Genomic DNA, 341,904 nt, shown 5'->3' with positions numbered 1-341,904 from the left:
AATCAACAGTAGATGTATGACAAATGTATTATTATATGGCTCTTCTACATCGAATCCATCTAGAAGAGGAGACCCGCGTAACGAACTGCTGTACGATCTAAACAGTACGATAGAGCGACTATTCTCCGGTAATCCACTGCAGGTTACCATCCAGAACACCTGGACGATCGACGAGACGTCTCCACGTGGCAGAACGTCGCTATCGGCCGATACAGAGCAACTGAACCGTGCACACTGGCGGTGTCAACGACCTTAACAGTGCGATAACTCTCAAACATACGGACCATGACAGGTATGACGAGTAGTAACCAGAGAAGAATACCCGATTGCATCCGGAGGTTGTCCGACCGCTCCGTCGTTGCCGGGCCCATCTGCACTGATGTCCGCCCTCGTCGGCAGCGGCGTCGCTGATCCCGAGCGGACCGGAATTGTTGACAGAGTCGTCAGAGTATTAATCATCGCCGGTAGAGGGTGCATCTATGGGACTCGAAGACGATTCGCTGCAGTATCACGCAGCGGGTCCCCCCGGAAAGATAGAGATATCGACGACGAAACCGACGAGCACGCAGCGGGACCTCTCGCTGGCGTATTCGCCAGGCGTCGCGGCCCCCTGCCGAGCCATCGACGGTGATCCGGTGGAGTCGTTCACCTACACCTCGCGGGGCAACCTCGTCGCGGTCGTCTCAGACGGCTCGGCGGTTCTGGGGCTGGGCGACATCGGGCCGGAGGCCTCGAAGCCGGTCATGGAGGGGAAGGGCGTGCTGTTCAAGCGCTTCGCCGACATCGACGTCTTCGACGTCGAGCTGGACGCCGAGACGCCCGAGGAATTCGTCGACCACGTCGCGGCGATGGAGCCGACCTTCGGTGGCGTCAACCTGGAGGACATCACGGCCCCGGAGTGCTTCGAAATCGAACGCCGGTTGCGGGAGGCCGTGGACGTCCCCGTCTTCCACGACGACCAGCACGGGACGGCCATCATCTCCGGGGCCGGGCTCATCAACGCGGCCGAAATCGCCGGCAAGGACCTGGGGGAACTCGACGTGACGTTCGCGGGGGCCGGTGCCGCCGCTACCGCGACGGCGCAGTTCTACGTCTCGCTCGGGGTGCCGAAGGAGAACATCACGATGTGTGATATCGACGGCATTCTGACGACGGAGCGGGCTGAGGCGGGCGACCTCAATCCGTACAACCGCGAGTTCGCCCGCGACGTCCCCGGCGGCGACCTCGCCGACGCGATGGACGGGGCGGACGTGTTCGTCGGCCTCTCGGTGGGCGGCGTCGTCGACCAGACGATGGTCCGGTCGATGGCCGACGATCCGATCATCTTCGCGATGGCCAACCCCGACCCGGAGATCGGCTACGAGGAAGCGAAATCGGCCCGCGACGACACGGTCATCATGGCGACTGGCCGGTCTGACTACCCCAATCAGGTCAACAACGTCCTCGGGTTCCCGTTCATCTTCCGCGGCGCGCTCGACGTTCGCGCGACCGAGATCAACGAGGAGATGAAGCGCGCCGCGGCCAGAGCGCTCGCGGACCTGGCGCATCAGGACGTGCCCGACGCCGTGGTCAAGGACTACGGCGACCAGCCGCTGCAGTTCGGCCCCGAGTACATCCTCCCCAAACCGCTGGATCCCCGCGTCCTGTTCGAGGTGGCGCCCGCCGTCGCCGAGGCCGCCGTCGAGTCCGGCGTCGCCCGCGAGGACGTCGAGGCGGAGACGTACGTCGAAGCGCTTGAAGCGCGGCTAGGCAAGTCCCGAGAGATGATGCGGATCGTCCTCAACAAGGCCCGGAGCGATCCCAAGCGGCTCGTCTTGCCCGAGGGCGGCAGCGAGAAGATGATCCGGGCGGCCCACCAGATCGCCGACCAGGGCATCGCCGAGCCGGTCCTGCTGGGCGACCGCGACCGGATTATGGAGACGGTCGACGGCCTCGGATTCGACGTCGTCCCCGAGGTGATGGATCCCGAGGAGATGGATCTGACTCCCTACGCCGACAGGCTGCACGACCTCCGCCGGCGCAAGGGCATCACCCGGCAGGAGGCGGCGGATCTGGTCCGGAGCGGCGACTACCTCGCCAGCGTGATGGTCGAGATAGACGAGGCCGACGCGATGCTGACGGGACTGACCCACCACTATCCGGAGGCGCTGCGGCCGCCGCTGCAGGTGATCGGCACAGCGGCCGACACCGACTACGCCGCCGGCGTCTACATGCTGACGTTCCGGAACCGCGTCGTCTTCTGTGCCGACACCACAGTCAACCAGAACCCGGACGCGGACGTGCTGTCGGAGGTGACGCGCCTCACGGCGGATCTGGCCCGGCGGTTCAACGTCGAGCCGCGGGCGGCATTGCTGTCGTACTCCGACTTCGGCAGCGTTCAGAATGCCGGAACGAGCAAGCCGCGCGCGGCCGCGGACCAGCTCAGAGCGGACCCGGACGTCGACTTCCCGGTCGACGGCGAGATGCAGGCCGACACCGCCGTCGTCGAGGAGATGCTCGACGGATCCTACGAGTTCTCAGACCTGGAGGACCCGGCGAACGTCCTCGTGTTCCCCAGCCTGGAGGCCGGAAACATCGCCTACAAGCTCCTCCAGCGACTGGGCGGCGCAGAGGCGATCGGCCCGATGCTGGTCGGTATGGACAAACCCGTCCACGTCATCCAGCGCGGCGACGAGGTCAAGGACATCGTGAACCTGGCGGGCGTCGCCGTGGTGGACGCCCAGCAGCAGTAATACGGGCTGTTATCGGTCAGTACCGGCACGATCGCCCACGGACGGGCGGTCGAACCGGAAGACAGCTATAGTAGCAATTGAACGCACTGACACACTCGAAGGGCACCCGTGATGTCCTTCGATGTGTAAATAGCTTCAATTTCTACTATACAACAGTCCGTATACCGCGGGTGCAGCGAGGTCCCGACCGTGGGGAGGGACATCGATGTGGCGAGCGGGAGTGAGCGCAGCGAGCGACGCGCGAGCCGCGAGCGCCTTTTTCGCCCTGGACGGTGCAATCACTGCAGGGACCGCCGCAGCCAGACGGGACGTGAAACTGCGAGCTGCTCCTCGACCGATGGTAACATACGTCACGTTCACTGTTTCTGAACGAAAATCTGCCGTTAGCGTGTTGTGATCGAATTCCCCCGGCCGGTCACTCGGTCCTATAACAGGCGTACTATCGTTACCGAACGGAGTGAAACGACGTCTACTGAGACGTCGAGGCCGACTGCCGCCTCGCCGCCACATCGATCGATACGCGTCGATCATTTCCACATTGGTGACCGCGGTACGACTTACTACAGTAGAAATTGAACGCACTGACACACTCGAGGGCCACTCGGGGTGCCCCTCGATGTGTAAATAGTTTCAATTTCTACTGTAGAACCAGACCGTCTACTGTCAGCAGGGACTCGACGACCGTTTCCCTCCCGGCGTCCTCGGCCAGTGCCAGTCTGGACTCGGCGAAGTAGTACCTGAATAAACGTGCTCTCGGTGTGGTCGTCCGAACCCCCGGACGCTTCTGGGCCCGATCGTTCACGGGCTTCACTCGTCGGGCCGGCCGATACGTCCCGTCGACGGATCGGCATCTGCCGTCGCTTTGTCCCAGATGTACCATTTTACTCTCAATGCAGGATATATTATGTACTGTGAAACGATCTTCTCAGCTGACCGCGAGTCGTAGACAGCCACACGACGGCGGATTGCTATTCAGACGGTGATACACGGCCGGAAACCATCGATCGGCACCAGTCGATTCTATCCGACCTGATTCACTGTCTCGAGTGACGAACGTTGGCAGCGACTCTCCGATCGAAGCGTTCAGAGGAGTGTCTACACTGAGTTCGGCCAGTCTGGACTGACATCTCGGCACTTCCCTGATAGAGTGATTGGCTGACACCAGACGCTACTATCATCTGACTATTGTGAAAAGAGATGCGAAGAATTATACTTCTCTCACCGGGTTTGATAGCCGCCGAAGGATACCGCGTTCGTGACCCAGCCGGTCTTCCGGGCAGTCCGTTTGCTGGAGACGGCCGTGCCCGCGTCCCGGCCGTCAGGTACCGCCTCCGCGACAGTGATCGATGGGACGCCGTCCCACAGCAGGGACCGCAGAGAGAAGACTTATGGCTAACTGACTGATTAGTCAAACCATGCGCGAGTCGACCTCTCGAAAACGACCATGGCTCGCAGCGCTGCTCGCAGCAGTCATCACGGGGCTCGGACACCTCTATCTCCGCCGATGGCGGCGCGCGCTCGGGTGGCTCGGCGTCGCGTTCGCCGCCACCGTTCTCTTCGTCGATCCCGGCGCGCTGGAGGCGTTCGCGAGCGGGCAGGCCGTCGATCCGCTGGCGGTCGCGCCGACGCTCGTCGTCGGCGCCCTCAGCGTCGTCGACGCGTACCTCGTCGCGTCGGCTCAGAACGCGCTCGCTCGGCGGACGACGACCGAAGACGGGCAGTTCACCCACTGTCCGAACTGCGGCAGAGAACTGGACTCCGACCTCGAGTTCTGTCACTGGTGTACGGCGGACGTCGAGGCCGTGGACGCGACGGCGCCAACTGACCGGGACGACCGGCAGTAACGGCCTGGGTCTCGTCCAGAACTACCCCGCAAGATCCGGGGCCCGGGACCAGCCGTTACTCCACTCCGTCGAAGAGCACGGCGGTCACGTACTCCGCCGCAGTCCGCCGACCCGTCGCGAGGGCGTCTCCGTCGTCCAAGACGACGGCCCGCGTGCGGGAGCCGTCGACGATGGTCATCAGCGACCGCGCCACCTGTTCCGCGTCGGCGTCCCGGAACACGCCCTCGTCGATCCCGTGATCGATCACGGTGCGGATCATGTAGCGGACGTACTCGTCGTTCTGCTGGAACCGCTCGCCGAAGGCCTCTCTGTACGGAGCCTGGCTCCGCATCTCCAGCATCGCGATCAGCAACTCCTCGTGATCCTCGGCGTCGACCAGCAGCCTGTCGAGCAGCAGGTCCAGTCGCTGTTCCGGGTCGGTGGTCTCGACCTCGTGGATCGCGTCCACGAGCTGGTCGAGGACGTAGTCGAGAAACGCCGCGAGCAGGTCCTCCTTCGTGTCGTAGTGGTAGTGGATCGCGGCCGTCGACTTGCCGTACTCCTCCGCGATCCGCTTGATCGTGAGGTCGGCGTAACCGTGTTCACACAGGGCGCGGTAGGTCGCGCGCATGATTTCCGCGTCCGGGTCGGAGGAGTCGCGGTCCGGCAGGTCGGCCATTGCCCGACTGTTGGGCCTGTAGCGGATAACGGTTTTGACTCTGCCGTTAGCTCCGGCCCGGGACGGTCGACCTACCTGAGCCCTTACTGCGCTTGATGCTTCCGGTATCTCGGTGGCGATACCTCTTCCAAAGACTTTTGACTAATCGGTCAGTAAGTAACCTATCGACCGACATGGAGGACGAACCAGCCACGAACATCCTGGAGGCGACGTACCGGGCCCTCTGTGAGCACGGCTACGACGACCTCACCCTCCGGGACGTCGCCGCCGAAGCGGACAGGAGCAAAGCATCGATCCACTACCACTACGAGAGCAAGGACCAGTTGTTCGTCGCACTGCTCGAGTACCTCTCCGAGCGGTTCGTCGAGCAGGTGACCGCGGCTGACGGCGACACGCCGCGCGAGCGGCTCGACGTCCTCTTCGGGGTGCTGCTGGGCGCGGACGCGTCGGAGAAGTCGCTCAGGACCGCGATGTTCGAAGTGGCGGTCCGTGCGCCCCACGACGACGCGATCCGGGAGCGACTGGCTGCGTTCGACGACCTCCTGTTCGAGCGGTTCCGGGCGATCGTCGCGGCCGGTGTGGAAGCCGGCGAGTTCGACGAACGGATCGATCCCGACGTCGCCGCAGAGACGCTCGTCGCGGGCGTTCTGGGCGCACTCGTTCGACAGGTCGTCGTGGGGCGCTCGTCTGAGCGGGCCTACGCCGATATGAGCGCGTACGCGGAGTGACAGCTACTCGCCGACGAGCGGACGGGGGTCGCACAGTGACGGACCTCCGCGGCCGCGTCGCCGCTCTCTTCAGGGGCCCCGAGGAGTTCGACCTCACGTCGGGCAGCATCGGCAAACCCCTCTTCTTCCTGTCGATGCCTATCGTCGTCACGAACCTCTTCCAGACCGCGTACAACCTCGCCGACACGTTCTGGCTGGGCCAGTACGGCACGGACGCGCTGGCCGCGATCAGCTTCGCCTTCCCGATGGTCTTCCTGCTCATCTCGCTGGGGATGGGCATCTCCGTCGCCGGGAGCGTCCTCGTCGCCCAGTACACGGGCGCCGGCGCGGAGCGCGACGCCGAGTACGCCGCCTCCCAGACGGTCACGTTCGCCGTCATCGCGTCGGTGCTGCTCGGCGGAGTCGGGTACTTCTTCGTCGAGGGATTCCTCGACGTCATGGGAGCGTCCGACGACGTGTTGCCGCTGGCGACCAGCTACATGGAGGTCATCTCGCTGGGGCTGGTGGCCATGTTCGGCTTCGCCGTCTTCATCGCGCTCATGCGGGGCTACGGCGACACGATCACGCCGATGCTGGTGATGTTCGGCTCCGTCGTGCTCAACATCGCGCTGGACCCGTTCCTCATCTTCGGCTGGGGGCCGTTCCCCTCGATGGGGATTCGCGGCGCCGCCGTCGCCACGGTGTTCTCCCGCGCGCTCGCGCTCGTCGTCGGGCTGGCAGTCATGTTCCGCGGGACCCGTGGCGTCCAGATCCACCTCGGGGACATGACTCCCGACGTCGAGTTCCTGCGCCGACTCGTTCGCATCGGCGTGCCCGCCTCGATCGAGGGGACCGGCCGGGCGCTGTCGATGAACCTGCTGCTGTTCATCGTCGCGCTGTTCCCGGACCCGGTCGTGGCCGCCTACGGCATCGGCACCCGCGTGTTCTCGGTGATCGTCCTGCCGGCGATCGCCGTCGCCCGCGGCGTCGAGACGATGACCGGCCAGAACGTCGGTGCCGACAAGCCGGACCGCGCCGAAGCGGCGGCCGGCCTCGCGGCGAAGGTGCTGTTCGGCGTCCTCACGGCGGCGGGGATCGCCGTCGTCTGGTTCGCCGCCGCCCCCGTCGCCGACGTGTTCACGACCGACCCCGAAGTCGTCGACATCGCGACCGGGTTCCTGCGCATCGTCGCGCCGACGTTCGGGTTCATCGGGATCACGCGGGCCTACACCGGCAGCTTCCGCGGCGCCGGCAAGACGCTGGTCGCCGCCGCCATCTCCGTGCTGATGCTCGGCGTCATCCGGTTCCCGATCGCGTGGGTCGCCGCCGCCGAGATCGGCGAGACCGGCATCTGGCTGTCGTTCGCGATCTCCAACGTCGCCGGGGCGATCATCGCCTACGCCTGGTACAGGCGCGGGACCTGGCGCGACGGCGACCTCACCGAACAGCGCGTCGACGTCGACGGCGCGACCGGCGATCCCACATCGACGGACGACTGAGCAATGAGCGTCGACTCCTTCCGGTCGGCCGTCGACCGCCGCCTCGAGGCCGCCGTCGAATCCGCGGACCGCACCGGCCTGTCCGCGGCGCGTGCGGTGTTGACTGAGTGCGACGACAGGTGGTACGGTCGGCTCCTGCTGCGCTCCTACGAGTCGGTCGCGGGATCGGCGAGCGCCGGGGCGGTCCAGTCCGCGGCCGCGGCGATCGAACTCTTCCGGGGGTACTGTCGGCTCCGGAGCGAACTGCTCGACCGGGCCGAGAGCGGCGCTGCCCGCTCGCCGTCCCGTGATCCGACGCGGTCCCTGCTGGCCGGGGACTACCTCTACTCGGCCGCGTACTCGGAGCTGAACGCCGTCGATCACGCCCGGAGCGGCGCGTGTTTCGAGACGCTATCGACCGCCTCGAGCCGGGTCGTCGAGGCGTTCGCCTCCCACTACGTCGAACCGGCTTCGAACTCCGGACGGACGCTGGTCGACGACACGGCCGGTGCGCTGGGCGAGGGCGCCGCCGTGGTCGGCGCCACGCTTGCCGGCGTCGACGGCCGGTGGCGCGATCACTTCGCGACGCTGGGTCACGGGCTCGCCGTCGGACGTGCGGTCCAGCGAGCGCTCGAGCCGGGTGCCGAGGGCTTCCATCTGGTGTCCGACCCCGACGAACGACGGCTCCGGCAGTACGCTGATCGACGGCTCGCGGCGGCCGACGACGCGCTCGACGAGCTGTCGGCCGTCGACGTGGCCCGACTGCGACCGCTCTTCGAGGACGTCACCGGCGACGCCGGACCCGGCTGACCGTCGCCGCGACCGGGTTCTCCCTTCGAGAGCGCCCCGGTCCCGTCGAGCGCGCCCGGACTCGACTCTGACACGGACTGGTACGTGTGTGGCCATCACTGGGTATTTACCCGTCGTCACCTGAAACGACGACCGTGTCCCCGAAACAGTACTTCAGTGCCCTCCTCCGACCACACGAGGCGTTCGACGGGTGGACGCCAAGCGTCGCGGTGGCCGTCGCCGTCGTCGCCCTGCTGTGCGTGCTGAACGCCGCGTCCGTCGCGTACGCGGGCGACGCCGTCGCGGGCGAGGTCAGTGGCACCGTCACCGTGGACAACCCCGAGCGGCCGCCGGACTGGATGTGCGAGAGCCCGGACGCGAACGCGGGTGCGTTCGGCGACTGCGACGCGCCGGAGACGACCCAGAAGCCGCTCCGGCCGGCGGCTATCGACGCCGTCGACGCAGTCACGCTGAAAGCCGCGTTCTCGCCGTTCGCCTGGGTCCTGCTGGTCGCCTCGCTGTTCGTCGTCGTTTCGCGGCGTGCGGGCGGGAGCGACGGGGACGCGCTCGGTGGGTTCCGGACGGGACTCGCCGGCGGCGCGCTCGCCGCGGTGCCCGGCGGCCTCCGCGCTCTCGCCCGGCCGGTCCTCGTCGAACGGGCGCTCGTCGACTGGTCGCATCCGGGAACGCTCGACGGCGTCGGGACGGCGGCCGTCCGGGCGCTGTTTCCCGACGGGCCGCTCTGGCTCGCCGTCGTCCTGGTCTCCGGCGCGTGGTCGGCCGCCGTCGTCTACGGCGGGGCGCTCGACGACGACGACCGGGCGGGCAGCGGGGCGGCGGTCGTCGCGGTCCTCGCTTTCGTCGCGGCGTCAGGCTCCGCCGTCCTCGGGAACGGCGGCTGGACCGCCGCGCCGGGCGGGTTCGGACTCCTGCTGATCGCCGCTGGCGTCGTCGGAGTGGTCGGCTCGTACACGTTCATCGAGCTGTCGAAGAACCACGAGCTCATCGGCTTTCGCGGGAAGCGACACGTCGAACCCAGGGGCTGGTACGTCGCGCTCCACCGCATCGGCGCCGCCGTCGCCGTCGCCGCGGGCTTCGTTCTCCTCGACGGCCACGCGCTCGTCTGACCCGGCGGCGACCGCGAGCGGGTTAGCACCGCTCGGCGGCGACGCCGAACTGGACGGCGGTCGGCCAGCGAAGCGCCGTCGCCACCGACAGCGCGCGGCGGCCGTCGAGTCCCGTCACGCGCAGCGTCGGCGGGGACGGTTCCTCGGGGCCGGTCGACTCGTCGAAGGGGTCGCTCTCGACGTACTCGACGTACGTCTCGACGAAGTCCCGCTCGGCCCGCGTCGGCGGCCGCTCCTCCAGGAGTCTGCCGTTCAGCGTGATCCGGAACCGCGCGCGGTCGACCAGCGACGACGGGTCCCGGTCGAAGTCGTACAATCCTTTGAGGACGCTTCGGATGGACATGCCGGTGTCGACCGCCCCCGATTCGTCGAGCGAGACGTCGCCGGCGTCGTGCGTCGTCTCCGTGTCGTCGGAGCGGTCGTCGACGGCGTCCCAGTCGCCCACGTTCGACGCCCGCTGGTCCTTCAGTGCGTCGCCGGAGACGTCGATGCCGAGGAGTTCGACGCGGAGCACGCTCCGCAGTCCGAGGGCGCTCCGGAGCCAGTCGACCGTCAAGTCGTCGGCGGGTTCGACGAGGGCTGCGCGCCGGTCGCTCAGCGCACCCCACTGGGGCGGGTCGACGTCGACCGTCGGGGCGTTCTCCGCGAGGAAAGCCGCGCGGCCCTCGATGAAGCCCGGCTCCCAGGGCAACCGGAGCTGACTTCCCCGCTGGATCGGGCTGGCGGCGTTCTCGGTGATCGACGTCGACTCCGGCATCTCCGAGGCCGCGACCAGGTCTTCGACGTCGTCCCGGGAAAGGTCGTCCCCGTACACTTCGATCTGTAGCTCCGCCTCGTCGCGCTCGCGGAGTTCGGACTCGTAGTACTCCACGGCGTAGCCGCGGTCCCTGGCGCGCCCCGCGAACCGCTCCGCGGGCTCCGCGGTGTTGACCCGCTCGTCGAGGAGCCCGGCTTCCAGCGGATAGGAGACGTAGAACCCCGACAGCCGGGACCGGAACAGCACCGTCGTCTCGTCCCCGCAGGCCGGCGCGTCGCCGAGACAGCCCGCCACGCCGACGGCGGCGACCGCGGCCGCACCGGTCCGGAGAAACGCTCGGCGCGACCTGCATCGTCGTGACATCAGTCGTCCGTCCAGGCCCGGACTAGTCAATGCTACGGTCGCCGGGATGAGCCGCGTTTGCGGGGACGGCCCTCGAAAGCGGCTCCCGATCGGTGACGTCGCACGGATCGCCACCCGGGAATTCGGACCGCGTGACGGCGGGAGCGGGACGACGGGCGGTCGGACGCCACCCGTCGACGAGATAATCGGTGTAGTGCCGCTCGTCTGCCCGATATCTGCCCGACGTTTACGTGGGTTCACGAGAAAGGTGTCGAGAATCAGGAGCAGTCATGGACGGGGACGGCGACACCGAACGGACGGAGGGAGAAACGAGCGGGGCGCGCCTGGCGACTGCAGACCGGCGCGACTGTCTTCGGGGGATCGGGGCCGCCGGCGCCGTCGCGGTCACCGGTGCCGGGGCAGGCGCCACCGCAGCGGCCCAGGGCAGGTGGGAGGGCGCGGCCGACAGGCGAATCGCTCGACACCGCCGGGGGACGCTGGAGGTCGAGATCCGGGACCGGAACGGCCGTCCGGTCCCCGACGCCGCGGTCGAGGTCGAGATGCGGGAACACGAGTTCGGGTTCGGCACGGCCATCGACGCCGAGTTCCTCCTGAACCAGACGGAGCGACCCGATCCACACCCCGGAGGACCAGCAGCGGTACCGCGAGGCGGTCGACGAGCAGTTCAACACCGTCGTCCTGGGGAACTACCACAAGTGGAACTTCTGGGAGGACGATCCCGGGATCGGGGACGGCGCGGTCCAGTGGGCGCTCGATCAGGGGCTCGACGTCCGCGGGCACGTCTGCTTGTGGGGCGACGTCCAGTCGTGGGCGGTCCCGCCGCGGATCGTCGAGGCGATGGGCGGCCCCTGGGCGAGCGACTGGTCGGAGGCCGGCGAACCGGACCCCGATCCCGAGTACGTCCGCGAGCAGTCGATGGCCCACGTCGAGGAGATCATCCGCCACTACGGGGACGACGTCGCCGAGTGGGAGGTCGTCAACGAGGCCATCCACGCGACCGCGATCGTCGAGGCGATCGAGGGCACCGACGTGGTGCCGGAGACGGCGCCGATCCTCGGCGACTGGTACGAGCGCGCCGCGGAGTACGACGTCGGCGTCGCGACGAACGACTACAACGTCCTCTCCGGCGAGTACGCCCGCGAGTGGGAGCGATACGAGACCCAGCTCGACTACCTGGCCAACGAGCGCGGCGTCGACCTCGACGGCGTCGGGATGCAGAGCCACCACTTCGCCGACGAGCGCGTCGACCCGGCCACGATGTGGGACGCGCTGGAACGGTACGCCCAGTACGGCGACGGACTCCGGGTCACGGAGTTCGACATGTTCGGGACCGGCTGGGACGGGGAGATGCAGGCCGACTACCTCCGCCAGTTCCTCAAGCTGTTCTTCAGCCACTCGGCGGCCGAGACCTTCGTGGCGTGGGGCTTCTGGGACCCGCTGCACTGGGGCGATCAGTTCGACGACGGGACGAAGGACGCGTTGCTCTACGACGAGGACTGGTCGGAGAAGCCGGCCTACGACGTCTGGCAGGACCTGGTGTTCGACGAGTGGTGGACCGAGGAGACGGGCTCGACCGGCGACGGCGGCACCTACGCCACCGACGCCTTCCTCGGCGAGCACGAGATCACCGTCGAGACCGACGCCGGATCGACGACGGAGACGGTCTCCGTGACCGATCCTGACGGGACGACGACGGTCACGGTCGTCGTCGGGGGCGGTTCGGCCGACGGGCCCGACCACCCCGAGGACGCGACCGACCCCGACGGTGACGGCTACTACGAGGACCTCGACGGCGACGTCGACTACGACGACGTGGCCGAGTACACCGAGCGTCTCCGGAGCGATGCGTTCCAGCGTGACGCCGAGTACTACGACTACAACGGCAACGGCGAGGTCGACTTCGCCGACGCCGTCGAACTCTTCAGGCAGGTGTAGACCGTCGTCTCGTCGTCACCCGTCGCACCGGGATCGCCGGGAGCGAGCGCTCCGCTGCCGGCGACGGGCCGACCATCGCAATCGATAACTGATAGCGGGCTGAACGGTACGGCCGTCATGGGGGACTCACGGCAGGAGAACCAGCGGCTCTGGGACGAGTGGAGCGACGACTTCCAGGCGCTGTGGAACGCGGACACGGCCGACGGGGAACTGCCGCCGGTCCCGTGCCCGTTCACGGCGGACGCACCGGGCGGGAGCCACCCCGATATTCTCCCGTCGATCGATGGGGCCGACTTCGTCGAACTGGGCTGCGGCGGGGGACAGGCGAGCGTCGGAACGGCCGACGAGGGCGCCGATCGGGTCGTCGGCGTGGACGTCTCGTCGCGGCAGCTCGAACACGCCCGGAAGCTACGGGACCTGTACGGCGTCGACGCCAGGTTCGTCGAGGGCGACGTGACGGACCTGCCGCTCGCGGAGAGCGCCTTCGACGTCGCGTTCTCCGGCTGGGTCTTCCAGATGGTCGAGGACCTCGACCAGTGTCTGGCGGAGGCGCGACGAGCGCTGCGTGCGGACGGCGTCCTCGTCTTGGACGTCCCCCACCCCTTCTACGAGCTGTTCGACCCGGTCTCGGAGACCCTCGAGCGGAGCTATCACGCGACCGGCCGACGGGAGATCACGATCGACGAGGCGTACGACGCCGACATGGTCGTCTTCGACCGGACGGTCGGCGACTACCACCGGGCCCTCGTCGACGCGGGGTTCGACGTCGAACGCGTCCTCGAACCCGGCAGTGACGACCCGGACGAGTACGACGACGATCCCCTCGACAGCAACCGGCCGGAACTGATGGCGAAAGTCCCGAGACATCTCCGGTTCTGGGCGGTGGCGAACTGACGGCGGGTCCGTCTTCAGCGGCACGACCGATCGCCGTCTCGGCCGCTCCCGACCGGTACGGTGTGGGAGTACTATAAAATATAGATAATAGATGCATTTCTTATGTATGGGGCGTAAGACGGGCTCGAAACGCCGTCTGCGTTCGAGTGCGGAAAGCCGACCGGCAGTCTGTCTGTGACCGGGAACCGACTCACGTCGCCGGCGGCGGAACAGTGCTCTGAGTCGGCGAACAGTGGCTCTGGCTGCTGCCGACCGGTGACGTACGAAACCCTCCGTCTACGGTCACTTTCGACCGCGGAAACCGCTCCGACCGCGATGCTCCCGACTGAACCGCGACACGAATGCGCCGTCGAAGCCGCCGCATCTCCCGCCGACGGCGCGGACCCCTGGGTGCACTTCTCCGAGAAGGCCGCCGTCTTCGACCGACACGTCGCGGAAACCGGGATCTATCGCACGCCTCTCTCGAGAGATACTCCCGATCGGGCTGTACTCCTCGAACTGCCTCAGTCACGACGAGCCGGCGACGACTGAACCGTGACGCCGGCGGTTCGCTCGCTGGCACGACGCTTCTACTCACACACCGCCATCGACGGCAGTGCCAATATATTTATCTTGATAAAATGGAGATACAGTCAGGGAATCGGTAATATCTGAGTCGACTGCTCACCGCGGAATCCACTGCAGACACACCGGCTGGGACACCGGCAGTCGTTCGTCGACCGACGACAGTGTCCCGGTCTCGTCGTCGATACGGAACGCGGTGACGTCGTCGGTGTCCCTGTTCTCCGCGAACAGAAACTGGCCGTCGGGGTCGATCGCGAAGTGTCGGGGCCACTCCCCACCGGTCGGCGTGTGATCGACCAGCGATAGTCCGTCGTCTTCGACGGCGAACGTGGCGATCGAATCGTGGCCGCGGTTCGAACCGAAGACGAACTCGCCGGACGGGTGGACGGCGACCTCCGCCGTCTTGTTCGCGCCGTCGAACGCCTCGGGGAGCGTCGTCGTCGCCGACCGCTGGGTCAACCGGCCGTCGGAGTCGCGATCGAAGGTGGTGATCGTGGAGTCGAGTTCGTTGATCAGGTACACCCGGTCACCGTCCGGACCGAACGCGAGGTGGCGGGGTCCGGCTCCCTCCCGAACGCCCGTCGCGTCGTGCGGCGAGAGTGTCCCGTCGTCGCGATCGATCCCGTAGACGTGGACCTGATCGGTCCCGAGGTCGGGGACGTAGACGAACCGGTCGTCCGGGCCGGGCGAGATCGAGTGCGGATGCGGCGCGGTCTGCCGCTCGGGATCGACGCTCGATCCGGCGTGTTCGACGACGTCGGTCGGAGATCCGAGGCGGCCGTCCTCGTCGATCGGGAGCACCGAGACGGCTCCCCCGGCGTAGTGGGCCACGAACAGGTACCGGCCTGTCGCGTCGACGCTACAGTGGCACGGGCTGAGGGCCCCGCTCGGACTGCTGTCGACGGCAGTCAGCGCACCGGACTCCGAATCGACCTCGAACGCCGTGATGACTCCCTCGTCGTCCTCGCGAGCGGCCGCGTACAGGACGTCCCCGTCCGGATGCGGCGCGACGAACGTCGGATCCGGGCCGGCGACGGCGCTGTCGAGCGAGCGGAGTGCCCCCGTCTCGGCGTCGACCTCGACGGTGTGGACTCCGTCCTCGTCGGCCGGGCTATACGTGCCGATCGCCGCTAGATAGGTCTCCCGCGTCACAGTCCCAGTGTCGCGCCGTCGTCCCTTCACTGTTCCCATTCGGGTAGTGCACCGCGATCGGACTACTGGTCGCGAGTCGGCGGTTCGTCCCACTCCTCGGCGTTGTCCTGCGGCGTGTATCCGATCTCGTCCCTGGCGTTCCGGATGGAGAACCAGCGTCGATCGTTGTCGCTGACTCCGTAGTAGACTCCGAACGTGACGTCGTCGTCGTCGAGACAACACTCGATCTGGTGAGCGAAGTCCCGCCGGGACTGCCACGTGGCTTTCGTCCGTGCGACGATGCGCTGGTACTCGTCGCTGCCCCGCTCGATTTCACCTGCTTCGACTTCTTCTTCGGCCGGTCCGTACGGGTGGTCGTAGTCCTGCGGCCGGACCGTCCCGATCCGGAGCGCGTAGAACTGCTCCGGGCTCCCGGCCGTCTCGGCGTAGTACCGCCCGAGGTCCTCGCCGAACGACTTCGTGGCCGCGTAGTAGGAGTCCGGCCGGACCGGGTCGGTCGGCGCCAGGCTGAAGTCGCACTCCGGCTGGTAGAGCGCGGGCGTGTGATCATCCTCGTAGAGTCCCGTCACGTGGTTGGTCGATCCGAACACGAACGTCTCGACCTCGGCGTCCCGCGCGGCCTCGAGGACGTTGTACATCCCCACGACGTTGGGTTCGAAGACGTCCTGCCAGGTGCCGTCGATGTAAGGGAAGGCCGCGAGGTGGACGACGGTGTCCTGCCCGTCGAAGGCCGGCCGGATCGCCTCGTAGTCGGCGACGTCGGCGACGTGCGTCTCGAACCCCCCGTAGGGGTGATCCGCCGGCCGATCCGATCGGTTCAGGAACGTGAACTCGTAGTCCGAGTCGTCCTCGAGGTGGTCGATGATCGCGGTACCGCACCGACCGTACGCCCCGGTGACCAGAACATTCATGCATCAGTGGTCCGCAGACAGCGAAAATAATCTTCCGATATGAGTCCCGCCAACGACTACCAGAGTCCGGACAGCGACTGGACGGCTCCGATCAGTCTCCGTCCCGGTGGCGACGAGAGCACGCCATGAGGCCGTTGAGGTAGGAGACGGCGTGCGCCCGCGACCGGTGGCCCCACTCGGTGTCGCCGACGACGTCCGGGACGTGGTCGGGGACCACGACGCCGTCGAAGCCGACGTCCTGCAGGGCTTCGATCGCCGCCAGGGGATCGAAGTTGCTCCCCTCGTCGTCGACGAACGTCTCCGTGAAACTCGGCCACGTCCCGATGACGTCGCGGAAGTGGACGAAGACGATGTCGTCGCTCTCGCCGAAGCGTTCGATCACGTCCGTGACGTCGGTCTCGGGCATCTCCGAGAAGCACCCGAGACAGAGCTTGAGGCCGTGGTTGTCGCTGGGGACGAGCTCCATCGCCCGCTCGAAGGCCTCGACGTTGCGGAACAGTCGGGGGATCCCGCCGAGCTGTTCGACCGTCGGCGGATCGGCCGGGTGCAGCGCCAGCCGGACGCCGGCCTCTTCGGCGACGGGGAGGACCTCCTCGAGGAAGCGCTCGTAGTTGTCCCACAGCTCTTGCTCGGTGTACTTGCGCTTGACTTCGGGGGCCTGCTCGTAGGGCTCGTCGATGTCGTCGATGTCGAACGCGCGGCCGCGCGCGTCGCCGCGCAGCCGCACGGACTGGGAGGTCCGCATCGGGACGACCCCGCGGGGGTTCCACTGGTACCCGAGGATGGGAATGTCGGCCTGCCCGACGTTGCGGATCAGCTCTTTGATCGTCTCGAGCTGTCGGTCCTGGCCTTCCTTGCCGAGCATGATCTTGCCGTAGACGTTGTAGCTCAGCGACTGGATGCCCATCAGCCGCAGCCCGGCGTCCTCCGCGCGGCGGCGGGCCTGGACCAGTTCGGAGACCGAGGGAACCACGCCCTCGTCGATCACGAGCGTCTCGTCGTCGTGGCTGCCCTCATCCTCGAAGACGTCCCCGCGCGGATCGCGGTGATCGAGGAAGACGTCCTCGACGCCGACCTGCCGGCAGAAGGCGAGCCGATCGTCGGAGAGCGTCCTAGTTCTGAGGCCGGTTCGGAGCGGGAGCGAGTCCCGTTCGGAGACAGACGTCTGTTCCTGGGCCATATGGAGTACTCCGTCGGTGTCACGATAAAGGTCTTTGGTTCAGTGCTCCGGTCGTGTTCGCCCTGTTGAATCCGGTGACGGCGTAGTGAGCATCGTTTGATTACGCGTTCGAGGTTGCAGACCGCGGCGGTGAGCACCAGTTCTCGAAATCAGTGGCTAGACGCGTGGCCTGCAGCGGATCCGTACCGGTGACTGATTGCCGAGAAGGCGGTCTCGGTTACGTTGCGCTGCCTGTAGAGTTCGCTGTCCAACCGTGCGGTGCAGACGTGGTCGTAGCTAGCGACCATCCGATGGCGAATCACCAGTCGGACGCCGCTGGCACCGAGTGCGTCCTGCAGCCATTGACCGTCATAGCCTTTGTCGCCGGCGAGACTCTCGACTTTCGTCGTGTTGCGCAGCGCTATCTGATGGCCCACATATGTATCGTGGGGCCAGTGTGCCGAGCAGTGGATGTCGAGGACGGCACACGGCACTGCATCGAGCATGGCCGCCGCTTTTAGCGTCCGTATCTGATGATCCGACCCCCGCATGCTCGTCCATCGAGTCCGTCCTCACACGTTCGACCGGACGCCACAGCGTTGAAGGCGCCGGGCACGCTGATCGCGCCGACTGCAACCGCTCACGCACGCGATCCATATCGGTCGCCCAGTTGACTATTGCGGAAGGTCGCATCCACGTGAATTCGCCATAAGTGTAGCGTGACGTGCTTCCAGACGGTATACCTGTTGCCAGCCAAATCACTTACCATCATAGGGCTGGCGGTCAGTGTTTTTGAGCCAGCGACGCTATCTGCTTGCCGTTTCGGATGCAACAGCGCAGCTAAACCGGACGAGTAGACGAATCGGCTCAGTGTAATCTACGAATACATCGAGTTAACCTCAATGACGTTTGCGGCCTGCGCGAGTTGTTCGTGGAGTTCGTTCTCGATCCGGTCGTCTGTTATCCTCTGTGACGGGCCAGAGATGCTGAGCGCGCCCAGTACGTCTGCTTCGGGAACAGTGACGGCGATCCCGATACATCGGACGCCGGGGATGTTCTCCTCGTCGTCGATCGAATAGCCCCGTTCTTCGATCGTGTCGAGATCCTCGTGGAGCGATTCGAGGTTCGTGAGCGTGTTCTTCGTCCGCTTGGCGAGCTCTTGTTGCTGGACGATACATTCGACCCTGTCGCGAGGAAACTCGGCAAGAATCGCCTTCCCGAGGGAGGTCGAGTGCATTGGCATCTGTTTACCGATTTTGGATTCGGTCCGGACAGCGGCATTCCCCTTGGACTTGGCCAGGTACACGACGCGACCGTTCTCCTCCACGCCGAAGTGGACGACTTCGCCGGTCTCTTCGGCGAGTTCCCGAACCCGCTCTCTGACGATGTTATGATCGGCTATCCGGTTCTTGAGTGATTCGGCGATATCCAGAAACTGGAGGCTGAGACGGTACGTGTGGTCGTCTTTGACGACCAGCCCCTCGTTGACGAGCGTCGCGAGGTGCCCGTGGACGGTGCTCTTCGAGAACTCGACTTCTTCTGACAGATCGGTGATTCTCGTCTCTCCCTTCGCCTGAAGGATTTCGATGATTCGACAGGTCCGCTGTACTGATCCGACCGTTCGTGTGTCGTTCGCTGGCATACCGTTCACATACAGATGAAGGTTTATATCTTTTATTCTTGCCTGCCGAATTGGCAGATAGATATCCGCTACTCGATGATATTGCCCTCTTCGGGCGAAAGCTAGGCGCGAGCGACAGTGAATATTGGAAGCTGACGCGTGGATAGACTATCAAAAACCCCCTCGATAGGTCGCAATGGGCGAAGATTCTCGCAAAACTGAATCAATATGGAGGTGGCTCGCATTTCATTTCTTTCTCTCGAATCGCACCCGTTGGGGTGCCAAGAGGCCCGAATACGCTCCGAACGTCGGAGCTAGGACCATGGTTCTGCCACTGAAACGCGCTTTAAATTGACAGGCAGCTATTCTAATAGGTGCGAGTGGATACGAGGCCATTACAGGAGTAGTATGAACACGGTGCAGTACGACTGAGTAGTTCATTTACAACGGATAACAACTGTTTCATTACCGTGTAGATACTGTGATGGCGGCACCATCGTTATTTTCGCAGTTTCCCACCCGACGGTGCTGTTATCGCTATGATCAGCGGCAATATGACAAAAGTACCGTTGTTATAATTGGAGGTGCGTCCCCGGGTTGGGATCAGTAGTCAGTTCTGTCTGCTTGAACGGTCTCAGTTCCCTACTCAGTCCATGATCGTCGCTACTTCGGTTCTGCTCTCACGAATTTCGCACCTACCAGTCACTGTCCTTTGTTAGCAGTGTTAATGGGCGTGTCTCAAGCGTTCCTGACCATACCGCGCGATGGGATGCACACTTCAGTCAAGACGAGATAATCTATGGACATCACTGGTATTTTGCCTCCAGTAACGGATCTCCCCTATGTGGTATTCTAATCCGAAGTCTGTTCTATCAACCCGAATTTTATCGATCCGATCAGATGAAGTGCCAACCGATTATCGACTCCGAGAGTCGATAGCGAGAGAGTCATTGTATAATACATTGTATATGGCGTGTATGTTTGAATAATCGGCCTCGTATCAGCCGCTTTGTCACCGTTCGGCAGACGCGAACTCCCGCCCTCTTCAATCGAGAGTAGTTCTAGTCGTCGACGTTTCAGTGATCCCGCTTTTTGCCTTTCTGTACACCCGCCACTGGGGAGGCTGATCGCTCCGGTCGGACTCTGGAACAGTCAATGGGGGATAAAATAATTAGGAATGGCGCTATTGTGATTACTATGGTACGCACAGCGATCAACCTGTATAGCGTCCGTGAGCTAGACGAGTCCGTCGAAGAGATTCTCGATCGAGTCGCTGACGCAGGGTACGACGGCGTGCAGTTCTCGGGTGGTCGAACGTGGGGAGAGGCGGGCCCCGAAAAGATCCGCGAAAAGCTCGATGAAACCGGTCTCGAGGTAACCGGCGCTCACGTTGGTATCGACGAACTCGAGGATGACCAGGAAGCGACGGTCGAAGCGTACCGAACGCTCGGTTGTGACTCCGTCGTCGTTCCGTATCTGGACGCTACCGAATTCGAGTCGACTGATGCCGTCGATCAGACAATCGATCGGCTACAACTGCTCCAAGATCAACTCGAAGACTACAACATCGAGTTGCACTATCATAACCACGATCACGAGTTCGTCGATCTAGGTGAACACACCGGATTCGACAGACTCATCGACGGGACCTCGGAAATCGGCTTTGAACTCGACGTGGGCTGGGCCGCCGCGGGCGGCAGCGATCCTGTGGAACTCCTCGACCGTATCGGCGAGCGAGGGCCGCTCGTTCATATGAAAGACGTCGATCTCGACACGAACACTCCGGTCGAGATCGGCACCGGTGACGTTGACATGGAAGCTTGTGCCCGGGCCGCCAGTGAGGCCGGAGCTGACTGGCTCATCTACGAACACGACTTCCCATCGAACCCCACTGTCTCGATAGAACGCGGTGCCGAAGCTCTCTCGCTACTGAGCTAAGCCGGTCAGTGTCGGATCGACAGTCGTCAGTTACCGATACTGGACGTCGAGTCTGTCGAGGATGTCCGTCAGCGCATTCGATGCTGTTCTGAACGCTTCGGGGCCGCTGTATCCTCCTTTCGGACCGGCATCCACGAGATGGGGTTCCAGCGAGACGAAGCCGTGAAAACCCCGATTCTTGAACGCTTCGAGTACCGCTGTAATACTCGCGTCGCCTTCCCCAGGCGGTACTATCTCGCCCCGTTTTCCGAATACGGCGTCTTTGATGTGCAAGAACTCAACATACTCGATCTGCTGAATCAACGCGTCGGGATAGGACTGAACGTCGATCTCTACGTAGTTCGCCGGGTCGAAGATCGCTCGGAGGTAAGGTGAGTCCACCGCCGTCATGATGTCGTAGCACCGCTCCGCCGTGTCTCCGTAGATGTCTTTCTCGTTCTCGTGCAACAACGTAATCTCTCGCCGTTCGGCCATCTCTGCTTTCGTTTGCATCCGATGCAGCACCTCCTCACGGTAGTCGGCCGGGTCCTCGCCTTCCGGGATGTAGTAGGAGAATATCCTGATGTACTCCGTCTCGAATGCCTCTGCCACCGATAGAGCCCGCTCGAAGCGATCTCGGTGCTTTTCGAAGTCCGCGGTGATATCTACCTTGCCGATTGGAGAGCCGATCGACGAGACTTCGAAGCCCCGCTCGTCGAGCGTCTGCTTGATCCGCTCAACGCTACCGTCCGACAGGTCGAGCACGTTCGTGTCGTCGACGCTTCGCAGGTCGAGATACTCGATCCCCAGTTCATCGAGGACGTCCAACTGTGTCTCCAGATCTGGTGCAATCTCGTCGGCAAAGCCCGTAAGGACGAACGAACTGTCTTGTCGTACCATGACTCGCTTAGACATGTTGCTCCATATTTAATTAGGGTTTCCCTCGGCAGTGCGTCGATAGCCGCCGACGTAGCGTGCGATACTGCATCTGGCGTGCCAGCATGCACTGCACAGGACGAGGTTAGGATGGTCGGCCTCCGAAACGTGTCTGCGGGAGAAGAATTATGTACTCCCTCTGCGAGCAACGTAACATGCGTTACCGAGTTGCATTCATTGGTACCGGCCCGGAACCGGACAATCCCGTCTGGGGCGAAAGTGCGGCCATGGCGTACCGTCACGCACCGGGATATAGAGACGACGAACGCTGCGAAATCGTCGCATGTGCCGATCTCGTCGAGGAGAACCGCGATGCGTTCGCAGAGGAGTTCAACATCGACGACGAGGGCGTCTTCGAGGACTACAATCAGATGCTCCGAGACGCCGACCCCGACATCGTGAGCATCTGTACGCCGGTACCGACGCACGCGCCCATCGTCATGGACTGCATCCAGAGCGGAGTCCTCGACGCCATCCACTGCGAGAAACCGATGGCGACGACCTGGGGAGACGCGCGCTTGATGGCTCAGGAAGCGGGACGCCGCAACGTGCAGTTGACGTTCAATCACCAGCGGCGCTTCCATCCCGATTGGCGTGAACCCAAGCAGTACGTAGACGAGGGCGAAATCGGTGAGCTCCAGCGTCTGGAGGTCGCTTGCGGCGAGCTGCTGGACAACGGGACGCACTTCATCGACCTCGCGAACTTCTACAACGACGAGCGCGCCACCGACTGGGTGATCGGCGGGATAGACTATCGGAACGAACACCTGAAGTACGGTGCTCACAACGAGAATCACGGGATGGCGATGTGGGAATACGAAAACGGCGTTCACGGCCTCATCACGACTGGTTTCGGAGAGGAAGCAGTACCTGCCACGAACAGGATTATCGGTACCGACGGCGTAATCGAGGTGCATCCTTCGGGAGCGTCGGGATATCGGATTCGACGCGCTGGCGAGTCGGAGTGGGACGTTCACAATCCCGAAACCGGCTACGAATCGAGCATCGCCGCGGGCATCAACCACATCGTTGACTGCCTCGAGAACGGTGCGGAACCCGAGCTGTCGGCTCGTCGCGCACTGGACGTTACGGAGATCATCTTCGGCGCGTGGGAGTCAGTCCGGAAGCGTGGACGCGTCGAGTTCCCACTGCGAATCGACGACAATCCGCTCGAAGAGATGGTCGAATCGGGTGCGCTGAGTCCGACACCGGCTGACAACTGACCCTTTCGATCGGTAGTCGGTAACGATTATCTGTAGGTGCGTCGACTCGCTCCGTAAAGACTCGGTCTTGGGGCCACTGTTATTCAGGTCAACATGCAGCAGCGACGCTACCCGAGGGGGGAGAACGGAGCCCAGAGGACTATCGATGACGAGCGAGAGACGGATCGGTTGCCAGATCAAGTACGGAACGCCCCCGTGTTGAGATACAGATCGGACTCCGGCCGATCCGGCCCTCGCTTCGACCGGCTACAGCGCGGATACTACTGGAGGTCCAGCGATTCGAACCACTCCATGTACTCCGGATACGCGGTTTCCGGCCCCGGGAGTTCTGGATGCCAGCGCTTCTCGTGTTCGAACATGACCCAGCCGTCGTACCCTTCCGCCTGTAACATCTTGAGAGCTTCAGCGAGGGGCAGTTCGCCCTCACCGGGCGGCACGTACCGCCACCCGTCGTCCATGGCATCGGGGTGGTCAGCGTCGTAAACCGCGTCTTTGACGTGGAGGTATTCGAGGTCGTCCCCGATCAAATCGTACGTCTCGCGCGGGCTCTCCCCGCCCACGCGCGTTGTGTGACCGACGTCCCACAGGACTCCGACGTTCGGATCCGAAATCCGATCGACGAGTTTCAGACAGTCTTCCCCGCTCGTCCAGTTGTCGTGGGTTTCGATTAGCCACTGGACGTCGCGAGCCCCGTCGATCCGTAGAATCTCGTCTACCGTCTCGGCCGCCGTCTCGACCAGCGCCGACCGTGACCGGTTGGCGAGATCGCCGCCGCCGAACACGCGGACGTACTCCACGTCTAGATCACTCGCCGTCTCGATAAGCCGCTCGGCGGCCCGGCGGTTCTTCGCCTTGGCATCCTCCTCACAGACGGTGATGCTCGAGCTGATGCCGGTCACCTCCAGATCTGATTCGGAGAGCAGTCGTTTCGTCTCGTCCAGACGATCAGTGAACTCGGTCGTCTGTGTGATGTCGAGTTCGTCTTCGAGCCCGCGAAAATCGATGCCGTCGAATCCGTACTCGTTCGCTCGCTGGCAGACGGTTTCCAGATCCCACTCTGGACAACCGATGGTAGACATGGTGTGCATCATATCCGAGTGTGACATGTCCTTTCCCCTACTAATAGTTACTGGACAGATCCCCGACGCTCGGTACCGCGGCTCCTTCCGATCAACGTACGGCTTGGACCTCTAGACTCCTGAATTGCAGTACCCGATAATAACCCGGCGGTAGATTTATCATTATGTATTTTGTCTATTGGGTTGGAATGTCTAGAAGGGACCGCCACGAGTTAGAACAGTTGATCGACCGTCGGAGTCTGCTGAAGGCCTCCGGTGCGACGGCAGTGACGGCCCTCGCGGGCTGTAATGGGAGTGGCGAATCGGGTAGCGGCGACGGTGATTCCGGAGGTGGCGGAGGTGACGACTCCAGTTCTGGAGACGGGACCAGTAACTCGGGGATTGTCGACCGAGTTCAGGCGTCAGACATGACAAACGCGCAGCCCTCGGACGCGCAGTTCAACCCTTACAATCCGACGAGTAACATCGTCGACGAGTGGGCGACGTACCCGCTGTACGACCGGTACCTCCGATACCTCCCCGACAGCGACGAGTACGAGACGCGCATCGTTTCGGACTATACGTTCGATGGCGAGCAGGTCGATCTGGAGATCGGTGGCCATGGCCACACCTGGCACGACGGTGATCCGGTCACAGCGGAGGACATCTACACGCAGCTCAAGCTCTGGGACTACGTCGGACAGGAAATCTGGAGCCTCCTTGACGAGATCGAAGTCGTCGACGAGCAGACGCTGCGGCTCCACACCGACGGGGAGGTGAACGAGAACATCCTCCTCCAGAATCTGATCTGGTTCTCGGCCAACGTTAAGAGTGATATTTTCGGAGAGAGATTGGAGGAGTTAGAGAACGCGGAAAGCGAAGACGAGGTGAACAACCTCGTGAGCAAGCTGATCGACTGGCGTCTGGAGGAGACCGTTGGCACTGGCCCGTTTAAGTTCGTCGAAATGACCCCAGAAGCGCTCATAGCCGAGCGGTATGAGGACTACCCGTGGGCGGACAACATCAACTACAGCGGATACAAGGCGTTACCCTACAACGAGGACTCCGTCCGCGTGCAAGCGCTCCAGAGTGGCGAGCTTGATGGGGTGTCTTTCTTCGTCATCGACGAGCAGACCCAGAAACAACTCCCGGAACACATCAAGCGAATCGACGTCTCCGACTTCGGTGGATACGCACTCCACTTCAACCACGACAACAAGCACCTCGGGAAGCGGAAGGTCCGGCAGGCAATCGCCCACGTCATTAACAGGGCGAATCTGGTCTCGAATATCGGTGGACAGGCCGCAGGAAACTCGCCCACTCAGTACCCGTGTGGGGTCATGGGAGGGAACCTCTTCGAACGGATCATCGGCGAACCAGACGGCTTCAACAGCTACGGTCCGGACAGTACCAACTCGGAGGAAGCAACCGCGTTACTGGAGGAGGCCGGCTACCAGAACGAGGGCGACGCGTGGGTCGGCCCCGACGGGGACAAACTGTCCTTCGAGCTGATCGGTCCGACTTGGAACGTTATGGCGACGGGATGCGAGACGATAACCTCGCAACTGAACCGCTTCGGAATCAACATCGACCTCTCCATTATCGAACCGGCTACGTTCGAGGAGCGCTACCAGAACGGCAACTACGAACTGACCTACAGGTGGTGGGGCGGCGGTGCTCAGCGTCCGGACCCGTACTTCAGCTTCGTGCTACCGTTCTCGGAGGGGAACCTACGGTCGCTTCTGAACTACCCTGAGGAGACGGAGGTTCCGTGGCCGCCGATGGAGGCCAGCGGAACCGAGACGGTCAACGTCGAGGATCGACTCGCCGAGGCCGCGACTGTCAGCGGCGACGAATCGACGCAGAAGCTCCGAGAACTGGCGTGGATCTACAACCGTGACCTCCCTAACCTCTGTATCACCGATCGGTTCATGACCCAATGGCACAACACCAGCGAATGGAACTTGCCCGAGGATCAGAGTTCGGACACCGGACGTGTAATCGAGAACGACGATCCCAACATGAACGTCATGCAACCGTACGAGTGGCTGCCGCGGAAAGGGATGTTAGAGGCCGACCCCAATGCGTGACGCGGAGAGTACGGTAGTGCGACGAGGAGCCTGATCGCAGACGACGAGACGACCTGAAATCGGTTGACAATACCATCGGGCCAGAGTGCGGATGGAGCCTTTCCCCCGAGAAACCGCTGGTACCGACGTCGGCAGGAATGTGTCAAGACGTACAAAAGCGTCCGGTTTCACGGGATGTCTGGGACCCCATGTTCCGGCCGGTTCGGCGTCTGAACCCGCAGTCGACTGCGAATATGATTGTATGGGGATAAATATTATAAGGTCTGCTGTCACAAACCATGGTATGGCATATCTGGCCAAGAGAGCAGGGCAATCTGTGATAACCATATTAATGGTTATCACGATAACGTTCATGCTGGTCCGTCTGATGCCTGGTGGCCCGATGGTGAGCCTCAGGGCACAGCTCGTCCAGCAGGGAATGTCAAGTACGGAGGCGAACGAACTGATTCAGACGTATCTCCGGGCGAATCCGCAGGACCCACTTTACGTCCAGTACTTCGAATACGTCACTCGGACCCTGCAGGGCGATCTGGGAGTATCAATCTGGTACGACAAGCCGGTCATCGACATCGTCGCCCGTGCGCTGCCATGGACGGTGTTCATCATGTCGTCCTCGCTGGCGCTCAGTTTCGGTATCGGAATCCTGGGTGGCGCTGCAATGGCCTACCTCGAGGGATCGCGATTCGACGTCACCACCTCCCTGGTTTCGACCTTCGTGACGTCCGTTCCCTACTACCTGTTCGCGATCGGGTTCCTCTTCCTCTTCGGATACCAGCTGGGCTGGTTCCCGACCAGCGGCCAGTACAATTACCAGTACACGCCCGGCCTGAACATAGAGTTCGTCGGCAGTGCGTTTCGTCACGCAGTCCTGCCCGTCTTCTCGCTCGTTCTCACGAGCTTCGGGAACTGGGCACTGTTGATGCGGAGCAATAGCATTCAGGTCCTCGGTTCGGACTACCTTCGCGTCGCCCGATTGTCTGGGCTCTCCGAACGCACTATCATAACTCGTTACGTCACTGTCAACGCGATCCTGCCGATGTACACGAACCTCATGATTTCGATCGGATTCCTGTTCGGCGGCTCGGTCGTCCTCGAGCAGATCTTCACGTACGAGGGGCTCGGATACTTCATCTTCGACGCGATCGAACACCGCGATTATCCGCTACTGATGGGGGGATTCCTCATCATTACCGTCGCGGTCGTGACAGCACTGCTTATAGCTGACCTGACGTACTCACGGATCGATCCGCGGACCGCTACTGAAGGAGAGGCACAATGACAACGAAAGATCCATCAAGCAGCAGTAACATATTTGATTACGATCCGTCTCAGTCGACCGTCTCCAGGTCCGAACGGTACAGACGGGTGTACGACGAATACGTCCGTGCGCCGATAACGATCCTCTGGGAGGACTGGCGGGCTAAAGCCGGGCTGATCATCACGAGTTTATATCTCGTCATGGGCATCGTCGGTCCGCACGTCATCCCGAAACCGTATCCCAATCAGGCCGAACGGTATATCCTCCCGTTCCAGGACCTCTCTTACGTCTTCGGAACGGACGGCCGGGGCCAGGATCTACTGGGGCTGGTCGTCCACGCAACGCCAGATATGCTGATAATGATCGTCGCGGGCGCAGTCTTTTCGACGGTGGTCGCGACGGTCGTCGGAATCGCCGCTGGCTACGACCGCGGACAACTCGATCAGATCCTGATGACGATCACTGACGCAACGATCGCGATTCCCGGCCTGATCATCGTCATCGTGCTAGCGGCCATCATCGAACCGAGCAATCCGGCGATCGTCGGTATCCTGCTGGCTAGTCACGTCTGGTCGGGGATCGCTCGCTCGATCCGGTCGCAGGTGCTGTCGCTCCGTGAAGAATCGTACGTTGAGGCGTCCCAGGTCGTGGGACTCTCGACGGCGACGATTCTCATCCGGGATCTCCTTCCGAACGTGATGCCGTACATCCTAATAAACTTCGTCAACTCAGCGAGGAACATTATCTTCAGTTCCGTCGCGCTGTACTTCCTCGGGGTTCTCCCGTGGACGAACGCTAACTGGGGCGTCATCCTCAATCAGGCGTACAATTCGCCGGCGCTCCAGTCGCTAAAGTACATTCACTACCTGCTGATCCCCATCGGGACGATCGTGTTCTTCTCTTTGGGGCTGATTCTCCTCTCGCAGGGGTTCGACCGGATATTCAATCCGAGGATCCGTGCCCGTCACGAGAAGAGCGTCCCGGACGAATCCGCAAATAACGCGTGAGATCATCCATGCAAGGACAAACCGACGAGCAGCAAGGACGGAGCAGAGCGCGAGAAACGACGGATCGCAGCGACCAAGCGATCGTGGAAATGCGCGGCGCGACGGTGACGTTCGACATGGAACGCGGGCAGTCGCGTGTCCTCGACGATGTTGATCTCACCGTTAATCGAGGTGAAGTGCTGGGCGTCGTCGGCGAAAGCGGTAGCGGAAAGTCCATGCTCGCCTCTGCATTCCTCGACGCCGTCGTCGATCCCGGACAGCTCACCGGAGAGATAACCTATCACCCGGACGACGGTGAGTCGATAGCGATCCGGGACCTCTCGGAGAAGGAACTCCGGAACGTCCGCTGGGAGGAAATTTCGATGGTGTTCCAGGGAGCGATGAGCTCGTTCAACCCCACCATGGGGATCAGAGAACACTTCGAGCTCGTACTCGAAGCCCACGGCGTGGACAAACAGGAGGGGATGGATCGCGCTGGCAATCTCCTGCAGGATCTCCACCTAGACCCGGATCACGTCCTCGACGCCTATCCCCATGAACTCAGCGGTGGCATGCAGCAGCGCGCCCTCATCGCCCTGAGCGTTGTCCTTGAACCGAAAGTCCTCGTGATGGACGAGCCGACTGCCGCGCTGGATCTGCTGATGCAGCGATCGATCCTGAGCCTGATAAACGAGCTGAAGGAGAACTACGATCTGACGATCGTGTTCATCACCCACGACCTTCCTCTGGTCGCAAAGTTAGCCGATCGGATCGGGGTGATGTACGCGTTCGACCTTGTCGAACTGGGCGAGACAGAGCGCATGGTTTCCAACGCATCCCACCCGTACACGCGGGCGCTCATTCGATCGACACCGACGATCAACGCTACCTTCGAGGAGATGGAGATCGTAGAGGGATCGAGCCCAGATCCGATCGAAACCCCCTCCGGCTGTGCGTATCACCCGAGGTGCCCCTTGAGTGACGAACAGTGTGCCACGCAAGATCCGGAGTTAGTCGACGTACAGGACGACAGCACCGACATGCGACATAAAGCCGCGTGTCACTACTGGGAAGATGCGGCCAGCGCGGTCTCGTTCGACATCCAGAATTACATCAAGGACGATACGGACACGGACATCCAGGAGATGCGTGAAGCGATGGAGGGCCGACAATGAGCCGACGTCACCAGGTCGACGAGCGTAGCGAGGTACAGGCTGACGATCAGCCGCTGATATCGATCGACGGACTGACGGTCGAGTTCGAGAACGACTCGGGAATCGTCGAGCGATACTTTGGAGATCCCGACGTCGTCCAGGCGGTCACAGACGTCTCGGTCGATATCTTCGAGGAAGACGTACTCGCGCTCGTCGGTGAATCCGGTTGCGGAAAGACGACGCTCGGCAAGGCAGCGATCGGTCTCATTGAGCCATCGAGCGGGAGTATCCGGTATCGCGGTCAGGACATCTGGGAAGCGAAGCGAGGAGACGGATCGGTCCCCTACGAGGAAATCCGCCGTTCGTTGCAGATTATACACCAGGACCCAGGGAGTTCGCTCAATCCGAATCAGAAGGTGATTTCAACACTGGCGCTACCGCTCAAGAAGTGGTCTCCTGAACTATCCCACGAGGACAGACAGGCCCGGATCTACTCGCTACTGGAACGCGTCGGCATGACGCCGCCGGAGGACTTCGCCCATAGATATCCCCATCAATTGAGTGGGGGAGAGAAACAACGCGTCGCACTAATCCGGGCACTGATGATGAATCCGGACCTCATACTGGCGGACGAAGCGATAAGCGCCCTCGACGTATCGCTTCGCGTGGAGATGATGGACCTGATGCTGGAACTTCAGGAAATCTTCAATACCTCCTACCTCTTCATCTCTCACGACCTCTCGAACGCCAGGTACCTAGCCGAACAGAGCGGCGGAAAGATCGGCGTCATGTACATGGGTCAGATCGTTGAGGTCGGCACCGTTGACCAGATAATGAAGAACCCCCAGCATCCATACACAAAGATCCTCCTCTGGGCGACACCCGACCTGAACCCTTGGGAGGAAGACATAGCGGAGCCACCGCTCCGGACAGTCGACGTCCCTGATCCGGCGAATCCACCGGAGGGATGTCGGTTCCACACGCGGTGTCCCTTCGCACGAGAGGAGTGCAAGACCCAACCGGGGACGATGGAAGTCGAGGAACAACACGAAGTGTCGTGTTTTCGGGCTGATCCCGACCATGACTACTGGCACTCCGAACCGCTAGCGGACGCAGAGTGACCGACACAACGCCACAGTAGTCTTTCTCTCCCTCTGGATCGTCGCTGAAATAGACCACCAGTCGCGTATAGAACTTGACCGACCGCTCCCGGAGTTCGGCGTATGTTCCTCTATCTTACATATGCTGGGAATAAGGCCCGACATACACGAGACGGCGTCGAGAAATCGCGGCTCGACTGAGGAAACCGCAGGAACTATCGCGGTATCTCGACCGGCTGACCGGTCTCGGCCGACTCGTAGATCGACTCGATGATCTCGACCGCCTTGCGGGCCTCGGTCCCGTCGAGCATGTATGGATCATCCGTGGAGATTGCGTCGAGGAAGTCACCGATGTTCCGGCGGTGGTTGCTGTAGTCGATGGACATCGGGTCGGCCGCACCGCCACCGGAGTCGGTCTCTTCGCCGAACTCCCCACGGATCTCCTCGTCGTCTCCGGACTCCTCGCGGAACTGCCACGTGACGAGTTCGTCTTCGAGCAGTTCAGCCGTGCCGTCGCGGCCGGCGATCTGGATCCGCTTGAGCGAGCCGGGATACATTGAGGTGGCTCCGAGAATCTGACCGACTGCGCCGTTGCGGTACTTCAGTACGGCGACAGCGGTGTCCTCGACTTCGATGAGATCCGAGTCGTGGGCGCGTGTTGCCGTGTACGCGAATACTTCCTCGACGGGATTGACGTCACCGTCGAGGTCGGACATCGCAGTGCCCGCGAGCCACTGGATCGCGTCGATGCCGTGGATAGACTGGTTCATGAGTGCGCCTCCCCCATCGAGAGCTTCGGTCCCCTGCCAGCGATCCGGTCCGTAGTACTCGTCGTCACGCCACCACGGCACGTACGTGTTGACCACCGATAGGTCACCGAAGCGGTCGTCGGCTGCCGCGTCGCGAAGCTGCTGGACAACGGGATTGTACCGCTGGGGGAAAACTCCGCCGAGACGGACGCCAGCCTCGTCAACCGCTTCGAGCATCTCGTCGATGCGTTTGGTCGATATTTCGAGTGGTTTCTCACAGAGGATATCTATCCCGCGTTCTGCTGCAGCTTTCGTCGGTTCGAGGTGGCTCCCACTGGGTGTGCAGACAGCGAGGACGTCGGGTTCGGTCTCGTCGAGCATCGACTCGGTCTCCTCGTACCACTCACAGTCATATTCGTCTGCAAAGGCACGGCCCTTCTCTGTCGTCCGACAGGAGCCGGCGACAAGTGTCGCGTTCTCCAGATCGCCGATAGACTCCGCGTGCAACTCTGCTACGGCACCGATACCAGCGACAGCGAAACGAGTTGATGTGACCATGGCGCTCGTGCCAATACGTTTCGCCTCATCATCAAAAACGTATCGGCGGACCGACTGACGCTTCGGAGTGGTCGGATATCGCTGATTGATCCTACCTCGACCGGTGGGGCGGCCTCGTCACTTCGCGGCTGACCTCGATGGTCGGTCCCTTCTTTTCGCGCCTCCCATACCGCACGTCGTACAAAACGCCGTCATCGGAGCCACGCTGGCGGTAGTGCAATTATCAGCACTGTTGGGAAGGACATCGAGAGGCGCGTATTCGACGACACAGCTGACGGTGACTGTGCTCACGACCACGAGAACCAGACGACCGTGCCAGCCGTGATCGCCGGCCCGATCCCAATTCTGGCTCACTCACGAGCATTACCGCAATAACCGCGACATCAGTCGTCATGCAGATGTACTTGACGGTTTCTGATCCCTCGAATTTTGGAGTCCTTCCAGAACAAGTCGCGTCCTCTCAGACGTTCGATAACTGCTGTCGAATTCGGTTCTGGATGAAAAACCAATCGGATCAATATGAGAACATATGTTGATATCGTGTCCGAGTATTCTGCTGAACGGAAGGCGTTCGGCGATTGTCCCCGATTCCACGTCCGCATATGGATATACTGACTGTTTTCCACTGAAATGTATCGTATTCCAATCTACAACCTTATGATCGCCTGTAGCAACACAGCAGATCCCTTGAATATAGTACCGAATAGTGTCGTTCCGCCCAGCCGCCACGACTCGTCGAGGCAAAACTATGGCCGGCCTTTGTTCGGGATCGGGGACAGATCCCTTGAAGAGATTCTCTCGACTGTGCTCTCGTCTCCGAACTGGAACTGGCCATCGAAGACGACTATTTACGCTTCTACTTATATGAGGCATATCTCATATGGTTGGTAGTATAAGACATATTTTATAATTGATGACCTGCCCGACAACTAGGTCGTGTGTAGGTGAGTAAACGTCACGTCGTGAACCAGCAATATTTAATCGGCACGCGAAGAACGATGAGTGTATTTCCGGAGCGGCTCCCGTTACGTTGTTGCGGTGATTGCGAGCGATTGCCTCCCGTATACAGGTACCCTCGCCTCATATTACGAGACTGTATTCTGCACACTATTGACTAATATAGTTGTAAATATGTGGGAGGAACTAGACAATATCGAAATACTCTTAAAGAAGATTGTGAGACCACTGACTTGACCCGGCCGGTCGGCCGTTATACTGTGAAATCAGATGGTTACGTGGCAGGAATTACCCTCTTCAGGAGGTGAAGGTGTCTCCTTGTACAGGGGTGCCGAAGTTTCTGAGACGTCATTCACCGCCTCAATACCGTATCTCGCTACGGGTTCGCGTCGAAGACGGCGTATTCAACCGGAAGGATTGTTCAAAGCAGTGGGAAAATTGTCAGATATTCTTATATATAATTAATCTATATGACATCGACAATCGACAGTTTGGTGAATAACTTAACCAAAAATAGCCCACGTTCTGGTCCAGATAGCCGTCTAATGACTAGTCGATACTGGATATTCGGAGTACGTCGCCGTCACTGGCACAGCAATTCGAACCGACCCGCAGCTTAGCGGCACGTCGCTGTCGATCCATAGACACCCGAAATCCGGTTTTGCGGGTACAGTAAAATCGAAATTTGCGCCCATTGATAGACACCTAAACCGCACTGCAACGAGCAGGCCTCCGATTTCAGATGTCCTGCCATGGAAATCGGAACGCTATCGAACGAATATTTCGAGAACCCAAGCGATGAACGGCGTCATTCTCGAACTGCTTCAGCCACGTCGATCCCGAAACGGCCGAAGATCGCTCACAAGGTTTCGGCGCTGGCACAATGCTCTAAACTTCGCACTACAACTGGTCCCGGTAGCGACTGTCTCACCACGATGCGTCACGTAATCTTCCAGCGGCAAGCCGCTTGGATGGTTGTAGTCGACAGCGTCAGTCGACGAGCTGGTCGACGTCGTCGAGCAGTTGATCGTAGATTGTCTCGACGCGCCGTACCTCCTCGTCGGTCAGCGGGCGAAGCGGTTCACGGACGGCGCCGCCGTGCAGACCAGCGAGTTCCAGCCCCTTCTTGACGGTCGGCACGCTGACGGCGCCGGGGATGTCGTTGTCGTGTCCGGATCGATCCCTGAAGTTCTGGAAGGGGAGACAGGCGTCGCGGAGCTTCCGGGCGCGCCCCCAGTCGCCGTCGGAGAGGGCGTCGAACAGTTCGAGGCCGACCTCCGGCCGGAAGTTGCTCACGCCGGCCGAGAAGCCCTCGATCCCCTCGGCCCAGAAGGAGACGGCGTACGGTTCGGCCAGTCCGTCGACCCAGACGACGTCGTCGGCGCCCGCTTCGACCGCCGCGCCGAGCTTCACTGGGTCCGGGAGCGCGTACTTGATGCCGACGACGCCGTCGAGGCGGGTCAGGTCGGCCATGTAGCTCACCGACGGGTCGAACCCGCGAACGTAGGGAACCAGCGGCGTCTCGGTCACCGAGGCGAGCTCGCGGTAGTACTGCAACAGCCCCTGCTCGTGGAGGTACGTGTGGTCCGGGGGCATGATCATCATCGCGTCGGCGCCGACCCGGTCGTACGCGCGGATCAGCTCCTTCGCGTTGGCCGTGCTACCGCCGACGCCCGCGAGGACGCAGGCGTCCGACGGCAGCGCGTCGACGCTGGCCTCGGTCACGTCGACCCGTTCCTCGTGGGACAGCGAGTGGTACTCGCTGATGTTCGCTGCGGCCAGGAACATCCGAATGCCGGAGTCGTAGAGGGATTCCGCGTTGTCCCCGATCTTCTCGTACTCGACGTCGAGGTGCTGATCGAAGGGCGTGAGGAGTCCGACCGCGACGCCGCGGAGACGCTCCCGTACCCGTTCGGCTGATGACGACATTGCGAGAAGAATGACCTGCACGATATATAATAGTACTGGACCGGCCGATCGGCCGGGACCCTCAGCCGGAGCGGCCGCGACCGGCCGGTCGGTCGCACAGTTGCGTCCAGTTACGGCGCAGTGAGGCGACTAGTAGTTGCGGTAGACCGTCTTGGTGGTGGTGAAGAAGTCGATGCCGGCGTCGCCCTGCTCGCGGTAGGTGTTGGTCGACGAGTCCTTGTAGCCGCCGAAGGGGACGTGCAGTTCCAGGCCGGTCGTCTTCTCGTTGACCTTGGCGACGCCCGCCTCGATGCGGTCGAGGAACCGTTCGGCCTCGGTCACGTCCTGAGTCACGATGCTGGCCGAGAGGCCGTAGTCGACGTCGTTGGCGGTCCGGAGCGCGTCCTCGAAGTCGCTCGCCGGGATGACGGACAGCACCGGCCCGAAGATCTCCTCCTGTGCGATGCGCATGTCGGCGTCGACGTCGGCGAAGACGGCCGGTTCGACGTAGTGGCCGTCGGCGTAGACGCCGTCGGTGAGTTCCGCGCCGCCGGTCTCCAGCGTCGCGCCCTCGCTCTGGCCGACGTCGACGTACTCGAGGGTCGACTCGAGTTCGCTCTCGGAGACGTGCGGGCCCACGTCCGGTTCCTCGAGGCCCGGTCCGACCTCGATGGACTCGGCGTACTCGACCATCGCGTCGACGAACTCGTCGTAGACGTCCTCGTGGACGATCGCGCGGGAGGCGGCCGTACACGACTGGCCCGTCGTCCCGAAGGCCCCGGTACCGACGACGTCGACCGCCTCGTCGACGTCGGCGCTAGGCATCACGACCGTGGGGTTCTTGCCGCCCATCTCGCACTGGACGCGCTTGAGGTCGGTCGCGGCGGTCTCGGCCACCTGCGTCCCGACGGCGGTGCTGCCGGTGAAGGAGACGCCGTCGATCGCGTCGTGTTCGATCAGCGGCGTCCCGACCGGCTGCCCGAGCCCGTCACCATGTTGGCCGCGCCGTCGGGCAGGCCGGCCTCGTCGAGGCACTCGAAGACGATCTTGGCCACGGTGGGTGCCGCCGACGCCGGCTTGAGGACGGCCGTGTTGCCGGTCGCCAGCGCCGGTGCGAGCTTCCAGGCGGGGATCGCGATGGGGTAGTTCCAGGGGGTGATCAGACCGACCGTCCCCAGCGGTTCCTGTCTGGCCGACAGCCCGGAGTTCTGTCCGCTGGTCGACTTCACGACGCCGCCGAGGTCGCGGGCCTTCTGGGCGTAGTAGGCGAAGATGTCGACGGCGCGCTGGACCTCGCCCGCGGCTTCCGACCGCGTCTTGCCCTCCTCGCGGACGAGCGTCTCGGTCGCCTCCTCTTTGCGTTCTTCCAGCGCGGCGCTCGTCTGGCGCAGGATCCATCCCCGTTCCGGGCCGGGGAGCCCGGCCCAGTCCGACTGCGCCTCGACGGCAGCGTCGACGGCGGCCTCGACGTCAGCCGGGGTCGAGTCCTGGAAGCGACCGACGACCTCGTCGTCGTTCGCCGGGTTCCTGACCTCGAAGACGTCGCCCGATTCGGATTCGACCCACTCGCCGCTCACGTAGTTCCGATGGTCTGTCGCCATCTCGTCTCTAGGGTCCCGGGGTCGGCTTACAAGCGTTTTGGTCGGATCCCGAGACGACGCCCCCGGCGGATCGAGGTTAGGCGTACATCGAGTTGACCTCGACGACGTTCGCCGCCTGCGCGATCTTCTCGTGGAGCTCGTTCTCGATCCGGTCGTCCGTCATCCGCTGTGACGGGCCGGAGATGCTGAGCGCGCCCAGCACGTCCGCTTCGGGGACGGTGACGGCGATCCCGATGCACCGGACGCCGGGGATGTTCTCCTCGTCGTCGATCGAGTACCCTCGGCGCTCGATCTCTGCGAGGTTCTCGTGCAGTGCCTCGACGTCGGTGAGCGTGTTCTCCGTCCGCGCCTCCACCCCGTGTTGCTCAACGATCTCTTCGACTCGCTCCCGCGGGAGCTCGGCGAGGATCGCCTTCCCGAGGGAGGTCGAGTGCATCGGCATCCGCTTGCCGATCCTCGACTCGGTCTGTACGGCGGCGTTCCCCTTGGACTTGGCCATGTAGACGACGCGACCGCTCTCCTCCGCACCGAAGTGGACGACCTCGCCGGTCTCCTCGGCGAGCCCCCGGACCTGCTCTCTGACGATGTCGTGGTCGGCGATCCGGTCTTTCAGGGACTCGGCGATGTCGAGAAAGCGCAGACTGAGACGGTAGGTGTGATCCTCCTTGACCACCCAGCCCTCGTCGACGAGCGTCGCGAGGTGCCCGTGGACGGTGCTCTTCGAGAACTCGACCTCCTCCGAGAGTTCGGTGATTCCCGTCTCGCCCTGCCGCTGGAGCGTCTCGATGATCCGACAGGCCCGCTGGACTGCTTCGACCGTTCGAGGGGCGTTCGTCGCCATAGTACGACCTACCGACCGGAGCCTTATATCGTTTGTTCTGGCCTGACGAATCGCGGGTCAGCGTCGATGTACGACTCGCTACAGGGGGCTCTGTGGGATGGACGTCCGTTTGCTACGCCGGTCGCGGTTCCGTCGTCTGGACCCGAAACGCTCCCTCCGGAATGCTCCTCGACTGGGAGCGGTAACTCCGATCGCAGCAGTCGATTCCGGGTCGTCCTTCCGGAGTCCTGATCTGTCTCTCGCTGGCGTACAGTCCCTGAGTGTTCTACTCTCTCGAATCGGCCGCCCTGGCCAGTGACGAACCGTCAGACGCCGCTCTCGTGTGACGACCACACTTGATCGATACCCATCCGCAGACGCCGACGCGGTCGCGGGATCCACGGAGCGAGGCTGATCGACCCGATATCCCTACAGGCCGACGGGTGCCGCGTGTGCGAGAAGAGCCTCGTTGCTGGCACTCGATTCGGTTACCGCCCCGAGTGTAACGAAGGCACCTTTGTTATATAAGGCCGACATGGTGATAACGACGGTACGTCCGTTATGCCTTCGCTCCAGTTTGGATAACGGAGGTACGGTTGTTACGTGGGCTCGATACGTCGTCTGTCTCGTCCGCTGTCACGCGACTATTGCACGTACTGGCGGGTTTCAGCTGGCCGATAGCCGACTGCGAACTAGTCTGTTCTGGTCTCTCGAAAGATGGGCCTAGCGGTCTCTTCAGGGGGGCAATGCGTAATGTGGCCACTCTCCGGGTCGTACGCAGGGGGCCGCTTTCGGCCAGTGGTAGCGGCGGCGCTCTCACTGGTTCTTCGCTGATAGTCGTCCTGTTCCCGTGTCGCGAATTCCGTCGTCCGTAACGGGCCAGGGGCCCCTCAGACGCATCCGCAGGGCGGATTCTCCGGTTCTGCGGGGCAGGATCCGTCCCCCCGACGGACGAATTCTGTGTCCACCGCCGTCTACCGACGGCTGTTCCCGACTTTCTCCTGGCGCGAATTCCCGCCTTGCTCCGTCTGCTGGTCGCCGCAGCGGTGACCGATCCGTCCAGTCCATATCTTTTTGGCTGGCCATCGTCGATGGTTCGACATGGGGTTCCTCACCGAGGACTACCTGCTCGAGTCCGACGCGGCCGAGACGCTGTACGCCAGCATCGAGTCGCTGCCGATCGTCGATCCGCACACGCACGCGGACCTGTCCGAAATCGTCGACGACGACGGCTGGGACGACATCTGGGAGGTCGAGGCAGCCACGGATCACTACGTCTGGTCGATGATGCGCAAGCGGGGCGTCCCGGAGCGCAAGATAACCGGCGACGCCGACAACCGGGAGAAGTGGACGGCGCTCGCGGAGGTCTTCCCTGAACTCGCCGGGAACCCGACCTACGAGTGGATCCACCTCGACCTCAGGCGGCGGTTCGGCATCGAAAAGCCGATCTCCGCAGAGACGGCCGACGAGATCTGGGAGGAGACGAAGGCGCAACTCGACTCCCGGTCGATGCGACCGCAGGCGCTCCTGTCGGAGATGGACGTCGAGGTCCTCTGCACGACTGACGACCCGACAGACGATCTCGGCTATCACGAGGCGGCCGAGGGATCGGTCGACGTCGACGTACGACCGACGTGGCGGATCGATCGGGCGCTGCATCCGGGCCGCGACTCCTGGCTGCAGTTCGTCGAGGATCTGGAGGGGGCGACTGGCGTCGACACCTCGTCGCTCTCGGGCTTTCTGGACGCGCTGGAGCACACCCACGACCGCTTCGCCGAGCACGGCTGTCGGGCGAGCGACCTCAGCCTGGCCGAACTGGTCACGCGACCGGTCAGCCAGCGGCGGGCCCGCGACGTCTATTGGCGCGCGCTCGACGGGCGGAACCTCTCGGAGATCGAGGTCCGCGACTTCCAGGCCTTCCTGATCGAACAGGTCGGCCGGCTCAACGCCGAGAAGGACTGGGTGACCCAGTTCCATATCGGCGCGGTCCGGGACTACCGGGACGAACTGTACGAGACCGTCGGGAACGACGTCGGCGGCGACGTCTCGGCCCAGTCGATCGAGATCGCGGAGAACCTGGAGTACTTCCTGAACGAGTTCGACGGCGAGATGGAGATCGTCCTCTACACGGTCGATCCGACCCACTACCCGACGCTGACGACGATCAGTCGCGCCTTCCCGAACGTCAGCCTCGGTCCGGCCTGGTGGTTCAACGACAGCCCGTACGGGATGGAGGAGCAGCTCGAGCACATGGGCACCGTCGACCTCCTCGTGAACCACGCCGGGATGGTCAGCGACTCGCGGAAGCTCATGTCCTACGGCTCTCGCTTCGAGATGTTCCGCCGCTCGCTCGCGAACGTCCTCGGACGGATGGTCGAGAAGAGACAGATGCCCCTGGCCCACGCCGAGGACCTCGCGACGTACCTGGCGTACGACCGCCCGAAGTCCCTCTACGGGTTCGAGTAGCGAAACGGGACGCTCTTACGACCGGTCGGCGGACTCCGTTTCCCAGATGATCGGACGCACTTCGATTCGCCCCCGGCTCGTCCACCGCCGTCGGAAACGCGGAACATACATGTGCTGTGATGTGGATCATAGAACACGATGACTGTCCCAAACGACTTCGACATCGACGGCAAGGTTTGCGTGATCACCGGCGGATCTGGCGTCCTCGGCTCCGAGATGGCGAAAGCGATCGGTGAGAACGGCGGCAAGGTCGCGCTCCTCGCCCGTGGCGAAGCGGAGCTCGAGGAGACACGCGCCGAACTCGCGGACCGGGGAATCGACGCCATGGCCATTCCGGCATCGGTGCTCGACCGCGCCGAACTGGACGCGGCCGCCGAGACGGTCGTCGACGAGTACGGACGCATCGACGTGCTCGTCAACGCCGCCGGCGGGAACCACCCCGACGCGACGACGGGGGATGACACCTCCTTCTTCGACCTGCCGAAGGAGGGCCTCGAGAGCGTCGTGAACGTCAACTTCGTGGGGACGGTCCTCGCGTCGCAGGCCTTCGGCGAGTACATGGTCGAGCAGGGAGAGGGGGCGATCCTGAACGTCTCGTCGATGAACGCGTTCACGCCCCTGACAAAGATTCCGGGGTACTCGGGCGCGAAGGCCGCCGTCTCGAACTTCACCGAGTGGCTGGCCGTCCACATGGCACAGGAGTACTCCCCGGACATCCGCGTGAACGCGATCGCGCCGGGGTTCTTCCTCACCGAACAGAACCGATACCTGCTGATCGACGAGGAGACCGGCGAGTACACGGACCGCGGGCAGTCGATCATCGACCACACCCCGCAGGGCAGGTTCGGCGATCCGGAGGACCTCTCGACGACCGTGTTGTGGCTGATCGCGCCTGGTTCCGAGTTCGTCACCGGGACGGTGATCCCGATCGACGGCGGGTTCTCCGCGTTCAGCGGCGTCTGAGGCGGCCGCCCCTCGACGCTATCCCGGGTGGCCGCACTGGCGCCCGGGTTCGTCTACGCGGACGTCACCGACGAGATCAGAGGGTCAGCGGGTTACACTGACGGTGCCAAACGCCAAACACCGATGGATAGTACAGTCGACGAGATGGCCAACTGCGACCGGCGTACGTCTCCGGATACGTGCGCCGACGTCGCTTTGATCGAGCTATTCACAATATTTTTACGATAGGTTCACATCTGTCTATATCGATGCAGTTGCTAGCCTACCCCAGAGAGTCGACTGCGCTCGACGGCGAGTGGCAGGCGATTCCCGACCAGTACGAGATGTTCCGGGACTACTTCGACGACTTCGTCGAGGACGAGGACGGCGACAGCGCGGCGCTCCCCGACGAGGACGGGCAGCCGGCCCTGAGCTTCGAGTCCATCTACGAGCCGAGCGCGTCCGGCGACGACGACATCACCGACTTCAACATCTACGACGGCTACTCGATGCGCGTCCCCTCGAGCTGGGGCGAAGAGATGCCCGAGTTCCGCCACTTCGAGGGGTGGATGTGGTTCGCGCGGACGTTCGACCGCGACGAGATCGAGGAGGACGACCGCACCTTCCTGCGGTTCGGCGCGGTCAACTACAAGGCCGAGGTCTGGCTGAACGGCGAGCGACTGGGCGAGCACGAGGGCGGCTACACGCCCTTCACCTTCGAGATCACCGACCACCTTCAGGACGGCGAGAACGCGCTGGTGGTCCGGGTGGACAACAAGCGCTACGAGGACGGCATCCCCAACGAGTCGACGGACTGGTTCAACTTCGGCGGCATCAACCGCTCCGTCGAGCTCGTCTCCGTCCCCGAGTCCTACGTCAGGAACTTCAAGGTCGAGACGACCCTCTCCGACGACGCCGTCGACGTGGACGTGTCGGCCTGGATCGACGGCGGCGCGACGGCGGACGCGGCCACGGCCGAGATCCCGGAGCTGGGCGTCGAATCGGAGCTCTCGTCCGCCGGCGACGACCGGCTCACTGCGACGTTCTCCCTCTCCGCGTCCGACGTCGACCTGTGGAGCCCGTCGAACCCGAAGTTGTACACGGTCCGCGTCGAGTACGACGGGGACGCCGTCGAGGACCGCGTCGGCTTCCGCGAGGTGTCCGCGGGCGGCGGCGAGGTCCGCGTCAACGGCGAGTCGATCGCGCTCCGCGGCATCGCGCTCCACGAGGAAGTCGCCGGCAAGGGACGCGCGCTCGGCATCGACGACGTGCGGACCCGCTTCCAGTGGATCAACGAACTCGGCTGTAACTTCGCCCGACTGGCGCACTATCCCCACACCGAGGAGATGGCCCGGACGGCGGACGAGGAGGGCATCCTCCTCTGGGAGGAGGTGCCAGCCTACTGGGACATCAACTTCGGCGACGAGGAGATCCAGGAGCTGTACCGACAGCAGCTCCGCGAGCTGATCCAGCGCGACTGGAACCGCGCGTCGGTGGCGCTGTGGTCGATCGCCAACGAGACCGACCACAACGACGAGACCAGAAACGAGGTGCTCCCGCAGATGGCCGACTACGTCCGCGACCTCGACGACACGCGGCTCGTGACCGCCGCGTGCTTCGTCGACGAGACCGACGACGGGCTCGTCCTCAACGACCCGCTCGAGGAGCACCTGGACGTCGTCGGCGTCAACGAGTACTTCGGCTGGTACTACGGGGACGCCGACGACATGAAGCACTTCCGTGACGATCCCGAGGGCACGCCGATCGTCATCTCCGAGACCGGCGGCGGCGCCAAGTGGGGTAACCACGGGACCGAGGAGGACCGCTGGACCGAGGAGTTCCAGGCCGCGATCTACCGCGATCAGACCGAAGCCGCCGCCGCTACCGAGCAGATCGCCGGCATCTCGCCGTGGATCCTCTTCGACTTTCGGGCGCCGATGCGTCAGAACGAGTATCAGCGGGGCTACAACCGGAAGGGCGTTGTGGACCAGCACGGCCGCAAGAAGCAGGCGTTCCACGTCCTCCGGGAGTTCTACGAGTCGGGCCGGCTGGAGTAGCGCCCGGCGTCTTCCGTTCCCGGACGAACCCCTTCCTGGCCTGTCTCGTCCGGTTTTCTCCGATTCCCGACTATAGTAGCAATTGACCGCAGTGACACACTCGAGGGGCACTCGGGGTGCCCCTCGATGTGTACATAGTTTCAATTGCTACTATAGCCGCACGGCTACGCCCTGTGACACCGGCGTCGAAAGAAACGGACTGCGCCGCGTCGGTCGGTAGAACGCCTACTCGAGCGAGTCCCGCAGGCCGCGCATGTAGCCGATGGCGAACAGGCGGCCCTTCGTGTGGTAGCCGGGGTTGGAGTTGTCCTCGCCGGCCATCGTGGGGACGTGGTCGGGGCGCATGGGGACGTCGTCGTCGACGGCCTCCTCGAAGGCGGCCATCGCCGCGTGCATGTCCGTCGGACCGTCGTCGTGCCAGGTCTCGACGAACTGGTCGGCGTCGCCCTCGACGTCGCGGAAGTGGACGAAGTTGATCCGGTCGCCGAACTGCCGGATCGCTGCGGGGACGTCGGCGCCCATCGCCGCGAAGTTGCCCTGGCAGAACGTGACGCCGTTGTGCTCGCTGTCGACGACGTCCAGGATCCGCTCGTAGTTCTCGACGCTGTTGACGACCCGGGGGACGTCGCGGACGGACTCCCGCGGCGGGTCGTCGGGGTGCAGGCCGAGCTTCACGCCAGCCTCCTCGGCGACGGGGACGACCTCCTCGAGGAAGTACGCCAGCGCCTCGAAGATCTCCTCGTGAGTGCGCTCGGCGGCGGGTACTTCCGGCCCGCCCTGCATCTTCGCGTTGTCGTAGCCGGTCACGTACGAGCCGCCGCGGGACTCGACGTGCGCTTCGGTCCGCGCCCACCGCACCCCGGCCATCCAGTCGTAGCAGATAACGGGGATGCCGAGGTCGCCGCAGTCCCGGACGAACTGTTTGAACTCGGCGATGTCCTCGTCGCGTCCGTCCAGGCCGAGGCGGACGCGGTCGGTCAGCGGGACGCTGCCCTCGAGGACGGAGAAGTTCAGGCCGGCGTCCTCGAGCCAGTTGCGGAGGCCGCGGAGCTCGTCGTACGTCCACGTCGTCTTGTCGTCGCCGATCTCCAGCGGGTGGATCACGGTGTCCGTCACGCCCATTTGCTTGGCTAGTTGCCACCGCTCGTCGGGCTCCGGTGGGAGCACGAGGGCAGGTCGAACCATACGAAGACCCAGAACACCAACTCGTATATACATTATCCTCTCCGCCGTCCGCGGAACCGACACGGCACTCGTCGGGGGCCTGTCACGGATCGAGGCCGTCCAGCGACGTCGGCGGCCGGTCGCAGTAGCCAGGTTCGCGTTCTTTTTCACGCCCTCGGACGCATTCCAGTACGAATGGAGGCCGTCAGTCCTGCTACGCTCGTGGATCCGCTGGTCACGGCGTTCGTCCTCGCGACTATGCTCTCGGTCGGGCTCGACTTGCGACCGGACGACGTGGTGCAATCCGTCGGTCAGTGGCGCTTGCTCGCGCGGTCCGCCCTCGTGAACCTCGTCGGCGTTCCCGCGCTGACGCTGATCGCGCTCCTCGTAGCGCCGGTCGAGACGGAGTACGCGGTCGGGTTGCTCGTGATCGCCGTCTCCCCGGGCGCGCCCTTCGGACCGAAACTCGCCGAGATATCGGACAGCGACGTCGCCTTCGCGAGCGGGCTCATGGTCGTTCTGGCGACGGCCTCCGTTCTCACCGTCCCGGCGTCGCTTGCGCTGCTCGTGCCGGGGAGCGTGGACGTCGATCTGGTCGCCATCGCACGGATAGTCGTTGTCGTTCAGCTCGTACCGCTGCTCGCCGGCTTTGCCCTGCGAGTCCGCGATCGAGCGTTCGCCTCGAGGCTATACGCTCCGACGCGCCGACTCTCGACCGGGTTACTGCTCGTCCTGATCGCGCTCCTGGTGGTGATCAACGCCGACGCGATCAGCCGGCTCGTCGGGACCGGCGTGTTAGCCGTCTCGTCCGTCGTCGTGGTCGGGTCGATGGTCGCAGGGTACGCCTCCGGCGGCCCTGATCGTTCCATGCGAGAGGCCCTCGCGACGTCGACGACCGCTCGAAACGCGGCCGTCGCGTTGCTCGTCGCGACCACGAGCTTCCCCTCGCCGGCGGTCTTCGTGACGATCGTCGCGTTCAGTCTCGTGAGCGTCGCCGTTCCGGGAATCGCCGCTGGAGCGTGGCGAGTTCGGTCAGCGTCGTTCGACGCCGTCTGATCGCGCGGCAGAATCGACGTCCGGCGGGCGTGTCTACGCCTCGCACTTTGGAAAGATATTTATAATGGTTGTATGTAACTGTATTTGTGTATGTAACGGTATCCCTTAGAGGCTAGGCTGTTGACTGCGCACAATCCAGAGAACGGGACGAACCCTGGTGAGTGAGCATGTCGGAGAGCTACTCGGAGTCCTTCACCTGGTCGAAACTCCTGACACTGGTGTTGATCGGGATCATCCCCTCGTTCTCCGGGGCGCTAATCAACCCGACTATCCCCGCGATCCAGCAGACGTTCTCGCACGTGCCGAACTCGGAGACGCTGGCACAGCTGGTCAGCACGACGTCCGCGTGGATCGTAATCGTCGTCGCGCCCCTCACGGGGTACCTGCTCGACAAGTACGCCCGCAAGCCGATCCTTATTGCCGCAGTCATCATCTACGGGGCCGGGACGAGCATTGCGTTCTTCCTCGATTCGATCTACCTGATCCTCGCGACGCGCATCCTCGACGGCATCGCCGTCGGCGCGCTCATGGTGACCGTCCCGACGCTCATCGCCGACTACTACTCCGGCGGTCGCCGCGAGTCGGTCATGGGGTACTACGGCGCCGTGCAGGCCGGGGGTGGCGCCGTCGCGGCCGTCCTCGGTGGGTACATCGCAGGGGCGCTCGGCTGGCGATACATCTTCCTCGTCTTCGCAGGGGCGCTGCTGTTCGTCCCGCCGATCATCCGGCTCCTGCCCGAGCCCGACATCCAGGAATCCCAGCAGGACGACGAGATCAGCCGGCTCGAGGCCGTGGCGAAGCTCGTGCGGGAGTCGCCCGCGAAATTGATCGCAGGCATCTACTTCCTCGTGCTGTTCGGCATGCTGACGAACAACCTCATCATGATCGAGGTCCCGTACTACCTTCAGGGGTCGCTCGGCGTCAGCGATTCCCAGACCGGTCTGATAATCTCGGGCGTCATGATCGCCAGCGTGGTCATGGCCTCGATGTACGGCCGCATCAAACAGCACTTCCGTCACATCACCCTCTTGACGGCCGCGTTTACCTTCGCGTCCCTGGGCTTCCTGCTGTTCACTTCCGTGGAACTCCTCCCGGTCGTGCTCGTCGGCATCATCGTCGCCGGCGGGATGGGAATGGGTCTCCTCCTTCCCACGGTGAACGACTGGATCGCGTCGATCGTTCAGGAGGAGGTTCGTGGACGGGCACTCAGCGGCGTGACGATGATGATGTACGGCGGGTTCGCCCTCTCGCCGTTCGCTCCGATGCCGCTGGTCGACGCGTTCGGGCGCGTGGGGATGCTCCGAACTGCCGGCTTCCTGCTGCTCATCGTCGCTGGCGTCCTCGTGACGGCCTGGTTCGTCAGTCGATCCAGTGCGCCTTTGACGCCGGACGGGACGCTCTCTGACGACTGATCGCGGATACGACCGTCGACGTGACCGGTATTCACCGGTCGCACACTCCGTCGTGTACCTCTCGATCGGCAGTCATCGGCGCAGGCGCCCATTTATTACATATTACGGTAGGAGAAAATATAAATTTTCTTATGGCTTGTGTACGAAGCAATGCCCGTGACCATCGAGACAGTCCTGCTGCCAGTCAGCGACTCGGACGAGGACCGCCTCAATCGGCTCGTCGACGCCGTCCTGGAGATCGCCGCTCCGACTGATGCCACCGTCGTGGTGGCTCATGCCATTCCGGACGAGGACGACAGCATCGTGACCACCATCCCAGCGATCAGCGGTGGTAACTACCCGCAGGTCCTCTCCCGTCCCGAGTACGACGACCTGCTCGACCAGTACCCCGACGACGACCAGTCCGTCGACGACGTCGTCGCCGAGCACGAGACGGTGCAGTCGGTGACGGACCGCCTCGACGACGCCAGCGTCGAGTACGCAGTCTGCGGCGCGGTCGGCGACCCCAGCGAGGCGATCCTCGAACTCGCCGATGACGTCGACGCCGACCGACTTGTCGTCGGCGGCAGCCGCCGGAGCCCGACCGACAAGGCCGTTTTCGGGAGCCTGTCGCAGACGCTGCTCCTCGATGCGTCCTGTCCCGTGACCTTCGTCCACGGTGATTGACGACGCCGACGACACCAGCGACTGCTTAACGACGATAGGGAGTGGTGATGGCGAATAGATCACGTATCAGAAGCGATCTGGTGAACTCTCCGGCCGTCTGATCCGTACACCGAACGACGTTCGCGTCACAGGGGCACGGAGCAATCGCTCCACTCTCCGTCAGTTGTTCAGCTACGTACTACCCCCAGTTTCTGCAACGTGGGGAGGTCCCAGCCGTACGTGACCGCCGCTAACCGCGTCCCGACGGTCACTACTGCACACACCACCGCAGCAGTGCTCGCAGCAACTCCCATGCTCGCCACCGCCCAGTACGCACTCCCACCCAGCACTGCACAGCTCGCGTAGAAATCGTCGAAGAGGATGTACGGGGAGCGATCGAGGAGGACGTCTGCGACTGCACCGCCCCCCACCGCGTTGATCGTCGCAATGGCGACGATACCGACCGCTGGAACGTTCGCCTCGGCTGCGACGATGGCACCGGTCGTCGCGAAGGCGGCGAGTCCGATGGCGTCCGAAACGAGCGTGATCGGATGAGTGTCCGGCGCCGGCAGTACGGCGCTCAACGCGACCGCCAGACCGACTCCGAGCAGACCCAGACTGACTTCGATCAGCGACTGAAGGGCCAGTGGTACCCGGCTCACGAGGAGATCCCGCGTCATCCCACCGGCAAACGCCATGGCCAGACCGACGACGGCGATTCCGAACAGATCGAACTCCTCACGGATCGCCTTGGACGACCCGACGAGTGCGAACGCGATCAGGCCGATCGTGTTCATCACGGCGAACGGGTCGCCGAATAGCGTGGCGACGACGTCCTGGCTCATTGCCCGCGCCTACGCAGGTATGTCTCTTGAGTGCTGCGTATCACGTACTCACCTGTTCGAGCGGCGTTCAGCTCCGCCGTGGACTCTACGGGAAACCAGGCGGTCGCTCGGTAAAGGCTCGTCCACGTCCGGGATAACGATCGAATTCGAATACTGTTTTGGACCTCGACACTTCGGCATCTATTACCATCCGACGACCGTCCGCACGTGGACGCAGAGAGCCGACAGACAGCCCACTGACGGACCGATCTCGAAACACGTCGCCGCCGCCGAAGAGATGACTCAACGCGGCGACCGGCGCTACTGGCTGTACGCCGCCTTCGGAGAATCTCCGACGTTCTGATGGCCTGTTCGAGGTCTCTGCTCTATCGAACGCAGCCGATCCGAGACGAACCACTTCCGCCGGGTTAGGCTCTCTCCGGCGTGAACCAACGGGGCGACAGCGGTGGCTCTCGCCGGACTTCCGCCAGAAAAACACCCCATCGACGATGCTGCGTTCCCCGTCGATTCAGCCGTGGCTTCGGAAAGCACTCCACAGATACGGCCACGATTCCAGTACGAGACGCCTGAAACTCGAGGTCACCGAACGTATATCCTATACAGTAATAAAGGGAACCAACCAGTTCTCGAACCGTTTTAGCCAGCGCGATCCCCGACCGAACGGGAAATCTCTATGGAGAGACGGTCAGTCCGTCTTCGGCGACGATGACGTCGCCGCCGAAGACCGACTCGGCGTCCCGTCGCATCGATTCGAGGTCGCGGTAGGGCATGATGTGCGTGAGAACGAGCGTCTGGACGCCGGCGTCCCGGGCGATCTCACCCGCGTCTGTGGCGTCACAGTGATTGGCAGTCAGCGTGGACTCGTTCAGGTCCCGTGATCCCGCTGCGTGCTGTTGCCAGACGAACTGATCGTCTCCGTCCGGCACGCGGTCCTCGTCGACCGGAGCCGTGTTGCAGTCCTGAACGAGGACGTCCGCTCCCTCGGCGAACTCGGCGAGCGACGTGATCTTCCGCGTATCGCCGGAGAAGACGAACGACGAGCCCGTTTCGCGTTCGTCGAAGCGGTAGGCGTACGTCTCGATCGAGTGCTCGACCGGCAGCGCGGCGACGTCCCAGCCGTCCATCCCGCGACTGAAGCCCTCCGTCACGAGCTCGGTCTCGATGTTCGAGATGCCGTCTGTCGGGTAGATGTCCTGGCGGTACTCGATGTCTTCCGCGTAGACGTCGTACAGCGCGTCGACGAGTCGATCGGTGCCGTCGGGCCCGTAGACGGTGAGCGATGCCCGTCCGCCCTCGGTCCAGCTCGTGAACGCGAAGTGGAAGAACGAGGCGTTGTGGTCCACGTGGTGGTGCGTGAAGAACATCGTCTCGATCTCACCGAAGGGAACCCTCGCGTCCATGAGACCGTAGCGGTCCCGGGCCCGCAGTCAACCAGCACGCGTTCGTCAGCGACCTCGAGGGCGATGCTCGTGCCAGATCGCACGGGGCTTCCAGTGCCGACGAGAGTGATCTCCATGTGTCGCTCTACGGGGCAAAAGCGTTAGTACGTTCGCTCGATCTCCCGCCGCTGCGGAATCACTCAGTGAACCATCGTCCGGTCCAGCCGTGCGTTCGTTCGCGGCCAGCATCGATTGAGCAATCTGTGATCACAGTGCCATCAAGCAGTCCGTAAGTGGGATCGTCCAATGCGACATCAGATCATTGCCAAACCAGTCGGTAGAATGGGAGGTAGATACTCGATCGTCGATTCGCAGCAGTTTCTGGACGCTCGTTCGCTCGACGTCGCACTTCTCCGCGCTACTGCACCTGCTGTCCCAGAAGTTGAGACCGGCGCTCCCAATGCATACGACGCAGGCTCCCTCTGCTCAGTGCTTCAGAGTTGGTCGATCGGCTTGTTGTCTATCTCGAAGACACTGCTCGCCCGGTAGAACCAATTCCGCTCTTTCCCGGTGAGTTCTTCGACTATCCCGTCATCTTCGAGTTGCCCGATCAGTCGGTTGGCCGTACTGTATTCGACATCCAGCCACTCGGCCGCTGTATTCACGTTGAGGTACGGATCCTCGAAGAGGCGCATGACCAGTTCCAGGATGTTTTCGGACTGCTCGCTCTGGTAGCGCTGTTGATAGCTCTCACGGAGGTCGACAAGAAGGTTTGCCCGCTGATGGGCGTCGTCTGCCTGCGACTGCACACCACGTAAGAAGACCGGAGCCACTCTTCCCAGTCGCCGCGCTGACTGACTGCCAGGAGATAATCGACGTACTCCGAGCGTCGCGCATTGAAATACGAATTCAGGTAAAGATACGGCTCCGGCAAGAGACCGTCACGTTGCAGGAGGAGACTAATCAACAGTCGCCCGAGCCGTCCGTTTCCATCGAGAAACGGGTGAATCGTCTCGAATTGGTAGTGAATCAGCCCAATACGGAGGAGTGGATGAAGATCCGTCTCTTGATTCGCGTATTCAAGCAAGTCTTCGAGAAGGTCGGGGATCTCGTTTGGCTGGGGCGAAACGTGACTGTCGTCCTGAATGTATGGCGAGCTGACCACTGGAGATACTGTCAGATTTTGTCGAGTTCCGCAGAGATGTGCGAACTAAGCTGAGGATCGGAGCGCGATCGATCAGGTGTCCGTGAGAAGTCAATGAGGTGAAATTTACACTAAGATTGCCTCCGCGGACGGAGGGTTTATGGCCCGTGATCGACACAAGTACAGCATTGTGACCAGCAGCTCGCTGAGCGACAGTCTCCAAGAAACACTTGCACTCTTCGATCCGCTCGGCGCTCCACAAACGACGCTCGAGGTAGCAGAGAAGCTCGACATTGGTCGCCGAAGTACGTACGAGCGCCTCGAGAGACTCGTCGACCATGGCGAACTCGAGACCAAGAAAGCAGGTACGAACGGTCGCGTCTGGTGGCGGCCCCGGCCGTCGCCAACAGAGCAGACGGCCACCGCTCACGACTGGCCAGGCCTCGCCGAGCCCCTGGTCAATGACGTCCTCAATGATGCCGCTGTCGGGGTGTTTGTGCTCAACGAGGATTCCGAGGTGGCGTGGATCAACGACACGCTTGAACGGTACTTCGGGTTCGATCGCGAACAGGTCCTTGGGCAAGACAAGCGAAAACTCGTCCGGGATCAGATCGCTCCGCTCGTCGACGACCGAGAGTCGTTCGTCGAGACCGTGCTGGCCACCTACGACAATAACACGTACGCTGAACGATTTGAGTGTCGCGTAACTGCGGGCGAGGGTCGCGACGCGCGCTGGCTCGAGCACCGGAGCAAACCGATCGAATCGGGGCAGTACGCCGGCGGTCGCATCGAACTCTACTACGATATCACGGAACGAAAGCGATCGGAGGACGCCCGCCATGAAACCGAAGAGCAGTTTCAGTCGCTGGTCGACGCTGTCGAGGAGGACGCGATCTTCCGACTCGATGCAGAGGGTCACGTCGTTAGCTGGAACGAGGGTGCAAAGGAGATCAAGGGATACGACGCCGAGGAAATCCTCGGTGAACACGTCTCGATGTTCTACACTGAGGAGGACCGAGCAGCAGGCGTCCCCGAACGTAATCTCGAACGGGCTACCGAAGTGGGATCCATTAAAGACGAAGGCTGGCGTGTTCGAAAGGACGGAACACGATTCTGGGCGGCTGTGACGATTACTGCGGTTCAGGACGAAGACGGAACTCCTCGAGGGTACCTGAAAATCACCCGCGATATGACCGATCGGCACGAGCGCGAACAGGAACTCGAGAACGAACTTCAGCGAGTATTTGATCGGATCTCCGACGGCTTCTACGCGGTCGACGAGGAGTTCCGGTTTACGATCGTCAACGAACGGGCGGAAGAACTCCTCCAGCGCTCGGAAGCGGACCTGCTCGGAGAGACCGTCTGGGATGTGTTTCCCGATGCGCGTGATTCTCAAGGATTCGACGAGTTTTCTCGAGCGCTCGCAACCGGCGTGTCGAGAACGTACGAAGAGAACTTTTCTGGGACGTGGTTCGAGGTGACCGTTTACCCGTCCGCCAGCGGGCTCTCGGTATACTTCCAAGACGTCACCGAACGGAAAGAGCGTGAGCGGGAGTTAGAGCGGTACGAACAGACTATCGAAACGGTCTGGGACGGCGTGGTGACGCTCGACGCCGATGATCGGTTCGTGATGGTCAACGACGCGTTCTGTGAGATGGCCGGCTACGATCGAGAGGAGTTGCTGGGGGACCCCGTCACGCTCGTTCACGACGTGGCGATTAGTGAACGAGCCGAAGAGTTGAACGAAGACATCCTAGCAGGCGAACAGGAATACGCAACGATCGAATTCGACCTCGAGACTGCGGACGGTGAGATAATTCCCGTCGAGGGGCGGTTCGGCCCGTACGAGCTTGAAGACGGATCGATCGGTCGAACGGGCGTCGTCCGTGACATCTCCGAGCGCAAGGAACGCGAGCGGGAACTAGCGAATTACGAGACGATCGTCGAAACGAGCCCGGTCGGCATCACGATTGTCGACAGCGACGGTGAGATGCAGTTCGCCAACGGTCGCGCTGAGGAGATATTCGGGCGAAGCATAACTCAGATCAACAACCTCAGCTTCGAGGATCCCGCATGGGACGAGGTCGCCGAAAATGGCGAACCGATCTCGCGTGACGAGTTGCCCTTCCCACGCATCATGGAATCCGAAGAACCGCTGTTCGATCAGATTAGCGGCGTGTTACGTCCAGACGGGGAGCGCGTCTGGATCTCTGTTAACGGGGCGCCGGTCTACGACGACCGCGGGGAGATCACCAGTGTCGTATTCGCCATCGAAGACATCACCGAGCAGAAGGAGCGCGATCAGGCACTCAGGGAGAGCGAGGCACGGTATCGGTCGCTGACGAATGACGTCCTCGACACGTCAGACGTGGGAACGTTCATCCTGAATTCCGACTTCGAGGTCGTCTGGATCAACGAGGCGATCGAGGAGTTCTTCGGGCTCGATCGCGAGGCGACCGTCGGTCAGAACAAACGAGCGCTCATCGAGGCGGAGATCGCGGATATCTTCGAGGAGCCCGAACGGTTCGCAAACCGCGTGACCGCCACCTACGAGGACAACACCTACACCGAGGAGTTCGAGAGCCACGTCCTCGGGGAGGGAAGCCTCGAGGAACGCTGGGTAAACCACTGGAGTCAGCCCATCGAGTCTGGACTCTACGCTGGCGGCCGCATCGAGCATTACACCGACATCACCGAGCGCAAGGAACGCGAACGGGCGCTCGAGGAGTCCGAGCGGCGCTACCGAACGCTCGTCGAGAACTTCCCAAACGGTGCAGTTGGTCTCTTCGACGATGACCTGCGGTATACGGTCATCGGTGGGGAGCTGTTGGACGCGACCGGTGTCTCTCCGGAGGATCGGATCGGAAACAGCGTCTACGACATCTATCCAGACGATATCGTTGAGGAGATCGAGCCGTACTTCGAGGCCGCGCTGGAAGGCGAGGCGAACTCGTTTGAGGTCGAGTTTCGCGATCGAGACTTGTTCGCTTACACCTTGCCCATCAGAAACGACGATGGAGGAGTGTTTGCGGGGATGCTCGTCATTCAGGACGTTACCGAACGACGGGAGTACCAGCGCAAACTCGAGGAGTCGAACGAGCGGTTAGAGCAGTTCGCTTACGCCGTCTCCCACGACCTCCAGGAGCCACTGCGAATGGTCACGAGCTACATCAAGCTGATCGAGAGCCGGTACGGTGATAAGCTCGACGAGGACGGTGAAGAGTTCCTCGAATTCGCCGTCGACGGCGCCGAGCGGATGCGGGAGATGATCGAGGGGCTCCTCGAGTACTCGCGTATCGAAACGCGTGGCGATCCGTTCGAACCGGTCGACCTCGACGACATCCTTGACAACGTTCGCGAAGATCTCCAGATGCGGATCGACGAGAGTAACGCCGAAATCACGACCGACGATCTCCCGCGGGTAGATGGCGACGAGAGCCAGTTACGGCAAGTCTTCCAGAACCTGCTGAGCAATGCGATCGAGTACAACGAGGACGAGCCGCCCCAGATCGACGTTTCTGCCACACGTGATGACCAACGATGGATCATTTCGGTGCAGGATAACGGTATTGGGATCGATCCTGGTGAACAGGACCGTATCTTCGAGGTGTTCCAACGACTGCATACCAACGAGGAACACTCGGGGACGGGCATCGGCCTCGCGCTGTCCCGGCGGGTCGTCGAGCGTCACGGTGGCGAGATCTGGGTCGACTCCGAACCCGACGAGGGATCGACCTTCTCGTTTACCCTTCCGGCTGTCGATACCTGAACGGCCTGTGCTGACGTCGTCATCCGCGCTAATTTGTGGTCAGAGAGTGCTACACTCGCGCGCTAAACTGATCAGTTAGACGGATTCTTGACCGTGTCGTGGCCAGCACTTGGTAATGGCTGCAACCTGTGAGTCACAACGCACTGTCTTTCGACGAATCGCCCAACGGCCGTACATTGAGTGGCCAGCCTATGCCTCAACGCCGTGATACGATCGAACCTCACTCGCCGGGTTAGAATCAGCCATTCGAGTTGTCTAGGAGACCTGGTTTAGTCATCAAGAACACGATTCACTCACGCAGTTCGTCTGTGCACTCCCAATGGCCTACTTCAGATTCGAGGCCCACGACTGCTACGGCAGTTCGACACACTACAGGATGGACATCCTCTTTCGTCTGCTCTATTGAATCCACAGACGGCGTAGGGATCACTCCTTGATTGCTTGTTCGAGATTATAGACTGCGGCGGTGAGCACGAGTTCACGAAACTCTCTGTACCAGACGCCCGGCCTGACAGCGGAGCCGTATCGACGCTTGATGGCCGAGAATGCACTCTCGGCCATCCAACGCTGCCCGTAGAGGTCGCTGTCCAACCGTGCGTTGTGTGCGTGGTCGTAGTGGGCGAACAACCGGTGTTTGATCACTGGCCGGACGCCATCTGAACGGAGTGCGTCCCGCAGCGACTGATCGTCGTAGCCTTTGTCACCGGCGAGACTCTCGATTTTCTCAGTGTTGCGTAGCGCTACCTGACGGCCCACCTGGGTATCGTGGGGCCAGTGTGCCGAGCAGTGGACGTCGAGGACGGCACACGATTCTGTATCGACCAGCGCCGTCGTTTTCAGCGTCTGTATGTCGCGATCCGACCGTGCAACGTAGTGGCTGGATGCCGCCTGGCGGTCGATAAACGTGGCATCCAGCGCGCCGTGATCGCCTGGATCGCAGCGGGTTGCCGACCGGTCGAGCAGTTGGCGCCAAATGCGTGTCGGCACCCGCTCGAATGACCGCCACAGCGTCGAGGGTGCCGGGAACTCGAAGCGGGCCAACTGCAAGACTGCGCGCACCCGATCCATCTCACTGGCCCAATCGACGATTTCCGCGTAGCTCGCGCTCATATGAACCCGCAGAAAATGCAGCGTGAGATGCTTCCAGCCAGCAAATCCGTTGCCAGCCGGGTCGCTCACCACCGCCGTGGGGCTGGCAGCACAGCGCTTTTGAGCTAGCGACGCCGCTTGCTTAACGAAGCGGAAGAGGAGTTTAGGCACATTTCCTCTCTCCGCTTCGCTTCGACCTTCACAGCGACGCTATCCACTCGCCGTCTCCGGATTCAATAGAGCAGTCCAGACAGAAGCGCTCGCTAACCGTCGCGACGACCCCGTCGAATACGTCGGCTTTCGCGTCGACGGCCAAGCCGTCGTTCTGAATCTCTCCGAACACCAGCGTCTCACTCCTGATCGGAGTCTCGATCTGGTCAACTACAGCCCAGTGAGTCAACCGAAGCTACTTACGTGATACACTCGTATCACAGCATATGAGCACCGACAGTGACGCCGGCGGTGAAGGCGAAATGGAGAAAATCAATGTCAGAGTGCCGCAGTCGCTTCTGACACAGATCGACGAGGTCTGGGAGGAACGGGGATACGCGAACAAGTCCGAATTTATTCGCGACGCACTCCGGGATGCCGTTAACCCCCCGACGCAGCTGTCTGAGGAAGCGCTCGAGCATCTGGCTGAGAGCCGCAAGCAGCGAGAGCAGAGCGAGACGGTATCACAGGACGACGTGAAGGACCGCCTGGGAATCGATGACTGAGGTCGAGTGGACACCGAAAGCACTCGACTTACTGGAGGGACTCGACACCGAAGCCCAAGAGCGACTGGTCAAGAAACTCGACGAGGCGAAAGACTGGACATCCCATCGCCTCGAAAAACTCAGCGGTTATCCATACTACAAGCTCCGCGCTGGCGACTACCGTGCGATCATCACGTGGGATCGAGACGAGGATGTCCTCATAGTCGAAGCAGTCGGCCATCGGCGGAATATCTACGACAGGCACCTCCCTCCTTAATCCCGCTATCTTCTAACCCGACCGGATGGGTGGGCTGCCGGTCTAAAATTCAAATACGATGCTGAGTCGGTAGTGTTTATTGCCCCCGAGAGGGGTGCGGGGGGACCTCACCCCGCTACCGAGCCATGACCGATTCAGAATATCCGTGGCGAGATGAATCGCTACTCTACGACCTCTACTGGGAACAGGAGCTGAGTACAGTCGAGATCGCAGACAGGCTGGGATGTACACAAAAGACGATCTGGAGGTGGATGGAGAAATTCGACATCCCCCGTCGAGATAAACACGAGGCGGCACCCAATCGCCGGCGTCACCCCGCCGTGTTCACCGACCGTGGTTACGTCATTTGTGCCTCGAACTACCGCGGAACGACAGATTCCGTCGGGATTCACCGGCTTGTGATGATCGCAGAACACGGGTTCGACGCGGTCGCAGGCAAACAAGTTCATCATAAAAACGGCGTCGGGTGGGACAACAGGCCGGAAAACCTCGAACTCCTCAGTCGCGCCGAACACGCTGACCGGCACGACTTCGGTACCGAAATTCGGCCATCGGACGACGAATGGGACAGATCGGGGCGGGAGCGTGACGAGCGGGGACGATTCAAATGACGACTACGTATATCGGCCGACGGCGACAGGGAGAGTTAGTCGTCATTCGGCTCCCCGAGGGCACAGAACTCACACCCGAGCGGAGTCTCGGTCTCGTCACCCACAGTCCGAGGGGGTTCGAAGTCGGGTACCGAGGCAGCGGGCCCGCACAGCTCGCCTGCGGGCTCCTCCTCGATTACTACGACGACGCCCAGGTCGCCCGAGAACACTACATCGCATTCCGGAATCGCGTGATCAGCCAGCTCAGGTGCGACGGTCCTGCAGCAAGCTGGCACCTCACCGGCGAAGAGATCGACGCCGCGATGGCGACGATCACCGAAGACGTCGTCGCCCTTCCCGACGGCGGCGGGCCGTCACCGACGCTCCCCGAGAACTGGCGAACGGTCACCCGCCCGGACCGGCGAGTCTTCCAGCGGGCTGATCGTGACCACTACATCGTGCTCGGGGAAGGAACCGATGGCTGGCTGGCCGTCCTCTGCAGTCAGGGAGATCGCGCCTACCCAGCACCCCTGGCGAGCCGGACGGTATCGGATGATGCCGATGTCGAGCAGGCCATCCGTGCCCTCGTCGACGAGAGCAACGACCTAATCGAGCCATCGGAGGGGGAGTGCTGAGGGAGACACTTCGGCTGTCGCGAGCCACCCACCAGCTCCTCGAGCGCGGTGTCGAGGCACTCGAGAAAATCGGTCGCGAACTGGAGCGGTACAACGACCGGCAGGAGCCCAAGCACCAAGCGACCGACGAGTAAGCTAACGGCGGCTATTCCGTGAGGAAGTCGGGATCCGAGTTGCGCATCTCAATCGAGACTGGATTCGACGTTTCCTCAATATCTGTCCCGATGTCCCAAGTGTCCTCACCTAACGGGCCAATACGTGGAGTCGAGTCAAACTCCCCAGGCAGCCCTCGATACGTACCACCAGCCAGCAGGTGATCCAGCGTAGCCACCAAATCGTACCACTGTGGTTCGGTAAACTGCGCCGTCACGCCGGCTTTCTCACCCGTACCTAAGTCCACCTCGAAGATTTCGTCGCCTTCGCCCTCGTCGACAAGACTCCGGATCTCTAATTCTAAGAGATCCTCCTCTCCGAAACGGCCCTGTAGCCGAAGATGTTCACTGTCACCCCGAATCGGGAATGTTTCCAAATCGATTACTTTGCCCTGTCCACGTATCGTCGCCCCATTGAGGTCCGAAATGTTCAGCAGAACCGAGAGCAGCTGCTGGATGGACTTACCAGTGAACCAGAGATAGCCCCCCACCCACGAGCCACCGCCAAAGTTCAACTTCAGCCCTGGTTCGTCAGTGTCCTCGAACCACTCCAATGCCAAGCGAGTGTAGCCGCCCATCATCTCATCTTGGTCGACATCAGAGTCGAGGAGGTACGGGCCAGCTTTCACTCCACGGAGGAGGTAGTACCGCACTCGCTCCTTTGTGAACTCATCTTCTGTTCGTTCGGCGCCCGTCCAGTCGTCGACGTCAATCCAGCTCCCTGCGGGCGCGTCCAAGTCGGCTGCCTCAATAATGGGTTTCGCGTAGGCGACTGGATCGGGATGCTTGACTCGTTCGGCTTCTTCCTCGGTGAGGTATAGGTTTGATACTGGTTCAAGCCACGGGAGCTCAAGATCGCCATACCCGACCTTCCGTTCATGATGATTCTCTAGATAGCCATCGTACTTCGGCGTCAGATGCGTTGCTTCGCGAACGATGTTGACGTCGCCGGTGTCGTCTACAGTGATTACGCCAACTGTGTCAAGCTCGTGCTGTTCAAGGAATGTGGCTGCGCGCTCGCTAAGCGTTGTTGGAACAGCAAGATAGAGTTTTGAAAGAGTTTCAGTTGCTAAGAACTGTTCTAATTGGTCGGTTTTTCGTGAACCCGGGAAAGAGCTCTCACCCTTTGCCTCGATACCGATGACCGTATTCGATTCGGGGGTTTCGACTGCTGCAGTCGGATCAATATCCCCTTCGAAGGCCAGAATGTCGATTGGGCGGGAGGGGGTGTCCGAATCCAAGTCGTTCGGGATATGGGCTTCCGGGATGCCGCCAAAATGAGTCCAGGTATGATGTCGCACCCACGGTTCCTCTCTCGGCAAAATCTGACCAGTGGTATCATCGCCAGCACAGACTGGCTCGGCATCCCGGACGATCGAGGGCGTCGGACCGTCACCGGGAGTAAGCAGGCTCGAAAAGTCGGACTTAGATCCGTCCTTTTCGATCGGGACGTGAATCACACCCAACTCCTCCGGTAGTCGTGTCCGTCGTAGCTCTTGAGCGGCCTCGGCAAGAGAAATCGGCTCGTTATCATCCGGAGAACGATCTAACAGCTGCCGAATTAGGTCCTCGACGGTACGATGCTCCAGCGAGTAGGCAAGAAAGTCTACAGAGATCGCGTCCCGAATGTGAGTGATGACCTCCGACGGTGTGTACCAGCCCTCATCCACGCCAGCAGCTAACCGATAGCTTATCGCGCGGATACTCATCTGGTCGACGGGATCCGATTCCGGATTGCTCCCAAGTTTGTCGGCGTCGGGAGAAGCAAAGTACAGCTGGTCGAGAACTCCGCTGTCGAGATACCGGTGGGTTTGGGCATAAACGTCTCTATCGAGCCCGAATTCAGACGTTCGCTTCAGCTCGACCCCTAAAACCTCTCCCGAAGGTGATTCCGCGAGCAGGTCGATGCGACCGGTCCCGATATTGACCTCACCATCGACTGTGAATTCATTTGACTCCTCCAGCCAGTGCCAAACTCGCTGCTTGGCCAATGCCTCAAGGAATGACGCCACAATAGTTGACTGGAGTTTGTCATAGTGAGTAAGCGTTCCGGTTCTATTGAACCCAGTTGCTGTATCCACCTCGGCAGGGGACAGTGCAATAGATAACGAGACAACCACCGATTCTCGTTTGTGTTGTTGTTGCGCCCGGCAGAGGGGCGCAGGGCGCGAGACGATGCAGGCGGCCGTCGATGAGCGTTCCTGCGTCGAGGTGACTACGATGAAAGACCCAGAGTCGAGAACCATCTTCGCTGGCGTCGATGGACGTACCGACACCGAACTGCCCGAGTGGTACCGACAGCGTCACGGGAGCGACGACTCCGTGAGTTTCGCCGAGGCGATCCGTGACCTCCCGCAGGCCGTCGAAACGACCGTGGCGTACCAGAATCCCTTCACCGACGAGTGGGTCGAGACGGACCGGTTCAACGCGCTCGTCGAGCCGAGTCGCGCTCGGAAGCAGGCCCGAGATGGGGACGTAGAGGCGGACCCGTTGTTCCATGTGCCCACCGACTCGTACGCGATCATCAACCCGGTCGACGTCTACGGGCCGCTAGAGGAGGTCCTCCGGGAGGAGACCATCGACGGGACGCCGCTGGGTGACGTAATGTTCGGCGAGATCCGGCGCTACCGGGGCGGCGGCGAGGTCCATATGGACATAATGTTCGACGGCCTCGAGGTGCGCCTCCCCGGCCGATCGGACCCGATCACGATGGGTGTTACGTCGGGCTACGACTTCTTCGGCGAGCACGCCGTCTACGTGGAGGGATTCGCCCAGGATGGGTACTGTTCGAATACGATGCGGTCGCTCACCGACAAGGAGGTCATCAAGCACGTCGGCGACGTGCGGAACTTCCGAACCTGGTGGGAGGAGATCCTCGCACAAGTCGAACTCGTCGCCGACGACCTCTTCGAGTTCATCCGTGACGCCCAGGACATCGACCTCGACTTCTCGGAGCTCCCGTTCACCGTCACGGAGTTCTACAGCCTGCTCGGCTTCCCGGACTACCTAGCCGAGCGTGCCGCGAGTGATGCGGAGGCCAACGCGACCTCTCCCGTCGAGATCGATATGTGGACGCTGCATTCCGGGGCGACGTACGCGCTCACTCACTTCTTCCAGGGCAAGGAGGGTGCGTCGCTGGATGGCTACGTCCGCACGGCCAACGACATCCTGTTCAACCCGGAGGGTACCATCGAGCGTGTCGAACGAGCCTACGAGGAGGAGCTGGAGGCGGACGGCGATGATGGGTCACAGGCGTCGCTCGCCGGTGAGCGGGCACTCGCGAGCATCGAGCGCGTCAACGACGATCTACAGGAGAAGGTCGACCAGTTTGAGGAGCGTGAGGACGCGCTTCGTGAGCGGTTCCAGGACGTGATGGCCTGACGCCGCGACGGTGACGTAGTCGTCTGTTCTGTCTTTCTCGCCCTTCAGGGGTGGAGGGCGATAGAGATGAAGAATTCCGCGGACAGCAGCGGCAATAACGATGAATTCCCACCCGAGAAGCGCCTCGAAGCACCGAACTACCGACTGATCAAGGCTGGGATCGCGACGATCCCCGATATGGAGACACTCCGTGAGTGTGTTGCCTACGAGAACGCCCACCAGAATCGGACGCAGATTCTGCGTCGGCTCCAGTGGAAGGCTGAAGAGTTGCGTGAGGATGAGGAGTAGCGATCAGTCTTAACCAACAATCGGAGTCAGCCAACACCTCGTGTTGGTTAACGGTGAGAGTATCCCGTTTTTCGGGCCCCTGAATGGGTGCGGGGCGACCAGCAGCCGCCTCGCGAGTTCAGTCATGTCCCTCGATTTGAGTCCAGACTCCAGCACGGCTAGCGACATCGCTGCCGCCAGACAAGCAGACCGGATAGCGTTCCTGCATCGAGCCCCATTCGTCGCTGATGCGTTGGCCCTCGGATTTCTCCCTGGGTTTCGAGAAGACTGTGGGTATCAAGCAGACCAGTACCTGAACCTCGAGATTCCTGTGGGGATGCTCGATAACGACTTCCGCAATCCCGACCTGGAACGATTCGTCGATCGCTTCTTCGAGCACGAGCCACAGGTCGGTGTCATCGGCGACATCTACGAACCAGATGCCGTCGACGCCCACGTCGCTGCCGCTCGCGAGATCCAAGCGAGCTACCCCGAGGCCGAGCTCATCGTCGTTCCGAAGTCGCGGGCGGTGATCGACGCGATCCCCGAGACCCTCGTCCTCGGGTATTCACGGGGATACGCCGACCGGCTGGCCCACGAGTTTTCCGATCCAGCTGATTGGAGAGGGTGGCGCGTCCATATCCTCGGTGGGAGTCCGCCCAAGCAGCTCGACGCCATTCGACAGCTGACTAGACCAACACTCACGGACGAGCCACCAGCGGACATCGTCGGCGTCGACTGGAACGGGCTACATCGTGGCGCACAGTTCGGCGAGTTCTGGACGGCCGACGGCTGGGACGACAGCGGTCGCGACGCCGACCATGTCACCGTCCGAAAGACGGTGCGTCACAGCCTCGTCCGCGTCCGCGAGTTCTGGCAGCAACACGGAGTCTGGCCTGAATCGACACCGGAAGACGAGGGGCTGACCGTCGAGTACGAGGGTCCGAGTCCTGCCGATCTCGAGGACGCCGCCTGTACCGAGTGCGGGACGAATGTCTGGCAAACTCGCCGCGGCCCGTACGTCGCCGAATACGATACCGGCGCAATCTGTGGATACTGCAGTTACGAGTGCTACTTCAGCCACCGTCATCGGAACAACCTGGAGGAGATCGCCGGCGAGCAGAGCGTCTACCTCCCGTCGGCGTGATTTCGCGACCTGTTTTTCGTGCCCCAGAGAGGGCGAGGGCTCCTTCGAAAGCTCTCAGAGGTGATTTCCAGTGAGTCAACAACAGAGTCCCGACAACGTCTCGATCGACGATATCCCGGTCGATATCGACAACACGCAATCAGCGGAGGTCGATACCGCCGACGTCCCCGACGAAATCGAGTCCATCACCCGTGGGCTCACCGGTGAGCAGCCGCCGACGAATCCGCTGGTCGTGCTGAAAGCGGCCCGATGGTGGTACATTCACGGCAAGGGCGGCACGGATCCCGCCTTCCAGTGGGCCATCGAGTGGGCACGTCACCTTGCGACCGACACGCCTAGCGACGTCGACCGGTTCGACGAGTTCCTCGAGTACCTCGTCACGGTCGGCTTTGCGGACGAACGCCACGAGCTCCGCTGACCGACAGAGCGGTTTTTTGAACGCCCCTGAGGGGTGCGGCGCGGTCTGAACAGACGCAGTCGCCGTGAATTCGATTCGGTGAACACAATGGCTACGACTAGTGACTCGTCGGTCTCCTTCGACCAGACCGACACGCGATCAGACGAGATGAACAGCACTATCGAACAGTGGATCGACGACCTCGTCGCCGGCGTCGACGACGCGCAGGCCAGCGAAGAGTTCCAAGAGTGGCTCGATGTCCAGAGTCGTTTCCACGACTACTCCTACCGGAACACGCTCCTGATCAAGCGGCAGTGTCCCGAGGCGACTCGGGTGGCGGGCTACCGGACGTGGCAGGAAGAGTTCGACCGCCACGTCACGGAGGGGGAGTCGGCCATCTGGATCTGGGCGCCGATCATCACCACGCAGTGCCCGGAGTGCGAGAACTCGCCGAGCTACCACGAGGACAGTGACTGTGAGTACGACGAGACGCCGCCCGAGAAGTGGTCGGAGGGCCTCGTCGGGTTCAAGCCTGCGCCGGTGTTCGACGTCTCCCAGACCGAAGGTGAGCCGCTTCCCGACCTGGACACGGAAGCGACCGGGGACCCCGACGACCTCGTCGAACAGTTGACTGCCGCCGCTGATGAACTCGGTGTGACGGTGCGAATCATTCCAGCCGAGGAGTGGACCCACGGCGAGGCGAAGGGCATCTGCGAGCAGCTGAGTCTCGTCGATATGCAACCGCGGGTTGAGGCGCGTGATCGGGAGAATGAGGCCGACCTTGCGCGGACACTAATTCACGAGTACGCACACGCCCTGCTCCACTTCGACGTCGACACCGAGCGGGCGAAACGCGAAGTCGAGGCCGAAGCCGTCGCGTACGTCGTCGGGCGCTACTGCGGGCTCGATACTAGCGGATCGGCGTTCTACCTCGCTGCGTGGGAGTCGGACGATCCCGAGATCGTTCGCGACCGTCTCGACCGGATCAGTTCCACAGTAGAAGAGCTCATCGACGTGCTCGAAGACGGCGCTTGAATCCTTAACCAACGCACGGTTCCACACCCCGATCCTGTTGGTTAAGTCTGCTCATCTCCGCCGTCCGCGGCAGTCGCAAGGCTAAAGCAGGCCCGTGTTTATACTCTATGTAAGAAACGCAGGTATGGGTACAATAGAACAAACGCAAAATATACGCCAGGGTCTCTCGACTCGAGAAAGTCGACTCCTTGCACGACTCGCTGGCGCGGGTCACCAGATCATCTCCGTCGACGACATCGAGACGACGCTGGAGGTCCCCCCAAACACCGCCCGCGAGATCGCCTCCCGGCTCACCGAGAAGGGCTGGCTCGACCGGCTCTTCCCGGGCACGTATCTCATCATTCCACTCACAGCCGGCGAGGAGGCCGTGTACACCACCCACGAGTACCTCATCGCCGCCCACGTCTCCGAGCCGATGTACATCGGCTACTACAGCGCCCTCAGCCACCACAGGCTGACCGAACAGGTTCCCCGGACGGTGTACGTCGTCACGCCGACCCGAGCGCAAAGCCGAGAGATCCACGGTGTCCCGTACCGCGTCACGACAGTCACCGAGCGGAAATTCTTCGGCTGTGAGCCGACATCGGTCGAGGGCACGACCGTTCAGGTCAGCGACCTAGAAAAGACGCTGGTCGACTGTGCGGACCACCCCGAGTTCTGTGGAGGCCTTCGGGAACTTGCGACCGCGATGCGCACCGCCGACGAGCAGGGCTGTACCTGGGACATCGTCGGCGAGTATCTCGAACGCCTCGATAACGGCGCCGCAACCAAGCGAATCGTCTACCTCGCCGACCAGCTCGACATCGACATCCCCGCTCGCGAGGAGCTCGTCACGTCGTTCACGAGTGGATACTCGCTGCTGGACCCGACGCAGCCAGAAACGGGCTCGACCGACAGTACGTATCGCCTCCGGATCAACATCACGCCAGCCCAACTGGAGGCGACGGAGTCCTAACCGGATCACTCGCGAAGCAGAGCACCTGGCTACCTGATGCCGCTATTTATTTATACGTCGTTGCACAAAATCAGATGGTGTCTGAAATGGCGAAACAGGATATAACGATCTGTATCGATGCGTATCCCGACCCGGACGCCGACGTTTTTCGCATCGGCGCCGCGGACGACATCCTCCGCCTGCTCGCTGACGCCCACGACACGGAGTTCTCGATTCCCGAACTCGTCGACGCCACGGGTGTGACTCGCTCGACGGTCTGGCGGGCCGTCGACCTCCTCGACAGTATCGGTGCCATCCAGATTCGAGAAACACCTCAGCGCAACTACGTCGCGATCGACCCAGACCGTCTCCAGAAGGACGATCCGATCCTCGCTGTCCCCCAGTCGGAATTCCACGCGCCGATCCGAGCATTCGTCAACCGCGTCCAAGCCACGACCACCGACACCGACGACATCAACGATCTCCTCGGTATCGTCATCTTTGGAAGCGTCGCCCGCGGGGAGGCAGACCGACAGAGCGATATCGACTGCTTCGTGGTCGTCGATGGCGACCGGACGACAGCCCGCCAGCAGATTACCGACGTCGTCGCCGATCTCCAGTCCGAACAGTTCGGCGGTGACCGATTCGTGTTTGAACCGTACGTCGAGTCCGCAGAGAGCGCTGGGAGAGCCGGATCGAAACTCCGCGAGATCTTCGCCGAGGGGATTACGGTATCCGGGAGCGACCGCCTCGACGCGCTCCGCAAGGAGGTCGTCGCCGATGAGTAGTACGCGCATCGAGACCCTCATCGACGAGGTGCAAGCCGCATTTGATCGCCGTCCAACGGACATCGAAGCCGGGCTCGATGTCGAGGACGCCGCCCTGCTCCAGCTGCGGAAGGCCTGTCGCTTGCTCGCCGGCGCTGAGTCCCTCCAGGATGCCAGCTACTATACGCTCGTTATCGAAGCGTCGTTTGTCGCCATCGAACGCACCGTCGAATTTCGGCTTCTCGAGCGCGGCACGATGCAGCCGGATGGTCTTCCCGGCACGCATCCTGGTGTCTATCGGGAGGCTGCAGCGGCCGGTGTCTTCGGGGAATCGATAGCCGCGGACCTCGCGGATCTCTGGCGCGACCACCGGGCCAAAACGTACTATCAGGACGGACTGGCCTCTGCAGCGCGTGCCGACGCGATGTACGAGCTCGCCACCGAGATTCATGCATACGTTACTGGACGGTCTCGACAGGGCCACGAGTGCCTCTGCGGAGAGACGACGTAGCGAATTCGTGTCTGCCAGAAGACGACAGTAGGTGAGTCAGGTTAACCAACGCGGGAGGTGATATCACGAATCTGTTGGTTATGTTTTTGCGCCCGCCGAGGGGCGGAGGCGCATTCCGACCTCCGTCGAATGATGACTGAGGACTATCTCACAACGATCCTTGAGGAAGCCGAGCACGTCGCGGAGCAGCACGACCAGGTCGCACGCACGGCGGACAACCAAGCCCACGAGTGGCTTCGATACGCCGTCCTCCGGATACTCGAGGGGCAGACAGACCACCTCCCGACGAACTGGACGCCGACCGACGGCGTCACGGTCGGCTACGGCACCGACGACGCGATGTTCGACAGCTGGGGCTCTAGCGAAGACTGGTGGGAGACCGTCCCGCCGCAGGAGGCGTGTACACGCTTCCGGGTGTTCTTCCCGGACGACCACCAGACGGTTCCCCGTGACATCGTCGACGTGATGGCCGCGCTCGGTGCCTGGCGCGTCTGGACAGGGAGCGCAGCCGCGTGCGGTTCCTACGATCATCGCGAGCGCCGCGAGGTCCACTACCTCTGGCCGGAAGGCCATCCGGTAGAGGAAGTACTTCACAAGCGGCTCAGTGGCCCTGCGGAAGCCGTCGCGCCGGACGGAGGCCGAACGGGCGACGTTCGCGACCGACTGGTCGTCGACGAGAACGCAGAGTCACAGGACGATCTCGAGCCCCGCACGAAGCGTGCTGTCGCCGAAGCGATGGACGTCTCACTCCTCTCGAAAGGTGGCCGCTACGAGGTACAGTCCGCGTCCGGCAACAGGTACGAAGTCGACGTTATCGATGAGTCGTGTACCTGTCCCGACTGGCAACAGCGCTCACCAGAAGGCGGCTGCAAGCATCTGCGTCGCGTCGACCACGATATCAAACGAGGCCGCGTCCCCCGTCCAGATGGTCGCCTCCCATCACAGCTGTGACCCCCGCCTTCTCACCACCAGTTTAACCGGTTCAAGCAGTTTACTTCAGAGTAAACTACTTACTCAGCTTTGCACGTTGAAGTAGGAGCGTGACGTAGGCGGTGGCAAGGACGGATGATGCCGATTACGGACTTCTTGTCGTGTACGCGCGTGTTCGACGAGTTCGAGTCGCTGTCACCAGCACAACGTCATCACGCGAAAACCTACGCCACCGGTCTTGTTGCGGCCAGCAACAAGACCGTGGCGGGTATCGCACGCGATGTCCTTCCAGCTCAGGGGAAACGCGCCCTCAACAAGTTCCTCACCCAGTACGACTGGGACTAACAGGAGTTCAACCACGAACGCCTCGAAGAGCTTCAGAAACACGGTGAAACGCGCTGGTCACAGGATGGCTACATCATCCTCGACGATACGATCACCGAGAAAGCCGGGGACGAAGTCCCCGGCGTCGGCCGATTCTACGATCACACTGAAGGCGACACTGTCTGGGGCCAAGACCTCATCTACGCGTTCTACGCTGACGACAAAACCGCCTATCCGCTCACTTTCCGCCTCTACGAACAGCAAGACGACGAGGACGATGACCACGATACCAAATACGATCTAGCCCGAGAGATCGTTACCGAACTCGAAGAAGAGGTAGGTGTGCCTGCGGACACCTACCTCTTCGACTCGTGGTTCGCTCACGACTCTGGCCTTCCCAAACACATCGAATCCTACGACAAGGACTGGATCGGCCCGCTCCGGAGCAATCGACAGGTGACCTATGGTGGCGAAGAGATCCGCGTCGATGCGCTTGCAGAGCGCATCGACACGGACGAGCGTGATGTTGATGACGACACCTACCACATCTGGACGAAGAAGCTTCCCGTCTCCCAGCTGGGAGACGTGAAGCTAGTCATCGCCGAGAAAGAGACCGACGAAGACGAAGAGAACCCGGTCAAGTACCTCGCTACGAACAAAATCGACGCCCCGACCGAGCACGTGATTCGCTCCTACGGAATGCGATGGCGCATCGAGACGTTCTTCGAGGACTCGAAGCAGGATCTCGGCCTAGGAGACTGCGAGATGCAGATCAACGAAGGTGCCAGTCGGCACTGGCACCTTCTGATGGCTGCCTACAGTCTCGTTCGTCTTGATCCTGAGTCGAGCGCCTTGGGGACGGTTCGCTCGAAAGCGTCATCGCTTCGAGCGAACCTCGAACACTCCCTGAAAGAAACCGTGTACAATCTCCTCTCGTGGGTTCGAGACCACGATGATCGTGGCGTCGATGACCTTATGGAAGAGATCGACCACCTCTTCGTTCACTCAACCGCCGCTAACGTGCAAAGCTGACTGTTGAACTAAGTTTACGCGATTCACACCCGGTCTTCAGGCCGGGATTCTCTCGCTTAATCAAAATAGCCCTCCATCCGGGAGCAGCGTACTTGGTTGAGACGACACCCCCCGTCCAGAGTGTATCTTCTGAACCGGGTAATCAATCATTTCTATGAGAAGACACATCGGCACTGGGCGTCTGACGCACGGCAGACACCCCTCGTCCAGAGTGAAAGCGCCGGTGTGACGAGCTGGAGTGGAGTGTGAACCTCGAGTGATGGTGACGAGCGTTCATCGGCACCCCCAGTCAAGAGTGAAGACGCAGGTCAGATCTCCAGCCGAAGCAAAGCAGGGTACAATCGAAACTGGCGGGATCGAGTATCTTGATTCCGATTGATGAGGGAGATCGGGAGATACCAATCCCGATTTCGGCTTTGATGCCGGGTCACTGGTTCGCGAATAGTCAGAATGACGATTGTTCCTTCAATGTCTCATAATACGCGGACGATGGAATCGAACCCCCACACCCCTCGTCCAGAGTGAAACGCTACGAGAGTCCCTCGGTTGACCCGGCGGAAACCACACGACGAGTCGGCTGGGAAGTACCGAAATCACAAGACGTGAGACGAGTATCCCTCGAACAGCAGTCGTCACACAGTCGAAGATCCTCTAAACATACCAATCTTCATAGTATTATCTAGAGGTTTTATTACTACCTACCTCCAACCACTTCCCAAGTGCATTCAGCACGGAGAAGAGGACGAAGGCGGCATTCGTCCGGGTGGTTTCGAACCGCTGCTCGTGTATGCTGTTCCATTTCTCCCGTGTTCTCTCGTCTCAGGCAGTCTTTCCGTGATTCTTGCTGATCTTCTCTCACGAGAACCCCTATTTCCCGTGGACTTCACCGCACACCTCTGATTGGTTTTCACTCTGGACGAGGGGTGTGTGGGCGAGGTATTCTCTCCAAGTCCCTTCCGTGTCTCCACTCAGCATTAACCAACAAACCTCCCGATACCTCGATGTTGTTGGTTAACCTCTCTCAATCTCGGTGAATGCGGCCAAGTCCGTTTCCCGAGTTTCCGCGATCTCGCTTTGAATCTCCGTCCGATCCCAGCCAAGCGGTGACAGCACACTCTCGACAGCTCTGACGAGTTGCGTCTCGTAGTACGACGCATCGTACGACTCTATTTCTTCGTGGGCTAACGCGACCCGTTCTCGCGAGGTCTACGCGTCAGTGAGTGCCCGATGCGGCCATCGCTCGAATATGTCGACTAGCTCGCGAGCTACTGGTATACTTAGCTGCCAGAAATGGATTGGGTCCCGTCTTCGGTAACAATCGACTGCAGCTCTTCAAGCGAGAGCGGTTCAATCCGTTCCCGTGTTCCATCAGTCGTATAGAACAGACTCGTGGTGACGTCTTTCTCCGGAAACCACTCAGAGAGAACGTGATAGTATACGCTGAGTTGCTTTCGATATTCCGGCTGTGCGTGTCGTGTACTGTCCGTTTTGTAGTCGATGATATCGACCTGATCAGTGGTGACGTGAACCAGATCGACGATTCCAGAGATGGTAACCTGGTGGTCACCGATCTCAATCGGGAGCGTAACCGGTTCTTCGACGTGCAGCTTGCCCGGCAGGTCGTCGACAAACTCAACGACCCGATTCTCGTGGGAATTCGATGGCGTGACGTCATCTCCAAGTGCGTATGCCTCGGCGAAATCGTGGACTCGTGACCCGAAGTCCATCCCCCGCGTCTCTGGTTCAGTCTCAGGACTGAATTCCATCCGCTCACCGATCTCTTCGAAGACTGTCTCGTCCATCAGTGAATGCGGCGTATGACCGATCGGTCCATCCGATGTGGTTACTACGAACGGTAGCTCCGCGTCAGCGCTCTCGTCGCGATCTAGTCCTTCGACAGTTACCTCGATTTCTTCGACAGCGACTGGCAGCTCTTCGATGAACCTGTTCGGCTCCTCTCCAGCCGCGAAAACGACGTGGTTCTCCGCGCGCGTGATCGCGACATAGAGTAACCGGCGTTCCTCGTCATACTCCTGAGGAAGACACCGTCGAAGGACGTCATGCCGCCAGTTATCGTATATGTGAGGATAGACACGTTCCTCTGAGTAGAGTTTCCGCTGTCGGAGTCCGACCGGATCTTGATACTGAATGACGCTCGAACCACCAGAGCGTGGCGGGAAACTCCCCTCGTTCATGTTCGCAAGAATGACGATCGGATATTCGAGCCCTTTGGCCGTGTGAATCGTCTGGACGGTCACCGCGTTATCGCCCGCGTTTTCGCGGACGTCAACCGTACTCCCGTTCTCGATGCCACGTTCGATGAACTGGATCAACTCACCGCGAGTGACCGTCGTCGAATCGTAGACTGACTGGATCGTGTGGAGAAGGACATCTCCAGTATCGCCCGTGAATCCGTAGCGATCGAGAACTCGACGCGCAACTGCGCCGACTGACTCCAACCCACGAAGCTCATCACGGAACGCAGCTGGATCAGGCGGATACGCCTCTGTCTCAAGCATATGCTCGATTTCGTCGAACGTGTACCCAATCCGTTCGAGAATGACTGCCCAGCCCCGGTCGGTATCCGACTCGAGGATTCGGAGCCACGCGAGCAACAGCTTGGCCGGATCGGTCCGGAAAAGTTCGATTCCGCCATCGTAGGCCATCGGGATATCGTACTCGTCGGCGACGTCAAGCAGTTCCCGACCGTAATCCCGTGTCCGAGTGAACACGGCGATATCCCGGTATTCCGGTGGGCGCGGATCGCCGTCCTCGTCCTCAACGGCGTAGTCGTCATTGCCGACGATATCCTGAACCGTCGAGAGTACGGCCTCGTGTTCGTCCTCATGCTGGATGCCCTCGATGACCGTGTTGTCGAAAGCAGCGTTCGAGGACAGTTCGACGACATCGTCGAGAGTGGTATCGACATCCCCACCGCTTGAGGCCGGCGTCACGATAGCCTGCTCGGAGAGGTCGATGATCGACTCCGTCGACCGATAGTTCTCCTGGAGTTCGATTCGAGTCAGATCACCCGTGTCGAAATCAATCCGGTCGACATCGCTGTTGAGGTCCGCCGTGAATCGTTCCAGCCGGTCCTCGAAGTCGAGGATGTTCTGAACGTCCGCGTACTGGAAGGAGTAGATACTCTGTTTCCAGTCACCGACTGCACAGAAGTTGTCCGTCCCGGACATCAGCAGCGCAAGTTTGAACTGGATCTCGCTGGTGTCCTGGAACTCGTCAACCATGACGTACTCGAACTGTGCCGTCTGTCGGACGCGCTGATCCTCACAGAGCAGCACGAACGCGAACAACTGGAGGAATCCGAAGTTGAGATAGTTGCGACCCAATGCGAATTGGAGATACTCGATGTAGACGTCGTGAACGAACGCTTTGAGATCCTCACGCTCTTCGTAGAAGACGTCACTCGCCACATCATCGTCTAGCTGTTTCGTACCGCGGCCGCCCCGTAATTCGGACTTCGATGGCGCGTCCGAAAGATAGGTCTTGTTCCGTCCGAAGCGGCTCAAGTCGTCACGTAGCTCTGACTGCTTCCGACTGTCGTTCCGGGGCTGGTTGACCACGTCGAACCGCTCCTTGAACGTCTCGAAGTCCCCGTCGAGATGCGACTCGCCGTCTCGATACCACCCGTCGACAGTCGGGAAGATACCTTTCGACGCGAGTTCCTTGATCAGTTCGAGCAGCTCGTCCGGCTCTGAGAGTACCCGGTAGAACTCCGTGTATTCCGGATAATCATCGCGGAATCCGCTGAAGAACTCCCGGAATCGTTCAGCTTCGATCAGCTCATCATCGATGATTTGCGTCGAGCCGGTTATCCGTTCGTCCAGACCGAGATGTGTCGGAGCAGCGTAGCCGTGTCCTCTGAGAATATCGTGGCAATGGGAATGGAACGTCTGGATCGGGGCGTCGGCCAGTTCTCGCAGCTCATACGAACTGTGGTCGACGATCCGCTCTTTCATCTCTGCTGCGGCGCTCCGCGTGAAGGTCACCAGCAGGATGTCTTCGGGTTCGACATCGGGCTGGTCAACGATCGTCCCGTATCGACGGGTAATGGCGAACGTCTTGCCCGTTCCAGAACCGGCATCGACGAGGTACAACCCCTCTGTACCCTCGATGAGGTCCTCTTGTCTATCGTTCGGCGACGGCTCAGTCATCGCTCTCGCCCTCCAGCAGGAGATCCCGATTATCTATCCGCCGGTAGTTCGGCTCGCCCGCCAGCCCGTCGACCGGGAAGTGCTCCTCGCCCGCTCGCCTATCGTTGAGTTCTTCGAGACGCTCATCAACGAACGATTCGAACGCATCCAGATCCTCACGGAAGAAGGTTTGCTGGCGGACGCCGTTGAGTTCCCGTATTGCTTGGTCTGCGCCCTTTTCGGCGTCGACGTCCTGTCGCTGGTTCCGAACATGTTGAGCGGCCGTATCGACCAGCAGACTCAGGATCGACAGCTCCTCGAACGTCTCAACTCGCACGATAACCTTCAGGACCGCATCCCGAATTTCGCGAGAATTACGGACTGGGAGGCTGTCGACGCCGGCGATCTCAAACCCTCACCGGGCATCCGGGACCAAACCAGCATCACAAAGGCCTATGGCGAGCGCAAACCCCCTGCTGGACTACGACCCTAACTGTGACCAGTTGCAGTGTTTCGACGAGTTGGCGCACATCGTTGAGGCTGGGGAGGTGGTCCGCCATGTCTGACGACGATCCGTTTGCCGACCTCGGGGAGACACTCGAAGATGAACCGGACGACGAACCCCAGGATACGGATGACGCGTCTGAATCGGAAGGCGACGAGGAGACGCCCTCTCAGGAATCCGTCGAACGACAAAACCCGATGACCGATTCAGCGTTCAGCTATGAGGCCGCTAAACAGCGGCCTTTCTACGCCCGCGAGGCTACGATTGAGGACTTCGATTCCTGGCTGAAGTATGAACTGGAACGCGAGCTCAACCAGCAGGGCTACCAGAACATCGTCGTTCGGGAAATGACTGATGCTCTTCTCCGAACCGTCGTGGAGGAAGATCTCGTAGACGAAGTGGCCGAACGATTCGAACAAGCTCGCGAATCTGCTTCTTTAGAATCGACTGAATAGCGTACTATTCCAAAATAGAAAACTATTCTACAATACCCCAACAGCAACCTCAGAATAGTCTGATTCCGCCTCTACACGGTGGGCCCAGTTGAGACCCGGTTCAGTTTTGGTATAGCGATATATAATTTATAAACCCTATCTCTTGGCTATTAACACTGCTACTACCGGAATTCGGTACTTCAGGCAAATACACGTTTGGGCGTGATTACTCCAATAATCACGTTCACATTGGTTCGCCCCGGCGCCGTCGGGGAAGCACAGCTCCTGCAATCGCTTCGTCGGCCCGGTTCCGGTCGGAACGCCGTCGCGAGCGGCCGCACTCGACTGGTAGCAGATCGGTTGCACGTATGCGCAGCCGTGTGGATCGGCCACGCAGTACATTTATATCGAGTATCCCCGTGATCAATGGACATCACGATGGCAATTACTGCCGACCAACGCGAGCGCCTGTCGAACCTCCACAGTGCGCTGATCAACGACATCACAGACGAGATGGGGATTCGCAACAACGTCATTCCCTGCACGCGACTCGAAGCGCTGTGGTCCCGCGATCCGGTGATCGGTACCGCGCACCCGGCCCAGCGAGTGGAGATCGGGTACGAGAAGGAGGACGACGAGGGCGAGGACGAGGAGATCGAGTTCTTCGAGTACCTAGAAGACACGGATCCCGGAGACTTCGTCGTCATGGCCGCACCGACCGGGACGCGGGTCGGTCTCTGGGGCGAGTTGCTGAGTACCATCGTTCAGGAGAACGGCGCGGAAGGCGCGTTGATCGACGGACCGACGCGGGACTCGCGGCTGATCGAGGAACACGAGTTCCCCGTCTGGGCCGAGGGCCACAGCGCGATCGAGTCCTTCGGCCGCGTGGCGTTCGCGGAGTACGACGTGCCCGTGCAGATCGACGGCGTGACGATAGAGCCCGGGGACGTCGTGTTCGCCGACTACGAGTCCATCGTCGTCATCGAACCGTCCGTCCTCGATCAGGTCATCGAGGAAGGCGAAGAAGAATTGGAAACGGAGAACAACGTGCGCGCTGACATCCGGGACGGGGACAGCGTCTACGAGGTGTGGGACCGCTACGGGACGCTCTAGCCGACGGACGGCCGCGCAACGGTGGCGGAACCGAGCCTGCGACGGTCACTGGACCCACTAGACGGGATCGAACAGCGTCTCGCCGGCAGAGAGGTGGTCGGAGACGACGTCGGGATCGAGCTCGACGCCGAGCCCGGGCGCGTCGGGGACGGGGATGGACCCGTCGTCGATCGGGTTCTCTCCGACGAGGTCGCCCCACCACTCGACGTCGCGAGCGTGGTACTCCAGGGCGAGGAAGTTCGAGCAGGCGGCGGCGACGTGTGCACACGCGACCGTGCCGAGCGGCGACGCGACGTTGTGCAAGGTGAGCGGGATCTCGTACAGCTCCGCGAGTTCGGCGATCCGCCGCGTCTCTCGCAGACCGCCGCACTTCGGTGGATCCGGCTGGACGACGTCCGCCCCCTGTCTGGTGACGAGGTCGACGAACCCCTCCGCGCGATAGAGGCTCTCGCCCGTGCAGATCGGCGTCTCCGTCGCGTTCGTTATCGCCTCCGGGACGGCGGCGTTCTCGGGCGGCGCCGGGTCCTCGAGGAACCAGACGTCGTGCTCCTCGAGCGCGCTCGCGAGTCGGATCGCGCTGTCCGTACCGTACTCCCAGTGGCAGTCGAACGCGACGTCCGCCCTGTCACCGACGCGGTCGATCACGGCCTCGACGATCTCCGCCTTGTTCTGGATATTACGCGGGGCGAGATGCCGGTTCCACTCGTCTTTCTCGAACTGCTGGTTCGCGTCAAGATTGAACTTCATCGCGTCGAAGCCGTCTGCGACGACGTCCTCCGCGGCGGCCGCGTACGACTCCGGGGTGAACGCCGCTTCGTCTTCACTCCGTCCGAGGTGCGCGCCGGCGTGGGTGTCACAGTACACGCGGACGTCCTCGCGGAATTTGCCGCCGAGGAGCTGGTGCGTGGGAACCTCGAGCAGTTTGCCCGCGAGGTCGAACAGCGCTATCTCCAGGCCGGAGATCGCGGACGTCACCGCTCCCGCTTTCCCGCCGGTGTACGAGAGCCGACGGTACAGGGTCTCGGTGAGCCGCGACACGTCGAGCGGGTCCTCGCCTTCGAGGATCGGCGCGGCGTCGGACGCGATGTCCGCCGAGCGTTCGCCCAGGATGGCCTCGCCCGTACCGGTCATCCCCGCATCCGTGTACACGCGGACGAAGGTCCAGTCGAAGTTACCCTCCACGACGCAGGTCTGTACGTCCGTGATCGTGGCGTCGGTTACCATGGGCAGAGGTCTGCATCGACTAGCATAAATGGTGGTGCTCGACTGACGCACAGCTGGACAGCTCAGAATTCGATGCCGGAGCGCTCAGCGGTTCCACGGTGCTTCGGGAACGTCGACGATCCGCTCGCGGCGCTCGATTCCGTCGATCGTCCGGACGTCCTCCTCGTCGAGTCGGAGGTCGGTCGCCGCCCAGTTGTCGTCGATGTGGTCGCCCGACGCCTTCGGGATGGGGACGATCCCCTTCGCGACGTGCCAGGCCAGCGTCACCTGTGCCGCCGTGGCACCGTGTTTCTCTGCCACGGACTCGAGTTCGGGGACGTCCTGATCGAGTAGGACGCCGCGACCGAGCGGGCAGTACGCGACGGCGAGTTGGTCGTGCTGGTCCGCATACGTGCGCAGTTCCTCCCGGGGCAACAGCGGGTGGCACTCGAACTGATGGGCGAATATCGGCGCGTCGAGGACCGCCCGCGCTTCGTCGAGCTGGTCGGGCTCGAAGTTGCTCAGGCCGACGTTCCCGATCGTGCCGTCGTCGTACAGTCCGTCGAACGCCGCGAGCGTCTCCTCCGGGTCGTACGTGTCGAGCGGCCAGTGGACGTACAGCAGGTCGATGGAATCGACACCGAGCCGTTCGAGGCTCCGCTCGGTGCTCTCGACGACGTCGTCGTACGCCAGGCTGGACCTGTCGACCTTCGTCGCCAGGAAGACGTCCTCTCTGGGGACGTCCGATCGTTCGAGCCCCGCACCGACGTCGGCTTCGGTGCCGTAGTTCTGGGCAGTGTCGACGTGCCGGTAGCCGACGTCGAGCGCCCTGCGGACCGCTTCGGCGCCGTCCTGTTCGTCGAGACCCCCCGTTCCGAAACCGATCGCCGCGTTCTCGAAGCCGTTCACACGTCAGTCGACGGCAGTCGCAGCTAAAGGGCTTCCGTGCCGTCGGCCCTCGGCCGGCGACTGCCGCTCGGACTTCAGAACCCCGGGGCCGAGTCGGGGACAGCCCGGCGACTGACGCGACTCACCGCCGTCCCGACTCCGTCGGCGTGAGCCAGCCCCCGGAACTAAGTTCTAGAACCGATATTCTGGGCGCATGCGCCTCGATATCCCGACGCGGTTGGAACGCGACTGGGACCGGCCCGTCGAACACGCGCCGCTGCGGTTCGCAGTCGTCGGGCTCGGCGGGTTTGCCCGGAACACGGCGCTGCCTGCGATCGAGCGATCGGACTACTGCACGACGACGGCGGTGGTGAGCGGTTCGGCCGAGAAAGCGGCGCGGGTCTCCGACGCGTTCGACGCCGACTGGGCGCTCACGTACGACGAGTTCGCCGACGGCACCGGACGCGACGACTACGACGCCGTCTACGTCGTCACGCCGAACGCGCTCCACCGTCGACACGTGGCGACGGCGGCGGAGTTCGGGAAAGCCGTCCTCTGCGAGAAGCCGCTGGAATCGACCGCAGGACGGGCCGAGGGGCTCGTGGAGACCTGCGAAGACGCGGGCGTCCCGCTGATGGCCGCGTATCGGATGCAGACTGCGCGTTCCATCAGGTGGATTCGCCGGCAGATCGACGACGGCGTCATCGGGTCACCGGTCCAGGTACACGGCGAGTTTTCGTTCCGGTTACTCGCCCACGGCGACCCGGATCAGTGGCGGATCGACCGGGAGCTGGCCGGCGGCGGCGCTCTCATGGACATCGGCGTGTATCCGATGAACACCGCTCGTTTCGTCCTCGGAGCGGACCCGGTCGCAGTGCGCGCGACGGCCCACTCCGTCGAGCCGCCGTTCGAGGGCGTCGACGAGCACGTTGCCGTCCAGCTCGAGTTCCCCGACGCGGTCACCGCCTCGTGTACCGCGAGCTTCAACGCTGCGGGCGCGAGTCGGTTCGCCGTCACCGGGACGGAGGGTCGCATCGTCGTCGAACCGGTGTTCGGCGTCCACGACGACCGTCAGATCACCGTGACGGCCGGGGGCAGCACGGTCACGTTCGAAGCGAACGAGCCCCACGAGGTCCGCGAGGAGTTCGATTACTTCGCAACGGCCGTGCGAACGGACATGGCCATCGAACCGGACGGGAGACACGGGCTCACGGACGTCCGGGTCGCGGACGCCGTGTACGAATCGAGCGAAACCGGCCGACGGGTCGAACTGTAACGTCTATAGTACGTACCGCAAGAAGTCGCGGCTGACACCGTGGCAGAATCCGATGTCGGACTCACCGGTGTCGTCGGAGTCACGCGCGGAGGAGCGGACCCCCTCCGACGTTGGTCCCTACGCGAGCGCCTCGAGTACGATCTGCTTGGCTCGGACGATATCTCGAAGGTCCTTCTCGCGAGCGTCGCGGTCTCGCGTAGCGAGCTGGAGTGCCTCCCGGAGCTCCGGGGAGTCTCCGTCCGACTGCTCCCGAAGCCGGTGAACGAGTTCGTAGTCCTCGATCCCCTCGGTCAGTTGCTCCCAGGCGAGGCTGGAGACCGGACCGTCCTCACCGGGGTACACGAAGTACTCGTCGCCCTGGACGTACCGGAAGACGGGATTCTCGTACACGTCGCGGGGCCAGCTGTTGTACGCCCACCGGAGGTATCCGTCCAGGTTGTTCAGGGCGGAGATCCAGGGAAGCATTCTGGACTCTGCGGGCGGTGAGAACGCGAAGGTGTTGGGGTGGGACTGTCCGCCGGCGGTGTAGAAGGTGGTCGTCTTTCCGTTCTCTCGCCGTCTGTCGACGACGTCCTGATCGATCGGCAGTTCGCCGTAGTGAGGTGACAGGTTGTGCGCGACGTCTTCGACTTCCATCGACCCGGCGATGTGAAGCCGATCGACGAACACCGGTGCGACCTCTTCGAGGAGGTCGACGACCTCCGCCATCAACTCCGCTGGCCGCTCGTCGAAGGCGATGTACGTCTGTTCGAGCCACCCCTTCTCTTCGAGGTGTCGCTGGAAGGACTCGAGGAAGGCGGTCCAGGACTCCCGCCAGAACGGTTCCCCGGCCTGCCCGCGCCAGACGACCCGTTCGCCCTCGCGTTCGTCGACGTAGGTAATCCGCTGCTCCCCGCGGAACGCCAGCATCGAGTACGCAGCGATGTCCGGTCCCATCCCCTGTGCGAGGCCGGTCTCGACGAATCGATCGAATATCGAGAAGTCGAACGACCACGATTCGCCGTCGTACTGCCACTCGACCATGCTATCGTAGCCGATCTCCGTCTGCGGACGCCACTCGCCGCCCAGCCATTCCCGCTGCCAGGGTTCGTGGATGATCGTCGTCGTGATCGATTTCTGGCCTCGCTCGGCCATATCGCGCATGTACGTCTCGATCAACTCCCAGTGTCGCTTGGACCAGGGCTTGACGTCGTTGGCCTGCGGATTCACCGAGTGTCCGGCCGCGACCGCGTTCGCGTTCATCCAGATGTCCAGATAGAACTCGTAGTCCGCCGGATCGGGAACCGCGACGTCGTAGACGTCGAGTTCGACGTCGTATTCTATCGTCTCCTGATCGCCTGCCTCGACCGTGATCGAGCCCCCGTACGTGCCTGCCGTGGCGTCGTCCGGGACGCGGACAGTGAACCAGATCGGCTGAGCCTCGTATTCGGGGACTGAGACGCCGTCGACTTCCAGTAACGGATCGCCAACGAGATCGGGATTGCGCGTACCCAGCACGTCGCCGGTCACCTCCTCGAAGGTCGCCGACCAGGTAAACTCGCTGTGTGCGTTCTCGACGGGCACGTATCCGACGTATCGAACCTCGACGTTCTCCGCTGCGATCCGACCGCCGCTCTCGGATCTGAGGTCGGTGACCGAACAGGATAGCTCGGAGATGGGTTCGTCACTTAGAACGGCTATCTGTCCCGATACCTGTTCGTTCCGGGCTGAGAACAGCGAGAGGTCGCGTCGAGTGACGTCGCCGAACTCCTGTGGGAATCGCTCGACCCGTGCGAACGAGGAGGTGTCGAAGGAGTCTGTCGGTATCCAGGCGTTGAGTCCATCCCGGGGCATCGCTTTCTCGACGAGGAACTGTAGCCACTCGGACGTATAGGTATCCGCGTCGGCGGATCTGGGTGCTCCGTTCCCGCCGCCGTTCGCATTCTGGTGTGGTGACCGACCGTGACTCTGGCCGCCGACTCGGGCCGTCAACGTCCCACTCGCCACCCCGGCGGCACCGAGGCCCTGTATGAATCGCCGCCTGGTCGGCGCACTCTCCTCTCCAGTGCCATCACTAGTGGTGTCGTTCACCATATTAGTTAACTGTCACGAAATGACTTAATACTTCTCCATAGATTACAGGTATCGAACGAGCCGGATCGTCCGTTCCGATCGTCGAAGGGCCAAGTACGTCGTTCGGACCGAGAGAAATGCAGGGAGGCGGTTCCGACGTGATCGCTCTCCTGATCGGGACTGTGCCCTCACCCCCGAGCTCTCGTTATGGCCAGGGGACCTGCGGGGACTCGTAGAAGTTGACGTCCTGCACGTCCCAGCGGACGCTCTGTGCGGCGAGCCGGCCTTTGAACTCGTCCCAGTCGTCGGTCCTCGAATCGGGCGACCAGCCCAGCTCGGCGACGGCCGGAAATCGCGGGAACAGCATGAACTCGATGTCCTCGAGCGTCTCCAGCGTCTCCGCCCACAGTGCCGTTTCGGGGCCCATGATGGACGATTCGTCGACATCCTCGATGAAACTACCCGGATCCCAGTCGTAGGCCTCCTTGACTGGAGTCAGCCCGGCCCAGTCTAGTCCGAGCTCGGTGTCTTCGTCGTACTTCATGTCGAGGTAGGCGCGGCTGGCCGGCGAGGTGATGATCTCGTGGCCCTCCTGAGCGGCTTCGACCACTTCGGGCGCTTCCCGTCCGGGGTACCAGTACTGCGCGACCGTCTCCGTCGGCGGGTCGGGACCGAGGATCTGGTGCCAGCCCATGGGACGCTTGCCGTGTTTCTGGACGATCGACACGGCGCGATCCATGAAGTAGTTGTACTCCTCGTCGCTGATGGAGTGTGCCTCGTCGCCGCCGATGTGGATGTACGGACCGGGGGTCAGCTCCGCGACCTCGCGGACGACGTCGTCGACGAACTCGTAGGTGATTTCCTTGTCGATACACAGGGAGGTGTCGCCGACGTTCGTGCCGGTGTCCTCCTCTCGCTTCTCACCGTCACAGTTGAGTTCGGCGTAGGACTCGAGCGCCGCTCCGGTGTGGCCGGGCATGTCGATCTCCGGGACGACCGTGATGAAGCGGTCCTGAGCGTACTCGACGAGTTCGGTGTACTCCTCTTTCGTGTAGTACCCACCGGGACCGCCGCCCACCTCCGAGTCAGCGCCCTCGTCGGTGAGGTTCGGCCAGCTGTCGATCTCGATGCGCCAGCCCTGGTCGTCGGTGAGGTGCAGGTGGAGGTGGTTGACCTTGTACTGGGCGAGGTAGTCGATGTACTGCTTCACCGTTTTGACGTCGAAGAAGTGGCGCGAGACGTCGAGGTGGGCACCCCGGTACTCGAACCGAGGGTAGTCCCGGATCTGCACGCCGGGGACGGTCCAGTCGGCGGACTGCTCCGCGTCGGCCTCGACCTGCGCCGGCAGGAGCTGACGGAGCGTCTGGACGCCGGCGAACAGCCCTGCCGGCGCGTTGGCTCGTATCTTCACACCGCTCGGGTTGACTTGCAGGCGATAGCCCTGGTTCCCGACCTCGTCGGTCGCGCCGTCGAGCAGCAGCGAGATGCGACCGCCTGGCCCTCGAGGCGGCTCCGTAACGATCGGGAGGTCGTATCCCGTCGGCGTGCGCAGGAACTCGGCTAGGTACTCCGCGACGCCGGTCGCCGCTTGGTCGCCGGCGTGAATCGCCGTTTCGTCCGTTATCGTGTAACCGGACCCAGTCGACCTGGCTTCGACCGGTGCGGGCACGAGATCGGCAACGCGCGTGGAATCGTTTCCGCTCGATCCCCCCGCGGACACGGTACCCGTGCCGATCGTGAGGGCACCGACGCCACCGATAGCTCGCAGGACGTTGCGTCTCTCGATCGCGCTACTGTCTACCATACTGTTACTTATTCAGATCCAGTACACAAAAATATTGATGGTATTATAATATAAATCGTCACTTCGTGGCCGGGTGACGTCGGACGCGACTGGGGGGCTATCATCCAGCCCCCGCTGTCCTTCCCTCGGAAACTGCGAGCACAGATGGTCGCCTAGATCGTGTCGAAGTCCATCACCTGCAGTTCCCGTTCCTCCTTCCACTCGCCGCGGGTGAAGTCGGGGAACTTGACGGGTGCGCCGTCGTGTTCGATCGAGATCCGCGACAGGGGCCTGACGGCGCTCCAGGCGGCGCCGTCGTAGACGTCCATGTCGAGCGGGCGCCCCTGGTTGAACGCGTCGAACAGGCGGTAGATCTCCAGGAAGTCGCCGCCGCCGTGACCGCCGTACTCCTCGGCGATGTCTTCCATCTGTTGCCACAGCGGGTGGCGGTACTCCTCGTAGTACTGGTCGTAGGTCTCGTCGTCGACGAACCCGTGGCCCTCGCTGTCGACGGCCAGCTCGCTCGGGAACCCCTCGTGGTAGGCGTCAGATCCCGCGAGCTCGTTCTTCCGGCTGTAGGCGCGGTTGGTCTTGACGTCGAACTGGAGGTGGATCTGCCGCCCCTCGTTCGTCAGAATCTCCGACCGCGTCGTGTCGCCGTTGGCCCAGTCGTCGACGCCGTGGGCCCAGTGGTCCTCGGGGAGTTCCTGGGCGCGCTGGGTGAGCCTGCTCTCGGGGCTCTCCTGACTCGAGATGTACTCCAGTCGGTCGCCGCGGTTGATCCCCATGTAGAAGGCGAGCGGACCCAGCCCGTGGGTCGGGTACAGGTCGCCCTTGAACTCCCGGTGGTTCTTCGAGCGCCAGTCGTTCCAGTACGCCTGGAAGAAGTACTCCGCGACGAGGTTGTGGATGTACCCGCCCGAGGCGTAGTTCAGCTGATCTCCGAACACGCCCTCGTGGATCATGTTGAGGACCCACATCTCCGTGTCGAAGTAGTTGACGTTCTCCAGCATCATACACTGCTTCTGGGTCCGTTCGGCGGTGTCTACCAGCGACCAGCACTCCTCGATCGTCGTCGCCATCGGGACCTCGACGGCCACGTGCTTGCCCTGCTCCATAGCGTACTTCGCCATGGGCGCGTGTGCGCGATGGTGCGTGAAGACGAACACCAGATCGAGGTCGTCGCGTTCTACCAGGTCCATCCAGGCGTCTTTCGACCCCGTATACGTGTCGGGTACCTCGTTCGTTCCCTCCTCCTCGATCCAGGTCTCCGTCTCTGCGACCGGCTCCTCCCGGAGGTCACAGATCGCCTGTATCCGCCCCTTGTCCTCGTTGGCCATCGCGTCGATGAGCTGGGTCATCGACGACCCGCGATTGCCGAGGCCGATGATTCCCACGTCGACCGTGTCGATCTGGTCGGTGAGTCCGATGACGGATTCGCCTTTCCGCGGGGGCGTCTCGTCCGGCGGGCCCTGTCCCTTTCCGTTGTTTCCGTTCCCTCGTTGTCGGGCGCTTCCGGTGTGTGAGACGGTAACTACTCCCATAGCACCGGCCATACTCTCTAGGTACTTGCGTCTCTGCATGGTACGTCTCTACTGTTGACGGGTTGGGCAATAAATATTGCTGAAATTATATGATAGATTGACAATAATTGCCACTGCGAGAGCGCCATCGGCCGTACCAACGCGTTCGTCAACTGCCGGAGTCCTCGATTTGAGACGCACCGCAGAGCAATCGACCGCGATTTCGTACAGTACAGGTGCTGTACCGCCTCACGTGTGACGTCGGGGAACGAAACGGCTCGAGCAGTTCGTTTGTCATTGTCAAACCAGGCGGGGGCCGCCGTGACCACCGTCCCAGTTCGTCCTCAGGAACAGCAGTACGGCTGTTATCTCGCGGGGCAGTCCGGTTCACGTCGCCTGCAGATTCACCTCGACGATGTTCGCGGCCTGCCGTGCGTGATCGGGGAACGTCGATCGGAACCGCTCGCCTTCGAGGCGGCTGACTGGCGCCGAGAGGCTGATACCGCCCTGGATCGTGCCTTCGGTCGTAATCGGCGCTCCGACGGCTCGCAGGCCCTGGATCTGTTCCTCGTCGTTGAAGGCGATACCCCGGTCCCGGATGGACCGCAGTTCCTCGCGGAGCGCCTCCGCGTCGGTGATCGTCGCCGGCGTCCGCTCTGCGAACTCGCAGTTCGCGAGTATCTCCTCGCGGCGCTCCTCGTCGAGGTGCGCGAGGATCGCCTTACCGGCGGCCGAACAGTGGAGGTTCCGCTTCGGAACCCCCTTGTTCTGGATGTAGAGCTCCTCGCCGACCGCGTCGGAGCCGAACTGCTCGTAGAGCTGGATCTCGTACCAGTTGCTCTCGACGACGAGGTGGATGGCCTCACCGGTCTCGTCTGCCAGCTCGTCGACGACGGACTTCGCGGCTTTGTAGAGGTCGGAGCTCGCCCGGATGTACTCGCCCATCGGGAGCAGGAACAGGCCGAGTCGGTACACCCCGCTCTCGGAGCAGACGTAGCCCCGATCTTCGAGCGTTGCCAGGTACGTGTGGACCGTCCCTGGGGAGAGGTCGACCGTCTCCGCGAGCTCGGTCACCGTCATCGAGTCGTTGTCCCGCAGTGCCTCCACAATGTCGAGCGTTCGGTCGACGGATTTGATGCGTCGCGGTTGCCCGTTCTTCCCCATGACTGATAGTGTTACCAACATACAATAAATATTCGGGATGGTCAAATAACCGTCCGTATTCGGGGATAGATTAACCGGGTCTACGTCGATTGAAACGGCCTCTCCTCCCTACTGGTCTCCTGTTCTCCTCACTTGTGTCTAGCAGCTGTCTGAACCGGAACGGTGGGATGCTCAACTCGCAGTCATAAACGTACCCTCTCCAGTACGAACTCCCTACGGTCGGGCCCCGTCGCTACGCGACCCGAGACGTCGGGTCGTAGATTCCCCGCTGCTGTACGCCACGTCCGTTCGTCGGTGTCCCAGACGCCGCCGGGATCGTCGAGCAGTTAGAGTCAGTTTAATCCCTCCTGACAGTGGAAGACCGTGCCTGATTCCTCCGCGTGCCTCGGGTTCCGGTGGCTGCGTCAGTACGGCGGCGTCTCCCGGCACCGGAGGTCGACCACAGCGCGATGGGACCGGTGCCATCACCCGTCAATAGTAGAGATCGAACGCACCGATACACTCGGGGGGCCCCGAGATACCTCTCGACGGGTAGCTCGTTTCAATGTCTACTATAGCACCGCACCTGCTGGTTCCTTCGGTTTCGTTTCCTGATACAGAGTCGGCAGCCATTCGGCGGCAAACGAAGCGGTGCCCGGTGTCTTTGGAATAGTCAAACCTGCTCGCCCGCGCATTGGCGGTCCGTCTCGTCGGGTCGCGGCCGCCCAACACTGCGTCGGGTCGCGGTGTCGCTGCGTTCTACGCGAGATATCCGGCTCGGATCACTGATTGCCGGTTCGGTGGCCCGTTCACTGCTCCGCTACACGCTGGTAGCGGCCGCCCCGTCTCCGGCGGAGACGACGCTGGCGGTCAGTACCGGGCGAACGAATGGGAGAGAGGCCGCAACGCCAGAATTACAAATCGCCGATACCTTTTTGTCCTTCGCACCACCGAACTGATACATAAAAATGAGCCAGGTACGGCTTTCGAACGTAACCAAGGTGTACGACGACGAGCTTCTCGCCGTCAAGGAGGTGGATCTCACCGTCCGGGACGGGGAATTTCTCGTCATGGTCGGTCCCTCCGGCTGCGGGAAGTCGACGACGCTGCGGATGATCGCCGGGCTCGAGACGGTCACCGCGGGCGAGATCGCGATCGGTGATCAGGTCGTCAACGACGTGCGTCCCCAGGACCGCGACATCGCGATGGTGTTCCAGAACTACGCGTTGTACCCGCACATGACCGTGCGGGAGAACATGTCGTTCGGGCTGCGGCTCTCGGACGAGTACGACGACGACGAGATCGACAGGCGCGTCGACGAGGCCGCGGAGCTTCTCGAGATTCCCGAACTCCTCGACCAGTACCCCAAGCAGCTCTCGGGCGGTCAGCAACAGCGGGTGGCGCTCGGCCGCTCGATCGTCCGCGATCCGGCGGTCTTCCTGATGGACGAGCCGCTCTCGAACCTCGACGCCAAGTTGCGGACGCAGATGCGGACGGAACTCCAGCGCATCCAGGAGGAACTCGGCGTGACGACGATCTACGTCACCCACGACCAGACCGAGGCGATGACGATGGGCGATCGGATCGCCATCCTCAACAACGGCGAACTCCAGCAGGTGGCCGAACCCGAAGTCTGCTACGACCGGCCGAACAACGAGTTCGTCGCCGGCTTCATCGGCTCGCCGTCGATGAACTTCTTCGACGTCGACGTGACGCCGACCGACGGCGGCGTTCAGCTGGCCGGCGACGGCTTCGAGACGGCCCTCCCGGTGTCGCTGGACGCCGGCCGGTACACGCTGGGCGTTCGCCCGGAGGACCTGTCTGTCGCGACCGGCGGCGGCCACTTCGAAACCGTCGTCGACGTCGTCGAGCCGATGGGGTCGGACAACTTCCTCTACCTGCACCGGCCGGGGGGAGACGGGGAGATCGTCGCCCGCGTCGACAGCGAGTTTCACCCCGAACCGGGCGAGACGATCGCCCTCGATTTCGAACCGGCGGACGCCCACTTCTTCGACGAGGACGGCGAGCGGGTCCCGCTGGGCGACGAACCCGAACCGGTCACGACTACCTGAGAGCGATGATATACGATTCCATCGGAGCGACCGACAGCGAGTGGGCCGGCAAACCGTACGCGGCGATCCGGGACACCGCCGAGGAGGACGGATCCGTCCTCGTCGTCCCGGTTGGCAGTATCGAACAGCACGGCCACCACCTCCCCGTCGCGACCGACACCATCCTCGTCGACGCCGTCGTCCACGGCGGGTCCGAGCAGGTCGGCGCGGACGTACCGGTCCTGGTGACGCCGCCGGTCTGGACCGGGTTCTCGCCGCATCACCTCCCGTTCGGCGGCACCCTGTCGCTGGAGTTCGACCACCTCCGGGCGCTCCTGGAGGACGTGGCGCTGACCGGCGTCGAGAACGGGTTTGACGCGGTGTGTTTCGTGAACGGCCACGGCGGCAACGCGGCGCTCATCGACGCCGTCGTCAGCACGGTCGGGACGTCGACGGACGCCGAGGTGCTCGGGACGACCTACTTCACGCTCGCGACGGACGAGATCGAGTCACTCCGCGACAGCGAGACCGGGGGCATGGCCCACGGCGGCGAGTACGAGACGTCGCTCATGTTGCACCTCCGGCCGGACCTGGTCGCCGACGACGACGTTCGGGACGGGACAGTCTGGGACGAACACTACGACTGGGGCGGCAGCGATCTCCTCGACGCGGGACCGCTCTCCGTCTATCGATCGTTCGACCAGTACTCCGACTCCGGCGCCATCGGCTCGCCCGAACTGGCCAGCGCCGAGAAGGGCGCCAGCATCTACGACGTCGTCACGAGCGAACTCGCGGCCCTCCTCGTGGCGATCCACGAACACAACGCCTGACCGCCACCTACTGTCCCCTGTATGTAACAATAGAGTTTTAATTACCGGTGGGTTTATATATCGGCGGGAGAACAATAACGGCATATGCCGAACGACCCATCAAAAGCCCTCGAAGGGGAGAGTATCGACCGGCGGCGGATGCTCGAAGCGATCGGAGCGGGCGGCGTCGTCGCTATCTCGGGCTGTCTGGGCGGTGACGGCGGCGACGGCGACGGCGGCGACGGCGGTGGCGGGGACGGCGGGGACGGTGGAGACGGTGGCGGCAACGAGAGCGGCGGCGACGGCGGCCAGCAGACCATCCAGTTCCTGACGATGGGCGTCGGTGACAACATCGCGGCGTTCTTCGAGGAGAACAACGCCGCCTTCGAGGAGGAGTACGACTGCAACCTCGAGTTCACGAGCGTCACCTGGGACAACGCCCAGCAGACCGTCAACAACCGCGTCGACGGCGGGGAGGCGCCCGACGTCGCTCGCTGGCCCGCCCGCTGGATCCCACAACTCGTCGGCAAGGAGGCCCTCGTCCCCGTCACCGATATGATGGAGGGCGAGTTCGGGGAGAAGTTCTACGAGGGAATGGCGGAGGGGTGCATGTACCAGGGCGAGTACTACGCCGCCCCGTGGGCCGCGTCGAACAAGTGCTTCTACTACAACAAGGACGTCTTTGAGTCGGCGGGCCTCGATCCGGAGAACCCGTCGCTCGACACCTGGGACGACATGCTCTCGGCGGCCCAGACCATCACCGAAGAGACCAACACGCCCGCACTGGGCCTCGCAGGTGCCGACGCCATCGAGACCGGATCGCAGTACTACCACTACCACTGGTCCTACGGCGCCGACCTGATCGACGACGAGGGCCAGCCCGTCGTCAACTCCGACGAAGGGGTCCAGGCGCTGACCTTCTACTCCGATCTGCACCTCGAACACGGCGTCACGCAGTCGTCGCCGCTGTCCTCGACGCGCCAGGACATCAGGCAGCTGTTCGAGTCCGGATCGCTCGGCATGGTCATCGCTCACGTGTACACCGGGATCAACATCGCGGAGAGCGACGCGGACTTCGACTACGGGATCGTGCAGGTGCCGGAAGGCCCGGCCGGTCGCTACAGTCTGAACACGATCGACGGGATCTCGATCTTCGCCCAGACCGAGGTCGAGGACCTCGCGAGGGACCTGTTGCGGTTCTACTTCGACGAGGATCGCCACTTCGAGTACGCCAGCAGCAAGGGCTTCATGCCCACGGTGGAGTCGGTCGGTGAGCGCGACTACTTCCAGGACTCGAAGAACTGGGCGCCGTTCATCGAGGCCGGTCAGTACGCGCGCGCCAGGCCCAAGCTATCGAACTTCAACCAGTTCAACAACCGGATGGTCCAGGCGATCCAGGAGGCCCTGGGCGACCAGAAGTCGCCCCAGCAGGCGCTGGACGACGCGCAGGCCGACCTCGAAGAGATGATGCAGTAACAGATGGGTACCGTAGAGGAGTACACCGAGCCGCCGGCCGACTCGCGCCTCGAACGGGGCGTGCACTACCTGTGGCAGAACAGGCTGGCGTACCTGCTGATCGCACCGGCCGCGATCTTCCTATTGAGCGTCGTCGGGTGGCCGATCTTCGAGACGTTCCGCCTGTCGCTGTATCGCTCGCCGGCCGACGCCGCGATCGAGACCTACGTCGGGTTCCAGCACTACGTCGAGATCCTCAACAGCGACATCTTCTACCAGTTGCTCTGGCAGACGGGCCGCTGGGTTCTGCTCGGCGTCGCGGGCAAGACGCTGCTGGGCCTGTTGATCGCCGTTCACCTCCGGGGCGACATCCGGGGCCGGAAGTTCTTCCGGACCGCGTTCCTCATCCCGTGGGGGATCCCCTACGCGATCTCCGCCGTCGTCTTCCGGTGGATCGAGCACCCGCAGTACGGCTACCTCAACGCGATCCTCCTGAAACTCGGCGTGATCGATCAGGGAATGGGCATTCTCGGGAGTCCCGACATCGCCTGGCTCGGCGTCGTGGTGGCCGACGTCTGGATCGGGACGCCCTTCATGGCTATCATCTTCCTCGCTGGGTTGCAGTCCATTCCCGAGGAGCTGTACGAGGCCGCCGCCATCGACGGCGCCGAGAAGTGGCACCAGTTCCGCTACATCACGCTGCCCCAGCTCAAGAGCGTCATCCTGATCGCGACGCTGCTGTCGACGATCTGGACGTTCGTCAGCTTCGACGTCATCTGGACGATGACCGGCGGCGGCCCGATCAACACCACGGCCACGCTCGTGATCTGGATCTACCAGGTCGGCCTCGAGAACGGGAACCTCGGCAGGGGCGCGGCGTACAGCGTCATCGGGTTCCTGTTCCTGATGGCGTTCGCCGTGATCTACCTCCGGATCTACACTCGCGGAGGTGACGAGCTATGACGATGGCCGGCCAGCAGCGGAGCAGACTCAGGAAAGTCCGCATCTACGGCGTCCTGATCGCCCTGCTGGGGATCATGATGTTCCCCTTCTACACGATGTTCTCGAGCACGTTCAAGCCGGAGTCGGAGATCTTCTCCAGTCCGGCGACGCTGTTCCCCAACGACCCGTCGATCGAGGCGTACCTCGCCGTCTGGGGCCAGACCGACGTGTTGCTGTGGATCGGCAACAGCTTCATCATCTCGCTGGGCACTGTCGCGCTGACGCTGCTCCTGGCGATTCCGGCCGCGTACTCCTGTGCGCGCAACGAGTTCGTCGGCAAGCGCTCGTTCCTGCTGTCAGTCCTCGTCGTGCAGATGTTCGCGCCGGTGGTGCTGATCGTCGGCCTGTTCGACGTCATCACCAGCTTCGGGATCTACAACTCCTACCTCGCCGTGATCATCCCGGCCGCGGCGTTCACGCTGCCGTTCAACGTCTGGATGCTGTACGGCTACTTCCAGACGATCCCGGTGTCGCTGGAGGAGTCCGCTCGCATCGACGGCGCGAGCCAGCTGCAGATCCTCACGAAGATCGTACTGCCGCTGACCAAGCCCGCGCTCGTCGCCAGCGTCACGTACACGTTCCTCTACGCGTGGAACCGCCTGCTGTTCGTGCTCACGTTCCTGACCGACGCCGGGAAGTACAACATCCCGCGCGGGGTCTTCTCGATGGTCGGGGCGCTCCAGACCGACTGGCGGATGATGCTGACCGTGTCGGTCATCGGGATCATCCCGCTGCTGATCCTCTTCGCCTTCCTCGAGGAGTACATCGTCGCCGGCATGACCGCCGGTGCCGTCAAGGAGTGACCGGCGAGGCGGTCGCTCTCGCCGGGACCCTCCTCGGGTCTTCCGTCGTTCGGCCCGGAGTTTTACTACCGCTCCGTTCGCACTCGTCCTATGGAGTTCGCTGTCTGGGCCTATCCCTGGGACGTCCGCGACGAGGGACCGAACCGGGTCGCCGATCGACTCCGCGACGTCGGCGTCGACGAGGTGAACCTCGCGACGAACTACCACTCGGTTCAGGCGTTCGCGCCGCACAATCCGGAACGCCGGACTCACTTCGCGCGCGCCAGCGCGTACTTCAGACCCGGCGATGGCTACGGACGGCTCGAACCGATTCCCTACGACGGCATGGACGGCGACTGGGTGGCCGCTATTGCCGACGACCTCGAGGAGCTGACGCTGACGTCGTGGACCGTCGGCTGTCACAACTCGCGGCTGGGCATGGCCAACCCCGACGTCACGATCGAGTCGCCCCACGGCGACGACCTGGTCTTCGGGCTCTGTCCGTCGAACCCCGCCGTGCGGACCTACCTGACCGCGCTCGTCGCTGACCTCGCCGACAGGGCGCAGTTCGACCGGATCGAACTGGAGACGTTCGACTACTTCTACGGCACGGGGTGGGGGTGGCACCACCAGAAGATCCACGCCCGCCTCGGGACGCTGGGGGAGTTCCTGCTCGGCCTGTGCTTCTGCGACCACTGCCGCTCGGCGGCCGCCGACGCCGGGGTGGACGTCGATCGCGCCCGCGACACCGCCGCTGACACGCTGGACGCCGTCGTCGGCGGCGACGTTCCGCACGGACTCGCCCCGGAACGGTGGCTCCGTGGGCACCCCGAGGTCGCCGAGTACGTGGCCGTCCGGGAGGACACGCTCGTCGACCTGTACGCCGACCTCGCGGACGCCGCCGGCGACACGCCGCTGGGGTACTACGTCGGAATGCCCGAGGCAGGCCGGGAGTGGCTGGTCGGGGCGGACGTCGACCGCCTGGCGGACCACGTCGACTACTACTGCCTGCCGGCCTACGAGTCCTCTCGCGCGGCCGTCCTCGACGCCTATCGGACCGTCGACGCGCTCACGCCCGACGTCCCGATTCACGTCGGCGTCCTCCCGGGACACCCCGCTGTTCACGACCGGGCGACGGTCGTCGACGTCGTCGACGGACTCCGCTCCGCGGGCGTTCCGCGCGTGTCCTTCTACAACTACGGGCTCCTGCCCGAACGGTCGCTGGACTGGATCGACGCGGCGACCGCCTGATCCGAACGACTGCGATCCGGACGGCGGGGTGGCGCGGCGGTAAGTTATTTGCGCTGGCACTGCCACAGGAGCCTATGGAGATAACCGACGTGACTGCGATCACTGTCGACGTCCCGCTGGTCGACCTCGACGAGCGCCTCGGCATCGGTCCGTACGTCACCAACCACGGCCAGGTGGACTCGATGGAGCGGGTCCTCGTCCGCGTGGACACCGACGAGGGAATCGCCGGCTGGGGGGAGATGCGGACCTTCCTCTCGCCCGCGGCGACGGAGGCGATCATCGAGGACGGCATCGCCCCGCTGATCGAGGGACAGTCGCCCTTCGAGGTCGAGCGGCTCCGCCGGCAGGTGTTCATCGAGTACACCAACATCGAGCTGTTCTTCGCCGCCGTCGAGACCGCCTGCTGGGACATCGCCGGAAAGGCGCTGAAACGGCCCGTCTTCGAACTCCTGGGCGGGTCGACGGCGCCCCAGCAGACCACGGCGATGAACGCCGACGCGGCGGACGCCGAGTCCGCGACTGACCGCGAGGTCGAGTTCGCGTTCTGCCTCGGCATCCTCTCGCCCGAGGAGTCCCGGGTCAAGGCGCGCGAGGCGCTCCACGCGGGGTTCTCGGTCCTCAAGACGAAGGCCGGCCGCGACTGGCAACAGGACGTCGCCCGCATCGAGGCGATGCACGACGAGGTCGACGGTCGACTCGAGTTCCGCCTCGATCCGAACCAGGGCTGGTCGCTCGACCAGGCCGTCCGCGTGGGGGCCGCCCTCGAGGACTCGGGGATCTACCTCCAGTACATGGAACAGCCGATCCGGGTCAACGCCCACGACTCGCTCGCGATGCTCCGCCAGCGCCTCCGCCAGCCCATCGCCCCGAACGAGGACACCTACATCCCCAACAACCTCCGGTCGCTCGTCGACGCGAGGGCGATGGACGTGGCGGTCCTCGACCTGACCCCGGCGGGCGGCATCTCGGGCCTCCGACAGCAGGCCGCTATCGTCGAGGACGCCGGCGTCCCCTGCACGCACCACTGCGCGTTCGACCTCGGCGTCCGAACCGCCGCGGTTCTGCACGCAGTGCACGGTCTGCCGGGCTTCTCGCTCCCGCCGGACACGACGTACTACGGCTGGGAGGACGACGTCATCGCTGAGCCGTTCGAGGTCACCGAGGGCCGCATGACCGTTCCGGACGAACCCGGACTGGGCGTGGACGTCGATATGGACGCCGTCGACGAGTACCGGGTCTGACGTCGGACTGACCGGAGACGCGCCGCCACTTTCACGGCCTTCGTGCGTCGGCGACCAACCTTTTTGATCTCGCTCGCCGCAATTATCCCATGGCATACGAGACGCTGAAGGAGGGACTTAGTAACGCCGGATTCACGCTTCCGACGCCGTTCACGGAGGACGGGACGGCCGTGAACCACGACGCGCTGGCGGCGAACGTCGAGTTCCTCCGCGACGCGGGCGCGAGCCTCTTCGTCCCCTGTGGCAACACGGGCGAGTACTACTCGCTCTCCAACGACGAGCGAGCGGGCGTCGTCCGGACGGTCGTCGACGCGGTCGGTGACGACGCGATCGTGATCGGCGGCGTGGGAGGGAGCACGAAGAACGCGCTCTCGCTCCTCGAACGCTACGAGGCGGCCGGGGCCGACGGGGTCCTGGTGATGTATCCGAGGCACACCTACGTCCACGAGGACGGCATCCGCTCGTACTACGAACGCATCGCCGACGCGACGGACCTCGGCGTCGTGCTGTACAAGCGCGGGCCCCGCCTCTCGCTCGCGAACGTGGCCGCGCTCTCCGGGCGGGAGAACGTTGTCTGCGTGAAGTTCGCCCAGAACGACGTCGACCTGTTCGCGAAGGCCGTCTCCCGGACGCCCGGCGACGTCGTCTGGTCGACGGGCGTCGCCGAACGGTTCGTCCCGGCCTACGCGCTCGAGGGGGCGACCGGCTTCACGACGGGGATCGGGAACTTCGCCCCCGAACCCGTGCTCGCGCTCGCGGACGCCGTTCGAGCCGGTGATTTCGATCGGGCGAAACGGATCCGTGACGGACTGCGACCCTACGAGGACCTCCGGGACGAGAGCGGCGTGGGGAGCGACTTCGACGCCGCGAACAACGTCCCGTCGGTGAAGTACGGACAGGAACTGGCCGGCCTGTACGGCGGGCCGGTGCGGGAGCCGCTCGCGGAACTCCCGGACGAAGTGAAGACCCGCTGCCGCGAGTACTACGACCGACTGACTGATCTCGACCTCGACTGACCGCTCCCCGTCGCCCGACTCAGTTGCGCGTTCCAGAGCGGCCACGCTTCCCGGCTGTCCGGTCGGTCTCGCCGTCCAGCTCACCGCGGCGTCTCGGTCACTGCGGGGTCCCGCTCACTCGTCCGGGAACAGCCGCTTCGCGAGGTAGGCAGAGACAACCCAGTTCGGCTCGTTCACGGCCTCGTTTATCTTGAGGTCCGCTGCGACCGAACACAGGACGTAGGCCGCCTCCCGGGCGAGCCCGTGGTGGTCGTGGAGGTGGTCGACCAGCGCCTTCACTGCGCTCCTCGCCGCCTCTTCGGGGTCGTCGGAGATGCCCGTCGTCGCGAACGTCGGTTCGTCCCGACCCGACGGGGTGAACGGGCCGGTCGTCTCGAACTGCGGGGAGTCGAGGTCCAGGTCAGTGCGTACCGTGAGGCGAGCGGTGACCTGCAGCGGCGTCTCGATGGCGGTGACGCACACTTCGCCGTCGCCCTGGGCGGCGTGCCCGTCGCCGATGCTGAAGAGGGCGTCGTCGACTTCGACGGGGAGGTAGACCGTCGATCCTTCCGTCAGGTGTTTCACGTCCAGGTTCCCCCCGACGCGACGGGGTGGCCCCGTCGAGTGGGGACCCTCCGCGGCGGGTGCGACGCCGACGACGCCGGGGAACGGCGCGAGCGGCACCTCGATCCCCGCCTCGAAGTGGCCGACGTCGTCGTCGAGGTCCCAGTGATAGACGAACGGGTCGGGAAACGCTGCCGGGAGCAGGCCCTTGCCCGTCTCGCCCGACCGTATCAGCGTGTACCCCCAGTCGTCGTGGCCGACCTCGAGTATCTCGACCTGGAGGACGTCGCCGGGACGGGCGCCCTCGACGGCGACCGGTCCGGTGAGGTGGTGACCGACGAACTCGGTCTCGGGCAGGTCCTCGCTCCGCGTCTCCGGCGTGATACGCGGGCCGGAGTCGTTCAGACAGTCGAAGGAGACTACCTCGCCCGACTCGACGCGGAGCCCGGGGGACAGGGAGCTGTTCCACGACGTGTGCAGCGCCGTCTCGTGGCTGAGCGAGTGATCGACGTCCATCGATGTCCGATCCATCGGCTGGCGGGCTGAAAGCGCTTCTGGCGACCGCGACGGCGGAACGAGCTCTCGACGGGTTCGACCGCCTCGCGTCGAAGGGCGGGTAACCTTCTTTGTCCCTGCGGGGCTCTGTCAGACCGATATGATAGAGCTGTCCCTGGCCGACCGCCCGGCTATCGTCACCGGCGCGTCGAGAGGCATTGGCCGCCAGATCGCGGAGACCTTCGCCGCTGCCGGCGGCGACGTCGCTATCTGCTCCCGCTCGCGCGCGGACGTCGAACCGGTCGCCGACCAGCTTACCGACGAGCACGACGGGCGCGTCGTCCCAGTCGAGTGCGACGTGACCGACGCCGATGCGGTCCGCGACCTCGTGGACGTCGCCATCGAGGAGTTCGGCGACCTCCGGGTGCTGGTGAACAACGCCGGCGGTGCCGACGAATCGGCCGACCTCCTGCATCGCTGTGACGAGGAGACCTTCGAGCGGACGGTCGAACTCAACCTGAAGGGCCCGTACTTGCTGGCGCGCGAGGCGTTACCCGCGATGATCGCCGCCGGCGGCGGATCGATGATCCACGTCGGTTCGGTCAACGGCCTGTTCGGTATTGGACTGGCGGGGTACTCCGAGGCCAAGAGCGGCCTCCTGGCGCTCTCGCGTAACGTCGCGACCCACTACGGTCAGTACGGCGTCCGGTCGAACGTCCTCTCGGCGGGGACGATCGAGACGCAGAATCGCAAGGAAGAGATGGAGGACACCGAGGACCGATCGGGCGGTACGAGCGCGCGGGACCGCTGGCTCGACCAGTATCCGCTCGGTCGCTTCGGCCGCCCGGACGAGGTCGCCGACACCGCGCTCTTCCTCGCCACGGAGCGGTCGGGGTTCATCACCGGCGAAAACGTCGTCGTCGACGGGGGGCTCACGGCTGGTCTCCCGACGTCTTTCGTGAACGAGATCTATCAGGCTGACGAGGCCCCCAGCAGTCGATGAAGTCACGCTCCGGCCGTCGCTCTGAGTGCCCGTGTTTCGACTCGCTTCCTCACGGAGGCGCTGTTCCGGCGAGAGCAGACGAGTCTACCAGAGCGACGTTCCAGTGATCTCTGCCGGATTCGTCCGTCTCGCCTCTGCGAGCGACTGCCGTGACCGCGTTCTGTGAAACGAGACGCGACGCCGCCCACCGAGATCAGTAGCAACGCCCGTCCGAAGGAAATATAAGTTTACTGTAATATGTGTCGAATTGATTGTTTAGTTATCGATCGGTGCTGCTCCACTGCTCACGTCGGGCGCGGTGCGACGAACGTCGGCTGTTCGATGGACGATCATCGGATCGTCTGTGAGGCACGAAGGCCCCTCGTCTCCCCAGAAACGACTGACATCCGCTACGCGAAGTCTTCGACTCCGGGGCGACTCCCACTGCGCATCTCTGTCCGGCAGAACGAACGGGACCCGATCGATACAGCACGAATGTCCTGAATTATAGTTTTATATGGGTCTAACGTCCCGATAGCGGTGCCTCGACTGATCGATGTCACTTGCTCAAAGTAATTCTGCTGCGGAGTGAAACCGAGGACCGCTAGCCCGTCCAGATGATTAGTCAGAGAAACATAACGGGTGAACTATCAGGTCGCACTAGTATCGGCGTTTCACTGTCGACCACGGGTTCACCGTGAGTCCCGTCGTGGCCTATTTAGACCGGGCAGACCAACATGAACGGGAGGCAGAACCGATCAGTGATCGACCCGGTGGCCGTTGCTGCTCACTGTGATCCGGAGAAGCCGAGCGATCAGGGCGGCCGTCGAACGAACGCTTCCGACGGTGTCGGAAACCAACCAGATCCGTCGTACCACCCGATACAGCGACTCTGCGGCGAGAGAAACGGAATAGTCTATTTTATAACAACCGTACCTCTGTTATCAGATTTTCCGGTGTGTGCGGAAACTACACGTCGGGAGTTGCCGTGTTCGTCTGATCGTACGGCGCTACTGGGGCAGCTTCGGTGATAGAACCGGTCTGAGAGTGGGGATCTCGACCGTTCGTAGAAGTTCCCCGTCCTCAGCCTTCCGGTAGGACCGGACACAGATCGGCGGGAGACGTTACGGGGAGAGCAACTGGATCGGATGTCTCGTCGGCCGTTCGAGCAGGTCGTCCAGCTGGTCGAGACACGACGTCCCGCTGGCGACGACCGTCCGGTCGCGGGCGTCGTCGTCGGTGAACTGCTCCCGGAGCTCGTCGCCGACGGCCATACTCACGTCGTAGTACTGGTCCTTGTAGCCGAAGCTCCCGGCCATCCCGCAGCACTCGACGTCCGAGGTCAGCACGTCGTAGCCCAGGTCCTCGAGGACGGCGACGGTATGGGGCTCCAGGCCGAGCGTCCGCTGCTGGCAGTGGCTGTGATACGCGACGGCCTCGCCGTCGCCGCGGGCGAGCGCGTCGGCCGGGGCGCCATTCTCCAGCAGCCCGTAGACGAACTCCATGACCTCGTAGGCGTTCGACGCGAGGCGCTCGAACGACGCCTCGTCGAGGAGTCGCTCGTACTCGCGCTCGAACAGCGCGTGGTCGCTCGGCTCGATCACGACGACGTCGCGGCCGTCCCGGACGTGGGGTTCCAGCGTCGCCGCGACGCGCTCGGCGTGGTCGCGGGCCGTCGCCACCATCCCCTGTGAGAGCGGGGCGCGACCGCTCGACGGCGCGGGCGGCACGACGACGTCGACGCCGAGCGCTTCGAGGACGCGGACCGCGGCCTTCCCGCGCTCCACCTGCACGTGGTTGGTGTACAGGTCGGGGTAGAGCACGGCCCGTCGACGGGGATTCTCGACGGTGACGTCCCGATCAGCGAACCAGTCGACCAGCGTCTCGCGCTGGAACTCCGGGAGGTCCCGGCGGGCGTCGATGCCGAGGACCCGCTGCATGGCGGCCCGCGAGACGAACGCGTCTGCGAGCCAGTTGGAGACGGGCGCGAGCGCAGACCCGGCCTTCGCGACGGTCTCGAAGTTGCCGAACAAGCGCTTCTGCAGCGACGGCGAGCCCGTCTCCTCGTCGGGCGTGAGCCCGTCGACGAGGAAGTCGAACTGGCCCTCCTCGCCGCGGTGGTTGATCCGGTCGCGGACGACGGTGTTGATCCAGGGGATGTCGATGCCGACCGGGCAGGCGTCGACGCAGCGCGTACAGCCGGTACAGAGGTCGTTGAACTCGGCCGCGGTGTCCAGTCCCTCGACGCCGGTCTCCCAGCCGGTCGCGATGCCGCCGGAGTAGGTCTCCCCGCCGAAGGCGTGGCCGCCGACCTGCTGGAAGTTCGCACAGGAGTTCGAGCACGCGGAGCAGCGGATGCAGTACAGCGTCTCCCGGAGGTCGTCGTCCTCGCGCATCGCCGTCCGGCCGTTGTCGATCAGCACGAGGTGGAAGTCCCGGTCGTCGTCGTACTCCGAGATGGGCGTCTCGTCGTCGCCGAAATCGACTGTCGGCGTCCCGACCGGCGGCGTCAGCAGGGAGATATAGGAGGTGATGTCCTGCCCCGTCCCGGATCGACCGATCAGCTCTACGAACGGCTGGAGGTCCTCGACGCTGGGGATCACCTTCTCGACGCCGGCGACGGCGACGTGGGTGTCCGTCGCGGCGACGGTCTTCCGGGCGTTGCCTTCGCTGGTCACCAGCGCCATCGTGCCCGTGTCGGCGGTGACGAAGTTCGCGCCCGTCATGCCGACCTCGGCGTCCTCGACGAGTTCGCCGAGGTGCTCGCGCGCGAAGGTCGTGAGCTCCTCGGCGGTCTCCAGGGGCTCGTCGGGATCGAACCGCTCGTTGAACAGCCGTGCGATGTCCTCGCGCGACTTGTGGATGGCGGGCGCGACGATGTGGCTCGGTGCCTCGTCGGCGACCTGCAGCACCCACTCGCCGAGGTCCGTCTCGACGACGTCGACGCCGTCCGCCTCGAGGGCCTCGTTGACGTCGATCTCCTCGGAGGTCATCGACTTACTCTTGACGACCCGCTCGGCGTCCCGGTCGTCGACGACCGACCTGACGTAGTCGTTGGCGTCGGCCGCGTCGTCGGCTACGTACAGCGTGCCGCCCCTGTCCTCGATCGTCTCGCGGAGTTCGTCGATCAGTTCGGGGAGCCGCTCGATGGCGTCTTCCTTGATCGAGCGGGCCTTCGCCTTCAGTTCCTCGTAGTCCTCGAGGCGCTCGACGGACTCGTAGCGGCCCGCGTTGAACCCCTGCGTGTTCTCGCTGACCGCCTCGCCCTCGGCGGCCATCACCTCGCGGAGCCGATCGGCCTTACTCATCGTCGTCCTCCAGGACGATCACGCGGACCTCGCTGGGCCCGTGCGCGCCGCGGACGAGCGCTCCCATGTCGGCCGTCGCGCTCGGCCCCGTGGCGACGATGCCGCTGCCAGCGTCGGCGCGGAACTCGTCGCCGAAGCGGTCGAAGGCGGCCTCCATCCCGGGGACGACGTCGGCCTCGTCGACGACTGCCACGTGGCGGTCCACGAAGAGGCTCACGAGTTCGGTCCCGGTCTCCGTCGTCGGAATCACGACCGATCCGTAGTCGGCGATCGCGAAGGAGGCCGGCGTCACGCCGGTGTGCGCGGCGTCGAGTTCGGCCGGCGTCGGATCGACCGTCACGTCCGTCCTCGACAGGCTGGCGTCGACGCCGTCGAGCGAGACGCCGACGGCGGGTCCGCGGAGGTGCTCCGCGAGCGTCTCGCCGAACTCGTCCGGTGTCGTCCGCTCGCAGGGGACGTCGAGGGCGGATAGCGCCGACGCCAGGGAATCGATTGGCGTTGCTGACATGGTTATGTGGCCCACTGTACCGTATCACGGGGCATGTAACTTGCGGGTCGAGGGAACCGTCGGCGGATGCCGGAACTCCGTCCGCCTTCGCTCCCGGTCGGGCGGGGACTCCGCACCCGGGAGGATACCCGGTATTTATGACCCCCTCGTGCGAATCTTTTGCACGCACGGGAATAGGTACCGTCACTGCCCCTCTCATGGACCGTTAGGGCGAGACGTCCCGTGCCTGACCCCCTCACGTTATCTGCTCACTTCGCCGGCAGCCCGTCGACTACTCCAGTCCGACGTGCCGGCGGAACGACCGGTCGGTGAGCCACTTCCGGTCGCCCGTCGACAGGCCGTCGACCTGATCCAGCCAGTGCAGGGACTCGCCGTACTCGGCCTCGTCGCTGACGTTGGGGTAGTCAGATCCCCAGATCACGCGCTCGCGGCCGAACACGTCCAGAAACCGCCGGACCGCGTCGTGCATGTCCGCGTAGGGGAACCCCTCGTTCGAGCGGTGGACCACTTCGGAGACCTTGACGGCGACGGTGTCGTACTCGGCCAGTTCCTCGAACCGGGCGAACGTCTCCGCGTCGGTGGAGACGCCGGGCCCCGCGTGGGCGAAGTGGTCGAACAGGTAGGTCAGCTCGGGATAGGTCTCGACCAGTTCGAGAGCCTGGTCGAGCTGGGTGTAGTCACAGAGGATCTGGACGGCGGCGTCGGTCTCGCGGGCGGCCTCCCAGAAGGCCTCCTCCTCGATCGCGTCCCGGAGCCAGTCAACGCTCGGGTCGAACGTCTCCCACATCCGATCGTACGGGCAGGCGGCGCCCAGTCGGATCCCGAGGATACCGTCGACGGCCATGTATTCCCTGAGGCGGTCGGCCGCGCCGTCGGCGAACTGATCGAGCATCACGATGCCGTACAGCCGATCGCTCCCCTCGACCGCTTGCAGGGTGTACCAGTTGTCCATCCACTCGCAGATGGGATACCCCACGACGACGGCCTCGTCGATCCCGTTGCGGTCCATGTCCCGCAGCAGGCGGTCGTCGGTGTACACCGCGTGGACGTCGAACCCGTCGACGAGGTCGAGGATCGGCCCGTTGACCCAGGGGTGTTCCTCGCTGGCCGCTCCCCAGGCGTGCGTGTGCGTGTCCAGCACCATACGAGCGCCAACGGCCGACGGCGTACTAAGGGTTACCTGCGGCGTGGGAAGGGACGGTCCCGTTCACCGCGACGGGCAGTCGCCGTCACGGTAGTGGTTTCGTCGGCGATCCGTTCGCCTCCGGACACCGGTTTGCGCCGTTCGAACAGGCGCGGGCCTCCTGATCGGGGTCGCTACTCCTCGGCGACGACGGAGTTGGTCAGCGTCCCGATGCCCTCGATCTCGACGTCGACCTCGTCGCCGGGTTCGAGCAGTTCGGGCGGGTCGCGGAACACGCCGACGCCGCCGGGCGTGCCGGTCGAGATGACGTCGCCCGGGCGTAGCGTCGTGAACCCGCTGATATACTCGACTAGATCGTCGACGTCGAAGATGAACTCCTCCGTGTTCGAGTCCTGCTTCGTCTCGCCGTTGACGCGACAGGCGACGTCAAGGCCGTGCGGGTCGACGTACTCGTCGGGCACCAGCGTCGGTCCCATCGGCGCGAACGTGTCGAAGCTCTTGCCGCGGAACCACTGGCCGTCGTCGAACTGCGCGTCCCGGCCGCTGACGTCGTTGATCGCCGTGTACCCCGCCACGTAGTCGCGGGCCTCGGCCGCGTCGACGTCCTTCGCGGTGCGGCCGATCACGACGCCCAGCTCGACCTCGTAGTCGACCTCATCGAGCTCCGCGGGGTGGACGATGGGGTCGCCGGGATTGGTGACGGACGACGGCGATTTGCCGAACAGCAGCGGCTGGTCGGGCACCTCCTCGTCCTGCTCCTCGGCGTGATCGTGGTAGTTCATGCCGACGCAGACGATCTTGCCGGGACGAGGGACGGGCGCGAGGAGGCGGGCCTCCTCGGCCGGGACGGAGCTGTCGGCGGCGGCCTCGACGGCGTCCTCGACGACCCGGAGGAAACCGGAATCGGTCAGTTGCTGGTAGCTGACGTCCTCGCGGAGCCCCGCGAGCGGTACGATGTCGTCGTCGCGTCGAACGCCCCACTCCGGGGCACCGCCGGTAGTGTATCGGACGAACTGCATCGAGTGTGAGTGCCGGCGCCCGGAACCTAACTGTTGCGTTTATACTGCCGGCTGTGGCTATTCCGAGACATTCGCCACTCCGGGGATCGAACGCCTCTCTGGACCTGTAGCCGGCAGTCTCAGGAGTAGGTGAGATTCACTTCGATGACGTTCGCGCTCCGGAGGATCAGCTCGGGGATCTCCTCCGAGAACCGGTCGCCGCGCATCCGGCTCTTGGGGCCGGAGACGCTGACGGCGGCGATGGCGCGCCCGTCGTCGTCCGTGATCGGTGCCGCGACGCAGCGCATCCCCTTGACGCGCTCCTCGTCGTCGTACGCGTAGCCGCGCTCGCGGACCTCGTCGAGCACCTCGAACAGCTCCTCGCGGTCGGTGACCGTCGTCTCGGTCACCTCCGGCAGCCCTCGTCGGTCGACGATCTCCTCGACCTCCTCGCGTGGGCGATTGGCCATGATCGTCTTCCCCAGGGCCGTCGTCTGGAGCGGGACGCGCATCCCAGCGTGCGTGTCGAGCTGGACGGCGTCCGGGCCGCGGGCCCGGTAGAGGAACACGCCGAGCCCGTGTTCCTCGATCATGAGATTGGCGTGTTCGCCGGTCTTGTCGGCGAGGTCGTCGATCTCTGGGCGCGCGATCTCGAACACCTTCTTGCGGGACCGGGCCTGATCGCCGAGCTGGAGGAACCGGGTGCTGACGTGGTACGTGCTCCCCTCCTTGACGAGGTACTCCTCCGCCTCGAGCGTCTGCAGGTGATCGTGGATCGTGCTCGTGGGTCTGTCGAGCCGGTCGGCGATCTCCGAGACGCCCGCCCCGTCCAGTTCGCGGAGCGTCTCGACTATCTCCAGGGAGATCTTGGCCGCGTTCACCGGGACTGCATCGGGCATACTCACCAAGTCACCACTATCGATGAAAAGCCTTCCGCTACTACCGGATGACCTGTCGGCCTCCCGTCGGACCCTCGAGGCCGTCGCTGCGACGGAACACCAGGGAATTCGACGAGAACGGGAGCGCAGTACGGGGCTGTCCCGTCCTGTGCTGACCGGGCGCTGCCACCGGGCCTTCCGCGTCTACCGGATACACGATACTGGCCCAAAGACGTATCCGTCCACAAACAGTGAGTGGGAACATCTACCTTGGTATGGATGCCGGATACCTTTCTTTGCCGCCGAATTATCAGATACAGGTACCTCGTCGAATCCCGAGAGGCAACGTCTCTGGCACGGTCGCTCGTCCAGTTCGAGACAGGGCGTGACGAACCGGTTGGCCGCCAGTCGGCGGAGCGAGACCGAATCGCGTCGCCGTCGAAGAACCCGGTGCTCGAAGCGGCTACCGGCGACACCCGCTTGCAATTATCGCGAACCAGAACTCGGAAATTACCGTCTCATCGCGTTTCCCCGCCGGCGGTGATTGGGGCCGATCGTCTACTCGGCCCTCGACTGGTACTTCACTGACACCGTTTCGTCCCCCGCGCTGCAGCGTCGCCGCTCCGAGCCGAACTCCGGCGACGGCCGACCAGTCTCACATCGAAACGAGAGAACCGAGCCCTCCTAAACGTATCCCCTGTGAGTTACTACGCCTCTCCTACCGGGTGCGATATATTTGTGTACGGGTGATCTATTAACCACTACGACGCAGTCGACCCCGTGAGTGGAGGGCACCTGTGATTCCAGACGACAGTCCGATTCTGAACAACGAGGCTCTGATGGCACTGGGTCACTTTCCCCTCTCCGAGAACCCTCGGACGCGGCCGCGGACATGCGCTCGCCCGTTACAGCTGGGCGGAGAAAACTAGCCGCCGTTCAGAGCGGCAGCCTTCGGACTGCGTCGCGAGCAGCGAAGTGCGGACCAACTGCGATCGATGCGCGCTGCCTGAAGCTACAGGCCCGCTTCTGGGTCACAGGCTGTGTGGTCCGATCGATGGTGGTACCAGACCCGCTGACGCGGCTCAGACGTCGACGACGCCGTTGGTGAGGGTGCCGACGTCTTCGATTTCGATGAGGACCTCGTCGCCGGGGTGCATGGTGTAGTCCTCGGGGACGAGCGCGGTGCCGGTCAGCAGGACGGTCAGTTCGGGCAGTTCGTTGTGGCGCTCGAGGTAGGAGACCAGTTCCTCGCAGCTGTGGACCATGTCGCCGGTGTCGGCGCTTTGCTCGTAGACGACCTCGCCGTCGCGTTCGATGGTCATGGTCATGGTGAGGTCGTGGGGGTCGTCGATGGACTCGGTCGAGGCGATGCAGGGGCCGATCGAGCAACTGCGGTCGTAGATTTTCGCCTGCGGGAGGTACAGCGGGTTGTCGCCTTCGATCTCGCGGCTGCTGACGTCGTTGCCGATGGTGTAGCCGACGACGTCGCCGTCGTAGACGACCACGCCCAGTTCGGGTTCGGGGACGTCCCAGTCGGAATCGCCGCGGACGCCGACCGCCTCGCCCGGGCCGACCGTCCGGGAGGGCGTCGACTTGAGGAACAGTTCGGGGCGCTCGCTGCGGTAGACCTCCATGTAGAGGTCCGGCGTGTTGCTCTCCTCCTCGCGGGCCTCCTCGCTGATCTCGTAGGTGACGCCGGCGGCCCACACCTCGGGCGGGCGCGCGGGGGCGCGGACGTCCGCCGCCGTCAGGTCGACCGACGGGGCGTCCTCGCGATGTCGGCGCGCGAGGTCGTCGATGGACGTCCCCGCCACGTCGGCACAGCGGGCCAGCGTCGTGAACGAGTCGATCCGCTCGTTGGCCGCGGTCAGGTCGAACGCTCCAGCGTCGTCCTCGGCGACGAGATGGGCGTTCCCGTCCGTAGCCACTCTGTAATAGCGCATGGCACAACGTGGCGCTGCTCGGCACTTAACGATACCGTCCTTCCACTGCCTCCCGAGAGCGGCCGCCGCTCCGCGCTGTGGCCACCGTGTGCCGCGTGGGCGAGACTGGGTCGGCCGTCCGGTAAACGGTACTGAATCGCTGCCGCACGCGGCTCGTTCGCCGAACCGGACGTCGGCAGTATCGCCCTTCCGTCCCGAACATCTAAGCCCCCGGTGGTCGTTACGCACTCTCATATGCCAGAGTTTACCGGCTACCGCCGTGACGACGGTCGGATCGGCGTGCGCAACCGGGTCGCGGTGCTCCCGACGTCCGTCACGGCGAGCCCGATCGCCGAGGCGATCGCGGCGGAGGCCGACGCCTCCGTCAGGGCGACGCCTCACCAGATGGGGACGAGCCAGCCTGATCGCGCGCGCGAACAGACAGAACGTACGCTCGCCGGCACGGGTCGCAACCCGAACGTCGGTGCGGCACTGGTCGTCGAGCTCGGGACGGAGACGATCGCCGCCGACGACGTGGCCGACCGGATCGCCCGGTCGGGCAAGCCCGTCGAGACGCTGTCGATACGCGCGGCCGGCGGGACGCGGGCCGCGGTCGACCGCGGAGCCGAGGTCGCCGCGGCACTCGCAGACGAGATCGAGGAGGCCCGCCGGGAGACGGCCGACGCGAGCGAGCTCGTGTTCGCCGTGGAGTGCGGCGGCAGCGACGCCACGAGCGGCATCGCCGCCAACCCCGCCGTCGGCGAGGCCTGCGACCGACTCGTCGAGGACGGCGGCACCGCCTGCTTCAGCGAGACGCCCGAGTTCATCGGGGCGGAGCACATCCTCGCCGGGCGGTGCGCCGACGACGAGGTCCGCGAACGCCTGCTCGAGCGGGTCGACGTGCGCGAGGACATGGCCGCGCTGATGGGCGTCGACATGCGCGGCGCCCAGCCGTCACCGGGCAACCAGGAGGGCGGGCTGACCACCATCGAGGAGAAGAGCCTCGGCGCGATCTCGAAGGGCGGGACGACTCCGGTCCGCGGGATCGTCGACTACGCGGACGACCTCCCCGTCGGCGGTGGCCTCGTGCTGATGGACACCCCGGGTTACGACGTCGAGAGCGTCACGGGGAAGGTCGCCGGCGGCGCCCAGGTCGTCGCGTTCACCACCGGCCGCGGGAGCACCACCGGCAACCCGATCGCTCCCGTGATCAAGGTGACCGGTAACCCGGGGACGTGGGACGAGATGGCGAACAACATGGACGTGAACGCCAGCACAGTCATCGAGGGGGACTCCCTGTCGACGGTCGGCGAGCGAGTCTACGACGCGCTCCTGTCGGTGGCCGACGGCAAGCGGACGGCCGCCGAGCGCCGCCGCCTCGAGGAGTTCGCGATCAACGAGATCCAGCCCAACGAGCTGGGCGAACTGCGGGGTGAGGCGATATGAAGGGCGCAGTGATCGACGAGGTCGCGCTCGTGATGACCGACGACGACACCGTCGCGACGGCGCTCGCGGACCTGGAGGCGGGCCGCGAACTGCCGGTCGACGGCGTCGACCGCTGCGAGCGCGACTCCGTCACGCTGCGCGAGGACGTCCCCTTCGGCCACAAGGTCGCGCTGACGGCGATGGCATCGGGCGACCCCGTCTACAAGTACGGTGAGGTGATCGGCGAGGCCGCCGCGACCATCGACCCCGGCGAGTGGGTCCACACTCACAACTGCGAGAGTCGACGGGGGCGCGGCGACGTACAGGAGGGAGAAGCATGAGTGCCGACGAGGCCCGATCGAGTGGTAATGCACCCGACGCCGACCTATCCTTCGAGGGGTATGAGCGCTTCGACGGAACCGTCGGGGCCCGGAACCACGTGCTCGTCCTCCCGTCGGTGATCTGCTCGCACATGGTGGCCGACCGGATCGCCGATCGGGTGCCCGGAGCGGTGAGCGCGCCCCACGATCACGGCTGCGCCCAGATCGGCGCCGACAACGAGCAGACCGAGCGGACGTTCTGGGGCGTGGCGCAGAACCCCAACGTCGCTGGGACGGTCGTGGTCGGCCTGGGCTGTGAACACGTCCAGAGCGACGCCGTCGCCGAGCGCCTGGACGACGCCGGAGAGCGCGTCCGTGAGCTGTCGATCCAGGAGGCGGGCGGCACTGAGCCGACCATCGCCCGCGGCGCCCGGGCGGCTAGCGAACTGGTCGAGGCTGCGGCCGACGAAACGGTGCCGGCGGGGGCAGACGCCCTCACGGTCGGGATCGTGGCCACCGACCTGGCGGAGGGGACGGTAGCCAAGGCCGCGCCGCTCGTCGGAGCGTTCGCCGACGAGGTCGTCGCGGCCGGCGGGCGCGTCGTCGCCGCCGGGAGCGAGCCTCTGATCGCCCACGCCGAGGCCGCCCAGGAGGCCGCAGCGGACGACGCGACGGCGGCGGACGTCGATACCCTGCTCGCCCGGCACGAGGCGCACCCGCCGAAGGCGCGGGCGGTCCACCGCGCCGCCGCCGACCGATCCTTCGCGGCGGCGACGCGCGCCTGGGGCGACCAGCCGATCCGGGAGGTCTGCGACTACGGGGCGCCAGCGACCCTCGACCGGGGGCTGGCGGTCGTCGACGCGCCGTCCGAGTTCGCAGAGGCGGCGACGGGCCTGGTCGCCGCCGGCGCGCAGGTAATCGTCCACGTGACCGACGAGGGCGTCCCCACCGGCCATCCGGTGGCGCCGGTGGTGAAGGTGACGGGGAACGAGGCGACCTACGAGGTGCTGTCCGACGACGTCGACGTGGACGCGACGACGGCCTCGGTCGCGGACCTCCGCGAGCGGATCACCGCGGTGCTCGACGGTGACCCCTCCTGCGCCGAGCGACACGGGGTCGACGACTTCGCCATCACGCGCGTCGGCCCGTCGCTCTGACCCTCGCCGTCAGCGCCGTCGACCGATGCGGGCTCGCGTGTCGCTCCCTGCGTTCGCTCCCGCTCGCAAAATCGAGGTTCCTCCCGTTGGTCGGGCCCTCGCGGCTCGCGTGTCGTTCGCTCTGCTCACTCCCGCTCGCTGAGTCCGAGGCCGTGAGCGTAGCGAGCGGCCTCGCCTTCACTCCTCGAAGGTGGCGTTCAGGAAGCCGTCGTCGACGGTGACGATCTCGCCGGTGGTGTAGGAGGCGGCGTCGCTGGCGAGGTAGATGGCGATGCCGGCCATCTCCTCCGGCCGGGCGAGGCGCTCGTCGGTCGTCCGGTCTTTGATCGTCTCGTACCGCGGTTCCCCGTCGGTGTAGGTGCCCTCCGTCTGCTCGGTGATGACGAAGCCCGGCCGGATGGCGTTGACGCGGATCTCCGGGCCGTACTCCTCGGCGGCGACGCGGGTGAACGAGTCGATACCGCCCTTGGCCGTGGTGTAGGCGGCCAGGTTCGGGATGGCCGACTCCGCCGAGGCCGAGGCCATGTTGATGATCGACCCCTCGCCCATGCGCTCGGCGAACAGCTGAGTCGCGCGGACGGTTCCCTTCAGCTGGACGTCGAACACCTGGTCCCACTCCTCCTCGGTCACGTCGGCGACGCCCTTCCTGGCGATGTAGCTCGGCGAGTTGACCAGAATGTCGACGTCGCCGAACTCCTCGATCGTTGCGTCGCGCAGTTCGCGGATCGACTCGCGGTCGGTCACGTCACAGGTGACCTCGATGGTGTCGGCGCCGCGCTCGCGGATCTCCTCGGCCGTCCGCTCGACGCGCTCTTCCGTCCGCGAGGTGGCCACGACGTTCGCGCCCTCCTCGGCGAAGCCCAGTGCGATCGCTCGTCCGATGCCGCTCGTCGCCCCGATGACGACGGCCGTCTTGCCCTCGACCGTCACCGGGTGGTGTGTATAATCCAGTGGCACGATTGCCCCCTCTGTCGCGACCTACATAGAGGTTGGTGACCGCGGGCGAGCGCCTCGGCGGAGCGTCGTCGATCCGCGCGGAGCCGTGCGGTCGTCGCCCTCTCTCGCTATCCGAAGAGCTAAGACCGGGGCAAGGCAATCGAGTCCCATGCGAGCGCTAGCCAAGACCGCTCGAGAGGCGGGTGCACTCGAGGTCGTCGAGCGCCCGATGCCCGAGCCCGGCGCGGAGGAGGTACTGGTCGAGGTCGACTACGCGGGCCTGTGCGGCAGCGACGGCGGGATCTACGAGTTCGAGAGCGCGTTCGAGCGGATGGACCTGCCGACCGTCATCGGTCACGAGTACACCGGCCGCGTCGTCGAGGCCGGCGCGGACGTCACCGGCTTCGCCGTCGGTGACAGAGTCGTCGAGCGGCCGATCCGGCCGTGCGGGGAGTGCTACCAGTGCCGGATCGGCGAGGAGAACGTCTGCCAGAACGCCGTGATCACCGGCGTCGACCACGACGGGGCCTTCGCGGGGTACATCGCCGCGCCGGCGCGGTACTTCCACCCCGTTCCCGACGACGTCGACCCGCGCCACGCCGCGACGACCGAGCCGATCAGCATCGGCGCTCGCGCGGTCGTCGAGAACTCGCGGGTCGGCGCCGGCGACCGCGTCCTCGTCGAAGGACCGGGCCCGATCGGGCTGTTCACCGCCCAGATCGCCGACGCGCAGGGCGGCGAGGTGGTCGTCTCCGGCGTCGGCCCGGACGCAGACTACCGCCTGCCGCTGGCCGAGGAACTGGGCTTCGAGACGCTGAACGTCGCCGCCGACGACCGCGAGGCCGTCCGCGAGGAACTGACCGACGGCATCGGCTACGACGTGGTCTTCGACACCACCGGACACCCCTCCGGGCTCACCACGGCCGTCGACGAAGTCCGGAAAGGCGGCCAGATCGTCCTCGTCGGCCAGACCGGCGAGACGACCATGGAGTACTCGCCGCTGGTCCGCGCCGAAATCGACCTCCAGTGCTCCTACGCCTCGACCTACGAGGACTTCGAGCGGTCGCTGCGGATGCTCCAATCGGGCGAGGTCGACCCCGAACCGATGCTCGACGAGCGGTTCTCCCTCGAGGAGGCCGACGAGGCCTTCGAGACGTTCCTCGCCGGCGACACCTGCAAGGTCCTGTTCGATCCCGCCGAGTTCCGCGACTGACGGGACCGGGTGACGGCGTCGGGGAGCGGCCCGACGGACGTCGCCGCTCGCTGCCACGGAGACGGTCCCTGAACGATCGGAAACGAGACGAGCAGTTGATAGCGTTTAAGACGCTTCCTGCAGAGATACGGATGATGGCACACAGGATCGCAATCTCGCAAGCGGATTTTCCGGACGCCGACATCGAGGAAGCGGTGTTCGCCGAGGCCGGAGTCGACGACGTGGTCGTCGGCTCGGCCGAGACGGAGGACGAACTGATCGACCTCGCAGAGGGGGCTGACGGGCTTCTCGTCCAGTACGCCGAGGTGACCGAGTCGGTCCTCGACGCGCTGCCGGACCTGGAGATCGTCTCCAGATACGGCATCGGCGTCGACAACGTCGACGTCGACGCCGCCTCGGAGCGGAACGTCGCCGTGTCGAACGTCCCCTCCTACTGCGAGGAGGAGGTCGCCTCCCACGCGCTCTCGCTGCTGTTCACGCTCGCGCGCAAGACCGCCCAGTACGACAAGGCGGTCAAGTCCGGGACCTGGGACTGGAAGATCGGCCGGCCGATCGAGTCGTTGACCGGTATGACCGTCGGGTTCGCGGCGTTCGGGAAGATTCCCCGTACGTTCGCCGAACTGGCCGACGGGTTCGACCTCGAGTACCTCACGTACGACCCCTACCTCGACGAGGAGGACGTCGCCGACCACCCCGTAGAGCTGGTCGACTTCGAGACCCTGCTCGCGGAGTCGGACGTCATCTCGATCCACACGCCGCTGGTCGACGAGACCCATCACATGTTCGACGCCGACGCCTTCGAGCAGATGGACTCGTCGGCGTTCCTCCTGAACACTGCACGCGGGCCGCTCGTCGACGAGGACGCCCTGTACGACGCTCTCGAGGCGGACGAGATCGCCGGTGCCGGCCTGGACGTCATGGAGGAGGAGCCGACCCACGACTCCCCGCTGTTCGAGCGCGACGACGTCGTCGTGACGCCCCACGTCGCGTGGTACTCCGAGGACTCGCTCGGAGAACTCCGCCGCAAGGCCGCCGAGAACATCACCGAGTACCTCGACGGCGACTCGCCACACGGGTTCACCAACGAGAGCGAAGTCCAGCGCACGTAACGGTCCGCACGCTGGTCTGCCGAGCGTCACTACTCTTGTAGCCGCTCACCCATCTATTGTTAGCGATACTGCACAAATGTAAAATTAATTTTGTTTTAGGATTCTCCATAACTCTTGGAAAGGTTTATTTGCAATAGTAGATAATCACGGTACGCAATGTCACCAGATCGGCGTAATTTCATGCGAACGGCAGGGGCTATCAGTGCGACGGCTGGACTGACCTCTATCGCGGGCTGTAGCAGTTTGACTTCAGGCGGGAGTGGCGGCGGCAGTGGTAGCGGGGACGGATCGGACAGCGGCGACGCCGAGATGCCGGAGATGACGGTCACGCTCGGCCACTCCGGGCCCGAGGACATCACGCAGCACCAGCACCGCGCGGCAGTGACGTTCAAGAAGCACATCGAGGACAACACGAACGGCAACTTCACGGTCGAGATCTCCCCCGGCGGAGCTCTCGGGAGCCTCCGTGAGATGGTCGAGCAGAACCAGTCCGGGTCCATCGAACTCGTCGGGTCGACCGCCGAGGGCCACATCGCGCCGTTCTACTCGAACATCAACGTGTACGCGCTGCCGTACGCGTTCCGGAACGTCGAGGTCGCCAACTACGTCTTCGACAACGAGTTCGGCGACAAGCTGTGGGCGGACTTCCGCGACCAGACGGGCCTCCGGATGCTCACCTGGTACGACAACGGCGGCTTCCGGTCGTTCGGCGTCTCCGGCGTCGAGATCGAGTCCATCGAGGACATGAAGGGTCTGGACATCCGGACGATGCAGATCGAGGCTCACCAGAAGCTGGTCAGCGAACTCGGCGCCAACCCGACGCCCATCGACTGGAACGAGCTGTACCAGGCGATCGACCAGGGCGTCGTCGCCGGGCAGGAGAACTCCATCCCGACGGTCATCTCCGGCGACCTCCACGAGGTGCTCGACTGGATCATCCTGGACCGCCACGTGTTCACGATGAACTTCATCCACTGCAACGAGGACTGGTTCCAGGACCTCCCGCTGTACTACCAGCGTCTGGTCCTCGAAGGCGGCCGGCTGGCCTCCCAGGAGGCCCGGATGATCAACCGCGTCCAGCGCGAACGCGGCGTCAAGACCGTCGAGGACGCAGGCGTCACCGTCTACGATCCGCCGCAGGACGTCATCAACGACTTCCGCGAGGCGACCCAGGAGCCCGTCGGCGAGCTGATTCGCGACGAGATGGACGATCCGAGTATGGTCGACGACATGCAGGAGGCCATCCAGCAGGCCGAGAAGGACCTGGGCTACCAGTAACAACTCCCGACAGAAAAGCGCTCTCCGCCGGGACAACTGTTTCCTATGTACGAAATTCTGTTACCAATACCAAACGACGACGTGCGGATGGGACGACTCGTGAGTGCTGTCGAGGACCTGCCAGTCCGGACAGAGGCGGTCTCCGTGACGCTGCTGTACGTGTTCGAGGAACTGGAGACCGAATTCGGAGGGACCGTGTCGCTCCGTGAATACAGCGACGTGCCGGACGTGATAAGTGAGGCCCGCGAACGGTTCGAGCGAACCGACGTTCCGGTCGAGGCGCTCGTCGCGGAGGGCAACGCCGAGGAGGTCATCGTGTCCGTCGCCGACGACCGGAACGTCGACCACGTGGCCGTCGCCGGCCGGGAGCGCTCGCCGACGGGCAAGGCCCTGTTCGGCAGCGTGACTCAGTCGGTGGTTCTCAATGCCGACGTGCCGGTGACGGTCGTTCCGGAGTCCGTCGACGAGGAGGGAGCTGCCTGACCATGTCCGACGCGAGCACGCCTCGACTGTGGACGCTCCCGGGAGGTGATCGTCGTGTTTAACTACACCGTCACCGAAGACAGCGCGCTCTACCAGTCCGCCGAGCGGTTCGACTCGGCGATGGACCGCCTCGACACGAGACTGCGGCAGTTCAGCCTGATCCTGCTCGCCCTGCTGGTCTGCGTCGTGGTCCTCAACGTGATCATGCGGTACGTGTTAAGCGAGTCGCTACTGTGGGCCAACGAGCTGTCGCGGTACCTCATGGTCTGGTTCGCGCTGCTGGTGACGGCCTCCCTCGTCAACAGCGACGACCACCTCAACGTGGGGATCGTCTACGATCGATTCCCCGACCGCGTCAAGTACTGGCTGCAGTCGACGACGATGGCACTGTACGTCGTCCTCGGGCTCATCTGGGTCAACTTCGGGCTCGAGTACGCCATCAGTGCGGGGCTCAACGCGGAGGCGCCCGCGATGAACTTCCCGCTGCTGTGGGTGTACATCGTGATCCCGATCAGCGGCACCCTCGTCACGCTGTTCGCGCTGGCGCGCCTGCTCCGCCTGGTCGTGCTCGGCGAGACCGAGAGCCTGCAGAACGCCTACGACGTCGACCAGCGAGAGGGTGAGAGCGATGATTGAGCTCGTCCCGCTTCTGGCGATCCTGCTCGCGCTGATCTTCCTCCGCGTGGACATCGCCTTCGCCATCGCGACGGTGTCGTACCTCTGGCTGTTCGTCGCGGGGGAGTCCATGACCACGGGCGTGACCCGCATCTTCAGCGGGCTCAACTCGTTCGTGTTGCTGGCGATCCCCTTCTTCCTGCTGGCCGGGGAGCTGATGAACAACTCCGAGATCACCGACCGGATCGTCCGCTTCGCGAACTACACGATCGGGCGCATCCGGGGCGGGCTCGCGCAGGCGAACGTCCTCGCGAGCCTGTTCTTCGCCGGCATCACCGGCGCTGCGGTCGCCGACGTCGCCGCGCTCGGCTCGGTGTTCATTCCCGCCATGTCCGACGAGGGGTACGACACCGACTTCAGTTCGGCACTGACTGCCGCGTCGTCGATCGTCGGCCCGATCATCCCCCCGAGTATCATCATCGTCATCTACGGGTCGGTGACTAACACCTCGATCGGGGCGCTGTTCGCGGCGGCCGTGATCCCGGGCCTGCTGCTCGGCGGCGCACTGATGGTGATTACCGGGGTCCTCTCCGTGCAGCGGGACTTCCCGAGCCACTCGCCGGACGTCGAGCGCTCCGAAGTCCCGTCGCTGGTGTTCGACTCGCTGGTCGCGCTGACGATGCCGGCGATCATCCTCGGCGGCATCCTCGGCGGTATCTTCACGCCCACTGAGGCCGCCGCCGTCGCCTGCGTGTACGCACTGCTGATCGGCGGCGTGCTCTATCGCACCCTGACGGGCGACAAGATCATCGATTCGCTGAGCGTCACCCTCGAGCGGTCGACCCAGCTGTACGCCATCATCGGCTTCGCGTCGATCCTCTCGTGGATGCTCGCCAAGGAGGGCATCACTCGCGAACTGGGTGCCGCCCTCGTCGAGATGGGGCTGAGCCCGGCGGCCTACATGCTGGTCGTCGGCCTCGTCCTCCTGTTCGTGGGCACGTGGCTCGAGATCGGCGCCGCGGCTATCATCCTAGCGCCGACGCTGGCGACGATCGCCGAGACGCTGGGGATCCCGGCCTACCAGTTCGGCATCATGTTCATCGTGACGCTGAACTTCGGGCTCATCACCCCGCCGCTGGGGATCTGCCTGTTCGCGGCGTCCAGCGTCTCAAACCGACCGGTCTGGGGGATCAGCAAGAAAGTCGTCCCGTTCTACGTGGCCGACATCGCCGTCCTGCTGGCGATCATCTATCTCCCGGAGATCACTATGGCCTTCCCGCGGGCCACCGGGTTCTGATTCCCGGTCCAGCCGTTTTCCTCCGGTCCCCGGTCCAGTGCGTTCTCGTGGCGTCGGGTCACCCGGCGCCGAGCGCCGCTATAGTGGAATCTGAATTTATTCACACGTCGACGGACACCCGGGGTGCCCGTCGAGTGTATCAGTGCGTTCAATTTCTGCTGTGATCTTTCGCATCAGATCCGTCTCGGCGGGGGTTCGTCGCCCATGGGGAACGCCGGAGACAGGGACTCTCACTCTGGTGCCGTTCTGGCAGACGTTCGCCCGGCAGTCGTCGCACTGGACAGTGCCGCAGTCGCGAAACGGTTCTTCGACGACCTCGTTCGGTCTCGGGGTCGACTGTCTCAGATGCCACGCTCCGATCTGTCGAGCTCCCGTCTGCCGATCGACGACACGGGGACGGACGGAGAACCGCAGTGGCCGGGATTCCCAGAACGTGACGGTCCCGGAGCGGTTGGTCGAGCGATTCTCGGCGTCGCCATCGAGCAGCGCTTCGACGTGCGCGACGGCGTCGGCGAACGCGCCCTGGTGGTCCCGTCACAGGTCCACGGACCGTCGATGCCCGGCAGCGACGTCTCGACTGGTCGCCGTCCGCGGGCGATCAGTTCGACGTCGTCGGTGGCGGCGTAGCCGCCGGCGTGGCTGGCCTCGCCCCCCTCGCGCCGATGGCCATCTCGTCGTGCACCACGAGGATGCCCGTTCCCGGGATGCCGCCAGTACAGGCGATGCCTGCGCGGTCGGTTATTCGTAGGTGTGGACGCTCCCGGTGGCGTTGTCCTCGATGTAGTCCCAGTCGTACTCGACGCCGAGGCCGGGTCCGTCGGGGACGGGGACGGTGCCGTCGTCGTCGACGGCCTCGATCAGGTCGGAGTAGCCGCCCTCGTAGACGGGCGGCATCGTGTTCTGGCAGTCGGGGTGGACCAGCGCCATCTCGTAGTAGTTGGCATTGCGCGTGGCGGCGATGCAGTGCCGCTGGGCGGGGCCGGGCGCGTGGAACTCGACGTCCAGCCCGAAGCCTTCGGCGACGCTGGCGATCTTCATCGCGCCGGTGATGCCGGCGTCGTACTCGGGGTCGGCGCGGACGAAGTCGGTCGCGCCGTTGGCGATGAAGTCGGTGTGCGGCTCCAGCCCGCGGACGTGTTCGGTCTGGAGTATGGGCGTCTCGAGGTGCTCGCCCAGTTGTTTGTGACCGTGCTGGCTGATGCCGCCGTCGCGGTAGGGGTCCTCGTACCAGAAGAAGCCCTCCTCGTCGCAGGCCTTGCCGAGCTTGAGCGCGTCGGCCCACGTCTCCAGTTCGCAGGCGGGGTCGTGCATCAGGTCCATCTCGTCGCCGACGCGCTCGCCGACGGCGTGGACGGCGTCGACCTCCCGGTCGATGTCGTGGGGCCCTTCGCTCCCGCCCCAGCCGTGGATTTTGAAGCCGCTGAAGCCCCTCTCCAGGCACTCCTCGGCGAAGTCGGCGAACGCTTCGGGCGAGTCCAGGCCGCCGTTTTCGTCGCCGTGGTACGTCGAGGCGTACGCGGGGATGCGCTCGCGATACGTACCCAGTAGCTCGTGGATGGGAGCGTCGTAGTACTTGCCGGCGAAGTCCCACAGGGCGATGTCGATCGGGCCCATCCCCATGCGGTCGTACTTGCGCAGGGCGCGCTTGATCTCCGACCAGTGCTTCTCGCGCTCGAGGGGGTTCTTCCCGACCAGATAGTCAGCGAACATGTTGATCTGCGCCGCGCCCGGCGAGTTGCCGCCGACGTACTCGCCCGTGATTCCCTCGTCGGTGTGGATCTGCAGCGCGAATAGCTTTCGGTAGGTAGTCTCGCCGGGATCGTACACGATGTTGAAGCCGTGGTTGTCCATCCCGACGTCCTCGAGGGGGTACTCGAACTCCGTGCTCTCGATTTTCGTGATTGTCGGTGTCACGAGTACGACGTACTCGCGCCACCACATAAATCCAAGCGGTCAGGAACTGGCGAGGGCGATGCCCGCTGTCGATCGACGGTCGTGACCAGAAGCGCAGGGCCGCCGGTCAGAAGACGGGCCGCGGCAGCGCCGTGACGGCGTCCGGAAACAGCGCGATGGATGACGAGCGATCTCAGGGCCAGCGGACTGCAGAACGGGCTGCTGCGGGCCGACTCCCGGCCGCCGCTCGTGTCGGCGCGTCCAAAGCGATAAGCCCGAGCGCTGCGACGCCCGTCCTATGACCGGAACGACAGTCCGATCCGTCGAGGCGGTCGCCCTTCGATCGGAACCCGACGAGCCGTTCGGGTACGCCCAGGCGTGGGTCGAGGAGCGCACCGCTCTGCTCGTGCGAGTCGAAACGGCCGACGGAGCGGTCGGCTGGGGCGAGTGCTGGGGGCCGATCGCAGGCTCGCGGGAGACGATCGAGGACTTCCTCGCGCCCATCGTCGAGGGGCGGGACCCGGCCGACGTCGAGCGGATCCACGAGGACCTCCGCGACCGGACGCGAGCGGCCTACCAGTCGATCGTCCCCTACCCGGCCATCAGCGGCGTCGACCTGGCGCTGTGGGACCTCCGCGGGAAGTGCCGGGGCGAGTCGGCCGCGTCGATGCTCGGGGGCCGCCGGCGCGACGCGGTCCGGGCGTACGCGACGGGCCACTACTTCAAGCACGGTGCCGACCTCGAAGAGCAGTACGAGCGGATCGCCGCCGAGGCGGCGGCAAACGCCGACCGACTGGGCGCGGTCAAGGCGAAGATCGGTCTCTCCCTGCTGGGGTACGGTCCCGACGAGGACGTCGAACTCGTCCGGCGGATCCGCGACGCCGTCGGACCGGAGACGACGCTGCTGGTCGACGCCAACTACGCCTACGACGCCGGCACCGCCCGCCGAGTCGGCCGCGCGCTGGAGGACCTCGACGTCTACTGGTTCGAGGAGCCGGTCCCGCCGACCGACGTGGACGGGTACGCCCGGCTCCGGGACGCGCTGGACGTCAGGGTCGCCGGCGGCGAGTGCCACACTCCGCCGGAGTTCGACCGGTTGTTCGAGGCCGGGGCCGTCGACGTCGCCCAGCCCGACCTCTGTAACGCGGGCGGGCTCACGGCGGGCCGGCGGCTCGCGGACCGGGCAGCGGGCGCCGGCGTCCCGCTCGTCCCCCACGTCTGGGGGACGCCGGTGGCCATCGCCGCGAGCCTCCAGCTGATCGCGACCCTGCCCGGTCGGCCGTGGCTGGAGTTCGACAGTTCGTCGAACCCGCTACGGGGGGAACTGGCCCCCGACGAGTTCTCTGCGAACGACGACGGGGCCATAGCGGTCCCGGACGGACCGGGACTGGGTGTCGACCTCGACGTGGACGCGCTGGACCGCTATCGCGTCTGATCGCCCGTCTCTTCGCTCGAGTCACTCACCACCGTCTCGCTCGTCGCGACCGAACTCCGCTACCGGTTCAACAGCGTCGGGCCGGCCAGTTCGAGGCCTCGGCCCTCGTCGACACGGCGACGAACACCGCGAACGTATCGCACCAGCCATCGCAACAAACCACGGTGGTGATGATATCACAAGCGAACGCCAGAGCTGTGGTGAAAATTGAAACTATGTACACATCGAAGGACACACCTGGCGTCCTTCGAGTGTGTCATCGCGTTCAGTTTCTCCTGTAGAGGCTAGTCCTCCGCGAAGGTGAACACGGGCTTGCACGTCTCGGAATCGAGGAACGTCCGGAACGCTTCTTCCGGGTCCTCGACGTCGTAGGACGTGTCGACGATGGCGTCGACGTCGATGGCGCCGCGCTCCATCAGACGCAGCGCCTGCTCGAAGTTGCGCCACTTCGAGCCGTAGGAGGTGTTGACCTCGAGCTCGCCGCGGACCGCCGGGGCCATGAACACCTCGGCCTCCTCGTTCGGGATCCCGACCATGACGATCTGACCGCCCTTCCGGGCGTACTCGAGTCCCTCTTCGAGGCCGCTGCGGTGGCCGGTGGCGTCGACGACGACGTCGAACCCGCCGCCGTCGGTGCGCTCCTCGGCGACGGTTTCGAGGTCCCGCTCCTGGACGTTGACCGTGTCGATGCCCTGATCCTCGAGGAGGGGAAGTCGGTAAGACGTGTCCTTGTCCAGGCCGGAGACGACGACGTTCGCGCCCAGCGAGTCGGCGACGACGGCCGACAGCACGCCGATGGGGCCGGGCCCCTCGACGAGGACGTCGTCGCCCGGGGTCGTCTCGGACTGGTCGAGGATGGCGCGCGTCGCGATGCTGGTGGGCTCCGTGATCGCCGCGTCCCGCAGCGGGACGCTCTCGGGGATCTCGTGGAGGTGGCGCTGGTCGACGACCGTGTAGTCGGCGTAGGCGCCGTCCGTGTGCATCCCGGTGATGGAGAAGTTCTGGCAGACGTTCTCCTGCCCGTTCTTGCACTGGAAGCAGTGGCCGCAGTCGTGGATCGGCTCCTCGACGACCTTCTGGCCGACCTCGAACTGGTCGACGTTCTCGCCGACCTCGGCCACTCGTCCGGAGTACTCGTGGCCCATGATCCGGGGGATGGGGATCCACTCGTACCCGCCGTCGTACTGGTAGGCGTGGACGTCGCTCCCGCACAGCCCGGCAGTGTGGACCTCAACGAGCACCTCCTCCGGTCCCGGCGTCGGCTGTTCTCGCTCCTGTACTTCGATCTGTTCGGATCCCGTCTGCACGATTGCCTTCATATCGTGATGCCTCAGGCTGACCCTGATGGAAATAGATTGCATACGTCCATACATATACCTTTGGTCACTCCGGGACAACGGCGTCCACAGGGAAGTTCGCCCGGTTTCCGACGACACCGGAACCAGGTTCGGAACTGGAAGACGAGCCGCTCAGTCTGGCGCTCCGAACTGCCGGATCGATGGGGTTCGATGGCGCTAACAGCAGTACTAATGTTACTGAAACCGTCCGGCATAGCCGGACACTCCCCGGGTAATTCTCGAGTAGCCCCGACCGCACGTCCAGAGGCGTTTAGCGGGATTCAGTGACGATCGGTGACGATGCCATCCCGGGGCTATCTGGGCTGAACCGCCTACAGGCCCGTCAGCGCGCGTTTTCGCACTGGATCGTCTCGTCGTCGAGGGACGCGAAGAGGAGCGCGAAGCGAATCCGATGACCGCCAAGCCGGCCAGTTCGTGTCAGAGACGTCCAGTGTGGCTCGCTTCTTGCGTACGATTACACCGGAAACCGGTAGCTCAGAAAATAACAGTAGTACCTTCGGTATATCCACTGGCTCGATCGACGATTCAAGCGGACGGCTTCGGTGATCTGTCCGGCCCCGGCCGTCCCCAGTTACGAATCGCTTCCAGGGGTCCCGGATCGATATCGAGCGAATATCGCTCGCTGTTCGGCACGTCTGAAACAGTTCTATAGTAGAAATTGAAACTATTCCCACATCGAGGGGCACCCCGGGTGCCCCTTGAGTGTGTCATTGCGTTCAATTTCTACTATAGTATCGCTCGTCTGGAGAGCACAGTAGGAAAGTCCTCCTTCGCGATGGTGGACGGCGGTCGTTCGGTGATACTTCGGAAGTCTGGAGGGCGTGACGCGTCTTCAATCGTCACGTCGCTCCTGTCGCGCTCGGTTGGCGGTGGCGACGGGCTCGCCAACCTCGGCGGCGCTCTCGAATTCGGCGGGAGTTCCTCGCGGTCCATGAGGCGTTCTCACTGGTCGCCGTCGTCCCGTGACGGTCGGAGATATCGGAGACTGCTTTCAGGAAGATCCGACTACATGTTCAAAATAGATGAATTCTAGGATAGTATATCACCTCGATATGGGATCATTGTTATCTCGGAGCAACCGAGTTCTGTCCGGGAGACTCGTCTCCGAACGGGTAATTCACCACCTACATCCCACGTAACTATCTCTGTGAGGATATTTGATACTGTGGAACCCTAATTCGAATGTCAGAAACTACTGTGAGTGTATTGCTTACACGTTAGCTGTCCGGACTCGGCGGTGCGAACTAATGTACGTACTCCTCCACTAACTACCGAATCAGCACGCACCTGAGAACGCGGTTGTCGAGTACTACCACCGGAGTGCTCTGGCCGGTGTTAACAGGCGATGCGAACGACTTTCAGCTATAGCTCGACGACGTCATCGTTCTCGGCCGCCTCGTGGATCGCCTGGACGATCCGCATGTCCGTTAGTCCGTGTCTGCCGTCAGCGTAGACGTCGCTGTCGGTCAGCAGGCAGTTGGCAAAGTAATCGAACTCCTCCTCCATCTCCCGCTCGGCGTCGAACGCGTCGTGTTCGACCGTCACCGACAGGTCGCCGCGCGAGAGGTGGAGGGTGGCCTGTCCGTGGAACGCCGGCTGGAACTCGATCTGTCCTTCGGTACCGGTGATCTTCAGATTCGTGTCTTCGTGGGCGTGCTGACTGTCGGTGGTGACCATCTTCACGTCGTCCTCCAGGACCAGAATGGCCGAAGAGCGCTCGTCCGGGACGTCGTCGAAGGCGTCGTGGTGCGAGCTCATCTGGGACTGGACCGCAACCGGGTCTCGATTCAGGAGGTACCGCGTCGTGTTGATCGAGTAGATTCCGAGGTCCATCACCGACGTCCCGTACCCCGACAGGTCGGGATCGAGTCGCCACTGATCGGGGTCCGGGATCATCTCGAGGAGAGGCTGGCTATTGTTCCCGTAGACGGACACGGGTTCGCCGAGAAAGCCGTCCTCGATGAGCTCCCTGGCCCGCCGGACTGCCGGATCAGTGTGCATCCGGTAGGCAATCATCAGCGGGACGTCCGCGTCCTCACAGACCTCGACCATCCGTTCCGCGCGCTCGATGCTGGCCTCCATCGGCTTCTCACAGAGCACTGGCTTGTTCAGGTCCGCGGCCGTCTCGACGTACTCCAGGTGGTAAGCGTTGGGTGTCCCGACGTAGACGGCGTCGTACGCCTCACTGGCGGCGCCGTCGTGGAACTCGTCGTAGCTGATCCCGTGGTCCACGCCGTTTTCCTCGGCGAGTCGCTGGGCCTTCTCCGTGGAACTACTCACGAGCGTCGTTACGTCACCGAGGTCGGACGATTCGATTGCAGGGAGTGCGACGTCTACCGTCCACCAGCCGAGTCCGAGCAGGGCGTACCTGACCGTCCCGTCGGTCGTCGTCTGCCAGTCGCGCTCGTCGTAGCTGTCGATCCAGTCGAGCATCGACTCGCGATACTAAGAGCGGGTAGTAAAAACCTCGGGCAGCGTCCCAGCGCCGCTCGCGTCGGAACTGCAGACCGTTACGAGCGCAGTTCGGAGACGTCGAAGACCGGCTTGCAGGTCCCGCCGTTGACGAACGACTCGAAGGCCTCGTCGGCGTCGAGCAGCGAGAACCGGTCGTCGACGAACGTCTCGGCGTCGACGTCGCCGGTGTCGATCAGCCTGAGCGCGTTCTCGAAGTCCTCGTAGGTCGAGGCGTAGGAGCACTGGAGGTCGATTTCGGCGCGGACCAGCGGCGAGTACTCCATGGTCGTCTCGCCGGTCTGGCCGACGAGGACGATCTGGCCGCCTTTCCGGACCTCGTCGACCGCCGATGGGAGACCGGACGGATGGCCGGTGGTGTCGAAGACGGCATCGTAACCGATGCCGTCAGTGAACGCCTCGCGACGCGCGTCGACGTCGTCCTCCGCGACGTTGATCGTCTCGAAGCCGAGCTCCTCGGCCAGCGGCAGGCGGTAGTCTGCGTCCGGGCCGACGCCGGAGACGACCACCTCGCCGCCCTGCGCGCGCGCAATCTGCGCCGTGAGCAGGCCGTTGGACCCGGTCCTTCGACGAGGACGCGGTCGCCCGCGCCGACCCGCGAGTTCTCGACGACCGCGCGAGCGCCGATGCTCGTCGGTTCGACCATGGCGGCGTGCTGCTGTTCGACGCTGTCGGGAACCGGATGGAGCGCGTCCTCGGGGACGGCGATGTACGGCTCGTACGCTCCGTCGTGGTCGACGCCGGTGATGACGGCGTTCTGGCAGACGTTCTCCTCGCCGATCTCGCACTGATAGCAGTCCCCGCACCCGCGGATCGGTCGCTCGACGACCCGGTCGCCCACGTCGAACTTCGTGACCGCGTCGCCCACCTCGACGTGCTCCTTGAGGGCGGAGAGGAAGACAGCGACGACGGGTTCCGGACACTGTACGCACCCCCCACTGGTCGCACGGAATGAACTGATCGCAAACCGCGCTATCGGCGGTCATATTCGTCAGCAATCCACGCACTGACCGATTGTTTTATATGATCTGCGCGGAGCAGTACGCAATTGTATGACAGACGCTCACATTACTGTCCACACAGAGGCGGGTATCGACCGCATCGAGCCCGAACTCCACGGTCACTTCTCGGAACATCTCGGGCGTTGTATCTACGACGGAATCTGGCACAGTCAGGAGAGCGACGGCGAGGGGTTCCGCGAGGACGTCGTCTCGCTGCTCGACGACCTCGACATGCCCGTCCTGCGCTGGCCGGGCGGCTGTTTCGCCGACGACTATCACTGGGAGGACGGCATCGGTCCGCGCGAGGAACGCCCGCGCCGACGGAACCTCTTCTGGTCGCAGGACCGCTCCGAAGCGCCTGAGGAACCGAACGCCTTCGGCACCCACGAGTTCCTGAACCTCTGTGAACGCATCGGCACTGAGCCGTACCTGGCCACCAACGTCGGCTCCGGCGACCCCCAGGAGGCGGCCGACTGGGTCGAGTACGCCTGCTACGACGGCGACACGGAACTCGCCGACCGCCGCCGCGAGAACGGCCGCGAGGACTCCTGGGAGGTCCCGTACTGGGGTCTCGGGAACGAGAACTGGGGCTGTGGCGGCCAGATGACGCCCGAGCAGTACGCCCGGGAGTACCGCCGGTTCGCGACGTACGTCGGGTCCATGGACAACCTGATGGTCGACCACGACATCGAGCTGATCGCCTGCGGCTTCGAGAACCACGCCTGGAACCGGCGGTTCATGGAGGAGATCGGGAACACGAACTGGGGCGTCGAGTTCCCGCTGGACCACCTCACGCTGCACCACTACTACGGGCGCACGATGTCCGTCGCGGAGGCCGACGAGGAGCAGTACGACGCGTTCCTCGCCGAAGCCCTCGAGATGGACGAGCACGTCGAGCGCATCGCTGCGGCGATCGACGCCGTGGCGACCACCCGCGACATCGGCGTCATCATCGACGAGTGGGGGGCCTGGCACACCGAGGCGGTCGCCGAGAGCGGCCTCGAACAGCCCGGCACCGTCATCGACGCGCTCTCTGCCGCTGCCGTCCTCGACGTCTTCAACCACCACAGCGACGTGATGACGATGTCGAACATCGCCCAGACGGTCAACGTCCTCCAGTGCCTGGTCGAGACGGAGGGCGACGAGGCCTGGGCGCGGCCGACCTACCGCGTCTTCGACCTCTACGCCCCGCACAAGGGCAACGAGGCCGTCCAGACGTCGGTCGACACGCCCACCCGCGACGTAGCGGACGAGGAGCTGCCCCTGATCCATGCCTCTGCGTCCGTCGACGACGAGACCTACGTCACCATGACCAATCTGAACACCCGCGGGACCCACACCGTCGAGATCGACGTCGAGGACGTGGACGCGACGTCTGCAGACGTCGACGCCGAGGTCCTGTTCGAGGGCCAGGAGCCCGACCTAGCGGTCGACGCGAACAACGCCGACGAGTTCACCGCGGACGAACTCGACGTCACGGTCGAGAGCGAGACGCTGACCGTGGAACTGGAGCCCTCTACCGCAGCCGCTATCTCCCTCGAGTAGACGCGCACGGCGTCCCGTCCCGATCCGACCCCGGCCCGCCGTCAGTCACGGCCGGGTGACGGATTCGAAACACGCTGTCTGGATGACTGGGCCGGCCGGAGGCCCGTTTTGGCCGCCCTTTTCCGCTCTATACCTTGACGCCCTTGAGCTGCGGGCTCCTCACAAGTGGATGGTCGTGACATAACGGAGATGTGAGTCTGTCCCGCCCGTCTCGGATCAACCGACGGTATCGAACACCACTGGCCAGTGTTGGCGTTGCACGCACCTTCAAGTAGCAATGACTCGATGTCAAAGTGAGACATGGATCTAGATATCACGGACCGTAGTGCGCTCGTGACGGGTGCCGGACGCGGGAACGGGAAAGCCATCGCCGAGGAACTCGCGGCCAACGGCGCGACCGTCGTCGTGAACGACCTCGACGAGGAGGCAGCGGCGTCGACGGCCGAGTCGATCCGGGATTCGGGCGGCGAGGCGATCGCTCTGACCGCGGACGTCTCGGACAAGGACGCCGTCGAGTCGATGGTGGCCGAAGCGACCGAGGAGGTCGGCACCATCGACGTCCTCGTCAACAACGCCGGCGTCGGCCAGTCCGGACCGTTCCTCGCGCGGGATAGCGACGACCTGTTCGAGCTCAACCTCGACACCCACCTGTGGGGCTCCATCCACTGCACCGAGGCCGTCGTCGACGGGATGGTCGAGCAGGGCTACGGGAAGATCGTCAACATCACCTCGATCCACACGAAGAACGGCGTCGGGATGTCGCCGGAGTACGACGTCGGCAAGTACAGCCTCCTGGGGCTGACCAAGAGCCTCGCGCTGGAACTCGGCCGCGAGGGCGTCCGCGTCAACGCGGTCGCGCCCGGGTGGGTCGACACGCGGATGACGGACGGATTCTCCGACCGGACCGTCGAACAGATCCTCGACCTGAACCCGCTCGACCGGTTCGCTCAGCCGGAGGAGATCGCGGACGCCGTGATGTTTCTGGTCTCGCCAGCCAGCGACTACGTCAACGGGCACGAGCTCCGCGTCGACGGCGGCCAGGTACCGATCGATAGCTGGAAGCACGACAACCGCTAAAAATGAGCCAGTTCGACGACCAGACGAGGCGAACTGTCACCCTCGACGGCGAGTGGTCCTTCCTGACTGATCCGGAGGGCACCGGTGAACAACGCGGTCTCCAGGACCCGGACCGGCCCTGGTCGAGCGAGGCCGAGAGGGTGACCGTTCCCCACGCGTGGCAGGACGACGAGGCGCACCGCGACTACGTCGGCACGGCCTGGTACCGGACGACGGTCGAGTACGACGGCCGCGGCGACCGTGTCTTCCTTCGCTTCGGGGCCGTCGACTACGAGGCCACCGTCTACGTCGACGGCGAGGAAGTGGGCACGAACCGCGACGGTTACCTCCCCTTCGAGGTGGAGGTCACGGACGCGATCACCCGGGGTGAGACCGTCGTCGCCGTGAAGGTGACCGACCCGGCCGATCTCGGCGAAATTCCCCACGGCAAGCAGGGAGAGCCGTGGTACACCCGCGTCAGCGGCATCTGGCAGTCCGTCACGCTCGAGTCCCGTCCCGATGCGTTCGTCTCAGACGTGCAGGCGACGCCCGACCTCGACGAGGACGCCGTCGCTCTCGAGCTGTCGGTCGACGGCCCGACCGACGACGTCACCGCCTCGGTGGCGATACGGAGAGACGGGACCGACGTCGCGGCGGCGATGTGCCCCGTCGAGGACGGTCGGGGCGAGTGTACCGTCACCATCGACGACCCGGCGTACTGGACGCCCGACGATCCGGAACTGTACGACGTCGTCGTCGACCTCGAGGCGTCCGGGGACGTCGTCGATACCTACGAGGACTACTTCGGGATGCGCAGCGTCGCGACCGACGGCGAGCGGCTCTACCTCAACGGCGATCCGCTCTACGTCCGCGGCGCGCTCGATCAGGCGTACTATCCCGATACGCTGTACCGCCCCTTCGAGGACGACCTCTTCGAGTACGAGATCAGGACGGCCAAGGAACTCGGGTTCAACATGCTGCGGAAGCACATCAAGCCGGCCCACCCCGACTTCGTCGAGGCGGCGGACCGCCTCGGCATCCTCGTCTGGGAGGAGCCGGCCAACCCCGACTACTACACCGAGCAGTCGAAGGAGGAGGTAGGGGACCAGATCCGGGGGCTGATCGACCGCGACTACAACAGCCCGAGCGTCGTCGCCTGGAGCCTGTACAACGAGGAGTGGGGGATCGGTCTCGACCAGGAGGACTACTCCGACCACGAGGGGCGGCTGTGGAACGACGAGGAGAAGCAGGCCTACCTCGCGGAGCTGTACCGCGAGACGAAGCAGTACGATCCGACCCGGCTGGTCTGCGACAACTCCGGCTGGGCCCACGTCGCGACCGACCTCAACGACTACCACGAGTACTTCGTCAGCCCGGATCGCGCGCGGGCCTGGGACGACTACCTCGACGACATCGTCGCGAACCCCGGCGACAACTACGCGGTCGAGAACACGCCCGCCGAGGACGCGCCGATCCTGATCTCGGAGTTCGGGACCTGGGGCTTCCCGGACCTGCCGAAGCTCCGCGAACACTACGGCGGCGACCCGACGTGGTTCTCCCACGACTTCCTCGCGGACCCGCTGAAACGACCCGAGGGCGTCGACGAGCGCTACGAGGCGACGGACTTGCCCGAGGTCTTCGACGGATACGAGGACCTCGCGGAGACGTGGCAGCGGCGCGAGTCGGCCTCGCTCGAGGGCGTCATCGAGTCGATGCGGACCCGCGACGGCGTCGCCGGCTACGTCGTCACCGAGTTCTCCGACATCGAGTGGGAGTTCAACGGCATCCTCGACTACCTGCGGGACGAGAAGCCGGGCGTCGTCGACGAGTTCGCCGCCGTCAACGACGACCTGATCGCCGTGGTCGAACCCTCGCGCCACGCCGTCGCCCCCGGCGAGTCGGTCACGGTCGACGTGCACGTCGTCAACGACACGAACGAGCCCGCCGAGGGCACTCTCGAGTGGGCGGCGCTGGGCGACTCCGGTCTCCAGTCAGTCGCGGTCGACGGGTTCGGCACTACCACCGTCGCCGAGGGGATCGAGGTCGTGGTACCTGTCGATGCCCGAACGGGACACCACGGGATCGAAGTCACGTTCGAGACGGACGAGCGGACCGTCACGGCAGAGGAGCCACTGACTGTCGTCGATCCCGGGGACGCGGGCGACGTGACGGTGTACGCCGACGACCCGCTGGCCGGTCGTCTCGCAGAAGCCGGCGTCGACGTCGTCGACGACGTCGCACATGCCGACGTCGCAGTCGTCCAGGCGATGGACGACGCTGTCTCGGGGTTCGTCGAGGACGGCGGCAGCGCAGTCCTCGTCCCCGGCGAGGACGGCCGGATGGCGGTTGACGGCTACCGCGAACTGCCCGCCGCCGAGAGCTGGAACCTCGTCGCATCGCTGCTGTACCAGGACAGTGACCTCGTCGCCGACCTCTGTCCGGACGCCCGCGTCGGCTGGGCGTTCGAGGACCTGTTCCCCTACGACCTGGTCGACGAACTCGACGAGGGCGACGAGGTCCACGTCGGTTCCGTCGAGGGATGGATCGCCAACTGGGGGAGTCCGCTGGTGGTCCGCGAACGGGGCGACGGAGCAGTGTGTCACTGTACCTTCCGCGTGACGGACGCCTACGGCGAGCACCCGACGGCGACGGCGCTGGTGAACAGGCTCGTGAAGACGCTGTAGGAGAATCGGAGTGCCGGGTTACCGCTGACTGCCCCACTCCTGATGCGCCGGTTCGATCTTGCCGGCGAGATCGGTCGGATCGACCGCGAGGACGTAGTTCCAGGGTGTCGTCGGGGAGGACGCTCAGTCGGCGTGTGGCCGTTCGCCGCCGACGTGTTTCCGTTCGCTCGCGATCGGCACGGCGACTACGAGCGGGCCGTGGCGGACGGCGACGGCTGGGGGACCGACTGACGGTCGAGACGGGACCACAGATTTATTTGGTAACTACCCGTGTGGGATGGTAACACGAGCGTCGGGGCCAGTCATGAACAGGGACGACTCAGAGCAGAAGGAGCGACGGCGGACGGCGTCAGTAAACGGCACCAGCACACAGGACGGCGGCCTCAGTCGACGACGGCTCCTCCGGACCTCGGCCGCGGTGAGTATGGCCGGCCTCGCTGGCTGTAGCGCACTTGAGGCCGGGCGCGATCCGTGGCCCGGACCCGGGGACCACGACTGGACCCCGGCTGAACCACCGCTCGCGACCCCGTGGTTCGAAGCGGTCGATCCGGAGGACCCCCACGCAGAGTATCCCCGACCGCAACTGGTCCGGGACCGCTGGCGCCACCTCAACGGCGTCTGGGGGTTCGAGGCCGTCGACGAATTGGGCGATCCACCCACCGAACGGGGACTGGAAGTGGGAATCCTCGTCCCGTTTCCCGTCGAGTCGGCGCTGTCGGGAATCGCCCGGGAGGAAGACCAGATGTGGTACCGCCGCACCTTCGAGGTCCCCGAGGACTGGGACGTAGGAGACGACGAACACCTCCTGTTGCACTTCGAGGCGGTCGACTACGAGGCGACCGTTTACGTCAACGGCGAGGAGGTCGGGAGTCACGTCGGTGGCTACGATCACTTCGCGGTCGACATCACCGACGCGGTCAGCGACGTCCGCCGACAGGAGCTTATCGTCGGCGTCGCCGACGAGACCGAAGAGGGGCAGACGCTGGGCAAACAACACCCCAACGACGGGCCTATCTGGTACACGCCGACCTCAGGCATCTGGCAGTCCGTCTGGATGGAACCGGTGCCGTCTCCGCACGTCACGGGACTGGACACGACGCCGGACCTCGAGAACGAGCGGCTCGCCCTGACCGTCGACGCGACCGACGCCGCTGCGGATCTGACCGTCGAGGCGACCGCGAGAGCCGACGGGGAGACGGCCGCGACTGCGACAGGTGCGCCGGGCGAGGAACTGTCGCTCTCGATTCCCGACCCCCAGACGTGGTCGCCCGAGGACCCGTTCCTCTACGACGTGACGGTGCGGCTGCTCCGGGACGGCGAAGCGGTCGACGCCGTCGAGAGCTACTTCGGGATGCGCTCGATCGGCTACGAGGAGATCGACGGCCACCAGCGGATGACGCTCAACGGCGAGGTCTCCTTCGCCCTCGCTGCGCTCGACCAGGGGTTCTGGCCCGACGGGATCTATACGCCGCCGACCGACGAGGCGCAGATCTTCGACCTGGAAAAACACCGGGAACTGGGGTTCAACACGGTCCGCAAGCACGTCAAGATTGAGCCGCGGCGGTGGTACTACCACGCCGATCGGCTGGGGCTGGTCGTCCACCAGGACATGCCCTCGACGGCCGACTTCACGGGCACACCCGAGGGCGAGCGGCGCGACCAGTTCGAGACCGAACTCCGGGCGATGATCGACCAGCTCGGCAACCACCCGTCGATCACGGCGTGGGTACCGTTCAACGAGGGGTGGGGGATCTACGACGCCGAACGGATCACCGAGGCCGTACGGGAACGGGACCCCGAGCGGCTGGTCAATCCCAACAGCGGGGCGAACGTCGACGGCGGCGACTGCGAGTGCGGTGCCATTCTAGATTTCCACAACTACCCCGGTCCCGGACCCGCACCGCCGACCGACGACCGGCTCTCCGTGATCGGCGAGTTCGGCGGTCTCGGCCTCGCGCTAGACGGCCACGAGTGGGGATCGGAGAGCTACTCCTACGACGCCTACTCCTCGCCGGCGGAACTGACCGAGGCCTACGTTGGGAAACTGGAGCTAACGCGATTATTCGCCGGGCAGAGCGGACTGAGTTCGGCAGTGTACACCCAACTCACAGATGTCGAGACGGAGAACAACGGCCTGCTGACCTACGACCGGAAGGCAGTGAAGCCAGACGCCGACCGGGTCCGCGAGGCCAACGAGGCGTTGATCGACGCTGCAACGACTCTCGATGACGGAGACGGACCGTAGGACCGGCCGGAACCCGTCGACTACTGGTCTTGCCGGCGAGGGCGAGGCCCCAGCCGACCACGCCGACGGGTCAGACGGAGTAATCTCGGGGTATCGCGCAGACCGTGGGACAGTCGGGCCGAGCGCGCTCGTCCGACGGTCAGATAGACGACGAGGCCGCCGCCGAGCCCGTCGATCCTGGGCGCTATCGGACGAGTAGATCCGGGATAGCGAGTTCGAATTCGCACCCGACCGCCGAGGCAGTCCGGCGCGGGACGTCCCCAGTGTCGGATAGCACCTCGATCCCCGTCTCCGTGACGAGGATCGTGTCCTCGGTCTTGGCACCCTCGACGGTCGGATTCCAGCCGTAGGCTGTCGGGAGTTCGACGGGCGCGTCGTGGTCGGGCGTCGCGATCCACTCCCGCGATGCGTAGCCGAGCGCGCCGCCCTGGTGGTGGTTCTCCCACTCGGCCCCGTAGCCCAGTTCCTCGTACGCCGACTGGATCGCCTCGAACACGTCGCCGGCCGTACCGCCCTCGACCCCGGTGCGCTGCGTCGCGGCGGCCACGGTCGCCGCGACCCTGGAGACGTCCGCGTAGCGCTCCTCGAGCCAGTCAGGAGCGGCATCGAACGCGACCGTTCGCGTGACAGCCGCATTGAGACCGCTGCGGGCGCCGACGACGGTCAGGACTACGTAGCCGCCGACTTCGGTGTCAGTCGGCGTGAAGTGCCGGTAGCGCTGGACGCGATCCTCGCCACCGACCAGAACCACGGGCGACTCGATCCGACGCCGCTGGAGTGCTCGGTGGAGGTCCGCGGCCAGTTCGAGCTCGGTGTCGGACGGAGCGGCGTCCCTCGCGACCGCCTCGACAGCTTCGGCCGTCTCGCGGCCCAGCGCCCGATAGCGCTCGACGTCGCCGTCGGTCAGCGGCTGGGTCAGGTCCGATCGCTCGATCCGGTCGAGGTCGCCGCAGGCGAAGTCCGCGGCCGCCGGCGTCGGCGCGATCTCCGTGACCGCCTCCTCGACGCCGCTCTCGTGCCACGGGTACTCCACGAGGCGAACGTCGGCCCAGATCTCCTCGTCGAGGAGTCGCTGTCCCTCGATGTTCGCCGTGACCACGGTGATCTCCGCACCGTCGTAGCCGGCGGCGGCGACGCCGGCCGCACCCTCCCGGGCGATCAGGTTGCTGCCACCGGTGAGCCAGGCGAACATTGGCGGCGTCCCGAACCACACCGATTCGAGGTCGTTCGTCGCGAGATACGCGTCTAACCGGTCGAGTTTGGCCTGTTCGGTCATCTGCTCGTCTCACTAGAACCGTCTTCCCGTCACCCCTTAAAATTGGTCGCGTGCCGCAGGCGAGCCGACGGTCGGTCGACCCACGGTGCCTGTCTCGGTCAGACGTCGATGGCGTCGTCGATGCGCGCCCACTGGTCGTCGGAGAGATCGACGTCGACGGCCCCGACGTTCTCGTCGAGCTGGTCGACAGTACGGGCACCGACGATGGGGACGCAGGTGAACCGCTCGTGGTCCATCAGCCAGCGCAGGGAGACCTGGGCCGGCGTCGCGTCGACCTCCTCCGCGACTGCGCGGACCTCTTCGAGGACCTGCCAGGCCGCCTCGGCCACGTAGTCGGACTCGAACTTCTCGTCGATATCGGCGCGGGAGCCGTCGGGTGCCCTGATCTCACCGTCGACGCGCTCGTACTTGCCGGTGAGGAAGCCGCCGTGCAGCGGCGAGTAGGGGCACACTGCCAGGTCCTGGTCCTCGCACACGTCGAGGTACTCTCCGATGGGTTCCTTGTGCTCGGGCGGCTGGTCCAGGTCGTCGACGACCGGATCCCGGTACACAGCCGAGTACTCGGGTTGGGTGACGGTGAAGGCCTCGTAGTTGTTGACGTCGGCCTGCCAGAGGCCCTTGGTGAGCTTCCAGGCGTCGCACGTCGAGATGCCGACGTAGTGGACCTTCCCCTCGCTGACGAGGTCGTCGAGCGTCCGAAGCGTCCGCTCGATCGGCGTCCCGTCGTCGAAGCGATGCAGGTACAGAACGTCCAGGTAGTCCGTGCCGAGGCGGTCCAGCGACCCCTCGACCTCGGCGCGGACGTTCTTCCGCGAGAGGTTCTCCTGGAAGCGCGAGACCTGCGACCAGTAGCACTTTGAGGCGATCACGAAGTCCTCGCGATCCTGGTCCTCGAGCCAGTCGCCGATCCACGTCTCGCTGCGGCCCTCGCCGTAGCCGTTGGCCGTGTCGATGAAATTGCCCCCGCGCTGGGCGAACGCGTCCAGCAGTTCGTGGGCCTCCTCGCGGTCGGTCTCCATCACGCCGCTGTCCTCGTGTTCCAGCCCGAAGCGCCAGGTGCCGAAACAGATCGGTGAGACTTCGAGTCCTGTGGTGCCGAGTCTGACGTACTCCATGGAAACGCCAACGGCAGAGAGTGACTTAACAGTAGTTGGTAACACGGTTTCTTTATTCAGTTCTCGGCCTGAAACTGAGTAGGCGTCTCAGAGGGCTTCGAGGTCGCTAAAACAACTCGCCGAATACATGTCCGGTTTCTGGTGGTTCCGTTGGAATGTCGAGGTCGTACGGGTCGTCTTCGATGGCCTGGATCAGCCGTCCCGCAGTGAACTGCTTCTCCTTGCTCAGGTCGGCATCGAGCTCCTCCGCGCGCCGGATGTTCGCTGCCGTCCAGATGTTGTACATGTGGGCCGCGAAGTTGAAGTAGAACGTCCGTACCCTCGAATCCGGGGACGCCGATTTCGGGAGGAACTCCTCTTTGATCACGCGGAACCCGGTCTCGATGCCCCACCGACGCCGGTAGTCGCTGGCGAGTTCCTCCGGCGGCACCTCGCTTGGATCGAGGTTCGTGTAGAAGTACGTGTAGTCGTCCATCGGCTCATCGGGCTCCGATTTCCGACGTCGGGACTTCTTCTCCGACTTGATGCCCACCGCGTAGTAGTTGTCCTCGTCGAGGCCGCCGACGCCGTAGGGGTAGTACGACGAGTCCAGATTCAGCCGCCCCATGCCGTTCAGGAGGTGCTTGATGTCTGAGCCGGCCTTTCGGCCCTGCATCACCAGCTCCAAGTCGAACTCATTGACCGTGGAGATCGTGTCCTCGCTGTAGAACTCAGTCCCGGCGTCCAGGTAGACGCGGTGGAGGTCGAGGTACTGGCTTGCCAGCCGCAGGAGCCGTCGGACGTACTGCGGTGCCTCCGAGCGCTTCCTGACGGGGAGAACGAGCAGCACGAGCGGCGTGTCCGTCCCGACCAGCGAGAGCGTGATGTACTTCCACGCCCTCGCGTAGTTCCGTCCCGACTTCGTCCCGCGAACATACTCGTCCGCGTCTGGATCACCGAAGTACGGCCAGTCCGTGATGTCGATGGCGACCTCTGCCTTGTCAGGGAAGTAGTCGTACTCGTCATCGTCGGCGATCTCGAACAACGGCTCGTTCGCCTCCATGAACATCCGCGTGATCTCCTCTCGGGAGGACTTCCGGATGTGGTGAATGAGCGTCTGTCCGGTCGGAATCTCAGAACCGTCGTACCAGGGCTTGAGGTTGAGGTTCTCCGCCGCGTCGTTCACGAACTCGTTCCCATTCGCGGCAGCCACCAACACGCGCATCGACCCGTCCTTCGAGGCTTCGATACTGCCGTCCCGCTTCAACCGGATGTACTTGAACGTCTCCGACCGCAGCTCGCGCACAATAGTCTGTACCGGCGGGACGCCCTCACCGTCGGGCGCGATGGTTTCAGGCGTCGGCTCCCGCACCCAATCCTCGAACTTCGTCCCTTGCCACTGGCGCACGAGCGTCTCCGTCTCACTGGCGTAGAATGTGCGCTCCCGCGCGCCCATCCGACCGGGCATCCGATTCAGCGTAGACTGGCTCACCTTGTCCTCGATGTCCAGTTCGTTCTGGATGGCCCCGATCTTGAGCCGGTCTGCGATCCGGTACTCGGCGATGGGGGAGAGGTCGAGGTAGAGGTAGACGCGGGTGGCGTCGTTCCCGTCGAGTTTTCGAGTCAGGTCGTCGTTGTCGCCGGGCGACCAGTAGTGAGGAAACAGGCGTGTCGTCCCGATAGTGGCCGCGAGCGGGTTCGAGATGTCGGTATGTTCCATCCGCCGCCGAATCCGGCGTGCGTTTGAATCCAGCCGCTCCCACAGCGGCGGAATCTCGTAATCGGCCTCGTTGTACCTGTCGTCGTGCGTTTCAGGCCAGTAATCCCACGGGTCTGCGGCGGCCTTCTCCTCCAGTTCTTGCCGTCGCTCCCGGAATTCGCTGTCGAGTTCGCTGACAAACTCACGTCGCTCCGCTATTTCGCCGGGCGATTCCGGGTCGCGTTCGGCGTCTTCGTCCACGAGCGTAGATGTTTCTGATCCCTTTTAAATCATCCTGGTCAGAATGCGATGTCTTCAATTTCGGGATCAGTCGTCCTCGCAGACGACTTCGCGCAGTTCGCCGAGTAGCTCGGGATGATTCTCTTCGAGGAGGCTGATGTCCTCGGTCAGTTCTTCGTTGATCTTTCGCCTGATGCGCGAAACTGCTTGGTAGTAGCGGTCTGACTTCTCGTCGCTGTCCAGCAACTCGCGCTCAGTATCGGTGAGCATCGCTCTCCGTCGTGCCATATCTTGGTCGGATGGTTTTGGTGCCATTCCTATATATGGTAGTGTTCCCGCATTTGTAAAACTCCCACATTAGGCAACCTTCCCACAATTGGCAAAGAACTAAGTGGGTGGGTTCCCATACTTGTCAATAGGAAGCGCGGGAAGCCGGTCAGAAGTTGGCCGGAGCGTGTTGGTACCACGCCCGACCGCGCTTCGGAGCAACCGAAGCATGTCAATGAAGACATCCGCCGGACTTCAGACTTCCGGCACGACGAACGAATCGACCGACGAAGCCCGAATCGAAGGCCCGATCCCGGAGTTCGACAAGCACGGTGACTACACCGGCTACGACTACTTCCGGTGCACCGGCTGCGGCATCGAAGCGATGCGCCGCCGCGATCTCCGCGACGGCGGGTGCAAGTGCAACGGCGGGTGGTCATGATGCACCGTCGAACGTTCCTCGGCGCTGCGGCGGCGCTCACGACGCTCCCGACGGTCGAAGCGGCCAGCACCGACGACGATGCCCCGGACACGCAGGTGTGTGACATCTGTGACGCCGAGAAGCCCGCCGAGATGGTCGAACGGACGACCGTCGAAACCATCGCCCCGCTCGAAGCCGACATCTGCCGGGCGTGCCAGCACGTCCAGAACCACGAGATGGGCGACGGGCAGTGCATGCAGTGTGGCGACGACGTCTCGCCCGGCTTCTACTTCGAGGTGGAGTTCCCGCTCGGTGCCGCCGGCCTCCCCGGGATGCTCGCCGGCCAGCTGTGTGGCGACTGCGCCGGGTGGGTCGCCTGCGACATCAACTACAACGGCATCGACGCCGACGAAGATGCCAGCGACCAGCTGACCACCATCATCGACGAAGAGACGCGGCGGATGAACGAACTGGAGGGGTCGGAATGACGCTTCCCGACCCGACCGATGTGATCGCGCCGCGTGGCGACGATCTCCCCTACGAGACCTCGGACTTCCTCCAGGAGATGATGGAGGGCGCGTACCCGGACGGCGTCGTCCTGGACTACCACGGCCTGAAGCTGTACAGCCGGTGCCAGTACGAGAACGGCGTCCGCGTCTACGACGTCTACACCGCAGACGAGAACTACGTCGAAACGGTCAACCTCAACGCCTTCCGGACGATCACCGAGGTCGAACAGTTCCTTGACGAGATAGTGGCCTACGACCCGACCGACCGCGACGAGTGGGTGAGTAGCCGATGAGCAGCACCCCACTCCCGACGACGGTCGGCCAGCGCCACTCGGTCGGCGTCACGCCGGTCGGCGTGGACGTCGGCGTGAAGAACCTCATCGCGGCGGCCCCGGCGGACGGCGACGTGGAGTCGGCGTTCACCATCGAGGGTAGCCACATCCGGACGCGCCACGAGGCGCTCGTGGAAGCGATGCGGGCGCTCCAGGGTGCGAAGTTCGACAGCACCGAGGGACAGATCCAACTGTTCGCGGCGCTCTGGCACCAGATCCGCCCGCAGGTCTACGACGCGGCTGTCCGCGTTGTTCGGTACGCTCAGGAGTTCGCCGGGCCGATGCTGGTGCTCGAAGACCTGTCGTTCTGTGGGGCGTCGTTGTGGGAGCGGCGGACAGCCGACGACGTCGGGACGTGGTTGCTCCCGGCACTCCAGCACGCCATCGCGGTGAAGGCCCGCGACGCGGGTATCCCGGTGAGGCACGTCGATCCGAAGTACACGACGCAGCAGTGCCACGTCTGCGGCGAACTCGGTTCCGTCAGCCAGGACGCCGTGGAGTGCACTACCGAGGACTGTCCCGTCGGCACGGTCTCCCGGGACGAGAGCGCCGCCCTCAGTATCGCACAGCGCGCGAATCTCGCTGAACCAACTGAACTGACCTACTATGCAGATGATTGAAGACATCGACCGCGACGTGTTCGTGCGAATCCAGACCGACCTGCTGGTGGTCGGCGATAGCATCATGACCGACAGACACCACGCCTCGAACGGCAACTACGAGGACAACGATCCGCAGAACCAGATCGGCGGCATCATCCCGGCGTTCAGCCTCTCGGGCTGGCTCCGCCACGGGATGGAGAAGGCCATCCAAGAGCGCGGCGGCACCGCCTGTCACCCCGGCGAGGCCAACGCGAACTTCCGGAAAGACGGCGTCTACAACCGCGACCTCGACGCCGGGTACCACCCGAAAGGCGACTGCCTCGAAGACGACGACGGCAACGGGTGCGTAATTCTCGATCTCTTCGGAGGCTTCGGGAATCGCCCCGGGAAGGTGATGCGTCGCCCGATCAAGTTCTCGCCTGTCCGTTCGAGCGTGGACTACACTCGCGGGCAGGCAGAGGGCCACTACCGGCGGCTCAACCGGAACGTCGTCTCCCGGAACGAGGAAGACAACCGAGAACCGCTTCGGAACGCCGAACTGGACGCCGTCGCCAACCTCGATGGCTGCTGGCACCTCTCCTTCCGGGAGACGAAGCCCGAGTTCGTCGCGCTGCTCGCCGAGGCCATCGACTACCTCGACGCTCACAAGACCGACTTCATGCACCAGCTCGGCGGCGCGCGGAACTTCGGCGGCGGGATCGTGGACTGCGAGCTCGTGAATCCGCTCTACAGCGAGACCGAACTCCGTCGCGTCTTCGACCGAGGGAAGGGCAACACGAACAAGATGGACGACAAAGACGCCGAGTGGAGCGAGGAGTACCTCCCGGAGTTCGAGGCGGAACTCGTCGCTCGCGTGGAGGCTGAATCGTGACGGACGCGATGCTCGCCGCCTTCCGGCACGACGCCCACAAGTTCACCGGCGAGAGCCACGGTGACGCCCGCGAGGAGTTCGCTGGCGTTCCCGTGAATCAGTCGGTTCCCGAGGGCGCAGACGGCGATGCAGCGGCGCTCTCGCGGCCTCAGCAGAAGCAGGAGCAGACCGTCCCGACCCACGACGATCACTACCGGCTGTCCCTGCTCACCGGCGAGACCGCCTACGACCCCGGCGAGTTCTCACGGGCGACCATCGAGAGCGAAGTCAGCGACCTACTCGCCGTCGAACAGGCAGAGACCGCGCACGAGCGGTGGCTGGCGTCCGACGTCGCCGCCGCGTTCAACGAGTCGGTGTATCACCCGTACACGAGCCTGAAGTACCACACGCTGCTCGTGGCGGCGCTGCTGGACAACTACCAGGCCGGGAACGAGTTCCCCGATCTCCGGCTCATCGTCGATTCGGCGGGCGAGGTCGTCCCGTTCCGCACCGTCTTCGACGGCGAGCGCTTCGCGTTCCGCATCGACGCGAGCGCAGACGGGAATCCGTCGGCCCGCCTCGGGAGTCGTCCTGGCGGTCGTGGGCGTCGGCGTGGAATCGCCTGACAGCGCATCCGCTCGATACCGGCCACGACAAGTACGACATGACCCTCGATGCCAACCTTCGGCGGATGCAGTCCTGGAGTGCCGCGCTCCAGTACGTCGAAGACTACGCTGAATGGAGGCCCGACCGATGACGGCGATTCAGCAAGTCCTGTGGGAGCTGCGGATGGACTACATCGGCCACCCGTACTACGTCTCGGGGAACGCCATCCTGCACGCGCTCGGCCAGCACCTCGATCCCGAGACGCACGCGGCGGTGTCGGCCAGTCACGGCGTCTTCGTGCCAGGACAGTTCGGGACGTTTCCCGAGGAACACACGCAGTCGGGCATCCGCCCGTACCTCGGGAGCGGCCTGCCCGACGTCGAGGCCTACGACGACCTCTTCCTCCAGCGGGAGGCGATGCACCCGTGGCTTCTGGATACCCGCGCTCGGGACGCGCTGAATACGCACGATCTCCGCGTCCAGGGCGGCCACCCGGCGCTCGCCCACGAGACCATCATGGGCCGCCGGGAAGACCAGCGGAAACAGCAGCAGACGACGAAATGGTACGTTCACGCCTATCTGCATGCTGATGACCCGGCGGCACTCCCGCTCGGCGAGGATGTGCTGGAGGGCCTCCAGTTCGGCGGCAAGCGGAACTACGGCTACGGCGAGGTTCAACTGAAGGACACGCAGATGGTTGACCTCGACGAACTGGACTACTCGCGGCTCGAAGGCGCGGAGACGTACCTCATCGAACTCGTGACGCCGTTCGTCCTGGCGTCGGAGTATCCAGAGGCGAACGACCGCTCCATCCCGTGGTGGTGGGCCGAGAACCGCGACGATCTCCGGCTCCGCGAGGAGAAGATACTGGAGCAACGCGAGGTGTTCCGGCTGGAGACGGTCGATCACGGTCAGGTCGTGAAGTACCTCGGCGACCGCCCGGTGGAGACCGCGAAGAACGGCCTCCAGCGGGTCGGGTCTCACTCCCGATACGGCTTCGGAGAACTGCGGCTGAAGCCCCTCGGCGAACAGTATCAGGAACCTGAGGGAAAGGACTGATTACACTCGTGAGTGAATCCATGAACGACGGTGAATCGCCCGACAAAAATTCGCGGTGCAGACTGAATAAAGAAATCGTATTACCAACAACTGATAGTAGAAATTGCCCGCACTGACACACTCGAGGGGCACCCGGAGTGGCCATCGACGTGTAAATAGTTTCAATTTCTACTATATTCCAGGAGCGAGGGGGCCGCGAACTGACCGGCGTCGAACTCGATCGGCGAGGGCTCCTCGATGACGCGGAGGTCGTCGCGGCCGCGGGCCTCCTCGACTAGCGCCGGCGACGCGTACAGGCGCTGGAGGTGCATCGTGTCCGGGGCGCGGAGGACGCGCACCGTCTCCGGATCGACGATGCCGATCGTCGAGAGGGCGGCGACCATCCCCGCTCGGTCCGTCTCGACGACGGGCGGGAGCCGAACGCCGCGGATCGTGCTCGCGGTGAGCGCGTTGATGAGCGACGTCGACGCGTCCAGTTCGGCGGCCACGTCCGCGTGGACGACGTCGGCCGAGCCCATCCCCATCGCGTTACCGTGGGTGGCCTCGGTGAGCCCGCGCGTGTAGATGCGCTTGATGTCGGGCAGATCGGGCTCCGGTTCCTGGATCGCGAACGGCCGCCGGCCGATGACGTTCGTGTCCATCCCCTGGCCGCTGATCTCCTTGCCCTGGCGGTCGAACACGACGAGGTCGAGGTCGTCGAACGGGAGCGTCGGCATGATCTCGTAGGCCGTCTCCAGCAACTCGGCCTCGCGATCGAGGAACCCGCTCGGTGGGACGCCCTCGATCAGCGTCGTGTCGTCGCGCTGGTCCTCGAGGATGGCGACGCCGCCGACGACGGGCAGTTCGTCGAGCAGTTGTCCGGTGATCTCCGGGATCATGTTCCGCAGCGACCAGTCGACCGCCCAGTCGTGGGCGATCTTGGCGCCGCGCTGCTTGCCCATGCCGATGACGAGCATCTTCGAGAGCCCGCTCTCGACCGTCCCGTCGAAGTCGGTGTGGGGCTTGACGCGGTTGATCGGGACGATGGCGTCCGCCGCCGCTGCGTTCGCGTCGGCGACGACCGGGACGTCTCGTTCGGGCGTCCGGCCGACCTCGACGACGTCCATGCTCGACCGGATCTCGCAGCCGACCGTCGACTCGTCGACGCCGAGTTCGTTCAGCATCTCGCGCTGTCCCTCGGCGGTCGCGCCGCCGTGGCTCCCCATCGCCGGGAAGACGAACGGCTCGTAGCCGGCCGCGTCGACGGCGTCGACGACGCCGCTGACGACGGCCGGCAAGTTGGCGATGCCGCGGCTTCCCACGCCGAGAGCGACCTCGCCGCCCTCGGGTACGTCATCGAAGTCGAGCGATTCGACGGCCCGCGCCGCGTGTCGTTCGACGTCGTCAGTCGGTATCGGGTCGGTGTCCCACACCTGTTCGACGACGCCCAGCTCCGGGAGCGGCGTCTCGCCGCACGCCTCGAGGATGGTCTCTTCGGGGACGGCCAGCTGACTGGCCGGTGTATCGCTCGGATCGGGGTCCATACTGGAACATCAGTAGGTCTCCCAATAAGCGTGTCCGTCGGACGGCCACGCCGGCGGTGGTCAGTCCCGCGCTGCGACGGCCATGAGGTACCAGCCCTGACCGTACGGCGTCGTCGTCAGCGGCGCCTCCGGACCGCCGGGCGGTCTCGCGATCCGACGGACGGCGCCGCCCTCGTCGACAGTCCGGGCGACGGCCTCGACGGCTCGCGAGGCCGGGTCGGCGAAGCGCGACTCGTCGAGGATATCCCGGTCGACGCCCCGGTCGAACGCGTAAGCGAACATCAGCGTCCCGGACGACTCCAGCGGGGTGGCCGCGTCGTCGACGAGGTTGTGCCAGAACCCGCTGCCGTCCTGGTAGTCGAGCAGCGTCTCGCAGTGGTCCCGGAACAGGTCGACCAGCTCGTCGCGGCGCGGGTGATCCGCGGGCAGGCGCTCCAGCACGTCGGCGGCCGCAGCGGCGGCCCAGCCGTTCCCGCGCGCCCAGAAGGTGCCCTGCGGGTAGTGGTCGGGCTCCTCGACCCAGATGTGCCGGAAGAGCCCGGTCCGGTCGTCGCGCAGGTGAGTCGCGTGGACGAGCAGTTGCTCGACCGCCTCGTCGAAGGCCGCCGGCTCGTCGGCGGCGTCCGCGTAGCGAGCGAAGAAGGGGCACATCATGTACACCGAGTCGATCCACAGCGACTTGATGCCGGCCGCGTCCGGGTCGTGGTGGGGAATCCCGCCGGTCGCCGTCCGATCGAAGGACAGCAGCGACTCGTACTCCCCGGTCGCCGCGTCGAGGTAGCGCTCGTCGCCCGTCCGCTCGTAGAAGTCGAGGACCCCGTGGCCGATGGCGGTCGTGTTGTTGGTGTTCATGGCCTTCTTGGCCGTCAGCTCCCAGCTGGCCTCGTACTCGCGGCCGTGACTGAACACCTCGATGGGGTAGCTCGGGCCGTATCCGAGCTGGCCATCGTCGTCCTGCGTGGCGACGGCCGTGTCGACGAGCGACCGGGCGGCCTCGACGGACTCCTCGCTCCCCTCGGCGAGGAGTCCGTTGATCGAGACGCCGGTGACCCAGGACTGGCCGTCGACGTCGAGCGAGCGGAGGTGCGATGCGACGCGGGCCGCCGTGGACGCGGGGTCGACTGCTGACATCTGGGTGGTACGGAGTGCCACTGGAACGGGCAAAAAAAGTACTCGTCGTTCCGCGCGTCGCGATGCGCACCACCGCACAGTCGGGACTACTATGTGGACGTGTGTCTGACTCACCCACATGATGCCAGAGATCGGTTCGGTCGCGGATCCGGATCGTCGCCTCGCGCTGGAGTGCGTCGCCGCCGGGGTCCGCGCCGCGAAGCCAGCGACGGTGATCGGCGAGCGGGTGTCGATGGACGGCCCCGAACTCGTCGTCGACGGTCACCGGTACGACCTCGACGACTACGACGACGTGGTCGTGGTCGGCGGCGGCAACGCGGCGGCCACCGCGGCGAGCGCGCTCGAGGACGTGCTCGGGGACCGGATCGACCGCGGCGCCGTCGTCACCGACAACCCCACGGAGACCGATCGCATCGAGGTCTTGCCGGGAGATCACCCCGTCCCGAGCGAGCGCGGCGTCGAGAGTACGCGGCAGATCCTGGAACTGGCGGCGTCGGCCGGTCCCGGCGATCTCGTCGTCGCCCTCGTCACCGGCGGGGGCAGCGCGCTCATGCCCGCACCCGCCGACGGGATCGACCTCGGGGACCTCCAGACGACGACCGAGGCCCTGCTGGCGAGCGGCGCCGCCATCGACGAGATCAACGCCGTCCGCAAGCACTGCTCCGACCTCAAGGGCGGCCGGCTGGCGGCCGCCGCCGCGCCCGCGACGACCGTCGGCCTCGTGTTCAGTGACGTCGTCGGCAACCGCCTCGACGTCATCGCGAGCGGGCCGCTGACCCCCGACGAGACGACGTTCGCGGACGCACTGGGCGTCCTCGACCGGTACGACGTCGACGTACCCGACGCGGTCGACGCGCGACTCCGCCGGGGGAGCGACGGGGAGTACCCGGAGACGCCCGACGCCGGCGATCCCGCCTTCGAGAGCGTGTCCCAGCACGTCGTCGCCGACAGTCACACCGCGATGGACGCGGCCGCCGAGGCTGCGCGCGAGGCCGGCTACGACCCGCTCGTCCTGAGTTCGCGCGTCCGCGGCGAGGCAAGGGAGGCCGCGAAGGCCCTGGCCGGCGTCGCGGAGGAGTGCGCCGACACCGGGACCCCGGTTGAACCGCCGGCCGTCCTGCTCTCCGGCGGCGAGACCACGGTCACGATTCGCGGCGACGGCGTCGGCGGGCCCAATCAGGAGTTCGTCCTCAGCGCGGCGCTCGAGCTGTCCGAACCGGAGATCGTCGTCGCCGCCGTCGACACCGACGGCGTCGACGGTAACGCGGAGGCCGCAGGCGGGATAGCGACGAGTGCGACGGCCGAACCGGCCGACGAGGCCCGGGCCGCTCTGGACGACAACGACGCCGGGACGTACCTCGAACGGCGGGACAGCGCCGTCGTCACCGGCCCGACCGGGACGAACGTCAACGACCTCCGGGTGTTCGTCGTGCCCGATCGCTGAAGCGCGTTTCCGGCGCTCCGCGGGGATCGCTCTCCGCGACCGGGGGGTCTGAGGGACGCGCCCGTCGCTGGACCGTCGCCGTCGACGTCCCTGCGTCTTCCGGACGAGCCTCGGGCGATCGGTCACGGACGTATCAAAATAAGATAGTAGACCTGATTCTGATATGTCGGTCGATCCAGTCCGGAGTTCGGTCCCGGGTGAGACGACTGCACTGGGATCGTCTACTCAGGAGATACAACCCTGAAGACGGAGCAGATCGCCAGATGAGCAAATTCGACGTCGATTAGTCCCGGCTGTCGCCGGTACCGATCGCCACTGCATTGAAGTGAGTGGCGTAGGCGCCGATATCATCACTGACGGCCTCCGAGAGTCCGGAACACTCGGCACCTGACCGGTTCGGCTCCGAGTATCCACGCGCGACCGCGACGTACTGATAAGTTTTCCGAGTGTACGACAGAATCCAAACAATCCTGATGAGAGACTTCGCGCTCTGCGGACCGCCGTCTCCCTCGGCGCACTGCGACGGCCGGGACGCCGCTTGGACCGCCGATGCGCCTACGCGTTACCGACGGGCGACTCGGCGAATCCGCGCCGATCGTCCGAGCGCTGCAGCGCCGCGGCGACGGCGTTGGTCCACCCGAACCCGTCCTGCAGCGGATACTCGCCGCCGCCGCCCACCAGGTCGGTGTCGACGACGTTGTACTTCTCGACGAGCTTGCCGGAGCGGTCGAAGACCGCGCGGTTCAGCGACAGCCAGCGGTCGGCGATTTCGTCGGCCAGGTCGTCGTGGCCGTACCGGCGTAGCCCGCGGACGGCGAACCAGTGTAGCGGCGCCCAGCCGTTCGGACTGTCCCACTGCTCGCCGGTCTCGCGGAGCGTCGTCACCAGCCCGCCGTCGGCGAGGAACTGCTCGGCGAGCGCGTCGGCGACCGCGGCGGCCTGCGCGTCCGAACAGCACCCGAAGAACAGCGGCGCGACCGCCGCCAGCGAACGGACGTCGGTGCGCTCGCCGTCGGTCCAGCGGTAGTCGAAGTAGAACGCCGCGTCGGGGTCCCAGCAGTACTCGTCGATCGCGGTCCGCCGGCGCCTGGCCGCCTCGCGGAACCGCTCGGCCCGGTCGTCCTCGCCGGTCGCCGCGAGCCATCGGGCCAGCTTCCGCTCGACGTCGAACAGGGCGGCGTTCAGGTCGATCGGAACGAGCTCGGTCGTCCGGATCGTCTCGAACCGATGGGGATCGGCCAGCCACCGACTGCTGAAGTCCCAGCCAGACTCGCAGGCGGCGCGGACGTCGCGGTACAGTCGCCGCTCGTCGCGGGACGGCGCTTGCCGGGCGACGGCGCGGTCCTCGCGCCACGACTCCTCGCGGGGCGACGGGTTGTCGTCCCAGTAGCGGTTCAGTATCCGGTCGTCGTCCTCGTCGGGCAGGATCGCCCGGCGGTGGCCCGGTTCGTCGGCGGAGAGGTCCTCGGCGCCGTCCATCCAGAACGCGTACTCGCGCTCGATCCGGTCGAGGTACGGGCGGGCGGCGTCGAGGCCGCGCTCGCGGACGAGGATCCCGACCGTGGCGGCGAACAGCGGTAGCTGCGATCGGCTGGCGAAGTAGACGCGGTTCCCGTTGGGGACGAACCCGAACCGATCGATCAGGCTGGCCATGTTCTCGACGAGGTCCGCGACGCGCTCGAGCCGATCGCAGGCGGCTAGCCCCTCGGCCGTGAAGTAGCTGTCCCAGTAGTACATCTCCCGGAAGCGGCCGCCGGGGACGACGTAGGGCTCGGGCAGCGAGAGGAGCGAATCGCGCTCGTCGGGCTCGGCGAGCGTCCGCGTGAGGTGCGGCCAGAGCCGGTCGATGTGCGCCTCCATCGACTCGGGGCGGTCGCCGAACGGCGTCGCGTCCTCGGACAGTCGTCCGCCGGACTCGTCGGCCGGATCGGGGTTCACGTCGCCGACGATCTCGAAGTGCTCGTCGACGAACGCGCGGAGGTCGAAGTCGGTCTCATCCCGACGCTCGCGGAACCGGCGGCGGATGACCTCGGCGTCCTCGGTCGGGACGCTGTCGACGAAGCGCTTCGAGTCCTCGAAGAGGTGGGCGCACTGGACCCGCTCGAACAGTTCGCCCCGTAACTGCGGATAGGCGTCCGGATCGTCAATATCCATCGACGTTCCGGTACACTCTCTCGGACCCATCACTCGTCGAGCACCGTCCGGCACCGAGATGCGACCGCGTCGTCTGTTCCGGCCCGATGCCCGGCGAACGGCTGCCGGTGGGCGTCATTGACCCCTCGGTAGCTCTGTCGGGGGATCGGGCACCGACTCCCTTCGGAGTCGGCCTGGAAAGCGGCAGTACGCCGCTCCTCAACGGTGAGCAGTGACGGAGCACCCTGGGAGGCGTTCATGCGTATCCAGACGTTATTAACTGGCGGTCGTATATCTTTTTACAACTACTGTTGTACCGAGTGGTACGAAACCGGACACCAGCCGACGGTGTCGCGTGTGCGACCGGCCGACGAGGAGATCGCGGAACGCCTCCGCCGGGAACGTGTTCGAGGGGACGCTCGAGTCAGGCGACCGCTTCCCTCTCAGGCAGGGTGTCCTCGCGCTGTTGGAACTGCAGGAAGCGACGGCATCGACGTGCAGGTTGTACGACCCGCCGAACGAGAGGGGCTGCCTACCCTGTCCCACGGGCTGGTGGCGGCCCTGCAGGGCGCTGTCGACGCCGGCGTCGAACACGTCGAAGGCGCCGAGGCCGACGGCCGCCGCTCCGGCCAGCGGTCGCACGGCCAGCGGGACGGGGGTCCGTCGCTCCGACTGCCAGCGGAGCCCCGCTCCCGTGGTCATCACGGCGACCATCCCAATCGAGAAGAACCCGTCCGCGAGGACGTTAGTCCGCAGCCCTGTCACCGTGTCCATCGGGCCGACCTCGGAGTGAAGGCGGTGCCACTGGAGCCTGTGGTGGAAAACGAGCACGTCGATGAGACCACTGAAGCCGAACCCGAACACGCCTGTCGCGGGGAGCGCCCGCCGGGTCATCGCGGTCGCGTTCATCGGCCGGTCGGTCGCTCATGGTCTCTCTTCGCGTGCGACGCGGAAATGTCAGATAATTGTTTACAGATCCCCCTCCGTTTGACGTCAGGTCACGTATCGATGCGCAGCGGAGTGATCGATTAGAGAGACGGGACACTTGCTCCGTCGCTCGGCGTACGGCTGACAGCGTGGGCTCGAGGGATCGCTCTGCCTCCCCGTGTGCGAAGTGAAAATCAGCGGGAAAGCGGGACGTTGGAGGCACGGATTACCCATCGACGATAGGGGGAGAAAACGGCAGTCGCGGAGACGGAACGCCGAGAGACACGTGAGGGTTCAAGTGTCCCGGCCCCATCGAGGACGCACGAATGCGACGGTCGCATCACACCGCAATTCTCCGGGAAGTAGCACTGTCGGGGCCGTTCCCGCAGGTCCGAGGTGGTACGGACGATGTCTGATCGGCTGCTCTCTACCTCCTTTGAGGACACGTTCGACCGCTACCTCCAGGACAAGGGGAAGGGCCGCGGCGGCGAGGGCGGCAACTACCGGCGGAACGCGGCCCGCGAACTCGAGCGGTTCGCCGAGTGGGCTACGGGCGACCGCGGCGGCGACAACTGGACCGGGATCGCCCCCGCCGACGCCGACCGCGACCCGACGTTCGCGGACCTCGACGAGCGCGTGTTCCGCGAGTACGCCCGCCACCTCGCCGGCGACCGCGGGTTGAAGCAGAACACCGTCCAGACCTACTACCGCTACGTCTCGGCGTGGTGCGGGTGGTGCGTCAACGAGGGCTACCTGGAGTCCCACTACGCCCAGCGGGCGAGCGCGACGGCGCCGCTCCCGGAGGACGACGGCCGCAAGCCCGGCGACCAGCAGGCCTGGACGCCCGAGCAGCGCCACGCGATCACGCGTCACGTCGACGAGCAGGCCCGAGAGGCCATCGAGGAGTTCACGACGCTCCCGGCCGACGTCGATCCGATCGAGCGCCAGCGAGCGCGGTACGCGGCCCTGAAGGCGGCGCGGGACCGGGCGCTCGTGTTCGTGCTCGCGTACACCGCCGTCCGCGTGGGCGAACTGCTGCGGGATCCCGACGACCCGCGCCGGCGTGGCCTCCGGTGGGAGGAGGTCGACCTCGACGACGGGAGCATGACGGTCTATCGGAAGAAACAGCAGTGGGACGCCGCGAGCCTCCCCGACCCGGTGATCCAGCCGCTGCGGAGCTACCGCAAGCTCGCGGACCCGCCGACGGATCGGTGGCCGGTGTTCCCGACCTTCGACCAGCGGACGCTGGCCGACCTCGTCCGGGAGGAACTGGCCGACCGCGGTCTCCGTCCGGACGCGATCGACGAGCGCCGCGACGAGTACGCACGCGACCTGCTGCTCGCCCTCGAGGAGGACGTTCGCCTGCCGTCGATCACGACGGACGGGGCCCGATCGATTCTGCAGCGGCTCTCGGCGACGGCCGACGTCTCCGTCGACCACCCGAGACACGACTACCTCGCGCCCCACGGCGGGCGGCGCGGGATGGGTGAGGTCCTCGTGCGCGCCTTCGGATACACGGTCGCGGCCCGCTACCTCGACAACTCCGAGGAGATGGTCCGCGAGCGCTACTCCCACATCGAGGCCGGCGAACTCGGCGACGTCGCCACCGAGGCGCTCGGCGAGGTCGACGGGGACGTCTGAGAGACGCCGGTCTCACGCGCCGAACCGCTCCAGCAGTCGATCGACCGCGAGCACGGCGCCGGTGACGAGAAGCCAGAGCGCCGGGACCACCACGAGCAGGACGAGCCAGTGCGGGACCGGCGGCGACGGGGCACCGTGGAGTGCAGCGAACACCGGTAGTTCCGCGACGACGAGCGATCCGTCCCCCATCAGGCGCGGTCCTCCACGTCGCGATCCCGCTCTCGCAGGCCGGTGCTGTAGACGTAGTAGCCGGCGGCGACGAACAGGAGGCTCACGAGGATCCAGTGCAGGTTGTACGGCCCGCCGAGCGAGAACGCCTGGCCGCCCTGTCCCACGGGCTGGTGGAGGCCCAGCAGGGCGTGGTCGACGACGGCGTCGAACACGTCGAACGCACCGAGGCCGACGATCGCGGCCCCGGCCAGCGGTCGCACGGCCAGCGGGGCGGCGGTTCGCCGCTCGGCACGCCAGAGGAGCCCCGCTCCCGTCCCCATGACGAGGACCATCCCGATCGAGAACACTCCGTCTGCGAAGACGTTCGTTCGCAGGCCGCTCAGCGTGTCCATCGGGTAGATCCCCGACACGAGGTGGTGCCACTGGAGCACCTGGTGGAGGACGAGCACGTCGATCAGGCCACTGAAGCCGAACCCGAATACGCCCGCCGCCAGGAGCGCCCGCCGGGTCACCGCTGAGGTGGGTCGGTCGCGTCCGTCGGCTGCTCGGTCGCTCATGTCCGCCCGTTCGCGGGCGACACGGAAATGTCAGAGGATACGGAATGGGGCACCCGTCCTGACGCGGTCACCCGGGGCAACGCCGGTCACGGCGAACAGTAGCTCCCTGAACTGGGCGACCACCGACGGAACGCCCGGCTACTCCCGGTCGCCCTTCCAGGTGACCGTCCGGCCCCAGGTGGTCGCCTTCCCCCAGAGCCCGGAGCGCATGCACTCCAGTTCGACGATCTGGGAGTTGTCGACGAACAGGTTGATCTCGGGCCCGAAGTTCTTGACGTACCACTCGAACATCTCGGGGCCGGGCGCCTCGAAGACGAGGTTCTCGATGCCGAGCCCGTTCGCGATCTGGTAGGCCACGTCGGTCCGCCACTCGTTGACCTCCTCGGTGATACCCTCGGCCTCGACCATCAGGAGGTCCGCGCCCGCTTCGAGGTGGCGCTTCCCCTCCTCGATGGCCTGCTCGGGATCCTGCTGGCCCTGCTCCTCGAGGACGTCCGGGTCCGTCGCACCGCCCGCGCCGAACTGGACGTTGATCTCCGGCTTCGGATCGATCTCGTAGTCCTCGGCGACGATCTCCGTCATCCGCACCATGTCGTCCGTCCCGATAGCCAGGAACCCGCTGGAGAGCTCGACGATGTCGAACCCGAGCCGCTCGGCCTCCTCGAAGTACCGCTCAACTCTGTCGTTGTCCCGGATCAGGACGTTCTCGACGTACCCACCGGTGGACACCTTGACGTCGTACTCGTGGCAGACGTCGATCAGCTCCGTCACCGCCTCCTCGGGCATCAGCGCGAACGAGCCGCCGCTGAACTTGTAGATGTCCACGTACTGCCCCATCGTCTCCATGAGATCCCGTAGCTCGCGCGGCCCCATCGGATCGTAGTACGGGCCCCGGATCTCCGTGATCCCCTTTTCTCTGGGCTTTTCCTCCCGCTCGTTGTGGTGCAGGAACTCGAAGGTGCGGTCGACCATGGTACGACTGACAGTTCGTTCGCTAGACGTTTAGTATGACAACCTGTCACAGGCAGGGTGCCCGAGAAGTGACGACCGAGGTCCCTACACTAGCAGCGCGACGAGGTCGGTGCCGTCGTGCCGGTCGAGGTGCCGCCCCACCTCGACGATCTCGTTCCGGAGCTGCTCGTCGAACTGCTGGCCGGCGACGTCGTGGAACTTCGCCTCGATTTGCCCCCAGTCCATCGAACTCGCGGGGTGGCCCGCGAAGGCGTCCTTCTCGACGGTGTGGATCGTCCCGTCCTCGAGTTCGACGGTCACGCGGGCGGGCATCTCCCCGGCCTCGAACCGCTCGGTGAACTCGTCGTTCTCCTCGACGGTGACGTGCCGGAGGAGGTACTGCACGTCGTCGCGGGTGATGCGGTCCGGGTCGTACTGGGCGGTGCCCATCTCCCGGTCGAGGAGCGCGGCCGCCAGCATGTACGGCAGCGAGTGGTCCGCCTGGGCCTTCGTCTCGACCGCGTGGCGGTCCCCCTCGCCGCCGCCGATGATCAGCTTCGCGCCGGCGAACGTCTCGAGGTCGATGAGCTCGACCTCGTCCCCGTCGAGGTCCTCCCGCTCCGCGAGTTCGATGACGCCCTCGACGGCGGACTGGGCGTACGTCTCCGCGACGTAGCGCTTGGTCATGACGTCGTGGACCCGCGTGCAGCCGGGATCGAGGTCGACCTCGAACTCGCCGCTGATCACCTGTTTCCACCCCTTCTGTCCCTCGAAGAGGTTTGTCGGGCCCTCCATCCCGTCCTCGGCCAGCAGCGCCGCGTAGACGGCGTTTCGCGCGGCGTTGGCCGACGCGATGCCCTTCCACTCGTTGATGCCGCCCGTGCGGGTCACCCGGAGGGCGTTGTGCGCCGTCCCGGCGATGCCGATGGCGTGCCGCGTCGTCTCGACGTCGAGGTCGAGCACCGTGGCGACGCCGCACGTCGCCGAGACGACCGTGTGCGTCACGTGGTCCCAGCCCCTGTCACGGACGGGCGCGTTCCAGGCGAGTTCCCCCTGGACCTCGTAGGCGGCTCCCACGCCCTCCAGCAGCTCTTCGCCGGAGGCGCCGACGTACTCGCCCGCGGCGATCACGGCGCCGATGTTGTCGCTGGGGTGGGGCGTCTCGCCGGGCGCGAGGAACGAGTCCATGAAGTCGAGGTAGCGCGTCAGGGCGGTGTTGTGCATCGCGGCGCCGACCGGCGACGCCGTCTCTCCGCGACCCCACAGCGTGCAGTCGTCGCCCGGATTCGCCCGCTGGACCGTCCGGTAGACCGCCTCCACCGGTTCGGCGCCGAGCGCCCCGGCACCGATGCCGATCGAGTCGACGATGCGCTTCTTCAGCTCTTCCGTGGTCTCCTCGGTAAACTCGTCGACGGAGACGTTCTGGACGAACTCCGCGAGCTCCTTCGTCGTTGTCATACGTGACGGTACGGTCGCTATCGGGAAACGGCTTTGGCAGACACTCACTCACAATCGGATCGAACGCGACCGGGCAGCTACTCGATGCGACGGGATTCCCGGAAAGTGAGAGTCGCTCCCGGGGCGTGAGAGCCCGCTCGCTAGTTCATGTATCGAGGACCCCTCTCTATAGATGTGAGACGACGATGGCAACTAATCAACCCACGATAGAGCTGCTCGGTGAGGAACGCGATTTCGAGTACGCGGACGGCGTGGCCGGCTACGTGCTGGTGCTGACCCGGCTGATCGTCGGGTACTGGTTCCTGCACGCCGGCTGGACCAAGTTCGCGTTCGTCGCGGGCGAGCCCTTCGACGCGGCGGGATTCCTGGCTAACGCCGGGGGCCCGCTGGCGGGCTTCTTCGCCGCGGTGGCGGGGACGCCCTGGCTGCTCGAGTTCACCAACGTGATGATCCCGCTCGGCGAGTTCCTCATCGGACTGGGACTCATCCTGGGGGCGATGACCAGGCTGGCCGCCTTCTTCGGCGGCTTCCTGATGGTCATGTTCTACCTCGGGAACGCCGACTGGGCGCACGGGTACGTCAACGGCGACCTGCTCGGGCTGCTCGCGTTCGTGATCGTCGGCGCCTTCGCCGCGGGCCGGATCCTCGGCGTCGACGCCGTCCTCGAGCGGACCGCGTTCGTCCGCCGGCACCCGCGGCTGCGGTACCTCCTCGGGTAACCGCGTACTTTTCTGACGCATCTCCGGCGGGTATCCTATCGCTTTTGACGTTTGCGAGCAGGCTTCGACTATGGAGCGGTACGATCAACTGTACTCGCTGTACGCTGACTTCGACACCGGGACCCTCCGGGCCTATCAGGACTTCGTGGACCTCTTTCCGCCGGTCGACTCGCGCGTCGCCCTCGGGTACTGGGAGCAGGCCAGCCGGCGTCTTAGAGGGGACAAGGAGGAGATCTCCGCCGTGTTCGCCGAGGGGGAGACGCTCGCGGAGCTCGCGGCGCACGCGACCCGCGAGCAGGCCTTCGCCGCGCTCGACCTCTACGCCACCTACGAGCGCGGCGTGAACGTCCTCGTCCTGGACGTCGACGAGACGCTGCGGTCGGCCGGGCAGACGGACAACGAGATCCCCCGCGAGACGCTACACTTCCTCACTGAGTTCCATGAGGCGGGCGTCCCCATCGTCATCTGCACGGGACAGACCATCGAGAACGTCAAGGGCTTTCTCATCCAGGGACTCGGCAACGAGCTCGTCCACTCCGGGAACGTGAGCGTTGTCTACGAGGCGGGGACCGGCGTCTTCACGCCCGGCCACGGCCCCGACACGAAGCGGCTCCTCTACGAGGACCTCGACGACGCCGTGACCGACGTCTTCGACGCGGTCCGCTCGAGCATCCTCCCGGACGCCCCCGAGACCATCCGCCGCGGGTGTCACCTCCAGGGCAACGAGTTCAACGTCACGCTCAAGCCCAATCACGAGACCGGCAGCGACGAGGCCGCGGCCGTCATCGACGAGGCCACGGTGTACGTTCTGGACCTCCTCGCGGAGGCGGTGCCCCGCGCCGACGTCGAGCACACGCGGGCGTACTACGCCGCCGCGGACCCAGAGATCGAGCGCGTTCTCGACGACGAGGGCGCGTCCGTCGATCCCGCGGCCGTCGAGGTGCCCGACGACGTCGCCACCGTCCTCGACCGCATCGACGTCGCCTACTACGAGGCCGACGCCGCGGAGATCGCGAGCCGCGAACTCAACAAGGTCGCCGGTGTGGAGGCCGCGCTCGACGTCCTCGGCGTCGACGACCCCTTCGCGCTCGTCATGGGCGACAGCAAGAGCGACCTCCGGGTGATGGAGTGGATCGCCGAGACCGACGCGGGTATCGCGGCCGCGCCCGAACACGCCTCGGGGCGCGTTCTGGACCACGTACGCGAGGCAGACGGGCTCGTGTTCGACGCGGGCGCCGCCGACGACGTCCTGCGAACCGCGTTCGCCCTCAACCGCCTCGCTGAACAGGCCCGCGATCAGTGACGTCGTCGGGCGGAGCGACGGAGGATATCGTAGAAATCGAAACTATTTACACATCGAGGGGCGCCTGGGGTGCCCCTCGAGTGTGTCAGTGCGTTCAATTTCTACTATAGGGGGAGCCGATGCGACCCACCGGGATCCGTCACACCCAATCGGTCTCGGGTTCGATCCGGTCGGGCGGGGTCTCGCCGTCCCGCACGGCTCGGAGGTTGCGCGCGACCGCGTCGTTGAGCTCCGCGCGCGCCTCGACGGAGAACCACCCAGCGTGCGGCGTGCAGACGACGTCGTCCCGGTCCAGCAGCGGGGAGTCCGTCGGCGGTTCGTTCTCGAAGACGTCGAGGCCGGCCGCGGCGATCCCGTCCTCGCGGAGCGCCGCGTCGAGCGCTCCCTCGTCGACGACGCCGCCGCGGCCGGCGTTGACCACGACGGCGTGGTCGGGAAGGCGGTCGAGGGCGTCGCCGTCGATCAGTCCGCGCGTCTCCTCGGTCAGGGGCGCGAGGACGACGAGGTGGTCCGCGCGGTCCAGCAGGTCGCCGAGGGACGCCTTCTCGACGCCGTCGTCGGCCATCTCGTCGGCGTCGACGTAGGGGTCGTACGCGACGAGGTCGACGCCGAACCCGGCCAGCCGGTCGGCGACCCGGCGGGCGATGGGACCGTAGGACGCCAGCCCGACCGTCGTTCCGGCGAGTCGGCGGACCGGACCGGCGCCCGCCCAGTCCCACTCGCCGGCGCGGACGTCCCGGTCGAGCCCGGTCACGCGCCGGAGGCAGGCGAGCAGGAGCGTGACGGCGTGCGTCGCGACCTCGTCTTGGCAGTACTCGGGGACGTTCGTGACGTGGACGCCGCGCTCGGCGGCCGCCTCGACGTCGACGTTGTCGACGCCGACGCCCGCCCGGGCGACGATCCGGAGGGCGTCACTGGCGGCCAGCACGGGCGCCGTCACGGGCGTGTTCACGTCCACGACGAGGGCGTCCGCTCCGTCCGCAGCGGCGGCGAGGGCGTCCCCGTCGTCGGCGTCGGTCGTCCTGACGGCGTCTTCCTCGCCGAGCGCCGCCTCGATGCGGTCCGCGTCGATCATCGGATCGTCGACCGCGACTACGTCCATGTGTGTCCCTGCGCCGAGCGGGACCTAAAAGCGGACAACCGATTCCCGTCGGGTGAAAATCCGGACCGGGACCGTCGATCAGCGCGGTCCGTCGACCGCCCGCTTCCGCCCCGATTCCCGTTCCGTGGGAGCGCGCGCCCGCTCTTAACCCGGACGCAGCGCGAGACGGACGTATGGCCGACGCTGACTACCGCTGTGCGTACTGGGAGCCCGGGACTTGCGAGGGGTCGCCACACTGTCCGCCCCGGTGCCCGCGCTTCGTCGACCGCGACGGAGAGCCGTGGGTCGTCCGGCCGGCCGGGGAGGCCGATCGTGACGCGCTCGTCGACCTGTACGAAGACGCCTCGCCGTCCGACCGCGTCCGCGGACGGGCGGTGCCGCCCGGAGGACGGACGCGCGTCGCGGAGTGGCTCGCGGACCTCGTCGCCGACGGGTGCGACGTCGTCGCCGCGCGCGACGGGCACGTGGTCGGGCACGCGCTGTACGCCCCGACGGACGCGGCCGAGCCCGAACTGTCCGCGTTCGTCCGCCCGGGCTATCGGTGCCGGGGCATCGGGACCGAACTGGCGAAGCACGTCGCTGCGACCGCGACCGCGGCCGACAGGGACGCGCTCGCGGCCGTCGCCGACGCGGACGACGACGCCGCACGGGGCCTGTGCGACCGCATCGGGTTCGAGATCGTCGAGCAGTTCTCCTACGATCGCCGAGACGGTCGGATCGACGCCCTCCGACTGCGGCTCCCGCTCTCGGGCGTGCGGGCCGAGGAGTTTCGGTACCCGCCGATCCTCCGCGGAGACGGCCCGGCACCGTAGCGCCCTTCAGCCGACAGTTGCTCGTCGAATACGATCACAGAGCAGCCGGTGGAGCGACGACCGGGGACGTTCGTATCGGACACGGACTCTGACACTACGGACCGCCGCGACCGAACAAACGCCCATAGTAGAAATTGAAACTATTCACACATCGAGGAGTACCTCGGGTACCCTTCGAATGTGTCAGCGCGTTCAATTTCTACTGTAGAGTTACGAGGGAAAAAGGGCCGTCGGTTCGTCTGTGGAATCTCACGGCGTGGGAATCGAGTCGTAGTATAACGGTTTCGCGGGGCCGACTATCGACTGGATGGGCCGATTGTCTACACTGTTTGCGCCGTCACGGGTCGCAGTCGTCGGAGCGACCGACAGTGACGGCTCCGTCGGCCGGGCTATCACCCGGAACTTGCTGGACTCCTTCGAGGGAGCGGTGCACGCGATCAACCCGTACAAGGAGTCGGCGCTGGGGCTGTCGTGTCACGACGAGATCGGCGACGTCGAGGACGCCGGCGGCATCGACGTCGCGGTCGTCGCCGTGCCGCCGGACGCCGCGGTCGACTCGGTCCGGGACGCCGGCGAGGCGGGCGTCGAGAACGTCGTCGTCGTCACGGCCGGGTTCGGCGAGACCGGCGGCGAGGGCGCAGCCCGCGAGCGCGAGTTGCGCGAGGCAGCCGAAGAGCACGACGTGAACGTCGTCGGACCGAACAGCATCGGCGTGATGAGCACCCCTCGGGGGCTGAACGCCACGTTCGGAGACGTGATGGCCCGCGAGGGCGACATCTCATTTATGAGCCAGTCGGGGGCGTTCGTCACGGCCGTCCTGGACTGGGCGGCCGAGCGCGACGTCGGGTTCAAGGACATCGTCTCGCTCGGTAACAAGGCCGTCCTCGACGAGGGCGACTTCGTCGCCGAGTGGGGTGCGGACCCGGACACGGACGTCATCCTCGGCTACCTCGAGGACGTCGGCGACGGCGCCGAGTTCGTCCGGACGGCCCGCGAGGTGACCCAGGACACTCCGATCGTCGTGGTGAAGTCCGGGCGCACGGACGCCGGGGCCAGCGCCGCCGCCTCCCACACCGGCGCGATAGCCGGCTCCGAGGCGGCCTACGAGGCCGGACTGGAGCAGGCCGGCGTCCTCCGGGCGTCGTCCGTCCAGGAGCTGTTCGACTACGCGCAGATCCTGTCGGGCCAGCCGCTGCCCGACGGGGAGGGCGTCGCCATCGTCACCAACGCCGGCGGCCCGGGCGTGATGACCACCGACGCCGTCGGCGACGCCGACCTGTCGCTGGCCGAGTTCACGGAGGACACGAAGGAGCGACTGGGAGAGGTGCTGCCCGACGAGGCGAACATCTACAACCCCGTCGACGTCCTCGGGGACGCGCCCGCCGACCGGTTCGACGTCGCCCTGGAGACGGTCCTCCAGGACGACAACGTCGGGATGGCAATCGTCGTGGCCTGCCCGACGGCCGTGGTGGACTTCGACGCCCTGGCCGAGACCGTCGCGGAGCGGCAGGTGGAATCTGGGGCCCCGATTGCGGCCTCGTTCATGGGCGGCGAGTCGGGAACGAGCTACCGCGAGATCCTCTCCGAGGCGGGGATCCCCTCGTACTTCGACCCGGCGCGCGCCGTGAACGGCCTCGACGCGCTGCGGCGCTACGACGAGATCCAGTCCCGGGAGTACGCCGAGCCAGAGCGGTTCGACGTCGACCGCGACAGGGCCCGCGAGATCCTCGACCGCGCGGAGCGGCGGGACACGAACCGCCTCGGCGTCGAGGCGATGGACCTGCTGGACGCCTACGGCATCCCGACGCCGGAGGGCGAGGTCGTCGACGGCCCGGCGGAGGCCCAGCGGGTCGCCGAGGAGATCGACGGCGACGTCGTCATGAAGATCGTCAGCCCGGACATCCTGCACAAGTCCGACATCGGCGGCGTCGAGGTCGGCGTCTCGCCGGAGGACGTCCGGGACACCTACGAGGACCTGGTCGTCCGCGCCCGCGAGTACCAGCGCGACGCGACGCTCCTGGGCGTACAGGTCCAGGAGATGGTCGACCTCGACGCCGGCACGGAGACCATCCTCGGGACGAACCGGGACCCGCAGTTCGGGCAGTTGGTCCTCTTCGGCCTCGGCGGCGTCTTCGTCGAGGTGTTCGAGGACACCACGCTCCGCGTCGCGCCGGTCACCGAGACCGAGGCCCGCGACATGCTCGAGGACGTCGAATCGACGCCGCTGTTGCGCGGCGCGCGGGGCCGGGAGCCGGTCGACGAGGACGCCCTCGTCGAGACGATCCAGCGCCTCTCGCAGCTGGTGGCGGACTTCCCCGCCATCGCCGAACTGGACGTGAACCCCCTGATCGCGGCGCCGGACGGGGTCACCGCACTGGACTTGCAGCTAACGATCGACCGAGACTCATGAGTACGCTACTCGTCACATCGACCGACGCAGGTATCGGCAAGACGGCAATCGCCCTCGCGCTCGCCGCCGAGGCGCGCGACCGGGACCGCGAGGTGGGCTACATGAAGCCGATGGGCACCCGCCTCCGGAGCGCGACCGGAAAGACGCGCGACGAGGACCCCCTGCTGGCCCGCGCGCTGCTGGACCTCGACGCGGAGATGCACGAGATGGAGCCGGTCGTCTACTCGCCGACGTTCGTCCAGGAGGTGATGCGCGGCCGCGAGGACCCCGAGGAGGTGCGTTCGCGGGTCGTCGACAGCTTCGAGACCCTGGCGGCGGACAGGGACCTGATGGTCGTCGAGGGGAGCGACGGTCTCGCGACCGGGAGTGCGATCGACCTCACCGACGTCGACCTCGCGGCGGCGATCGACGCGGAGGTACTCCTCGTCGCGGGGTACGAGGAGGTCGGCGACGTCGACGAGGTGCTGGCCGCGGCCGGGTCGATCGGCGACCGCCTGGCCGGCGTCGTGTTCAATCGCGTCACTGACGCGTCGATAGACGAACTCACCGAGGACGTCGTCCCGTTCCTCGAGAGCCGTGGCGTGCCGGTCTTCGGGCTCGTCCCCCGGGACGAGGAACTGGCCAGCGTCCCCGTGGCCGACCTCGCGGAGAGCCTCGGCGCCGAGGTGCTCTCGGGCGACGCGACGCTCGACGACCGCGTCGAGCGGTTCACGGTGGGCGCGATGGGCAGCGACAGCGCACTCGGGCAGTTCCGCCGGACGCGAAACGCCGTCATGATCGCGGGCGGCGACCGCGCCGAGATCCAGGCGGCGGCGCTGGAGGCGCCCGGCGTCGAGGCGCTGCTGCTGACCGGCGGCTTCCGCCCGCCCGAGAGCGTCCTGGGTCGGGCCCGCGAGGAGGGCGTCCCCGTCTTGCTGGTCCAGTCGGACACGCGCACGACGGTCGATCGCGTTGAGGGGGTCCTCCACTCGGGACGGACGCGGACCGAGCGGACGGTCGAACGGGCACGCGAACTCCTGGCGGAGAGCGTCGACGTCGACCGGTTGCTACCGCCGGCCGAGTGACGCCGGGCGCGCCCCGGCGCCTGGTTCGCGTCGCAGCCCGGCGGCCCCGGTTCGCAACCCGCCTTAAAGGAACGAACAGTTAAGCACCGTCGGGATGCCGGTCGGGGGCGTACGTACGGATGTGACGCCGACACAGACCGACTCCCCGCGTCCAGCGGCGTTCGGATCGCAGACGATCGCCCGCCGCCCGGGGGCGGGGGCAGACCTGCGGAGGTGACGACCGTGACCAATCAACTACTGGAGCGACTGGCGACGGTAACGGACCCCGACCTCGGCGACGACGTCGTCTCGCTGGGGATCGTCGGTGCGGTGGAGACGACGGCGACGACGGCGCGCGTGCCGCTGGCGCTGGGCGCGCCCTACTCGCCCGCGGAGACGGATCTGATCGCCGACGTCCGCGACCGGGTCAACGAGGCGGGCTACGACGCGGACATCGTCATCGACGTCGACGACGCGACCCCCGCGGGCCGGGACGACACGCCGACGGTGATCGGCCTCTGCTCCGGCAAGGGCGGCGTCGGGACGAGCACCGTGGCCGTGAACCTCGCCGCGGCGATGGCCCGCCGCGGGGCGCGGGTCGGCCTGTTCGACGCCGACGTGCACGGGCCGACCACGGCCCACGAACTGGGCGCGGACGGCGCCGCCGCGGACGGCGAGCCGGTCGCACCGCTCGACGCCTGCGACCTGGCGCTGTTCGGCGTGGACTTCCTCGCGGACGGCGACGGGCCGGTCGCGGACCGGCCGGCCGAGGCGGCGGAGTTGGTCGCGGACGCCTGGGCGGGCCTCGACTGGGCAGACCGCGACTACGTCGTCGTCGACCTGCCGTCGGGGTCGGGCGCCGCCCAGCGCGCGGTGCTGGACCGCCTGCCGGTGCTGGGCACCGTCGTCGTCACCACGCCACAGTCGATCGCCGTCGCCGGAGCACGCGAGGCCGTCGCGCAGTGCCGGGAGCGCGACCTCCCCGTGCTGGGCGTCGTCGAGAACAAGCGCACGTTCGTCTGCCCGGAGTGCAACGCGGTGCACGACCGCGTCGACACCAGGGACGGCGAGCTGCTGGCCGACGACCTGGACGCGCCGCTGCTGGTTCGGCTGCCGCTGGACCCGACCGTCCGCGAGCGGTCCGGGGCGCCGATCGCGCTCGCCGACGACGGCGGGCTGTCGACGGGGAAGCTCCGGCAACTCGCGCGGACGGTCATGGACCGCGTCGGCCGGCTCCGCCGCCGCTCCCACGCCGACCGCGTCGACGGCCCGCTGGTCGACGCCGCGTAGGCGTGACCGCGTTCGATCGACTTAAGCGACCGGGCGATTCCCGCGGCGCTGGATCGCGTCGCCCGCTTAATCCCGTCCGAATCGAACTAGCGGGCATGAGCGATAGTCGCGATCCGGCCGACGCCGAACGATCCCGACGGGACCTCTGCGTCGAACTCGAGATCGCCCCCGAGACGCCCGGCGAGTGTCCGCTGTCGGGGATCGACGACGAGGTCGTCGACGCTCGCCAGCGGCTCGCGGGCCGGACGTGCCGGACGGACGTCACCGTTCGGACGCCGGAGCGAGCCGACGACGCAACCGTCGTCCACGCTACCAGCGAGGTCGACGGGGGCTGTCCCTGCGCCGTCTTCGACGCCGTCGGCTGCGTTCCGGAGGTCACCGACGTCTCGGACGACCGGTTCCGGGTCGAGGCGTACCTGCCCGATCGGGCGACGCTGGGCGAGCTCATCGACGGTCTGGAAGGCGTCACCACCGAACTACACCTGTGCAGGATCCGACGGGTCGACGGCGCGGCCGACGGCCCCTGCCAGACCATCACCGTCGAACTGGCGGGACTGACCGAGAAACAGCGTGAGGCGGCCGTCCGAGCGGTCGCGAGCGGCTACTACGAGCGGCCGCGGGAGACGTCGTTCGGCGAGCTGGCCGACGACATCGGCGTCTCGAAGCCGGCGCTCTCACAGCGGCTCAGTGCGGTCGAGGCGAAGCTCGCGACGTCGGCGTTCGCGGACGCGGACTGAACGGTGGTCGCGCCGGCGATCGGACCCGCGTTCAGTCGGCACGCTGGTCGACGCTGGCGGGCTGTTCCGACCGGAGGGGATTCGTCGACGTGGTCGCCGTCACCAGACGCAGGAACTGCCCCGCGTTCGAGAGCAGTTTGTTCTCGGCTTTCCGGAGGTGCTCCTCGTAGGTCGACCGGGCGACGGACGTCTGCTCGGCGAGGTCGCGCAGCGACGTCCGCCGGGGCTGCTCGTAGTACCCGCTCTCCAGCGCCAGCTGCAGGGCCGCCAGCTGCCGGTCGGTGACGTCGTCGAACAGCCGGTCGACGGGCGCCAGCATGCTGTGGGGGACCTGCTTCTCCGCGATCGACGTCTTCGAGAGGAGATCGATGTCGCGGTCCTCGCGCAACTCGGCGAGCAGCGACCGGACGTCGGCCTCGTCGAACGCGACGACCGTGTAGTGTTCCCACCCCTGGCGGTAGATCGTCGGGGACTGGTACAGGCAGTTGTGCGCCTCGAACCGGTCGACGATCGACTCCTCGAGCGAGCAGAGGCAGGACTGCGTGACGACGTGGTAACCGTCGTCGTCGGTCGACTCGTGGAGCACCGTCCCCAGTTCGTCTATCTCCGCGAGCAGCTCTTCGGTCGGCGTCTCCTCCGAGGAGATCTCGAGCACCTGGCAGTCGCTCAGCGGCCACTCCCGTATCGTGAGGTCCGGATAGCGCTCCGAGATCGACCGATACGGACACTCGTGTCTCACCCGCAGGGACGCCTCGTACAGGGCCATACCGATGCTTTGCACCTCTCGAAATTAACGGTGCCGGTCATGTCCGGCACCACCCCTATTCAAACGCCCGTCATACGGGAGGGTACGATGGCGGAAATCGAACCGGCGGAACTGGGAAGGCGATTGCAGGGGGACGGAGAGGACGTGCTCGTCCTGGACGTCCGCCACCGCGAGGAGTACGAGGACTGGCACGTTCCGGACAGTACGAACGTCGACGTCTACGATCAGTTGGTCGACGACCCGGCGGCCGCGAAAGAATCCCTCTCGGACCTCCCGGAAGACAGGGAGGTCGTCACCGTCTGTGCGGCGGGCGTCGTCTCCCAGACCGCGACGGACGTACTCGAGGAGATGGGGTACGACGCCGCGACGCTGGTGGACGGGATGAACGGCTGGAGCCGCGTCCACCGACACGCCGCCGTCCCCGTCGACCTCGACGGGGAGTTGATCCAGGTCGCTCGCCCGGGGAAGGGCTGCCTCTCGCACGTCCTGCTCTCGGACGGGCAGGCGGCCGTGTTCGACCCGTCCAGCTACGTCGAGGAGTACGAGGCGATCGTCGACGACCGCGGCGCCGAACTGGTCGCCGTCTTCGACTCGCATGCCCACGCCGACCACGTGTCCGGCGGCCGAGAACTCGCGTCCCGGCACGACGTCCCCTACTCTCTGCACCCCGCGGACGCGCTCGCCGTCGACGCCGCGCCCCTCGAAGACGGCGAGACGATCACCGTCGGGGACGTCGACGTCGAGGTGATCCATACGCCCGGCCACAGCGAGGGCAGCGTCTCGTTCGACGTCGAGGGGGCGGCGCTGCTCACCGGCGACACCCTCTTCCACGACAGCGTCGGCCGGGTCGAACTCGGCGTCGAGGCTGGGATCGAAGACTCCGACGTCGCGGCCAACGCCGCCACGCTCTACGAGAGCCTCCAGCGCCTGCTGGAGCGCCCGAGCGACGCAGTCGTCCTCCCGGCACACGACCCCGGATCGCCAGAGCCGCCGGTGACCGCGACGCTCGGCGAGGTCACAGAGCGGAACGAGGACCTGCAGCGGGACCGCGAGGCGTTCGTCGAAACGCTCGCGTCGGATATCCCGGACCACCCGCCGAACTTCGAGCGCGTCAAGCAGGTCAACGTCGGGCGAGAATCGGTCCCCGCGGACGAACTGGGCGACCTCGAGCTGGGTCCGAACAACTGCGCCGCCGAGTGACCGATGAGCGAGGCAACTGACCTGAAACAGGGCATCCGCGAGCACATCGGACAGTTCTCGCTGCACGTCCTGCTGGTGTTTGCGACGGGGCTGACGATCGGGTCCGAACGGGCCGTCGTCCCCGTTCTGGGCGAGGACGTGCTCGGCGTCGAGTCGTTCCTGGTCATCGGTTCGTTCGTCGTTTCGTTCGGAATCGTGAAGTCGATCCTCAACCTCTACGCGGGCAAGTGGGGCGAGGAGTACGGCCGCAAGCCGGTACTCGTCGCCGGATGGGCGACGGCGCTGCCTCTCCCGATCATCCTCATCTTCGCCCCCAGCTGGGGCTGGATCACCGTCGGGAACGTCCTCCTGGGCGTCAACCAGGCGCTCACGTGGAGCATGGCGATCAACGCGAAGATCGACCTCGCCGGGCCCGACCAGCGCGGTCTCGCGGTCGGCATCGACGAGTCGTTCGGTTACACCGGCCTCGCCGCCGGCGCCTGGATCACGGGGGTCATCGCGGCGCGGACGAATCTCCGTCCCGAGCCGTTTTACTTCCTCGCGGTGGTCGTCGTGCTGGCGTTCCTCGTCTCGATCTTCCTGATCAAGGAGACCGTCCAGTACGCGCAGGCCGAGGGTGACGACGACGATCACGACGCGAACCTTCCCTTCAAAGAGGTAGTGAAGCGGGCCACCTACGGCGACAGAACCCTGTTCGCGGCGGCGCAGGCCGGCCACGTCGAGAACTTCGTGGACACGCTGTTCTGGATCGCCGTGCCGCTGTACCTGACGAGCCAGGGGCTCGGCATCGACGCCGTGGGTCTCGTCGTCGGCGTCCACAGCGCGATGTACTTCTCCCAGATCGGCACCGGCGGCCTCGCGGACCGCATCGGCCGACGCCCGCCGGTCGTCGCCGGGATGTTCCTGGCCGGCGGGGGCGTCCTCGGAATGGTCCTCGTTGAGGGGTATCTCCCGTGGGCCGCCCTGGCCGCCGCCTCCGGGCTCGGGATGGCGCTGCTGTATCCGAACCTCATGACCGTGCCGAGCGACGCTGCCCATCCGACCTGGCGGTCGGCAGGCATGGGGGTCTACCGGATGTGGCGCGACTCGGGCTACGCGGTCGGTGCGATCCTGATCGGGCTCTCGATGGAGTTCGTGAGCGCCGAGGCCGCGTTCTACATGACTGCGGTCCTGATGTTCCTCTCCGGGGCCGTCGTGTACGTCTGGATGGAAGAAACCCATCCCGACTTCGGCACGCACGAACCGCCGGCGCCCGCGGCGGAATCGCCGACGCGAGCTGCGGGCGACGGATGACGCCGAGCAGGTCCAGGAGCGGACGGTCCACTTCCCGGCGGCCCGCGACGACCGCCCCTGCGAAGCACTGCCGGACGCGGTCGGCGACGAGTCCGGACTGCGGACCGTCAGCGGGACCGCGGTCGGGCACTCGTGGCCGGCCCCAGCCCGTTCGCCGACAGCTTACCGACCCCGCCGACGGTGGCGTTCCCTTACGCCGGCTGGTGCCGCGGGTCGCGCCGGTCAGTTCCTGCCGGCCGGCGACTGCATCTCCTTCGCCCCGCCCGTCGCCGGGTCGCGCCCCTGAAGCTCGAAGGCGGCGAGCCGCTCCAGGAGCTCGTCGGTCCGCTCGGCGACGTCTCCGACGTCGTCGGTCACGTCGGCGACGGTCGCCGTCTGCTCCTCCGTGGCGCTCGCGGCGTTGGCAGCCTCTTCTTCGGTCCGGTCGCTGACCGCCGCGAGCTCGTCGAGCGCCGTCGCGACTCGCTGGGTCGTCTCGGCCTGGTCCGCCGTGGCCTCGGAGATCTCCCGCACGGCGTCGTCGACCTCGCCGATGTCGTCGACGATGTCCTCGAAGTCCCGCAGCGCCGACTCGATAGTCGCCGTCGACTCGGTGACGGAGTCGTTCATCTCCCGGACGTCCTCGGCCGTCCGCCGCGCGTCGGCCTGCACGGCTTCGACGAGGTCGGAGACCTCCTCGGCGGCGGCCCTCGTCTCCTCGGCGAGGCCCTTGACCTCGTCGGCGACGACGGCGAACCCGTCGCTGTCGCCGTCGGCGCGAGCGGCCTCGATGGAAGCGTTCAGCGCCAGCATGTTCGTCTGCTCTGCGATGTCGCCGATGAGGTCGACGATCTCGTCGATCTCGCCGATCCGGTCGACGAGCCCGGTGACCGCGTCGGCCGTCCGGTCGACGCGCTCCTCGAAGTCGTCGAGTTCGTCGATGGCCTCGATCGCCTCCTCGCGGCCGGCGCGACCCCGCTCCGCTGCCGTCTCCGCCGTCTCGGCCGCGTCGTCGGCCGTGGCGGCGATCTCCTCGACGGTCGCCGAGAGGGTGTTCGTGTCGCCGGCGACGTCGTCGTGACGGTCGCTCTGCTGGCTGGTGCCGGCGGAGATCTCCTGGACGGATCGAGCGATCTCGCCGCTCGCACGATCGACCTCCCGCATGCTCTCGTCGAGCCGATCGGTGGACTCCGCGACGGCCGCGGCGAAGTCGGTCACCTCGCCGACGGTCTCCGAGAGCGTCCCCAGGAGCTCGTTGTAGTCCTCGACGACCGACTCGAACAGTTCGTCGTCGGCGTCGAACTCGACGTCGACGGTCGCGGTGAGGTCCCTGCGTCTGGCGCGCTCGGCGGCGTCGCCGAACGCCTCGACCAGCTCGCGGAGCCGGCGTGAGCGCGTCTCGAGGCGGTCGGTCGTCTCCCGAAGCTCGACCGTGTACTCCTCCAGGTTGGCGGCCATCCGGTCGAGCGACTCGCCGAACGCGCCCGGCACCGGCTCGTCGAGCACGTCCGCGTCGAACTCCTGCCGGGCGAGCGCGTCGGCCTGCCGGGAGACGGTCTCGACGTGGGACTGCATCGCTCCAAAGGAGTCGACGAGCGCTCCGACCTCGTCGCGCTGGTCGGTCTCGGGCGCGTCGACGTCCACTGCGCCCGACGCGATGCGGTCGGCCCGGTCGGCCAGCGCCGTGATGGGCTCGACCAGGTCCTCGCGGGTGACGATCACCGTGTTGACGAAGGCGACGGCGGCACCCAGCAGCAGCGCCCCCGCCAGGACCGCCTGCGCCGCGCCGTCGACCACGAACGCGACGCCCGCCTGGGCGATCGAGACGGCGAACTGGATCCCCACGGCGGCGTACACCTTCCGCTCGACGGAGCCGTCGACGCCGAGGCGGCTCAGCGACCGACGGAACTGCGATTTGTACCACTCGGCTACGTGCATCAGTGACCGTCGCTTTTCGGGAGATTCCCTTCAACTGATCCCCCCGTTTTCAGATATTGATAAAGTTCGGGCCGAACGGAGGGGGAGGCGATCGAGACGGTCGTCCTATTCGTGTTCGACAGGAGCGCGCGGGACGCCGACGTCCCCGAGGAAATCGCGGAGTTCGCGGGCGATCCGACCAGGATCACCGCCGTCAGGCGAGCGGTGGACTACCTCGACGACCGGGGCGTCTCCACAGAGGTGATCGAGGGGAGCGCGGACGCGGCCGAGCGGATCCTGACGGTCGCGGAGGAGCGGGACGTCGACAGCATCGTCATGGGCGGCCGGAAGCGCTCGCCCATCGAGCAGAGCCTCTTCAGCAGCGTCACCCAGTCGGTCGTCCGGAACACGGACCGTCCCGTGGTCGTCACCGGCGGGTCGGGGGAGTGAGCGCCGGGCAGGAGCGGCGCTCCGGTTCATACTGTCGGCTGTAACATTTCGAAAGCACTCGCCACCCCGTAGTGGCGAGTGTCTTTACGGACTGACAGCCGGCAGTATCAGTCCGCCGCCCGCTGGATCGGGCTGGCCCGCTGCGTGACGGGGTCGACGTAGACCAGCATCGAGTCGTCGTCCGCCGTCGCCTCGACGACCCAGACGCTGGGCTGACGATCCGTGCCGTCGATCGCGACGTCCCCGTACCCGCGCTCGATCAGCGCCGATCGGGCCAGCGCTACCGCGTCGGCCTCGTCGCCGACGGTCACGTCCGTCTCGGGGAGGTGGACGGTCAGCACAGGGACGGTGGCGTGCCGGACGAGTCGCTCGGCGACGCTCCCGATCACCCGGCGCTCGACGCCAGAGCGGCCGTGCGTCCCGGCCACGACGAGGTCCGCGCCGATCTCCTCGGCGTACTCGACGATGGTCTCCGCGGGGTGACCCTCCCGGATCTCCGTCTCGACGGCCACATCGTGGGCCTCCGCGAGCGCGGCGACTCGGTTGACCGCCTCTTCGCCGTGCTCCACCAGCCGTGACGTCGCCCGCGCGACCTCGGAGACGAGCGACCGCGCGTCCTCGTCGATCACGTGGAGGACGTACACGGTGGCGCCGTACTGCTCGGCGAGGTCGGCCGCCCGTAGCGCGACGCTCGCCGTGCCGGTGCTGCCGTCCGTGGGTACCAGTATCCGGTCGTACATAGTCGAATTGACGGGACGAGCGGGCAAGTACTAGCGACCGCGTTCTCGCCGACTGGGAGCGGCGGCGGGCGGACATTCGGTAAGCTGTCGAACAGGTAAGAAACCATATTACTTCTCGATGGCCGCCGTGTCCAGTTGAGTGGGCCGTAGATGGGGGAAACAGAGAGCACGCCTCACCAATGATAATATTCCCGTCAGTATGGGGTGGTCCGTTCGAGCGTCGCGTCCCCCGGGATCAGTTCCTGCAGTGTGGGAACGTGGGTCACCTTTGAGGTCGATCGAGAAACGAGGTCGGGTATGGGAGGCCCAGAGACATGACTGAGCCGTGGAACGTCGTCGTCTGCGTCAAGCAGGTGCCGGACGACGACGAGGTCACTATCGATCCGGACACGGGCCGGCTGGACCGTTCCAGCGCGCCGGCCGTGCTCAACAGACCGGACAGGAACGCAATCGAGGCGGCGCTGTGGATCCGAGACGAGGTCGACGCGCGTGTGACGGCGGTCTCGATGGGCCCGCCGACGGCGACGGCGGTCCTGAAGGAGGCGGTCGCGGTCGGCTGCGACGACGCCGTGTTGCTCTCCGATCGCGCGTTCGGCGGCAGCGACACGTGGCCGACGAGCCTGGCGCTCGCCAGGGCCGCCGAGGAACTGGACGCGGACGTGGTCGTCTGCGGCGAGGAGACGACCGACTCCTCGACGGGACAGGTCCCGCCGGGAATCGCCGCGCACAACGGATGGGCGCAGCTCACCTACGTCGAGGACCTCGAGGTCGACTCCGACGACGAGCGAGTGATCGCCCGGCGGGACGTCGAGGGCGGCCACGAGCGCGTCGCGGCCGACCCGCCCGTCGTCGTCGCGGTGGCGTACGGCGAGAACGAGCCTCGGCCGGCGGGGCTCCACCGGAAGCTGTTCGCGGAGAACGAGTTCGAGCCGCCGACGTGGTCCGCGGCCGACCTCGGCGTCGAAGACGAGGTCGGTCTCGCCGTCTCGCCGACCGCCGTCGGCGGGATGGAGACGGTCGACCCGGTCGAGCGGGCGCAGGCGGTCGTCGACTCGCCCGGTGAGCTGCTCGCCGCGCTCGACGAGGAGGGGGTGGTCTGATGGTCGACGTCGACGAGTACGACGACGTCTGGGTGTTCGTCGAGGAGCACGCCGGCGACGTCGCGGGCGTCTCGTGGGAGCTGCTGGCCGAGGGCCGCGAACTGGCCGACGCCATCGGCGATGACCTCGTCGCGGTCGTGATCGGCGAGGGCGTCGACGGCGTCGCCGAGGCGGCCGTCTCGCGGGGCGCGGACCGCGCGCTGGTCGCCGACGATCCGGTCTTCGAGCCCTATCGCGCGGACCCCTACGGCGAGCAGTTCCGCCGCCTGGTCGAGGACCGCAAGCCCTCGATCGTCCTCATCGGCGGGACTCACACCGGCCGGGACTTCGCCGGACGCGTCGCGGTGCCGGCACACGCCGGCCTCACGGCCGACGTCACGGAGCTCGACGTCGACGAGGACGGCCTGCTTCAGGCCCGCCGGCCGGCCTTCGGCGGGAACGTGCTCGCGTCGATCATCTGCGAGGAGCACCGGCCACAGATGGCGACGGTCCGACCCGGCGTCTTCGAGGCGTCCGAGCCGGAGCCCGATCGATCGGGCGAGGTCGAACCCGTCGAGGTCGTCGTCGAGGAGTCGGACACCGTCTCGGAGGTGCTGGAACGGGAGACCGGCGACACCGCGGACATCACGGACGCCGACCGGATCGTCGCGGCCGGGGCCGGCTGCGACGGCGACCTCGAACCGATCGAGGAACTGGCGGACGCGCTGGACGCCGAACTGGCCGCCAGCCGCGCCGCTGTCGACGAGGGCTGGATCGACGGCGCTCGCCAGGTCGGCCAGACCGGCAAGACCGTGCGACCGGAGCTGTACGTGGCCGTCGGCATCAGCGGTGCCGTCCAGCACGTCGAGGGGATGGACGACAGCGAGGTCGTCGTCGCCATCAACAGCGATCCGAACGCGCCAATCTTCGACCATGCCGACTACGGGATCGTGGCTGACCTCTTCGAGGCGTGCCCCACCCTTGCCGAGCAGCTCCGCGACGGGGAGTTCGAACCGGAGGTGATCGCATGACCGACGACGCACACGAGCGAACGGACGAAGAGATGCCCGGGACGCGGCGACTGGCCACCCCGGACTACGACGGCGAGTTCGACGCGATCGTCGTCGGGGCCGGGCTGGCCGGGAGCGCGGCCGCGCTGACGATGGCCCAGAGAGACCTGGACGTCCTGGTGATCGAGCGCGGCTCGTACCCGGGCGCGAAGAACGTCTTCGGCGGCGTGCTGTACACCCCGACGATCCGCGAACTGGCCGACCTCGACGACGCCCCGCTGGAGCGGTACGTCGCCGAGAAGCGCTTCGCGATGCTGACCGAGGACGACGAGACGGCCGTCTCGATGCGGCCCGGCGACTGGCACGACCCGCCGCACAACGACTCCTACACCGTCCTGCGGGGCGACTTCGACGAGTGGTTCGCCGCGCAGGCCGCCGAGGCCGGCGCGACGCTGGTGACCGAGACGACGGTCACCGGGCTGATCCGCGACGGCGGACGGATCGTCGGCGTCGAGACCGACCGGCCCGACGGCGCGCTCCGCGCGCCGATGGTCGTCCTCGCGGAGGGCGGCAACTCGCTGGTGAGCGAGGGCGCCGACCTGAAGCGGACGGAGCGGCGCGAGCACGTCGCCGTCGGCGTCAAGGAGGTGCTGGAGTTCCCCGAGCGCGACGGCGTCGTCGAGGACCGGTTCCGCCTGGACGGGGACGCCGGCGTCTCCTACCACTACTTCGGCACCGGCGCGGTCGGCGACGCGTTCGGGGGCGGCTTCGTCTACACGAACGACGACACCGTTAGCGTCGGGCTGGCCTACCGGCTCTCGGACGCCGCGACCGCCCAGCCCGACCCGGCGGGGACGCTCGACGCGTTCAAGTCCCACCCGGCGGTCGCACCCCTGCTCCGGGACGCGCGGACGGTCGAGTACACCGCCAAGACCATCCCCGAGGGCGGCGTCGAGTCGGTCCCGGACCTCGTCCACGACGGCGCGCTGATCGTCGGCGACGCCGCCGGTCTCGTGCTCAACAACGGCATCCACCTCGAGGGCACGAACATGGCCGTCGAGAGCGGCTACTACGCCGGTCAGGCGGTCGCCGACGCGGTGTCGGCCGGTCACGTCGACCGCACCGCGCTGACCGCGTACCCGGACGCGCTCGCGGACTCGTTCGTCGTCCGGAACCTCGAGCGGTACGACTGGCTGATGGAGGCCGCGCGCGAGGATCAGGACCTGCTGTTCGAGGAACTGCCGCGGGCGGTCGCGGACGCGGGCGCGGAGTACTTCCGGATGGACCGGGAGCCGAAGGCATCGCACGCCAGCGCGGCGAAGCAGCGACTCCTCGAGGCCGTCGGCGGCTGGCGAGGCGTCGCGAAACTCGCGCTCAGATACAGGAAGATCGTCTCATGAGCACCGAACCCGGCGTTCCGACGGTCGAGAACGAATCGCTCGAAGATCGCCTCTACACGGTCAAGTACACGGACTCCGGCGAGTCGCACCTGGACGTGACGATCCCGGGGATCTGCGCTGAGAAGTGCGTGACCTACGACTGCGCGTCGGTCTGTCCGGCCGGCGTCTGGGAGGCCGACGGCGACGGCGGCGTGCCGACCATCGCCTACGAGAACTGCCTGGAGTGCGGGAGCTGCCGGTGGGCCTGCCCGCACGGCAACGTCGAGTGGGAGTACCCCGAGCGCGGCAGCGGCGTGACCTACAAACAGGGGTAGCTCGGTCTCACTTCTCCGTGTCTCCCCGATCGAACCGCCGCTGCGATACGATGCCTCCCGCGATCGAGGGCGACCGGAAACCGCCTGCCGCGATCCCTCCACGCCGTCGGGGACGACGTCCGTCACGCGTGGGTCCGCGGGACGCGCATGTAGAGGGACCGCAACAGCAGGCCGAAGCCGACGAGGACGAAGACGCCGTGTATCAGCAGCCCCTCCTTCGCGTCCAGCCGGAACAGGACAACGAGGAGGCCGCTGAGGGCCACGCCGACCGTCAGGACGCCGAACCCGTAGCTGAACAGGTACATCGGGCTGGATTCGGATCGACGGGCGGCCCGGTGTGCAAGGTACGCGATGCATCCGCCGACGAGGACGGTGCTGATCACGACGACGATCACCAGGACCGTCGCGGTCACGTTCGGTATCATTGTGGTGGGGTCACTTCCGCGGCGTTGCTTTGCTGGCTGGGCGTTGCTGGTGCATCTATCTGTAACTACCGTGCGAGATACCTTCAACCGGCGACACCGTTCCCGGGTGGTGAGAACGTCTATCACGGAAAGCGTCGCATCAGACCGGGCAGAGAGCGTCTGAGGCCGCCGTTATCGGAACCATCATTGAACGATAATGAGGGATGCTCGGTCGGTAGCGTGGACTCGTCCTCAGGCCGCGGGAACGCGCTCCCAGTTATATCCCCCTTCAGGGGCTACGCGTACATGTGAGGTGACACAGATGTCCTACCAAGCGGTTAACCCCCTGGCGGAAGACTTCGAAGTCGAGCTGGGCGGGGCCTGGGCGGCCTACTGGCTGGCGACGTTGCGCGTGATCACCGGCTGGTGGTTCTTCCACGCCGGCGTGACGAAGCTCATCGAGGACGGGCTGGCGTACAGCTACGGGCCGATGTACCTCCAGGAGATGACGGGCACGGCGCTGGGCCCCATCCCGGTGTGGATGGGCGAGAACCTGGGCTGGGCGATCCAGGCGCTGGTCCCGCTGGGCGAGACCCTCATCGGGCTCGGCCTGATGCTGGGCGTCCTGGTCAGGCTGGCCTCCGCGTTCGGCGTCTTCTTCATGACCCTGTTCTGGGTCGGGAACGCCGGATTCGGTCACGGCCTGGTCAACAGCGACCTGATGGGGCTGCTGCTGTTCGTGACCATGATCGTGCTGGCGACCGGCCGCTACTACGGCCTCGACGCCATCGTCGAGAAGACGGAGTTCGTGAAACAGCGTCCGCGGCTGCGGTACCTGCTGGGCTGACCGAGGTGACAAACAATGGAACACAACGCCACCGTCATCGATCGCATCGCCATGGGCCTGAGCGGCGCCCTGTTCCTGCTGGGCGTCGTCGGGTTCGGGATCGTCGAGATCCTGGCCGGCCCGCCGTACGGGGCCGCGCCACAGACCAACGACGCCGGCGAGGTCATCGCCACGCCGCTGGTCGATCCGAACCTCCGGACCGGGCTGGTGATCGCCGGGCTGCTCGTGCTGACGCTGTACGGGCTCTACCGGCTCGCCACGCCCTACTTCGAGGGCGAGGAGCAGGAGACGCCCGCGGTCACGCACAGCTGAACGGAGTAGAGCGGCCGAGTCGCAGGGCACTGCCGCCCCGCGACAGCGAGCGGATCGCGACCCGTTCGACTCCCTCACCGTCCCTTCTGTAGCGCATCGACCGATCGACGGGAACCGACGAGCGACGCGACGCGGTCAGTCCTCGCTCGACGGGGAGAGCGTCAGTACCGGCCGGTCCGCCAGACGAACGACGTGCTCGGCGACGCTGCCGAGCAGGTACCGATCCAGGCCGGTCCGGCCGTGGGTCCCCATCACGATCAGGTCCACGTCGTGATCGGCGGCGTAGTCGACGATGCTCCGGGCCGGCGTCCCGCTGAGCACCGACGCCTCGGTGGACCGCAGGTCGGCCGCCTGGGTGCGGCGGATCACGTCGTCGACGGCGCGCCGCCCGGACTCCTCCAGCGCATCGAGGATCGCGGCGCTCTCGGCGCTCCCCCAGATGGGCGTGAGGTCGACGACGTGGACGACGTGTAACGCCGCACCGGTCGCTTCACAGAGGGCGATCCCGTGGTCGGCCGCGGCGTCCGCCCCCTCGCTCCCGTCGGTCGGCACCAGCACCGAGTCGAGGTCCGGATCAACGCTCGCGTCCTCCGACACGGTGACGACGGGAACGGGCGAGACGCGCAGTGTCCGTTCGGCGACGCTACCGAGCGCGATTCGATCCAGGCCGGTCCGGCCGTGAGTCCCCATCACGATCAGGTCGGCGTCGTGGTCGGCGGCGTCGTCGACGATCGCCCGGTGGACGGCGTCGGTCGTCTCCACGATTTCCGTCGATACGGGAATCCCGCGGTCGGCCGCCCGTTCGGTGATCGACTCCAGGATCGGCGTCGCGCGTTCGGCGACGTGACTGCTGGTCTCGCCCGCGACCTCGTCCGAGAGGTCCGCGAACTCGACCACGTTGATCGCCCGGAGCGACGCGTCGAATCGATCGGCGAGCGCCAGCGCCGACTCGACGGCCGCCGTCGCCGGTTCGCTGCCGTCCGTGGGCACCAAAATGGTATCGTACATGCTGTCTCCAGCTGCCACTACGCTCGCGGGGTCTGTCAAGACTGGTGTGCGTTCTCACATCGCAGGAACGTCGCCCGGGCCAGTCCGAACCGGTCCGCGATCGACCGTTCGTTCACTTTACTCCCGGGAACTGACCGCGAGCGGTGAGCTCTCGCACGTCGAGTTCGTACCAGACCGTCTCGTACTCCGAGATTGGCTTGTTGAAGACCTCCAGCGCCGTTTCCTCGCCGACGTCGGAGAACAGCGCCGCTGCCTCGGCGAGGTCGTCGTCCGGGACGCGGCGGAGCGGACCCCTGACCACGACGCTCTTCCAGTCGTCCCGCTTGCGCCACTCGTAGGTCGTGAGGCTGGCGACGTCAGTCGCAGCGACGAACTCCCGTTTCCGGCTGTTCTCACCCATGAGAAACCGGAAGACGCAGCGACCGTCGGAGTCGTCGTACGCGAACGCGATGGGGATCGTGTAGGCCTGTCCGTCCCTCGCGAATCCCAGCACTCCGAGCCCGCGGTTCCGCAGGAACTCCTCGGTCTCGTAGTCGTCGAGTTCCGTGCCGATCTCGCGCGACATGGTATCACGGATCGGTGGCGCAGCAAAGAAAGTACTGCGGCGCTGTTCACCACCTGGTGACCAACTACTCTATCCCACGATACCTCCTAACGGCGGGCGACCCCGGGATTTTCTACGCCCTCTTTCGATACGGGAGAGCGTGCGCACGTTTCAGCCGCCGAGCGAGATAGACGGACGCTTCTCGTCTCTCACCGCCATCGAGAAAGGCGTAGTCACCCGCGTACGACAGCACTGGACCGGACGGCTCCGTTCGAGACGAAGCGACCGATGAGCGACGCGGCCACGACGGAATCGGAGTGGTACACCGAGTCCGTCGAGACGGCGTGCGACGAGTACGAGACCGGTGCGGAGGGACTCTCCAGCGAGGAGGCCGAGCGTCGCAGAGACGGCTACGGACCGAATCGCCTCCCGCGGGCGAAACCGACGTCGCTGTGGGAGATCGCCCTCCGGCAGTTCACGGACCCGCTCATCTACGTCCTCGCGGCCGCGGCGGTCGTGTCGGTCGCCGTCGGAGAGGGAACCGACGCCGCCTTCATCGCGGCGGTCCTGGCGATCAACGCCCTGATCGGGAGCGTTCAGGAGTGGCAGGCCGAGCAGAGCAGCCGGTCGTTGCAGGAACTGATCGAGACGCGTGCCACCGTCCTCCGCGACGGCGACGCGCGGGACATCGCCGCCGAAGACGTCGTCCCGGGCGACGTCGTACTCCTCGAGTCGGGCTATCGCGTGCCGGCGGACGTGCGGTTGACGGCGACCCACGACCTCGAGGTCGACGAGTCCCCGCTGACGGGCGAATCCGAGGCGGTGCTGAAAGACGAGGACTGGGAGGCGTCTGGCGACGTCCCGCTGGGCGACCGGCGCAACATGGTCCACGCGGGGACGAACGTCACCAGGGGTCGCGGCCGTGGCGTGGTAGTCGCCACCGGGGCGGAGACTACGGTCGGCCAGCTCGCGGAGGACGTGACGGCGGTGGAGGGCGGGCAACCGCCCCTCGTGATGCGGATGGAGCGGTTCACTCGGGCCATCGGCGTCGCGGTCATCGTCGCGGCGGCGATCACCGCGATCCTCGGGGTGGTGATCCACCAGTACGACGCCGTCGAGATGTTCCTCTTCGCGGTCGCGCTGGCCGTCTCGGCGATCCCCGAAGGACTCCCGGTCGGGATGACCGTCGCACTGGGCGTCGCCAGCCGGCGGATGGCCGACGTCGGCGTGATCGTCCGCCGGCTCGTCGCCGTCGAGGGGCTCGGGAGCTGTACGATGATCGCCACCGACAAGACGGGGACGCTCACGGCCAACGAGCTGACCGCCCGGCAGCTCCGCCTGGCGGACGGGACGACCTACGACGTCACGGGGGAGGGGTACGATCCCGATGGAGCAGTGCTTCGCGACGGGGTGCAGACCGACGCGGGGAGCGACGACCGCCTGGCTCGCCTCGCGCGGGCGGCGATCCTCTGTAACGAGGGGACCCTGTCTCGGCGCGACGGCGAGTGGACGTGGCGCGGCGATCCGACCGACGTCGCGCTGCTGGCGCTCGGCCGCAAGCTCGGACGGACCAGAGAGGGAGCGCTCGCGGAATACCCACAGGTCGAGGAAATCCCCTTCGAGTCCGAGCAGCGGTTCTCGGCCACCTTCCACCGGGCGGACGACCGAACGGCGGTGTTCGTCAAGGGCGCGCCCGAGCGCGTCGTGGCGATGTGCGACGAGACGACCACGGACGCCTCGCTCGCCGACCTCGAAGCGGAGACGGAGGCGATGGCCCGGGAGGGGTATCGAGTCCTCGCCGTCGCCGAGGGAACTCTCGACGGCGAGCTCGACCCGGAGGCCCCGCCGCCGGAACCGACCGGCCTCACGTTCCTCGGGTTCGTGGGACTGATCGACCCGCTGCGGTCGGGCGTCCGAACGGCGATCGCGACGGCTCGCCGGGCGGGCATCACCGTCACGATGATCACCGGAGACCACCCCGAGACGGCGCTGGCGATCGCCCGCGACCTGGGGCTCGCCGAGCGGCCGGACGAGGTGGTCACCGGCGTCGAAATCGCCGACCGATCCACTGACGACGTCCGGGAACTGCTCGGGACCACGCACGTGTTCGCACGGGTCTCGCCGGAGCAGAAACTGGACATCGTGAAAGCGGCCCGGGACGCGGGCCACTACGTCGCCGTCACCGGCGACGGGGTCAACGACGCCCCGGCGCTGCGACAGGCCAACGTCGGCATCGCGATGGGGCAGATGGGGACGGACGTGGCCCGCGACGCGGCCGAACTCGTCATCAGCGACGACAACTTCGCCACGATCGTCTCGGGCATCGAACAGGGGCGGATCGCCTACGACAACGTGCGGAAGATCGTCTACCTCCTGGTGTCGACCGGCGCGGCCGAGGTTGTGCTCGTCCTGCTGGCCATCGTCGCCGGGATGCCCCTGCCGCTGACGCCCGTCCAGATCCTCTGGCTGAACCTCGTCACCAACGGTATCCAAGACGTCGCGCTGGCCTTCGAACCGGCGGAAGACGACGTGCTCGACCGGCCGCCGCGCTCCCCGACCGAACGCGTCTTCGATCGCCTCATGGTCGAACGGACGGTCGTCGCGGCGCTGATCATGGGACCGCTCGCGTTCGGGGCCTTCGCCTGGCTGCTCGACGCCGGTCTCTCGGCGACGGCGGCCCGCAACCAGATCCTCCTGCTGATGGTGCTGTTCGAGGTCGTCAACATCGGCAACGCGCGCTCCGAGACCACCTCGCTCTTCCGGCTCTCGCCGCTGGGAAGCCCGATTCTCCTCGCTGGGACGATTACCGCGTTCCTCGTACACGTGGGATCGATGTACGCGGCGCCCGCCCGGGCCGTCCTCGAGACGGCGCCGGTGCCGCTGGGCAGGTGGGCGTTCCTGACCCTCGTCGCGCTCTCCGTGGCCGTCGGCATCGAGGTCCACAAACTGTGGTGGCGGCGACGGCGCTCCCCGAGACGGGTGACCGAGGAGGAGTCGTAGACTCTCGTCACGTCGAGCGTCCGCTCGCCCGCAATACCCACAGATCGCCGCACTCGAACGCCCGGTCTCCGTCGCTCGACGTCGAGTCAGACAGCCATCGATGTGCGGGTAGTTCTCACCCTGCGAGAACTGGCTCGCGGCCATTAATGGTTGGGGATGTAACACTAGAGCGGAGGGACAGCAAATGCCAATCCAGGACCTCGCCCGGGAGGACGTCGTCACTGCAACGCAGGACGCTGCAGTCCACGAGCTTGCGGAAACCATGCGCGACGAAGACGTCGGTAGCGTCGTCGTTACAGACGGTGACACCCCCGTGGGCATCGTCACTGATCGGGACCTGACGACGCGCGTGCTGGCCGAATCGACCGATCCCAGCGGCGTCGCTGCACGCGACGTCATGTCGACGGATCTCCACACGGTCGGGCCCGACGCCGGGTTCTACAGGCGGAGCAGGCCGAGTGCCTCGGGGCTTGACCCCGAGGCGGTTCACCAGGCCGCAGAGGCGATGAGCGAGCACGGAATCCGTCGGTTGCCCGTCTGTACGAACGAAGACGAGCTGGCGGGGATCATCACCGCCGACGACCTCACCGAACTCCTCACGAACGAACACGAACACCTCGCGTCGGTCATCCAGGCGCACGCCCGTCGTACTGATCACTCGGGTCCGCCCGCCGGACCCGACTCCGTTCGGTCCCGTTGCTGTGGTCGAAATCGGTGCTGCTCACACCTCTGGAGTGCGACGGGGACCTCGAAGCCGCCGGTCGACGAGAGATCGGACCGGGAGAAGTGACAGCTAGTTTAAAGTACGGGCCGAGTGATTGCTTGCGTATGGACTTCGACGAGTTCACCGGACAGGTCCAGCACCGCCTCGAACTGGCCAACACGGGCGAAGCAGTGCGGGCGACTCGCGCGACGCTCTCGACGCTGGGACGGCGGATTCCCGAGGGGAACGCGGAGGACCTCGCCGCGTCGCTGCCGATGGAGGTCAAGTGGTACATGACCGGCGCGGTCAGCGAGCACGGACAGCGATTCGACTGGACGGAGTTCGTCGAGCGCGTGAGCGAGATCGAGAACGTCGACCGACCGGAGGCGGCCTACCGCTCGCGAGTCGTCGTCGACCTCGTGCACTCCCTCGTCCCCGAGTCCGACTTCCAGCAGCTCCGCGACCAGCTGCCGGAGAGCGACGACGACGAGGGCTGGGGAAACCTCTTCGAGATCGTGGACGCGGGCGGCTGGCAGGAGTCCGACGCCGGCCAGACCGGAAGCGACCAGCCGTCAGGGTAGGACCGCGACCGTCTCGCCGCGCGGCATCTCTCGAGACGCCGCACCGCGAACCCGACGAGGCGGTGCCGTCGTGCTGTGCCGTCGCCCGCGGCGACACGCGACGGGGCGGTACGGACTCCGATTACTCCGAGTAGCCCTCCTGCAGGAACGCTCCCTCTGTCTCGTACATCGAGACGAGCGTCTCGATGAACTCCTCGATCGATTCGCCCTCCTCGCGGTGGTCGTCCAGGCGCTCCCTGAGGTCGTCGTCGATTTCGATGGTGTGGCTCATGAGTCCCGTACGGACGATGGTCCGCCAGGGTTATAAATCGTCTGTCACTTTCCGGGACCCGGGAACGCGTTCGGATGGCTTTCCCGCTGGACCGCGAACCGGGCGTATGGGCGGCGTTCCGACGCTTACCTACTACGACAGGATCCTCGCCGCCATCGCGGCGAGTCTCGGAGGCGGGGCGCTCGCCGGCGTAGTGACGCCGGTCCAGTTTCGCACCGGACTGTTCGTCGGTTCGCTGGTCGCGACGGCGTTCGTCTACGCGGCGCTGTTCCGCAATCCGCCGCTACCGGAGACGTCGACCCGGGTCAAAGCTGCGGCCGCCGTCTGGCACGCGGTCCCCGCCGGCGTCTTGCTGTCGCCGTGACGACTACGCCGAGGAGCACGCTATTGCCGGTTCCAGCGGGGGCATCGTCGCGGCCAGCGCCTGCTCCTCCCCCGACAGCGACACTCGCGACGAAACTTTTCCCGGGTGCCAGGAATCGACAGCCGTTTTATCCCCCTGCTCGCTGTAGTATCACTCGTGATGACACTCCACGAACTCGAGGGGTTCGGCGTGTCCCGGATGACCGACGGAGAGATGCGCGACTTCCTGACGAATCGGGGGGTCGGCGTGCTCGCGCTCCCAGCGGAGCACGAGCCGTACGTGGTCCCGATGTCGTTCGGCTTCGACGGCGAGGACTCCCTCTACTTCACGTACGTCACGACCGACGAGAGCCGGAAGGAGCGCCTCAGCGAGCGCGGCGACGACGCGGCGTTCCTGGTGTTCGACGCGCCCTCGCGGTTCATGTGGCAGAGCGTGCTGCTGTCCGGCGCAGTCTCGCCCGTCCCGGAATCGGAATGGGACGACCTGGGGGACGCGCTCGGGAACGCCTGGCGCCCCGACCTCTTCGAACAGAACGGCCTGGCCGCGGACGTCACGGTCTACCGGTTCCGGATCGCGAACCGCGTCGGGTACAAACAGAACGGACTGCCGCCGGGGTTCGAGCCGCCACAGTCGGAGGAATCCACGTGACGTCGGCGCTCACCGACCCGGCGCAGAAGCGCTGGCTCGCGTCCCGACCGGAGACTTATGGGCGTTCCACCAGTCCTGTCACCCATGCCAGAAGATAGCCCCATCGAGATGGACGAGAAAGAGCGCGACGAGTTCCTCGGGAACGGCGGGACCGGCGTGCTCTCGCTGTCGACGTCGGGCGACGACTCGCCGCACTCGGTGCCGGTGTCCTACGGATACGATCGCTCGGAGTCGACCTTCTACTTCCGGCTCTCGAACGGGGAGTCCAAGGGCGACCTCGACGGCCGACCGGTCGCTTTCGTCACGTACGGCGACGACGACGAGCGCTGGCGGAGCGTCGTCGCCCGGGGCCACCTGGAAGACGTCGATAACGAGGACATCGCCACGGAGTCGCTGGACGGCCTCGACCACGTGGACATCCCGCTTATCGACATCTTCCACGCCCCGACCCGCGAGGTGGACTTCGAGTTCCACCGGCTCGTACCCGACGAACTGACGGCGCGGATCGAGTCCGAATTCAGACAGGAGTGATCGGAGCGCAGACCCGACTGAAACACGTGCGGGCGGTTATATGCGGAGCAGGCGCAATACCACGCCGTTGACGGGGTGGATACGCGCCGTCACTCCTCGAAAGAGACCACCGTTCGAACGCCTCCCCGAGTTTCCCACAGTGATGTTTAAGTGACAGACCGCCTTCCAGTGCTGTAGGAATCGGTCGGAACGGAGCGGATTCTGAACCGTCCTTCGGAGGCGGCCTGTCCGTCCACGTAACGAGGTAGTATCTGAAAGAACAGTCGGTGAACGCCACATCCTCGACGGGTGTGCCAACGTGCCGACTGCTCAAAGCGAGCAAGACGATACCCCCAACTCTGCTGACGCTTGCTGGCATCCCGTGGCAAAAACAACACTGGAACGCCGTACACGGTCGAGGAGAGGGGGTAACGGCCAGTTGCCATGGCCAGCAGTCCACCAGTCCGACGCTGTGGGACGACCCGCGCCCGAAAGGGCTGGTAGTCCGATGATTGGACTGCACACCTGAAACTCCCACCGCTCGGGATTCCTCCGCGTGAACGCGGAGGATGATGTCAAACGACCACCACGACTACGATACCGACGACCGAGACGACGGCCAGGGCGGCCGTGACGAGGCGAGCGTGCCGTCGAGTGCCGATGAGCCACGCGAGCCCGGCCTTCGTCGCAGTGTTCGCGATAGCCCCGACGACGATTCCGGTCGTCGCGACCTGTCGGGACACCTCCCCCTCCGCGGCCAGGCGGCTTAGCGTCAGCGTGATCGCGTCGACGTCTGCGAGCCCGGAGACGAACGCCGTCGCGTACACGCCCGACGCGCCCAGACGCGAGTGGGCGGTCTCGGAGACCAGCAGCACCGCCGCGAAGACGAGTCCGAAGAACAGCGCCGGCCGCAGCCGAAACGGGTTCTCGACGTCGGCGTTCAGGTCCGACTCTGCGGTCGCCCGCCAGTAGAGGACGGCGGCGGCGATAGCGCCGGAGACGGTCATAGCGCCGAGCGGAACCGCGACGTACGGCAGGAGCGCCCGGTTGATCACGACGACTTCGACGAGCGCCCTGGGGAACATGACGGCCGACGCGACCACGGTCGAGAAGGCGCAGATCCGGGCGAGCGCCGGCGCTTCGCTCGTCCGCTCGGCCATCGACACGGTCGTGGCTGTCGAGGAGACGAACCCGCCCAACATGCCCGTCGCTGCGATGCCCCGCTCGGTGCCGATCGTCCGACTCAGGACGTACCCGGCGAAGCTCAGGCCGGTGACGAAGACGACCATGAGCCAGACGAACCGCGGGTTGAGGCCGAACAGGACGTCGAGTTCCCGGGCGGGAAGCAGCGGATAGACGACCAGCACGACGAGGATGAACTTGACCGACGCCCGGCGCTCCCGGTCGTCGATCCCCTCGGCGAACTCGTGGATCGCTCCCTTCGCGGACAGCAGGACGGTGACGACGCCGCCCACGACGACTGCGACGACGGTCCCCCGCTCCGAATGCATCGCCGTCGCCCCGAGCACGACGGTGAGAAGCGCCGCGGTCAGCGTCGTGAGTCCGACGTCGCGCTCGAACCACGCTCTCGCCCCGTACGCCACGGTGAGCGCGAGCGCGAGCGCGGCCAGAACGACGGGGAGCATCGGCGGGAAGAACGCCTGCACCAGTGCACCGAGGATCGCGAACAGCGGGAACGTGCGACTGCCCGCGACCGATCCGGCCGACTCGCTCTGCTCCCGTTCGAGACCGATGAGGGCCCCGATCCCGAAGGCGATTCCGACGCGGAACACGACGCGGTAGAGCGGATCAGTGACCGGATCGACCATCCACCGGTACGTCACGCGCCCGTATCGTCAAACTTCGGGCCCCGTCGTCCTTTCGAGATTCAGCCCTCGCAACGCGGTCGCGTCTCAGCGGTAAGGCGCCGTTTTCGGGCTGTAGGTCGACCATATAATAACGGTAGTACGGGCGTTAGACTGTGCGCTCAGAACGCCCGACGGCTCCCGATCACGCCGCCGTCGCCACGGACTCCGGCGGTCCCGTGAGTGGGCCGTCCCGTCGGCGTGGCGTGGTATGCTACCCGTACGCCGACCAAACGTCGGATTTGTCGCAGGGCGATCCTCTATAGTAGAAATTGAACGCACTGACACACTCGATGGGCATACGAGGTGCCCCTCGATGTGTAAATAGTTTCTATTTCTACTATAGATCGGTCGGAGCGGCGGGTACCCGAAAGAACGGTGTCCGAGGGACAGCGGCCGGTGCTCCGGAGGACGGCGGCGATCGGATAGACTGACCGCAGCCGTCCCGGGTGGAAGTGTCACATCAGGGTACGCGGTTGCTATCGGAAGAGGAACCATCGACTATCTCGTACCTGACCGTGAATAGGAGACGATTGTGCCGAAATAACGGTGATATTTTAAGTGCAGGGCAGACGTCGGTCCGATCATGGCAGCCGAACAACTGGTCATCGCGGCGGTGATGGCGGCGCTCGTGGTCACCGTCATCTTCGCCTTGCTTCGGGTCGAGGACTGGCGATCGTACGCGCCGATGGCTGGCGGCGGCTACGACGAGTCGGCCGTCACGGAACGGCGGGAGAAACCCGGTGGACTGATCCGCTGGCTGACGACCGTCGACCACAAGGACATCGGGATTCTCTACGGCGTCTACGGCGTCATCACCTTCGCCGTGGGCGGGATCATGGCGTTCCTGATCCGCCTCCAGCTGATCACGCCCGGCGGCGCCATCGTCGGCAACAACCTCTACAACGCGCTCCTGACCAGCCACGGGATCACCATGCTGTTCCTCTTCGGGACCCCGATCATCGCTGCGTTCGGCAACTACTTCGTGCCGCTGCTGATCGGGGCCGACGACATGGCGTTCCCGCGGATCAACGCCATCGCCTTCTGGTTGCTCCCCCCGGCGGCACTGATGATCTGGGCCGGTTTCTTCGTCCCCGGTCTCGACCCGGCACAGACGAGCTGGACGATGTACCCGCCGCTGTCAGTCGAACAGCCGCACCTCGGTGCGGACCTGATGTTCCTGGGCCTGCACCTCTCGGGGGTGGCCACGACCATGGGTGCGATCAACTTCATCGCGACCATCTTCACCGAGCGGGGGGCCGAGGTCGACTGGGCGAACCTCGACATCTTCTCGTGGACCATCCTCACCCAGTCGGGGATCATCCTGTTCTCGTTCCCGCTGCTGGGCAGCGCACTGGTCATGCTCCTGCTCGACCGGAACGTCGGGACGACGTTCTTCGCCGTGGACGGCGGCGGTCCGCTGCTGTGGCAGCACCTGTTCTGGTTCTTCGGCCACCCCGAGGTGTACATCCTCGTGCTCCCGCCGATGGGGCTGGTCAGCTACATCTTGCCGCGGTTCTCCGGCCGCGAGCTGTTCGGCTTCAAGTTCGTCGTCTACTCGACGCTGGCAATCGGCGTCCTCTCGTTCGGCGTGTGGGCCCACCACATGTTCGCGACGGGGATGGACCCACGCCTCCGTCTGAGTTTCATGACGGTCTCGCTGGCCATCGCCGTCCCCAGCGCGGTCAAGACGTTCAACTGGATCACGACGATGTGGCAGGGTCGACTGCGACTGACCGCGCCGATGCTGTTCTGCATCGGCTTCATCTCGAACTTCATCATCGGCGGCGTCACCGGCGTCTTCCTCGCCTCAGTCCCCGTCGATCTGGTCGTTCACGACACCTACTACGTCGTCGGCCACTTCCACTACATCGTGATGGGTGCCATCGGCTTCGCCGCCTTCGCCGGCATCTACTACTGGTTCCCGCTCTACACCAAGCGGATGTACCAGCGCACGCTCGCGAAGTGGCACTTCTGGCTGTCGATGGTCGGGACGAACGTCACGTTCTTCGCCATGCTGGCGCTAGGCTACCTCGGCATGCCGCGCCGGTACGCCACCTACGAACTCGACGGCGCACTCGCGCCGTTCGGACAGATCACGTTTTGGCACCAGATCGCCTCGGTGGGTGCCCTCGTGTTGCTCGTGGGGCAGGTCATCTTCGTCTGGAACGTCGTAATCTCCTGGCTCGAGGGACGGCGCATCCGCGACGGCGACCCGTGGAACCTCGAGCGCGACGACATGTTCGGCCGCGACTTCGCCTGGTTCGAGCGCCAGTTCGGGGACACCCTCGCCACCGACGGCGGCGAGAGTGGAGACGAGACGTCGCCGGACGACGACGGTCCCCGGTGACGGGCGCGCCCGCTGTCGGGGTACGCGACTGCCGGCGTCGGTCGACCACCGGAGTCCACGGCGTTCGCCGTGCGTCCGTTAGAACGACGCACGTAACTCGCAGCGTTCGGGCGTGAACCGTTATTTCCCCGCGAGCGGTACGTCGAGAGCATGCGAGCGACTGATTCGGCGAGCGTTACGCGCCGCGGCTTCCTCCTCTCGGCCGGCGGGACGACCGCGGCGGCCGCCGCGTCGAACCCGGCGAGCGCCCAGGAAGACGCCGTCATCGACATGACCGACGAACTCGTATTCGACCCGGACTCGACCACTATAGCGCCCGGAACGACGGTCGTGTGGGAGAACGTGGGCGACATCGGTCACTCCGTGACCGCCTACGAGGAGGAGATCCCCGACGACGCCGAGTACTTCGCGTCCGGCGGCTTCGAGGACGAGCAGTCGGCCCGCGACGCGTATCCGGACGGGGACATCCCCGGCGGAGAGAGCTTCGAGCACACCTTCGAGGTCGAGGGCACCTACGGGTACTTCTGCGTCCCGCACGAGAGTGCCGGAATGGTCGCCGAACTCACGGTCTCGGCCGGCGGCGACGGCGGCGATGGCGGCGGCGAGGGCGGTGGCGGCGGTGACGACGTCGTCCCCGAGATGCCGGAGGTCGTCAGGACCGCTGTCATCGCGCTCGTCGGCGCGATGGTCGTCGTCGTCGCGCTGGGGTACTTCTTCCTGAAGTACGGCGGCGACTACGGCCCGGAGTGACGCCACTGGCCGCGGGGCCGCCACCGAGTGCGGGTGGTCCGACACCCCGGCGACTGTCGACGACGCGTCGGCGTCGGCCGCCGGGGCACCTCAGCCCCTGATCCACTCGCGGATCAGTTCGTTGACGTTGTGGAACAGGACGGCGACCGAGAGCAGCGTCGTCGCGAAGTAGACGACGAGCGCTGGCGGCCCGCCCAGCGACGTCCCGACGACGCCGCCGATGAGGCCGACCACCGTCAGTTCGACCCAGGTCACGAGGATCCGCGACCCCAGGTTCGGACCGCTCGCCGGGAGGTCCTCAGCCATACGCCTCTCCGTCCTCGATCGGGCCGCTGAACACCGAGTACAGCACCCCGAAGTACGACAGGACGATCGGTAGCAGGACGGCGGCCATGATCGACATCAGGTTCAGCGGCAGCGTCGAGACGACGGCCTCCTGAACGGTGAGACCGGTCGTCCGATCGGCTACCGGGTACATGACGACGCCGACGACCGACACGAGCGCCGCGACCAGCACGGCGACCGACGCGAACGCGACGTAGTATCGTCGCCGCCGGGTCGCGACGACGTACGTCGCCGTTCCAAGGACTGTCACCCCGACCAGCGCCCCGACGACGGGCGACAGCAGGGACGGCCGCAGGGCCGGTACAGTGGCGTACACCGCCGCCAGCGCCGCGGCGACGAGAACCAGGTACGCGACGACCGCGCGTATCCCGTCCCTGCTCGCGTCGTCCCGCAGCGATCCGCGCGCCTTCAGGCCGAGAAAGGCAGCGCCGTCGGCGACGGTCAGCGCGACGAGCGCGAGCCCGCCGACGACGCCGGCCGGCGACGCGAGGCCGGGAGAGCCGACCAGCCAGTTCAGGACGAACGCACCGAGGAGAAACGGCGTCACCGTGCTCCCGACGACGAAGGCGGCCCCCCAGAACCGCCGCCACCGTGAATCGGTCCGCTCCTCGTACATCTCGGGCGCGAGCCCGCGCAGCCCGAGCGCGGCCAGGATGGCGAACATCAGCAGGTAGTACCTGCTGAAGAGGTTCGCGTACACGGCCGGGAACGCCGCGAACAGCGCGCCGCCGAACACGACCAGCCACACCTCGTTGCCGTCCCAGAACGGGCCGATAGCGGTCAGCAGTTGCTCGCGCTCGTGGGCGTCCTCGCGCGTGGCGAACAGCACTCCGATGCCGAAGTCGAAGCCGTCGAGGAACAGGAACATCCCGAAGATGGCAAACAGCAGCGCGAACCACAGCTCCGCGAGCGGCAGTCCGAACAGCGGCTCCGACGCCAGCGCCGACGCGCTAATCGCCATCGGCTGGCACCTCGCTCTCGACGGTCGGCGTTTGCGTATTCGCCCGGAGGTCGGACCCGCTCGGCGGCCCCGCCCGGACGAGGCGGACGACGACGTACGCGTACAGCCCGAGCAGCGCAGCGTAGCCGGTCACGAATCCGACGAGCGTGAACGTGGCCTCCGCGCCCGTCAGGCCGGGAGAGACGCCGTCGGCGGTCCGCATGACGCCCTGGATGACCCACGGCTGGCGGCCCACCTCGGTGACGATCCAGCCCAGCTCCACGGCGAGAATTCCGAGCAGCGACGACCCCATCAGCGCCTTGTGGAGGAGGTCGTCATCGCGCAGTTCGCCGCGCCACCAGCGGTAGCTGGCCCAGAACGCGAGGAGTATGAACCAGAACCCGAGGCCGACCATGAGGCGGAACGACCAGAACACGATGGCGACGGGCGGGGCCTCGGTCTCGAAGGAGTCGAGGCCGCGTATCGTCGCCTGCGGGTCACCCCCGCTGGCGAGCCACGACGCGCCCCCGGGGATCCCGATGCCGAACAGATCCCTGGTCCGCGGGTCGAGGAGGTCCTGCACGTCGGTCGGGAACGCGACGATGTACTCGGGCACGTACGAGTCCGTCTCCCAGACGGCCTCCATCGCGGCGAACTTCTGGGGCTGCGTCTCGTAGACGTGGCGGGCGTACAGGTCGCCGTGGATCACCTGTAGCGGCGCGGTGATCACGAGCGCCACGATGGCGATCTTCAGCGTCGTCTCCCAGAACTCGGGGTGTTCGACGGGGTAGCCCCACACGTGGTGGCGGAACACGTGGTAGGCGGCGACGCCCGCCATGAACAGCGCGACCGCCTCGACGGCCGAGTTCTGCATGTGGACGAACATGTACTGGAAGCGCGGGTTGAAGTACGCCGCCAGCGGGTCAGTCAGCAGGACGACCTGCTGGCCCCCCTCCGTCGCGAGGTCGAACCCGCGAGGCGTCTGCATCCACGAGTTCGCGATCAGGATCCAGACGGCCGACAGCCACGTCCCGAGTCCGACGGCGACGCTGGAGACGAAGTACAGCGCGTCAGAGACCCGCTCCCGGCCGAAGACGAAGATGCCGAGGAAGGTTGCCTCCAGCATGAACGCCATCATCCCCTCGGTGGCCAGCGGGCCGCCGAACAGCTCGCCGGCGGTCGTCGAGAAGGCCGCGAAGTTCGTGCCGAACTCGAACTCGAGGACGAGTCCGGTGACGGTGCCGACGACGAAGCTCACCGCGAAGATACGGACCCAGAACCGCCGCAACTGCTCGTAGATGGGTTTCCCGGTCCGGATCTCCTTCCACGTGAAGTAGATCAGGAAGGGCGCGAGCCCCATGCTCATCACCGGGAAGACGATGTGGACGATCGTCGTGACGGCGAACTGGAGCCGGCTCGCGAAGGTCGGGTCGATCACCCGTCGGTCACCTCCTCGCGGCGTTCACGACGACGCTCTGTTCGCGTCGGCACCGCGCCGGTCCACCTCGACCCACCCCCGCGATCGACGGACGCCGCACGGGGTACGCTTCCGTCATAGCCCATACGACTAGACGAGTCTCGTCGAGTGAAATCGTTACTGGTCTGATCGTCGAAATCGAGCACTGTACGGTACTCGCACCGCCGCGCTGCGTGAAGCGGCTCCCGTGATCGAGGCCGCGGTCGCGTCAGGTCCCGCAACTCACGACTCGCCCTCCTCGGACCCGCGGACGGGCGGGCCACGGGCGTCGGACGAGACCTCGTCGAGCGTGGCCTGCCGTCCGCCGATCCGCGGCTCCCTCCGGCTGCGGTACCGGTCGCGCAGTCCGAGCGCGAGCGCGCCGAGGCCGAGCAACAGCGCGACGAACCCGACGAGCCCGCCGACGACCGGGATCGCGCCCAGGAGAGCGAACCCGACGAGGCCGACCACGAGCGCGAGCCAGCGGTTGTCGACGTCGGCGAGCCCCAGCGCCCACGCGCCGACGGCGTACTGGCCGTACACGGTGCCGATCCAGACGAGCAGCCCGAAGACGACGGCTCCGACGACGGCCAGTGGGATGCCGACGAGGGTTATCGCGACGAACACCAGCGCGATCGGCACGGCGATCAGGGTCAGGAATCCGGCCCCGCCCGACCTCACCGTGTCGTCCGCGACGCGAGCGGCGACGCTCGACGAGAACGCCGGGAAGGCGGCGAGCAGGACCGCACCGAGCAGAAGGTTGACGAAGAAGCCGTAGACCGAGACCAGGACGGGAGGGACGGAGAAGAACTCCCCGGTCGGTCCGACATTCCCGGCGAGGTTCGGGTCCTCGACGACGCCGCCGGCCACGGTCGCGTTCTCGTCCCGGCTGAACTCGTTCGCGTCGTAGCGGAACTCGCCGCCGACGTTCGCATTCGGCCCGATCACGATCGTCTCGGCTCCGGCGCGGACGTCGCCGCCGACCGCCCCGTTCACCGCGAGGAACCCGGCGCCGGCGTTCAGGTCGCCGCCGATCCGCCCGGTCTCGCTCACCTCGACGTGGCCCCCGCCGACGTCGACGTCGCCGCCGACGATCCCGTCGATTCGGACGGTGCCGGCGGCCGCCTCTATCGAGCCCTCGACGCTTCCGCCTTCGGCGACGTGTACGTTCCCGGCGACCCCGGACACGTCGCCGGTGACCGTCCCGCGGACGACGATCGACCCCGCGACGCCCTCGACGCTCTCGTAGGTCTCGTCCGACTCGACGACGATCGTGCCGCCGGCCCCCTCGAACGACTGGGCTGCGGCGACGCCGGTGCCGAGTGAGAGCAGTAGCACCGCGCTGACGACGAACGCGGTGGCACATCGTCTAGTCATGGTGACACGACTCATTGTACCGCGTCGCTGACCGCGGCCACGACCATAACAGTAGTTACCAGTTCGCTTCGAACGGCGGCTTCGCCGCCGATATCTCGGCGTCCTGACCGCAGTACTGCGGGGCGACGGTCCCGAGGGGGAACCGCCCGACGTCGGTGCGACCGTGCGGCCGCCTCACGGCCAGGTCGGCGGGGGACCGCTCGTTGAGTGCCACCGCTTGACCGGCTCTGTTGAAACCCTATTGGTTCTACACTGTTCCCGCTGAATCAGCCGTCAGGGCGGGCTACGAACTGACCGATGGAGTCCGTGTCGGTTGTTGAGGGCGTTCATGAGGGTGTGCGAGATACAGCGCGCTTATGAGTGACCACATCGGCCCGTCTAACTGATCGTCCCGAGACATCGACGGGCCAAGTTCCGTTAAGTGTGAGGCCGTTTTCCCGGTGATGGACCGATATAGGTCCGCACCGTACGGACCTTCACCTTTTCGGCAATCAACTATCCCGCGGTCCCGGAGTTTCTTCAGCGTCTTCAACATGTGGCGTTTTGACACATCCAGCTCGGCCGCGGTTTGTCTTGCTGACAGCCAATCGTCGGCCTGTAGCGACTCAATAATCCGGGCTTGCTTCTGTGTCGCCACTCATTCCACACCTCCACTTGCACATCGGCGAATCCCGCCGGGGTCGCGTCCGTCCGGATGTATACGACGGCGCGGTCGCCCGAATCGTCAGCATTCCGGGCGTACCGTCCAGCAGCCTGTGCAACTTCGTTCTCCCGGACCGAAGCGAGAATCGGATCAGCGGTGTCGGCGTCCGGCCCAGTGGATCCGCGTCCACGCGCACGCTGGAGACCGGTCTTATCACATTCTTTTTATCCCTTTCCATCGCATCCTTTACACTCCGTCTGTTCCGGCTCAGCGTCGCACTCATACTCGCTTAATACCGTGAGCACGAAATCATCGCCCGGATCCATGCATCCGTTTACGAACCCGACGTCCTCATCACCGTAGTCGTTCCGTGAGCGGACCTCACCATAGTGCATCGTCTTCGGGTTCAGAACACCGTTCTCTGAAAGGAGAGATACCAACTCACTCTCGGCTTGGGTGGTCGTGATCGCGGTTTCCAGTCCTTCGTCTATGAGCTCACTGAGTAATACGTTCAGTTTATTTCTGGTACCAAAGCCTGCGGTCGTACCGACATTCGAGGTCGAACTCGAACGACTCACAGATTCGGAACCCGGAGACCAACGGTCCGAACTTGAATACGAAATCAGGTGGACAAAGTAACACTCTTTTTGTGATCGATACTCTCCTGTAATTCTCCTCCACTACGTCGGTAATCGTTCACGTAAGCGAGGATTTTTGTCTACACTTTTTGAAGGCGTAAAGGCGCACTATGTGGGAGGAAATCGGGCTCTTTGTGCTGGGAGCTATCGTTATCTTAGCTACTGGTCCTCGGCTCAGCCGCCTCGCAGAGGACCTCGCTGATGCCTTCGGCATCGGACAGTCGCTTGGGGGAATGATCCTTCTGGGAGCGAGTACCTCACTGCCCGGCATCATTATTTCATTCGATACAGCTCTCGGTGGGCAAGCTACGTTATCGGTAAGTAATGCGGTCGGTGGAATCGCAGCACAGACTGTGTTCATCGCCGTTGCGGACGTCGTGATGCGACGCGGACCACTCAGCGAAGAGGTGACGGCGTCCGCGAGTCTCATGCAGTTAGCGATCCTGCTGTTCCTATTGACGCTCGCGTTACTGGCCATGCTAGTCCCCACTGTGTTCACAATTTTCGGTCTTCATCCAGCGACATTTGTTCTCGTTACCGCTGTATTCCTCGGATTTCGGATGATTCAGACATCTGAAGTCGAACCGAAGTGGTACGCCCGCCGGTTATCTGGGCAGACCACTCAACAGGATGCTCGTTCCGGGTCCAAACGTACTCGTCGTGACTCGCTCCTATCACTGGGCCTTTTCGGAGAGTATCTCTTGATCGCTGGGCTCATCGGCGGGGCTGGGTGGTTGATCTCGTACAGTGGACAGGGGCTAGTCGCGGAGACGGGAACCTCTCCGATGCTCATGGGGATGACGGGAATGGCCATTTCCTCATCGATTCCCGAACTGGTCACAGCCGTGTCAGCTGTCAAACGGGGAGCGGTAGCGCTGGCAATTGGGGATATCATCGGAGGAAACGTGTTCGATACACTCATGATCGCGCTTGGTGACCTCGCCTATTCGGCAGCCCCGATCTACAGGGACGTAAGTCCTGAAGTGCCGTTTCTAACTGGGGTTGCCATCCTCATGAGCAGCGTCCTGATGATTATGTTGATCCGGCGAGAGACCGAGGACTTCGGGACAGACGTCGGAACTGAAAGCTATCTGATCTTCCTCATCTATGTATCCGGGATAATTCTCATATTTGTGTGAGAGTACTGGCTTTTCAAGGTACGACTGCTCTTGTCCCTTCTTATAGCATTGAATGTTCAGAACGATGACAATGCTGGTTAGGAACGATCCAACAATCCTGCTTACTTACACTAACTGATTATCGACTTGAATATCCCGAAATAGCATGTTGCGAAAGAAGGGAAATATTGTGTCTTATAGTTCGAGTTCGGTTGCTTCGCCGACCTCGAACTGTCTTACCTCCGGTTCTCCCGCCAGAAGGTCCGGCAATTGTTCCTCGAAGTTCTCGAAGTGGGCTGTCTGGGTATGGGATTCGAACGCTTCGGCATCCTCGTACTGCTCGAAGAACCGGATCACGTTCTCGTCCCCGATGTCAGTGGTCGCCCGGTACTCGATCATACCTGGTTCTTGGTTTGACTTCTCCACCAAGTCCTCCGCCAGTTCTAGGGCTTCTTCTCGTTTGTCCGGGTCGATGGGGAAGGCTGCGTGCAATACGATCATGGCGTTAGAATGCAGTTCCTTGGTCGGCGTGGTACGTACCAACGATTTGGGTGGCCGCGAGGACGTCGACGTTCATCGCAATCGCGGAGCCGACACGGGTCTTTCGCGTCTCCGCCGGCACCTCCAATGTGCTGTCCAGGGCTAGGAGTTTGAATCGGTAGTCGTGACTGCCTTCCGGCGGCGACGGCCCGCCGTACCCCTGCTCGACGTAGTCGTTGAACCCTTCCATTGCGTCTTTGGCGTTCCAGTCTCGTGGAATGGTGCCGATGTCGGGATCGATATTCCAGACAAACCAGTGATCCCAGGTGTGGCCTGCAACCGGCTGCGCGTCAGGGTCATCGACGACCATGACCAGGGACTCAGTACCGTCTGGGACACCGGTGATCTCCAGTTCCGGGTTCTCGTTTTCATTCACGTAGCCCGTCCAGTCCGGCATCTGCTCTTCCACCTCAAAATCGGGACTAGACAGAGCCAGTTCACCTCGTTGGTCAATGTCACCATTGAGTGGTGTTTCTGGCATATCTCGAACTCCGTTACATCTGCCAGTCGCCAGTGATGACCCTTATCTTTTGCTAACCTGCTGACGTAGCGACGGCTCTCGTGTTGAAACCCACGTAGTAACACGTCTTCGAGGCCGTGCAACACAGACGGTATAAGAGCCGGAACAGCAGATACAGAGGATTCACTTATCGGTGCAGGCGGCGTATTCACTCTGTATGTCCGAAGAAGTGCTGTTCAAATCAGAGAGCGACCAGACCCGAGAAGACATAACCTCGTATCTTCGCAGGGTCGCTGAGAGGCTCGAACAAGGGGAAGCAGTCACACTCAAATCAGGACCGAGTCCGTGACGTTGGAACCGCTAGCCCGTCCGACGTTCGAGGTTAAGGCGGAACGTGAGGGGCCAACGGGCGGGCCCGGTGAGTTGACTATCGAATTTGAACTCGAATGGGACGAGAATGCCAGTGAGGCAGATGGCGCGAGCGGCCAGTTACAAATTGCGTGATTAAACAGCCCGCTTACTGGGCAATAGATCTGCTTCCTACTGGATGAAAATAATGCCGTGTGAACCGTTATATGATACCCTCATAGTGGACGATTGAAACGGTGAAATAGATGGTCCCCGTAGAACGTCAGAGCTGAACGAACTGACTATTCAAAGTTGATAAGCGGTTTGATGATGTTGTCTTCTTTCGTTTCCATGAGGCGGAAGGCTTCGTCGGTTTCTTCGAAGGGGAACTCATGACTAGTCATGAGTGTCGGATCGACACGCTCTGTTTCAAGAAGGCGAAGGAGACGCTGCAGGCGTAGCCGGCCCCCAGGACAGAGGCCAGTGTTGATCGTCTTTTCTGCCATGCCGACGCCCCACTCTTCCCGCGGTATGTTTACGTATTCTCCCTCTCCGTGATAGCCGACGTTCGAGATCGTTCCCCCAGGTTTCGTCACCTTGACGCACTGTTCGAAGGTTTCGGACCGGCCAAGAGCTTCGATTGCAGAATCGACCCCCTCACCATTCGTGAGGTCCATAATCTGTTCAACTGGGTCGCCCTCTGCGAAATCAACGATGTTGTCGGCACCGTACTCACGAGCCAGTTCCTGTCGATTTGACTCGGTTTCAACCGCTATGATCCGTCCAGCTCCTTGAAGGACCGCGCCCTTTGTGGCCATCAGCCCGACGGGGCCCTGCGCAAACACGGCGACGGATCCTCCGACCGGGATGTCAGCGTTTTCTGCGCCCATGAATCCTGTACTCATCATATCAGTCACATAGGCAGCTTCTTCGTCAGTCACTGAATCGGGGATGTGAGCGAGGTTTGCATCAGCCTCGTTCACATGGACGTATTCGGCGAACACTCCATCTTTGACGTTGGCGAACTTCCAGCCACCGAGCGCTTGGTTGGACTGTGAGGAGTGTCCATCCTGTGCGGCGGCGGATCCCCAGTCGGGCGTGATCGCTCCAACGACGACTCTATCACCCGGCTCGAAATCCTCAACCTCGGTACCCACTGCGTCCACGATGCCGACAACCTCATGCCCGAGTGTGAGATTTTCTCGTTCGCCAATAGCCCCGTGGACGGTGTGTACGTCAGACGTACAGACGAGGCCTTTTGTCGGTCGGAGACGTGCGTCATTCGGCCCAACGTCAGGCTTGTCTTTCTCGACAAATTCCACCTCTCCGAGTTCTTTCATCACGAATGCTTGCATTGGAACGCACCAACTAGGCAATAGGGGGCTAGGTCCCTTAAAACCGACCGCGATATAAGACAGAAGGATTCGGCCTCAGTTGCTGCTCTTTACGTCGTTAAGTCATATCGGCCGTATCGGTGGCCGAAGTGGTTCCGATGACCTTGTAGATTGCATACACGGCCCAGATAAGCAGTCCAAGGATAATGATGTACGACCGTATTTCCAGCGGGATTAGCGCCTCGTGTTCTATCTGTCCCTCGCCCGTAACTGGGTGGGGACTACCCGCGATCATCTCCAGGAGACCTATCACGACGGCGCCAAGTACGATTAGCCCGCCGCCGACATACGCTGCCACCTTGTCTGTTGTGTTGAGTTCACTCATTGTCATCACCTCTCATCCGATCAGCCACCGTAGTTTAGTGTTATCTTCGAACAGGTCCATTCGTGGAAATACGCGTCGATACCGAGCACACGACCAGCTCCGAGCGTGGCGATCATCGCAAAAATGAGCAGCCCGAGCAACTCGCCTGTGACGACGCCGTGGGCCCAGCCACCCGTCTCGCCGTTAATGAAGTAGAAGAACGACATTAGGAAGGCACCGAAGAAAGCGGCGAGCCGGGTCAACGCCCCGAGGACGAGGCCCAGTCCAATCAGCGTCTGCCCGAGTGGAACCATGATGTTGACGAATGCCAGTCCCGCATCCCCAGCGAACGGTGTCACGACCGGGCCAAGACTCGTCCCGGCAGTTGCGCCGCCGACGAACCAACTCGCGTCGAATGGCCATGCTAGGAACTTGTCAAGCCCTGCACGCAAGAACCACCAGCCGACCGCGAGCTGCATAATCACTAACCAGTATGCCAGCTAGAGCTCAGACACCCTAAATGACACGTCTCATCCCAGTAGGCGAGTGTCTATGTTTGTAATCATTGTTTAAATTACCTTTTCTACCATACCACGTTTAAAAACCTACATCAAATAATTAGCCTCGCTTCGGGACTTTCATCGGCACTGGTTGGCGTCATGATTGCCGTGGCACTCGTTCCTCCCGCAGCGACGGTCGGCATCGGTATCGCATGGGGAAATACGGCACTCGCGGTGGGTTCCGGAGTGTCACTTCTTGTCAACATCCTATCGATCAATCTCGCCGCACTCCTCGTGCTCTGGTATGGGGTATCGGCCGTCCAAATGGTTTCATATCGAGCAGACCAGAAAGACGTTCTTCAAGCGTGTCAGCGTTCTCCTGATTAGCATTCTGCTCCTTTCTGCATTCCTCGGAACTGTGACGTTCTCCTGTATCAGACTGCCACTGTCGAACAATCGATCCGGGACGATGTTCAACAGATTCTCGACGATCCAGTCTATTCTGCTCTGTTGAATCCGGAGACGGTGAACGGATAGCGTCGCTGTGAAGGGAGAAGCGAAGCGGAAGAATCGGATGTGTCCAGCACCCTCTTCCGCTTCGTTACACAGGCAGTGTCGCTGGCTCAAAAGCGCTGTGCCGCCAGCCCCACGTCGGCGGTGAGTGACCCGGCTGGCAACGGGTTTCCTGCCTGGAAGCACGTGACGCTGCATTTCTTGCGGATCCACATGGACGCGACGTACCGCGAAATCGTCGACTGGGTGAGTGAGATGGATCGTGTTCGTGGTTTGCTTCGGCTAGCGAGGTCGGCGTTTCCCGCGCCCTCAACGCTGTGGCGGTCGTTCGAGCGGGCGCCGATGCGTGTCTGGCGCCAGCTGCTCCGGCGGTCAGCGGCACGCTGCGATCCCGGCGATCATGGCGCGCTGGATGCCACGTTCTTCGACCGGCAGGCGGCATCCAGCCACTACATCGCGCGGTCGGATCGCCACAGACGGACACTGAAAGCGACGGCCCTGATCGATACGGAGTCGTGTGCCGTCCTGGACGTCCACTGCTCGGCACACTGGCCCCACGACACTCAGGTGGGCCGTCGCGTCGCGCTCCGAAATACGACGAAAATCGAGAGTCTCGCCGGCGACAACGGCTACGACGATCAGTCGCTGCGGGACGCACTCCGCGCCGCAGGTGTCCGGCCGGTCATCAGACACCGGCTGTTCGCCCACTACGACCACGCACACAACGCACGGTTGGACAGCGGGCTCTACGGGCAGCGCTTGATGGCCGAGACCGCCTTCTCGGCCATCAAACGTCGATACGGCTCCGCTGTCAGGCCACGCGCCTGGTACCGAGAATTCCGCGAACTGGTGCTCACCGCCGCCGTCTACAACCTCGAACGCTCCATCAAACAGTGACCGCAACCGGATTCAACAAGGCAGTCTATTCGGAATTCACTGCTCTGTTGAATCCGCAGGCAGCGCGGGGATCGAGGGTGAGTACACGGTCATCAGGCGCCAGCGGCGATAGATTCTCACACGCGAACTTCGAACGATGGAGGTAGTTTCGGAGAGCGAGAGTCAATTCCGAACAGCCAGCTGTTGCTGACTCCTGCTCGAACGCTTGAGGCTAGTCCGCCGATCCCGCTGCCGTCATCGGATTCAACAGAGCAGAATTCACTCTTCTCGAAACTCTTTCTCTGGAGTCCAGGCCTCCACTCTCCGTGAAGTAGTTAGCTCACCGCAATTTTGCGAGGTATCGTTCGATGTTGATCGGTTTAGATTGATTCGGATACGCCTCTTAGCTGAATATGCGTCCTGTATGCAACACGCCCCGTGAAATTGACTCAGGATTGTCAAAACCTTACTGCTGAATATAGGGGATAGATTCAGCTAGAGCAGTCCGATAGAGAGGTGTAGTTATAGGTATAGGCGGCGTATGCGTCTATATGCCCGAAGAAGTCCTGTTCAAATCGGAAAGCGCTCAGAGTCGAGCGGAGATCGCAACCTACCTTCGCCGGGTAGCCGACAAGTTGGAACAGGGGGACGCGATCACGCTCAAATCGGGATCAGAGTCCGTGGCGATGGAACCCCCAGCTCGCCCGACGTTCGAGGTGAAAGCCGAGCGTGAGGGACCGACGGATGGATCCGGTGAATTGAGTGTCGAGTTCGAACTTGCATGGAACGAGAACGGAAGTGGGGGAGATAGTGGGAGTGACCAGCTATCAATCGTGTGATCAACTAGCGTCACGTATCTCGTTCACACTGTATGAACTGACCAAACAGTGTCAGGAAATGCGTGCGAAGTGCAGTGAGTTATACGGGATCAAGGAGAATACCTGGCCCTTCAGGGTCAGGATGAATCCGACAAATTTCTACACGAACCACCGTTATATAACCTCTCTTGAGTTTCTAATCCGTAGTTTCAAGTGTAAACACTTCGTGGCAGGTAGTAAGGTCAGGTCGGAACGGAGCGATTCCGAACGACCTTCGGAGGCGGCAAGTCCGCCCTCGTAACGAGGCAGTATCCGGAACGTCGACGTGGTGAACGCGAATCCTTGAAAGGTTCGTCGTGTGCCCGTTGGTCGAGCAAGCCCGACGATAACTCCGAGTCCGTCGAAGTATCTGCGACTCCCTGCTGGCAAAACAACAGATGGGAGTCCACGACGCTGAGGATAGGAGTAACAGCCGTTTAGCACGGCTAGACAGCCACCGACCATAATGGCTGGGTTAGAAGCGAACTCCCGTAAAGTGGCGGCGTCCATGGTTGTAGACCTGACACTCCCACCGCTCGGGATTCCTCCGCCTTCAGGCAGAGGAGGATGTCAATCAGCGAGCGTTCGTTACCAACCAGGGGTTGTTGACATGGGAATGGGAAGTGCAACTTTGGTCATCGTGAACGAAGTACGAGGCGGAACAACCATGTCATCAACAGCCGAGGAGAACAAGCGTGTCGTCCGTCGAATCCGTGACGAAGTTGAAGAACAGGGAAACCTCGACGCGATTGACGAGATATTTACCGAGGATGTAGTGACGCACACCCCGATGGGGGAGTTCCGTGGTCCTGAGGCGATCAAAGAAATGTACGAAAGTGACCGCGAAGGGTTTTCAGATTCCACCGAGACGATCCATGACGTCATCGCGGAGGATGATACGGTCTCGATGCGATTGACGGAGCGCGGCACTCACGACGGTGAGTTCATGGGGATTGAGCCGACTGGCAAGGAATTCGAGATACAGACCATGGCCTTCTTCCGCTTGGAGGATGGGAAGGTTGCTGAATGGTGGATGCAACCGGACACACTCGGATTCATGCAACAACTCGGCGTGAACCCCGAGGACCTCAGTGAAGCTGTGTCGGCCGGCGACGACTGAATTCAGGTCACGCAACGAGTCCGATGCCAGATTGGGTCACAACCTACGGTGAGAAGTCGGATCCGACGGTGTTCCTGCTCCACCCGGCCGGGTGGACGCGGCACGCGTGGACGCCACACGCCGAGCGGCTGGCCGACAGGTACCGTGTCGTGACGATCGATCTGCCGGGACACGGCATCCATCCCGATCCCGAATTCACTATGGAGCGGGCTGTCGCCGATATCGATAGCGTGCTCGACTCGGTTGGTAGCGCCGTCCTCGTTGGCCATTCGCTAGGAGGATACGTTGCGATTCGTGTTGCGGCCGCACGCCCCGAGCGAGTCGACGGAGTGCTACTGGCAGGCGCCGCATACAACTGGAACTGGCGGTCGCCAGTGGGACTGATGCTGAGTGTAGTCCAAAACCTGCTGTCCTATCTCTATGATGGTCTTTCACACGTCCCCCGACTTGCGCGGCGGTTCGAGCATGGCCCGGACGATGAGACACAGCTGCCACCTCCACACGAGGATACGCACCCGTATTGGAAGGGGTTTACCAGCGCGACTCGGGATATCACCTTCCGACAGTTTTGGCCGGACCTCGAAGCGTACGGTGGCCCGTCCCTGATCATCCACGGCGATACGGAACTCCTTGCAAAGCACGCCGGTGGCCTCGCCGCGAGGGCCAAGGCGAATCTGCGATGGATCGACGGCGGCCATTACGCTCCGATGAACAATGCCGAGACGTTCACGGCGGAGGTGGCACGGTTCCTCGACGAAGTGTATGCCGGCCAGACGAAGGGTGCAGCGTACGACGGCAGGAACCCGTAAGTGCGAGACCTGTACTTAGTGCCCCCGTTCCAGAATCCGCTCGCAGTTGAGGATTTCAACAGAGGCGCTGGACCAGATACCTGCTCGGCTGCTCGCTCGGCGTCGTTCCCGGAAACGCCCTTGTGGCTGGGGCCCGGACGTACGGGGTGTGTACGAACGAATCCTGATCCCGACCGACGGCAGCACCGGCACCGCTCACGTCGCCCTGCAGGCGATCGACCTCGCCGAGCAGTACGGCGCGACGATCCACGCTCTGCACGTCGTCGACGAGACGGTCGAGGGGCTGGCCACCGACGCCGGCGACCAGCTCCGCCAGCGCGGCCAGCAGGCGGTCGACCAGGTCGAACGGATGGCCGAGGCACACGGCGTCGCGACCGTGACGGTCGTCGAGGAGGGCGACCCGGCCGAGACCATCGTCGCCTACGCCGAGGCCGAGGACGTCGATCTGATCGTCGCCGGGACGCACGGCCGCTCTGGCGTCAGGCGGCGGCTGATCGGGAGCGTCGCCGAGCGGCTCGTCCGCCGCGCTCCCTGCCCCGTGATGACGGTCCGGCTCCCCGAGACGGACGTGACGGTATCGGACGCGGACGCGGCCGGCGACATCGCCAGCGAGGCCCTCGCGGACGACGGAATCGACGCGGCGGTCACCGGCGTCGAGCGCCAGCAGAGCGTCTGGATAGTCGAGGCGACGGCGGACGACGAGCGGTACCTCGTCTACGTCGATCCGGTCACTCGACGCACCAGTGTCATCGACCAGGGCAGCGAGGAGTAGCGGTCCGCCCGCTGGAAGCAGTGTTCGGGATCGTTCCTCTGGGTATTTCAGGCGGGCGTCCGTAGCCACCGTATGACCGACCGACGGGCACCGTCGCATCCGCTGTTCGCGGCCGTATACGACCCGGCGATGGCGGCCGTCGAGGGGACGCTACTGCGCCCCCATCGGAACTACCTGGTCGACGACCTCCGGGGTGCCGTCCTCGACGTGGGTGCTGGAACCGGTGCGATGTTCCCGTACTTCGACGCCGTCGCCGACGGGACCGTCTCGTTCCACGCGGTCGAGCCCGACCCCTACATGCGGCGTCGGGCTCGCGAAACGGCCGACGAGCTGGGGGTCGATATCGATCTCGGATCGGCGGGCGCCGAGTCGCTCCCCTACGATGACGACTCGTTCGACGTCGTGATCGCATCGATGGTCTTCTGCACGATCCCGGACGTCGAGCGGGCGCTGTCGGAGGTCGCCCGCGTGTTACGGCCCGGCGGCGAGTTCCGCTTCTTCGAACACGTGCTGGACGACGGGTGGCGCGCTCGCGTCCAGTCGCTGATCGCACCGCTCTGGAAGCGGGTCGCCGGGGGCTGTCACCTGACGCGACAGACCGCCTCGCTGTTCGCCGCCGACCGGTCGTTCGACGTCGTCGAGGTCGATCGGATGAACCTGGGCGTGACGCCGATCCGACCGTTCGTCCGGGGCCGGCTGCGGAAACGGGCGTGACCGCCCGGTGACCGGCATCGATCGTCGCTCGGGTCGGACGACGACTTCAGCCGGACTCCTGCTCCACCGCGGCGACCAGCAGGAAGGTCTCCGGACGGACGGCCTCGTGTTCGATGCGGAAGCCGGTCTCCGCCAGCGCCTCCGCCGCTTCCGCGGCCGTGAACCGCTCGTCCAGCGGCGGCCCCTCCTCGCCGGTCCCAGTCGCGGCCCAGTCGACGACGACGAGGCGGCCGGCCGGTGCCAGCACCCGGCGGATCTCGTCGAGCGCGTCGTCGCTGGCGAACTCGTGGTATGTCATCGTTGAGAAGGCGGCGTCGAGGCTCCCGTCGTCGAGCGGGAGGTCGCCCACCCCGGTGGTAACGAGCTCGACGTTCTCGGGAACGCCCTTCTCGCGGTAGTAGTCGTGCATCGCCTCCTGGAGGTCGACGGCGTACACCGTCCCCGCGTGCGGCGCCACGGCATCCGTGTAGAACCCCGTGCCGCTGCCGAGGTCCGCGACCGCGTCCGTCGGTGACAGGTCGAGCGCCCAGAGCAGTTCCTCGGCCGAGAGGAATCGATATCGCCGCTCGGCCCGTTCGAGTTTGTCGGCCCGATCGGCGTCGAACGTGTGATGGCCCATGTACGCAATATCGGGTCACCTCGGTAAATACCCTTCCGGATGAGATCGGGACTAATTCGACTGCTCGACCGCAAAGCCCTTTGGCATCCTACTGAAATGATTGTGCATAGATGGATACGGAGAACAATATTACGAGGCGGCGAATGCTCGTCGCCGGCGGTGGAACCCTCGCGCTCGGCGGTTCCGTCGCGTATTTCGCGTCTCGTTCCGGGTCGGACGAGCAGGGATACGTTCCCGACACCTTTCACACGAGCGAGGAGACGACGGGATTCGGGGTGGAACTCGCCGGTCGACCGATCGCCGGCGAGTCAGACGCCCCGGTCGACGTCTACTACTGGACGGACTACCTGTGCCCGTTCTGCAAGCAGTTCGAGACGGAGACGCTCCCGGACGTCGGTCGCGACTACGTCGACACCGGCGAGGCGCGGCTCGTCTTCCTCTCGTATCCCAACATCGGCGAGTACTCCATGCCGGCGGCGGTCTGGAGTCGCTGCGTCTGGCAGCAGGTCGCCGAGGACGATCCGGCCGCCTTCTGGCGGTGGCACGAGGCGGCGTTCGACGAGCAGGCGGAGTCGGGACAAGACTGGGCGGACGAGGAGACGTTCACCGGCGTCACCGAGCGGACGGAGAACGTCCCCCTCGACGCCGTGGACGCCTGTCGGCAGGAGCGCGGCGATTCGATCCGGGAGTCCGTCGACGCCGACCTCTCGTCGGCGCAGTCGGCCGGGATCCGGGGGACCCCCGGATTCGTGCTCTACAACCGCGAGAGCGACGCTGCCGGCAAGCTCGTCGGCGCACACCCCTACGACAACTTCGCCGACGCGCTCGATCAGATCAGCGAGGCATGACCGGGACGGCAGTGCACCGGGCGTGGCTCCGCGACCTCCGCGACGCGCTCGCGTATCCGCTCACGTCGAACGGGCGGTTGCTGACCGCCGGCGTCGCGACGGGCGTGACGTACGTCGTCCTGGTCCTGAGCTCGTTTCCGCAGTTCTCCGTACAGGTGCTCACGCGGGACCCGACCGACCTCGCCTACGCCGTGCCGGCGCTCACGCGGGAGGTGTACCTCGGGACCGGCTGGCTGGGTATCGGACTCGTCGCCGCCTACGCGCTCCTGACGGGCGTCGCCGTGACGGACGCCGTCGCGCTCGTGCGGCGCGCCCGCCGCGCTGGTGCGTCCACGCTCGCCGGGATCGTCCCGGGCCTGCTCGCTGCCGGCTGTGCGAGCTGCGGCGCGGGTGTGCTCGGCGCGCTGGGCTTCGTCGGCGCGATGGCGGCCCTCCCGTTCGAGGGGAACCTGCTCCGGATCGGCGGCATCGCGCTCCTCGCCGTCTTCCTCGGGCGGACGGGCGACCCGCGGACCTGTGCGATCGATCCGACGTGACCATGCGACGGAACGGTCGACGACGGACGACCGAGACGCGGATGGCATCGGGTAGTCGAACGAACACCGCTCGGCGACGGGAGGTGAGCCGGTGACGGACCTCACGCGCCCGCGGCTCGTCAGGAGCGTCGGCGTCGGCGTCGGCAGCTTCCTGCTGTTCGGGGTCGTGACCGGACTGCTCCCGAACCCCGTCTACGTTCGCATGGTGGAGCGCACGCCCGCGGACTACCTGTTTCTCGTCGCTACGGCGGCGTTCGCCGCCGCCTTCGTCTACCAGCGGTCGCTGACCGACGACCCGATCGGGGACCGCTACGCGGCCGGCGGCGTCGTCGGCGGGTTCCTGGCGTTCGGCTGCCCGATCTGTAACGTCGCGCTGCTGGCGCTGTTCGGCTCGTCGGCGCTGATGACCTACTTCGACCCGCTGCGGCCGGTTCTGGGGGCGGTCAGCGTCGTCGCCTTCGGCGGACTGCTCTACTACCAGCGGCGGCGCTGCGAGGCGTGTGGGCGCTGACGGTCGGACTCACACGTCGCAGCTCTCGTCGCCGGTCCGGAACCGGATGAGGGCGGCCAGGAACCCGACGGCCGCGGCCGTCGCGAGAACCTGAACCAGGCTCCCGCCGAGAGCAGCGGCGGCGCCGCCGCCACCGACGGCCCCGGCCGCGCCGGTCGCCGCCGGGGCCGCGACGAGACAGCAGAGGCTCAGCGCGCCGCCCAGTCCGAGCAGCGTCCGGTACGACCGCGTCGACTCGGTGCTTCCGTCCGCGTCGGCCATCTCTCGGGTACTGCTACCGCTCGGTCTCGCTTGTGCTTTGGGGTCGCTCACCCGGGCGGGACCGGGCTACAGTAGCAATCGAAACGGTGTACACGTCGAGGAGCACTACTGGTGCCCCTCGAGCGTGTCAGTGCGTTCAATTGCTGCTATCGGGAGCCGCGATTCCGCTCTGTGCGTCCCAGGCCACGAAGGTCCTGGCGAGTCGGGCGAGCGCGGCGAAGACGCCCTCGACGGCGTCCTCGGCCTCGACGGCCTCGTGGAAGGCATCGAGCCAGCCGAGGCGGCCGACCGTCTCCCGCTGGCGCTCGCGGACCGCTGCGAGCTCGGCGGCGGCGTCGCCTGCGTCGGCGAGCAGGGCGGCCTCCCGCTCGCAGAGCGCGCGCATGAACTCCAGTTCGGCGGCGAGGTGGTCGGGGATGCCGTCGCCGCGCTCGGGTTCGAAGCCGACGGCCCCGTGGGACCGCGCGGCCGCGGCGGCGGGGTCGCCCAGCAGCTCGCCCGCCGCCCCGGCGTCGTGGTACGGCGAGTCGGACTCGAAGGACTCGCTGGGGTCGTCGGCCCAGGCCGACGCGAACGGGGGGACGTAGTGCGGACCGGGGACGACGAACAAGTTGTCGTAGCCGATCCGGAGCCCCTCGGCGTCGAGGTCGGGGCGTTCGAGCGCCTCGTCGCCCGCGTCGACCGGGAACCGGGCGGCGAGGTCGGCCAGCGCACCGTCGCCGAGCGCGGTCGCGAGCACGTCGTGGTCGCCGTCGAACGCCGCGGCGAGCAGTCCGTACACCGCCGCTCTCGCCCGGGCGGCGTCGGCGTCGTCCCCGGCCGGGCCGCCCGCGGCCGCGCTCGTGACGTCGTCGGGTGCGCTCTCGACGTCGTCGGAGGCGGACCCGCTCTCGCCGTCGTCGGTCGCCGGCTCGCTCTCCATCTCGCGCGCGGTGGCGTCGTCCATCGGGATCACTTCCGTTCGACCTCGACGAAGGCGTCGTACTGGGCGTTGCTCCCGCCGACGAGGTCCGAGAGACCGGTGTCGCCGAGGTCCTCGTCCAGCGGCTGGAGGTGGTTGATCGCGAACCCGGCGTCGCGGCCCTTCGCCAGTCCGGCGTCCTCGGTCATCGGCTCGTCGAACTGGTAGGGCGTGTGTCCGTCGTCCTCGACCGGGCCGCGGGTCTCGCCGTCGACCGTCTCTTCGACCGCGCCGTCGCCGGACCGACCCCAGCCCCACATGGCGCCGACGACGCCGGGGCGGATGCCGTTCGTGACCATCGCGACGCCCTCGACGGTGCGCCGGCCGGCGTCGATGACGACCTCGTCGCCGTTCTCGACGCCGCGCTCCTCGGCGTCGCGCGGGTTGATCCACAGCGGGTTCTGGGGCCTGGTCTCCCGGAGCCACGGGCTGTTCGTGGTCCGGTGCATCCCCTGGGTCCGGGGCTTCCAGTTGATCAGCCGCAGGGGGCGCTCGGGGTCGCCGTCGTCGGTGACTGGTGCCTGGACGGCGCCACCGTAGTGCTCGACGTCGTCGACCCGCGGGAGCGGGTCGAACCGCTCGCCGGTGTAGGAGTGTTTCCCCTTCGGCACGACCTCGCTGTAGAAGTCCACGCGCGAGCCAAGCTTGTAGCGCATCTGGTCGCCGTCGTAGGCGTTGCTGTCGTCGAAGCGCTCGGCGTAGTCGTACTCGTGGCCGTGCTCGGCGAACCGGTCGGCGTAGTCGTCGACGGGCTCCTCGAAGCGGCCGCCGCGGTTGAGCACGGTGACGACCTTCGCCCACTCCTCGTCGCTGACGGCCCGCTTCCAGCGGTCGATGTCGAAGGAGTCGCCAAGCCCTTTCTCGTGACTCTCGCGGAAGACCCGCAGTTCGTCCTCGCTCGCGTCGGGGACGGGATCGCGGTCGTAGGCCATGTTCGCCGCGAGCTTCAGGTAGAAGTCCTCGGCCCGCTCGAGCGGCCACAGCTCCCCGTCCGCGTCGGGGATCGCGTCCTCGCCGACGCCGGGGAGGTCCAGCTCCGTCCAGAGGTCGATCAGGACCTCCTCGAACGGCCGCGCGTCGGGGACCACCTCGACCGCCGGCTGGCTGATCTTCTCGTCGGCCAGCCGCTTGTTCGGGTACGTGCCGAAATTCTCCCAGCGCTCGAGGTAGGTCGGCTCAGGGAGGATGTAGTCGGCGTACTTGCTCGTCTCGCCGATCACGGTGTCGGAGGCGACGACCAGCGGGATCGCGTCGGGGTCGCCGATGACGTCGGGGATCTGGTCGCCGCCGGCGACGGCCATCACGTGGTTGTTCGAGTACGGCCGGATGAACAGCGCCTCGACGCCGTAGGGGTACTCGTCTGCGGCGCTGCCGTACAGCTCCTGGGTGGCCTGCGGCGGCGCGACGGGGAACCAGGGCCGCTTCGCGGGGTACCCGTCGTCGCGCTCGAACAGCGTGGTGTCCTCGTAGTTGACCCCGCCGCGCAGCAGCGGGATCCCCCACGGCGAGTGGCCGTCGGGGACCTGCCCGAGCTCGTAGCGGCCGGACATCGTGCTGTAGCCGGCGTAGGGGGTGATCTGCCCGCCCTTCCAGTCGTAGTTGCCGATGAGGTGCTGCAGCGTCGCGATGGCGCGGGTGTTGTAGAACCCGTTGGTGTGTTTCGCCGGGCCGCGGTAGGCCATGATCGCCGCCCGCTTGCCGTGGCTGGTGAACTCGTCGGCGATCTCGGCGATCCGGTCGGCCGAGACACCGGCCGTATCGGCGTACTCCTCGACGGTGTGCTCGAACACCCGGTCGCGGTACAGGCTCCAGACGCTCTCGACGGCGGTCCCGTCGACGGTCAGCGACACGTCAAGGACGCCGGTCTCGACCTCGCTGGCCGGCCGCGGCTCGCCGGTCGACGCGTCGACGGCGACGAAGTCGTCGGCCAGATCGTGGTCTTCGGGGACGAGGCCGAGGTCGGCGGCGCGCGCCTTGGGGCCCGACTCCTCGTCGACGAGCACGAGGTGGGTCGCGTCGCTCCACGTGGGTTCGCCCTCGCTCTCGGCGGCGGTCGCCGCGGGATTGCGGAGGTACTCGACGTCGTGGCGGTCGCGCTCGATGATCCAGCGCGCCATCCCGAGCGCGAGCGCGCCGTCCGCGCCGGGCTCGACCGGGACCCAGGTGTCGGCCTTCTCGGCGGTCTTCGACAGGCGCGGGTCGACCACGTCCATCCGCATGCCGTCCTCGATGGCGTTGGTCAGCTTCGGGGCGAGCCAGGTCGGCCCCTTGTTGGCGACCATGGGGTTGGTCCCCCACACCAGCAGGTACTCGCAGTTCTCCACGTCGGGATACTGGCGCTTCTTCTGGGCCGCGTGCGAGCGGACATTCCCCATGACGCTGGAGAACCCGCAGGTCCCGGCGTGGTGGACGCTGTTGATCGAACCGAGTCCCTGGTGCCACAGGCGAGTCCTGATGAAGTTGCGCCGGAACCCGCCGACGTCGACGATCTGGTTGGCCTTCGGTCCGAGGTCGGGGTGGTCGGTGTCGATGAGCGCGTCGCCCCACTTCTCGTCGAAGGCCGACCTGTCCATCTCGCCGGACTGGACGGCCTCCCAGTCGTCCATCACTTCGTCCTCGGGCGCGTAGGCCCACAGCTCGCGCAGGCCGGGGTGGCCGAGTTCGTCGTCCCCCTCGGCGATCTCCTCGATCGCCTGCTCCCAGGAGATGGTCTTCCACTCCCCGGAGCCGCGGGGGCCGACTCGCTTCATCGGCTTGCGGACCCGGTAGCTGTCGAAGGCCGTCTGGATGCCAGCCTGGCCCTTCAGACAGATCCGGCCGCCCGACAGCGACCAGCGGTCGGCGTCGACGTCGCCGCTCCCCTCGACGTCGCCCATCGCGACGTCCTCGGGATCGCTGTCGTAGGGCACCTGCGAGAACGGCTGCGTGTTCAGGAACGAGTAGGGGTTGCCGGCGAGCTTGCGGACCAGCGAGCTGTACTCGCCGCTGGCGCTCTCGTCGGACAGGCGGACCTTGATCGGACAGAAGGTGTTGCACTGTCCGCAGGTGGTGTGAATCACGTCGCTCGCGCCGTACTCGCCGTAGTCGTCGCCGACGTAGTGGGCCTCGTCGTCCGTCCAGAGGTCCTCGGTGTCGACGTCGACGGTGGCAGCGCTGGCCGCGCCGATCAGGCCGACGCTGCCGACCGCCTTCACCAGGTCGCGCCTGGTGAGGGTGGCCCCGTCGTCACCGTTCGATCCGTCCGCGTCCGAGCTATCGCTGTCAGTGGACATCAGTGATCACCTCCGTCGAGCGGCGTCAGCGGAAGCAGTTCCGCGCCGATCGTGTACACCAGCAGACCGACCGCGATCATGCCGGCGCTGGTCGCCCACTCCACGAGGGAGGGGAAGTACGATCCGTGCGGGAGCCCCTCCATCACGGGGCGGATCTGGGGCGGGACGACGATGTTGAACCGGACCGCGATGATCCCCAGTACGACGCTGAGGCCGGCCACCGCCATGAGCCACGGGGTGCGCCGCCAGGATCGCTTCGAGAGCATCACGAGCGGGAACACCCAGCCGAGGCCGACCATGAACCACCAGAACGACCACGACATCTCGCCGAACGCGATGATGTTCCAGGTCTCGACCACGTGGGGGTGGAAGCTGACGATGGCGATCAGCGCCTCGATGGCGGTCAGCGCCACGTCGACGACGACGAACGTCGCCAGCAGCTTGGCGAGCCGGTCCAGCAGGTCGGGGTCGACGGACTCGCCGTCGAACAGCCGCGTCCGGAGGACGTACAGCATCATCACCAGCGCCGTCCCGGAGAGCACGGCGGAGACGATGAAGATCACCGGGAACAGGCCGCTGTTCCAGTAGGGGCGGGCCTTCGAGACGGCGAAGAGCACGCCCGTACCGCCGTGGACCATGAAGATGGCCAGCGGGATGCCGAGGATGCCGGCCCGCTTCAGCCACGTCCTGTCGGTCTCCCGGGAGGCCTCGGTCGTCTGTCGCCGGCCCAGCGTCAGGAGGCCGCTGAGCCTGGCCCGCAGTCCTGAGCCGCGCTCGGCGACCCGAGCGAGGTCGTAGCGCATCGAGAAGTACAGCTCGGTCGTCAGCACCCCGATGTAGGCGACGTACGCGTGGACCTCCCAGGCGAGCGCGGAGGTGACCTGCCGCCAGATGAACGGGTGGTACATCCGGTCCATCCGGCCGAGGTCGGTCCAGACGAACAGCAGCGCGACCAGCATGCTGACGATCGCCGCGAACAGGGCGTCGCGGTCGATGCGGTGCATCCCCGCGACGCCGAAGACGTTGGCCAGCGTACTCACGAGGAACGCGCCGGCCGAGAGGCCGACGAAGTAGATGTAGAAGGCGACCCACGCGCCCCACGGGGTCGTGCTCGTGAGGTTGGTGCTCTGCATGCCCCCGGAGATCCGCAGCCACGTCGCCGCGCCGCCGACCAGCAGCAGCACGCCGAGGACGGCGTACCAGGCAGCCCGGAGGCGGTCGTCGACGAATCCGGGGTCGAACTCGAACCGCGAGTGTTCGGTTGCCATGGTCACTTGAGGTAGTAGACGTTGGGGTCGGTGCCCTCGTCCTCCTTGAGCTGGAACGCCCGCGAGGAGTCGGCCATCTCCGAGACCTCGCTGTCGGGGTCGTCGAGGTCGCCCATGTTCCGGGCGTCGCCAACGCAGGTCTCGACGCAGGCCGGCTCCTCCCCGCGTTCCAGGCGGTGCGTGCAGAAGCTGCACTTCCTGACGTTACCCACCGGCGAGGCGCCGTCCTCGCGCGGGCCACGGTCGACGCCGTACTCGGGGCTGGTCACCTCGCCGGCGCCGTCGACCTCGTCGTCGTAGTTCTCGCCGAAGTCGAAGTACCGAGCGCCGTACGGGCACGCGATCATGCAGTACCGGCAGCCGATACAGCGGTCGTAGTCGATGTTGACCACGCCGTTGTCCATCTTGTAGGTCGCGCTGACGGGGCAGACCTGCACGCAGGGCGGGTTCTCGCACTGCATGCACGGACGGGGGACGTTCGTGCGCGTGACGTCGGGGAACTCGCCGTGTTCCTCCTCCATCACGACGTTGTAGGAGACCCCCGGCGGCGTCCGGTTCTCGGCCTTGCAGGCGACCGAACAGGAGTCGCAGCCGACGCACTTCTGGAGGTCGATGACCATCCCCCAGCGCTCGTCGGAGTCGTCGCCGTCCTCGTCGGTCGGCGCCGAGGCAGCGGACTCGCAGGCGATCGAGTCCATCGATCCGACCGAGCAGCCCAGCGACTCGGCCGTCTCCGACTCGATGGTCTGGTCGGGGCTGTCGATGGCCGGGTTGGGCGTCTGCCGGTAGTCGTCGCCGAACTCGGCCTCCGCGGCCGCGTCGTACTTGCGCCAGTACTCCTCGGCCGATAGCTCGCCACGGGAGACGCGCTTGGCGTCCTCGGCCATGGCGATCCCCAGGTCCGTGTCGTGATCCGTCTTCGACAGCTCCTCCCGGGGATCGGACGCCTCGTCGTCGACCATCGCGTCGAAGTCGGCGGCGCCCGCATCTGGGACGCCCGGCAGCCGGTCGTCGCTCGCGCCGCTCATCGGTACCACCCACACGTCGGAACGCGTCCGTTCGGCCGGTCGATCGGGAGCATACGCGTAGACCTACGTGATCCGGGGAGGTGAGCGTGCTACCGATACTCTTTGCCCCGCCGGATCGGTCCGACACGGTGGATAACTCCCGACCCAATACTCTTTGGGACGGGGGATCGACCCCGCGCCGGCCGCTCGTCGGCCCGCGTCCCAGGGACTGAGAACGCCCGGGGCCTTATATGGGATGGCGCGAACGAGTTCGGACCATGAACGCGCATGTCGACCGTCGTCGCCGATCCGCCGACGGAGGTGGACGCACGTGAACGGCGTGCTCGTCGCGTCCGTCCTCCTCAGGCTCGCCGGGGTCGGGTACTCGCTGGTGTTGCTCGCCCGGAGCAGCGACCGGCGGTTCGGGTTCCTGACGGTGATGCTGTCGCTGATGGCGACCCGACAGCTGCTGTCCGCCCGGAGCTCGACCACGCCGGTCGAGGAGCTCCCGGGACTGGCGGTCAGCGTCCTCGCGCTGCTGACGGTGTACTACCTGTCGAGCTACGTCGTCGAGGAGCGGCGCGTCACCGAGCGCCTCCAGGGGTTCCGAAAGGCGATCGAACACGCCGGCCACGCCATCTTCGTGACCGACGCCGACGGGACCATCGAGTACGCGAACCCGGCGGTCGAGAGCGTCGTCGGCTACGGCCCCGAGGAGGTCGTCGGCGAGAACCCCCGCCTGTGGCAGTCCGGGGAGCACGACGAGGACTTCTACACGGAGCTGTGGGAGCGGATCTCCTCGGGGGAGGTCTGGGAGGGGGAGATCGTCAACCGCCGGAAGTCGGGGGAGCTGTGCTGGGTCGACACGACCGTCGCACCGATCACCGACGAGGCGGGCGCGGTCGAGCACTACGTCGCCGTCGAGCGGGACGTGACCGACCGCAAGGAGCGACGGCTCCGGATCGAGGAGCAGAACGACCGCCTCGAGCGGCTGAACAACACGAACGAGGTGCTCCGCGACGTCAACCGGGAGCTGGTGGGGGCGTCGACGCGCCGCGAGATCGAGCGGGTGCTCTGTGACCGGTTCGCGCGCTCGCACCTGTTCGACGCCGCCTGGGTCGGCACGCCCCGACTCGTCGACGACGGCGTCGCGGTTCAGGCCGCCGCCGGCGTCGACCCCGAGACCCTCGAGACGCGCCTCGACGGCTCGACGGCCTACCGGGACGTCGCGGGGGACGTCCTCGAGCAGCGGCGGCCGGCGCTCGTCGACGACGACGGGGGGCCCGTCGACGACCCCGCCGGGGCCGCGGGGGTCGTCGTCCCGCTGTCGTACCAGGACGCCGACTACGGTGCGCTGTTCGTCGAGGCCGCGACGGACGGCGCGTTCGAGGCCATCGACCGGGCGGTGTTCGCAGAGCTCGGGCTGACCGTCGGGGACGCCATCAACGCGGCCGAGAGCCGTCGGACGCTCGCGTCGGACGAGGTGACTCGCCTGGAGTTCCGGCTCGACGGGACGGACGATCCGCTCGTCTCGCTGTCGGCGGCGCTGGGGTGCACGATCGAACTCGACCGGATCGGCGACGGCGGGGAGGGCGACTGCGCCGCCTACGTCTCCGTCGCCGGCTGCGAGCCGGGTCCCGTCTCGGCCCACGCCGCCGACGCTCCGGGGGTCGAACGGGCCGAAGTGCTGTGCGCCGGCGACGGGCAGTGCGCCGTCAGGCTGGCCCTCGACGACGCCGTCGTGACGACGCTGGCCCAGTACGGCGCGGCCGTCCAGTCGCTGACGGTCACCGAGGGGACCGGCCGCCTCGTCGCGGAGGTCGCCAGATCCAACGACGTCCGGTCGGTCGTCGAGGCCGTCCAGTCGGCGTATCCGGGTCTGGACCTGATCGCCCAGCGCGAGCGCGAGCCCGACGCGGCCGCCGAGACGGAGTTCCGGACGACCTTCGAGGAGTCGCTGACCGACCGTCAGCTGGAGGCCGCCCAGACGGCCTACTTCGCTGGCTTCTTCGAGTGGCCCCGCGACGCCAGCGGGGAGGACGTCGCCGAGACGATGGGGATCAACCAGTCGACGTTCACCCAGCACCTCCGCGCCGCGGAACGGAAGCTGTTCGCGTCGCTGTTCGACCGCGACGACGACGTCGTTGCCGAGCCGGTCAGTGCGTGAGCGTCCGGCCGACCGCCAGCGGCTTGGACTGGCTCGCCGCTGGCCCGGGGCTGCAGGCCGAACAGCGAGCCCGGGGCTGCAGGCCGAACAGCGAGCCCGGGGCTGCAGGCCGAACAGCGGGCCCGAGCCAGCAGTATTGTGCGATCTGGGGAATACTTTAGTCAGTTCCGACCCAACCGACGCGTATGAGCGACACGTTCGTCGTCGTCGGCGGTGACGCCGCGGGAATGAGCGCGGCGAGCAAGGCCAAGCGCGAGGACCCCGACCTGGAGGTAATCGTCTTCGAGAAGGGGCAGTGGGTCTCCTACGCCGCCTGCGGGATGCCCTACTACGTGAAGGGCGAAGTCGACGAGCTCGAGGACCTCGTCGCCGTGACGCCGGAGCGGTTCCGCGAGGAGCGCGATATCGACCTGCGGACCGGCCACGAGGTCGTCGGCATCGATCCCGAGCGCCAGACGGTCGCGGTCGAGGGCGACGGCGAGCGGTTCGAGCAGTCGTACGACCACCTCCTCGTGGGGGTCGGTGCGAGCGCGATCGTCCCGCCGTTCGACGGGACCGACCTCGACGGCGTGTTCACGATCCACGACATGGACGAGGCGGGCGAGATCGAGTCGTACGTCACCGACCAGTCGCCGGACCGGGCCGCCATCGTGGGCGGCGGGTACGTCGGCATCGAGATGGCCGAAGCGCTGTCGGCCCGCGGGGTTGACGTCGCCCTCTACGAGATGTTACCCCACGTCCTGCAGCCGTTCGGCGAGCAGGTCGCCGAGGTCGTCGAGGATCACCTCCGCGAACGGGGCGTCGACCTGCACCTCGACACCGCCGTCTCCGGGTTCGACGGGGACGGCCGGGTCGACCGCGTCGTCCTCGAGGGCGGCGAGTCCGACCCGACTGACGTCGTGATCGTGGGCGTGGGGGTGGCACCGAACGTCGGCCTTGCGGAGGAAGCCGGGATCGAACTCGGCTCGACCGGGGCCATCGCGACCGACGAGTACGGCCGGACGAACTACGAGAACGTCTACGCGGCGGGCGACTGCGCCGAGGCCCGCCACGTCGTGACGGGCGAGCCGGATCACGTGCCGCTGGCGCTGACCGCCAACCGCGCCGGCCGGGCCATCGGGCAGACGGTGACGGGGTCGCCGACGCCGACCGGCGACATCGCGGGGACGGCCATCGTGAAGGCCTTCGACCTCGGGGCCGCGAGGACTGGCATCGTCGACGAGGAACGGGCCCGCGAGGCGGGCTTCGAGCCGGTCTCGGTCACGATCACCGACGAATCGCGCCCCGGCTACTACCCCGGTAGCGAGGAGATCCAGATCACGCTCGTCGCGGATCGGGACTCCGGGCGACTCCTCGGCGGTAGCGTCGTCGGAGCGGAGGGGGCCAAGCGCATCGACACGGTCGCGACGGCTCTGCACGCCGGCATGACCGTGACGGAGCTACAGAACGCCGACCTCGCGTACGCGCCGCCGTTCAGCCCCGTGTGGGACCCGGTCCTCACGGCCGCGAAGGTCCTCTCGGGGAAGCTCGAATGACGGTGAGCGCTCCCGTTGACGTCTCTGTGCACCGAACGGAGCTCGTCGACCTGACGCTGGATCTGCTGTCGGTCGACACGTCGAACCCGCCCGGCGACACGCGCGAGGCCGTCGACGCGATCGAGGCGTGGCTCGAACCGCTCGCCGTCGAGACGGAACGGTTCGCCGTCGACCCGGCGAAGCCGAACCTCCTCGCGACGGTCCCCGGCGAGACCGACCGGACGCTGCTGTTCAACGGCCACCTGGACACGGTGCCGTTCGACGCGGAGGAGTGGTCGTACGACCCGCTGGGCGAGCGCGACGGCGACCGCATCTACGGGCGCGGCGCGACCGACATGAAGGGCGCCGTCGCGGCGATGCTGTTCGCCCTTCGGGCGTACGCGGAGAGCGGGACGAGGCCGCCGGTGACCCTGCAGTTCGCGTTCGTCAGCGACGAGGAGGTCGGCGGTGACGCCGGCCTCCCGGCGCTTCTGGATGCCGGCCGCCTCGACGCGGACGCCTGCGTCATCGGCGAGCCGACCTGCGAGGCGGGGCGGCACTCGGTGACTGTCGCCGACCGGGGGAGCATCTGGCTGACGCTCGAAGCGACCGGCGAGGCCGCACACGGGTCGCGGCCGGTGCTCGGCGACAACGCCGTCGACCGTCTCTACCGGGCCGTCGAGACGATGCGCGAGCGCTTCGGGGCCCGCGAGCTCCGCGTCTCGTCGGAGATGACACCGATCATCGAGGAGTCCGTCCAGTACTACGCGCCGACCATGGGCGAGGCGACCGCACGCGACCTCTTCCGGTATCCGTCGATCAACCTCGGCGTCCTCGAGGGCGGCGAGGCGATCAACACCGTCCCCCAGACGGCCCGCGCGGAGGTCGACGTCCGACTGACCGCGGGCGTGGACACGTCCGACGTCCTCGCGGACGTCCGGGACTGCGTCGCGGACTGCGAGGGGATCACGATTGCGGACGTCTCCTGGAGCGTCGGGACGGCGGAACCGATCGACAGCCCGCTGGTAGAGGCCGTCGCGTCGACCGCCGAGGACGTGACGGGCGAGCGCGTCTACCGGCGGAGCGCGACGGGCGGCGGCGACGCGAAGCGCCTCCGGAACGAGGGGGTCCCGACGGTCGAGTTCGCGCTCGGAACCGACACCGTCCACGCCGTCGACGAGTACACGACCGTCGACGCGCTCGCCGGCAACGCCGAGGTGTACGCGCGGCTCCCCGTCGCGTGGGCGGACGCAGGAGTGGACTGAGCGACCGCAGTGGCGGAGCGTCCAGTACCGCGAGGGCGACCGTCGATCCGGTGTTCACGTCGCGGCTGCCGCGGGAGCAACCGGCCGATCAGCGGCCGATTCGCCGGCGGTCCCGGCGATCGACCACTGCGCGGGTCTCGTGAGACGTGTGTGCCGTCGAAGCGCCTACGTCGCCGCCGAATACACGGCTCCGAGCACCGTGCGCTCGGCCTTCCGGAGGTGCTGGTGGAGCGTCGACGGCGCCACGCCGAGCGCGTCCGCGATCTCCTCGGCAGTCGTCTCGCGGGGCCACTCGAAGTAGCCGCCGTGGAACGCGGCGTCCAGCGCGGCGCGCTGGCGCTCGGTGAGGTCGTCCAGGACGCAGCCCCGGTTCTGTCGGAAGTCGTCCCGCGCCTGCGTCGTCTGCCGGCGGCGTAGCATCTCGGCCTCCGGGTAGGCCCCCTCCACCGCGTCGATGACTCGGCGCACGTCGACGCTCGGCGGCAGGTGGATCGTCATCTGGTAGTCGCCGTCCTCGATGACGGCCCGCTCTACCTGCCCGCCCAGGGACGCGAGGACGGAGAGGACAGGCGGGTCGGTCATGCGAAGCCGGAACCCGACGGGGTCGCCGGCAGACTGGATCGTGACCCCCTCCCGGTGGCCGATGGCGTCGACGAGCGCAGAGAGCGTCCCGGTCGCGTCCACCCTCGCGGTCCCGTAGACGAGGAACTCGCCGTCGCCGACCGGCACCGTGTGGTCCAGCGTGACGGACCCCGGCGCGTCGACCGGCGCGTCGACCGGCGCGTCGAGCGCCGCGAACACGTCCTGGATTCGGAACTCGAGCTCGACGACTTCGTCGCTCATCAGCGCCTGTTTCCGCTCGGCGGCGGCGATGGCGTGCCCGACGATCTCGCCGATCTGGGCGACCAGTTCGACCTCCTGCCCCTCGAAGGCGAACGGCCGATCGGCGTACACGTTCAGTACGCCGTAGACCGTGTCTCCGTGGACGATCGGGATCGCCGCCGACGAGCGGACGTCGTAGGATTCGACGTGGTCCCGCCAGGGGTCGTGGCGGCGGTCGGCGTCGATGTCGTGGGTCGTCTGGAGCTCGCCCGTCTGGAAGGCCCTCCCGGTGGGACCCCCACTCCGGTCGTCGTCGGGGTCGATCGAGATGGTGATCCCGTCGAGGTAGCCCTCGACGCCGGCCTCGGTTCGGAGGGTGACGGTCTCGGTGACCGGGTCCGCGTCGCCGATCCAGGCGAACTCGTAGGAGTCGGCGTCGGCGAGGTGGTCACAGACGGTCTGTTCGATCTCCGTGCGCGTCGACCGGTCGATGACCGCGTCCGTGATCTCCCTGACGACTTCGTTGAGGCTGTTCAGCGCGGCGAGTTGCTCGCGCTGACGGCGTAATCTGGCTTCGCCGGACACGCGTTCGTACGCGGCCTCGGCGTTCGTCGCCAGCAGCTCCACTAGCTGTCGCGTGTCCGAGTCGAACGAGCCGACCTCGCGCGATCCGGCGACGAGGATTCCCGCCGACCCGAGCGGAACGAACATGCCGGCCCGCATCTCCGTGGCGTCGGGCGGGACCTGCAGGTGCGGTGACTCGCGGACGTCCGCGTGATGCCTGATCTCCCCGGCGGCGAACGCACGGCCCGTGATACTTCCGTCGCCCGCCGAGACGGACGGCAGTTCCGTCCGCATGAAGTCCGCTTTCACGGACGCGGCCCCGGGAACGAGCTCGTCGGCCTCGGGGTCGTACTCGTAGGCTACCACGCCGGGGAGGTCGAGCACGCCGCTCGCAGCCTCGACGAGGACGTCGCTGACGTCCGACTCGGTGTCGGCCGTGAGGAACCCGCGGGCGGACTCGTACAGTCCCCGGAGGCGGTCCTCGTAGCGCCTGTGGGAGGAGACGTCCTGCGACAGGCCCATGGCGGCGAAGACGTCGCCGTCGTCGTCCCGGACCGGGACGAAGTTGAACTGGTAGGTCCTGCCGTTGATCGTCTCCTCGAACGCGGCGGGCTCGCCGTCCAGAGCGGCCTCGTAGTGCGGGGCGACGACGTCCGCGACTGTCCCGGGCAGAACGTCGCGAACGCGTCTCCCGTCGAGGTTCGCTCTCGCCACCTCCGTGAGCCCCACCGGTGTGCCCCCGACGGTGACGTAGCGGCAGTCCTCGTCGACCAGGGTGACGGCGCCGTTCGGGAAGTTATCGACGAGCGCACGGTAGCGGCCCCTGGCCTCCTCGAGGCGGCGCTCCCGCTCTTTCCGCTCGGTGACGTCGCGGAAGTAAACGGAGAGACCGCTCTCCGACGGGTACGCCGTGACCTCCAGCCAGGCGTCCGCCGCCTCGGAGAACTCCTCGAAGGTAACCGGCTCCTGTGTCTCCCTCGCCCGTTCGTACTGCTCGCGGTACGAGTGGTCGCGATCCTCCGGGAAGGCGTCCCAGACGTGCTCGCCGAGGAGTTCCGTCTCAGACTGCCCCAGGAGCTCCTCGGACCGTTCGTTGACGTACGTGAACCGCCAGTCCTCGTCGAGCCCGTGGACGGCGTCGTCGATGCGATCGAACACCTCGTCGAGTTCGTTCCGTAGCTCGTCGCGCTGGCGTTCGAGCTGTCGCTCGGCGCGCTTCAGTTCGGTGACGTCCTTGCCGGCGACCACCACTCGCTCAACGGCCCCCTCGTCGTACAGCGGGGTCGCAGTGAGCGAGAGCCATCGGCGTTTCTCGCCCGGTCCGTCGTGCTGGAACAGGACGTCGGAGACGGGCTCCCCGGTCTCGAGCACGCGCTGGACCGGGTGATCCCCCGGGGAGATCGGATCGCCGTCCGCATCGTAGATGCGCAGATCGTCGAAATAGACGGTGCCAGCATCAGACTCGTCGATCCCGAACTGCTCCCGCGTCGTCGAGTTGCTCCGCCGGATCGAACCGTCGGGGCCGAACACGGCGAACCTGATCGGTGCGGTCTCGACGAGTTGCTCCGTCAGGTCGCGTTCGCGGCGCAGTCGGCGCTCTCCCTCGCGCCGCTCCGTCACGTCGTAGTAGAGTTCGACCCGACCGCCCGCGAACGCCCCTGATTCGATGGGCCGACTCCGGTGTTCCAGCCAGCGGGCCTCGCGCTCGTCCCCGGACGTCACGTGACACTCGAAGCGTTCGGTGTCGGTGTTGTCGTCGTACGTCGCCAGGACCGTCTCCGCGAACGCCGTCGGGTCCTCGACGGTCGCAGAGATGGATTCATCGACGAGTCGCCGCTTGTCCTCGCCGACGACCTGCTCGCGGTCGATTCCGAAGTACTGTTCCGTCGCGGCGTTCGCCCAGACGACGTCGAACCGCTCGTCGAGGACGAAGATGCCCACGTCGACGTCGTCGAGGACGTCAGCGACGAGGGATTCGACGGCACCGGACCGGTCTCGGGACGCAGCGTCCGGGCCCCTCGACGACCAGCTGTCGGCCGGCCCGTCGGTAGCGCCTGCCGACGGACCCGGCGACGGCTGCCACCAGACGCGTGCCCCGGCACCCACTTTCTTCGTCTCGAGGCGGTTGCAGTCGGCGAGGCGGTCGAGGCGGGCGTACGCGCTCCGCCGACCGAGGTCGAGGGCGTCCGCCACTTCCGGCGTCGTCAGCGGCGCACCGAACTCCTCGAAGACCGCGAGGGTCTCGTCGAGCGCCTCCGTCAGTGGCTCCGTTGACATCGACCGCGATACGTTCCCGCGATGAACCAAAGTTCCGCCGGCGGAACCTACCCCCGGACGCCGTCGCGGTGAGGCGGAACTCTCGGCTCCCCTGCGAACCGACTCGGGTATCGGCCTCGCCACTCGACGGGCGATAGACCTAATCAGTTCTAGCTGATGCTTACCCGGGACCGGACGCTTCGTTCGGGTACGCCCCGGGGACCGGGCGGACGGTCCCGAGTTTACGATGTCAGAACCCACAGATCACTCCGCCGACGGACGGACGGACGCAGACCGACTACTCGTGGAACGACCGGACCGACGCAGGCTGACGCTCGACGTCCTCGCCGGCCTGGAGACCAGCGTCCAGCTCGACGAACTGGCCGCAGGGGTCGCGGTCCGGGAACTGGGCTTCGACGATGCCGACTCGACGGCGATCGACTGCATCGCGGTCGACCTCCATCACGTCCACCTGCCCGCCCTGGCGGACGTGAGCGCGCTGGAGTACGATCCGTCTTCGAAGCGAATCGATCCGAGCGGACTCGGGACGAACGTCGCGTCCGTCTTCGAAACGCGTCGCTCCGCCGCGGGCGAGCGCCAGCGGACCGTCCTCGCCTCGCTTCCCGACGGCCGGGAGATATCCGTCGAACGGCTGAGCAGACGGATCGCCGAGGAGACCGCCGGCGCGACCGACGCTCACACCGACACCGTCGCCTGCACGCTCCACCACTGCGATCTCCCGGCCCTCGCCGACGCGGGACGCGTCCGCTACGACCCCGAGGACCGTACGGTCGAACCGGCGTGACACCGGGGGCCGGCGCGGGCTCGTGGTCGACTCGTCCCCGGTCGACGGTGCGCGCGTCTGTCGGTGAAGCGCCGCGTGCTTCGGACGCGAAGTACTGTCCACGGGGAGACGGCCGTCGAGTTCGCCCGCGACGAACGCCGTCCACAGTCGCAGCGAGTACACGACCATCGGCGCACTGGCACGAAACGCGGCGACGAACGCCCTCCGCCCGGTCTCCTCGGCGACCGTCACAGCGGACCCGCAAACGGTCGTCCTCGCTCCTCGCGAAAGAGTCATGAATGGGCAACTGCTATTGTCCAATATGGGATATACTACGCAACAGCAGGTCGACGGCGAGTTCGACGACGTGGTCGAGCGAACGATCGACGCCCTCAGCGACGAGGGGTTCGGCGTGCTCTGTGACATCGACGTCCGGGCCACCTTTGAGGAGAAACTCGACGAGGAGTTCCGCCGGTATCGGATCCTCGGGGCGTGTAACCCGCCGCTGGCACTCGAGGGCCTCGAGGAGGAGATCGAGCTCGGCGCGCTCCTGCCGTGCAACGTCGTCGTCTACGAGACGGACGAGGGGGACGTCGTCGTGAGCGCTGTCGACCCGGTGCAGCTCGTGGGCCTGACCGGGAACGACGAACTCGACTCGATCGCCGAGGAGGTCAGTGACCGGTTCGAGCGCGTGCTCGGGTCGCTGTGAGTCCACCGTCTGCCCCCACCAGACGGCGCTTCCTGCGAGCGCTGGCTGGAACGGGGGCGAGTGGACTGGTGGCAAGTGGACTCGCCGGGTGCGTGGCGGCCGATGGAACGAATTCGGGCGACGCCTCCCGTCCGACCCCCCGCAGCCCGCCGTCCGACTCCGCCGACGTGCGAACCGCACTGACGGCGGCCCCGGGCGAGGTCCAGCCCGATACGGACGCGACGACGGAGAACTGGCTGTACGACGGCGAGTTCCCCGGGCCCGAACTCCGCGCGAGCGAGGGCGACGTGGTCGAGGTGGAACTGCGCAACGACCTCGCGGACGGAACGACGATCCACTGGCACGGCCTCCCCGTGGCCAACGAGATGGACGGCGTCCCGGACGTCACGCAGGACCCGGTCGGGTCAGGCGATTCGTTCACCTACCGGTTCCGGGCGGAGCCAGCGGGCACGTTCTTCTTCCACAGCCACGTCGGACTCCAGCTCGACCGCGGGCTCCTCGCGCCGCTGGTCGTCGAGGAGGACGACCCGCACGTGGACTACGACCGCGAGTACACCGTCGTCGTCGACGACTACCTCGACGGGGAACCGCGTCCGCTCTCCGAACTCGAACTGGGAGGGGGACCGATGGGCGGTGGACCCGGTGGCGGTCCTGGCGGCGGTCCCGGAGGCGGACCTGGTGGTGGCGGTCCCGGGAGTGGTCCCGGCGGTGGCGGTCCCGGAGGCGGACCTGGCGGTGGTGGACCTGGTGACGGTGGCGGACCTGGCGGTGGCGGTCCCGGTGGGAGCGACACCGGAGGTGACGGCCGCGCCGGCCCGATGGCGTTCCGACGACCGCAGTACGCCGGTCTCCTGATCGGCGGGCGCTTGCCGGACGACCCCCGGACGTACCCCGTCCGCGAAGGCGAGCGCGTCAGGTTCCGGTTCGTGAACGCGAGCAGCGCGACGGCCTTCCGAGTGCGCGCCGGCGGTCACCCCCTGACCGTGACCCACGCCGACGGGCGTCCGGTCGAGCCGGTGACCGTGGACTCGTTCGTCTTCGGTTCGGGCGAGCGCTACGACGCGATCGTCGAGGCCCAGAACCCGGGCGCGTGGGAGATCCGCGCCGACGCCGTCAACGGCGACGAACCCCCGGCGCGAGCCCGCATGACGTACGAGGGTGCTGACGAGTCCGCGTCGCCGCAGCCGCCGTCGAGCGGCGGACGAGAACTCGCGTACGACGACCTGCAGGCGCTCTCGCCGCTGGAGGGGATCGACGGGAGCCCGGACCGGACGTTCGACCTGACGCTGTCGGGACGCCGGGGCGGGACCGAGTGGCTCATCGACGGGCAGGCGTATCCCGACGCGGACCCGCTCGACGTCCGGCAGGGCGACCACGTCCGGGTCAGGATGGTCAACCGCAGTCCCGTGTTGCACCCGATGCACCTCCACGGCCACTTCTTCCAGGTCGGGGACGCGGTCAAGGACACCGTCGTCGTCCCCGGGCACATGAGCGAGGTCACGTTCGACTTCGTCGCCGACAACCCGGGCGACTGGCTGTTCCACTGCCACAACCTCTACCACCTGGAGTCCGGGATGGCCCGCGTCGTCCGATACGTCGAGTGACGGCCTCGGACGGCGGGCGGGGGCGGTGTTCAGATAAGCTTGAAAGGTGAGGCGGATGCGGTTTTTAGTGCTCTATGCCAAAAACCGACCGCCTCAACGGTTGTTTGGACCAGATCGAGTTAGAGTTTGTGGAGCGAGAAGCGACACCGCGATTGCTGATGAAGCTCAGTATCCAGTTGCACCTGGCTGGACTCTCGCTTTCGAATACTGTCTCGTTTCTTGAGGTATTCGATGTCCAACGCGCTCGGTCAACCGTTCACAACTGGGTTCACAAAGCCGATCTACAGCCCCAGGATGGGCGAGAACCAGATCACGTCGCGGTCGACGAAACCGTGATCCAACTCGATGACGAGCACTACTGGCTGTACGCCGTCCTCAGAACGCCATAGGCGTTCTGATGGGCTGCGCAAGAGCTTCGCTCTTGCGAACGCCGTTGATCCAGACACGAACGAATTACTCCATACAAAGCTTGAACCAACGAGAACAAACGTTCTCGCTCGTGCGTTCTTCACCGAGTTCCGCGAGAAACACGATGTCGACGACGCCGTCTTTCTCGTCGATGGTGCGACACCGCTGAAAGACGCCTGCCAGCGACACGGCCTCGATTTCAGATATGAACGCCATGGAAATCGAAACAGTGTCGAACGTGTCTTTCGAGAAATAAACGACGGACATCTTCGTTCTCAAACTGCTTCAGCAACCCGAAGCGGACACAGCCGACGACTGGCTCAAATCGTTCAGCTTCGCATGGAATCAGCTAATCTGAACACTACCGCGGGCGGGACGGGCAACGCTTAACAGCCGATAGTTTGTAGTATTGGATATGGAGAACAATATAGGGGCGGCGGATCGTGGAATCAGACTGGTCGGCGGTGGACTGCTGGCCGCCGTCGGCGCGACCGTACTCGCAGGCGCGCTGGACGCGGGGCGGCTGATCGGTGCGCTCGCGTTCCTCGTCGGCGTCGTCCTGATCGGAACGGCCCTGACTCGCGTCTGTCTCGCGTACCGGGTGCTCGGCGTCGACACCGCGGGATCCCGATGACGATGGATCCCTTCGAGAACACCGGGCAACCGGACTGGGACTGGTGGGGGCGACTGTGGCCGACCCCCGGCGAGACCCTGCGCAAACTGGGCGTCGAGTCGGGCGACGCGCTCGCGGAGGTCGGCTGCGGGAACGGCTACTTCGCGCTGCCCGCCGCACGGCTCGTCGACCCGGCGACGGTGTACGCCTGCGACCTCGACGAGTCGCTCCTCGCGGAGTGTTCGACCCTCGCCGATCGACAGGACGCCGAGAACGTCGAGATGGTTCACGGCGACGCCCGCCGGCTGTCAGAGCACCTGCCGGAACCGGTCGACGTCGTCCTGCTGGCCAACGCCTTCCACGGTGTCGATGACAGGGACGCGCTCGTCCGGGAGGTCGAGGCGTCGCTCCGTCCGGGCGGCCGGTTCGTGGTCGTCAACTGGCGTGACCGACCGCGGGAGGAGACGACCGTCGCGGGCCAGCCGCGTGGACCGCCGACCGACCTCCGCGTGTCGGCAGAAGAGACCGAGGCGGCCGTTCGCTCGGCGGGCGACTTCTCCCTCGAGCGGCGGGTCGATCTGCCGCCGTACCACTACGGGCTCGCGTTCGAACGGTAGGGCTCCGCTCGACGGTTCCTGGTCCGTCACGCTCGACGGCCACCAGTCCCGTCGATCACCGGCGGACGCCTCCGACCACGTCGGATATCTATACCCCCGGGCGATTTTCAGAATCTTGGAATGCCTATACAATACTAATACCCTCCGGCACTAAGGTACATCCGTAACGATGACTGACACAGACGTGGAGTACGACGAGACCGTCGACGCGCGGGGCGCGGCCTGCCCCGGTCCGCTGATGGACCTCATCGGGAAGATGCGGGACGTCGATTCCGGGACAGTGGTGCGGCTACAGAGCGACAACGACCAGTCGCTGACGGACGTCCCCGAGTGGGTCGACGAGGCCGGCAACGAGCTGGTCGCGGTCGAAGAGGGCGACGAACACAACGAGTTCTACGTGGAGAAAGCGTGACTGAACACATCGTCATCGTCGGCGGCGGGACCGGGGGAACCGTCCTCGCGAACGACCTGGCCGGCCGGCTCGACGACGAGATCGACGCCGGCGACGTCCGGGTCACCCTGATCAACGACGACCCGGACCACGTGTACAAGCCGGTCTGGCTGTACGTGCCCTTCGGGCAGCGAGAGCCGGCGGACGGCCGCCGGCCCCTCGACGAGCTCGTCGACGACCGGGTCGACCTGCGGATCGACCGCGTGACGGAGATCGACACCGACGCGAAGCGGCTCCGCCTCCAGGGGTCGCCGCGGTCGGTGGGGTACGACTACCTCACGGTGGCGACCGGGTCGACGCTCGCGCCGGAGGAGATCCCCGGCCTGGCGGAGGGCGGGCACAACTTCTACAGCGAGTCTGGCGCCACCGAGCTACGGGAGGAGCTGCTCTCGTTCACCGAGGGGACGCTCGTCCTGAGCGTCGTCGGGACGCCGCACATGTGCCCGGCCGCTCCCCTGGAGTTCGTGTTCATGGCCGACAGCTGGTTCCGCGAGCGCGGGCTCCGGGAGGACGTCGACATCGTGTACACCTACCCCATCCAGCGGGTCCACGGCAACCCCAACATTGGAGAGTGGGCGCGCCCGCTGATGGACGAGCGCGACATCCAGGTCGAGACGTTCTTCAACGCGGAGTCGGTCGATCCGGAGGAGCAGACCCTCACCTCGATGGAGGGGACCGAGGTCGACTACGACCTCCTCGTCGACATCCCGCCACACAGCGGCGTGGACCTGATCGAGGAGGCGGGGCTGGGCGACGGCTGGGTCGACGTCGACAAGCACACCCTGGAGGCCGAGGCCGCCGAGGACGTCTACGCGCTCGGCGACACGGCCGACACGGGCGTCCCCAACGCCGGCAGCGTCGCCCACTACCAGGCGGGCGTCGTCGGGCAGCGGCTCGCCAGCGAGGTCCGCGGGCAGCCGCCCACGGCGGTCTACGACGGCAAGACGCTGTGCTTCATCGAGACGGGGATGGACGCCGCGTCGTTCGTCGAGTTCGACTACGAGAACCCGCCGTCGCCGGCGCCGCCGTCGGAGAAGCTCCACTGGTCGAAGCTGGCGTACAACGAGTCCTACTGGCTGACCGCGCGGGGGCTGCTCTGAGATGTCCGAGGAAGTCTCCGTCGCCGACGACGAACTGGCGGCGGCCATCGAGGAGAACCCGGAGGCGGTCGCCGAGTTCGTCCGCCGGCTCGACAGCGTCAACGACCTGCTGGACGTGCTCGCGCTCGGCGAGAGCGCGCTGACCGACGACATGGTCCGGGAGCTGTCGGGCACGACCGCGACGCTCGCCGAGTCCGCAGACGAAATCGCGACCGACGAGACCGTCGGGCTGGCCGGGGCCGTCGGCGACAACGGCGAGGAGCTGCAGGACGCCCTCGAATCGCTGGTGGAGCTCCAGCGGACGGGGACCCTCGACGAGCTGATCGAGGTCGCCGAGGTGCTGTCGCTGGGCACCGCCGCGCTTGACGACGAGATGGTCCGGTCGCTGGCCGCCACCGGCGGCTCGCTGGGCGAACTCGCCCAGACCGCGGCGGACGACGACGCGCGCGACGGAATCGAGACGCTGCTGGAGGGGGTCAGCGAGGCCGAGCGCGAGGACCCCGAGCAGGTCGGTCCCGTCGGGCTCGTCCGTGCGGTCCGGGACCCCGACGTCCAGTACGGACTGGGCTACCTGCTGTCACTCGCTGCGGCCCTCGGCCGAGCCCAGTCGGCCGACGCCGGCGAGCGCGGACGGCGACGCTGACGGCCGCTGTCCCGCGTGCCACCGCCACCGCATTTACCCACTGACGGCATTTTCTACCAGTAGTATCCGTCCAGAGGCATTTAATACCATTAGATGGAGTGCAGTGAGCAGGCGCGGCGGCCGTCACCGGCAGTAGTCGGTCACGGCGACCAGAGTATTGTCCGGTTTACCCAAGATTATTAAAACTCGTGGCGCATATCTCGAACCATGAACCACAGCGAGCCCCCAGCGGGCGCGGACGCGGTCGACGACGGGTCGATGACGCCGCTCGAACTCCGGGCGGACGTGCCGGCGCTTCAGGAGGGAACCTACCTGAACTTCGGCGCGCACGGGCCGAGCCCGCGGTACGTCGTCGACGCGGCCGACGAGTTCCTCCGCGCGCACGAGTACGAGTCCCCCGTCGAGAGCGACCCCTACGCGGCGGCCTTCGACGAGTTCGACCGCACGCGCGAGCGGCTCGCCGCCTTCGTCGGCGCCGAGCCCGACGAGATCGGACTCACGGAGAGTACCACCGGCGGGATCAACGGCGTCGCGAACGCCGTCGACTGGGAGCCGGGCGACGTCGTCGTCCGGACGGACCTCGAACACCCCGCCGGACGGCTCCCCTGGCAGCGCCTCGAGCGGGAGGGCGTCGAGGTCCGCGTCGTCGAGACGGAGGCGGGGCGGATCGACGAGGACGACTTCGCCGAGGCCGTCGCCGACGCCGACCTCGCCTGTTTCAGCGCCGTGACCTGGACCCACGGGACGCGGCTGCCCGTCGCCGACCTCGTCGAAATCGCCCACGACGCGGGCGCGTTCGCGCTCGTCGACGCCGTCCAGGTGCCCGGTCAGCTACCGATGGACGTCGGCGAGTGGGGCGCGGACGCCGTCGCCGCTGCGGGCCACAAGTGGCTGCTGGGACTGTGGGGCGGCGGGTTCCTCTACGTCGACCGCGACGCGGCCGACGACCTCGCGCCCCGGACAGTCGGGTACCGGAGCGTGGAAGCGCCCGACGCCGATCCCTTCGAGTACGCGGCGGGCGCGCGCCGCTTCGAGGTCGGGTCGGCCAGCCCCGCGCCGCACGTCGCCCTCCGGGAGGCCGTCGACGCGATCGACGAGGTCGGCGTCGGCGAGATCCGGGATCGGATTCGAGAGCTCGTCGAGCGGCTGATCGAGTCCGTACCCGACGACCGGCTCCTCAGTCCGGCCACGCCGGAGTCGGGGCTGGTGTCGATCGACGTCGACGATCCGGAGGGGACGGTCGAGCGACTCTCGGACGACGGCGTCGTGATTCGGTCGCTGTCCGAGCCCGAGGCGGTCCGCGCGTCGATCCACGCGGTCAACACGGCGCGTGACGTCGACCGACTCGCCGAGGCGCTCGAACCCGAGTGGGACTGATCCGGCGGGCAGTCGGGGAGCGCGGCGACGACGGCGTCGGTCGCCCGTTCGATCGGAAGCGACGTTCTGGAGTCCGGGCGGTGCACAGGTCGACCAGCGGCGTCGTCTGGCGCTACTGCCCCGGGAACAACACGAGGCGCCCCGCCACGAACACGAAGTATGCCACCACCAGATAGCCACCCTCCGTCCGCGTGAGCGTTCCGTCTCTCACGTACAGCGCCCATCCCAGCAGTCCAGCTCCCGTGACGAGTTTGAAGGGGAGGTCCCAGAGGACGACGGCCGGCGGGACGTAGTAGGTGGAGATGGCGCCGCCGAGCCCGATGCCGACGAGGGAGTTGACGACGTTGCTCCCGACGAGCGTCCCGAGCGCGACGTCGGGCGACTGCCGACGGATAGCGTCTATCACCGTCGTCAGCTCCGGCAGTGCGGCGGCCACGCCGATGGTGACGATACCGATCGTGGAGCCACCGAGGGTGAGCGCGTCGACGACCGTCTCGATGACCGAAAGCACGAGCGAGGCGGAGAGCAGGACCAGAACGAGGAGCCCAGTCGCGACGACGGCGTCGCGACGGGGATCGGTGCTCGCCTGCTCTCGAAGCGCCTGGGTTCGATCCCGGCGGACGAGGTTGACTCCGACGTACACGACGTAGAGGGCCAGCAACAGGAGTCCGTCCAGCCGGCTGATCGTTCCGCCCCAGGCGAGGCCCATCGTCACGGCGAACACGCCCAGCATCGGCAGGTAGCTCTCGCGGACGAACCGCCGGGAGAGGTCGAAGCTCCCGTAGCCGATGAGGAGGACGCCGACGAGGAGGAGTTGCTGGACTGCAGAAGAGCCGGTGTTACCGCCGATGACGACGGCCGAGGTGGCCCGATAGTCGAGGACACCGGAGAGAATTCCCAGTGACGCGATGAAGTGCGAGCTGATTTCCGGCAAACTCGTTCCCACGGCGAGGATCGTCGTTCCGACGAGCGCCTCGGGGACGTCGTAGTACTCGGCGAGCGCCAGTAGCCGGTCGATCGCACCGCTCGCTGCAGTCACGAGCGTGTACAGTGCCACTGCTCCGGCGGAGACCAGGGTCAGTAGCTCGCCCGAGACCGGCATGTCAGCGCCCGGGCAGCCGGGTACCGTCCCGCGGTGGTTCGTTGTCGAGATCGAACTGCGCCGGGGTCCAGAGCAGGCACGTCCAGCATTTCCGGGTCCCGCGTGCGGAACCGGCCCGGGTCACGACGTCGGCTGCCACCCGAGCGTAACGCTCGCAGGTCGACTCCTCGGACATACGTGGGCAAACGGACGACCACCACGGAGAAAAACGTATGCTCCGTTCCCGAGAACGTCGGTCTCTCACCTGTATCTCCTGCCGGTCTCAGCCGTAACTGAATACGGCGCCCGTCGCAACTCTGGAGAGCGGATCGGCCGAGCGGTGACTATCGGCCGACGGTCGCCGGGAGAGAAGTCCGTTCCGAAAATTACCGGACGTCGACGCCGCCGTCCGCCCGGGCGACGACCTCGTACTCCTGATACTCGAAGCGGATCGCGACCTCGACGTCGGGGTCGGCCCGTTCCAGCAGCGCGTCGAGCGCCTCCGGGTCGACGGCGTCCGCGAGCGGGGGAGTCAGTTCGACTGGGTCGACGCCCGCCTCGTCGGCGATGGCGTCGAGGACCCAGTCGGAGGGGTTGCGCGTAGTCAGATCCATCAGACGAGGAGCTGGATGTCGGCCTCGGCCATGTCCTGAATCGCCGTGGCTGCGCCCACGCCGGTGGTGACGCCGTCGTAGAAGTCGTCCTCGTCGTAGTCCATCAGCTCGATGGTCATCTGGCAGGCCTGGAACTCCACGCCCATGTCCAGGGACGTCTCGATGAGCTCCTCGATGGAGGCCGTCTCGTTGTCGTCGATCTTCTTCTCCATCATCTTCGTCGTCATGCGGTCCATCCCGGGGAGCGCGCCCACGACGTTCGGGACCGGCATGTTGGGGTTGCCGACGGAGCTCAGCTTCAGGTCCTTCGACCGCTCCTCGTGGAGGATGTCCAGTCCCCAGAACGTGTGGAAGACCGTCACCTCGTAGCCGAAGGCGGCCGCCGTGCTCGCGAGGATCAGCGGCGGGTACGCCATGTCGAGGGTCCCCTTCGTCGCGATGATCGACATCTTCTGCTGGTCGTCGCCGCTGTCGGCGGTCGCCTCGGCCAGCTGCTCCTCTAGCTCGTCGACGCGGGCCGCGAGCTCCGCGCGGGAGGGAGCCTCCTCGGCTGCCACGCTGTCGTCCTCGGCCGACGCGTCTGGCGTGTCCGTACTCATGTTCACTCCGTCTTGCGCACGTAGTGCTTGTAGACGTCTCCGTCCTCGACCTGGTCGAGGAGCTCGACGCCCGCTGTGCCGTCCGCCCAGCCGTCGATGTCGCTCATACTGCCGGAGTCGGTCGCCAGTACCTCGAGGACCTCGCCCTCGGCGAGGTCGTCGACGGCTGACTTGGTCTTCACGACCGGCATGGGACACGATGCACCTTTCACGTCGAGCGTCTCCGTAACGTCGAATTCCGAGCTCATAGTTGATCTGCTCCGTTGTTCTGTATTGGAGCTATCCCACAATACTAGATGCTGACGTAAAAGGGTATCGGTCCCCGCCGCTATCTGTAACCAGTGATGTTCGGTTCGCTTATGACATTCTCGTCGTATGCGCGTCCAAACAACCATCTAGTATATCGCGACCGCGGGCGGAACGCAGTATTGTGTGAATTAGGAACTTCTATGCAAACCTTTTTGTGAGTCCACCCGTTATCCTGGGGTGTACATCATGAACGCTGACGACTTCCCGACTCCGGACGTCGAGGTCGACTCGATCGAACCGGAAACGCTGAAGGCGCGAATCGACGACGGCGAATCGGTCACTCTCCTCGACGCACGGATGAGCTCGGACTACGAGGAGTGGCGGGTCGACGGCGAGAACGTCGAGTCGATCAACGTCCCGTACTTCGAGTTCCTCGAGGACGAGATCGACGACGACGTCCTCGAGCAGATTCCGGACGACCGCGAGGTCACTGTCCTCTGTGCGAAGGGCGGCGCCAGCGAGTACGTCGCCGGCTCCCTGGCCGAGCGCGGCTACGAGGTCAACCACCTCGAGGACGGCATGAACGGCTGGGCGAGCATCTACGAGACCGTCGAGGTCGCCGACTACGACGGCGCCGGCACGCTGCTGCAGTACCAGCGGCCCTCCTCGGGCTGTCTCGGCTACCTGCTGTACGACGACGGCGAGGCCGCCATCATCGACCCGCTGCGGGCGTTCACCGACCGCTACCTCGACGACGCCGACGACCTCGGCGTCGACCTGCAGTACGCGCTGGACACGCACATTCACGCCGACCACATCTCAGGCGTGCGCGACCTCGACGACGAGGGCGTCGAGGGCGTGATCCCCGACGCCGCGGTCGACCGCGGCGTCACCTACGCCGACGATCTGACGACCGCAGCCGACGGCGACACGTTCGAGGTCGGCGACGCGACCATCGAGGCCGTCTACACGCCCGGCCACACCACGGGCATGACCTCGTACCTGGTCGACGACAGCCTGCTCGCGACCGGCGACGGGCTGTTCGTCGAGAGCGTCGCCCGCCCCGACCTCGAGGAGGGCGACGACGGCGCGCCCGACGCCGCCCGGATGCTCTACGAGTCGCTGCAGGAGCGGGTCCTGACGCTGCCCGACGACACGCTGATCGGCGGCGCTCACTTCAGCGACGCGGCCGAGCCCGCCGCTGACGGTACCTACACGGCACCCATCGGCGACCTCGTCGACGAGATGGACGCGCTCACGATGGACGAGGACGAGTTCGTCGACCTGATCCTCTCGGACATGCCGCCGCGGCCGGCCAACTACGAGGACATCATCGCGACGAACCTCGGCCAGAACGAGGTCGACGACGAGGAGGCGTTCACGCTCGAACTCGGCCCGAACAACTGCGCCGCGAGCCAGGAGTCGCTCGCGGGTGATTGAGGACGTCGATGGTCACTGATCCAGTACTGCTCCAGGCGGTCGCCGAGCTGTTCCCCAACGGGATCAGCCGGTACGCCGTCGGCGGACTGCTCGTCGGCCTCGGGACCGTGGTCATCTACGTCGGCACGGGGATCCCCGCCGGCGCGAGCACGTTCCTGGAGTCGACGCTGTCGTACGTCTCCGACCAGTCGCGGTTCCAGCAGTACGTCGGCTCCCGGGACTGGCGGCTCGTGTTCACGGCCGGCATCATCCTGGGCGGACTCGCGTTCGCCGCGACCGTCCAGTCCGGCCTGATCACAAGCGCGCTCTACGAGCCCGGGTCGACCGGCCAGCTGTACGAGGTCGCCGGCGTGACGCTGTGGAAGACTGACGTCCAGCCCTGGCGGCTGTTCCTGGGCGGCATCCTGGTCGGGATCGGCACCCGGATCGGCAAGGGCTGCACGTCCGGCCACGGGGTCTGCGGCGTCGGCTCGGCGTCGCGGACGTCGATCGTCGGCGTGCTGACGTTCCTGACTGTGGCGATCGGAACGGCCCAAATCGTCGCCGCGCTGGGGGTGAGCCCGTAATGGCTGACAGACATCCCCTGTTCAAGCCGCTGATCTTCGTCGGCGGCCTGATCTTCGGGTTCGGGCTCGGGTTCAGCCAGATGGCGCGACCGGAGGTCGTGCTGAACTTCCTCCAGTTCGAGGACTTCGGGCTGGTGTTCGTCATGTTCGGCGCCGCGATCGTCTCCGGGATCGCCTTCGCGCTCCTCCCCCGGATCCGCGACCGCGCGCCGCTCACCGGCGACACCTACGAGCGACGCCTGAAGCCCTTCGACCGGAACGTCCTGATCGGCGGGGCGATCTTCGGCGTCGGCTGGGGCCTGTCGGGCATCTGTCCCGGCGCGGCCTACGCCAGCCTCGGGGTCGGCAACGTGACGATCCTCTGGGCGCTCGCCGGCATGTTCGTCGGCGCCTACGTCCAGGGGTACTGGCGGAGCCGATCGACCAACGCCGCGCCCGCGACCGCGGGCGCCGACTAACGCACTCTTTTCGCTCTCCTCGATGGACGTAGCCACAGTCACGCTGTTCCTCGTCGCTGGACTCGCGAGCCTGTTCATGGCGTGGGTCATCGGCGCCGGCTCCAGCGGCGCGACGCCGTTCGCTCCCGCTGTCGGTGCCAACGCCGTCTCGACGATGCGCGCCGCGTTCGTCGTCGGGATCCTCGGGTTCGCCGGCGCCGTGACGCAGGGAGCGAACGTCTCAGAGGCCGTCGGTAGCGGCCTGATCGGCGGCGTCAGCCTCCCCGCCACCGGCGTCATCGTCGTGCTGGCGATCGGCGCCGGCCTCATGGCCGTCGGGATCAAGACGGGCTATCCGATCGCGACGGCCTTCACCGTCACCGGGTCGGTCGTCGGCGTCGGACTGGCGCTCGGGGGCACCCCCGTCTGGTCGAAGTACCTCCAGATCGGGAGCGTCTGGGTGCTGACGCCGTTCGTCGGCGGGGGCGTCGCCTACGCCATCGCGAGCGTGCTCCCGCGCGAGGACGTCCCCGAAGAGTACAGCATCCCGTTACTCGCGGGGCTGGTCGGTGCCGTCCTCGCCAACGTCGAGTTCGCCACGCTCGGTCCGGGCGGGACGGCCGGCTCCCTCGCCGGCCTCGCCGGACGGACGCTGGGCGTCTCCGGCCCGGCGGTCACGGCGGCCGTCACGCTGGCGGCGGCCGCCGCGATAGCCGTCGTCGTCGGCTGGGACGTCCGGCGTGACCAGGCCGGAGGGCTCAGGCGAGTCCTGCTCTCGCTGGGATCGCTGGTGGCCTTCTCCGCCGGCGGCAGCCAGGTCGGCCTCGCCGTCGGTCCGCTGTTGCCACTGCTCGACGACGTCAGCGCCGTTCCGACGGTCGCCGTCCTCGCGGGCGGCGGCCTCGGCATCCTCGTCGGGTCGTGGACGGGCGCTCCGCGGATGATCAAGTCGCTCGCGCAGGACTACTCGTCGCTGGGACCGCGGCGGTCCATCTCCGCGCTCGTCCCCTCCTTCCTCATCGCGCAACTGGCCGTGCTGCTCGGCGTCCCGGTCTCGTTCAACGAGATCGTCGTCAGCGCGATCATCGGTAGCGGGGCGGCCGTCGGCGGCGGCGACGCCGTCAGCGCACGGAAGCTGGCCGTGACCGTGGGCGCCTGGGTCGCGTCGTTCGCCGTCGCGTTCGCGCTCGGCTACGGCGCGGTCCTGGTGCTCCCGGTGGCCTGAGATCACCGGCCGTGACCGGGCGATCCGACGGTCACTGACCGGGGACAGTCCGTCTCGTACGGTTCGTTGTAGCGATTGACCGGTATGCGCCGACCCGGGGCCGGCGTCGTTCAATGATCTACAGTAATCCGTCTCAGGCCGTCCGGGGCGGCGGGACCAGGTAGACGTTCCCCGCCGCGCCGGCGACGATTTCCTCGGAGACGCTGCCGAGCATCAGCCGGCGGAGCCGGCTCCGGCCGCGCGACCCGACCAGCGTCGTCGTCGGCGTGACCGACCGCTCGACGTCGAGAATCTCGTCCGCGGGGTCGCCGTCCCTGACGACGGTCTCGACGTCGATGCCCCACTGCTCGAGCGTCCCGGCGAGGTCGCCGAGCTTCTCCTCGGGGGTCACGTCGAGGTCGTCCTTCGGCGACCGCACGTGGACGAGCGTCGCCTCCTCGGTCGCGTGCCGGAGGTAGGAGAACGCGTCGAAGGCCCGGTCGGCGTTCTCCGAGAAGTCGGTCGCGTAGAGGACCCGCTGGAAGAGGTGCTCGCGGAGCACGTCGGGGTCGTCCTCCTCGCGCTCGACCCGGTTGACCAGCAGCGGGACGACCGTCGTCCGGGCGAGGTTCCGGGCGGTCGATCCGATCACGCGGTTCGCGAGCGGGCTCTGGCCCCGGGACCCGACGATAGTCATGTCCGCGCGGACGGCCTCCGCGATACCGTTGATCCGTCGGTGGGGCGTCCCGCGGACCACGTGGGTCTCGACGTCGAAGCCCGCGTCCTCCATCACCGACTGATAGGCTCCCAGGCCCCGTTCGCGTCGCTGCTCGAGGTCCATCCCGGGCATCCCCGGGTGGACGTTCGACGGGACGACCGTGACGAGGTGGATCTCCTCGACGCCGATCCGCTCGAGGCACTCGAGGCAGGTCTCGTTCTGTATCGCCGCTTCGCTGGCCGCCGAGAGGTCCGTCGCGTAGATTGCTCTCATGTGTGAGAACACGCACCGGACCAATATATTGTTTGTGTCGAACAATACCGTGCGCCGGAACGACCTCGAGAGGGACTCGACCGGATCGCCCTCACCGCCGCCACCGAAGCGCCGGCCCGCCGGTGCGCGCGCGAGCGACGAGCCCCCCTTCTCACCCGCGAATCTCGACCGCCGCCGACCGGCCCGTATCCACATAACTTACGAAGATATTCGGATCGGTTAGCAGTGTAATCCGCTGCAGTAATATTGTATTTTCGTCCCACAACCGTTAAATGACGCAACGGAGTAGCAGTACGTGAGCAGAGATCCATGATTTCGACAATAACGAACGAGGTGTCGACCGATGTTCGGACTTGAGAGCGCGACCGGAGTCGTCGGGGCGCTCCTCGTCATCGGCATCGTACTACTCGAGGCGATCGTGCTGTACGTCGGCTACGGGCTGCTAGAGAAGCTCTTCGGACCGGCACTGGTCGACGCAGTGCGGGGAGGTGAACGATGATCGAGCTGTTCGGCGTCTCCGTGGCGCTGCTGGCGCTGTTCGCCGGCTTCGGCGTGCTGATCGGCCTCCTGTTCGGCTTCTTCGGGATGGGAGGGTCGTTCCTCGTCACGCCGGCGCTGATGGTGATGGGCTACGAGACCGACGTCGCCGTCGCGTCCGGGCTGGCGTTCGTGTTCGCCACCTCGGTCATCGCGACGCTGAAACACCGCGACCTCGGGCAGGTCGACTACAAGCTCGGGGTGCTGATGATCGCGGGCACGACCGCCGGGATCGAGGTCGGCAAGATCGGCCTCCACTGGCTGCAGGACATCGGCCTCGCCGACACGGTGGTCAGCGTCATCTACGTCGCCCTCCTGGGCGGCATCGGCGCGTTCATCACCTACACCGCCCTGAAGGGCGACGGCGGCGGCGGCGTCAGCCACGACGCCGAGGGCGAGGTCGACGCGGATGACATCCCGGAGATCGCGAAGACGATCCAGTCCTACCGGGTCCCCCCGATGATCAGCCTCCGCGGCGGCGTCACCGTGTCGCTGTGGATGATCCTCGGCGTGGCGTTCGCAACGGGCCTGCTGTCCGGGTTCCTCGGCGTCGGCGGCGGCTTCATCCGCATGCCCGCGCTGTTCTACCTGATCGGCGTGCCCGTCCCGGTCGCGGTCGGGACCGACCTGTTCGAGATCGTCTTCTCGGGCGGGATCGGTAGCTTCCTGTACGCGATGGACGGCGCAGTCGACCTCTCGATCGTCGTCCCCCTGCTGGCCGGGAGCGCCGGCGGCGCCCGGATCGGGGCCGCGGCGACCAGCCTCGTCGACGAGGACGAGATCAAGGTGTACTTCGGCGTGATGCTCCTGCTGGGCTCGCTGGCAGTGGCGCTTCGCAAGATCGGGACGTTCGCCGACGTGCCCGTCCTCCAGACCGTCTCGCTGGCCGTCATCCTCGGCGCCGCGACGCTCGTCGCCGGGGCCGTGGTGGTCAGTTCCGTGCGGGCGCTTCGCACTGAGGCCGCCTCGACGACCAGTACCGCCGACTGACCACCCTTCCGCTCGCTGAACGATTGCACCGCTCGCGACGGCCGCTGCGCCGTCACCGGATCGGCGACTGGCGGTCGCGACCGACGAGCACCGAAGACGGATACCGCCCGTCACGTGCATGCGATTGTGCGCTCCGTGCACAAGTCTTTTAACCGGCTACTCCATAGGTACATCAGATAACAATGCCGGATTCGATGTCAGAACAACTGCAGCAGGACATGGTGTGCGAGGGGCTCCTGGAGTGTTTCCACGGGCTGAAACAGCTCGACAAGGAGTGCTTCCGGGCGCTCGTCGATACCGAGGAACCGCTCACCGTCGACGAGATCGCCGAGGCAGTCGACCGCGAGCGCTCGACCGCCTATCGGGCCGTCCAGCGGCTACTCCAGACGGGGTTCATCCAGAAAGAGCAGGTCAACTACGATCAGGGCGGCTACTACCACGTCTACTACCCGACCGACCCCTCGAAGATCGCCGACGACATGCAGCGCATGCTCAACGACTGGTACGCCAAGATGGGCCAGCTCATCCAGGAGTTCGAGAAAAAGTACGAACAGGCGGATGCGTCACCCCAGTCGGTCGAGGGATAGGGTCCAGGAGCGCATCGGGCCGATTCTCACTGTTCTCCTCTGTTTTCACGCCGCACGAGCGGCCGCCGTGACCGCCGGCCACGCCGGGCGTTCGATCGCAGTCACTCCCGGTCGCAGTCACTCCTCGGCGTAGAAGAGCGTCCGTCGGCACTCCGGACAGACGTACGGCACCGGCCGCAGGATCTCGTCCGCGCGGAGATTCCCGAGGAGGCCCTCCGCTGGCTCGTCGGAGACGAGCGTCACGTCGCCGAGAGCGCTCGATCCCTGTAGCGCCATCCGTTCCAGCGGTTCGTCGCAGTCGGGACATCGCCGTTCGGAGGACATACTCGCCGCTCGTCGCGGCGGGTGATATCACCTGTGGTTCCGCACCCATTGTATTGTACGGATCTCCCACAACCCTTAACTACTACCGGACCCTACGAGAGAGTGATGACAGTCGACACCGCTGCTGAGGAAAGTACCGATACGCCCACCGAGCCGGTCCACGTCGACGGCGAGTCCGACCTCGACGAGATCGTCGGGGACGACGGCGTCGTCCTCGCGGACTTCTACGCCGACTGGTGTGGGCCGTGCCAGATGCTCGAACCCGTCGTCGAGCGACTCGCAACCGAGACCGACGCGACCGTCGCGAAGGTCGACGTCGACGCGAACCAGCAGCTCGCCGGGTCGTACGGCGTTCGGGGCGTCCCGACCCTGATCCTGTTCGCCGACGGCGAGCAGGTCGAGGAGGTCGTCGGTGTGCAGGGCGAAGAGCAACTGCGCGCCCTGATCGGGAAGTACACCGAGTAAATGACTGAGGAGATACGAGACCTCGTCGTCGCCGGCTCCGGAGTCTCCGGTCTCTCGGCGGCCGTCTACGCGGCACGGGCCGACCTCGATCCGCTCGTGCTCGAGGGCGACGAGCCGGGCGGCCAGCTGACGCTCACGACCGACGTCGAGAACTACCTCGGGTTCCCCGAGGGCGTCGGCGGCATGGAGCTGATCCAGCGCGGGAAGGAGCAGGCCGAACAGTTCGGCGCTCAGTTCCAGCACGGCAGCATCGAGTCCGCCGACCTGAACGGCCAGCCGCTCGAACTGTCGCTCTCGACCGGCGAGACGCTCCGGACCCGCGCGCTGATCGTCGCGACGGGCGCCAGCGCCCGCTGGGTCGGCGCCGACGGAGAGGACGAGCTGATGGGCTACGGCCTCTCGACGTGTGCGACCTGCGACGGCGCGTTCCACCGCGGCGACGACGTGCTCGTCGTCGGCGGCGGCGACAGCGCGATGGAAGAGGCACTCTTCCTCGCGAAGTTCGCCGACTCCGTGACGGTCGTCCACCGCCGCGACGAGCTCCGGGCCTCGGAGATCATGGCCGACCGCGCCCGCGACCACGAGGACGTCGAGTTCGCCTGGAACACGGAGCTCGTGGCGATCGACGGGTCCCAGGAGGACGGCGTGACCGGCGCGACGCTCGTCTCGCACCCGGAGGGCCATCCAGCCGAGAAGTACGAGGCCGGTGAGGGCTCGAACGAGGACCGCGAGGACCTCGAGGTAGAGGAGGTCGACGTCGGCGGCGTGTTCTACGCCATCGGCCACGAGCCCAACACCGACTTCCTCCGTGACACGCCCGTCGACCTCGACGACGACGGGTACGTCCGGACCACCGACGCCGGAGAGGCGTGGGCGACGACGGCGACGGCCGCCGACGGCGTCTTCGCGGCCGGTGACGTGATGGACCGCGAGTACCAGCAGGCGGTCACCGCTGCCGGCATGGGTAGCATGGCCGCTCTGGACGTCGAGGAGTGGCTCGAATCGGCCGACGCGGTTGCTGCCGACAGCGCCGAGCCGATCGCTGCGGAGGCCGACGACTGATGGGATCGACCGACCGACGCGACGTGAACACGACCGATCCGGCCACCGTCGAGGACCAGGCGGATCGAGTCCTCGTCTCGTTCCGGTCGCCGGAGACCGATCCTGACGACACCGACGACTGGTGGGTCGCCGACAGCGAGTGGCTCCAGGAGAACATGACGGAGGACACCTACCGGCGGTACCTCCGGTGGGCTCACGCCGGTCCCGTCGCGGTCGGCGACGAGTGGGAGGAGTTCGTCAACTGCGGCTGTGCCAGCCCCGAAGACGTGATCCTCCGCGTCGAGGCCGTCGACGGCGGGACGGCGATCGGTTCGGACACGGTGATCGACGTGGTCTCCCGGAAGCTCGTCGTCGATGCGGGCGGTGCCGACGCGGTGATCGGCGCCGGACAGTGAGTCGTTTCGGGGCCCCGGGGTGTCCTTCGAGCGTGTCAGTGCGTTCGGCGTCTCAGTGCGTTCGGTTTCTCCCGTAGTTCGCACCTGACGACGAGTGCCTGGCGGTGCCGATCACTCGGTTGGCGTTTCCCCATCGGCGTCGCCCGCACGGATCGTCATGACGGGGACGTCGGACGTTCGCACCGTCTTCTCGGCGACGCTGCCGAGGAGGTACCGCTCGACGCCCGTCCGGCCGCGGGTCCCCATCACGACGAGGTCGACGTCGTTCTCACGGACGTAGGACTGGATCTCCCGGTAGGGCACCCCGTACACGACCGCCGTCTCGACGCTCCGGAGGTCGGCGGCTTCGGCCGACTCCGCCACGGCCTCGACGGCCGTATCGGCGCGCTCCTCCGGAGTGTGATAGGGCGGGTCGGTCTGGACCTCGAATCCCACCGGTTCGGTGTCGACGACGGAGAGCGCGTGGAGGCGGGCGTCGTAGGCGCCGGCGACGTCGACCGCGGGGTCGATCGCCGCTGCAGCGCCGTCGCTCCCGTCCGTCGGGACCAAGACGTCCGAGTAGGGGTAGGAGACATCGTCGGAGTCGGTCGACCGGACCGTCAGCACGGGGACGTCCGACAGGCGAACCACCTTCTCGGTGACGCTGCCGAGGAGATACCGCTGGACGCCGGTTCGCCCGTGGGTCCCCATCACGATCAGGTCGATCCCCTCGTCGTCGGCGTACGAGAGGATTGCCTCGTGCGGGATGTCGGTGCGGACGACGTCCTGTACGGGGACGTCGGCGGTGATGTCCGCTCGCACCGCGTCGGTAATCTCCGCACACTCCGCGCGCACCTGATCGGAGTGCGGTCCGTGCTGGAGTATCCGGGAGTCGGCGACGGAGAGCACGTGAACGGTCGCCCCGTAGCGCGACGCGATGTCCTCGGCGTACCCGACCGCGCGGTCCGCACAGTCGCTCCCGTCCGTCGGGACCAGGACGTCCGTGAACATGTACCGTTCGACAGTTCGGCCACCGCGATCATAAGTGGCCCGCCGCACCGCGGTGCGGCCGCCCCGTTGGCGCGAACGCGGTCTCGAGAGGGGTCGCCGTGGCGATCGCACAGCGGTTCTCGGGCGGCGATGCGTCACTCGAGGGAGTCCGGCGACGGTTCTCTGCTTCGACAGTGTACCACCGATCGAGCCGCCCGTCCATACGACGCAGAACACGCACGTTTGCATCTTCGTGCCAGGAAGCTGCGACATCGTAGAGCACTCGATCCCAGTACGTCTCTCTTGCGGGTGAGTTCGACCTCTCAGCCCACATCGTTTTCCGGACTGATTTCCTATCCAACAGGAATGGCAGACGACAGGAGCGGTCGAGACAAGAAGGGACTCGACGCCGATCGACGACAGCGAGAGCGCGAGATCCGCACTGAACTGGAGCGGTGGGACGAGACGGAACCGCCGATAGCGGAGCCCGAGATCGAGGACCTCGATGCGGAACTCGAATCCGTCGAGTTCCCGGCGACGGGGGCGGAGGTCGTCGCGGCGGTCGGCGACCGCGAGATAGCGGGGCCCGACGGTTCGCACGCGGTTTCGGAACTGGTCGCGAACACGGACAGCCAGACGTTCGACGCCCCCCGGCGCGTCCGGGTGCGGGTACGCCGGCCGAGGATCGCCGGGGCCATGAGGCAGGTGCTGGAAGCGAGCGAGGGGCTCAACAATACGGAGATCGGCGAGTCGCAGCGCGAGGCCTACGAGAAGACCTTCCGGGCACTCAAAGCGATCGAGGAGGACGACGAGGACGAGGGGATCCGGGTCGCCGCCGACTGGATCGTCGAACAGATCCGCGACGAGGAGAAACTCCCGTCGTCCCGGGCAGTGCGCCGACGCGCGGCGAAGTTCTGCCGCGCCAACGGCTACGAGGTTCGGAGCGACGAGTGGCTCGGGATCTAGACCGACCGGCAGCGTGCCGACTGGCTGGCGCGCCGACTGCACCCGGGGCGGGGACCCGAGGGGGCCTCAGTCGATGTCGATCTGACGGCCGCCCGCCTCCGTCGGTTCGGCCTTCGGGAGGCGAACCGTCAGGACGCCGTTCCTGAGGGTCGCTTCGGTTTCGTCTTCCGCGACCGGCTCCGGCAACTGAACGCGGTCCCGCAGCGAGCGGTGCTGGCGTTCGCTGCGGAGGTACGTTTCCTCTCGTTCCTCGGTCGCTCGCTCGTGCGTCGCAGCGATCTGAAGCGTGTCGTCCGTGAGCCGGAGGTCGATCTCGTCCTCCTCGAAGCCGGGGACGTCGACTGTCACGACGAACTCGTCGCCGCGGTCCGCGAGGTCGACGCCCATCTTCCCGAGTCCCATCTCGCCGAACCCGGCGCCTCCTCCCCACGTTTCGGCGGCGTCCCCGAACTGGCGGCTCATCTGCTCGAACATCTGCTCTATCGTTTCGAATGGGTCGTTGCGTCCGGACATGGATTCACCAGGGCGAGTCGCCCACTCGACCCGTCTGTGCGGGACGGCAATAGCGGTACTTGCGTCTTGAATCGAGTTTGATGCGATTCGTCGTGACGTACCTATAGAAATTGAAACTGTTTACACATCGAGGAGCACCTCGGGTGCCCCTCGAGTGCGTCGGTGCGTTCAATTTCCACGATAGCGACCGGCGAACTGACCGCTGCGAGCGGACGCGACGGCCACGGCGGTCTCGAGGCAGCGAGCCGCCGGCACCGACCGGCGTTCGATCGGCGCGGTCCGGCTCGCTCGGCGCAGGACGCGACAGCTTCGCAGTCACTTCTTGTCACTCCAGGTACTACTCCCGTCATGGTCGAACCCCGCTTCGGGTACCTGTCACCGGCGACGCTCGGGCTGTTCACCGATCGGTACGAGCTGACGATGATGCGGGGCTATCGAGAGGCGAATCACGCGCCGGAGGCGACGTTCTCGCTGTTCTTCAGGAAGCTGCCGCCGAACCGGGGGTACGTCATCGCCGCCGGCCTGGAGCAGGCCGTCGCCTACCTCGGGGACGTCACGTTCGACGAACGGGCGTTGGCCCACCTCCGCGAGCGGGGCTTCCCCGAGCCGTTCCTCGAGTACCTCGCGGACTTCGAGTTCACCGGGGACGTCCGCGCCGTGCCCGAGGGGACCGCCGTCTTCCCGAACGAGCCGCTCGTCGAGGTGACCGCACCGATCGATCAGGCGCAGCTGTTCGAGACGCTGCTGATCAACCAGATCGGCTTCCAGAGCCTCGTCGCGACGAAGGCCGCCCGGATGCGGGACGTCGTCCGCCGAGCGGGCGACGACCAAGCGCTCGTCGACTTCGGCACACGACGCGCCCACGGGACCGACGCCGGGATCAAAGCGGCCCGCGCTGCGTACGTCGGCGGCGCGGACGGCACCTCGAACGAAGTCGCCGGCGAGCTGTTCGGCCTGCCGGTGGTCGGGACGATGGCCCACTCGTGGGTCCAGAGCTTCCCGAGCGAGCGGGCGGCCTTCGAGGCGTTCGTCGACGTGTACGGCGAGGACGCCGTGCTCCTGATCGACACCTACGACACGGTCGCCGGCGCGCAGACGGCCGTCGACGTGGCCCGGGAGGCGGGCGTCGACGTCCGCGGCGTCCGTCTCGACTCTGGGGACCTCGTGGCGCTGTCGCGGGCGGTCCGCGAGAGACTCCCCGAGGGGATGGAGATCGTCGTCTCCTCGGGCGTCGACGAGTACTTCCTGCGGGACTTCTTCGCCGACGGCGGCGTCGCGGACGGGTTCGGTCCGGGTACGGCACTGACGACGAGCAGGGACGCTCCGACGCTGAACCCCGTGTACAAACTCGTGGCCGTCGAGTCGGACGGCGAGATGGGGCCCACGACGAAGCTCTCGGCGGGCAAGGCGACGTATCCCGGCGCGAAGAGCGTCCGCCGGTTCGTGGCCGACGGGACCGTCCAGCGTGACGTCCTGGCCCGCGCCGACGAGGACGTCGGTGGCCGGGAATTGCTGGTCGACGTCGCCCGGGACGGCGACGTCGTCTACGAGTGTCCGACGCTGGACGAGAGCAGGGAGCGAACGCTCGAGACGCTCGAGAAGCTACCGGCGCCGGTCCGGGCCATCGAGGACCCCGCCGAGTATCCCGTCGAGGTCAGCGACGGACTCGCCGAGACGACCGAGCGGTTGCAGTCAGAGCTGCGCGAAAGAGCCGGTGGAACAGACTACAGCAGAAATTGAACGCACTGACGCACTCGAAGGGCACCCGGAGTGCCCTTCGATGTGTGAATAGTTTCGATGTCTACTATAACTGACCGCCGCCGGAAACTCAGGGCGAGCGTTTGCACAGCGGTCTGTTACCGCTGTGACGGCGCGTATCAACCGCGTGAACGCCGTGGTATTGCGCCTGCTCAGCGTATAAAAAGTTCCGCGGGGTCTTGCGGCCTGGGAAACAGTGGGGTTGATTTACCCAGGGAGTGAATAGGCTCAGGTAGAGATGAGCGCCAGTGAGGACTACGTCTTCGTGTGCCCCGAGTGCGAGGAATCGATGGAGGTCAATGCCTCGATGCGGGACGCGCTCATGGAGAACGGTTGCGTCATCTGCGGGTCGCCCGTGTCGGCTGCTGCGTTTACGGGCGGTCGAGGCGAATGCCCCGGGGCCTGACCCCGAGGCGATTCACGAGGACGGAGCGATCGATCGACCAGCGATGGGGCCACTGTGCCCGTAGAAGACTTCGGCGAGGGGCTACCACTGGCCGGTCGTCCACGTCGATTCGGACGCGCCGTCGGGCGAAATAGCAAGCAATAAAGTTTTGCCGAACACAGTCGTGATGCTTACGATGGGTCTGGAGCAAGAGACGGAGATGTCGAGCGAGGAGACGAACGCACTCCTCGGTCGCCACGAGACCGGTGTGCTGGCGCTCGCGCGCGACGACGACCCGTACGCGATTCCGATCTCCTACGGCTACGACGCCGACGAGCGACGCTTCTACATGCGGCTCGTGGCCACGCCGGACAGCGAGAAGAGCATGTTCCTCTCTGGATCGCCGGACGTGCGGCTCGTCGTCTACGAGGAGGAGGGACGCACGTACCGGAGCGCCGTCGTCACCGGGGTCCTCGAGTCGGTCGCCCGCGACGAGATAACGCCCGAGCACGTCGCACAGTACGGCGAGGCGAAGCGCCCGCTGTTCGAGATCTGGGGAGCGTCCAGGAGCGACCTCGACATCCAGCTCCACGTGCTCCGGCCGACGACGATCAGCGGCCGGCGCATCGTGCTGGAGCCCGACGACTGACTCAGCATCGCGCGAGCCCTCCCCGTGGCGAGGACCGGGCGAATCGCGCTCCAGAACATCCGCAGACTAAAGTGCCGACGCGGCCACCATCCCACGAATGACCGCCGGGATCCGCGTCACCGTCACCTTCCCGACGCCGCCCGACTGTCCCGTCGCGGAACTGTCGGCGGACGCCGGCACCGTCATCAGCGACGTCTCGACGAGCGTCGCGCGCGCGGGCTCGACGGACGCCCGCTCCGAGTTTCTCGTGGACGCCGAGGCGGTTCCGGACGACTACGAGCACGACCCCGTCTTCGCGTACGCCGACCGTCACCTCTATCGCGTCACGCACGACGCGGACTGCCCCTGCGCCCGCCTCGGCGAGTACGAGACGCCCGTTCACCGCTACTTCGTCACCGACGGCGCGCTCGAGCTCGTCTTTCACGCGGCCGACTTCGAGCGCCTCCAGACCATCGTCGGCGAGCTCAGGGAGCGCTACCCGGATGTCGACATCCAGCGGCTCGTCCGCACGTCCACGGAGGGCTCCGCTCGCGATCCCGTGTTCGTCGACCGCGGGAAGCTCACCGACCGTCAGCTGGAGGTCCTCCGGACGGCCTACGAGATGGGGTACTTCGAGCGCCCCCGGGGAGCCAACGCCACCGAGGTCGCTGACGAACTCGACGTCACGCCCTCGACCGTCACGGAACACCTCCTCGCGGCGCAGTCGAAGCTCTTCCGGGACGTCCTCGAACGGGAGCCCTGACCCGCGTCCGCCGGGGAGCGCGGTCGCCGACCGCCCGGGGTACTTAAACCCACCACGATAGACGGGCTGCAGACCCCTCCCGTCGGACCGCATCCGTAGAGACATGAGCCAATCGCAGCTACGTGGGGTCGAGGCCGTTCGCGGACGCGACGACGAACAGCGGTCCGTGACCGACGAAGACGAGATCGGGAGCGTCCTCGAAGCGCTCGAAGACGCCGACTGCCGGACCATCCTCGCGGGGACCAGCGACGCCGCGCTGTCCGTCACCGAGATCACCGAGCGGTTCGGAATCGCGAAGTCGACCGCCTACCGCAAGGTCGAGGACCTCGCCGACAACGGACTCCTCGAGAAGCGGGTGCGGCTCGACTCCGCCGGCCACCACGTCAGCACGTACGCCTGCAGCGTCGAGGGCGTGACGCTGTCCATCGACGACGAGACCGGCGTCGAGCTCAGCGTGAGCGGCGCCGCGGCAGGCACCGGAGAGCCGAGCGCCGGTCGCCTGTTCCATAGTAGAAATTGAACGCAACGACACACATCGAGGGGCACCCCGGGTACCCCTCGATGTGTGAATAGTTTCAATGTCTACTATAGCCGCGCGATTCCGATCGCCTGCAGCCGCCGGCTGCCCGTCGGGACCGAGAACAGCGACGCGTTCATCCGATTGGGACCCATTCGTACCGACACAATGATGCTCCCGACGCACGCCCTGGTCGGGATGGCCCTCGCCCTCCCGTACGCGCTCGCGGTGCCGGAGCTGGGCCCCGTGGCCCTCGTGGCGGGCTTCCTCGGCGGCGTGCTGCCCGACGTCGACCTGTACGCCGACCACCGCAGAGCCCTTCACTATCCGGTGTACCACTCGGTACTCGCCGCCGCGCTCGTTCCGGCAGCGGTGCTGGTCCCGTCGCCCGCGGTGGCAGCGGCGGCGTTCCTCGCGCTGGGAGCGGCCGCCCACGGCGTCGCTGACGTCTTCGGCGGGGGACTGGAGCTCCGACCCTGGGAGGGGACTTCAGACCGCGCGGTCTACGACCACTACCGAGACCAGTGGATCGCTCCCCGCCGGTGGGTCCGGTACGACGGGGCCCCCGAGGACCTGCTGCTCGCCGCCGGAGTGGCCGCGCCGTCGCTGGTCGTCCTCGACGGGGGATACGACCTGCTCGTGTTCGCCGCGCTGTTCGTCGCGGGCGTTTACACTGTAGTCCGTCGGATACTGCCCGCGCTCGCGACGCTCGCCGTCGAGCGCGTCCTCGTCCCCTACGTTCCGAGCGCCATCGTCGCCTCCCTGCCCGACCGCTACTTCGAGGAGACGGGGTGAGCACTCCGCTGGCCGGCACGCCGACGGGCTTGCACATACGAGAAACCGAACGCACTGACACGCTCGAGGGACGCCCGGGTGCGCCTCGAGTGTGAATAGCCTCACTTTCTACAGGTGGAGCAGGGCGAGTGCCTCGGGGTCGTCCGAGACGGGGGAGCCGTCTCGTGATGACGAGAGACCGTAGGTCTCTCGAACCACTCGTCCCGAGGTACTTCACGATAGCTCGATCACCTCCGTTCGCGGCGTCGATTACCGCAAAGGATTACGTTCGTCGGCCCGATGGTGACCGGACGAAGCGGAGATGACTGTAGCGACGACGCTCGGCGTAGTGCTCTTCCTCGCGGGCATGGTCGCCGTCCTCCTGGTGGCAGTTCGGCGCCGGAACGTCCCCGCCATCGTCAACGCGCTCGCGTCGCTCGGCGTCACGCTCCTCCCGCTGGCAGTCGACTCGCTCGGCCGGACCGCCTTCGCGTGGGACGTCACTGTCGGCCCGATACTGCCGCTCTGGGTCGGCGCCGCCGGATTCCTGCACTCGCTCGGGATGCTCGGGCCGTACGATACGATCCAGTGGTGGGACTCGGTGACGCACACGCTCTCGGCGGCGCTCGTCGCGGCGCTCGTCTACGCCGGGCTGATCGTGGTCGCGGGGTCGAGTGACGGGGTCCCGTCCTCCGTCGCCGTCGCGACGGTAGCGTTCACGTTCCTCGGCGGCGTGTTCTGGGAGCTGATCGAGCTGCTCGCACGGGAGATCGGCGACCGGTACGACGTCGAGCCCGTGCTGGTCCACTACAGCTGGCGAGACACGGTGACCGACCTCGTGTTCGACGTCGTCGGTGCGCTCGCCGTCGTGCTCGGCGACGTCCGCGCCTTCGTTCGGCTGGGTGAACAGGCCCCGCAGGCGACGGAGACGCTGGTGGTCGCCAGCGGTGCAGTAGTCGCGGGTGGATCGGCGCTACTCGCGGTGGCCGTGCTGGTCAACCGCGGAACCGGAGCCCGGCCGGCCGAGGACGGCCGGTGACGGGCCCGGCTTACCCCGCGGCTATTTGACGGTCGGCCGGGAAGTACCGGTATGTACGATCGGCTCCTGTTCCCGACCGACGGGAGCGACGTCGCGTCCGACGCCCTCGAATACGCCCTCGACGTCGCCGCCACGCACGACGCGACCCTCCACGTGCTCAACGTCGCCGACACGACCGTCGATAGCGTCACGAACGTCCGCGGCGAGGTCGTCGACGCCCTCGAGGAGGAGGGCGAACGCATCGTCGCGGCGGTCGCGGAGCGGGCGAGCGACAGGAACGTGTCCGTCGTGGCCGAAGTCCTGCAGGGTCGTCCCCACGAGACAATCGTCGACTACGCCCGGACGAGCGGCGTCGACCTCGTCGTCATGCCGACGCACGGACGCAGCGGGATCAAGCGGTACCTCCTCGGCAGCGTCACCGAGCGCGTCGTCAACACGTCCAACGTCCCCGTCCTGACGGTCACTCCCGACGATGACGCCCGGCTGACGTATCCGCCGCGGGACGTCCTGGTCCCGACCGACGGAAGCCCGGGAGCAGACCGGGCCGTCGCCGAGGCGATCGCCCTCGCGAAGGAGACCAGCGCGACGCTGCACCTGCTCCACGTGATGGAGACGGCGAGCCTGGGGCCCGACGTCCGGTCGGCCGTGAAAGGCGGCGAACTGGAGGAGCGGGGGAACGAGATCCTCCACGCGGCGGCGGATCGGGCCCGCGACGCGTCGGTCGACGACGTCGCCACGGCGCTCGCGTCCGGACGGGCCTACCGGGAGATCCTCTCGTACGTCAGGGAGAACGACGTCGACGTCGTCGCGCTAGGCACCCACGGTGAGACGGAGTTCAGCCGGTACGTGCTGGGCGGCGTCAGCGCGAAGCTGATCCGGACCTCGCCCGTGCCGGTCCTGCTGGCTCGCCAGCTGGAATCGGACGGGACGAACGAGACGCCATAGAACTTTCAGCCGGGACGGAGAAGGTCAGCCCAGAGATGTACGACGCGATCCTCGCACCGACTGACGGCAGCGAACACGCCCTCCGGGCGGCCGAACACGCGGCGGCGCTGGCCCACGCGTTCGACGCCGAACTGCACGTCGTCACCGTCGTCGACCTCGACGCGGCGGCCGGGCCGTTCAGTGCCGGCGGACTGAACGAGCAGGAGATCCAGCGACTGAAGGACAGACGGGCCGAGGCGATACAGGCCGTGGAATCGACGATCGACGCGACGGACGACCTGCACACGGAGGTCGTCACCGGCCGCCCCGGACGGGCCATCCTCGAGTACGCGGGCGAGCACGGCGTCGACCTGATCGCGATGGGCACGCGCGGTCAGTCGGGGGTGCGCCGCGCCGTCGCCGGCAGCGTCGCCGAGCACGTCGTCCGGCGGTCGAAGGTGCCGGTGATCACCGTCAGGGCGACCGACCGGAGCCGCGTCGGGGACGGCTACGACGACGTCCTCGTCCCGACGGACGGGAGCGACCACGCCGCGACAGCCGCGGCCCACGGCGTCGCTATCGCCGAGGCCTTCGGCGCCCGAGTCCACGCCGTCCACGTCGTCGACGTCGGCGCGGCGGCGAGGACGCCGAGCGTCTCACCGCCGACGTCGCTGCTCGACCAGCTGCGGTCCGTCGGCGAGGCGGCCACCGAGGACGTCGCCGAGCGTGCGCGGGAGGCGGGACTCGACGCGCAGACGCAGGTGCAGGAGGGGCTGCCGTCCCGCGGCCTCCTGGCGTACGCCGACGAGCACGACGTCGACCTGATCGCGATGGGATCGGCCGGTCGCACCGGCCTCGATCGGTACCTCGTCGGCAGCACGACCGAGCGAGTGATCAGGCGCGCCGAGACGCCGGTCCTCTCCGTGACGGCCGGCGAGGACTGAATCGGTCGGCCGCTTCCGTCCCGGGCGAGACAGCGGTACTGATCGTTCGCGCCGGGCAGCCCCGCGATCCGCCCCAGACTATAGGTGACTCGGCCGACACGTCCAGACGATGCTTCCCGTTCGACGCCTCGTACTCGACGTGCTGAAGCCGCACGAGCCGCCGCTCCCCGAGTTCACGACCCAGATCTCCGACGCGGAGAGCGTCGCCGGCGTCTCCGCATCGCTCATCGAGCACGACACGGAAGTCCAGAACGTGGAGCTGACGCTCACCGGGGAGTCGCTGACCTACGAGTCGATCGAGGAGCAAGTCGAGGAACTCGGCGCGACGGTCCACTCGGTCGACCTGGTGGCCTGCGGAGAGGCCGCCGCCGACTCCCGCCCGCCGCGGGATAGCTGACACCCGTGTCCTCGAGACTACGGTCCCTTCGCGCGCTCCTGGGCAGGGACGACGTGCTCTCCATCGCGCGGCGCTACTTCGTGTCCAACGGGTTCGACGGGACGCTGACGTGCATCGGCGTCGTCGTCGGCGCGGTCCTCTCGGGCGTCCCCGACGGGGTCACCGTCATCAAGATCGGTGCCGGGGCCGCCGTGGGGCTCGGTACGTCGGCGCTCTGGAGCGTGTGGGAGATCGAGCGGGCGGAGACGAAGGCCGAGATCCTCCGCATCGAGCGGGCGATGCTGACGGACCTCGACGACACGCGCGTCCAGCGGCAGCAGCGGGGCGCCCGGGTGTTCCACGCACTCGCGAGTGGGCTCGGGCCGCTCATCGGGATCCTGATTCCGCTGACGCCGTTCACTGTCGAGGGGACGCTGTTGACCATGGTGGAAGCCGCCGTCATCGCGGTCGGACTCGGAATCGGCGTCCTCTGTGCGTTCGGCGCGTACATGGGGTCGATCTCCGGCCAGCGGTGGTACGTCGCCGCCGCCAGGATGGGGCTTGCCGGCCTCGTCGTCGCAGCCATCAACGTCTTCCTCCCGGGTTGAACGCCCACGAGCATCGGCGAGTAGCCGTCGAACCCGCCGCGGGTAACACCCTTACCACTGGGCGAAGACTGTCAGACCGTGTCAGGGAGTCCACACAGCCGATCGGCAGACGACGTCGTCGCCGGTCTCGACACGGATCCCGACGGCCTGTCCGACGACGAGGCCCGGCGACGCCTCGACGAGCACGGCGAGAACGACGTCGTCAGCGGCGGCGAGCGCTCGGCCGTCGACATCTTCGTCGCGCAGTTCGACAGCGCTCTCATCTGGGTGCTGATCGCCGCCGCGGCGCTATCGGTGTGGGCGGGCCACGTCGTCGACGCGGTGTTGATCGCCGTCATCGTCGTCGCCAACGGAATCTTCGGCTTCGTTCAAGACTACCGCGCGGAGGAGAGCCTCGCGTCACTGCGGGAACTGGCAGCGCCGACGGCCGTCGTGCGGCGCGACGGGGACGCGGTCGAGGTGGACGCGACGGCGCTCGTACCGGGCGACGTGGTCGAACTGGAGAGCGGCGACGTGGTCCCCGCCGACGCGCGACTGCTGTCGGAGAGCGCCCTCGAGGTGGACGAGGCGGCCCTGACGGGTGAGAGCGTCCCCGTCTCCAAGTCGCCCGAACCGGTCGACGAAGCAGCGCCGCTCGCCGAGCGTGAGTCGGCCGTGTACAAGGGGACGAACGTGACCCGCGGATCGGGCGTCGCCGTCGTCACGGCCACGGGAATGGACACCGAGGTCGGCGACATCGCGCGTGAACTCGCCGGGACCGAGGAGACGGACACGCCGCTGCAGGCCGAACTCGACGACCTCGGGCGGACGCTGGGGATCGGCGTCCTCGTCCTCGCCGCGCTCGTCGTCCCGTTCCTGCTGCTCCGGGGCACGGATCCGATCCAGGCGGGCCTGACGGCCGTGTCGCTGGCCGTCGCCGCCGTCCCCGAGGGACTCCCGGCCGTGGTGACGCTGACGCTGGCGCTCGGGGTCCGCAGGATGGCCGACGAGGACGCGCTCGTGCGGCGACTGCCCGCCGTCGAGGCGCTCGGGTCCGTCGACGTCGTCTGCACCGACAAGACCGGGACGCTCACCGAGGGCCGGATGCGCGTCGAGCGGCTGTGGGTCAACGACGCCGTCGTCGCCCCGGGCGACGAGGGGCGCGACCAGTCCGCCGTGGGATCGGACGACCGCGCCGAGTTACTGCTGCGGGCGGGCGCCCTCTGTAACGACGCGACGGCCGAGGAGGGCGACCCGACCGAGCGAGCGATCGTGGAGGCCGCAGCGGACTACGGTCTCGACGTCGCGGCACTCAGGGACGAGTACCCACGGACGGACGAGATCCCGTTCTCGTCGGAACGCAAGTGGATGGGAACCGTTCACGGCGACGTGGTCTACGTGAAGGGAGCGCCGGAGGTCGTCCTCGAGATGTCCGATCGCGTCCTGACCGAGTCGGGGCCGACAGAGCTCACGGGGGAACGGGCCGAACGGATCCGCGACCGGACGGAGGCGTTCGCCGACGACGCGCTGCGGGTGCTCGCGGTGGCCTACACGGAGGAGACGGACGCGGTCGACGAGGACCTGGTGTTCGTCGGCCTGGTCGGGATGATCGATCCGGCGCGCGAGGAGGTCGCGGACGCCATCGCGACGACGACGGGCGCGGGCGTCGCCGTGAAGATGATCACCGGCGACAACGCCCGCACGGCCGCCGCCATCGCGGCGTCGCTCGGCATGGACTCGTCGGTCGTCGAGGGGAGCGAGATCGAACGCCTCGACGACGACGAACTCCGCGAGCGCGTCGAGTCGGTCGACGTCTTCGCGCGCGCCGCCCCCCAGCACAAGGTGCGCATCCTCCGCGCGCTCCAGGCGAACGGCCACGTCGTCGCGATGACCGGCGACGGCGTCAACGACGCGCCGGCGCTGAAGAACGCCGACGTGGGCGTCGCGATGGGGATCCGCGGCACGGACGTCGCCAAGCAGGCCAGCGACGTCGTCCTGCTGGACGACAACTACGCGACCATCGAGCGAGCGATCGAGCGCGGACGGGCCATCTTCGACAACGTCTGGAAGTTCGTGGCGTACCTCCTCAGCGCGAATATCGCCGAGGTGGCGATCGTCTTCCTCGCCTCGCTGCTGGGCTACCTCGTGCTGCCGGCGGTCCAGCTGCTGTGGATCAACCTGCTGACGGACGGCCTGCCGGCGCTGGCGCTGGGCGCCGATCCACAGGGTGGCGACGTGATGGAGCGACCGCCACGGGATCCCGACCGCGGCATCGTCGACCGGGAGATGCTCGGCCTGATGGGCGGGACCGGCACAGTGACCACCGCGGCGATGCTCGGCCTGCTGTTCTACGCGCTCGACGGCGCGCCGTCGGTCACGCCGTACGCGATGACGATGGTGTTCACCGGGTTCGTCCTCCTGGAGTTCGGGAAGCTGTACGTCATCCGCTGGCTGCGGGAGACGCCGACGTACTCGAACCGGTGGCTGGCGCTCGCCGTCGGCGGGTCGCTGGCGTTGCAACTCGCCGTCCTGTACACGCCGCTCAACCGGTACTTCGGCACCGTGGCGCTCGGGGTCGCTGACTGGGGAATACTCGCGGCCGTTCTCGCCGTCGTCCTGCCGCTGTACCTCCTAGTCGCCGCCGGCGTCAGGCGGCTTCGACCCGGGTACTGATGCCGCCACGCCGGCGGGACTTCAGTCCGTCAGTCTGTCCACGGTCGTGTTGATCTCGCGGATCTTGGCCGATTGCTCCTCGTTGGCCGCGGCGACCTCGGAGATCTCGCCGGCGACCCGTTCGGCCTGCTCGACGAGTTCGTCGGCCATGCTCGCGACTTCCTCCGTGGAGGCGGCCTGATCGTCCGTCGCGTCGGAGACCTCGCGAATACCCTGTGACGCCTCCGCGACGGCGTCGGCGATCTCCTGAAGGGTTTCCATCGCCGACTCGACCTCCTCCATGCCCCGGTCGACCTCCTCGGTCGTCTCCTCGAGGCTCTTCACGGCGTTCTCCGTTTCCCGTTTGATATCGTCGACCATCGACTCGATCTCGCTCGCGTGCTCCTGGGACTCCTCCGCGAGTCCCTTGACCTCGTCGGCGACGACGGCGAAGCCCTCACCGGCTTCCCCCGCGCGGGCGGCCTCGATCGATGCGTTCAGCGCGAGCATGTTCGTCTGGTCGGCGATGTCGTTGATCACCTCGACGATCTCGTCGATCTCCGCGACGCGCTCGTGCAATCGATCGACGTCGGTCGCCACGTCGCGGGAGGACTCGGTCACGCTGTCCATCACGTCGATCGCCTCGGTCGCGGCGTCGCGTCCCTCCGCGGCCAGTTCCTCGGCGCGTTCGCTCGTCGCGCTCACTTCCTCGGCGGTGGAGGCGATCTCCTCGATCGTCGCGCTCATGTTCGCGACTTCGTCGCCGACGTCTTTCATCGAATCCGCCTGCGTGCGAGCGATGTCGCTGATCTCGTCCGTGCTGTCGGCCACCGCTTCCGCCGACTCGTGGAGTTCCTCGATCGGGCGAGAGAGATCCCGTTCCACCTCCTGCATGAGCCGATCGCGTTCCGCGATCGACTCCTCGAGCTCCTGATTGTAGGAGTGGATGTACGTGTCTGCGACGACCTGCATGTCGAGATTGACGATCCGAAGGACCGCGAGGACCTCTTCGAGCCCGCGATCGAGTTCCTCGCTTACGACGTCTGTGACTGGACTGGCGTCCTCGGCTTCCGTCACCGCCGTTCCGCCGTCGCCGGCGACGGTCCGCTCCTCCAGCCGATCGACTAGCCGCTGTTCGAGGCGCTCGAACAGGAGCGGGAGGACGAGGTCGTAGTAGACGCCGTACTGCCCGATGTAGTGTTTCATCGGCATGTCGAGCAGGTCGTGGATCTTGCCGATGCGAGCGCGGTCCCGGAAGTACTCCACGCCGTAGTCGCCGCTCGCGAGCGTCACGAGATACGCAGATTGCGTCCGTTTCAGCTGGTCGATCGATTTCTCCGAGCCCTTGATGACCTCGACCGTCTGCTCGTGTCCGGTGAGATTCTCGTAGAACCCCTGTGCGATATCGTCCGTGTGATCGCGAAACGTCGCTTCCAGGTTCGACAGGTGGCGTTCGTCAGTCTCGTCGAACCCGACGAAGTCCTTCCGCCACTCGATCTCGTCGCCGGTCAGTCCGCACTCCTCGACGAGCGAATCGACGTCGAGCTGCGAGTTCAACCCACCGCGTCCGAACTCATTCGCCCAGTCTTTCATACCGCCAGTCGAACTGGCCCGGTCGTAAAAATATCGACCCAGTTATCGATATCGATAGGGACAGAGTTAGTGAAATAATATGTGCCAGAGAGACTCACTCGAGGTCATCGCGGTGTACCTACCGGGAAGAGAGACCGATCCGTCGGGAATTCCGCCCCGTTAGCCGGTTTGATGCTCGACAGTCGTGACCACCGCCCGCCAGTACGGGAGGTTGCCGTCGGGCAGGTTCCACTCGACGGACGCCTCGGTCGGGATCAACCGCCCGTCGATCCGCTGATAGTCACCGAAGCGGCCCGTCCAGGGGGCGTAGTCGTCGTCTTCCTGCCGGTACCGCTCGGCGGCGGTCACTCGCTCCACGAGGCCGTCGTCGTCGAAGTGGAAGACGAGCGAGGCGGTGGTCCCTCGGTCCCGGAGCGTCGCCCGGGCCGACCGGTCGTCGACGGCCGCCCACTCGACGCCCGCGCCGGGCAGCAGCGCCGTCGGAAACCAGACGGCCTCTGCGAGGTACCGCTGGAGTTCCGCCTCGTTCATCTCCGGCCCGGGGTCGGCGTCGGCGACGGGAATCGTCGAGAGGAGACACGCACGTAGCGATCCATGACCACGCTCGTAGGCGTCGACGACGCGGACGGGAACCAGCGGAGCGACGTCGATCGTCGCGTCCCAGACGAATCCCGGCGGATCGACGCCGTAGTGCTGGGTCGCACGCATCGGCTTCCACGAGCCCGATCGGCCGCCGAGCCTGAACTCGCCGCGCTGCTCCAGTCGCACCGAGGCGACGGACGTCCGTCCCGCCTCGAGCACCGTCTCGAAGTAGCGCCGGACCGGGTCGGGGAGGTGGGCGACGGCGTCGGGTTCGAAGGTCCGGTCCGAGTGTGGCTCGGTGGCGGCGGCCGAGGTCACCACGGCAACTCGACGCGCCGTCGAACGGTCGAGGCGGACCTTCCCGACTGCGACGGCGCTGGCGAGCAGACCGAGTCCGACCAGTGAGCGGCGAACGGGGCTGGATCCCATACTGATCGTCTCTCCTGCACCGACGTGAAGGCTCGCCGCCGCCCGGCGGAGCACACGGCTACTGCGCCAGGTACCCGCCGTCGACGGGATACGCGGATCCCGTGACGAACGACGCCTCGTCGGAGCAGAGCCAGACGATGGCGTTCGCGACCTCCTCTGGCGTGCCCATCCGTCCGAGGGGCTGCATCCCGACGAACTGCTCGATCGCCTCGGGATCGGCGTCGCCAGCCCGATCGACCATGGGCGTGTCGATGACGCCGGGACAGACCGCGTTGACCCGAACGTCATCGGCCGCGTACTGCGTCGCGGCGACGCGCGTCAGCCCGACGAGCCCGTGTTTGCTAGCGACGTACGGGACGCCGCCGGCGGAGACGAGGCCCGCGATCGAGGAGACGTTTACGACGGCGCCGCCGCCGTCGACAAGTTCGGGGAGTTCGTGTTTCAGACACAGCCAGACGCCCTTTAGATTGATGTCGACGACCCTGTCCCAGGCGTCCTCTGACACCTCCGCGAGGGGATCAGTCTCGCCCTCGATGCCGGCGTTGTTGACGGCGACGTCGAGACCGCCGTAGGCGTCGACGGCCTCGGCGACCATCGCCTCGACGTCATCCGCGTCACTCACGTCCGTCTCGACGAAGGCGGCCGTGCCGCCGTCCGCCTCGATTCGGTCGACGGTCTCGCGGCCGCCGTCGGCGTCGACGTCGCTGACGACGACGTTCGCACCCTCCGCTGCGAACCGCTCCGCGGTCGCTCGTCCGATACCCGACGCCGCGCCGGTGACGATAGCCGTCCGGGACTGGAAGTCGGTCTCCATACTGGGAAGTATTGCTGAAGCATAATATATCTCGCGAGGATTCCCGTCGTGGAGGACGTCCTCGTCAGTACCTGCCGTCTCGGTCGGACGTACGATGCACAATTTGCCGTTCAGTGGAGAGGGTTCGTACAACAGCAGACGCGTATCTGCGGGCGTGTGACTCGAACCGAGGCTTCAAGGGTGTCAGAACCGGCGACAACGGCTAATAGCACGATCAACCAACTAGAAATCGATTCGAGCCAAGCCACCTGTTCGGGGTCTTTATTGTCAGGCCGGGGACGGTTCGGTTCCGGATCAGGAGGCCCAACGATGGCAACTACCCAACACAGAGAGAACGTAAAGCAAGGCGTCGACCTCGACGAGTTCCACGAGTTCGTCGAGTACGCGACCGAGAACCCCGAGGACGTGCAGTTCGAACTCGGAGCCCGCGCTCCCTACGAGGGGCGGCTCTTCCACAGTCTGGCGAAGATAGACGCGTACTCGCTCGGCGGCGACGAGATCGAACGCGAGACCCGCGAGTACACGCTCCCGATGGGCGCGTGGAAGGAGGTGGAGGAGGCGACCGGCTTCGTCGATCCGACCGACCGGATGGAACCGATCGAGGTCGCCCTCGCGGCCCTGGCCGCGTGCGTGAACGTGGCCGTCGGCGTCACGGCGCTCGCCAACGAGATCGAACTGGACGACCTCGAGACGACCGTCCGACTCGACTTCGATCCGCGCGTGGTCTTCACGATCCACGACGTCGACCGATCGGACGAGACCTTCGACGACGTCCGCGTCGAGATCGAGGTCGCCGGCGACGGGCTCACGGACGAGGACGCCCAGATTCTCGCCGACGGGGCGCAGCGCTCGCCCGTGTGGAACCTGATGCGGCTTCCCCACGACATGGAGCCGGTCGTCAGTGTCGCGTAGGCGTCCGCGACTACTACGGTTCGGAGTGCCGTGCGGACGGCGCTCTACGGCTTTTCTCCGGTCGTTTCGGCCCGAACAGCCCACGAATAGTACTGAAACTGGCCGTCGTTTCCGGGAGCGTCCGTGCCTGCCGGTCACCGCGTGACTTCGCGGCGTCTTCGAACACCGATCGACTGCAGTGGCTCCGGCAGCGGGAGCGGGCCTCCCGGAAAACGACCCTGGACACCCGCGGTCTCCTCGAAGCGATCATCAGCTGCCACGTGTCGGCGGATTCAGCGAATTCCCCGAACGGGTGGCTGTACAGTACATATTCCCGTTAGGAATAGTATTCCCAACGAGAAAGAGGAGACCACGACGCGCACGAACGCAGTCGTCGCGACGCTCGATCAGGCACCGCCGTCGAGGTGGTCTCGAACCCGACGGGCGGAGTCTTCCAGTAGCGGGACGTCGTCGGTGAACACCTCGATGGCGACGGTCCCGTCGAAGCCCGACAGATGCTCGGCGACGACCCCGTAGTCGACCTCGCCCGCGCCGAGCGGGAGGTGCGTGTCGCCGCGGCCCCGGACGTCGTGGACGTGGAGGTGCGAGACGCGGTCGGCGTGGCCGCCCAGGAACCGGTCGATCGCGTCGTTCCCGTCCTCCATGTACGCGTGGCCCACGTCGAAACAGACGGCTGTCCCAGTCTCCTCGGCGATGTCCCCGAGGACGGAGAGGGGGAGCCCGCGGGCCTGATGGCCGACGTTCTCGACGACGACCTCGACGCCGGCGTCGTCGCCCGCGGCCGCGATCGCCGAGAGCTGGTCGGCGAAGGTCGGGCGCTGATCGGTATCGTGCGGGTTTCGCATCGTCGCGTGGAGCACCGCCTTCCGCGCGCCGACCGAGCCCGCCCAGTCGAGCAGTTCTGTCTGGTAGTCGACGATCGCGTCGTTGAGCTGTGTCACCGGCGTCGAGACGACCTGGTCGAACGGGAGGTGGACGCACAGATCCGCGTCGCTGGCGTCGAGCGCGTCGCGCAGTTCGTCGTCCGCGTCGCCGGGCCCGTACGCCGATTCCCCGATCGAGAGTTCGGCGAACGCGAACTCCGCAGCGGTGGCCGCCAGCCGCTCGGTCGAGTCGCCCACCGTGAGACCGATCTGCATGGTAGGGGTACGACGCGTCTGGTCCTTATAGGTGATAGCCCCTTCCGGACCCCGGTGACCGAGAACAGTCGGTTCCTTCTTGCCGGCGCTGGGCGTAGGGAGAGACGAACCGTGGAGAACAATCCAGACGGACGCCGACTGCGGGATTACGCGGTGATCCTCCCGTGACGACGGCCGAACCAGTTCAGCGCTCGACGTGTACGCTGTCCATCGAGCGGCGCGGCGGCCGGGGAGAGTCCGGCGCGGTGTCGCTCGAGCGGCGCCTGGCGGACGTGGCCGGGGTGCACGACGTCGACGTCTCGTTCCAGACCGGGAGCGTGCGGATCTCCTACGACGAGAGCGTGGTCTCGGAGGACGAACTCAGGCGTGCGGTCCGCGACGGTGGCGCTACGCTCGAGGAGGAGGACCCGGACGAGGCGCGAACCCACTCGGAGCTACGCGTCGAGGCGGCGTTCGTCGGACTCACGCTGCTCGGGATGGTCGGCGGGCTGGTGGCCGGCTGGCTGGACGCTCCCGCGTCGGTCAGGTGGGTCGCTTACGGCGGCGCGTACGTCTTCGGCGGGTGGTACGGGCTGCAGGGCGCCGTCGAGACGCTCCGGCACCGCGCGGTGGACATCGACCTGCTGATGATCGTCGCGGCGGTCGGGGCGCTCCTGATCGGGGCGCCGTTCGAGGGAGCGATGCTCCTCTTTCTGTTCTCGCTGTCGAACACGCTCCAGCACTACGCCATCGGGCGGTCGCGGCGCGCGATCCGCTCACTCATAGAGATGCGCCCGGAGTCGGCGCGGGTGCTGCGCGACGGCGAGGAGGTCGCCGTTCCCATCGACCAGGTCGAGGTCGGCGACGTGTTCGTCGTCCGTCCGGGCGACCGCATCCCGCTCGACGGGGCCGTCGTCGACGGCGAGAGCACGGTCGACCAGGCCTCGCTCACCGGCGAGTCCGTACCCGTGGCGAAGGCGCCCGGGGACGAGGTCTTCGGCGGGACGATCAACGAGAGCGGGAGCCTCGAGATCGAGGTGACCCGCGAGGCACACGAGTCGGCCATCACCAGGCTCATCCACATGGTCGAGGAGGCCCAGAGCGAGAAGGCGCCCACGCAGCGGCTCATCGACCGGCTCGAACAGCCGTACGTACTGGGCGTGTTCGCGCTCACGGCGGCGGCCGTCGCCGTCCCGATGCTGCTGGGCGCCGAGTTCTCGCCCACGTTCTACCGGGCCATGACGCTCATGGTCGCGGCGTCGCCGTGCGCGGTCATCATCTCGACGCCGGCGGCGGTGCTCTCGGCCATCGCGTCTGGCGGGCGACAGGGTGTCCTGTTCAAGGGCGGGGAGCACGTCGAGACGGCGGCGGAGATCGACGCCGTCGCGTTCGACAAGACGGGGACGCTCACCGAGGGAGACACGCAACTGACCGACGTGATCGTCCGCGACGAGGCCGGCGCAGCGAGCGACTCCCTCACCGAGGACCGGCTCCTCCGTCTCGCGGCCGCCGTCCAGGCCCGATCTGAGCACCACCTGGCCGAGGCGACCGTCGAGGCCGCCGACGAACGGGCGCTCGACGTCCCGGAGGCCGACGGGTTCCAGGCGGCCGCCGGCAAGGGCGTCCGCGCGACCGTCGGCGGCGAGGCGATCCACATCGGGAACCGCAGTTACGTCGAAACGTTCCTCGGGGACGCGGCCGTCGACGGGCTGGACGACGGACTGGACAGGCTGGTCGATCTGGAAGCGGACGGAAAGACGGCCGTGCTCGTCGTCCGCGAGTCAGACGACGGGACGGTCGTCCTCGGCTGGCTCGCCTTCACCGACACGGTGCGACCCGGCGCGGCGGAGATGGTCGCCGAGCTCCGCGAGATCGGCGTCGAGCACGTCGTCATGCTCACGGGCGACAACGAGCGCGTCGCGCGCCGGATCGCCGACGAGGTCGGTATCGACGAGGTGCAGGCGGAACTGCTGCCCGAGGAGAAGGTCGACGCGGTCGAGGCGCTGGTCGACCGCTACGAGAACGTGGCCATGGTCGGCGACGGCGTCAACGACGCGCCGGCGCTCGCGACCGCGACGCTCGGCGTCGCGATGGGGGGCGCCGGCACCGACGTCGCGCTGGAGACGGCGGACGTCGTGCTGATGGGCGACGACATCAGCAAGATCCCGTACGTGCTCGGGCTGGGTCGCAGGACGCGCCGGACGCTCTCGGTCAACCTCGCCATCGCCTTCGGCGCGATCGTGCTCATGGTGGGCACGATCCTCCTGCGGGGGATCCCGCTGCCGCTCGCTGTCGTCGGGCACGAGGGGTCGACCGTGCTCGTCTCGCTGAACGGGCTCCGGCTGCTCGGCTACCGGGACTGAGCGAGGCCGGGGAAACCGGGAACAGTGAGCGACGCCTACCGTCGGTAGCGAGGCACCATGAACAGACACGAACTCGTCGACGTGGGGACCGTCCGACTCAGCAGGCTGCTCGTCCGGGAGGGGAAGCTCTTCGGCCGGTCCGTCGACGCGCCGCCGCTCGTCGACGCCGCGACCGACGCCGAGGCCACCGTGGACGACGTCGCCGTCGCCGGTCGGCACGAGGTCGCAGTCGACACCCCTGTCGGGTCGTTCGAGGCCGCGTACATGCCCTGGCAGTGGCTGGGCCCCGACTACCCGACCGTCGTCTACCACCACGGCAGCGGCGAGCGACCGTTCGACTTCGGGCGGTTCGGTTCGAACTCGTTCCGGGGCCTGTTCGTCGCGACCGACGACGACCTCCCGGTCAACGTCGTGGCCGTGCGGGCGCCGTTCCACGGCGGGTCCGCCGCCGAGTACGTCCGAGCGATGGGTGACCTCTCGAGCTTTGTCGGGATGGTCGCCGCGTCGACGGCCCTCTTCGAGGCGATTACGCAGCGGGCGCAGGAGCGGACGGACCGACCCGTCGTCCTCGCGGGGACGAGCCTCGGGGGGTTCGCCGCCAACCTCCACCGCGCCTGCTTCGACACCGCAGACCGCTACGTGCCGCTGCTCGCCGGCGCCGCGTTCGGTGACCTGTTCGTCCACTCCGCGTATCGCCATCTGGTCGCCGACGCGGCGCTCGGGCAGCCGTCCGCCCTCCGCGAACGCCTCGACTTCGGGACGGCGTTCCGCGACGTGGCGGCCGACGACTGCTCGCCGCTACTCGCGCGGCACGACCGTATCGTGGAGTACGACCGACAGCGACCGAGCTACGCGGGGATGACGCTGACCGTGATCGACAAGGGCCACGTCACGGGCGCGCTCGCCAGCGACGCGCTCCGGACCCACGTTCTGAATGCGCTACCGTCGTGAGTCCGGAGATCCCGTCTCGAAGAGGGCGGATCACCGCACGTCACAGAGAGGGCCGATCCGTCCCGTCAGCCGGCGAGGCGGGCGATCGCCAGGGCTTCCCGGTAGTTCGCGGCGGCGAGCAGGAGGTACCCGCCGACCAGCAGCGCCCACTCGCGCCGCGTCGGCGACCACTCCCGCGGGGAGCGGACCCGGTCGAACGGCTCCCGCCAGCGGGGGCCCGACTCCTGGTGCCAGATCATGACCCCACGAGTCGCGACCACGATGGCGACCATCGCCGTGATCTCCATGGGCCCGCTCCGCTCGGCGAGGACGGACAGCGACGGTGCGATCCGCCCATCGCCGCCGACGGCGAGCGAGCCCGTTCCCCAGACAGCGCCGTACTGCGGCGCCTGAACGACTTCGACGACGTAGCCGAGCGGCGTGTTCACCGACCGGAAGGCGTTCGCCCCGACGGCGACCAGCGAGACGCCCACGTTCCAGGCGAACAGCGTCAGGAACTCGCGCGTGACGGACCCGGCGTAGTCGGCCCTCGCCACCGGGTTCCCGCTGCGGAGGATCCCCCGTGGCAGCAGGACGTAGCTCAGGATCCAGGCGGCGGTGAACACCGTCGCGACGACGAGCCACAGCGACACGAACCGGACGAGGACGTCGTCGTGGTTGACGTAGCGCCCGAGCAGGCCGGCCGTCCGCGAGACGGGGCCGTCGGAATCAGCGCTCGACTGCTGTGGCACGACCGGGATTTCGACGGCTCCCGACTTCAGTACGCCGGCGATCGCTGACCGCCGCGGGCCGGACCGGGCGGGGAATCGGCCGTCGTCGCGACCCCGCTACTTGATGATGGTCACGGGGACGGACGCCTTGTCGACGACGCTCTTGGCGACGCTGCCGACGACCCGTTCCTGCTCGTCCGAGAGCCCGCGGTGACCGACGAAGATGCCGTCGACGCCGGCGTCCTCGGCGTACCGCGAGATGGCGTCGGCGGGCCGGCCGGTCAGCAGTTCGGTCGCGACGTCGATCTCGGTCCCGACGTCCGCCGCGGTCTCGGCGGCCACTTCCCGCGCCCGTTCGAGCGTCTGCTCCCCGTGGTCGACGGCCTCGGCCTCCCCCGGTAGCACGAGGGTCCCCTCGACCAGTTTCGCGTCGGGCGTCAGGACGTGGACGACGTCGAGGGCGGCGTCCCACGTACTCGCCTCCCTGGCGGCGTGTTCGACCGCGGTGTTGCTAACGTCGGACCCGTCAGTTGCGACCAGATACTGCATGTGAGATAGTAGCCGCTGGCCCGTATTAACCACGCGCGGCCGTTCTCTCCCCCCGGGAATCGGCCGAGACGGCGTCGAGTTGCCGCCGTCGACCCGATAGCTGTGTGTCGGAAAGCGCGACGGCGTGACCGGAAACGCCGCATGCCGTCCGAACTGGAAGGGATCGACTAGCGACGGTCCGCACGTCCTGAAGTGACAGGTTTCCGTCGTGTGTGCGACTAGATCTGTGGATGCAGTCCCGGTACTACGAGACCAGTCGCCGTCAGCGGACCCGAACGGGTTCGCGTCTCTCGATTCGCCGTCACCCAGTGGTACGTAATCGTAGATGAGTGATATGCGGTATCACCCCCCAAATTGAAGTAGATTCCAATTTTCTGTCCTACATGTGAATCGCCATACATCTCACGCCGTTCGGCCGGCAGGCACGGACGAGCAGGACCACGGGCTCAGTGGGGACGAGGGATGAGATGGCCGACCGCCGTGATCCTCGTCATCGTCGCGCTGGTGCTGGCGCCGATGTGGGTGGTCGCGAGCCAGGGCGAGGGCCCCGTCGAAGAGGTCGAACTCGACCACAGCGTCAGCGAGATTCGGCCACTGGGCGGGTTCGTGGACACGCCCAACGCCCTCTCACCGAGCCAGGTCGGCGTCGTCGTCTGGGCCGCGCTGTTCGCGCTCTTCGGCGTGCTCGCCGCGGTCCACCGGTTCATGAACGCGGCGGTTCGGCCGCCCGACCGCGGCGCCACGGAGGCCGGGTCCGGTGACGAAACGCCGGCCGCCGACGGCGGTGCGGTCGGAGACGAGGCCGCCTCGGAGCAACTGGCTGACGGCGGCGTCTCGGCCGCCGGGTGGTTGCGCACGGACGACCGCTGGATCGTCGAGTACAGCGACGCCTCGGAGTCGGTCGAGGGGATCGTCGCGATGGGTGGGCTGACGGCCCTCGCCATCGTCTTCGCGGCGCTGTTCACCGCCGAGTACTTCACCCTCGCGCGGACCCAGTACTTCGGGCTGTACGCGGCGGGGATGTTCCTCTCGCTGGCCGGCCTGACCGCGGCCTACTACGCGTGGTTCATGCCCCACGTCGAGGTCGCCGAACGGAGGGGTCACTGATGCCGGGGTCCGACCGCGACGGCGACGAGGTCGGCCGCGTGCTCGAAGACATCCCCGACGTCGACGCCTGCCAGCAGTGCCCCTGCGCCTGCGACGTGGAGGACCTGCTCGCGGACGAGCGCGGGGAGGTCGAGCGGCGCGACGTCGCCAAACTCCTGGCTACCGTCGGCGGGCTGACGGCCGTCGGGAGCCTGGCCGCGCCGCTGGCCGGCCTCTCGCAGGTGTTCGAGCGGGAGTACGAGGGCCCGATCTACAGCGACGACGTGGCGCTGGTCGACGACGAGGGGGAGCCGGTGACCGAGAACTTCCTGGAGTACGGCGACTTCGCGACGGTGTTCCCCGAGTCGAACCCCGGCCTCGAGGACGCGCCGACGCTCCTGGTCAGGTTCGAGGAGGGTGAGTACGGCGACGGAACCGACACCGACTGGGTCGCCAGCGGGTACGCGGCCTACTCGAAGGTCTGCACGCACGCGGGCTGTATGGTGTCGGACTTCGAGGGGACGACCCTCGTCTGCCCGTGCCACGCCGGGAAGTTCGACCCGCTGTCGGGCGCCAGCGTCGTCGGCGGGCCGCCACCGCGGCCGCTCCCGCAGCTCCCGCTGCGGCTCGCCGACGACGGGACGCTGGTCGCCGGCGGGGACTTCGAGGGCCCGATCGGGGTCGGAGGTGAGTGAGCGTGGCTGACCGACTCGATCGGGTCTACCGGTGGTTCGACGACCGACTCGACCTGGACCGGGACGTGCCCTTCCTCGGGAAGGCGTTCCCGGCCGAGGACTCGTACCTCCTCGGAGAGGTCGCGCTGTTCTGCTTCCTGATGCTCGTGCTGACGGGCATGTTCCTCGGGTTCTTCTTCGAGCCCTCGACGTCGGAGGTGGAGTACGACGGCAGCGTCGCCGAGTATCAGGGCGAGGAGCTGCCCGAATCGTTCGTCAGCGTGCTCAACATAACCTACGACGTCCCGTACGGGATGTTCCTGCGGCGCCTGCACCACTGGGCGGCCCACCTGTTCGTGGCCTCCCTGTCGTTGCACATGTTGCGCGTCTTCTTCAGCGGCGCCTACCAGAACCCCCGCGAGCCCAACTGGGTCGTCGGCTCGGGGCTCGCCGTCTCCTCGATGTTCGCGGCCTACACCGGCTACGCGCTGCCGTTCGACGAGTTCGCCAGCACGGCGACCGGCATCGGGTTCAGCATCGCGAACTCGATACCCATACTCGGGGACGTGTTCGCGCAGGTCGTGTTCGGGGGTGAGTATCCGTCGAGCGCGACTGTGCCGCGGTTCTACTTCATCCACGTGTTCCTCCTCCCGGTGGTCATCGCCGGGCTGATAGCCGTACACATGGGGATCCTCGTCCGGCAGAAACACACCGAGGCACCCCGGGAGGACGACGTGGCCGGGGACGGCCGGCGCGTCGACCGGGACGACGACAGCATCGTGGTCGGGCTGCCGGCCTTCCCTAACCAGGCGGCGATCAGCGCCGTCGTGTTCTTCCTGACGATGGCGACGCTGTCGCTGCTGGCCGGTTTCCTGCCGGTCCACAACGTCGCCGAGTACGGCCCCAACGACCCGGCCGGGACGCCGGCGCTGATCATGCCCGACTGGTTCCTGATGTGGGTGTTCGGCTTCCTGAAGCTCCTGCCGGGCTGGCTCGGCTTCACCGTCCCGGTCGTGGACGTCCACGTCAGCACCGAGTTCATCGGCGGGATGCTCCTGCCCGGCATCGTCTTCGCGGTCATGTTCGCGTGGCCGTTCATCGACTACCGGGAGGAGCCGCGCCACTTCGGAGTCGACCCGCTGGCCCGCCCCTGGCAGACCGCCGTCGGCGTCGCGGCGGTCGTCATGATCATGATCGCCTCGATCGCGGGGATGAACACCATCGCGGCCGACATCACGGGGCTCTCGACAGGTGTGCTCAACCCCGTGCTGCTGGCCGCGACGGTCCTGGGACCGCTGGTCGCGGGCGGGATCACCTACCTCGCGATCGACCGCTACGACGGCCCCATCTACGGGACCCACCCCGAGATCACCCCGGACGGGGGCGCGGAGGCGGACGCGGCCGAAGCCGACCACTCGGCTGACGACGCCGAACCGGCCGATACCGACGGGGAAGCGGGGCGTCGGCCCGACGACGACGGATCGGGAGGTGGGAGCGATGGCTGACGCCCGCCAGCGCCCCGTCCTCGAACCGACGACGTATCGATGGGTAGACCGACTGACGAAGCTCGTCGGCGTGGCGCTCGTCGCCGGCGGGCTGGAAGCGGGCGGCCACACGTTCGCGGGCGTCGCGCTCGGCGTCGTCGGCGCGGCGCTCGCGGTCAGCACAGTGTTCGTCGAACCAGCGACCGATCACAGCGAGGTTACCGATGAGTGAGAACGATCCCACCGACGACCGTGATAGCCAGCGAGCCGACGGCGGACGGCGGACGATCGACCGCCGCTCGTTCCTCAAGGGAGCGGGCGCGGCCGCGCTGTTCGGCGCGGCCGGGTCCGGACTCGGCCAGGACGCGTTCCAGATCGACGGGCTCGAACCCGTCGAGGGGGCCGACTACATCGGCAACTACCCCTACCGCGAGTGGGAGGACCTCTACCGCGAGCAGTGGGACTGGGACGACATCGCCCGGAGCACCCACGGCGTCAACTGCACCGGGTCCTGTTCGTGGAACGTCTACGTGAAGAACGGGCAGGTCTGGCGCGAGGAGCAGGCCGCCGACTACCCGCAGTTCGACGACGACCTCCCTGACCCGAACCCCCGGGGCTGCCAGAAGGGGGCCTGCTACACCGACTACGTCAACGCCGACCACCGGGTGACCCACCCGCTACGGCGCACCGGCGAGCGCGGCGAGGGACAGTGGCAGCAGATCACCTGGGACGAGGCGTTCACCGAAATCGCCGAGAAGGTCATCGAGGAGGTGCAGGCCGGCCGCTACGACGCCATTTCCGGGTTCACGCCCATCCCCGCGATGAGTCCCGTCTCCTTCGCCAGTGGCTCGCGACTCATCCGCCTGCTCGGCGGCGTCTCCCACTCCTTCTACGACTGGTACTCCGACCTCCCGCCGGGCGAGCCCCTGACGTGGGGCGTCCAGACAGACAACGCCGAGAGCGCCGACTGGTACAACGCCGACTACCTCATCGCGTGGGGATCGAACGTCAACGTCACGCGTATCCCCGACGCGAAGTACTTCCTCGAGGCGGCCTACGAGGGGACCAAGCGCGTCGGCATCTTCCCGGACTACTCCCAGACGGCGATCCACTGCGACGAGTGGCTCGCGCCGGACCCGGGCTCGGACATCGCCCTGGCGCTCGGGATGGCCCGGACCATCGTCGACGAGGGACTCCACGACGCGGCCCACCTCCGCGAGCAGAGCGACATGCCGCTGCTCGTCCGCGAGGACACCGGGAAGTTCCTCCGGGCGGGCGAGGTCGGCCTCGCCGAGGACGCCGGCGATCCGCAGAAGGTGTTCGTGATGGTCGACGGCGACGGCGGCCTCCGGACCGCGCCCGGGTCGCTGGGCAACCGCGAGGGCGAGTACGACCCCGGCGCGAGCATCGAGACCGGCTTCCAGCCGCAACTGGACGCGGACAGGTCCGTCGACGCGGCGGACGGCTCCGTCCAGGTTCGGACCGTGTGGAACCGCCTGCTCGACGAGCTCTCGAACTACGGCCCGGAGTTCGTCCACGAGCAGACCGGCGTCGGCACGGACACCTACCAGCGGGTCGCCCGCGAGTTCGCCGAGGTCGACCGCGCCAAGATCATCCACGGCAAGGGCGTCAACGACTGGTACCACAACGACCTGGGCAACCGGGCGATACAACTGCTGGTCACGCTGACGGGCAACCTCGGCCGGCAGGGCACCGGGTTCGACCACTACGTCGGCCAGGAGAAGATCTGGACGTACAACGGCTGGTCGGAACTGTCCTTCCCGGTCGAGGGCCGCTCCATCGCGACGGCGCTGTGGACCTACTACCACGCGGGCATCCTCGGCAACGTCGACGAGGACACGCGCCAGCGCATCGAGGAATCGATCGACCGAGGCTGGATGCCGCTGTACCCCGAGGAGCGCGAGGACGGCTCCCGGCCGGACCCGTCGGTCATGTTCATCTGGCGGGGCAACTACTTCAACCAGTCCAAGGGCGGCGTCGCCGTCAAGGAGCGACTCTGGCCCAAACTGGACCTCATCGTCGACGTCAACTTCCGGATGGACTCCTCGGCGCTGTACTCCGACATCGTCCTGCCGGCCGCGAGCCACTACGAGAAGCACGACCTCAACATGACGGACATGCACAGCTACGTCATCCCCTTCACGCCGGCCATCGAGCCGCTGGGGGAGTCCCGGACGGACTGGCAGATCTTCCGCGGGCTGGCCGAGAAGATCCAGGAGCTGGCCGAACAGCGAGACCTCGATCCCGTCCCGGACCGGTCGTTCGACCGCGAGATCGATCTGACGACGATCCACGACGACTACGTCCGGGACCACCTGTCCGGCGAGGACGGCGCGCTCGCCGAGGACCGCGCCGCCTGCGAGTTCATCCTCGAGAACTCCGTGGAGTCCAACCTCTCCGCCGCCGACGAGGGTGACGGCGGGACCACCACCGGCGCGTCCTCGGGGGATAACGGGGGTACGAACGGCGGCGGCGAGACGGCGGGCGGGAACCCCGAGGCCACGGCCAACGTCGCCACCCCGAGCCCGGAGGTCGGGGTCGGCATCGACGATCAGATCACCTTCGACCACGTCGCGGAACAGCCGCGACGGCTCCTGACGGCGGGCGACCACTGGACCTCCGACATCGAGGACGGCGAGGCCTACACCCCCTGGCAGCGGTTCGTCCAGGACAAGGAGCCGTGGCCCACGTTCACCGGCCGCCAGCAGTACTACATCGACCACGACTGGTTCCTCGACCTGGGCGAGGAACTGCCCACCCACAAGAGCCCGGAACAGCTTCAGGACCCCGAGGAGTACCCGCTGCGGTACAACACCCCCCACCCGCGGTGGTCGATCCACTCGACGTGGCGGGACAACGAGACGATGCTCCGCCTCCAGCGCGGCGAGCCGCTGGTGTACCTCCACCCCGACGACGCCGCCGAGCGGGGCATCTCCGACGGCGACATCGTGCGACTGTACAACGACAACGACGAGCTGGAGGTCCAGGTGAAGATCTACCCCAGCAGCGAGCCCGGGACCGCGCGGATGTACTTCGCCTGGGAACGGTTCCAGTTCGAGAGCCGCGGCAACTTCAACACACTCGTCGGCATGTACATGAAACCCACACAGCTCGTGCAGTACCCGGAGGACAGCGGCGAACACCTCTCCTTCCGCCCCAACTACTGGGGCCCGACCGGCGTCAACAGCGACGTCCGGGTCGACGTCGAGCTCGTCGAGGAGATGGACCGCTCCTGGCGGGCGACCGACGACGCCTCGAACGTCAGCGGGGACCAGCAGGCGACCGTCGACGAGGAGGGAACCGGCGGCCCCTGGGACCCCGAGGAGCAGACGCCCGTGGCCGGCGGCGAGAACGAGACCGGCGGTGGGGCGACCGGCAACGAGACCGGCGGCGGAAACGCCACCGCAGACGGAAACGCGACCGGCGGGACGGAGACGCCGACGGACGAAACGCCCGGCGGTGACGGAGGTGACGGCCAGTGAGCCTCCAGGGCGAGGACGGTGCGACCGTCGAGCTCGCCGACGGGATCGAGCACCAGGTCGCGATGGTGATGGACCTCAACAAGTGCATCGGCTGCCAGACGTGCACAGTCGCCTGCAAGAAGCTCTGGACGGAGGGCGGCGGCCGGGAGTACATGTACTGGAACAACGTCGAGACCAAGCCCGGCCGCGGCTACCCCCGCGACTGGGAGGAGAAGGGCGGCGGCTTCGCGTCCGCCGAGCAGGCCGGTCAGGAGGACGTGCACGGCGAGCGCGAAGTCGGCGAACTCCCGAGCGAGGAAGACTGGGGGCGGCCGTGGGAGTTCAACCACGGGGAGATCTTCTACGACGGCAGCGACGAGTCGCTCCGGCCGCAGGGCGAACCGCCGGAGTGGGGTCCCAACTGGGACGAGGACCAGGGTGCCGGGGAGTATCCCAACAGCTACTACTTCTACCTGCCCCGGATCTGCAACCACTGCACCCATCCCTCCTGTGCGGAGGCCTGTCCGCGGAAGGCGCTCTACAAGCGCGAGGAGGACGGCATCGTCCTCGTGGATCAGGAGCGGTGTCGCGGCTACCGCTACTGCGTAGAGGGGTGTCCCTACAACAAGGTCCACTTCAACGTCCTCAAGAAGAAGTCGGAGAAGTGCATCTTCTGCTACCCGCGCAAGGAGGCCGAGGGCCCGGACGACGAGGTCCGCCCGCCCGCCTGCGCCTCGGAGTGTCCGCCCCAGTTGCGCCTCGTGGGCTTCCTCGACGACGAGGACGGCCCCATCTACAAGCTCGTCGAGGAGTACGGGGTGGCGCTGCGGCTCCACCCGGAGTTCCACACCCAGCCCAACGTCTACTACGTCCCGCCCTTTGCCCCGCCCCAGCACACCGAGGACGGCGAGACGGTCGACGTCGACCGGATCCCCCGCCCCTACCTCGAGGAGCTGTTCGGCGAGGACGTCCACGACGCCCTCGACACCATCGAGCGCCACCGCGACCGCGTCCGCCGCGGCGAGGACAGCGAGCTGATGGACCTGCTCACGACGCAGGACCTGGCCAGGCAGTACCGGCTGGAGGCGTTCGAATGAGCGACGTCAGGAGCGAATTCGGGCACGAAAGGCGAGCGCAGCGAGCCTTTCGGCGTTCGAGGATGAGTGAGCGCAGCGGACCATCCTCGAGCTCGTCAGAGCGAAGCGAGTCTACCGGCGTTCGACTGATGGGAGCGATAGCGACCGAAGTCGAGCTCGGGAGAGCTCCGCTCTCCCGGTGTTTGACGATGACTGAGCACTACTCCGGCCCGCGCCGGCCCACCCCGAAGGAGGTGTTCGTGGGGTGACTGCGGGACGTGACCGCCGGTCCGTGGCGACCGCGCTGGCCGCGCTGGTGCTACTGACGGCGGCCGCCGTCGCCCCGGCGCTGGTGGGCGCGCGGCCAGCCAACGAGGTGCCCGTGACCGACCTCCCCGAGGCGGGCGACTCGCTGTCGAACCCGACGGCGGACGCCTGGGGACAGACGCCGGCGAAGGAGATCGCGCTGGCCAGCGCGCCCAGCAGCGCTCCGAACGCCAACGACACGTCGATCGAAGCCGTGTCGGTCAGGGCCGCCCGGACGGACGGACGGCTGGCGGTGCGGCTGCGCTGGGCGGACCCGACGCGTGACACCAATTTCACGGGCAACCAGTCCGCGACGCCGCACGTGAACTCGTTCGGGGACGCCGCGGCGATCCAGCTGCCGACCAACGCCAGCGCGAACCCGGGGATCGCCATGGGCAGCGCCCAGACGCCCGTCAACGTCTGGTACTGGAGCGGGCCGACCGCCGGCCAGGAACTGATCGCCGGCGGCCCCGGGACGTCGACCATGGTGAACCAGCAGGTCTCGACGAGCGCGACCTATCGGGACGGTCACTGGTACGTCACGTTCGTTCGGAACGAGAGCATCCAGACCGCAAATCGCACCGACTTCACGGCGAACGAGGACGTCCAGGTCGCCTTCGCGGTCTGGAACGGAAGCAACGCCGAGCGGGCCGGCCAGAAGGCCGTCAGCGAGTGGCAGTACTTCCCGTTCGGGCCCGGCCCGCAGGGGCCGCCCTACGAGGCGATACTCTGGGCCGTCGCGGGACTGGCCCTCGTCGTCGTGATCGTCGCCACGGTCATCGGCATCAGGAGGACCTGAGAATGACGACAGAGCGAGACACCGAGACTCACTCCGACCGAGACGCGGCCGACAGACGCACCGAGGAGCCAGTCGACGCCATCGATCCCGACGCCGGCGCCCGCGGGGCGGCGTACGCGCTCCTGGCGAGCGCCTTCGCCCACCCAGACGAGCAGTTCCACGGGGCGCTCCGAGCGGGCGACGTGGCCGCCCAGTTCGAGGCGTTGTTCGATCGGACGCCCCTCGACGTGGACGCCCCGATGCCGACGACGGACGACGACTACGAGACGCTCTGCGCCCGGTACAACGACCTCTTCGTCGTCGGGCACGCCGAGTACGAGGACCGCACGGACGGGAGCCTGAACGCCACCGGGCCGCCGGTGCCGCTGTACGAGTCCGGCTACCGGCCCGACGTCTCCTGGAACGACGTCAACCTCGACCTGGCGCGGGCGTACGACTACTACGACCTGACCGTCGACACCGACGAGCGCGAGCACCACGACCACCTCCGGCTCGAACTCGAGTTCGCCGGCTACCTCGCCCGCAGGGCGGCCGTCGCCGAGGGCAGTGAGGCGAGCGAAGCGAGCCAGTCCTCGTCGGAACGGAGTGCCGACGGAGGCGCCGACGCTGCGCGACTGGACTTCCTCGACCGCCACCTCCGCCACGTCGCGGAGGGCGTCGTCGAAAAAGTGGGCGAGGAGCCCGGAACGGGCGCGTACGGCGAGTTCGCCGCCCTGCTGGACGCGTTCACCGCCGCGGACAGGGCCGAACTGGTGGACCGGCTGGAGGGGGGATGACCGTGGCGCGGAAATCCGCGTCCGGCCACCGAACGACCGGGACCCGTAGAGTCGCGAGCCGGCTCCGTACGGCCGGCCCCGGCGACGTTCGGGGTGCCAGCGGAATCGCCGCTGCGGCCGCCGTCTGCCTGCTGGCCGCCGTCCGCGTCGCTCGCAACGCCCCGCTCGGCCGGGCGCCGGTCGGAGTCCAGCCCGTCCACGACCTCGCCAGCCCGGCCGCTGTGCTCGTGCCCGCCGCCGCCGCGGTCGCCGTCGGCGTCGTGGCCGACGACGATCGGGCGCTCGTCGGGCTGATCGCCGCCGGGGTGTTCGCCGTCTTCGCGGGGTTCGGCCCGGGCGGCGCCGCCGCGGCGGCCGCCGGCGTCCTCCCCGGGGCGACCGCGCTAGTCGCCGCGCCCGCGCTACTGGACAGGCCACGCCGTCGGGCACCGGTCGCCGCGCTCGCGGTCGCCGCCGTGGCGCTCTCGCTCGGCGCGACCGCCGGACCGTTCGGTCCGGGCGTCCGGTGGCTCGGGACCGCGGCCGCGTTCGGCGCGCTCGCCGTCGCTCCGCTGGCGGTCCGGCCGTCCCCCCTGGCGCTGGGGGCCGGCGTCGGGGCCGCTGCTTTCGTCGCCGCCGGGGCGCTCGCCGCGCCGTTCGTCGCGGGCGCGGCGTTCCTCGCCGTCGGGGCCGCCGTCGACCCCGGAATCGCCCTCGCGGCGCTGGGCGTCGGCGGCGGGGTCGCCGTCGTCGCCGAGAGCGCACGCCGTCGACGCGTCACGGGGGTCGCCGCAGGACTGCTGTTGCTCGGTGCCGGCATCCCGGCGACGGTCCCGCGGGCGCTGGCCGTCGTGCTGGGCCTGCATCTGCTGGTCGTCGCTGGAGAGCGCCTCGAGGACCACGCGGTGAGCGGAGGTGAGGCGAGGTGAGTGACGGCTCCGGACACGGCCACGACGACGGTCACGCCTGCGGCTGCGGCGGCGACTGCGCCTGCGGTACCGACCCCGGACGGAACGGAAGCGAGGACCACGAACGGGCCGCGAGCGGAGAACGCAAGCGCGACGGCGACAGTCACGGTCACACCGACAACGACGACGATCACGCCTGTGGCTGCGGCAGCGACTGCGCGTGTGGAACCGGTGACAGCGACGATCACAGTCACGGACACGGGCACGACCACGGACACAGCTGTGGCCCGGGCGACGCGGCCGACCACGAGGAGGCTGAGGGACCGCCGGACCCGCAGCTGGCACCGGAGCGGAGTCCCGGGTTCGGCGTGGATCCGGCGGGCCTCGAGGACATCGAGGTGAGCCGCGAGGACGTCACCATCGGCGAGGCAACGCCGGAGGAACTGACCGCGAGCGACACTGATCCGGTGGCCGACGAGTCGGTCGAGGCGCTCCTCGACCGGCTGCGCTCGGGGTCGAAGATCGAGCGCCGGCGCGCGGCGCTGGCGCTGGCCGACGCCCGCGACCCGGACGACCGCGTCGCGGAGACGCTGGCCGGCGTCGCCCAGACCGACGAGGACGACGACGTCCGGCAGTTCGCCGTGGAGGCGCTGGGCAAGATCGGCGGAGAGATCGCCGAGCGCGGTGCGCTGGCCGTGACAAACGACGACGACCCGTGGGTGCGGGCTGAGGCGGTCGTCACGATCGACCGACTGGACCGGGCGGCCCACGAGGACCGACTGGCTGCGGCGCTCGACGACGGCCACCACGCCGTCAGGCGCAACGCGCTCATCTCGCTGTTCAAGCTCCGCGGCGAGGACGCCGGCGACGACCTGCTGGCGGCGCTGGACGACGACAGCGAGCGCGTCCGCGAGTGGGCCGCGCACATGCTCGCGGGCGTCGACGCCGACCGGTGCCGCGAGGCGCTGAAACGGACCGCAGCGACGGACGACAGCGACGTGGTGCGCGCCACGGCCGCCAACGCGCTCCAGGAGGACCCCGCCCGCTTCCGGCGGAACTTCCGCGGCGCGCTGGCCGAGGGGGATACGCTGCTCCCCGGCGAGGACCTGCTCAATCGGAAGCCAGACCTCTGATTCATGAGTCAACCCGACACCGAACTCCAGGAACGAGTCGAGGCCGCCCTGCGGCGCGTCGAGGACCCGCAGGCCGGCATGAACGTCTTCGAGGCCGGCCTCGTCGAGGACATCGCGGTCGAGGACGGCTCGGTGACCGTCGAGGCCGCCCTCGACGGGTTCGACGAGGAGGCGATCCAGAGCGTGACCGGTGCCATCGCGCGGGCGGCCCGCGACGTCGACGGCGTCGAAGGGGCCCACGTCGAACCCGCGGCGACGACGACCGAGGACCCCGCATCCATCGAGGACGTCGACAGGATCGTCGCCGTGGCGAGCACGAAGGGCGGCGTCGGCAAGACGACCGTCGCGACGCACCTGGCCTGCGCGCTCGCAGGAGCGGAGGAGACAGCGCTGTTCGACGCGGACATCTACGGGCCGAACGTGCCGTCCCTGCTCGGCGTCGAGGGCGTGATCCGCGCCGACGAGGACGACCGGCCGATCCCCGTCTCGGTCGGCCCGATGGAGGTGATGAGCGCCGACCTCCTGACCGAGGGCGGGCCGCTGGCCTGGCGCGGCGCAATGGCCCACGACGCCCTGACCGAACTGTTCGAGACGACCGCCTGGGACGACCCGGACACCATGGTGATCGACCTCCCGCCCGGGACCGGCGACGTCGCGCTGACGACGCTACAGGAGGTACCCGTCGACGGCGTCGTCCTCGTCACGACTCCGTTCCACACCAGCCTCGAGGACACCCGGCGCAGCGTCGAACTCTTCGAGGAGAACGGCGTACCCGTCCTCGGAGCCGTCGTCAACATGGAGCGGTTCACCTGCGAGTGCGGCCGCGAGCACGACCTCTTCCCCGGCAAGGACCCCGGCGAGGGCCTCGACGTCCCGGTGCTCGCCCGCCTCCCGTTCGACGACGAGATGCAGGACGACCCGAAACCGGGAGCGGCGCCAGCATCGATAGCGGGCCTCGCGACGGACGTCCGGGACCGCCTCGACGACGTCGACCGCGTCGAGATCCCCGACGACGCCGTCGACCTGCGCGGTCTGGGGCCACAGCAGCGCCTCGACCGCGTCCGGGAGGCGTTCACGGCGCTCGACTCCGGGGAGCGGCTGCACGTCGTCAGCGACCGGGACCCGACGCCCGCCGGCGAGTTCCTCGTGGACCTGCTCGACGAGGACGGTCCGCCGTCAGAGGCCCTCGCGGCGTTCGCGGTGGACAGGCGGGGGCCGAACGAGTGGGCGCTCGTGGCCGAGCGGCCGTGACGACGGAGCCGGGCGTCGTCAGTCCGGGTCGGTGCGGTGCGTCGACGCGGTCGACGGACTAGTCCGAATCGAGCCCGACGACCTCCGGCCCGGGTGTCTCGCGGTTCGCCAGTCGGTCGCCGCCGTAAATCAGGACGACGAGGACGGCGGTCGCGACGAGGGGGACGGCGCCGGTCACCTCGGCCAGCAGGTTGAGCCACGGGTCCGGCACGCCGCCGGGGGCGAGGGCGGCCAGGTCCGCGGGGTGGTAGACGCCCATCGCGTTGATCCCGGCGTGGAACACCGCCACGGCCAGGACGCTCCCGCCCGTGACGTTGTACATCCACGTCCAGAGGACCGACCCGGTCAGGATCGTCACCATCCAGATGCCCTGCTGGGTGATCGACCACGCGCCGTGGGTCGTGTTGGCGTTGAGAAACAGCGGCAGGTGCCACCCGGCCCACGCGACGCCGACCAGCAGGCTAGTGACGAGCGCGCTGTGTCTGTCCTGAAGCAGCGGCACCATGAACCCCCGCCAGCCGAGCTCCTCCTGGCCGCCACCCCAGATCGTCCCCCAGGCCAGCACGAAGAGGTAGATCCCCGGAAAGGGCAGCGCGCTCAGGTCGATCGGTCCGCCGCCGAGGACGAACAGGACGCTCCCCGCGACCAGAATGAGCAGCGGCAGTCCGAGCGCGACCGCCCACCACTTCGCGCCGATACGCCAGCGGAAGAACTGGCCGATCCACGCCCGGAGGTCGCCCCCGCTCGCCCAGACGACGGCGGCGGCCCCCAGGGGCGGTCCGAAGCCCCCGAACCCGACCAGGATCGAGAGCGTCCACGACGCCTCCATTTCCGTGACGACCAGGATTCCCTGGATCGTCCACGTGAATCCGTACGCGATGGCCAGGAAGGCAGCGATCCGATGCCGATCGATCCACGCGGAGACGCCACTGGGCATGAGCAGGAAGTCTCGGGCCAAAAAGATAGTTTTGTCGACAGTTTTCGCCGAGGGGTGCGCTGCGACGTTCCTATCGTGATTCAGCGAGAGAATCCCGGCCTTCAGGCCGTGCGTGAATCGCGTAGCCCGGTGTGACAATCCACGCAGGTCTGTCGGGCCAGATATTCCTCTTTCACTCTGGTTTGCATACAATTATGTAGCTAGTCCGTCATAGGCTATGTATGGCGAATCAGGTCACGCGCACCTACGTTGCATCCATCCGCAACCACCGGCAGGTGTGTGACGACCTCGATTCGCTCGGGTTTGCCGCCTCGAAACTCTGGAACGTCGCCCGGTGGACGTGTGACCGCATCTGGCACGAAACCGGCACGATTCCAGGCGACAGCGCGCTCAAAGCGTACCTCAAGAGTCACGAACGCTACGCGGATTTGAACGCACAATCCAGTCAGGCAATTCTCGAAGAGTTGGCTGAAGCGTTCGAGTCGTGGTACGCCCACCGCGAGAACGGTAACGGGGATGCGAACCCGCCCGGCTACCGCAAGCACGGCGACGACCACCCGCGCTCGACGGTCACGTTCAAAGAGGACGGCTTCAAGCACGATTCCGACCACAACAGGATTCGACTCTCAAAGGGAGCGAATCTCAAAGACTCGTGGTCCGACTTCGTACTCTGTGAGTACGCCGCTGACCCGGACGTGGACGTACAAAACGTCCAGCAGGTCCGGGCGGTCTGGACTGGCGATGAATGGGAGTTACACATCGTCTGTCGCGTCGAAACTGGCGACCCGGAACCGCCCGGCGACCAGGTGGCGGGCATCGACCTCGGCATCTGCAACTTCGCCGCCATCGCGGTCGGAGACGAAGCCCTGCTGTACCCCGGTGGCGCACTCAAAGAGGACGACTACTACTTCCAGAAAGAGCGAGCGAAGTGCGACGATAGCGACTCCCACACAGCGCACCGACTGGACCGCAAGCGCCGGGGCAGACGTGACCACTTCTTGCACGCTGTGTCAGCAGATATGGTGGCCGAGTGTACCGCCCGAAACGTCGGGACGATTGCCGTGGGCGACCTCTCGGGCATCCGCGAGGGAACCGACTGGAGCGACCACGGCAATCTGGATCTACACGGGTGGGCGTTCGACCGCTTCATCGAGATGCTGGAATACAAAGCCTCCGAGCGCGGCATCAGCGTTGAGCGCGTGGACGAACGCGATACCTCGAAGTCGTGTGCGCCTTGCGGAACCACCGACGACAACCAGCGCGTCGAGCGTGGGCTGTACGTCTGCGAGGCGTGTGGGCTGGTCGCCAACGCCGACGTGAACGGGGCAGAGAACATCCGACAGAAGGGACTCCCGAATCTCGCCTGTGACGGGGGAGATCGGGATAACGGCTGGATGGCACAGCCAGTGGTGCGCCTGTTCGATAAATCCACGGGGCAAGTAGCCCCACAAGAGCAGGTATCCCGCGAACCATAATATCCCTGCGTTCGGGAAACCCCGGCGTTCACGCCGGGGAGGATGTCATCCGAGCACGTACTCGAGGACGGGGTAGCGCTCGATGAGCGTCTCGCCGTCGACCTCGTACTGCTCGATGTAGGCGTCGAGCCCGAGGATCCGGCCGGCGCCGAAGGCGGCGACGGCGAGGAACACGAGCATGTACGCGAAGTCGCCGTTGATCACGCCGTGGGCGATCTCCCAGTTCCCGAAGTAGAACATGAGCATCATCAGCGCGCCGAAGAACGCCGCGAGGCGGACGACGGCGCCGACGAGCAGGCCGAGGCCGATGAGCAGCTCGCCCCACGGAACGGCCACGTTGGCGAACTCGACGAACCACGGGGTCGATCCCATCCAGGCGAACACGCCGGCCAGCGGGTTGCCGTTGGTCGCTGCGACGTTGGACAGGTACCCGCCGGCGCTGAACGGCTCCGCGGCGACGATCTTGGTGAATCCTGAATAGGCGAACGCGTAGCCCATCATCAGCCGGAGGGCGAGGACGAACCAGGCCGACAGGCTGTGGGCACGGCCGCCGACCGTGTAGCCGCCGATGGTACTCTCGAAGGTATTGCGGGCGTCAGTGGAGATCGGTGAAGCAGTCATGATTACGGAAGGAAACTTCCTACTTGGGTAGAGGTCGGAAGGGGTAATAAAGTAGTATTGATACTAGTTATCACTGGTCCAGAGACGATGCATTCTGGTAATCAGCTGTGTCTCACCAGGGTATTCGCTCCGCAGCCGGCCGTCAGAACTGGACTGGCACGTGTACGGCGAACGACTGGGCGCTCCCAGATCGAGGCGGATCACCCGGACGAATTGGACCGCGAGGACAGATGGACACTGACGGGCCGATCACTCGTCGTTCCCCGACGCGAGCGTCATGACCGGCCGGTCCGCCAGGCGAACGACGTGCTCGGCGACGCTGCCCAGCAGGTACCGGTCGAGGCCGGAGCGGCCCTGGGTACCCATCACGATCAGGTCCACGTCGTGGTCGTCGGCGTAGTCGACAATCGCCCGGGCTGGCGTCCCGCTGAGCACGGACGTCTCGACGGACTGCAGGCCGGCCGCTTCGGCGCGGCGAGCGACGTCGTCAACGGCCTCCTCTCCGACCGTTTCCAGCGTGTCCAGGATGGTGACGCTGCCGACGTCGCCCCAGAACGCCCTGAGGTCGACGACGTTGACGGCGTGCAACGCCGCGTCAGTGGCCTCGCAGAGATCGATGGCGTGGTCGGCAGCGGCGTCGGCCCCGTCGCTGCCGTCTGTCGGGACCAGCACGCTCTCGACGTCCCAGTCCTGATCGTCTTCGTCCGGGACGACGAGCACTGGCGTCCGGGCAGTGCGTAGCGTCCGCTCGGCGACGCTCCCCAGGATGATGCGGTCGAGGCCGGAGCGACCGTGCGTTCCCATCACGATCAGGTCCACGTCGTGGTCGTCCGCGTAGTCGAGGACGGTACTGTGTACCGGATCGGCCGTCTCGACCACCTCGGTCGAGACCGCCAGGCCGGCCGCAGTCGCTCGTTCCGCTATCGGGGTCAAGATCGACTCCGCACGGTCGGCGAGTGCGTCGCGCGCTTCCGTCTCGACGTCCGCCGGGACGTCGACGAGCTCAGCGACGTGGATCACGTGAAGGGACGCGTCGAACCGCTCGGCGATCGCGATCGCGCGGTCGACTGCGGCAGTTGCCGGATCGCTACCGTCCGTGGGCACCAGAACAGCGTCGTACATGATCGCGTCTGATGGCTACGACGCGACGATACGTCAAACCGATCGTACGTCCCCAGATATACGCCAGAACCCCTCCGGATCGTACTCGGCAGCAGGTCGGACTGGTTCCGGGGCCAGCACTGTGCACCGGCTTTCTCCTGTTTCCACCGTTCGACGTCTCCCCGTCCGCAAACGCAGCGCTCGCAGTCACTCTCTGGATCGCAGTCTGGTGGGTGACCGAGACGATCCCGATCCCTGCGACGAGCCTCCTTCCAGTCGTTCTCTTTCCACTGACCGGCGTCGTCGCAATCGTCGTACTCACCTACACGTGGCTTCCAATAGCCGTCGCACTCGTCGGATGAATCGAGGGAGCCGTCGAAAGAGAGTCGAGTTCGCTGGGAGGCCGTCACATATACATCCGGTCGTCGTAACTGTCCGTCTGGTCCATCGCCTGTAATCGATCTTCGAGACCGCGGTAGTACTGTTCGATTTCGCGCGCAAACTGTTCGAGGGCTGTCGTATCGATATCGAGGCCGTACAGCCGTTCAGCGGCGACGAGAAGTCGGAGGGCCGCTTCGACGTCCGGGATCCGTTGATGGACTGGTGTAACGAAGACGCCGACGCGGAGGTCGGTATCCATCCCGCGACCGACGAGGCTAGCATTGACACCGTCGAGGAATCCAGCGCCCATCGCCGGGATATCGGTAGACGCCAGCTGTTCGCTCTGGTAATCTTCGGTAGCGACGTAGAACACCTGGTGCTCCTGTGGACCGTGGGGAAGAGGGATACCCGAGAGAATCGTGATCTCCTGAACGGTATTCGTGTCAGTCCATTCGAGGACGGACTTCGCAAACGGATCGGCCGCCCACGGCGGTACGAACAGCTCGTTCACCAGCAGGGTAATATCCAGATCGGATCGAGAAAAGAGTCTGGTGTGGTGGCGGGGTGTGCCGTTCTCGAAGGGCGTAATCGACGGAAGCGCCTCAGTCGAGATGTAGCCGGTTTCCTCCAGATCGAGTTGATCGGTCAGGAAGTCGACTGCGGTGAGCCCGGCTAGCCCAAACGACGAGAAGCCGGCTACGAGCTTCTCTGACGGCGTTGTCTCGTGAGTGATCTGGAACGATGGACGGGTGGACGGATCGGCTTCCATATCGTGCCATGTTCTCGATGAACAATAATGATGATGTAAGGCAGGGCAAAACCCACGACTGATGTCGTGGCATCGCGCCGTGAGCTGGCTTGAGCGACCGCGCGCAGGAACGCCCGAATGCGGAAAGCCGACAGTCGACTCGCTGTTGCCACGGCGAGAGCCGAAACCAAAACAGCGAGCCGACCGACACAAAACGAGATTCCTCGAAACCTCAGACGGGACACGAGTACCGGCTTCGTGGTGGAGTCAGCGCCGTCGGTCACAACGCTTCGATTCCCACCCTGCAGGAGTGACCTGCCCGGCCGACACCAGTGGGAAACCCACGACTGTAGTCGTGCAAGCACGTCACTGTGCTGTCCAGCCACCGTCAACAGGGACGTTCGCTCCCGTAATGTACGAGGCCTCGTCAGAGGCGAGGAACATCGCGAGGCCGGCAACTTCCTCCGGTTGGGCGACCCGTCCCATTGGAGTCTGCCCGTGAACATACTCGTAGAACTCTTCGTCCCTGAAATTTGGTTCGGTCATCGGAGTTTCGACGAAGCCCGGACAGATGCTGTTGACCCGGACGTTCTGTTTGGCGTAATCGACCGCAACCGACCGCGTGAAGTTGACGATCCCACCTTTGGCCGTCGCGTAGGCAGTTGCTCCTGGGCCAGCGACGAGACCGTAGATCGACGCGATGTTGACGACACTTCCTTCTGACTCCTTCAGGTGGGGCATCGCCGCTCGCGTCCCGTGCATGACGCCGTTCAAATTGATTCGCATTACGTCGTGCCAGTCATCGAGTGACGTGTTCTCGACCGTCCCGATCCGGCCGATTCCCGCGTTGTTTGTCATCACGTCTAGCTGTCCGTACTTCTCGACGGTGGCTTCGACGAGCGCTTCGACTTGGTCGTACTCTGCGACGTCACACTGCGTAAAGTCACAATCGAGTTGCTCAGCGGCCTCCTGACCCGTATCAGCCGAGCGGTTTGCGATCACCACGTCTGCACCGTACTCGATGAACTTGGCAGCAGTTGCTTTGCCGATCCCCGTCGATCCGCCGGTGACTATTGCGACTTTGTTCTCGAGCATGAGTCTCGTTCGCAATACGCGCCGTGAGTACAAAATCCAAGGTGCCGCGTTACAGGTGGCGAGGACACGCGCTCAGCCAGTTACGGTGAGACGGAAGGAGTGAGCGGCGGCCGTGGCCGCTTCGCTCGGACACCTCTCGGGAACGTCGCCGAGACGATCACGGAACAGCCGATGTGTTCACCACGTGCAGGCCTCCCAACGGGGTCCAGAGTAGCGCGATACGTTATCGGGTAGATGCGACGATGGGCTCGAAGACGAGCTTCGAACTGGGCCCAGTTGCCAGTCCCGTCGATCGTGGCTCCAGTCGTAGCCGTCGTCGAGCAGGATTCTCGTTCGACGGGTTCAGGTCGCCGGAGATGCGTGCGAGAGTCTCGCCACAGTACGCCAGTCCGAGGGTGACGAGGCCCGGCGGCGAAAAACGGATCGGAGTGGGTTGTAAACAGACCAACCAGTATGCCGAAGCGTCCCTCGGGCGGTCGTGCCGCAGGTTCGTTGCACGCAACGTCGAGAGCGACCGTCCTCGACGAACTCGATACTACCGAGGACGGCCTGTCGACGGAGGAGGCGGCCGGGCGCCTCGAGCGGTGCGGACCGAACGACGTTCAGGAGGGAAAGCGCGCGTCGCGCGTCGAGTTGCTCGTCTCCCAGTTCCGCGATCCGCTCATCTACCTCCTGATCGTGGCCGCGGTGCTCTCGCTGGCCGTCGGACTCGTTCCGGGGGGTCACCCGAACTACGCCGAGGCGGGCTTCATCACCCTCATCATCGCTGTCAACGGTCTGTTCGGGTTCGTCCAGGACTACCAGGCGACCCGGTCGATCGAGGCGCTGCGCGAGATGGCGAGTCCGGACGCGACTGTCGTGCGGGAGGGACGAAAGCGGTCAGTCGAGGCGAAACAGGTAGTCCCGGGCGACGTCGTCGTGCTCGAACAGGGCGACGCGATACCGGCGGACGCGCGACTGCTGTCGACCGAGGAGTTGCGCACGAACGAGTCCGCGCTGACCGGTGAGTCGACCCCCGTCGAGAAGTCGCTCGATCCGGTCGACGAGGACGCACCGCTGGCCGAGCGGGCCGACATGGTCTACATGAACACGACCGTCGTCAACGGACGGGGCCGCGCCGTCGTCACCGCGACGGGCATGGACACGGAAGTCGGTGGGATCGCGACGCAGTTAGGCGAAGCCGAGGACGAGCAGACCCCGTTCGAGCGGGAAGTCAGGCGGCTCGGGAGGCAGATCGGCGTCCTCGTCACGATCCTCATCGTTCTGGTGACGGCCGTGCAGTTCCTCTTCACGGCGACGGAACCGGTGGCGATACTCCTGGTGGGCATCACCCTGGCAGTCGCCGGCGTCCCCGAAGGGCTGCCTGCGGTAGTGACCTTCACGCTGGCGCTGGGAGCGCGTCGGATGGTCGACCGGAACGCCATCGTCAGGCGGCTACCGGTTGTGGAGAGCCTCGGCTCCGTCGACACCGTCGTCACCGACAAGACCGGGACGATCACGGAGAACCGGATGACCGTCACGCGGCTGTACGCCGGTGGGACCGTCGTCGACGTCGACGAGCGACACCGGCCGAACGGAGACGTCGAGGACGAGGCGATGGTCGTCGGCGACGACCGGGCGTCCGAACCGGCCGTCGAGCGGCTCCTCAGATGCGGCGCCGTCTGCAACGACGTCGACCTGATCGACGGCGAGTACGAGGGGGATCCGACCGAGATCGCGCTCCGGCGGGTCGCGGACGAGTCGGGCGTGGATCACACTGGCGAGCGGGTGCGCGAGGTACCGTTCTCTTCCGAGCGAAAGCGGATGACGGTCGTCGTCGACGAGTCGGAGGCGGTCACCGCGTATATGAAAGGAGCCACGGAAGTCGTGTTAGACCGCTGTGACCGGATTCTGGAGGACGGCGAAGTTCGACCGCTCACCGACGAGCGGCGGGCGGGCATCGAGGACCGGACCGAGTCGTTCGCCGCGGACGCGCTGCGCGTGCTCGGGTTCGCGTCGAAGGCGGTCGACGACACAGGGGCCGACGCCGAGCAGCTCGAGGACGGGATGGTGTTTCTCGGCCTCCAAGGGATGCTCGATCCACCCCGCCCGGAAGTGGAACGGGCCATCGCCGACTGCCGGTCGGCGGGCGTTCGCCCCGTCATGGCGACCGGGGACACTCTCGCCACTGCCAGGGCGGTCGGCGAGCAGGTGGGGTTCGATCCCGCGGACGCGCTCACTGGTCCCGACCTCGACGACCAGTCGGACGAGCAACTGCGCGACACCGTGGAGGACGTCGACGTGTTCGCCCGCGTCGCGCCGGAGCACAAGGTCCGGATCTTGGAGGCCCTCCAGGCCAACGACCACGACGTCGCGATGACCGGCGACGGCGTCAACGACGCGCCCGCCCTCACGCGGGCCGACGTCGGCGTCGCGATGGGCGACCGCGGTACGGACGTCGCCAGGCAGGCCGCCGACGTGATCCTCCGGGACGACAACTTCGCGACCATCCGGGACGCCATCGAGGAGGGACGGGGCATCTTCGAGAACGTCCGCAAGTTCGTCAACTACCTCGTCTCGACGAACACCGGCGAGGTGCTGGCGGTGTTTCTCGGCGTCATGCTGGGGACGCTCCTCTTCCCACAGCGGTTCACGGGCACGGCTCAGGCGCTGATACTGACTCCCGTCCTGATCCTCTGGATCAACCTCGTCGCGGACACGCTCCCGGCGCTGGCGCTGGGCGCCGATCCGCAGGCAGAGGGGCTCATGGATCGCCCACCCCGACCGACGGACGAGGGCGTGATCGACGCGCGCGTCCTGACGTCAATCCTCACGATCGCCGTGCTGCTGGCGGTGACCGGTCTGGGCGTGTTCTTCTACGGGCTCGACGAGACGGGATCGCTCCGTCTGGCCCAGACGCTGCTTTTCACGTTCATCGTGGTCGGCGAGCTAGTACGGATTTACGTCATCCGCTCTCGGTACGGCCTCTCGGTGGGCTCGAACCGGTGGCTGCTCGTGGCCATCGGCGTCTCGCTGGCCGTCCACCTGACAGTGCTGTACACGCCGCTCCGCGGATTCTTCGACGTGGTGGCGCTCTCCCTCACGGAGTGGAGCTGGATCACCGTCGGCTTCGCGGCGTTCCTCCTGTGCAACGTCCTCGCGTCCGCCGTGTTCGATCGGATCGTCCCCTCGTCGAGCAGGTCGGGCGAGGGGTAGAGGTCTCCGCGGTTCCGCCGTGGCCCTGGACTGACCACGAGTGCCAGGAGAGGCGCCACCGGGGTAGCGCGTGCGCGTCGGTAACTTATCGGATGCTGCGTCCAATAGTCGGCCGTGACCGAACCATGTCCGGCAGCAGGATGACTGGGAACGGACGCAGACCGGCGGCGGCCGATACCCTCCGTCGATGGCAGGTCTGGACGACGCTCACGATACTCGGTCTCTCGGTGGTGACGACGCTCTCGGGACTCCTCCGGCCCGGCCACTACGTCGATCCCGCGGGGATCGTCACGCTCTGGCGCGTCCAGGACCTCACGATACTCGTCGCCGGCGTCCCCGTCCTCGCGGTCGGACTCTGGTACGCCCGTCGAGGGTCACTGCAGGGTCGGATGCTCTGGCTCGGTGGCCTCGCGTACATGACCTACATGTGGACACACGCTGCTCTGCAGGTGGCCTTCAACGCCTTCTTCCTCGTGTACGCCACGCTGTTCGGTCTCTCGCTGTTCACGCTCGTCGGCGGCCTCGTCGACAGCGACCCCGGCGCGGCCGAACGAGCGCTCGCCGGCCGCATCTCCCGGACCACGTACGCCGGGTTCCTTCTGGTCATCGCGGCCGGTCTAACAGTCCTCTGGCTGTCCGACCTGCTCCCGGCGCTGCTCGCGGGGACGCCACCGCCCAACGTCGCGGAGTCGGGCCAGCAGGTGCTCGTCACGCACTTCGTCGACCTGTCGGTCGTCGTCCCGTCACTGACGATCGCCGCCGTCTGGCTCTACCGCGACCGACCCTGGGGATACCTGCTGACGGGCGTCTGCCTGGTTCTCGGTGCGACCCTCGCCGTGAGCATCGCCGCGATGACCGTCGTGATCGCGGCCGGCGTTGTACTGACCATCTCGCCGCTCGCGCTGGTGTTGACTGTGCTCCCGATCCTCCTCGCCGCCGCTGCGGCGGTCAGGTACGTCCTGTCGATCGACGAAGGCGTTCGCGGCGAAGCGACGTGAGCTCCTTCAAAGCGTGTCGACGAACGCGCGTCGCAGGACCGTCGACAGGATGTACGTCTCGTACTTCTGCGTATCGCAGTGCTCGCAGGGGGACATCTCGGCGGCGATGGCGTCGAGGTCGTCGCCGTGCTCCGAGCGGAGTCGGTCGACCAGATCCGCCATCTCCGGGGCGACGGAGGCTGCCATCTCGTCGACGCGCTCGTCGGCGCCCTCGGGGAGGCCGTACGAGAGGACGATGGTGTTCGCGCGATAGAACTTCGCCGTCCCGCCGCGGCGCTCCTCGAGCCGGGCAACTTCGACCAGCCCCGCGTCACGCAGTTCGTTGACGTGGTGGCGGACGGTATTCTCGGTCCGCTCGTACCCGCGATCGGCCAGGCGGTCGTGGATGGTGGCGACGGTCAGGGCCTCGTCGGCCAGCATGTCCAGGATCATCGCGCGCACCGGCTCGTCGACGGCGTCGGACACGGCGGTGTCGCGAACGGCGATGTCGCGCAGGTCCACGTCAGTGGCGAATTCGGCCATCGCGTGACCGTACCCCGCCCGGTGCCATAGGCCTTGGTCCGAACCCGCTACCGGTGGATCAGTCGAACGGGGTGATCGGCGCTCAATTCGCGGACCGTGCGCCGGCGGGCGGTGACACCTCCGGCAGGTCGGGGATCGAGAGGTCGACGCGCCGGAGGAGCTGTGCGTTGATCGCGACGATGACCGTGCTCAGGGACATCAGGAGTGCACCGACGGCCGGCGAGAGGAGGATGCCGATGGGCGCGAGGACGCCCGCGGCCAGTGGCAGGGCAAAGACGTTGTAGCCGGCAGCCCAGACGATGTTCTCCTGCATCTTCCGGTAGCTCGCCTTGCTCAGTTTGACGAGACGGACCACGTCCATCGGGTTGTTCTGGACGAGGATGACGTCCGCCGACTGGACTGCGACGTCGGTGCCACTCCCGATAGCAATCCCGACGTCGGCCCGCGTCAGCGCGGGCGCGTCGTTCACGCCGTCGCCGACCATCCCCACGAGCTTGCCCTGATCCTGGAGTTCCTGAACCGTCTCGTCCTTGTCCCCGGGGAGGACCTCCGCGAACACCGTGTCGATGCCCAGTTCGTCGGCGACGGCGTCGGCGACGTCCCGGGAGTCGCCGGTGAGCATCGCCACCTCGACGCCGAGGTCGTGGAGAGCGTCGACGACGCGGTAACTCTCCTCGCGGACTACGTCGGCCATCGCGAACGCAGCAACCAGCTCCCCCTCGCGAACGAGATACACCACGGTCTGGGCGTTCTGGCCGGCCTCGTCGGCGAAGCGCTGGAGGTGACCGGGAACGTCGCTATCGAGTTGGGCCAGCAGATTCGGCCCGCCGACGTACACCTCGTCACCACCGTCGGACTCGTCCGACGAGCCTCCGGCGAAGCCGGAGACGTCGACGTTCGCGCGGACGCCCCTGCCTTTGATCGCCTCGAAGTCGGTCGCGTCAGGAGTCGTGAGGTCTCGCTCTTCGGCGGCCTCGCGGACGGCCTGAGCGATCATGTGTTCGGAATCGCCCTCGACGGCTGCGGCCAGCGCGAGCGCGTCGTCTTCGTCGACGCCGTCGACGGTCGCCATATCGACGACGCCGTGTTCGCCCTCGGTGAGCGTCCCCGTCTTGTCGAAGATGATTGCGTCGAGGTTCCGCGACTCTTCCATCGCGATGCGGTCACGGACGAGCATACCGTTGCGAGCCGCGAGTGACGTGTTGATCGCGACGACCAGCGGGATCGCGAGTCCGAGCGCGTGCGGGCAGGCGATGACGAGCACCGTGACGACCCGCTCGACGACCGTCGCGTTGAACGACACCGCGATCGTCCACGCGATTGCCGTCAGGCCCGCCGCCGCGACGGCGACGTAGAACAGCCAGCCGGCGGCGCGGTCCGCCAACACCTGGGTCTGGGACTTGCTCTGCTGGGCGTCTTCGACCAGTCGCATGATCCCCGCGAGCGCCGTCTCCTCGCCCGTCGCACCGACCCGCACGCGGAGACTCCCGTCGCCGTTGATCGTCCCGCCGATGACCTCGTCGTCGGGTTCTTTCGAGACCGGTTTCGACTCGCCGGTGATCATCGACTCGTTGACGTCGGAATCGCCCTCCTCGACGACGCCGTCGGCCGGAACGCTCGCGCCCGGCCGGACGAGGACGAGATCGCCCTCGGAGAGCTCACTCACGGAGACCTCCTCGGTCTCCCCGTCGTCGGTGACCCGCTCGGCGGTGTCAGGCATCAGCTTCGCCAGTTCGTCGACAGCGCTCGAGGCCCGCCGCACCGAACGCATCTCGATCCAGTGCCCGAGCAGCATGATGTCGATCAGCGTCACGAGCTCCCAGAAGAACGCCGACTCCGTCGGGAAGAACACGCTCGCGAGGCTGTAGACGAACGCAACGGAGACGGCCATCGAGATGAGCGTCATCATTCCCGGCGACCGGTCTTTCAGTTCCGGCGCCGCCATCCGGAGGAACGGAACCCCGCCGTAGGCGAAGACGACTACTGCGAAAACCGGGTTGATCCACTCGCTGCCCGGAAACGCCGGAACGGAGAACCCGAGCCATTCCTGCAGCGTCTCGCTGTACAGGAGGACGGGGATCGACAGGAGCGTCGAGACGAAAAAGCGCCGGCGAAACAGCTGCTCGTGGCCCTCGTGCATCCCGCCGTGGCCGTCGTGTCCGCCGTCGTGGCCGTGTTCGTCGTGGTGACCGTGTCCGTCGTGCCCCGCTTCGTGGGGCGGACGCGGTTCGGTCCCGTCTTCGAGGAGGGACTGCTCGGTCCGCGACTCCCCGTGCGGTCCGTCGTGGCTACCGTGGGCATCACCGTCGTGACGCGGAGGGTCGGTGCCGTCGTTCGATGGAGGATCGGCCATTACTGGTCGATTCGCACCGGATGGGCTTCAACGTGAACGGTGACGTGAGTCGTTCCGCACGCTAAACGGGCTCGCACGCGCCGGTGCCATCGCAGCGCACCCGTTATCCGAGGAGGTACCGCGTCCACGGGTAGCGGTCGACGAGCGCCTCGCCGCCGACGTCGTACTGCTCGATGTAGGCGTCGAGACCGAGGATGCGGCCGGCGCCGAACGCGGCGACCGACAGGAACACGAGCATGTACGCGAAGTCGCCGTTGATGTAGCCGTGACTGATGTCCCAGTTCCCGAGATAGAACATGAGCATCATGAACGCGCCCCAGAACGCCGCGAGTCGCGTGAGACAGCCGACGATGAGGCCGAGGCCGATGAGGACTTCCCCCCACGGAACGGCGACGTTCACGAAGTCCACGAACGCCGGCGTCGACCCCATCGCGACGAAGAGGTCCGCAACCGGACTGCCGTTCGCGGGCGGTGCGTTCTGCAGGTAGCCCGCGGCACTGAAACTTCCAGAGAGGACCTTGTCGGCGCCGCTCTGCAGGAACGCGATTCCCATCATCAGTCGGAGGGCAAGTATGAACCAGACGCTCAGCGTGTGGAGGCGACCGTTCGCCGTGAATCCGAACACCGTGCTTTGCAGCTGGACCTCTCGGGATGACATGATACACTATAGACACTCATCAGATTCATAAAGGTACTCACTGCAGGGGGCGACAGAGCGAACGAAACGCGGCAGTGCCGACAGAACGCCTCTTGGTCCCCCGACGGGTACGCCCGCGATCGGCCACCGGGGCCCGGACCCTCCGTCGATGCCGTCGAAAACCCACGTCTCTCGAACCGGGGTGTCGTCGAGGCGGTGGTTAGCCCCGGAACCACTCGAACGGAACTGAGCAGGCCACGCGCAACCGGCAGCGAGGGGCGAGACGGCCGCGTCGGACGTCCCTACGCCGCGAGTCCGTCGGCCGAACCGCGCCCGCTCGCGTCGCTCCGGAGTTCGCGCCAGAACGCCACCGCATAGACGGCGAAGAGGCTCCCCAGGAGAGCGATGCCGACGACGTACACGACGGTGTAGAGCAACACCGCCGAGAGCGGTGGCGTCGCCGCGCTCGCCTGCGTCCCGGCGGGGAGGAGGAACGTGGAGGCTACGCCGATTCCGCCGCCGACGACGAGACTGCCGCCCATGACGACGACGAAGTAACCGGCCGTGCTGAGGACGTTTCGGCGGACGAGTCCGGCACTCTGCCTGAGGCTCTCGATGGCCGACGCCCCGTTGAGGACGATCTCCTGCGCGTAGAACTGGACGAGGAAGGCGAACGCGAGGTACGCGAGGAGGATCACGCCGACGACGAGACCCAGTCCGATCAGGCTTCCGGTGCTCGCCCCGCCCCCCGCGCCGAGCGCGATTCCGCCGAAGATGGCCACGACGAACCCGACGGCCCCGAGGACGAAACTCACGCCGAAGACGACGAGGTACGCGCCGAGCACGGAGAGGTAGTGCTCTTTCCCGGCGGCGACGAACGTCCTGAGGGACGTGCGCCCGTCGAGCGCGTCGTCGGCCATCTGCATCGTGCCGGCCTGGACGAATGGGGTCACGAGGAGCAGCACGCCGGTGAGCGCCAGCGAGAGCAGGCCCGCCACGACTGGGCTCACCGCCTGTGCGAGCAACTGCGGCGCCTGGACGAGGGCGAAGAGGCCGAAGACGACCACGAGGATCGGATTTCGCGCGAGGGCGGAGGGCGTTCGCCGGAGGGCATCGATGACGGCCATGCGGAAATATCAATTCCAATTTCGTATTAAAGATAGTGGGTCGAAGCGGTCCAGTGGAACGCCACGAGGGCGAACGCGAGTGCGGGAATCACCCGGAAGCGGTCGAGCAGCGATCCGGAGGCGTTCGGAATCGGCCGCGACCGCACCGGTCGGTTTCGAGACGCCGGGCTATAGTAGAAATTGAAACTATTTACACATCGAGGGACACCCCGGGTGCCCCTCGAGTGTGTCAGTGCGTTCAATTTCTACTATACTCGTCCATCCCGGAAGCGCCGTCGCCCGTGCGTTCGTGGACGACCATCGAAACGTCCTCGCTGGGCCGTGAGGTGATCGTCGGAACCACCTCCAGGTTCCTGTCGGAGGCCAGTTCGAGGTGGTAGTCCTGGTAGATCGTCGCGAGCAGGAGTCGGGCTTCGAGCATCGCGAACCGGTCGCCGATACACCGGCGTGGACCCGCGCTGAACGGGAAGTACGCGAGTTTGGGGAGCGACTGTTCGAGCTCTGGCGTCCAGCGTTCGGGTTCGAAGGCGAGCGGGTCGTCGTACCACCGGGAGTCCCGGTGGACGACCCACTGGTTCATGAATATCCGCGCGCCGGCGGGGATCGGGTAGCCGCCGATCTCGTCCGGCCCGCTGGCCTCGCGGACGATGCCCGGCACCGGCGGAAAGAGGCGCATCGACTCCGTGACGATCTGCTCGGTGTAGGTGAGATCGGGGAGGTCGGCCATGGTCGGGCGTCGACCGTCGAGCACCGAGTCGAGTTCGGCCACGAACTTCGACTCGACCTCCGGGTGCTGGGCGAGGAGGTAGGTGGTGTACGTCAGCGAGACCGCGGTGGTCTCGTGGCCCGCCAGGATGATCGTGATCGCCTCGTCCCGGATCTGTTCGTCCGACAGGGACACGCCCTCGTCCTCGCGCGCGGCGAGCAACATCGAGACGACGTCGTTCTCGCCGGGTTCCGCGCGCTTCCGCCGGATGATGTCGTCGACCACCTCTTCGAGGGTCTCCCGGGCGCGGTCCATCCGCCGCCGGGACGGCAGGGGCACGTCGTCCGGTAGCACGATGTTCGGAAGGCTGGTCGTCGCCGGGAGGAAGCTGTCGAGCGCGGTCCCGATGTCGTTGACGTACCGATCGATGTCGACCCCGAACAGCGCCCGCGAGACGATCCGGAGGGTCAGTTCCATCATGTCCTCGTGGATGGACCGCCGTTCTCCGTCCCGCCAGTCGTCGAGCATGTCCTCGGTCAGCGCCGTCATCATCTCGGCGTACACCTCGATCCGGTCGGGGTGGAACGCGGGCTGGACGAGGTGGCGGTTGCGTCGCCACTCCTCGCCCTCGCTGTTGAGAATGCCGTTGCCGAGCAGCGGGCCGAGCACGCGCTGGAACCGGTCGCCCTTCACGTAGTTCCCGTTGTTGTGGACCAGCACGTGCTCGACGTCCGCCGGGTGGTTGAGCTGGTAATTGTGGCCGTCGAGCCCCTCCCAGTGGACGACGTCGCCGTACTCGTCGGCCATCCGTTCTCGGAACTCGAGGCCGCCGAGGATCGACTGCGGCGTCGCCCCGACGATCGGTAGTCCCGAGGGACCGGGCGGCAACTCGCTGGCGGGGAGTTCCTCGCTCATCGAATCCGTATACGGCGGTCGTTCAGTTGGGGTCTTCCTCCAGCATACTAGAATCCTTTATACCAGTCCGTCGGCAATGCTGATGGATAGGTGACATTGATTATCGCTCGTCCACTCCGTGCATCATGAGCACTACCGCCCTCCGCTCCGCCACGCTCTCGCTCTCCGGGGCGATACACAGTTCGGTGTTCGACCAGTTCGATCGGTCGTCGGCGGTCTCGATCGTGGCGACCCGATACCTCGGCCCGGTCGAGAACGAGCAGTACGTCGGGCTGGCCGACCTGCGCGGCGACCTCGACGTCGCACGGGACCTCCTCGCGGAGAGCGACCGGGTCCTCCGGTACGACGTAGCGGGTACCGACGAGCGAGGCATCGTCTACGCGCACTATCGGAGCGCCGGTCCCGTCGGTGAGCTGCTCACGATCCTCTACGACAACGACGTCGTCCTCGACTGGCCGATCGAGCACCGACAGATGGGACCCGAGACGGAGTCCAGAATCACGATCGTCGGAACGGACGAGGGCATCCAGCAGGCGATCGCCGACATCCCCGACGTCTCCGAGCTCTCGCTCCTCCGAATCGGACAGGTGCGGGCGGGAAACGACGCGTCGCCGTTGCTGACAGAGACGCAAGCGGCACTGCTCGACCTCGCGATCGAAGCCGGATACTACGAGGTCCCCCGAGAGACGACACAGAGCGCTCTCGCCGATCGTCTGGGCATCACTCCGGGTACCGTGAGCGATCGCCTCCAGCGGATCGAACGCCGCGTGATGACTGCGTACGCCCAACGACCACCCGACGGGTCCGCGCGATAGTCAGTCGCCCAGGTCGGAACGTCGGCGACCGGACGCCTCGTCCCGCGGTCGGCTCTCCGCCGACACGCCCGCGAGGGGACTCACCCCCTCCGTGGGCGCCCCGGGCGGACCACGACGCGCCCGCTCTCCAGTTGCGACACCGACGGCGTCGCGTCGGCGTGCGGATCGAAGGCCGCGTACGCGAACGCCTGCCAGAGCACCCGTTCGGGGTACGGCCGCCCCGACAGGTCTACCCCGAGGTCCGCCGCCAGGGACGCGCGGTCGAGTTCGCCCGCGGCGGTCGGGACCGCGAGCGGATTCGGGACCCCGTCGAGGTCGAGGCCGAACGACGGGAACAGCCGGCACCCAGCGCCCCGGGCCGGATGATGGAGTTCGCGCCGGCCGGGGTACCGGACGACGAGTTCCGGCGTGACCGTCACCGAGTCGCGGTCCCCGTCAAGCGGTTCGACGTGCCGTTCGGGGAGGGAGAGCCGGTGGCGCTCCCCGGCCGATAGCTCGTAGTCGGAGCCCGCGACCGTCAGTTCGATCCCCGACTCCGACCAGTCGGTGACGGCGACGTTGGGCGTCGCGTACGACCGCACCCGGACGGTCGTCGCGTCGCCGCCGACCGTGCCGTCGACGACCAGCGTCGTGCCGTCCGCCTCCTCGGTGACGAGCGCCGGCCCGTCCGACGGGAGGGCGTCGACGCCGACGAGTTCGTGTGTACTCGCACACGCCAGTTCCCAGTCGCTCGGCGCTGCGGACGACGGGGCCAGCGCGGACCGCCAGTAGAAGACCCGCCGGGTCCCGTCGAGCTCGTAGGGAACCGCGTCCGGGACGAAGCGGCCCCCGTGAGCGGTCGGCTCCAGTTCCGGATGCTCGAGTTTCACCTCGAGGTAGGGGAGCCGGCGGACGACTGGCGAGGCGACCGCGTCCGGCGACAGCCGTCGCCATTCGACGGTCGTCGCCTCCCCGTCGGCCGGGTCGGTCTCGCTCATCGCGACCACTCAGAACGGCGCGTCGGCGCCGTAGCCTCGCGTGGATCCGCCGGTACCCTGCGAGCAGCCGCCGTTGCCCCCGCGCTGCGGCCCCCCGGTCTCGCCGTCGGCCTCGCTGTCGCCCTCGACGCTACCCGTCTCGCGGAACGACGCCTCCAGGTCCGCCAGCCGCTCGTTGATCCCGTCGGCCCGGTGGTGCATCTCGGCGACGCGGACGCGGACCAGGTCGTAGCCGTGGCGGTCGGCCAGCCCGTTCCACGCCCGGAACGATCCCACGGTCAGCGTGTCGCTCTGTGGACAGAACGGGGTCGTCGGCGTGAACTCCGCCCGGAGGACCGCGACGTCGTCACTCGCGTCGCCGGGCGCGTACGCGTCGGAGCCCGTTTCGACGGCGTCCTGGCGAGCCTGTGAGCCAGGGCTCGATGAGCTTTGCTCGTAGGCGTACCGGTAGCCGGCGTCGCGGTGGCGCACGTCGAGGTTCAACCTCGCGAGGTTGTACCCGAAGGTCATGTCGTAGACGCTCCGCTCCTCGAAGATCTCCCGCGTCAGGTCGTGAAAGTCGAGGTGCTCGTCGCCGGCGAGCACGTCGTGGCCCTCGAGGAACCGGCCCGGGTCCGGGACGTTCGCGGGAACGAACTCGTCGTACTCGTCGAAGAGGTCGTCGCCGTCCTCGCGGCCGCCGCCGAACGGGGAACTGAATCCGACCATGTGCGTACTCGGACGCCCGGGACCTCGACTCCGTCGCCGTACATCTCCGAGCCCCAGTTCAAGTGTCGGCGTGCGGGAGTATCAACGGGCCCTACGCTCCTCGGCTACTTCGGGTCGACGCGGACGCGCGTCACGTACCCTCCGCACGAACAGCGCCCCTCGTCGGAGAGTTCGACGCGGCGGTCGACGGCCCGCAACGGCCGGTAGAGGTACGTCGAAGGGTGGCCGTGGCGCTCGTGCGTGACGAGGTCGACGTGTCGCCCGGCCCGCGTCTGTTCGACGGCGTCGACGGCCTCGTCGATGGTCAGTCGCCGGTCGGCGGCGTGGTCCTCCGACTCGAGGTCGACGGTCCAGGGCCGGTCGTGGGCCGTCCGCGTCACCGGTTCGCGCCCGGCGTACGCGTTCGAGGTCACCGATCAGTCACCTCCCGCGCTGACCGTCCGTGGTCCGCTCTCGACGGTCGAACGCGGTCGTCAGCGGCGTCACAGTGCGGATCGACTGCCTCCATAGGTGGTGGTACCGTGCGGAGACCCGAGAGGACTCGGGCGAATATATCCGCCCCGCCGGCTTAGTTTCGGCCCGCGCAATCCGCTTCCGAGGGAACCCACTCGCCATGCCAGAGTCCCGCAATCGGACGGCCGGCGCGGAGACGGACGCGCTGTTCGACAGGTACACGCTTCCCAGGGTCGCCCTGACCGTCATCCTCGCGGTGTCGCTCGTCGGGACGTGGGTGACCACGCGCCTCGAGGGCGGCGGCCCGGGACTCACCGTCGCGAAGTGGGAGTACTTTGTCGCGCTGGGCGTTCTCACCGGCGGGCTGGTCTGGAAGCACCTCTTCGTCCGGCCGGCGGATCTGGGGACCGACGCCGCCGACTACTGCGCCGAGATGTACGAACGGTTCGACCGGATCGCGCTGGGCGCGCTGGCCGTCCTGACCGCGAGCGGGGTCGTCGTCCTCGGCGACTACGTCGCGGCGTTCGGACCGACGCCGCCCGCGTACGGCTTCGGTGCGCTGCTGGCGTCGTTCGTCGCGGTCGGGACCGCGACGACGGTCCGCAGCGGCCCCGTCGAAGCCCAGTTCCGGAGCCCGAGCGGCATCGGCGCACTCGCTCTCGCGCTCGCGCTGGTCGCCGCGACGGCCGTCGCAGAGGTGGCGACGCGGGGGTTCGATCCCGTCGCCGCCGTCGTCCGCACGCTGCACCTCCTCGCGTTCGCGGTGTGGCTCGGCGGGGCCGTCTGGAACATCTTCGTCGCGGTGCCGACCGGGCAGAAGCGGCCGACCGTGGCGGTCGTCCGCGCGGCCGGCGAGCAACTGGAGCGGTTCCGCTGGGCCGTCCGGTTCGTCTTCCCCGCGATCTTCCTGACGGGCCTCTACCAGGCGGTCGACGGGCTCGGAACGGCTCCCGGGACGTACCTCGACAGCGCCGTCGGTCTCGCCGTCCTGGCGAAGGTCGGGTTCGTGGGCCTGCTGATAGTCATTTTCGAGCTCTGCCCGATGTGGCGGGCCTGCTCCCCCATCGAGGGGGTCTGCGAACTGGACGACCTCGGCGGACCCGGGACGGACGGCGGCCCAGCGACGGACGACGGGCCGGTCGGCGACGGGGAGGTGACGGGCGATGACTGACAGCGCGGTCCCCGACGAGGCGCCCGACGTCGAACCGGACATGACCGTCGACAACCGCGGCCGGGGCTGTGCCAGCGGCATCGCCCGCGTCCAGCGCGCGCTCGAGGACCTCCCCGACGGCGCGGTGCTGGTCGTCAGGAGCACTGACAGGCGGGCGAAGCGGGAGTACCCGCGACTGGCCGAGCAGACCGCCCACGAACTGCTCGCCATCGAGAGCGAGCGCGGCCGGTTCCTCCGGACGGAGTACGCGACGTACCTCGAGATCCACGGCCAGTGAGCGCGGCGGGCCGGACCAGCCGTCGCGGCTCCAGACAGCGGCGAACGTCAGCCTCTTGCGACTGGCGGGGACAACGGGGGACGAGCCGAGATGGTCGAGGACGACGCCGGCCCGGACCGCGACCCGACGAGCCCAGACGAGGCGACGGGTCACGACGAGACGGCTGGCCACGACGAGGCGGCTGGATCCGGGTCGAGCGCCGTCGACAGCCTCGCCGACGCGCTCCGGACGCTCGACCCCGCCTACTTCGGGCTCGCCATGTCGACGGGCATCGTCTCCATCGCCTTCCGGGGACTGGGCGTCGAGGCGGTCGCACTGCCGCTGTCGGTGTTCAACGTCGGCTGTTACGCCCTGCTGGTCGCACTCTTCGGGGCGAAGACGGCCCGCTTCCCCGGCACCGTCCTCGCCGATCTCCGGAACAGCAAGCGCCACTGGGGGACGCTGACGTTCGTCGTCGCGACGAACACCGTCGGGACGCAGCTCGTCCTCTTCTTCGACGAGGTCACGGCGGCGGCGATCCTCTGGTCGACCACCGTCGTCGCCACGCCGGTCCTCCTGTACTACCTGTTCGCCGTCGAGATCGTCGGGCCGCGGGAGTCGGCCGCTCGCGAGCGCGTCGACGGCGCCTTCCTGCTCGCGATCGTCTGCATGCAGTCGCTGGCCGTCCTCGGAGCGCTGCTCGCAGACTCGCTGTCGACCTACGTCGACGAGGTCGTCCTGTTGAGCATGGGGTACTGGGGGTCCGGCTTCGTCCTCTACTTCGTCGTCGTCACCGTCGTGACCTACCGCCTGCTGGACGGGGCCGTCCGCCCCAGCGACTGGACCGGGCCGTACTGGATCACGATGGGCGCCGCGGCGATCACGACGCTGGCGGGGGCCACGCTCGGCCCGCGCCTGTCGGCGTTCCCGGCGTGGGAACCGTACGTCGAGATCACGCTGGGGATCACGTTCCTCGCGTGGGCCATCGCGTCGTGGTGGATCCCGCTGCTGCTCGCCATCGACGTCTGGAGCTTCCTCACTGCAGACGACGGGCGGCCACCGGCGTGGGTGATCGCGGTCCCCTGGGCGCGGCTCGCCTTCGGCCGGCGCCGCAACGCGTACAGCCCTGGCGCCTGGGGACGGGTCTTCCCGATGGGGATGTACACGGCCTGTACGGTCAACCTGGCCGGCGTGCACACGTTCAGCCCGCTCGGAATCGTCCCCGCATACTGGGGCTGGTTCGCGCTGTTCGTCTGGGGGCTGACCTTCGTCGGCATGGTCCGCGCAGCGGGGCGAGCTATCGCCGGCGCAGCACCCGCGGCGACCGGCGGGCCCGGATCCCGGTCGCCGTAGCGACGGCGACAGTCCGGGGACGTCCGGACCGCCGGCGATCGGCCGTTCCCACCTTTTGGGTACCGTGACGAACCGATTCGACGCAGGACCCATCCGTGTGCTCTCGGTCGTACACGGGTACGGAGATGACTACCGAGATCGACCTGCGGGAGACGCCGGAGAGCGACCACCGAGAGCGCCTGTTCGACGCGCTGTCGGCGGCCGACGCTGGCGAGGAGTTCGACGTCGTGGCCGACCGAGACGTCGACGCCGATCTGCTCAGACACCAGATCGAACACGAGCGCGACCTGGAGTGGGAGCACGCCGACCCGGACGCGGAGCCCCGTGAGCACCACGTGGTCGCGGGCGAACCCCTCGGGGACGACGCGTTCCCGTCGATCGACGTGCGGGACCTGAAGCCCCAGCGGCGCCACGAGGCGCTGCTGTCGGCGTTCGACCAGCTCGAGCCCGACGAGGGGTTCGTGCTGGTCAACGACCACGACCCCAAGCCGCTGTACCACGAACTCCGATCGATGCACGGCGAAGTGATCCACTGGGAGTACCGGAGCCGCGGCGGCGACGGCTGGCGCGTCGAGGTCGGCAAGACGGGAGAGTCGACGGCCGGCGATCGGGACGTCGTCACGCGGTTCGACGTCCGCGACATCCCCAAGCAGGAGCGCCACCCGACGATCCACCACCGGTACGGGATGCTCCCCGAGGACGGGACGATGGAGCTGATCGCCCCGCACGAGCCGCGGCCGCTCCAGCAGGAGTTCCGCCAGCGGTACGGCGACGCCTTCGAGTGGCAGGTCGTCGAGCACGAGCAGGGCCGCTGTCGCGTCCACGTCACGAAGCTGGCGGCGGCGGAAGCTGCGTCGGCCGACGACGACGGAGGAGCGGCGTCGGCCGCGGACGAGACCACCGCGTCACCGGACGACGGGGCCGTCGAGGTCACCCAGGAACTCGACGTCCGGGAGCGCCCGCCCGCACAGCGCCACGAGCAGATCTTCGCCGCCTACGCCGACCTGAACCTCGGCGAGGGGTTCGTGCTGGTCAACGACCACGATCCGAAGCCGCTGTACCACCAGTTCGAGGCCGAGGCCGGCGACGCGTTCCGCTGGGAGTACCGCCGGAAAGAGCCCGGCGAGTTCCGCGTCCTGATCGGCAAGGCGGAGGGCGCGACCGCCGACGCGTCCGTCGGCTCGACCGGCGGCCACTCCTGCGGCGAGCACGACGCGCCGTTCTGAGCGCAGCGGATCGACCGCTGTGGGCCCCGTGGATCTCGGATGCGTCAGGACCCGCGGACGACGCCGACGGCCACGAGGCCGGTCAGCGCGACCAGCACGAGCACTTTCAGTCCGACGAAGGGCCCGACCGGCGACGCGGCGAGCGCCGACAACGAGAATCCGACGAGCCGGACGGTCTGGTAGGTCCCGGTCGCGAGCAGCAGGACGACGACCGCGGGGAGGTGTCGGCGGAACGCTTTCGCCTGTGACTTCAGCGTCGCCGCGGCGTCGGGGCGGGTGCGCGCCGTCGGAAGGACAACGAAGTTGTGCCAGACCGCGCCGCCGACCCACAGGGCGAAGGCGCCGACGTGGACGAGCCGGACGAGCCAGTCGGTCGCCGTCGTGCCCGTCTCCAGCCAGGCGAACCCCGCCAGGGCGACGAGCGCGGCCGCGAACAGTCCCGTCCGGAGGACCGGCTGCCGGTCTCGCTCCCAGTCGGGCCGCGGCCGTCGGAGGCCGAGCCACAGCAGCGGGGCGGCGACGAGTCCGACCCCGATCGCCCCGGTGCCGACGGCCCGCGACGCGTCGTTCGTGGCGAGGGAGGCCACGCCGGCGACGGTGAACGCCGCGACGGCGGCCGTCTCGACCCGCCGCCAGCGAGCGTCCACGCGTCGGGCGTCGGCCGCGTCGTCGAAGGCGGACCCGTCGAACAGTCGCAGCCGCCAGTAGAGACCGCCGACGAGCGCACCGGTCGTCACCGCGACCAGCCACGTGACCGCTCGCGCTGTGATCGGAGCGCCGAACCGCGCGACCCAGACGCCGCCGATCGAGGCGACCACGAGCAGTCCGAAGACGATCCGTGGCTTGAGGGCACGCGCCGATATCGCTTGCCCGGGCGGAAAGCGGCTCTCGTTCTCGCTCTCGCTCATCGATTCGATTTAGGTGAGCCTAAACTAAGAGGGAGGCCCGTAGATGTTCGGCCGGTCGGATCACCGACGGGCCGTCCCGCGGGTCGCCCGATCCGACGCGAAGGGATTCGGGGGGACGCTTTCCCTCGCCGATGACAGACTGTGGCCTATGTCAGAGAGCCGAACGCGCACGTCGGCGACGCCTCGGTCCGCCGCGTCCGACGTCGAGCGGGGAGCGGCGCGATACCTCTTCGCGGTCGCCGTGCTGTCGGAGCCCGACGGCGAGCGCGTCACGACCGGAGAACTCCGGGAGCACCTGGACGTGACGCCCGCCAGCGCCTCGGAGATGGTCGCCAGGCTCGCCGACCGCGGACTGGTAGACTACGAGAGTTACCAGGGCGTGCGGCTCACCGACCGCGGGACGACGGTCGCCGAGCGCGTCGCCTGGCAGTTCTGCGTCGTCTCGACGTTCTTCGAGTCCGAGCTCGACGCCGCGATCGACGACCGGACGGCCTTCGACGTCGCCTTCGCGCTGCCGAGCGACGGCCTGTCGAACCTCCGGGACCTCGTCGGCGGGTCGTGTCTCGGACTGTGCCCCGAGTCCGCCGGCGAGGGCGACGAGTGCTCCGCCTGACGCAGAGTGGCGTGCAGACGTCTATTTGCTATAATTCTGATAAATATATCGGAAGTAATCGGAATGAGAATCGGGCTCTGCGGAAGAGCCGGAAATAGCGGAGTCGGTGAATTGCCGCACATCGTCTCGACTCCATCGCTCGCTCGAAGGCGCGGGACTGCTCCTCGCTCTTTATCACCGCCGAAGGCGTAGAGCACCGCAACGATGTCGAGTACTCCGCACGACCACGATGACGACCACGACGCCGAACCCGTAACCGACCACGTTCACGACAACTCCTGGTCCGCCAATCTCGAAAAGCCGAAACACGGCGACGACCGGGAGCTAGTGCTCCGTCAGGCGATCGAAGCAGTCGAACACACGGCGGCGGGCAACCACGTCAACCTCGTCACCCACGGGGACCACGGCCACCCATCGGAGTACCTCTTCGAGGAACTGGACGCCGAGCTCGACGAGGACGCCGACTGGGAGTACGTCGAACAGTGCGGCTGTGGCGGGCACGTTACGAGGGTCCACGTCTGACCGTCACGGCCGAGCGGTCCGGCCTCGCGACGCCTTCCTCCCCGGTAACTTTCCGGTTCGGGAACACTGGTGATTAGCGCCGTACGGTCATCCCAGGCTGCCGTCCATCTCGAGTTCGATGAGGCGGTTGAGCTCGACGGCGTACTCGATGGGCAGTTCCTCGGTGATCGGCTCGATGAAGCCGGCGACGATCATCTGCTTGGCGTCGTCGTCGTCCAGGCCGCGGCTCTGGAGGTAGAAGACGTCCTCGTCGCCGATCTTGCCGACGGTCGCCTCGTGGGCGACGTCCACCTGGTTCTCCTGGATCTCCATGTACGGCATGGTGTCCGACGTCGACTCGCTGTCGAACATCAGCGCGTCGCACTCGACCGACGTCGAGGAGTCCTCGGCGCCGTCGGAGACGTGGACGAGGCCGCGGTAGTTGGTGCGGCCGCCGTCCTTGGAGACGGACTTGGACTCGATGGTCGACTTCGTGTCGGGCGCGTTGTGGTAGACCTTCGCGCCGGTGTCGATGTCCTGGCCCTCGCCGGCGAAGGCGATGGTGACGTGATTGTCCGTCGCGCCGGGGCCCTTCAGCACCGACGCCGGGTACAGCATGGTAGCTCTGGATCCCATCGACCCGGAGACCCACTCCATCGTGCCGTCCGCCTCGACGATGGCGCGCTTGGTGTTGAGGTTGTACGTGTTCTTCGACCAGTTCTGCACCGTCGAGTACTGGACGTGCGCGCCCTCGCCGACGAACACCTCGACGCAGCCGCTGTGGAGGTTGTGGCTGCCGTAGTGCGGCGCGGAGCAGCCCTCGATGAGGTGGACCTCCGAGTCGGGCTCGGCGACGACGATCTTGTGTTCGAACTGGCCCATCCCCTCAGAGTTCATCCGGAAGTACGCCTGCAGCGGCATCTCGACGGTGACTCCCTCGGGGACGTACACGAACGAGCCGCCCGACCAGACTGCGCCGTGCAGCGCGGCGAACTTGTTGTCCGTCGGTGGCACGCACTCCGTCATGAAGTGCTCCTTGACGATCTCCTCGTGCTCACGGACGGCCTCGTCCATGTCGCAGAAGACGACGCCCTTCTCCTCCCACTGCTCTTTCGTGTGCTGGTAGACGACCTCGGACTCGTACTGCGCGCCCGCGCCGGACAGCGCCTCCTTCTCGGCCTCGGGGATCCCCAGTTTGTCGAAGGTGTCCCGGATCTCCTCGGGGAGGTCCTCCCAGGAGTCGACGCTGTCCTCGGTCTCCACGTCCGGCCGGAGGTACGGGACGATCTCGTCGAGGTCGATCCCCGAGAGGTCCGGCTGGCCGGGCCAGTCGGTCGGCATCGGCAGCTCCCGGAACACCTCCAGAGAGCGGAGCCGGCGCTGTAGCATCCACTCGGGCTCGCCCTTCTCCGCGGAGATGAGCCGGACGGTCTCCTCGGTGAGGCCCTCGCCCGACGTGACGGCGGCGCGCTGCTCGTTTCTCGATTCGAACCGGTCCTCGAAATCGATACCCTCGAACGACTCGTCGTCTGAGCTCATGATTTGGTCACGGTCGCTACGTACTCCGCGTCGATCCGTCGTCCGGAGCGTCGAGCCCCACCCACCAGACAGTTCGTCCGAACCGCTTCGGGTGAGCGCCCGTCCGGCCCCGCGCTCGTCCCGCCGGCGATACCGCGGCCGGGATCACCTGACGCCGGCCAGTAATTTTCGTTCGGTGTACATTTTTTATGCCGAGGGGACCTACTCCGGCGTAATGTCCGACATCGAAACGGGCGACACCGCACCGACGTTCAGCGCGACGCTCGGGACGAGCGATCACGAGTCGTTCGACCTCGAGGAGCGCCTCGGCGACGGGCCGGTCGTGCTCGCGTTCTTCCCGGGCGCGTTCACGCCGCCGTGTACCAACGAGATGGTCGCGCTCCAGGATCGCCTCGGCGAGTTCGAGGACGCAGGGGCGACAGTCCTCGGCGTGAGCGCGGACTCGGCGTTCTCGCAGGGGGCGTTCCGGGAGGAGCACGGCATCGAGTTCGACCTGGTCAGCGACATGGATCGGAACGCGATCGAGGCGTACGGCCTCGAGATAGACATCACCGACCTCGGCCTGCACGGCGTCGCCAACCGCGCGGTGTTCGTCATCGACGAGAACGGAACCGTCACGTACCGCTGGGTCTCCGACGACCCGACGAACGAACCCGACTACGACGAACTGCTGGACGCGGTCGAGGACGCGTAGCCGACGCCGTCCCGGACCTCCAGGGCCGCCTCGGGCGCCCGTCCGTTCGACCAAACCTCCTTGACCGCGGCGCCGAACAGTGTCAGTGTATGTACCCAGAGCTTTGCTCTCGATCCGAGCCCGACCGACTGGAGGGTGCCGCATGAGCGAGGTTCGCTCGCTCGACGATCTGGAGGGGGAACCGCACGCGAACCCCTTCCCCGACGCCGAGCCGAAAACCGTCAGGCTCACGCTCGCCGAGGGCGAGGACGTGCCGGCGCACGACCATCCCGACCGCGAGATCGTCCTCTACCTGATCGAGGGGGCGCTCGAACTGCAGCTCGGCGACGAGACCCACAAGGTAGCGGCCGGCGACGTCGCCCGCTTCGACGGCGACCAGCAGATCTCCCCGCGCGCGACCGAGGACAGCACAGCGTTGCTCGTCCTCGCGCCGCGTTCGGACGGCTGACTGAAGGCGGACGGCCGCCGGTGTCACGGCGCGTCCAGCACGTACCCGGTCGCCCCCGTTCGGTCGACGCACTTCAACGCCGCCCGAACACGTTCACACCAACATACTTTTAGGAAGGCCTAAAACGTGGGCGTGAAGCGATCCGGTCCGGCGCGGTCGCGCGCCCGGGCGATCGACGACACATCCATGCCCTACGCAGAACTCACGATCACGGTTCCCGAATCGGTCTGGATCAGCGAGGTGTCCGGCGCGCACCCCGAGACGACGTTCCGCGTCCTGGCGGCCACCGCGAACGCCGCGACCGGCGTCGCCAGGATCGAGATCGACGGCAACGAGGCCGCGGCGGTCTGCGATGAGATCCGATCCTACGACGCGGTGACGGACCTGACGGTCCTCGGGACGGGCGAGGCGGCGTGCCGGGTGCAGATCGAGACGACCGTGCCGCTGCTCCTGAGTTCGCTGCAGGACTCCGGCGTGCCGATCGAGATGCCCATCGAGGTCCGCGACGGCGAGTTGCGCCTCGAGCTGACGGTCCCCAGCGAGACGCTCTCCTCGCTCGGGGAGACGCTCGACCGGCTCGGCATCGCCTACACCGTCGAGCGGATCCAGCAGGACGTCGAGTCGGATCCGCTGCTGACCGACCGCCAGCGGTGGGTGATCGAAGAAGCGATCGACCGCGGCTACTACGACACGCCGCGGCGGACCACCCTCGTCGACCTCGCCGACGACCTCGACGTCGCCAAGTCCACCTGCAGCGAGATCCTCCACCGCGCGGAGGAGCGGGTCCTGAAAGACTACCTGGCCGACGAGCGCTCGGTGCCGGCCGGGACGACGGCGCCCTCCGACTGACGGCGCCGGACCCGCTCAGGCGGACGCTCCGGTTCGCCGTTCGACCTCGGCGAAGAGGACGTGCCGCTCCCGTCCCTCGTCGACGGCCGGGCCCGCGTCGACACAGGCCGCGGCGAGCGTCCGGTCCCGCCGCAGCAGTTGACCACTCACGACGGACTGCGCCGAGACGAACGGCGTTCGGGACAACCCTTTGGCGAGACGGCTCTGAACGGGGATCCGATGACCGACGACTACGAGGAGCTGCCGCTCGTGTACTCGTGTTCCGGTTGTTCGAGCGCCGCACAGATGGCAAACGACCTCGCCGTGCGGCTGGACCGCGAGCGCGAGGCGGAGATGTCCTGTATCGCCGGCGTCGGCGGCGACGTCCCGCCGCTGGTGGACACCGCCACGTCGGGACGGCCGACGCTCGTCATCGACGGCTGTCCGCTGGAGTGCGCCCGGAAGAGCCTCGAAGGGCACGACGTGACGCCGGACCGGCACGTCAACCTGGCGAAGCGCGGCGTCCCGAAGGAGTACCACGCCGACTACGACGACGAGCAGGCCGAAGAGCTGTACGGGGACCTCCTCGGGGAGATCGAGGAACTAGCGCCGACCGCCTGAGCGGAGGTGCCAGCGTCGCTGCCTGGCGATCAGTGCAGCGTCCCGTCCGAACTCTGTCGTCGTACGCGAACAGCGCGTAGCCGACTTCGACCGCCGAGTAGCCGGTCTCCGCGGCGATGTCGCGGATCGGCTCGATCATCGCGACGTAGTCGGCGGCGTCGAAGCTCTCCTTCCGACCCTCGAGGTACCCCTTCCGTTCGAGCGAGGCCCACACCCGCGTGTCGACGACGGCGTGTCGCTCGCCGGAAAGCGCCGCCAGCACGCAGGAGGCCGTCGGGGCCTTGAATCCGGACAGCCCGGTCAGCAGCTGGATCTTCGAGAAGTCGCCGTCGACCCTGCGGACGTTGCGGGTGACCTCCCGGCAACGGTCCGCGGGGTTGCGCTCCACGTGATACAGTAGCGAGCACATACCCCGTCTTTAGGCGGGGGTCAAGCGGACAACAGCCTCTACTTCTATCGACGACGCCACGACTGGATTTCCAACGGTTCTACTGGTGGAATTAAGGTCTCAAGTCCAATAGTGCACAACACGGATGAAGACCACACGGCACGCGACCTACACTCTCAACTACCACATAGTGTGGTTGCCGAAGTACCGTACCTCGGTACTCTCCGGGGAGGTCGCAGACCGTGTGCGAGACATCCTCCACGAGATTGCCGACGACAAGGGTGTCAAGATACTCGACCTGACCGTTCAACCCGACCACGTTCACCTCTTCGTCAGTAGCCCGCCGAAACACGCCCCGTCGCTTCTCGCCAACTGGTTCAAGGGGATTTCCTCACGGAAGTACAACCACCGCTACGCCGACACCGAAGACGAAAAGATTCGCTGGGCGCGGGGCTACTACGCAGGGACGGCAGGCCACGTGTCCAGTGAGACGGTTCAGGACTACATCCAGCGTCACGAAGAGGGCGAGCAATGACCGAGCTCACCAAGACGCTGGAGTTGAAGCTGGTCGACCCGAACGCGCATAAACGGCGGAAACTCCAAGAGACGCGCGACGCCTACCAGCAGGCCCTCGCCGATGCGTTCGAGGCTGGTTGCACCACTCAAACCGAAGCGAACGACGTGGTGGTCAACTACGACCTATCGGGGTACGCGAAAAACGCCCTCAAGAAGTACGTCCCGCAGTTGACGACGACGTACAATGCAGATGAGCTACACGACGACCACCCAGTTCGGTTCACCAACGAGGGGCTCCGGCTCGATCACAACCCCCAGAACGCTATCGAGTGGTACGTCAAGATTCCGCACCACGAGGACTACCACCTCTGGCTGCCAGCACAACCGAACCCCGACCAACGGGAGTGGTTAGAAGCCGTGAACGCTGGCGACGCGGAGATGGGTGAGCGTCGGCTCTTCCAGCGGGATGAGACGTGGTATCTCCACGTCACCGCCACCCGCGACGTGGAGGACTGTTCCGGGGTGGCCGACGACGCACGGACGCCGATCGGAGTCGATATCGGGGAAGCGTCTCTCGTCACGGTGTGTCACCGCGACGAGAACGGTTCTCCGACCCGTCCCGAACTATGGGCCGACGAGGGCAAGACCGTTCGTCGGCTCCGCAAGACCTACTTCACCGCCACGCGACGGCTCCAAGAACGCGGCAGCGACCGTATCGCCGAGTCGTTCGGCGACGCCCTGTGGAACCACATCGACGACGTGTTCCACCGTGTCACCCGCGACGTCGTCGAGCACGCCGAGTCTGTCCCGAACCCAGTGTTGGTTCTGGAAGACCTGACCTACATTCGGGAGTCGATGGACTACGGTGAGTACATGAACCGTCGTCTTCACGGCTGGGCGTTCGCCAAACTCCACGCGCAGATACGGTACAAGGCCGTCGAGACGGGAATTCCCGTCGAGACGGTGAATCCGCGTAACACCTCGAAAGAGTGCCACGCGTGTGGTGAAGTGGGGTATCGTCCGAAGCAGGCGACGTTCAAATGCACGAACGACGGCTGCTGGATGGGCGAATACCAGGCAGACGTGAACGGGGCGATAAACATCGCGGACCGCTACCTCAGCGGAGAGAGTCGGTCCAGAGAACACGAGACCGACGATGACTCGGCTGAGGATGGGGCGTGTTTGACCGCGCCACAAGACAGCCACGCCGATGGTGCAACCCAGCAAGAGACGCGTGGAACGTATGCGTCTTGAAACCACAGGGCCGCGCCCGGCCTGAAATCCCATAGTGGGATTCCCGCGTCTTCAAGCGCGGGAGGAGGTCAAAGGCGCTGCGGGTCGAGGACTCGTAGGCGATCTCGTACAGCTGGTCGCGAGTGAGATGTCCCTGCTCCCGGTAGGTCTCGCCGAACGATTCGAGCCGCTCCGGGAGGACGCCCTGCGTCTCCGCGTGGTAGTCGAGGTTCCCTTCGACGAACGTCTCCATGTGCCAGTGGCTGCGCCACTGGCGAGTGAAATCCAGCGGTGCAGGCGTCGTACTCCCGGAGACGCGTCCGAGAAGAGAGCGGGAGACAGCTATATGCCGGTACCTGACGAATCGCCACGGTATGGACGTGCCACGCGCTCTGGCGGCGCTCGCCGCGGGCGTCACCGCGTTTCTGGTGGTCGGCGTCGTCGTGACCGAACTCGCGGCGTCGCGGATAGCGTTCTCGCTCCTCGTGGGGCTTCCGGCGGGCCTGCTCGCCGGCGTCGCGGTCACTGTGGCAGTCGCGCTCGGCCTCGGCGACGAGTCGCCCGAACGGCGGCGGATCGCCCGCTCGGCCGGCGGATTCGGCGTGGCCTTCCTCGCCGTCGCGATCCTCGCGTCGACCGTCGTCGGGACCGTCCTCTCGCTGTTCGTCGCCGGTGCGGTCGGCATCGTCGTCGCCGCGGCGACGTACCTCAGGAGTTCCGGTTCGGCTGCGACGGCCGCGACCGATAGCAGAGAGTGAACGCGATGACACGCTCGAAGGCCACCCGAAGCGCCACTCGATGCGTGAATAGTTGCAACGGTCCGACAGACTGCAGCGTCGGTCGACCGCGACGGCCCGGCCGGGTAGGGATCAGAATTCCCGGAGGAGAGCGCCGAGCGCGCTCGCGAGTTCCTCGAAGCGGTCGATGGCCATCTCGTCGGTCGTGATCCAGACGCCGTGGTCGGCGGCGATGACCCGGGTCAGGTACCCGTGGTCGAAGACGCGGATGGTGAACTGGTAGTCACCCAGTTCGGTATCGGTGTAGGCCTGCTGAGACCGGAAACCGAGCCGCTCGTTGTCGGCGAACCCGACGAGGTCGGCGCCCTGTTCCAGGTCCTCGCGGAGGTAGATCTGATCGACCGCGTCCTCGGTGAAGTAGGCGATGCTGCGCAGTTCGTCCCCGACTGCCGTGCGGGCCGCGCTGATCAGTTCGTCCTCGTGTTCCTCCGAGAGGTGGGTGCTGGGCATGGCTCCCGGTTCGGTTTGCCATACCATACCCGTGCCGAAAACGTTACTACGCTGAATGTTTCTGGTGGGTTTCCTCGCGATCCGACGTGACAGGCTCCGCGTCGACTCGCCTGCTGACCTGGGGGCTGCGGTACCTGATCACTCTGCCGGGATCGATCGGAGAAACCGGACCGTCAGGAGCAGACTCAGAGCGGTCAGCGTTCCGAAGATCGCGATCTGCGGGAGCGGTACCGACTGTCCGTCTCGGACCATGAACCAGGCCATCGCCAGCACGGCGCCACCGAGCGTCGCGATCTTCACGAGGAGGACTGCGGTGAACGCGTACCCCCACGGGCGACGCTTCCGAAGCAGCTGCGCAGAGAGCACGAACGCCGGGACGATCACCCCGAGGTCGAGCGAGAAGATGACCGACGTTGGGAGTCCCGCCTCGGCGACGCTCGGCGGCGTCGTCCCCGAGAGCGTGGCCGGGAGGATTTCAGACAGCCAGAGGAGCGAAACGAGGAGGGCGAGCAGCACCTGGAAGGCGACGTACACCCCGACCGACGTATCGCCGACCGCGCGCTTCAGCGCCGCGGCGTCCAACCGGACCGTCCCGCCGACGAACGTGAACAGCGTCAGCCACAGCAGCGTCGTGTACACCAGATACAGTTCGTTGAACGCGGTCATGAACGAGTACGAGGCGTAGGTGTAGAGCAGGTAGCCGGTCAACCCGAGCCAGGCGACGTAGGCCCGCAGCGAGCCGCGCGTCGCATAGAAGAGCGAGACGGCAAACGCCGGGACGGCGACGGCGAGCGTCAGGAGGTCCTGGCCGTAGACCTGTGGCAGGAGTACGGGCGCGTCGCGGTAGAATCCCGGAACGAACAGGCCGACGACCGTCGCCGCGACAGTCAGGACGATTGTCGCCAGCGAACTGAAGACGTACCGCTGCGGGAATCGCTCGCGAGGGCTGCTCATTCGGCGTCGTCCGCCCCGTCGGCAGGGACCGGAACGCCAAGTCGCCCCTCCACGAACGCGGCGACGTCGTTCGTGAAGTCGTCGACTTCCGCCCAGTCCGTGAACTCCGCGTCCCGGGAGGTGTCGAGGTCGGGTACGTTCCGCTTGGCGACCTGTTTGATCAGCAGCCGCTTCAGGAAGCCGAACTCGGAGAACCGCAGCGCGCCGCCGAACAGCCCGATCCGATCGGGGTGCCAGCCGGTGTCGTCGACGAACGCCTCGACGTAGCCCGCCGCCTGCGCCTCGCCTTCCTCGGTCGCCGACGACATGGACACCTGAAAGAAGGCCGTCGGTCGCGCGGCGAGGGCCTCGTTGTTGGCGCTCGCGAACTCCCGGACCGCCGGCTGGTGCTCGCCCGCGTGTATCGACGCGCCCACGAGCACGGCGTCGTAGTCGTCCACGGCCAGGTCGGCCGGTGCTTCGTCGGCGTCGACGGCCGTCGCGTCGTGGCCCCGGTCGACCAGGGCGTCGACGATACGGTCTGCGATCGCCGCGGTCTGTCCCTCGCCGGTCCCGTAGTACACCAGGAACGAAACCATAGATACTAGTTGTTTTCTCAACACGTTAAAGGACAGCCCGGGTCAGCGGAGACAGTGGAGACCTGCATCGATCCGGCGTGGAACCGAAGCGAACCAGGAATATTTCGGGACGATTCCCGGTCGAGAGAGGCATCCAGAGCGGTCGAGTTTCGATCGCATCGTCAGTCGAACAGTTCAGACCATCAGCGTGCGGGGAGACACCGCGGCTGGTCCCAGATCCTCGCCTATGGAGATCGTTCTCTGTGCGGAAGTGGTGATTAAACGCCCTTATATTCCCCTTACGATTAATATTTAACGTCGGGGCCGCAAGTCAACATGTATGCCCCACGGCCAAGACATCGAGCGGGAGAACGATCCGACATCCACGTCCAAGTACGAGTGCCTGCAGTGCGGCAACATCGTCGAGGCGAAGTCCCATCCCGGCTCCTGTGAATGCGGCGGCGAGTATCAGAACCGGGCGAAGTCGCTCGAGTAACCCGTCCGTTTTCTCCAGACAGATGGTCCCTGATACGCCGTCCGAGACAACCGATAGTACCGACTCTCACACCGGGGAGGAACACACCGCGGTCGACACCGCCCGACGGCAGCTCGAACACGCCGTCGCGCACCTCGACGTCAACCCGAACATCGTCGAGCGGCTCAAGCATCCGACGGCCGTCCACGAGGTGACGGTACCGATCCGGCGCGACGACGGGTCGCTGGAGGTGTTCACCGGCTACCGCGCCCACCACGACAGCATCCGCGGCCCCTACAAGGGCGGACTGCGGTACCACCCGGGCGTCACGCGCGAGGAGTGCGTCGGACTGGGCATGTGGATGACCTGGAAGTGCGCGGTGATGGACCTCCCGTTCGGCGGCGCGAAGGGCGGCATCGTCGTCGACCCGAAGGGGCTGAGCGACCGGGAGCTGGAACAGCTCACCCGTCGGTTCACCCACGAGATTCGCCACGTGATCGGGCCGAACAAGGACATCCCGGCGCCGGACATGGGGACCGACGCGCAGGTGATGTCCTGGATCATGGACGCCTACAGCATCCAGGAGGCCGAGACGCTCCCCGGCGTCGTGACGGGCAAGCCCCCGGTCATCGGAGGCAGTTTCGGCCGCGAGGAGGCCCCGGGCCACAGCGTCGCGATCATCACGCGGGAGGCCTGCGAGTACTACGGCAAGTCGATCGAAGACGCGACGGTCGCCGTCCAGGGCTTCGGGAGCGTCGGGGCCAACGCCGCCCGCAAGCTGGACGACTGGGGCGCGACCGTCGTCGCCGTCAGCGACGTCAACGGCGCGGCCTACTACCCGGACGGCCTCGATCCGCACGAGATACCCTCCCACGACGAGGAGCCAGAGGCGGTGACCCGGTACGACGACGATCCGATCAGCAACGAGGAGCTGCTCACGCTGGACGTCGACGTCCTCGTCCCCGCGGCCATCGGCGACGTGATCACCGAGGACAACGCCGACGAGATCCAGGCCGACATCGTCGTCGAGGGGGCCAACGGGCCAACGACGTTCGCGGCGGACTCGATCCTGGCCGAGCGCGGGGTGCAGGTCATTCCGGACATCGTCGCCAACGCCGGCGGCGTCACGGTCAGCTACTTCGAGTGGCTCCAGGACATCAACCGCCGGGCCTGGTCGCTCGAGGAGGTCCAGAGCGAACTCGAAGCGGAGATGAAGACGGCGTGGGACGAGGTGCGGACCGAGTTCGAGGACCGCGACGTGACGTGGCGGGACGCCGCGTACATCGTCGCGCTCTCGCGGCTGACCGAGGCCCACACCTATCGCGGCCTGTGGCCGTGACGCGTTTTCCCGCGAGGACGTCGGTTGCGCCCGTCTGAGAGCACGTCGCGTCCGCAATTCTCGAAAGAAGCGCCGCAGAACAGCTCCGCTAGCCGTCCATCCCGCTGAACGAGAGGCCGCCCTCGATGTAGCGCTGGGCGAACAGGTAGACCAGCATGATCGGCGTCGCGAAGGTGAGCGCGAACGCCGAGAAGCGGGCCCATGGGATGGAGTACTCGTCGACCAGCGAGTAGAGGCCGACGGGCAGCGTGTAGTTGTCGGTGCCCAGCAGCGTCTGGGCGACGACGAACTCGGTCCAGCCGGTGAGGAAGATGAAGATGAAGATGGTCGTCAGGCCGGCGGCCGACATCGGGAGGATGACCTCCGTGACGACCCGCCACGGCGGGGCGCCGTCGACGACGGCGGCCTCCTCGTAGGAGACCGGGATCCCGTCCATGTACGTCTTGAGCAGCCAGGTGTTGAACGGGACGGCCGTCGCGGCGTAGTAGACGGCCAGCGCCAGCTTGCTGTCGTTGATTCCGAACTGGACGTAGATGGCGTACATCCCGATGAGCAGGGCGACGCCGAGGCCGCCGCCGACCTGCGTCAGCAGGACGTAGGCGAACAGGACCTTCCGCCGGAGCAGGAACTCCTTGCGGGAGAGGGCGTACGCCGCCGGGACGATCAGCGCCATCGCGATGATGACGGTCGGGATCGCGACGGTGATGCTGTTCCAGAGGAAGTGCTTGAAGTTCGACGGCCGGTCGACGCCGTGGGCCGACGCGTCGAGGAACGTCAGCTCCGGCGTGGTGACGACGAACGCGAGGTCCGTCAGCGGGATGCCGACCGAGACGGTGTAGCTCGGGACGATCAGGTCGCCGATCACCCAGATGAACGGCTGTAGCGTCGGCTGTTCGGGGAGGAGCCTGAAGCTCTCGGAGGTGTACAGCGACGCGCCGCTCCCCGACAGCGCGGCCATCAGGATCCAGTAGATGGGGAAGAGTAGCAGGAGGACGACGACGAGCGCGCCGGCCGTCCCCGCGACGACCTTGAGCACCTCCGACGGCGGGAGCTCGCCCCGCTGGACCTGCTCGACGGTGTGTCGCCAGTCCCTGGCCGTCCGGGCCGGCTGGGTGGCGACGGTCTTCGCGTCGTCCGCGATCTGCCGTGCGACGTTGCGTAACAGGCTCATCAGTCGCTCACCCCGTCAGCGAGGCGGCCCTTCTTGACGTTCAACCACATGAACGCGCCGATGAACACCAGCGCGATGATGCTGATCGTCGCTCCGCGGCCGTACTTCTGGAAGCTCAGCGCCTCCCGGTAGCCGTAGACGACGATCAGTTCGTTCGCCCGCGCGGGCCCGCCCTGGTTGAAGACGTAGGGGATGAGGAACTGCTGGAACGACGCCGCCGACGTCAGGATGGTCGCGAACAGCACCGGGCGCTTGATCGACGGCAGCGTGACGTGGAGGAACCGGGCGAAGAAGCCGGCGCCGTCGACGATGGCGGCCTCGTGCAGCGACTCCGAGACGTCCTGTAGCGCACTCACGGTGATGATGACCATGAACGGGTACGAGAGCCACACCTCGGTGACGTTGTAGGCGAAAAACGCCGTCCAGCGGCCGGCGAGCCACGCGACCGAGTCGAGCCCGACCGTTGCGAGTACCTGGTTGATCAGCCCGAAGTCCGCGGAGCTGAAGATGCCCCGCCAGACCGTGATGGTGAAGATGGCCGGCAGGCCCATGGGCAGGATGATAAACGAGCGCATCCAGCGCTTGCCACGGACGTAGTCGCTGGTGACGACGAGCGCGACCGACACCGACAGCAGGATCTTCAGCGTGACGCTCGTGGCGACGAACAGCCAGGTGACGCCGAAGGAGTTCCAGAACTGCCCGTCGGTCAGCACGTCGACGTAGTTCTCCAGGCCGACGAAGGCCGCCTCGCCGAAGGTCAGGACGGCGACGACGCCCTCGCCCTGGAAGAGGTTCGCCGGTTCGGCGTTGGTGAAGGAGATGCCGACCAGGTACACCACCGGGAACAGCATGAACGCCGAGAAGACGAACAGCCCGGGCAGCACCAGCAGCAGGGAGACGTCGCTCTTCTCGAGGAACGGCACCCGCTCGAAGCGGTCGGCGACGCGCGATACGGAACTCATGTGTCCGGTCAGTCGTCCCAGTTGCTGCGGATCTGTTCGGCGGCGGCGTCCATCGCTTCCTGAGCGCCCTGGTCGCCGTTGAACGCGCGCGTCAGCGCGCTCTTGACGGGCTCCCACACGCCGTCCATCCGCGGCGAGCTGGGCATCGGCCGGCCCTGATCGACCGACTCGGAGAAGGCCTGGACCTGCTCGGGGAGGTCGCTGCTGCCGACAAGGCTGTTCAGGACGGGGATGGAGCCGAGGTCCTCGGCGAGCTGGCGCAGGTGGTCCTCGTTGGTCACGTACCACTCCACGAAGTCCCGGGCCGCAGCGGCGTCGTCGCCGCCGTCGTCCATCGCGGCGGCGAAGTACCACACCTGGATGCCCGTGTACGGGCTGGGCGTCCCGTCGCTCATCTCGGGATAGCTGATCACCTCGTAGTCGAGGTCGTTGTCGTTGAACGTCGCCAGCGACCACGGCCCGTTGATGGCGAACGCCGCGTTGCCCTCGTTGAAGGCGGCGGCCTGGGGCTCGTAGGTCGGGTCGTTGGGCATGTAGGGCACGAAGTTCTCGAGCATGAACTCCAGACCCCGGACGGTCTCGCTGTGGTTGACCCCGAGGGGCTCGTCCGCCGAAGGGTCGAAGACGTGGCCGCCGAACGCGTGCAGCCACGGGCTGGTGAAGTAGCCGTCGGCGAACGGGAACGACAGCCCGTACACGCCGTTGTCGGGGTCGTGGTACTCCTCGATCATGGCCGCCATCTCGTCGACCGTCTCGGGGACGGAGTCGACGATGTCGGTGTTGACGATGGGCGTGATCGTCTCGGCGCCGTACGGGAGGCCGACCAGGTTGCCCTCGTACTGTGCGGCGTTGCGGGCGACCTCGCTGAACTGGTCGAGCTCCACGGACACCTGGTCGGACTGGTCGACGACGAACTCCTGCTCGTAGATGTTGCCGGCCCAGTCGTGCGCCCAGTCGAAGACGTGCGGGCCCTCGCCCGCGGGGATGGCGCTGCGCGTCTTCTGCTGGAGGTCGGAGATGTCCGACCCGTCGATCTCGTTCGCGCTGCCCTCGTTGTACGTGCTGATGACCTCCTCGCGGATCGCGAGTTCGCTCTCCGAGAGCGAGTACCAGGCCGTCCCCGTGCCGCCGGCCGCCTCGGTCGACCCGTCGGCGGCGTCCGTGCCGCTGCTGCCGTCGGAACCGCCGCTACCGTCTGAACCGCCGTTCTCCTGCACGCTGCACCCGGCCATGGCGACGGCACCGCTCAGTCCACCGACGCTCTTGAGCACCGTTCTGCGGTCCATTGTCATGGATGTATAATTAGTGAAATAGTCGTTCACACCTTAAATCATTCGGAGAATAACGAACGATCACCGAGAATAGGGGGGACAGGAGTCGCTAACCGGGGGTGCGAGCGCGTGCCGAATCCGCCACTGCGCCGTTACACCGTCAACGCCACTAAGCAAAAAGTACTATGAATTCCTACCTCGGTTCTGAACAGAGCCCGGCGGGACCGGCTCTGGCTCCGACAGTGACCGCCAGTAGCGGCCGGCAGAATCGCCGCTTCCGGGGCGACGTCGCGGGACACCGGCGATAGCACCCGTCACTGGCGGTAACTCCCGCTGGGTTCGAATGTTCTAAATCTAGTACGAAATTTTGCCTCACTGATTCGGGAAATCGGCAACATTTATCATTCGGGACGGAGACACTCAGTCAATGGCAAGCCTCGAACTGGACGGGCTCCGGAAGGAGTTCGATGGTGGAACGATCGTGGCCGTCGACGACCTGGACCTGACCGTCGAGGACGGCGAGTTCATCACGGTGGTCGGCCCGTCGGGCTGCGGGAAGTCGACGACGCTGCGGATGATCGCCGGGCTGGAGCGGCCGACCGGCGGGCGCATCCGCGTCGGCGGCGAGGACGTCACGGACACGCACGCGCGCCACCGCGACGTGGCGATGGTGTTCCAGAATTACGCGCTGTACCCGCACAAGACCGTCGAGCAGAACATGGCCTTCGGCCTGCGGATGAGCACGGACATGTCCGCCGAGGAGCGGGCGGAGCGCGTCCGCGAGACGGCCGAGATGATGGACATCGCGGACCTGCTCGACGACACGCCCGGCGAGCTCTCCGGCGGGCAGAAGCAGCGCGTCGCGCTCGGACGGGCCATCGTCCGCGAGCCCGACGTGTTCCTGTTCGACGAGCCGCTGTCGAACCTCGACGCGAAGCTCCGGACCACCATGCGGACGGAGATCCAGCGACTCCAGGAGGAACTCGGGATCACCTCCATCTACGTCACCCACGACCAGGAGGAAGCGATGACGATGGGCGACCGCATCGTCATCCTCGACGACGGCGAACTCCAGCAGGTCGGGTGGCCGACGGCCGTCTACGAGAACCCGGCCAACCGCTTCGTCGCGGGCTTCATCGGCTCGCCGTCGATGAACTTCGTCGACGTCGAGGCCGAACCCGGCGACGGCGGCCTCCGCCTCGAAGGCACGGACGAGTCGTTCGCCTACCGGCTCACGGCGGGCCGGGCGGACGCGTTCGGGAACGTCACCGGACCGTGCGTGCTCGGCGTCCGGCCGGAGCACGTCTCCGTCGTCGACGGTAGCGACGACGCCGTCCGGGCGCGCGTCGACGTCGTCGAACCGATCGGTAGCGACAACTACCTCTACCTGGACCTGGGCACCGACGAGAGCGACTTCGAGGCCGACGGCGCCGCCGACTTCATCGCGCGCGTGCCCACCGAGGTCGAACCGGCCGTCGGCGACGTCGTCGACGTCGCCTTCGACGAGTCCTCGGTCCACCTGTTCGACGCCGGGACCGGCGAGGCCGTCCGCGCCGCCCGGGAACCCGCCGCCCCGACCCAGTAGCGCCCGACCGTTCTCCGCGCCACTCCGAGCCGTCGTCTCCGCCGTTCTATCGGGCCAGCTCCCCTTCGCGCGCGAGGTGGGCGACCGTCGCCAGCCGGAGCGCGTGGGGCCACCCGAGCGGCGTCGCGGAGTCGGGCGTCCCGTCGTCGAACAGCTGCTCGGGGAGGTACCCGTTGTTCCTGACCAGCGAGCCGCCCGGCGTGACCTCCGCCAGCAGGGCGCGCGACCGGCGGAACGCCTCGGACGGGTCGTCGCCGCGGTCGTCCAGCAGGCTCCCGAGTTCGGCCGCCGCGTTCGCCCCCCACGCCGTCGAGACAGTCCAGACCTTCTCTGCGTCCTGCGGGCCGGTGCGCCACCCGTCGCCCTCGTACCGGACGAGCCCGCTGACGGCGTCGGTCTCCCGGCGGAGCGCCGACAGCGTCGTCTCGACGTGGGTCACCAGCCGATCGACCGTCTCCGCGTCGAGGTTGGCGACGGCGGCGTACTCGCGCAGCGCGCCCGCGAGCGCCAGCGAGCCCGAGTCGCACCGCTCGTCGAGGTCGCCGTCGCGCTCCCGAACGGCGTAGTACTCGCCCGTCCACAGGCGGTCGAGGCCGGCGAGGACGGCGTCGGCCTGCTCCCGGGCGTGCTCCCGGAGATCGGCGTCGACCGGCGCGCGCACGACGGCCGCGTAGGCGTGCAGGAAGGTCGCGGCTGTGTGGACGAACCGGCCGTGGGCGTCCTCCCACGCGTTCTGGCAGGCCACGGGCAGCCCGTCGTCCGCGAGCGTGCCGTCGACGCTCTCGACGGCCCGGGCGAGCGCGTCCTCGATCCGCCCGGGGTCCGACGGGTCGCAGGCCCGGAGGTAGCGGGCGAGGAAGGCGGCCACGCTGGCCGTCTGGTCGGCCTGGTAGTCCGTGTCGTCGCCGGACGCCAGACGGGCGTTGGCCCACCCCGGCGCGAGCGTCTCGTCGCCGGGCCAGACCCTGTGGGGCCAGCTGCCGTCCTCGCGCTGGTTCCGGACGTAGAACGCCGCCGACCGGCGGTGCCAGGCGTCGAGGTCGACGTCGAGGGTCCGACTCGCGTCGAGGAGGAACCGGGCGATCTCGGCGTCGTCCCGGAACCACGTGTAGCCGTAGCCGCCGGAGCCGACGTAGAACGGATCGAAGTCCGGACCGGCGATCCGCGCGCCGTTCGGTGCCGACAGCAGCGAGAGTACCCGGAGGTCGTCGACGACCGTCTCGGCCGGCGGCGACGCCGGGACCGGCCAGTCGCGCCGCCGCTCGCCCGCTCGCTCCAGAGCGGACGCGCTGTCGTACGTCTCGACGGCGTCGCTCACTCGCGCCAGCGCCTCCTCCCGGGTCGTCTCGTCGCGCTCGGCCAGGAGCGTGACCAGCGTCACGCCGCCGTCCTCGACGGGCGCCTCGAGGAGGAGGTCGCCCGTCATGACCGCGTCCTCGTAGCGCTCCGTTTCGGTCTCCCGCGGGAACGCTACGGGGTCGTCGCCGACCAGCTCCGGGAACCGCTCCGGGACCTGGCCGCGGACGTCCCCGAGTTCGGTCGAGACGCCGACGTAGTCGTGTTCCCGCCGGTGGTACGCCTCGACCGCGCCGTCGTGGACCAGGTGGCTGATCCCGCTCTCGCGGCCCTCCGGTGCGAACCCGACGTAGGCCCGCAGCACGGGGGCCGCCGGCGCGTCGCCCTCGCAGTCGAACCGGGTGACGTGGACGCGACCGACCGTCAGGTCCCGCTGGCGGACGCGGTAGCCGTCCACATCGTGAATCGTCTCGACGACGCCGGTGTCGCCGAGGTACCGCTGGTCGGCGCCGCCGTCGAGCCACGTCTCACCGACGCCGAACCGCGAGCGGTCGATCCCGCCGAGGCCGGCGAGGGGGTACGAGTAGTCCCGGAGCGAGCCGTCGTCGTCCACGTGGACGAGTCGGTCGCCGTCGCCGGCGAACGTCCCCGTGGTCGTGCGGAGTTCGCCGGGGACGACGTCGTCGGCGCCCCGATGTCGTTTGAAGTCGTTCAGCGCGGTGCGCAGGGTCATTGGCGTGACGGACGCGCCACGTTGCTTAAAATCTGTTGTAATTGTAGTTCGTACTTATTCACCAGACGGTTTCGTACTCGACGCTCGTCGCGACGGTCGGGGGAGCGCCGTTCGCCGCGACGACGACGACGCGCTCGCCCTCGTCGGCGGGGACGGACACGTCGACGTCGCCGCCGTCGCGGCTGACCGTCCGCTGGCGGGTCTTCACGACTACTTCCTCGCCGGTCGTGGCACCGGTGACGCGAGCGCAGTCGCCGGCGCGTTCGATCGTCACGTCGAGGTCGGGGCCGTCGTCGGGGCCGGACTCGCCGTAGCGGTCCGCGACGACGGCGGGCGTCTCGACCGGGTCGCCGGCGTCGACGCTCCACGCGAGGCGGACGAACTGGGCGTTTGTCCACAACAGCGGCGTCGCGCTGGAGGTCCCCTCGCCGAACTCCCAGCCGAAGTCGTTCTCGCCGGGCCTGTCCCACACCTGCTCGGGGAGCATCCGTCCTGCGTTGGCGAACTCCGAGAGCGTCTCCAGCAGGCGCTCCGGGTCGAAGTCCGGGTCGTCCAGCCGGAGTTCGTACTCGCCGCGCTCGCCGGTGAAGAACGGCCAGAGCCGGCCCTGCCCGGTCATGTCGGGCTGCCAGGGCGCGCCGGGCTGGGTCCGCTTCTCGCCGTAGCCGTCCCCGGTGTAGCGGTACCACGCCGGGCCGTGGGGCGTCTCGACCATGACGTCGGCGTCGTACTCCGCGACGGTGTTGCGGACCGCCTCGTGGTCGGCCGGCAGGACCCCCAGCCGGACGAGCTCGAGGAAGCCGCCGTCGAGGACGTTGCGCTCGTCGAGGGTGCCGCCGCCGTTGTTGTGGGTGCGCAGCGCCCCGGCGTCCGGGTCGCCGTCGTCGGTGATCCGGACGAAGTACGGGGTGTTCCTGTGCCGCTCCGTCCCCGTCTCCGTGGCGTGCCAGTCGACGAGCCGCCGGACCCAGTGGTCGGCCATCCCGAGGTAGGCGATCGCGTCGGCGTCCTCCCTCGCGTCGACGGCCAGGTGGGCGGCGCAGACCAGCCCCGCGATCTCCGCGGCCGTCGTGGCGGGCGAGTAGCCGGCCTCCTCCTCCCAGCGCTCCTGCTCGGTCCGGGGCCCGTTCGCCGTCACGTAGTCGGCGGACTTCTCGACGTCCTCGTAGTCGTACCCGGCCGCCGCGAGGTCGTAGCCGTGGCGGGCCGCCAGCTGGTGGGCCATCACCAGCGGGAACGCGATCTCGTCCATCTGTTCCCCGCCCCAGCGGGTGCGGCCGTCGAGGTAGGTGTTCTGCGGGACGAAGCCGTCCTCGCGCTGCTGGTACTCGAAGAGGTACTCCGTCGCGTCGACGGCGCTCTCGGCGTCCCCGGCCGCCTCGAACGCCGTGAACGTCTGATAGAGGTCGCGCGACCAGACGAAGTTGTAGCCGTAGTCGCTCGGCTCGGTGGCGTCGACGGCGTCGCCCCACGGGACGGACGGACTGGCGACGCCGGCCCCGGGGAACCGCTTGGAGTCGGCGGCCTTCAGCACCATCGCCGCGGTCCGGTACTGGGCCAGCAGGTCCGGGTCGTCGGCGACGCTGTCGGGAACCGCGATCCCGTCCAGGTACGACTGCCACGACTCGACGTAGCCCGACTTCGCGTCCTCGAAGGAGTCGGCTAGCGCCGCCTCCGCGGTCCGCAGCGCCGCCTCGTCGTCCCCGTCGTCGTCGAACCCGATCGCCAGCGTCGCGTCGTCGCTCGCCAGTCGACCCGCGAGGACGACGTCGCCCCGCGCCTCCGTCCGGCGACGGTCGGATGCGCCGTTCTCTCGGAGCGCCGTCTCGACGTCGCCGCCGCGGACGTCCGCCGTCGTCCAGTCGAACCCGCCGGCGCTCGCGACGCCCAGCGCCGCGGCGACGGCGTCGCCGGACTCGGTCGCGAACGCCGGATCGAGGTCCGCCGGCGGGTCGTAGCGGGCCAGCAGCGCGTCCTCGCGGGCGTGAGCGACGTCGTGGTCGAGGTGCCCGGCGAGCGCGGGGTCGACGACGGCATAGCAGTCGTACCCATCGCCCTCGAAGGTCACGTCCAGCAGGAGCGCGTCCTCGTCGGGACGCGCGGCGTGCTCGACGGTCAGTTCCCAGTCGCGGTCGTCGGACGGGCGGGCGCGCTGGCGGAAGCAGAGCGCGTCGTCGCGCGTCGCCGTGCACTCCCGCTCGACGCGCGTCGGCAGGTCCCGGCGCTCCCGGAGCGTGCGGACGGCGTATCCGCCGTCGTCCGCGACGACGAAGTCCACCGTCCGGACGCTCATCACGTCGATTCGGGGGAACCGCGCCTCGGTGACGGCGCCATCGGTCAGCGTGAACCAGACGCGGGACGGGTCCGCGTCGCCGTGGTCGCAGGCGGTACCGAACCCGTACTTCTCGCCGACGGTCCACGTCGGCCGGGACGACGCAGTCGACGCCTCGCTGCGAGTCATACCGGTGGGTGTGCGATCAGTCCCTTAACTGTTTCTGAAGTCGTAAGGAACGATTACTTCATACTTCATCCAGACGGTGGCGACCGATCGATCACCGGCACACGCGGCGCTGGTCGCGGGCGCTGTCGGAACTGCGGCGGCAGAGAGAACAGCGGCGAGATTCCCGGTCCGCTACGGAATCAGCTCTCGTCGGCGTACTCCAGCGTGACCTCGCGCGCCTCGTAGTCCTCCGTGAAGGCGCCGAAACCGCCCACGCTGATCCGCTCGCCGTCGCGGTCGAGGACGAACGAGTGCTCGGAGGCGAAGCCGCTGGACGTCGGTTCGACGAGCCCCTGCGTCGTGTCGACGACCCGGCCGGAGACGGTCTCGAAGTCGGCGTCGTCCGACGTCACGTACTCGCTGCCCTGCGCGGGCCTGACCTCGGCCGTGGCCTCGATGGCCACGTCGTCGCGGAGGTAGACCGTGGCCGCGTGGACGGCGTTGCGGAAGCTGCCGAACGTCCGGGGCAGCGCCGGCGGGTTGCGGACGTAGATCTCCTCGGCCAGCGCCCAGTAGTTGCCCAGGAAGGACGTGACCAGCACGGGGACGAGCTGCTCCTGGGTGAAGGCGATCGATCGGTTGTCTGTGTTCGATCGGAGCACCATCTCGAGCGGGGCGAACAGGCCGAGCTCGTTGTCGACCGTCAGCAGGACCGGCATCGCCTGCTCGCTGACCCTGACGACGCTGGCGATGCCCTCCAGTTCCTCGGTGTCGACGGGACCGTCCGCGTCGACGGTGTTGACGATGAGGAGCCCGAGCACGTCGCGGTCGGCGGCGGCGCGCAGTTCGTCCTCGATCTCGTCGAGCTGGGACTGGGGAATCGTCAGCGCCAGCTCCTGCTCGGCCTCGGCGAGGTACTCCCTGATGCGCTTGAGCACCGTGACCCGGGACTTGATGACCTCGAACTCCTGCGAGGACGTGTCCGAGCGCGTGAACCGGTCGGCCAGCGCCGGCCCGAGCGTCTCGAGCTGACTGGTCATCCGCGAGATGGTCTCCTCGGGCGGCCGCGCCTCGATGGTCGTGGGGACGACGTGGTCGTTCACGTCGACGAACCCCCGGTCCTCCAGGTCCTCGCTGAGGCTGTAGACGTAGCGCTTCGAGACGCCGGTCTCGTCGGCGATGGTGCTCGCCTTCGCCTCCCCGTTGTCGAGGATCGCGAGGTAGGTGTCGATCTCCTTCTCCGAGAGTCCGAACTGCTCCAGCTGTTCGACGATCTCCTGCTCGCTGAGCGTGTCTGATGACATGTGCGTGCTCCAATCCGGCTGTTATCCGTTGCCCGCCTTTCGCGTCCCACCGTCTTAAACGTGATATTTCGTCACTCGTTCCCGGCCGGTCGTTCTCCCGGACGTCGCGCCGTCTCTGTCGACCGATCGGCCGCGCTGGTCCGCAGAGTCGCCCTGCTGTGCTCGCCGCGGCCCGGGCTATGATTAATCTAGGATGAAAATATACCTCGTAGTTTCGAGATTTTTGTAAACACGTAAGTACCAGCACCACGACGCGCCGCCATGCACCATCCTGGTCCACCGCGGTTCGTCGCGGTCGGGGAGGACGTCGAACTCGCGCCGCGTGATCCGGAGCCCGGCGCGTCCTACCAGTGGCGCCTCGCCGACGCGCCCGAGGCCAGCGGCGTCGAACTGGGCGACAGCCCGGTCGAGCACCTCGTGCCCGACGAACCAGGCGTCTATCGGGTCGAACTCGACGCTCCCGACGGGACGCACGTCCAGCGCGTCAGGGCGTTCCCCGACGTCCGGAGCACCGCGCGGTTCGAGGTCGACGCCGAGCAGCTACCGGAGCACGACCCCTCGGAGGTGAACGTGGTCGGTCCGTGGAACGAGTGGGTCGTCGGCGACGACCGGCCCGACCGTCGCGGCGATGCGTACGTCTTCGAGCGCCCGCTCCCGCCGGGCGAGCACGACGCCGTCTTCCTCGTCGGCGAGGACTTCGAGAACGGCGTCCGGAAGCAGGTGACCGTCGACGGTCCCCGCCGGCCGCGGGTCCGACTCGACGCCCGCGTCGACGGCTCCGGGACCGACGCCGAGGTCGCGTTCACGGCCGATCCGCGACCCGCGCCCAGTAGCGACGCGACGCCGGCCGACCTCGACGTGGAGTTCTACGTCGACGACCGGGACGACGACCTCCCGCTCGACGTCGACGGCCGCGAGGCCCGCTGCTCGCTCGCCGACGTCGACGGGACCGTGCGGGTCCACGCCGTGGCCGCCGGCGAGCGCCACAGCGTCGCCGACGCGGTGGCAATCGGCGAGGACGGGACGGTCGAGCGGCTGAACGAGCCGCCGGAGTGGATCGAGGGCGCGACGATGTACGAGATCTTCGTCCGGTCGTTCGCCGGCGACGCCAGGACGACCTTCGACCGGCTGGCCGACCGCGTCCCCTACCTCGACGACCTGGGCGTCGACGTCGTCTGGCTGACGCCCGTTCTGGAGGCGCTCAGCCCAGTCCTCGGCGACGAGACCCCCGGCGGGCCACATGGGTACGATATCATCGACTACTTCTCGACCGCGCCGGATCTGGGCACCCGCGAGGAGTTCGAGGCCTTCGTCGAGGCCTGCCACGACGCGGGCATCCGGGTCGTCTTCGACCTGGTGATCAACCACACCTCGGCCGACCACCCGTTCCACCAGCTGAGCGCGGCCGGCGTCGAACCCTACCGGGACTGGTACGAGTGGGTCGACGCCGACGAGGCCGTCGTCCCGGAGGACGTCCGCGAGGACCACGCCGGCGAGGTGGAGGCCGTGCCGCGCCACTACTTCAACTGGTGGTCGCTCCCGAACCTGAACTACGACGCGCTCGGCGTCCGCGACCACGTCCTCGACGTCGTCTCGGAGTGGGCCGCGGTCGTCGACGGGTTCCGCTGCGACGTCGCCTGGGGCGTCCCCCACGGCGTCTGGAAGGAGGTCCGCGACCGCGTCCGCGAGGTCGACGAGGAGTTCTTCCTGCTCGACGAGACGGTGCCGCGGGACCCCGATTTCGGCGAGTGCGAGTTCGACGCCCACTACGACACGACGCTGTACCACGCGCTCCGCGACGTGGGCAACGGCGACGCGCCGGCGAGCGAGGTGCTGGACGCCGTCCGCGCCCGCGAGCGCGAGGGCTTCCCGCCGGACTCCGTCCAGATGCGCTACGTCGAGAACCACGACGAGGACCGGTACCTCGACGAGTGCGGCCGCGACGCGCTGCGGGCGGCCGCCGCGGCGACGTTCACCCTGCCCGGGCTGCCGATGATCTACTACGGGCAGGAGTCGGGGATGACGGAGTACCGCGGCCAGATGAACTGGACGAACGGGGACGGGGAACTCAGGCGGTTCCACCGGCGGCTGGTGGCGACCCGTGATGCGACGTCGGCGCTCGTCGACGGGTCGGTTTCGCCAGTGGACGTCACGGTCGAGGAGGGCGCTGCCGACCGCGTCGTCGCGTACGCCCGGGAGTCGGACGAGGACCGCGCGGTCGTCGTCCTCCACTTCGGGGCCGACGAGGCGACCGTCAGGCTCCCCGATCACACCGCCGGGACGGACCTGCTCACCGGAGCGGACGTCGCCGACGCGGGCGACGGCGAGACGGCGGTGACCGTCGACGCCGCGGTCGTAGTGCGCTCGACGGCGAGCGAGTGACCGGCGGTCGCGGCCGGAGGAGACCGACTAGACGTAGTAGTTCTCCCGCTCGACGACCTCCGCGAAGGCGACGTTCTGCTGGACGTCGGTCACCTCGATGGTGACGCGTTCGCCCTGCTCCGTGTCGGGGACGATGATGACGAAGCCGCGCTCGACGCGGGCGATGCCGTCGCCCTGCTCGCCGATGTCCTCGATGTCGACGGTGCGCTGTTCGCCCTCCTCGACGGGCGGCCGGGGTTCGGTCCGGGGTTCGGGGTCGGACCGGGACTCCGACCGATCCCGCGACGCACCCTCGGGCGCCGTGTCGTTCGAGTCCGTGGCGAAGAGTGCGACGCGGTGGACGGCACCGGGTTCCACGTCGCCCGTGTGCACCTCCCGTTTGGGGATTTCGATGCGATACGAGTCCGCCTGTTCGCTGACTTCCGCGCTGAAGACACACAGTAGTTCGTCTGGTAGCTCCATATACAGATCCTCGTAGGTCTCACTCGGGGAACAGGCCCTTCAATCTGCCCGTCTGCGACGGCGATCTCGCGAGTCTCACTCGAGGCCGCCGCGAGGGCGAGAGTGCGTCTCACTCGGGGCCGCCGCGACGGGGAGAGCGCGTCTCCGAGGACCCGCCTCGGACCGCGGTTCGACCGCGGTCCGGACCGCAGTCACTCGATGGTCTGCAGCCTGATCTCGACGCGACTGCCGTCCCCGTCGCCGCCCGGGAGGCGGAACTCGCCGCAGGAGTTCTCGACGATCCACTTGACCAGCCACAGTCCCAGTCCGCTCCCGTGATCGAGGCGTGACTCCCCGCCGGACTTCAGCGCCCGCCGGTCGTTCTCGGGGATCGACGGCCCGGGGTTCTCGACCGCAACCGCCACGTAGTTGTCGGTCACCGCCGAGACGGTCACGTCGACGGTGACCGGCTCGCCGTCCTGGTGGACGATAGCGTTCGTGAGGAGTTCCGTGACGGCCGTCGCCAGGTGCGCGTCCGCCAGGACCGCCCGCTGCGTCGATCCCGACAGTGCGATCTCTGCGTCGGGGTGGTCGATCGCGACGTTCGAGAGGGCCTCATCCAGGACGGCTTCGAGGGGGCGGACCTCGAGGGTCGCGTTCGACAGCGTCCGCTCGACGTGGCGGGCCTTGTCCGCTCTGTCGGCCATGCGTTCGGCGATCCGGACCGCGTTGGAGACGTGCGCTCGCGTCTCGGGGTCGAGGTCGTCGTCGTCCAGCGCGAGTTCGAGTCGCCCCAGTACCGCGTTGAGGTCGTTCGCGATGTTGTGCCGGAGCACCCGGTTGATGACGGAGAACCGCTCCCTCCCGCGTTCGATCCGGCGGCGGTGGTGCGCGAGATCGCGCATCTGCTGGAGCATGAACTCCGCCTCCGATCCGGTGTCGGTGGACCCGGACTCCGCCGCAGCGGGGACGTAGTACGGGTTCTCGCAGAGCGTCCCCCGATAGAGCACGTAGGGGTGCGTCCGGATCGCCTTCGCGACGGCCGCCTCGTCGAACCGGTCGAGGCTGTACTGGCAGAGCGTGGAGACGGCCACGTCGCTGGACCACTCGTCGAACGAGCGCTCGAACTCGAGGACCGAATCGAACGACGCCTCCGTCCGGAAGCTCCAGGTGTTCTCCCCGGCCGCGCAGAACCCCTCGTACTCGGCGTCGAGGCTCCGCTCGTACGCGGTTTCCAGCCGGTCGATCAGCCGGTCGGGATCGAACTCGTCCTCGAGGTAGACGTCGGCCGCCGCCCGGATCTCCAGGTCGCCGGCGGCGATGCGATCGGCCACGTCGACGCCGGCGTCGCGAAACGCCGCCCTGACGTCGGCGATCGCGTTCTCGTCGGCCAGATACAGACACCGGTACCCGCTCCCGAGCGCGCGCTGGACGAACGCCGCCGCGGTGAGGAGCTGCAGCTCCCGGGAGTCGTAGAAGAGCGCGAAGTGCCCGTCGACGTCGGTCCCGGCGAACTCCGAACGGAGGTCACACAGCCGCTCGTCGCGAACCACTTGCGGATCGGACGGTGGTCCGTCATCGCTACTCCGTTCCCGGTTAGCCATAGAGTGAGACGGCACTACGCCCACATGAGGATTTGGATGCCCGACTCGCGGGGAGAAAGCGGCCGCAAGCGGCGAGAGGAGCGCTACGCCCGCCGTGCAGCGACGGACCGGGCCGTCGCCGCGACCGTCAGGAACACCGTCGGGAGCAGGAAGTACCACCCGATGCTGAAGGCGCCGACGACGGTGACGACGGCGCCGACGACGACGGCCGCCCAGGTGACGAAGCGGTGGCCGGCCCACGCGCCGTAACTGCCGGCGGCGACGAGCACGAGCAACACGAGCGACCAGGAGAACAGCACCGACGCGTTCCCCCCGCTGCCCGCCCCGAGGAGCGCGTCGATCCCGGACTCGCACTCGCGGGTGACCGTCGTCGTCGTGGTCGTCACGGTACCGTTAGCGCTCTCGGCACCGCTGGACGCGACGCTCGTCGAACAGGAGACCGGTCCGAAGGCACCCAGCAGGGAGAGCACGTGGTACCCGCCGACCAGACCGGCGAGGACGGCGGCGACACGAGCGAGACGGTCGAGAGCGCGTTCGGCGTCGGCCATAGCAGCGCGTACGGACAGCCGCCGCTTTACGATACTCGCTGGCAGCCGTGACAGGCCCTGTCCGATCTGCCGGGGTCCCGGAGCAGCGGGAATCCCGGAATCGCTCCGCCGAGCAGCAGGTCAGTCGTCGCCGCCGGCGAACGCACGGGACAGCGACGGAACGCCGGTCAGCGCCAGCCAGCCCGTCGCGAGCCCGAACGCGAGCACGCCAGCAGCGCCGACCGGACTCGCGACCAGTTCGCGGAGAACGGCCCCGTCCGCGGCCGCGTAGGCGACAACGATACCGGCCGAACCGTTGAACACGCCGTGGATCAGCGCCGCCGCGATCACCGACTCCGCGCGGACGACGAGATACGTGTACACCGGCGAGAACGACACGCAGGCGACCGTCATGGCGGCGACCCCGATCACCGGGAAGGACGGGTAGTTGTAGCCCGCGACGATCACCGGCGCGTGCCAGAGACCCCACAGCGTTCCGATGGCGAGCGACGCCTTCCAGAATCCCCACGGGGCCAGCTCCCAGAGGAGGTAGCCACGCCATCCGAACTCCTCGCCGAAGGCGAAGACCGCGTTCACCGTGGCACCGAGTCCGAGCGCGAGACCGAGCGTCGCGAGCACGCCGGCGAGACCCGCCGGTAGTTCGATCCCCGGGACCGGATCGACGGTCGGATCGAACCCGACGCCGGGGACGGCCACCGCTATCAGGAGCGTCAGTCCGACGAGCGGCAGCGCACCGATCGCGGCGACGGCGAGCCACCGAACCCGCCCGGCTCGGAGTCCGACCGCCGACAGCGGAACGTCGTCCCGGAGACAGACGGCGAGCCCCGCGAGCAACGGGGAGAACATGTACGCCGGCGCGAGCGCGATCGGGCTGGTCGCAGTGAGGCGGGAGACGACGTGGAGGGCGACTGCAGCGGCGACCAGAATACCGACGAAGAGGACGAGACGGCTGCGGTCGGGGCTTGCCATTCTCTATCGCTATCCAGACGATCCCCATAAAGATACGGAGCGTGTGGGACTCGCGAGTGAGACAGTCGCGGATCGGACGACCCGGCGGCCGGTGTGAGTGGGATTTTTCTCACCGGTCCGAATACTCCAGTGTATGCCCGCCGACGACGCCGTTCAGTTCCTCGCGGGTTCGTCGGACCGCCTGGCGCTGCTCACCAGCCTCGCCGACGGGCCGGCGTCGCCGAGCGAGCTCGCGTCGGAGCGCTCCCTCTCGCGTCGGAGCGTCCAGCGGAACCTCGCCGCGTTCGTCGACCGCGGCTGGGCGGAGACCGACGGCGGGACCTACGACCTGACGGTGACCGGCGCGCTCGTCGCCGAGAAACACGCCGCATACGTCGCCGACCTCGAACGCGTCGACGAGTTCGCCCCGTTCTTCCGGCACCTCCCCGACCGCGACCACACGCCGGACCCCGCCTGGCTCGCCGACGCCGAACTGACGGTCTCGACCAGCGAGGACCCGCAGGCACCCGTCCACCGATACGTCACTCGCGTCGAGGGGCTCGACACCGGCCGGATCCAAATGCTATCGCCGGTACTGAGCCGGCTCTTCCACGATGCACACGCCTCGCTGGCGATCGAGGGGGTACACACCGACCTGGTCATGCCGGCGGCGATGGTCGAGCGCGCCCGGGAGCGGAATCCCATCGAGTTCAAGGGCGTCGTCGCGGTCGACGTCCTCACGCTCTACCGGCACCCGGAGCCGTTCAGCGTCGGACTCACGCTGGCTGACGACCGGCTGTTGATGGCCGCCTACGACGACGAGAAGCAGTTGCAGGCGCTCGTCGAATCGGCGAATCCGGCGTTCCACGCGTGGGCGTCGGCGCTGTTCGACCGATATCAGGAGTCGGCGGAGCGGGTCAGGCGGTGACAGCGACCCGTCGCTGATCGGTCCATCGCGACCTCGCGTCCAGAGCGACGCAGACGCGTTCGGGCCAGTCGCCGGGCCGACAGTCGGCATCCTTAAGCGGCCGATACGGCGACGTAGCGTATGGCCCTCTCCCGCAGAGACGCCCTCCGAATCGCCGGGACGACGGCCCTCGCGTCGGTCGCCGGCTGTTCGTCGCCCGGGCTCTTCGAGGCCGATCAGGCGACACGGGAGTACAGCCTCTCCGTGGATCGGATGTCAGGAACCCCCGTCGATCGGGCGCTGTACGAACCGGGCGACGATCAGCTGTTCGGCGAGCCGGCACGCGAGGCGATCGCGGCGGTCGTGCCCGACGGCCGGCACACGACGTACGGATACGAGTCAGTCCGCGCCGACGCCTACGTCGAGCACGATGAGCGGTACTACCAGACGAAGCACGTCGTGACCGGACGGAAGAAGATAGAGCGTACCCTCGTCCGCGTCGATCCCGTTCCGGAGGACGCCGTCTCCGACGACGCGCCGCTGATAGAATCGTTCGAACGGCCGACCGCTCGCGTGCTGAAGATACTCCACTCCGACACGCAGTCCGGCGGCGAGGGGAGCAGCGCCGAGCTACTCCGCGGAGACGCCTACGTCCTGCGCCGACCGGCGGAGCGATCGAGCGCGCTCGCCGCCGGCGATCTGGACGGGCGGATAGCGACGATGACCGAGAGCGGGACCTGGGCGTACCGGATCGAGGTGGCGACCGAGGAGATCGTCGAGACGGCACACACCGCCCTGGCCGTCGAAGTGGCCGACTCGCGCGCGCAGTTCCGGGAGGTCGTGTTCGGTTCGCGCGTCGACGCCGAAATCGATCCCGACGAACTCGCGCCGGACGCACGGGAGATACTCCAGCAGGCCGTCCGCCGCGAGTCCTATCGGGAGACGGCACCGGTCTCGGACGCGTTCGAGGCGCTCCTAGACGCGCTCGGACTGGAAGACGTCGAGACTGGCGTCAACGGGAAGTGGCTCTGGTACGACGGGGAGTTCCACCGCTACGCGCTGTACGTCACCGACGCCTGAGACGGTATCGTCTCAGGTGCCTCGCGCCAGTACCCGAACGATCCCTCCTGGAGCATCCGTGTCGGAGACGGGACGGGGCGCTACTCCCCAGTTGACGTTGAGACTACGTACACGTCGACGAGCTCCCCGGGTACCCGTCGAGCGCGTCAGTGCGTTTACTGTCTACTGGAGCCGGGCTCCCGAAACCGGCGTCCGACGACCTGCCGGACCGTGCCGAACGGAGTATGCCGCGACTACTGTTGTCACTGCTCGGAAACGATGGTGGGGATTTTTTACTACGAAGACAAAATGTTCGCCTACCGGGGCGTCCCGGTGACCCCCTCACCGATCGCGTTGCGAGGTGCGGCGAGCGGATCGGCCTCGCTCTCTCCCCGTTTTCCGGGTTCGTCGTCTACCAGCGGCGCCCGTCGGCGACAGCACGGCTCGACGCGACCTCGCGCGGCGCGTCCGCTACTCCGACCGCGGGAGGGTGAACCTGAACGTCGAGCCCTCGCCGGGTTCGGACTCGACCCAGATCTCGCCGCTGTGGCGCTCGACGATGCGGCGACTCAGCGCCAACCCGATCCCGGTACCGGCGTGGTCGTCCTGGCTGTGGAGGCGCTGGAACACCTGAAAGACGCGGTCGGAGTCGTCGGGGTCGATCCCGATCCCCTCGTCGCTGACCGAGACGATCCACTCGTCGCCCCTCTCCGCGGCGTCGACCTTGATCCGGGGCGGCTCGTCGCCGCTGTACTCCATGGCGTTGTCCAGCAGGTTCTGGAACACCTGCCGGAGCTGGTCAGGGTCTCCCTCGACCGTGGGTAGCGGCTCGGTGGTGATCTCGGCGTCGCTCTCGGCGGTCTTCATCTGGAGGTCGTCGCGGACCTCAGCGAGCACGTCGTCGAGGTCGACGGGCTCGAACGGGTCACCGCGCGTCTCCACGCGGGAGTACTCTAACAGCCCCTCGATCATGCCGCGCATGCGTTCGGCGCCGTCGACGGCGAACTCGATGAACTCCCGGCCGTCCTCGTCGAGTTCGTCGGCGTAGCGCGACTCGATCAGCTGGAGGTAGCTGGAGACCATCCTGAGGGGTTCCTGCAGGTCGTGGGAGGCCGCGTACGCGAACTGTTCGAGCCGCTCGTTCGACTCCTCGAGCTTGCGTTGGTACTCGTGGCGCTCGGTGACGTCCCGGATCACGAGCATGCCCGCGAACACCTCGTCGTCGACGTCCCTGACCGGGAGCGTGTCCCCGTGCAGGCGCCGATCGTGAACTTCGGCCTCGAACGAACTCGATTCGCCGTCGAGCGCGGATCGGAAGTGCGGTTCCAGTTCCTCGACGAGGTCGGACGAGTGGAGCTCGGTGAAGCTGTGCCCGATTCGATCCTCCGGATCGAAGTCGAGGCTGTCGAAGAGCTGGCCGCCGACGGCCGTGTATCGCAGGTCGTCGTCGAACAGGCCGACGGCTCCGTTCGGGAAGTTCTCGACGAGCGTCCGGTAGCGGCGCTCGGACTCTTCGAGCTGCTGCTGGGCTTCCACGCGCTCGGTGACGTCGCTCAGGGTGATGACGCCGCGGGTCACCTCGCCGTCCTCGCCTCGGATCGGCATGCCCTCGGCCTCGACGATCCGGCGGTCGCCGTCGACGGCCTCGATCTCGAGGACGTCCGGGTCAGTCACCTCCTCGCCGTCGACCACCCGGGCCATCGTCATCTCCTCGGGATCGACGGGCTCGCCCAAATCGGCCCACTGCACCGGGTACCGCTCGTACTCTTCGACGGACTCGGCGTCGAACACGTCGCCACCCCAGATCTCGTGTGCGGTGTCGTTCGCCTCGACGATCCGGCCGTCGGACTCCGCGACGACGACGCCGGCGGGGAGGACCTCGAAGAGGGTCTCCAGTTGCTCCTTGTTCCGCTGGAGCTCCAGTTCGGCGCGTTTGCGCTCGGTGATGTCGGTGAGCGCGCCCGGGAACCTGACCGGCTCGCCGTCGTCGTCGCACTCGACGTGGCCGCGGGCGACGACCCATCGGAGGTCGTCGTCGGCGTCCCACACGCGATACTCCTCCTCGTACTCGCCGCCGGTCTCGACGACCGCTTCGATGGCCGTCTCGACCCGGTCGCGGTCGCCCTCGTGGATGGCCTCGATGAACTGACCGAGCGGAACGCCCTCGTGGGCGTCGTCGGGATCGATGCCGAACGTCCGGGCGAAGGACCCGCCGACGACCATCTCGTCCTCGGGAATGCGCCACTCCCAGGTCCCGACGGCGCCGGCCTCCGTCGCCGCCTCTAGCTGGGACTTGGCCTCCTCGAGCATGCGCTCGTACTCCCGGCGCTCCGTGACGTCGCGGGCGACGGCGAGAATGTACTCCTGGTCCAGTTCGACGTAGGCGGTGTTGACCTCCACTGGATAGGTAGAGCCGTCCTTTCGCCGATGGGTCCCCTCGAAGGTGAGCCGCTTCTCGGTACGCAACTCGTCGACGAACGACTGCCACGCCTCCTGATCGGGGAGATCCATCTCGACGTCGGGGACCGTGAGGTCGAGCAGTTCCGACCGCGCGTAGCCGCGCCGCTCGCAGGCGGTGTCGTTCGCGTCGAGGTACTGCCCGGTCTCCGGATCGACCACAAGCACGCTGTCGTTCGAGTGGTCCAGCAGGGTCCGGAACAGTTCGAGTTCGCGCTCGCGCTCCTTCCGTTCGGTGACGTCCCGGTCGGAAACGATAATCGAGACGACCTCGCCATCCTCGTTCGTGACCGGCCGGAAGTAGCCGCTGATGGTGTACGGTTCGCCGTCGGGGTCGGTGAGATCGATTTCGAAGTCGACGTACTCGCCGTCGGCGGCCCGCTCGACCCACTCCCTGACGTCGTCCTGTATCTCGGCCTCCGTACCCCACCACGGCGTCTGCCAGAACGGCTCGCCGCGGACGTCGTCGAGGTCGGCGTCGATGTACTCCATGGCCGTCTCGTTGATGTCCAGCACCGTCCCGTCCGGCGCGACCAGCCCCACGAGGATGTTCGGGTCCTCGAAGACCGCCTCGTACCGGCGCTCCTTCCGCTGGAGTGCCCGCTCGCGTTCGCGGAGTTCCCGTTCGGCCTGTTTCCGGTCGGAGACGTCGCTCACGACGCCGATCGACCCCTGGAACGCCCCCTCCTCGACGAGCAGGTGGAGTTCCAGTTCGCAGCGGATCGCCTCGTCGTCGGCCGTCCGAACCGTGAAATCGAGCGGTTCGTCGCCGGCCTCGTCGCCCGAGAGCCGGTCGCGGATCTCCCCCTCGATGCGGCCGGCGTCCTCGTCGGCGAGCACGAACGACGCATGCTCGCCGAGGAGGTCCTCCCGGGCGTAGCCAGTCAACTCGACGACGGTGTCGTTGACCGCGACGAACCGGCCCTCGGCGTCGAGCTGATAGATGCCGTCGTCGACGACGTTGACGAGCGTTCGGAATCGATCGAGCGCTCGCCCCCCGTCGACGTCGGCCCAGAATCCACCGGCAGCTTCCGCCCGGTCGCTCATACACTCTGAGAGGGCGTCGAGCCAGTTAAGAAGCCTGCACGGAACCGCCGTCCGCAGCGCACGTCCAGCGTCGAACCGCCAGCGTCGCTGGCGGGCCCGGCTCACAGCAGCGGACCGCGCCGAAATTTTATGCGATAGCTCCGCAATCGGTTGGCTATGGCTGACTCGAACCCGACGCTGGTGTTTCCGGCCGAACGGACCGTCGAACTGCAGGACCGCGAGCGACCGGACCCGGCCGACGACGAGGTCCTGATCGAGACAGACACGACGATGGTCTCGACCGGGACCGAGATCACGGTGTTGTCGGGCGACTATCCCCCGGAGTCGTTCTGGGACGACTACGGCGAGTACCCCTTCGTGACCGGCTACACGAACGTCGGCACCGTCGTCGAGGCGGGCGCCGACGCCGAACTGGACGAGGGGACGCGCGTCGCCTCGTGGACCCCGCACGCGGCCTCCGTGACTGCCGCAGCGGACGAGTGCATCCCCGTCCCGGACGACGTCAGCGACGCTGAAGCGGTGCCGTTCGCCATCGCACAAATCGTCGCCAACGGACTGCGCCGCGGCCGGGTGGACTGGGGAGAAACGGTCGTCGTCTACGGACTCGGCATCCTCGGCCAGCTCGCCGTCCGCCTCGCGCACCTGGCCGGCGTCGAGCGGGTGATCGGCGTCGACCGCTCCGAGAACCGCCTCTCGTACCTGCCGAGCGAGCCCGGTATCACCGGCGTCGACGCGGTCGACACCGATCCCGCCGAGGCCGTCGCTGACCTGACCGACGGGGCGATGGCCGACGTCGTCGTGGAGGTGACCGGCAACCCCGACGCCATCCCCGACGAGTTCGACGTCCTCCGCGACCAGGGCCGGATGGTCCTGCTGTCCAGCCCCCACGGCGAGACGACGCTGGACTTCCACGACTACGTCAACGCCCCCAGCTACGAGATCATCGGCGCCCACCAGACGTCCCACCCCGAGTACGCCACGCCGGCCGATCCCTGGACGAAGGAACGGCACGCCGACCTGTTCTTCACGTACCAGCGACAGGGACGGCTCGACGTCGACCCGCTGTACTCGCACGTCCGCGACTACGAGGACGCGCCCGAGCTGTATCGGGAGCTGCTGGAGGACAGGACGCGGGCGATGGGCGTCAGGCTCGAGTGGTGAGCCGGACGGATCGAGCGAGTCAGTCCGGGGTATACGGATCCGTCGCCGTGTCGAGTCGGTAGACGTCGTCGGCCGCGTCGAAGTCGTCGTCGAACGCGTAGAGGTAGCCGAGTCCCTCGGTCTGCATGTACGCGACGATGCAGGCGTCGACGAACGAGAGCGGTTCGTGCCGTCTGAACAGGGCCTTCCCCGTTGCAAGTGCGTCGGTCGTGAGGGAGTCGACGTGGAAGCGTGCGTTTTCCTCGATCCGGTCGAAGAGGTCGACGGACGCGTCGTGACCCGCATGCGTTGTGAGACCGTTTAGCGTTTCCGCGAGCACGTAATCGATGACGACCGCTTCCGGGAGTGATCCGTCGTCGATACCGTGGAGGATCGGAAGTGCATCGGCGTGTGCGCTGTCTCGCTGGTAGGCCGCTGCGAACAGGACCGACGTGTCGACGAGCGCGCGTGGCATCTACTCGGAGTCGACGCCCCACGCGTCGTGCTCGGTCGTTACATCTGTGTCGTCCTCGCCCTCGTAGCCCTCGAAACCGGCGAAGGTCCCTGTTTGCTGTCGAACGACCTCAACACGGACGCTTCCGTCGTCCTCGAGGTACCAACGGAGCTGGTCGCCGTCGCCGATCTCGAGTTCACGCCGAATCCGGGCGGGGATGTTCGCCTGGTTCCCCGAAACCTTGCTTTCCGCGTCGACGGGATCACTGCTCATGCCCGAGGTAAAGGGATAGACGCTGAAAAATATAGTGTGCCGCTACACTACGTCCGGTCGGATGGACAGAGCGGCGGGGCCCGACAGGTCACGTCCGACGACAGAGACCGCAGAGCCGACGGACGGGACGTCGCGCACGCCGCCGAGTACTGGCGGGCCACTCCGGAGTTGAGTCGTCCGATCAGCGGCCGGAGTTGCCCGACCCGGTGTTCCCGTTTCCGTTCCCGCCATCGCTGCCGCCCTGTCCCTCGCCCCGCTCGTCGCCGGCGACGACCTCGAACGGGCGCATCATCCCCTGCTCCTCGTGTTCGAGGACGTGGCAGTGCCAGGGGTACGTGCCGGTGAAGTCGCCGAACTCCGTGACGACGCGGACCGTCTCGCCCGGGTCGACGCGAACGACGTCCTTCGGGCCGCGCTCGTTCGGCGCGGGGGCGGCCGTCCCGTCCTCGCCGCGGCCGATCACCCTGAAGTCGATCAGGTGCATGTGGATGGGGTGGGAGTGATCCGTCCCGTTCTCGAACTCCCAGATCTCCGTCGCGCCGCGCCTGGGCTTCGCGTGGTCGCCCCCGTCGTGGAAGGTCTTGCCGTTCAGGAGGTGCGTGGGCAGGTCGTCTCGCATCGCCATGTCGAGGGTCATGTGGCGCGTCTGCTCCGCGGCGTCCTCGTTGTAGTCGGAGGTGGCCGGGAGCGAGAGCTCCGACGGGGGCGTGCTGTCGTCGGTCACCTCGCCGTCCGGATCGGTGACCCGGATCTGCACGAGCTCCGAGAGCTCCGGTCCGTCGCCGCCGTGTCCGTCGCCGTGGCCGCCCGAGAAGGGGAACTCGGCGTCGTTCGTGACGGTGAACGTCTCGCCGGCGTACTCGGAGAAGTCGACGACGACTTCGGCCCGCTCGAACGGGGCCAGCGTCAGCGACTCGAGGTCGCCGCCGTGTCCGATGGGGACGACGTCTTCGAGGTATCCCTGGTCGGGGGCGAACTGGTACATGGCGGGGGCGTCGTGGCCGTCGTCGTTCGACAGCGAGAGGGCGAACGTGCGGCCGTTGGACTGGTTGACCAGCCGGAACCGGTAGCGCCTCGGCTCGACCTCGAAGTACGGCCAGACGGCGCCGTTGACGAAGGCGGTGTCGCCCGCGAAGTTCGCGACGAACTCGTCCGGGTAGTGCAGCGAGCCGTCCGGCTCGAAGGTCCTGTCCTCGAGCATGACGGGGACGTCGTACTCACCGGAGGGGAGCCCCAGCTGGTCCTCGCGCTCGCTCTCGATGACGTAGAAGCCGTGGAGCCCGGCGTAGTTGTTGAGGCGGCTGATGCCGAGCGTGTGGTCGTGGTACGTCCCGGTCATCCGCGGCTGGCGGTTCGGGAGGTCGTGGACGTCCGTGACGAATCGCGGTCCGGTGACCCCGTCCGGCGACGTCCACGCCTCGGCCTGGCCGTCGCTCTCCGGTTCGACGTTCAGCCCGTGCTGGTGGATCACCGTCCGGACGTCGGGTACGGGACCGTCGTGGTCGTCGTAGTCGTCCGGCGAGGTGCCCTTGATGCGGTCGTCTACCTCGAAGAGGTGGTCCGCCGGGAGGCCGCTGTTGTCGAAGCGGAGCTTGATCCGCTCGTTGCGGCGTGCCCTGATAACAGGGCCGGGGACGGACCCCTCGAATCCCCAGAGCGTCGTCGGCGGGAGGTCGGGGTGGACCTGCTGCTCGAACTCCTCGATCGCCACGTCGTAGTAGTCGGCGCCCTCGCGCCTGCCGTCGGGTTCGCGTACCTCCGGTACGGGCATCGGCTGGACGAACTTCTCGAGGTCCGGCGACGACGTCGACGCCCCCGCAGCCTGCGGCACGAATCCGGCGAGCCCGAGCGCCGCCCCGGTCCGGAGCAGTCGTCTCCGGGAGAGATCACGGTCCACCATTTACCTGTGTTCACTTACGTACCACATTGTAAACCTTCGTAATGGCTCATCTGACAACAAGACGGATGTGTAAATACGATTACCACTTATCCCGCGGTACGAAATCCACACGGACGCCCGTCGAAAGGCGGCGAACCACACAGGCCGCTGTGGAATCCCCGGACGACAGGGACGGAAACTGCAGATAACACACTTCAAATATATTTAGAAGACAACACTTATCCCCGTCAAGGGACATCGTTTACATATGGTAAGCCGACCCTCGAAGACGACCCAGTCGGAGTCTGACGCGGACGGAGAGCGGCGGGACGAACTCTTCGACGTCCTGTCCAGTTCGAGGCGTCGGTCGATACTGCGCTCGCTCCAGACCGCCGAAACGCCGATCTCGGTGGCGGCGCTGGCGACGGAACTCGCTCCCGGCGAGTCCAGCGGATCGAGGGACGACGATTCGACCGGCGAAGAGACGGCGATCAGGGCGTCACTCGTGCACACGCACCTGCCGAAGATGGCGCAGACAGGATTCGTCAGATACGACGACTCCGGTCGGACGGTGGCGCTCGCGGACCGGACCGAGGAGGTCCGGACGCACCTGCAGACGCCGGCCGCCAGCGGGGGTGACTGATCGTGCAATCCATCGCCAAACTGGCCGGGACAGTCGGGCGGCGGTTTCTGGGCAGCGGCGACAGCGACGCCGCGGGGGCCGACTCCGAGTCGATGGGAACCGCCGAGCCGCGGTCGTCCCTGTTTCGCTGTCCGGACTGCGCGACGGTCTACATCGCGACGGACAAGGCCACCTGCGCGACCTGCGAGACGTCCGTCGATCGGATCCCGGCGACGCTGACCGAGTCAGCGTAGCCGCGTTCACCCCGACCACAGCGTCTCGATCCGCCTCCCGATCCGGGGACGGAGACGGACTCCTCCCCGCCGAACGTCACGGCCTCGGTCGTCCCCGATATCACACTGGCGCCGGAGTCGCGGAGCCCGACCGTGACCCGGTCGAAGGTGACCGGCTCAGCGCCGTACCGGTTCATGAGCCGGAGGCGAACGCCCGATCCGCCGACGCTCGTGTTGGCGAACTTCCAGGTCGTCTGGTCCGCCATCGAGAACGGGTCCTCCGGGGCAGGCGGCGTGGGAGCGGCACTCCAGGTCCCGACGAAGTGCTCGCTGGGACCGACTGTCGTCTGGTGGTCCCCGGATTCGTCCGAGCCGTTCGCCGACGCCGTACCGGCTCCGATGTAACTCACGCCCGCGGCCGCTCCGATTCCCTTGACGAAACCCCTCCTATCTATCATGAATGTTCTCCAGAACGTCAAATTCACCAACCCTTATAGCTAATGGCCAGTGTGAACGAGGCAAACCCAGTCCGAGGTCGCGATCGCGCCCGGGCCGACAGAGACGAACATCCAGGAAACGACGGCGGGCGGTTCGGATCCCCGGTCGACGGCGGGCAGGCGGCCGACTAGTGGATGGACGGTGCCTGCCCGTGGTTCTCACCGGGACGATAGCGGGCACAGAGCCGTAGTGTGCCTTCGGGGTGGCCCAGTTCGGCGCGGAACCATGTGAACCGGACGGGACCGACGGTCCGCTGGAAGCCAGGGTGAAACGCCGGCGACGCCGCGAACGCGTCGGCGACGAGCCCACGGGTGCGGCAACAGGGAAAATCTCGGATCGTTCGGGCCAGAGACGGCCGGTTGCGAGAGACCGACTGATTCGAGAGGGCCGTCACCGACGACCTGAAGGGATTATCCCGCTCGACCACCGAGGACCGATATGCAGAGGTGCGACACGCCAGCGAGACCATCCGGGAGGGAGGGCGTGAGGGCACGGGACCGGGGCCCGGGGAGGGGACCGGCGTGACCGACGACCCCCTCCCGGCCGAACACCTCTCGCCGCTCGCCTCGCTCGTCGACGAGGTACTCGCGGGCGTCGGCTACGAGGTAGCGGCCGCCACCGACGCCATCGACGACGCCGTCCCCGGCTACGGCGGGCTGTTCGATCCTTCGACTACGCCGACCGAGTTGCGTCCCGCGCTCGAGGGCCTGCTGGAGTCGGGACTCACCCGGCCGCCCGTCCCCGAGTCGACGGACGACGCGTTCGTCCTCTACGTCGACGGCAGTTCGCGCGGCAACCCCGGGCCCGCGGGCGCTGGCGCCGTCATCATGGACAGTGCAGAGAATCAGCTCGCCCGTCTCGGCCGACCTGTCGGCTCCCGAACGGGGAACAACACCGCCGAGTACGTCGCCCTCCAGCTCGGGCTCTCCGAACTGCTGGCTCGCTACGAGCCTCGCGGGCTGGAAGTGCGCATCGATTCGATGACGGTCATCCGGGACGTCTGGGGCGGCGACGACCCGACGGAACCCGGCGTCGAGACCTACAGCGAGGCCGTCGCGGCGGCGCTGTCGCGCGTCCCGGACCACCGGTACACGCACCTGGCCGACAGCGATCCAAACCCCGCCGACGCGCTGGCGACGGTGGGAGCCGACATCGCGGCTCTCGGGCCCGGATAACAGCGTCGCTGCCGCTGTGCCGGTCGCCCGTTCCGGGTCACTCCAGCGGTTGCGCGTAGTCGACTTGCTTCGGCCGGAAGCCCACGTCACGGTAGAAGCGTCGGGCGTCCTCGTTGTGCCACTCACAGGGGACTTCGAGATGGTCGCAACCCCGGTCGCGGGCCTTCCACGAGTTCCATAGGGCGATTTCCCGGCCAGCGTTCTTGAAAATACTGAGGGGCTGGGAAGCGTTATCACGGCGGGGTTCGCGAGTGGGGCTGCGACCCGGGACGGCCTGGTCGTACGTCAGCGACCCACCCCTGAAGGGGTGGGCATCCGCGCTGCTAGCGCCGTGAATCCACGATAGTTTTGCCGGAGAACCGAAAGGAGTGTAGCATGGTCCTGGCACTGGCGGCCTACGTCCACGCCTCCGTGAGCGCAGCCGAACACGAGTTCGAACCGGGATTCGCAGCAGTCCTCCTCTTCGTCGACCTCGTGACGGTCTGGCTGCTCTCCCCGATCTAGCTCTCCAGGCGATCAGCGCGTACCAGGCGAGCGACCCGCTGGCCGACCCCGAGGCCATTCGGCCGTATCGGGTGGCCAAGTGCTGCGCCGACGACTACCTCGAGTGGTCCCCGCTCGACGCCACGATTCTCCGTCCGACGGCGCTCACTGACGAGGTGGGGACGGGACATATTTCGGCGGCCTTCGAGTACAGCGACGAGGGCGGTGCGGACGTTCCGCGCGCCGACGGGCGGGACGGCCGTGGCCTGTCTGGACGACGACGAGACCGTCGGCGAGACGATCCGGCTCTTCGGCGGCGACACCCCCATCGAGGACGCGGTTCGACCCGATGACTGAACCAGCAAGTCTCCGCGGTCCTCGATCGGAGACCGCCGGTCGGGTTCAGTCGAAGACGGTCGAACGAACGCGCGCCATGAACTCGTCGGGATCAGTGGGTTTCGTGAGAAATTCGACCTCGTCGAGGCTCCCGGGCCCGAGGTCGGTGTGTTCCTCCCGGGCGCTGGTGATGACGACCACGCGAGCGGACGCCAGCTCCGGGTCGTCCCCAACTTCACCGAGGATCTGAGTGCCGTCTACTTTCGGCAGGTTCAGGTCGAGGAGAACGACGTCGGGGTGCGGGACGTCAGCGTATTCGTTCCGCTGGTGCAGGAAGTCGAGCGCCTCCCGTCCGTCCCTCGTGACGTGAAGCGTCCCGGACGTCTCGTCGATGGCCTCTTCGACGAGTCGGACGTCGCCCGGGTTGTCCTCGATCAGGAGGACAGTGACGGTAGTCTCTGGCGGGTCGTCCATCTCTCTTTCGCTTGGGGCCAGAATACAAAAAGGATGCCTACCTGTTCAGTGCGCGTTCGCTCGCGGACAGTGAAACGGCCGGGAAGCGGAGCAGCAACTTCTCGGCGGACTGTACGTCGCCGGCGCCGTCGGATACCCGTTCGTCGTCGACACGGACCTCGGCACCGACCTGTTGATGGGGATCCCGGTCGGTGGGCCCGGTCTGATCCTCCTCTGCAGCAGCTACTGGTTGCCTCGATCCGACATCCGGTCCGAGGCGTTCTCCGTCGTCGCCAGGTGGTGTCTCGGGGGCATCGCCGCGATGATCGCGCTGCTCGCCCTCACGGCGCTCGCTGCCGGGCTGAGAGACCCCTCCAGAACGTCCTCATCCTCACGGCGATCGGGAGCATCGCCGGACTCGCAGCGGGCAGCCACGACGCGCGGGCCAAGACCCGCGAGATCGAACTGCAGGAGACGGTCGACCAGCTCCAGACGTCGAACGAGCGCTTCGAGCAGTTCGCCTGCGCGGCCTCCCACGACCTGCAGGAGCCCCTGCGGATGGTCTCCACCTACTTGCAACTGATCGAGCGGCGAGCCGACGGCGAGCTCTCCAGCGAGACCGAGGAGTACTTCGAGTTCGCCGTGGACGGGGCCGAGCGCATGCGCGAGATGATTCAAGGACTGCTGGTGTACTCCCAGGTCGAGAGCGATGCAGAGCCGCT

The 341,904-nt window shown here is 66.3% G+C and carries 307 protein-coding genes and 20 pseudogenes (1 of these 327 cut by a window edge); 194 read left to right on the top strand and 133 right to left on the bottom strand.

Going from position 1 to position 341,904, the window contains the following annotated elements; translation table 11 throughout:
• The first annotated feature begins 479 nt into the window (after window positions 1-479).
• Complete coding sequence (locus LCY71_RS20755; RefSeq protein WP_225336459.1) at window positions 480-2,732, top strand: NADP-dependent malic enzyme; 2,253 nt, start codon at window positions 480-482, stop codon at window positions 2,730-2,732.
• Window positions 2,733-3,539: 807 nt separating this feature from the next.
• On the opposite strand, the gene LCY71_RS20750 is transcribed toward LCY71_RS20755, so the two are convergent.
• On the bottom strand, window positions 3,540-3,686 hold the full coding sequence (locus LCY71_RS20750; RefSeq protein WP_225336458.1) for a hypothetical protein: 147 nt from the start codon (window positions 3,684-3,686) through the stop codon (window positions 3,540-3,542).
• A 461-nt stretch (window positions 3,687-4,147) separates the two neighbouring features.
• On the opposite strand from LCY71_RS20750, the gene LCY71_RS20745 reads away from it, so the two are divergent.
• The gene (locus tag LCY71_RS20745; RefSeq protein ID WP_225336457.1) at window positions 4,148-4,576 is read left to right on the top strand and encodes a zinc ribbon domain-containing protein; all 429 of its coding nucleotides are present in this window, start codon (window positions 4,148-4,150) and stop codon (window positions 4,574-4,576) included.
• Between the two features lie 55 nt (window positions 4,577-4,631).
• On the opposite strand, the gene LCY71_RS20740 is transcribed toward LCY71_RS20745, so the two are convergent.
• Window positions 4,632-5,234, bottom strand: a complete 603-nt coding sequence (locus tag LCY71_RS20740) for a TetR/AcrR family transcriptional regulator (protein ID WP_225336456.1) — start codon at window positions 5,232-5,234, stop codon at window positions 4,632-4,634.
• A gap of 173 nt (window positions 5,235-5,407) precedes the next feature.
• Between LCY71_RS20740 and LCY71_RS20735 the strand changes: the two genes are divergently transcribed.
• The 4 genes from LCY71_RS20735 (at window position 5,408) to LCY71_RS20720 (ending at window position 9,335) form a co-directional block, all read left to right on the top strand.
• The gene (locus LCY71_RS20735) at window positions 5,408-5,962 is read left to right on the top strand and encodes a TetR/AcrR family transcriptional regulator (RefSeq protein WP_225336455.1); all 555 of its coding nucleotides are present in this window, start codon (window positions 5,408-5,410) and stop codon (window positions 5,960-5,962) included.
• Between the two features lie 35 nt (window positions 5,963-5,997).
• A complete protein-coding gene (locus LCY71_RS20730; protein ID WP_225336454.1) occupies window positions 5,998-7,440 on the top strand; it encodes an MATE family efflux transporter in 1,443 nt (480 codons plus the stop codon).
• Window positions 7,441-7,443: 3 nt separating this feature from the next.
• On the top strand, window positions 7,444-8,229 hold the full coding sequence (locus LCY71_RS20725) for a polyprenyl synthetase (RefSeq protein ID WP_225336453.1): 786 nt from the start codon (window positions 7,444-7,446) through the stop codon (window positions 8,227-8,229).
• 134 nt (window positions 8,230-8,363) lie between these two features.
• Window positions 8,364-9,335 carry a DUF6199 family natural product biosynthesis protein gene (locus tag LCY71_RS20720; protein ID WP_225336452.1) on the top strand — a complete coding sequence of 324 codons (972 nt, stop codon included), beginning with the start codon at window positions 8,364-8,366 and terminating at the stop codon, window positions 9,333-9,335.
• Between the two features lie 22 nt (window positions 9,336-9,357).
• Here the strand turns inward: LCY71_RS20720 and LCY71_RS20715 are convergent, their stop codons facing one another.
• Window positions 9,358-10,455 (bottom strand): hypothetical protein, encoded by a 1,098-nt coding sequence (locus tag LCY71_RS20715; RefSeq protein ID WP_225336451.1) that lies wholly within the window; start codon window positions 10,453-10,455, stop codon window positions 9,358-9,360.
• Window positions 10,456-10,712: 257 nt separating this feature from the next.
• Window positions 10,713-11,123: a hypothetical protein gene (locus tag LCY71_RS20710; protein WP_225336450.1), complete on the bottom strand. Its 411-nt coding sequence runs from the start codon at window positions 11,121-11,123 to the stop codon at window positions 10,713-10,715.
• Between LCY71_RS20710 and LCY71_RS20705 the strand changes: the two genes are divergently transcribed.
• From LCY71_RS20705 to LCY71_RS20695, 3 genes are all read left to right on the top strand, one after another.
• Window positions 11,068-12,390: an endo-1,4-beta-xylanase gene (locus LCY71_RS20705; RefSeq protein WP_225336637.1), complete on the top strand. Its 1,323-nt coding sequence runs from the start codon at window positions 11,068-11,070 to the stop codon at window positions 12,388-12,390. The genes LCY71_RS20710 and LCY71_RS20705 overlap by 56 nt on opposite strands.
• Window positions 12,391-12,507: 117 nt before the next feature.
• Window positions 12,508-13,284 carry a class I SAM-dependent methyltransferase gene (locus LCY71_RS20700; RefSeq protein WP_225336449.1) on the top strand — a complete coding sequence of 259 codons (777 nt, stop codon included), beginning with the start codon at window positions 12,508-12,510 and terminating at the stop codon, window positions 13,282-13,284.
• Between the two features lie 315 nt (window positions 13,285-13,599).
• Window positions 13,600-13,815: a hypothetical protein gene (locus tag LCY71_RS20695; RefSeq protein ID WP_225336448.1), complete on the top strand. Its 216-nt coding sequence runs from the start codon at window positions 13,600-13,602 to the stop codon at window positions 13,813-13,815.
• A gap of 132 nt (window positions 13,816-13,947) precedes the next feature.
• Here LCY71_RS20695 and LCY71_RS20690 read toward each other — a convergent pair whose 3' ends face one another.
• The 5 genes from LCY71_RS20690 to LCY71_RS20675 all read right to left on the bottom strand — a co-directional run bounded on the left by LCY71_RS20690 (window position 13,948) and on the right by LCY71_RS20675 (window position 18,712).
• Complete coding sequence (locus tag LCY71_RS20690) at window positions 13,948-15,000, bottom strand: lactonase family protein (RefSeq protein ID WP_225336447.1); 1,053 nt, start codon at window positions 14,998-15,000, stop codon at window positions 13,948-13,950.
• A 62-nt stretch (window positions 15,001-15,062) separates the two neighbouring features.
• Entirely contained in the window at window positions 15,063-15,911 is an 849-nt protein-coding gene (locus LCY71_RS20685) for an NAD-dependent epimerase/dehydratase family protein (RefSeq protein ID WP_225336446.1), read from the bottom strand.
• A gap of 91 nt (window positions 15,912-16,002) precedes the next feature.
• Window positions 16,003-17,091 carry a mannonate dehydratase gene (locus LCY71_RS20680; RefSeq protein ID WP_225336445.1) on the bottom strand — a complete coding sequence of 363 codons (1,089 nt, stop codon included), beginning with the start codon at window positions 17,089-17,091 and terminating at the stop codon, window positions 16,003-16,005.
• A 149-nt stretch (window positions 17,092-17,240) separates the two neighbouring features.
• Entirely contained in the window at window positions 17,241-17,621 is a 381-nt protein-coding gene (locus LCY71_RS21785) for a hypothetical protein (RefSeq protein ID WP_373325183.1), read from the bottom strand.
• A gap of 326 nt (window positions 17,622-17,947) precedes the next feature.
• On the bottom strand, window positions 17,948-18,712 hold the full coding sequence (locus LCY71_RS20675; protein ID WP_225336444.1) for an IclR family transcriptional regulator: 765 nt from the start codon (window positions 18,710-18,712) through the stop codon (window positions 17,948-17,950).
• A 1,176-nt stretch (window positions 18,713-19,888) separates the two neighbouring features.
• Between LCY71_RS20675 and LCY71_RS20670 the strand changes: the two genes are divergently transcribed.
• Window positions 19,889-20,629 carry a sugar phosphate isomerase/epimerase family protein gene (locus tag LCY71_RS20670; RefSeq protein WP_225336443.1) on the top strand — a complete coding sequence of 247 codons (741 nt, stop codon included), beginning with the start codon at window positions 19,889-19,891 and terminating at the stop codon, window positions 20,627-20,629.
• Window positions 20,630-20,659: 30 nt separating this feature from the next.
• Here LCY71_RS20670 and LCY71_RS20665 read toward each other — a convergent pair whose 3' ends face one another.
• Window positions 20,660-21,508 (bottom strand): sugar phosphate isomerase/epimerase family protein, encoded by an 849-nt coding sequence (locus tag LCY71_RS20665; protein ID WP_225336442.1) that lies wholly within the window; start codon window positions 21,506-21,508, stop codon window positions 20,660-20,662.
• A 263-nt stretch (window positions 21,509-21,771) separates the two neighbouring features.
• Between LCY71_RS20665 and LCY71_RS20660 the strand changes: the two genes are divergently transcribed.
• Entirely contained in the window at window positions 21,772-22,767 is a 996-nt protein-coding gene (locus LCY71_RS20660; RefSeq protein ID WP_225336441.1) for a Gfo/Idh/MocA family protein, read from the top strand.
• Between the two features lie 260 nt (window positions 22,768-23,027).
• Here the strand turns inward: LCY71_RS20660 and LCY71_RS20655 are convergent, their stop codons facing one another.
• Complete coding sequence (locus LCY71_RS20655; protein ID WP_225336440.1) at window positions 23,028-23,846, bottom strand: sugar phosphate isomerase/epimerase family protein; 819 nt, start codon at window positions 23,844-23,846, stop codon at window positions 23,028-23,030.
• A 407-nt stretch (window positions 23,847-24,253) separates the two neighbouring features.
• Here LCY71_RS20655 and LCY71_RS20650 point away from each other — a divergent pair, with 407 nt between their 5' ends.
• The 5 genes from LCY71_RS20650 (at window position 24,254) to LCY71_RS20630 (ending at window position 30,434) form a co-directional block, all read left to right on the top strand.
• Entirely contained in the window at window positions 24,254-25,915 is a 1,662-nt protein-coding gene (locus tag LCY71_RS20650; RefSeq protein ID WP_225336439.1) for an ABC transporter substrate-binding protein, read from the top strand.
• A gap of 283 nt (window positions 25,916-26,198) precedes the next feature.
• The gene (locus LCY71_RS20645) at window positions 26,199-27,194 is read left to right on the top strand and encodes an ABC transporter permease (protein WP_225336438.1); all 996 of its coding nucleotides are present in this window, start codon (window positions 26,199-26,201) and stop codon (window positions 27,192-27,194) included.
• On the top strand, window positions 27,191-28,180 hold the full coding sequence (locus LCY71_RS20640) for an ABC transporter permease (RefSeq protein WP_225336437.1): 990 nt from the start codon (window positions 27,191-27,193) through the stop codon (window positions 28,178-28,180). The genes LCY71_RS20645 and LCY71_RS20640 overlap by 4 nt, the downstream gene beginning before the upstream one ends.
• Before the next feature lie 8 nt (window positions 28,181-28,188).
• Window positions 28,189-29,334 (top strand): ABC transporter ATP-binding protein, encoded by a 1,146-nt coding sequence (locus LCY71_RS20635; RefSeq protein WP_225336436.1) that lies wholly within the window; start codon window positions 28,189-28,191, stop codon window positions 29,332-29,334.
• Window positions 29,331-30,434: an ABC transporter ATP-binding protein gene (locus LCY71_RS20630; protein WP_225336435.1), complete on the top strand. Its 1,104-nt coding sequence runs from the start codon at window positions 29,331-29,333 to the stop codon at window positions 30,432-30,434. The genes LCY71_RS20635 and LCY71_RS20630 overlap by 4 nt, the downstream gene beginning before the upstream one ends.
• 194 nt (window positions 30,435-30,628) lie before the next feature.
• Here the strand turns inward: LCY71_RS20630 and LCY71_RS20625 are convergent, their stop codons facing one another.
• On the bottom strand, window positions 30,629-31,720 hold the full coding sequence (locus LCY71_RS20625; RefSeq protein ID WP_225336434.1) for a Gfo/Idh/MocA family protein: 1,092 nt from the start codon (window positions 31,718-31,720) through the stop codon (window positions 30,629-30,631).
• 1,666 nt (window positions 31,721-33,386) lie between these two features.
• Between LCY71_RS20625 and LCY71_RS20620 the strand changes: the two are divergent.
• Window positions 33,387-33,625 (top strand): annotated as a pseudogene (locus LCY71_RS20620) (hypothetical protein); the annotation flags it as partial.
• A 42-nt stretch (window positions 33,626-33,667) separates the two neighbouring features.
• Here LCY71_RS20620 and LCY71_RS20615 read toward each other — a convergent pair.
• From LCY71_RS20615 to LCY71_RS20605, 3 genes and pseudogenes are all read right to left on the bottom strand, one after another.
• Entirely contained in the window at window positions 33,668-34,606 is a 939-nt protein-coding gene (locus tag LCY71_RS20615; protein ID WP_225336433.1) for a dihydrodipicolinate synthase family protein, read from the bottom strand.
• 129 nt (window positions 34,607-34,735) lie between these two features.
• Window positions 34,736-36,186, bottom strand: a pseudogene (xacF, locus tag LCY71_RS20610) (2,5-dioxovalerate dehydrogenase).
• Between the two features lie 76 nt (window positions 36,187-36,262).
• Window positions 36,263-37,027 (bottom strand): IclR family transcriptional regulator, encoded by a 765-nt coding sequence (locus LCY71_RS20605; RefSeq protein WP_225336432.1) that lies wholly within the window; start codon window positions 37,025-37,027, stop codon window positions 36,263-36,265.
• A gap of 1,080 nt (window positions 37,028-38,107) precedes the next feature.
• Between LCY71_RS20605 and uxaC the strand changes: the two genes are divergently transcribed.
• From uxaC to LCY71_RS20590, 3 genes are all read left to right on the top strand, one after another.
• On the top strand, window positions 38,108-39,472 hold the full coding sequence (uxaC, locus tag LCY71_RS20600; protein WP_225336431.1) for a glucuronate isomerase: 1,365 nt from the start codon (window positions 38,108-38,110) through the stop codon (window positions 39,470-39,472).
• A gap of 138 nt (window positions 39,473-39,610) precedes the next feature.
• On the top strand, window positions 39,611-40,435 hold the full coding sequence (locus LCY71_RS20595) for an SDR family oxidoreductase (RefSeq protein ID WP_225336430.1): 825 nt from the start codon (window positions 39,611-39,613) through the stop codon (window positions 40,433-40,435).
• 248 nt (window positions 40,436-40,683) lie between these two features.
• Entirely contained in the window at window positions 40,684-42,471 is a 1,788-nt protein-coding gene (locus tag LCY71_RS20590) for a glycoside hydrolase family 2 protein (protein ID WP_225336429.1), read from the top strand.
• Between the two features lie 225 nt (window positions 42,472-42,696).
• Here LCY71_RS20590 and LCY71_RS20585 read toward each other — a convergent pair whose 3' ends face one another.
• A complete protein-coding gene (locus LCY71_RS20585; RefSeq protein ID WP_225336428.1) occupies window positions 42,697-43,656 on the bottom strand; it encodes a mannonate dehydratase in 960 nt (319 codons plus the stop codon).
• Between the two features lie 174 nt (window positions 43,657-43,830).
• On the opposite strand from LCY71_RS20585, the gene LCY71_RS20580 reads away from it, so the two are divergent.
• The 3 genes from LCY71_RS20580 (at window position 43,831) to LCY71_RS20570 (ending at window position 46,769) form a co-directional block, all read left to right on the top strand.
• The gene (locus tag LCY71_RS20580) at window positions 43,831-44,691 is read left to right on the top strand and encodes a bile acid:sodium symporter family protein (RefSeq protein WP_225336427.1); all 861 of its coding nucleotides are present in this window, start codon (window positions 43,831-43,833) and stop codon (window positions 44,689-44,691) included.
• A 167-nt stretch (window positions 44,692-44,858) separates the two neighbouring features.
• Entirely contained in the window at window positions 44,859-46,103 is a 1,245-nt protein-coding gene (locus tag LCY71_RS20575; protein ID WP_225336426.1) for an MFS transporter, read from the top strand.
• Window positions 46,104-46,253: 150 nt separating this feature from the next.
• The gene (locus LCY71_RS20570) at window positions 46,254-46,769 is read left to right on the top strand and encodes a universal stress protein (RefSeq protein WP_444542730.1); all 516 of its coding nucleotides are present in this window, start codon (window positions 46,254-46,256) and stop codon (window positions 46,767-46,769) included.
• Between the two features lie 167 nt (window positions 46,770-46,936).
• Here the strand turns inward: LCY71_RS20570 and LCY71_RS20565 are convergent, their stop codons facing one another.
• From LCY71_RS20565 to LCY71_RS20550, 4 genes and pseudogenes are all read right to left on the bottom strand, one after another.
• A complete protein-coding gene (locus LCY71_RS20565) occupies window positions 46,937-47,593 on the bottom strand; it encodes a trimeric intracellular cation channel family protein (RefSeq protein WP_225336424.1) in 657 nt (218 codons plus the stop codon).
• Window positions 47,594-48,264: 671 nt separating this feature from the next.
• Window positions 48,265-49,109 (bottom strand): annotated as a pseudogene (locus LCY71_RS20560) (MBL fold metallo-hydrolase).
• Between the two features lie 357 nt (window positions 49,110-49,466).
• Window positions 49,467-49,805, bottom strand: coding sequence for a Fic family protein (locus LCY71_RS20555; protein ID WP_225336638.1), 339 nt, complete (start codon window positions 49,803-49,805; stop codon window positions 49,467-49,469).
• 176 nt (window positions 49,806-49,981) lie between these two features.
• Window positions 49,982-50,137: pseudogene (locus tag LCY71_RS20550) on the bottom strand (Fic family protein); the annotation flags it as partial.
• A 169-nt stretch (window positions 50,138-50,306) separates the two neighbouring features.
• On the opposite strand from LCY71_RS20550, the gene LCY71_RS20545 reads away from it, so the two are divergent.
• A complete protein-coding gene (locus tag LCY71_RS20545) occupies window positions 50,307-53,885 on the top strand; it encodes a PAS domain S-box protein (protein ID WP_225336422.1) in 3,579 nt (1,192 codons plus the stop codon).
• Window positions 53,886-54,311: 426 nt separating this feature from the next.
• Here LCY71_RS20545 and LCY71_RS20535 read toward each other — a convergent pair whose 3' ends face one another.
• Window positions 54,312-55,145, bottom strand: a complete 834-nt coding sequence (locus tag LCY71_RS20535; RefSeq protein ID WP_225336421.1) for an IS5 family transposase — start codon at window positions 55,143-55,145, stop codon at window positions 54,312-54,314.
• 106 nt (window positions 55,146-55,251) lie between these two features.
• Between LCY71_RS20535 and LCY71_RS21860 the strand changes: the two are divergent.
• From LCY71_RS21860 to LCY71_RS20510, 5 genes and pseudogenes are all read left to right on the top strand, one after another.
• Window positions 55,252-55,365: pseudogene (locus LCY71_RS21860) on the top strand (DUF6166 domain-containing protein); the annotation flags it as partial.
• 46 nt (window positions 55,366-55,411) lie between these two features.
• The gene (locus LCY71_RS20525; protein ID WP_225336419.1) at window positions 55,412-55,690 is read left to right on the top strand and encodes a ribbon-helix-helix domain-containing protein; all 279 of its coding nucleotides are present in this window, start codon (window positions 55,412-55,414) and stop codon (window positions 55,688-55,690) included.
• Entirely contained in the window at window positions 55,683-55,946 is a 264-nt protein-coding gene (locus tag LCY71_RS20520) for a type II toxin-antitoxin system RelE family toxin (RefSeq protein WP_225336418.1), read from the top strand. The genes LCY71_RS20525 and LCY71_RS20520 overlap by 8 nt, the downstream gene beginning before the upstream one ends.
• Before the next feature lie 125 nt (window positions 55,947-56,071).
• Window positions 56,072-56,557 carry an HNH endonuclease signature motif containing protein gene (locus LCY71_RS20515; RefSeq protein ID WP_225336417.1) on the top strand — a complete coding sequence of 162 codons (486 nt, stop codon included), beginning with the start codon at window positions 56,072-56,074 and terminating at the stop codon, window positions 56,555-56,557.
• On the top strand, window positions 56,554-57,171 hold the full coding sequence (locus tag LCY71_RS20510; protein WP_225336416.1) for a DUF6166 domain-containing protein: 618 nt from the start codon (window positions 56,554-56,556) through the stop codon (window positions 57,169-57,171). Before LCY71_RS20515 ends, LCY71_RS20510 begins: the two co-directional genes overlap by 4 nt.
• 145 nt (window positions 57,172-57,316) lie before the next feature.
• Here the strand turns inward: LCY71_RS20510 and LCY71_RS20505 are convergent, their stop codons facing one another.
• Window positions 57,317-59,404 carry a PDDEXK family nuclease gene (locus tag LCY71_RS20505; protein WP_225336415.1) on the bottom strand — a complete coding sequence of 696 codons (2,088 nt, stop codon included), beginning with the start codon at window positions 59,402-59,404 and terminating at the stop codon, window positions 57,317-57,319.
• A 139-nt stretch (window positions 59,405-59,543) separates the two neighbouring features.
• Between LCY71_RS20505 and LCY71_RS20500 the strand changes: the two genes are divergently transcribed.
• From LCY71_RS20500 to LCY71_RS20455, 10 genes and pseudogenes are all read left to right on the top strand, one after another.
• Entirely contained in the window at window positions 59,544-60,704 is a 1,161-nt protein-coding gene (locus LCY71_RS20500) for a hypothetical protein (RefSeq protein WP_225336414.1), read from the top strand.
• Window positions 60,705-60,770: 66 nt separating this feature from the next.
• A complete protein-coding gene (locus LCY71_RS20495) occupies window positions 60,771-60,992 on the top strand; it encodes a DUF8129 domain-containing protein (RefSeq protein WP_004595552.1) in 222 nt (73 codons plus the stop codon).
• A 124-nt stretch (window positions 60,993-61,116) separates the two neighbouring features.
• Entirely contained in the window at window positions 61,117-62,118 is a 1,002-nt protein-coding gene (locus tag LCY71_RS20490; protein WP_225336636.1) for a DUF6610 family protein, read from the top strand.
• Between the two features lie 70 nt (window positions 62,119-62,188).
• Window positions 62,189-62,536, top strand: coding sequence for a DUF8013 domain-containing protein (locus LCY71_RS20485; protein WP_225336413.1), 348 nt, complete (start codon window positions 62,189-62,191; stop codon window positions 62,534-62,536).
• Window positions 62,537-62,623: 87 nt separating this feature from the next.
• The gene (locus LCY71_RS20480; protein WP_225336412.1) at window positions 62,624-63,550 is read left to right on the top strand and encodes an ArdC-like ssDNA-binding domain-containing protein; all 927 of its coding nucleotides are present in this window, start codon (window positions 62,624-62,626) and stop codon (window positions 63,548-63,550) included.
• Between the two features lie 124 nt (window positions 63,551-63,674).
• Complete coding sequence (locus LCY71_RS20475) at window positions 63,675-64,505, top strand: type IV toxin-antitoxin system AbiEi family antitoxin domain-containing protein (protein WP_225336635.1); 831 nt, start codon at window positions 63,675-63,677, stop codon at window positions 64,503-64,505.
• An 86-nt stretch (window positions 64,506-64,591) separates the two neighbouring features.
• Complete coding sequence (locus LCY71_RS20470) at window positions 64,592-65,272, top strand: nucleotidyltransferase domain-containing protein (RefSeq protein WP_225336411.1); 681 nt, start codon at window positions 64,592-64,594, stop codon at window positions 65,270-65,272.
• Window positions 65,265-65,762 carry a DUF8154 family protein gene (locus tag LCY71_RS20465; RefSeq protein WP_225336410.1) on the top strand — a complete coding sequence of 166 codons (498 nt, stop codon included), beginning with the start codon at window positions 65,265-65,267 and terminating at the stop codon, window positions 65,760-65,762. The genes LCY71_RS20470 and LCY71_RS20465 overlap by 8 nt, the downstream gene beginning before the upstream one ends.
• 132 nt (window positions 65,763-65,894) lie before the next feature.
• On the top strand, window positions 65,895-66,713 hold the full coding sequence (locus LCY71_RS20460; protein ID WP_225336634.1) for a hypothetical protein: 819 nt from the start codon (window positions 65,895-65,897) through the stop codon (window positions 66,711-66,713).
• 114 nt (window positions 66,714-66,827) lie between these two features.
• Window positions 66,828-68,048: pseudogene (locus tag LCY71_RS20455) on the top strand (IS701 family transposase).
• 1,011 nt (window positions 68,049-69,059) lie between these two features.
• On the opposite strand, the pseudogene LCY71_RS20450 reads toward LCY71_RS20455, so the two are convergent.
• The 3 genes and pseudogenes from LCY71_RS20450 to LCY71_RS20440 form a co-directional block, all read right to left on the bottom strand.
• Window positions 69,060-69,254, bottom strand: a pseudogene (locus LCY71_RS20450) (DNA polymerase domain-containing protein); the annotation flags it as partial.
• Between the two features lie 71 nt (window positions 69,255-69,325).
• Window positions 69,326-72,220: a UvrD-helicase domain-containing protein gene (locus LCY71_RS20445; RefSeq protein WP_225336409.1), complete on the bottom strand. Its 2,895-nt coding sequence runs from the start codon at window positions 72,218-72,220 to the stop codon at window positions 69,326-69,328.
• Window positions 72,213-72,452: pseudogene (locus tag LCY71_RS20440) on the bottom strand (hypothetical protein); the annotation flags it as partial. The pseudogene LCY71_RS20440 and the gene LCY71_RS20445, both read right to left, overlap by 8 nt.
• Here LCY71_RS20440 and LCY71_RS20435 point away from each other — a divergent pair.
• From LCY71_RS20435 to LCY71_RS20425, 3 genes and pseudogenes are all read left to right on the top strand, one after another.
• Window positions 72,444-72,765, top strand: a pseudogene (locus tag LCY71_RS20435) (ParA family protein); the annotation flags it as partial. The pseudogenes LCY71_RS20440 and LCY71_RS20435 sit on opposite strands and share 9 nt — an antisense overlap.
• Window positions 72,758-73,159, top strand: coding sequence for a DUF7970 domain-containing protein (locus LCY71_RS20430; protein WP_225336408.1), 402 nt, complete (start codon window positions 72,758-72,760; stop codon window positions 73,157-73,159). The pseudogene LCY71_RS20435 and the gene LCY71_RS20430, both read left to right, overlap by 8 nt.
• 405 nt (window positions 73,160-73,564) lie before the next feature.
• Window positions 73,565-74,251, top strand: a complete 687-nt coding sequence (locus tag LCY71_RS20425; RefSeq protein ID WP_225336407.1) for an RraA family protein — start codon at window positions 73,565-73,567, stop codon at window positions 74,249-74,251.
• Between the two features lie 57 nt (window positions 74,252-74,308).
• On the opposite strand, the gene LCY71_RS20420 is transcribed toward LCY71_RS20425, so the two are convergent.
• Together LCY71_RS20420 and LCY71_RS20415 are read right to left on the bottom strand one after the other, a co-directional pair.
• Entirely contained in the window at window positions 74,309-75,475 is a 1,167-nt protein-coding gene (locus LCY71_RS20420; protein WP_225336406.1) for a mandelate racemase/muconate lactonizing enzyme family protein, read from the bottom strand.
• Window positions 75,476-75,559: 84 nt separating this feature from the next.
• Complete coding sequence (locus tag LCY71_RS20415; RefSeq protein ID WP_225336405.1) at window positions 75,560-76,363, bottom strand: aldo/keto reductase; 804 nt, start codon at window positions 76,361-76,363, stop codon at window positions 75,560-75,562.
• A gap of 193 nt (window positions 76,364-76,556) precedes the next feature.
• Here LCY71_RS20415 and gfo6 (LCY71_RS20410) point away from each other — a divergent pair, with 193 nt between their 5' ends.
• Complete coding sequence (gfo6, locus tag LCY71_RS20410; RefSeq protein ID WP_225336404.1) at window positions 76,557-77,618, top strand: D-xylose 1-dehydrogenase Gfo6; 1,062 nt, start codon at window positions 76,557-76,559, stop codon at window positions 77,616-77,618.
• 117 nt (window positions 77,619-77,735) lie between these two features.
• Here the strand turns inward: gfo6 (LCY71_RS20410) and LCY71_RS20405 are convergent, their stop codons facing one another.
• The 5 genes and pseudogenes from LCY71_RS20405 to LCY71_RS20385 all read right to left on the bottom strand — a co-directional run bounded on the left by LCY71_RS20405 (window position 77,736) and on the right by LCY71_RS20385 (window position 84,140).
• Window positions 77,736-79,451 (bottom strand): DUF4091 domain-containing protein, encoded by a 1,716-nt coding sequence (locus LCY71_RS20405; protein ID WP_225336633.1) that lies wholly within the window; start codon window positions 79,449-79,451, stop codon window positions 77,736-77,738.
• Between the two features lie 120 nt (window positions 79,452-79,571).
• Window positions 79,572-79,691 (bottom strand): annotated as a pseudogene (locus LCY71_RS21780) (twin-arginine translocation signal domain-containing protein); the annotation flags it as partial.
• A gap of 184 nt (window positions 79,692-79,875) precedes the next feature.
• Window positions 79,876-81,474 (bottom strand): beta-N-acetylhexosaminidase, encoded by a 1,599-nt coding sequence (locus LCY71_RS20395; RefSeq protein ID WP_225336403.1) that lies wholly within the window; start codon window positions 81,472-81,474, stop codon window positions 79,876-79,878.
• A gap of 152 nt (window positions 81,475-81,626) precedes the next feature.
• Window positions 81,627-82,997 carry a Gfo/Idh/MocA family protein gene (locus tag LCY71_RS20390; protein ID WP_225336402.1) on the bottom strand — a complete coding sequence of 457 codons (1,371 nt, stop codon included), beginning with the start codon at window positions 82,995-82,997 and terminating at the stop codon, window positions 81,627-81,629.
• A gap of 366 nt (window positions 82,998-83,363) precedes the next feature.
• Window positions 83,364-84,140, bottom strand: a complete 777-nt coding sequence (locus tag LCY71_RS20385) for an IclR family transcriptional regulator (protein ID WP_225336401.1) — start codon at window positions 84,138-84,140, stop codon at window positions 83,364-83,366.
• 947 nt (window positions 84,141-85,087) lie between these two features.
• On the opposite strand from LCY71_RS20385, the gene LCY71_RS20380 reads away from it, so the two are divergent.
• The 8 genes from LCY71_RS20380 to LCY71_RS20345 all read left to right on the top strand — a co-directional run bounded on the left by LCY71_RS20380 (window position 85,088) and on the right by LCY71_RS20345 (window position 93,726).
• Window positions 85,088-86,191, top strand: coding sequence for an ABC transporter ATP-binding protein (locus LCY71_RS20380; RefSeq protein WP_225336400.1), 1,104 nt, complete (start codon window positions 85,088-85,090; stop codon window positions 86,189-86,191).
• A gap of 5 nt (window positions 86,192-86,196) precedes the next feature.
• Window positions 86,197-87,000, top strand: a complete 804-nt coding sequence (locus LCY71_RS20375; RefSeq protein WP_225336399.1) for a creatininase family protein — start codon at window positions 86,197-86,199, stop codon at window positions 86,998-87,000.
• Window positions 87,001-87,084: 84 nt separating this feature from the next.
• Window positions 87,085-88,455, top strand: a complete 1,371-nt coding sequence (locus tag LCY71_RS20370) for an ABC transporter substrate-binding protein (protein WP_225336398.1) — start codon at window positions 87,085-87,087, stop codon at window positions 88,453-88,455.
• A 3-nt stretch (window positions 88,456-88,458) separates the two neighbouring features.
• On the top strand, window positions 88,459-89,397 hold the full coding sequence (locus tag LCY71_RS20365; protein WP_225336397.1) for a carbohydrate ABC transporter permease: 939 nt from the start codon (window positions 88,459-88,461) through the stop codon (window positions 89,395-89,397).
• On the top strand, window positions 89,394-90,239 hold the full coding sequence (locus LCY71_RS20360; RefSeq protein ID WP_225336396.1) for a carbohydrate ABC transporter permease: 846 nt from the start codon (window positions 89,394-89,396) through the stop codon (window positions 90,237-90,239). Before LCY71_RS20365 ends, LCY71_RS20360 begins: the two co-directional genes overlap by 4 nt.
• A gap of 90 nt (window positions 90,240-90,329) precedes the next feature.
• A complete protein-coding gene (locus LCY71_RS20355) occupies window positions 90,330-91,469 on the top strand; it encodes a hypothetical protein (protein ID WP_225336395.1) in 1,140 nt (379 codons plus the stop codon).
• 74 nt (window positions 91,470-91,543) lie between these two features.
• Entirely contained in the window at window positions 91,544-92,710 is a 1,167-nt protein-coding gene (locus LCY71_RS20350) for a mandelate racemase/muconate lactonizing enzyme family protein (RefSeq protein ID WP_225336394.1), read from the top strand.
• Window positions 92,711-92,799: 89 nt separating this feature from the next.
• Complete coding sequence (locus LCY71_RS20345) at window positions 92,800-93,726, top strand: dihydrodipicolinate synthase family protein (RefSeq protein ID WP_225336393.1); 927 nt, start codon at window positions 92,800-92,802, stop codon at window positions 93,724-93,726.
• A gap of 114 nt (window positions 93,727-93,840) precedes the next feature.
• Here the strand turns inward: LCY71_RS20345 and LCY71_RS20340 are convergent, their stop codons facing one another.
• Complete coding sequence (locus LCY71_RS20340) at window positions 93,841-94,785, bottom strand: acetamidase/formamidase family protein (RefSeq protein ID WP_225336392.1); 945 nt, start codon at window positions 94,783-94,785, stop codon at window positions 93,841-93,843.
• Window positions 94,786-94,924: 139 nt separating this feature from the next.
• Here LCY71_RS20340 and LCY71_RS20335 point away from each other — a divergent pair, with 139 nt between their 5' ends.
• On the top strand, window positions 94,925-95,767 hold the full coding sequence (locus tag LCY71_RS20335) for an SDR family NAD(P)-dependent oxidoreductase (RefSeq protein ID WP_225336391.1): 843 nt from the start codon (window positions 94,925-94,927) through the stop codon (window positions 95,765-95,767).
• Between the two features lie 1,103 nt (window positions 95,768-96,870).
• On the opposite strand, the gene LCY71_RS20330 is transcribed toward LCY71_RS20335, so the two are convergent.
• The 6 genes from LCY71_RS20330 to LCY71_RS20305 form a co-directional block, all read right to left on the bottom strand.
• Entirely contained in the window at window positions 96,871-99,054 is a 2,184-nt protein-coding gene (locus LCY71_RS20330; RefSeq protein ID WP_225336390.1) for an LUD domain-containing protein, read from the bottom strand.
• Window positions 99,047-99,562, bottom strand: coding sequence for an LUD domain-containing protein (locus tag LCY71_RS20325; protein WP_225336389.1), 516 nt, complete (start codon window positions 99,560-99,562; stop codon window positions 99,047-99,049). Before LCY71_RS20325 ends, LCY71_RS20330 begins: the two co-directional genes overlap by 8 nt.
• A 271-nt stretch (window positions 99,563-99,833) precedes the next feature.
• Window positions 99,834-100,703, bottom strand: a complete 870-nt coding sequence (locus LCY71_RS20320) for an amidohydrolase family protein (RefSeq protein ID WP_225336632.1) — start codon at window positions 100,701-100,703, stop codon at window positions 99,834-99,836.
• Window positions 100,704-100,879: 176 nt separating this feature from the next.
• Window positions 100,880-101,725, bottom strand: coding sequence for a 2,4-diketo-3-deoxy-L-rhamnonate hydrolase (rhcF, locus tag LCY71_RS20315; protein ID WP_225336388.1), 846 nt, complete (start codon window positions 101,723-101,725; stop codon window positions 100,880-100,882).
• 119 nt (window positions 101,726-101,844) lie between these two features.
• Window positions 101,845-102,603 (bottom strand): IclR family transcriptional regulator, encoded by a 759-nt coding sequence (locus LCY71_RS20310; protein ID WP_225336387.1) that lies wholly within the window; start codon window positions 102,601-102,603, stop codon window positions 101,845-101,847.
• A 1,061-nt stretch (window positions 102,604-103,664) separates the two neighbouring features.
• Window positions 103,665-104,525 carry a fumarylacetoacetate hydrolase family protein gene (locus LCY71_RS20305; RefSeq protein ID WP_225333529.1) on the bottom strand — a complete coding sequence of 287 codons (861 nt, stop codon included), beginning with the start codon at window positions 104,523-104,525 and terminating at the stop codon, window positions 103,665-103,667.
• A 234-nt stretch (window positions 104,526-104,759) separates the two neighbouring features.
• On the opposite strand from LCY71_RS20305, the gene LCY71_RS20300 reads away from it, so the two are divergent.
• From LCY71_RS20300 to LCY71_RS20290, 3 genes are read left to right on the top strand one after another with little or no spacing between them, the layout of a single operon-like run.
• Window positions 104,760-105,950 carry a UxaA family hydrolase gene (locus tag LCY71_RS20300; RefSeq protein ID WP_225336386.1) on the top strand — a complete coding sequence of 397 codons (1,191 nt, stop codon included), beginning with the start codon at window positions 104,760-104,762 and terminating at the stop codon, window positions 105,948-105,950.
• Window positions 105,947-106,270 carry a UxaA family hydrolase gene (locus tag LCY71_RS20295; protein ID WP_225336385.1) on the top strand — a complete coding sequence of 108 codons (324 nt, stop codon included), beginning with the start codon at window positions 105,947-105,949 and terminating at the stop codon, window positions 106,268-106,270. The genes LCY71_RS20300 and LCY71_RS20295 overlap by 4 nt, the downstream gene beginning before the upstream one ends.
• Window positions 106,267-107,406 carry a UxaA family hydrolase gene (locus tag LCY71_RS20290; protein ID WP_225336384.1) on the top strand — a complete coding sequence of 380 codons (1,140 nt, stop codon included), beginning with the start codon at window positions 106,267-106,269 and terminating at the stop codon, window positions 107,404-107,406. Before LCY71_RS20295 ends, LCY71_RS20290 begins: the two co-directional genes overlap by 4 nt.
• Window positions 107,407-107,583: 177 nt before the next feature.
• On the opposite strand, the gene LCY71_RS20285 is transcribed toward LCY71_RS20290, so the two are convergent.
• A complete protein-coding gene (locus LCY71_RS20285) occupies window positions 107,584-108,363 on the bottom strand; it encodes an SDR family NAD(P)-dependent oxidoreductase (protein WP_225336383.1) in 780 nt (259 codons plus the stop codon).
• A gap of 148 nt (window positions 108,364-108,511) precedes the next feature.
• Here LCY71_RS20285 and LCY71_RS20280 point away from each other — a divergent pair, with 148 nt between their 5' ends.
• The 7 genes from LCY71_RS20280 (at window position 108,512) to LCY71_RS20250 (ending at window position 114,964) form a co-directional block, all read left to right on the top strand.
• Complete coding sequence (locus LCY71_RS20280) at window positions 108,512-109,555, top strand: zinc-dependent alcohol dehydrogenase (RefSeq protein ID WP_225336382.1); 1,044 nt, start codon at window positions 108,512-108,514, stop codon at window positions 109,553-109,555.
• Window positions 109,556-109,689: 134 nt separating this feature from the next.
• On the top strand, window positions 109,690-110,664 hold the full coding sequence (locus LCY71_RS20275) for a C-terminal binding protein (RefSeq protein ID WP_225336381.1): 975 nt from the start codon (window positions 109,690-109,692) through the stop codon (window positions 110,662-110,664).
• 243 nt (window positions 110,665-110,907) lie between these two features.
• A complete protein-coding gene (gene dctP / locus LCY71_RS20270; RefSeq protein ID WP_225336380.1) occupies window positions 110,908-111,942 on the top strand; it encodes a TRAP transporter substrate-binding protein DctP in 1,035 nt (344 codons plus the stop codon).
• A gap of 45 nt (window positions 111,943-111,987) precedes the next feature.
• On the top strand, window positions 111,988-112,425 hold the full coding sequence (locus LCY71_RS20265) for a universal stress protein (RefSeq protein ID WP_373325182.1): 438 nt from the start codon (window positions 111,988-111,990) through the stop codon (window positions 112,423-112,425).
• 54 nt (window positions 112,426-112,479) lie between these two features.
• Complete coding sequence (locus LCY71_RS20260) at window positions 112,480-113,061, top strand: TRAP transporter small permease (RefSeq protein ID WP_225336378.1); 582 nt, start codon at window positions 112,480-112,482, stop codon at window positions 113,059-113,061.
• The gene (locus tag LCY71_RS20255) at window positions 113,054-114,337 is read left to right on the top strand and encodes a TRAP transporter large permease (protein WP_225336377.1); all 1,284 of its coding nucleotides are present in this window, start codon (window positions 113,054-113,056) and stop codon (window positions 114,335-114,337) included. The genes LCY71_RS20260 and LCY71_RS20255 overlap by 8 nt, the downstream gene beginning before the upstream one ends.
• 345 nt (window positions 114,338-114,682) lie before the next feature.
• Window positions 114,683-114,964: a hypothetical protein gene (locus tag LCY71_RS20250; protein ID WP_225336376.1), complete on the top strand. Its 282-nt coding sequence runs from the start codon at window positions 114,683-114,685 to the stop codon at window positions 114,962-114,964.
• 111 nt (window positions 114,965-115,075) lie between these two features.
• On the opposite strand, the gene LCY71_RS20245 is transcribed toward LCY71_RS20250, so the two are convergent.
• Entirely contained in the window at window positions 115,076-116,251 is a 1,176-nt protein-coding gene (locus tag LCY71_RS20245; protein WP_225336375.1) for a mandelate racemase family protein, read from the bottom strand.
• A 277-nt stretch (window positions 116,252-116,528) separates the two neighbouring features.
• Here LCY71_RS20245 and LCY71_RS20240 point away from each other — a divergent pair, with 277 nt between their 5' ends.
• A complete protein-coding gene (locus LCY71_RS20240; protein WP_225336374.1) occupies window positions 116,529-117,665 on the top strand; it encodes a mandelate racemase/muconate lactonizing enzyme family protein in 1,137 nt (378 codons plus the stop codon).
• A gap of 284 nt (window positions 117,666-117,949) precedes the next feature.
• Here LCY71_RS20240 and LCY71_RS20235 read toward each other — a convergent pair whose 3' ends face one another.
• The 3 genes and pseudogenes from LCY71_RS20235 to LCY71_RS20225 all read right to left on the bottom strand — a co-directional run.
• Window positions 117,950-118,984 carry a zinc-dependent alcohol dehydrogenase gene (locus LCY71_RS20235; RefSeq protein WP_225336373.1) on the bottom strand — a complete coding sequence of 345 codons (1,035 nt, stop codon included), beginning with the start codon at window positions 118,982-118,984 and terminating at the stop codon, window positions 117,950-117,952.
• 1,401 nt (window positions 118,985-120,385) lie between these two features.
• The gene (gene gfo6 / locus LCY71_RS20230; RefSeq protein WP_225336372.1) at window positions 120,386-121,456 is read right to left on the bottom strand and encodes a D-xylose 1-dehydrogenase Gfo6; all 1,071 of its coding nucleotides are present in this window, start codon (window positions 121,454-121,456) and stop codon (window positions 120,386-120,388) included.
• Between the two features lie 77 nt (window positions 121,457-121,533).
• Window positions 121,534-122,369 (bottom strand): annotated as a pseudogene (locus tag LCY71_RS20225) (zinc-dependent alcohol dehydrogenase); the annotation flags it as partial.
• Between the two features lie 178 nt (window positions 122,370-122,547).
• Here LCY71_RS20225 and LCY71_RS20220 point away from each other — a divergent pair.
• From LCY71_RS20220 to LCY71_RS20205, 4 genes are all read left to right on the top strand, one after another.
• Window positions 122,548-124,041 carry an alpha-N-arabinofuranosidase gene (locus LCY71_RS20220; RefSeq protein WP_225336371.1) on the top strand — a complete coding sequence of 498 codons (1,494 nt, stop codon included), beginning with the start codon at window positions 122,548-122,550 and terminating at the stop codon, window positions 124,039-124,041.
• Window positions 124,042-124,341: 300 nt separating this feature from the next.
• On the top strand, window positions 124,342-125,118 hold the full coding sequence (locus LCY71_RS20215; RefSeq protein WP_225336370.1) for an SDR family NAD(P)-dependent oxidoreductase: 777 nt from the start codon (window positions 124,342-124,344) through the stop codon (window positions 125,116-125,118).
• Window positions 125,119-125,120: 2 nt separating this feature from the next.
• Window positions 125,121-127,781 carry a sugar-binding domain-containing protein gene (locus LCY71_RS20210; RefSeq protein WP_225336369.1) on the top strand — a complete coding sequence of 887 codons (2,661 nt, stop codon included), beginning with the start codon at window positions 125,121-125,123 and terminating at the stop codon, window positions 127,779-127,781.
• A 304-nt stretch (window positions 127,782-128,085) separates the two neighbouring features.
• Window positions 128,086-130,026: a glycoside hydrolase family 2 protein gene (locus LCY71_RS20205; protein ID WP_225336368.1), complete on the top strand. Its 1,941-nt coding sequence runs from the start codon at window positions 128,086-128,088 to the stop codon at window positions 130,024-130,026.
• A 184-nt stretch (window positions 130,027-130,210) separates the two neighbouring features.
• Here the strand turns inward: LCY71_RS20205 and LCY71_RS20200 are convergent, their stop codons facing one another.
• The 4 genes from LCY71_RS20200 to LCY71_RS20185 all read right to left on the bottom strand — a co-directional run bounded on the left by LCY71_RS20200 (window position 130,211) and on the right by LCY71_RS20185 (window position 134,605).
• Window positions 130,211-131,302, bottom strand: coding sequence for a M24 family metallopeptidase (locus LCY71_RS20200; protein WP_225336367.1), 1,092 nt, complete (start codon window positions 131,300-131,302; stop codon window positions 130,211-130,213).
• Between the two features lie 98 nt (window positions 131,303-131,400).
• A complete protein-coding gene (locus LCY71_RS20195; RefSeq protein ID WP_225336366.1) occupies window positions 131,401-132,417 on the bottom strand; it encodes an aldo/keto reductase in 1,017 nt (338 codons plus the stop codon).
• Between the two features lie 106 nt (window positions 132,418-132,523).
• The gene (locus tag LCY71_RS20190) at window positions 132,524-134,356 is read right to left on the bottom strand and encodes a transposase (RefSeq protein ID WP_225336365.1); all 1,833 of its coding nucleotides are present in this window, start codon (window positions 134,354-134,356) and stop codon (window positions 132,524-132,526) included.
• 66 nt (window positions 134,357-134,422) lie between these two features.
• Window positions 134,423-134,605, bottom strand: coding sequence for a hypothetical protein (locus LCY71_RS20185; protein ID WP_225336364.1), 183 nt, complete (start codon window positions 134,603-134,605; stop codon window positions 134,423-134,425).
• 232 nt (window positions 134,606-134,837) lie between these two features.
• Here LCY71_RS20185 and LCY71_RS20180 point away from each other — a divergent pair, with 232 nt between their 5' ends.
• The 7 genes and pseudogenes from LCY71_RS20180 (at window position 134,838) to LCY71_RS20150 (ending at window position 138,981) form a co-directional block, all read left to right on the top strand.
• Entirely contained in the window at window positions 134,838-135,044 is a 207-nt protein-coding gene (locus LCY71_RS20180) for a DUF8118 domain-containing protein (protein WP_225336363.1), read from the top strand.
• Window positions 135,041-135,511, top strand: a complete 471-nt coding sequence (locus LCY71_RS20175) for a hypothetical protein (RefSeq protein ID WP_225336362.1) — start codon at window positions 135,041-135,043, stop codon at window positions 135,509-135,511. Before LCY71_RS20180 ends, LCY71_RS20175 begins: the two co-directional genes overlap by 4 nt.
• Window positions 135,508-135,825, top strand: a complete 318-nt coding sequence (locus LCY71_RS20170; protein ID WP_007139981.1) for a hypothetical protein — start codon at window positions 135,508-135,510, stop codon at window positions 135,823-135,825. Before LCY71_RS20175 ends, LCY71_RS20170 begins: the two co-directional genes overlap by 4 nt.
• Window positions 135,822-136,484: a zinc ribbon domain-containing protein gene (locus tag LCY71_RS20165; RefSeq protein ID WP_225336361.1), complete on the top strand. Its 663-nt coding sequence runs from the start codon at window positions 135,822-135,824 to the stop codon at window positions 136,482-136,484. Before LCY71_RS20170 ends, LCY71_RS20165 begins: the two co-directional genes overlap by 4 nt.
• Window positions 136,477-137,337, top strand: a complete 861-nt coding sequence (locus LCY71_RS20160; RefSeq protein ID WP_225336360.1) for a hypothetical protein — start codon at window positions 136,477-136,479, stop codon at window positions 137,335-137,337. Before LCY71_RS20165 ends, LCY71_RS20160 begins: the two co-directional genes overlap by 8 nt.
• Before the next feature lie 8 nt (window positions 137,338-137,345).
• Window positions 137,346-138,073, top strand: a pseudogene (locus LCY71_RS20155) (DUF8168 family protein).
• Window positions 138,055-138,981 (top strand): hypothetical protein, encoded by a 927-nt coding sequence (locus LCY71_RS20150; protein WP_225336359.1) that lies wholly within the window; start codon window positions 138,055-138,057, stop codon window positions 138,979-138,981. Before LCY71_RS20155 ends, LCY71_RS20150 begins: the two are co-directional and overlap by 19 nt.
• Before the next feature lie 161 nt (window positions 138,982-139,142).
• Here the strand turns inward: LCY71_RS20150 and LCY71_RS20145 are convergent, their stop codons facing one another.
• Window positions 139,143-140,504, bottom strand: coding sequence for a nickel pincer cofactor-dependent isomerase, group 22 (locus LCY71_RS20145; RefSeq protein ID WP_225336358.1), 1,362 nt, complete (start codon window positions 140,502-140,504; stop codon window positions 139,143-139,145).
• 60 nt (window positions 140,505-140,564) lie between these two features.
• On the bottom strand, window positions 140,565-141,635 hold the full coding sequence (locus tag LCY71_RS20140; RefSeq protein ID WP_225336357.1) for a glycoside hydrolase family 88 protein: 1,071 nt from the start codon (window positions 141,633-141,635) through the stop codon (window positions 140,565-140,567).
• Between the two features lie 118 nt (window positions 141,636-141,753).
• Between LCY71_RS20140 and LCY71_RS20135 the strand changes: the two genes are divergently transcribed.
• Entirely contained in the window at window positions 141,754-143,079 is a 1,326-nt protein-coding gene (locus tag LCY71_RS20135; RefSeq protein WP_225336356.1) for a glycerate kinase type-2 family protein, read from the top strand.
• 555 nt (window positions 143,080-143,634) lie between these two features.
• Here the strand turns inward: LCY71_RS20135 and treF are convergent.
• Window positions 143,635-145,263: an alpha,alpha-trehalase TreF gene (gene treF / locus LCY71_RS20130; RefSeq protein WP_225336355.1), complete on the bottom strand. Its 1,629-nt coding sequence runs from the start codon at window positions 145,261-145,263 to the stop codon at window positions 143,635-143,637.
• A gap of 225 nt (window positions 145,264-145,488) precedes the next feature.
• Window positions 145,489-146,121: a DUF2243 domain-containing protein gene (locus tag LCY71_RS20125; protein WP_225336354.1), complete on the bottom strand. Its 633-nt coding sequence runs from the start codon at window positions 146,119-146,121 to the stop codon at window positions 145,489-145,491.
• A gap of 426 nt (window positions 146,122-146,547) precedes the next feature.
• On the opposite strand from LCY71_RS20125, the gene LCY71_RS20120 reads away from it, so the two are divergent.
• Window positions 146,548-147,780 (top strand): tyrosine-type recombinase/integrase, encoded by a 1,233-nt coding sequence (locus LCY71_RS20120; RefSeq protein ID WP_225336353.1) that lies wholly within the window; start codon window positions 146,548-146,550, stop codon window positions 147,778-147,780.
• A gap of 12 nt (window positions 147,781-147,792) precedes the next feature.
• Here the strand turns inward: LCY71_RS20120 and LCY71_RS20115 are convergent, their stop codons facing one another.
• From LCY71_RS20115 to LCY71_RS20100, 4 genes are all read right to left on the bottom strand, one after another.
• On the bottom strand, window positions 147,793-147,969 hold the full coding sequence (locus LCY71_RS20115; protein WP_225336352.1) for a hypothetical protein: 177 nt from the start codon (window positions 147,967-147,969) through the stop codon (window positions 147,793-147,795).
• Window positions 147,969-148,508 (bottom strand): DUF2243 domain-containing protein, encoded by a 540-nt coding sequence (locus LCY71_RS20110; protein ID WP_225336351.1) that lies wholly within the window; start codon window positions 148,506-148,508, stop codon window positions 147,969-147,971. Before LCY71_RS20110 ends, LCY71_RS20115 begins: the two co-directional genes overlap by 1 nt.
• Before the next feature lie 138 nt (window positions 148,509-148,646).
• Window positions 148,647-149,480 (bottom strand): phosphosulfolactate synthase, encoded by an 834-nt coding sequence (locus LCY71_RS20105; protein WP_225336350.1) that lies wholly within the window; start codon window positions 149,478-149,480, stop codon window positions 148,647-148,649.
• Between the two features lie 84 nt (window positions 149,481-149,564).
• A complete protein-coding gene (locus tag LCY71_RS20100) occupies window positions 149,565-150,917 on the bottom strand; it encodes an MmgE/PrpD family protein (protein ID WP_225336349.1) in 1,353 nt (450 codons plus the stop codon).
• Window positions 150,918-151,102: 185 nt separating this feature from the next.
• Between LCY71_RS20100 and LCY71_RS20095 the strand changes: the two genes are divergently transcribed.
• The gene (locus LCY71_RS20095; protein WP_225336348.1) at window positions 151,103-151,636 is read left to right on the top strand and encodes a DoxX family protein; all 534 of its coding nucleotides are present in this window, start codon (window positions 151,103-151,105) and stop codon (window positions 151,634-151,636) included.
• 70 nt (window positions 151,637-151,706) lie between these two features.
• The gene (locus tag LCY71_RS20090) at window positions 151,707-152,939 is read left to right on the top strand and encodes an HAD family hydrolase (RefSeq protein ID WP_225336347.1); all 1,233 of its coding nucleotides are present in this window, start codon (window positions 151,707-151,709) and stop codon (window positions 152,937-152,939) included.
• 139 nt (window positions 152,940-153,078) lie between these two features.
• Here LCY71_RS20090 and LCY71_RS20085 read toward each other — a convergent pair whose 3' ends face one another.
• Entirely contained in the window at window positions 153,079-154,041 is a 963-nt protein-coding gene (locus tag LCY71_RS20085) for a C-terminal binding protein (RefSeq protein ID WP_225336346.1), read from the bottom strand.
• Window positions 154,042-154,214: 173 nt separating this feature from the next.
• Between LCY71_RS20085 and LCY71_RS20080 the strand changes: the two genes are divergently transcribed.
• The 5 genes from LCY71_RS20080 to LCY71_RS20060 all read left to right on the top strand — a co-directional run bounded on the left by LCY71_RS20080 (window position 154,215) and on the right by LCY71_RS20060 (window position 160,333).
• The gene (locus LCY71_RS20080) at window positions 154,215-154,853 is read left to right on the top strand and encodes a GNAT family N-acetyltransferase (protein ID WP_225336345.1); all 639 of its coding nucleotides are present in this window, start codon (window positions 154,215-154,217) and stop codon (window positions 154,851-154,853) included.
• Between the two features lie 307 nt (window positions 154,854-155,160).
• Window positions 155,161-157,263: an acetate--CoA ligase family protein gene (locus LCY71_RS20075; protein ID WP_225336344.1), complete on the top strand. Its 2,103-nt coding sequence runs from the start codon at window positions 155,161-155,163 to the stop codon at window positions 157,261-157,263.
• A complete protein-coding gene (locus tag LCY71_RS20070) occupies window positions 157,260-158,327 on the top strand; it encodes a phosphotransacetylase family protein (RefSeq protein ID WP_225336343.1) in 1,068 nt (355 codons plus the stop codon). The genes LCY71_RS20075 and LCY71_RS20070 overlap by 4 nt, the downstream gene beginning before the upstream one ends.
• A 222-nt stretch (window positions 158,328-158,549) precedes the next feature.
• Window positions 158,550-159,596 carry a P-loop NTPase gene (locus LCY71_RS20065; RefSeq protein ID WP_225336342.1) on the top strand — a complete coding sequence of 349 codons (1,047 nt, stop codon included), beginning with the start codon at window positions 158,550-158,552 and terminating at the stop codon, window positions 159,594-159,596.
• Window positions 159,597-159,691: 95 nt separating this feature from the next.
• Window positions 159,692-160,333, top strand: a complete 642-nt coding sequence (locus tag LCY71_RS20060) for a helix-turn-helix domain-containing protein (RefSeq protein ID WP_225336341.1) — start codon at window positions 159,692-159,694, stop codon at window positions 160,331-160,333.
• Window positions 160,334-160,364: 31 nt separating this feature from the next.
• Here LCY71_RS20060 and LCY71_RS20055 read toward each other — a convergent pair whose 3' ends face one another.
• Complete coding sequence (locus LCY71_RS20055) at window positions 160,365-161,099, bottom strand: helix-turn-helix domain-containing protein (protein ID WP_225336340.1); 735 nt, start codon at window positions 161,097-161,099, stop codon at window positions 160,365-160,367.
• A gap of 87 nt (window positions 161,100-161,186) precedes the next feature.
• On the opposite strand from LCY71_RS20055, the gene LCY71_RS20050 reads away from it, so the two are divergent.
• Both LCY71_RS20050 and LCY71_RS20045 read left to right on the top strand, forming a co-directional pair.
• A complete protein-coding gene (locus tag LCY71_RS20050; protein WP_225336339.1) occupies window positions 161,187-162,299 on the top strand; it encodes an MBL fold metallo-hydrolase in 1,113 nt (370 codons plus the stop codon).
• 3 nt (window positions 162,300-162,302) lie between these two features.
• Window positions 162,303-163,592, top strand: a complete 1,290-nt coding sequence (locus tag LCY71_RS20045; protein WP_225336338.1) for an MFS transporter — start codon at window positions 162,303-162,305, stop codon at window positions 163,590-163,592.
• 222 nt (window positions 163,593-163,814) lie between these two features.
• Here the strand turns inward: LCY71_RS20045 and LCY71_RS20040 are convergent, their stop codons facing one another.
• A complete protein-coding gene (locus LCY71_RS20040) occupies window positions 163,815-165,509 on the bottom strand; it encodes a methyl-accepting chemotaxis protein (RefSeq protein ID WP_225336337.1) in 1,695 nt (564 codons plus the stop codon).
• A gap of 111 nt (window positions 165,510-165,620) precedes the next feature.
• On the opposite strand from LCY71_RS20040, the gene LCY71_RS20035 reads away from it, so the two are divergent.
• A complete protein-coding gene (locus LCY71_RS20035; protein WP_225336336.1) occupies window positions 165,621-165,938 on the top strand; it encodes a universal stress protein in 318 nt (105 codons plus the stop codon).
• A gap of 107 nt (window positions 165,939-166,045) precedes the next feature.
• On the opposite strand, the gene LCY71_RS20030 is transcribed toward LCY71_RS20035, so the two are convergent.
• Window positions 166,046-166,678, bottom strand: coding sequence for a universal stress protein (locus tag LCY71_RS20030; protein ID WP_225336335.1), 633 nt, complete (start codon window positions 166,676-166,678; stop codon window positions 166,046-166,048).
• 314 nt (window positions 166,679-166,992) lie between these two features.
• On the opposite strand from LCY71_RS20030, the gene LCY71_RS20025 reads away from it, so the two are divergent.
• Genes LCY71_RS20025 through LCY71_RS20010 form a run of 4 tightly spaced genes read left to right on the top strand, consistent with a single transcriptional unit; the run spans window position 166,993 to window position 170,481 of the window.
• Complete coding sequence (locus LCY71_RS20025; protein WP_225336334.1) at window positions 166,993-167,778, top strand: electron transfer flavoprotein subunit beta/FixA family protein; 786 nt, start codon at window positions 166,993-166,995, stop codon at window positions 167,776-167,778.
• The gene (locus LCY71_RS20020; RefSeq protein ID WP_225336333.1) at window positions 167,778-168,788 is read left to right on the top strand and encodes an electron transfer flavoprotein subunit alpha/FixB family protein; all 1,011 of its coding nucleotides are present in this window, start codon (window positions 167,778-167,780) and stop codon (window positions 168,786-168,788) included. The genes LCY71_RS20025 and LCY71_RS20020 overlap by 1 nt, the downstream gene beginning before the upstream one ends.
• A complete protein-coding gene (locus LCY71_RS20015) occupies window positions 168,785-170,167 on the top strand; it encodes an FAD-dependent oxidoreductase (RefSeq protein WP_225336332.1) in 1,383 nt (460 codons plus the stop codon). The genes LCY71_RS20020 and LCY71_RS20015 overlap by 4 nt, the downstream gene beginning before the upstream one ends.
• Entirely contained in the window at window positions 170,164-170,481 is a 318-nt protein-coding gene (locus LCY71_RS20010; RefSeq protein WP_225336331.1) for a ferredoxin family protein, read from the top strand. Before LCY71_RS20015 ends, LCY71_RS20010 begins: the two co-directional genes overlap by 4 nt.
• A gap of 122 nt (window positions 170,482-170,603) precedes the next feature.
• On the opposite strand, the gene LCY71_RS20005 is transcribed toward LCY71_RS20010, so the two are convergent.
• Window positions 170,604-170,906 carry a DUF7521 family protein gene (locus tag LCY71_RS20005; RefSeq protein ID WP_225336330.1) on the bottom strand — a complete coding sequence of 101 codons (303 nt, stop codon included), beginning with the start codon at window positions 170,904-170,906 and terminating at the stop codon, window positions 170,604-170,606.
• Window positions 170,907-171,207: 301 nt separating this feature from the next.
• On the opposite strand from LCY71_RS20005, the gene LCY71_RS20000 reads away from it, so the two are divergent.
• Window positions 171,208-171,732, top strand: a complete 525-nt coding sequence (locus LCY71_RS20000) for a DoxX family membrane protein (protein ID WP_225336329.1) — start codon at window positions 171,208-171,210, stop codon at window positions 171,730-171,732.
• A 15-nt stretch (window positions 171,733-171,747) separates the two neighbouring features.
• Window positions 171,748-172,044 carry a hypothetical protein gene (locus LCY71_RS19995; RefSeq protein ID WP_225336328.1) on the top strand — a complete coding sequence of 99 codons (297 nt, stop codon included), beginning with the start codon at window positions 171,748-171,750 and terminating at the stop codon, window positions 172,042-172,044.
• Window positions 172,045-172,179: 135 nt separating this feature from the next.
• On the opposite strand, the gene LCY71_RS19990 is transcribed toward LCY71_RS19995, so the two are convergent.
• Window positions 172,180-173,052: a universal stress protein gene (locus LCY71_RS19990; RefSeq protein ID WP_225336327.1), complete on the bottom strand. Its 873-nt coding sequence runs from the start codon at window positions 173,050-173,052 to the stop codon at window positions 172,180-172,182.
• 112 nt (window positions 173,053-173,164) lie between these two features.
• Window positions 173,165-173,617 (bottom strand): pyridoxamine 5'-phosphate oxidase family protein, encoded by a 453-nt coding sequence (locus LCY71_RS19985; RefSeq protein WP_225336326.1) that lies wholly within the window; start codon window positions 173,615-173,617, stop codon window positions 173,165-173,167.
• A 267-nt stretch (window positions 173,618-173,884) separates the two neighbouring features.
• On the opposite strand from LCY71_RS19985, the gene LCY71_RS19980 reads away from it, so the two are divergent.
• The 3 genes and pseudogenes from LCY71_RS19980 to LCY71_RS19970 all read left to right on the top strand — a co-directional run bounded on the left by LCY71_RS19980 (window position 173,885) and on the right by LCY71_RS19970 (window position 177,880).
• On the top strand, window positions 173,885-176,596 hold the full coding sequence (locus LCY71_RS19980; protein ID WP_225336325.1) for a cation-translocating P-type ATPase: 2,712 nt from the start codon (window positions 173,885-173,887) through the stop codon (window positions 176,594-176,596).
• Window positions 176,597-176,780: 184 nt separating this feature from the next.
• Window positions 176,781-177,250, top strand: a pseudogene (locus LCY71_RS19975) (CBS domain-containing protein).
• 174 nt (window positions 177,251-177,424) lie between these two features.
• Window positions 177,425-177,880, top strand: a complete 456-nt coding sequence (locus LCY71_RS19970; protein ID WP_225336324.1) for a DUF2267 domain-containing protein — start codon at window positions 177,425-177,427, stop codon at window positions 177,878-177,880.
• 121 nt (window positions 177,881-178,001) lie between these two features.
• Here the strand turns inward: LCY71_RS19970 and LCY71_RS19965 are convergent, their stop codons facing one another.
• Window positions 178,002-178,151: a DUF7557 family protein gene (locus LCY71_RS19965; RefSeq protein ID WP_225336323.1), complete on the bottom strand. Its 150-nt coding sequence runs from the start codon at window positions 178,149-178,151 to the stop codon at window positions 178,002-178,004.
• A 106-nt stretch (window positions 178,152-178,257) separates the two neighbouring features.
• Between LCY71_RS19965 and LCY71_RS19960 the strand changes: the two genes are divergently transcribed.
• From LCY71_RS19960 to LCY71_RS19950, 3 genes are all read left to right on the top strand, one after another.
• Window positions 178,258-178,515, top strand: coding sequence for a DUF8015 family protein (locus LCY71_RS19960; RefSeq protein ID WP_225336322.1), 258 nt, complete (start codon window positions 178,258-178,260; stop codon window positions 178,513-178,515).
• A gap of 159 nt (window positions 178,516-178,674) precedes the next feature.
• Window positions 178,675-179,163 (top strand): pyridoxamine 5'-phosphate oxidase family protein, encoded by a 489-nt coding sequence (locus tag LCY71_RS19955; protein ID WP_225336321.1) that lies wholly within the window; start codon window positions 178,675-178,677, stop codon window positions 179,161-179,163.
• Between the two features lie 84 nt (window positions 179,164-179,247).
• Complete coding sequence (locus tag LCY71_RS19950) at window positions 179,248-179,694, top strand: pyridoxamine 5'-phosphate oxidase family protein (RefSeq protein ID WP_225336320.1); 447 nt, start codon at window positions 179,248-179,250, stop codon at window positions 179,692-179,694.
• 554 nt (window positions 179,695-180,248) lie between these two features.
• On the opposite strand, the gene LCY71_RS19945 is transcribed toward LCY71_RS19950, so the two are convergent.
• A complete protein-coding gene (locus tag LCY71_RS19945) occupies window positions 180,249-181,502 on the bottom strand; it encodes an MgtC/SapB family protein (protein ID WP_225336319.1) in 1,254 nt (417 codons plus the stop codon).
• Between the two features lie 622 nt (window positions 181,503-182,124).
• Here LCY71_RS19945 and LCY71_RS19940 point away from each other — a divergent pair.
• The gene (locus LCY71_RS19940) at window positions 182,125-183,888 is read left to right on the top strand and encodes a cbb3-type cytochrome c oxidase subunit I (RefSeq protein WP_225336318.1); all 1,764 of its coding nucleotides are present in this window, start codon (window positions 182,125-182,127) and stop codon (window positions 183,886-183,888) included.
• A gap of 150 nt (window positions 183,889-184,038) precedes the next feature.
• Window positions 184,039-184,638, top strand: coding sequence for a plastocyanin/azurin family copper-binding protein (locus tag LCY71_RS19935; protein ID WP_225336317.1), 600 nt, complete (start codon window positions 184,039-184,041; stop codon window positions 184,636-184,638).
• A gap of 90 nt (window positions 184,639-184,728) precedes the next feature.
• Here the strand turns inward: LCY71_RS19935 and LCY71_RS19930 are convergent, their stop codons facing one another.
• From LCY71_RS19930 to LCY71_RS19910, 5 genes are all read right to left on the bottom strand, one after another.
• The gene (locus LCY71_RS19930) at window positions 184,729-184,944 is read right to left on the bottom strand and encodes a hypothetical protein (RefSeq protein ID WP_225336316.1); all 216 of its coding nucleotides are present in this window, start codon (window positions 184,942-184,944) and stop codon (window positions 184,729-184,731) included.
• A complete protein-coding gene (gene cydB, locus LCY71_RS19925) occupies window positions 184,937-185,944 on the bottom strand; it encodes a cytochrome d ubiquinol oxidase subunit II (RefSeq protein ID WP_225336315.1) in 1,008 nt (335 codons plus the stop codon). Before cydB ends, LCY71_RS19930 begins: the two co-directional genes overlap by 8 nt.
• The gene (locus LCY71_RS19920) at window positions 185,934-187,361 is read right to left on the bottom strand and encodes a cytochrome ubiquinol oxidase subunit I (RefSeq protein ID WP_225336314.1); all 1,428 of its coding nucleotides are present in this window, start codon (window positions 187,359-187,361) and stop codon (window positions 185,934-185,936) included. Before LCY71_RS19920 ends, cydB begins: the two co-directional genes overlap by 11 nt.
• A gap of 261 nt (window positions 187,362-187,622) precedes the next feature.
• The gene (locus LCY71_RS19915) at window positions 187,623-188,756 is read right to left on the bottom strand and encodes a DUF8173 domain-containing protein (RefSeq protein ID WP_225336313.1); all 1,134 of its coding nucleotides are present in this window, start codon (window positions 188,754-188,756) and stop codon (window positions 187,623-187,625) included.
• A 55-nt stretch (window positions 188,757-188,811) separates the two neighbouring features.
• Window positions 188,812-188,970 (bottom strand): hypothetical protein, encoded by a 159-nt coding sequence (locus tag LCY71_RS19910; protein ID WP_225336312.1) that lies wholly within the window; start codon window positions 188,968-188,970, stop codon window positions 188,812-188,814.
• Between the two features lie 1,177 nt (window positions 188,971-190,147).
• On the opposite strand from LCY71_RS19910, the gene LCY71_RS19905 reads away from it, so the two are divergent.
• Window positions 190,148-191,176, top strand: coding sequence for a sodium:calcium antiporter (locus LCY71_RS19905; RefSeq protein ID WP_225336311.1), 1,029 nt, complete (start codon window positions 190,148-190,150; stop codon window positions 191,174-191,176).
• Between the two features lie 174 nt (window positions 191,177-191,350).
• Here the strand turns inward: LCY71_RS19905 and LCY71_RS19900 are convergent, their stop codons facing one another.
• Both LCY71_RS19900 and LCY71_RS19895 read right to left on the bottom strand, forming a co-directional pair.
• Window positions 191,351-191,656, bottom strand: a complete 306-nt coding sequence (locus LCY71_RS19900; protein WP_225336310.1) for a putative quinol monooxygenase — start codon at window positions 191,654-191,656, stop codon at window positions 191,351-191,353.
• 4 nt (window positions 191,657-191,660) lie between these two features.
• Complete coding sequence (locus LCY71_RS19895; protein WP_225336309.1) at window positions 191,661-192,176, bottom strand: YbhB/YbcL family Raf kinase inhibitor-like protein; 516 nt, start codon at window positions 192,174-192,176, stop codon at window positions 191,661-191,663.
• Window positions 192,177-192,372: 196 nt separating this feature from the next.
• Between LCY71_RS19895 and LCY71_RS19890 the strand changes: the two are divergent.
• Window positions 192,373-192,659, top strand: a pseudogene (locus LCY71_RS19890) (amphi-Trp domain-containing protein).
• 146 nt (window positions 192,660-192,805) lie between these two features.
• Here LCY71_RS19890 and LCY71_RS19885 read toward each other — a convergent pair.
• From LCY71_RS19885 to LCY71_RS19875, 3 genes are all read right to left on the bottom strand, one after another.
• Window positions 192,806-193,858 (bottom strand): NAD(P)-dependent alcohol dehydrogenase, encoded by a 1,053-nt coding sequence (locus LCY71_RS19885; protein ID WP_225336308.1) that lies wholly within the window; start codon window positions 193,856-193,858, stop codon window positions 192,806-192,808.
• A gap of 97 nt (window positions 193,859-193,955) precedes the next feature.
• Window positions 193,956-194,222, bottom strand: a complete 267-nt coding sequence (locus LCY71_RS19880) for a hypothetical protein (RefSeq protein ID WP_225336307.1) — start codon at window positions 194,220-194,222, stop codon at window positions 193,956-193,958.
• Between the two features lie 20 nt (window positions 194,223-194,242).
• Complete coding sequence (locus tag LCY71_RS19875; protein WP_225336306.1) at window positions 194,243-194,680, bottom strand: DoxX family membrane protein; 438 nt, start codon at window positions 194,678-194,680, stop codon at window positions 194,243-194,245.
• A gap of 180 nt (window positions 194,681-194,860) precedes the next feature.
• On the opposite strand from LCY71_RS19875, the gene LCY71_RS19870 reads away from it, so the two are divergent.
• The 7 genes from LCY71_RS19870 to LCY71_RS19840 all read left to right on the top strand — a co-directional run bounded on the left by LCY71_RS19870 (window position 194,861) and on the right by LCY71_RS19840 (window position 200,362).
• Window positions 194,861-195,088 carry a DUF389 domain-containing protein gene (locus LCY71_RS19870; RefSeq protein WP_263654385.1) on the top strand — a complete coding sequence of 76 codons (228 nt, stop codon included), beginning with the start codon at window positions 194,861-194,863 and terminating at the stop codon, window positions 195,086-195,088.
• Window positions 195,089-195,277: 189 nt separating this feature from the next.
• Window positions 195,278-196,111: an IS5 family transposase gene (locus tag LCY71_RS19865; RefSeq protein WP_225336305.1), complete on the top strand. Its 834-nt coding sequence runs from the start codon at window positions 195,278-195,280 to the stop codon at window positions 196,109-196,111.
• Window positions 196,112-196,641: 530 nt separating this feature from the next.
• Window positions 196,642-196,929, top strand: coding sequence for an amphi-Trp domain-containing protein (locus LCY71_RS19860; protein WP_225336304.1), 288 nt, complete (start codon window positions 196,642-196,644; stop codon window positions 196,927-196,929).
• 484 nt (window positions 196,930-197,413) lie between these two features.
• The gene (locus LCY71_RS19855; protein ID WP_308444709.1) at window positions 197,414-198,067 is read left to right on the top strand and encodes an ester cyclase; all 654 of its coding nucleotides are present in this window, start codon (window positions 197,414-197,416) and stop codon (window positions 198,065-198,067) included.
• 23 nt (window positions 198,068-198,090) lie between these two features.
• Entirely contained in the window at window positions 198,091-198,876 is a 786-nt protein-coding gene (locus LCY71_RS19850; RefSeq protein ID WP_225336303.1) for an alpha/beta fold hydrolase, read from the top strand.
• A gap of 148 nt (window positions 198,877-199,024) precedes the next feature.
• Window positions 199,025-199,648, top strand: coding sequence for a universal stress protein (locus tag LCY71_RS19845; RefSeq protein ID WP_225336302.1), 624 nt, complete (start codon window positions 199,025-199,027; stop codon window positions 199,646-199,648).
• 72 nt (window positions 199,649-199,720) lie between these two features.
• On the top strand, window positions 199,721-200,362 hold the full coding sequence (locus LCY71_RS19840) for a class I SAM-dependent methyltransferase (protein ID WP_225336622.1): 642 nt from the start codon (window positions 199,721-199,723) through the stop codon (window positions 200,360-200,362).
• Window positions 200,363-200,408: 46 nt separating this feature from the next.
• Here LCY71_RS19840 and LCY71_RS19835 read toward each other — a convergent pair whose 3' ends face one another.
• Entirely contained in the window at window positions 200,409-200,981 is a 573-nt protein-coding gene (locus LCY71_RS19835) for a class I SAM-dependent methyltransferase (RefSeq protein ID WP_225336621.1), read from the bottom strand.
• Window positions 200,982-201,091: 110 nt separating this feature from the next.
• Between LCY71_RS19835 and LCY71_RS19830 the strand changes: the two genes are divergently transcribed.
• The 3 genes from LCY71_RS19830 (at window position 201,092) to LCY71_RS19820 (ending at window position 202,876) form a co-directional block, all read left to right on the top strand.
• Window positions 201,092-201,829, top strand: a complete 738-nt coding sequence (locus LCY71_RS19830) for a DsbA family protein (protein ID WP_225336620.1) — start codon at window positions 201,092-201,094, stop codon at window positions 201,827-201,829.
• Complete coding sequence (locus LCY71_RS19825) at window positions 201,826-202,365, top strand: hypothetical protein (protein ID WP_225336619.1); 540 nt, start codon at window positions 201,826-201,828, stop codon at window positions 202,363-202,365. The genes LCY71_RS19830 and LCY71_RS19825 overlap by 4 nt, the downstream gene beginning before the upstream one ends.
• Before the next feature lie 91 nt (window positions 202,366-202,456).
• Window positions 202,457-202,876 carry a hypothetical protein gene (locus LCY71_RS19820; RefSeq protein ID WP_225336618.1) on the top strand — a complete coding sequence of 140 codons (420 nt, stop codon included), beginning with the start codon at window positions 202,457-202,459 and terminating at the stop codon, window positions 202,874-202,876.
• Window positions 202,877-202,885: 9 nt separating this feature from the next.
• On the opposite strand, the gene LCY71_RS19815 is transcribed toward LCY71_RS19820, so the two are convergent.
• The 5 genes from LCY71_RS19815 to LCY71_RS19795 form a co-directional block, all read right to left on the bottom strand.
• Window positions 202,886-203,137 (bottom strand): hypothetical protein, encoded by a 252-nt coding sequence (locus tag LCY71_RS19815; RefSeq protein WP_225336617.1) that lies wholly within the window; start codon window positions 203,135-203,137, stop codon window positions 202,886-202,888.
• Between the two features lie 136 nt (window positions 203,138-203,273).
• A complete protein-coding gene (locus tag LCY71_RS19810) occupies window positions 203,274-204,083 on the bottom strand; it encodes a TorD/DmsD family molecular chaperone (protein WP_225336616.1) in 810 nt (269 codons plus the stop codon).
• 5 nt (window positions 204,084-204,088) lie between these two features.
• The gene (locus LCY71_RS19805) at window positions 204,089-207,370 is read right to left on the bottom strand and encodes a molybdopterin-dependent oxidoreductase (RefSeq protein ID WP_225336615.1); all 3,282 of its coding nucleotides are present in this window, start codon (window positions 207,368-207,370) and stop codon (window positions 204,089-204,091) included.
• Window positions 207,370-208,638 carry an NrfD/PsrC family molybdoenzyme membrane anchor subunit gene (gene nrfD / locus LCY71_RS19800; protein ID WP_225336614.1) on the bottom strand — a complete coding sequence of 423 codons (1,269 nt, stop codon included), beginning with the start codon at window positions 208,636-208,638 and terminating at the stop codon, window positions 207,370-207,372. Before nrfD ends, LCY71_RS19805 begins: the two co-directional genes overlap by 1 nt.
• Window positions 208,639-208,640: 2 nt before the next feature.
• Window positions 208,641-209,666 (bottom strand): 4Fe-4S dicluster domain-containing protein, encoded by a 1,026-nt coding sequence (locus tag LCY71_RS19795; protein WP_225336613.1) that lies wholly within the window; start codon window positions 209,664-209,666, stop codon window positions 208,641-208,643.
• Window positions 209,667-209,976: 310 nt separating this feature from the next.
• On the opposite strand from LCY71_RS19795, the gene LCY71_RS19790 reads away from it, so the two are divergent.
• The 3 genes from LCY71_RS19790 to LCY71_RS19780 all read left to right on the top strand — a co-directional run bounded on the left by LCY71_RS19790 (window position 209,977) and on the right by LCY71_RS19780 (window position 214,591).
• Window positions 209,977-211,812 (top strand): bacterio-opsin activator domain-containing protein, encoded by a 1,836-nt coding sequence (locus tag LCY71_RS19790; protein WP_225336612.1) that lies wholly within the window; start codon window positions 209,977-209,979, stop codon window positions 211,810-211,812.
• 185 nt (window positions 211,813-211,997) lie between these two features.
• Window positions 211,998-213,347 (top strand): FAD-dependent oxidoreductase, encoded by a 1,350-nt coding sequence (locus tag LCY71_RS19785; RefSeq protein ID WP_225336611.1) that lies wholly within the window; start codon window positions 211,998-212,000, stop codon window positions 213,345-213,347.
• The gene (locus LCY71_RS19780; RefSeq protein WP_225336610.1) at window positions 213,344-214,591 is read left to right on the top strand and encodes a M20 family metallopeptidase; all 1,248 of its coding nucleotides are present in this window, start codon (window positions 213,344-213,346) and stop codon (window positions 214,589-214,591) included. Before LCY71_RS19785 ends, LCY71_RS19780 begins: the two co-directional genes overlap by 4 nt.
• Window positions 214,592-214,756: 165 nt before the next feature.
• Here the strand turns inward: LCY71_RS19780 and LCY71_RS19775 are convergent, their stop codons facing one another.
• Window positions 214,757-218,254: a PAS domain-containing protein gene (locus LCY71_RS19775; protein WP_225336609.1), complete on the bottom strand. Its 3,498-nt coding sequence runs from the start codon at window positions 218,252-218,254 to the stop codon at window positions 214,757-214,759.
• A 226-nt stretch (window positions 218,255-218,480) separates the two neighbouring features.
• On the opposite strand from LCY71_RS19775, the gene LCY71_RS19770 reads away from it, so the two are divergent.
• The 10 genes and pseudogenes from LCY71_RS19770 to LCY71_RS19725 all read left to right on the top strand — a co-directional run bounded on the left by LCY71_RS19770 (window position 218,481) and on the right by LCY71_RS19725 (window position 226,539).
• Window positions 218,481-219,038, top strand: a complete 558-nt coding sequence (locus LCY71_RS19770) for a DUF7344 domain-containing protein (RefSeq protein WP_225336608.1) — start codon at window positions 218,481-218,483, stop codon at window positions 219,036-219,038.
• A 301-nt stretch (window positions 219,039-219,339) separates the two neighbouring features.
• Window positions 219,340-219,726, top strand: coding sequence for a DUF302 domain-containing protein (locus LCY71_RS19765; RefSeq protein ID WP_225336607.1), 387 nt, complete (start codon window positions 219,340-219,342; stop codon window positions 219,724-219,726).
• On the top strand, window positions 219,723-221,330 hold the full coding sequence (locus LCY71_RS19760; protein ID WP_373325186.1) for a multicopper oxidase family protein: 1,608 nt from the start codon (window positions 219,723-219,725) through the stop codon (window positions 221,328-221,330). Before LCY71_RS19765 ends, LCY71_RS19760 begins: the two co-directional genes overlap by 4 nt.
• A 74-nt stretch (window positions 221,331-221,404) precedes the next feature.
• Window positions 221,405-222,096: pseudogene (locus LCY71_RS19755) on the top strand (IS6 family transposase).
• Between the two features lie 57 nt (window positions 222,097-222,153).
• On the top strand, window positions 222,154-222,372 hold the full coding sequence (locus tag LCY71_RS19750; RefSeq protein ID WP_225336605.1) for a YgaP family membrane protein: 219 nt from the start codon (window positions 222,154-222,156) through the stop codon (window positions 222,370-222,372).
• A gap of 2 nt (window positions 222,373-222,374) precedes the next feature.
• A complete protein-coding gene (locus tag LCY71_RS19745) occupies window positions 222,375-222,968 on the top strand; it encodes a class I SAM-dependent methyltransferase (RefSeq protein WP_225336629.1) in 594 nt (197 codons plus the stop codon).
• 169 nt (window positions 222,969-223,137) lie between these two features.
• A complete protein-coding gene (locus tag LCY71_RS19740) occupies window positions 223,138-223,380 on the top strand; it encodes a sulfurtransferase TusA family protein (RefSeq protein WP_225336604.1) in 243 nt (80 codons plus the stop codon).
• Window positions 223,377-224,519, top strand: coding sequence for an NAD(P)/FAD-dependent oxidoreductase (locus tag LCY71_RS19735; RefSeq protein WP_225336603.1), 1,143 nt, complete (start codon window positions 223,377-223,379; stop codon window positions 224,517-224,519). Before LCY71_RS19740 ends, LCY71_RS19735 begins: the two co-directional genes overlap by 4 nt.
• A gap of 1 nt (window position 224,520) precedes the next feature.
• Complete coding sequence (locus tag LCY71_RS19730) at window positions 224,521-225,162, top strand: helical membrane plugin domain-containing protein (RefSeq protein WP_225336602.1); 642 nt, start codon at window positions 224,521-224,523, stop codon at window positions 225,160-225,162.
• Window positions 225,163-225,420: 258 nt separating this feature from the next.
• Window positions 225,421-226,539: an aminotransferase class V-fold PLP-dependent enzyme gene (locus LCY71_RS19725; RefSeq protein ID WP_225336628.1), complete on the top strand. Its 1,119-nt coding sequence runs from the start codon at window positions 225,421-225,423 to the stop codon at window positions 226,537-226,539.
• 112 nt (window positions 226,540-226,651) lie between these two features.
• Here the strand turns inward: LCY71_RS19725 and LCY71_RS19720 are convergent, their stop codons facing one another.
• From LCY71_RS19720 to LCY71_RS19705, 4 genes are all read right to left on the bottom strand, one after another.
• The gene (locus LCY71_RS19720; RefSeq protein WP_225336601.1) at window positions 226,652-227,641 is read right to left on the bottom strand and encodes a sodium:calcium antiporter; all 990 of its coding nucleotides are present in this window, start codon (window positions 227,639-227,641) and stop codon (window positions 226,652-226,654) included.
• 365 nt (window positions 227,642-228,006) lie between these two features.
• Window positions 228,007-228,234: a HalOD1 output domain-containing protein gene (locus tag LCY71_RS19715; protein WP_225336600.1), complete on the bottom strand. Its 228-nt coding sequence runs from the start codon at window positions 228,232-228,234 to the stop codon at window positions 228,007-228,009.
• A complete protein-coding gene (locus LCY71_RS19710) occupies window positions 228,234-228,833 on the bottom strand; it encodes a DsrE/DsrF/DrsH-like family protein (RefSeq protein ID WP_225336599.1) in 600 nt (199 codons plus the stop codon). The genes LCY71_RS19715 and LCY71_RS19710 overlap by 1 nt, the downstream gene beginning before the upstream one ends.
• Window positions 228,834-228,835: 2 nt before the next feature.
• The gene (locus LCY71_RS19705; RefSeq protein ID WP_225336598.1) at window positions 228,836-229,081 is read right to left on the bottom strand and encodes a sulfurtransferase TusA family protein; all 246 of its coding nucleotides are present in this window, start codon (window positions 229,079-229,081) and stop codon (window positions 228,836-228,838) included.
• A gap of 247 nt (window positions 229,082-229,328) precedes the next feature.
• Here LCY71_RS19705 and LCY71_RS19700 point away from each other — a divergent pair, with 247 nt between their 5' ends.
• Genes LCY71_RS19700 through LCY71_RS19685 form a run of 4 tightly spaced genes read left to right on the top strand, consistent with a single transcriptional unit; the run spans window position 229,329 to window position 232,750 of the window.
• Window positions 229,329-230,522 (top strand): MBL fold metallo-hydrolase, encoded by a 1,194-nt coding sequence (locus tag LCY71_RS19700; RefSeq protein WP_225336597.1) that lies wholly within the window; start codon window positions 229,329-229,331, stop codon window positions 230,520-230,522.
• 8 nt (window positions 230,523-230,530) lie between these two features.
• Window positions 230,531-231,088, top strand: coding sequence for a YeeE/YedE family protein (locus LCY71_RS19695; protein WP_225336596.1), 558 nt, complete (start codon window positions 230,531-230,533; stop codon window positions 231,086-231,088).
• Window positions 231,088-231,546 (top strand): YeeE/YedE family protein, encoded by a 459-nt coding sequence (locus tag LCY71_RS19690; RefSeq protein WP_225336595.1) that lies wholly within the window; start codon window positions 231,088-231,090, stop codon window positions 231,544-231,546. Before LCY71_RS19695 ends, LCY71_RS19690 begins: the two co-directional genes overlap by 1 nt.
• A gap of 22 nt (window positions 231,547-231,568) precedes the next feature.
• The gene (locus LCY71_RS19685; RefSeq protein ID WP_225336594.1) at window positions 231,569-232,750 is read left to right on the top strand and encodes an inorganic phosphate transporter; all 1,182 of its coding nucleotides are present in this window, start codon (window positions 231,569-231,571) and stop codon (window positions 232,748-232,750) included.
• A gap of 133 nt (window positions 232,751-232,883) precedes the next feature.
• Here LCY71_RS19685 and LCY71_RS19680 read toward each other — a convergent pair whose 3' ends face one another.
• Complete coding sequence (locus tag LCY71_RS19680) at window positions 232,884-233,720, bottom strand: universal stress protein (protein ID WP_225336593.1); 837 nt, start codon at window positions 233,718-233,720, stop codon at window positions 232,884-232,886.
• 343 nt (window positions 233,721-234,063) lie between these two features.
• Here LCY71_RS19680 and LCY71_RS19675 point away from each other — a divergent pair, with 343 nt between their 5' ends.
• The 3 genes from LCY71_RS19675 to LCY71_RS19665 all read left to right on the top strand — a co-directional run bounded on the left by LCY71_RS19675 (window position 234,064) and on the right by LCY71_RS19665 (window position 235,834).
• Window positions 234,064-234,219, top strand: a complete 156-nt coding sequence (locus tag LCY71_RS19675) for a DUF7512 family protein (RefSeq protein ID WP_225336592.1) — start codon at window positions 234,064-234,066, stop codon at window positions 234,217-234,219.
• Entirely contained in the window at window positions 234,216-235,247 is a 1,032-nt protein-coding gene (locus LCY71_RS19670; RefSeq protein ID WP_225336591.1) for a sulfite exporter TauE/SafE family protein, read from the top strand. The genes LCY71_RS19675 and LCY71_RS19670 overlap by 4 nt, the downstream gene beginning before the upstream one ends.
• 182 nt (window positions 235,248-235,429) lie before the next feature.
• Window positions 235,430-235,834 carry a helix-turn-helix domain-containing protein gene (locus LCY71_RS19665; protein ID WP_225336590.1) on the top strand — a complete coding sequence of 135 codons (405 nt, stop codon included), beginning with the start codon at window positions 235,430-235,432 and terminating at the stop codon, window positions 235,832-235,834.
• Window positions 235,835-235,951: 117 nt separating this feature from the next.
• Here LCY71_RS19665 and LCY71_RS19660 read toward each other — a convergent pair whose 3' ends face one another.
• Window positions 235,952-236,158, bottom strand: coding sequence for a hypothetical protein (locus tag LCY71_RS19660; RefSeq protein ID WP_225336589.1), 207 nt, complete (start codon window positions 236,156-236,158; stop codon window positions 235,952-235,954).
• A 105-nt stretch (window positions 236,159-236,263) separates the two neighbouring features.
• Between LCY71_RS19660 and trxA the strand changes: the two genes are divergently transcribed.
• Genes trxA through LCY71_RS19645 form a run of 3 tightly spaced genes read left to right on the top strand, consistent with a single transcriptional unit; the run spans window position 236,264 to window position 238,080 of the window.
• Window positions 236,264-236,623 carry a thioredoxin gene (trxA, locus tag LCY71_RS19655; RefSeq protein WP_225336588.1) on the top strand — a complete coding sequence of 120 codons (360 nt, stop codon included), beginning with the start codon at window positions 236,264-236,266 and terminating at the stop codon, window positions 236,621-236,623.
• Window positions 236,624-237,685, top strand: coding sequence for an NAD(P)/FAD-dependent oxidoreductase (locus LCY71_RS19650; RefSeq protein ID WP_225336587.1), 1,062 nt, complete (start codon window positions 236,624-236,626; stop codon window positions 237,683-237,685). It begins immediately after the preceding gene.
• The gene (locus LCY71_RS19645) at window positions 237,685-238,080 is read left to right on the top strand and encodes a DUF7968 family protein (RefSeq protein WP_225336586.1); all 396 of its coding nucleotides are present in this window, start codon (window positions 237,685-237,687) and stop codon (window positions 238,078-238,080) included. The genes LCY71_RS19650 and LCY71_RS19645 overlap by 1 nt, the downstream gene beginning before the upstream one ends.
• A gap of 111 nt (window positions 238,081-238,191) precedes the next feature.
• Here LCY71_RS19645 and LCY71_RS19640 read toward each other — a convergent pair whose 3' ends face one another.
• A complete protein-coding gene (locus tag LCY71_RS19640; protein ID WP_225336585.1) occupies window positions 238,192-239,070 on the bottom strand; it encodes a universal stress protein in 879 nt (292 codons plus the stop codon).
• A 345-nt stretch (window positions 239,071-239,415) separates the two neighbouring features.
• On the opposite strand from LCY71_RS19640, the gene LCY71_RS19635 reads away from it, so the two are divergent.
• Window positions 239,416-240,015, top strand: a complete 600-nt coding sequence (locus LCY71_RS19635) for a DUF5789 family protein (RefSeq protein WP_225336584.1) — start codon at window positions 239,416-239,418, stop codon at window positions 240,013-240,015.
• Window positions 240,016-240,081: 66 nt separating this feature from the next.
• On the opposite strand, the gene LCY71_RS19630 is transcribed toward LCY71_RS19635, so the two are convergent.
• Entirely contained in the window at window positions 240,082-240,528 is a 447-nt protein-coding gene (locus LCY71_RS19630) for an Hsp20/alpha crystallin family protein (RefSeq protein WP_225336583.1), read from the bottom strand.
• Window positions 240,529-240,876: 348 nt separating this feature from the next.
• Between LCY71_RS19630 and LCY71_RS19625 the strand changes: the two genes are divergently transcribed.
• From LCY71_RS19625 to LCY71_RS19575, 12 genes are all read left to right on the top strand, one after another.
• Window positions 240,877-242,268 carry a nicotinate phosphoribosyltransferase gene (locus tag LCY71_RS19625; RefSeq protein ID WP_225336582.1) on the top strand — a complete coding sequence of 464 codons (1,392 nt, stop codon included), beginning with the start codon at window positions 240,877-240,879 and terminating at the stop codon, window positions 242,266-242,268.
• 256 nt (window positions 242,269-242,524) lie between these two features.
• Window positions 242,525-242,692, top strand: a complete 168-nt coding sequence (locus LCY71_RS21855) for a DUF7560 family zinc ribbon protein (protein WP_444542731.1) — start codon at window positions 242,525-242,527, stop codon at window positions 242,690-242,692.
• 175 nt (window positions 242,693-242,867) lie between these two features.
• Window positions 242,868-243,320, top strand: a complete 453-nt coding sequence (locus LCY71_RS19620) for a pyridoxamine 5'-phosphate oxidase family protein (RefSeq protein ID WP_225336581.1) — start codon at window positions 242,868-242,870, stop codon at window positions 243,318-243,320.
• Between the two features lie 97 nt (window positions 243,321-243,417).
• Window positions 243,418-244,062 carry a helix-turn-helix domain-containing protein gene (locus LCY71_RS19615; RefSeq protein ID WP_225336580.1) on the top strand — a complete coding sequence of 215 codons (645 nt, stop codon included), beginning with the start codon at window positions 243,418-243,420 and terminating at the stop codon, window positions 244,060-244,062.
• 103 nt (window positions 244,063-244,165) lie between these two features.
• Window positions 244,166-244,582: a winged helix-turn-helix domain-containing protein gene (locus tag LCY71_RS19610; protein WP_225336579.1), complete on the top strand. Its 417-nt coding sequence runs from the start codon at window positions 244,166-244,168 to the stop codon at window positions 244,580-244,582.
• A 165-nt stretch (window positions 244,583-244,747) separates the two neighbouring features.
• Entirely contained in the window at window positions 244,748-245,374 is a 627-nt protein-coding gene (locus LCY71_RS19605; RefSeq protein ID WP_225336578.1) for a metal-dependent hydrolase, read from the top strand.
• Window positions 245,375-245,675: 301 nt separating this feature from the next.
• Window positions 245,676-246,392: a DUF2238 domain-containing protein gene (locus LCY71_RS19600; RefSeq protein ID WP_225336577.1), complete on the top strand. Its 717-nt coding sequence runs from the start codon at window positions 245,676-245,678 to the stop codon at window positions 246,390-246,392.
• A 51-nt stretch (window positions 246,393-246,443) separates the two neighbouring features.
• Window positions 246,444-247,337, top strand: coding sequence for a universal stress protein (locus tag LCY71_RS19595; protein WP_225336576.1), 894 nt, complete (start codon window positions 246,444-246,446; stop codon window positions 247,335-247,337).
• A 35-nt stretch (window positions 247,338-247,372) separates the two neighbouring features.
• Window positions 247,373-248,260: a universal stress protein gene (locus LCY71_RS19590; protein ID WP_225336575.1), complete on the top strand. Its 888-nt coding sequence runs from the start codon at window positions 247,373-247,375 to the stop codon at window positions 248,258-248,260.
• A gap of 109 nt (window positions 248,261-248,369) precedes the next feature.
• Complete coding sequence (locus LCY71_RS19585) at window positions 248,370-248,657, top strand: DUF211 domain-containing protein (protein WP_225336574.1); 288 nt, start codon at window positions 248,370-248,372, stop codon at window positions 248,655-248,657.
• Window positions 248,658-248,662: 5 nt separating this feature from the next.
• A complete protein-coding gene (locus LCY71_RS19580) occupies window positions 248,663-249,244 on the top strand; it encodes a VIT1/CCC1 transporter family protein (protein WP_225336573.1) in 582 nt (193 codons plus the stop codon).
• A gap of 78 nt (window positions 249,245-249,322) precedes the next feature.
• On the top strand, window positions 249,323-251,896 hold the full coding sequence (locus tag LCY71_RS19575; protein WP_225336572.1) for a cation-translocating P-type ATPase: 2,574 nt from the start codon (window positions 249,323-249,325) through the stop codon (window positions 251,894-251,896).
• 21 nt (window positions 251,897-251,917) lie between these two features.
• Here LCY71_RS19575 and LCY71_RS19570 read toward each other — a convergent pair whose 3' ends face one another.
• The 3 genes from LCY71_RS19570 to LCY71_RS19560 form a co-directional block, all read right to left on the bottom strand.
• The gene (locus LCY71_RS19570) at window positions 251,918-253,468 is read right to left on the bottom strand and encodes a globin-coupled sensor protein (protein ID WP_225336571.1); all 1,551 of its coding nucleotides are present in this window, start codon (window positions 253,466-253,468) and stop codon (window positions 251,918-251,920) included.
• A gap of 159 nt (window positions 253,469-253,627) precedes the next feature.
• Complete coding sequence (locus LCY71_RS19565; protein WP_225336570.1) at window positions 253,628-254,479, bottom strand: DUF6920 family protein; 852 nt, start codon at window positions 254,477-254,479, stop codon at window positions 253,628-253,630.
• Between the two features lie 58 nt (window positions 254,480-254,537).
• Entirely contained in the window at window positions 254,538-255,293 is a 756-nt protein-coding gene (locus LCY71_RS19560; protein ID WP_225336569.1) for an SDR family oxidoreductase, read from the bottom strand.
• Window positions 255,294-255,602: 309 nt separating this feature from the next.
• On the opposite strand from LCY71_RS19560, the gene LCY71_RS19555 reads away from it, so the two are divergent.
• Entirely contained in the window at window positions 255,603-256,205 is a 603-nt protein-coding gene (locus LCY71_RS19555; protein ID WP_225336568.1) for an OsmC family protein, read from the top strand.
• Between the two features lie 386 nt (window positions 256,206-256,591).
• Here the strand turns inward: LCY71_RS19555 and LCY71_RS19550 are convergent, their stop codons facing one another.
• Window positions 256,592-257,344, bottom strand: coding sequence for a sugar phosphate isomerase/epimerase family protein (locus LCY71_RS19550; protein ID WP_225336567.1), 753 nt, complete (start codon window positions 257,342-257,344; stop codon window positions 256,592-256,594).
• A gap of 164 nt (window positions 257,345-257,508) precedes the next feature.
• Between LCY71_RS19550 and LCY71_RS19545 the strand changes: the two genes are divergently transcribed.
• Both LCY71_RS19545 and LCY71_RS19540 read left to right on the top strand, forming a co-directional pair.
• Entirely contained in the window at window positions 257,509-259,686 is a 2,178-nt protein-coding gene (locus LCY71_RS19545; protein ID WP_225336566.1) for a heavy metal translocating P-type ATPase, read from the top strand.
• Between the two features lie 57 nt (window positions 259,687-259,743).
• Complete coding sequence (locus LCY71_RS19540; RefSeq protein WP_225336565.1) at window positions 259,744-260,637, top strand: alpha/beta fold hydrolase; 894 nt, start codon at window positions 259,744-259,746, stop codon at window positions 260,635-260,637.
• Between the two features lie 65 nt (window positions 260,638-260,702).
• On the opposite strand, the gene LCY71_RS19535 is transcribed toward LCY71_RS19540, so the two are convergent.
• The gene (locus tag LCY71_RS19535) at window positions 260,703-261,368 is read right to left on the bottom strand and encodes a hypothetical protein (RefSeq protein WP_225336564.1); all 666 of its coding nucleotides are present in this window, start codon (window positions 261,366-261,368) and stop codon (window positions 260,703-260,705) included.
• A gap of 96 nt (window positions 261,369-261,464) precedes the next feature.
• A complete protein-coding gene (locus LCY71_RS19530; RefSeq protein WP_225336563.1) occupies window positions 261,465-261,896 on the bottom strand; it encodes a universal stress protein in 432 nt (143 codons plus the stop codon).
• Between the two features lie 462 nt (window positions 261,897-262,358).
• Between LCY71_RS19530 and LCY71_RS19525 the strand changes: the two genes are divergently transcribed.
• The 11 genes from LCY71_RS19525 (at window position 262,359) to LCY71_RS19475 (ending at window position 274,850) form a co-directional block, all read left to right on the top strand.
• The gene (locus tag LCY71_RS19525) at window positions 262,359-263,003 is read left to right on the top strand and encodes a hypothetical protein (protein WP_225336562.1); all 645 of its coding nucleotides are present in this window, start codon (window positions 262,359-262,361) and stop codon (window positions 263,001-263,003) included.
• On the top strand, window positions 263,003-263,677 hold the full coding sequence (locus tag LCY71_RS19520) for a Rieske (2Fe-2S) protein (protein WP_225336561.1): 675 nt from the start codon (window positions 263,003-263,005) through the stop codon (window positions 263,675-263,677). The genes LCY71_RS19525 and LCY71_RS19520 overlap by 1 nt, the downstream gene beginning before the upstream one ends.
• A 2-nt stretch (window positions 263,678-263,679) precedes the next feature.
• The gene (locus tag LCY71_RS19515; RefSeq protein ID WP_373325185.1) at window positions 263,680-265,161 is read left to right on the top strand and encodes a cytochrome b; all 1,482 of its coding nucleotides are present in this window, start codon (window positions 263,680-263,682) and stop codon (window positions 265,159-265,161) included.
• Complete coding sequence (locus tag LCY71_RS19510) at window positions 265,154-265,372, top strand: DUF8120 family protein (RefSeq protein WP_225336560.1); 219 nt, start codon at window positions 265,154-265,156, stop codon at window positions 265,370-265,372. The genes LCY71_RS19515 and LCY71_RS19510 overlap by 8 nt, the downstream gene beginning before the upstream one ends.
• Window positions 265,365-268,643 carry a molybdopterin-dependent oxidoreductase gene (locus LCY71_RS19505; RefSeq protein WP_225336559.1) on the top strand — a complete coding sequence of 1,093 codons (3,279 nt, stop codon included), beginning with the start codon at window positions 265,365-265,367 and terminating at the stop codon, window positions 268,641-268,643. The genes LCY71_RS19510 and LCY71_RS19505 overlap by 8 nt, the downstream gene beginning before the upstream one ends.
• Window positions 268,640-269,719, top strand: a complete 1,080-nt coding sequence (gene narH, locus LCY71_RS19500; protein WP_263654389.1) for a nitrate reductase subunit beta — start codon at window positions 268,640-268,642, stop codon at window positions 269,717-269,719. Before LCY71_RS19505 ends, narH begins: the two co-directional genes overlap by 4 nt.
• 244 nt (window positions 269,720-269,963) lie before the next feature.
• Window positions 269,964-270,803 (top strand): ethylbenzene dehydrogenase-related protein, encoded by an 840-nt coding sequence (locus tag LCY71_RS19495; protein ID WP_225336558.1) that lies wholly within the window; start codon window positions 269,964-269,966, stop codon window positions 270,801-270,803.
• A gap of 2 nt (window positions 270,804-270,805) precedes the next feature.
• Complete coding sequence (locus LCY71_RS19490; RefSeq protein ID WP_225336557.1) at window positions 270,806-271,579, top strand: molecular chaperone TorD family protein; 774 nt, start codon at window positions 270,806-270,808, stop codon at window positions 271,577-271,579.
• 2 nt (window positions 271,580-271,581) lie between these two features.
• Window positions 271,582-272,487 carry a DUF8068 family protein gene (locus LCY71_RS19485; protein ID WP_225336556.1) on the top strand — a complete coding sequence of 302 codons (906 nt, stop codon included), beginning with the start codon at window positions 271,582-271,584 and terminating at the stop codon, window positions 272,485-272,487.
• A gap of 317 nt (window positions 272,488-272,804) precedes the next feature.
• A complete protein-coding gene (locus LCY71_RS19480) occupies window positions 272,805-273,599 on the top strand; it encodes a HEAT repeat domain-containing protein (RefSeq protein ID WP_225336625.1) in 795 nt (264 codons plus the stop codon).
• Window positions 273,600-273,602: 3 nt separating this feature from the next.
• Window positions 273,603-274,850 carry a P-loop NTPase gene (locus tag LCY71_RS19475; protein ID WP_225336555.1) on the top strand — a complete coding sequence of 416 codons (1,248 nt, stop codon included), beginning with the start codon at window positions 273,603-273,605 and terminating at the stop codon, window positions 274,848-274,850.
• A 58-nt stretch (window positions 274,851-274,908) separates the two neighbouring features.
• Here LCY71_RS19475 and LCY71_RS19470 read toward each other — a convergent pair whose 3' ends face one another.
• Window positions 274,909-275,787, bottom strand: coding sequence for a CPBP family intramembrane glutamic endopeptidase (locus tag LCY71_RS19470; RefSeq protein ID WP_225336554.1), 879 nt, complete (start codon window positions 275,785-275,787; stop codon window positions 274,909-274,911).
• A gap of 221 nt (window positions 275,788-276,008) precedes the next feature.
• Here LCY71_RS19470 and LCY71_RS19465 point away from each other — a divergent pair, with 221 nt between their 5' ends.
• Window positions 276,009-277,262 (top strand): RNA-guided endonuclease InsQ/TnpB family protein, encoded by a 1,254-nt coding sequence (locus tag LCY71_RS19465; RefSeq protein WP_225336553.1) that lies wholly within the window; start codon window positions 276,009-276,011, stop codon window positions 277,260-277,262.
• A 45-nt stretch (window positions 277,263-277,307) separates the two neighbouring features.
• On the opposite strand, the gene LCY71_RS19460 is transcribed toward LCY71_RS19465, so the two are convergent.
• Together LCY71_RS19460 and LCY71_RS19455 are read right to left on the bottom strand one after the other, a co-directional pair.
• The gene (locus LCY71_RS19460; RefSeq protein ID WP_225336552.1) at window positions 277,308-277,883 is read right to left on the bottom strand and encodes a DoxX family membrane protein; all 576 of its coding nucleotides are present in this window, start codon (window positions 277,881-277,883) and stop codon (window positions 277,308-277,310) included.
• Window positions 277,884-278,132: 249 nt separating this feature from the next.
• On the bottom strand, window positions 278,133-279,005 hold the full coding sequence (locus LCY71_RS19455) for a universal stress protein (protein WP_225336551.1): 873 nt from the start codon (window positions 279,003-279,005) through the stop codon (window positions 278,133-278,135).
• 11 nt (window positions 279,006-279,016) lie between these two features.
• Between LCY71_RS19455 and LCY71_RS19450 the strand changes: the two genes are divergently transcribed.
• Window positions 279,017-279,346, top strand: a complete 330-nt coding sequence (locus LCY71_RS19450) for a hypothetical protein (RefSeq protein WP_308444711.1) — start codon at window positions 279,017-279,019, stop codon at window positions 279,344-279,346.
• A gap of 44 nt (window positions 279,347-279,390) precedes the next feature.
• On the opposite strand, the gene LCY71_RS19445 is transcribed toward LCY71_RS19450, so the two are convergent.
• Together LCY71_RS19445 and budC are read right to left on the bottom strand one after the other, a co-directional pair.
• Window positions 279,391-280,134 (bottom strand): proteasome assembly chaperone family protein, encoded by a 744-nt coding sequence (locus LCY71_RS19445; protein ID WP_225336550.1) that lies wholly within the window; start codon window positions 280,132-280,134, stop codon window positions 279,391-279,393.
• 345 nt (window positions 280,135-280,479) lie between these two features.
• On the bottom strand, window positions 280,480-281,208 hold the full coding sequence (budC, locus tag LCY71_RS19440; protein WP_225336549.1) for a meso-2,3-butanediol dehydrogenase: 729 nt from the start codon (window positions 281,206-281,208) through the stop codon (window positions 280,480-280,482).
• Between the two features lie 453 nt (window positions 281,209-281,661).
• Here budC and LCY71_RS19435 point away from each other — a divergent pair, with 453 nt between their 5' ends.
• Both LCY71_RS19435 and LCY71_RS19430 read left to right on the top strand, forming a co-directional pair.
• A complete protein-coding gene (locus LCY71_RS19435) occupies window positions 281,662-284,403 on the top strand; it encodes a cation-translocating P-type ATPase (RefSeq protein ID WP_373325184.1) in 2,742 nt (913 codons plus the stop codon).
• 125 nt (window positions 284,404-284,528) lie between these two features.
• Entirely contained in the window at window positions 284,529-285,401 is an 873-nt protein-coding gene (locus LCY71_RS19430) for a hypothetical protein (RefSeq protein ID WP_225336547.1), read from the top strand.
• 6 nt (window positions 285,402-285,407) lie between these two features.
• Here the strand turns inward: LCY71_RS19430 and LCY71_RS19425 are convergent, their stop codons facing one another.
• From LCY71_RS19425 to LCY71_RS19405, 5 genes are all read right to left on the bottom strand, one after another.
• A complete protein-coding gene (locus tag LCY71_RS19425; protein ID WP_225336546.1) occupies window positions 285,408-285,923 on the bottom strand; it encodes an ArsR/SmtB family transcription factor in 516 nt (171 codons plus the stop codon).
• A gap of 82 nt (window positions 285,924-286,005) precedes the next feature.
• Window positions 286,006-288,063 (bottom strand): heavy metal translocating P-type ATPase, encoded by a 2,058-nt coding sequence (locus tag LCY71_RS19420; protein ID WP_225336624.1) that lies wholly within the window; start codon window positions 288,061-288,063, stop codon window positions 286,006-286,008.
• A 316-nt stretch (window positions 288,064-288,379) separates the two neighbouring features.
• The gene (locus tag LCY71_RS19415) at window positions 288,380-288,934 is read right to left on the bottom strand and encodes a DoxX family protein (protein ID WP_225336545.1); all 555 of its coding nucleotides are present in this window, start codon (window positions 288,932-288,934) and stop codon (window positions 288,380-288,382) included.
• Window positions 288,935-289,215: 281 nt separating this feature from the next.
• Window positions 289,216-290,040: a DUF7847 domain-containing protein gene (locus LCY71_RS19410; RefSeq protein WP_225336544.1), complete on the bottom strand. Its 825-nt coding sequence runs from the start codon at window positions 290,038-290,040 to the stop codon at window positions 289,216-289,218.
• A 238-nt stretch (window positions 290,041-290,278) separates the two neighbouring features.
• Complete coding sequence (locus tag LCY71_RS19405) at window positions 290,279-291,661, bottom strand: cytochrome P450 (protein ID WP_225336543.1); 1,383 nt, start codon at window positions 291,659-291,661, stop codon at window positions 290,279-290,281.
• A gap of 125 nt (window positions 291,662-291,786) precedes the next feature.
• On the opposite strand from LCY71_RS19405, the gene LCY71_RS19400 reads away from it, so the two are divergent.
• Window positions 291,787-292,476 (top strand): helix-turn-helix domain-containing protein, encoded by a 690-nt coding sequence (locus tag LCY71_RS19400; RefSeq protein WP_225336542.1) that lies wholly within the window; start codon window positions 291,787-291,789, stop codon window positions 292,474-292,476.
• Between the two features lie 80 nt (window positions 292,477-292,556).
• On the opposite strand, the gene LCY71_RS19395 is transcribed toward LCY71_RS19400, so the two are convergent.
• The 3 genes from LCY71_RS19395 to LCY71_RS19385 all read right to left on the bottom strand — a co-directional run bounded on the left by LCY71_RS19395 (window position 292,557) and on the right by LCY71_RS19385 (window position 294,574).
• Window positions 292,557-293,453: a hypothetical protein gene (locus tag LCY71_RS19395; protein WP_225336541.1), complete on the bottom strand. Its 897-nt coding sequence runs from the start codon at window positions 293,451-293,453 to the stop codon at window positions 292,557-292,559.
• Between the two features lie 9 nt (window positions 293,454-293,462).
• The gene (locus tag LCY71_RS19390) at window positions 293,463-294,161 is read right to left on the bottom strand and encodes a DUF7998 family protein (RefSeq protein ID WP_225336540.1); all 699 of its coding nucleotides are present in this window, start codon (window positions 294,159-294,161) and stop codon (window positions 293,463-293,465) included.
• A 104-nt stretch (window positions 294,162-294,265) separates the two neighbouring features.
• On the bottom strand, window positions 294,266-294,574 hold the full coding sequence (locus LCY71_RS19385) for a CGCGG family putative rSAM-modified RiPP protein (RefSeq protein WP_225336539.1): 309 nt from the start codon (window positions 294,572-294,574) through the stop codon (window positions 294,266-294,268).
• 200 nt (window positions 294,575-294,774) lie between these two features.
• Between LCY71_RS19385 and LCY71_RS19380 the strand changes: the two genes are divergently transcribed.
• From LCY71_RS19380 to LCY71_RS19365, 4 genes are all read left to right on the top strand, one after another.
• On the top strand, window positions 294,775-295,785 hold the full coding sequence (locus LCY71_RS19380; protein WP_225336538.1) for a hypothetical protein: 1,011 nt from the start codon (window positions 294,775-294,777) through the stop codon (window positions 295,783-295,785).
• Window positions 295,778-296,062 (top strand): sulfurtransferase TusA family protein, encoded by a 285-nt coding sequence (locus tag LCY71_RS19375; RefSeq protein WP_225336537.1) that lies wholly within the window; start codon window positions 295,778-295,780, stop codon window positions 296,060-296,062. The genes LCY71_RS19380 and LCY71_RS19375 overlap by 8 nt, the downstream gene beginning before the upstream one ends.
• A 90-nt stretch (window positions 296,063-296,152) precedes the next feature.
• Window positions 296,153-297,394, top strand: a complete 1,242-nt coding sequence (locus LCY71_RS19370) for a tellurite resistance/C4-dicarboxylate transporter family protein (RefSeq protein WP_225336536.1) — start codon at window positions 296,153-296,155, stop codon at window positions 297,392-297,394.
• 125 nt (window positions 297,395-297,519) lie between these two features.
• On the top strand, window positions 297,520-298,620 hold the full coding sequence (locus tag LCY71_RS19365) for a DUF2249 domain-containing protein (RefSeq protein ID WP_225336535.1): 1,101 nt from the start codon (window positions 297,520-297,522) through the stop codon (window positions 298,618-298,620).
• A gap of 44 nt (window positions 298,621-298,664) precedes the next feature.
• Here the strand turns inward: LCY71_RS19365 and LCY71_RS19360 are convergent, their stop codons facing one another.
• Window positions 298,665-299,528, bottom strand: coding sequence for a hypothetical protein (locus tag LCY71_RS19360; RefSeq protein ID WP_225336534.1), 864 nt, complete (start codon window positions 299,526-299,528; stop codon window positions 298,665-298,667).
• Window positions 299,529-299,676: 148 nt separating this feature from the next.
• On the opposite strand from LCY71_RS19360, the gene LCY71_RS19355 reads away from it, so the two are divergent.
• Both LCY71_RS19355 and LCY71_RS19350 read left to right on the top strand, forming a co-directional pair.
• Complete coding sequence (locus LCY71_RS19355; protein WP_225336533.1) at window positions 299,677-300,141, top strand: metal-dependent transcriptional regulator; 465 nt, start codon at window positions 299,677-299,679, stop codon at window positions 300,139-300,141.
• A gap of 204 nt (window positions 300,142-300,345) precedes the next feature.
• Complete coding sequence (locus LCY71_RS19350) at window positions 300,346-300,663, top strand: CGCGG family putative rSAM-modified RiPP protein (RefSeq protein ID WP_225336532.1); 318 nt, start codon at window positions 300,346-300,348, stop codon at window positions 300,661-300,663.
• 87 nt (window positions 300,664-300,750) lie between these two features.
• On the opposite strand, the gene sufB is transcribed toward LCY71_RS19350, so the two are convergent.
• Window positions 300,751-302,181 carry a Fe-S cluster assembly protein SufB gene (gene sufB, locus LCY71_RS19345; RefSeq protein ID WP_225336531.1) on the bottom strand — a complete coding sequence of 477 codons (1,431 nt, stop codon included), beginning with the start codon at window positions 302,179-302,181 and terminating at the stop codon, window positions 300,751-300,753.
• 214 nt (window positions 302,182-302,395) lie between these two features.
• On the opposite strand from sufB, the gene LCY71_RS19340 reads away from it, so the two are divergent.
• From LCY71_RS19340 to LCY71_RS19330, 3 genes are all read left to right on the top strand, one after another.
• Window positions 302,396-302,875, top strand: a complete 480-nt coding sequence (locus LCY71_RS19340; RefSeq protein WP_225336530.1) for a redoxin domain-containing protein — start codon at window positions 302,396-302,398, stop codon at window positions 302,873-302,875.
• Between the two features lie 142 nt (window positions 302,876-303,017).
• Complete coding sequence (locus LCY71_RS19335; protein ID WP_225336529.1) at window positions 303,018-303,323, top strand: cupin domain-containing protein; 306 nt, start codon at window positions 303,018-303,020, stop codon at window positions 303,321-303,323.
• Between the two features lie 186 nt (window positions 303,324-303,509).
• Window positions 303,510-304,172 (top strand): helix-turn-helix domain-containing protein, encoded by a 663-nt coding sequence (locus LCY71_RS19330; protein WP_225336528.1) that lies wholly within the window; start codon window positions 303,510-303,512, stop codon window positions 304,170-304,172.
• Window positions 304,173-304,187: 15 nt separating this feature from the next.
• Here the strand turns inward: LCY71_RS19330 and LCY71_RS21555 are convergent, their stop codons facing one another.
• Entirely contained in the window at window positions 304,188-304,322 is a 135-nt protein-coding gene (locus tag LCY71_RS21555; RefSeq protein ID WP_263654388.1) for a hypothetical protein, read from the bottom strand.
• Window positions 304,323-304,391: 69 nt separating this feature from the next.
• Between LCY71_RS21555 and LCY71_RS19325 the strand changes: the two genes are divergently transcribed.
• The gene (locus LCY71_RS19325) at window positions 304,392-304,772 is read left to right on the top strand and encodes a putative zinc-binding protein (protein WP_225336527.1); all 381 of its coding nucleotides are present in this window, start codon (window positions 304,392-304,394) and stop codon (window positions 304,770-304,772) included.
• Window positions 304,773-304,812: 40 nt separating this feature from the next.
• On the opposite strand, the pseudogene LCY71_RS19320 reads toward LCY71_RS19325, so the two are convergent.
• Window positions 304,813-305,166, bottom strand: a pseudogene (locus LCY71_RS19320) (hypothetical protein); the annotation flags it as partial.
• A gap of 139 nt (window positions 305,167-305,305) precedes the next feature.
• Between LCY71_RS19320 and tnpA the strand changes: the two are divergent.
• The 3 genes from tnpA (at window position 305,306) to LCY71_RS19305 (ending at window position 307,667) form a co-directional block, all read left to right on the top strand.
• Window positions 305,306-305,695: an IS200/IS605 family transposase gene (gene tnpA, locus LCY71_RS19315; protein WP_225336526.1), complete on the top strand. Its 390-nt coding sequence runs from the start codon at window positions 305,306-305,308 to the stop codon at window positions 305,693-305,695.
• Window positions 305,692-306,930, top strand: a complete 1,239-nt coding sequence (locus LCY71_RS19310; protein WP_225336525.1) for an RNA-guided endonuclease InsQ/TnpB family protein — start codon at window positions 305,692-305,694, stop codon at window positions 306,928-306,930. The genes tnpA and LCY71_RS19310 overlap by 4 nt, the downstream gene beginning before the upstream one ends.
• Before the next feature lie 353 nt (window positions 306,931-307,283).
• Complete coding sequence (locus LCY71_RS19305) at window positions 307,284-307,667, top strand: DUF8147 domain-containing protein (RefSeq protein ID WP_225336524.1); 384 nt, start codon at window positions 307,284-307,286, stop codon at window positions 307,665-307,667.
• Window positions 307,668-307,778: 111 nt separating this feature from the next.
• Here the strand turns inward: LCY71_RS19305 and LCY71_RS19300 are convergent, their stop codons facing one another.
• From LCY71_RS19300 to LCY71_RS19290, 3 genes are all read right to left on the bottom strand, one after another.
• On the bottom strand, window positions 307,779-308,183 hold the full coding sequence (locus LCY71_RS19300) for a DUF7522 family protein (RefSeq protein ID WP_225336523.1): 405 nt from the start codon (window positions 308,181-308,183) through the stop codon (window positions 307,779-307,781).
• Between the two features lie 111 nt (window positions 308,184-308,294).
• Window positions 308,295-309,110 (bottom strand): hypothetical protein, encoded by an 816-nt coding sequence (locus LCY71_RS19295; protein WP_225336522.1) that lies wholly within the window; start codon window positions 309,108-309,110, stop codon window positions 308,295-308,297.
• A complete protein-coding gene (locus tag LCY71_RS19290; RefSeq protein ID WP_225336521.1) occupies window positions 309,107-309,688 on the bottom strand; it encodes a flavodoxin domain-containing protein in 582 nt (193 codons plus the stop codon). Before LCY71_RS19290 ends, LCY71_RS19295 begins: the two co-directional genes overlap by 4 nt.
• 319 nt (window positions 309,689-310,007) lie before the next feature.
• Here LCY71_RS19290 and LCY71_RS19285 point away from each other — a divergent pair, with 319 nt between their 5' ends.
• A complete protein-coding gene (locus tag LCY71_RS19285; RefSeq protein ID WP_225336520.1) occupies window positions 310,008-310,163 on the top strand; it encodes a rubrerythrin-like domain-containing protein in 156 nt (51 codons plus the stop codon).
• Window positions 310,164-310,185: 22 nt separating this feature from the next.
• A complete protein-coding gene (gene gdhB, locus LCY71_RS19280; protein WP_225336519.1) occupies window positions 310,186-311,481 on the top strand; it encodes a glutamate dehydrogenase GdhB in 1,296 nt (431 codons plus the stop codon).
• A gap of 88 nt (window positions 311,482-311,569) precedes the next feature.
• Here gdhB and LCY71_RS19275 read toward each other — a convergent pair whose 3' ends face one another.
• The 3 genes from LCY71_RS19275 to LCY71_RS19265 are packed head-to-tail and all read right to left on the bottom strand — an operon-like array spanning window position 311,570 to window position 314,906.
• A complete protein-coding gene (locus tag LCY71_RS19275; protein WP_225336518.1) occupies window positions 311,570-312,652 on the bottom strand; it encodes a sugar ABC transporter permease in 1,083 nt (360 codons plus the stop codon).
• Entirely contained in the window at window positions 312,652-313,614 is a 963-nt protein-coding gene (locus LCY71_RS19270; RefSeq protein ID WP_225336517.1) for a carbohydrate ABC transporter permease, read from the bottom strand. The genes LCY71_RS19275 and LCY71_RS19270 overlap by 1 nt, the downstream gene beginning before the upstream one ends.
• A gap of 8 nt (window positions 313,615-313,622) precedes the next feature.
• Window positions 313,623-314,906: an extracellular solute-binding protein gene (locus tag LCY71_RS19265; RefSeq protein ID WP_225336516.1), complete on the bottom strand. Its 1,284-nt coding sequence runs from the start codon at window positions 314,904-314,906 to the stop codon at window positions 313,623-313,625.
• Between the two features lie 406 nt (window positions 314,907-315,312).
• Between LCY71_RS19265 and LCY71_RS19260 the strand changes: the two genes are divergently transcribed.
• The gene (locus tag LCY71_RS19260; protein WP_225336515.1) at window positions 315,313-316,470 is read left to right on the top strand and encodes an ABC transporter ATP-binding protein; all 1,158 of its coding nucleotides are present in this window, start codon (window positions 315,313-315,315) and stop codon (window positions 316,468-316,470) included.
• 46 nt (window positions 316,471-316,516) lie between these two features.
• On the opposite strand, the gene LCY71_RS19255 is transcribed toward LCY71_RS19260, so the two are convergent.
• The 3 genes from LCY71_RS19255 to LCY71_RS19245 all read right to left on the bottom strand — a co-directional run bounded on the left by LCY71_RS19255 (window position 316,517) and on the right by LCY71_RS19245 (window position 322,243).
• Window positions 316,517-318,499, bottom strand: coding sequence for a DUF7997 domain-containing protein (locus tag LCY71_RS19255; RefSeq protein WP_225336514.1), 1,983 nt, complete (start codon window positions 318,497-318,499; stop codon window positions 316,517-316,519).
• A gap of 58 nt (window positions 318,500-318,557) precedes the next feature.
• On the bottom strand, window positions 318,558-320,960 hold the full coding sequence (locus LCY71_RS19250) for a glycoside hydrolase family 15 protein (RefSeq protein WP_225336513.1): 2,403 nt from the start codon (window positions 320,958-320,960) through the stop codon (window positions 318,558-318,560).
• Window positions 320,961-321,139: 179 nt separating this feature from the next.
• Entirely contained in the window at window positions 321,140-322,243 is a 1,104-nt protein-coding gene (locus LCY71_RS19245; protein WP_225336512.1) for a TrmB family transcriptional regulator sugar-binding domain-containing protein, read from the bottom strand.
• Between the two features lie 261 nt (window positions 322,244-322,504).
• On the opposite strand from LCY71_RS19245, the gene LCY71_RS19240 reads away from it, so the two are divergent.
• Complete coding sequence (locus LCY71_RS19240; RefSeq protein ID WP_225336511.1) at window positions 322,505-324,625, top strand: alpha-amylase family glycosyl hydrolase; 2,121 nt, start codon at window positions 322,505-322,507, stop codon at window positions 324,623-324,625.
• A gap of 27 nt (window positions 324,626-324,652) precedes the next feature.
• Here LCY71_RS19240 and LCY71_RS19235 read toward each other — a convergent pair whose 3' ends face one another.
• The 4 genes from LCY71_RS19235 to LCY71_RS19220 all read right to left on the bottom strand — a co-directional run bounded on the left by LCY71_RS19235 (window position 324,653) and on the right by LCY71_RS19220 (window position 328,187).
• Window positions 324,653-325,087, bottom strand: coding sequence for a TRAM domain-containing protein (locus LCY71_RS19235; RefSeq protein ID WP_225336510.1), 435 nt, complete (start codon window positions 325,085-325,087; stop codon window positions 324,653-324,655).
• A 191-nt stretch (window positions 325,088-325,278) separates the two neighbouring features.
• A complete protein-coding gene (locus LCY71_RS19230; protein ID WP_225336509.1) occupies window positions 325,279-326,670 on the bottom strand; it encodes an MEDS domain-containing protein in 1,392 nt (463 codons plus the stop codon).
• 83 nt (window positions 326,671-326,753) lie between these two features.
• Window positions 326,754-327,218, bottom strand: coding sequence for a hypothetical protein (locus LCY71_RS19225; RefSeq protein WP_225336508.1), 465 nt, complete (start codon window positions 327,216-327,218; stop codon window positions 326,754-326,756).
• Between the two features lie 120 nt (window positions 327,219-327,338).
• Window positions 327,339-328,187: a CPBP family intramembrane glutamic endopeptidase gene (locus tag LCY71_RS19220; RefSeq protein WP_225336507.1), complete on the bottom strand. Its 849-nt coding sequence runs from the start codon at window positions 328,185-328,187 to the stop codon at window positions 327,339-327,341.
• 133 nt (window positions 328,188-328,320) lie between these two features.
• Between LCY71_RS19220 and LCY71_RS19215 the strand changes: the two genes are divergently transcribed.
• Window positions 328,321-329,094 (top strand): helix-turn-helix transcriptional regulator, encoded by a 774-nt coding sequence (locus tag LCY71_RS19215; protein ID WP_225336506.1) that lies wholly within the window; start codon window positions 328,321-328,323, stop codon window positions 329,092-329,094.
• Window positions 329,095-329,214: 120 nt separating this feature from the next.
• The gene (locus LCY71_RS19210; RefSeq protein ID WP_225336505.1) at window positions 329,215-330,153 is read left to right on the top strand and encodes a hypothetical protein; all 939 of its coding nucleotides are present in this window, start codon (window positions 329,215-329,217) and stop codon (window positions 330,151-330,153) included.
• 450 nt (window positions 330,154-330,603) lie between these two features.
• Here the strand turns inward: LCY71_RS19210 and LCY71_RS19205 are convergent, their stop codons facing one another.
• Complete coding sequence (locus LCY71_RS19205; protein ID WP_225336504.1) at window positions 330,604-333,636, bottom strand: PAS domain-containing sensor histidine kinase; 3,033 nt, start codon at window positions 333,634-333,636, stop codon at window positions 330,604-330,606.
• Between the two features lie 156 nt (window positions 333,637-333,792).
• Here LCY71_RS19205 and LCY71_RS19200 point away from each other — a divergent pair, with 156 nt between their 5' ends.
• The gene (locus tag LCY71_RS19200) at window positions 333,793-334,797 is read left to right on the top strand and encodes a zinc-dependent alcohol dehydrogenase (protein WP_225336503.1); all 1,005 of its coding nucleotides are present in this window, start codon (window positions 333,793-333,795) and stop codon (window positions 334,795-334,797) included.
• Window positions 334,798-334,816: 19 nt separating this feature from the next.
• Here the strand turns inward: LCY71_RS19200 and LCY71_RS19195 are convergent, their stop codons facing one another.
• The 3 genes from LCY71_RS19195 to LCY71_RS19185 all read right to left on the bottom strand — a co-directional run bounded on the left by LCY71_RS19195 (window position 334,817) and on the right by LCY71_RS19185 (window position 337,403).
• Window positions 334,817-335,251 (bottom strand): PIN domain-containing protein, encoded by a 435-nt coding sequence (locus tag LCY71_RS19195; RefSeq protein ID WP_225336502.1) that lies wholly within the window; start codon window positions 335,249-335,251, stop codon window positions 334,817-334,819.
• Window positions 335,252-335,503: an AbrB/MazE/SpoVT family DNA-binding domain-containing protein gene (locus LCY71_RS19190; RefSeq protein WP_225336501.1), complete on the bottom strand. Its 252-nt coding sequence runs from the start codon at window positions 335,501-335,503 to the stop codon at window positions 335,252-335,254. It abuts the gene before it with no gap.
• 181 nt (window positions 335,504-335,684) lie between these two features.
• Window positions 335,685-337,403: a multicopper oxidase family protein gene (locus LCY71_RS19185; RefSeq protein WP_225336500.1), complete on the bottom strand. Its 1,719-nt coding sequence runs from the start codon at window positions 337,401-337,403 to the stop codon at window positions 335,685-335,687.
• Between the two features lie 247 nt (window positions 337,404-337,650).
• On the opposite strand from LCY71_RS19185, the gene LCY71_RS19180 reads away from it, so the two are divergent.
• Complete coding sequence (locus LCY71_RS19180; protein WP_225336499.1) at window positions 337,651-338,025, top strand: DUF7344 domain-containing protein; 375 nt, start codon at window positions 337,651-337,653, stop codon at window positions 338,023-338,025.
• Window positions 338,026-338,173: 148 nt separating this feature from the next.
• Here the strand turns inward: LCY71_RS19180 and LCY71_RS19175 are convergent, their stop codons facing one another.
• A complete protein-coding gene (locus tag LCY71_RS19175) occupies window positions 338,174-338,647 on the bottom strand; it encodes a hypothetical protein (protein ID WP_225336498.1) in 474 nt (157 codons plus the stop codon).
• A 609-nt stretch (window positions 338,648-339,256) separates the two neighbouring features.
• On the opposite strand from LCY71_RS19175, the gene LCY71_RS19170 reads away from it, so the two are divergent.
• Window positions 339,257-339,910, top strand: coding sequence for a ribonuclease HI family protein (locus tag LCY71_RS19170; protein ID WP_225336623.1), 654 nt, complete (start codon window positions 339,257-339,259; stop codon window positions 339,908-339,910).
• A 37-nt stretch (window positions 339,911-339,947) separates the two neighbouring features.
• On the opposite strand, the pseudogene LCY71_RS19165 reads toward LCY71_RS19170, so the two are convergent.
• Window positions 339,948-340,073: pseudogene (locus LCY71_RS19165) on the bottom strand (GNAT family N-acetyltransferase); the annotation flags it as partial.
• 212 nt (window positions 340,074-340,285) lie between these two features.
• Here LCY71_RS19165 and LCY71_RS21550 point away from each other — a divergent pair.
• From LCY71_RS21550 to LCY71_RS21540, 3 genes and pseudogenes are all read left to right on the top strand, one after another.
• Window positions 340,286-340,414, top strand: coding sequence for a hypothetical protein (locus tag LCY71_RS21550; protein ID WP_263654387.1), 129 nt, complete (start codon window positions 340,286-340,288; stop codon window positions 340,412-340,414).
• 71 nt (window positions 340,415-340,485) lie between these two features.
• Window positions 340,486-340,581, top strand: a pseudogene (locus LCY71_RS21545) (SDR family oxidoreductase); the annotation flags it as partial.
• A gap of 37 nt (window positions 340,582-340,618) precedes the next feature.
• Complete coding sequence (locus tag LCY71_RS21540; protein WP_263654391.1) at window positions 340,619-340,750, top strand: hypothetical protein; 132 nt, start codon at window positions 340,619-340,621, stop codon at window positions 340,748-340,750.
• A gap of 45 nt (window positions 340,751-340,795) precedes the next feature.
• Here LCY71_RS21540 and LCY71_RS19155 read toward each other — a convergent pair whose 3' ends face one another.
• Window positions 340,796-341,203 (bottom strand): response regulator, encoded by a 408-nt coding sequence (locus LCY71_RS19155; protein ID WP_225336497.1) that lies wholly within the window; start codon window positions 341,201-341,203, stop codon window positions 340,796-340,798.
• Window positions 341,204-341,378: 175 nt separating this feature from the next.
• On the opposite strand from LCY71_RS19155, the pseudogene LCY71_RS21625 reads away from it, so the two are divergent.
• Both LCY71_RS21625 and LCY71_RS19150 read left to right on the top strand, forming a co-directional pair.
• Window positions 341,379-341,477, top strand: a pseudogene (locus tag LCY71_RS21625) (hypothetical protein); the annotation flags it as partial.
• A 167-nt stretch (window positions 341,478-341,644) separates the two neighbouring features.
• Window positions 341,645-341,904, top strand: a pseudogene (locus LCY71_RS19150) (sensor histidine kinase); its annotated part runs 454 nt beyond the window's last position; the annotation flags it as partial.

Source organism: Halomicrobium urmianum (assembly GCF_020217425.1).
Taxonomy (GTDB): Archaea; Halobacteriota; Halobacteria; order Halobacteriales; family Haloarculaceae; genus Halomicrobium; species Halomicrobium urmianum.
This window is presented reverse-complemented; position numbering and strand designations above follow the sequence as displayed.

Excerpts from the sequence above, each read along its gene's own strand:
- LCY71_RS20755 (WP_225336459.1), top strand. The coding sequence starts at position 480 with ATGGGACTCGAAGACGATTCGCTGCAGTATCACGCAGCGGGTCCCCCC.
- LCY71_RS20745 (WP_225336457.1), top strand. The coding sequence starts at position 4,148 with ATGCGCGAGTCGACCTCTCGAAAACGACCATGGCTCGCAGCGCTGCTC.
- LCY71_RS20740 (WP_225336456.1), bottom strand. The coding sequence starts at position 5,234 with ATGGCCGACCTGCCGGACCGCGACTCCTCCGACCCGGACGCGGAAATC.
- LCY71_RS20735 (WP_225336455.1), top strand. The coding sequence starts at position 5,408 with ATGGAGGACGAACCAGCCACGAACATCCTGGAGGCGACGTACCGGGCC.
- LCY71_RS20725 (WP_225336453.1), top strand. The coding sequence starts at position 7,444 with ATGAGCGTCGACTCCTTCCGGTCGGCCGTCGACCGCCGCCTCGAGGCC.
- LCY71_RS20715 (WP_225336451.1), bottom strand. The coding sequence starts at position 10,455 with ATGTCACGACGATGCAGGTCGCGCCGAGCGTTTCTCCGGACCGGTGCG.
- LCY71_RS20700 (WP_225336449.1), top strand. The coding sequence starts at position 12,508 with ATGGGGGACTCACGGCAGGAGAACCAGCGGCTCTGGGACGAGTGGAGC.
- LCY71_RS20695 (WP_225336448.1), top strand. The coding sequence starts at position 13,600 with ATGCTCCCGACTGAACCGCGACACGAATGCGCCGTCGAAGCCGCCGCA.
- LCY71_RS20685 (WP_225336446.1), bottom strand. The coding sequence starts at position 15,911 with ATGAATGTTCTGGTCACCGGGGCGTACGGTCGGTGCGGTACCGCGATC.
- LCY71_RS20680 (WP_225336445.1), bottom strand. The coding sequence starts at position 17,091 with ATGGCCCAGGAACAGACGTCTGTCTCCGAACGGGACTCGCTCCCGCTC.
- LCY71_RS21785 (WP_373325183.1), bottom strand. The coding sequence starts at position 17,621 with ATGCGGGGGTCGGATCATCAGATACGGACGCTAAAAGCGGCGGCCATG.
- LCY71_RS20675 (WP_225336444.1), bottom strand. The coding sequence starts at position 18,712 with ATGCCAGCGAACGACACACGAACGGTCGGATCAGTACAGCGGACCTGT.
- LCY71_RS20670 (WP_225336443.1), top strand. The coding sequence starts at position 19,889 with ATGGTACGCACAGCGATCAACCTGTATAGCGTCCGTGAGCTAGACGAG.
- LCY71_RS20665 (WP_225336442.1), bottom strand. The coding sequence starts at position 21,508 with ATGGTACGACAAGACAGTTCGTTCGTCCTTACGGGCTTTGCCGACGAG.
- LCY71_RS20660 (WP_225336441.1), top strand. The coding sequence starts at position 21,772 with ATGGCGTACCGTCACGCACCGGGATATAGAGACGACGAACGCTGCGAA.
- LCY71_RS20655 (WP_225336440.1), bottom strand. The coding sequence starts at position 23,846 with ATGTCTACCATCGGTTGTCCAGAGTGGGATCTGGAAACCGTCTGCCAG.
- LCY71_RS20650 (WP_225336439.1), top strand. The coding sequence starts at position 24,254 with ATGACAAACGCGCAGCCCTCGGACGCGCAGTTCAACCCTTACAATCCG.
- LCY71_RS20645 (WP_225336438.1), top strand. The coding sequence starts at position 26,199 with ATGGCATATCTGGCCAAGAGAGCAGGGCAATCTGTGATAACCATATTA.
- LCY71_RS20640 (WP_225336437.1), top strand. The coding sequence starts at position 27,191 with ATGACAACGAAAGATCCATCAAGCAGCAGTAACATATTTGATTACGAT.
- LCY71_RS20635 (WP_225336436.1), top strand. The coding sequence starts at position 28,189 with ATGCAAGGACAAACCGACGAGCAGCAAGGACGGAGCAGAGCGCGAGAA.
- LCY71_RS20630 (WP_225336435.1), top strand. The coding sequence starts at position 29,331 with ATGAGCCGACGTCACCAGGTCGACGAGCGTAGCGAGGTACAGGCTGAC.
- LCY71_RS20625 (WP_225336434.1), bottom strand. The coding sequence starts at position 31,720 with ATGGTCACATCAACTCGTTTCGCTGTCGCTGGTATCGGTGCCGTAGCA.
- LCY71_RS20615 (WP_225336433.1), bottom strand. The coding sequence starts at position 34,606 with ATGTCGTCATCAGCCGAACGGGTACGGGAGCGTCTCCGCGGCGTCGCG.
- LCY71_RS20605 (WP_225336432.1), bottom strand. The coding sequence starts at position 37,027 with ATGGCGACGAACGCCCCTCGAACGGTCGAAGCAGTCCAGCGGGCCTGT.
- uxaC (WP_225336431.1), top strand. The coding sequence starts at position 38,108 with ATGGGGTTCCTCACCGAGGACTACCTGCTCGAGTCCGACGCGGCCGAG.
- LCY71_RS20595 (WP_225336430.1), top strand. The coding sequence starts at position 39,611 with ATGACTGTCCCAAACGACTTCGACATCGACGGCAAGGTTTGCGTGATC.
- LCY71_RS20590 (WP_225336429.1), top strand. The coding sequence starts at position 40,684 with ATGCAGTTGCTAGCCTACCCCAGAGAGTCGACTGCGCTCGACGGCGAG.
- LCY71_RS20585 (WP_225336428.1), bottom strand. The coding sequence starts at position 43,656 with ATGGTTCGACCTGCCCTCGTGCTCCCACCGGAGCCCGACGAGCGGTGG.
- LCY71_RS20580 (WP_225336427.1), top strand. The coding sequence starts at position 43,831 with ATGGAGGCCGTCAGTCCTGCTACGCTCGTGGATCCGCTGGTCACGGCG.
- LCY71_RS20575 (WP_225336426.1), top strand. The coding sequence starts at position 44,859 with ATGTCGGAGAGCTACTCGGAGTCCTTCACCTGGTCGAAACTCCTGACA.
- LCY71_RS20570 (WP_444542730.1), top strand. The coding sequence starts at position 46,254 with ATGCCCGTGACCATCGAGACAGTCCTGCTGCCAGTCAGCGACTCGGAC.
- LCY71_RS20565 (WP_225336424.1), bottom strand. The coding sequence starts at position 47,593 with ATGAGCCAGGACGTCGTCGCCACGCTATTCGGCGACCCGTTCGCCGTG.
- LCY71_RS20525 (WP_225336419.1), top strand. The coding sequence starts at position 55,412 with ATGAGCACCGACAGTGACGCCGGCGGTGAAGGCGAAATGGAGAAAATC.
- LCY71_RS20520 (WP_225336418.1), top strand. The coding sequence starts at position 55,683 with ATGACTGAGGTCGAGTGGACACCGAAAGCACTCGACTTACTGGAGGGA.
- LCY71_RS20515 (WP_225336417.1), top strand. The coding sequence starts at position 56,072 with ATGACCGATTCAGAATATCCGTGGCGAGATGAATCGCTACTCTACGAC.
- LCY71_RS20510 (WP_225336416.1), top strand. The coding sequence starts at position 56,554 with ATGACGACTACGTATATCGGCCGACGGCGACAGGGAGAGTTAGTCGTC.
- LCY71_RS20500 (WP_225336414.1), top strand. The coding sequence starts at position 59,544 with ATGAAAGACCCAGAGTCGAGAACCATCTTCGCTGGCGTCGATGGACGT.
- LCY71_RS20495 (WP_004595552.1), top strand. The coding sequence starts at position 60,771 with ATGAAGAATTCCGCGGACAGCAGCGGCAATAACGATGAATTCCCACCC.
- LCY71_RS20490 (WP_225336636.1), top strand. The coding sequence starts at position 61,117 with ATGTCCCTCGATTTGAGTCCAGACTCCAGCACGGCTAGCGACATCGCT.
- LCY71_RS20480 (WP_225336412.1), top strand. The coding sequence starts at position 62,624 with ATGGCTACGACTAGTGACTCGTCGGTCTCCTTCGACCAGACCGACACG.
- LCY71_RS20475 (WP_225336635.1), top strand. The coding sequence starts at position 63,675 with ATGGGTACAATAGAACAAACGCAAAATATACGCCAGGGTCTCTCGACT.
- LCY71_RS20470 (WP_225336411.1), top strand. The coding sequence starts at position 64,592 with ATGGCGAAACAGGATATAACGATCTGTATCGATGCGTATCCCGACCCG.
- LCY71_RS20465 (WP_225336410.1), top strand. The coding sequence starts at position 65,265 with ATGAGTAGTACGCGCATCGAGACCCTCATCGACGAGGTGCAAGCCGCA.
- LCY71_RS20460 (WP_225336634.1), top strand. The coding sequence starts at position 65,895 with ATGACTGAGGACTATCTCACAACGATCCTTGAGGAAGCCGAGCACGTC.
- LCY71_RS20445 (WP_225336409.1), bottom strand. The coding sequence starts at position 72,220 with ATGACTGAGCCGTCGCCGAACGATAGACAAGAGGACCTCATCGAGGGT.
- LCY71_RS20430 (WP_225336408.1), top strand. The coding sequence starts at position 72,758 with ATGTCTGACGACGATCCGTTTGCCGACCTCGGGGAGACACTCGAAGAT.
- LCY71_RS20425 (WP_225336407.1), top strand. The coding sequence starts at position 73,565 with ATGGACATCACGATGGCAATTACTGCCGACCAACGCGAGCGCCTGTCG.
- LCY71_RS20420 (WP_225336406.1), bottom strand. The coding sequence starts at position 75,475 with ATGGTAACCGACGCCACGATCACGGACGTACAGACCTGCGTCGTGGAG.
- gfo6 (WP_225336404.1), top strand. The coding sequence starts at position 76,557 with ATGCGCCTCGATATCCCGACGCGGTTGGAACGCGACTGGGACCGGCCC.
- LCY71_RS20405 (WP_225336633.1), bottom strand. The coding sequence starts at position 79,451 with ATGCCCCGGGATGGACTCAACGCCTGGATACCGACAGACTCCTTCGAC.
- LCY71_RS20395 (WP_225336403.1), bottom strand. The coding sequence starts at position 81,474 with ATGGTAGACAGTAGCGCGATCGAGAGACGCAACGTCCTGCGAGCTATC.
- LCY71_RS20390 (WP_225336402.1), bottom strand. The coding sequence starts at position 82,997 with ATGGGAGTAGTTACCGTCTCACACACCGGAAGCGCCCGACAACGAGGG.
- LCY71_RS20385 (WP_225336401.1), bottom strand. The coding sequence starts at position 84,140 with ATGGGGAAGAACGGGCAACCGCGACGCATCAAATCCGTCGACCGAACG.
- LCY71_RS20380 (WP_225336400.1), top strand. The coding sequence starts at position 85,088 with ATGAGCCAGGTACGGCTTTCGAACGTAACCAAGGTGTACGACGACGAG.
- LCY71_RS20375 (WP_225336399.1), top strand. The coding sequence starts at position 86,197 with ATGATATACGATTCCATCGGAGCGACCGACAGCGAGTGGGCCGGCAAA.
- LCY71_RS20370 (WP_225336398.1), top strand. The coding sequence starts at position 87,085 with ATGCCGAACGACCCATCAAAAGCCCTCGAAGGGGAGAGTATCGACCGG.
- LCY71_RS20365 (WP_225336397.1), top strand. The coding sequence starts at position 88,459 with ATGGGTACCGTAGAGGAGTACACCGAGCCGCCGGCCGACTCGCGCCTC.
- LCY71_RS20360 (WP_225336396.1), top strand. The coding sequence starts at position 89,394 with ATGACGATGGCCGGCCAGCAGCGGAGCAGACTCAGGAAAGTCCGCATC.
- LCY71_RS20355 (WP_225336395.1), top strand. The coding sequence starts at position 90,330 with ATGGAGTTCGCTGTCTGGGCCTATCCCTGGGACGTCCGCGACGAGGGA.
- LCY71_RS20350 (WP_225336394.1), top strand. The coding sequence starts at position 91,544 with ATGGAGATAACCGACGTGACTGCGATCACTGTCGACGTCCCGCTGGTC.
- LCY71_RS20345 (WP_225336393.1), top strand. The coding sequence starts at position 92,800 with ATGGCATACGAGACGCTGAAGGAGGGACTTAGTAACGCCGGATTCACG.
- LCY71_RS20340 (WP_225336392.1), bottom strand. The coding sequence starts at position 94,785 with ATGGACGTCGATCACTCGCTCAGCCACGAGACGGCGCTGCACACGTCG.
- LCY71_RS20335 (WP_225336391.1), top strand. The coding sequence starts at position 94,925 with ATGATAGAGCTGTCCCTGGCCGACCGCCCGGCTATCGTCACCGGCGCG.
- LCY71_RS20330 (WP_225336390.1), bottom strand. The coding sequence starts at position 99,054 with ATGAGTAAGGCCGATCGGCTCCGCGAGGTGATGGCCGCCGAGGGCGAG.
- LCY71_RS20325 (WP_225336389.1), bottom strand. The coding sequence starts at position 99,562 with ATGTCAGCAACGCCAATCGATTCCCTGGCGTCGGCGCTATCCGCCCTC.
- rhcF (WP_225336388.1), bottom strand. The coding sequence starts at position 101,725 with ATGCAGTTCGTCCGATACACTACCGGCGGTGCCCCGGAGTGGGGCGTT.
- LCY71_RS20310 (WP_225336387.1), bottom strand. The coding sequence starts at position 102,603 with ATGCCCGATGCAGTCCCGGTGAACGCGGCCAAGATCTCCCTGGAGATA.
- LCY71_RS20305 (WP_225333529.1), bottom strand. The coding sequence starts at position 104,525 with ATGCGCTATTACAGAGTGGCTACGGACGGGAACGCCCATCTCGTCGCC.
- LCY71_RS20300 (WP_225336386.1), top strand. The coding sequence starts at position 104,760 with ATGCCAGAGTTTACCGGCTACCGCCGTGACGACGGTCGGATCGGCGTG.
- LCY71_RS20295 (WP_225336385.1), top strand. The coding sequence starts at position 105,947 with ATGAAGGGCGCAGTGATCGACGAGGTCGCGCTCGTGATGACCGACGAC.
- LCY71_RS20290 (WP_225336384.1), top strand. The coding sequence starts at position 106,267 with ATGAGTGCCGACGAGGCCCGATCGAGTGGTAATGCACCCGACGCCGAC.
- LCY71_RS20280 (WP_225336382.1), top strand. The coding sequence starts at position 108,512 with ATGCGAGCGCTAGCCAAGACCGCTCGAGAGGCGGGTGCACTCGAGGTC.
- LCY71_RS20275 (WP_225336381.1), top strand. The coding sequence starts at position 109,690 with ATGGCACACAGGATCGCAATCTCGCAAGCGGATTTTCCGGACGCCGAC.
- LCY71_RS20265 (WP_373325182.1), top strand. The coding sequence starts at position 111,988 with ATGTACGAAATTCTGTTACCAATACCAAACGACGACGTGCGGATGGGA.
- LCY71_RS20255 (WP_225336377.1), top strand. The coding sequence starts at position 113,054 with ATGATTGAGCTCGTCCCGCTTCTGGCGATCCTGCTCGCGCTGATCTTC.
- LCY71_RS20250 (WP_225336376.1), top strand. The coding sequence starts at position 114,683 with ATGCCACGCTCCGATCTGTCGAGCTCCCGTCTGCCGATCGACGACACG.
- LCY71_RS20240 (WP_225336374.1), top strand. The coding sequence starts at position 116,529 with ATGACCGGAACGACAGTCCGATCCGTCGAGGCGGTCGCCCTTCGATCG.
- LCY71_RS20235 (WP_225336373.1), bottom strand. The coding sequence starts at position 118,984 with ATGAAGGCAATCGTGCAGACGGGATCCGAACAGATCGAAGTACAGGAG.
- gfo6 (WP_225336372.1), bottom strand. The coding sequence starts at position 121,456 with ATGCTCGACTGGATCGACAGCTACGACGAGCGCGACTGGCAGACGACG.
- LCY71_RS20220 (WP_225336371.1), top strand. The coding sequence starts at position 122,548 with ATGACAGACGCTCACATTACTGTCCACACAGAGGCGGGTATCGACCGC.
- LCY71_RS20215 (WP_225336370.1), top strand. The coding sequence starts at position 124,342 with ATGGATCTAGATATCACGGACCGTAGTGCGCTCGTGACGGGTGCCGGA.
- LCY71_RS20210 (WP_225336369.1), top strand. The coding sequence starts at position 125,121 with ATGAGCCAGTTCGACGACCAGACGAGGCGAACTGTCACCCTCGACGGC.
- LCY71_RS20205 (WP_225336368.1), top strand. The coding sequence starts at position 128,086 with ATGAACAGGGACGACTCAGAGCAGAAGGAGCGACGGCGGACGGCGTCA.
- LCY71_RS20200 (WP_225336367.1), bottom strand. The coding sequence starts at position 131,302 with ATGACCGAACAGGCCAAACTCGACCGGTTAGACGCGTATCTCGCGACG.
- LCY71_RS20195 (WP_225336366.1), bottom strand. The coding sequence starts at position 132,417 with ATGGAGTACGTCAGACTCGGCACCACAGGACTCGAAGTCTCACCGATC.
- LCY71_RS20185 (WP_225336364.1), bottom strand. The coding sequence starts at position 134,605 with ATGCTCACCGATACTGAGCGCGAGTTGCTGGACAGCGACGAGAAGTCA.
- LCY71_RS20180 (WP_225336363.1), top strand. The coding sequence starts at position 134,838 with ATGAAGACATCCGCCGGACTTCAGACTTCCGGCACGACGAACGAATCG.
- LCY71_RS20175 (WP_225336362.1), top strand. The coding sequence starts at position 135,041 with ATGATGCACCGTCGAACGTTCCTCGGCGCTGCGGCGGCGCTCACGACG.
- LCY71_RS20170 (WP_007139981.1), top strand. The coding sequence starts at position 135,508 with ATGACGCTTCCCGACCCGACCGATGTGATCGCGCCGCGTGGCGACGAT.
- LCY71_RS20165 (WP_225336361.1), top strand. The coding sequence starts at position 135,822 with ATGAGCAGCACCCCACTCCCGACGACGGTCGGCCAGCGCCACTCGGTC.
- LCY71_RS20160 (WP_225336360.1), top strand. The coding sequence starts at position 136,477 with ATGATTGAAGACATCGACCGCGACGTGTTCGTGCGAATCCAGACCGAC.
- LCY71_RS20150 (WP_225336359.1), top strand. The coding sequence starts at position 138,055 with ATGGAGGCCCGACCGATGACGGCGATTCAGCAAGTCCTGTGGGAGCTG.
- LCY71_RS20145 (WP_225336358.1), bottom strand. The coding sequence starts at position 140,504 with ATGGACCCCGATCCGAGCGATACACCGGCCAGTCAGCTGGCCGTCCCC.
- LCY71_RS20140 (WP_225336357.1), bottom strand. The coding sequence starts at position 141,635 with ATGTCAGCAGTCGACCCCGCGTCCACGGCGGCCCGCGTCGCATCGCAC.
- LCY71_RS20135 (WP_225336356.1), top strand. The coding sequence starts at position 141,754 with ATGATGCCAGAGATCGGTTCGGTCGCGGATCCGGATCGTCGCCTCGCG.
- treF (WP_225336355.1), bottom strand. The coding sequence starts at position 145,263 with ATGGGTCCGAGAGAGTGTACCGGAACGTCGATGGATATTGACGATCCG.
- LCY71_RS20125 (WP_225336354.1), bottom strand. The coding sequence starts at position 146,121 with ATGAACGCGACCGCGATGACCCGGCGGGCGCTCCCCGCGACAGGCGTG.
- LCY71_RS20120 (WP_225336353.1), top strand. The coding sequence starts at position 146,548 with ATGTCTGATCGGCTGCTCTCTACCTCCTTTGAGGACACGTTCGACCGC.
- LCY71_RS20115 (WP_225336352.1), bottom strand. The coding sequence starts at position 147,969 with ATGGGGGACGGATCGCTCGTCGTCGCGGAACTACCGGTGTTCGCTGCA.
- LCY71_RS20110 (WP_225336351.1), bottom strand. The coding sequence starts at position 148,508 with ATGAGCGACCGAGCAGCCGACGGACGCGACCGACCCACCTCAGCGGTG.
- LCY71_RS20105 (WP_225336350.1), bottom strand. The coding sequence starts at position 149,480 with ATGGTCGACCGCACCTTCGAGTTCCTGCACCACAACGAGCGGGAGGAA.
- LCY71_RS20100 (WP_225336349.1), bottom strand. The coding sequence starts at position 150,917 with ATGACAACGACGAAGGAGCTCGCGGAGTTCGTCCAGAACGTCTCCGTC.
- LCY71_RS20095 (WP_225336348.1), top strand. The coding sequence starts at position 151,103 with ATGGCAACTAATCAACCCACGATAGAGCTGCTCGGTGAGGAACGCGAT.
- LCY71_RS20090 (WP_225336347.1), top strand. The coding sequence starts at position 151,707 with ATGGAGCGGTACGATCAACTGTACTCGCTGTACGCTGACTTCGACACC.
- LCY71_RS20085 (WP_225336346.1), bottom strand. The coding sequence starts at position 154,041 with ATGGACGTAGTCGCGGTCGACGATCCGATGATCGACGCGGACCGCATC.
- LCY71_RS20080 (WP_225336345.1), top strand. The coding sequence starts at position 154,215 with ATGGCCGACGCTGACTACCGCTGTGCGTACTGGGAGCCCGGGACTTGC.
- LCY71_RS20075 (WP_225336344.1), top strand. The coding sequence starts at position 155,161 with ATGGGCCGATTGTCTACACTGTTTGCGCCGTCACGGGTCGCAGTCGTC.
- LCY71_RS20070 (WP_225336343.1), top strand. The coding sequence starts at position 157,260 with ATGAGTACGCTACTCGTCACATCGACCGACGCAGGTATCGGCAAGACG.
- LCY71_RS20060 (WP_225336341.1), top strand. The coding sequence starts at position 159,692 with ATGAGCGATAGTCGCGATCCGGCCGACGCCGAACGATCCCGACGGGAC.
- LCY71_RS20055 (WP_225336340.1), bottom strand. The coding sequence starts at position 161,099 with ATGGCCCTGTACGAGGCGTCCCTGCGGGTGAGACACGAGTGTCCGTAT.
- LCY71_RS20050 (WP_225336339.1), top strand. The coding sequence starts at position 161,187 with ATGGCGGAAATCGAACCGGCGGAACTGGGAAGGCGATTGCAGGGGGAC.
- LCY71_RS20045 (WP_225336338.1), top strand. The coding sequence starts at position 162,303 with ATGAGCGAGGCAACTGACCTGAAACAGGGCATCCGCGAGCACATCGGA.
- LCY71_RS20040 (WP_225336337.1), bottom strand. The coding sequence starts at position 165,509 with ATGCACGTAGCCGAGTGGTACAAATCGCAGTTCCGTCGGTCGCTGAGC.
- LCY71_RS20030 (WP_225336335.1), bottom strand. The coding sequence starts at position 166,678 with ATGTACGACCGGATACTGGTACCCACGGACGGCAGCACCGGCACGGCG.
- LCY71_RS20025 (WP_225336334.1), top strand. The coding sequence starts at position 166,993 with ATGACTGAGCCGTGGAACGTCGTCGTCTGCGTCAAGCAGGTGCCGGAC.
- LCY71_RS20020 (WP_225336333.1), top strand. The coding sequence starts at position 167,778 with ATGGTCGACGTCGACGAGTACGACGACGTCTGGGTGTTCGTCGAGGAG.
- LCY71_RS20015 (WP_225336332.1), top strand. The coding sequence starts at position 168,785 with ATGACCGACGACGCACACGAGCGAACGGACGAAGAGATGCCCGGGACG.
- LCY71_RS20010 (WP_225336331.1), top strand. The coding sequence starts at position 170,164 with ATGAGCACCGAACCCGGCGTTCCGACGGTCGAGAACGAATCGCTCGAA.
- LCY71_RS20005 (WP_225336330.1), bottom strand. The coding sequence starts at position 170,906 with ATGATACCGAACGTGACCGCGACGGTCCTGGTGATCGTCGTCGTGATC.
- LCY71_RS20000 (WP_225336329.1), top strand. The coding sequence starts at position 171,208 with ATGTCCTACCAAGCGGTTAACCCCCTGGCGGAAGACTTCGAAGTCGAG.
- LCY71_RS19995 (WP_225336328.1), top strand. The coding sequence starts at position 171,748 with ATGGAACACAACGCCACCGTCATCGATCGCATCGCCATGGGCCTGAGC.
- LCY71_RS19990 (WP_225336327.1), bottom strand. The coding sequence starts at position 173,052 with ATGTACGATACCATTTTGGTGCCCACGGACGGCAGCGAACCGGCGACG.
- LCY71_RS19985 (WP_225336326.1), bottom strand. The coding sequence starts at position 173,617 with ATGTCGCGCGAGATCGGCACGGAACTCGACGACTACGAGACCGAGGAG.
- LCY71_RS19980 (WP_225336325.1), top strand. The coding sequence starts at position 173,885 with ATGAGCGACGCGGCCACGACGGAATCGGAGTGGTACACCGAGTCCGTC.
- LCY71_RS19970 (WP_225336324.1), top strand. The coding sequence starts at position 177,425 with ATGGACTTCGACGAGTTCACCGGACAGGTCCAGCACCGCCTCGAACTG.
- LCY71_RS19965 (WP_225336323.1), bottom strand. The coding sequence starts at position 178,151 with ATGAGCCACACCATCGAAATCGACGACGACCTCAGGGAGCGCCTGGAC.
- LCY71_RS19960 (WP_225336322.1), top strand. The coding sequence starts at position 178,258 with ATGGGCGGCGTTCCGACGCTTACCTACTACGACAGGATCCTCGCCGCC.
- LCY71_RS19955 (WP_225336321.1), top strand. The coding sequence starts at position 178,675 with ATGACACTCCACGAACTCGAGGGGTTCGGCGTGTCCCGGATGACCGAC.
- LCY71_RS19950 (WP_225336320.1), top strand. The coding sequence starts at position 179,248 with ATGCCAGAAGATAGCCCCATCGAGATGGACGAGAAAGAGCGCGACGAG.
- LCY71_RS19945 (WP_225336319.1), bottom strand. The coding sequence starts at position 181,502 with ATGGTCGATCCGGTCACTGATCCGCTCTACCGCGTCGTGTTCCGCGTC.
- LCY71_RS19940 (WP_225336318.1), top strand. The coding sequence starts at position 182,125 with ATGGCAGCCGAACAACTGGTCATCGCGGCGGTGATGGCGGCGCTCGTG.
- LCY71_RS19935 (WP_225336317.1), top strand. The coding sequence starts at position 184,039 with ATGCGAGCGACTGATTCGGCGAGCGTTACGCGCCGCGGCTTCCTCCTC.
- LCY71_RS19930 (WP_225336316.1), bottom strand. The coding sequence starts at position 184,944 with ATGGCTGAGGACCTCCCGGCGAGCGGTCCGAACCTGGGGTCGCGGATC.
- cydB (WP_225336315.1), bottom strand. The coding sequence starts at position 185,944 with ATGGCGATTAGCGCGTCGGCGCTGGCGTCGGAGCCGCTGTTCGGACTG.
- LCY71_RS19915 (WP_225336313.1), bottom strand. The coding sequence starts at position 188,756 with ATGACTAGACGATGTGCCACCGCGTTCGTCGTCAGCGCGGTGCTACTG.
- LCY71_RS19905 (WP_225336311.1), top strand. The coding sequence starts at position 190,148 with ATGTGGGAGGAAATCGGGCTCTTTGTGCTGGGAGCTATCGTTATCTTA.
- LCY71_RS19900 (WP_225336310.1), bottom strand. The coding sequence starts at position 191,656 with ATGATCGTATTGCACGCAGCCTTCCCCATCGACCCGGACAAACGAGAA.
- LCY71_RS19895 (WP_225336309.1), bottom strand. The coding sequence starts at position 192,176 with ATGCCAGAAACACCACTCAATGGTGACATTGACCAACGAGGTGAACTG.
- LCY71_RS19885 (WP_225336308.1), bottom strand. The coding sequence starts at position 193,858 with ATGCAAGCATTCGTGATGAAAGAACTCGGAGAGGTGGAATTTGTCGAG.
- LCY71_RS19880 (WP_225336307.1), bottom strand. The coding sequence starts at position 194,222 with ATGAGTGAACTCAACACAACAGACAAGGTGGCAGCGTATGTCGGCGGC.
- LCY71_RS19875 (WP_225336306.1), bottom strand. The coding sequence starts at position 194,680 with ATGCAGCTCGCGGTCGGCTGGTGGTTCTTGCGTGCAGGGCTTGACAAG.
- LCY71_RS19870 (WP_263654385.1), top strand. The coding sequence starts at position 194,861 with ATGATTGCCGTGGCACTCGTTCCTCCCGCAGCGACGGTCGGCATCGGT.
- LCY71_RS19860 (WP_225336304.1), top strand. The coding sequence starts at position 196,642 with ATGCCCGAAGAAGTCCTGTTCAAATCGGAAAGCGCTCAGAGTCGAGCG.
- LCY71_RS19855 (WP_308444709.1), top strand. The coding sequence starts at position 197,414 with ATGGCTGGGTTAGAAGCGAACTCCCGTAAAGTGGCGGCGTCCATGGTT.
- LCY71_RS19850 (WP_225336303.1), top strand. The coding sequence starts at position 198,091 with ATGCCAGATTGGGTCACAACCTACGGTGAGAAGTCGGATCCGACGGTG.
- LCY71_RS19840 (WP_225336622.1), top strand. The coding sequence starts at position 199,721 with ATGACCGACCGACGGGCACCGTCGCATCCGCTGTTCGCGGCCGTATAC.
- LCY71_RS19835 (WP_225336621.1), bottom strand. The coding sequence starts at position 200,981 with ATGGGCCATCACACGTTCGACGCCGATCGGGCCGACAAACTCGAACGG.
- LCY71_RS19830 (WP_225336620.1), top strand. The coding sequence starts at position 201,092 with ATGGATACGGAGAACAATATTACGAGGCGGCGAATGCTCGTCGCCGGC.
- LCY71_RS19825 (WP_225336619.1), top strand. The coding sequence starts at position 201,826 with ATGACCGGGACGGCAGTGCACCGGGCGTGGCTCCGCGACCTCCGCGAC.
- LCY71_RS19815 (WP_225336617.1), bottom strand. The coding sequence starts at position 203,137 with ATGGCCGACGCGGACGGAAGCACCGAGTCGACGCGGTCGTACCGGACG.
- LCY71_RS19810 (WP_225336616.1), bottom strand. The coding sequence starts at position 204,083 with ATGGACGACGCCACCGCGCGCGAGATGGAGAGCGAGCCGGCGACCGAC.
- LCY71_RS19805 (WP_225336615.1), bottom strand. The coding sequence starts at position 207,370 with ATGTCCACTGACAGCGATAGCTCGGACGCGGACGGATCGAACGGTGAC.
- nrfD (WP_225336614.1), bottom strand. The coding sequence starts at position 208,638 with ATGGCAACCGAACACTCGCGGTTCGAGTTCGACCCCGGATTCGTCGAC.
- LCY71_RS19795 (WP_225336613.1), bottom strand. The coding sequence starts at position 209,666 with ATGAGCGGCGCGAGCGACGACCGGCTGCCGGGCGTCCCAGATGCGGGC.
- LCY71_RS19785 (WP_225336611.1), top strand. The coding sequence starts at position 211,998 with ATGAGCGACACGTTCGTCGTCGTCGGCGGTGACGCCGCGGGAATGAGC.
- LCY71_RS19780 (WP_225336610.1), top strand. The coding sequence starts at position 213,344 with ATGACGGTGAGCGCTCCCGTTGACGTCTCTGTGCACCGAACGGAGCTC.
- LCY71_RS19775 (WP_225336609.1), bottom strand. The coding sequence starts at position 218,254 with ATGTCAACGGAGCCACTGACGGAGGCGCTCGACGAGACCCTCGCGGTC.
- LCY71_RS19770 (WP_225336608.1), top strand. The coding sequence starts at position 218,481 with ATGTCAGAACCCACAGATCACTCCGCCGACGGACGGACGGACGCAGAC.
- LCY71_RS19765 (WP_225336607.1), top strand. The coding sequence starts at position 219,340 with ATGGGATATACTACGCAACAGCAGGTCGACGGCGAGTTCGACGACGTG.
- LCY71_RS19750 (WP_225336605.1), top strand. The coding sequence starts at position 222,154 with ATGGAGAACAATATAGGGGCGGCGGATCGTGGAATCAGACTGGTCGGC.
- LCY71_RS19745 (WP_225336629.1), top strand. The coding sequence starts at position 222,375 with ATGGATCCCTTCGAGAACACCGGGCAACCGGACTGGGACTGGTGGGGG.
- LCY71_RS19740 (WP_225336604.1), top strand. The coding sequence starts at position 223,138 with ATGACTGACACAGACGTGGAGTACGACGAGACCGTCGACGCGCGGGGC.
- LCY71_RS19730 (WP_225336602.1), top strand. The coding sequence starts at position 224,521 with ATGTCCGAGGAAGTCTCCGTCGCCGACGACGAACTGGCGGCGGCCATC.
- LCY71_RS19725 (WP_225336628.1), top strand. The coding sequence starts at position 225,421 with ATGACGCCGCTCGAACTCCGGGCGGACGTGCCGGCGCTTCAGGAGGGA.
- LCY71_RS19720 (WP_225336601.1), bottom strand. The coding sequence starts at position 227,641 with ATGCCGGTCTCGGGCGAGCTACTGACCCTGGTCTCCGCCGGAGCAGTG.
- LCY71_RS19715 (WP_225336600.1), bottom strand. The coding sequence starts at position 228,234 with ATGGATCTGACTACGCGCAACCCCTCCGACTGGGTCCTCGACGCCATC.
- LCY71_RS19710 (WP_225336599.1), bottom strand. The coding sequence starts at position 228,833 with ATGAGTACGGACACGCCAGACGCGTCGGCCGAGGACGACAGCGTGGCA.
- LCY71_RS19705 (WP_225336598.1), bottom strand. The coding sequence starts at position 229,081 with ATGAGCTCGGAATTCGACGTTACGGAGACGCTCGACGTGAAAGGTGCA.
- LCY71_RS19700 (WP_225336597.1), top strand. The coding sequence starts at position 229,329 with ATGAACGCTGACGACTTCCCGACTCCGGACGTCGAGGTCGACTCGATC.
- LCY71_RS19695 (WP_225336596.1), top strand. The coding sequence starts at position 230,531 with ATGGTCACTGATCCAGTACTGCTCCAGGCGGTCGCCGAGCTGTTCCCC.
- LCY71_RS19690 (WP_225336595.1), top strand. The coding sequence starts at position 231,088 with ATGGCTGACAGACATCCCCTGTTCAAGCCGCTGATCTTCGTCGGCGGC.
- LCY71_RS19685 (WP_225336594.1), top strand. The coding sequence starts at position 231,569 with ATGGACGTAGCCACAGTCACGCTGTTCCTCGTCGCTGGACTCGCGAGC.
- LCY71_RS19680 (WP_225336593.1), bottom strand. The coding sequence starts at position 233,720 with ATGAGAGCAATCTACGCGACGGACCTCTCGGCGGCCAGCGAAGCGGCG.
- LCY71_RS19675 (WP_225336592.1), top strand. The coding sequence starts at position 234,064 with ATGTTCGGACTTGAGAGCGCGACCGGAGTCGTCGGGGCGCTCCTCGTC.
- LCY71_RS19670 (WP_225336591.1), top strand. The coding sequence starts at position 234,216 with ATGATCGAGCTGTTCGGCGTCTCCGTGGCGCTGCTGGCGCTGTTCGCC.
- LCY71_RS19665 (WP_225336590.1), top strand. The coding sequence starts at position 235,430 with ATGCCGGATTCGATGTCAGAACAACTGCAGCAGGACATGGTGTGCGAG.
- LCY71_RS19660 (WP_225336589.1), bottom strand. The coding sequence starts at position 236,158 with ATGTCCTCCGAACGGCGATGTCCCGACTGCGACGAACCGCTGGAACGG.
- trxA (WP_225336588.1), top strand. The coding sequence starts at position 236,264 with ATGACAGTCGACACCGCTGCTGAGGAAAGTACCGATACGCCCACCGAG.
- LCY71_RS19650 (WP_225336587.1), top strand. The coding sequence starts at position 236,624 with ATGACTGAGGAGATACGAGACCTCGTCGTCGCCGGCTCCGGAGTCTCC.
- LCY71_RS19645 (WP_225336586.1), top strand. The coding sequence starts at position 237,685 with ATGGGATCGACCGACCGACGCGACGTGAACACGACCGATCCGGCCACC.
- LCY71_RS19640 (WP_225336585.1), bottom strand. The coding sequence starts at position 239,070 with ATGTTCACGGACGTCCTGGTCCCGACGGACGGGAGCGACTGTGCGGAC.
- LCY71_RS19635 (WP_225336584.1), top strand. The coding sequence starts at position 239,416 with ATGGCAGACGACAGGAGCGGTCGAGACAAGAAGGGACTCGACGCCGAT.
- LCY71_RS19630 (WP_225336583.1), bottom strand. The coding sequence starts at position 240,528 with ATGTCCGGACGCAACGACCCATTCGAAACGATAGAGCAGATGTTCGAG.
- LCY71_RS19625 (WP_225336582.1), top strand. The coding sequence starts at position 240,877 with ATGGTCGAACCCCGCTTCGGGTACCTGTCACCGGCGACGCTCGGGCTG.
- LCY71_RS21855 (WP_444542731.1), top strand. The coding sequence starts at position 242,525 with ATGAGCGCCAGTGAGGACTACGTCTTCGTGTGCCCCGAGTGCGAGGAA.
- LCY71_RS19620 (WP_225336581.1), top strand. The coding sequence starts at position 242,868 with ATGGGTCTGGAGCAAGAGACGGAGATGTCGAGCGAGGAGACGAACGCA.
- LCY71_RS19615 (WP_225336580.1), top strand. The coding sequence starts at position 243,418 with ATGACCGCCGGGATCCGCGTCACCGTCACCTTCCCGACGCCGCCCGAC.
- LCY71_RS19610 (WP_225336579.1), top strand. The coding sequence starts at position 244,166 with ATGAGCCAATCGCAGCTACGTGGGGTCGAGGCCGTTCGCGGACGCGAC.
- LCY71_RS19605 (WP_225336578.1), top strand. The coding sequence starts at position 244,748 with ATGATGCTCCCGACGCACGCCCTGGTCGGGATGGCCCTCGCCCTCCCG.
- LCY71_RS19600 (WP_225336577.1), top strand. The coding sequence starts at position 245,676 with ATGACTGTAGCGACGACGCTCGGCGTAGTGCTCTTCCTCGCGGGCATG.
- LCY71_RS19595 (WP_225336576.1), top strand. The coding sequence starts at position 246,444 with ATGTACGATCGGCTCCTGTTCCCGACCGACGGGAGCGACGTCGCGTCC.
- LCY71_RS19590 (WP_225336575.1), top strand. The coding sequence starts at position 247,373 with ATGTACGACGCGATCCTCGCACCGACTGACGGCAGCGAACACGCCCTC.
- LCY71_RS19585 (WP_225336574.1), top strand. The coding sequence starts at position 248,370 with ATGCTTCCCGTTCGACGCCTCGTACTCGACGTGCTGAAGCCGCACGAG.
- LCY71_RS19570 (WP_225336571.1), bottom strand. The coding sequence starts at position 253,468 with ATGAAAGACTGGGCGAATGAGTTCGGACGCGGTGGGTTGAACTCGCAG.
- LCY71_RS19565 (WP_225336570.1), bottom strand. The coding sequence starts at position 254,479 with ATGGGATCCAGCCCCGTTCGCCGCTCACTGGTCGGACTCGGTCTGCTC.
- LCY71_RS19560 (WP_225336569.1), bottom strand. The coding sequence starts at position 255,293 with ATGGAGACCGACTTCCAGTCCCGGACGGCTATCGTCACCGGCGCGGCG.
- LCY71_RS19555 (WP_225336568.1), top strand. The coding sequence starts at position 255,603 with ATGGCAACTACCCAACACAGAGAGAACGTAAAGCAAGGCGTCGACCTC.
- LCY71_RS19550 (WP_225336567.1), bottom strand. The coding sequence starts at position 257,344 with ATGCAGATCGGTCTCACGGTGGGCGACTCGACCGAGCGGCTGGCGGCC.
- LCY71_RS19540 (WP_225336565.1), top strand. The coding sequence starts at position 259,744 with ATGAACAGACACGAACTCGTCGACGTGGGGACCGTCCGACTCAGCAGG.
- LCY71_RS19530 (WP_225336563.1), bottom strand. The coding sequence starts at position 261,896 with ATGCAGTATCTGGTCGCAACTGACGGGTCCGACGTTAGCAACACCGCG.
- LCY71_RS19525 (WP_225336562.1), top strand. The coding sequence starts at position 262,359 with ATGAGATGGCCGACCGCCGTGATCCTCGTCATCGTCGCGCTGGTGCTG.
- LCY71_RS19520 (WP_225336561.1), top strand. The coding sequence starts at position 263,003 with ATGCCGGGGTCCGACCGCGACGGCGACGAGGTCGGCCGCGTGCTCGAA.
- LCY71_RS19510 (WP_225336560.1), top strand. The coding sequence starts at position 265,154 with ATGGCTGACGCCCGCCAGCGCCCCGTCCTCGAACCGACGACGTATCGA.
- LCY71_RS19505 (WP_225336559.1), top strand. The coding sequence starts at position 265,365 with ATGAGTGAGAACGATCCCACCGACGACCGTGATAGCCAGCGAGCCGAC.
- LCY71_RS19490 (WP_225336557.1), top strand. The coding sequence starts at position 270,806 with ATGACGACAGAGCGAGACACCGAGACTCACTCCGACCGAGACGCGGCC.
- LCY71_RS19475 (WP_225336555.1), top strand. The coding sequence starts at position 273,603 with ATGAGTCAACCCGACACCGAACTCCAGGAACGAGTCGAGGCCGCCCTG.
- LCY71_RS19470 (WP_225336554.1), bottom strand. The coding sequence starts at position 275,787 with ATGCCCAGTGGCGTCTCCGCGTGGATCGATCGGCATCGGATCGCTGCC.
- LCY71_RS19465 (WP_225336553.1), top strand. The coding sequence starts at position 276,009 with ATGGCGAATCAGGTCACGCGCACCTACGTTGCATCCATCCGCAACCAC.
- LCY71_RS19460 (WP_225336552.1), bottom strand. The coding sequence starts at position 277,883 with ATGACTGCTTCACCGATCTCCACTGACGCCCGCAATACCTTCGAGAGT.
- LCY71_RS19455 (WP_225336551.1), bottom strand. The coding sequence starts at position 279,005 with ATGTACGACGCTGTTCTGGTGCCCACGGACGGTAGCGATCCGGCAACT.
- LCY71_RS19450 (WP_308444711.1), top strand. The coding sequence starts at position 279,017 with ATGGCTACGACGCGACGATACGTCAAACCGATCGTACGTCCCCAGATA.
- LCY71_RS19445 (WP_225336550.1), bottom strand. The coding sequence starts at position 280,134 with ATGGAAGCCGATCCGTCCACCCGTCCATCGTTCCAGATCACTCACGAG.
- budC (WP_225336549.1), bottom strand. The coding sequence starts at position 281,208 with ATGCTCGAGAACAAAGTCGCAATAGTCACCGGCGGATCGACGGGGATC.
- LCY71_RS19435 (WP_373325184.1), top strand. The coding sequence starts at position 281,662 with ATGCCGAAGCGTCCCTCGGGCGGTCGTGCCGCAGGTTCGTTGCACGCA.
- LCY71_RS19430 (WP_225336547.1), top strand. The coding sequence starts at position 284,529 with ATGTCCGGCAGCAGGATGACTGGGAACGGACGCAGACCGGCGGCGGCC.
- LCY71_RS19425 (WP_225336546.1), bottom strand. The coding sequence starts at position 285,923 with ATGGCCGAATTCGCCACTGACGTGGACCTGCGCGACATCGCCGTTCGC.
- LCY71_RS19420 (WP_225336624.1), bottom strand. The coding sequence starts at position 288,063 with ATGCACGAGGGCCACGAGCAGCTGTTTCGCCGGCGCTTTTTCGTCTCG.
- LCY71_RS19415 (WP_225336545.1), bottom strand. The coding sequence starts at position 288,934 with ATGTCATCCCGAGAGGTCCAGCTGCAAAGCACGGTGTTCGGATTCACG.
- LCY71_RS19410 (WP_225336544.1), bottom strand. The coding sequence starts at position 290,040 with ATGGCCGTCATCGATGCCCTCCGGCGAACGCCCTCCGCCCTCGCGCGA.
- LCY71_RS19405 (WP_225336543.1), bottom strand. The coding sequence starts at position 291,661 with ATGAGCGAGGAACTCCCCGCCAGCGAGTTGCCGCCCGGTCCCTCGGGA.
- LCY71_RS19400 (WP_225336542.1), top strand. The coding sequence starts at position 291,787 with ATGAGCACTACCGCCCTCCGCTCCGCCACGCTCTCGCTCTCCGGGGCG.
- LCY71_RS19395 (WP_225336541.1), bottom strand. The coding sequence starts at position 293,453 with ATGAGCGAGACCGACCCGGCCGACGGGGAGGCGACGACCGTCGAATGG.
- LCY71_RS19390 (WP_225336540.1), bottom strand. The coding sequence starts at position 294,161 with ATGGTCGGATTCAGTTCCCCGTTCGGCGGCGGCCGCGAGGACGGCGAC.
- LCY71_RS19380 (WP_225336538.1), top strand. The coding sequence starts at position 294,775 with ATGCCAGAGTCCCGCAATCGGACGGCCGGCGCGGAGACGGACGCGCTG.
- LCY71_RS19375 (WP_225336537.1), top strand. The coding sequence starts at position 295,778 with ATGACTGACAGCGCGGTCCCCGACGAGGCGCCCGACGTCGAACCGGAC.
- LCY71_RS19370 (WP_225336536.1), top strand. The coding sequence starts at position 296,153 with ATGGTCGAGGACGACGCCGGCCCGGACCGCGACCCGACGAGCCCAGAC.
- LCY71_RS19365 (WP_225336535.1), top strand. The coding sequence starts at position 297,520 with ATGACTACCGAGATCGACCTGCGGGAGACGCCGGAGAGCGACCACCGA.
- LCY71_RS19360 (WP_225336534.1), bottom strand. The coding sequence starts at position 299,528 with ATGAGCGAGAGCGAGAACGAGAGCCGCTTTCCGCCCGGGCAAGCGATA.
- LCY71_RS19355 (WP_225336533.1), top strand. The coding sequence starts at position 299,677 with ATGTCAGAGAGCCGAACGCGCACGTCGGCGACGCCTCGGTCCGCCGCG.
- LCY71_RS19350 (WP_225336532.1), top strand. The coding sequence starts at position 300,346 with ATGTCGAGTACTCCGCACGACCACGATGACGACCACGACGCCGAACCC.
- sufB (WP_225336531.1), bottom strand. The coding sequence starts at position 302,181 with ATGAGCTCAGACGACGAGTCGTTCGAGGGTATCGATTTCGAGGACCGG.
- LCY71_RS19340 (WP_225336530.1), top strand. The coding sequence starts at position 302,396 with ATGTCCGACATCGAAACGGGCGACACCGCACCGACGTTCAGCGCGACG.
- LCY71_RS19335 (WP_225336529.1), top strand. The coding sequence starts at position 303,018 with ATGAGCGAGGTTCGCTCGCTCGACGATCTGGAGGGGGAACCGCACGCG.
- LCY71_RS19330 (WP_225336528.1), top strand. The coding sequence starts at position 303,510 with ATGCCCTACGCAGAACTCACGATCACGGTTCCCGAATCGGTCTGGATC.
- LCY71_RS19325 (WP_225336527.1), top strand. The coding sequence starts at position 304,392 with ATGACCGACGACTACGAGGAGCTGCCGCTCGTGTACTCGTGTTCCGGT.
- tnpA (WP_225336526.1), top strand. The coding sequence starts at position 305,306 with ATGAAGACCACACGGCACGCGACCTACACTCTCAACTACCACATAGTG.
- LCY71_RS19310 (WP_225336525.1), top strand. The coding sequence starts at position 305,692 with ATGACCGAGCTCACCAAGACGCTGGAGTTGAAGCTGGTCGACCCGAAC.
- LCY71_RS19305 (WP_225336524.1), top strand. The coding sequence starts at position 307,284 with ATGGACGTGCCACGCGCTCTGGCGGCGCTCGCCGCGGGCGTCACCGCG.
- LCY71_RS19300 (WP_225336523.1), bottom strand. The coding sequence starts at position 308,183 with ATGGTATGGCAAACCGAACCGGGAGCCATGCCCAGCACCCACCTCTCG.
- LCY71_RS19295 (WP_225336522.1), bottom strand. The coding sequence starts at position 309,110 with ATGAGCAGCCCTCGCGAGCGATTCCCGCAGCGGTACGTCTTCAGTTCG.
- LCY71_RS19290 (WP_225336521.1), bottom strand. The coding sequence starts at position 309,688 with ATGGTTTCGTTCCTGGTGTACTACGGGACCGGCGAGGGACAGACCGCG.
- LCY71_RS19285 (WP_225336520.1), top strand. The coding sequence starts at position 310,008 with ATGCCCCACGGCCAAGACATCGAGCGGGAGAACGATCCGACATCCACG.
- gdhB (WP_225336519.1), top strand. The coding sequence starts at position 310,186 with ATGGTCCCTGATACGCCGTCCGAGACAACCGATAGTACCGACTCTCAC.
- LCY71_RS19275 (WP_225336518.1), bottom strand. The coding sequence starts at position 312,652 with ATGAGCCTGTTACGCAACGTCGCACGGCAGATCGCGGACGACGCGAAG.
- LCY71_RS19270 (WP_225336517.1), bottom strand. The coding sequence starts at position 313,614 with ATGAGTTCCGTATCGCGCGTCGCCGACCGCTTCGAGCGGGTGCCGTTC.
- LCY71_RS19265 (WP_225336516.1), bottom strand. The coding sequence starts at position 314,906 with ATGACAATGGACCGCAGAACGGTGCTCAAGAGCGTCGGTGGACTGAGC.
- LCY71_RS19260 (WP_225336515.1), top strand. The coding sequence starts at position 315,313 with ATGGCAAGCCTCGAACTGGACGGGCTCCGGAAGGAGTTCGATGGTGGA.
- LCY71_RS19255 (WP_225336514.1), bottom strand. The coding sequence starts at position 318,499 with ATGACCCTGCGCACCGCGCTGAACGACTTCAAACGACATCGGGGCGCC.
- LCY71_RS19250 (WP_225336513.1), bottom strand. The coding sequence starts at position 320,960 with ATGACTCGCAGCGAGGCGTCGACTGCGTCGTCCCGGCCGACGTGGACC.
- LCY71_RS19245 (WP_225336512.1), bottom strand. The coding sequence starts at position 322,243 with ATGTCATCAGACACGCTCAGCGAGCAGGAGATCGTCGAACAGCTGGAG.
- LCY71_RS19240 (WP_225336511.1), top strand. The coding sequence starts at position 322,505 with ATGCACCATCCTGGTCCACCGCGGTTCGTCGCGGTCGGGGAGGACGTC.
- LCY71_RS19235 (WP_225336510.1), bottom strand. The coding sequence starts at position 325,087 with ATGGAGCTACCAGACGAACTACTGTGTGTCTTCAGCGCGGAAGTCAGC.
- LCY71_RS19230 (WP_225336509.1), bottom strand. The coding sequence starts at position 326,670 with ATGGCTAACCGGGAACGGAGTAGCGATGACGGACCACCGTCCGATCCG.
- LCY71_RS19225 (WP_225336508.1), bottom strand. The coding sequence starts at position 327,218 with ATGGCCGACGCCGAACGCGCTCTCGACCGTCTCGCTCGTGTCGCCGCC.
- LCY71_RS19220 (WP_225336507.1), bottom strand. The coding sequence starts at position 328,187 with ATGGCAAGCCCCGACCGCAGCCGTCTCGTCCTCTTCGTCGGTATTCTG.
- LCY71_RS19215 (WP_225336506.1), top strand. The coding sequence starts at position 328,321 with ATGCCCGCCGACGACGCCGTTCAGTTCCTCGCGGGTTCGTCGGACCGC.
- LCY71_RS19210 (WP_225336505.1), top strand. The coding sequence starts at position 329,215 with ATGGCCCTCTCCCGCAGAGACGCCCTCCGAATCGCCGGGACGACGGCC.
- LCY71_RS19205 (WP_225336504.1), bottom strand. The coding sequence starts at position 333,636 with ATGAGCGACCGGGCGGAAGCTGCCGGTGGATTCTGGGCCGACGTCGAC.
- LCY71_RS19200 (WP_225336503.1), top strand. The coding sequence starts at position 333,793 with ATGGCTGACTCGAACCCGACGCTGGTGTTTCCGGCCGAACGGACCGTC.
- LCY71_RS19195 (WP_225336502.1), bottom strand. The coding sequence starts at position 335,251 with ATGCCACGCGCGCTCGTCGACACGTCGGTCCTGTTCGCAGCGGCCTAC.
- LCY71_RS19190 (WP_225336501.1), bottom strand. The coding sequence starts at position 335,503 with ATGAGCAGTGATCCCGTCGACGCGGAAAGCAAGGTTTCGGGGAACCAG.
- LCY71_RS19185 (WP_225336500.1), bottom strand. The coding sequence starts at position 337,403 with ATGGTGGACCGTGATCTCTCCCGGAGACGACTGCTCCGGACCGGGGCG.
- LCY71_RS19180 (WP_225336499.1), top strand. The coding sequence starts at position 337,651 with ATGGTAAGCCGACCCTCGAAGACGACCCAGTCGGAGTCTGACGCGGAC.
- LCY71_RS21550 (WP_263654387.1), top strand. The coding sequence starts at position 340,286 with ATGGTCCTGGCACTGGCGGCCTACGTCCACGCCTCCGTGAGCGCAGCC.
- LCY71_RS19155 (WP_225336497.1), bottom strand. The coding sequence starts at position 341,203 with ATGGACGACCCGCCAGAGACTACCGTCACTGTCCTCCTGATCGAGGAC.